Annotated in this window: 331 protein-coding genes, 5 tRNA genes, 3 pseudogenes and 1 riboswitch; of the genes and pseudogenes, 220 read left to right on the forward strand and 119 right to left on the reverse strand. The window is 41.8% G+C overall.

Going from position 1 to position 376,455, the window contains the following annotated elements; translation table 11 throughout:
- Nucleotides 1-44: 44 nt before the first annotated feature.
- The gene (locus EKM82_RS11935; RefSeq protein WP_125766667.1) at nt 45-434 is read left to right on the forward strand and encodes a transposase; all 390 of its coding nucleotides are present in this window, start codon (nt 45-47) and stop codon (nt 432-434) included.
- A gap of 4 nt (nt 435-438) precedes the next feature.
- On the opposite strand, the gene EKM82_RS02010 is transcribed toward EKM82_RS11935, so the two are convergent.
- Complete coding sequence (locus EKM82_RS02010) at nt 439-1,455, reverse strand: IS30 family transposase (RefSeq protein ID WP_125766955.1); 1,017 nt, start codon at nt 1,453-1,455, stop codon at nt 439-441.
- A 102-nt stretch (nt 1,456-1,557) separates the two neighbouring features.
- On the opposite strand from EKM82_RS02010, the pseudogene tnpC (EKM82_RS02015) reads away from it, so the two are divergent.
- A pseudogene (tnpC, locus tag EKM82_RS02015) lies at nt 1,558-2,217 on the forward strand (IS66 family transposase); the annotation flags it as partial.
- Nucleotides 2,218-2,350: 133 nt separating this feature from the next.
- On the opposite strand, the pseudogene EKM82_RS02020 reads toward tnpC (EKM82_RS02015), so the two are convergent.
- The 9 genes and pseudogenes from EKM82_RS02020 to EKM82_RS02060 all read right to left on the reverse strand — a co-directional run.
- Nucleotides 2,351-2,631: pseudogene (locus tag EKM82_RS02020) on the reverse strand (transposase domain-containing protein); the annotation flags it as partial.
- 62 nt (nt 2,632-2,693) lie between these two features.
- A complete protein-coding gene (istB, locus tag EKM82_RS02025; protein WP_125766668.1) occupies nt 2,694-3,431 on the reverse strand; it encodes an IS21-like element helper ATPase IstB in 738 nt (245 codons plus the stop codon).
- Nucleotides 3,432-3,438: 7 nt separating this feature from the next.
- Entirely contained in the window at nt 3,439-4,659 is a 1,221-nt protein-coding gene (gene istA / locus EKM82_RS02030; protein WP_125766669.1) for an IS21 family transposase, read from the reverse strand.
- 88 nt (nt 4,660-4,747) lie between these two features.
- Nucleotides 4,748-5,752: an IS66 family transposase gene (tnpC, locus tag EKM82_RS02035; protein ID WP_225419635.1), complete on the reverse strand. Its 1,005-nt coding sequence runs from the start codon at nt 5,750-5,752 to the stop codon at nt 4,748-4,750.
- A 53-nt stretch (nt 5,753-5,805) separates the two neighbouring features.
- Nucleotides 5,806-6,822, reverse strand: a complete 1,017-nt coding sequence (locus EKM82_RS02040) for an IS30 family transposase (RefSeq protein ID WP_125766670.1) — start codon at nt 6,820-6,822, stop codon at nt 5,806-5,808.
- A 47-nt stretch (nt 6,823-6,869) separates the two neighbouring features.
- Nucleotides 6,870-7,205: an IS66 family transposase gene (locus EKM82_RS02045; protein ID WP_125766671.1), complete on the reverse strand. Its 336-nt coding sequence runs from the start codon at nt 7,203-7,205 to the stop codon at nt 6,870-6,872.
- Between the two features lie 16 nt (nt 7,206-7,221).
- Entirely contained in the window at nt 7,222-7,617 is a 396-nt protein-coding gene (tnpB, locus tag EKM82_RS11940; RefSeq protein ID WP_164508056.1) for an IS66 family insertion sequence element accessory protein TnpB, read from the reverse strand.
- A complete protein-coding gene (locus tag EKM82_RS02055; protein WP_125582104.1) occupies nt 7,604-7,786 on the reverse strand; it encodes a hypothetical protein in 183 nt (60 codons plus the stop codon). The genes tnpB and EKM82_RS02055 overlap by 14 nt, the downstream gene beginning before the upstream one ends.
- Nucleotides 7,787-8,101: 315 nt before the next feature.
- Entirely contained in the window at nt 8,102-9,610 is a 1,509-nt protein-coding gene (locus EKM82_RS02060; RefSeq protein ID WP_125766672.1) for a mucin-binding protein, read from the reverse strand.
- Nucleotides 9,611-10,049: 439 nt separating this feature from the next.
- On the opposite strand from EKM82_RS02060, the gene EKM82_RS02065 reads away from it, so the two are divergent.
- Nucleotides 10,050-10,466 (forward strand): hypothetical protein, encoded by a 417-nt coding sequence (locus EKM82_RS02065; RefSeq protein WP_125766673.1) that lies wholly within the window; start codon nt 10,050-10,052, stop codon nt 10,464-10,466.
- Between the two features lie 61 nt (nt 10,467-10,527).
- On the opposite strand, the gene EKM82_RS02070 is transcribed toward EKM82_RS02065, so the two are convergent.
- From EKM82_RS02070 to EKM82_RS02125, 12 genes are all read right to left on the reverse strand, one after another.
- Complete coding sequence (locus tag EKM82_RS02070) at nt 10,528-11,451, reverse strand: conjugal transfer protein (protein WP_125766674.1); 924 nt, start codon at nt 11,449-11,451, stop codon at nt 10,528-10,530.
- Nucleotides 11,448-11,981 (reverse strand): hypothetical protein, encoded by a 534-nt coding sequence (locus tag EKM82_RS02075; RefSeq protein ID WP_125751764.1) that lies wholly within the window; start codon nt 11,979-11,981, stop codon nt 11,448-11,450. The genes EKM82_RS02070 and EKM82_RS02075 overlap by 4 nt, the downstream gene beginning before the upstream one ends.
- Before the next feature lie 9 nt (nt 11,982-11,990).
- Nucleotides 11,991-12,986, reverse strand: coding sequence for a bifunctional lytic transglycosylase/C40 family peptidase (locus tag EKM82_RS02080; RefSeq protein ID WP_125766675.1), 996 nt, complete (start codon nt 12,984-12,986; stop codon nt 11,991-11,993).
- The gene (locus tag EKM82_RS02085; protein WP_125766676.1) at nt 12,983-15,085 is read right to left on the reverse strand and encodes a CD3337/EF1877 family mobilome membrane protein; all 2,103 of its coding nucleotides are present in this window, start codon (nt 15,083-15,085) and stop codon (nt 12,983-12,985) included. Before EKM82_RS02085 ends, EKM82_RS02080 begins: the two co-directional genes overlap by 4 nt.
- Complete coding sequence (gene tcpF, locus EKM82_RS02090) at nt 15,072-17,537, reverse strand: conjugal transfer ATPase TcpF (protein ID WP_125766677.1); 2,466 nt, start codon at nt 17,535-17,537, stop codon at nt 15,072-15,074. The genes EKM82_RS02085 and tcpF overlap by 14 nt, the downstream gene beginning before the upstream one ends.
- Nucleotides 17,521-17,913 carry a conjugal transfer protein gene (locus tag EKM82_RS02095; RefSeq protein WP_054665765.1) on the reverse strand — a complete coding sequence of 131 codons (393 nt, stop codon included), beginning with the start codon at nt 17,911-17,913 and terminating at the stop codon, nt 17,521-17,523. The genes tcpF and EKM82_RS02095 overlap by 17 nt, the downstream gene beginning before the upstream one ends.
- 61 nt (nt 17,914-17,974) lie before the next feature.
- Complete coding sequence (locus EKM82_RS02100) at nt 17,975-18,472, reverse strand: antirestriction protein ArdA (RefSeq protein ID WP_125766678.1); 498 nt, start codon at nt 18,470-18,472, stop codon at nt 17,975-17,977.
- A 3-nt stretch (nt 18,473-18,475) separates the two neighbouring features.
- Complete coding sequence (locus EKM82_RS02105) at nt 18,476-18,697, reverse strand: hypothetical protein (RefSeq protein ID WP_003606383.1); 222 nt, start codon at nt 18,695-18,697, stop codon at nt 18,476-18,478.
- 98 nt (nt 18,698-18,795) lie between these two features.
- Nucleotides 18,796-19,530, reverse strand: a complete 735-nt coding sequence (locus EKM82_RS02110) for a DNA-methyltransferase (RefSeq protein ID WP_125766679.1) — start codon at nt 19,528-19,530, stop codon at nt 18,796-18,798.
- Between the two features lie 130 nt (nt 19,531-19,660).
- Complete coding sequence (locus tag EKM82_RS02115; RefSeq protein ID WP_125766680.1) at nt 19,661-19,987, reverse strand: hypothetical protein; 327 nt, start codon at nt 19,985-19,987, stop codon at nt 19,661-19,663.
- On the reverse strand, nt 19,977-21,167 hold the full coding sequence (locus EKM82_RS02120; protein WP_125766681.1) for an XRE family transcriptional regulator: 1,191 nt from the start codon (nt 21,165-21,167) through the stop codon (nt 19,977-19,979). Before EKM82_RS02120 ends, EKM82_RS02115 begins: the two co-directional genes overlap by 11 nt.
- 315 nt (nt 21,168-21,482) lie before the next feature.
- Nucleotides 21,483-21,743 (reverse strand): hypothetical protein, encoded by a 261-nt coding sequence (locus EKM82_RS02125; protein ID WP_125766682.1) that lies wholly within the window; start codon nt 21,741-21,743, stop codon nt 21,483-21,485.
- A gap of 82 nt (nt 21,744-21,825) precedes the next feature.
- Here EKM82_RS02125 and EKM82_RS02130 point away from each other — a divergent pair, with 82 nt between their 5' ends.
- The 3 genes from EKM82_RS02130 (at nt 21,826) to EKM82_RS02140 (ending at nt 25,758) form a co-directional block, all read left to right on the forward strand.
- The gene (locus EKM82_RS02130) at nt 21,826-22,413 is read left to right on the forward strand and encodes a type IV toxin-antitoxin system AbiEi family antitoxin domain-containing protein (RefSeq protein ID WP_125766683.1); all 588 of its coding nucleotides are present in this window, start codon (nt 21,826-21,828) and stop codon (nt 22,411-22,413) included.
- Nucleotides 22,410-23,267 (forward strand): nucleotidyl transferase AbiEii/AbiGii toxin family protein, encoded by an 858-nt coding sequence (locus EKM82_RS02135; protein WP_125766684.1) that lies wholly within the window; start codon nt 22,410-22,412, stop codon nt 23,265-23,267. Before EKM82_RS02130 ends, EKM82_RS02135 begins: the two co-directional genes overlap by 4 nt.
- A gap of 283 nt (nt 23,268-23,550) precedes the next feature.
- Nucleotides 23,551-25,758 carry an AAA family ATPase gene (locus EKM82_RS02140; protein ID WP_164508057.1) on the forward strand — a complete coding sequence of 736 codons (2,208 nt, stop codon included), beginning with the start codon at nt 23,551-23,553 and terminating at the stop codon, nt 25,756-25,758.
- 44 nt (nt 25,759-25,802) lie between these two features.
- Here the strand turns inward: EKM82_RS02140 and EKM82_RS02145 are convergent, their stop codons facing one another.
- The 10 genes from EKM82_RS02145 to EKM82_RS02190 all read right to left on the reverse strand — a co-directional run bounded on the left by EKM82_RS02145 (nt 25,803) and on the right by EKM82_RS02190 (nt 33,432).
- A complete protein-coding gene (locus tag EKM82_RS02145; protein WP_125766686.1) occupies nt 25,803-26,072 on the reverse strand; it encodes a hypothetical protein in 270 nt (89 codons plus the stop codon).
- Nucleotides 26,062-27,450: an FtsK/SpoIIIE domain-containing protein gene (locus tag EKM82_RS02150; protein WP_125766687.1), complete on the reverse strand. Its 1,389-nt coding sequence runs from the start codon at nt 27,448-27,450 to the stop codon at nt 26,062-26,064. The genes EKM82_RS02145 and EKM82_RS02150 overlap by 11 nt, the downstream gene beginning before the upstream one ends.
- Nucleotides 27,447-27,734 carry a hypothetical protein gene (locus EKM82_RS02155; protein ID WP_125766688.1) on the reverse strand — a complete coding sequence of 96 codons (288 nt, stop codon included), beginning with the start codon at nt 27,732-27,734 and terminating at the stop codon, nt 27,447-27,449. Before EKM82_RS02155 ends, EKM82_RS02150 begins: the two co-directional genes overlap by 4 nt.
- Nucleotides 27,735-27,752: 18 nt before the next feature.
- Complete coding sequence (locus tag EKM82_RS02160; protein ID WP_060611943.1) at nt 27,753-28,001, reverse strand: hypothetical protein; 249 nt, start codon at nt 27,999-28,001, stop codon at nt 27,753-27,755.
- Between the two features lie 34 nt (nt 28,002-28,035).
- Complete coding sequence (locus EKM82_RS02165; protein WP_125766689.1) at nt 28,036-28,293, reverse strand: hypothetical protein; 258 nt, start codon at nt 28,291-28,293, stop codon at nt 28,036-28,038.
- Entirely contained in the window at nt 28,286-28,549 is a 264-nt protein-coding gene (locus EKM82_RS02170) for a hypothetical protein (protein ID WP_003606402.1), read from the reverse strand. The genes EKM82_RS02165 and EKM82_RS02170 overlap by 8 nt, the downstream gene beginning before the upstream one ends.
- 74 nt (nt 28,550-28,623) lie before the next feature.
- A complete protein-coding gene (locus EKM82_RS02175) occupies nt 28,624-28,995 on the reverse strand; it encodes a YdcP family protein (RefSeq protein WP_125766690.1) in 372 nt (123 codons plus the stop codon).
- Between the two features lie 17 nt (nt 28,996-29,012).
- Nucleotides 29,013-29,336: a DUF961 family protein gene (locus tag EKM82_RS02180; protein ID WP_003606404.1), complete on the reverse strand. Its 324-nt coding sequence runs from the start codon at nt 29,334-29,336 to the stop codon at nt 29,013-29,015.
- Nucleotides 29,337-29,378: 42 nt separating this feature from the next.
- The gene (locus EKM82_RS02185; protein WP_125766691.1) at nt 29,379-29,621 is read right to left on the reverse strand and encodes a hypothetical protein; all 243 of its coding nucleotides are present in this window, start codon (nt 29,619-29,621) and stop codon (nt 29,379-29,381) included.
- Between the two features lies 1 nt (nt 29,622).
- A complete protein-coding gene (locus EKM82_RS02190) occupies nt 29,623-33,432 on the reverse strand; it encodes a SpaA isopeptide-forming pilin-related protein (RefSeq protein WP_191988097.1) in 3,810 nt (1,269 codons plus the stop codon).
- 921 nt (nt 33,433-34,353) lie between these two features.
- On the opposite strand from EKM82_RS02190, the gene EKM82_RS02195 reads away from it, so the two are divergent.
- Nucleotides 34,354-36,720, forward strand: a complete 2,367-nt coding sequence (locus EKM82_RS02195) for an ATP-dependent helicase (protein WP_125766693.1) — start codon at nt 34,354-34,356, stop codon at nt 36,718-36,720.
- Nucleotides 36,721-37,009: 289 nt separating this feature from the next.
- Here EKM82_RS02195 and tnpA read toward each other — a convergent pair.
- Nucleotides 37,010-37,395 (reverse strand): annotated as a pseudogene (gene tnpA / locus EKM82_RS02200) (IS200/IS605 family transposase).
- Between the two features lie 408 nt (nt 37,396-37,803).
- Here tnpA and EKM82_RS02205 point away from each other — a divergent pair.
- From EKM82_RS02205 to EKM82_RS02230, 6 genes are all read left to right on the forward strand, one after another.
- Complete coding sequence (locus tag EKM82_RS02205; protein WP_125766694.1) at nt 37,804-39,762, forward strand: DNA methyltransferase; 1,959 nt, start codon at nt 37,804-37,806, stop codon at nt 39,760-39,762.
- Nucleotides 39,763-39,764: 2 nt separating this feature from the next.
- Nucleotides 39,765-42,473 (forward strand): DEAD/DEAH box helicase family protein, encoded by a 2,709-nt coding sequence (locus EKM82_RS02210; RefSeq protein WP_125766695.1) that lies wholly within the window; start codon nt 39,765-39,767, stop codon nt 42,471-42,473.
- A 497-nt stretch (nt 42,474-42,970) separates the two neighbouring features.
- The gene (locus EKM82_RS02215) at nt 42,971-44,071 is read left to right on the forward strand and encodes a nucleotidyltransferase domain-containing protein (RefSeq protein WP_125766696.1); all 1,101 of its coding nucleotides are present in this window, start codon (nt 42,971-42,973) and stop codon (nt 44,069-44,071) included.
- Nucleotide 44,072: 1 nt separating this feature from the next.
- On the forward strand, nt 44,073-44,492 hold the full coding sequence (locus tag EKM82_RS02220) for a hypothetical protein (RefSeq protein ID WP_125766697.1): 420 nt from the start codon (nt 44,073-44,075) through the stop codon (nt 44,490-44,492).
- The gene (locus EKM82_RS02225) at nt 44,467-45,354 is read left to right on the forward strand and encodes a hypothetical protein (protein WP_125766698.1); all 888 of its coding nucleotides are present in this window, start codon (nt 44,467-44,469) and stop codon (nt 45,352-45,354) included. Before EKM82_RS02220 ends, EKM82_RS02225 begins: the two co-directional genes overlap by 26 nt.
- 696 nt (nt 45,355-46,050) lie before the next feature.
- Nucleotides 46,051-47,604, forward strand: a complete 1,554-nt coding sequence (locus EKM82_RS02230; protein WP_125766699.1) for a reverse transcriptase/maturase family protein — start codon at nt 46,051-46,053, stop codon at nt 47,602-47,604.
- Between the two features lie 166 nt (nt 47,605-47,770).
- On the opposite strand, the gene EKM82_RS02235 is transcribed toward EKM82_RS02230, so the two are convergent.
- Nucleotides 47,771-48,250, reverse strand: coding sequence for a hypothetical protein (locus tag EKM82_RS02235; protein ID WP_125766700.1), 480 nt, complete (start codon nt 48,248-48,250; stop codon nt 47,771-47,773).
- Nucleotides 48,251-48,796: 546 nt separating this feature from the next.
- Between EKM82_RS02235 and EKM82_RS02240 the strand changes: the two genes are divergently transcribed.
- Nucleotides 48,797-51,592 (forward strand): cation-translocating P-type ATPase, encoded by a 2,796-nt coding sequence (locus tag EKM82_RS02240; RefSeq protein ID WP_125766701.1) that lies wholly within the window; start codon nt 48,797-48,799, stop codon nt 51,590-51,592.
- A gap of 127 nt (nt 51,593-51,719) precedes the next feature.
- Here the strand turns inward: EKM82_RS02240 and EKM82_RS02245 are convergent, their stop codons facing one another.
- On the reverse strand, nt 51,720-52,082 hold the full coding sequence (locus EKM82_RS02245; protein ID WP_125766702.1) for a hypothetical protein: 363 nt from the start codon (nt 52,080-52,082) through the stop codon (nt 51,720-51,722).
- A 321-nt stretch (nt 52,083-52,403) separates the two neighbouring features.
- Here EKM82_RS02245 and EKM82_RS02250 point away from each other — a divergent pair, with 321 nt between their 5' ends.
- Nucleotides 52,404-53,270: an aldo/keto reductase gene (locus EKM82_RS02250; protein ID WP_125766703.1), complete on the forward strand. Its 867-nt coding sequence runs from the start codon at nt 52,404-52,406 to the stop codon at nt 53,268-53,270.
- Nucleotides 53,271-53,324: 54 nt separating this feature from the next.
- Here the strand turns inward: EKM82_RS02250 and EKM82_RS02255 are convergent, their stop codons facing one another.
- From EKM82_RS02255 to EKM82_RS02265, 3 genes are read right to left on the reverse strand one after another with little or no spacing between them, the layout of a single operon-like run.
- The gene (locus EKM82_RS02255) at nt 53,325-53,639 is read right to left on the reverse strand and encodes a hypothetical protein (RefSeq protein WP_125766704.1); all 315 of its coding nucleotides are present in this window, start codon (nt 53,637-53,639) and stop codon (nt 53,325-53,327) included.
- Nucleotides 53,640-53,658: 19 nt separating this feature from the next.
- Nucleotides 53,659-54,450, reverse strand: coding sequence for an iron-containing alcohol dehydrogenase (locus tag EKM82_RS02260; RefSeq protein ID WP_125766705.1), 792 nt, complete (start codon nt 54,448-54,450; stop codon nt 53,659-53,661).
- Between the two features lie 18 nt (nt 54,451-54,468).
- Nucleotides 54,469-54,852: a MerR family transcriptional regulator gene (locus EKM82_RS02265; protein ID WP_125766706.1), complete on the reverse strand. Its 384-nt coding sequence runs from the start codon at nt 54,850-54,852 to the stop codon at nt 54,469-54,471.
- 166 nt (nt 54,853-55,018) lie between these two features.
- On the opposite strand from EKM82_RS02265, the gene EKM82_RS02270 reads away from it, so the two are divergent.
- Entirely contained in the window at nt 55,019-55,855 is an 837-nt protein-coding gene (locus EKM82_RS02270) for an aldo/keto reductase (protein ID WP_125766707.1), read from the forward strand.
- Nucleotides 55,856-55,943: 88 nt separating this feature from the next.
- Here the strand turns inward: EKM82_RS02270 and EKM82_RS02275 are convergent, their stop codons facing one another.
- From EKM82_RS02275 to EKM82_RS02290, 5 genes are all read right to left on the reverse strand, one after another.
- Complete coding sequence (locus EKM82_RS02275; protein ID WP_125766708.1) at nt 55,944-56,753, reverse strand: hypothetical protein; 810 nt, start codon at nt 56,751-56,753, stop codon at nt 55,944-55,946.
- A gap of 254 nt (nt 56,754-57,007) precedes the next feature.
- The gene (locus EKM82_RS11880) at nt 57,008-57,133 is read right to left on the reverse strand and encodes a hypothetical protein (RefSeq protein WP_263853114.1); all 126 of its coding nucleotides are present in this window, start codon (nt 57,131-57,133) and stop codon (nt 57,008-57,010) included.
- 618 nt (nt 57,134-57,751) lie between these two features.
- Nucleotides 57,752-59,224 (reverse strand): flotillin family protein, encoded by a 1,473-nt coding sequence (locus EKM82_RS02280; protein WP_125766709.1) that lies wholly within the window; start codon nt 59,222-59,224, stop codon nt 57,752-57,754.
- A gap of 48 nt (nt 59,225-59,272) precedes the next feature.
- Nucleotides 59,273-59,644 carry a hypothetical protein gene (locus EKM82_RS02285; protein WP_125766710.1) on the reverse strand — a complete coding sequence of 124 codons (372 nt, stop codon included), beginning with the start codon at nt 59,642-59,644 and terminating at the stop codon, nt 59,273-59,275.
- A gap of 597 nt (nt 59,645-60,241) precedes the next feature.
- Nucleotides 60,242-60,727 carry a GNAT family N-acetyltransferase gene (locus EKM82_RS02290; RefSeq protein WP_164508058.1) on the reverse strand — a complete coding sequence of 162 codons (486 nt, stop codon included), beginning with the start codon at nt 60,725-60,727 and terminating at the stop codon, nt 60,242-60,244.
- Nucleotides 60,728-60,950: 223 nt separating this feature from the next.
- On the opposite strand from EKM82_RS02290, the gene EKM82_RS02295 reads away from it, so the two are divergent.
- Nucleotides 60,951-61,913, forward strand: coding sequence for an alcohol dehydrogenase catalytic domain-containing protein (locus tag EKM82_RS02295; RefSeq protein ID WP_125766712.1), 963 nt, complete (start codon nt 60,951-60,953; stop codon nt 61,911-61,913).
- Nucleotides 61,914-62,004: 91 nt separating this feature from the next.
- On the opposite strand, the gene EKM82_RS02300 is transcribed toward EKM82_RS02295, so the two are convergent.
- Nucleotides 62,005-62,820 carry a DUF2971 domain-containing protein gene (locus EKM82_RS02300; RefSeq protein ID WP_125766713.1) on the reverse strand — a complete coding sequence of 272 codons (816 nt, stop codon included), beginning with the start codon at nt 62,818-62,820 and terminating at the stop codon, nt 62,005-62,007.
- Nucleotides 62,821-63,094: 274 nt separating this feature from the next.
- Here EKM82_RS02300 and EKM82_RS02305 point away from each other — a divergent pair, with 274 nt between their 5' ends.
- From EKM82_RS02305 to EKM82_RS02340, 8 genes are all read left to right on the forward strand, one after another.
- Nucleotides 63,095-64,495, forward strand: coding sequence for an MDR family MFS transporter (locus tag EKM82_RS02305; RefSeq protein ID WP_125766714.1), 1,401 nt, complete (start codon nt 63,095-63,097; stop codon nt 64,493-64,495).
- 660 nt (nt 64,496-65,155) lie between these two features.
- Nucleotides 65,156-66,139 carry an aldo/keto reductase gene (locus tag EKM82_RS02310; protein WP_125766715.1) on the forward strand — a complete coding sequence of 328 codons (984 nt, stop codon included), beginning with the start codon at nt 65,156-65,158 and terminating at the stop codon, nt 66,137-66,139.
- 784 nt (nt 66,140-66,923) lie between these two features.
- Nucleotides 66,924-67,781, forward strand: coding sequence for a GRP family sugar transporter (locus tag EKM82_RS02315; protein WP_125766716.1), 858 nt, complete (start codon nt 66,924-66,926; stop codon nt 67,779-67,781).
- Nucleotides 67,782-67,796: 15 nt separating this feature from the next.
- Nucleotides 67,797-68,582, forward strand: a complete 786-nt coding sequence (locus EKM82_RS02320) for a glucose-1-dehydrogenase (RefSeq protein WP_125766717.1) — start codon at nt 67,797-67,799, stop codon at nt 68,580-68,582.
- A 295-nt stretch (nt 68,583-68,877) separates the two neighbouring features.
- On the forward strand, nt 68,878-69,729 hold the full coding sequence (locus tag EKM82_RS02325) for an SDR family oxidoreductase (RefSeq protein ID WP_125766718.1): 852 nt from the start codon (nt 68,878-68,880) through the stop codon (nt 69,727-69,729).
- A gap of 69 nt (nt 69,730-69,798) precedes the next feature.
- A complete protein-coding gene (locus EKM82_RS02330) occupies nt 69,799-70,821 on the forward strand; it encodes a zinc-dependent alcohol dehydrogenase family protein (protein WP_125766719.1) in 1,023 nt (340 codons plus the stop codon).
- Nucleotides 70,822-71,554: 733 nt separating this feature from the next.
- Nucleotides 71,555-72,115, forward strand: coding sequence for a DUF1697 domain-containing protein (locus EKM82_RS02335; protein ID WP_125766720.1), 561 nt, complete (start codon nt 71,555-71,557; stop codon nt 72,113-72,115).
- 58 nt (nt 72,116-72,173) lie between these two features.
- The gene (locus EKM82_RS02340) at nt 72,174-73,058 is read left to right on the forward strand and encodes a LysR family transcriptional regulator (RefSeq protein ID WP_125766721.1); all 885 of its coding nucleotides are present in this window, start codon (nt 72,174-72,176) and stop codon (nt 73,056-73,058) included.
- Nucleotides 73,059-73,163: 105 nt separating this feature from the next.
- On the opposite strand, the gene EKM82_RS02345 is transcribed toward EKM82_RS02340, so the two are convergent.
- Nucleotides 73,164-73,916, reverse strand: a complete 753-nt coding sequence (locus tag EKM82_RS02345; protein ID WP_125766722.1) for an NADPH-dependent oxidoreductase — start codon at nt 73,914-73,916, stop codon at nt 73,164-73,166.
- A gap of 736 nt (nt 73,917-74,652) precedes the next feature.
- Here EKM82_RS02345 and EKM82_RS02350 point away from each other — a divergent pair.
- The 10 genes from EKM82_RS02350 to EKM82_RS02395 all read left to right on the forward strand — a co-directional run bounded on the left by EKM82_RS02350 (nt 74,653) and on the right by EKM82_RS02395 (nt 85,214).
- A complete protein-coding gene (locus tag EKM82_RS02350; RefSeq protein ID WP_125766723.1) occupies nt 74,653-77,208 on the forward strand; it encodes a M1 family metallopeptidase in 2,556 nt (851 codons plus the stop codon).
- A gap of 381 nt (nt 77,209-77,589) precedes the next feature.
- Nucleotides 77,590-78,171 (forward strand): type 1 glutamine amidotransferase family protein, encoded by a 582-nt coding sequence (locus EKM82_RS02355; RefSeq protein WP_125766724.1) that lies wholly within the window; start codon nt 77,590-77,592, stop codon nt 78,169-78,171.
- 34 nt (nt 78,172-78,205) lie between these two features.
- Nucleotides 78,206-78,919 carry a hypothetical protein gene (locus tag EKM82_RS02360; RefSeq protein ID WP_125766725.1) on the forward strand — a complete coding sequence of 238 codons (714 nt, stop codon included), beginning with the start codon at nt 78,206-78,208 and terminating at the stop codon, nt 78,917-78,919.
- Nucleotides 78,916-79,482, forward strand: a complete 567-nt coding sequence (locus tag EKM82_RS02365) for an SAP domain-containing protein (protein ID WP_125766726.1) — start codon at nt 78,916-78,918, stop codon at nt 79,480-79,482. Before EKM82_RS02360 ends, EKM82_RS02365 begins: the two co-directional genes overlap by 4 nt.
- A gap of 141 nt (nt 79,483-79,623) precedes the next feature.
- Nucleotides 79,624-79,947, forward strand: coding sequence for a hypothetical protein (locus EKM82_RS02370; protein WP_125766727.1), 324 nt, complete (start codon nt 79,624-79,626; stop codon nt 79,945-79,947).
- Nucleotides 79,948-80,254: 307 nt separating this feature from the next.
- The gene (locus EKM82_RS02375; RefSeq protein ID WP_225419637.1) at nt 80,255-80,824 is read left to right on the forward strand and encodes a CPBP family glutamic-type intramembrane protease; all 570 of its coding nucleotides are present in this window, start codon (nt 80,255-80,257) and stop codon (nt 80,822-80,824) included.
- A 272-nt stretch (nt 80,825-81,096) separates the two neighbouring features.
- Complete coding sequence (locus EKM82_RS02380) at nt 81,097-81,837, forward strand: metal ABC transporter ATP-binding protein (RefSeq protein ID WP_125766729.1); 741 nt, start codon at nt 81,097-81,099, stop codon at nt 81,835-81,837.
- The gene (locus tag EKM82_RS02385; protein WP_125766730.1) at nt 81,837-82,700 is read left to right on the forward strand and encodes a metal ABC transporter permease; all 864 of its coding nucleotides are present in this window, start codon (nt 81,837-81,839) and stop codon (nt 82,698-82,700) included. Before EKM82_RS02380 ends, EKM82_RS02385 begins: the two co-directional genes overlap by 1 nt.
- Nucleotides 82,700-83,644, forward strand: coding sequence for a metal ABC transporter solute-binding protein, Zn/Mn family (locus EKM82_RS02390; protein WP_125766731.1), 945 nt, complete (start codon nt 82,700-82,702; stop codon nt 83,642-83,644). Before EKM82_RS02385 ends, EKM82_RS02390 begins: the two co-directional genes overlap by 1 nt.
- A gap of 1,042 nt (nt 83,645-84,686) precedes the next feature.
- The gene (locus EKM82_RS02395; RefSeq protein WP_225419638.1) at nt 84,687-85,214 is read left to right on the forward strand and encodes a GNAT family N-acetyltransferase; all 528 of its coding nucleotides are present in this window, start codon (nt 84,687-84,689) and stop codon (nt 85,212-85,214) included.
- A gap of 176 nt (nt 85,215-85,390) precedes the next feature.
- On the opposite strand, the gene EKM82_RS02400 is transcribed toward EKM82_RS02395, so the two are convergent.
- Nucleotides 85,391-86,344: an aldo/keto reductase gene (locus EKM82_RS02400; RefSeq protein WP_125766733.1), complete on the reverse strand. Its 954-nt coding sequence runs from the start codon at nt 86,342-86,344 to the stop codon at nt 85,391-85,393.
- 238 nt (nt 86,345-86,582) lie between these two features.
- Between EKM82_RS02400 and EKM82_RS02405 the strand changes: the two genes are divergently transcribed.
- The 3 genes from EKM82_RS02405 to EKM82_RS02415 all read left to right on the forward strand — a co-directional run bounded on the left by EKM82_RS02405 (nt 86,583) and on the right by EKM82_RS02415 (nt 89,313).
- Entirely contained in the window at nt 86,583-86,966 is a 384-nt protein-coding gene (locus EKM82_RS02405; RefSeq protein ID WP_125766734.1) for a MerR family transcriptional regulator, read from the forward strand.
- 329 nt (nt 86,967-87,295) lie between these two features.
- Nucleotides 87,296-88,645 (forward strand): PTS transporter subunit EIIC, encoded by a 1,350-nt coding sequence (locus EKM82_RS02410; protein WP_125766735.1) that lies wholly within the window; start codon nt 87,296-87,298, stop codon nt 88,643-88,645.
- A 149-nt stretch (nt 88,646-88,794) separates the two neighbouring features.
- Nucleotides 88,795-89,313, forward strand: coding sequence for a GtrA family protein (locus tag EKM82_RS02415; RefSeq protein WP_125766736.1), 519 nt, complete (start codon nt 88,795-88,797; stop codon nt 89,311-89,313).
- 82 nt (nt 89,314-89,395) lie between these two features.
- Here the strand turns inward: EKM82_RS02415 and EKM82_RS02420 are convergent, their stop codons facing one another.
- A complete protein-coding gene (locus EKM82_RS02420) occupies nt 89,396-89,965 on the reverse strand; it encodes a nucleotidyltransferase family protein (RefSeq protein ID WP_125766737.1) in 570 nt (189 codons plus the stop codon).
- Between the two features lie 197 nt (nt 89,966-90,162).
- On the opposite strand from EKM82_RS02420, the gene EKM82_RS02425 reads away from it, so the two are divergent.
- Together EKM82_RS02425 and EKM82_RS02430 are read left to right on the forward strand one after the other, a co-directional pair.
- Nucleotides 90,163-91,473 carry a hypothetical protein gene (locus tag EKM82_RS02425; RefSeq protein ID WP_125766738.1) on the forward strand — a complete coding sequence of 437 codons (1,311 nt, stop codon included), beginning with the start codon at nt 90,163-90,165 and terminating at the stop codon, nt 91,471-91,473.
- A 52-nt stretch (nt 91,474-91,525) separates the two neighbouring features.
- Entirely contained in the window at nt 91,526-92,029 is a 504-nt protein-coding gene (locus EKM82_RS02430; RefSeq protein WP_125766739.1) for a hypothetical protein, read from the forward strand.
- Nucleotides 92,030-92,549: 520 nt separating this feature from the next.
- On the opposite strand, the gene EKM82_RS02435 is transcribed toward EKM82_RS02430, so the two are convergent.
- The 4 genes from EKM82_RS02435 to EKM82_RS02445 form a co-directional block, all read right to left on the reverse strand.
- Nucleotides 92,550-93,020 (reverse strand): DUF2975 domain-containing protein, encoded by a 471-nt coding sequence (locus EKM82_RS02435; RefSeq protein WP_125766740.1) that lies wholly within the window; start codon nt 93,018-93,020, stop codon nt 92,550-92,552.
- A 97-nt stretch (nt 93,021-93,117) separates the two neighbouring features.
- Complete coding sequence (asnA, locus tag EKM82_RS02440; RefSeq protein WP_125766741.1) at nt 93,118-94,125, reverse strand: aspartate--ammonia ligase; 1,008 nt, start codon at nt 94,123-94,125, stop codon at nt 93,118-93,120.
- Nucleotides 94,126-94,523: 398 nt separating this feature from the next.
- The gene (locus EKM82_RS11230; protein ID WP_164508059.1) at nt 94,524-94,712 is read right to left on the reverse strand and encodes a hypothetical protein; all 189 of its coding nucleotides are present in this window, start codon (nt 94,710-94,712) and stop codon (nt 94,524-94,526) included.
- A 379-nt stretch (nt 94,713-95,091) separates the two neighbouring features.
- Nucleotides 95,092-95,790 (reverse strand): SGNH/GDSL hydrolase family protein, encoded by a 699-nt coding sequence (locus tag EKM82_RS02445; RefSeq protein WP_125766742.1) that lies wholly within the window; start codon nt 95,788-95,790, stop codon nt 95,092-95,094.
- 224 nt (nt 95,791-96,014) lie between these two features.
- Between EKM82_RS02445 and EKM82_RS02450 the strand changes: the two genes are divergently transcribed.
- The 3 genes from EKM82_RS02450 (at nt 96,015) to EKM82_RS02460 (ending at nt 101,168) form a co-directional block, all read left to right on the forward strand.
- On the forward strand, nt 96,015-96,488 hold the full coding sequence (locus tag EKM82_RS02450; RefSeq protein WP_125766743.1) for a GNAT family N-acetyltransferase: 474 nt from the start codon (nt 96,015-96,017) through the stop codon (nt 96,486-96,488).
- Between the two features lie 213 nt (nt 96,489-96,701).
- Nucleotides 96,702-99,080 carry a Cna B-type domain-containing protein gene (locus EKM82_RS02455; RefSeq protein WP_125766744.1) on the forward strand — a complete coding sequence of 793 codons (2,379 nt, stop codon included), beginning with the start codon at nt 96,702-96,704 and terminating at the stop codon, nt 99,078-99,080.
- Between the two features lie 369 nt (nt 99,081-99,449).
- Nucleotides 99,450-101,168, forward strand: coding sequence for a Cna B-type domain-containing protein (locus EKM82_RS02460; protein ID WP_225419648.1), 1,719 nt, complete (start codon nt 99,450-99,452; stop codon nt 101,166-101,168).
- 758 nt (nt 101,169-101,926) lie between these two features.
- On the opposite strand, the gene EKM82_RS02465 is transcribed toward EKM82_RS02460, so the two are convergent.
- From EKM82_RS02465 to EKM82_RS02475, 3 genes are all read right to left on the reverse strand, one after another.
- A complete protein-coding gene (locus EKM82_RS02465) occupies nt 101,927-103,168 on the reverse strand; it encodes a chloride channel protein (RefSeq protein ID WP_125766746.1) in 1,242 nt (413 codons plus the stop codon).
- A gap of 80 nt (nt 103,169-103,248) precedes the next feature.
- Nucleotides 103,249-103,800 (reverse strand): chromate transporter, encoded by a 552-nt coding sequence (locus EKM82_RS02470; RefSeq protein WP_125766747.1) that lies wholly within the window; start codon nt 103,798-103,800, stop codon nt 103,249-103,251.
- A gap of 2 nt (nt 103,801-103,802) precedes the next feature.
- Nucleotides 103,803-104,348, reverse strand: a complete 546-nt coding sequence (locus tag EKM82_RS02475; protein ID WP_164508061.1) for a chromate transporter — start codon at nt 104,346-104,348, stop codon at nt 103,803-103,805.
- Nucleotides 104,349-104,445: 97 nt separating this feature from the next.
- On the opposite strand from EKM82_RS02475, the gene EKM82_RS02480 reads away from it, so the two are divergent.
- The 4 genes from EKM82_RS02480 to EKM82_RS02495 all read left to right on the forward strand — a co-directional run bounded on the left by EKM82_RS02480 (nt 104,446) and on the right by EKM82_RS02495 (nt 108,371).
- Entirely contained in the window at nt 104,446-105,324 is an 879-nt protein-coding gene (locus EKM82_RS02480; protein WP_125766749.1) for a LysR family transcriptional regulator, read from the forward strand.
- Nucleotides 105,325-105,481: 157 nt separating this feature from the next.
- Nucleotides 105,482-106,417 carry an FAD:protein FMN transferase gene (locus tag EKM82_RS02485; RefSeq protein WP_125766750.1) on the forward strand — a complete coding sequence of 312 codons (936 nt, stop codon included), beginning with the start codon at nt 105,482-105,484 and terminating at the stop codon, nt 106,415-106,417.
- A gap of 74 nt (nt 106,418-106,491) precedes the next feature.
- Nucleotides 106,492-107,100, forward strand: coding sequence for an NADPH-dependent FMN reductase (locus tag EKM82_RS02490; RefSeq protein ID WP_125766751.1), 609 nt, complete (start codon nt 106,492-106,494; stop codon nt 107,098-107,100).
- Nucleotides 107,101-107,114: 14 nt separating this feature from the next.
- The gene (locus EKM82_RS02495; protein ID WP_125766752.1) at nt 107,115-108,371 is read left to right on the forward strand and encodes an NAD(P)H-dependent oxidoreductase; all 1,257 of its coding nucleotides are present in this window, start codon (nt 107,115-107,117) and stop codon (nt 108,369-108,371) included.
- A gap of 122 nt (nt 108,372-108,493) precedes the next feature.
- On the opposite strand, the gene EKM82_RS02500 is transcribed toward EKM82_RS02495, so the two are convergent.
- From EKM82_RS02500 to EKM82_RS02515, 4 genes are all read right to left on the reverse strand, one after another.
- Complete coding sequence (locus EKM82_RS02500) at nt 108,494-109,165, reverse strand: CPBP family intramembrane glutamic endopeptidase (RefSeq protein ID WP_125766753.1); 672 nt, start codon at nt 109,163-109,165, stop codon at nt 108,494-108,496.
- Nucleotides 109,166-109,256: 91 nt separating this feature from the next.
- On the reverse strand, nt 109,257-109,751 hold the full coding sequence (locus tag EKM82_RS02505; RefSeq protein ID WP_125766754.1) for a hypothetical protein: 495 nt from the start codon (nt 109,749-109,751) through the stop codon (nt 109,257-109,259).
- A 71-nt stretch (nt 109,752-109,822) separates the two neighbouring features.
- Complete coding sequence (locus EKM82_RS02510; protein WP_125766755.1) at nt 109,823-110,218, reverse strand: hypothetical protein; 396 nt, start codon at nt 110,216-110,218, stop codon at nt 109,823-109,825.
- Complete coding sequence (locus EKM82_RS02515) at nt 110,211-111,509, reverse strand: Y-family DNA polymerase (protein ID WP_125766756.1); 1,299 nt, start codon at nt 111,507-111,509, stop codon at nt 110,211-110,213. Before EKM82_RS02515 ends, EKM82_RS02510 begins: the two co-directional genes overlap by 8 nt.
- A 578-nt stretch (nt 111,510-112,087) precedes the next feature.
- Between EKM82_RS02515 and rsgA the strand changes: the two genes are divergently transcribed.
- From rsgA to EKM82_RS02530, 3 genes are all read left to right on the forward strand, one after another.
- On the forward strand, nt 112,088-113,431 hold the full coding sequence (gene rsgA / locus EKM82_RS02520; protein WP_225419639.1) for a ribosome small subunit-dependent GTPase A: 1,344 nt from the start codon (nt 112,088-112,090) through the stop codon (nt 113,429-113,431).
- A gap of 108 nt (nt 113,432-113,539) precedes the next feature.
- Nucleotides 113,540-114,079 carry a cysteine hydrolase family protein gene (locus EKM82_RS02525; RefSeq protein ID WP_125766757.1) on the forward strand — a complete coding sequence of 180 codons (540 nt, stop codon included), beginning with the start codon at nt 113,540-113,542 and terminating at the stop codon, nt 114,077-114,079.
- A gap of 99 nt (nt 114,080-114,178) precedes the next feature.
- Entirely contained in the window at nt 114,179-114,991 is an 813-nt protein-coding gene (locus tag EKM82_RS02530) for a DUF368 domain-containing protein (protein ID WP_125766758.1), read from the forward strand.
- A 72-nt stretch (nt 114,992-115,063) separates the two neighbouring features.
- Here EKM82_RS02530 and EKM82_RS02535 read toward each other — a convergent pair whose 3' ends face one another.
- Entirely contained in the window at nt 115,064-115,504 is a 441-nt protein-coding gene (locus tag EKM82_RS02535) for a cytidine deaminase family protein (protein ID WP_125766759.1), read from the reverse strand.
- Nucleotides 115,505-115,932: 428 nt separating this feature from the next.
- The gene (gene helD / locus EKM82_RS02540; RefSeq protein WP_125766760.1) at nt 115,933-118,221 is read right to left on the reverse strand and encodes an RNA polymerase recycling motor HelD; all 2,289 of its coding nucleotides are present in this window, start codon (nt 118,219-118,221) and stop codon (nt 115,933-115,935) included.
- 571 nt (nt 118,222-118,792) lie between these two features.
- Here helD and EKM82_RS11235 point away from each other — a divergent pair.
- Nucleotides 118,793-119,014: a hypothetical protein gene (locus EKM82_RS11235; RefSeq protein WP_164508062.1), complete on the forward strand. Its 222-nt coding sequence runs from the start codon at nt 118,793-118,795 to the stop codon at nt 119,012-119,014.
- A 54-nt stretch (nt 119,015-119,068) separates the two neighbouring features.
- Here EKM82_RS11235 and eno (EKM82_RS02545) read toward each other — a convergent pair whose 3' ends face one another.
- Nucleotides 119,069-120,355 (reverse strand): phosphopyruvate hydratase, encoded by a 1,287-nt coding sequence (gene eno, locus EKM82_RS02545; protein WP_164508063.1) that lies wholly within the window; start codon nt 120,353-120,355, stop codon nt 119,069-119,071.
- A 71-nt stretch (nt 120,356-120,426) separates the two neighbouring features.
- A riboswitch (Fluoride riboswitch) is annotated at nt 120,427-120,492 on the reverse strand.
- An 80-nt stretch (nt 120,493-120,572) separates the two neighbouring features.
- Nucleotides 120,573-122,312 carry a SpaA isopeptide-forming pilin-related protein gene (locus tag EKM82_RS02550; protein ID WP_125766761.1) on the reverse strand — a complete coding sequence of 580 codons (1,740 nt, stop codon included), beginning with the start codon at nt 122,310-122,312 and terminating at the stop codon, nt 120,573-120,575.
- A 187-nt stretch (nt 122,313-122,499) separates the two neighbouring features.
- On the opposite strand from EKM82_RS02550, the gene EKM82_RS02555 reads away from it, so the two are divergent.
- Nucleotides 122,500-123,330: an aldo/keto reductase gene (locus EKM82_RS02555; protein ID WP_125766762.1), complete on the forward strand. Its 831-nt coding sequence runs from the start codon at nt 122,500-122,502 to the stop codon at nt 123,328-123,330.
- A 27-nt stretch (nt 123,331-123,357) separates the two neighbouring features.
- Entirely contained in the window at nt 123,358-123,978 is a 621-nt protein-coding gene (locus EKM82_RS02560) for a TMEM175 family protein (RefSeq protein WP_125766763.1), read from the forward strand.
- A gap of 143 nt (nt 123,979-124,121) precedes the next feature.
- Here EKM82_RS02560 and EKM82_RS02565 read toward each other — a convergent pair whose 3' ends face one another.
- Nucleotides 124,122-126,122 (reverse strand): glycoside hydrolase family 31 protein, encoded by a 2,001-nt coding sequence (locus tag EKM82_RS02565; protein WP_125766764.1) that lies wholly within the window; start codon nt 126,120-126,122, stop codon nt 124,122-124,124.
- 272 nt (nt 126,123-126,394) lie between these two features.
- Between EKM82_RS02565 and EKM82_RS02570 the strand changes: the two genes are divergently transcribed.
- The 3 genes from EKM82_RS02570 to sdaAA all read left to right on the forward strand — a co-directional run bounded on the left by EKM82_RS02570 (nt 126,395) and on the right by sdaAA (nt 129,061).
- On the forward strand, nt 126,395-127,264 hold the full coding sequence (locus EKM82_RS02570) for an AraC family transcriptional regulator (RefSeq protein WP_125766765.1): 870 nt from the start codon (nt 126,395-126,397) through the stop codon (nt 127,262-127,264).
- Between the two features lie 192 nt (nt 127,265-127,456).
- A complete protein-coding gene (locus EKM82_RS02575) occupies nt 127,457-128,107 on the forward strand; it encodes a serine dehydratase beta chain (RefSeq protein WP_125766766.1) in 651 nt (216 codons plus the stop codon).
- Nucleotides 128,108-128,137: 30 nt separating this feature from the next.
- Entirely contained in the window at nt 128,138-129,061 is a 924-nt protein-coding gene (sdaAA, locus tag EKM82_RS02580) for an L-serine ammonia-lyase, iron-sulfur-dependent, subunit alpha (protein ID WP_125766767.1), read from the forward strand.
- A 66-nt stretch (nt 129,062-129,127) separates the two neighbouring features.
- Here sdaAA and EKM82_RS02585 read toward each other — a convergent pair whose 3' ends face one another.
- Nucleotides 129,128-129,994 (reverse strand): hypothetical protein, encoded by an 867-nt coding sequence (locus EKM82_RS02585; protein ID WP_125766768.1) that lies wholly within the window; start codon nt 129,992-129,994, stop codon nt 129,128-129,130.
- A 199-nt stretch (nt 129,995-130,193) separates the two neighbouring features.
- On the opposite strand from EKM82_RS02585, the gene EKM82_RS02590 reads away from it, so the two are divergent.
- The 17 genes from EKM82_RS02590 (at nt 130,194) to EKM82_RS02665 (ending at nt 148,443) form a co-directional block, all read left to right on the forward strand.
- On the forward strand, nt 130,194-132,305 hold the full coding sequence (locus EKM82_RS02590) for a peptidoglycan recognition protein family protein (protein WP_125766769.1): 2,112 nt from the start codon (nt 130,194-130,196) through the stop codon (nt 132,303-132,305).
- Nucleotides 132,306-132,523: 218 nt separating this feature from the next.
- A complete protein-coding gene (locus EKM82_RS02595) occupies nt 132,524-133,783 on the forward strand; it encodes an O-antigen ligase family protein (RefSeq protein ID WP_125766770.1) in 1,260 nt (419 codons plus the stop codon).
- Nucleotides 133,780-134,880 (forward strand): YveK family protein, encoded by a 1,101-nt coding sequence (locus EKM82_RS02600; protein ID WP_125766771.1) that lies wholly within the window; start codon nt 133,780-133,782, stop codon nt 134,878-134,880. Before EKM82_RS02595 ends, EKM82_RS02600 begins: the two co-directional genes overlap by 4 nt.
- 3 nt (nt 134,881-134,883) lie before the next feature.
- The gene (locus EKM82_RS02605; RefSeq protein ID WP_125766772.1) at nt 134,884-135,702 is read left to right on the forward strand and encodes a glycosyltransferase; all 819 of its coding nucleotides are present in this window, start codon (nt 134,884-134,886) and stop codon (nt 135,700-135,702) included.
- 134 nt (nt 135,703-135,836) lie between these two features.
- The gene (gene rfbA / locus EKM82_RS02610; protein ID WP_125766773.1) at nt 135,837-136,706 is read left to right on the forward strand and encodes a glucose-1-phosphate thymidylyltransferase RfbA; all 870 of its coding nucleotides are present in this window, start codon (nt 135,837-135,839) and stop codon (nt 136,704-136,706) included.
- Between the two features lie 16 nt (nt 136,707-136,722).
- A complete protein-coding gene (rfbC, locus tag EKM82_RS02615; RefSeq protein WP_125766774.1) occupies nt 136,723-137,304 on the forward strand; it encodes a dTDP-4-dehydrorhamnose 3,5-epimerase in 582 nt (193 codons plus the stop codon).
- 98 nt (nt 137,305-137,402) lie between these two features.
- Nucleotides 137,403-138,845 carry an oligosaccharide flippase family protein gene (locus EKM82_RS02620; protein WP_318531080.1) on the forward strand — a complete coding sequence of 481 codons (1,443 nt, stop codon included), beginning with the start codon at nt 137,403-137,405 and terminating at the stop codon, nt 138,843-138,845.
- Nucleotides 138,838-139,731 carry a glycosyltransferase family 2 protein gene (locus EKM82_RS02625; protein WP_164508064.1) on the forward strand — a complete coding sequence of 298 codons (894 nt, stop codon included), beginning with the start codon at nt 138,838-138,840 and terminating at the stop codon, nt 139,729-139,731. The genes EKM82_RS02620 and EKM82_RS02625 overlap by 8 nt, the downstream gene beginning before the upstream one ends.
- A 19-nt stretch (nt 139,732-139,750) precedes the next feature.
- A complete protein-coding gene (locus EKM82_RS02630; protein ID WP_164508065.1) occupies nt 139,751-140,641 on the forward strand; it encodes a glycosyltransferase family 2 protein in 891 nt (296 codons plus the stop codon).
- Between the two features lie 75 nt (nt 140,642-140,716).
- Nucleotides 140,717-141,775 carry an acyltransferase family protein gene (locus tag EKM82_RS02635; RefSeq protein WP_125766778.1) on the forward strand — a complete coding sequence of 353 codons (1,059 nt, stop codon included), beginning with the start codon at nt 140,717-140,719 and terminating at the stop codon, nt 141,773-141,775.
- A gap of 22 nt (nt 141,776-141,797) precedes the next feature.
- Nucleotides 141,798-142,826, forward strand: a complete 1,029-nt coding sequence (locus tag EKM82_RS02640; protein ID WP_225419640.1) for a lipopolysaccharide biosynthesis protein — start codon at nt 141,798-141,800, stop codon at nt 142,824-142,826.
- Nucleotides 142,823-143,539, forward strand: coding sequence for a glycosyltransferase (locus EKM82_RS02645; protein ID WP_125766779.1), 717 nt, complete (start codon nt 142,823-142,825; stop codon nt 143,537-143,539). Before EKM82_RS02640 ends, EKM82_RS02645 begins: the two co-directional genes overlap by 4 nt.
- A 79-nt stretch (nt 143,540-143,618) precedes the next feature.
- Nucleotides 143,619-144,461, forward strand: coding sequence for an NAD-dependent epimerase/dehydratase family protein (locus EKM82_RS02650; protein WP_125766780.1), 843 nt, complete (start codon nt 143,619-143,621; stop codon nt 144,459-144,461).
- Between the two features lie 403 nt (nt 144,462-144,864).
- Nucleotides 144,865-145,122: a C40 family peptidase gene (locus EKM82_RS11885; RefSeq protein WP_318531082.1), complete on the forward strand. Its 258-nt coding sequence runs from the start codon at nt 144,865-144,867 to the stop codon at nt 145,120-145,122.
- On the forward strand, nt 145,028-145,546 hold the full coding sequence (locus EKM82_RS02655) for a C40 family peptidase (protein WP_318531081.1): 519 nt from the start codon (nt 145,028-145,030) through the stop codon (nt 145,544-145,546). The genes EKM82_RS11885 and EKM82_RS02655 overlap by 95 nt, the downstream gene beginning before the upstream one ends.
- Complete coding sequence (locus EKM82_RS02660) at nt 145,543-146,031, forward strand: hypothetical protein (protein ID WP_125766781.1); 489 nt, start codon at nt 145,543-145,545, stop codon at nt 146,029-146,031. Before EKM82_RS02655 ends, EKM82_RS02660 begins: the two co-directional genes overlap by 4 nt.
- 576 nt (nt 146,032-146,607) lie before the next feature.
- The gene (locus tag EKM82_RS02665; RefSeq protein WP_125766782.1) at nt 146,608-148,443 is read left to right on the forward strand and encodes an LTA synthase family protein; all 1,836 of its coding nucleotides are present in this window, start codon (nt 146,608-146,610) and stop codon (nt 148,441-148,443) included.
- Between the two features lie 375 nt (nt 148,444-148,818).
- Here EKM82_RS02665 and EKM82_RS02670 read toward each other — a convergent pair.
- From EKM82_RS02670 to EKM82_RS02680, 3 genes are all read right to left on the reverse strand, one after another.
- Nucleotides 148,819-148,890, reverse strand: a tRNA-Gln gene (locus tag EKM82_RS02670).
- A gap of 7 nt (nt 148,891-148,897) precedes the next feature.
- Nucleotides 148,898-148,978 (reverse strand) — tRNA-Tyr (locus tag EKM82_RS02675).
- 73 nt (nt 148,979-149,051) lie between these two features.
- Nucleotides 149,052-149,882 carry a metallophosphoesterase gene (locus EKM82_RS02680; RefSeq protein ID WP_125766783.1) on the reverse strand — a complete coding sequence of 277 codons (831 nt, stop codon included), beginning with the start codon at nt 149,880-149,882 and terminating at the stop codon, nt 149,052-149,054.
- Between the two features lie 332 nt (nt 149,883-150,214).
- Here EKM82_RS02680 and EKM82_RS02685 point away from each other — a divergent pair, with 332 nt between their 5' ends.
- The 5 genes from EKM82_RS02685 to EKM82_RS02705 all read left to right on the forward strand — a co-directional run bounded on the left by EKM82_RS02685 (nt 150,215) and on the right by EKM82_RS02705 (nt 156,668).
- Complete coding sequence (locus EKM82_RS02685) at nt 150,215-151,816, forward strand: LTA synthase family protein (protein ID WP_164508066.1); 1,602 nt, start codon at nt 150,215-150,217, stop codon at nt 151,814-151,816.
- Nucleotides 151,817-151,924: 108 nt separating this feature from the next.
- On the forward strand, nt 151,925-152,719 hold the full coding sequence (proC, locus tag EKM82_RS02690; protein WP_125766785.1) for a pyrroline-5-carboxylate reductase: 795 nt from the start codon (nt 151,925-151,927) through the stop codon (nt 152,717-152,719).
- A 102-nt stretch (nt 152,720-152,821) separates the two neighbouring features.
- Nucleotides 152,822-153,964: an N-acetylglucosamine-6-phosphate deacetylase gene (gene nagA, locus EKM82_RS02695; RefSeq protein WP_125766786.1), complete on the forward strand. Its 1,143-nt coding sequence runs from the start codon at nt 152,822-152,824 to the stop codon at nt 153,962-153,964.
- Between the two features lie 14 nt (nt 153,965-153,978).
- Nucleotides 153,979-154,680: a GntR family transcriptional regulator gene (locus EKM82_RS02700; RefSeq protein ID WP_125651196.1), complete on the forward strand. Its 702-nt coding sequence runs from the start codon at nt 153,979-153,981 to the stop codon at nt 154,678-154,680.
- A gap of 254 nt (nt 154,681-154,934) precedes the next feature.
- The gene (locus EKM82_RS02705; RefSeq protein ID WP_125766787.1) at nt 154,935-156,668 is read left to right on the forward strand and encodes a glycosyltransferase family protein; all 1,734 of its coding nucleotides are present in this window, start codon (nt 154,935-154,937) and stop codon (nt 156,666-156,668) included.
- Nucleotides 156,669-156,868: 200 nt separating this feature from the next.
- On the opposite strand, the gene EKM82_RS02710 is transcribed toward EKM82_RS02705, so the two are convergent.
- Nucleotides 156,869-157,900, reverse strand: a complete 1,032-nt coding sequence (locus EKM82_RS02710) for an acyltransferase (RefSeq protein WP_164508067.1) — start codon at nt 157,898-157,900, stop codon at nt 156,869-156,871.
- Nucleotides 157,901-158,095: 195 nt separating this feature from the next.
- Between EKM82_RS02710 and EKM82_RS02715 the strand changes: the two genes are divergently transcribed.
- From EKM82_RS02715 to EKM82_RS02745, 7 genes are all read left to right on the forward strand, one after another.
- Nucleotides 158,096-159,604 carry a glucosyltransferase domain-containing protein gene (locus tag EKM82_RS02715; protein WP_125766789.1) on the forward strand — a complete coding sequence of 503 codons (1,509 nt, stop codon included), beginning with the start codon at nt 158,096-158,098 and terminating at the stop codon, nt 159,602-159,604.
- A 370-nt stretch (nt 159,605-159,974) separates the two neighbouring features.
- Complete coding sequence (locus EKM82_RS02720; protein WP_125766790.1) at nt 159,975-162,143, forward strand: glycoside hydrolase family 73 protein; 2,169 nt, start codon at nt 159,975-159,977, stop codon at nt 162,141-162,143.
- Nucleotides 162,144-162,200: 57 nt separating this feature from the next.
- The gene (rfbB, locus tag EKM82_RS02725; RefSeq protein ID WP_125766791.1) at nt 162,201-163,229 is read left to right on the forward strand and encodes a dTDP-glucose 4,6-dehydratase; all 1,029 of its coding nucleotides are present in this window, start codon (nt 162,201-162,203) and stop codon (nt 163,227-163,229) included.
- Between the two features lie 124 nt (nt 163,230-163,353).
- Nucleotides 163,354-164,196 carry a dTDP-4-dehydrorhamnose reductase gene (gene rfbD / locus EKM82_RS02730; protein WP_125766792.1) on the forward strand — a complete coding sequence of 281 codons (843 nt, stop codon included), beginning with the start codon at nt 163,354-163,356 and terminating at the stop codon, nt 164,194-164,196.
- A gap of 168 nt (nt 164,197-164,364) precedes the next feature.
- Nucleotides 164,365-165,858, forward strand: a complete 1,494-nt coding sequence (locus tag EKM82_RS02735) for a nicotinate phosphoribosyltransferase (RefSeq protein WP_125766793.1) — start codon at nt 164,365-164,367, stop codon at nt 165,856-165,858.
- A 73-nt stretch (nt 165,859-165,931) separates the two neighbouring features.
- Entirely contained in the window at nt 165,932-166,771 is an 840-nt protein-coding gene (nadE, locus tag EKM82_RS02740) for an ammonia-dependent NAD(+) synthetase (protein WP_125766794.1), read from the forward strand.
- Between the two features lie 223 nt (nt 166,772-166,994).
- Nucleotides 166,995-169,688, forward strand: coding sequence for a cation-translocating P-type ATPase (locus tag EKM82_RS02745; RefSeq protein ID WP_125766960.1), 2,694 nt, complete (start codon nt 166,995-166,997; stop codon nt 169,686-169,688).
- On the opposite strand, the gene EKM82_RS11240 is transcribed toward EKM82_RS02745, so the two are convergent.
- Nucleotides 169,654-169,887 carry a hypothetical protein gene (locus tag EKM82_RS11240; protein WP_164508068.1) on the reverse strand — a complete coding sequence of 78 codons (234 nt, stop codon included), beginning with the start codon at nt 169,885-169,887 and terminating at the stop codon, nt 169,654-169,656. The genes EKM82_RS02745 and EKM82_RS11240 overlap by 35 nt on opposite strands.
- Before the next feature lie 332 nt (nt 169,888-170,219).
- Here EKM82_RS11240 and EKM82_RS02750 point away from each other — a divergent pair, with 332 nt between their 5' ends.
- From EKM82_RS02750 to EKM82_RS02765, 4 genes are all read left to right on the forward strand, one after another.
- Nucleotides 170,220-170,657: a hypothetical protein gene (locus tag EKM82_RS02750; protein ID WP_125766795.1), complete on the forward strand. Its 438-nt coding sequence runs from the start codon at nt 170,220-170,222 to the stop codon at nt 170,655-170,657.
- A 31-nt stretch (nt 170,658-170,688) separates the two neighbouring features.
- On the forward strand, nt 170,689-172,878 hold the full coding sequence (locus tag EKM82_RS02755) for a Tex family protein (RefSeq protein ID WP_125766796.1): 2,190 nt from the start codon (nt 170,689-170,691) through the stop codon (nt 172,876-172,878).
- The gene (locus EKM82_RS02760) at nt 172,871-173,356 is read left to right on the forward strand and encodes a SprT family protein (RefSeq protein ID WP_125766797.1); all 486 of its coding nucleotides are present in this window, start codon (nt 172,871-172,873) and stop codon (nt 173,354-173,356) included. The genes EKM82_RS02755 and EKM82_RS02760 overlap by 8 nt, the downstream gene beginning before the upstream one ends.
- Before the next feature lie 16 nt (nt 173,357-173,372).
- Nucleotides 173,373-173,458: transfer RNA gene (locus EKM82_RS02765), tRNA-Leu, on the forward strand.
- Between the two features lie 933 nt (nt 173,459-174,391).
- Here the strand turns inward: EKM82_RS02765 and nagB are convergent.
- Nucleotides 174,392-175,099: a glucosamine-6-phosphate deaminase gene (gene nagB / locus EKM82_RS02770; protein WP_125766798.1), complete on the reverse strand. Its 708-nt coding sequence runs from the start codon at nt 175,097-175,099 to the stop codon at nt 174,392-174,394.
- A 214-nt stretch (nt 175,100-175,313) separates the two neighbouring features.
- On the opposite strand from nagB, the gene EKM82_RS02775 reads away from it, so the two are divergent.
- The 7 genes from EKM82_RS02775 to purB all read left to right on the forward strand — a co-directional run bounded on the left by EKM82_RS02775 (nt 175,314) and on the right by purB (nt 181,105).
- Nucleotides 175,314-175,931, forward strand: a complete 618-nt coding sequence (locus EKM82_RS02775; RefSeq protein WP_125766799.1) for an ECF transporter S component — start codon at nt 175,314-175,316, stop codon at nt 175,929-175,931.
- A gap of 272 nt (nt 175,932-176,203) precedes the next feature.
- On the forward strand, nt 176,204-176,404 hold the full coding sequence (locus EKM82_RS02780) for a cold-shock protein (protein ID WP_125650674.1): 201 nt from the start codon (nt 176,204-176,206) through the stop codon (nt 176,402-176,404).
- 115 nt (nt 176,405-176,519) lie between these two features.
- Nucleotides 176,520-177,020: a GNAT family N-acetyltransferase gene (locus EKM82_RS02785; RefSeq protein ID WP_125766800.1), complete on the forward strand. Its 501-nt coding sequence runs from the start codon at nt 176,520-176,522 to the stop codon at nt 177,018-177,020.
- Between the two features lie 82 nt (nt 177,021-177,102).
- Nucleotides 177,103-177,789: a glycoside hydrolase family 73 protein gene (locus EKM82_RS02790; protein ID WP_164508069.1), complete on the forward strand. Its 687-nt coding sequence runs from the start codon at nt 177,103-177,105 to the stop codon at nt 177,787-177,789.
- A 93-nt stretch (nt 177,790-177,882) separates the two neighbouring features.
- Nucleotides 177,883-178,467 carry a xanthine phosphoribosyltransferase gene (locus EKM82_RS02795; RefSeq protein WP_125766801.1) on the forward strand — a complete coding sequence of 195 codons (585 nt, stop codon included), beginning with the start codon at nt 177,883-177,885 and terminating at the stop codon, nt 178,465-178,467.
- A gap of 177 nt (nt 178,468-178,644) precedes the next feature.
- Nucleotides 178,645-179,769 (forward strand): ATP-grasp domain-containing protein, encoded by a 1,125-nt coding sequence (locus EKM82_RS02800; RefSeq protein ID WP_125766802.1) that lies wholly within the window; start codon nt 178,645-178,647, stop codon nt 179,767-179,769.
- Nucleotides 179,770-179,809: 40 nt separating this feature from the next.
- Nucleotides 179,810-181,105 (forward strand): adenylosuccinate lyase, encoded by a 1,296-nt coding sequence (gene purB / locus EKM82_RS02805; protein WP_125766803.1) that lies wholly within the window; start codon nt 179,810-179,812, stop codon nt 181,103-181,105.
- Nucleotides 181,106-181,203: 98 nt separating this feature from the next.
- Here the strand turns inward: purB and EKM82_RS11245 are convergent, their stop codons facing one another.
- Entirely contained in the window at nt 181,204-181,362 is a 159-nt protein-coding gene (locus tag EKM82_RS11245) for a hypothetical protein (protein WP_164508070.1), read from the reverse strand.
- Between the two features lie 620 nt (nt 181,363-181,982).
- Between EKM82_RS11245 and pcrA the strand changes: the two genes are divergently transcribed.
- The 9 genes from pcrA to EKM82_RS11770 all read left to right on the forward strand — a co-directional run bounded on the left by pcrA (nt 181,983) and on the right by EKM82_RS11770 (nt 194,355).
- A complete protein-coding gene (gene pcrA / locus EKM82_RS02810; protein ID WP_125766804.1) occupies nt 181,983-184,238 on the forward strand; it encodes a DNA helicase PcrA in 2,256 nt (751 codons plus the stop codon).
- A 37-nt stretch (nt 184,239-184,275) separates the two neighbouring features.
- Nucleotides 184,276-186,306, forward strand: coding sequence for an NAD-dependent DNA ligase LigA (gene ligA / locus EKM82_RS02815; protein WP_125766805.1), 2,031 nt, complete (start codon nt 184,276-184,278; stop codon nt 186,304-186,306).
- Nucleotides 186,306-187,466, forward strand: a complete 1,161-nt coding sequence (locus EKM82_RS02820) for a CamS family sex pheromone protein (RefSeq protein WP_125766806.1) — start codon at nt 186,306-186,308, stop codon at nt 187,464-187,466. Before ligA ends, EKM82_RS02820 begins: the two co-directional genes overlap by 1 nt.
- 86 nt (nt 187,467-187,552) lie before the next feature.
- Nucleotides 187,553-187,858 carry an Asp-tRNA(Asn)/Glu-tRNA(Gln) amidotransferase subunit GatC gene (gene gatC, locus EKM82_RS02825; RefSeq protein WP_125766807.1) on the forward strand — a complete coding sequence of 102 codons (306 nt, stop codon included), beginning with the start codon at nt 187,553-187,555 and terminating at the stop codon, nt 187,856-187,858.
- Entirely contained in the window at nt 187,855-189,324 is a 1,470-nt protein-coding gene (gene gatA / locus EKM82_RS02830; protein ID WP_125766808.1) for an Asp-tRNA(Asn)/Glu-tRNA(Gln) amidotransferase subunit GatA, read from the forward strand. The genes gatC and gatA overlap by 4 nt, the downstream gene beginning before the upstream one ends.
- Entirely contained in the window at nt 189,324-190,754 is a 1,431-nt protein-coding gene (gene gatB / locus EKM82_RS02835) for an Asp-tRNA(Asn)/Glu-tRNA(Gln) amidotransferase subunit GatB (RefSeq protein WP_125766809.1), read from the forward strand. Before gatA ends, gatB begins: the two co-directional genes overlap by 1 nt.
- A 19-nt stretch (nt 190,755-190,773) precedes the next feature.
- On the forward strand, nt 190,774-191,739 hold the full coding sequence (locus EKM82_RS02840) for a diacylglycerol kinase (RefSeq protein WP_125766810.1): 966 nt from the start codon (nt 190,774-190,776) through the stop codon (nt 191,737-191,739).
- 79 nt (nt 191,740-191,818) lie between these two features.
- A complete protein-coding gene (gene rlmD / locus EKM82_RS02845; RefSeq protein ID WP_125766811.1) occupies nt 191,819-193,186 on the forward strand; it encodes a 23S rRNA (uracil(1939)-C(5))-methyltransferase RlmD in 1,368 nt (455 codons plus the stop codon).
- A gap of 431 nt (nt 193,187-193,617) precedes the next feature.
- On the forward strand, nt 193,618-194,355 hold the full coding sequence (locus EKM82_RS11770) for a hypothetical protein (protein WP_225419641.1): 738 nt from the start codon (nt 193,618-193,620) through the stop codon (nt 194,353-194,355).
- 247 nt (nt 194,356-194,602) lie between these two features.
- On the opposite strand, the gene EKM82_RS02855 is transcribed toward EKM82_RS11770, so the two are convergent.
- The 4 genes from EKM82_RS02855 to EKM82_RS02870 are packed head-to-tail and all read right to left on the reverse strand — an operon-like array spanning nt 194,603 to nt 198,039.
- On the reverse strand, nt 194,603-195,265 hold the full coding sequence (locus EKM82_RS02855; protein ID WP_125766812.1) for an ABC transporter permease: 663 nt from the start codon (nt 195,263-195,265) through the stop codon (nt 194,603-194,605).
- A gap of 3 nt (nt 195,266-195,268) precedes the next feature.
- Nucleotides 195,269-196,198, reverse strand: a complete 930-nt coding sequence (locus tag EKM82_RS02860) for an osmoprotectant ABC transporter substrate-binding protein (protein WP_125766813.1) — start codon at nt 196,196-196,198, stop codon at nt 195,269-195,271.
- A gap of 9 nt (nt 196,199-196,207) precedes the next feature.
- Entirely contained in the window at nt 196,208-196,837 is a 630-nt protein-coding gene (locus tag EKM82_RS02865; RefSeq protein ID WP_125766814.1) for an ABC transporter permease, read from the reverse strand.
- Entirely contained in the window at nt 196,837-198,039 is a 1,203-nt protein-coding gene (locus EKM82_RS02870) for a betaine/proline/choline family ABC transporter ATP-binding protein (protein WP_125766815.1), read from the reverse strand. Before EKM82_RS02870 ends, EKM82_RS02865 begins: the two co-directional genes overlap by 1 nt.
- Nucleotides 198,040-198,586: 547 nt before the next feature.
- Here EKM82_RS02870 and EKM82_RS02875 point away from each other — a divergent pair.
- The 4 genes from EKM82_RS02875 to galU all read left to right on the forward strand — a co-directional run bounded on the left by EKM82_RS02875 (nt 198,587) and on the right by galU (nt 203,903).
- Nucleotides 198,587-199,441 carry an aldose epimerase family protein gene (locus tag EKM82_RS02875; protein WP_125766816.1) on the forward strand — a complete coding sequence of 285 codons (855 nt, stop codon included), beginning with the start codon at nt 198,587-198,589 and terminating at the stop codon, nt 199,439-199,441.
- 457 nt (nt 199,442-199,898) lie between these two features.
- A complete protein-coding gene (gene map / locus EKM82_RS02880) occupies nt 199,899-200,735 on the forward strand; it encodes a type I methionyl aminopeptidase (RefSeq protein ID WP_125766817.1) in 837 nt (278 codons plus the stop codon).
- Nucleotides 200,736-201,840: 1,105 nt separating this feature from the next.
- Nucleotides 201,841-202,785 (forward strand): YihY/virulence factor BrkB family protein, encoded by a 945-nt coding sequence (locus EKM82_RS02885; protein ID WP_125766818.1) that lies wholly within the window; start codon nt 201,841-201,843, stop codon nt 202,783-202,785.
- 203 nt (nt 202,786-202,988) lie between these two features.
- Entirely contained in the window at nt 202,989-203,903 is a 915-nt protein-coding gene (gene galU, locus EKM82_RS02890) for a UTP--glucose-1-phosphate uridylyltransferase GalU (RefSeq protein WP_125766819.1), read from the forward strand.
- Nucleotides 203,904-204,102: 199 nt separating this feature from the next.
- On the opposite strand, the gene EKM82_RS02895 is transcribed toward galU, so the two are convergent.
- Nucleotides 204,103-204,396 (reverse strand): hypothetical protein, encoded by a 294-nt coding sequence (locus tag EKM82_RS02895; RefSeq protein WP_125766820.1) that lies wholly within the window; start codon nt 204,394-204,396, stop codon nt 204,103-204,105.
- Nucleotides 204,397-204,641: 245 nt separating this feature from the next.
- On the opposite strand from EKM82_RS02895, the gene EKM82_RS02900 reads away from it, so the two are divergent.
- Genes EKM82_RS02900 through EKM82_RS02915 form a run of 4 tightly spaced genes read left to right on the forward strand, consistent with a single transcriptional unit; the run spans nt 204,642 to nt 209,276 of the window.
- A complete protein-coding gene (locus EKM82_RS02900; protein WP_125766821.1) occupies nt 204,642-205,820 on the forward strand; it encodes a thiolase family protein in 1,179 nt (392 codons plus the stop codon).
- Nucleotides 205,820-207,091, forward strand: coding sequence for a 3-hydroxy-3-methylglutaryl-CoA reductase (locus EKM82_RS02905; RefSeq protein ID WP_125766822.1), 1,272 nt, complete (start codon nt 205,820-205,822; stop codon nt 207,089-207,091). Before EKM82_RS02900 ends, EKM82_RS02905 begins: the two co-directional genes overlap by 1 nt.
- Before the next feature lie 8 nt (nt 207,092-207,099).
- Nucleotides 207,100-208,287 carry a hydroxymethylglutaryl-CoA synthase gene (locus EKM82_RS02910; RefSeq protein WP_125766823.1) on the forward strand — a complete coding sequence of 396 codons (1,188 nt, stop codon included), beginning with the start codon at nt 207,100-207,102 and terminating at the stop codon, nt 208,285-208,287.
- Complete coding sequence (locus EKM82_RS02915; RefSeq protein WP_125766824.1) at nt 208,284-209,276, forward strand: NAD(P)-dependent oxidoreductase; 993 nt, start codon at nt 208,284-208,286, stop codon at nt 209,274-209,276. Before EKM82_RS02910 ends, EKM82_RS02915 begins: the two co-directional genes overlap by 4 nt.
- A 760-nt stretch (nt 209,277-210,036) precedes the next feature.
- On the opposite strand, the gene EKM82_RS02920 is transcribed toward EKM82_RS02915, so the two are convergent.
- Together EKM82_RS02920 and EKM82_RS02925 are read right to left on the reverse strand one after the other, a co-directional pair.
- Complete coding sequence (locus EKM82_RS02920) at nt 210,037-211,431, reverse strand: FAD-binding oxidoreductase (RefSeq protein WP_125766825.1); 1,395 nt, start codon at nt 211,429-211,431, stop codon at nt 210,037-210,039.
- Between the two features lie 236 nt (nt 211,432-211,667).
- Nucleotides 211,668-212,855 carry an NADH-dependent flavin oxidoreductase gene (locus EKM82_RS02925; RefSeq protein WP_125766826.1) on the reverse strand — a complete coding sequence of 396 codons (1,188 nt, stop codon included), beginning with the start codon at nt 212,853-212,855 and terminating at the stop codon, nt 211,668-211,670.
- 279 nt (nt 212,856-213,134) lie between these two features.
- Here EKM82_RS02925 and EKM82_RS02930 point away from each other — a divergent pair, with 279 nt between their 5' ends.
- Nucleotides 213,135-213,518 (forward strand): winged helix-turn-helix transcriptional regulator, encoded by a 384-nt coding sequence (locus EKM82_RS02930; protein ID WP_125766827.1) that lies wholly within the window; start codon nt 213,135-213,137, stop codon nt 213,516-213,518.
- Between the two features lie 140 nt (nt 213,519-213,658).
- Here the strand turns inward: EKM82_RS02930 and EKM82_RS02935 are convergent, their stop codons facing one another.
- From EKM82_RS02935 to EKM82_RS02955, 5 genes are all read right to left on the reverse strand, one after another.
- Entirely contained in the window at nt 213,659-214,588 is a 930-nt protein-coding gene (locus EKM82_RS02935) for a LacI family DNA-binding transcriptional regulator (RefSeq protein ID WP_125766828.1), read from the reverse strand.
- A 29-nt stretch (nt 214,589-214,617) separates the two neighbouring features.
- Complete coding sequence (locus EKM82_RS02940) at nt 214,618-215,394, reverse strand: Cof-type HAD-IIB family hydrolase (protein WP_125766829.1); 777 nt, start codon at nt 215,392-215,394, stop codon at nt 214,618-214,620.
- Nucleotides 215,395-215,427: 33 nt separating this feature from the next.
- Nucleotides 215,428-215,724, reverse strand: a complete 297-nt coding sequence (locus EKM82_RS02945; RefSeq protein WP_125766830.1) for a hypothetical protein — start codon at nt 215,722-215,724, stop codon at nt 215,428-215,430.
- A 323-nt stretch (nt 215,725-216,047) separates the two neighbouring features.
- Complete coding sequence (locus EKM82_RS02950; protein WP_125766831.1) at nt 216,048-216,896, reverse strand: metallophosphoesterase; 849 nt, start codon at nt 216,894-216,896, stop codon at nt 216,048-216,050.
- 536 nt (nt 216,897-217,432) lie between these two features.
- Nucleotides 217,433-217,506: transfer RNA gene (locus EKM82_RS02955), tRNA-Arg, on the reverse strand.
- A 186-nt stretch (nt 217,507-217,692) separates the two neighbouring features.
- On the opposite strand from EKM82_RS02955, the gene EKM82_RS02960 reads away from it, so the two are divergent.
- The 3 genes from EKM82_RS02960 to EKM82_RS02970 are packed head-to-tail and all read left to right on the forward strand — an operon-like array spanning nt 217,693 to nt 220,727.
- On the forward strand, nt 217,693-218,430 hold the full coding sequence (locus tag EKM82_RS02960) for a GntR family transcriptional regulator (RefSeq protein WP_125766832.1): 738 nt from the start codon (nt 217,693-217,695) through the stop codon (nt 218,428-218,430).
- Nucleotides 218,427-219,323 carry a DUF7916 family protein gene (locus EKM82_RS02965; protein ID WP_125766833.1) on the forward strand — a complete coding sequence of 299 codons (897 nt, stop codon included), beginning with the start codon at nt 218,427-218,429 and terminating at the stop codon, nt 219,321-219,323. The genes EKM82_RS02960 and EKM82_RS02965 overlap by 4 nt, the downstream gene beginning before the upstream one ends.
- Nucleotides 219,324-219,368: 45 nt before the next feature.
- Nucleotides 219,369-220,727, forward strand: coding sequence for a PTS sugar transporter subunit IIC (locus EKM82_RS02970; RefSeq protein WP_125766834.1), 1,359 nt, complete (start codon nt 219,369-219,371; stop codon nt 220,725-220,727).
- Nucleotides 220,728-220,865: 138 nt separating this feature from the next.
- Here the strand turns inward: EKM82_RS02970 and EKM82_RS02975 are convergent, their stop codons facing one another.
- Together EKM82_RS02975 and EKM82_RS02980 are read right to left on the reverse strand one after the other, a co-directional pair.
- Nucleotides 220,866-221,327 (reverse strand): hypothetical protein, encoded by a 462-nt coding sequence (locus tag EKM82_RS02975; RefSeq protein WP_125766835.1) that lies wholly within the window; start codon nt 221,325-221,327, stop codon nt 220,866-220,868.
- A gap of 20 nt (nt 221,328-221,347) precedes the next feature.
- A complete protein-coding gene (locus EKM82_RS02980) occupies nt 221,348-221,794 on the reverse strand; it encodes a GNAT family N-acetyltransferase (RefSeq protein ID WP_225419642.1) in 447 nt (148 codons plus the stop codon).
- 97 nt (nt 221,795-221,891) lie between these two features.
- Between EKM82_RS02980 and EKM82_RS02985 the strand changes: the two genes are divergently transcribed.
- The 3 genes from EKM82_RS02985 to EKM82_RS02995 all read left to right on the forward strand — a co-directional run bounded on the left by EKM82_RS02985 (nt 221,892) and on the right by EKM82_RS02995 (nt 226,553).
- Nucleotides 221,892-223,031, forward strand: coding sequence for an AI-2E family transporter (locus EKM82_RS02985; protein ID WP_125766836.1), 1,140 nt, complete (start codon nt 221,892-221,894; stop codon nt 223,029-223,031).
- Between the two features lie 370 nt (nt 223,032-223,401).
- A complete protein-coding gene (locus EKM82_RS02990; protein ID WP_125766837.1) occupies nt 223,402-224,748 on the forward strand; it encodes a hemolysin family protein in 1,347 nt (448 codons plus the stop codon).
- Between the two features lie 224 nt (nt 224,749-224,972).
- On the forward strand, nt 224,973-226,553 hold the full coding sequence (locus EKM82_RS02995; protein ID WP_125766838.1) for a peptide chain release factor 3: 1,581 nt from the start codon (nt 224,973-224,975) through the stop codon (nt 226,551-226,553).
- A 97-nt stretch (nt 226,554-226,650) separates the two neighbouring features.
- Here EKM82_RS02995 and EKM82_RS03000 read toward each other — a convergent pair whose 3' ends face one another.
- The gene (locus EKM82_RS03000; protein WP_125766839.1) at nt 226,651-227,547 is read right to left on the reverse strand and encodes a helix-turn-helix domain-containing protein; all 897 of its coding nucleotides are present in this window, start codon (nt 227,545-227,547) and stop codon (nt 226,651-226,653) included.
- A gap of 160 nt (nt 227,548-227,707) precedes the next feature.
- On the opposite strand from EKM82_RS03000, the gene EKM82_RS03005 reads away from it, so the two are divergent.
- The gene (locus tag EKM82_RS03005; protein WP_225419643.1) at nt 227,708-228,340 is read left to right on the forward strand and encodes a CPBP family intramembrane glutamic endopeptidase; all 633 of its coding nucleotides are present in this window, start codon (nt 227,708-227,710) and stop codon (nt 228,338-228,340) included.
- Nucleotides 228,341-228,392: 52 nt separating this feature from the next.
- On the opposite strand, the gene EKM82_RS03010 is transcribed toward EKM82_RS03005, so the two are convergent.
- From EKM82_RS03010 to EKM82_RS03020, 3 genes are all read right to left on the reverse strand, one after another.
- A complete protein-coding gene (locus EKM82_RS03010) occupies nt 228,393-229,403 on the reverse strand; it encodes a MucBP domain-containing protein (protein WP_125766841.1) in 1,011 nt (336 codons plus the stop codon).
- 33 nt (nt 229,404-229,436) lie between these two features.
- Entirely contained in the window at nt 229,437-229,715 is a 279-nt protein-coding gene (locus EKM82_RS03015; RefSeq protein WP_125766842.1) for a DUF1827 family protein, read from the reverse strand.
- Between the two features lie 963 nt (nt 229,716-230,678).
- Entirely contained in the window at nt 230,679-232,916 is a 2,238-nt protein-coding gene (locus EKM82_RS03020) for an ATP-dependent Clp protease ATP-binding subunit (RefSeq protein ID WP_125766843.1), read from the reverse strand.
- 226 nt (nt 232,917-233,142) lie between these two features.
- Between EKM82_RS03020 and EKM82_RS03025 the strand changes: the two genes are divergently transcribed.
- The 3 genes from EKM82_RS03025 to ptsP all read left to right on the forward strand — a co-directional run bounded on the left by EKM82_RS03025 (nt 233,143) and on the right by ptsP (nt 235,485).
- Entirely contained in the window at nt 233,143-233,337 is a 195-nt protein-coding gene (locus tag EKM82_RS03025) for a hypothetical protein (protein ID WP_125766844.1), read from the forward strand.
- Between the two features lie 163 nt (nt 233,338-233,500).
- Nucleotides 233,501-233,767, forward strand: coding sequence for a phosphocarrier protein HPr (locus tag EKM82_RS03030; protein ID WP_125766845.1), 267 nt, complete (start codon nt 233,501-233,503; stop codon nt 233,765-233,767).
- Nucleotides 233,767-235,485, forward strand: coding sequence for a phosphoenolpyruvate--protein phosphotransferase (ptsP, locus tag EKM82_RS03035; protein ID WP_125766846.1), 1,719 nt, complete (start codon nt 233,767-233,769; stop codon nt 235,483-235,485). Before EKM82_RS03030 ends, ptsP begins: the two co-directional genes overlap by 1 nt.
- Here the strand turns inward: ptsP and EKM82_RS11890 are convergent.
- On the reverse strand, nt 235,478-235,609 hold the full coding sequence (locus tag EKM82_RS11890) for a hypothetical protein (RefSeq protein ID WP_263853116.1): 132 nt from the start codon (nt 235,607-235,609) through the stop codon (nt 235,478-235,480). The genes ptsP and EKM82_RS11890 overlap by 8 nt on opposite strands.
- A 692-nt stretch (nt 235,610-236,301) precedes the next feature.
- On the opposite strand from EKM82_RS11890, the gene EKM82_RS03040 reads away from it, so the two are divergent.
- Together EKM82_RS03040 and EKM82_RS03045 are read left to right on the forward strand one after the other, a co-directional pair.
- A complete protein-coding gene (locus tag EKM82_RS03040) occupies nt 236,302-236,775 on the forward strand; it encodes a CopY/TcrY family copper transport repressor (RefSeq protein ID WP_125766847.1) in 474 nt (157 codons plus the stop codon).
- Nucleotides 236,744-238,885 carry a heavy metal translocating P-type ATPase gene (locus tag EKM82_RS03045; protein WP_125766848.1) on the forward strand — a complete coding sequence of 714 codons (2,142 nt, stop codon included), beginning with the start codon at nt 236,744-236,746 and terminating at the stop codon, nt 238,883-238,885. Before EKM82_RS03040 ends, EKM82_RS03045 begins: the two co-directional genes overlap by 32 nt.
- Nucleotides 238,886-239,050: 165 nt before the next feature.
- Here EKM82_RS03045 and EKM82_RS03050 read toward each other — a convergent pair whose 3' ends face one another.
- A complete protein-coding gene (locus EKM82_RS03050; RefSeq protein WP_125766849.1) occupies nt 239,051-239,644 on the reverse strand; it encodes a TetR/AcrR family transcriptional regulator in 594 nt (197 codons plus the stop codon).
- Nucleotides 239,645-239,783: 139 nt separating this feature from the next.
- On the opposite strand from EKM82_RS03050, the gene EKM82_RS03055 reads away from it, so the two are divergent.
- The 3 genes from EKM82_RS03055 to nrdG all read left to right on the forward strand — a co-directional run bounded on the left by EKM82_RS03055 (nt 239,784) and on the right by nrdG (nt 244,436).
- Nucleotides 239,784-240,671: a DegV family protein gene (locus EKM82_RS03055; protein WP_125766850.1), complete on the forward strand. Its 888-nt coding sequence runs from the start codon at nt 239,784-239,786 to the stop codon at nt 240,669-240,671.
- 944 nt (nt 240,672-241,615) lie between these two features.
- On the forward strand, nt 241,616-243,862 hold the full coding sequence (gene nrdD, locus EKM82_RS03060) for an anaerobic ribonucleoside-triphosphate reductase (protein ID WP_125766851.1): 2,247 nt from the start codon (nt 241,616-241,618) through the stop codon (nt 243,860-243,862).
- Nucleotides 243,852-244,436 (forward strand): anaerobic ribonucleoside-triphosphate reductase activating protein, encoded by a 585-nt coding sequence (nrdG, locus tag EKM82_RS03065; protein WP_125766852.1) that lies wholly within the window; start codon nt 243,852-243,854, stop codon nt 244,434-244,436. Before nrdD ends, nrdG begins: the two co-directional genes overlap by 11 nt.
- Before the next feature lie 211 nt (nt 244,437-244,647).
- On the opposite strand, the gene EKM82_RS03070 is transcribed toward nrdG, so the two are convergent.
- The 3 genes from EKM82_RS03070 to rlmD (EKM82_RS03080) all read right to left on the reverse strand — a co-directional run bounded on the left by EKM82_RS03070 (nt 244,648) and on the right by rlmD (EKM82_RS03080) (nt 247,371).
- Nucleotides 244,648-245,124 (reverse strand): nucleoside 2-deoxyribosyltransferase, encoded by a 477-nt coding sequence (locus EKM82_RS03070; RefSeq protein WP_125766853.1) that lies wholly within the window; start codon nt 245,122-245,124, stop codon nt 244,648-244,650.
- A gap of 18 nt (nt 245,125-245,142) precedes the next feature.
- The gene (locus EKM82_RS03075; protein ID WP_125766854.1) at nt 245,143-245,904 is read right to left on the reverse strand and encodes a DUF975 family protein; all 762 of its coding nucleotides are present in this window, start codon (nt 245,902-245,904) and stop codon (nt 245,143-245,145) included.
- 78 nt (nt 245,905-245,982) lie between these two features.
- Nucleotides 245,983-247,371 carry a 23S rRNA (uracil(1939)-C(5))-methyltransferase RlmD gene (rlmD, locus tag EKM82_RS03080; RefSeq protein ID WP_125766855.1) on the reverse strand — a complete coding sequence of 463 codons (1,389 nt, stop codon included), beginning with the start codon at nt 247,369-247,371 and terminating at the stop codon, nt 245,983-245,985.
- 444 nt (nt 247,372-247,815) lie between these two features.
- Here rlmD (EKM82_RS03080) and recX point away from each other — a divergent pair, with 444 nt between their 5' ends.
- From recX to EKM82_RS03105, 5 genes are all read left to right on the forward strand, one after another.
- Nucleotides 247,816-248,616, forward strand: coding sequence for a recombination regulator RecX (recX, locus tag EKM82_RS03085; RefSeq protein ID WP_125766856.1), 801 nt, complete (start codon nt 247,816-247,818; stop codon nt 248,614-248,616).
- 574 nt (nt 248,617-249,190) lie between these two features.
- Complete coding sequence (locus EKM82_RS03090) at nt 249,191-249,442, forward strand: hypothetical protein (RefSeq protein ID WP_125766857.1); 252 nt, start codon at nt 249,191-249,193, stop codon at nt 249,440-249,442.
- A 129-nt stretch (nt 249,443-249,571) separates the two neighbouring features.
- A complete protein-coding gene (gene ntdP / locus EKM82_RS03095; protein ID WP_125766858.1) occupies nt 249,572-250,111 on the forward strand; it encodes a nucleoside tri-diphosphate phosphatase in 540 nt (179 codons plus the stop codon).
- Between the two features lie 102 nt (nt 250,112-250,213).
- The gene (locus EKM82_RS03100; protein WP_125766859.1) at nt 250,214-251,065 is read left to right on the forward strand and encodes a DNA/RNA non-specific endonuclease; all 852 of its coding nucleotides are present in this window, start codon (nt 250,214-250,216) and stop codon (nt 251,063-251,065) included.
- Between the two features lie 24 nt (nt 251,066-251,089).
- Nucleotides 251,090-251,608: a hypothetical protein gene (locus EKM82_RS03105; RefSeq protein ID WP_125766860.1), complete on the forward strand. Its 519-nt coding sequence runs from the start codon at nt 251,090-251,092 to the stop codon at nt 251,606-251,608.
- A 70-nt stretch (nt 251,609-251,678) separates the two neighbouring features.
- On the opposite strand, the gene EKM82_RS11250 is transcribed toward EKM82_RS03105, so the two are convergent.
- The gene (locus tag EKM82_RS11250) at nt 251,679-251,852 is read right to left on the reverse strand and encodes a hypothetical protein (RefSeq protein WP_164508071.1); all 174 of its coding nucleotides are present in this window, start codon (nt 251,850-251,852) and stop codon (nt 251,679-251,681) included.
- Complete coding sequence (locus EKM82_RS03110) at nt 251,849-253,087, reverse strand: aminopeptidase (protein WP_125766861.1); 1,239 nt, start codon at nt 253,085-253,087, stop codon at nt 251,849-251,851. The genes EKM82_RS11250 and EKM82_RS03110 overlap by 4 nt, the downstream gene beginning before the upstream one ends.
- 257 nt (nt 253,088-253,344) lie before the next feature.
- Between EKM82_RS03110 and EKM82_RS03115 the strand changes: the two genes are divergently transcribed.
- Entirely contained in the window at nt 253,345-254,934 is a 1,590-nt protein-coding gene (locus EKM82_RS03115; protein ID WP_164508072.1) for an ATP-binding cassette domain-containing protein, read from the forward strand.
- Nucleotides 254,935-255,184: 250 nt separating this feature from the next.
- Here EKM82_RS03115 and EKM82_RS03120 read toward each other — a convergent pair whose 3' ends face one another.
- A complete protein-coding gene (locus EKM82_RS03120; RefSeq protein WP_125766863.1) occupies nt 255,185-255,949 on the reverse strand; it encodes a nucleoside phosphorylase in 765 nt (254 codons plus the stop codon).
- A 384-nt stretch (nt 255,950-256,333) separates the two neighbouring features.
- Here EKM82_RS03120 and EKM82_RS03125 point away from each other — a divergent pair, with 384 nt between their 5' ends.
- The 10 genes from EKM82_RS03125 (at nt 256,334) to EKM82_RS03170 (ending at nt 266,268) form a co-directional block, all read left to right on the forward strand.
- The gene (locus EKM82_RS03125; protein ID WP_125766864.1) at nt 256,334-257,008 is read left to right on the forward strand and encodes a response regulator transcription factor; all 675 of its coding nucleotides are present in this window, start codon (nt 256,334-256,336) and stop codon (nt 257,006-257,008) included.
- Between the two features lie 15 nt (nt 257,009-257,023).
- Complete coding sequence (locus EKM82_RS03130; protein WP_125766865.1) at nt 257,024-258,073, forward strand: sensor histidine kinase; 1,050 nt, start codon at nt 257,024-257,026, stop codon at nt 258,071-258,073.
- A 60-nt stretch (nt 258,074-258,133) separates the two neighbouring features.
- The gene (gene thiD, locus EKM82_RS03135) at nt 258,134-258,946 is read left to right on the forward strand and encodes a bifunctional hydroxymethylpyrimidine kinase/phosphomethylpyrimidine kinase (protein WP_125766964.1); all 813 of its coding nucleotides are present in this window, start codon (nt 258,134-258,136) and stop codon (nt 258,944-258,946) included.
- A gap of 35 nt (nt 258,947-258,981) precedes the next feature.
- Nucleotides 258,982-259,470 (forward strand): nucleoside 2-deoxyribosyltransferase, encoded by a 489-nt coding sequence (locus EKM82_RS03140; RefSeq protein WP_125766866.1) that lies wholly within the window; start codon nt 258,982-258,984, stop codon nt 259,468-259,470.
- Between the two features lie 15 nt (nt 259,471-259,485).
- A complete protein-coding gene (locus EKM82_RS03145) occupies nt 259,486-260,259 on the forward strand; it encodes an ABC transporter ATP-binding protein (RefSeq protein ID WP_225419644.1) in 774 nt (257 codons plus the stop codon).
- On the forward strand, nt 260,237-262,300 hold the full coding sequence (locus tag EKM82_RS03150; RefSeq protein ID WP_125766867.1) for an FtsX-like permease family protein: 2,064 nt from the start codon (nt 260,237-260,239) through the stop codon (nt 262,298-262,300). Before EKM82_RS03145 ends, EKM82_RS03150 begins: the two co-directional genes overlap by 23 nt.
- A 319-nt stretch (nt 262,301-262,619) precedes the next feature.
- The gene (locus EKM82_RS03155) at nt 262,620-263,354 is read left to right on the forward strand and encodes an MBL fold metallo-hydrolase (protein WP_125766868.1); all 735 of its coding nucleotides are present in this window, start codon (nt 262,620-262,622) and stop codon (nt 263,352-263,354) included.
- A 335-nt stretch (nt 263,355-263,689) separates the two neighbouring features.
- Nucleotides 263,690-264,088, forward strand: coding sequence for a transcriptional regulator SpxA (spxA, locus tag EKM82_RS03160; RefSeq protein ID WP_125766869.1), 399 nt, complete (start codon nt 263,690-263,692; stop codon nt 264,086-264,088).
- Nucleotides 264,089-264,475: 387 nt separating this feature from the next.
- A complete protein-coding gene (locus EKM82_RS03165) occupies nt 264,476-265,183 on the forward strand; it encodes an adaptor protein MecA (RefSeq protein ID WP_125766870.1) in 708 nt (235 codons plus the stop codon).
- Between the two features lie 107 nt (nt 265,184-265,290).
- Complete coding sequence (locus EKM82_RS03170; protein ID WP_164508073.1) at nt 265,291-266,268, forward strand: competence protein CoiA; 978 nt, start codon at nt 265,291-265,293, stop codon at nt 266,266-266,268.
- A gap of 445 nt (nt 266,269-266,713) precedes the next feature.
- Here EKM82_RS03170 and EKM82_RS03175 read toward each other — a convergent pair whose 3' ends face one another.
- Both EKM82_RS03175 and EKM82_RS03180 read right to left on the reverse strand, forming a co-directional pair.
- A complete protein-coding gene (locus tag EKM82_RS03175; protein WP_125766872.1) occupies nt 266,714-267,361 on the reverse strand; it encodes a DsbA family protein in 648 nt (215 codons plus the stop codon).
- A gap of 110 nt (nt 267,362-267,471) precedes the next feature.
- Nucleotides 267,472-268,077 carry a CYTH domain-containing protein gene (locus EKM82_RS03180; RefSeq protein WP_125766873.1) on the reverse strand — a complete coding sequence of 202 codons (606 nt, stop codon included), beginning with the start codon at nt 268,075-268,077 and terminating at the stop codon, nt 267,472-267,474.
- Between the two features lie 342 nt (nt 268,078-268,419).
- Between EKM82_RS03180 and EKM82_RS03185 the strand changes: the two genes are divergently transcribed.
- The 4 genes from EKM82_RS03185 to mgtE are packed head-to-tail and all read left to right on the forward strand — an operon-like array spanning nt 268,420 to nt 272,253.
- Nucleotides 268,420-269,136, forward strand: a complete 717-nt coding sequence (locus EKM82_RS03185; RefSeq protein ID WP_125766874.1) for a GTP pyrophosphokinase — start codon at nt 268,420-268,422, stop codon at nt 269,134-269,136.
- Complete coding sequence (locus EKM82_RS03190; RefSeq protein WP_125766875.1) at nt 269,133-269,960, forward strand: NAD kinase; 828 nt, start codon at nt 269,133-269,135, stop codon at nt 269,958-269,960. Before EKM82_RS03185 ends, EKM82_RS03190 begins: the two co-directional genes overlap by 4 nt.
- Nucleotides 269,950-270,858, forward strand: coding sequence for an RluA family pseudouridine synthase (locus EKM82_RS03195; RefSeq protein WP_125766876.1), 909 nt, complete (start codon nt 269,950-269,952; stop codon nt 270,856-270,858). Before EKM82_RS03190 ends, EKM82_RS03195 begins: the two co-directional genes overlap by 11 nt.
- Nucleotides 270,859-270,888: 30 nt before the next feature.
- Complete coding sequence (mgtE, locus tag EKM82_RS03200) at nt 270,889-272,253, forward strand: magnesium transporter (RefSeq protein WP_125766877.1); 1,365 nt, start codon at nt 270,889-270,891, stop codon at nt 272,251-272,253.
- Between the two features lie 243 nt (nt 272,254-272,496).
- Here the strand turns inward: mgtE and EKM82_RS03205 are convergent, their stop codons facing one another.
- Both EKM82_RS03205 and EKM82_RS03210 read right to left on the reverse strand, forming a co-directional pair.
- Nucleotides 272,497-273,789: a sensor histidine kinase gene (locus tag EKM82_RS03205; protein ID WP_125766878.1), complete on the reverse strand. Its 1,293-nt coding sequence runs from the start codon at nt 273,787-273,789 to the stop codon at nt 272,497-272,499.
- A 3-nt stretch (nt 273,790-273,792) separates the two neighbouring features.
- Nucleotides 273,793-274,473 (reverse strand): response regulator transcription factor, encoded by a 681-nt coding sequence (locus EKM82_RS03210; RefSeq protein WP_125766879.1) that lies wholly within the window; start codon nt 274,471-274,473, stop codon nt 273,793-273,795.
- A gap of 230 nt (nt 274,474-274,703) precedes the next feature.
- Here EKM82_RS03210 and EKM82_RS03215 point away from each other — a divergent pair, with 230 nt between their 5' ends.
- On the forward strand, nt 274,704-276,986 hold the full coding sequence (locus EKM82_RS03215) for a glycosyltransferase family 39 protein (protein WP_404802887.1): 2,283 nt from the start codon (nt 274,704-274,706) through the stop codon (nt 276,984-276,986).
- A 32-nt stretch (nt 276,987-277,018) separates the two neighbouring features.
- Complete coding sequence (locus EKM82_RS03220) at nt 277,019-277,996, forward strand: glycosyltransferase family 2 protein (RefSeq protein ID WP_125766881.1); 978 nt, start codon at nt 277,019-277,021, stop codon at nt 277,994-277,996.
- A 304-nt stretch (nt 277,997-278,300) separates the two neighbouring features.
- Here EKM82_RS03220 and EKM82_RS03225 read toward each other — a convergent pair whose 3' ends face one another.
- The 3 genes from EKM82_RS03225 to EKM82_RS03235 all read right to left on the reverse strand — a co-directional run bounded on the left by EKM82_RS03225 (nt 278,301) and on the right by EKM82_RS03235 (nt 280,927).
- A complete protein-coding gene (locus EKM82_RS03225; protein WP_125766882.1) occupies nt 278,301-278,942 on the reverse strand; it encodes a copper homeostasis protein CutC in 642 nt (213 codons plus the stop codon).
- Nucleotides 278,943-279,028: 86 nt separating this feature from the next.
- Nucleotides 279,029-279,859, reverse strand: a complete 831-nt coding sequence (locus tag EKM82_RS03230; RefSeq protein ID WP_125766883.1) for an undecaprenyl-diphosphate phosphatase — start codon at nt 279,857-279,859, stop codon at nt 279,029-279,031.
- Between the two features lie 39 nt (nt 279,860-279,898).
- Nucleotides 279,899-280,927, reverse strand: coding sequence for a lactonase family protein (locus EKM82_RS03235; RefSeq protein WP_125766884.1), 1,029 nt, complete (start codon nt 280,925-280,927; stop codon nt 279,899-279,901).
- 234 nt (nt 280,928-281,161) lie between these two features.
- Here EKM82_RS03235 and EKM82_RS03240 point away from each other — a divergent pair, with 234 nt between their 5' ends.
- The 14 genes from EKM82_RS03240 (at nt 281,162) to EKM82_RS03305 (ending at nt 298,477) form a co-directional block, all read left to right on the forward strand.
- A complete protein-coding gene (locus EKM82_RS03240) occupies nt 281,162-281,530 on the forward strand; it encodes a PTS glucitol/sorbitol transporter subunit IIA (RefSeq protein ID WP_125766885.1) in 369 nt (122 codons plus the stop codon).
- A gap of 73 nt (nt 281,531-281,603) precedes the next feature.
- A complete protein-coding gene (locus EKM82_RS03245) occupies nt 281,604-282,815 on the forward strand; it encodes an AI-2E family transporter (protein ID WP_125766886.1) in 1,212 nt (403 codons plus the stop codon).
- Nucleotides 282,816-284,015: 1,200 nt separating this feature from the next.
- Nucleotides 284,016-284,525 (forward strand): tRNA (uridine(34)/cytosine(34)/5-carboxymethylaminomethyluridine(34)-2'-O)-methyltransferase TrmL, encoded by a 510-nt coding sequence (gene trmL / locus EKM82_RS03250; RefSeq protein WP_125766887.1) that lies wholly within the window; start codon nt 284,016-284,018, stop codon nt 284,523-284,525.
- Nucleotides 284,526-284,750: 225 nt separating this feature from the next.
- On the forward strand, nt 284,751-287,363 hold the full coding sequence (locus tag EKM82_RS03255) for a DNA translocase FtsK (RefSeq protein WP_225419645.1): 2,613 nt from the start codon (nt 284,751-284,753) through the stop codon (nt 287,361-287,363).
- 36 nt (nt 287,364-287,399) lie between these two features.
- A complete protein-coding gene (locus tag EKM82_RS03260; protein WP_125766888.1) occupies nt 287,400-288,689 on the forward strand; it encodes a M16 family metallopeptidase in 1,290 nt (429 codons plus the stop codon).
- Entirely contained in the window at nt 288,686-289,930 is a 1,245-nt protein-coding gene (yfmH, locus tag EKM82_RS03265; RefSeq protein WP_125766889.1) for an EF-P 5-aminopentanol modification-associated protein YfmH, read from the forward strand. Before EKM82_RS03260 ends, yfmH begins: the two co-directional genes overlap by 4 nt.
- Nucleotides 289,927-290,673, forward strand: coding sequence for an elongation factor P 5-aminopentanone reductase (ymfI, locus tag EKM82_RS03270; protein ID WP_125766890.1), 747 nt, complete (start codon nt 289,927-289,929; stop codon nt 290,671-290,673). Before yfmH ends, ymfI begins: the two co-directional genes overlap by 4 nt.
- An 80-nt stretch (nt 290,674-290,753) precedes the next feature.
- Nucleotides 290,754-291,665: a helix-turn-helix domain-containing protein gene (locus EKM82_RS03275; protein WP_125766891.1), complete on the forward strand. Its 912-nt coding sequence runs from the start codon at nt 290,754-290,756 to the stop codon at nt 291,663-291,665.
- A 21-nt stretch (nt 291,666-291,686) separates the two neighbouring features.
- Nucleotides 291,687-292,271 (forward strand): CDP-diacylglycerol--glycerol-3-phosphate 3-phosphatidyltransferase, encoded by a 585-nt coding sequence (gene pgsA / locus EKM82_RS03280; RefSeq protein ID WP_125766892.1) that lies wholly within the window; start codon nt 291,687-291,689, stop codon nt 292,269-292,271.
- 113 nt (nt 292,272-292,384) lie between these two features.
- Nucleotides 292,385-293,629: a competence/damage-inducible protein A gene (locus EKM82_RS03285; RefSeq protein WP_125766893.1), complete on the forward strand. Its 1,245-nt coding sequence runs from the start codon at nt 292,385-292,387 to the stop codon at nt 293,627-293,629.
- A gap of 88 nt (nt 293,630-293,717) precedes the next feature.
- Complete coding sequence (gene recA / locus EKM82_RS03290) at nt 293,718-294,794, forward strand: recombinase RecA (RefSeq protein ID WP_125766894.1); 1,077 nt, start codon at nt 293,718-293,720, stop codon at nt 294,792-294,794.
- A gap of 321 nt (nt 294,795-295,115) precedes the next feature.
- Nucleotides 295,116-296,684: a ribonuclease Y gene (gene rny, locus EKM82_RS03295; protein ID WP_125766895.1), complete on the forward strand. Its 1,569-nt coding sequence runs from the start codon at nt 295,116-295,118 to the stop codon at nt 296,682-296,684.
- A 101-nt stretch (nt 296,685-296,785) separates the two neighbouring features.
- Complete coding sequence (locus tag EKM82_RS03300) at nt 296,786-297,886, forward strand: glycosyltransferase family 4 protein (protein WP_125766967.1); 1,101 nt, start codon at nt 296,786-296,788, stop codon at nt 297,884-297,886.
- A 99-nt stretch (nt 297,887-297,985) separates the two neighbouring features.
- A complete protein-coding gene (locus tag EKM82_RS03305) occupies nt 297,986-298,477 on the forward strand; it encodes an AAA family ATPase (protein ID WP_125766896.1) in 492 nt (163 codons plus the stop codon).
- Nucleotides 298,478-298,565: 88 nt separating this feature from the next.
- Here the strand turns inward: EKM82_RS03305 and EKM82_RS03310 are convergent, their stop codons facing one another.
- Nucleotides 298,566-299,204, reverse strand: coding sequence for a YigZ family protein (locus tag EKM82_RS03310; RefSeq protein WP_318531083.1), 639 nt, complete (start codon nt 299,202-299,204; stop codon nt 298,566-298,568).
- A 51-nt stretch (nt 299,205-299,255) separates the two neighbouring features.
- Here EKM82_RS03310 and EKM82_RS03315 point away from each other — a divergent pair, with 51 nt between their 5' ends.
- From EKM82_RS03315 to phoU, 16 genes are all read left to right on the forward strand, one after another.
- Nucleotides 299,256-300,632, forward strand: coding sequence for a DEAD/DEAH box helicase family protein (locus EKM82_RS03315; RefSeq protein WP_125766898.1), 1,377 nt, complete (start codon nt 299,256-299,258; stop codon nt 300,630-300,632).
- A 161-nt stretch (nt 300,633-300,793) separates the two neighbouring features.
- Nucleotides 300,794-301,324 (forward strand): ComF family protein, encoded by a 531-nt coding sequence (locus tag EKM82_RS03320; protein WP_125766899.1) that lies wholly within the window; start codon nt 300,794-300,796, stop codon nt 301,322-301,324.
- Nucleotides 301,325-301,429: 105 nt separating this feature from the next.
- A complete protein-coding gene (gene hpf, locus EKM82_RS03325) occupies nt 301,430-301,996 on the forward strand; it encodes a ribosome hibernation-promoting factor, HPF/YfiA family (RefSeq protein ID WP_125766900.1) in 567 nt (188 codons plus the stop codon).
- 268 nt (nt 301,997-302,264) lie between these two features.
- Nucleotides 302,265-304,628, forward strand: a complete 2,364-nt coding sequence (secA, locus tag EKM82_RS03330) for a preprotein translocase subunit SecA (RefSeq protein ID WP_125766901.1) — start codon at nt 302,265-302,267, stop codon at nt 304,626-304,628.
- A gap of 106 nt (nt 304,629-304,734) precedes the next feature.
- Nucleotides 304,735-305,851 (forward strand): peptide chain release factor 2 gene (gene prfB, locus EKM82_RS03335; protein ID WP_164508074.1). Its coding sequence is split into 2 segments (ribosomal slippage): nt 304,735-304,806 and nt 304,808-305,851, totalling 1,116 coding nucleotides; the frame shifts between segments, so codons are not numbered across the junction.
- Between the two features lie 19 nt (nt 305,852-305,870).
- Nucleotides 305,871-306,584, forward strand: coding sequence for a cell division ATP-binding protein FtsE (gene ftsE / locus EKM82_RS03340; RefSeq protein WP_125766903.1), 714 nt, complete (start codon nt 305,871-305,873; stop codon nt 306,582-306,584).
- A complete protein-coding gene (ftsX, locus tag EKM82_RS03345; protein WP_125766904.1) occupies nt 306,547-307,434 on the forward strand; it encodes a permease-like cell division protein FtsX in 888 nt (295 codons plus the stop codon). Before ftsE ends, ftsX begins: the two co-directional genes overlap by 38 nt.
- Nucleotides 307,435-307,840: 406 nt before the next feature.
- Nucleotides 307,841-308,041 carry a hypothetical protein gene (locus EKM82_RS03350; RefSeq protein ID WP_164508075.1) on the forward strand — a complete coding sequence of 67 codons (201 nt, stop codon included), beginning with the start codon at nt 307,841-307,843 and terminating at the stop codon, nt 308,039-308,041.
- Between the two features lie 673 nt (nt 308,042-308,714).
- Nucleotides 308,715-309,416, forward strand: a complete 702-nt coding sequence (locus EKM82_RS03355; protein WP_164508076.1) for a response regulator transcription factor — start codon at nt 308,715-308,717, stop codon at nt 309,414-309,416.
- A complete protein-coding gene (locus tag EKM82_RS03360) occupies nt 309,406-311,127 on the forward strand; it encodes a sensor histidine kinase (RefSeq protein ID WP_125766907.1) in 1,722 nt (573 codons plus the stop codon). The genes EKM82_RS03355 and EKM82_RS03360 overlap by 11 nt, the downstream gene beginning before the upstream one ends.
- A gap of 123 nt (nt 311,128-311,250) precedes the next feature.
- Nucleotides 311,251-312,084 carry a phosphate ABC transporter substrate-binding protein PstS family protein gene (locus tag EKM82_RS03365; protein WP_125766968.1) on the forward strand — a complete coding sequence of 278 codons (834 nt, stop codon included), beginning with the start codon at nt 311,251-311,253 and terminating at the stop codon, nt 312,082-312,084.
- Nucleotides 312,074-313,000, forward strand: coding sequence for a phosphate ABC transporter permease subunit PstC (gene pstC / locus EKM82_RS03370; RefSeq protein WP_125766908.1), 927 nt, complete (start codon nt 312,074-312,076; stop codon nt 312,998-313,000). The genes EKM82_RS03365 and pstC overlap by 11 nt, the downstream gene beginning before the upstream one ends.
- On the forward strand, nt 313,000-313,896 hold the full coding sequence (gene pstA / locus EKM82_RS03375) for a phosphate ABC transporter permease PstA (RefSeq protein WP_125766909.1): 897 nt from the start codon (nt 313,000-313,002) through the stop codon (nt 313,894-313,896). The genes pstC and pstA overlap by 1 nt, the downstream gene beginning before the upstream one ends.
- A 2-nt stretch (nt 313,897-313,898) precedes the next feature.
- Nucleotides 313,899-314,708 carry a phosphate ABC transporter ATP-binding protein PstB gene (gene pstB, locus EKM82_RS03380; RefSeq protein WP_125766910.1) on the forward strand — a complete coding sequence of 270 codons (810 nt, stop codon included), beginning with the start codon at nt 313,899-313,901 and terminating at the stop codon, nt 314,706-314,708.
- A 13-nt stretch (nt 314,709-314,721) separates the two neighbouring features.
- Entirely contained in the window at nt 314,722-315,486 is a 765-nt protein-coding gene (gene pstB, locus EKM82_RS03385) for a phosphate ABC transporter ATP-binding protein PstB (RefSeq protein ID WP_125766911.1), read from the forward strand.
- Between the two features lie 36 nt (nt 315,487-315,522).
- The gene (gene phoU / locus EKM82_RS03390; RefSeq protein WP_125766912.1) at nt 315,523-316,206 is read left to right on the forward strand and encodes a phosphate signaling complex protein PhoU; all 684 of its coding nucleotides are present in this window, start codon (nt 315,523-315,525) and stop codon (nt 316,204-316,206) included.
- Between the two features lie 12 nt (nt 316,207-316,218).
- Here the strand turns inward: phoU and EKM82_RS11255 are convergent, their stop codons facing one another.
- Nucleotides 316,219-316,398 (reverse strand): hypothetical protein, encoded by a 180-nt coding sequence (locus EKM82_RS11255; protein ID WP_164508077.1) that lies wholly within the window; start codon nt 316,396-316,398, stop codon nt 316,219-316,221.
- Nucleotides 316,399-317,121: 723 nt separating this feature from the next.
- Entirely contained in the window at nt 317,122-317,802 is a 681-nt protein-coding gene (locus tag EKM82_RS03395) for a YoaK family protein (RefSeq protein WP_164508078.1), read from the reverse strand.
- 239 nt (nt 317,803-318,041) lie between these two features.
- Here EKM82_RS03395 and liaX point away from each other — a divergent pair, with 239 nt between their 5' ends.
- The 3 genes from liaX to EKM82_RS03410 are packed head-to-tail and all read left to right on the forward strand — an operon-like array spanning nt 318,042 to nt 320,322.
- The gene (liaX, locus tag EKM82_RS03400; protein ID WP_164508079.1) at nt 318,042-319,694 is read left to right on the forward strand and encodes a daptomycin-sensing surface protein LiaX; all 1,653 of its coding nucleotides are present in this window, start codon (nt 318,042-318,044) and stop codon (nt 319,692-319,694) included.
- Between the two features lie 28 nt (nt 319,695-319,722).
- Nucleotides 319,723-319,998 carry a PspC domain-containing protein gene (locus EKM82_RS03405; protein ID WP_125766915.1) on the forward strand — a complete coding sequence of 92 codons (276 nt, stop codon included), beginning with the start codon at nt 319,723-319,725 and terminating at the stop codon, nt 319,996-319,998.
- Nucleotides 319,999-320,028: 30 nt separating this feature from the next.
- Nucleotides 320,029-320,322, forward strand: a complete 294-nt coding sequence (locus EKM82_RS03410; protein WP_125766916.1) for a hypothetical protein — start codon at nt 320,029-320,031, stop codon at nt 320,320-320,322.
- An 87-nt stretch (nt 320,323-320,409) separates the two neighbouring features.
- Here EKM82_RS03410 and EKM82_RS11260 read toward each other — a convergent pair whose 3' ends face one another.
- Complete coding sequence (locus EKM82_RS11260; protein ID WP_164508080.1) at nt 320,410-320,703, reverse strand: hypothetical protein; 294 nt, start codon at nt 320,701-320,703, stop codon at nt 320,410-320,412.
- A gap of 559 nt (nt 320,704-321,262) precedes the next feature.
- Here EKM82_RS11260 and hprK point away from each other — a divergent pair.
- The 18 genes from hprK to EKM82_RS03485 all read left to right on the forward strand — a co-directional run bounded on the left by hprK (nt 321,263) and on the right by EKM82_RS03485 (nt 341,164).
- The gene (hprK, locus tag EKM82_RS03415) at nt 321,263-322,276 is read left to right on the forward strand and encodes an HPr(Ser) kinase/phosphatase (RefSeq protein ID WP_125766917.1); all 1,014 of its coding nucleotides are present in this window, start codon (nt 321,263-321,265) and stop codon (nt 322,274-322,276) included.
- Nucleotides 322,272-323,114 carry a prolipoprotein diacylglyceryl transferase gene (lgt, locus tag EKM82_RS03420; RefSeq protein ID WP_191988100.1) on the forward strand — a complete coding sequence of 281 codons (843 nt, stop codon included), beginning with the start codon at nt 322,272-322,274 and terminating at the stop codon, nt 323,112-323,114. The genes hprK and lgt overlap by 5 nt, the downstream gene beginning before the upstream one ends.
- Before the next feature lie 322 nt (nt 323,115-323,436).
- Nucleotides 323,437-324,462, forward strand: coding sequence for an NAD(P)H-dependent glycerol-3-phosphate dehydrogenase (locus EKM82_RS03425; RefSeq protein ID WP_125766919.1), 1,026 nt, complete (start codon nt 323,437-323,439; stop codon nt 324,460-324,462).
- A 106-nt stretch (nt 324,463-324,568) separates the two neighbouring features.
- Nucleotides 324,569-325,516: a thioredoxin-disulfide reductase gene (gene trxB / locus EKM82_RS03430; protein ID WP_125766920.1), complete on the forward strand. Its 948-nt coding sequence runs from the start codon at nt 324,569-324,571 to the stop codon at nt 325,514-325,516.
- 182 nt (nt 325,517-325,698) lie between these two features.
- Nucleotides 325,699-327,015: an NCS2 family permease gene (locus tag EKM82_RS03435; protein ID WP_125766921.1), complete on the forward strand. Its 1,317-nt coding sequence runs from the start codon at nt 325,699-325,701 to the stop codon at nt 327,013-327,015.
- An 834-nt stretch (nt 327,016-327,849) separates the two neighbouring features.
- On the forward strand, nt 327,850-329,568 hold the full coding sequence (locus EKM82_RS03440; protein ID WP_125766922.1) for a phospho-sugar mutase: 1,719 nt from the start codon (nt 327,850-327,852) through the stop codon (nt 329,566-329,568).
- Between the two features lie 209 nt (nt 329,569-329,777).
- Complete coding sequence (locus tag EKM82_RS03445) at nt 329,778-330,416, forward strand: YfbR-like 5'-deoxynucleotidase (protein ID WP_125766923.1); 639 nt, start codon at nt 329,778-329,780, stop codon at nt 330,414-330,416.
- Nucleotides 330,417-330,991: 575 nt separating this feature from the next.
- A complete protein-coding gene (locus tag EKM82_RS11265; protein ID WP_164508081.1) occupies nt 330,992-331,204 on the forward strand; it encodes a hypothetical protein in 213 nt (70 codons plus the stop codon).
- A gap of 208 nt (nt 331,205-331,412) precedes the next feature.
- Complete coding sequence (gene uvrB, locus EKM82_RS03450) at nt 331,413-333,425, forward strand: excinuclease ABC subunit UvrB (RefSeq protein ID WP_125766924.1); 2,013 nt, start codon at nt 331,413-331,415, stop codon at nt 333,423-333,425.
- Nucleotides 333,426-333,427: 2 nt separating this feature from the next.
- A complete protein-coding gene (gene uvrA / locus EKM82_RS03455; protein WP_125766925.1) occupies nt 333,428-336,298 on the forward strand; it encodes an excinuclease ABC subunit UvrA in 2,871 nt (956 codons plus the stop codon).
- Nucleotides 336,299-336,328: 30 nt separating this feature from the next.
- Entirely contained in the window at nt 336,329-336,481 is a 153-nt protein-coding gene (locus tag EKM82_RS11270; RefSeq protein ID WP_164508082.1) for a hypothetical protein, read from the forward strand.
- A 215-nt stretch (nt 336,482-336,696) separates the two neighbouring features.
- Nucleotides 336,697-336,837 (forward strand): hypothetical protein, encoded by a 141-nt coding sequence (locus EKM82_RS11275; protein ID WP_164508083.1) that lies wholly within the window; start codon nt 336,697-336,699, stop codon nt 336,835-336,837.
- 250 nt (nt 336,838-337,087) lie between these two features.
- Nucleotides 337,088-337,627, forward strand: coding sequence for an HdeD family acid-resistance protein (locus EKM82_RS03460; protein ID WP_164508084.1), 540 nt, complete (start codon nt 337,088-337,090; stop codon nt 337,625-337,627).
- 60 nt (nt 337,628-337,687) lie between these two features.
- On the forward strand, nt 337,688-338,581 hold the full coding sequence (gene rapZ, locus EKM82_RS03465) for an RNase adapter RapZ (protein ID WP_125766927.1): 894 nt from the start codon (nt 337,688-337,690) through the stop codon (nt 338,579-338,581).
- On the forward strand, nt 338,578-339,594 hold the full coding sequence (locus tag EKM82_RS03470; protein WP_125766928.1) for a gluconeogenesis factor YvcK family protein: 1,017 nt from the start codon (nt 338,578-338,580) through the stop codon (nt 339,592-339,594). The genes rapZ and EKM82_RS03470 overlap by 4 nt, the downstream gene beginning before the upstream one ends.
- Before the next feature lie 20 nt (nt 339,595-339,614).
- On the forward strand, nt 339,615-340,565 hold the full coding sequence (gene whiA, locus EKM82_RS03475) for a DNA-binding protein WhiA (RefSeq protein ID WP_125766929.1): 951 nt from the start codon (nt 339,615-339,617) through the stop codon (nt 340,563-340,565).
- A gap of 12 nt (nt 340,566-340,577) precedes the next feature.
- Complete coding sequence (locus EKM82_RS03480; RefSeq protein ID WP_125766930.1) at nt 340,578-341,024, forward strand: MarR family winged helix-turn-helix transcriptional regulator; 447 nt, start codon at nt 340,578-340,580, stop codon at nt 341,022-341,024.
- Nucleotides 341,025-341,092: 68 nt separating this feature from the next.
- Nucleotides 341,093-341,164: transfer RNA gene (locus EKM82_RS03485), tRNA-Arg, on the forward strand.
- Nucleotides 341,165-341,354: 190 nt separating this feature from the next.
- Here the strand turns inward: EKM82_RS03485 and EKM82_RS03490 are convergent.
- Nucleotides 341,355-342,137: a sulfite exporter TauE/SafE family protein gene (locus EKM82_RS03490; RefSeq protein ID WP_125766969.1), complete on the reverse strand. Its 783-nt coding sequence runs from the start codon at nt 342,135-342,137 to the stop codon at nt 341,355-341,357.
- Between the two features lie 159 nt (nt 342,138-342,296).
- Between EKM82_RS03490 and EKM82_RS03495 the strand changes: the two genes are divergently transcribed.
- The 13 genes from EKM82_RS03495 (at nt 342,297) to EKM82_RS03555 (ending at nt 357,422) form a co-directional block, all read left to right on the forward strand.
- Nucleotides 342,297-343,142, forward strand: a complete 846-nt coding sequence (locus EKM82_RS03495; RefSeq protein WP_125766931.1) for a glycosyltransferase family 8 protein — start codon at nt 342,297-342,299, stop codon at nt 343,140-343,142.
- Nucleotides 343,143-343,270: 128 nt separating this feature from the next.
- The gene (clpP, locus tag EKM82_RS03500; RefSeq protein WP_125647557.1) at nt 343,271-343,867 is read left to right on the forward strand and encodes an ATP-dependent Clp endopeptidase proteolytic subunit ClpP; all 597 of its coding nucleotides are present in this window, start codon (nt 343,271-343,273) and stop codon (nt 343,865-343,867) included.
- 1,075 nt (nt 343,868-344,942) lie between these two features.
- Nucleotides 344,943-345,980, forward strand: coding sequence for a sugar-binding transcriptional regulator (locus tag EKM82_RS03505; RefSeq protein ID WP_125766970.1), 1,038 nt, complete (start codon nt 344,943-344,945; stop codon nt 345,978-345,980).
- 33 nt (nt 345,981-346,013) lie between these two features.
- On the forward strand, nt 346,014-347,039 hold the full coding sequence (gene gap, locus EKM82_RS03510) for a type I glyceraldehyde-3-phosphate dehydrogenase (RefSeq protein ID WP_125647554.1): 1,026 nt from the start codon (nt 346,014-346,016) through the stop codon (nt 347,037-347,039).
- Nucleotides 347,040-347,150: 111 nt separating this feature from the next.
- The gene (locus tag EKM82_RS03515) at nt 347,151-348,362 is read left to right on the forward strand and encodes a phosphoglycerate kinase (protein WP_125766932.1); all 1,212 of its coding nucleotides are present in this window, start codon (nt 347,151-347,153) and stop codon (nt 348,360-348,362) included.
- Nucleotides 348,363-348,380: 18 nt separating this feature from the next.
- Nucleotides 348,381-349,136 carry a triose-phosphate isomerase gene (gene tpiA / locus EKM82_RS03520; protein WP_125766933.1) on the forward strand — a complete coding sequence of 252 codons (756 nt, stop codon included), beginning with the start codon at nt 348,381-348,383 and terminating at the stop codon, nt 349,134-349,136.
- Nucleotides 349,137-349,225: 89 nt separating this feature from the next.
- A complete protein-coding gene (gene eno / locus EKM82_RS03525; RefSeq protein ID WP_125766934.1) occupies nt 349,226-350,554 on the forward strand; it encodes a phosphopyruvate hydratase in 1,329 nt (442 codons plus the stop codon).
- A 932-nt stretch (nt 350,555-351,486) separates the two neighbouring features.
- Nucleotides 351,487-351,723, forward strand: a complete 237-nt coding sequence (gene secG, locus EKM82_RS03530; RefSeq protein ID WP_125766935.1) for a preprotein translocase subunit SecG — start codon at nt 351,487-351,489, stop codon at nt 351,721-351,723.
- Nucleotides 351,724-351,784: 61 nt separating this feature from the next.
- Nucleotides 351,785-352,534 (forward strand): alpha/beta hydrolase, encoded by a 750-nt coding sequence (locus tag EKM82_RS03535; RefSeq protein WP_125766936.1) that lies wholly within the window; start codon nt 351,785-351,787, stop codon nt 352,532-352,534.
- 8 nt (nt 352,535-352,542) lie between these two features.
- Nucleotides 352,543-354,867, forward strand: coding sequence for a ribonuclease R (gene rnr, locus EKM82_RS03540; protein WP_125766937.1), 2,325 nt, complete (start codon nt 352,543-352,545; stop codon nt 354,865-354,867).
- A 24-nt stretch (nt 354,868-354,891) separates the two neighbouring features.
- A complete protein-coding gene (gene smpB, locus EKM82_RS03545) occupies nt 354,892-355,362 on the forward strand; it encodes an SsrA-binding protein SmpB (RefSeq protein WP_125766938.1) in 471 nt (156 codons plus the stop codon).
- A 232-nt stretch (nt 355,363-355,594) separates the two neighbouring features.
- Complete coding sequence (locus tag EKM82_RS03550; protein WP_125766939.1) at nt 355,595-356,713, forward strand: LCP family protein; 1,119 nt, start codon at nt 355,595-355,597, stop codon at nt 356,711-356,713.
- A 322-nt stretch (nt 356,714-357,035) separates the two neighbouring features.
- On the forward strand, nt 357,036-357,422 hold the full coding sequence (locus EKM82_RS03555) for a hypothetical protein (protein WP_125766940.1): 387 nt from the start codon (nt 357,036-357,038) through the stop codon (nt 357,420-357,422).
- Here the strand turns inward: EKM82_RS03555 and EKM82_RS03560 are convergent.
- A complete protein-coding gene (locus EKM82_RS03560) occupies nt 357,357-359,093 on the reverse strand; it encodes a hypothetical protein (RefSeq protein WP_125766941.1) in 1,737 nt (578 codons plus the stop codon). The genes EKM82_RS03555 and EKM82_RS03560 overlap by 66 nt on opposite strands.
- Before the next feature lie 206 nt (nt 359,094-359,299).
- On the opposite strand from EKM82_RS03560, the gene EKM82_RS03565 reads away from it, so the two are divergent.
- On the forward strand, nt 359,300-360,082 hold the full coding sequence (locus EKM82_RS03565) for a hypothetical protein (RefSeq protein WP_125766942.1): 783 nt from the start codon (nt 359,300-359,302) through the stop codon (nt 360,080-360,082).
- An 86-nt stretch (nt 360,083-360,168) separates the two neighbouring features.
- Entirely contained in the window at nt 360,169-360,771 is a 603-nt protein-coding gene (locus EKM82_RS03570; RefSeq protein ID WP_164508085.1) for a TetR/AcrR family transcriptional regulator, read from the forward strand.
- A 316-nt stretch (nt 360,772-361,087) separates the two neighbouring features.
- Here the strand turns inward: EKM82_RS03570 and EKM82_RS03575 are convergent, their stop codons facing one another.
- The 4 genes from EKM82_RS03575 to EKM82_RS11280 form a co-directional block, all read right to left on the reverse strand.
- A complete protein-coding gene (locus EKM82_RS03575) occupies nt 361,088-361,864 on the reverse strand; it encodes an ABC transporter permease (RefSeq protein ID WP_125766944.1) in 777 nt (258 codons plus the stop codon).
- Nucleotides 361,845-362,498: an ABC transporter ATP-binding protein gene (locus EKM82_RS03580; RefSeq protein ID WP_125766945.1), complete on the reverse strand. Its 654-nt coding sequence runs from the start codon at nt 362,496-362,498 to the stop codon at nt 361,845-361,847. Before EKM82_RS03580 ends, EKM82_RS03575 begins: the two co-directional genes overlap by 20 nt.
- A 125-nt stretch (nt 362,499-362,623) precedes the next feature.
- Entirely contained in the window at nt 362,624-364,411 is a 1,788-nt protein-coding gene (locus EKM82_RS03585; protein WP_125766946.1) for a glycerophosphoryl diester phosphodiesterase membrane domain-containing protein, read from the reverse strand.
- A 224-nt stretch (nt 364,412-364,635) separates the two neighbouring features.
- On the reverse strand, nt 364,636-364,791 hold the full coding sequence (locus tag EKM82_RS11280; protein ID WP_164508086.1) for a hypothetical protein: 156 nt from the start codon (nt 364,789-364,791) through the stop codon (nt 364,636-364,638).
- Between the two features lie 1,015 nt (nt 364,792-365,806).
- Between EKM82_RS11280 and EKM82_RS03590 the strand changes: the two genes are divergently transcribed.
- From EKM82_RS03590 to EKM82_RS03600, 3 genes are all read left to right on the forward strand, one after another.
- Nucleotides 365,807-367,570 carry an ABC transporter ATP-binding protein gene (locus tag EKM82_RS03590; protein ID WP_125766947.1) on the forward strand — a complete coding sequence of 588 codons (1,764 nt, stop codon included), beginning with the start codon at nt 365,807-365,809 and terminating at the stop codon, nt 367,568-367,570.
- Nucleotides 367,557-369,284: an ABC transporter ATP-binding protein gene (locus tag EKM82_RS03595; RefSeq protein ID WP_125766948.1), complete on the forward strand. Its 1,728-nt coding sequence runs from the start codon at nt 367,557-367,559 to the stop codon at nt 369,282-369,284. The genes EKM82_RS03590 and EKM82_RS03595 overlap by 14 nt, the downstream gene beginning before the upstream one ends.
- A gap of 127 nt (nt 369,285-369,411) precedes the next feature.
- Complete coding sequence (locus tag EKM82_RS03600; protein ID WP_125766949.1) at nt 369,412-369,627, forward strand: hypothetical protein; 216 nt, start codon at nt 369,412-369,414, stop codon at nt 369,625-369,627.
- Between the two features lie 827 nt (nt 369,628-370,454).
- Here EKM82_RS03600 and EKM82_RS03605 read toward each other — a convergent pair.
- From EKM82_RS03605 to EKM82_RS03625, 5 genes are all read right to left on the reverse strand, one after another.
- The gene (locus EKM82_RS03605) at nt 370,455-371,990 is read right to left on the reverse strand and encodes a multicopper oxidase family protein (RefSeq protein WP_125766950.1); all 1,536 of its coding nucleotides are present in this window, start codon (nt 371,988-371,990) and stop codon (nt 370,455-370,457) included.
- Nucleotides 371,991-372,257: 267 nt separating this feature from the next.
- Complete coding sequence (locus tag EKM82_RS03610; RefSeq protein WP_125766951.1) at nt 372,258-372,734, reverse strand: hypothetical protein; 477 nt, start codon at nt 372,732-372,734, stop codon at nt 372,258-372,260.
- Nucleotides 372,735-372,951: 217 nt separating this feature from the next.
- Nucleotides 372,952-374,688, reverse strand: coding sequence for a pyruvate oxidase (spxB, locus tag EKM82_RS03615; protein WP_125766952.1), 1,737 nt, complete (start codon nt 374,686-374,688; stop codon nt 372,952-372,954).
- 148 nt (nt 374,689-374,836) lie between these two features.
- The gene (locus EKM82_RS03620) at nt 374,837-375,370 is read right to left on the reverse strand and encodes a 3'-5' exonuclease (RefSeq protein WP_125766953.1); all 534 of its coding nucleotides are present in this window, start codon (nt 375,368-375,370) and stop codon (nt 374,837-374,839) included.
- Nucleotide 375,371: 1 nt separating this feature from the next.
- Nucleotides 375,372-376,145, reverse strand: a complete 774-nt coding sequence (locus tag EKM82_RS03625; RefSeq protein ID WP_125766954.1) for an exodeoxyribonuclease III — start codon at nt 376,143-376,145, stop codon at nt 375,372-375,374.
- Between the last annotated feature and the right edge of the window lie 310 nt (nt 376,146-376,455).

The following is a 376,455-nucleotide window of genomic DNA, read 5'->3' on the forward strand; positions in this document are numbered from 1 at the left end:
ACTCAACTCATCAAAGATAACAGTTCATCTCACGGTGTCGTGCCATGGGGTGGCTAACTTGTTCTTGCAATTTGCGAAATGATAAATTAGCTACTGTCTTAATTTTACTTCCAGGAATCTCAAACACAACCGCTGTCTTACTCTTAGGCACCTTAGGTGACATTCGACGCTTTCGGAACCCGAATGCCTCAAATGCTTTTGTTGGAGTGGATTTGCGTCATTATGAATCCGGACAATTTATTACGGCTGACCATATTAGTAAACGCGGTAATACAATGGCTCGTAAAATCTTATACCGAACCATTGGCCAAATGGCTTCAGCTAGTCACTACCATCAGTGCCACATCGCAGACTACTACTTGCAAAAGAAAAAATCTTCCCTCAATTTTCAAGTCAAGTGCAACGATGATAACGAATCCTTGATAGTGGTCTAGGTTGTTAAGCCATGCGTCGGTAGTAATCGCATGGTCGAAGATAGTTCAGAATACGTCTGGGACGATGGTTCAGTGCGGATTGGACTGCTTGGATCTCAACCAGCGTAACGTCCCTGAGAGACTTTCCCTTCGGGAAGTACTCCCTGAGTAGTCCGTTGGTGTTCTCGTTAGTGCCGCGCTCCCAAGGCGAGTATGGATGAGCAAAATAGATCTGGGTTCCAACGATCTCCGACAGCTTGGCGAACTCGGAACCATTGTCAAAAGTGATACTCTTAAACTCCTTGGCACCGTAATCGTTGATCGTGTCCTGCAAGGCTTTAAGGCAGGTGTCCGCATGATAGTCAGGTATCTTAACGATGATTTCAGTTCGGCTGTACCGTTCTGTGAGCGTCATCAGCGCTGGCTCATCAGCCGAACGAATACCTTTGACCAAGTCGCCTTCCCAATGTTCCACGCCTGTACGGTCATTCACGGCCGCAGGACGCAGCTCGATTGAGTCGCCGTATATCTTCTTGTTCTTGCGTTTGTGGGCGTTCTTATAGCCTTTGACGCGGCGTCGGAGCTTCTTGGGGAGTGTCATGTTGTCTAGTTCAAGCAGCCCGGCATCGATGTAGCGGTACACGGTAGTCGTTGAAGGGCAAGCCTTACCCTGGTCGCGATAGAAGTGTACGAAACTATCAACGCTGTGCACGCGAGGCTTGCGGGTAAGCTCCTTGGTGAGAGCTTTGAAGAACGCACGGCCGGTTTTGAGAAAGGCGTGGTGTCCGGTTCTGTCGCGTTTGCGGTCGTGTATGGCTTGGGCAGTTTCCGCAAGATAGACTTGATGCGAGTGACGCTTCGAGTCGAGCTGAGTTACAGATCCACGCGTGATTTCCCGTGAGATTGTCACTTTACTGCGATGAAGCTTCTGTGCAATCACGGTCGCGGTGTCACCAGTAGCCCGAAGGGCCTGAATTGTAGCACGGTCGCTAAGACTGAGTTGTTGGTAGTGCTTGTGAGTGTTAATCTGAGAGTGGGTCATAAAGATTCCTGCTTTCTTGTCTGGTTGCACTAACAAGAATAGGTCTTCATGGCCTTTTTGGTCTAGTCGCTAAGGTGTTGCACTTGAATTGTAAACTGGGGAATTTACTCAGGTTATACGGGTGTCCTGCAGTGTGATGGCTACGCCGGTTATAATCTCCTCGGCGACAGCGTCATCCGGGTTGGTTGTTGGGCCCACGTAAGACGCAAGTTCTACGATGACGCCGTGAAGGTCAAAGGTAAGTTCACTCGCACGAAGCCTTTAGAGCTGCTCAACCAGATGTTCCATTTGGAAGAACAGTGGCGCCTTCTCTCGCCAGAGGAGCGTCTGAAGTGTCGACAGACCGACCTGAAACCGCTGATCGATCAGTTCTGGGCATGGTGTGAACAAGCCGCTCCAGCGCCAAAGTCGCGATTGGGCGTCGCTTTGACCTACGCCTTGAATCAGCGCCAAATGCTCAACCGTGTCTTGGAGTTTGGCGAGATCGATCTGAGTAATAACGCTTCAGAGCGAAACATGAAGTCTTTCGTGATCGGTCGCAAGAACTGGTTGTTTGCGACGAGCCCGAAGGGTGCCGAGGCCAACGCCATCTGGATGACGATTGTTGAGACCGCAAAGGCCAACGGACTGGATCCAAGAACTTACATCGAACGTCTTCTGCACGAGCTGTCGCAGCTTCCCACTTCTCCTACGAGAGAACAAGCTGAGTCTTATTCACCTTGGAATCAGTATCTGAAGCCATCAAAACAAGAGATTGCTTGAACAACGAAGGGGCGTAATCTGAGAATGCGGATTACGCCCCTTCTTAGTGTAAGCACTCAATAACCGACCGTCTTGAATTAGACGCAAAATGCGGTTTGTTCTCCAGTTCGTGGAGGACGGGCCGCATTGTCGGTTACGCACTTATAGTTCTTGACGAGCCTGTTTCAATATTCCATGGCAAATAGCCTCAAGCTGTTCCGGCTTTACGAAGGCGGGGAGCTGCGGTATCCATTCAAGCAGATCTTCGATGTATCTTCTAGGATCCAGGCCATTGGCCTTGGCCGTCTCCACAATCGTCATCCAAATTGCGTTTGCTTCGGCGCCCTTAGGGCTAGTCGCAAATAGCCAATTCTTGCGGCCAATCACGAACGCCTTCATGTTCCTTTCGGAGGCATTGTTGCTGAGATCGATCTCGGCTGTCAATAGCGGTTTGAAAATGCAGGATTATGGCGGTTAAAAATGTAGGTTTTTGGCGCTTACCCACGACTTCGTAGTCGATAGGATTTGCCAGTGATCTTAATCACGTGGGCATGGTGCACTAATCGATCGAGAATGGCGGCCGTTACGGTGGGATTTTGAAAGATGTCTACCCAGGTAGAGAGTTCACTGTTGCTCGTAATGATAGTCGAATGCTGCTCATATCTGGCATTGATCACTTGGAACAGGAGATTGGCCTCGTCGTGATCGATTGGCAGATAGCCGATTTCATCAATGATCAGTAAGTCATACCTGGCAAACTGGTGAATGGCCCTGTCCAGAGTCCCTTTTTGATATGACGTCGTGAGCCGTAGAAGTAGGTCATGACAGTTGACGAACAATGTCCGCTTATTTTGCTTACAGGCCTCAATACCGATGCTGATGGCAAGATGAGTCTTACCAACCCCCGGACTACCTATAAAAATCAGGTTTTCGTGTTTCTCTAGAAACGCGAGGTCTTTGAAACCTTTGATTTCTTGAGGATTGATACTCGGCTGAAAGGCAAAGTCGAATTCCTTTAACGTTTTCTCTTGGGGAAATCTGGCGCGTTCAATCACGCGACCAATCTGCCGGCTTTCCCGCCAGGTCAATTCTCTCTCCGTTAGATCAAGCAATGCCTCAGTAAAAGAGAGTTGCTGCGAATTGATTTGGTCAATGTATTCTGGCAAATAGGCATTCATCTTACTCAAGCCAAGCTCATCGAGGGTATTCAGTACTGCTTGAAAATTACTTGTCATGGCGGCCTCACACTTCGTCATACTGACTTAGATGTTCAGTAATGTACGCTTCGATGTCCTTGTCGCTCCGACCCTTCAGTAAATCAGAACGAAGGATCTCCATCCGATCATGCTCATTATAATTAAACTGATGAGTGGTGATGTCGTGCGCCCGAATCATTTCTCCGTTATACTTAATTTGGATACGGCGCTCATCATTGGTCAGCTCAACGTCAACTGTGCGACCGATGTAGCGTGGATCTACCGAGTACTTACATTTGCGAAAGACCACCATTGATTCCTTCGACACGACACGGCGAATGCCTTCTTCGAAGAAGGGCTCAAGTAGACCGTCCGGTAGCTGATGCAGGTACTCTTTTTCTTCGTCTTGCCACTTGTACAGCGGAACTTCGTTGGTGGCCTGTGAGACCTCATGGTTCAACTCCTCACAGAAATCGGCAACGAGGTTGATTAGCTCGACACCGTCCGTGAATTCGTAATTATAGACGCGCAAGCGTTCAGTGGTGCGCGCCAGTGCCTCGACAACTCCCTTTGTTTGGGGGCGGAATGGCCGACAGGCGATTGGCTTATAACCAGCATCCTGACTAAACTGACGAAACCGTTCATTGAAAACTGGATGTCCAAACGAAGATTTTGTGTGATCGACGACTTGTTTCATGTTGTCAAACCAAATCTCCGTCGGGACACCGCCCGTGTGCACAAACGCGTCTTCTAGACACTCGAACAACGTGTCTTGGCTACGTTCAAATATCAACGTCATGTATTTCAGCTTGGAGTACGGTAACACATAAAGAAAGATGTTGAATCGATAGGGTGTGCCATCGCTGCTGTACAAGGTCATCTCTTCTTTCCAGTCTACCTGGCCGCAAAGGCCTGGCGTGTGCTCAACTCGAATAGTTGCCTTTTGGATCCGTTGCTTGCGAACTTTGCTGCAGTAGTCTCGCACAATAGTGTAGTGGCCCTGAAAGCCTTTCTTCTTGATGAAGAGAAAAATCGACATGGCTGAGCAGTGTAGTTCTAACTTAGCGTTGATCACGTCACGGTAGTCATCAAGCAAACTAGGACGCTGCTGAACGTGAACGCCGAGAATTGAATCATCACGAGCTTCTTCAAAGGCACGCTTAGCGGTCCGATAATCTACGTTGTACTGGCGAGCTAAGGCGGCATAATTTGGCTTTATATCGTCGTTCATATATTGTTTCACTCCTTGGCGAATATCATGTCTCATCGTGTTGAACCTCCTTGGTTACGATGAGAAACATGGTATGAAAAAATGTAGGAAAAACGACAATTCTGCATTGCCATTTTCCTACATTTTATGACCGCCATTTACACTCGCCGTAATCCAACACGCGATTGAGCAACTGGCGTTGATTGATTGCGTAGGTCAAGGCCACGCCTAACCGCGATTTCGGTGCCGGATTGGCTGAATCACACCAAGTCCAAAATTGATCGATCAACGGCTTGAGCTCCGCCTGCCGATGTCGCAGGCGTTCTTCTGCAGTTAAGTTCTTCCATTGCTCCTCGAGCTTGAACATATTGTTCAGGAGCTCCAAGGGTATCGTTGAACGAAACTGTTCCTTGACCTTTGCGGCATCATCGTAAAACTTTCGCCGCACATGTGCCCAGCACCCCACTCGCGTGACGCTATCACCCAAACTGTTATAGCCTGAATAACCATCGCACTGCAGTACACCGGTGAAGCCGGTATAAATGTGCTGGGCAAATTTGCCAGACCGCGTATCACCATAGGCATAGTACACGACCTGCTGTTCAGTTCGGCTAATGCTACGCTCGACCCAAATGTACGATTTACTCTGTGCCCGTTTGCCAGGCTCTTTCAGGACCTGGAAGGGGGTCTCGTCACCTTGCAGGAACCGCTGAGAAATCAGGTGACTATGCAATAAGTCATAGACTGGTCTGACCAGTTCCGCGGTCTTAATCACCCAATTGGTTAGCGTGGACTCGCTCACCAGAATACCGGCACGATTCCACTCTTTGATTTGGCGATACAAGGGTGTCCCCAGCGTGTACTTCTGATGAAGGACTTCCGCCACCAGGGACGAGGTCGCGATACTGTGCGGGATCAGCGCCTGCGGCGCACGGCCTTGATACAAATGCGACTGGCCATCTTGCTGCTCGCATGCTGAGCACTTGTAGGTTTGCTCGTAGATTTTCTCTACATACAAACGACCCGGGATGTGCTGAACTTGTTCGCGCACCAGGTGCTTGCCCAGCTTAGTTAACTGATGTCCATCCTCACAGAGATCACTCTGCCGGTAAATGATGGTCTCTTCGACCGGTAAATTCGGATCCCTCAATTTTCAAGTCAAGTGCAACGATGATAACGAATTCTTGATAGTGGTCTAGGCTGTTACGCCATGCATCGGTAGTAATCGCATGGGCGAAGATAGTTCAGAATACGTCTGGGACGATGGTTCAGTGCGGATTGGACTGCTTGAATTTCAACCAGGGTAACTGCTCTGAGAGACTTCCCTTTCGGGAAGAATTCCCTAAGCAGTCCATTGGCGTTCTCGTTTGTGCCACGCTCCCAAGGCGAGTACGGATGTGCGAAGTAAATCTGGGTTCCAACAATCTCTGATAACTTGGCAAACTCGGAACCATTGTCAAAAGTGATACTCTCAAATTCCTTGGCCCCGTAGTCGTCGATTGTGTCCTGCAAGGCTTTAAGGCAGGTGCCCGCATGATAGTCAGGAATCTTGACGATGATCTCAGTCCGGCTGTACCGTTCTGTGAGCGTCATTAATGCTGGCTCATCAGCTAAGCGAATACCTTTGACCAAGTCGCCTTCCCAATGTCCCACGCCTGTGCGGTCATTCACGGCCGCAGGACGCAACTCGATTGAGTCGCCGTATATCTTCTTATTCTTGCGCTTGTGGGCGTTCTTATAGCCTTTGATGCGGCGTCGGAGCTTCTTGGGAAGTGTCATGTTGTCTAACTCAAGCAGCCCGGCGTCGATGTAGCGATACACAGTTGTCGTTGAAGGGCAAGCCTTGCCCTGGTCGCGATAGAAGTGTACGAAGCTATCAACGCTGTGTACGCGCGGCTTACGAGTAAGCTCCCTGGCGAGAGCCTTGAAGAACGCACGGCCGGTCTTAAGAAAGGCGTAGTGACCGGTTCTATCGCGTTTACGGTCGTGCATGGCTTGGGCAGTTTCCGCAAGATAGACTTGATGCGAGTGACGCTTCGAGTCGAGCTGAGTTACAGATCCACGCGTGATTTCTCGTGAGATTGTCGCTTTACTGCGATGAAGCTTCTGTGCAATCACGGTCGCGGTGTCACTAGCAGCCCGAAGGGCCTGAATTGTAGCACGGTCGCTAAAACTGAGTTGTTGGTAATGCTTGTGGGTGTTAGTCTGAGAGTGGGTCATGAAGATTCCTGCTTTCTTGTTTAGCTAGTACTAACAAGAATAGGTCTTCATGGCCTTTTTGGTCTAGTCGTCAGGGTGTTGCACTTGAATTGTAAACTGGGGGGTAAATTCGGATCGATTGTTTCAACACGCTTGCGCTTAGGCTTACGAGTTGATGTTACGACCGTTTTTTCGCTTTGGTGCCCAGTGAGCTCTGGGTCGGTAAAAACACTGCCTTCCTCCAAGAGAGACAACTGATTCGGATCAGTCATCTTCTCTGAATGGGAGCCGTAGATTTTACGAGTCAAATACGCGACTTGCTCCGTCAAATCCTGGATCTGCTTCGTGAGTTCGCGATTTTGATCAAGTGCCTGCTTGAGCAGGTCTTCGGTCGTTGTCGTCATGGGCGTCGCCCTCTATTCATTCGTGATGAGTTGAGTTTAGCACTGGTGTACCAGGCTTCCTAGCATTTTTTCGTGGACAAAACGGCTTCACTGTTGGCTCCAGTCCCCAGCCTGAAAGCAGACGCTCTAACTGCTTTGCGTGAAGCTTTTTCACTTCGTTCTGGTTTGCTGGCCACTGGATCCGACCATCTTCAATGCGTTTGTAAAGCAGTACGAAACCATCGCCAGCCCAATAGAGTGCCTTGAAGTGATCCTTTCGGGTCCCGCAGAACAGAAAGAGCGCCCGACTGTACGGGTCTAGCGCGTATTCTTCCTGGAGCATGCTGCTTAAGCCATCGATTCCGCGACGCAAGTCGGTTCGACCGCATATCAAGTAAATGCCGCTTAGCTTACGAATATCAATGAGCATCATCAAACACGGCTTTCATCAACGCATCCAGGATATAGCCTTGGATGTGGTTGTAAACGACAACGGTCTTATTGTTGCCAATTTTGAGCTGAAGGGCCTTGGTCGATGGATTCAGATCAGGGCGGCGATGCTCCTCGTCAAGTTTGATTCTGACAATATCTGGTTTGTCCATAAAAACACCTCACCATTCTTCATGATGAGGTAAGGGTACTGCTAGGGCGCTGCTTTATACATGCGGTCAGTTATTGAGTGCTTACTTCTTAGTTTGCCAGGCGGTCGGTTATTGGGTGCTTACCATCGCTGAAATAACAAAAGGCCCCCTCCGAAGAGAGAACCTTCCAAAAGATAAATAGTATTCTTCAACACCATTTGACAAAGAGCCAAAAAGTCAGGCCAAAACAGTAATTAAGCACTGATATAACTTGACTTTGAGTAGAAAAGATGTACTCAGCCATTTTAGTTGAGTGTCGCTTTCTAGTTATTCAGCTTATTGATGCTTACGCTTTAACCCGGCTAAGCCTAACATACCCAGCATCGTTGCTAAACCTAATGCCACAGCACCAGTTTCACTTTGGTTACCTGTCCGAGGCAATCGATTAGCCTGCTGTTTATTACTAGTTAGGCTATTCTTAGTCAAATTAGCGGTCTCTTGGCTAGTAGTATTAGTTTTTGTATGCTGGTTTCCCTTAGTTCCCTGACTATCATCAGGAGTAGCAACTTGATCCTTGATGTAAGTAACGGCCTGTTCGATGTCCGTACTATTACCATCAACGGTTTCAGCATCAATCTGGGCATAGTCTGGAGTGTAGCCAGCAATCGTTGGGCTAGTAACAGCATCAAAACTACCCGTCGACCAAGCACCCCAGGTAATTTCGCCTGTAACTGCATCCTTAGAACCCATCCGGGTTAAGGTAATCGTTTGTACCTTATCTGGTTGGGCTTGACTACCATCACTGTACTTATAATGGATGGTTCTCGTAATGGTCTTTTGACCATTCTCAGTTGATTGTGGATGGCTGAGGACAATCGTAAAGAACTGTAACTGATTATCTTGCCACTGATTAGGATCGGAGCTGCTATAGTAATCGTTGTTAGTACTATCGTAATGGAAGCCATTTTGAAAATCAGACGAAGTAACTTCAAATCCTAAAGATTTCAATTTAGCTAATAAATCATCAACCTTAAATTGACTTTGAATCCCACTGTATCCCCACAAAACAACTTTTCCTAAGGAGCTATTAGTGGTTTGATCCAAAAAGTTAATCTCTACTCGTTGCTGATCAGGATGAAGCGTTATATAAGTATTTACAGCCGCTCCTGGTGCCATACTACTATAATGACTTTCACCCGGATAGGCACCAATTAAATGGCCATCTTTATCTAAGGCAATCCCTTCGCCACCTAAAATGTCGGCTTCAAAATCCGGAACTTGATAACCCTTGGAACGATCATTGGCATCCACTGGTGTCAAAGCATGGTAACCAGCCGTATGTTGTTTGTTTTGGTGATAGTAATAAACACCGGAAGACCAACCATTAGCCCCCTTAATGAAGTCATAAACCCGATCGCCTGGCTTATGAACATTATCAAATATATGATCCTTCACATAGACTGATGGGTTCCCCTGAGCATCATTCGCAGGATAGATACTTACGGCATCATAGTTAACATACGTTATCGGCTTATAGTCTGGCAATGGATTAGCAGGCTTCTCATTTTCTACCACAGTAGTCTGATTATTAATCAGTTGTTTAGCCTGATCAATATTGCTTTTGCTTGTACTTTTATTTTGAGTATCAGCAGTCGTCGTAGCGATAACTGGGTTCTCTTGATTAGCATCAGTAACCGTGTCCGCCTGGACATTAGCTTCACCCATCAAGAAAATAGTTCCCAACAGGACAGAAGCTACCCCAATACTCAGCTTCCGTAAAGCAAATTTAGGGTTTTGGTGTGTACATTGACGATCAGTTAGCAAATGATTATTTTTTGAAAACATCGTTTCCTTCCCCTTCAAAAAATTAATTTCCTTTTCATTATAGCACTAATGTAAATATGGGGCTTTGATTCGTCTTATATGAAGGTTTCTTTCCAGAACCTCTCAGAAAGTAACCAGAAGAAAATTCAGAAACATTTCAAAGACGCCAAGCAAGAAAATCCAAAGTTGTTTGAAACCGATTTTGATCCAGATTTTTCTAAAAATCAATTAATAATCGCTACCATATATGACCTGACTCAGATTGACACGTGGGACCAGATAGTGAAAATGAGCGATGGTGTTCTTAATATCGGTTCATAATCCTAATCAATCCCTAGAATTTGCAGCCTTATTCTGCTCGGAATTCATCAGTGAACCGAGCTGCTTCACTAATTAGTTGCAATCCTGCGTCAGCATCTGGTATCCTCAAGCTCCAATATGAAATGGGGGGGAGGAGTCATTGATGATTGGATCGTTGATTTCAACGGTGAATTCTGGGCTTGATGCTTGCATTGACTTTGTTGCGAATGCCGTCGGCGGATTGCTTGTGGTACTGATTACGGGCTGCAGTAATGCGGTTAGCGTACTGTGGTGGCATGTGCTATCTCCGTTCTTCATGCAAGGCTGGGTGATGATTACAGTGACACTGCTAGTCTGTGTACTGGCATACTTCGCCCTGCCGCTGTTTCTGTGGTTCTTCTATTCAGTCATGCGCGTGGTCGTCATCCTAGCGGTTACAGCATTAGCAATATTCATCATAGTTCAGATTGGTAGAGTGCTCACCAAGATCGTGATCTTAACCTTTGTTTTCGGCTACCTCCCTTACTTTATCGTTCGTAAAGTCCACAGTCGAAACGTCGCGACACAACCAGAATAACGACAATACCCGGCACGACCTACTACGCTAGTTTCAGCGTGAGGTCGTGCCGGGTATTCTTCTAGATACCGTCGGTGATTATCCAGTTGTTACTTTGCTTGGAAAGGGTCAGGGTGTATTGCGATACTTGGCTCATATCGTTGTCAGTATCAATGTACTTCACAGACAAGTTGACGGTGAGACGGTTCTTCGTCTGCTTGAAGACCGGATCAAGCAGCTCCACGAATTTGAGGTTCCGGTCAATCGGCCGCGTGCCGTCCTTGACGTAATACTTGAGTTCGTTGCGATCGCTTTGCGGGTACAAGGTGAAGAACGTCTTGAGAAACTTGGTTACGTCGTCTGCGGTGGCACTGTCTACCGAGTTATCAGATTGCGTATCTGGCAGCTTGATCCGTGCCGTCGCCGGTTCCGCAGCGAGGGTGGGATTCTTGGTGATGACCATATCACCGTTGTTATTTTGCATGATGTTGATGGTGTAAGAGCTGGCCACAGACTTCTTATCTTTACCCATAGTGAGGTCTTGCTTCACCGTGAACAGCACGCGGAAGGTGTCTTTGGTCGTCTTGCTCACGTCCCAAACCTTGACCTCACTGACCGCGGCAGTTGTGGGAATGTCGCTCCGCACGGTGTCGGCGTTCAGCGATTGCAGTTGCTCCACAAGATACGGCTGCAAGGCTTTCTGCCGCTGATCTAGTGATTCGTGGCTGGGTTGCCACGAATAGTAGAGCTTGGCAAAGTCGGTGGTGAAGGTCGCCAAGGCGTGCGTGTCAATCACCTTAGTCTTGATCACTTGAACTTCATGCACCGTGTGGGTGTCGATGGCGGTCATGTTCTTGTAGACACCGAAACTGGTGCTGCTGATTAACACTGCCCAGCAAAGCAGTGTGACCGGGCGGCGCAGACCATGGTGCTTAATTTTAGGCGGTTTTGGGGCGGCTGGCTTCTTCTTGAACCAGCCTTTCTTTTGGGCTTTATCTTTACTCAAGGTTCATTCACCTTGTCCTTTCTAATTTCGTAGCAGCGGTAAAAGTCATCGTAAATATCGAGAAAGCGCACGAATAGGCGTTGAAGCGAGATCCGCTTGTAGCCCTCATAGTCAGTTTCGATATACTGACCGAGTTCACGGTCGTTGTTGAAGTATTCTTCGGCCAAGTAGCGTTCGCGGTCGAGGATATACTTACGGTCTTCTGGTGCAAACACCTTGCCTTTGAGCCATCGATCAACGGCCACTTCATGCGCGACGGCAAGGCGATACTCACGCCGGTGCCCGTATTCCATTTCCGGCATTCGGTCAACGAAGCGGTCAAGGACGTGGCACAGGTCGTCGGTATTGGGCAAGCGTTGTTTAAAGAATTTGATGCGTTCCCACTCGCCTGACGCAAAGTCGAGTTCCTTGTTGCGTAGTGCGCGATTATCACCAAATTTTAGATCGACATGTGCCTTTTGCAGCGCGTCGTCGTAGGTGTTGGTGATGAGATCCATCCAGTCAAAGTAGCTGATACCGTTTTGATTCATTATCGTCACCTACTTCTTCACGCGCCCAGCGCCGATCAGGTGGGCTTGCCAATAGCTTGAGTTCAAGTCGGCATAGCCGAGCGGATCGCCGGCGTTGTACATCTTCATGCCGCCAACGTAGATCCCAACGTGGGTAACGTAGTCGGCAGTGTCATAGGTTGAGTGGAAGAACACTAAGTCGCCGGGCTTGGCGTCTTTGATGTTCAGGTGTGCCGTGGCGTCGTATTGTGCTTGTGCGGTGCGAGGAAGTTTGATCCCAGCTTTGCCGTAACACCAGCTAGTCAGCCCTGAGCAGTCGAAGCCCGTTGTTGGCGTTGAGCCGCCGAACACATAACGAGTGCCTTGATATTTGAGCGCTTCGTCCATGATTGCTTGTACCGTTTTGTCGTCGAACTTCGCGCCACCTGTGACGAGGTATTGCGAGATAACCGATAGGTAGTACATGTTTCCATAGGCATAGCGCCAACCGTCTTTGGCTACTGCGTTGGTGTAGGTGACTTTCTTACCACCAGACTTTTCTTTGGCAAAAGCCGTTGCCAGCTCAAGCGTGTACTTTTTGCCGTGCTTAGCAACGTAGTCGATAAAGCCGCCACCATAGTTGTAGCTTTGAATCGCAGTGTTAAGATCCATGCCCGCAGCTTTCATGCTTTTCAGCAGCGACGCGAAATACTTCACTCCTTTCTTGATTGATGCTTCGGTATCTAGCGTATTGACCGGTAGTCCCAGCGATTCACTAGCTTGCATCACGTCGCCGCCTTTGCCACCAGATTCAACCTGCATGATGGCGAGTATCACCATTACCTGGTCTGAAATGCCGAACTCTTTACAATACTTTTCGACCGTCAGCTTATGCTTGTAAACTTCAGCGGATAAGTTCATCGCGTCGGCTGTGATCGCAGAGGCAGGCTGATCTTCGTCATCATCAGAGGCAATGACCGCAAAGAACAGACCGCCAATCAACAGTATCGGGAGTGCGGCAAGAGCTAAACAGCGCCATAGTTTCATCGCTTCTTATGCCCCTTAGCCTTTTTGATCCGCTGTGGCTTTGGGGTGCGTGGCTTGGCCGGCTTTTCGGAAACGAGGGTCAGTGGCTTCTTGAGTCTATTCGTTGGTGGGGCTGGTTCTTGGTGCGGTTTTATGGTGGGGTCTGCTTGTGCTTTCGTGACTGGCCGCGGAGGCCGAGTTGAAGTTGGCTTCGTGGCAGAGCGCTTAGGTTGCCCACTGGTATCAGTTTGTTCGGGCTTTGGTTTGGTAGGTGTGGCAGTTGTCGGCTTACGAGTTGGCTCAACCGGTAGCTTGGTAGCCGTTGGTTTTGGTTTTGCAGGATCAGCTTTCGGCTTGATTGCGAGCTTGCGTTCTTGCATTTGCTTACGCCGTTGGTCAAGCTGCTTGTCACGTTCCTGCTGATTGGCTTCACGCCGACCCTTGAAGCTATCCTTCGCAGTTTCGGCGGCCTCCTTAGTCAGTTGCTTACCACGATGCAGACCATATAAAACGTTGGTTGGTGCGTCCTTCACCTGATCAAGGCCACGTTTAGTCTTGTCCTTGAGCTTGTTAACGACATCGGAAACATCGGCGAGTTTCTCACCCAGACGTTGGCTGCGTGGCTTCTTAGGTTGTTGCGGCTTGGCAGCGTCCGCGGTTTGCTCGCGTTGCGTGCCAGCGGGAAGTTGTGGTGTTTGCGGCATTCCGCGACCTTTCCCATAGCCCCGCGACAGGAAGCGTCCTGCCATTGCACCACCCATTGCACTACCGACGAACTGCCGAAGCATGCGGTTGCCACGACGCGAGAAGCGTTGTGCGCCTTGCTGGGCGTCAGAGCTGTGGAGCTGCATCATGCCCATCAAGTCGCCGAGTTTCATCCAAATACCCGCGAAGATGGTGACTTGCAGGAAGGCCACGAGGAAGAACGGTGAGGTGGCCGATAATCCGTAGACCATTGCCGATAGCGAGAATGCCATCGTGATCACCAGCGTCACGCCAACTCGCGTCATGATTGTGTTGAACAGCTTCATGATGTTTTGTTTCATTAGCCCGTTAAAGGACGGCAGCATAGCGAGTAAGAAAGATATTGGCAGGAACGTCGCGTAGATGATAAAGAGTATCTGGCTGAACAGCATCATTGCCGTCAGGAAGAAGACAAACAAAGTGATTGCGATATTGAACAAGACAACAAAGGTCGTAGTGCCCAGCCGATTGATGGTCATGGTCGGCGAGAGGTTCTCGTTGTCATTGTCTTCAATTTCAGCTTTAACCACATCGGTGCGAGTTTTACCTTTATCGCCAAACGGGTCGGTCTTCATCAACGTGTTCACACGGTCTTTGCCAACATTATCAGCGTCGCTGTCGCCGAACTGCAAAAGCGTCCATGGCTGCTTTACTTGAATCTCAAAGAGCGTGTCGCGGATTGCATCGACGCCTGATTTATCGGTGGCTGTGTCAGTGCCCATAATCATTTTGGAACCAGTGTTGAGTGCGCTGGTGCTGATGTCGCTACTGAACTTATTGATTTTGCTGACGTAATCTGGTGCGTAGGCGATAAAGCTAGCTGACGTGATGAAAATCACTACGAAGTTGACGATTGCCGAAATGGCTTTAGAGGTTTCACGCTTGATGATGCCCGTGTAGGCCACGTAGATACCGACCACCAGCGTAATCATCAGAAGTAAGCCCGGGTAAAAGCCGTCAGTGGTGAAGCCATCTTTTGACACCCCAGCTAAGAGCTGCATATTCTTCCCAATCGCGTCAGACGTATCTTTGATAAAGTCCAGCGAGTAGGCTTGCTGAATTAGGTAGCCCGCAGCGTTTGAGAGGTAGACAGAAAGTGTCCATAAGAAGTTGGTGATGGCATACAACCCGTAGCTCACGGACTTACCGATGCCATCCCCCCAATTCCAAGGCAACCAGTCCCAACTCGTATCTACAAAGTAGTCGAGCTGGTAGTGCGACAACGGGTACTTGGAATACTCATTAGAGCCACCAGACTGATTGTCTACCAGTCCCGCTGCATGTACTGGTTGCCAACCAGCAAGCACCAGCACTAACATGAATGCTGCGACAACACCGAGGAACAGCATTAGCCGTCGACGGTTAGCTTTCGTCATCAGCGATCACCTCCACGGGTTTCGGTGGCCGAGTGTCAAAGGCGTGGTGTAAATGCTCAAAGATATAGTCAAAGTGCAGCACGCCGACGTGCCCCCAGATGTCTTGGAACAAACACTCCCCATTATCTAGCGAGCGGAGCCGGTTCTGATTGCCTTCGTCTTCGGCGTCGAGGCCAAAGAAGTTCAAGGTGTTCTTGATTTCCGTGATGTCGGTACTGCGGAAGGCGAACTTCTGGGCGATGTTGTTCTTCATCTTTTCATCGAGTAAGTCGTCCGCATTTTGAGTGACGAGGTAGACCCCGGCATTCATGGAGCGACCTTCACGAATCAGCTTCATCGATAGGGCTTTGCCTTGCGCAACATTCAAGAACGCCCAGGCTTCGTCCAAGTCCACAATCTTGAACTGGGCGCGGTCTTGGTGAATGAAGTCGATCGCGAAAGTGCTGATTATCATCAGCATGGCGACGGACAGCATTTCCGCAGTGATGTACTCCTCTTGCGTTTTGTCAGCGTCTGGCAGCACCAAGTCTGCGATCTGCACGATGTTGATCTTGCGGTTAAGGGCGATCGTCCGCCGCGCCGTCCCGTCAGAAAACAGCAACGCTGCAAAGTCGTAGTCTGTGAAGGATTCAATGTGATCAGCGATATTGCGTGCAATCGGCGTGTCTTCGCGGCGGAGCTCGTCAATGACTTTCAACAGCCCCGGTTCGGGTGCCTGCGTCACTGCCCGAATCGCCTTGCGCAGCGTCGGGAAGCGGTCGGCGTCACGGCTTGAGATCCCTGTGAGGAAAGTCAGCGTATCAACGGCTAATGATTCCGAATCTTTCAAGTTGGACAAGATGATATAAGGATCAAGCAGCCCACGGTTTTGTTCCTCACTGGTCAAGTTGACGATATTGATCTCGTCGCCCATAAAGTCGAGGTTCTCCGCCCAGCCGGTACGTTCTGACTTCGGGTCAAGAATCAGCGCTTGTGCCCCGTAGAGCACAGCATAGTAGACAAGCAAGTTGTTGGAGAAGGACTTCCCACCACCCAAACTACCAAGGAAGGCAGCAGATAAGGCATTGGTAACAGTGCCCTTGATACCTTGCGCGGCAATATCTGGTTGCAAGTAGACGTTGCGTCCGGTATCGACGTTATAGCCGATGTAGATGCCTTCCTTTTCACCTAAAGATTGCGTTGCGCCGAAACCAAGGCTGGCGACGAAGTCACTGGTCACATATTGGATATAGTCGTTGATATAGCGCTTCGAGGCAGGGATAAACTCACCGTGCAGCCCCAACATGTCGCCGAATGGTCGTACGAGCTTGATATTGAGGCTGTCGTAAAAGTCGAGTAGCTGATCGGCACGGCGTTTCATTTCGTCTTCGGATCGCCCAGCCACGCGAATGACGTAGCTGATCTTGTACATCGCGTCTTTGGTCTGATCAAGATTGCTTTCAAGCTCATCGACTGAATCCAACGCGTCGCTGACCCCACGCGTCGTCTCATTGCCGGACTGATAAGCGTGTTCGTCCAAGTCCTTGAGTTCTTTCTTCTTGTTTCGGACTTTAGACAATGCTTTCTTGTTCGTCACGATCTCAACGTTCAAGCTGGTGTCGATTGGAAAATCGAACTGGCTTTGTTGGAAATAAAAGATTTCACTGCCGGGAAACTCCAATTCACCAACAATGTCGGAAAGCGTCAGGTACGTCACGTAACTGCTATCCAGCCCGTGGGTGATCTTAATCGAGCGTTGGTGCTGCTCAATCAGTGAGCGGGTTGGCTTGACCAGGTCATAGCGCTTGATAATCGTGTCGCGCTTGGACTGCTTGCGTGGTAAGTGGTATTCATAGTCGTCGAAATCTTGCCCAGTCATACCGTAGAGGTGTTCGAGTAGGTAGCCAAAGTCGTTCTTGTCGAGCGGACGGACTTTGAACCGGCGGCCAATTTTTTCGGCAAGGAACTTAGCGGACTTGGCGTAGCGTTCCACCTCTGCGTTGTTCATGGTGAAGAAGTCACCAGCAAACGTTGTGTTGAACTCGGCGAAGAAGTCCCGAATGCCCAAGGACATATCCTTGAAGATAGACTTGGCGGTAACCTCTGCGTCGTTCAGCAACAGCTTAAAGCCGATGAAGAAGCGATAGTCCACTTGGTTGTCACCGACGTTTTCGGTTAATGCTTCGGCTTGGCCGTCAATGTGTTGGAAGGCGATGTCTTTCAGCGACCCCTTGACCAAATTCTTCGAGCGGTCGAGAGTGTCCCGAACACTGGCTTCGGTGGCGAGCTGCAATAAATGGAGCTTGCCGTCGCGATTCTGCGAGATTAACTGCCGGAAGTTCTCGTGGACTTGTTGTTTCTGTTCAGGGCTTAGAAACGAGTAGTTGTACGGGATCAATTCAAAATAGGCAAAGCACTCGCTGTCAGTGTTCCAGACGAGATTGTCTTCGATATACTTAATTGGAAATTTCATTGTGGTACCTCCAAACGTAGGTCACAGCAGCGGTTTGTTTCTCCTTCTGCGACTTCACAGGTTTACCAGCATAGGTGAGCTTCGGGGTAATGGCGTAGTTGATCACCGACCGCAAGAATCCCATTGGCTTCTTGTTGTCGAAGGTTTTCTGGCTCATGAACCACGTTAGCCCAGCCGGAATGCCGACGTACTTGAGAAACGCGCCGTCAATGAATGACAGTGGCGGCAAGTCACCCAGCAGCATGACTGCAAACAAGCTGACGATGAACCAGGTCATTTGCGTAAACGTAATTGGAAACGGCAGTTGCAGGTCATTGATGGCGTACAGTACCTTTTCCACTGACCAGATGCTGGTGTAGGATCTGACTTTTTTCATGTGATCTCCTTTCGTAGTGAGATAAAAAGGCTGACGCCTTTTGCAGCGCCAGCCCAGAGAGTTAGTCTAATAATTGGTAGATGCCATGAGGTGTTTCAACGAAACCTCCTTCAATTTCGAGGTCACGTCCGACCTTGGCATAGTCGATATAGTTTTCGACTTGTGGCGGAATGTCGCCGAACCAGCCTTCGTCAGCCAGTTCTTCGGCCAACTCCGCCATATTCGCAACGTGATAGCAGGCGATGGCATCCTTGTGTGCAGCGAGTTCGATTACGTTGTCGTACCACTCGCCGATAAGCTCTTTGACGGCCGGATAAATGTCGGTACCTTTCAACGCTTCAACGGCTGCGGCAGCTTCGTTGATCTCACCAATCGTTGAATACTCACTAAAGACAACGGGGCCTTCGTAGTCCTGAACCATGTATTCTTCGTACTGGTCGTTCAGCCCTAGCTTTTCGGTGAGTTCTTCATTGTTGATCGGTGGCGTGAACCATGCGCCGACAATCTCACCCTCGTTATACTTGCCAAGGTTGGCAATAAAGACTTTAATGTCGTCCATCGGCTAGGCTCCCATGACGCGGTTGAACAGATTCAGCAACACGTCTTTGACCCCAGCGGTGTTGAACACCAGCCCGACGGCAATGATCGCGATGACGAGAAAGCCGATCAGCTTGGAGAACTCGCGCTTGAAGCCGAGGTAGACCCCGATAATGGCAATCGCCATCAGCACCAAGCTCTGGGCGTTGGAGGTGAACCAGTTAAACAAGTTTTGTCCGAAATTCATAATAATCATCCTTTGATTTTTAGTTTTGTGACCAGGGCTCCCTTCAAGATTGCTGCTGTTTTGGCGCGGTCAGCAGCGACCGGATCAGGGGTAACGAATCAGAAAAGCTCGGTTTGAGTGGCGTGGTGGTGCTTGATGCGATCAAGGGCACGCCGCCAGTATTCTTCGCTAATTTCATAGCCGATGAAATGACGGTCAGTGTCCATTGCGGCAATCGCGGTGGTGCCAGACCCCATGCAGTTATCCAGCACGATCTCACCGGGCTGGGTGTAAGTCTTGATGAGGTAGGCAAAAAGATCGACGGGCTTTTGTGTCGGGTGCCAGCCGGTGCGATCAGACTTGTAGTTGAGCACGTCAGACGGGTAGTTTGTCCACTCTTGCGTGTAACTGTCAGGGGCGTTCCACGGGTGCAACTGATTTGAGTTTTCATACTTGCGAGAGTTGACGGTTTTGTTATAGGGGAGCAGTCCTTGGGGGAAATAGTGCATGCCTTTGGTATCGGGGGAGTTACCAAAGTTGGCCGTGCCCGACTTGGAGAAGACGAGAATCTCCTCGAACCGGGATAGCGGGCGGTTCTTGACATTGACGAAGTTGGTGACAGTATTCTTGATCCAGACCCACTTGTAGCGATACAAAGCTGGGTTTGATTGCACTAAGTCCGCAGAGAATCGTTCAGTTGCGGTTAGCACGATTGCGCCTTGTGGTTTGATGATTCGTTCGTATTGGCCCCAGAGGTATTCAAACGGGATTACCTTGTCCCAAGCGTTGGCTGTGGTGCCATACGGCAAGTCGCATAGGATCATGTCGATGGAGGCTGTCGGTAAGTCCGCCATACCTTCCAGACAATCGCGATTGTAGATGACGTCTAGTTCGATTGTGTTGATACTCCTTTAGTTGAATTTGTGACCATCACTCCTTTTTGAATTGCGATTGTTTTGGCACGGTCAATCGCGACCAATGTAGTTAATCGAAAAATAGGTCTTTGACCGGTGCAGCGAAGACCGGCCAGCCTGAATCTTCGGCTGTTTGATAAAGCAGTCGGCGCAGTTCGCCGTAGTTCAAGGCGCGCCCATCGCGGCCTATCAGAGCTGCCGGGTGTTCTTGTTGCTGGTGCCGCCAAGCGATGTAGTCTTGTGCTGTGAAGCCAAAACTGTTCATGTCGCAGATACGGCGGTACTTCTTGTGCTCGACGACACCGACTAGCGCGGCCTTGTAGACGTAGACGTTCAGCACGCAGTCTTTGAATGCCTTGCCGCGCAGCGGGTGAGAAGCAAGCACGTCATTGACCAAACATGTCACCTCCTAGCTCCTCGCTACCAACAGTCTGTTGTTCAATCAGCTTGAGATGTTTGTCGGTCAGCTCGGCGTCCTTGATCATGAGCTGCAATTCAGTGGTGCCGAAGTAGTTGTCGATTTCCTTGATAACTTTGAGCGTGGGCATGACTTGCTTTTGGAGCCAAGCCTTGGTCTTATTCAGGTCAAAGGGTTGTGGGTCAGTAGTCAGGCGGATCGGTTGGCGACCTTTGCCAAGGAAGTATGCCCAACGTTCGTTGAGCGGCCACTTCAAGCGGCTTTTGTCCGGGACTTCATCCACGAAGCGCATGTAGCGGGTGATGATACCAAACGCGACCTTTTCGGCGTCACGGGTAATCAGCATGTTCTCAATCGCCTTGATTGCCCGCTCATTTTTCAAACGAATTTCAAATCGGTTGATGATTGGCGTGTCGGCTATAGAGATGCCACGCTTGGCAGCTTGTTCGGCGGCCTTTTCGTAGATGCAGAAATACACGTCGCTTTTCATCGTGCCGACGTATAGGGTATTGCCCCGGCCAGCCTCGTCGAGATCCACGAGCTTACCTGATTGCAGCCCTTGAAATGACCGCATGACGGAAATGCACTCGTTGTTCAGACACTTATCGACCAGTTCTGGAATGTTCAGCAGGCCAACCATGTCGTTAATCGCAATATCGACCCGCTTGAAGATGCCGCCAGCTTCATCAACCCGAAGAAAGTAGTCGTACCAGTTTTCACCGTGGCTAAGCAGAATACCTTCAAACTCCCTGCAGCCTTGGCCTTTCATTTCGACCAGTGTGCCGAGGTTGGAGCCAACTGGTGCCACCATGACCTGAATGTTGGAGAAGATATACATGGCCGAATAGCCGTAGAAGCCGTGTTCCTCAAATATCAAGTGTTCTGGGGTCAGACCGAGAATCTTGGTGATCACGGCTTTGGCGTCATGGGTGGGGAACCGCACGCGCATGTAGTCAAACATCAGCGTCAATTCGGGTTCGTCGTTCCAGTTCTTGAGCAGCCGGTCGATTTCCATTTGCAGCGACGCACTGGGGTTAGTCCGGCCACTTTCAATTTGGCTAAAATGATGTGAGGTCACGCCTAACCGACGCGCAACCTGTACTTGGGTCAGTCCCAGTCTTTTTCGACGTGACCTGACCGCATCTGTCCATTTTTCCATGTCCGAATGGCTCACTCCCTTCTTGATAAATAAAAATTGTGGATTGGAGGTGCCATCCACAATTTACTAATTTTCGTATGAACGCCGTCATGTCAACCTTTCTACCCCGTGTTCAGGCACAGACGTTGTATTTAATACCCCCCTGTTAGAGTACTGGGGGTAAGCGGTCGGCTGGCGCCGACCGCTGCCACTCACGCTTGCGGCTTTCGCGCTGCACGCCGCGCGTGGCGGCAGGGTGCAGCTTTGCTGAACAGAATGGGTAGTCATAGTCTTTCTCCTTTCAAACGGGTTTGTCTTGATGACGGCGTGGAATTGTCAGTAATGGTGCGCCCAGCTATGATAAGTGAGCTGCATGCCTGTTTGTGTCATGGTGGCTGTGAACCAGAAGTAGACGGGCCTGCCCGAGATAGTGCGATCACCGACGAGTTCGAGCCAGTGATCTCCGTCTTCGTAAGGCTCAATGTAATCGCACATTTCCAGCAAGGCGTCTTCGGCGTCCTCTGGTGTTCCAGCTATAATCGTGTCAGCATAGTCTTCCTGAAAGCGGCTTTGATTATTGATTACCGAAATTCTCATATATTCTCCTTTCGTATTTGCAATTTCACGTTTCAAGCATCGTTATGTGGTATAATGATGCTTGAAACGTGAGGCGAACGTAATGTCAGATTTAATTGAATCCTTCTTGAAGCAAAATAATGGGCAGGTAACGACCGCAGATGCTAGAAAACTTGGCATTGATCCACATCTGCTTATTGATCTTGCAAACCTTGGTAAGCTAGAACGAGTAGGGCGTGGAGTGTATATTGACCCGGCGATATTTGAGGATGACATGTATATCCTTCAATATCGTTTTAACAAAGGTATCTACTATAAGGACACTGCGCTCTTTTTGCATCATATGATCGACAGGACACCGGATCGTTACCAAATGAATTTTCCTCGCGGCTACAATGCAAGTTCACTCGGCGAGTTTCCTGTGCGGGTCTATCGTCAAAATGTAAAGTGGCATGAGTTGGGCGTTGAGGAAGTGCTGTCTCCGGGTCAGCACAAGGTGAGGGTCTACAATATCGAGCGAACCCTCTGTGATATTTTACGAGCGCGTGATTCATCCGATTCGGAAACTATCCGTCAAGCAATGATCAGCTATTCGCAGCGAAAGCAAAAAGATATTGGGCGGTTGGTACGCTATGCAGATTTGTTCAAAGTTAGAGAAAAAATCAACAACTACATGGAGGTACTACTGTGAAACTCGGTTTTTCAAATGGGCAACAGTTCAAGGCCAAGGTGCGTAACCTTGCCAAAGAAAAGCAGATTGATCCCCAAATATTGATGCAAGAGGTGGCGTTAGACGAGATTGTAGATCGTATTTCTCGTTCGCCTTACCGGGATAACTTGATTCTCAAAGGTGGGTTTCTAATTGCGTCAATGCTAGGTGTTGATACACGGGCAACTCGTGACGTTGATACCTCCGTCAAAGGCCTGCCGGTAACAAAAGAGGAAATCCTCAAAGCGTTTACGGACATCGCTGATATGAACGAGCCAGACAGCGACGTAACAATCAGAATTGCTAAGATTGGCGATATTCGTGTCGCCGCGGAATATGCCGGATTTCGTATTCATATCGAAGCAAAAATCTACAACAGCGTCGTAGATACCAAGATTGATGTTTCAACGGGGGATACAATCACGCTCCGTGAAATTTCATGGCATCATCGTACGATTTTTAATGATCAAGATATTCTGATTATGGCCTACAATATGGAGACCATTCTTGCCGAGAAACTCGAATCCATGGTTGTGCGGCAAGAACTTAATTCGCGTATGAAAGACTTCTACGACTTGTATCTGTTCGATAAGGTGCAACGGCAGAATATTGACTTCAAGGTGTTGAAGGACGCGTTGCTAGCAACGGCGAAGTTGCGCGGAACAGAGGAGATGTTGCCGAGGTATGTGGAAATTATTACCCGGTTGCGTGCATCCGCTTTGCTAAAGCAGCGCTGGGAGAAATACCGGGTTGCCTACGTTTACAGTGAAGGGGTTACGTATGAAGCAACGTGTGATGCGGCGCTAGACTTGGTGAACGCAATCGGACTACCATAACGTTGGTCTCCTGTGCCGTTGGAATAGCGGAAATTGAATTGGCGACATGCCTGATTCCGGTCAGAAATTTTACCCGCGAGGTACGGAGCGGTGTGGGGAATTCGCTGGTGACGGTGCCGTCGGTGCTAACATATCCGGGTTTTTGATTGACTTCGGGAAGAAGTGTTTGTTGGTTTCTCCGAACATAGTGGAATAGTCAACTTACTCATCCAACTGAGGTGCGCAAAACAGAAATACACTGTGAGTTAAAATAGGAGTGAACAAGTAAAAGGAGTTGGAAAAGTTGATTGAACTGAACAACGTGAATACAAAGTCGTTTCATAATTATTCTTTTAATGGCAGGTTTGACAAAGTTAATCTATTTTTTGGTCAGAATGGTTCGGGAAAGACAGCTTTGTCAGGATGGATTTCCGCACTAGATTCCGACCATTCAAGGGTTTTCGACACGGCCTACGTTGAACGGGAGGTCCGCAATACTGAGACAATTCGCGGATCAAAAATTATTGTGGGTAAGGAACAGATTGACTCGGTTGATAAAATTGCTTATTGTCAGAAAATAATCTCTTCCCTCGAAAGTGACACCTCGGCAAGCACAGAGCTTAAAAGTGCTAAGTCAGCCTTGGCAAAAATTATGAGTGATGAAATCGCCACCGCTAAAAGAAATTTTCAGTCAAACGCAATCCATCAAAAAGCAAATGCGCAATCTAATCCAATTCGGGCATTGGAACAGTGGAAAGATGAAATTCATCACTACAAGGATGTCAAATCAAAATTTTCAAGCTTTGAAGACATTGATCAAGCAATTCGCCAGATGACTGTAGAACGGGACTATCTCGTTCCAATTTTGCAGGAGTATGATCAAACTAAACGGAAGAAATTTATTGATGCCATGAATACACCCGTTCTAGAACCCGAATCATCCGTGGCATCAAACGTCGCTGAATGGTTAAGCCGCGGCCTAATCTTGCATAATTTTCAAGATGATGAGGAGCCAGAATTAACCACTTGTCTTTTTTGCGGGAACGAAATAGATCCGGAGGAAGTGAAATCTTATATTTCAGATAGAATTGACAATGAGTATGCAAAATTAATTGCTGCTATCGGACAGTTCCAGAAAAATTTGGCTGACAGTTTGATTGAACTTAGTCAACTTCAAGTGACCGGGAAAGTTGACGAAAAGATTATTGATTCGGCTAGGGAACAGATTACAAATCTTCAAACCGTACTAACAGATAAGCGTCATCACACGGATCAGGACTTGGGACTGGGAGAGGATGTATTTTCAGGGATACTTGCGGTCAATGACACAATTAGACAAGTACGAGATGAAGCTGACGCCGGATTAGCTCAACTTCGACACGAACAAGATAATATCGAAAAGCTTGCGAAAAGAAGCATAGGATTAGCCTTGCAGGGACGACAGGATGTAGATGCCGCTGTTCAGCAGATTGGTAGCGTGGAGAAAAGACTTGACGAGGAGAATCGTTCGTTAGAGCTTACGAAGGATTTTTTGAAGAAGCTCAACGAGAAGTCCAGTGACTTAGAAGGCTTTTTAAGCCTCATGAATGGCACGTTGAAAACAGTTGGAATGGATTTTCATTTGCAATTTTCCGCTACCGACACAACTAGTTTTGAAGTTGTCGAAAATGAAAGCAATGAAAGTTTCCAATTTCATTCACTCAGTGAAGGAGAAGTCCGCTTAGTAGCGTTTGTAAAGTTCTATTTCGGTTTATTTTCGGAATACAAAGTCGATAAGGAAACTCAGTCAATTCTTCGAAAAATCGATCCGACAATCCGTGCGATTATTCTTGATGACCCGATTACGAGTGTAGATTCAAATAACAGGTATTTTATGACCTCACTGATTAACTCATTCTTGGATGAATTTTCCAAGGAAAGTGTTGAAACCTTCGTCTTCACGCACTCACTATATGATTTTCACAATATTGCCTATCTTGTAAATGGAGGTGTAGCTCACTTCCGGGTCACTAAAGATGTCCATGGAGAGAGTGAGATTACAGCTATCGAAAGTGATTCGATGAAAAACTTCAGTGATGATTACCATTCCACCTTTATTGAAGTTGCAAGTTTTGCGATGCTAGGTAAGCAACGTCTGGCTGAAAAAGTGAACTACCTCTACTTTGGAAATCAGTGCCGCTTTTTGTTAGAAACGCATGCTCGATCTAATTACAATATCGAAAACGCGACTAACAATGCGCTGTCACAAATACTCGACGTATATAACGTTCCTAAGCCGGCGGAACCTCAGGTTAGAAGAATGCTAGATACCATAAATAGTTTGTCACATGGTATGTCCTTCAACTGGGATTACACTTCGGGTATTCCGGCCAAAGAGATTCAGCAAGCCGCGAGAACTCTCTTATGGATGCTAAGCAATAAGGATAGGCAGCATGTTGAAGCGATGGCCCGTGGTTTATCTGGGTTAATGAAGAGCTGTGAGTCTTGGCGCCCAGTTGGCGTCGGAGTATAGATGATGATTATGAGAGTGGAGCATTATCCAATTTGCGTCTGCTCTTATACATCCTCATCTGTAACGTTTGTGTAAGTTATGATTAAGCCACCGTCGTCGCCAGTGGTGATGTTGAACCAAAAGCGCTTCGGAAAACGGTCGGTGGTCAGGCCGCCGGGAGCGCCCATCCAGATCCGTGAATCCGGGTACTCGCGGGCGTGCATTGCCATCCATTCAAGTTGGTCTTCCGCGTCTTCGTCAGACTGGAAAGGCACGTTCTCGTGAAAGTCATTGAGGAATTGCGATCGGTTTTCGATTTCGACATCAGTGCTCATTTGGCACCTCCTGTTCTGTTGGGGTTGCGGGCACGGTATTGGCAGCGGCACCGATTTCGGTGAGAAAGTCATAGCCGCGCGGTACTAGTGGTGTGTAAAATTCAGAGATCACGCTACCGCCAGTATCGACGTAGCCGCGTCCCTTAATTGGTTTTTGAAAGAAGTCTTTGTTGGTTTCGCCGAACATCATGGAGTATCCCAGCTCACTCATGCGCCCAAGCGCAACGCGGAACATAAACTGGTCTCTGATCCCGTCGCCCAGATACTTTGCGTCTGGGCGTTGGCAGGCCAACACTAGGAAGAAGCCGGCTTGACGACCAAGCATGACAATCTGTTTGAGTTTGGACATGACTTGCATGGCATCGCGGCCAAGCATATCCATAAAAGCCACATATTCATCAAAAATCAGAAAGTGGGCGGGTAGTCCGAGATAGGCGTAATTCTCACCGGTCTTGTACCCGTCCATTTGTTTCATTTTGTCGTTGCGCGCCATCATGTCCTGATAGAAGGTTTCAAGCGCACCAAGCATGGCCTCCTTCTTCGAGTAGACCCCTGGCATCACGTCTGCCAGATCGGCGAGGTCAGCATTTTTCGGGTCAAGAATGGTGAGCTGGGCACCGTCTTTCAGCAGTGCTTCAATCAACGTCAAAATAAAGTAGGTCTTCCCGCCACCAGTACCACCAGCGATCAGCATGTGGGGCAGCGCGTCATAGTGCCAAGCCACCGTTTCCATGAGCTGCATGGAGCCGTGTTCACACGTCACGTCAGCGATGGTGATGCGCTTGCCGATCGTGTCGTAAAGCAAGGTGTATTCGACGTAAGAATCGTGCAGGATCTTGTCGACCAGCTCACAGTAAAGACCAGCCTCTAGCTTCTTTTCCAAGTGCAGCAGTTGGTCTTGATAGGAAGACATGACGATTTCAACGGAAACGTGAATCAGCCCATCCTTGAGCCGGTAATAGATTTTGGGAAAATGCGAGATTTTCTCTTTGGTGCGCGTTGAGCCTAAGTCCTTGAAGAAACTCTCACTGTTGGACTGGTCAGTTTGGTACCACTTGTTCTCCATGATCATGCGGGCGAGTTTTTGGCGGTGTTCCATCTGCTTGTAGGAATCCGCAAACCAAGTTTGATATGCCCACAAGCCAGCACCAAAGAGTAGTGCTGTGCATAAACTGTTAAGAATTAGCGGCAACCATGACCAAGGCAGTGCCACCACATCCGGCCAACTAAAGAATTTCCAGTTGATTTGTCTTAACAGCGGCCAATAGGCAATGGCAGCACCAGTTATCCATAAGCAAACCACAACGGTTATGGCCGTGTTGTAGAGCAGGTTGCGTTGACGCGGATAGACCCGTGTACCGCGATAAACCAGTTTCATTCGTCATCGACCATTCTTTCAAAGCCAATCACTAAACCGAGGGCACTACTTTCAATGCCGAACTGAAAGCGTAGACCAGCCTTGCAAAGTTCCGGGTCGTCGCATTGTTCACTTGGCAGAATTAAATCACAGGCGTTCATGCCTTGATCCGCTGCTTGCTTTGCCGAGTTGATCAGCCCGTGAATCACATCAGCAGGCGTTGGCGCACCGGCCTCAAAGTTGGCAGTGTGGTCGTAAAAGTCGAGAAAGTCGGTCAAGCCGATCAGGGTTACTTGGTCATTCATAGTGTTCTCCTTCGGGCGTTACTTGACGCCAATGTATTTGATAGATGGTTGTCGGTCTTCGGTGTCGATGTTGAAGCTGAACTCTTTGGATTCATGATCGCGGGTACATTCGCCGTCTACCCAAATGGAAAACGGTTCGCCAGCAGTTGCCTGTTCGGCAGCCATCAACACCATGTCAATCAAAGCGTCCGGGCTAGGATCATGGAAATCAGGATCAACTAGCGCGGGGTAATCTTCCAAAAATCCGTCGATATTCATTGCGGACATTTTCAAGCTCCTTTCATTTGTAGCAATACGAAATTCAATCAACACCCATATAAATCACGGTGTCTTCAAGCAAGTTGAAAATGAATTCCTTTGGTTCGTCATCAATCGTGTTGTCATCAACCCAGATAATGAATTGACCGTCCATTGCCTGTGCTGCGGCATCAGCGACCAATTCCTGTAAAAAATCAGCGCTTGGAGGAACGCCATCCGTTCTGACAAGTCTGGTGTAGTCTTCGATGAATTCGGTGATCTCAAAATTTTGTGGTTGAATCGATCTCACATCCTTATTCATCGCTGACGCCCAAATACGAGAGCCGCAAGCCATCTTCACCCTCATATGAAGTGAACGAGAACAGCTTATTCATGCCGTCGTTGGTCTGCTCGCTGTCGATATGCAGGTGTTGGTAGGATTCAGGGCTTTCTTCCATGAGTTCCACCATGTCTTGCAGGATCTCGTCTGGGTCAAGGCGGTAGTCGTTGTCGATTTCTTCGTTATAGTCGTCGATGAACACTTCACGACCAACTACGGTCAATGTGGAAGTCATCATCTGTAATCAGCTCCTTTCATTAGTGGTAAGCAACCGCCGCAGCGGGCGGCGCGCGTGAGGAGTGGGGCAATGAGCTATTTCTTGTCATTGTTGTTTGGCTTCTCCTGTGGCTTGACCGGTGCGGTGGCAATCACGAGATCCTTGGCTTTCATGTACCACGAGGTCTCAACACGGTTGAAGTTTGCGTTCGCCACAGTGTCGATCACTGGGTCAACCAAGGTAACGAGCTGGTTGTACTTGAAATCCTTAACCCCGGCCTCTGCTGGAATTGAAACTTGGATCATCATTCCTTGTTTCATTGACTTCAAGTCATAGGTGCGTTCCTTCACGTCGTCGGTACGATTGCCGTCTTCGTCTTGCACGAAGCGTTCGCGGCGTTGACCGGAGAATTTCAAGACGCCAAAGGTTTCTTCTAAGTCGATAACGATGCCTTCTGCTAATCGCATGTGGGTTCCTCTTTTCTTTATTTGACTGGGACAATATCGTCGGCATTGCAGATGTAGCGCACAAAGGCTTGCTCACCGATTCGGTAGCCAACGGTCGCAATGCGCGGTTTGATGATGGTGACCGGCGCATCTACTTCAATGCTTTCGGCCTTGTCACCTTTCTTCGCCGGAATGGTGATCTCGATGTTGTCGGTACGCTGCAGGTCAGAGAACAACTCGTAAGTGCGGGAGACAACCTTGCGATTGTCGCGATCACCTTCTGACAGTTCGCGCTTGAGCGAACCGAAGTACAGGTGGCCGAACGTCTTTTCAATGTTTGGTGCAACAAATTTGAGTTCCATGTTGTAGCCTTCCTTTCGTATTCAAAAAGCCGGGTAGGTGGGCTACTCGGCTGTGGCTTGGTGATAGTATTCGGTTAATTGTTGAAGTAGATAATCGTAAAACGACTTGGAGATTGGGTGAACGGTGCGGCCATCAGCGTATCGTGGAAACTGGATATACCAGCGATACTGACCTTCGATGAGCTTCACGTTTTTCAAGATAAGCACATGATCCAGTACGATGTCGCCTTGGAGCAGTGCGTCGCCACCGGGATCAGGGTACATATTGATAGAAGAAATGCGCATATTACTTGCCGTCTTTCTTCTTGGCACCACCGATCACAACCATTGCAGCAAGGACGCCGAGCAGCAGTACTACACCGATGACGATGAGCCAGCCGGACGTCGCGTTACCGGTTTGTGGGAGACCTGGCTTAGGCGTCTGCTTGTCGGTCATGACGGCCTTCACGATTTCACCATCCTTAGTGATTTCGAATGGCACGAGGGCTTCGCTAATTTCGTAGCCCTTTGGTGCATCGTATTCTTGGAAGCTGTACTTGCCAGCAGGCAGGTTGCCAAAGGAGAAGACACCGTTCTTGTCGGTGCGACCAGATACAACCGTCTTGCCATTTTCGTCCAGAATACGGATACCGGTGTTTGGCAGGCGCTTCCCAGTAGAAACATCGGTCTTGGTCAGTTCGCCCGTGCCCTTGATCAAGTGGTTGGTCAGTTCAAAGGCGATGGTTGGTTTCTTGGCGTCAGCCTTGGTCTCACCAATCTGCTTGTCCTTGCTATCGAAAACCGTCACGCCGTCCTTAGTAGACACGAGCTTGAGGGTTTCCTTCGATAAGACAAGGTTGGTGGCAGAAGGCTTGGTTTCGCGCAAGTAGAACGTGCCCACGGGCAGATGCTTGATGGAGCCAGTGGAATCTTTGCCGACGGTGATAGTCTGAATCACCTTTTTGTCAGCGTCGAGCAGTTCAAAAACCGCGCCAGCAGCGTTACCGCTCATCGTGTAGGAGTAGCCTTTACCCGAAACCAGCGTGGCAACTTCATTGATCTTCTTGAATGACAGTTCGTTTTCGTGGAGCTTGTTGTCGATCACCTTGCCGTCATTAAGGTCAATATGCTTGATCTTCTCGTTGTCGGTGGTGTGGAAATGGAAGCCGTACATCGTGGTATTTAAGTCGTGCTTCTCACCGGCATCAAGTTCTTTGACGTAGTAGTAGCCTTCTGGCAACTGGATTGTGCCAAATTCAGCCTTACCATCTTTGACCGTCGTGGTGGCAACGAGTGATTCAGAAGGAATCACAGTGTCGCCAATCGTGGTTTCGCCTTGCGTGAACAAGCCGAAGACCTGACCGTTGGCAGCGACGTTCTTGATAACTGGAAGGTTGTCCTTCCAGCCGGTGATGCTTTCTTCTTGCTTGTTGAGTGTAATGTCGAGTTGCTGGAAGTCGTTCTTAGCTTCAAGTGAGGTGGAGGTCACCGTCACTTCTTGCCCGGCATACTTGAGTTCAAAAGCAATCGGATCGGTGTTCATGATGAACCCGTTTGGTGCAGATACTTCGGTTGCGGTGTACTTACCGAGGTAGAGTTCTGGAGTTTGAATCTGGCCTTGAGCGTCGGTGGTACCAGTGGCCACCACGTCACCCTTGTGGGCACGAACGGTGCCGTCAGCAGTCGTGATGTCTTCGGCTGCCTTGAACTCAAATTTCGCACCAGTCAGAGCGGTGTAGTCGTACTTGAACTTGTACTGATCGCCGTATTCAGTTTCAACCTTTTCGACGGCGACTGGGGTAGCCCCGGTCTTGGTCAAGGTGGCGACACCCTTTTGGGAGAGGTCAGCGAACTTAATGACCACGATGCCGTCTTTATGGCTGCCGTCGATGGTGAACTTAGCTGATTCCTTAGCCAGTACATAGCCTACTGGAGCTTGAACTTCTTCGAGTTGATACTTACCGTACCCGAGGGCTTCGGCGGTGATCAACTCACCGGAGTTGTCGGTAGCGAACTTATCAGTCGTACCGGACTTGTCGGCAGTTGGCTGAACTTCGTACTTGTTGGTTTGCAGGTTCTTGATGCGGAAGATTGCGCCAGCGCGCAGCACGGTCTTCCCGGTTTCGGTATCAACCTTGACTACCCGCAGCTTTTCTTCGATAACCTTGTTTTCGATGCTGTAATGTTGGGACTTCTGGGTGCCGTCAACAACGACTGTGAACGGCTTGATGCCGTTGTAGCCCGTTGGGGTCTTGGTTTCAGCTACGGTGTAGGTGTCGTAAGGCAGATCCGCAAACTTCACGTACCCTTGGGCATCGGTGAGGCCAGTGCGAACAACCTTGCCAGTGGTCTTGCTGGTGACAGTGAACTGGGTGTCCTTGAGCATGACCGGCTTAGTGCCTTTGCCTTGGGTTGTCCAGTCGTAGTTCCCGTACTTGAGTAAGTCGAGGTCGCCAGTGATGACTTGTTCCTTAACCGTCGTGGTAGCAGTTGCGGTGGTGACGTTCTGACCAGCGTAAGCCAGCTTAAAGGTGTACTTTTGTGGATCAAGCACGTAGCCGGTCGGCGCCTTTACTTCTTGCCAATAGTAATCGTCCAGTTCCAAGCCGGAAACAGACGCGGTATTGTTGGTAATCGTCACCGACTTTACGAGCTTGTCGTCGGCTGCACGGTGGAGTTCGTAGACAGCGCCGTTAAGGCTGGCAGCACCTTGTGGCTGCTTGCCGGTAACAGCATCTTCCTTGATGATGGTGGCAGTGCCGCGTTGTTCTTGATCAGTTGCATCGACGTGAGCAGTCGTGACCGCGACAGTTTGACCAGCATACTTCAATTCAAACGGCAGCTTGGTCGTGTTTAGAACGTAACCAGCAGGGGCTTTTTCTTCCAGCGCGTAGTAGCTACCGAGCTTGAGATTCTGCAAGGTACCTTTACCGTTGCCGTCAGTGGTGATTGCGCCAACCCGTGTTCCGGTGCTGGTGTAGATTCCGTAGACAGCGCCGTTAAGCGAGTAGTAGGCATTGAACATGTCGCTACCAAACTCTTTACCAATCTTGGCGAGAGTTACGTTACCGAGCTGTTCCTTGTTGCCGAGAACGACTTCAACGGTCTTGCCGGGTTCAATGGTGACTTCCTTGAGTTCGCCCTTATTGACGTAGCCGTTCGGGGCAGTGACTTCGCTGATCTTGATCTTGGTACCGGCTTTGATCCCGTTCAGGACAGCGTAGCCGTCAGTGCCAGTCGTGATTTCTTTGGTGGTACCGTTGTACTCGAACTTGAGCTTGGCACCCGGCAGCGCCTTGTTGGTATCGGCGTCAACTTTTTTGGCTTTCACGTTACCGTTGAGATTAACTTTAATAGGTAGAGAGAACTCGCCGTTGTTGGACAGCTTGAAGTTGACGAGCTTTTGTTGTGAGCCTTTCGTGTAGACGAAAGAGGTACCAACGTCAGCAGCCTTGGCAATCGCATAAGCCACCTTACCGGATTCCTTCGACTGGGCAGTGGCCGTCAGCGTCAGCTTATTGCCAGACTTCGTAATCTTGAGGTTCGCGGTGTTCGCCGTTTGCTGGGCGAAAGCTGCGAGCCGTCCGTTGGTATCAGTTAAGGTGATTGAATCACCAACTGCAAGCGTGATCTGCTTACCGTTGAAAGATGGCTTGCGATCATGCGCGGCGACCTTATCAAGGATTGCTTTCTTTTCAGACTGATAGCTCTTGTTCGGTGTGGTGAGCAACGAATCGCCGAGCGTTTCCCAAATAATCATCTGGGTCACGGCGTAGTTGCGGTTGGTGGGGTTCTGGTAGTAACCATAGTAAGCAATCTTGGCTAGTTGATCCTTCTTACTGTCGGAGTAAGTGCTGGGGTTGTAGCCGGAGCCGCTCATATCGAGATCGACCCCGTGCTCCACACAGAAGGCAACTTTGCCGTCCACCTTTTTCATCCACATACCTGCGTCCGTCCAATGTAAGCCATTGAACAAATGCAAGTGCCATGTGTTGCGCCAGTCGGCGACCTTGGTGTTGGTCATGCTGGCAGCAATCGCCATTGAGGCGGGGATAAAGAGTTGGACGAAAATTGCGATTAAAGCGGCGAATACGGAGGTCCGCCGAACTGCTTTCATCAATGTAATTCCTCCATTCTTATTTTTCAGTAGCAGCGTGTGAACTAAGTGCAACAAAATTGAAGTTGAATCACGGTTCAGCAACGTAAGCCTGTTATTTTATTGGGAAAGTTAACGGGCGGCTATTCATCGGTGGATAAGTCATCGGCAAATAAATAACGGGAAATAAAAATAGACCGCTCGGACATTGAGGGTCTACGCTTGCTGTTGATATGAAGTTTTCTCCAATTTGCACCGTGCAACTTTTATGCTGCTTCCAAAGCTGTTTTTTGTGATATAATTGAGCTTATCGAAATTCAAAAGCCTTTAACGGCGCTCATTTGCGCTCATTCGGCTTTTCGGGGCAACAGAATGGGAGTAATTGATATATACAAATTGATGTTACAACGTCGGTTTAACAGCATTTCGCTTATTGTATAATTGCGTAAAAGACGGTTAGTGATTATGATTGTCACCAAAAAGCTCATCTATCATTGGATAGATGGGCTTTTTTGGATAGACAAGTAGCATTATTTAAAAGTAAAAATTATTGTCAGCGAGTCGCGCATTAAACAATTAAGAGAGAAACCTATTTCAATAAACTATTTAGATAAACATTGGATCAAAGCAAATCAGATGTATAAAATTGGTCGAAAACCAATTCTAAATAAGTTAATGGTCGTCAATAAAGTTGATTCATGAAAAATATTAAAATTAAAAGTTACTATGATACTTTTTTATCTTTTTCCATTGTATCTTTTGAAGTGAATGATGTGATCAACGTTATTTTAGGTGAAGAAAGAGAATGTCTTTTCCCCAGATCTATTATAGTATTATCTTATAAATATTAGCTGTATGATATATTAGTAAAGTGTATTATCCAACGTACTTTTTTGTGATGTATAGGTCTATTTAAATGTTTGAAGGAAAGTAGATGAAGTGTTGACATTAAAAAAATATGAGTTAGAAAAAGAAGAAATTATTGCGGCAGTAAATAATTTAGAAAAAAAAGAAATTAAGGTAGCTCCATTTGCTAAAAATTACCATTACTTAGATTCACTAGATGAAATGCAGAAAGTTGCGGCAACTAGACTTGAAGGGAATTATCTTGTAATAGCGGGTCCGGGTGCTGGAAAGACACATACCTTGGTATATCGTGTTTTTCACATGATCAAGATGGGGATTCCCGCTAAAGAAATCTGTTTAATTACGTTCACAAGGAAAGCGGCAAATCAACTAAAAAGGCGTCTGGAAGAACTATTACCCAAGGTTGAGATTGGGTATATTGGCACCATTCATGGTCTTGCTTTTTTGCTGATTAGGAGATCTTTAAGTCCGGGAGTGAGGTTGCTTGATCCTGAGGATGACAGAATGATCATGCGATTAGCTATGGAGGAACATTCCCTTAAGTTACCGGAACGTACAAGATTAACGACTGTCCAAAAAATTATTGATTACTCCAGTGTCACGTTGAAGTCAATAGATGAAGCACTTATAGATTTGAATAAAGAAGATATTAATTCTGATGATATAAAGAGAATCATGAAGGTGTATGAAAAGTATAAGAAGCAGTATGGGTATATTAATTTTAACGATGCTATTCTGTTGGCATCAGGCGCAGATCGTGGTTCATTAAATTATTTAATGGTTGATGAGTATCAAGATACCGATCCTTTACAAATTCAAATGATTAAAGGTTTGGCTTTTCCGAACGTAATGGCAGTTGGAGACGATTTCCAATCAATATACTCATTCAGAGGCGCAGATAATAAAATTATTCTTAATTTTGATAATGATTTTGAAAATGCAAAGGTAATTAAATTAAATATTAATTATCGCTCAACACGTGAAATTGTGGATCTCGAAAATCAGATCACTGGAGCAACGGAATATGGATATAGAAAAGCACTAAAAGCTAATCGCAAAACTGGTTCTTGTCCTGTGACTTTTCCAGAAAGCTCAGACACGGGAGTTTCAGAAGTCATGACGCGTGTTAGAAAACTAATTGAAGAAGAAAGTGATGATAAGCTAGCGGTAATTTATCGGTACAATCGGCGAAAAGTAGATTTTGAATCTAATCTTATTAAAAATAAGATTGATTATGTTGTTTATGGAGGAATAAAATTATTAGAACGAAAACACATTAAAGATATATGCGCAATATTGCTGACAAATCAGAATAAGAATGATTTTATAGCATATATGAGGGCTTTAATGCTTTTAGAGGGAATTGGAGAAGTTTCAGCAAAACAGCTAATTCAGGGGCTTAAGAAATCTTCGCGAACCGACTTTCTGGAACTAAAACAAATCATCAATACGCAATATCCAAGTACTTTAGATTTGTTGAAAGATACTGAAAAATTCTATTTAGATTTGGAATCCGTGCTAAGTAAGTCAAACTATACAGTTGAAGAAATACAGGCAGATTTTGAAATACTTAATGAATTATCAAAAGACTATCAAAGCATCAATAATTTTATAAGCGACATCATACTCGATTCATCACAGGATAAATGGTCATCAAAAAAAAGTAACGTTAATGTTGTATTAACGACCATACATTCAGCAAAGGGTCTTGAGTTTGATGATGTGTTTTTTATTTATGATCCAGAAATTGTTTATTCTGTTGATAAGGCTGAAGAGAATAGAAGGCTTTTTTACACTGCAATTTCGCGTGCTAAGACCAGATTAACAATAATTGATGGTGGACATCGCAAAGATATTTCTCAGATACTCTCTGATTTTGAGGTTCAAGATATGTATCTTGATCCAGAACTACTGGAAGATGAGGCGGAAATTACTGATACTAATTACTTAAATGTAGACGATGTAGAAAACAGTTTTGCTAAAAATGATGTTCGGCAGACAGAAATGATCCAAAAGAATTGGACTGAAATAATAAATAGTGTAGCAAATTCAGAGCATCGTATGTTGTTGACAAAGTTGCAGGTAGCTGCTTCTTCTGAAGATACATTATTGTTGGTATACGATTTAGATGACGAAAAAATAATTACATCTAATTCGAAACAACTTACTGATGAATTACAATCGGCTATGACGGCCTTGACTGATCATCTTATGTCAATAATTTTAATTGAACAGAATTCTTTTCAAAATATTGAGAGATCACGTAATGAAAGCACAAAAAAATATGAAGTTCCTAAGAGTGATAACATTGATATCAAAGTTTTAGATCGTACAGAGGAAGATAACCATCAAAGTGAATCCAATTCTCCCCTTGAATCGCATACCTCCTTTATTAAAGTTGCTTTAGGTCACTTGTTTGGAAAACATAAGAAGGAAAATTAGATACTGATAATACACCTTTTCCATGAGTGCGTTTAATTATTTAGGTTTATTTTCAAATAATTCCGGGAATAGTTCTTGTTTATATTAACAACCTTTAAAAATTAGTTTCTAAGAATTATTTAAGTCACATTAAAAAAGTAGGACAATCATGCTTACGTGTAAAACGTGTAATTTACTCTAGAACTATAAGCCTCACGTACTAGCCAGTGTTTCAGTCACTGGTTTTGTGTGTCAAAGCCAAACCACTTAAGCGATGTTTGTACTATTCATCCTGACCCTTGAAAGGGTCCTAATACCCGCACATACTCAATTTATCCATCACTTGATTATGTTTTTTCCCTAATCTAGAATATATATTCTTATATTTCTTTATAGTTGCTTCATTTTTTTCGATTGTGCTCATATAATATCCCTCTGACCAGAAATGTCGATTTTTAAATTTGTATGTTGATTGAACATCATTAACACTGATTTCCCGTTTAAATACTTTATAAAGCTTGATATACTTATTTTTGGTTGTAACTCACCAACCAATGTACATGGCTCGGTATCATATGACCTTTAATAATTTTCATGTCTTTATACTGGCTGACACAACAATCTAACATCATCCTGTAGATCTCGTCGATATTGTTTATAGATTACTTTTTTCTCATACTTTGGAGTGAATACGATATGGAGCCATTTGGTATGTGCAGGACTATTGAGGTTATTTGCCGTTTATGACGTCCTCTTTCGATTTTGATGACCTACATTTTAAATCTTATAGGTGCATCTTTGGTATAGTCCTGCATAGTGAGTGGCTTTTTGTTTCACACTCATTCGTACATTCAACTTGGCCTAAGGCCATAACAAAACGTTTTGCTACGGAAAAATGATTTTAGTAACATTGATGAATTTAAAGAGGAATACTGAGAATAAATTTTTGGTGAGATGTGGAAGATAATATCTATGACTTTTCAATTAATGAAGATGTAAAGATTGAAGAAGTAAGTAGTCTTTATGTTATTAATACTTTTATCATTACAATATATTGGTGGAATGAAAAATTCAATGTTTTTAAAAAGATGAAGGAGCAAAATTATGTCTAAAATCGAGCCTAAATTATTCGACGAATTAAAAAAAGCACTTATCTCATTTGGGGACAAGTACTTCATTGGCGATGAATTAAATCGTTCAAAAGTTTCTGATGATTTACGTGCTTATGATGAAGCTTTACTAGCAAAATTATTTGAAATTGATTTTATCAAAAAGAATTACATTAAAGAGGTTGCGGGACAAAAACTATTTCAAATTGATCAACTTGAAGAAGCGATTCTTTACGATGATTATTGGGACACAAGTTATACGAAATATGAAAACCGTGTTGGCTTAACTAGTAATGGCAAGTTTATTGAAGATAACCAGGATGTTGTTTTAGATTTTCCCTTTAAAGATGGTGTCCTAACGGCAAGCATGACCAAAGAAGATAATGAAAACGGCTATGACGATGCATTCTTAAATGAAGTTATCGAGAAAGATGAAATTGACCGCTTATTTGATAAGAAGATATTAAATAATGTGAAAAGATATGATGTTGACGGGGAAAAAGATACTGATTATTTTGATACAGAAAAAGACAATTTAATTATTAAAGGAAATAATCTGTTAGCGTTACATTCACTCAATGAAATGTATTCGGGTAAGGTTAGATTTATTTATCTTGACCCACCTTATTATTTTGACAAGAGTAAGCCTAGCGATGCTTTTTCATATAATTCAAATTTTAAATTATCGTCTTGGCTAGTATTTATGAAGAATCGTTTAGAAGTTGCACGTGATTTACTTGATAGTGATGGTGTTATTTTTGTTTCTATTAGTGAAGATGGGCAAGCCTATTTAAAAATATTGATGGATGATGTATTCGGGAAAAATAATTTTGTCGAAACGTTTATTTGGCGAAATACTGATAATGCTGATTCTCTGGGGAATAAGAGCCGTTCCGGTTTGGAGTATATCCATGCATATGAAAAAGTTAAGAATTCAAATAGAAAATGGATTGGAAAAGATACAGAGAATGGTGATGCACCCTTATTAAACTCTAGTAATGGTGTTAGTCAACTGGAATTTGAACCGGGAATTATACGGTTTAATATACCAGATGGAATTTATAAGGCAGGTAGTTATCCTAAAATTGAGCTTCTTGATGATTTGATTGTTGAAGATGGTAAAAATAAAAATATTATCAAACTCAAAGGAAAGTTCAAATGGAGTCAATCCTACCTAGATGAAGAAGTACGAAAAGGTGGAGATTTTATAATTAAATCGAAGCAGTTCTCTATTCGTTATCAGAAATCTGAAAGCAATTCTATGGCACCTGAGAAAATGGTTGATACCACCTATCTTTCTAAAATGTTTGGTGTTGGTAGCTATGAAGATTCAAATTCACATTTAGAAAATTTACAAGTAAATTTCACGTACTCCAAACCAGAATCTTTAATTGCTTTTCTTATGAGAGCAACTACTGAAGAAGATGATCTCGTCCTAGATTTCTTCATGGGATCTGCCACAACACAAGCTGTTGCAATGAAGATGCACCGTCGATTTATTGGTATTGAACAAATGGATTATATTAATACTGTTTCAGTTCCTCGTTTACAAAAAGTCATTGCTGGCGAACAAGGGGGTATATCTAAAGATGTTAATTGGCAAGGTGGTGGCTCATTCGTCTATGCTGAATTGATGCAAAAGAATATGGGGTATTTACAAGATATTATCGCCTCTACAACAATTGATGAATTACATGAAATCTATAACCGTATGTTATCCGGTGTAGATGGCTCACAAGAATCAGCGGATATTTCTTTTAAAGCAGATTTAGATAAAATTGAATGGGATGCAACTAAGGTTAAATTTGATGATCAAAAACGTCTGTTGATTAAGTTACTTGATAAAAATGGGTTGTACTATAATTACTCTGAAATTGATGATCAGAATGTTCGAGAATTTTTGTCAGATAGTGATTATCAGTTCAATAAAGATTTCTATGGGACTGGTGAGTAATTATGGCGAAGTCTAAGAATAAAGATGTTCAATCATTGAAATTTCCTTTAGTGGAACAGGCTGAACATGCAGAGAAAGATTTATTTCAAGAGAATTGGGCCATTCCTGATTATATTACAAATAACTTAGCTCATACTTTTCGACCATATCAAGATAAAGCGCTAAGTAATTATCGTTATACACAAACACAAATCAAGCCTAACCCACAACATGTCTTGTTCAATATGGCAACAGGATCTGGGAAAACGGATTTAATGGCAGCTTTAATTTTATATTTGTATCACGATCAAGGTTACACAAATTTCTTATTTACCGTGAATACGAACTCGGTTCTGATGAAGACAAAAGATAATCTGATTAATACTGACAGCGATAAGTATCTCTTTCAAGATAAAATTGAGATTGCTGGACAATATATTACGATTCAAGAGGTCAATCGCTATCCAAGAATCAAACAGGCCAATACAGTTTATCTTAAACTTGCAACTGTTCAAACAGTTTCGAATGATTTATTTACGGTCAAAGAAAATACGATGGGTTTAACTGATTATGAACAAGATCCAGTCGCAATCTTGGCTGATGAAGCCCATCACTATTCAGCAAGTACGAAGTCGGAAAAAGAAGCAGAACATACCTGGGAATCAGCGATTAACAAGATTTTGAATGCTAGAAATACTGAAGACCAAAAAAATTTGTTGCTCGAGTTTACAGCAACAGTCGATTTTGAGAAGACTGCTATCAATGATAAATACCGTGATAAGGTTGTTTATCGTTATCCTTTAAGTCGTTTTATGTATGATGGGTACTCGAAACAAGTTAAGCGGATTGAAACGTCAGCTAGTGATGATGAAAAAATGTTAAATGTCGTACTGCTCTCTCAGTTTAGAAAATATCGTGCTCAAATTGAAAATGTCACCAGTACCTTCAAACCAATTATCATGTTTAAGTCTGCTAAAGTTGCTGTTTCTAAAAAGGCGAATGCTAAATTTAACGAGATTATTGCCAAGCTAACCGCTAAAGATTTATTAGCCTTTATTGAACGTCAGCAACTGATGGATAGCAATGATAATGCAGCACTTGAGATTGCTTATAATTATTATTTAAAGAATAAAGATAACTTAGGTAAAATTGTCCGCGAAATCAAACATGATTTTGACCCTAAAAATGTTTTAAATGCGAATGACGCTAGTGGCAATATGCTTGAAAAAGGTCAGTATGAGGCATTAAATTCTTTAGAAAGTTCTAATAATTTTTATCGTGTTGTTTTTGCGGTTGCCAAACTCACTGAAGGCTGGGATGTCTTGAACTTATATGATATTGTTCGTATCAATGAAGAGGCTGCAACTAATAAAAATGCCACGATGGTAGAGGCTCAATTGATCGGTCGCGGCGCACGCTACTATCCATTTGAGATTAATGGTAAGAAGAGTTATCAACGCCGGTTTGATCAAGATCCATCTAATAAGCAACTCCTACTAGAGACACTTCATTATCACACAATGAATGAACCACAATACTTAAAACAGCTAGTTGGATCATTAAAGCAAATGGATTTGCCAACTAGCAAAGATAGTAAAAATCCTCCCATTGAAATTAAAGTTAAATCTGAGTTCAAAAGAACTGAGGCTTACCGACACGGAAAGATTTACTATAATGAATCAGTTGACGTTCCTAGTAGTTACTTTGACAGCATTCAAAAGTATGGTATTGAGCATAAACCTGATCTTCAGCGTAATTTAAATTATGGTTCACGGGAAGTTAATTATTCGGCGTATGCAGCAAACGTCGAGACTAAGACAATCAGTGTTTCAAAATTTGATGATCGTTACATCAAAAAAGCTATTCAAAAGTTAGATTTTTATCAGTTTTCAAATTTGAAAAAATATATTCCTAATATTCAGTCCATGAATGATTTTATTTATGGAAGTAACTGGTTGAATGCTAATAATCTAAAATTATTTTTAACGGTACCTGTTGAATATCGTGAAGCTAATTTGACCGCAGAAGAAATCTTAAAAGTTATCATTGATCTTCTAAAAGAATACCAAGTTAAAATCCAATCAGGTTATGTTAAGCAGCGCGGAACTAATAACTTTATCGGCTATCCAATTAAGGAATATCTCAGTGATTATAATAAACGTGTCCCTGAGTATGATACACAAACACAATTTGATAAAACGCAAGATATTAAAGTTTATCAAATGAAAGATGATCCATTTTATGTTTATGATAATGCTATTGTTAATCGACTTGAGTATCAATTAATTGAACGAATTAAGGCATATGTTGAGGATTTAAAAGTTAAGTATGGTAAAGCAGTATACCTTTTTCGCATGGATGAAACGATGCATCGAGAATCAGCTAAGAGCGAAAAACTGAAGTTACATCAATATCAGGAAAAACCTAAATATGGCATTCATCTGACAGGATTTCAACCAGACTTCATTTTATTTCTTGAAGATACAAATGATTATTATTTCCAAATTTTTATTGAGCCTAAGGGCATGAGTGGCGAACGCTTTGAGAAAGAATTATGGAAAGAAGAGCTTCTGTTATATATGACGGATCATCATGCTGATATGGAATTTATGGACAATGAAAGCGATATTCAGATTAGTGGTTTAAAATTTTATACTAATGGTGATGGACGTGGCACAATGGAACAATTAAAAGAAATCACAAACATTGCGAATTATACAGACAAACCATGACTACCCGTAAAATGAGTAGTTTGCTCTAGAACTATAGGACCTATGTACAAGTCAGCGTCTATAATCACCTCCAAGCTCTTGGTAGAATTATCCTATCATCAGTTTGGAGGTTTTACATATGAGAGAAATTATTAAATTGAACCTTGATAATCTTAGAAAATCAACTCGTTTAGATAACACAGTCTGCTTCCTGCGAACAGAACATTGAACGATTAAAATTTTTAATGGGATTAAGCCACACCTATTTGAATCACTACTGAAGGTGGTTTCGGGTCATGGCGAGTAAATTGCTCGATGTTGAAGCGGTTTATTTGATTTGTGGTCGACAACTAGGCAAGTAATGTTTTATTCCTAGTAGCTAGTTATGATGAACGCGGTAGCTTTTATAATATGAGGCGTGATGCTTGAATTAATTCAAAGAGCGAACGTAGGTTCTCTTTTGGTCTATATATGGTATAATGGCTTTATTAAAATACTATATATAGGCAGGCGTGTGTATGAAAGATACATCTTATGTTTTACAGAAAATCTGTAGCCAAATTTCACTATCTGATACGGCGAAAGCTAATGTTGTTCGGGAATATACCTCACTTGGAAAGTTAATTTCCAACAGTGATTTAATCGGCTGTAGAACTGAAATAAAACCTCAAGGATCATATAATCTTGGAACAGCTATAATGCCCTTAAATGGTTCCGATGATGATTTTGATATTGACTTGGTAGCTATTTTGGATGAGATGCCAACTGCTCAGAAAACTAAAATTGTTATCGGTGATGTATTAAAAGCAAGTGATTTGTATTCATCCAAACTATTGCCTGAGAAAAAACGTGCTTGGACAATTGACTATGCCAAGTCACACGTGGATGTTGTTCCGGCAGTTAAAAATGATGTGGCAGATATCTCGGTGACAAATAAAAATAGCAAAGATAATTATGATTATCATCCAAGTAGTCCATTTAAATTCAAGGAATGGTTTATTGAAAAGGGACAAGATATTTATCAAGGGTCTACTACTGTCAAAAACCATATTCGTAATGAAGTGGAACAGCCTGAGGAATATGATCAATCTACAATTTTACAACAGGTTGTGCAGTTGTTGAAATTTCATCGAAATAAGATGTTTGAGAATCGACCTGATAAGGAAAAGCCAATCTCAATGGTAATTACCATTTTAGCAGCTCAGTCCTATAACGGTCAGAACGATCTTTCAACTGCTTTGGTAGAAGTAACTAATAGATTACGCGATCAAATTGAATATGATGTACAAGGAGTTCCACACATCCTCAATCCGACAAATCCGAAAGAAGATTTTACTGATAAATGGAAAGAGCATCCCGAACGGAAGACAGCTTTTTTTGAATGGCTTCAAGTTGTTGAACGAGAATTGGGAACCACAAACAAGACAAATATTATTTCATGGCAAGAGACACTTTCAAAAGTCTATGGTGAGAAACGCACACGAAACGCGTTTAATGATTTAGGCAAATGGCGATCAGATATTCAAAGACGCGGAGAAATACCTGTTAATGATGCTGGAATATTTGAAGATGAACATAGTGACAATTATGTGACACCAAATACCTTTTGGGGGGATTAAATTGTCTAATGTTTGTAGACTTAAGTATTATTATCAATTAAATTTGTTATTTCCTAATCCCCATAATTCAATAACTGCAAATGGCTATTTTCATGTTTATGGAAATATACAGGCTAATTCACTCGGAAAAAAGTACAAGATTGAATTTCGATCTTGTAAAAAAAATATTCAGGTTATCATTCACAACTTTTTTATTCCGGGGTCGTTATATGATATACCGCATATCTTTGTAAATCAATCTAGTAAAGAAAAAAAAGAAATTTTCTTGTGTTTATATAGAAACAAGCATAATCGAAAAGAATTTATCTTCGGTGATAATTTAAAAGAGACATTAATTCCTTGGACAAAAGAATGGTTGTATTTTTATGAATTATTTTTAGTTACTGGAAAATGGTATGGGAACGGTGAACATCCTGAGTAAAAAAATAAGAGTGGTTCATGAAAAAAGGTTTATATGTAAAAATATTCTTCTACCTATAATTTTACCTCTTGTCCTATGTGAGGTTATTACAAATTATTTTCCAAGAAAAAAGGTTTTATCTGTCATGCAAGCGATATTTAACATTAGTGAAAGCAGAAGATTGCTGCTCGAGAGTTTCATGTTTGTGTACCCTATTTTTATTTTTTGCATTTTTTTCTTCTTATATCGCAAATTTATTTCAAAAATTTTCTGGAAGCGAAATCTTTTACCTGAGAATCAATATTTTTTGGTGTCAGTGTGGTCATTAAAGATTGCGACTTTTATTAGTGGGTTAGATCAGGGAAGTGCCACTAGTCTTCCAATATGGCAATATATTGATTACCTGTATAATAAAGAATCATTTGGTTGGAGATACTTAACACTAAAGACTCCTGATGTAACACAATCTCCCAAAGGGACAGAAATTAAACAAGTTTTCTACCAAAAAAATGATGATAAAAATATGAGTCCAGTTCGATCAATAATAGTGGCAGACACATACCCAATTGACATGGACTTGCTACCTGAATTTGTTACTAATCATGACTACGTTCTTTTTCAACGCCTGGTTAATAATCAAACGGATAGAGTGCGTGGTTACAATCAAGATTTGGTGTTGGATATTATTAGACAAATTAGAAAAGCTGAAACAGATGGCGTTCAGGATATTTATTTACTTTTAAATACTAGTCCTACTCACGTGACGGAAATTATGCGAGAATCTTTTCAGGATGCTGGACGGAACTCCATAAAGCATCTGTATGTGTATGAGTCGCAATCAGAATCTCCATTTAGATTTGTCAAACCACATCGTATTTATTAAGATGATTTTCAATTATAAAATATATGTAATTAAGATATCGTGATCGTTGTAATAGTGTTGGTTACCGTTATTTTGTAACTTAACAAAATAACGTTCGCATTTCAGTGATAACGCAGTAGTACGCTACTATAACTGGAAATTAATCAAAGTTATTGAACTTCAAGTAATTATAATGTTATCGAAAATGTATTCTGACTTGTGATCTTATACGCTTTTTCGGAATAAATATGTTATAATAAACTTACTTAGTATGAGAGTTGAACAGCACAACTCGTTTATGATATCAAAGTTACCATAAGAAATACTAAACGAGGCTATAACACATCCTTTCTAAGATGTCTACCTCTAATTGCTTAATCACCTTGACCACAATAGTAATTATGATCTCAGTGATATTAGCGCTGAAGGAAAAGTCACTCGATTGCACCACTAGGATTATCACAATCACTAGTATGTAACGAATACGCTTATCCATTCTATTATAACTTTACGTAAAGTATGCGATTATACTTTACCGGTCAGCAGAGTATTTTATCGGGCTATGGTAATTTACAAGAATTTCCGGAGCGCCAGCTGTAATTTGGTAGCATTTAGACGTCACTTTGTATGATTCTGACCGTCAGTTTGAATAAGTGAACGATTTCCGGAGGGTCTGCGGGTTACCGCAGGCCCTTTTAGTATCTTTAGGAGGATTTTATGAACGGCGAAGTTGATCGATTACTTGAAAAATCTAATAAAGTACTTGGTAAAACATACAAACATTTTGATGTTAATCCAAGTAAGTCTTCTGCTAAGAAGTTTATTGCCAATACAGTACTTAAACCTAACGTTATTGCACGTTATCGATTCTACCCGTTTATTATCTATTCACAGGTGACAATAAAATATCATCGGACTAAGGGACATCTCAGAGCACATGTACGTGATAAAGTACGCCCTTTATCTTTAGTTGCCCATCATGACGCATTGATTTATGTAAAATATGCGGATGAATTAAATTCGTCATATGAAGAATATCTGGTTGAGCATAATTTTTCCAATGTACCAACGGCGTATAGAAAATCCAGGCATACTTCTAATATTAATGCAGCGAAAGAAGTATTTGATTTTATTGTTGCCCAGAATGATTGCTGGATCATAAAGGGTGATTTTAAAGGCTTCTTTGATAATCTAAGACACCGAATTTTAAAAGAAAATCTACGCCGAGTTATGTCTGTAGCCCACTTAACGCCAGATTGGTTGGCTGTTTTTAAGTCAGTGACAAGGTATAACTGGGTTATGAGCGCAGAACTAAATAAGTCATTGAAAAAAGCAAATCTGGTTGATAGAAAATGGCCTGCCTATCTAAAAGAGCGCAAAGACTTCGCCAAATTGATAGCGGATGGTAATTTAAATGTTAACGGATTTAATCAAATAGGCATTCCACAAGGAACACCTATTAGCGCTGCACTTGCAAATGTTTATATGATTGAATTTGATGAGAAACTTAATAAAATTGCTCTTGAAAAGGGAGGATTGTACCGTCGATATTCAGATGATTTTGTTATTGTTATTCCGAAGAAAAATTTAGATGAGGAAGACCTGAATATATTTTTGAAGGGAGTTATAGATCTTAGCCAGCTTTTTACTTCTTTAGAGATTGAGCGGCATAAAACTAAAATATTTAGTTTTGGTAACTCTGATGGTACTAATGTAATTTTACAAGAAGATAAAAGCAAGAACTTTATTCCTGCTTGGTTAGATTATTTAGGCTTTATCTTTAATGGTTCTGAAGTTAAAATGCGAGAACGCGGCGTATATAAGTTCCATTATAAAAGCAAAAAGGCAATTAATAAGTTTTTAAGAATTAGGAATGATAGAAATCAAATTCTATCAAGGAAGGTTCCAACGCCAGATAGAAAACAACGTCTGGTATGGCAAAACGGAAAGCAAAAACGAATCGAACTAAACCAATATGATAAACGGCTTGCTTATAAAAAAAGGATTGAAAGGGAAGAGAAAAGAATTAAAGCTAATGCGCCTAATTCAAAGATGGTTGCAAAGATGTACACTGTTGGCAAAAGATATGGCGAACGATACTCGATGATTGGATATGCCAAAAGAGCGCAGACAATATTTTCCAACAATAAAGGACGATACAAAGTTAGTGTTCTGAATCAAATTAATGATCAGATTAAGAATAATCAGTTTCAAATTAATAGAATTAGAGACAAAGGTGCATATGCCGCACATAAAAGAGTTAATGAATAGCTTCATATAATTAACTTTCACATATATCTGAATTAAAGCACTTTACTTTATGACAAAGGCCATACAATCTTTAAAGATTGTATGGCCTTTGTTTGAGCATTTTTTGATACGAGAATTAATTTATCTGACTTATATTTAGTCTTTAATTAATCTGAACGTATTCAATCTACTTCCCCCGTTTGATTTCTAAATACTTACTCCGTGCAGTCTGAAAATCTTGTTTCATTGTTGGATAAGCTTTTTTAATATCGTGGGCGCTGATGAAGAAGAAAATAATGGCGATAATTTCCAGTGGCAAGAAGAATAATCCGACGTAGCTAAAGTAGGTGTCGCCACTGCCACCTGCAGACAAATCTTTAAACAGAATTGGTATCAGGATGATTGAAATAATATTGGCAATGTAAATTAAAATTGGTGCGACATACTTTCTTTTCGAAATTTTGGTTAACTTGCTGGCACCGACGTGGGCCACGACTGTGAAAATGAAAAGCAAGAGGCCGAGACTGCTATTCGTATTTAGTCCCAGCATTGCGAGGCCCATCAGCACGATTGTCGCGATCGGTACTCCTAAGTAATAACTGTATGTTTGATATGGTCGACCATTATCCTTAAATTCTTGTTTAGCTGTTTTTAAATCTTCGTTCATGATACTTCCCCCTAAATATTGGTTTGTCCCCCAAGTTTTGCTATCATGTGTCATCAGTGTAATTGCTTTTGATCTCCCTAAGATAAAAAGCTACTAAAAACACATTTTTCAACACTATTAGAACTTATATTAATATAACACTATCTGCTCCTTAAAATTGCTTGTTTTCTTAAATATGGCAGCATTTTGCGAAAAATTCATAAGCAGGATGCCAAATTAGTCGGGCTTTTATGATCAATCACCAGCCAGATATTAACTTGATTATTTAAGCACATTGTTTCAATCGGATTGTCTGTTCCATGTTTAATGTTGAAAATTTTCAGCACTCACAGTCCAACCTGAATCCTGTCTAGACACCCGCCACCAAAGGCTTTCGCGATGGCAGATTGTTTGAACTTTCAAATTTCTTATGTTAGTGTTTAGCCATTAATGGGATTAATTTAGGGTTTGGAAGTTGCCGGCAGAATGATTGAGTGATCAATGATTTGCTGGGCTTTCAAAGATAAGTCGGTGGTTTTTAAGCGCCGACTTTCGGGAGTGAAAATAATGACAGATTCAAAGATGACGACGGATCAGTTTGCCAAGTTGCCTCTTGATCAGTTTTATCAGACGCTGACGACCAGCGAGACTGGTTTGACTGATGACGTGGCGGCGCAGCGGCTGAAAGTGGTCGGTGCCAATACGATTCAGCAGGCTCACAAGCAGTCGCAATTCAAAGTGTTCATTAAGAACTTCATTAGTTTGATGGCGATTTTGTTGTGGGTCAGTGGCGTGATTGCGATGATCGCCGGGATGCCGGAATTGGGGATCGCGATTTGGGCGGTCAACGTGATCAACGGTTGCTTCAGTTATTGGCAAGAACATGCTGCTCAGAAAGCCACCGACTCACTGAAAAAAATGCTGCCAAACTATACCCAAGTTTTGCGTAATGGTACGGCCAAGCAAATTGATTCGACTGAACTTGTTCCAGGCGATGTGTTCCTAATTCAGGCCGGCAATAGTATTTCGGCTGATGCGCGGATTGTCACCGGCAATGCGTTACAGGTCGACGAGTCAGCACTAACCGGTGAGTCAGTCGTGGTTGATAAGTTACCTAATTATGATAAAGGAGACGGCCAATTTTCTGAACAAAATGTGGTTTACGCCGGCACGATGGCAGTCAATGGTACCGCGACCGCCGTGGCGATTAACACCGGAATGCAGTCGGAGTTTGGCCAGATTGCCGCTTTGACTGAACATCAGAAAACGAACGTGACGCCGTTGACCGCCGAATTAAATCGGTTGACCCGACAAATTTCTCTGATTGCAATCATCATCGGTTTACTGTTCTTCTTTGCGGCCATTTTCTTCGTTCATTACCCAGTGGCCAAGTCTTTTGTTTTCGGCCTGGGCTTAATTGTCGCCTTCATTCCTGAAGGCTTGCTACCGACGGTGACCTTGTCGTTGGCTCAAGGCGTGACACGGATGTCCAAGAAGCATGCGCTGGTCAAGGAGTTGAGCAGTGTCGAGACGTTGGGCGAAACCACTGTAATTTGCTCCGATAAAACTGGGACGTTAACTCAAAATCAAATGACCATCAATCACGTTTGGCTGCCAGGACAGGAGTATACCGTCAGTGGCGAAGGTTACGTCAACAATGGTCAGATCCAGAAAAATAATCAGCCGGTGGTTTTAGCGAACGTGCCGGATTTGTCGTTGCTAATTCGTGTTGCCGCGCTGAATAATGATACTGATATTCAGAGTGAAGATTCACCAAGACCGAAAATTGTCGGCACGCCAACTGAGGCGGCCCATTTAGTTTTGGCGCAGAAATCAGGCTTGGATTTAAAGCAGTTGCAGCAAGACTATCCGCGAATCCAAGAATTGCCTTTTGATTCTAGTCGGAAACGGATGACCACGATTCACACGCAGCCTAATCAGGCCGAGCCAGTAATTTATGTGAAGGGCGCCTTAGTTGGTATTTTGGCTCAGAGCGACCGTCTGCTGGAGAATGGTCAAGTCCGGCCCATTACTGACGCCGATAAAAAGACGATTTTGGCGGCTAACGAAGGTTATGCTACCCAAGGTTTGCGCTCAATGGCGATTGCTTATCGTGACTTGGATGGGCAAAATGGCCTGCCAAGTAAAGCTGCTGATTGCACGATTGATAATACTGAGCAACATTTGATTTTTGTTGGCTTGACGATTATGGCAGATCCACCGCGGCCAGAGATTTATGATGCCATCGATAAATGTCATCGCGCCAATATTCGCGTGATTATGGTGACTGGTGATAGTCCACTGACTGCTAAAAGTGTCGCCGTGAAAATCGGGATTGATAGTGAAAATGTTCGGGTGATCACCGGCGATGAATTGAGTCAAATGAGTGACCACGAGTTACAAAAAGCCGTGCGTGGTGAAGTGATTTTTGCGCGGGTGGCGCCAGATCAGAAGTATCGCATTGTGAAGGCCAATCAGCACAACGGCGAAATTGTTGCTTCAACGGGTGATGGTGTTAATGACGCGCCAGCCTTGAAGCAAGCCGATATTGGTATTGCCATGGGCTTGACCGGGACGGACGTAGCCAAAGATGCGGCCGACATTATTTTGACCGACGATAATTTTGCCTCGATTGTGGCGGCAATTGAAGAAGGACGAACGGTTTACAGTAACATTCAGAAATTCCTGCTCTATATTTTGAATAGTAATGTACCTGAGGCGATTCCGTCGATTCTGTTTCTTTTCTCCCGGGGGCTGATTCCTTTGCCGTTAACTGTGATGCAGATTTTGACGATTGATTTAGGCACCGATATGTTGCCAGCCCTAGGGTTAGGCGCTGAGAAAAGTGAGCCGGGCATCATGGACCAGCCACCTCGTGATCGGGATGCGCATTTACTGAATAAGTCGGTGGTCTGGAAGGCGTTTGCTTGGTATGGCCTGCTGGAGTCGATTGTTTCTGTGGCGGCCTATTTCTTCATCAATAGTCGTTATGGTTGGCCGCAGACGGCGCTGGCTGCCAGTGGCAATGTTTATATGTTGGCGACGACGATGACGCTGGCCTCGATTGTCTTTTGCCAGATTGCCATGGCCAATAATTGTCGGACGCAAGTGACTTCAGTCTTTAAAATTGGCCTGTTCAGCAATCATCGAATTTGGTTCGGGATCGCTGCAGAAATCCTAATTGTGGCCTTGCTGATGTATGTGCCGTTCTTACAAAGCGTGTTCAACACCACTGGTCTAGCGCTCTCTGACTGGGCTTTACTCTTCTGTATTCCAATTCCATTGTTCCTGCTTGAAGAAGGGCGCAAAGCGATTGTGCGCTGGCGGATGAAGCGTCAGCAACAACCAGTCAGTTTAAAATAATGGCAAAACTGTTATGACAGATAAATTGATAGAGCTGATTGCCAGCTAAATTCTCGTAAATACAAATAGCGTGTTGACAACTTTTTAAAAAGTGTCAACACGCTATTTTTGAGTGGTAATGCTTTAATTAGTTAGGCAGTTCTGCTAATCGCCAGCAATTTGTCATAAAATCACCAGTTAATTTGCGTTGTTGCTGCTGTTGCTGAGAGCCGAAGCCTGATCGCGGCAGCGTTAATTGTGGGCGGTTCGTTGTTGCGTTTTGGTTAGTTGCAGGTGTTGTTTGTGTCCGAGTCTGATAACGCAGTCGCTTTCGTTGGCCGGTGCCTTGACATTGCTGCTGGTCCTGACCATTTCTACCGGCACCGCGGCCATCACATTGGCCACTTTGGTAGTTCGGACAATTATCTGGTGCGGCACTGACAGTCGTCGCGCGCAGGCCACCAAAGACGAGCAAGCCAACCAAAGTCAAACCATAAAAGAATTTTCTCATCAGAAATCCCCCCTTAAAAGTTGTCGTGTCTTTCCCTAACTTAAGTATATCTGGTTAGCAAATTTAAAGCATTTTATTTGTTTAGCGCTTACAATTGAGCGACTTATTAAGCGAGTAGTTCAAATTAGGATTCGTGCTTTTTTTAAGCATAACCATTTCCTATACCACATCATCATAAATAAGCATTTAACATTCCTAATCAAACTCCTTATAATGAAATTATTCAAGCAATTGGTAAGTTAGAACAATCGTGTTAGGTGTGGCATTTGGCGCTGTAAATTAGTTGCTACGCCTACACGTCAAGAATAAAGGAGTGTTTTTATGTCAGTTTTTAATGAAACTTTTACGATGAATAATGGGTTACAAATTCCTAAGTTGGCTTTGGGAGTTTGGGAAATTCCTGATGATCGGGTGGCGACGGCGGTTCAAGACGCGGTCAGAATTGGTTATCGTCATATTGATACCGCTCAAGCTTATGGCAACGAGCGTGGCGTGGGTGAGGGTGTCCGTAATGCAGGCATTCCACGGGACCAACTTTTTGTTAATTCTAAAGTTGCTGCTGAAATTAAGAACTATGATGAAGCTAAAAAGTCGATCGACGACACGTTAAGTAAAATGGGCCTGGATTATTTGGACATGATGATTATTCATAATCCGCAACCATGGAACGAAGTCAATCAAGGCAATGATCGCCACTTTGCAGGCAATCTGGAAACTTGGCGGGCGATGGAAGACGCTGTTAAGGCCGGTAAGTTAAAGACGATTGGTGTTTCTAGTTTTGAAAAAGCCGATTTGGATAACTTGATTCAAAATAGTGACACCAAGCCAGCAGTCAACCAAATTCAAATTCATATTGGCGAGACGCCTCTAGATTTAATCAAGTATTCTCAGGATAACGGAATTGTTGTCGAAGCCTTCTCACCAATCGCCCATGGTGCAGCCATGAATGATCCAATCATTAAAAAGATGGCGGCGAAATACAACGTCAGCGTGCCACAACTGTGCATTCGTTTTGACTGGCAATTAAATGTCGTTGTTTTACCAAAGACGGCTAATCCTGACCATATGAAAGCTAATGCCGAAATTGACTTTGAGATTTCCGACGAAGATATGGCAATTTTAGCGAAAATTGACCAAATGAATTACGGTGCGGCCAGTGTCTTCCCAGTCTTTGGTGGTAAATTATAAAATAAAAAATCAGCTTTCCCAATTTTTTAAGGGAAGCTGATTTTTTGGTGTTAGCTAATGGGTCAAACAAGCACGTAACATCTGCTCATAAGCGGCTCGTTTGTCGTCAGGGACTAATTTAAGTACCTCTGGTAAACGGGCTGTTTGGGCGTCAGTTAATGGTTCCGAATAATGGGTGGTGAGATTAAAACTTTCAAATAATTTGGTTACCGCGCTAATACCGACTTCGATCAAATCGCCAGTTGATTGCTGATCGGTGAGGATAATGTCGTTGAGATATTTTGCAACGGCGGCGCGATAGTCTTGGGCAATCAGGCGCAACCAATTAGGGAAGACCATAATCATCGCTTCACGGTAAGGGATGCCCAACCATTTCTGCAGTAAATCTTCAAGAAGTCCAGTCGTTGTCTATCCCGGCGTTCATGATTGCTTGGGGCGTCAAGGTTGCCGCCCACATCAGGTTGCTGCGAGTTTCGGTAGTGGCGTTGCCATTTTGAACGGCGCGGGCATTTTTCAATAGACTAGTCAGAATTACTTTGGCAAAGCCATTGGCAATTTCACTACCGTTGCCTAAGTAGTTCAAACTTTCTTGGATGAAAGTGACCATGGCGCCACGAACGGCTTGCTCGATGGTCAATGAAGCACTAAATGATGGGTCCAAAATCGCATACTTAGGAAAAGTACCCAGTAGCGTGCGATGTTCACCAGTCTCCAAATCATAAATTTCGGCGGCTAAATCAGCCTCGGAACCACCAGAAGGATAAGTGGGAATCTCGACGATTGGTAAATAAGTGGCGTTGACCATTGATTTCTCACCACGTAAGTAATCCCAAATGTCAGCATGAACGGCGCCAAAAGCAATTGCCTTGGCATTATCCATACAAATACTGCCACCTAAACCAAGTACCGCTTGGACAGCATGATCATTGGCCAACTGAATGCCGCGTTTGATTTCGGTCCAAGAAGCTTGCCGGTTATCGCCGGCTTGCACAGTAGCAATGCCATTTTTCTCCAGCAAGTCAGTGACTTTTGCTAAATGACCGAATTTAATGGCCGAATGCCCGCCAAAAACAATCAGGACTTTTGTGATCCGGTTTTGCTTTAGGCGCGTGACTAACTCAGTTAAAGCATTTTGCCCGTAAATAACTTCAGTGGGACTTTGAACTGTAAAATTATACATGCTAGATACCTCCAAAAATTAAACTTTACTCGTGGTGACTGGTGCGCAAACTTCGACAGCGTCATCATAATTGTCGTAACGTTCTTTAATGACGTTGTAAGTAGTTTGCAAGTCAGCCAATTTTTGTTGAATAATGGTGAGCTGTTCTGCTAATAATTGTTTACGGTCGGCGATAGTTCGGTCGCTTTGCTGGTATAATTTGACGAATTCGATTAGATAATCGACACTGAGTCCAGCATGGCGCATATATTTAGCAAAACAGATCCAATCTAGGTCGTTCTGATCGTAGTCACGATAACCAGCCTGGTCGCGGTGAACGGGCGGGATTGCCCCGACTCGTTCCCAGTAACGTAGTGTGTTAGCTGGTAAATCATATTTAAGACTAGCAGTTTTAATTTTCATTTAATTAACCTCACTCAATAGTTATTACTCAACTTCATCATACTAAACCTTAGCCCTAACGCAAAGGCAAGGGTGAAATTAAAAATCTTTTTAAGTAAAAAAGATTTGCTTTAACCTTAAGGCAAAGGTTTATACTAGACAACTAATTAAAAAAGGAGACTTTTAAATGACAACAATTACTGATCAATATACGCTAACTAATGATGTCAAAATTCCCAAAGTTGGTTTCGGGACCTATCAAATTCCTGCTGCGGCAACCAAACAAATTGTTTTAGACGCCTTACAGGCTGGCTATCGGCACTTAGACACCGCCAAGAATTATGGCAACGAAGCCGAAGTTGGGGCAGCCGTGCGTGAGTCTGGCTTGGCTCGAACTGATATTTTCGTTACCACGAAATTACCAGCAGAAACAAAAACTTATCAAGGCGCGCTGGCTGATTTTAACGAGTCGCTAACAGCATTGGGCTTGGATTATGTTGATCTTTATTTAATTCATGCACCAGAACCATGGGATGAAGCTGGTGCCGACTATGATCAAGCTAACCGTGAAGTCTGGCGAGCAATGGAAGAGATTTATCAAAGTGGTCGGGCCAAAGCGATTGGGGTTTCTAATTTTGACGTGCATGATTTAAAGAATATTTTGACCACTGCCAAAATTGTGCCAATGGTTGATCAGATCCAATATTATATTGGTTATCGTCAAGCAGAAATCACGGATTTTGCTCAAGCTAATCATATTTTAGTCGAGGCCTTCACGCCACTGGCTCGTGGGGCGCTAGCAACTGAACCGCAAATTCAGAAGTTGGCGGCTAAATACCAAATTGAATTTGCTCAGTTAGCAATTCAATATTGTCTGCAAAATGGCACCTTACCTTTACCAAAGTCAACGACACTGGCACATATTCAACAAAATACTAAACTGAATTTCGAAATTTCACCTGCAGATATGACTATTTTGGATCAGATTCAGGATCATTCAGATATTTGGCATTTTACTGACTAGAATCAATGAAAGATCAATCACTTAATCATGATAAAAATAAAGACCACGCTGACTATTTTATAAGTCAACGTGGTTTTTATATTGCTGATTATTGAACCGTTGTTGTGTCAGCATTGGCGGAGGTGTCACTGCTTGTCGAATCAGTGGTTGTTGTGTTCGTCTCCGTCGTGGTTCCTTGACTGGTGTCGGCACCAGTTTCAGTATTGGTTTGCGTATTTCCAGTTGTATCTTGATAGCCGCTATTATCAGTCGCTGGCCACCACCAAGTTTGATTGCTGGTCTGGTCAGAATTAGTTGCTGTACCCTGATCAGTTGCACTATTATCATAGCTGGCAGTGGTGTCATTGTTGGCAATCGCAGTTTGATCAGCTGTTGCTTGGTCACTAGACATACTGTTATCCTGAGTAGTGTTGGCCGCTGCACTAGAACCGAGATTGTCCAATCGTTTCTGATTAGCCACCCGATCTTTTTTGAAAAAAGGATCTAATTGTAAATCAACTAATTTTTGCGCTGCTTTGATGTCTGCCTCTGTGCGGCTCTGTTCAGCCTGAGTAACGGCAGTATCAGCTGCTTTAGCTTGAGCCAATAAATTATCAAGCGTCGTCAGTTGTGTAGTTAAATTAATGCGGTCGGTCTTGGTTAATCGTTTAATCGCCGTTTGCGCAGTGGCAATATCAGCCGCATTTCGGCTCTGGTAGGCTGCTTGAACTAATTTTTCGGCCTGCTTTTTAAGTTGTTGTTCACTTTGTTGAGCGACTTTCTTAGCCTGTTGTTGCCGAACCAGCAAAACTTGTTGCGCCTTAACTTGGTGATTGTGGCTGACGACACCAGCTGTTACCCCTGTAGCGACTAGCAAGGTCAAAATAGCAAGTAAAGTAATTTTGCCCCCAGTTTTCATAACGTCTCCTCCAAATTAAATCGTAGTATCACGATAAATTTCAACAGTATAAATAATTTATTGCTTATTTTAAGATTATAAAATATTTAATATCTCTAATATATCACAAAGTAGCGAGAAGGCGGAATATTTGCCCTGATTTAAGATTACAGTTCAAAACCGTTAATTCCTGGGATTGCAGGGAAACAGACTGGCGTTCGACTCCATTGCGGGCTTGTTGGTTGTGGAACGCGGCCGGCATCGATTTGAACCAATTAAAGACCAAATTGTCTCAGATACAGGTCTTGTACTAGGCGGTAAACCGCCAAGAACAATTTGGCTGCTTCTCGCAAGCTCCTACGCAAATAAAACCCGATTGGCTGACGACAAGATCCCTCCATTCCGTCTGGAGTTGAGGTGGTTCATCAGATTTGTTAATGCTTGAGGCAATTCGACCGGGATTGATCAACTCGATTTAAATTGTTGTTACATCTGGATAGTATTAAAAAAGTCTGTTTGACAGTTTCTGGTTTTATCCAGAATGTTTGTCAAACAGGCCTATTAGTTTACATCAATTTGTTTTTCTAAATAGTGGTGATCAGTTCTGTTAATTTATACAGGTGGTTGCTGGGCGATTGGCGTCAGCTGTGAAATTATTCTTAGCGATTTATCGCTTAGAATAAGCCTCGAATTTGAGATTGTTGCGTTAGCAATAAGCTCAAGTCGATGGCCACAGCGTTCCACGCCACTACAATCGCCCAGCAACCACCTTTCACAATTGGGGAAGACTTAGCACTATCCTTATTCCATTAAATGGCCCTGATATCAGTCAAATCAGAATTGAACTGACCTCGCTTAATTACATAATTGCTCGCAAAAAAATCCCCAGACTATTGAAGACAGTCTGGGGATTCGATGCTGAATGTTTGATGAAATTACAAGTGCAGCTTAGCATTGATACTCACATAAGACGGTGATAGATTATATTGCTTTATAAATCACAATCACAGATCAACAAATTATTTGTCTGCTTTAGCTGTAGTTTCTTCAGCAGTTGCCGCTTTTTTAGATGGCTTAGTTGGTTGTACAGGGCTTTCTTGATCAATGGCGCTGACGAGATCTTGATTACCAGCACGTTGAGTCATGGCACCGTTCAATAGCGCTGGGACATCAATCGACGTCGTTTCTTTCAACATGTTGAAAGTCTTCGCTAAGTTATTAACGGTGGCGCTGGTTGGGTCGCCGTCAGTTAACATCGTAATGTGATCGACCTTGTTGTAGGCACTAGCTTGGGCGGCGATGATTTCTGGCAATTTCTCAACAATCATTTGCAATTTACCAGTTTCGTTCATTTTAGCTAAGGCTTCAGCTTGCTTTTCAGTGGCCTTGGCATGAGCTAAACCTTCTGCCTCGATTTGTTTGGCATTGGCATCACCGGTGATTTCAGTGGCGCGGGCTTGAGCTTCACTACGAACTTTGACTTGTTCAGCTTCGGCTTCAGCAGCGCGAACTTTCGTGGCTTTGTCGGCTTCGGCTTGTTGGCGTGCGGCGTATAATTTGGCATCGGCTTCTTTATAAGTCGTCGCCTTTAATTTACGGTCGGCTAATTCGGCGTCTTGTTCGGCCAAAGCAATGTCTTTTTCCATTTGTAATTGCTTGTTGGCCATTTGGGCGTTGATGATTTCTTGTTGGGCTTGAGCTTCGGCTGTTTTCTGATCTTGGTCATATTTAGCCATGGCAATAGCTTGGGCCCGTTCAGCATCTTTGATTTGCGTTTGACGTTCGATTTCTTGTTGCTGGGCTTGTTGCTCAGATTCGGCCGTCTTGATCCGCATGTCACTGTTAGCTTTAGCCGCCGCAATTTGGGCATCGCGCTTAACTTCAGCAATTTGCGCTTGGCCTAATGCTTTCAAATAATCATTTTCGTCACTAATATCTTTAATGGTGAAACTAATGACTTGGAGGCCCATTTTGGCTAAATCGGGAACGGCAACATTCTGAACTGACTCAGCGAAAGAATCACGGTTCTGATATAAATCTTCAACAGTTTGGGTGCCTAAGATTGCTCGCGCATGGCCTTCAACAACTTCGGTAGCTTCGGCATTAATTTCTTTGTCGTCTTTGCCAAGAAATTGTTCAGCAGCTGTGGCAATTTCTTCTTGGGTAGAACCAATCTTTAAAATAACGGTCCCGGTGATTTTAATCGGCACCCCTTTTTGCGTATAAACTTCGGGAGTCACTAAATCAATTGTCCGCGAATTGAGATTCAATAACGCCGCCCGCTGCAAAATCGGAATCACAAAGGAACCGCCGTTAGTGATCAGCTTGACTTTATTGCCGTTGCTATCAGTGTAAGCGTGCTTGCCACCTATAAAAGCGCCAGAAATAATTAGCACCTCATTGGGCAACGCTGTTTTACGATGAGTTGCGAGAAAAACAAAAATGAAAATAATAATAAACGCTAAAATGCCAATACCGACTAAATTATCCATAGAACTGGGACCACCTTTGTTGATTTTTAATATCCACTGAAGTTGGCGTTACGCGTGATGCAATTCAGTGGTTGGTTCTTGAAAAGGAATAACGTAAGCGATGCCCTTGATCACGCTGACGACCACGACCCGTGCGCCTTTAGGGAGGGCGGATAATTCTGCATCTTGATCGGGTTGGTAGAGGCGCGCCGCATACGTTTGCCGTGCCCGGCCACCGCCGCTGATCATCACTTCACCGGTGACTAAATCGGAGACACCTAATGTGAGGGTGCCCATTAATAAATCATTTTGGGGCATCACTGTCGAATTATCGGCGTGGGCCAGCAAATGGTTTAAGAGATTAAAGATGGGGATGAAGACTAGCGATAATAACAGCCATAACACTAAAATTGCCGCAACAAATAGCAGACCAATAAACACCCATTTTTGCCACGTGTTGGGCGAATTAAATAGGTTACTGATTGAAGTGGTTATTTGAATACTGCTTAGAAGGGTTAGTAAGTTTCCAGTCATAAATTCACCTGACTTAATTGTAAAATCCCAAAATAGCTTGATAATCAATTCTGCTTTTTGAAAGCGATTGCGCAGAATTGGATAGGCACATTATAGCATAATTAGTTCATACAAATACATAGTGTTCGGGCCAATCATTCGCATTGTTTGGCCAATTACCGTAAAATTTAGTTAATTATGAACGTAATCGCGTGGAAAATTTAACTGAATAATAGCGAGCAAGAGCTTATTTTGGCAATAATTATTGATATAGCTCTGAGAAAGGTTAAGCTGATGAAAGATGACAGTTTATTTTCAATGATATTTTCGATGATCATCTCGTTGTTGGTGATTGGCGTGATACTGTGGTTTTTTATTGAAATGTGGCCGCTTATTTTACTGGCCCTTACTTTGCTGAAAGCATTACTCTTTTCTTAAATGGTCAACGCCGCCGCGTTCCGCGCCAAGCAGCCCGCAATGCAGTCAGACACAATTCTGTTTTAGACTCACGTTAATGTTTCCCAGTTAACTGCCTTTTGTCACGCCCTGGATGACTTTTTCCATCGTGATGAAGGGATAAACTTGACCTTGCTCGTCAAATTGATCATAAGTTCGGGTAGCGATGAAGCCGGCACGCTGATAAACAGTTTGGGCGCGCTGGTTGAACTTCGCCACGTCCATGATTAATTTGCTGGGTTGATATTGCGCCACGATAAAAGCCACTAAAGCATTAACGAAACTTAGGCCTTGTCCTTGACCAGTGAAAGCTGGTGCCATACCTAAGCCAACTTCGAGGACACCTGGAGTTGAGGTCGTTTCAATGGCAAAGTAGCCTAGCAAATCATCGGCTGAATTCAATACCTGATAAAACCGATTACCACGTTGTTGCGCAGATTTCACTTCCTGGTAATCTTCTTGATCAGCATCAGTATTGTAGAAAGCATATTGGTCCGGATAATGCCAAGCCGCAACTTTTTCGGCATTAATTTGGGTGAGCGAAGAAATTCTCATCGTCATGCTCCTTTCACAGAGACTAGGCAAAGTACCAAAAGGTCAGCGCTCCGCCAGACTCGCTAGTGATTAGTTTTAATTGATTATACTAGTTATCAGATTAATTGGTATAGACTAGTTAAATATTTTGGATAAAACGTTGCGACACTAGTCTTTATAAGTGAATTGAATTTGCGCTATACTAAAAATAAAATGTTTACAGTGATTAAATGAGGTGGCAAAAATGAAAGCAGTTATTGTACGGCAACCAGGCGGCCCAGAAGTTCTTGAATATACAGAGGTGCCCACGCCCAAGGTGGAACCTGGTTGGACTTTGGTGAAAGTTCATGGTTTTGGCATCAATCATTCAGAAATTTTTACGCGAGAGGGTGAGTCGCCGTCAGTGAAATTTCCACGAATTTTAGGGATTGAAGCTGTGGGAACGGTTGCGGAAACTTCAGCGCCAGAACAATTTCAAGTCGGCCAAAAAGTAGTCTCACTCATGGGTGAAATGGGCCGGGCTTTCGATGGCGGTTACGCTGAATATGTGCTGCTGCCTAACCAACAGGTTTACCCAGTGACCACTAATTTGAATTGGGATGATTTGGCGGCGGTGCCTGAAACTTATTACACCGCGTTCGGAATCGTCCGTAGTTTGCAAATTAGAAATAATGACCGTATTTTAATTCGTGCGGCCACGAGTGGTGTTGGCTTGGCCGCTTTGAAATTGATCAAGGCCATGAATCGTCACAATCAATTGGTCGGAACAACTCGTTCGGCTAAAAAAGTGGCTTTGTTGCAGTCGCTAGGTTTTGATCAGGTGATTGTGACGCCAGATCCGATTAATTTACCGGCGGATACTGGTACTTTTGATAAAATCATTGATTTGATTGGCGGTCTGGCCATTCGTGATTCATTGTTGCGACTCAATGAATTTGGTATTTCTAGTTCCACTGGTGAGTTAGGCGGGCAATGGACTATTGATCAGTTCGATCCCATTATGGATATTCCTAATGATCGTTATTTGACCGGGTTTAGTTCGGCTGAGGTTAGTGGTCAGGCGATTCAACAGCTGTTTGATTTTATTGAAAAATATCAGGTGGATGTGGCGCCAACTAAAATTTTCGATTTGGCTCATACCCGTGAAGCGCATGAATATCTAGAAAGTGGCCATAGTTTGGGCAAGGTGATTGTGCGGGTTGAGTAAATTTTCTTTCTAAAATTGGAAAATTTTTAGGATTATATGATCTTGAAGTAGGAGAATCCAGTAAATAAGTAATGTAGTCAATCGTTCAAATTTATTTTCGCCACCTTTGTTCAGATGGAATTAGTTGATAGTTTGGAATATTACGCAATATCTCTTTCAATTTTTGAGACGCTTCGATGCTAATGACCGGACTTGTAGTAATTTCGATATTATCTAATGACTTAATATCGAACGGAATATCAAAAAAATTAGATTCTATTTCGCCGGATTTCAAAGTTTGTAAGATTTTGGCTTGATCCTGCATGATTTGTGGGTTTTGTATAATGCTAAATAAGCTAAATGGAAAAGTGAAAAGTTTGTAGCGCCACTCAGATTGATATTTCCAATCAAGACGCTTGAACTTACCTATTAAGTTGGTTTCTAATTGTGAGTTGTTATCGTCTTCGTGGAAAACCGTATAATGTAAGAGCTCAGGATCTTTGGTGTAAGTTACAGGAAATAGATTTACTATTCTTGGCATAAAGATAACTTTATTTTCTCTTTCAATTTCTGCTAATCCATTTGTGTAGGGCCAACCATGAAAATTATTGAGATCCATTTGGGAAGCACCTAGTTGGAGAAACTGTTCATTTGATATACCGCAATCTAATAATGTTTTGAAAATGTTTTTGGGAAGTTTTAGTCGGATACCCTCAGTTGGAGTTGTATACTCTTTCCATAATGGAATTGATTCTTCGTGTTTATCTGTCCAGCAACTTACGTAACAAAAACGACCTAAATTACCAAAATTATTTGTTTCCATTTCTTCCTCATCGTCAACGTTTGCCAGTGAGTTAAAACGAAATTTTGAGCTTTCTACAATTAATTTGAAAGTTTCAACATTAGTGTAATGATATAAATATTCCAAAAAATTTACCCCGTTTTTTTGTTAATTACTGCGTTTAGTATCATAGCATATTATAAGAATATATGTTCGTTGATATTATTTGTGGTCGGCTGTGCTATACTAAAAACAACGTATCACCTAAGTACCTTTCATAGAAAGTTGATCAGGTTTCACTGCTCAACACATTCATCGGAGGGTTCTGTAACTTAATTAATTACAAGCTGGATAAGATGCCGGGACAATGCCGGAAATCTTGTCCGGCTTTTTTATTTGGTTTAATTTTGGAGGCATTCAGATGGCAACAACACGACGACGGCAGCAAATTATTATGATGGCCGTTTTATTAATGGGTAGTTTCATTACCACTTTGGCAGAAACATTGATGAATACCGCCTTGCCCACGATCATGCGAGAGCTAAACGTCACCCAAATGACCGCACAATGGCTCAGCACCGGTTATATGTTAGTGGCAGGCATCATGATGCCGACAGCGGCCTATTTCACTAATCGAGTCAAACTGCGACCGCTATTCATCACAATCATGACCACTTTTTTAGCGGGGCTAATTATTTCCGCCAGTGCTAATACGTTTACGGTATTATTGATTGGTCGCTTGATTCAGGCTTTGGCAGTGGGTATCAGTATGCCGCTGGTGCAGAATGTGATCACGATTATTTCACCGATTAGTAAACGCGGTCTGATGCTTGGTGTGACTGGCGTGGTGATCAACTTAGGACCAGCTGTGGGACCAACTTTATCAGGCTATTTAGTCGATCATTATTCTTGGCGAATGTTATTTATCTTCCTGATTCCATTAGCAGCGGTGGCGTTGCTGTTGGGAATTTTTCTCATTAAAAATATTACGCCGACGCGCCATGATCGGCTTGATGTGCCATCACTAATTTTATCCACTGTTGGTTTTGGCGCCTTGCTGTATGGTTTTTCAAATATTGGCGTGACCGGACGATTGGATGGTCAGTCATTACTTTGTATTATCATTGGCACCATCATTATTGCCGTGTTTATTTATCGGCAACTGCATTTAACCCAACCATTATTGGAACTACGGGTTTTTCGCTCGCCTTCTTTTCGAAAGGTAGCCGTTTTGGCGTTGCTGTCCGCGATTGCCTTAATGGGACCAGAGTTGATCATTCCTTTATTTAATCAAAATGTTCGTGGCCTGACCGCTTTTATTTCGGGATTGACCTTGTTGCCAGGCGCCTTGTTAATGGCAATTTTATCTTTAGTTTCCGGGCGAATTTACGATCAAATCGGCATTAAAAAATTAGCCTATCTTGGTTTTGGCTTAGCCGTTTTGACGACGTTGCCATTTATTTACTTCGGGGCGGGGACTTCGCCTTGGGCAATTTGCTTAACTTATGCCCTACGAATTTCTGGCTTGACCTTAGTTTACATGCCAATTATTGTGTACGGCTTAAACGCGTTGCCCGCAGCCTATGTGGTTCACGGCAGCACTTTAATTGTGACGATTCGCCAATTGGCCAGTTCATTAGGCACCGCTTTGATGGTGGCGACGATTACTTTAGGGCGGAATGCTGGTTTACAGCAAGGTTTGTCGAGTAAACTAGCTAGCGCCCAAGGTTATCGCTGGACCTTTGTTTTAACCTTAGTGATTACTGGTCTCTGTTTATTATGGTCACTGTTGCTTAAAAATAAAACGACTGTTGAACTCTGAGTTTAGATTAAATACGCAGTTTTGGTTTAAGCCGCTCCCTAGTTTGGTAGCGGCAGGGGCCGTGCGATTTAGAGGGCGTGGAACGCTGTGGCCATCGATTTGAGCTTATTGCTAGCGCAACAATCTCAAATACGTGGCTTATTCTAAGCAGTAAATTGCTAAGAATAATTTCACAGCTGACGTCAATCGCTCGGCCCCTGCCCGAATAGACTAACAGAATTCAGCGCCACTGCGTAGAAAAGCAGATTGTGGAAACTAACTAAGCCTGTTTGACAGTTTTTCTGGATGAAACCAGAGACTGTCAAGCGGGTTTATTCACTATACGATTCAGTTGATTTGTCTCGCAATAATTGTCTTAACCACTAACAATGATGAAGTGCTCTATCTTAACTCCAGACGGAATGGAGGGATCTTGGCGTCAGCCGCCAAATTGTTCTTAGTGGCTGGGCCACTTAGAACAAGGCTTGTATTTGAGATTGTTGCAAAGCAATAAGCTCAAATCAACGTCGGCCGCGTTCCACGACAAGCAGCCTGCAATGTAGTCAGAACCAGTTCTGTTTACTAGGCCATTTTTTTTGAACTTTACTACTTCCCCCGCATTGCTAGCTTAATCAACTTCTGCGTGCTACTATCAAATTGTAAAAGAAAGTGGGGATTACGATGAAATATCGACGTTTTGGTAAGACTAATTTTAACGTCAGTGAAGTTTCGCTAGGTACTTGGCAGCTTGGTTCAAAATGGGGCGACCCTTTCAATGAACAAGATGCGCAAAACACTTTGGCAGCTGCTTATGATGCTGGGGTTAACTTTTTCGACACCGCTGATGTTTATCAGGATGGTGCCAGCCAGCGTGCTTTGGCGAAGTTTATCAAAGATAAAGGCGACAAAGTTTTCGTTTCAACGAAAGTTGGTCGTCGTTTAGATCCACATGTGGCCAGCGGTTATAATGCCAAAAACATTACTAAATTTGTCGAGGATTGTTTAACAAACTTGCAAGTGGATGCGTTGGATAATGTGTTGCTTCATTGCCCACCAACGGCCGTTTATTACGAACCAGAGGCTTTCTTCACTCTTGACCAACTGAAAAAAGACGGTAAGATCAAGAATTACGGCGTCAGCGTGGAAAAAGTTGAAGAAGCGATGAAAGCTTTGGATTACGACATCTCTTCGGTCGAAATTATTTATAATATGTTCCGGCTTCGTCCCGCCGACAGTTTCTTCAAAATGGCCCAAGCCAAAGATGTGGGGATTATTGCTCGGGTGCCATTAGCCAGTGGTTTGTTAAGCGGCAAGTACACACAACAAACAACTTTTGGTAAAAATGATCAACGAACGACTAATCGTCACGGCGAACAATTTGACCAAGGCGAAACTTTCTCTGGTGTTGATTTTGCAATCGGTGTCAAGGCTGCTGATGAATTAAAGGCGCGTTTAGGCGCTGGTGATCAATTGGCCCAAATGGCACTACGGTATATTCTCATGGCCGATGCCGTTAGCACCGTAATTCCTGGGGCGTCGAAGCCAGAACAAATCACGCGCAACGTGGCAGCTGCTGATTTACCAGCTTTTACTGCTGAACAAATGGCAATTGTGCGCGATGTTTACGATAAGTATATTAAGAATCCTGTGCAATATAAGTGGTAGGATTGCCCAACGTTGCGGCCGTCTATTAAGATCTGAACTAGTTTTGGGCAAAATAGTGGACAACTCCGTTGCGGCCGGCGGGTTGTGGAACGTTGCCGACATCGATTTAAGCTTTTGCAATGCAAAATCTTAAATACGAGTCTTCTTCTAACCGCTAAAAGCGGCAAGAAGAATTTGGCGACTGACAACCCGGCGGCCTCCACTACGTTTAAAACTAATTTAGTTCACTCTAGATTTTGACGATAGCAAGTCAAAACTAGTAAGGCTAGACGCCAATCGCTCAGCAACCACCTGATGAAACTAACTGAATTGATTACTACTATTTAGAAAAACAGATTGCAATAAACTAATATGCCTGTTTGACAACCTTTCTGGATGAAACCAGAGAAATGTCAAACGGGCTTTTTGAATACTGTTATTTAGTTGTGACAGCAATTTAAATCGAGTTGATCAATCCCAGTCGAATTGTCTCAACACTATCATCAGGTTTTGACGGTTTTGAATTTTTAGTCTTTGAGTGGTTCAAATCAACGCCGGCAGCGTTCCACAACCAGCAAGCCCGGAATGTAGTCAGACTCAATTCTGTTTGTACACTTTTACCGGTTTAGTCCTTGAACTTTTGCTCATAATTAACATCAACCCAACCCCAACTAGACAACTTCTTGCTGCGAAACCCTCATTTTCAAGACCACGAAATTGCTTTTAAGTCGCTCAGTCAATCATACTGAAAGTGATTTATAAACAATTGATCAGACTTCAAGATTGTGACGTAAGGGGAGTTGTCATGAATGTTATTTATTTACTATTACCAGCACTTGCTTGGGGCGTGCTGCCATTAGTGATTTCATTGGCGGGCGGTCGACCAGTGAACCAGATTTTTGGAACCGCGGTGGGGACGGTGATTGCTAGTGTTGTGGTGGTGATTGCGTTAAGGCCAACAATCAACTGGACCACAGCACTTCTGGCGGCCTTAGCGGGAGCCTTTTGGATTATTGGCCAGCTGGGACAGTACACTGGTTACCAAAGAATCGGCGTGTCGAAAACGATGCCGATTTCGACTGGCTTACAATTAATCGGCACGTCTTTAATTGGGGTGGTGATGTTTGGCGAATGGCCAACGACTTTAAATCGGGTCATTGGTGTTCTAGGTGTGCTGTTGCTGATTTTAGGGGTGATTTTAACCTCAATCAAAACGCCAACTGGTCAAACAGTGACTCACAAACATTACGGCACCCTGATCATGCTGATTTTCACCACGTTTGGATATTTAATTTATAACACGATTCCGCGAGCCTTGGGTTCATCAGGGCTGGCAATCTTTTTACCAGAATCAATTGGGATGTTGGTTGCCGTCTTGATTTATTTGTTAAGCACCAAACAGTTGACCGTATTTAAGGAACGAAGCAGTTGGCTGAACGTTTTTGGAGGCTTGATTTTTTCGGTGGCGGCGGTCAGCTATATTGTTTCGGTGCATAATTATGGTGTCAATACGGCCTTTATTGTGTCGCAATTATCAGTGATGATTTCGACTATTGGCGGAATTATTTTCCTCCATGAACGAAAACATGGTCGCGAGTTGCTTTTGACAATTGCTGGATTAGGACTGATCATTGCTGGGGCTTTGGTCACGACGTTAGCGTAAGGAGTGAATACGAAAATGTATGCAGATTTAACAGGTAAAGTTGCCGTAGTGACGGGCAGTTCGAAGGGGATTGGCCAAGCTGTCGCTGCTCGTTTCGGTCAAGAAAAAATGAAAGTTGTCATTAATTACCACAGCGATCCCGCCGGTGCCGAAAAAACCGCGGCGGCCGTGGTGGCAAATGGTGGCCAGGCCGTGACCGTGCAAGCAGATATTGCCACTGAAGCTGGCGCCGAACTTTTATTAGCAACGGCGTTGACCAACTTTAACGATTTGGACGTTTGGGTCAACAATGCCGGCATGGAAATCAAGTCACCAACCCACGAGCTGTCGCAAGCCGACTGGCATAAAATGATCACGATCGATTTAGACGGCGTTTTCTACGGTTCCCAAGTTGCCTTGGCTTATTTTGAAAAACAGCATAAACCTGGGAACATTATTAACATGTCGTCAGTTCACGAGGAAATTCCTTGGCCAACTTTTGCGGGCTATGCAGCAGCTAAAGGTGGCGTTAAAATGTTCACCAAAACCATTGCCATGGAATATGCGAAAGACAATATTCGTGTTAATGGCATTGGACCTGGGGCGATTAATACGCCGATCAATGCGAAGAAATTTGCTGACAAAGCGCAGTATGACCGAACGGTGAGCATGGTGCCAATGAATCGGATCGGCACACCTGAGGAAGTTGCCGCCGGTGCCGCTTGGTTAGCCTCCCAAGAATCTAGTTATGTCACTGGCATCACGCTATTTATTGATGGCGGGATGACCTTGTATCCAGCGTTTAAGGATGGCCAGGGTTAGTCATAACGATTGCAAATTGCCAAGGTCAAGCGAGTTTTGAAATAAACTTAATAGAGAAGACATTGCTGGGAACTAGCAATGTCTTTTTAAATACTCAAAAATGATATTTTTGATTGTTCATAATGAAGCCAATTGTTCAGATAATCAACTCATAAGTTTTACTTATCAATTAGATTTGAAATCGAAATTGGTTTAATCATTGCTAGCCATTATGATAATCAAGTAAGTTATTTGAACTACTATGAAAATTATTGTGATTATTTGATTGCTTGATTGAATAATGGAGGTAAATAAAATGCAAAATGAAGTTGTCGTATTATTCGGTGCTGGTGCCATTGGTGAAGCCATTATTCGCCGAGTCGGTGCTGGTCGTCAGGTATTATTGGCTGACTATAGTGATGCTAGTCTAGAAAAAAGTGCCGCGCGATTAACTGAGGCCGGTTTTACCGTCACCACGATTAAAACCGATATTTCGCAACGGTCATCAATTCAGGCTGTTGTTGTCCAAGCCAAGAAGTTAGGCAAAATTATGGGTTTAGTTGTGGCGGCGGGTGTTTCGCCATCACAGGAATCTCGAGAACGAGTCTTGCAAGTTGACTTATATGGTACCTCAGTTATTCTAGAAGAATTTGGTCAAGTAATGGCCGCTGGTGGTGCTGGTATTGTTATTTCCTCGCAATCTGGTCATCGTTTGCCAGCTTTGACCACTGCTGAAAATCAGGCTTTGGCAATGACACCAACTGAAGATTTGTTGGCTTTGCCAGTGTTGCAGGCTGATCGAGTTCAAGATTCGTTGGCTGCCTATCAATATGCCAAGCGAGAAAATGTCCTGAGAGTTGCTGGTGAGTCGGTTAAGTGGCAAGCGCGTGGTGCCCGCATTAATGCCATCAGTCCTGGCATTGTCATGTCACCTTTAGCGCTTGACGAACTGAATGGCCCCCGCGGTGCCGGTTATCATAAAATGTTCGAATCAATGGTCACGAAACGGCCAGCAACACCAGACGAAATTGCTGGTTTGGCTGAGTTCTTAATGGATCGCCGCAGTGCTTTCATTACTGGTAGTGATTTTCTAATGGATGGCGGGATCACTGCTCAATATTGGTATGGTGATGTGGCCGAGGTTCGTGACAGTGGTGCGGCTAAATAAGTGATAAGATATAAGCAAATAGTGGTATGAATTTTTAATTAACAATCAATTAATAAAGGAGTTTTTAAAATGAAAGCAGCAATGTTTATTGAACCAGGAAAAGTTGTCACAGCTGAGGTTGATAAACCAGTGATTGAAAAACCAACTGATGCAATTATTCGAATCGTGCGTGCCAGTGTGTGTGGCTCAGATCTCTGGTGGTATCGTGGTATTTCTAAACGAGCCGCTAATTCGTTAGTTGGTCATGAAGCTATCGGGATTGTTGATGCTGTTGGCGAAGCCGTGACTGATGTTAAGGTTGGCGATTTCGTGATTGCCCCATTTACTCACGGTTGTGGTCATTGTGCCGCTTGTTTGGCTGGCTTCGATGGCGATTGCATGAACCAAGAGACTGGTGGCAATGGCGGTTATCAGGGTGAATATTTACGTTTTACTAACGCTAATTGGGCCTTGGTTAAGATTCCCGGTCAACCAGCTGATTATTCAGAAGACATGTTAAAATCATTAGTCACCTTAGCTGATGTGATGGCAACTGGTTACCATGCTGCAACGAGTGCTGAAGTTAAACCGGGCGATACCGTCGTTGTTTTTGGTGATGGTGCCGTTGGTTTGTGCGGGGTGATTTCAGCTAAGTTGTTAGGTGCTAAGCGAATTATTGCCATGAGTCGTCATGAAGACCGCCAGAAGTTGGCTCGTGAATTTGGCGCCACTGATATTATTCCGGAACGTGGGGATGAGGCTGTTGCCAAAGTCATGGCATTGACGAATGGTAATGGTGCGGATGCGGTTCTGGAATGTGTTGGGACTGAACAGTCAGTTGACACTGCCGTTAAAGTTGGTCGTCCTGGCGTACCGCAAAAACCAGAAATGAATACCAATAATTTATTCTGGAAGAATATTGGTTTACGCGGTGGGATTGCTTCCGTCACTTCTGATGATAAAAAAGTATTGTTGGATGCCGTGCTCAGTGGCAAGATCAATCCAGGTAAAGTCTTCACGAAGAGCTTTACTTTGGACCAAATCGAAGATGCCTATCAAGCAATGGATCAACGGACAGCAATTAAATCATTGCTTAAAGTTAGTGAAGGCTAGGCTTAAAGAAAGTTTTAAAGCAGAATTGAGTCTGACTGCATTGCGGGCTGCTTGGCGTGGAACGCGGCTGACGCTGATTGAAGCCTTTTTTCAAAAGTCTTCAATACAGGTCTTATCGTAAGTACTAAAGCACTAACGATAATTTGGCGGTTGACGCCAAGATCCCTCCATTCCGTCTGGAGTTGAGTTGGTTCACTTCATCTTTATTAGTGCTTAAGGCTGTGATAGCAGGATTCAGTGACTCAATTTAATCAGTAATAGTAGTTGAACAGCAAAAAATCGGTGTGACGATTCCTATTTTTCAATAGAGATTGTCACACCGATTTTGTACTACCACAATCTGGTTCAGCCAAATAGTGGTGCTTAATTCTGCAAGTTTAACCTAGGCAGGGACCCAGTGATTGGCGTCAATGGTGAAATTATTCTTGCCGCTTCAGCGGTTAGAATAAGGCTTGTATTTGAGATTGTTGCGCCAGCAATAAGCTCAAATCAACGCCCACCATGTTCCACGCCCTCCTAATCGCTGGGCTCCTGCCGTTCTTAACTAAGGAACGGCTTAATCAATCTACGCGCATTATCGGCAAGAATTGAATTGATTGTGGCAGTACCTGATAAAAGCGGCAAAGAACGTTCACCCCCAATTAGAATCAATTTTGTCCGAACGAAAAGTTGATTTTGACACGACAAGAATAGTATTATTTTTGGTAAGTCAATCTTACAGGTGAAGAATAATATGAAAACATATCTGGCCTTATTGCGTGGTGTTAATGTTGGCGGCAAAAATCGGGTGGTGATGGCGACTTTGAAGGCTGCTTTTGAACAGCATGGCTTCACGAACGTCAGGACTTATTTGAACAGTGGCAATGTTGTTTTTACGACTGAGGAAACACCGTTAACCGAATTAACGAATGCTTGCACCGAAATTATTGCGGCAGTATTTGATTTAATGATTACGGTGACTGTGATTTCGGGTGCTGATTTATTGGCGGCCCTGATGAAAAGGCCGGCGTGGTGGCAGGTAGATTCGGCGGCAAAACACAATGCGATTTTCGTGATTGCGCCGACAACAACTGCCGAAGTGATTGAATCTGTTGGTGCCGCTAAACCGGAATACGAGCAAGTTGCCGCCGTTGATCAACTGATTTTCTGGTCAGCACCGCTTAAAACTTTCTCACGAACACGTTGGTCGAAAGTTGTCGGGTCGAAATATTATGATCGGATTACGATTCGTAATGCGAACACAGTACTGAAATTGGCTGCCTTGATTGCGCAAACCAATGATTTACTTTGCTGAAATCGCTATGATTTGACGTTGATTTTTTTAGTAGTTGTTAATTAAATGAGGTGACTAAATGTTTCAACAGATGCAATATTTTATCGCCGTGGTGCAGCAGCACAGTTTTACTAAGGCTGCCGAGGTTTGCAATATTTCGCAGTCGGCGATTTCTCAGCAAATTAAAGAGTTAGAAAATTATTTAGACGTGACGTTATTAGAACGCAGTGGTCGAAGTTTTACCGTGACGCCAGCTGGTCAGTATTTCTATCGTCATAGTCAAGAAATTCTTGCTAACGTTGAGCAACTGGTGGCGAACACAAAACAAATGAAGCAAACAGCGAAGCCAATGTTGCACTTAGCTTATTTGCGGAGTTTTGGGACCGCAGAATTTCTCGAAGCTGTTGCAGCATTCTCAAAAACTTATCCTCAAGTTGAAATTAAAATTAGTAGTGGCAATCATGAACAACTATTTAATTTATTACGCGACGAAAAAGTCGATTTGATTTTTTCTGATCAACGACGGGCATTATCCAATGCGTATGTCAATGAAGCCTTAACAAGCAGTCCCTTTATGGTGGCAGTCAGTCGCGCGGCTTTTAATGGCATGACTCAGCAAATCCAGGCGGCCGATTTGGTCGACTTGCCTTGTCTGCTATTAGCCGATAATGGTCAACAAGCGACTGAAGAAGATTATTATCGTGACGTTTTAGGTGTGCGTAGTAAGTTTCAGCTGGTGAATAGTTATGACGAAGCCCAAATGTTGATTGCTGCCAATCAGGGCTTTTTAATCATTAATCAGCGCACCCAATCGTTGCTGAATTCAGCAGTGGTGCGCTTGTATCAATTAGTTAATAGCCAACAACAATTAAGCCAAAATTATTATGCGTTCTGGAAGCAGGACAATTCGGGTTTTTATATCGAAACTTTTGCCGAATTATTACAACAGAAGTTTCAGGAATAATATTTATTTATGTACATGTCAGCTTAAAAATAGCCTGTTTGAGAATTTCTGGTACGTCAGAAAAATATCAAACAGGCTATTTATTTGTATTACCTTTGAAATTAGTTAATCCAAAAAGAAACCCTGTTGGCGTAAAGCTTGATTTAGATCACGACGCTGAGCAGGCAATTCATGGGCGGAGCGAGTCAACAAACTGGTAAAGGTTTCTTCACGAGTATTGCGGCTGCGGTGGGCATAATAGTTTTTAATCGTCGCATCATATTCGGCCACTAAATCTTTAGTGTTGTCTGGCAACTGGTAGGTGTTTTCAAAATGAACCAGCGCTTGAGGCAATCTTGGTTTCGGTTGGGTTGCTTGATCAGGTCGACCCACGATTAAGCCTAACATTGGAAAAGTTAATGGTGGTAATTTCAATAAATCAATTAAACGTAGCGGATCATTGAGAATACTCCCCAGAATGACTGTGCCAAGGCCTAAATTTTCAGCAGCGTTGACGACATTTTGTACGGCCAAGGCGGTATCAGAAGTGGCTTGGAAGAATTTATCAGTCGATCCCAGAAAACTATTTTGTTGATTAAGCCCGGTAATTGTGGCAGCTCGGTTTAAATCAATCACGAAAATAAACAAGTGGCCATTGCCATCAACATATTTTTGGCGACTAATGGCAGCAATTTGGCGGCGAATTTCGGGTTCAGTAATACTCAGCACACTGAACGATTGCAGAAAATGGGAGGTGGCAGTATGTTGGGCCACGGTAATCAATTCTTGAATAGTAGCTGCTGGAATTGGTTCCGCCGTGAATTGGCGGACCGTACGATGTTGCAGTTGCGTTTTTAAAACCTCGTCATTTTTTAGCATCGAATAGCTCCCTTGAATTCATAAGATAAATTAATTGTAGCACTAATGGAATCGGTTATAAATTGCGTTTCAAAGATAATAGTTATTGGCTTTTTGCAGTCCGTACATCAGTAAGCTCATAAATATTCGTGAAGGTGTTTAAACAGAACAGCGCCTGACTCCATTCCGTCTGGAGTTAAGTTAGTTCGTTTCACTATTGCTAGTGCTTGAAACTAGTGTAGTGAGGTAGCTCAACTCGACTTAGATTGAAAATAATGATACTTGAAAAGCAAAATTCAAATTGCTGATTAAAAGTTTTTAACCTGATCACAATTCCTTAAATCCAAAAAGTTTGTCGATCAGACTAGTAATTTATACTAGTCTGATTTTCTGTGAGTGGTGTTGAATCAAAATATTTAATTAGGCAGGGGCCCAGCGATTGGCGTCAATGGTGAGATTATTCTTGCCGCTTCAGCGGTTAGAATAAGACTCGTATCTGAGATTGTTGCTGAAAGCAATAAGCTCAGATCGATGTCCACCATGTTCCACGCCCTCTAAATCGCTGGGCCCCTGCCTTTTCTCAACTAGGGAGAGCCTCGAATTAAAATAGTACGCATTTTTTGCAAGCACCCAACTATTTTGATTTAATAACTCTAAGAAGAAACTGTGAAAATAGCAAGCAAAGTTCTAATAAACTCACAATTTTTAATTTGAAAGTCGTATAATAAACTTATTCTAATTACTTGAGGAGGAGCTCATGGCTGAATTTACACATTTTTACGAAACTTTTCAACCAGAACATTACAATGTTTACATCGATGTTAATCGGGAAACTAAATTAATTTCTGGTCAGACCACAATTAAAGGTGACGCGAAAAAGGCAACAATTTCGATTCACCAAAAAGATTTGGATGTCGCTTCTGTTTTAGCAGATGACAAAGATGTGCCATTTACCCTTGAAAAAGCCACCGATGAAATTCGGATCGATCTTGGCAAGACTGGTGACACGACTTTAACCATCACTTATACCGCACCATTAACTGACTCAATGATGGGGATTTATCCTTCTTATTACGAAGTTGACGGCGTAAAGAAGCAGATTATTGGCACACAATTTGAAACCAATTTTGCTCGGCAAGCTTTCCCATGTGTGGATGAGCCTGAAGCCAAAGCTACTTTTGATTTGGCCATTAAATACGATGAAAAAGCTGGCGAAACAACTTTAAGCAACATGCCAGAAATCAAAGTTGAAAATGGTGTCCATTATTTTGATACTACTGTGCGGATGTCTACTTATTTGATTGCCTTCGCTTTTGGCGATTTGCAAAGTAAAATGACTGAAACGAAGAGTGGCGTTAAAATTGGCGTTTTTGCTACGAAAGCTCATCAAGCTAAAGAACTTGATTTTGCCTTAGATATTGCGAAACGGTCAATTGAATTCTATGAAGATTTCTACCAAACACCATACCCATTGCCACACTCATGGCAATTAGCTTTACCAGACTTCTCAGCTGGCGCCATGGAAAACTGGGGCTTAGTAACTTATCGGGAAGCTTATTTAGTCCTTGATCCTGACAACACTTCACTAGAAATGAAACAATTAGTAGCCACGGTCATTGCCCACGAATTGGCTCATCAATGGTTCGGCGATTTAGTCACCATGAAGTGGTGGGATGATCTTTGGTTGAATGAAAGTTTCGCCAACATGATGGAATATGTGGCCATTGATGCCTTACAACCTGATTGGCATATTTGGGAAATGTTCCAAACTTCCGAAGCTGCTGCTGCCTTACAACGTGACGCCACTGATGGTGTCCAATCAGTTCACGTTAACGTGGAAAACCCAGCCGAAATTGACGCCTTGTTTGACGGTGCCATCGTTTATGCTAAGGGTGCCCGTCTGTTAGTTATGGTTCGGGCCTTGTTAGGTGACGATGCTTTACGGGAAGGCTTAAAGAATTACTTTGCTGCTCATCATTACGGCAATGCCACTGGTGCTGATTTGTGGTCAGCTTTAGGCGCCGCTTCACACTTAGATGTGGGTGCCATTATGAATTCTTGGTTGGAACAACCAGGTTATCCAGTAGTTTCTGCTAGCGTGGTTAATGGTCAATTGACCTTGAAACAACAGCAGTTCTTTGTTGGTGAAGGTGAAGAAGTCGGTCGTCAATGGCAAATTCCATTGAATGGTAATTACGACGCCGTACCAGCCTTGATGACTGACAAAGAAATTCAATTAGGCGATTATGCTGAATTGCGCGCTGCTAGTGGCAAACCATTCCGCTTAAATGTTGGCAACAACTCGCACTTCATCGTTAAATATGATCAAACTTTATTAGATGATATTTTGGCACACGTAGCTGACTTAGATCCAATCGACCAATTACAATTGTTGCAAGACCTCCGTCTATTAGCTGAAGGTCGCCAAATTTCCTTCTCCGCAATCGTGCCATTACTTGAAAAATTTGCAGACAGTGAATCAAATGTTGTGACCACATTGTTGTATCGGGTCACTAATGACTTGAAGAAATTTGTGACTCCAGATTCTGCTGCTGAAATGAATTTACAAGCATTCACTGATCGGTTAAGTGTTAGCCAAATCGCCCGCTTAGGTTTGAAACCAACTGCTGGCGAATCAAATGATGATCAATTAACTCGACCAGTTGTTTTAGGGGCCTCATTGTACGCTAAGAACCCTGAAACAATTGCGGCTGTTCACGAATTATTCGTAGCTAACCATGACAATTTAGTTAATTTATCAGCCGACATTCGCGTTTATGTCTTGCTGAATGAAGTCAAAAATTATGGCACACCAGAATTAATTGACGAATTATTAAACGAATATCGACAATCATCTGATGCTAGTTACAAGCAAAGTATTTGTGCCGCAGTGACTGCTACGCCAGATCCAAAATTGATTGCGAAGATCATTGGCGAATTTGAAAATGCTGAAACTGTTAAGCCTCAAGATTTGCGAGCTTGGTTCCGTGGCGTTTTGAACAATAATCATGGTCAACAAGCCGCTTGGGATTGGATTCGTAATGACTGGCAATGGCTTGAAGATACTGTCGGCGGTGACATGGAATTCACCACCTTCATTACCGTGATTGCTGGCATCTTCCGGACCCCAGAACGTTTAGCTGAATTCAAGGCCTTCTTCGAACCAAAACTTAACACCCCAGGTTTAACTCGGGAAATTAAGATGGATACTAAAGTCATCGAAACTCGGGTCAACTTGATTGAAGCTGAAAAGACGGCTGTTAATGGCGCCATTGCTTTGGCAGTTGAAAAGGGAATTATTGATTTTAAATAATCTTCTGATGCCCACTTGGATTGCATATAGTCTTCTTGATAGGCGTCAAATGAGTTAATAGAATCGCAAAAGATTATTTAGAAAAATAGGGAATCAAGAAACGCAAGTTCACAGATCAACCAAGATTGCAGTGATGAGTATTGCTGCAATAAGTTGTCGTTAACCTGTGTTTTTTTGTGTCGTTAAATAATAAAATTTATTAATACTGAATTGAGCAATAATAGTCGTAAAATGATACTTAATCATTTGCTATAATCAATAATTACTATTTTTTAAATGAATGGATTAAAAGCTTCGGAACAGACTATAGGTACCGATACTAAACAGGTATACTAGAAATAGCTTATTTGATTAGCGATATTTTATGGGGAGGCCATTAGCGTGAAGTTAGCAATTTTCGTTATTTTAAAGCAATTCTCTGATTGGGAGGGGGCCTATTTAGCCAGTCAACTTAATCAAAGCTCGCAGTGGCAAGTAAAGTATGCTTCTAACCAAACTTCAGTTACTTCAATTGGGGGATTAACAGTCTTGCCTGACTATCAGCTTGATCAATTACCACAAGAAATCGATTTGTTAGTCTTGATTGGTGGTAATGCCTGGCAATTGACTGATCAGCAGTTTGTGACCAAATTACAACAACGTTTGCAGAATAAGCTGCCAGTGGCGGCAATTTGTGGCGCCGTTGATTTCTTAGCAAAGAATGGGTTGTTGAATCAATATCAGCATACTGGGAATAGTCAATCATTGTGGGCTGACTATCCAGATTATCAGAATCAGACCGGTTATCAATTACACCAAGCAGTGCGTGATCGTAATTTGGTAACGGCTAATGGAACGGCGGCACTAGACTTTACTGAACAAGTACTAATGATGATTGATTTCTCTGCGCAGATTCGCCAACAAGTAGATTTCTATCGTTTAGGCTTTTATCAATATTGTAAAAAGTATGGCAATCCGTTTTGATAATATCGGCAAATATTCCTAACGAGGTGAGTGAATGACGACTAAAGCTGATCGGGGCTACTTAGCGCCCGAGGCCCAGCTGCCTACAGTAATTACTAAGGCCGATTTGCTGACAATGATTCAAAGTCCAAACGCCGTTGAACGGACGACGGCAGCTCGGCTAGTTTTACAAAAGCAATTATTGGATGTCACTGTTGCTAAGGCGTTGCTGGGCCAACTAAAAGTTGAGACTAAGCTGTATGCCAAAATCGAAATTTGCCAGACGCTGCAACATGGTGATAGCGCCGTTATTAAGTTAATGTTGCCATTATTGGGTCAAATTGGCTCGAATCAGCTGCATAGCTGGTCGCAGTGTGTTCCTTCAAAGAAAAAGTCTTATCCCTTGCCGCGAGATATTATTGCTCGCACCTTAGCTCGAACCGAGCCAGTAATGTTGTCGGTAATGGTCGATTTTCTTGATCAGCAAGCGACTGTTTTACAAGCAAGGGAATTAATTGATGCCATTGGCTTTAAATGCTTTTACACACCGGCGTTGGCAAATGACGCTCAGCTAACGGCGATTTATCAATCCTTAATGCTTCAGTTAGGCAACAATATTTTAACTTGGAAGTTTACGACGCTGTTATCAGCTTTTAAAACTGACTTGGCATTGGCAAAATTAGCCAAGCTGAAGCAAATTGATAATGCGACTATTCAAGCAGAAATTAACCGCTCCGAGATATTAATTAGGCAAGGAAGGTCAAAATGACTTTTAAACGGACGATGACAGTCAGCCAGTTTCAAAATCAATATTATTATCGCACTGAATTACAACAAATTTGTCGTGAGTTAAGTTTGCCAGTAGCTGGCACTAAGGCCGAATTGAATCAGCGCATTATTAATTTCCTGTCCGGTAAAGTGCAGCCAAAGTCAGCTCGGGTTGTTTCTAATCAGCTACAAGCGCCATTAACACTAACGACTAAAGTTTTGTCAGGTGTTAAATTAAATCAATCGTTGCGCCAATTCATGGCCGCTTACTATGGCCGGTCGCAAATTAAATTTAATAAGGCAATGGCGGTGGCAATTCGCCAAGTTAAAGCCGAACAGGATGAAAGTTTCACTGTGGCAGACTTGTTAGCAATTTATGAAGGGCGGCGTCAGGTTGATACCAGTCAGGATGATCCTAGCTATCAGTGGAACCAATTCCTGAAGGATTATTGCGCTGATCCACATAATCAACAAGTCGCTAACAAACTTGCTGCAGCTGCTAAGCTCTGGCAACAAATTAAGACGCAACCTGGCCCTAAAATTTATCAAACGCCTTCGCTATAATCGCTGCATTTTGTGCCAGCAATTTATGAGGCCCATTTTTTAAAATCAAAATGACAAAACTGTTCGTCATCGCCATGGCTAGATGCTGTTGCGGTCAGTTAAACTAAGCATCATGAGTTTAACTGGAATGGAGTGGATTTAATGCCGTTGTTAGCAATTTTGCTGGATATTTTGACCTTAGGTGCTTATTGGTTGCAGGTCGATGTATTTGATAGTGGGCTGACACTGATCGGCTTTGTTTTTCAGATTGCTATGGTGCTGATTTTATTTTTAGTGACGATTGATTACCAAGGCCCGCGGGTCACGCGCTATCGACCGGCCGGTTATGGCTATTTGACCATTCGTTATGGTCTGATTATCATGTCCTTCGTTATCAATGCCATCGTGCTATTCCTTTATGGCTTGGCTTATTTCAAAATCAATGACGTTTTATTTCATCAGGTAGCGCTGTTAATTCTAAAATAACGACTTTAAATCAGTCGTGGTATTTTGCAAAAAAAATTGTCTCATTGCTTTAATGGATGAGACAATTTTTTTGTTATTTTAGCGTAACCGAGATTTTCGTTAAGGGCCAATTGTGCGCTGGCTAGACAAGTATTTTTGCTAGGGAAGGCACTGTTTTCAATTGATTTAAAGTTAGCCTAAACAGATTACATGCGAAATTGTGATAATCCGCTTATATTAACAGTACTTACAATACTGTTTTTAAAATATAGGAGGTAGCACGACCATGACACTAACAAGGTTTAGAACTTCAGGCGGCCGGTTATTTATGGCTGCAGTTCTGATGATAATTGGTTATTGTAGTTTAATGCTATTTGAGTGGGCCTGGTGGGGTATTTTAGTCAGTGGTATTTTCGCGTGGCTAATTGCTTTTAATCCCAGTGGTAAAGCAGCGTTTAGTCGACCGGAGCACGTTTGGCTAATTCCTTTAGGAGTGATCTTATATTTTGGGGTGAGTATGATCGTTGGTGCTTGGGCCAATGCTGTCGGTTTGAAATGGGCGGGTAGTCCGGCTGCGGCACAGCCATTATTTCCTATGCTGGCTCAATTGCCGTTCATGTTAATGGGGGAAGAATTATTGGGCATTGGGGTCCTTGAGGGTGCGCGGGCCAGGGGCTGGTCTTGGTTGCCTAGTACTTTATTAAGCGGCCTGATCTTCGGAATGTTACATTTTCTGGATTATTGGGATGGCTCAGTGGCTTCTACGATGCTGCACGTTTTAATGCTGCAAGGGGTGGCGCGTCTGATTCTAAATCGGATTTATTTGCATAGTGGTCAGAGCATTTGGAGTTCGTGGCTGGCCCATGTGTTAATCGATTTGCTGGCCTTTGCCATTTAATTGTTCATTTTATTTAATGATATTTTTTGAAAAAAAGTGATTCAAATTTTAGTGCTGAGAATGATTTTTATTTTTGGAAAAAGTTGAATTACTTTCGTTTGTCAGCTTAAAGATTAGGTAGGGCTAATTATTGGGAATACGAGTTGCTTTAGTTGCTGGTGATTCGGTTTGAACAAAAAGTTAACCCAGCCTAATCTTTTTGTTGTGCTAAAGGAAAAGCTATGATAGTCTTTGGATAGAGCAAGTGCTTTATGAAGATTGGAGGGCTCTTTATGTTAACTATTAAGAACCTCACTGTGGCATATGATGACACACCAGTATTTACCGATGTTGCCGTTAATTTCAACGCAGGTAAAATTACTGGGATCATCGGGCCGAACGGTGCAGGTAAATCGACCATGATCAAAGCAATTCTCGGTCTGATCAAATCACAAACAGGGGTGGTCAAGTATAACGACCAATCAATTAAGTCGGTTCAGAAACAAATTGCTTATGTGGAGCAACGCAAGGACTTAGACTTAAGTTTTCCAATTAACGTTTTCGACTTGGTATTGACTGGAACCTACGGCAAATTAGGTTTGTTCAAAAGTCCTGGTAAAGCAGAACGGGCTGCTAGTCAAGCCGCGTTGGCTAAAGTGTCGCTAACAGAATTCAGTAAGCGGCAAATTGGTAATTTATCTGGTGGACAATTACAGCGTGTCTTCGTTGCGCGGGCAATTGTGCAAGAGGCAGAAATTATCATCTTGGATGAACCGTTCGTGGGCATCGATTTGCAAAGCGAAACGGCGATTATGAAGATTCTTAAGCAGTGGCGGGATGCTGGCAAAACAATCATTGTCGTTCACCACGATTTAAATAAAGTCTCACGTTACTTTGATGACTTAGTGGTAATGAATCATGGCATTATCGACTTTGGCCCAGTTGCCGACGTTTATAATGCTCACAATATTGAACAAGCCTTTAGTGCAGACCTATCTTCTGTCTTGTTTACAGCAAAGGAAGGTGCGCAGTGATGGCCTCATTATCAGAATTCTTTAGTGCGTTAGGACGTTATGATTTCTTACAAAGTGCCTTGATCACCGCAATTATGGTGGGGATGATGTCAGGCATTATCGGGAGTTTTATTATTTTACGCGGCATGTCGTTAATGGGCGACGCCATCTCTCATGCGGTTTTACCAGGGGTGGCGGTCGCTTACATGTTCGGCTTCAATATCTTAATTGGCGCTTCGCTGTTCGGTATTTTAGCGGCGCTACTGATCGGTTTCGTGGCCGCACATAGTAAAATCAAAACGGATACATCAATTGGGGTGGTTTTCAGTGCTTTCTATGCCCTAGGTTTTATTTTGATCTCAATGGCGGAAAGTTCGACTAACTTGCATCACATTTTGTTTGGGAATATTTTAGCCGTGAATGATTCCGATATTATGACCACCGCCGTTGTGTTAGGCATTGTCATTTTATTCGTGACCTTCTTCTACAAAGAGTTATTGGTGACCTCGTTTGACGAAACCTATGCCAAAACTTACGGCCTTAAAGTTCAGCTCTTACATTATGCCTTGATGCTGGTCTTAACTTTGGTAACCGTATCGGCGTTACAAACGGTGGGTATTATCTTGGTGGTGGCAATGTTGATTACGCCAGCAGCGACAGCCTTTCTCTGGACTGACAAACTATCGACGATGCTGATTTTAGCTGCTACCTTTGGCGTGGTTTCTTCAATTACGGGCCTCTACTTTAGTTATACCTTCAACTGGGCTTCCGGTCCGGCAATCGTGATTGTCGCGGCGTTATTGTTTGCCATCTCCTTTATTTTCTCACCAAAACAAGCTGTCTTTCATTTCCACAATAAGCCAACCAAACAGGAGGTTGACTAATGAAGAAGAATATTATTGCAGTTGTGGCCGTCGTTTTAATGGTCACTGGGGTTTATTGGTTCCTAAATCATCGTAATCCTCAAGAAACTAGTCAAATTAGCGCCACTCAGAAATTACGAGTCGTTACGACTAACTCGATTCTCGAAGATATGGTTCATAATGTTGGGCAAGATCGCATTGAATTGTACAGTATTGTTAAGCGCGGGACTGACCCTCATGAATACGAGCCGAAACCGGCCGATGTTTCAGCAACTGCTGACGCCGATATTATTTTCCATAACGGTTTGAATTTGGAAACCGGCGGCAATGGTTGGTTCACGAAACTGGTTCAAACTTCGCATAAGCAATTTGATGTTGATGCGTTCGCTGTCAGTACCGATGTGGTGCCGCAGCATTTAACGACTAATGTGAACGAAGAGGATCCGCATGCGTGGTTGGATTTAGCCAACGGCATCAAATACGTGAAACGAATGACGGCGATCATGAAAGAGAAGGATCGTAAGAATGCCGACTTTTATCAAAAAAATTCAGATGCCTACGTGGCAAAATTATTGAATTTACACAAGACGGCTCAATCCAAGTTTATTAATATTCCTGAAAGCCAACGACTTTTGGTGACATCAGAGGGGGCATTTAAGTATTTCGCCCAAGCTTATCATGTGAAGGCCGCTTATATTTGGGAAATCAACACTGAGGCTCAAGGTACGCCAGAACAAATGCAACAAGTTTTGGCAAAAATTCGCCAATCAGAGGTGAAGAGCTTGTTCGTTGAGTCATCGGTTTCTCCAAAGTCGATGGAGAAAGTGGCTAAAGAAAGTGGACTATTGATTTACGCCAAAATTTTCACTGACTCACTGGCTAGCAAGGGTAAGCCAGGGGATACGTATTATTCAATGATGAAGTGGAATCTCGATAAAATTCATGACGGATTGGCGAAAGAGTAACTGAATTGTGCCAAGCTGCTTCCTAATTGAAGTGGTTGCTGAGCGATTTTACGAGCGTGGAACGCCGTGGTTGTCGATTTGAAACTGACCTAGTTTTGGGCGAAAGAGAGCACAACTCCGTTGCGGCCGGCGGAGTGTGGAACGTTGCCGACGCTGATTTGAGCTTATTGCTGCGCAACAATCTCAAATACAGGTCTTCTTCTAACCGCTAAAGCGGCAAGAAAAATTTGGCGACTGACACTCCGGCGGCCTCCACTGCGTTTTGAGCTAGTGTGGTCCACTTTAGATTTGATTGATATCAAGGCAATACATGTGAGGCTAGATAATTTCCCAGCCACCACCTGATGAAACTAGCAGAATTGATCTCCACTATTTAGAAAAACAGATTGATATAAACTAATAAGTCTGTTTGACAAGTTTTCTGGAATTTAACCAGAGAACTGTTAAACAGACTTTTTGAGTACTACTGTTCAGTTGAGACAACAGTCTAAATCAAGTTGATTAATCCCACTGCAATTGTCTTAAGCACTAACAAAAATGTAGTGAACTAACTCAACTCCAGACGGAATGGAGGGATCTTGTCGTCAGCCGCCAAATTATTGTTGGTGCTTTAGCACTTACAATAAGACTTGTATCTGAGACTTTGTGTAACAAAGGCTCAGATCAATGTCGGCCGCGTTCCACGACAAGCAGCCCGGAATGCAGTCAGAACTTATTCTGTTTCAACACTTTCATTAGATTTTAATGGTTTTGAATTTTGATTAAAGTATCGTAATTTGAAGGCAACTTGACGGAACTCCTGAGTTTCGCTATCATTTTGTAATGAGATGACTAACGCGGAGGTGGATTCATGTCATTAATTCTCGGTGTAGTCACATTATTTACGCTTATTATTTTATTTATCGCAATTCGGCAACGACGGAAATTTTTAGTTTTTAGTTCCAGCATCATGCTGCTGTTTGAAGCAGCGTTACTCTGTTTTTTGTTCGTGATGTTTTCAGCCCCGATTTAAATGGTCGGGATTTCAGAGGAGCGTATCCAGTTGGCAGTCACAATTAAACCCTTAACAGCCAGTGATATTCTGCCATTATGGCAATTGGCTTACGGTAAAGGAAATTCAGAATGGCAAAATTGGAATGGCCCTTATTTTCATGACCCAGTTTTAACGTTAGCTGAGTTTCAGCAAAAATTTAAGTCTCATAATTGGATGCGCCAAGGTATTTGGGTCGATCAAACCTTAGTGGGCGAAGTTTCGGCCTATTACGAAGATGGCCCATTGCAACGTTGGCTCGATGTCGGCATTGTGATTTATCAGCAGCAGTCTTGGCAACATGGCATTGGCACGCAAGCGCTAAAGCTGTGGCTTGATCTGGTTTTCGCTCAAACAGATTTGCCCCATGTTGGGTTAACAACTTGGTCTGGCAATGTCCGCATGATGCGAGTCGCTGAAAAATTGGGCTTGAATTTAGAGGCCCGCGTGCCACAAGTACGTTTTTGGCAGGGGAAATATTGGGATTCGGTGAAGTATGGTGTGCTCAGAACTGACTGGCAACACCTTAACAATTGCTAAAATAGATCCGAGGTCCATGACTGTCGCAGTTATTCTTAGGTAAGTGGTGGAAGCGTCGAAATCAAAGCGCCATAAAAAAATCACGTTGACAACAGACACAGGTTGCTTTTCCTGTGGCGAAGTCAGCGTGATTTTTTTGATTGTTGCAGTTAAAAAAATTTTACTTGAGTGACTGTTTATGGCAAATCGTTGCCAGCTGCAAAGTAGACATCGTACCATTCTTGCTTCGTTAAGGTGATATCGGCGCCTGCAGCGCTATCTTTAATGTGTGCCGGATTCATGGTGCCCAGCATAACTTGGACGCTGGCAGGATGCCGTAACAGCCAAGCAACAGCAATGGCGTTTTTGCTAGCATGATACTTGTCGGCTAATTCAGCTAGCTTATCATTTAGTTCCTTAAATTCTGGATCATTAATGAAAGTACCAGCAAATAGGCCGTGTTGGAATGGCGACCAAGCTTGAATAGTGGTGTTGGTCCGCCGAGAATATTCCATTAAGCCGCCATCATGGTTGATTGAGCGTGGGTCAGTCATATTAGTGTGCAGGCCGTAATCAATCATGCCAGTGTGAGCGATGCTGAATTGCAATTGATTAATGAGCAACCGTTGTGAAACGGCGCCCTGAACCATAGCAACTTGCTCCGGATTAAAGTTAGAAACGCCGAAATGGCGAACTTTACCGCTAGCTTGTAGTTCATCGAAGGCTGCGGCAACTTGGTCCAATTCCATTAATGGATCAGGCCGATGTAGTAAAAATGAATCTAAATAATCAATTTGCATTCTTTGTAAAATACCGTCAACAGCAGCAATTAAATGCTGTTTCGAGAAGTCATAACGCTTGCCAAAAACTAAACTGCCATGTGAACGAGCGGGATCAAAAACAATGCCGCCTTTTGATTGAATAAATAATTGGTCACGATTTAATGAAGATTGCTTAAGCGCGGCCCCGAAAACTTCTTCGGATTTACCCATGCCATAAATATCTGCTGAGTCGATAAAGTTGATACCAGTATCTACGGCGGTTTCCAAAGTTTTGGCAGCATCAGCTGTTGATAAAACGTTCATCCGCATAATGCCTAGAGCTACTGCCGAAGCTTCCCAGTTAGTCTGACCGATTTTGATGTTTTTCATAGTTGTCCTCCTTTAGACAATATCTGTGGCTATCACCACGTTTAAAAGATGTGTGAAAAATGATATACTCTTGTGTTAGTTCAGTTAAGTCGCGTTTGAAAGAGGGGTCATAGCAGTAATGATTACCACGTCGTCTCATTCAATCACGATTACCATAACGAATATTCACAACAATTGCTACTTTAAAACCTCGACCATAGTTTAGGTCAAGGACTTTTTTTAAAAAAGGAGAAAAAAGATGGGATTAACAATTTCAGACGCTGCCAATGATACCGGCATTCCGATTACGACGATTCGTTACTACGATAAAATGGGTCTTTTGCCATTCTTGGCGCGCGATGATAATAGCCATCGTCATTTCTCGCGCGACGATATTGGGATGCTTGAATTGATCAACTGTTTAAAATGTACCGGCATGCCCTTGGCTAAAATTCGCCAATTTATTGAAATGTATGAAGCTGGTGATAGCACTTTGCCGGCACGTCTCGCTTTGGTCAAGCAGCAGAAAAAAGATATTGAAGCACGAATTGCCCAAGATCAAGCTTATTTAGCCAAAGTTGATTGCAAGATTGAAATTTATCAAAAAGCTGTTGATGAAGCAGAATTAACCAGCAAGAAGTGACTGATAAATAAAAGGGTCCGAATTGTGCCAAGACTTCCCCGATTTTGGCGGTGGTCGCTGGGCAATTTGAATTTTAACTAGTTTTGAACAGAATGGCGAACAACTCCGTTGCGGCCGGCCGCGTTCCACGCCAAGCAGCCCGGAATGGAGTCAGACTCAATTCTGTTTGATCGTATTCACCTGGTTTAATGCTTTTGAACTTTGGATTTCGATTGACTGAATCAACATCGGCCACGTTCCGCAACCAGCAAGTCTTTTTGTTATTCAATGGTCAGGCGGCTCCGATATAATGAGACTAATGGGGCAAACTAATTATTGGAGGAACAGCAATGAAATCATTCTTTAACTTTTTAGAGCAACGGTTATTACCACCGCTAAATAAAGTTGCCAATACGAAAGTCATTCGGGGGATTATGAATGCTAGTTTGGCGGCGGTACCGTTTACCATCGTGGCGTCAATATTTTTAATTCTAAATAATTTACCGCAAATTTTGCCAGCTGGCGCAAAATTCTTTCAACAGACGATTTTGCGCTTCAGTGGTTTTTATTCTTTAGGAAATACGATGGCACTAGGTTCAATTGCGATTTATTATTCGTTGGCTGTGGGCTATTACTATATTGAAGAGTACCGCAATGCCGGCGAAACACAGTTGAATGCTTTTACTGGGGCGATTCTGTCGTTGTTCGCATTCCTAATGTCGATTCCGACGATTACTTGGCGAGATGGCACGGCAACAGGAATGACGACCGCAATTAAGGCTAACACGGGCTCGGTGAGTGGTGTGTCGTTGACCAATGGTTGGTTGACTCGCTTTGGTGGGATCGGGATTTTTATTGCGATTATTTTAGGCATTTTGGCGGTGCAACTTTATCGGCTTTGTGTGATTTATCATTGGACGATTAAAATGCCGGCCGGTGTTCCAGAAGGGGTCAGTCGTTCTTTTGCTTCACTGATTCCGGCCATTTTAATTGCCTTCGTGATGATCGCCATTATTACAATTCTCGGGTTATTAGGCACTGATTTGCACGCACTGCTGCTAATTCCTTTTGGTTTTGTCCAAAATCTGACTGGCTCTTGGCTCGGCATGGTTGTGATCCTCTTGTTGATTCATTTATTATGGATTGTTGGTGTTCACGGTACCGCGATTATTAAAAACAGTTTTGTGAACCCGATTTTGTTGGTTTTACTGACCGAAAATATTAACGGGGCGCACCATGTTTTTGCTGGCGACTTTATTAATATGTGGGTTTTCATTGGCGGTGCTGGTGGCACTTTGGGGCTAGTCTTGTTGATGTTATTTAATGCCAAGTCAAAGCAGTTACAAGTTTTAGGACGGGCCGCCATTGTGCCGGGAATTTTCAATATTAATGAACCGGTGATCTTTGGGGCGCCAATTGTTTACAATCCTTATTTGATTATTCCGTTCCTCGTGAATCCAATTGTGTTAGCGTCGACGGCCTATTTCGCCATAAAAGTTGGTTGGGTGTCGGTGGTTAATTCGGCGATGGCTTGGATATTACCAGTGGGGATCGGCGCCTGGATCGGGACCAGTGGCAATTTAGGTGCCGTTGTTTTAGCATTCGTTAATTTAATTTTGTCGATCATCATTTACTATCCATTTTTCAAACTCTATGATCGCAAGTTATTTACTGAAGAAATAAATGGTGCTCAGGATTAACTTGCCGATTGTTTTGAAGCGCCAAGTGGCCGTTAATAATGATGATTAATTTTTAAATGATTTCGGTAATTAAAGGCACAATAATTGTTTTAATAGTCGTAAAAAGGTTTAATATAAAGGAGTGAGTATAATTTCGGGAGAATAATCTTATGACTAAGCAAACAAATACTAATGACAATCAATTCGTGAAAATTTTAGACGGGGTTTCTGAAGGTATCAATGACGCTGAACCAGTATTTTCAGCACAAGCTGATCCAGTAGCGACTGAAAGCAATGCGAAGCAAGCGTTTCGTTATTTGCTTTGGGGCGTTGTTTCAGTAATCGTCAATTTTGGCACGTTTTTCATTCTTTACAATGCCTTACATTTAAATTATCAATTTGCGAATATTGTGGCTTGGTTTTTAGGTGTTCAAACCGGATTTTGGGTTGATCGCGTGATTGTTTTTCGCCACCAATCGAAAACAGTTGGTCGCGAAATGTTGGCGTTCTACGGCACGCGGCTGTTAACGTTCCTAATTGAATCCGCGACTTTATGGGTCGGCATTACGCTGTTAAGTGGTAATGGCACGGCTTCGAAAGTTGTCGGTCAAGTCTTGGCCATTATTGGCAACTACATTTTATCCAAGTTCTTTATTTTTAAAAATCATCCTGAGCAGGAAGCAAAATAATCCATTTACGGGTATCAATCATTAAAAAAGGCCTTAACAATTTTGAAAAATAATTGTTAAGGTCTTTTTTTATTTGCTAGTGTTATTGTGGCAGGACAATTTGTAGTTGTGGCCATTGCTGCTGCCAAGTTTTTTTAGCAACTCGTTGTTTGAAAACAGCGATTTTCTCGGGATCATTGGCGAAATAGGGCGTTGGCGCAATTACAAACCGAGTTATATCAGCCAAACCATAGGGCAGAAATAATTCTAATTGTTGCGTGCGCGGATTCAAACGAGCGCCAATGGCAGTACAACGCTCTGGGAAATGACGAATTGCATCACGACTTGAATGATAGGGTGCGGTGTGAGGATTATGGTGATGCATAAAGGCCTGATTCTTTAATTCCCAGTTATATTTCGGTTGTGCTTGGCGCAATTGCCGGTTTAACTGGACTGTTTTCTCGTAGGAAATTGTTCGATCAAAGAAAATAATGTCCACATCACTTTGTTGATCAAATGGTGGTCGACCAGCCAATTTATTCCAAATAAAATTGCGTAAGCTACCAGCGCACAGCCAACTGTCGGCTAAATTCAATGTGGCCGTTATTTGCAGAATTTCAAATAATTCTGGTTGCTGAATAATCAAACGCTTTAATGCTGCTTCGTTAAGCATGCTAGGTGTCCCCTCTGAAAGATTAACTATCGGCTCCATCATACCACGTCCATAGTTGTTGCGACGTTCCACATCTTAGTCCAGTTTTAATGGTGACCGGCCTAGACAAGAAAGTGATTGTAGTGGAGCTTAATTAATTGAGCCAGCTTCTATGGGCGCGGTAGACTGTCTTTAAAAAGGGAAGGATGTTGAACGAAATGGTGCAAGTTGCGAACTTTAGGGAGTTGGTTCAGGCCATTACAGCTGAAGCCACAGAAATCACCATCACGCGCAATATTATTGCTTTACATTCGCTTAAATTACCGGCTGGTGTGGTGCTGAATGGTGCAGTCCAGGAAAACTTGGCCGTGCCAATGTTGCTATTTACTGCCAGTGATGGAATTGGCGTGACTAGCAACAACCAAATTCGTAATCTTAATATTCAAACCGCCGTTGATCAGCGGGCGATTTATAATGCCGGTCAAACGGAAGATTTAGGCTCGTTTGTCTTTGAAGATTTAACGATCGTCGGTCAATTTTCTTTTATTATGCGCGCGGGGAGCTTGTGGGCGGCGCTTTCACTTGATAATGTTAATATTGTTGCTGCTGATGCGCGCAAGTATTTGGAGCAACCACAGAAATATGGTGTTAATGTTTTGCAAGGTGCGCTAACAGTTTATAATTTTAATCCCAACGCGGACAGTCGCATTAAATTAAAAGCCCAACATCTGACAATCGGCCAGAAAAATGCGCCGGTCATTGGCTCCGGTGTCTTTATTAGCGGCGCTGGTGATCAAGGCGGCCGCGTTGAAGTCAGTATGCTAATGACCAATCATGTTTATAGTACTGGTTTAATTCCTGAAGGTGTGGCCAATATTATTACCGGCGCTATTTTTATCGTTTATGGCGCCTACGCTAAAGAAATTGTCCAACATGGCGAAACAGTGACTTATGGCGTTAATGATATGGTGCTGGACGCTTGGGGCAGTGTTGATCACTGGCGGGTTAATGGCCCGGTTACTTCTTATGGCCCGTCAGGAATTGGCTTTGTTAATTTCGGCATTGTTAATCGCATCGAGTTTACGGCGGCAATCCAAACTTTCGGGCTTGGTGCACGGGGTTATAACCAATATGACGGGACTTTGCGCGAAGGTATTTTCCAATCGATTGAAACTTTTGGTGATGGTTCGATTGGGATTCAAATTTCCAAAGAGGTTGGTCAGCTCCATGTTCGCGGCCATTTAACCACACATGGTAGTGTTGGCCGTTCCTTAGTTAAGGGTGTGCTGCAGCAACTACCAGCCTATGCCATTAGTGTTAAAAGTGGCGGCCATGTTGAAAACTTGGCGATTGCTGGCGATGTTTGCACAACTGGGGCTAAGGTAACCAGCATCAGTGTTGAAAATCAGGCGGAAATTGATGCTTTCAGTATCAGTGGCGAAGTTGCTACTAGAGGCCAGAACTCGCAAGCACTAATGGTGGCTGATGATGCTGTGGTGCCGCCATTAGATTTTGATTTTACTAAATAGTTAATGATTCCTTGCTTTGATAAAAATAAAAAAATGAATGGAGAAATTTACGATGCGTGAACAAGATTTGATGACTGAATTTTTACGAATTGGCAAGACTTTCAACCGTGATTTGCGGACGATGCCAACTTTATATGGTTCACTAGGATTATGGAAAATCAGCGACGTGACTTTCGATGCCGATGACATTGATATTTTGGTGCCGAAACCTTTCTTAAAGTCTGGCTGGAAAGAATTGATCGAAGCGATGAAATCTTTGAATTATGAATTGAAAGATGAGCATGAACATAAATTCAGCAATGGCCAATATGAAGTCGGCATTTCCTTTGTCGAAGATTTGGATGATTACGCTGGCTTGGACTATCGCCAAATGGCATGTGTTAATGAGGACGGCTGCATTTACTTCCAATTGAATTTGGACGACTACCAGAAGGTTTATAGCCATTCATTAACCGACAGTTACCGTCAGGAAAATAAAGGCGCTGGTGACACTGCTAAGCTGGCGGTGATCAGCGATTTAATGCTGGCCAGTCCCAATCGACCAATGCACTATTAAGAATGAATTGGATTACTGATTAAAACGCCAAACCACTGAATGCTGAAGGGGATGTTAAAACAGAACTGGTTTTGACTTCATTGCGGGCTTGCTGGTTGTGGAACGCTGCCGGCATCAATTTGAACCAATTAAAGACCAAATTGTTTCAAATACGAGCCTTATACTAAGCGATAAATCGCTAAGTATAATTTGGCGGCTGACAACCACGCCCTCCATTCTGTCTGGAGTTGAGGTGGATCACTTCAACTTTGTTGGTGGTTAAGGCAGTGGTAGTGGGGCTCATTACTAACTTTAATTTGTAATAATAGTTGAACAGCAAAAGAATGGTGTGACAATCTCTACTGAGAATAGAGTTGTCACACCATTTTTGTGCTGCACGCTGGTTTATGCAAATAGTGGGGCTCAATTTTATTAGTTTGATCAGGTGGTTGCTGGGTGATAGCTAACTTCGCTAGCATTGCAATTTAATCTAACCAAGCTAAGTAGCCTAATTTAACATTGCTTGACAATAGGTCTTTCATCAAAGTAATAGGTCAGAATCAGACTGTAACTGAATTGCTTGGACCAATAATTTCTCCGCGACAGCAATAACAGCTGCAATGATAATTGGAATTAATAAAATAGTGAAGCCGAGGAGAAAGGCAAAGGGCATGCCAGAAATGCCGAAATGAAAGAAAGGCACAGCCAGGCCGATGGCAACAATGGTTTCACTAATTGCCAAATAGCGAAGCTGTCGAAGAAAGTGCAAGTTGGCCGTGGTGAAGGCTTTTTGTTGATCAATCAAGCGTAAGATTCGATATGCAAAATAAATTGCTGCCCAACTAATGAACGCGGTCAGATACAAAGCAATTTCGAAGAAAACTTGGTCGGTAAAAAGGGCCCGTTCATCTGGAGAATTAATCATGATTATTGTTAATAGTGTTGTATAGCCGGCAATAAAAAGAGCACTGAGTCCTAAAATGATTTTGAGGTAAAGTGTTTTAATTTTCATTAGAAATCACTCGGTTCCAATTTGATAGGACAATTGTAATTAAAATCACATTTAAAAGCAACCAATCAATTGCTTTTAAATAAAAGTTATCACTTAATTAAAGAATTTGAATCCGATGTTTTGCACATTCGTCAATCATGGCTTGGGGCCAAACACTAGCCTGGACTTCACCGACGTGAGCTTTGCCGAGCAATAACATGCATAGGCGTGATTGGCCAATGCCGCCGCCAATGGTGTAGGGCAATTCGCCGTTCAAAATCATTTGGTGGTAAGGCAAACTCAGCCGTTGTTCTTGGTGCGCAATTTTAAGTTGACGTTGCATCGCCTCAGCATCAACGCGAATGCCCATACTAGAAATTTCTAGTGCTTTTTGTAAGGGCTCGTACCAGAATAAAATATCGCCGTTTAATTGCCAATCATCGTAATCAGGGGCGCGGTCATCGTGACGTTGGCCATTCGTCAACGTATCGCCAATTTGCATCAGAAAAACGCAACCTAATTCCTGACAAATTGCATTTTCGCGTTCTTTTGGTGCCAGGTCTGGATAACGGTCCAGCAATTCTTGGCTGGTGATGAAATGAATCTCATCAGGTAAATGATGAACAGCTTGGGGGAACTTATACCAAACTTCGTGTTCCATATGTTTAATGACTTTAAAAATTTGCTGCACTGTTTGTTTTAGCGTCGTTAAATTACGTTCATCACGGCTAATAATTTTTTCCCAATCCCACTGATCAACGTAAATCGAATGAATATTGTCCAGGTCTTCATCCTTGCGAATCGCGTTCATATTAGTATAAAGTCCCTGGTGCAGTTGGAAGCCATAGCGTTTCAAGGCAACACGCTTCCATTTAGCCAAGGAATGAACGATTTCAATCGTTTGGTCCGGTAAATCTTTCATGGTGAAGGAGACAGGTTGTTCAATCCCATTAAGGTTGTCGTTTAGGCCCGTACTTTGTTCAACGAACATTGGTGCTGATAAACGTGAAAGTTGTAATTCTTGACCAAATTCATCCTGGAAAGTTTCGCGAATATAACGAATCGCCGCTTGGGTATCGCGAACGGATAATTTGGGATCATAGTTTTGAGGAATAGTTAAATGCATGGCAAGTTGCTCCTTTAATGTTTATTAGGGAAAATAAAAAAAGTCTTTCAGCCCCATGATCTAGGGACGAAAGACTTTTTTCGCGGTACCACCCAAGTTGTTTAGCTCAACTAAACCAGCTCAAATCAGCAGACAAACATCTGCTGCCACTGGTAACGTTGCAGGAACGTCTAAGCCTACTATGTCATGATCTCTCGAAACAATTCGGTTAGAAACAAAGCAAGGGTTATTCAGAATAGTAGGTAGCTGCCTAGGTTTTCACTATTCCTAAGTCACTGTTCAGACCAACTAACTTACTGAGCTCACTTATGGTCGTTGTTATCTTGTTGCCAGTATCTTAGCATGAAGCGACTGGCTTTGTAAATATCTCAGCAATAACTTTTCTTAATTAATCTTGGCTAAAAAGGTTCTTTATTAAAGTGTGGCTGGTAGGCAGAACTGGTTTTGACTCCATTGTGGGCTTCTTGTCGTGGAACGCGGCCGACGCTGCTTGAAGCCTTTTTTTGCAAAAAATCTTCAATACAGGTCTTATCGTAAGTGCTAAAGCACCAACGATAATTTGGCAGTTGACGACAAGATCCCTCCATTTCGTCCGGAGTTGAGTTAGTGCATTTTATCATTGCTAGATTTTAAGGCAATATAGTGGGACTAATCAACTTAATTTGAATTGTCATAACAACCATATAGTGCCCAAAACTAAGCCTGCTTGACAGTTTCTAGTATTTTATCCAGAAAAATTGTTAAACAGGCCTAGTTAGTTTCTGCAATCTGTTCTTCTAAATTAGTGGTGCTGGATTCTGTTAGTTTAACTAGGCAGGGGCTGAGCGATTGGCGTCAGCTGTGAAATTATTCTTAGCGATTTATCGCTTAGAATAAGCCTCGAATTTGAAACAATTTGGTTTGGAATTGGTTCAAATCGACGGCCACAGCGTTCCACGCCCCCTGCCGTTACTAGTTAAGGAGCGACTAGTAATTAAATGTTGGTGTAATTGTCGCTTCAAGAATTGGTGTGTAGTAACGTTGATAACCTTCGGCGTTCAAATGAGTCCCATCACCACCATCATGAGGATGATCACCACTATTATAAGAATAAAGTTGCGCCATTTCCGGAATAAAAGTATTGATTTGGCCGCCATGATATAAATCAATCACTGGGATACCCCACTTGCCACAAATGGCAGCAGCAGTTGCTTGAACCTGATCTTGGCGCGCTAGTGGGATTGAAGGCATATGATGCACCCCAACGAAATAAACCGGCGTTAGTGGGTAACGTTCGCGCAAACGGGTCAAAGCTAATTCAAAACAGCCACAGTAAGTGTTGGCGTCAAAACTAGCTTTTTTAAAATCACCGGCAATTTCGCCTAGGGGATGCAATTGATCAACATAAGAAATCGCATCATTCGTTGTCCCGTCAAAAATAATTAAGTCTGGAGCTGTCGCCGGTGCCTGATTGATCTGGGTGACTAAATCTGGCACATGATTGTCGCTAGACCAAGTATGGTCAGATGGCTGGGTGGGAATAACCGTGGCCCCATTAGCTGCAAAATTGTGGAAATCTAGTTGATGGCGTTGAGCAAAATCATCTAACATGCCAATATGTAATTCATGACCAAAAATTAAAGAATCGCCAAAACCGTAAAGTACTTTGTGTTGTAATCGCTCCATTAAACAATAAACCTTCTTCTAATCAGTATTCTCCTAGTATAAGGCGCTTTCAAAAAGATGGCAAACCGAAAAAGAGTGTGGGAGCAGCTGCTGCTCCTCACACGTTTAAGAAAATGTAGTATGAAAAGCAGTGGCTTCAATTACATATCAAAAATTTAATTATTGTCGAAAGTGTCGCGACGGTGTACGATTTTGAATAAACAAATCAAAGAAGGCATTAGCTGATGGTTAATAGTCGAATTTTTACAGTGAAAGATGCTGATGCAGTGGCCGCGTTGGTTGCTCATACCTTGCGTGTCACCAATCGTCACGATTATCCTGCCGAATATATTGAAAATGATGTACAGCGATTGACGGCGGCTTATTTTATTAAGAAAGCCCAAGCCACTCATTTTTATGTTTTCTATCAGGAACAACAATTAGTTGGCGTTGGAGCAATTGGCCCTTATTGGGATAAAACCGATGAAATGAGCCTATTCAATATTTTTGTTGCCCCAGAAGCACAAGGTCTGGGAATTGGTCGGCAAATTATGCAAACACTGGAAAATGACACCTATTTCAAGCAAGCTAAAAGAATTGAAATACCGGCTTCAATTACGGCGCTGAAATTTTATCAGAAATTCGGTTATCAGTTTAAATCGGGTCATGAACAACCAGACGAAGAACAGCTGTATCGTTTAGAAAAATGGCGTAAATAAAATGAATACGCTTTTTTATCATTAGAGTATGGTTAAACTAATATAAAATTCTGTAATAACATATTACTTTTATGCTACAATAAAGTTAAGTTAAGTATGCCAAAAAGCTGATGCTAATTTAGCGAATGATTAGTGTTTAATAATTATTGTGGGGACTAAATTTAACCAAAGCCGGACTGATTAACTGAGTTTAATTATTGGGGCGATTGTAATATGAGTAATGGTTATAAAATTAGACAACGCTGGATTTATATGGCAGTTGTGTTGATCACCGTGATCAGCCAATTCCTATATTTGCCAGCTTCTTTTGTTGCTGCGGCGACAAGTTCAGGCAATCCGGCACCGGTTTCTGGTTTGACCAGTGCTGATGCTAAAGATGTGAATGGTCAACCACTAGATACGAGCAATTGGACCACTGAAAATAAAGATTCGGTTGTTTATGATTGGTCAATTGCTGATGGGGTACCAGTTAATGATGGCGATTATGCCACCTTGACTTTGCCCAATAATGTTACCTTCCAGGAGGATTACTCATTTGCCATTACTGATAATGGCACAGTTGTGGGTAACTTTACTGCCAAAAAGGGTGATCAAACTGGTACGTTAGTTTTTAATGATATCTTTTCAAAGCTCAATGAAGGTCGCAATGGTCAGCTAAAGTTCTCGATTGCTGGCACCAAAACACCTGATGGTACGTCTGGTGGTAGTGCTGACACGCTGTTAAGCAAAGCTGGCTGGGGTGACCCCACAAGTGAAACAAAGGGCGTTTATAAAAAGGTCCAATGGCAACTGGCAGTTAATTCTAAGCAACAAACACTTTCTAACGTTAAAATTGTTGATACAATTGATACCACTATTCAAACTTTAGACGAAGATTCAATTTCTGTGACTAACCAGACAACTAAGGAACCCTTAGTTGAAGGCACTGATTATTCGATCAGTATTAGTGGTAACGTGCTTACTTTTCAATGGTTGCACGATACACTGGCCGATAATTTGAATATCCTGTATACGACCACGATCACCAGTGATGCCTATCTTAATTTAGGTTCGCCAATTACATTAACGAACAGCGCGGTGCTAACAGGTAACAAAGCGACGCCTGATGGTGGTCAGGCAGTGATTGTTGATTCTGATAATCGTAATGCTACCGGAGTGGTAAACCTCGGAGCCAGTGGTTCAGCCGGCGGTAACCAAGGTCAAACGACAATTGATGGTCAGAAAACTTGGGCCGATAACAATAATAATGATGGTAAGCGCCCAACCGAAATTACGGTTCAATTATGGGGCGACAAAGATGGTAACGGCACTGATGATTTAGTTGATCAGCAAACAGTTACGGCATCTGCTTCAGGAGATGCCAACACTTGGTCATATGAGTTTAAAGATGAACCTAAGTATGATTCAACCAAAGGAAAATTAATTCAGTATCATGTCGCTGAAGCTAATTTGCCGGCGGGATACACGAGTGTAGCTGATGGAATGAATCTGACCAATACCTATCAAGATGCCGTCACCACGATCAGCGGTCAAAAGACTTGGAATGATGCCAATAATCAAGATGGCAAACGTCCTGAAAAAATTTCTGTTCACTTATTAGCTGATGGCACCCAAGTTGGCACCAAAACGGTGACCGCCGCTGACGACTGGAAATATACTTTTGCTGATCAACCAGTCTATCATGCTGGTAAAGAGATTAAGTATACAGTGTCTGAAGATAAGGTGGATGACTACACTAGTACTATCAACGGCTACGATATTACCAATAGTTACACGCCTGAAACAACTACAGTCAGTGGGCAAAAGATTTGGAACGATGCTGATAATCAAGATGGCCAGCGCCCCGACCAGATTACCGTTCACTTATTAGCTGATGGTCAGCAAGTCGGAACTAAAGTAGTGACTGCTCAAGATAATTGGCAGTATAGTTTTACTAATTTGCCGCTGAACAAAGCGGGGAAGGCAATCGCTTATACGGTAGCTGAAGATGCTGTTGACGGGTATACGACGTCGATAGCTAAGGGCAGTAACGATATTACTAACACCCACACACCGGCAACCACAGCCATCACTGGCACTAAAACTTGGCAAGATAATAATGACCAGGCTCATCAACGGCCAGAGTCAATTATTGTTAATTTAGTGGCTGATGGCGTGACCATTGCCAGTGAGAAAGTTACCGCTAAAGATAACTGGCAATACAGTTTTGATCCGCTGCCAGTTTATCAAAATGGACAGAAGATTGTTTATACGGTTACAGAAGATGCGGTGACTAATTATCAGACTGAAATTACCGGCTTTGACATTAGTAACACTTACTTGCCGAAGACACCTAATGTGCCAGTCACACCAACTGAACCGAAACAACCACAGACGATCACACCACAAACACCAGTTTTACCAACTGTTCCCAAAAATGCTAAAACAGTTGCCACAAACCGCGTTCAAGCAAAAACAAAGCCATTGGCAACCAAGCAACGAGCTTTACCACAAGCTGGTGAAGTAACGAATCAATTAGCAGTTGTCTTAGGTGTTTTCTTAATTATTCTCGGTGGCTGTACTTTATTACGGCGCGTGGAATGGTCAAATTAAATGCTTTTTTCAGTCAGAAGCGCCTGTGAATGAGGTTGATAAACAGAACTGGTTTTGACGCCACTCCTGGCTTGCTGGCTGTGAAACTAACCAACTAAAATAAGATGAATTAAATTTAATACCAGCTTGACCGCTGTTTTAGGTCGAGCTGGTATTTTTATTTGGTTCGCAAATTCTTGGTTGAATTTGGTACAAACTAAGTAGCAATTAGTCACTTTCCCGCGAAAGGCGATTTTCTGCTGGTGAATCGACGGTAGTGAGCTTGTGATTCATGCTAGAATATAACTAAATTTTGAAGCCATGAATAATTAAAAAATTATTTAACGGCCGATGAAAATCAAAGTTATTGGGGAGATTCATTTGAAAAATATGCAGGAAATTAGCAAGCGTCATTGGTTTTATGTATTGGTAGTCATGGTGACACTGATCAGCCAATTTCTGTATTTACCGACTTATTTTTTGTCGGCGGCAACGCGAGCTGGTCAAGAAATTACGGTTGACGGCTTAGGTAGTTTAGACGCAAAAGACAGTCAAGGCCGGCCGATTGATGCCAGTGATTGGACGATTTGGAATAGCGAGAATATCAATTATCATTGGCAAATTGCTGATGGTTTAGCAATTAATGATGGCGACTATGCCACTTTGAATTTGCCAGCTGGTACCGCTTTTCAACAGAATTATCAAGTTGAGATTACTGATCCAGACGGTAATGTGGTCGGTACCTTTATTGGTCGTCAAGGTGAAAGTAGCGGTCAAATTGTTTTTAATGATTATTACAGCACACATACTGAAGAGCGTCATGGTGATTTGAATTTTACAATCAAAGGCACTAAAGCTGGTGAAGAACCGCCAATCGACGGAGATGACCTCTATATTTTGAAGGCGGGTTGGGCGCTGGATGAGTTGAATGAAGCTGGTTATCACACTAAGGCGCAATGGCAAATTCTGATTAATAGTCAAGGGGACACTTTAAATAATGTGACTGTGATCGACACTTTGGACACGTCCAACCAAACTTTGGACCTTGATTCAATTCGTGTTGAGTATCAGGGTTCTAATCAGCCAGTGCCTCCAGAAAACTATACAATCGAAACTGATGGCGAGACGCTGAAGCTGGTTTGGCATGGGCCAATGACTGAAGCGGTCAATATTTTTTATACGACGACGATTACTGATGAAGATTATTTAACCGCGGGTAAGGATATTTCGCTGAAAAATACGGCCAGTATTACGGCGACACGACCGGGAACTGGTGATGGTGAAGAAACGAATATTGACCAGAATACTGAAAACAGTACTTCATCTGCACAAGTTGATTTAGGTGCGAAAGGCAATGCCAACGGTCAAGTTGGTGTGACTACAATTTCCGGTCAGAAAAGTTGGGCCGATGCTGATGATCAAGATGGATTACGACCTGACAAAATTGTGGTCGAGTTGTATGCCAATCAAGTTAAAGTTGATGCCCAAGTAGTGACGGCCACGAATAATTGGCAATATCGTTTTAGCAACAAGCCCAAATATAGTCAAGGCCAGTTGATCAATTACACAGTCAAGGAAGCCCAAGTACCGGCTGGTTATCAAAGCGTTATTTCTGGAACGAACATCACCAACGTTCATGTACCTGAATTAATCACCATTGCGGGTACGAAAACCTGGCAAGATCAAGCTGATGCAGCCGGCAAACGGCCAACCAAAATTGAAGTGCAGTTATTGGCTAACGGCGAATTGATCAAGAGTCAAATGGTTAATGCGACTGAGAATTGGCAATATCAATTTACAGGTTTACCAAAGTATCAAGCAGGCCAACAAATTAAATATGAGATTGCTGAAACAGCCGTCCCTGATTATCAAACCACGGTCAACGGCTATGATTTAGTGAACACGTTGGTTGATAGTGGTGGCAAAGGTAATCTAATTAAACAGCCACCAGTTAATCAAAAACCAGAAAAACCAGCGACCAAGCAGCAGCCACTTTTGCCACAAACCGGCGAAACTATTCAACGATTCATGAGTACCTATGCAATTTTACTGCTCGCCTTAGGAGCAACAACGTTACTGAGCCGGTATTTAAAACGACGCTCGAGATGAGTTGAACTGTGACATGAGTCTGAAACAGAATTGTGTCTGACTCCATTCCGGGCTGCTTGGCGTGGAACGCGGCCGGCATTGATTTGAGCTTATTGCTAGCGCAACAATCTCAAATACAAGCCTTGTTCTAAGCGGCATAGCCACTAAGAACAATTTGGCGGCTGACAACCATGCCCTCCATTCCGTCTGGAGTTGATTTAGTTCACCCTATCTTTGCTAGTATTTAAGGGCAGTCTAGTAAGATCGTGCCAGATTTCAACTTATGTTACAGCCTGTAATTAGCTATTCATGACAATCATTAGTCCACCACTTAAACTAACAAAGTTAATCGCCACTGTTTAGAAGGGTGAAACTTGCCACCAATAAAGCCTGATTGACAGTTCTAGTGCAACTAGAAACTGTCAATCAGGCTATTTTTAACCACTATTCAACTATGACCACAATTGAAATTTAGCTCATTAATCCCGCCATAATTGTCTTAACCACTCGCAGTAATTGAGTGTGCAAATTCAACTCCAGACGGAATGGAGGGATCTTGGCGTCAGCCGCCAAATTATTGTTAGTGCTTTAGCACTTACAATAAGACCTGTATTGGAGACTTTTGGAAAAAAGCTTCAATCAGTGTCGGCCGCGTTCCACGCCAAGCAGCCCGGAATGCAGTCAGACTCAATTCTGTTTTAAATCCCGCACAAGTTTTTAATTATTCATCAGCGGTGGCTATGTTCAAGACAAGAACCGGTCAAAATAGCATTCCGCGGTTATTCGGCCTTACCAGCTTGTCGCTGTGACCATTTTGTGGTTAATTTTTGCAGCAGAACGAAGATTAAAATAATCAGCAGAAAAACTGGCGCTAGATTGGCCGGGAAAAACAAGGCAATGAAGATGCTAGGAAAGATTGGCGATTTCAAAACGCAAGTTGCCACACTGGCTGCCACAACGGCGACAATCAATAAACTATCGAAGCCCGGCAGTAAATGGGCCCAGCCAAAGCCGAGCAAGATAGCTGCAAAGGTGATTGGGAAAATATCGCCGCCAACCCAACCGGTTTTTAAACAAAGTTGCAGGAAGACTAATTTGAGAATTGCTGCTAAGAATAAGGTGCTGGCAGCTTGGTGGGCGCTAAATTGTGGCACCAAACTGAGAAATGGTTGCCCTGAGAAAAGTAACCGCGGCACCACACTAGCAAAAATGAAAATAATTCCCGCACCAATTAAAGCTTTGCTACGTACCTTGCTGGCAAAATGTTGACTAAGTCGTTGCAAACCAGTGCTAAATCGTTGATAGAGCCAGCCAAACAATAATCCAAAAATAATCGCGGGAATGATCAACCATAGTTCTGACCATTGCCAGCGCGATTGGCCCATTTTCGTAATGAAGGTGGGCTGTTTAGTTAGCCGCATGAGAATCATAAAGGTCGTTAAGCCATTGATCAACAATAACGTGTATAGCAATTCTTTGGCTGTTTTGCGATTCGCTTGTTTGGCTAAATCGGCCTGATAAGTTTGGCGATATTTGACAGGGTGCAGGCGCATTAACCAACTCTTGGCAAATCCCGCAGCTTTAAATTCAGCCTGATGAAAATATTGATACCGTAATTTATCAGCTTGCCAAACAGATAAGGCAATTACGGCACTGAGTAACGCTGCTTCTGGGCCAACACCAGCACCGAAAATTAAAATCACCGTTGCGGTGGCTAAATGTTTAAAAATATTTTGATAACGAACGGTTTGCGTTTGTTTAAACTCGGCCATGGTGGTCTGGGTGGTATTTGGTAAATCACCCCAGACCTGATGAATTTGGCCGACCAATAAACCGCCAATTAAGCAAATTAGCAATTCGACTAGTAAGTATAAATTTGGACCCAATAATTGGGGTAAGTCGCCCCAAATAAGCTGGGTTAGCTGTTCTTCAATAATTAAGAATAAGAACGAAATTAATGCAATCACACTGCTAAAAAGTAAACCAGAGATAACTAATTGACTGGCACGATGGAATTTCATTTGATCACCACTTATGAATTAATAAATTCAATCTTAACAATTAACGCCGCGGTGTCAAGTTAGCAATCATTAGCGCCAAGCTACAAATAATAACTGATCCCACCTAACAGTCCGGCCAGTAAAATTAACAGTAGTGGATTTAAATGCCAACGCAGGTCAGCGGTAGCAACGAAGATAATAATGATCAAGCTCAACCAGTCAGCTTGATAATTTGACCAGTCGGTAATAGTCGTGACGTTGCCGACCATGGTGAGCATTAACAAGGCCGCAATTGCGAGAATTAAGCCAACCGCCGCCGACTTAATGCCCTTGAGCAACGCCGGAACTTGCCAATGATCATTCAGTCTTGCTTCGAAATGAGTGTATAGCGGCACAATAATTAATGATGGCACACAAACAGCTAGAGTGGCTGCTAAGGCCGTACCAAAGCCACCATACAGTTGGCCCACGTAAGTTGCGGAATTAATCGCGATCGGGCCGGGAATCAAACCGTCTAAAGCATTCAGGTCAGCAAATTGTTGCACAGTTAAACCGAAATGGGCGGCTTCAGAAAAGATCAGCGACAACATGGCATAACCGCCACCGAAACCTAAGAAGCCAATTTTAAGAAAAGCCAAGGTGATTGCTAGCATGATCAATCACGCTCCTTTTGTTGGCGGCTACCAAGCAGTAGTCCTACGCTTGCTGCCAAAATAATGAGGCTCGGCGCACTAAGTAAGTTAAATAGCGTGCAGCCAAAGCAAATCAGAGCTAATAGAATTGACCCAACATCGCGTAAATTGTAACGGGCTAAAGTAAAGGCAGCACTAAATAATAGGCCAGCCGAGGCTGCACGAATCCCGGTTAAGATATTTAAAATTAGACCAGTTTGTGGCAGCTGCTGGTAGAGTGCTGTTGCAGCCGACATTAAGACAAAGGCCGGTAAAATTGCACCGAGGCCAGCCACAAACATGCCACTAGTCCCATTAATTTTTTTGCCGACGAAACACGCATTCGTCAGCGCGATAACCCCGGGAAAAGTTTGGGCCAAAGTAGTGTATTCATAAAGATCTTGTTGACTGATCAAATGTGATTTCTGACAAAGCTCACGTTCAATGACGGGTAACATGGCCATGCCACCTGAAAAAGTAAAGGTGCCCGCCAATAAATAAACTTTAAAAAGACGCCAATTAGTTTGCATGATTTCACCCCTTAACCTTAGTATAGTGGTCGCTAGCATTGACTAAAAATACATCTTTAGTATACTGGCCATAACTAAACAGTTATGAGGTGACAGCATGAATATTCGCCAACTGGAAATCTTTACCACGGTGGCGGCAACCGGTTCAATGACAAAGGCGGCGCAACAATTATTTCTGAGTCAACCAGCAATTTCTAAAACAATTCGCGAATTGGAACAAAGTATTGGTGTGAGCTTATTTGATCGGATTGATAATCGCTTATCCTTAAATAATGCTGGCCGGCAATTTCGAATCCGAGCGACGAGACTGTTGACAGAATTTAATGAATTGGCCCAATATGGCCATTCTGACCAAGCACAGCGGATTCCACTACGATTGGGGACCAGTTTAACGATTGGCCAAGAATTATTGCCAACAGCCTTAAAGCACTTTCGCCAGCAACATCCCCAAACGCCTCTAACGTGTTACGCTGAAAATGTCCAACAAATTAAAAATCGTCTGCTAAGTGGCGAAATTGATCTGGCATTAATTGAAGGTTACGAAGCGAGTCAGTCTTTTCAAGCCGAACCGCTATCACAGTACGAATTATTAATCGTGGCTGCTCCAGATTTCTTGCCAACAACGCGGCTAACTAAGCAGCAATTATTGACGGTACCTTTTTTATTACGAGAACCTGGCAGTACTTTGCGTGATATTTTTGGGATGGCAACTCGTCAGTTAGGCGTCGAAGTGGTTCCCATGCTGGAAAGTGTTAACACACAAGTCTTGATCCAAGCCGCTCTCGCCGGTTTAGGCGTCACCATTTTGCCGACGCCCTTGGCCCAACCTTATTTGCAAGCAGGTCAATTAGTGCGCTTAATTTTACCTGGTCAACATTTAACCACGACCAATTACGTGGTAACTTTGAAAAACAGTCCTTTACGTGAATTACAGCAGGAATTGGTCGACTGTTTTAAAGCGATGGCAGGAAAATAAAAGGCAACCCGGGAAAATTGTGGTCGCTCCTAGGCCTTGTTGCTGTTAGTTGTTTCCGTGACGTTACAAGTTAGATTTTTAAAATGATTTTAAGTAAGATGGTTCGTCATTTTTGTAGTGGTTAAGCTTTTAATTACGATTGAAAAAGGGTGGGTAAATGTCAGCAACGCAAAAAATCTATTTAATGGGCACCGTCATCACCGTGACCATCGACCATCCTCAGGCCGAACAACTTTTAGCGGAAGTTGAACGACGTCTACGGATTTACGAACATCGTTTCAGCGCTAACGATCCCACTTCAGAATTGATGAGGTTGGCCACTAATGCTGGTCGATGCTGGACGGTGGTTAACTCAGAACTCTATGATTTAATTGCACTAGGTAAAACATACAGTTTATTGCCCAACAGTAATTTAAATATTGCCTTGGGTCCGTTAGTGCAGCAATGGCGAATTGGGTTCGACGACGCTCATGTCCCGACAGATGCGGCTATTAAACAGGCGCTGACTTTAACTGATCCCCATCAAATCGAATTGGATCAGCAACGGCAGGCAATTTATCTTACGACGCCGGGGATGACCCTTGATTTAGGCTCTTTAGCAAAAGGCTATATTGCTGACTTACTAGCTACTTATTTGCGTCAACAGCATGTTCAGCGGGCGTTACTCAATCTAGGCGGCAATGTCGTGGCATTGACGGATTCTGCTGATGGTGACCAGTCAACACCTTGGCAGATTGGGCTGCGTGATCCGCAAGGTGATCAAAGCCAACTTTTAGGGACAGTGGCCTTGAGCAACCAATCTTTAGTGACATCGGGTATTTATGAACGCCAATTGCAGGTCAATGGACATCGTTATCATCATATTTTTGACAAGCGGACTGGTTATCCAATCGTGACTGATCTGGCGAGTGTTAGTATTAAGTCGCCTCAATCAGTTGACGGCGAGTTGTGGACGACGATGTTGTTTGGTAAAAGTGCCAGCGATATTTTAGGAATTGTTGCTGCAATGCCGGGCATAGAGTGCTGTTTAGTCAGCCAGACTGGCCAAATTTATCAGTCAGCACATTTTGGGCTGGTACAAAATTCTGATTGAAACTTATTACGGCAACGCTTACAATATAATAGTAAACTAATAAGTGAGCACACTCATATCAAAGGAGTTAAATCATGGAAAACTTTGTTGCTATTGTCGGTACGAATTCAGTTGCCTCAACTAATCGCCAGTTATTACAGTTCATGCAACGTCATTTCGCCGACCAAGCCAAAATTGAATTGATTGAAATTGCAGATTTGCCAATGTTTGACAAGCCCGCCGATAAGAAATTGCCGCCATTAGTCCAAACGATTGATGCCAAGATCATGGCTAGTGATGGCGTGATTATTAGTACGCCTGAATACGATCATTCAGTGCCAGCAAGTTTATCCAATGCTTTAGCTTGGTTTTCTTATGGTGAGCATCCTTTCGTGGACAAACCAGTGATGATCACGGGAGCTTCATACGGCTCGCTAGGGTCTTCTAGAGCCCAGTCACATTTACGCCAGATTCTTGATGCACCAGAATTACGCGCGCGGATCATGCCTAGCTCAGAATTCTTATTAGGGCATTCTTTAACGGCCTTTGATGAGCAAGGTAATCTAAAAGACCAACAGCAGGTTGCTAAATTGGCCGGTCTATTCGCTGACTTCTTGGACTTTGTTAAGTTAACCAATCAATTAGTGCACACTAAAAAAATCAATCAACAAGAAGTTCAAAACTTTTCTTGGGATAAAATTTAATTGAGGTGATCATAATGAAACTTGTTGGCATTGTGGGTTCGAATTCAGATCAATCTTATAACCGACTATTGATGAAATATATTGCCGTTCATAACGGCGATTTGTTTGACTTAGAAATTTTAGATACCAAGGATATTCCTTTATTTAATCAAAGTAATGACCAAACTGACAGTGGTCCGATTCAGTTTATGAAACGTAAAATTGAACAGGCTGACGGGGTGATTATTGCCACGCCGGAACATAATCATACTGTTCCCGCAAATTTAAAAAGTCTGATCGAATGGTTATCTTTTAAAATCCATCCTTTGGATAATAAGCCAGTGCTGATTATTGGTGCTTCTTATTACGACCAAGGTTCTTCTCGGGCCCAATTACATTTGCGGCAAATTATGGAAGCCCCTGGCGTCAATGCCATTGTGATGCCAGGCAACGAATTTTTATTGGCTGAAGTGAAGCAAGCCTTTGATGAGTTTGGCGAGATTAAAGATGCGAAAACAAGCGAATTCTTGCAAGTTACTTTGCGCAAGTTCGTTAAATTTGTTCACGTTGCTAAAGCATTGGAAGAGCCCAAGCCATTGCCTAAAGAAGATCTTAATGCCACTGGTCAGATCGCCACGACGATTCCCGATGTGGATATGCGGGCGGCGGATTGGGTCGAGCAGGCAGCTAAGAAAGTTCAAGCCGTCAGTGGTGATACTTATGTTCAGTTGGATCGTGGTATTCTGACCGTTGATCAAATTAATTATTTGTTGTCATCAATGCCAATGGAACTCACGTATGCTGACAGCAACAATGAATTTTTATATTATAATGCTGGTAAGGAACAGGCCGGAACTTTGGCTGGCCGTCGACCAGATCAAGTCGGCAATCCCTTAATTGTTTGCCATCCGGCGAAGGCTTTAAAAAATGTCGAGTGGGTCTTACAACAATTACGTGCGGGCAAGCAAGATGTGATTCGCATTCACGTGCCCAAACATGGCCCTGATAAATATGTGGTGCATAGTTATCAGGCGATGCACGATGACCAACAGCGTTATGTGGGGCTGAATGAATATGTCATGGATATTAAACCGGTAATTGATTGGTACTTACAACAAACCAAGCAGCAATTAGTCGGAACGACATCAACTACGGCGGCAGTCGCCAGTGCTTCTGTTAAGAGCGAGCCTGTCAGCAATGATGCTGTTGCCAGTGCCTCAGTTAAAAATGAGGCCGCAACTACCACACCAGCAAAGGCCGATGGGGTGGCCAGCGCGTCAGTTAAACCTTAATCAGGGCAATAAAAAAGTTTTGACAATGATTATTGTCAAAACTTTTTTTGTTGTTTTTTTATTGTTATGAAGTGGAACTAATAAGGAAATTAGCCCTAATCAAATGGCCACCAAACACTTAATTAAGCCAGGACAATGACCAGAATGGTACTAAAGATGTTTAGAAAAATAGGGACGGCTAAATTATGAGTGCGAAGATAACTGAGGGCGAATAGCCAGCCCAAGGACATTTGAATGAAAGCAGGCATAAAGAAAGGCTGAAATTGTAACACCGCATAAAGTGCGCCACTAATCAGAACCGCTAAAACAATATTTAAAGGCGTTTCGGCTCGGAAGAAATAGTTGTTGAAGAAACCAGCGACTAAGTATTGCTGAATGATTGGTGTAATGATGCCGGCGATTAATAAGTAAAGCCAAAAGCCACCATCTTTAAATTCAAATCTAGTAATTAAATGACTGAATTCTGGCATTTGATTTTGTGCCTGGAGCCAAGCAATTAATAAATTTAAGCCGCCCACAGCTAAGACCATCACTAGGAAAAAGCCGAAGCAATTTTCAAAAACATCGCTGAGATGGTTTAAGGGATGAGCGAAATAACGCTTTTCAAGATTAAACTGCCGCACGAAAAAGGTTAAAGTTAACGCGGCAATACAGAAAAAGAGCAAAGTAAAAACACCAGAAATACTGGTTTTCGTGATTGCCATATTTTTAAACCAGCTGGTCAATAAAACCAGCACCAGAAAAATGGCATATCGAATTAAGTTACCAGTGCGTGACGCGGGACTTTTCATCATTGTAATACTCCCCAACTATTATAAACTCAATAAAATCATACAATAATTAGGGAAATAATGCGACTTAAAACTTTACTAAGATTGAGTCAAATTAATGATGGTGCCGCTTAGTGGCAATTTTATTAATCATTCGTTGTTCGCGATGGTGGTTCACGCGATAGTAAACATAAAGCATACCTAAGGCGATAATGAGAATATTTAATGCCACCATGCTCAGAGGATTAACTGACCATGAGAATGCGCGTAGCAGCTCACGAGTGGCAACAAAACCGTTTAACATTCCCGCCAAAGCAATGTAGCACCAAGCCACGGCTTTATTCAGAAATTGGAAAATTTGATGGTATTCTTCCTGACTGCCAATACTGTCGTGAAGAATTCTAATGCCGCGATGTTTTTCTTTGATCACTTTTAACGGCGGAATTAACCAATACCAAGGTGAAACTGGTGGATACTTGGCATTAGCTTCGGTGAAGCGGCTAATGATTTGTTGTTGTTCTAAGACTTCAAGAACGCCTTGATAAAGTGGAAAGACAAACAATAACCAGACACCAACAAAGGTAAAACAGGCGAATAATTGATCACTCATGTTGCTTGCTCCTTAAATATGACTTCAAAGTAAGCATACAACAAATCGGCATAATCGGTGTACTGCGAAGATTACTTGTTGTTGGCCTCTTGGTCAGATGTGTCGGTTAAGGGCTGTAAACGAACATGATGCACTTCCAGCAAGTTAAATTGTTGATTTCCTAGATAGAAACCTTGGGCCATTAAAGCCGTAACGTACCCTTGATACTCTTGAATTTGCTCACTATCGTTACCGATGGCGTTTAATTGCAGAATAATTGGCAGGTGATGATTGAAAGCCTTTAGAATAAGCTGCGTTAATTCTTCCCGGGATAATTGGGGCTGTTTCGTTGGCTGATAGCGTAGATTCCGGGTGACTTTTTCTAATTGTTGGGTATGATCACTTAAATAAAAGCCCGCCCATTTCATCATGCCACGATCATGATAATCTTTAAAAAATTGCTGCACCGTTTCATCGAAATCACTCATAACTGTTACCACCATTATGACCACCAACTAATCCAGTCCGCTGAATCGCTGTACCGCCACTGAGCAGACTGCTAGCCTTGACGACTGTTTTAAAGCCATAACGCTGTCTTAGATGGTCGACAACGAAATCCTGCTGACGGCGTTGAATTTGACTATGAGGGGTTTCAAAAAAATTCAGTTGTTGACTTTGATCCGGAATTAAATTGCCATAACTAATACCAACGTTGCGAATTGCCTGGCCTTGCCAATGGGCGTGAAAGAGGCCAAGAACTGTTGCGGTTAAATCGTGATTTAAATTGGTGGGGGTAATTTTTGCTTGATGGGAGGAAAAGTGGCGGCCAGTTGTTTCTCGCTGGGCTAGGCCAAGGGATAAGCTGACTAAGCCGGTTTGCAGGTGTCGTTTGCGGATTCGGGCGGCAACTTGTTCAGCAATTTCACGCAGGACGATTTCGATTTCAGCCGGTTTGCTGTAGTTTCGGGGCAGGACCTGCGAATTGCCATAGCTACGACTAACCGGCTGATATTTTTGGGCGATGATACTGCGATCAATCCCCCAAGCAGTGGCGAATAATTGGGCACCAATAACGCCAAGCTGATTTTGAAGCAAATAAGGATCAGTGTGGGCCAGTTGATACATGTTGTGAATGCCCAATTTTTCTAGACGATCAGCCAGATGTTGACCAATGCCCCAAATATCAGTTAGATTTTTGACTTGCCAAATGGTATCGGGCACATTCTGATAATGCCAAGTTGCCAGCATGGCATGGTTGTGTTTGGCTTCAATATCCATGGCCAGTTTAGCTAACAAGGGATTATCACCAAGACCAACCGTCGTGTAGACGCCGACTTCTTGGCGTACGGCTAACTGAATTTTACGAGCAACTTCTTCTGGTGAGCGGCCAAAAAGCCGCCATGATTTGGTCAGATCAAGCATGGACTCGTCAATAGAATAAGCATGTAAATCTTCGCTGGCCACGAAGCGGCGATAAATCGCGTTGATTTCCAGATTTTTTTCAATATATAAATTCATCCGTGGTTGAACTTTGATCAGTCGGGGGTCGTCAGGTAAATCTTTGAAACGGGAAACGTTACTAATGCCGAATAATTTCTTAGCCATTGGTGAAGCGGCCAGCACTAAACCACCGCCACCAGTATTTTCTTCTTGAGAAACTACGACTAAGGCTGCGCGTAAGGGGTTCAATTTCTTTTCGACACATTCAACGCTGGCATAAAACGATTTACTATCGATCATCATGACGGTATGAATTGGCTCACTTTGATAATCAAACATCGTTTTTTCCTCCAATCGCAAACATACGTTCGCATTAATTATAAATTACAACAAACGCCAGCAAATTGCAACCGCCAACCGTAGTAAAATCGTGGTGAAATTTCAGATCCTGGAACTGATGAAAACTTGACAGGTAAATCATTTGCCGTTAAACTAAGCTTATAAATTTTTCCCGAATTAGAAATTGAGGTATTTTAATGAGTGTAGCAGGTATCTAATCAGTAAGTGAATAAGCCAATGAACTAATTGACCTAACAAAGATAGTTTGGTAGGTGGTTTATTTGGCATACTTATGGTGTGATACCTGTCGTAATGCTTATTTAGCTTAATCATTAAAGACATTGGTCGCGGACCAGTGTCTTTTTTTGTGTCTGCTGAAATCTAGCAACGTCGTCAAAAATATTGGGAAAAATTTATTCAGGAATCACACTGCGTTATTTTAGAAAGGAACAGGTTGTTTCATGCCGATTGCTGTTAAATAACTTTTTGCAGTGCTTAAAAATAAAGATTAAATTTGCTGTAAAAAGTCGAAAAAGGAGAATTATTACCAATGATAAAAAGAACGGAGCTATTTAAAATTGACAAAAAATACAATTATTACCAACGAGACGGTACATCATGACGTTAAAGCACGTATTATTGGCGTTCATCAGGATCTATTTAACATTACTTGTAAATTTGGGACTGGTTTGGCACGGATCAAACAGGGAAATTATCGCCAGGAAATCGCAGAATATCCAACGATTGGTGACGAGGTAAGACTGAATTGGCAAGGTGCTGATTTAAGTATTATCTTAGAAACGTTACCGCGGAAATCCTACTTTAAGCGACTTGATGGTGCGAGTAGTGGTCATCGAGCGCAAGCTGTTGCGGCTAATTTCGATGAAGTCTTTATTATTCAGGCCTTGGGTGCTGACTTTAATTTACGACGATTAGAACGCTATTTAACCCTTGCCTGGGAGTCAGGTGGCACGCCGGTTATTGTTTTGACCAAAGCCGACTTAATTGATGCAACTGAAATTGCGGCAAAATTAGTGGCCGTACAGGAAATTGCCGTTGGCGTGGAAGTTTTGGTGATTTCGAACCAGAGTCACCAAGGTTATCAGGCGTTACAAAAACATTTACGAGCAAATTGGACGATTGTCCTTTTAGGCTCATCAGGCGTGGGCAAGTCAACCTTAGTGAACCAATTGTTGGCAACACCACAACAAAAGACCGCTGCAATTCGCGCGCAAGATCAACGTGGTCGTCATACAACTAGTCAACGCCAGTTATTGATGTTACCAACAAAAACGGCGATTATTGATACGCCGGGGATGCGTGAGCTAGGTATTTGGGACGCAACTAGTGGTCTCAGTCATAGCTTTGCTGACGTTGAACAATACTTTGGTCATTGTCGCTTCCGTGATTGTCGTCATCAACAGGAGCCTGGTTGTGCCATTAAGCAGGCGTTACGTAACGGCGAACTATCTCGGGATCGTTGGGCCAGTTACCAACAGTTACAAGCAGAATCAGATTTTAGTACTGATAAACAAACTTATTTGCGAACGAAGCAACAGCGAATGAAGGCCATTAGTCAATTCCAACGACGGCAGCAGCCTAACTTTGAACAGCGGGCCTGTCTGGATAGTTTTATTTGTCAGAATTGTGGCCGCATGGTTTTACCAGAAAATGCCGGCACCAAACAGCGTAATCATTGTCCTTATTGTTTGGCGAGCCTGCATGTTGATCATCGACCTGGTGACCGTTCGGCGTTATGTCACGGTGTAATGGATGCGATTAGTGTTTGGCAACGTGATAATGGTGAGCTGGCTTTGATTCATCGTTGTCGCGAATGCGGTCAGTTAGTTTCTAACCGAATTGCCGCCGATGATGACCAGCAGTTGATTCGAAAACTAGCGGTGCAACCAATTAGCCGGTAATAGTGCCGATTTTTGATGAAATGATCAAAATTGTGCCGAAGCAATTTATTTCTTTTGAACCGTTATTTTGGTTTAATTAAGATAATTTGAAAATTGGAGTGAGTTGAGATGCGCGGTTTAGTAGTGATTGATTATACCAATGATTTTGTTGCCAGTGATGGTGCTTTAACCACCGGCGAGCCTGGTCAGAAAATTGCCCCGGCGTTATTGCAGGTGACGAAAGATTTCGTTGCTCGCCAAGATTTTGTGGTGATGGCAGTGGATGGCCACGATCCAGCCGATCAATATCATCCGGAGAATAAATTATTTCCACCGCATAATGTGATTGGAACTACTGGTCGACACTTGTATGGTGAATTAGCAACTTATTATCAGCAAAATCAGGACCAATTTTATTGGTTGGATAAGCGCCACTATTCAGCTTTTTGCGGGACTGATTTAGATTTACGATTGCGCGAACGACGCATTACCGAATTACATTTAGTCGGGGTTTGCACTGATATTTGTGTGTTACACACTGCAGTGGATGCTTACAACTTAGGTTATGATATTGTCATTCATCAAGATGCGGTCGCCAGTTTCGATCCAGTGGGCCACGAATGGGCCTTGCGCCATTTCCAAAATACCTTGGGTGCCACACTTGTCTAATTATTAAGAATTTCTAAGCGCTATCAAAGTAATTTGGTTTCAATCAAGCTCATGCTATAATTAATCTCGAGCGCAAAATTATGAAAACGAGGTTGATTTATGTCAGATTGGTTACTACGCTTTGTTAAAGGAATTTTTATTGGTTCTGGTTTCATTCTACCCGGAGTCAGTGGCGGTGCTTTAGCAGCAGTCTTTGGAGTCTATGAACGAATTATTTCTTTCTTAGCACATTTGACGCGTGACTTTAAAAAGAACATTTTATTTTTCATTCCCTTAGGTTTAGGTGGGATTGCTGGCATTTTTATTTTCTCATTCATTGTCAGTTATGCTTTTAAATTTGAAAATCAAGTTTTATGGTTCTTTGTTGGGGCGATTGTCGGGACAATTCCGGCTTTATGGCATCAAGCTGGTAAAGAAGGTCGTGGCAAAAAGCATTTTGTTATTTTAGCTGTGACATTTGTAGTCAGCTTAATTTTCCTGATTTTTGGCAAAGAATTATTTGGTAACGGTGTTGCTCAGAACTTCGGCACTTGGGTGATTGCTGGTGCTTTAATCGGTTTAGGCGTGATTGTGCCTGGCCTGAGTCCATCGAATTTCATTGTTTATATGAAAATGTATGATGCCATGGCTGATGGGATTAAAACGTTGGATTTCAGCGTGATCATTCCTTTGGCAATTGGTGGTCTGGCTTGTGTCTTGTTACTTTCCAAAGTGGCGGATTATATTTTCAAGCGGGCTTATGCTGAACTATTCCACTTTATTTTAGGCGTCGTTTTTGCGTCCACAATTATGATCATTCCCTTTGGTGCCAAATACACACCACAAGGCATTTTGATTTCGATTGTTTTGTTCATCGCTGGTGCAGCATTGGCCTTTTGGATGAGTCGCCTGGAAGATAAATATCAAGCTTAAGTATTAAAAAAGGATTGTCGTGTCGCTCAAATTAATGAGTGATTTCGACAATCCTTTTTTGTTGCTGTTTTATTAGTCTTGACCTTGTTTAGCAGCGGCGTAACGATCCCAGCCCCACCAATTTGGCAGTAAGTCATTAAGTGTGGTGATTTTGCGTGATTCGTAATCAACCATGAACTGTAAATCCTTATTCCGCTCGTCTAACTGCATCAGAAATTCACGACAAGCGCCACAAGGCATCCCGCTACCATGATCAGCTGGCGCTTGGTCCCGAAAAGCAATCAAACGTTTAATCACGGTTTGGCCACTTTGTTGGTACATATTCAGTGCGGCTACGCGTTCGGCACAAAGGTCCAAAACGCCGGAGCAACTTTCGACACAAAAACCAGTATAAATGTCACCATTGGCACTTTCTAAGGCACAAACCACATTGTGCGCGTAAATAAACGGTGAGACGTCTTCAGGATGGTATTCAGCCTTCGCTTTTAAATATAATTTTTCCCAAATATCCATGGGTATCAACTCCAATTAATAAGTTGAGTATTATTATAGCATTATGATAAATTAAAAAGAATATTTATTAGAAGAAGCTGATTAATGATGCCAGTCACAAAGCAACCATCAAAAAAGGTGTGTTCCCACAAATTAGCTAATTTGCACGAACACACCTACGAGAAACAATCAACGTCATATCAAAATTGGTCAGCAATCACTGACAAGTAGTATTAATCTGGATAGTGAGCTAGCTTTGTAATGGCACGCGTAACGAAAGCAGCTGATAGGAAAAATACTGAAACGATTGGAACTAAAAACAGCAATAATTTGCGCATGGGCTCATCTCCCTGTAAGGCTTGTAATTAAGTCTAATATAGCACCATGCCAGTCAAAAACCTAGTTAAAACTATCATAAGAAATGAAGACCAGTCTAAAGCCGTAGCTGCTTAATGGCCCGAATCAGTCAAACGATATAGTTGCTGATCAAGTTGCGTAATTAAAGCTGACGGCTGCCCCAGTGAAATCAGCACCAACTCATGCATTGCCCGTGAAGCAATTGTATAAAGAATGTGAGCGTCAGTGGTGTTCTGAAAGAGTGATGCTGAAACGTTATAGCCAATGACGGCATCAAACTCTAAACCCTTAGCCAAATAAATCGGCATGATCATGACCCCAGGTTCCAAATGATGTTGCTTTTCAGTCATTAAAGTTACTGGCGCGTCACTTTGCAAAGTGGCGTAAATTTGTTCGGCCTCAACTTCAGTTTTTGTCAGAACGGCTACCATGGTTTGCTTAGCTAACAGCCGCTCGCATTGTTGACTGACTTGCTGGTTTAATTCAGCCAGGCGTTGACAGACAACTAGTTGTGGTTTCGGACCAGGTCGATTGAAAGCCAGAATTTCTTGGTGGTCAGGTAATAAAGCACTGGCAAAATGGGTAATTTGTTGGGTTGAACGATAGCTATTGTTCAACCGGTAAATTTTAACTTTTTTATGAGGGAAAAGGGCAGCAATGGCAGCATCGAATTGCGTTAAGCCAGCACTACTAGCAAATAAATCCTGGGCTTGATCACCGAGTAAAGTCAATTTGGCTAAAGGAAAAGCGTGATGCAAGTAGGCTAATTGGGCTGGTGAATAGTCTTGCATTTCATCAATAAACAAATATTGGATCTGATGATTTTGCCCACCACCAGTTAATTGATCGCGCAAATAAAGATAAGGCGCGCAGTCACTTAAGGCCAATTGGTGCCGCTCAAATTGAGACTTCACTTGCTCAAGCCGCGTTTGCCAGAAATTAGCGGCCACATTATTCGGCGCATTTTGTTCGAGAAAATCAAGATACTGTTGATCAATGTCCAAGAAATAATCATTGTACAAAGCATCGTAAATCGGTTCAAAGTGGAGCTGCGCAATTTTTTTGCCTAAAAATTGCCGCTCAGCTTCGTCGTTGTCAAAATGTTCCTGGTCCAGTAAAGTTTGATATTCATAATCACTTAAAGTGTCCACTCGGTCCTGAACCCAATCAGTCTTAGCTTCACGCCGTACTAGCCGTTGTAAATGGCGAATCAAGCGATTTTTAGTTTGCTGGAATTTGTCGGCCCAACTCATTTGTGCCGGTAATTCTTGGTAAATGCGTTGGCAATCGGCTTGGCTAATGACCATTTCGCCGTTTAATAACAGGTCATTGAATTTTAAGGTGAAGTCCGACTGAGCTAAATAATGGTCGACTTGTTTTAAAATCGCCCCGGCTTCCAGATATTGGCGCATTGTTTGGGCAACGGCCGGTAATTGGCGTTGGTCCCGTTCGTAACGACTGAACTTGTCTTCAACCTGCAAATTATGGCATCGTTGGCTGAAAAATTCGCTTAAGGTGACTTGGCGCATATTTTTCTCACCTAAGCTAGGGAGGACTTGCGAAATATAGTTACTAAAGAGGTGATTAGGCGAGAACATAATCACTTGCTCGGCGTCCAATTTTTGGCGACTATGATAAAGCAAATAAGCTAATCGCTGCAAGATTGTCGAAGTTTTGCCTGAGCCGGCCACCCCTTGAACAATCAAAACGTCGGCACTAGTATTGCGAATGATTTCGTTTTGTTCCCGTTGAATCGTCGCCACAATATTTTGCATGTATAATGTTGCCGCTTCGCCGAGCACGCCTTGGAGAATTTCGTCACCAACAGTTTCATCAGTATCAAACATATTGTTGATTTGATCATTTTCGATGGTGAATTGGCGCTTGCGCTGAAGGTTGACCTGCTGCCGACCTGCTGGGGCAAGATAACTAACCGGACCTAAAGTGCCATTGTAGTAAACGCCAGCAATTGGTGAACGCCAATCATAAATTAGAAAATCCTCGTCTTGCGCGTCCATTAACGTGGCGGTGCCAATATAAAGGGTTTCTTTTTCGAAACCATCATCAATGTCGATCCGACCAAAATAAGGGGATTTTGCCAGTCGGGTTAGACGATGCTGACGTTTTTCAAGAATTGTTTGATTCTCAACTGCTAAGGAAACTAATTGTTTTTGCTGTTGAATAGCCGCATTGGTTTCCATACGATCATCCACTTCAATCGTGTTGACCTTAGCTGTATCACCGTAATTTAATTCGATTTGGTGCGTTTCATGCTGAGCACTTTTCAATTTAGCTTCATTACTTGCTTGTTCCGCCGCGATTGTTTGGGCAATTTCTTTGACTCGTGCTTCTTCAGCAGAACGATTTAAGTCAGCATACAAATGGGGATGCTCCCTTCTAAATAATCGGTTGGTTATGAGGATAGAATACCACGTGCGTCAAGTGGGATAATCATCTTAAACTGTTTTAACAGTCGCTGCAAGTAGTTGTGGCAAAAATTTGATTATTTGATTGAAAATAGGTGAATGCGACCAAGATTTCTTTAATTAGAAAGATTGCTTAAGTCGTTTCCTAGTTGAGAACGGCAGGGGCCCAGCGATTTAGAGGGCGTGGAACATGGTGGACATCGATCTGAGCTTATTGCCGACGCAACAATCTCAGATACGAGTCTTATTCTAACCGCTAAAGCGGCAAGAATAATTTCACCATTGACGCCAATCGCTGGGCCCCTGCCTGGATGAAGCTTACGTAATTGATCACCACTATTTAGCCAAACCAGATTGTGGTAGTACAAAAAAATCGGTGTGACAATCTCTACTGAGAATAGAGGTGTCACACCGTTTTTTTGGTACTGTTTAACTATTATTACTAATTGAATTGAGTTAACGAATCCCACTAATACTGCCTTAAATACTAACAATTATGAAATGCACTAACTCAACTCCAGACGGAATGGAGGGCGTGGTTGTCAGCCGCCAAATTATTGTTGGTGCTTTAGCATTTACAATAAGACCTGTATTGAAGACTTTTGAAAAAAGGCTTCAATCAGCGTCGGCCGCGTTCCACAACCAGCAAGCCCGCAATGGAGTCAGGACCTGTTCTGTTTCAAAACTATCATCAGATTTTAACGGTTTTGAACTTTTGTTTTGTAATTATCACCAATCGTTACTGTAAACAAAAAAGAGCTTGGTTTGCTAAGCTCTTTTTGTAGATATTAGTTGCAATAAATTAATCGAATTTCACGTTATCTGGGAAGTGCGCCAAGCGTGTGCCGCTTTGGCCGAGTTCTTCTTCGATCCGCAATAACTGATTGTATTTCTCCACCCGTTCCGAACGAGCCGGGGCACCGGATTTCAATTGGGCCGCATTAGTTGCAACGGTGAAGTCGGCGACAAAAGTATCGCCAGTTTCCCCAGAACGGTGTGACATCATAGTGGTGTAGCCGTTCTTACGGGCCATGCGGATGGCCTCTAAAGTTTCAGTGACTGTACCAATCTGATTTAATTTAATTAAAATCGAATTGGCCATGCCTTTTTGAATCGCATCGCGAATTAAAGCGGGGTTAGTGCAGACCGGATCATCAGCGACAATTTGTAATTTAGCGCCGCAACGTTCCGTGAATTTAACAAAGTTGCCCCAATCATCTTCGCTGAAGGGATCTTCAATCGAAATGATTTCGGGGAATTTTTCGACTAAGCCAACATAATAATCGCTTAATTCTGCTGGGGTGTAAGTTTTGCCTTCGAAATCATAGTTCTTCGTTTCGCGGTTAAAGAAATAAGAAGAGGCAGCATCAAAGGCAATCGCAATTTCTTTACCCGGGACATAGCCAGCCTTGATAATCGCGTTGTGCAACATTTGCAGGGCTTCTTCAGAAGACTTCAAGTCAGGAGCAAAGCCACCTTCGTCGCCGAGGCCAGTACTATAGCCAGCATCTTCGAGAACTTTCTTTAAGGTGTGATAAGTGTTAACAATTTTTTCAAAACCATCACGGAAACTAGTGCGAGCTACCGGCGTGATCATGAATTCTTGAATATCAATATCATTGTCCGCGTGTTCGCCGCCGTTAATCACATTGTGGAAAGTTTGTGGTAGTTCCAAATCAGTTCCACCTAAATAACGGTATAGTGGCTGATGAGTCGCTTGTGCAGCCGCTCGAGCAGTCGCCATGGATACGCCTAAAATAGCGTTGGCACCTAAGCGAGCTTTGTTAGGCGTGCCATCTAAGTCGATCATGATTTGGTCAACATTGGCTTGATTGAAGGGGCTAACGCCTTTTAAAGCTTGATTGATTTCGGTATTGACGTTGTTAACGGCTTTTAAAACTCCTTTACCTTGGAGGCGGTCGCCACCGTCACGTAGTTCGACCGCTTCTTTTTCACCAGTGGAGGCGCCAGAGGGTACTTCTGCACGACCAAGGGTGCCGTCAGAAAGAATCACATCTGCCTCAACTGTTGGGTTACCTCGTGAATCAAAAATCTCCCGTGCTTTTACTTGTTCAATAACTAATGCCATTATAGTTACTCCCTTCAAATTTCTGCCGCAAAAGAAAAGACGCCTACTGAAGAGCACTATTATGAATAGGCTCCGCAGTAGACGTCATCAAATTGCTAGGCAATTATTTAGTGGCGAACGTCATCGCCAATTTATTCTTACAGTGACAAGTATAGTTCTTAGCAACTGTTAGTGCCATTATTTACACTTATCTTGACTGACGATAACCTAAATCAGCTTATTTAGTTTCGCGTTTCTTGATCCATAAACCACCAAGACCGAATAAAACTAAAAGTCCCATTGCTGTCCAAACACCGTGGGCATCTTTTTCATTCGTTTGTGGTAACGTCGTGGCGCTAGTCGTTGGCTTCTTAGCGGTTGTGTTGCTAGTGCTAGGCTTGGTAACTGGTTTAGGAGTCATTGGCTTAGAAGTAACTGGCTTTGTTGGTGCTGGTTCCTTAGGCTTAGTCACAGGTTTGGTTGGTTTAGTTGGCGGCGTCGGTTTTTCCTTTTCTTGATAGCGATTGACTAACGTGACTAAACCGTCCTTATCTGGGGTCTGGGGGCCAGTAGTGACATTGGTATAACCAGCTGGCACTTCTGCTTCAGCAACTGTATAAGTGATTTTATTACCTAAACTGTCAGTTGCAGGCAGATTCTCAAAGCTTGCCTGATAATTGTTCTCTGCATTAAGCGTTAAAGTTTGGTTAGTTGCGACACCGTTCTGATAAAGTACAGCCGTAATTGCTGGCGTCTTTAAGTCGGCGGGCAGATTTTCCCAAAGCTTCTTGACCATAATGCTAATTAGAGAAATTGGCTGGTTAGTGGCTGAAACCATGACGGGATCAGTGACACCAGCGACAATTGTAAAAGGTATTGGCGTGGCATCAAGCAAATAGCCTGCTGGTGCCTGCGTTTCAACAAAGTAATATTGGCCCGGCATTAAGTCGTTAACCGTGATCTGACCTTTTTCGTTGGTCGTCAGGTTTTCTTGCACCGTTTTACCATTGGCATCAACAACTTTATAGTAAGCGCCGGCGATCGGTGCTTTGCTGGTCGTCGAAGTTTTCTCGAGAATTGCGGTGCCATTCGTCCCGGTCCCAGTACCGCCACCACCGAAATCAACATTGGCATTGACGGTATGGGTTTGGCCATTAACTGTGATCGTGGCGTTGTTGCTATAAGTGTTCTGATTGTTAGTCGTTGCCGTATTGTAGTAAATATCCAAATAATCATTGACGTCGCCGACTTTAATGGTCATCACATTTCCTTCAACAGTGACGTCGGGTGTGATTGAACCAATATAGACGCCATTTTGCAGGCGGTTAACGATCATTGAACCAGGAATATAGGTTTGTCCAGGTCCTAAGGTATCGGTAATCGTAACGTCTTTGAGATTTTTACCGGCAATATTTAAAGCAACGTTCCAGCGGATGACCCGCGCATTTTCAGCTCGGGAAACCACGGTACCTACTTTATTGATGACCCAGTTTTCATTACCAGTATTATTATTGTGAGTCCCATTAGCATAGAAGAAAAGTGTCCCGTGACGGTCAGCCGTGGCTTCAGTAAAGTAGTTATTAAACACAATGGTCCCGGTTTGACTACCAGCAGTAACCGTGGCTTCGCCTAGTTTGATCCCATACTCATCGAGAATGTCAAAAGTTGTCGTGGTTTTAACTTCAACATTATCAGGAATGGTAAAAGTAGTCGTATCGCCGTTGACAATTTGCACGCCATCGGGAATCGACCAATTGTAAGACACTTTATAACCAGTATATAAATCTAGCTGCTGATTATTCGTGACTTCATTGCCGTCCTGATCATAAATCTTGGCATCACTGGCTGTTAGGCCGTTGACTTGGACTTCGGCCGCTTTCGCCGTTTGCCCGCCAAAAGACCAAATTGCTAGGATGGTAATTGCCAGTGACATGAGCACCACAAAAATTGAATTTGACCCTTTTTTGTATATTTTCATTTTTGTACCCTCCTAATATTTTATAAGAGGATTATAGCACCACCAACTGATTAAAGGCGATTATTTTATATTAAATTTTCATAATGTCTAGACACTTTTTATATTTTAATGCATAAAACTTTATCAAATGATAATTTTTGAATTACACTAGACAAGTACGGTAAAATAAATTCAGAAGGTGAAAAAAATGGAAAATTATCGATTACGTGATGGTTTACAGCTGCCTAAAATCGGCTTTGGCACTTACCAGCTCAACGGAAATGTTGGTGTCAATGCCATGACGGCTGCTTTAAATAATGGTTATCGTTTATTAGATACAGCCTATAATTATGAAAACGAAGGTGCGGTTGGCGCGGCGTTGCGTCGCAGTGGTCTGAATCGTCAAGAAATTTTAGTAACTTCAAAATTACCTGGTCGTTATTATCAGACCGATGATGCGATTAAGACAATTCAAGAATCTTTGTATCGAACAGGCTTAGATTATTTTGACCTTTATTTATTGCATTGGCCTAATCCCAAGCAGGATCAATATGTTGAAGCTTGGCAAGCCTTGATTACTGCTAAGAAGTTTGGCTTGATTCGCTCAATTGGGGTTTGCAATTTCTTGCCAGAACATTTGGCGCGGCTGGCCCAAGAAACCAGCGAAAGTCCGGTGATCAACCAAATTGAGTTACATCCATATTTTAATCAGCAATCTCAACGAGATTATGACCAGGCCCATGATATTTTGACTGAAGATTGGAGTCCATTAGGTCGGGCCAGCGTGATGTTAAAGGATCCTGTGCTGCAGCAATTAGCGGCGAAGTATCAGCGGAATGTTGGTCAACTTATTTTGCGCTGGGAGTTGCAACTAGGGACCTTACCAATTCCCAAATCAGCCACACCTAGTCGGCAACGTGGTAATTTAGACGTTTTTGACTTTGAAATTGATGCGGCTGACATGGCGACGATTACCACTTTAAATCGTGCCGATGGTCGGACCACTCAACAAGATCCGGCCACGTATGAAGAATTTTAAGATTGATTTTAGGAGTTTGATTGCCTCATGAAAACAGAACGATTACAGGCCTTTAGTGATGGTATCTTTGCAATTTTGATTACGATTTTAGTCTTGGAATTTAAACTGCCATCCTATCCCCGCGGCCAATTGCGCCAAGCCGTTTGGCAACAGGGACCGTTGTTCTTCTCGTACTGTCTAACCTATGTTTATATTGGCGTTTTATGGTTATTTCATCATGATTTATTTAGTCAAATTAAACAGACGTCAGCCAGGCTAAATGTGATGAATTTAGTTGGCCTCTTTCTAGTTACGCTGATGAATTATAGTATGACGTTAATGGCTGCCAGCATTCAGTCAGGCGGTCCTGCTGACATGCGTTTTGCTTTTGGTACTTACGATTTGTTGGCGTTTTTAATTTCAGGTTCGTATTTGTGGTTTTATCGTTATCTTTGGCATCATCATGAATTGCTGCAATCTAATTGCACGCTGATTAAACATAATTTGCGAACGATTTCGAAATATCCCACGATCAGTATGGGTTTGTATGCTTTAGCCTTACTATTCAATTACTTCAATGTTTATTTAGGCTTAATTTTATTAGTGATCGGCATTATCTTTCATGGTATTTCCTATTATCGAACTGCTCGCGTGCAGGAACAGAGTTAACCACAACCAATTGGTTGTAAAAAGCAGCCGTCGTTGACAAGTAAGTTTGTCAACAACGGCTGCTTTTTATTTTGCTAATTAGTTTGGCGCTTCAATTAGCAGTCACTACTAATGATTAGTAGGCGATTTTTCCGTCAGGATAATTAGTTAACTTTTTTGAAAACTGGGATAACTTCAAGTGGTGCGGCAGCGACAACTGTTTGTTGGCCGTCATATTGCTTGCCGTCGTTAACGTTTTCCCAACGACCAGCAGGTAAGTAAACATCACGTTCAGTTTCGCCGGCATGGAGCACTGGTGCAACAAGATATTCAGAACCGAACATATATTGATCTTGTAATTCCCAAGCATGAGGATCATCAGGAAATTCGTAGAACATTGTCCGTAATAGTGGTGCCCCAGTAGCGCTAGCTTCTTTGAATAATGTTTCGATATATGGCTTAAGATCTTCACGAATCTTCAATTGATCTTTCATGATCTTGAAGGCATCATCGCCGTAACTCCATAATTCATTAGCATGGCCAGTGTAAAGACTGCCACCACCATGATCGGAATCAGATAATGATGGAATATCATGAGGACCACGATCGCCGTGCATTCGTAAGAATGGGGTGTAAACCGCAAATTCGAACCAACGCAATAATAATTCTTTGAAACCAGGGTCGTTAATATCGTCAGTCATAAAGCCGCCAATATCAGTTGTCCACCAAGGAATACCAGCCAAGCCCATGTTCAAACCAGCTGATAATTGATCTTCAAGGGCTTCGAAAGTACTTGGCACATCACCAGACCAAATTAGGGTACTGTATTTTTGACTGCCAGCCCAACCAGAACGAACTAAGTGCAACCGTTTCTTGTCAGGATCAGCAGCATTCATGCCGTCTTCGAAAGCCTTAACATAAAGTTGTGGGTAAATGTTAGAAACTTCTAAGGCTGGTCCGAGGTAGTAACGATAGTTGTCGTAATCGTAGACAGCGAAGTCAGGTTCAGCATTATCCAACCAGAACATATCAATCCCATAGTCATAATAGTTCTTCTTGCACTTGTCCCAAATAAATTGACGCGCAGCTGGGTTAGTACAGTCGATTTCCAAGCAATCGCCTTGGAAGTCATAAGTTTGAATTGAGCCCCGTTCAGTCCGAATCAAATAGCCTTTTTCAAACATTTCGTTGAAGTTTTCGCTCTTGCGGTCAACTGATGGCCAAACAGAAACAACAACTTTTGTACCCATGGCATGTAATTCATCACACATTGCCTTTGGATCTGGCCAGTAATCTTTGTCGAAATGCCAGTCACCTTGACGAGTCCAGTGGAAGAAGTCAATGACCATGATGTCTAACGGAATACCCAATTCTTTGTAATGACGGGCAACGCTGAGTACTTCGTCTTGTGTCCGGTAACGTAATTTCGATTGCCATAAACCAAGGAGGTTATCAGGTAATTCAGGTGCACGACCAGTAACGGCAGTGTAATTCTCAACGATTTGCGCTGGCTTGTCAGCAACCGTGATCCAGTAATCCATTTGCTTCGTTGCATCGGCATGCCATTCAGTCATGTTCTTACCGAAGTTCACTTTACCAATGCCAGGGTGATTCCATAAGAAGCCATAGCCTAAGCTAGAAACAGCGAAAGGAATTGAAACTTGTGAGTTACGTTGTGCCATTTCCAAAGTACAACCTTTAAGGTCAAGATACTTTTGTTGGTATTGGCCCATCCCGAAAATCTTTTCACCGTCATTTGGATCAAAGCGAACCGTTAAACCATAGTCGCCACCAACGATTGGTTGCCAGTCACGGCCAATGATCTTCAAGCAGCGGCTTTCGTTACTTTCAGTCCCAAAGTATGAGCGGAAATATTCCCGTAAGATTAATTTGCCATCACGGAAGAATGATAAAACACAAGCAGCATTGATTGTTGCTTTTAAGCGACCATTGCTGATTTCGGCAGTGCCGTTAGCTTCATTGACGTTGATGTCAGCTTCGCGTTGAGCAGCAGGAACAGCTTCGCTTAAAGCCCAATCATCTTTAGTGAAGTCAGGATATTCAGTGGCCCGAATTCTTAAAGAATCTTGGCCCCAAGCTTCAATCCGTAAAGTTTCGTTTTGATGGCCAATTAATAAAGCGCCATCTTTAATTGTATATTGCATTAGGTAACCTCCTAAAAAATAGAGTGTGAGGAGAGATGGGCAGACTGTGTAGCGTAATTTCAATTATTTGCTTGAATACTGTCAGCAAATAATTAAATTAGGCCTAGCAGTCTATCTCTCTGAACACGTTTCAATATCAGGATAACACAATGATGCTCCTGATTGCGTTTATGGCGAAAACGCTTATACTGCTAATATAGTGATATAATCAGAAAATGGCTTTAATAAAATTGCTGATTACTAACACAATATTGTCTAAATGGTGAATTAAAATGAATCAAGCTCAATTAAAAGAATTAGAACCTCATGGCAGCGCGTTATTCCCATTACGGGTTCACGAATTTATTTCCGATCCAACTTTATCAGAGCGGGTGGCCATGCATTGGCACCCTGAATGTGAGTTGTTGGTAGTCACTGTCGGTCAGGCGTCGCTACATCTTAACGGGGCGACTTATGCGCTGCAACAAGGAGATATTGCGATTATTCAACCTGACCAGCTACATGGGATGACGGCAGATGTTGGTCAACCATTTGGTTTTTTCGCGGTGGTTTTCGATCCGATCTTCCTGCAGTCAGCCGTACCAGATCGCATTCAACAAGAATATTTAAATGAACCACTCCAAGTTGCCACGGTTTTGCCCACTAACAATAAATTGACAACGCAACTTTATCATGAGCTGCTCAATATTCGGGCCCTATACTATCAGCAGGCGGCTGCGTATACTTTGGAAATTAAAGGTCATTTATTTTTGGCTTGGGCCGATTTAGTGCAACTTGCCACGGCTAATCAAGTTAAGCAAATTACTGGTGGCGTGGCGGTAACTGAAACGAAGGCGGTGATTGCTTATATTCAGAAACACTATAGTCAGCCATTGACGCTAACTATTCTGGCAATCCACTTTAATTTAAGTAAGAGCCATTTGTGCCGTCTTTTTAAAAAAACCACGAAAATGTCGTTAACGGATTATATTAACGCGACTCGCATCAACCAAAGTACGGCGCTATTACAAGATTCTGAGGTGGCAATTGGCACGATTGCTGGCTTGGTCGGCTTTAATAATATTTCTTATTTCAACAAATTATTTCAGCGACGGATGCATTTAACACCATCGGAATATCGCCAAACATTTATTCAAAAATAAAATCATTTTAGTGTTAAAATCATGGTAAAATTGGGACAATTAAGTTGATGCTAAAGACCGGTATTGGACTGGTTATGGTGGTCATCCAATGAATGCTGCTTATTAATTTGTGGTGAGCAACAACTGCTTTTTTATGCTTTGATTGAGGATTAAATTGATTATTTTATTGCACGCGTTTAATTGAGGAAGATTATGACAAATCGTTATCGTAGTGTTTTTGATATTATTGGTCCGATTATGATTGGACCGTCGAGCTCACATACTGCCGGGGCGGTGGCAATTGGTCATGTGGCCAATCGTTTATTCCACGCACCGATTAAAGAAGTTGTGGTGCGCTATTTTGAATCTTTTGCCCAAACTCATCGTGGCCATGGGACTGATTACGCCATTATTAGTGGGGTGCTAGGTTTTGATCCTGCTGATCGGCGAGTACCCTTAGCGGTTGATTTGGCTCGACGTCAAGGCCTTAAAATCACATTCATCGAGGATCAAGGCTTGAGTCCAATTGGTCATCCCAACACGGCGGCAGTGACGCTGATCAATGCGGAGAAAGAAATTACGGTTTGGGGTTGTTCAGTTGGTGGCGGCACGATTGAAATCCGCAAGGTCGACTTAAATGGTTTGATTTTTACGCCGCAAGGACCACTGCCAATTTTATTTGTTGAAGCCAACCAGCCAATTGGCGCCGCCCTCGACCAATTATTCGGAGAAAATTATCGCCGTCCACGGGTGACCCATCAGCTTGCTGATCACTATATTTATCAACTTGATTTGTTGGATCGACCTTTTCCCGAGCAGATTGACCAGGCGCGGGGAATGAGCCAGGATTTAACTTTGCTATGAATTCGAAACAAATATCGTGAGGATAAAACTATGTATGAAACGATTGCCGATTTAGTCACCACCGCAACGGCACAGCATCAACCAATTTCAGAATTAATTATTGCTCAGGAAATCAAACTAAGTCATAGTAGCCGTGAGATTATTTGGGCGACCATGGGGAAAAATCTCGACGTGATGATTGCGGCTGCTAAAAAGGGCAGCTCAGGTCAAGGCGTTCAATCAGCAACTGGCCTTACCGGACGTGAAGCAGTGCTAATGGCTAAATATCGGGCTGCCGGTAAAACGTTATCTGGCGACACCATGCTTCGGGCCGTTGAAACGGCAATTGCGACTAACGAAGTCAATGCGTCGATGGGAATTATTTGTGCCACACCAACGGCTGGTTCTGCAGGGACATTACCTGGCGTGCTCAGTGTATTGACAGAGCGGCTTGATTTAACGCGTAATCAACAAATTCAGTTTTTGTTTTGTGCGTCGGCTTTTGGGATGATCGTTGCCAATCACGCCATGATTGCTGGCGCCACTGGTGGTTGTCAAGCTGAAGTCGGTAGTGCTTCAGCAATGGGCGCCGCGGCGGCAGTTGAGGTTGCTGGCGGTACGCCGCAACAATGTGCGGAAGCTTTCGCCATGGCAATGTCGAATTTGCTCGGTTTAGTTTGCGATCCAGTTGCGGGCTTGGTGGAAATACCTTGCATTAAACGCAACGTGGTCGGCTCAGTTAACGCCTTAACTTGCGCTGATATGGCACTGGCTGGCTTGACCAACAAAATTCCTGCTGACGAAGTGATCAGCGCCATGAAACGAATCGGTCAGGATTTGCCGACCTCTTTACGAGAAACTGGTCTTGGCGGCCTAGCAGCAACACCCACTGGTATTGAAATGAAAATGAAAATTTTCGGCGAAGATGTTAGCATTCACGCGGAAGAGGGTCCAGATGAAGGCCGGGAGAATTAAAAAAAGACCGTATTCCAATTGATTCTGGAAATACGGTCTTTTTACATTCAATTTGGTCGTAAAATTTTAGTTAGCGTCAGACTCTTTAATGGTTGAGCGACCATCAGCACGGGCTTTCAAAATTGCTTTAGCAATATCAGAATTACTCCAGGCACTATCGCTGACACCTTGATCACGGAGTTGTTGCCGAGCCGTTTTGATTTGGGCAGCGGTCACACTACCGTCAGTGATGGCACTGTTATCATCGTGAGAGTTGCTAGTTACTGAGGCACTAGAACTAGTATTAGCTGTTGAAGTAGATGATGCTTGATTGGTTGTGCCAGCAGTTTCACTACTGCTATTAGTATTAGCGCTATTGTTTTCAGTAGTTGTGCTTCTTGTTTCTTGAGCGGTCGTTAATTCGGCGGTTAAAATATCGTTCTTAAGATTCAAAGCTTTAATTTTCAAATCTGAAAAATCGTTCAAATTTTGATTTTCCTTGAAAAGATCGGCAAGTAAAGAACTAGCCACTGAGTATTTTTTGTTTTTAAAGTCGGATTTAGCTGAAGCAATAATTTTATTGATTGCCTTATATTTAGATTCTTGCTGGTCAATTTGATTAGTCAGTTGTTTCTTAGCATTCTTAATTGCGGCAGTTGAATTTTTGGTACTGATCTGTTTTAAGGCTGTTTTGGCGCTAGTAAAATTATTTTGGGTTAATTTTTCTTGAGCAGTAGCTAATAACTGGGCATCTTTCTTGGCAGTGGCGTATTTACTATCCTTGGCTGTTTGATTAGCAGCGTCAAAGTATGCAGAAGCTTGACTGAATTCTTGCTTAGCTACGGCGTTGTCAGCACTGCTAACTAACGCTGATGCATTTCCTTGCTTGTTGGAGCAAGCTGCTAACAAGATAATTGGTAACACGAGGACAAGTGCACGAACTAATTTTTTCATTAATAATCCCTCCATTTTTTCAGTATATCATCTTTCATTTAAAAAAGTTTTTTCCATTTTTAAATTATCATAACTTTAATTAATCAGTAATAAAAATTCACAATTCGATTTAATATAATCGAAATAGCATCACATGAAAAAATGAAGTAAACTAATAAGTAATGTTGTTATTGGTTTCTGGTTTTTGGAGGTATCTTTCGTGAAACAATCTAAAAAAATTACGTTTTTCTGTACCGCAATGTTGGCATCAATGACGCTTTTTGCAGCTAATGATTTGATGTCCAATCAAGCAACCCAAGCTGTAAAAGCAGCGACATCCTTAACAGTTTCGTCGTCGATTAATAGCTATATTTTAAGTTCTAAGTTTGCCGTGTCTAATGTTACTAAAGAACTGCATACTTTTTCGATGTTTAATTATTCAACCAGTGATAAAAAGCCGAATGGCATTGTTTTCCACTATACTGATAATCCGAATAATTACAGTGCTCGTAATGAGGCTGATTATGAAATTAATGGCGGCTGGCAGGATGCTTTCGTACACACGTTTATTGATGCTGGTACAATTTTAAATATTCACGATACTGATTTCGGTTCTTGGGGTGGCGGTCCAAAAGCTAACGCGCGTTTTGTACAATTTGAATTGGTGACTGCCCGTAATCGCGAAGAGTTTGCCAAGTCAATCAACAATGCTGCTTGGTACACAGCGTCAATGGCCGTTAAGTATAACTGGACTTTGACGCCAGCAACTGTCAATGGTGGTGGTACATTATGGACACATTATGACGTGACTAACTATTTAGGCGGCACTGATCATACTGATCCAATTGCCTACTTAGCTAAATGGGGATATGACACCACTCAGTTTATGGATTTGGCGAAGTATTATTATAGTGAGATGGCGAACCAAGGAAATTTCGATAAAGTTGCTTTAACAACCAATGGTTTGGAAATAAGAGGTTGGCACGCAGCAGCGACAACCGAGGGAAAAAATCATAGTTTTCTGATTGTTTTGGATGCTGATACTAATCGTGAAATAGCTCGCTACCAGATAAGCCGAACTGTTCGTAACGATGTGGCTAAGTTTTATCCCAAGCTTTATGGATCAATGAACAGTGGTTTTGAATATAATATTCCGTTATCAACCAATATTACGAATCATCGAATAAAGATTATTTCACGGTATAGTAGTGCAGCAAATGGTAATTCTGATTATGTAGACTTTACTTCACCAAGTTATAATTTTAGTAAAAATTATTCATCTTTTGATTCAGTTAAACGAGATGGTTATGCATTAAACGTTCGCGGTTGGCATGCGGCTGATGGAAGTGTCAATCGTCCCTATCACTATATAATTTTGTATAACGATACTGATAATCGTGAAATTACCAGAACAAAAGTTGACAATTATGTTCGTAACGACGTTGCTGCCCTATATTCGGATGTTTACAATTCTGATAAGTCAGGGTTCTCTACCTCATTTAAGCTTGATCCAAGTCTCTCGGGAAAGAAAATACGGGTTCTTTCAAGATACTCTGATTCAGCAACAGGTAACGGTAATAATGTTGATCAGTGGTCTAAAGAATATCAGTACGAATTTAATCAAAATGTTGGTTCCGTTGATTCTTTCCAAACAAGTGGTTCAAGCATACACGTCTCTGGTTGGAATGCGGCTGATGCTTCTTATAATAAAAATTATAGTTTTCTATTTTTAATGGATCAGTCCGGTCGAGAAATAAAGCGTTACTCGATTAATCGTACAAGTCGTCCAGATGTTCTTAAATTTTATCCAAATATTTATAATTCAATCAATAGTGGGTTTTCTCTGAACATTCCAATGAGTACTCAGTTAAGCGGGCAAAAGGTTACGGTTAAATTGCGATACTCTGCAAGTAGTTCTGGTAATTCCAATTACGTTGATACTGACTTTTCAAAACAATATCAATTGCCGACACTTCAAAAAGAAAATAAAGGCAACTTAGATTCGGCCAGAGTTATCGACTCTAATATTAGTCTAAGGGGTTGGCACGCTGCGGATAATTCTTATCTTCAACCATATCGTTATTTGTTTTTAATGGATAGTAAAACAAAAAATGAGGTTGCACGTTTCCCAATAACTTCTGTAAGCCGTCCAGATGTCGCACTCTTTTATCCAATGATCTTTAATGCTAATATGAGTGGCTTTGCACTCAATATTCCGTTGAAAGCAGAAATTTCTAATCGGGATTTAAATGTGATGGTACGTTATTCCGACGATATTCGTGGAAATGGCAACACGACTGATTATTGGCTTAATGGTAACTTTAAATTTTAGGACCGTGGTCTTTAACACTAAGAGTCAGATTTAATCTGACTCTTTTTTTCTGAATTTGAATAATTTATACAACGGTTTTTGTTTTTGGTTGTTTAAAGTTGACCTGCGAGGCTAAAGTATTTATTAATCCGTGATTAATACGGATGGAACGGCTTTTAATTTGTTATTTTTTTTAGTATCATTAATTGGGTTTAACATCAGTCTTAGGAGGGAAGCTTTTGGAGAAGTTTAATCGTATAGTAATTGTTTTGCTATTATTACTACAGGTATCTTTTTTCTCTTTGATGAAAACAAATGCAACCTGGTTTTTAATTAACTCTTATGTGTACAAAACATTAACTATCTTTTTGATTGTCTGTTTGATCTGTTTTAATCTAATATTTAATTATTACAAGGTTAATCAAGTTAGAGAATATCCTTTTTTTACAATGATGCTGACTTGGATCGGAATTTATCTGTTAATCTTAGGTGCATCACAAGTTGTTTACAATCAAAGCTTTATTACGACCTTAAAAGGTAGTTATGTTTATTTAATGATTGGACTTTATTTTTTACTGGTATTTTTCTTTAATGATGAGGTCAATTTTCGATTTATTTTAAGAAGCATTAGTTTTATCGGTTCTACGTATGCGGTTGTTTTATTAATACAGGCTTTCCTTGAAAAAAGTAGTCATATTTTTTTAGATTTTGGTAATTATGGTCTTAATCCTATTTATGATAGTTTTGGACCAATATTTCATTTCATCAGGGTTGCTGGGCCAGCCGATTTTATTTCTTTTGCAATTTTGTTGACTTTAATTAAAATGCTTCACGATAAGTTTTCAATTTTTGATTTGTCGTTGGTATTAATTGATTATTTATACATTGTTTTAGTATCTGGTACCCGAATGTATATGATCATTGATTTTATTTTGATTATGACTTTTATCTTAATTTGTCTGTATCAAAAACATGCGGGTATTGTTTATACAATAATTGCTGGTGGCTTTTTATTAGCGCTTGGAATTCTCCCCAAATTAATACAAGGGTTTACTGGTGGGGAGCGTGGGATGAGCTTTGAAATTCGTACAAATGAAATAAAATATTATTTTGACAAGATATTTTATAATCAATGGTTCGGTATCGGTTTTCCTGATGCTAAAAGATATAGTCAACTCATTCACGGCCCAGCTGAAACACATCTGTTTTCGACTAATGCAAACTATTATTTAGAAGATATTGGTGCATTAGGAATAATCTCAATATTTGGTGCATTAGGAATTATTGCATTAATTTGGTTTATTTTAAAATTAGTTACGCTCTTCTTAGTTAGTCAAAGAAAGGGAGAATTTGGACTAATCTTAATTTATTTAACGTTAATGCTTGCAACGCTATCATTGCTTGATCCACAGCGCATTTTTTATTTATTCGTAATCATTTATGTTTTAGAGTATATTTCAAAGAAAACTAGCGGTAATAATTTGGAGGGAATTTTATGAAAGTAACAACACAAACACAAACGCTGAAGAATTTATTAAAGGGCCTTAAAAAAACATGGCTGCTTTTTATCTGCTTACTGGTGGGGTTAACTATTGTTTTCTCTTTAGCTGCGCATTGGTATAGTGGAAGACAAACAGGAGATGTTGAATATAAAGCAACGACAAAAGTCTTAATTACACCAAATAAGAACCAAGAGATGGATGGCAGTACATTACAAGTGTATCTGAACACGGAAAAATCGATTATTAGTTCTGGAAAGTTTGAAAAGTATTTACAAAAGAGTAAATTGAAACCAAATCTGCTCAATAAAGAAGATCTAACAAATTATCAGATAGAAAATGATAATGGCACATCAATAATATCCATCCATGAAATTAATCCAGATAAGAAAAAGGCCCTCGCGATTGTTAATTATGTTGCTAAAACTATTTCCCGTAATCCGATGAATATGTTACAGGAGGGAACAGCACAAGTAATTGGAACTAGTGATGTTGTACAAACAACATCGAATAGAAATATGAAGAAAGTTTATTTATTTGCCTTTGTATTTGCATTATTTATTAGTATGATCATTGCACTTGTTATGGCAAATTATAGTAAAGTCATATATGATGCGGCGATTATTCATTCGGCATTATCTAATGCAAATATATATGAAGTTTCGAAATTTGCGAACGTAAAGGATGTTTTGGATAAGTTTTTCAGAAAAACAGCATTCTTTGACAGTAATAATGTTGAAGCGACTGTGATTTATTTTAATAATGCTGATTTGATAAAATCGACATTACTTTCACTTTTGCCAGCTGATGTTCAAACAAAAACTAAATTGGTCGAATATACAAATGAAAAAAACGATAAGTCAAATGATCAATTTCAACAACTAAGTACGGATTCTCTTTATCATGAAACGCTGTCCGCAGATAAAAGCCTAAGCTTGATTGATTGCTCGAAAACCATTAATGTTGGGTCTGGTAAGAATCAGATTTTAATTGTAAAAGACGGTAGTTTATTGAAATCAGAATTAAACGATTTGGTAGTGGAATTCAATCAAATAACTAATCTTGACTTATATGTGATCTATTATAATGAGGATTAATCAATGAAACTGATGGTTGTCATCGTCACTTATCGTAAGAACTTTCTTGATACGCCAAGTGCAGAAACTTTGTTAAAATTTTCCAAAGAAAAACTGATTCAATTGGTTGTTTACGATAATGAGTGTGTTGGAAATGAAATAACAGAAACAAATGTTATCAATATTAGAAGTGAAAAAAATTTAGGTTTAGCAGTTGCATACAATTTTGCGTTATCACAGGCGAGGAAGGATAATACAAAATGGCTGCTTTTATTAGATGATGATACAACGATTACTGCGGAATATTTACGAAGTATCCTAGAATTTCACACTTCGGCGCCAGTAAAAGCCTTTTTACCAACGGTTATCAGTGAGAATACGATTATTTCTCCTTTAAAGGCTGATCGATATATTTCTTTACGGGAGAAAGCAATCCCAATATCTGGTTTGTCAGATGACAAAATAATGGCTATTAATTCTGGGACAGTACTTTCAGTTGAAAAATTAGTTGAGATTGGTGGATTTAATGAGAGCTTTAGCTTAGATTTCTTGGACCATTGGATTTTCTGGCGGTTAAACCAAGAGAAGGACATGAAATATTTTATTAGCACTCATCAAATTAATCATAAACTATCTGTTCAATCGTTGAATACTTTAGATTTCGATCGCTATCTGGGTATCTTACAATCAGAATTTCTTTTTTATACTCAGTATGATCGTGAAAAATTATCGGAATATAAAAAAAATTTATTTTTCCGGACTATCAAGCACTTTCTGCTAATTAGAAATAGAAAGTTTTGGCGAGCCACATTAAAAGCATATTTTTCCTTGAAGAATTATTGATGTGACTGTTTCCAATCTTAATTAAAGGTTATGAATCTGGTACTTGCTTGTCTATCACTATCTAGTACTTTATACTATAAAGGTAGTTTGTCATTTAAAAGATCAATATAATTTTTATAAGGGGTTGTTTTGAGATGAAAGGTATCATTCTTGCTGGTGGTTCAGGAACCCGTTTGTATCCAATCACTCGGGCTTTGTCGAAACAATTAATTCCGATTTATGATAAGCCAATGATTTACTACCCAATGTCAGTGTTGATGTTGGCAGGCATTCGCGATATTTTAATTATTTCAACACCAACCGACACACCGCGTTTTGAAGAATTATTTGGTGATGGTCATGATTTGGGCTTAAATATTGAGTACGCCGTTCAGGATAAACCGAATGGACTTGCTGAAGCGTTCGTGATTGGCGCTGATTTTATTGGCAATGATTCCGTTTGCTTAATTCTTGGTGACAATATTTATTATGGTGGCGGTTTGTCTAAGATGCTGCAAAAAGCGGCTGCTAAAGAATCTGGTGCCACTGTCTTTGGTTATCACGTTAATGATCCAGAACGGTTTGGTGTGGTTGATTTCGATGAAAATATGCATGCTAAGTCGATTGTTGAAAAGCCAGAACACCCAGCCAGCAATTATGCGGTGACTGGTTTGTATTTCTATGACAATCAAGTGGTTGACATTGCGAAGAACATTAAGCCATCACCTCGGGGTGAATTAGAGATCACTGACGTTAACAAAGCTTATCTTGAAAAGGGTGAACTTGATGTTGAATTAATGGGTCGCGGTTTTGCTTGGCTTGATACCGGTACTCATGATTCACTTCAAGAGGCAAGTAGTTTTATTGCCACGGTTCAAAAGCGGCAAAACTTAAAGGTTGCTTGTCTTGAAGAAATCGCTTATCGCATGGGTTATATTGATAAAGAAAAAGTCATTGAACTGGCGCAACCACTTAAGAAAAATGATTATGGTCAGTATTTGTTAAGATTAGTATCAGAAGATTAAAAAAGAGGCTATTAAATTGGGAAAGTTAAAAGTTACCACAACAAAGTTACAAGACGTTAAAATTATTGAACCAGCAGTTTTTGGTGATAATCGCGGATTCTTTACGGAATCATATTCAGATCGTGATTTCAAAGAAGCTGGGATTAATATTGATTTTATCCAAGATAATCAATCGTTATCAGCACAAGCTGGCGTGCTTCGTGGTTTACACTTCCAACGTGGTAAGGCTGCTCAAACTAAATTAATTCGAGTTGTCACTGGTGCTGTTTTAGATGTCATTGTTGATGTACGTAAAGGCTCACCAACATATAAGCAGTGGGAAGGCTACATTCTTTCAGCTAGTAATCATCGTCAATTGTTAGTACCAAAGGGTTATGCACATGGCTTTGTAACGTTGACTGATAATGTCAATTTCTTATACAAGTGTGATAACTATTACGATGCAGAAGCAGATGGTGGTTTCAAGTTCAATACACCTGAATTAGGCATTAATTGGCCAATTGATTTCGATCAGGCTATTACTTCAGAGAAGGATGCTAATCAACCAAGTTTTACTGAATTTGAAAAAGACAATCCATTTGTTTATGGTGAAATTTAGTGAATCAATTTAAGGTGTCAATAAAATAGCAGTATAATAAGGCGATGCTTGTTTAGCATTGCCTTTTAACTTATTTCAGATGAAGTGAGGAAATCCAGTTGATATTTAATTACTTATATAATATGGTCTATCAGGTTTTTGTATTGATAGTCCCGTTGGTGACAATGCCGTATATCTCTCGTGTCATTGGTCCAACTGGTGTTGGTGTTAATACTTATACTTATGCGATGACTCAATATTTTGTGCTATTTGCGACCTTGGGTATTAATTTGTATGGTAGTCGTGAGATCGCCTATCAACGTGGCAATAAAGAAAAACTTAGTAAAACATTTTGGGAAATTGAAACGTTATTAATGACGACGGCCATCATTGCCAGCTTGGCATTTTTGGTATTTCTTAGTTTCCCCAATAAATATCGATTGTATTATATTGCTCAAGGGGTGGCAATTATTGCCGTGGCATTTGATATTTCATGGTTTTTCATGGGAATTGAGAACTTCAAAGTAACTGTGACCAGAAATATCTTAGTTAAAGCAATTTCGCTAGCGTGTATCTTTATCTTTGTTAAAAATAAAGATGATCTCTTTGTATATATTCTCATTACTTCTTTATCAGTATTGCTAGGAAATATTACACTTTGGCCCTATTTGAAAAATCATGTTGAGAAAATTAAGTTTTCATATCTCAAACCGCTTAAGCATTTAAGACCGTCATTAGTCCTATTTGTGCCACAAATTGCAATTAATATTTATGCTATCCTAAACAAACCGATGTTGAAGGTTTTTAGTTCCGTTGAATCAGCCGGCTTCTTTGACAGTTCAGACAAGATTGTCAAATTATTAGTTGCTCTTTTAACATCTCTGGCAACAGTGGTTATGCCTCGAGTTGCCAATAGTTTTATTCGCGGTGATAATAAACAAATCGAGCGATTACTGACTAAGAGTTTTGATTATATTTCTTTTTTGTCAATTCCATTAATGTTTGGCATCGCAGCAGTTGCTAGAGAATTTTCTGTGTTGTTTTTTGGAAAGGCTTTTTATTCAGTTGGCGATATTTTATTGATTGAGGCAATGGTAATTCCAGTTATTGCTTGGGCAAGTATTACTGGTAATCAATACCTGCTACCGACTAATCACAATAAGGAATATACGATATCTGTTATTGCTGGAGCCATAGCAAATCTTATTTTAAATATTCCACTAATTTTGTATTTAGGTGCGATTGGGGCGGCAATTTCCACAATCATTTCTGAGCTAGTCGTGACAATGATTCAATTATATTATGTAAATAAAACGTATCGGATTAGATCCCTTTATAAAGGAATCTATCGGTACCTTATTGCTGGCTTAATTATGTTCATCACCGTATTCTTGTTAAGTAGTCGATGGAGCTGGTCAATTAGCCATTTGATTATCGAGGTTATTCTGGGTGGTGTACTTTATTTTGGAATCTTATTTATTTTTAAAACGCCCATACTTTTTGAAATTATTAATCGTTCACTAAGCAAGTTTCGGCAATTGAGGGGAGGAAATCGTGATTAAACCCAAAGTGGCAATAATTGTTCTAAACTATAATAATTACTCGGATACAATTGAATGTATCAAGAACATCAGAAAAGTCAATTATTCAAACTATGAAATTGTTGTTGTAGATAATCACTCAACCGATAATTCAAGGAAACATCTTGAGGTGGCCTTGTTTGCAAATGAGGTTTTTTTGCAAGCCTCTACTAACCGAGGTTATGCTGCTGGAAACAATATTGGTATTAAATATGCTTTGATGAATGACGCTGACTATCTATGTATTTTGAATAATGATGTTGAAGTAGATCCTGATTTTTTGACCGTCTTAGTGGATGCGCTTGAAAAAAATTCTCAAATCGGCGTCGCTGGACCTAAAATCTGTGACTTTAAAAATCGTCGTGAAGTTCAGTCTGCTGGTGCCATGGTAAATATGAATTATGGTCGAGCTACAGATTTATATAAAGGAGAAGATATCGACAAGATTAGCCAATCGGTTATTTCGTGTGACTACGTTGGCGGAGCGTGCATGATGATAAGGGCATCATTGGTCCAGTCGGTGGGTTACATTCCTGAAAATTATTTTCTGTTCTATGAAGAAAATGAATGGTGTGCAAAATTCAAAAAACACGGTTATCAAATTGCTTGTATCACTAAGGCAACTATTTGGCATAAGGGATCACATACAATTAATCAAATTAGTGGATTATCAGAGTATTTTATGTACCGTAATTTAGTTATCTTTGTCAGAAGAAATGGTAATTTAAAAAATAGATTAATTTTTAAATTGTATTTTACTGCGTTCTGTCTTAAAGCATTGTTGACTAAACGAAACGGTAAACGCTTTTTCAGTTATTTTTATGATGGCCTAACTGGCAACAATCGATATCAATACTTACAAAAGTAGGAAAGTGAGACTTAATTCAGTGAAATTGGTAAGCATAATTATACCCGTTTATAATGGTGAGTATACAATTAAACGTGCCATTGAATCTTGTCAGGGTCAAACATATACTAATCTTGAAATTTTAGTTATCAATAATGCATCTACAGATCATACTGCGATAATAGTAAACGATATTGTTAAGATGGATAAGCGAGTAAAATTAATTGAATTCCCTGAAAAAGGTCGTAGCAAAGCACGTAATGTTGGACTGGACAATGCCCATGGTGAGTACATCCAGTTCCTAGATGCAGATGATACTCTTACTAAGAATAAAGTTATTGATGCCGTAAACTATTTGAATAATCATCCAAATAAAATGGCATGTGGTACAAATATTAGATACATTAAAGATAGTAAATCATGGGATATGATTCCCAATTTGAGATATAATACTGAATTATTGGCTCATAATATTTTCCCAATTAATACATTTGTATTTGAAAAAAATACCGTAAGATTCGTTGATAGTCTCGAATATGATGAGGATTGGATGTTCTGGGTAGATTTATTTCAAAATAGAAAGAAATTATTTACTATTCTAGATGATATTGGCGGTTACGTTTATGTTACTGGCGTTAATACAATGAGTAATACAAGTAAAATGCTTTATTATGAAATATTTGTACGTGGTGTTATAAAACAAAAATATCGTGTGTACGATGGACATTTATTGATTTCAGATTTAAAAAAAATGATTATGTTAAATGTTTTATATCAGCAAAATAAAATCTCTGATAAACAATTAAGCAATGCTAAAAAGAATTTTAAAGTACTTAATAAAGTATCGTTATTAATATTAAAATTGCCAACGCTTAAGAAGAGAATGACTCAGCAAGTAAATCGAATCCTTGATAATACAAATTTTCAGTAGATTTCTATTTTGCCACGGCTTAGGGACAGAAATTTTGGACATTATTATTTGGGTGTGCGTAGGAGTGAATGGAATATGAAGTCGCAAATCGATCAATCTTTAGAGACTAGGAAAAATAATTTTGATTTAATCCGTTTTTTTGCCGCAATTTTAGTGGTTTGGTTCCACTCCTTTCCGTTAACTGGTGTTGGTAATGAACATGAAATTATTAGTAGAATGACAAGAATGCAGACTACGGCTGGTGCAGTTGGTGTTATGGTGTTTTTTATCATTAGTGGTTTTTTAATTACTATGAGTTTTGACCGGACGAAAGATTTAGGGCGCTTTTTAAAAGCGCGTGTTCTACGTATTATGCCAGCATATATTGTTGTCATTTTATTATCAATTTTTGTTTTGGGTCCGTTATTAACTACCCTACCGATTAATAAGTACTTTGCACATCCAGAGACACGACAATACTTTATAAATCTATCTTTAAAAAATATGCGATATACATTACCAGGAGTGTTTAATAAGAATATTTATCCTAATGCTATTAATGGTTCAATTTGGACGTTATGGTATGAGTTTGTGACCTATCTTGTAGTCGCACTTTTAGGTATCACTAAGCTTTTACGCAAAGAAACTAGTGTAGTATTGTATCTAGTTTGTTTAGGTCTGATTGTTTTTCATTATCCTAATTATTATTACTACTTTTATTTTGGGCTTTTTTTCTCAGCTGGCATGATTTTTTATCAATGGCGCGAAAAAATTATCCTGAACGGAAAACTTGCAATTGTTGCTGTTCTAATTTTAATTGCAGGTGTTTATTTTAAACAGGTAATTCCTGCGGCATCCATCGGTGGCTCATATTTGATTTTTTATTTGGCTTTAGGTCCCGTACCTAAGTTTCCGAATTTTACAAAATATGGAGATTTGTCCTACGGTATTTATATTTATTCTTTTGTAATCCAACAGGCTCTCATGTCAATCTTCAGTAATAATTTGTCACAAATGGAAAACTTCCTTTTGGCAGTTCCTCTTTCAATGGCCTTTGCGTTTGCTTCATGGCATCTAATTGAGAAACGTTGTATCAAACTTAAAAATCAATCAATATTTGGTTTTCTTAAACGTAACACTCAGAGTGGAAATTGATTTTAGAAATGGAGATTAAAAATTGATTGAAAAAGAAAGCTTAATCGATAAAAGAGTTTTATTTTTAAGCCCTAAATTCTTTTCGTATGAAATTATGTTGAAAAATAAGCTTGAATCAATGGGAGCTGAAGTTCTTTTTTTTGATGAACGTCCATCAAATACTACTTTAGGCAAGTCATTACTTAGAATAAATAGAAAATTAATGGAACCACTTGTTAAGAAATATTACGAGAAAATTATAAAGGAGATAAGTGGGCAACAGTTTGATTACATTTTGATTTGCCAGGCTGAGGCAACGCCGCTCTTTTTTCTCGACTTTCTTGATAAGCATTATCAAGATTCACATAAGGTGCTCTATCTGTGGGACTCTGTCAAGAATAAGATTAACACTGTTGAAAAGGCACCTTTTTTTGATCAAGTATACTCATTTGATATTCAGGATTGTGAAAAATATGATTGGAAGTTTCGCCCACTCTTTTTTGATTCCAGCTATGAAGAAATCAAAAGAAATAAAGGTACTAAATTGGATTTATTTTTCGTGGGTACTGTTCACTCAGATAGATATCTAATATTAGAAAAAATTAAAAAAATATTTAGTCAGCGGAATAAGGTGGTATATTTTTATTACTATATTCCATCAAAATTAATGTTTTTTTACTATAAGTATATTAAACGTATTATTCCTGGTGCCAAACTTAGTGATTTTAATTATCATTCATTAGACCGAACAACACTGCAAGCAAAATTAGAAAATGCCCAAGTTGTTATCGATATCCAACATCCCTTGCAAACTGGTCTGACAATGAGAACTATTGAAATGTTGGGTGCCAGCAAAAAAATAATTACTACAAACCAAGATATTATTCATTATGATTTTTACAATCCGTTGAATGTTTGTGTAATTGACCGTAATGACGTAGTGATTCCTGATAGCTTCTTGTCAAGTCCTTATCAACAGGTTGATGAAAGTATTTATTGTCGATATAGTATTAAGTACTTTCTAGAGGAGTTACTAGGTATAGAGCAAAAAGAAGGGAGTTATTATCGATGAGTGATCGACGGCCAACGGTTTCTGTAGCAATGGCTACGTATAACGGAGAAAAGTATGTTTATGATCAAGTGAGAAGTATTCTTGATCAATTAGGTGATGTTGATGAATTAATCATCTCTGATAATGGCTCTACTGATCAAACAATGTTAATCTTAAAAGAAAAGTTTGGCGCAGATAGTCGTGTAAAAATTATTGTTTGTCACGAGCGGGGTGTCATTGCTAATTTTAATAATGCATTATCCCATTGCAGGAATGAAATAATATTTTTGTCTGATCAGGACGATGTTTGGTATCCTGATAAGGTTTCGGTGGTATTAAGCAAGTTTATCGCATATCCTAATATCGATTTGATCATGTCGGATATTGTGGTCGTTGATAATCAATTAAATGTAGTTATTCCATCATTTTTTAACTATCGTGGCACTAAACTTGGCGTTGCAAAAAATATTATCAAAAATACGTATATTGGCTGTGCAATGGCTTTCCGTAAAAGCTTTGTTAGTCCCTTATTGCCGATTCCATCTAACGTACCCATGCATGATATGTGGTTAGGAATTATGGCAGATAGAAAACACCGGGCGATGCTGATTTCTGATAAACTGGTGAAGTATCGGCGTCATAATGATACAGTGACCACAGTAGAAAATCATTCAACTTTGGCAGAAAAAATAAAGTGGCGTTATAATATCGTAAAGACTGTTTTTTTTAGATAGTTATTCTGTTCTGTATGGATAATCACGCTGCTAATTATAGAAAAATTGGAATGTAATTGTTACGGAAATGAGGATATAAATGAAAATTTTAGTTACTGGTGCAAACGGGTATTTAGGCCAAGGCATCGTTAAGGCTATTCTGGATAACGGACATTCAGTAGTAGCAACAGACTTTAATACGAACTATGTAGACGAACGTGCAAAAAAAATTTCTGGGAATCTTTTTGATATTGAAGATCCTTATGTAACTTTTGGACGACCTGACGCAGTTTTGCATTTAGCTTGGCGAGACGGTTTTAAACATTACTCTGATGCTCACGTTGACGATTTACCAAAGCATTATTTGTTTCTAAAAAAGATGATTGATTCAGGAATTAATAAAGTGGCCGTTATGGGAAGTATGCACGAAATAGGTTTTTTTGAAGGGAGTATTAATGAATCAACTCCTTGCAACCCTGTTACCCCGTATGGTATTAGCAAGAACGCTTTACGAGAACTGACCAAAATGATGGCCGATAAGAATAATACGATTTTCCAATGGCTTCGTGGTTATTATATCGTTGGGCATTCCGAATTTGGTAGTTCAATTTTTTCAAAAATTACTGCTGCGGCAAATGCAGGAGAAACAACTTTTCCGTTTACACTAGGCCAAGATCAATTTGATTTCATTGATTATGATGATTTTTGTAATCAAATTGCAGCTTCAATTGGTCAAAATGATATTAATGGTATTATTGAAATATGTTCTGGTAGACCTGAGAAGCTGGCCGATCGTGTTGAGCGATTTATAAAGGAAAACAACTATTCGATTAAATTAAAATATGGTGCGTTTCCAGATAGACCATATGATTCCAAGGCTATTTGGGGAAGCAATCAAAAAATTCAAGAAATTTTGAAAAATAAAAATTACGTTAATAAATGATTTTGGCGGTATGCGATTAAATAATCTTTTCAGTTAAATTTCGATTGAGCTCAGAGAGGAATCTGGCTTAATCGTTTTTTATTATATTGCAGTAAATAACAGACCGTCTATTTTCGCCTTCAAATACTTGTGCAGGTATTAACCTGCCAACTATTTGGAGGCTTTTTTATGAATAAAATTGTCAAAGTTAATCTTAATAATGTTAAAGAAAACACTCATCCCGACGTATCTGCTTATGTAATGAACTTTAATTTTGTAGTTATTTGAATGTGGGCTTTAGAAACATACACACTATTTAGAAATCGATTGCAAAAAAATATTTTAAGTTTTATATTATGGTCAGATAAGGAGGATATTTGCTATGAAGCTTAGTAAGAGGTTTTTGTTTTTAGTTGCATCTACAATGCTTGTAACAGGAGCCGTTCTACAGACAACCATTGCAAATTCTCAGCCAAATGAGGTTCGGGCCGCAACGGTTATGAATAGTAAGCAACAAGCAGTTGTTAATTTGGCCAAGGCTCAACTCGGCAAACCATATGAATGGGCTGCAAAGGGGCCAAATAGTTTTGATTGTTCTGGTTTGGTTCAATATGTTTACAAAAAATGCTGTCGGTATGTCGGTCCCAGCACCAACAACAACTCAGGAACATATGGGGACTGAAGTCAGTTTGAATTCGCTATTACCGGGTGATTTACTCTTTTGGGGTAACAGAGGTTCCACTTATCATGTTGCGATATATGTTGGAGATGGCAATTTTATTCAAGCACCGGAACCCGGTCAAAATGTAAAAATGACTAATATGAAATATTACTATCCTGCGTTTGCGAGAAGGATTTTGCCTGCAACGTCGGATGTAATAAGTCGTGGTTCGCTGGATGAATTCTCTTTTACAAATAGTAAATTACATGCTAAAGGTTGGACTGCAGCATCCAATACAACAGGAATGAAATACAGCTATATGTTTGCAATGGATGCAACACTAACAAGGAATTGGCACGGTGGAAATTTGACCGAATTGATCGTTCCGATGTTCAAAGAGCATATCCAAATATTACTGGATCCTTGCACAGTGGCTTTAATATGACAGTTGATGTTCCTGATGCTGTAAAAGGACACACAGTCAAAATTATGGTACGCTATTCTTCCGTTTTACATGGAAATTATAATACCTCTGATTATACATTTGATAGAACGGTTTCATTTCCAGCAAAGGACTCACGAAATTCAATGGATTATTTCCAACAAGAGGGAGATCATTTACGTGCGGTAGGTTGGCAGATAGGTATGTATACCGAAAATAAGCCTTATCGGTATGCTATTGTTATGAATGCGGCGACTAATACTGAACTAAATCGTGCAAAAATAACTACGGTTGATCGCCCGGATGTGACAAAGTATTATTCCAATTTTCCAAATTCAACAAAAAGTGGCTTCAACGTAACGATACCAGTTACTGACAATATGAAGGGTAAAAATGTATTTCTTATTCTTAGATATAGCTCAGACCCAAAGGGGGATTATGGTACTGTCGATAGTTGGGCAAATAAATATGTAATTACAGTTAAGTAAATCAATAATAAGGCCTATCTCGAATTATTGAGATAGGCCTTATTATTGTGATATGTGTTAGGAGTATAGTGGGCAATATTGAAAAATGGCCGAATATTCATAGATTCTTATGTGGTTGCAAAGTAAGTATTAGTGATAAAAAGTTTTTTCCAAATCGTATTGGTGTACAGATAATAGAAAATACACATAATGACGTGAACCCTTTAAATTACGATTGAGCTCAGGTAACGTTCTAGCTTATTCGGTTTTTTTATTAGGCAATTTAGATCTGATAATAAAACGTGTCAATAAGTGGTAGGGGTGATAATTACATTCGGCTACTGAGATATTATCATGTCCGTTATTTCAAGCTAAAACGTAACTGGTGTATTTAACGGCGACTAATTTGTCAAATCAGAAAACCTAGTGTATAGAGTCAAACACGGATTTATATGTGTGCATTAAACATCAGAAGTTGTACCCACAAGCTTTGAACAAAATAATAATCTCTGATTGAAAGATTATTATTTATTTAATTTTCATAAAAATAAGTGATAGTGTGCTAAACTAGACAGATATCAAGGAGGAATATTGGCGATGATATATATTAGTTTTTTCGTTACCTTTATCGGTTTAGTGATTCCACTTATAAACAGCTTTTCCCATGAAAATTTAGCAAGAACTAATTATTTGCTAAAGTGTCTGTTAAATCTTTTAATTACTATGGGCGGTATTATTCTTATTTTTAAATATGTCTATAAATTGCCACTTTATAGCAGCACAGCTAGTCCATTTGATTTTAAGTTTACAATGAAATTTCTCATTGCTGGGGTAATTATTGAAGTTATTCTTGGATTGTTAGAGCACTTTTTTCATATTTTTCGAATATTTGAAATTAAAGCTATAAGAGCAATTCGTCCACGTACTTTTGTTAAGGCAAGTCTGTTTTCATTACTTGTTTTTATTGGTGTTTTCCTCTACTTATCAAGTTATTGGGCAACAGATATTTTTGGGGAGCTTTATCCAAGAGGAATTTTGTATCCAGAACAAATTATTTATAATTTGACACAGCCCATGGAGGGTGCTGATCAGCAGTTCTTTCTTTCGTTCTTAAGCGGTCCGCTTTTGAAGAGCATCATGTCATTATTTGTATCATTTCCGATTTTATTAATCATGCTTAACAGTACGTTTTCAGGACCATTTTCGAAAAAAGTAGTAAGTCGAGCGTCTATAGGTATAACAAGTATTCTAAGCATTATACTCATCGTTTTGGCAGGAATAAATATTGATGCCGTTGGTTTTTATCGATACTTTACATCATCATCCGATTTTATTGAAAAAAATTACGTTTCACCAAATCAAACAAAAATTTCCTTTCCGAAGAAGAAAAGAAATTTAATCTATATTTACGTTGAATCGTTAGAATCTAGCAATATAGATAAATTGGAGGGGGGACAGTTATCAGAAAATTTATTGCCGGGACTTACTAATTTAGCAAAAGAAGGAATTAATTTTTCTGATACCAATAAGCAAGTTGGTGGTGCACATCAGTTCAGCGGAACTGGATGGACGATTGCAGGGATGGTTGCACAAACCGCTGGCTTACCTCTAAAAGTCCCGACTGCTGAGAATAATTATGGTCAAAGCTCAAAAAATAAGTTTTTGCCAGGTGCTACAACGCTAAATGATATTCTGGAAAAAGAAGGATACCAGCAGACTATTCTGATGGGGTCAGATGCAACTTTTGGTGGTAGACGTGCGTATTTCTCACAACATGGTGATGTTAAAATTGATGATTATTTGACTGCAAAAAAGGATAAACGAATTCCAAAGGATTACCATGTTTGGTGGGGTTATGAAGATTCAAAATTGTTTGATTTTGCCCAAGATGATTTAACGACTTTATCCGCCAGTGACAAACCATTTAATCTCACAATGCTAACTGCTAATATGCATTTTCCAGATGGTTATCCAGAGAAAAAAATGCCACAGAAGTATGGAGAGCAATATGCTAATGTGATTAATTATAATGATACTCAAATTGTTGATTTTGTTAATTGGGTAAAGAAGCAGCCTTTTTACGATAATACTACTATCATTATTCATGGTGATCATCTTTCAATGGATCAGGATTTTTATACTTCACAAAATGTACCGGTGGATAAACGGCGCACATTTAATCTCATTTTAAATGCACCGATTAAGAATAAGAATATCAATGATAAACAACGGATGTTTGGCACGTTTGATATGTTTCCGACAACTTTGGCAGCTATTGGTGCTAAAATCGATGGTGATCGTCTGGGGCTAGGAACTAATTTGTTCTCCAATAAAGCAACGATTCCTGAAAAATATGGATTTGATAAAGTGAATGATGAATTGGCGCTAACTTCGAAATTTTACAATGACAAGTTTATCCTTAATAAAAAATAGTTATGTTTCATCGAGATAATATTCTTAGATCAAGGATTATTCATATTTGAAAGCATTTCCTTACGCTAAACATATTAGAGTATGTTTTGACTTCTTTGGAAACGCAGATTAGCTAGGACTAAAGAAGCATCTTTCAATACAATGTTATTAGCGGAAACCCGTTAACATTATGTTGAAAGATGTTTTTTATAATTGGTAAAATTAAAAAACTATAAGTATAGTGCGTAAACGTTAAATTGTTATATATATTGTAATAAGCAGGAAGGAGAGAAAGACAGAATAACTAAAAGTTATTATTCCGTGATGACTTATTGGATTATCAGTTGATACAAAAAAACATCATGTTCTCACATGACGTTAAAAAGAAATATTTTATTGGGCTAGCTGGATTCGAACCAACGCATAACAGGATCAAAACCTGTTGCCTTACCGCTTGGCCATAGCCCAATGAAAGTGGAGGAGAGTGGATTCGAACCACCGAACCCGAAGGAGCGGATTTACAGTCCGCCGCGTTTAGCCTCTTCGCTACTCCTCCGTTAGCACTAACCGACTTAAATATAATACCGAAAATTTGACTTCATTTCAAGGCTATTTGTAAAAAAATCGTGTTAAACTACTAAAATTTTTAAAGTTCGTTGCCATTCAGTTAGAAAATCGGTTTGTTGCCATTCAAAAGCTCGACGAACGCCATAGCCGAGAGGTTGATGAATATAGGTTGTGTTGGCAATTGTTTGCGGTAGATGACGAATATGCAAATGCCCAAAAGCGGCGTATTGAACCGGATATTTCTCGATTAAATCTCCGAGATGTTTGCTACCAAGAAAGGCGTTGATGGTTTGCCAGCGTGGATGATCCAATTGATCAAAGATGAAATTTTGATGCGGGACAAAATGAGTTAGAAACAAAACTTTCTCGTGCTGCCGTGTAACTTGTTTAAAATCGGTCTCGACTTGTTGCAAAACGTTTTGCATTCGTTCCTGGTCACTTATTGGTGAATCAATTTTTTGATCGACCCAGAAGGATTGCTTCCAGCGAAGAATTTCGGCAGTAGACTTTTGGTTGTCGCCAATTTGATCAGAGAATGAATAGTCATACCAACCATTATTACCGACAACACTTAAGTTTTTATGAGGAATCTGAAGAATTCGATGATGTAAATATTGCGGATGCAGGTTGGGCCTTTCGAGTTCAGCATAGGTTACGCCATTCAGCATATCGTGATTACCAGCAATAAAATATATTTTGGGAACACTGCCTACTTCTCGCTGTAGCTGTTCAACGTAATTTATGGTTTGTTCAAAGTTATTAAATAAATCGCCTGTGATGAAATAGTAATCTATGGCTAGTTGTTTTAAATAGCTGGCTTGGAGAAAAACAATTTTACTGGTTGCTGCCTTATTAATATCAAAATGATTATCACTCGAAATTGCAATATTCATTTTAGTCGCTCCTTTCCAAATTTTCTGAATAAATATGTCATTGTAATTAAAACATGTTATGCTAGTCCATATCTTATCTAATGGTAAATAAAAACAATGAGGAAGTTACTACAGTGATTTATATTAGTTATTTTACAGTATTTATTGGATTATTGTTGCCGCTAGTCCTTATGGTAAAGAGGCAGGATATAAGTGCTACTTCTTTACTCGCAAAACTCTTATTCAATCTAGTTATTAATATTGTCGGAATTTTATTAGCGTTTAAATTTATTTGGAAAAAATGGATTTTTGGTCCTAAGAGTCCATTTGATTTAATTTTTACAGTTGAATTTTTGATAACAATTATTGCTATCGAAGCGCTCATTCTAGCAATTGATCATTGGCTCCATTTATCAAAATGGCTAACTGTTATCAGTATCGAACAACTGTCAGCTAAGTCGTATTTAAAAGCGTTATTGGCAGCGATTGTGGCCGCTCTGACTGTTTTTCTAACCACTGCAAGTTACTGGACTACAACTACTTTCGGTTTATTGAATCCAGAACAAATAATTTATAATTTAAAGCAGCCAATGGAGGGCGCTGACCAGAGTTTCATGTTGTCATTTTTAAATGGTCCGCTGCTAAAAACATTGATGACGTTTATTACCTTATTTCTAATAGCTCTTGTTCTTTTTAACGTCGAGTTTCAAGGTTTGCCCAAGCCAAAGGTTATTCGGTGGTCCGTCGCCGCACTGATTACGATTGGCAGTATTATTTCATTAACATTTGCTGCGATTAATATTAATATTGGTGGATTTTACAAATATTTCACCGCTTCTTCAACGTTTATTGAGGAAAATTATGTTGATCCAGAGAAAACAAAATTAACTTTTCCAAAGAAAAAACGCAACTTAATTTATATTTATGTGGAATCGCTTGAATCTAGTAGCATTGATAAACTTGATGGTGGTCAAATGTCCACAAATCTCTTGCCAGGTTTGACTCAGCTATCGAATGAAGGCATTCATTTTTCCGACACGTCCAAAAAATTTGGTGGTGCCCATCAGTTTAATGGTACTGGTTGGACGATTGCTGGTATGGTTGCCCAAACATCGGGCTTGCCACTCAAAGTTCCTGTGCAGGGAAATGATTATGCGAATAGCGCTAAGCAGCAGTTCTTGCCGGGAGCAACCACGTTAAACGATATTTTAGCAAAAGAGGGTTACCAGCAAACGATTCTAATGGGCTCGGATGCAACTTTCGGTGGGCGACGGTCATATTTCACTCAGCATGGTCACGTGACTATTGATGACTATTTACAAGCCAAGAAAGACAAACGTATTCCTGAAGATTATCGAGTTTGGTGGGGCTATGAAGACTCTAAACTATTTACCTACGCGCAGCAAGATTTGAGTAAACTGGCTGCGAGTGACAAACCATTTAATTTTACAATGTTAACAGCGAATACTCACCATATTGGTGGCTACCCTGAGGCAAATATGCCACAAAAGTATAGTGATCAGTATTCAAATGTGATTGCATTTACTGATACGCAGTTAGTCGAATTTGTGACATGGTTGAAGCAACAATCCTTCTATGATAATACAACGGTGATTATCCACGGTGACCATTTATCGATGGATGCTGATTATTATAAAAAACATGGCGTTAAAGATAGTAAACGGCGTACCTTCAATTTGATTTTAAATGCGCCAGTTGATCAGAAAAAGGTTAAAACCAGAAATCGAATGTATGGTACCTATGATATGTTTCCAACAACCTTGGCCGCAATGGGTGTCAAAATTGATGGCAATCGCTTAGGAATAGGTACTAATCTATTATCGAACAAAAAAACAGTTGCTGAAAAAGATGGTTTTAATGATGTTAATGATGAACTGGCGCAATCGTCCAAATTCTATAATGACCAGTTTATGTATGCCAAACGGACTAAATAGTTAATTATTGAGCATCTGTTCGCGATTATTTGCAAAAGTAATCCTGAACGGGTGCCCTTATTTTATGTTAAAATTGGTCTATAACGATTTAACAGGAGGTTGTCCGCAATGAAATTAGGATTTATTGGTGTTGGTCATATGGCCCAAGCAATTATTTTGGGCTTGATTAAAGCGGAGGCGGTTGCACCGACTGATATTTTGGTTCATGGTGGCCATTTAGCAAATTATCAAGCTTTTGCTGAAGCTAATGGTCTACAAATTATGGCCGATAATCAGGCGGTAGTCACTGGCGCTGACGTAGTGATTTTGGCAGTGAAACCTCAACAGAAGGCAGCAGTTTTAACAGATTTAACTGATTTATTTCAAGAAAAGAATCAGCCATTGTTCTCGTTACTGTCAGGCGTTAGTTTGGCCGATTTAGCAGCTATTGTTGGCGAACAAGTTCCAATCGTGCGCGTCATGCCTAACTTGAACGTTCAAATCAAACAAGGAATTACTGCACTGGCAGCCAATCAAAGTGCGCAAGAACGAGCGTTACCAATTGCCCGACAACTATTTGGCAAAATTGGTTCAACTTTACCATTAGCTGAGCCGGATTTCAGCACATTTGTCGCTTTAGCTGGTAGTGCTCCCGCATTTGTTTATTTGTTTATTGATGCTTTGGCTCATGCCGGTGTTAAGTACGGCTTGACGAAGAAACAAGCTGTGGCAATTGTTTCGCAAATGGTTGCTGGTAGTGCCCAGTTAGTTCAACAGAGTAGCCAATCACCTTGGGATCTAGCCGATGCGGTGGCTTCGCCAGGTGGAACGACAATTGCTGGATTATTGGCACTTCAGGAGGCTGGATTTGAGCCAGCTATCACCAAGGCAGTTGATGCGACGATTGCCAAGGATTCTGAATAATTATTTTTAATTAATTTAGTGGATTTTGTTAATGATTGAAGTTTGCTTTTTTGGTCTATACCACCTATACTATTATTGGAATACTAATAAGGAGATGTCTTCATGAGTGCAAAAGTTTTAAAGCATGCAAAAATCTACACCGGTGATCAAGTAATTGAGGATGGCTACATTCGTTTTGATAAACAAGTTTTAGCGGTTGGCCCTGTTTTTGAATACAAGGCTGAAGCTGATGACGAAATTCAAAATGTTCAAGGAACAACCATTATTCCTGGTTTCATTGACGTTCATTCCCATGGTGGTTATGGCTACGATGCCATGGATGGCGATCCTGACCAAATCGATACGATGGCAACTAAAATGATGCGTAATGAGGGTGTCACAACTTTGTTTGCGACAACAATGACACAATCAAATGAGAACATCGCTCATGCCATGAAGGGTGTTAAAGCAGCCGCTGCTAAAAACCCAATTATTAAGGGCGTCCATTTGGAAGGTCCTTTCATCTCACCTGTTTACAAAGGTGCTCAACCAGAACAATATATCAAGGATCCTAACGTTAAATTATTAGGTGAATGGAACGAATTATCTGGCGGTTTAGTTAAGTTGATTACTTATGCTCCAGAAGATCCTGGTTCAGCTGCATTTGAAGATTATTGTATCGCCAATGGTATTGTGCCTTCAGTTGGTCACAGTAATGCCACTCGTGAACAATTATTGAATAGTAAAGCAACTCATGTCACTCATTTATACAACGCCCAACGTGAATTCAAACATCGTCAACCAGGTGTGACTGGTCATGCCATGTTGGAAGATAATATGCACGCCGAATTGATTTGTGATGGTTTCCATATCGTTCCTGATATGATTCGTTTAGCCTTTGATCAAAAGGGTGCCGATCGGATTGAATTAGTGACTGACTCAATGCGTTCAAAGGGCATGCCTGAAGGTGAAAGTGAATTAGGTGGTCAAAAAGTTTTCGTCAAAGACAAACAAGCACGTTTGGCTGATGGCACTTTGGCTGGTTCTGTTTTACAATTCATCGATGCATTCAAGAACATTCAAAGCTTCACTGGCTGTTCAATGTATGAAGCTGTTTTAATGAGCAGTGTTAACCAAGCTGAAGAATTCCACTTGGATCATAAAGGGATTCTTGAAGTTGGTCGCGATGCTGATATGAACTTGATTGACCAAAACATGAACTTAAAAGCAACTTATAGCTACGGTAATGAGAATCATCCAGAATAGAGAGGCCGTTGTCAGTGGATTCACCTGTATATATTCAAATTCATAATCAAATCAAGCGGGATATTGAAGCTGGCGTCTGGAAAGTCGGCGATCGAATTCCTTCTGAGCGGGCATTGTCCGCCCAGTTCAAAGTGAGCCGCATGACGTTACGTCAGGCATTACAAACATTAGTTGAAGAAGGTATTCTTGAACGTCGTGTCGGCGCTGGTACCTACGTAGCCCGTCAAAAGGTTCAAGAAGTGATGTCGGGAACAACTAGTTTCACAGAAATCATGCGCTCTCAAGGCAAATTTCCTTCAAGTCAAACGATTTCATACCGGATGGCCAGTCCATCATTAAGTGAGCAGGAACGCCTACACCTGCAAGAGAATGATCGGGTGGTTCGCATGGAACGAATTCGCTTGGCGGACAGTGTGCCCATCAGTTTTGAAGTCACCACAATTCCAGCGAGTATGGTGAAAGATTTTAGTCGCGCTGAAGTGACCGATTCCTTTTATGCCACGATGGAACAAAAGGGCGGCTATCAAATCGGTGCTGCTAAGCAGACGGTCACAGCGACATTAGCATCAGAAAATATTGCTGATTATTTAGACCTAAAACGCGGCGACCCAATCCTGCGTTTACGTCAGATCACTTATTTATCTGATGGCCGACCGTTTGAATATGTGCGCACGCAATATGCCGGCGAACGATTTGAATTTTATTTAGAAAAATAAATCTAACTTTTATTTAAAGAATACGAAGAAATGTTTGCTCAGCAACGTGGCTCAAAGGATTCCCATACAATTTTTAAAATTGTATGGGAATTTTTATTAAATAAAGGAAATTGTTTGTTAAGCTAGTTTGTATTTCGTGAGAATATTATTTTGTTAGAATAAAATCTTCTATGTTTATAACATAGTATGATTTAATTTGGTACAATTATGGTAGTGCATTTGTGAAACATATAAAGTCAACAGAAGAGGAAATAATGGTACATAGAATAAAAAGATATTTAAGTACAAGTGATGTTTTTAACGTGATAATGATAGTTTTGTTTGTCGGATTATTATTTGGTATTTCAATTTGTCAATCGACGATGACTTGGCGATCAGATACTTATTTTCATTTGAGCAGAATACATGATATGACGGCATATTTGAAGAGTTTACATATGCCCCTGATGGTTAATATTCATAGTTTTGCCAATACTGGGCAGGCTATCAATGGTATGTATCCCAATTTTAGTTTACTGCCTTTAATTTTTATAACATCGGGTTTGAAACCAATTGCACAGTATGAAACAATTATTTTTCTTTTCATTTTATTGGGAAGTGTTTTAAATTATTTTATTTTCCAGAGGTTTCATGCTTCTAAGCTACAAGCGTTAGCTGCCGTTTTTGCGACATTTACGTTCATTAATATCTTTTATTCTTCTTCCTTGAACTTATTTGGGGTTTGGAGTATTTATTTCTCATTACCTATGGCATTACTCTCTTTAAAAAAGTTATTTGAAACTAATGCTTGGTCTTATATCATATCTTTGGCAATCTCGGTTTCGTTCGTTTTAAATACTCACTTACTGAATGCTGTTATAATGGTTGGTGTATTACTAGTTTATTTTATCTATTTGTGGATGAGCAGTAATAAAAAGCTATTGACCCTATTTAAAACAGTGGTTGCTGCAGTAGTTAGTATTTTATTATCGTTGCCAACACTCGTTAGTGTCCTTTCCTTCTCTAAGGTACACTTATCAAGTGTACACGAATTTTCATTAGCAGATGGTACCTTGAATATTGAGTCGATGATTCATTCATTAACTAATCCAACAATATTTGGAGCAGCAACACCGCCAATTTTTGGTGTACTACTAGTGGTTGATATATTGTTGGTTATGAATCTCAAACAATTTAGCCAACATGCCAAGGTCGTAATTCTAATTATTTTTGCTGGTCAATTTATGATTTCACCTTTTTTTCCTTGGGAATTATTACAGAAGACACCAATCTCGATTATTCAGTTTCCAACCAGATTAGTACCTTTTATTCTAATCATTGCCGTGGTAATAATATTTACAGATAAGGGTATGAATAAAACCAACTTTTTACTGATTGTTATGCTAGGCAGCGTTGGACTCACCGCGAGTTACCAAACAAGTAATTATATTACTAAGAGAAACTTTCACAATTTTAGCGAAGTTCAAGCAACAATTAATATGAATAACTTCAATTCTATTGCTAACTATAGTGAAAATACGAAAATTTCTAACGATACATTATTAGATCATTCATTCTATCGGATATATTCCTATCCTGAATATATACCGCAAACAAAGAAAAACGATTCTAAATCAGATAAACAAATAAATTCTGTTAATGATCATGAACTGTTTGTGAATAAGACCAAGGTAAACAATTTTCAAACCAGTTATAAAAATAATAAGCTTGTGTTTACTTTTAATGAGAAGCAAACAGGTTGGGTTAACCTACCAATTTGGTATTATCCTAATATGAATTATTCTATAATTGCAGATAGTGGTGTTTTAACTACAAGAGTTAGTGATCGTCATACTTTAGAAGTGAAAACACCTAGTACCAAACAGTTAACTATAAAGATTCGTAATCCTCAAATAATGAACTTAGTTTATATTAGTTCAATTATTATCTGGTGTTTGAGTATTGGCGTTTTGGTGACAAGAATAAAATTTAACACTAATAGGCAATAATCTGTTTTTTACTAGTGTTTAAAAAAGCACGTCTATGACATTCACAATTGAATGTCATAGACGTGCTTGTCATTTTATGATGATATTAAGGCATGAATATATTGCCAGTATTCATGTTTTTCCGTGCAAAAAATGACAATTAGGACCCTAATTAATCAAACAGCTTTTATTTGAATTAGAGAATAGATTAATTAAGAAAATCAATTCAAATATTTTTTTAAAAGAAATCTTTGAATTGGTATCAAGATTATTTTTTCAATGGCAAGGTTAATAACCACAGCGGTAAAATACGTAGCTAAGGCAATACCTAAAATATTGATTATTGTATTACCGCTATGAATTACCTTGATGAACAACATCATAATACTACCATGAATTAAGTAAATTCCAAAAGAATACTGAGATAAAAATGCTATAATTCTGGTTTTACCAAGTTTGGCGACAAAATGGCTTTTTAGAAGTGCTAAGTACACAACAATTGAGAATAAGATATATAGACTAGAAAGATCATATAAATTCCAATTTGTTGCTTCAGGGAATGTCATAGTAAGCAGTAAGTTACTTCCAGAAACCAATAAAACAACTATTAGAGTTTTTAATTTACCAATGGCTTTTGTATTTTCCAATAGACGGCCTAATAAAAAATAAATTATCCATCCTGAAAAAGGATAACTATTTACAGCAAAGTTAATATTAAATAATTTCAGTAACCAACCAACAAGCTGAACTAAAAGTAGAACAATTATGAATTGTTGCTCATCAACAGGGCTGAAGGCATCTAGCATTTTTGATAGAAAGGGAGCAGCAAGTAGAAAAGCAATCAAGGTATACATAAACCAAAAATAACTACTTAAATAGTTTTGAGTAATGCTTATAAATAAGCCGTGGATAAATGAAGGAGAATTTTCTGGAGTAGGGATAAGATAAAAAGATATCGTATAATAAATGATTTCATATAAAATAAGCGGTAATACGATACCAACTAGTTTTTTAAAATAATAATTTTTATAATCTGTGATAGATTGTCCCTTAAAATGGAGATTGAAATGGCCACTCATCATAAAGAATATCGGATTGCAAATAAAAATAAATGTTACGATAATTTCTCTAAATGGATGATTGCCTAGACCACCCTCGATAGGAACTGTGCCGATTGCGTGCGTAAATATTACCAACCCCATAGCAATAACGCGTAAGAAGTCATAACGTACATCTCGCTGTTTAGTTGTCATAGATGCCCCTCCGATTATCGATAAATGTGACGTAATTAAGTATACTATAAAGTAAGGTATTAAAATTATTGATACTCGAACAATTTTGATTGAACATAAATAAATGAGGAGAACTTTGATATTAACAAAATAGACGGCCTTTGCTATCATAAAATAGTGATTTATACTGTTTCACCTAATCTAGGAGGTTAACTGATGAGTCAGGAAAAAAGTATTTTTGGATCTATTGAAGCTGAGTTTAAAGCTTTTTATTTTGCACTTAGGCAAAATATTGTTAAGGTACTAGTCAATTTATTTATTTATTTACTTTCGTTAATAACGATTGGGTTGGTTAACTTTCCCTATATAGATGATGCACGTCGTCAAATTGATGGTGACACAAACTTTGGATTTTTTGATGGTAGATGGGGAAGTGAAATTTTTTCATGGTTTTTTCAAGGAAGTCGGCATCTAACTGATATGGGCCTGGTTACACCAATACTAAGTGCTATTTTCCTATGTTTAGCAAGTTTGACTATTATTTACGTTTTTGATGATAAATTTTCTTGGCTGGCCATCATTTCTTCAACTTTATTTGGTCTTAATGCTTGGTTTTTAGGCTGTATTTCATTTAGATATGATAGCCCCTATATGGCGCTCAGTTTACTATTTTCTGTGATTCCTTTTTTATGGTGGAAATCAAATAAAATCACCTTTGGTATCATGTCATTTATTGGCGTGTTTTTAATGTGTAATACTTATCAGTTGTCTTCGGGAATATATATTGTTGTGCTATTAAGTCTGTACTTTCAGTCTATTATTGATGGCGAGAAGTTACTGCTACACTTCAAAAGAATTCTTATCGCAGCAATTTCCTATATTCTCGCTATGATCTGTTTTGTAATTGAAACTAGTTTCAATCCAGAAATAGCGAATCGTGGTGATGCTGTTGCTATTTCTGAAATGACACAGTTACCAAGGACATTTCTTAGAAATATACGTGCATACTTTATCACGATTTATCAGGATAGTTCGAGATTATGGGTTCTTTTAACTGGATTAATTTTGGTAGCTTTTGTGATAACCTTTATGAAACGTTCAAAGATTGGACGGATTAAGGCCTTTATCTGGTCGGGAATATATTTACTTACTGCTGCCATTTTTAGTTATGGTGTTTTGTTGATTTTTAAGTTTCCACTTGCAGAACGAAGTGTACGTTACGGATACGGTTTAGGTGCCTTCATTTCAATTGTGATGGTTATGCTAACTTCGAATGCAAAAGCAGATTCAAAAATTGTAAAAAGAATCTCAGGAATTCTTGTTTTACTATTAACTTACTACTCACTATCATTTACATTTGTTTTTGCCGCAAATTTGAGTTCTCAAAAGGATTCCTTCGAACGTCAAAGTATGCTTTTAGCATCGGATTTAAAAGAATATGTAACGACGGATCGACGAGTGGTTAATATGAACTCGCTATTTCATGATTCACGAGTTGTAAGCAATAGTGAGCGGAATTATCCGATTTTGGGCAAGCTTATTCAAAGCAATAATGCGATTTTTTGGCCGAATACAACATTATTTAATACTTATACCAACTTAGATGTGACAATTAATCAATTTGATTTTAAGAAATTTGATAAGGATGACAAAAAATTGCAGGTCAAGAGTTCTTTATACGATATATATACTTCAAAAGATCAAATATATGTCAAAATGAAATAGTAGTAATCTAAAAGACGGTTAATTTTGTCATATTAGCGAATACAAAATTAACAGAGTTAATCTGTGTGTACAGCGTTTCAATATTCTCCTTGACGGAGTGCGTACTTACTTATTTAAAAAGTCGAACAATCTATGATGGTTGTTCGACTTTTTATATCGAATAATTACTGATTATCCGGTTTTGTAGTATTTTGTTGAACCGATTTTATTTTTAAATTGCTAATCAATATGATGAGTATAAAGCAAAAATTGTTTCTTTATCATCGAATATTAGGTGTTCTTCTTCATAGTAGAGGAATATTATTATTTATGTTATATTAAATTGTCGTTTTAGTTTTTACTGCTTTTATTTTATGGGAGAAGTTTATTCATGAAAAATAATTTCCAAAAGAATATAATGATTGGTTTGCTAGGTATTTCAGCTATGGGGATCGCATCAGCGTTTACTAAACCAACAGACCTTGTTTCAGCCGATGTAAATTCGGATGACGAAAATCAGATGTCCCAAGCTGCCCCTTTGACGGCTAATGGATTAATAGGGCCAGGGTTTTATGACTCATCAGATTCCAGTGCGATTGGCAAAGCAATAAAACCTAACTTACCATCTTCATTCTCAAGCAGAGCCATCAGCCCTACACAGCTTTTTATTGATCAGGTTGCCTCGGGAGCAATCAGTGGCTGGAATAAATATGGTGTTCTACCTTCTGTTTCAATTGCACAAAGCATATTAGAAAGTGGTTGGGGAAAATCAGATTTATCAACAGTTGCCAATAATCTATTTGGCATTAAAGGCAGTTATTTAGGACAATCGATAATCATGCCTACTCAAGAATATGTTAATGGTAGTTGGATTACCGTTAATGCACAATTTAGAAAATATCCTGATTGGAATGCTAGCATTGAAGATCACGGTAACTTCCTATATTCCAATTCACGCTATAGTAGTTTACTAGGTGTTACGGAATATCAAAAAGTTACACAAATACTTCAAAACGCAGGTTATGCTACAGCGCCAAATTATGCGCAGGTATTAAATCAAATTATTGAGCAATATAATTTGGTTCAATATGATCAGAGTACAATACCTGCACATTTCGGTTCATTAAATAATCTTTCGTTTGATAAATCTAATGATACAGTTAATACTCGCGGTTGGCATATTGACAACGCCTCTGCTGCATATCCGTATAGCTTCATAGTATTGACAGATGTTGATTCAGGTAAACAATATTCTCAAATCCCAATTTCAAGAATTGCCCGTGAAGATGTAGTTCAGTTTTATCCAGATGTTACTAATGCTTTAAATAGTGGCTTTCAGGTAAATATTCCAGCAACTAAAGAAATGGAAGGCCATACTTATCGAGTTACTTCAAGATACGCTCAACAATCAAATGGCGCGGGAAATGTACTGGACTATGATTTCGATGCGACAGTTAAAGTACCAAAATTAGGTAATGAAAATCAAGCCAATTTGGATAGTTTTACTATTAAAAATTCTAAATTATATGCTAAGGGATGGCATGCTGCTGATCAAGCAGAAGGTAAGAACTATCATTATTTAATCGCGATGAATGCTAATACTAATCAGGAAATTAAGCGAATCAAAGTTAACAATGTTGCTCGTCCTGACGTAAATAATGTGGTACCCAATATTTATAATTCGCTAAACAGTGGTTTTGATGCGTCTATGGGCATCGACCCAACAATGTGGGATAAGAATATTTATCTAATAAGTCGTTATACTAGCGATCCCGCCGGAAATGGTAACTATGTTGATTATGCATTTACTAAGAGTCAAGTTATCGTTCCTCAATCAACTGAAAATGTTGCTGGACTCAATAATTTTGCAATCAATAGAAATAGCGTTGACATTAGAGGTTGGCATGCAAGCGATTTATCTTACGGACGAGATTATCATTATTTAATTGCAATGGATGCCAAAACAGGAAAAGAACTAAAAAGAATTAGATCAACTAATGTGAGTCGCCCTGATGTTAACAAGTTTTATCCTGATATTTATAATTCTTTGAACAGTGGTTTTGAAACATCAATGGTCATTGATCCTTCTATGTGGAATAAAGATATTTATCTCATTAGTCGTTATTCAAAAACTCTTGCAGGTAATTCGGATTATGTTGATTTTAGTTTTGGTACGAAATCTAAAATTACGGTCCCACAACCTACCGAAAATAAAGCAGATATAAATTCTATTGTTCAGGAAAATAGTACTGTTACTATTAGAGGCTGGCACGCAAGTGATTTGTCATATGAGCGGGAGTACCGTTACTTATTTGTCATGGATAAAAAGACTAACAAGGAATTGAAACGTGTTAAAATTAATAGTGTTGCGCGCCCGGATGTTGTAAATTTCTATCCTAACTTATATGGTGCTTCAAACAGTGGCTTCTCAGTTAATATATCGACAAATGGCTTATCAGGAAGAGAAGTTTATATTATTAGTAGATATTCAGGAAATATTTCCGGTAACTCCAACTATGTAGATTATGCTTTTTACGATAAGGTTTTTACAATTAGGTAGTTTAGTGGTTAACTTAATAGTATGTAGTTGATTTTTATTCTCAAGGAGTGAAATTAAATGGAAAATATCATCGTTACTGGTGGTGCAGGGTTTATTGGCTCGAACTTTGTTCATTATGTGGTCAATAATCATCCTGAAGTTCATGTCACAGTTTTAGATAAATTAACTTATGCGGGGAATCGGGCAAACCTTGCCGGGTTACCAGCTGATCGGGTTGAATTGGTGGTTGGCGATATTTGTGACGCTGATTTAGTTGATAAATTGGTTAGCAAAGCTGATGCCGTCGTGCATTACGCCGCTGAAAGTCACAATGACAATTCATTAATTGATCCATCACCATTTATCCAAACTAATATTGTGGGGACTTATACGTTATTGCAAGCTTGCCGCAAGTACGATGTTCGTTTCCACCATATTTCAACGGATGAAGTTTATGGTGATTTGCCATTACGTGAAGATTTACCAGGTCATGGTGAGGGTGTTGGTGAGAAGTTTACGCCAGAATCACGTTATAATCCAAGTAGCCCTTATTCTTCATCTAAGGCAAGTTCTGACATGTTAGTGCATGCTTGGACTCGTTCGTTCGGCTTACGAGCAACAGTTTCGAATTGTTCGAATAACTACGGTCCTTATCAACACATTGAGAAGTTCATTCCTCGTCAAATCACTAATATTTTAAGCGGGATTCGTCCTAAGCTTTATGGCAGTGGTAAGAACGTTCGTGATTGGATCCATACTAATGATCATTCTCGCGCCGTTTGGACTATTTTGACTAAGGGTAAGATTGGCGAGACTTATTTAATCGGTGCTGATGGTGAAAAGGACAATAAGACGGTTCTTGAACTGATTCTTGAATTAATGGGTCAACCTAAAGACGCTTATGATCACGTTAATGATCGTCCTGGTCATGATTTACGTTATGCCATTGATTCGACTAAATTGCGCGAAGAACTAGGCTGGCAACCAGAATATACTGATTTCCGCACCGGCTTGCAGCATACGATTGACTGGTATACTGAGCATGAAGATTGGTGGAAGTCTGAGAAGGCTGCCGTTGAAGCTAAATACGCTAAAAATGGTCAATAAACATTAATTGTTTCTAAAAAAACAGACATCAAATCGGTGTCTGTTTTTTGTTATTCCTGAAAATGTAGTATTATTAGTAGTGGTTAGTTTATTTTACGAAAATGACTAGGAGTTTGATGAAAATATGAAAATTTTGATTACTGGGGCCAATGGTCAACTCGGGACTGAATTACGGCATTTACTTGATGAGCGTGAACTCGCTTATACTGGCACGGATGCTCAAGATTTGGACATCACTGACGAAGCAGCTGTTAACGAATATTTTACCAAGCATCAACCGAAGATTGTTTTCCATTGTGCAGCTTATACGGCTGTCGATGCTGCTGAAGAAGAGCCGGGCAAATCAATTAATTATAAAGTTAATGTGATTGGGACACAAAATATTGCCCGTGCTGCAGAAAGTGTTGGCGCTACACTATTTTATATTAGTACTGACTATGTGTTCGATGGTACTAATGATCAAATGTATACTGAAGAAACAGTTCCTGGTCCTAAAAATGAATATGGTCGTACCAAATTGGCTGGTGAACAAGCGGTTGCTAGTATCATGAGTAAATATTACATTATTCGAACTTCTTGGGTTTTCGGTAAATATGGTAAAAACTTTGTTTATACTATGCTTAAATTAGCTGAGACTCATGATAAATTAAGTGTGGTTAATGATCAACAGGGACGACCAACTTGGACTAGAACATTGGCAGAGTTCATGTTGTATGCTTTGGACAATCAATTACCTTATGGGCTTTATCAATTATCGAACGACAATGATTGTAACTGGTACGAATTTGCAAAAGAAATTTTGAAGAACAAACCAGTCGAAGTTGTACCTGTTAATTCAGAGCAATTCCCACAAAAAGCTTATCGGCCACGTCACTCGATTATGGATCTAAGTAAGACAAAAGCAACTGGTTTCCAGATTCCAACATGGCAAGAAGCATTGGCAGCATTTATGAATGAAATGGATTAACAGTGTGGTGAATAAACTCTAAGTATTCTTATTAACACAATGAAGTATGGCAGTTCTTCTAGCCAACCATCCTTATACTGAACCAATTAATTGTTAACTTGTATTTTTTAAGTTAAACTTTAGCTAACATAATTATTTGAATTAAAAAACATTGCCCGAGGTGCGGTTATGCAAAAGATTTATCCCGATGATAGCTTGATGCTTCATACGGACCTTTATGAATTGAATATGATGTATTCTTATTGGAAAGAAGGCATCAACAAACGTCATGCGGTTTTTGAAGGGTATTTTCGAAAGATACCTTTCGATAATGGCTATGCTATTTTTGCGGGTTTGGAACGGATTGTTCGCTATTTGGAAGGTTTCCATTTTAGTGAATCTGATTTGGAATATCTACGGGAACAAACGGGTTTTCCTGAGGACTTCTTAACTTATTTGGCCGAGATGAAATTTGAATGTACGATTCGTTCAGCTCAAGAAGGCGATTTGGTCTTTAGCGAGGAGCCAGTGATTCAGGTTGAAGGTCCCTTAGATCAATGCCAATTAGTTGAAACTGCTTTGCTGAATATTATCAATTTCCAGATTTTGGTTGCAACCAAAGCTGCCCGGGTGAAATCGGCGGCTAATGGCGATCCCGTCTTGGAATTTGGTTCACGACGGGCCCAAGAAATGGACGCGGCTATTTGGGGCACGCGGGCAGCTTACATTGGTGGTTTTGATGCCACCAGTAATGTTCGCGCCGCCAAAATTTTTGGTATTCCTGCAAGTGGCACACATGCCCACGCGTTGGTGCAAGTCTACCAAAATGATTATTTGGCTTTCAAAGCTTATGCAGAAACCCATCGCGATTGCGTCTTTTTAGTGGATACTTACGATACGATTCGTTCAGGCGTGCCTAGTGCTATTCGCGTCGCCAAGGAAATGGGCGATAAAATCAATTTCCAAGGTGTGCGGATTGATTCTGGCGATATGGCCTATATTTCGAAACGAATTCGCCAGCAATTAGACGATGCCGGTTTTCCTGATGCAAAGATTTATGCCTCGAATGATTTAGATGAAAAAACCATTCAAAACTTGAAAATGCAAGGTGCTAAAATTGACGTTTGGGGTGTTGGGACTAAAGTGATTACCGCTTTTGACCAACCAGCTCTAGGTGCGGTTTATAAGTTGGTTTCGATTGAAAATAACCAAGGTCAAATGGTCGATACGATTAAGTTGTCTAGCAATGCTGAAAAAGTTAGCACTCCTGGTAAAAAACAAGTTTGGCGGATTACGAATCAACGTAAGAATGATAAGTCTGAAGGTGATTATGTCACGCTTTGGGACGAAAGCCCACTGGCGCATGAAGAGTTATTCATGTTCCATCCGAAATTTACTTATATTAACAAAACGATTCATGATTTTGATGCAGTGCCAGTTCTAAAAGATATTTATATTGATGGTCACTTGGTTTACGATTTGCCTAACTTAGCGACAATCAAGGAACGGACGACTAAGAATCTTGATTCGTTGTGGGATGAATATAAGCGTGATTTGAATCCTCAAGAATACCCAGTTGATTTGTCGCAGAAGCTTTATGATCACAAGATGAATCATATTGCTCGCATGCGCCAAATGGTGGCTAATATGAATAATAGTGACGAAGGTCATCACAATCATTAATTTATTCATCATAGTCTGACAATCAACCAGAATTGAAAAGCTTTAATAAAATATCGATAAGGAAGTTATGCTGATGCGAGCATTACAAGCCCAAATTATTGCAGTTGAGAAAACAAAACCAGAAATCGATCCAGCGACGGAAGTGCGTCGTTCAGTTGATTTCTTGAAGAAATATCTTCGGGCGCAACCTTTTTTGAAGAGTTATATCTTAGGTATCTCTGGTGGACAGGATTCAACGTTGGCTGGTAAATTGGCCGAAATGGCAATTTCCGAATTGCGCTCAGAAACTGGCGACGCGACTTATCAATTTTATGCAATGCGCTTACCATATGGCGTGCAAGCTGATGAAAGTGACGCTATGGCCGCAATCGACTGGATGCAAGCTGATCAGGTTATTCGCGTTGACATTCAACCAGCCACAGAAGCCATGCTGACTGAATTGACGCAACAAGGTCAAACAATCACTGATTTTAACAAGGGCAATATTAAAGCCCGTCAACGAATGATTGCCCAATATGCCGTGGCTGGTGCTCATGCAGGCGTTGTGGTTGGCACCGATCATGCCGCTGAGAATATTACCGGTTTCTACACCAAATATGGTGATGGTGGTGCAGATGTCACACCGTTGTACCGCTTGAATAAGCGTCAGGGTCGAGCCCTGCTCCATTATTTAGGTGCACCAACTCATTTATATGAAAAGGTGCCAACAGCTGATTTGGAAGATGATCGGCCGGAGTTGCCTGATGAAGTGGCCCTAGGCGTCACTTATGATCAAATTGACGACTATTTGGAAGGTAAGGATGTCCCTGTGGCAGCCGCTGAAAAAATTGAGCAGTGGTTCTTAAAGACCCAACATAAGCGGCACTTGCCAATTACCGTTTTTGATACTTTCTGGGAGCCAAAAGAATCATAAGTTCGGGTGTTGAAAAAAGTTAGGCGCCCTGAACTTTCTGATTGCTTTATCAGAATTTATTTAGTATACTGAATTCATAACAAGGGAGTAACTGGCGGCATTGTCCGCGACAAAACCATCAACAAGACAGTAGTTCTGGTTTTGACTTAATTAGTGAGACTTGTACGTGGTTTTTGCGTACGAGTCTTTTTTTATTCCCACGTCCAAAGAGGAGGAATTTTTGTTGGTTGGTAAAGACGAGTCTAAGGTAACCCGGTTTTATGCCTTGTCCAAGTCGGCACTTTTTAAACAATTTCAGACCAGTGATCAAGGTCTGAGTAGCGAGCAGGCTAAGCAGCGTTTAGCTGAGAATGGTCCTAATGCTTTAGCGCAGGCGAAACGGAAGAATATTTTCCAACGTTTCTTTGATCAATTTAAAGATTTTATGATTTTAGTTTTACTGGTAGCTGCAATTGTTTCTGGGGTGGTTGCCCATGAATGGCCTGATGCCTTCTTAATTTTAGCAGTGGTGATCATTAATGCCGTCTTTGGTGTGTTCCAGGAATCCAAGGCTGAAGAAGCGATTGATGCGCTGCGCGAAATGGCAACGCCAGAAGCCCACGTTCGTCGTGATGGCAATGTGGCAACCATTAGTAGTGAAAATTTAGTTGTTGGTGACTTGGTACTACTGGAAGCTGGCGATATCATTCCTGCCGATTTACGCTTGATTGATTCGGCGTCAATGAAGGTAGAAGAATCAGCCTTAACTGGTGAATCGGTTCCCGTTGAAAAAAGTGCGGCCCCGTTAGCTGATGAAGAGGTTACCATTGGCGATCGCACTAATATGGCCTTTATGAACAGCAACGTGACTTACGGCCGTGGTGTTGGGGTGGTTGTGGCTACTGGGATGGATACCCAAGTCGGCCGAATTGCTGGCATGATTAATCAGGCCGGTGAAACCAGTACGCCATTACAAGATAACTTGAATTCTCTTGGCAAAACTTTAACTTGGCTGATTTTGGCAATTGCCGCGATTATTTTCGTCGTTGGGATTGTCAATAATCATGATGGTTTACCAATGGACCAATTGGTTATCGAAATGCTGTTAACAGCGATTTCATTAGCTGTCGCCGCAATTCCTGAAGGCTTACCAGCAATTGTCACGATTATTCTTGCGCTTGGTACAACGCGGATGGCCAAGCGGCAGGCGTTGGTCCGCAAGTTGCCAGCAGTGGAAACTTTGGGCAGCACCGACATTGTTGCTTCCGATAAAACAGGGACTTTAACGCAAAATAAAATGACTGTCGAAAAAGTTTTTGAACATGGTCAATTAAATGATGCGTCAGCACCAATTCCCGCAACTGATTCAGTTTTACGGGTAATGACTTTCAGTAACGATACTAAAATTCAATCCGATGGTCAGCTAGTCGGCGATCCCACTGAAACTGCCTTGATTCAATTCGGGTTGGATCACGATTATTCAACTGAGGCCGCCTTGGCTAAAGAGCCACGAGTGGGTGAAGTGCCGTTTGATTCGGAACGAAAGCTGATGTCAACTATCCAACAGTTAGCTGATGGTAAGTTCTTTGTTGCAGTTAAAGGCGCCCCTGACGAGCTGCTGAAGCGCGTCACGCAAATCGAAGTTGCTGCTGGTCAAGTTCAACCCATTACTGGCAAAGACCGTAATCAGATTTTGGCGCAGAATAAAGGCATGGCCACTCAAGCATTACGCGTTCTGGGAATGGCTTATCGGATTATTGATGAAGTGCCCGCAGAGCTTAATTCAGAGACGGTTGAGCATGATCTGACTTTTGCTGGCTTAATTGGGATGATCGATCCTGAACGTCCAGAAGCTGCGAAAGCAGTCGCTGATGCTAAAAAAGCCGGCATTCGGCCAATTATGATTACCGGTGACCATCAAGACACGGCTGAGGCCATTGCGGTACGTTTAGGGATTATTCCTGCTGGTGATGATGCTGCCGTGATCACTGGTGCGCAACTGGACCAAATGAGTGATCAAGAATTTGACAAAAAAGTTAAGAATTATTCGGTTTATGCTCGTGTTTCGCCAGAGCATAAAGTTCGAATTGTTAAAGCTTGGCAAGATCAAGGTAAAGTTGTGGCAATGACTGGTGATGGTGTTAATGATGCGCCTGCACTGAAGTCCGCTGATATTGGGATTGGTATGGGTATCACCGGGACTGAAGTATCAAAAGGTGCTAGTGATATGGTGTTAGCTGATGATAACTTCGCCACAATTATTGTGGCCGTTGAAGAAGGTCGAAAGGTTTTTGCCAATATTCAAAAGTCAATTCAATATCTACTATCAGCCAACTTAGGCGAAGTTTTAACTTTATTCATGATGACCTTAATGGGCTGGGATATTTTGAAACCAGTGCAGTTATTATGGATCAACTTAGCAACGGATACCTTCCCAGCAATTGCTTTGGGAGTTGAACCAACTGAACCTGGTATTATGGATCATAAACCTCGCGGCCGGAAATCTAATTTCTTAAGCGGTGGCGTTGGTTCATCGATTATTTACCAAGGGATTCTTGAAGGAATGCTGACGTTAGGCGTTTATGGTTTAGCAATCATGTTCCCCGTGCACAGTTCCAATGATGCGATGCACGCTGACGCTTTGACCATGGCTTACGCGACTTTGGCTTTGATTCAATTGTTCCATGCGTTTAACGTGAAGTCGATTCATCAATCGATCTTCAAGATTCATCCTTTCGCCAATAAGATGTTCAATATTGGCGTGGCGACGTCCTTTATTATGGTGGCGTTGACTATCGTGGTACCAGGATTCAATAGCCTCTTCCATGTGACCGAATTAAATGGCATTCAGTGGCTCATGGTCTTAGGTGCGGGTGTTCTAATGATTGCCATCGTTGAATTAGTTAAACTATTCCAACGTCGTAGCAATCGTGACTAATTGGCACATCAAAGTCTAATCGTATTAAAAGCGGTGAAGAGTTTGAAACAGAACTGGTTCTGACGCCATTGCGGGCTTGCTGGTTGTGGAACGCGGCCGACGCTGATCGAAGCCTTTTTTCAAAAGTCTTCGATACAGGTCTTATCGTAAGCGCTAAAGCGCCAACGATAATTTGGCAGCTGACAATCACGCCCTCCATTCCGTCTGGAGTTGATGTAGATCATTTCATAATTTTCGACGGTTAAGGCAATGATAGTGGCGTATGATTGATTGCATTCAAATAGTTGCTACAATTGAATATTTACAAGGAAGTGTCTACTTGGCAGTCGCTGATTTCATTCAGAAAGATTGCTGGGTAGGCTCTTTTTCGTTCCTTTAATCTGTTTTTTAAATGTCAGTCCTTCATTCTATCAATGATCAAGTTAATTTAGATTTGAAAATTAATTCTTAACTAATTAAGTGCACCGTGAATCAGCAGGGTAGGGACTAGTTTGGTATAATAAGCATATTAAACTAAAGAGGTTAATAGTTATGGCAAATAAAATGCAGCAAAAAGCACGTCAATATAGTTTAACGATTAATCGGGTCGTTTCGGAAACCGAAAAAATTCAAGAGGAACTTGACCCATTATTCCAAAAAATTCAAAAGGCCATCAAGGCCGACACAGTTGCTGATTTAACAGCTGATGAATATCACGAAATCAAAACGGTTTTTGCGTCACGGACAGCTGATTATCAGGATTTGGCCGATGAGTTAGCCGCAGCAGTGCCACCAGCACGTTTAATGGGCAATCAGAAATTCTTAGCCGCGGCTTTTCAAGAATTTGTTGATGGTTGCCAAGCCATGACTGATAGCTTGCAAGCAGATCAAACCGTTGACCAAGCCGCTTTCTCAGCGGCAGAAGCTGCTCAGGATGTGGCAACGGATAAAATCAGTAAATATTTGCAACGGATTAGTAGCTTAATCTAGAATTTTAAAGTAATGGGGACGAAGATTTTTCATGAGTACGGAAACTTTAGATCAAACAATTGTTAAAGAGACTGAAGCTAATTTAGAATATGCACCACATGGCATTAAAGCCGTCTTAGACTTATTAAATGATGGCAATACAGTACCGTTCATTGCGCGTTATCGTAAAGAAATGACCGGCGCCTTGGATGAAGTTCAGATTCGGGCGATTGAAAGTGAATACAAGCGTTTAACCGCACTGGCTAATCGTAAGACTGAAGTGATTCGCTCAATTACAGAGCAGGGTAAATTAACGCCTGATTTGCAAAAAGCGATTGAGCATGCAGTCAAGTTGCAAACCGTTGAAGATCTTTATTTGCCGTACAAGCAAAAGCGGAAAAGTAAAGCCACGATTGCGCGGGCCAATGGTCTGTCACCTCTGGCTGAATTGATTAAGGAACAGCCGAACTATTCTGATGATCAGTGGGATGCGGCTGCTTTGCAGTATTGTGACGCTGAAAAGCAATTGCCGACAACTGTTGAAGTTTGGCAGGGCGTTCATGAAATTCTGGCCGATGAAATTAGCGACCAAGCTAAATTCCGTGAATTAACTCGGCGTTACACCGAACGTAACGGCTCATTAACAAGTACTTTGAAAGATGCCGATGCTGACGAAAAGCAAGTCTATCAGCTGTATTATGAGTTTTCAGCACCCTTAAATAAGGTTGTTCCTCATCAAACCTTGGCAATTAATCGTGCGGAAAAAGAAGGCGTTCTTAAAGCTGGTATTGAGTTTGATCCGACCCAATTATTGCAATTGATCACTAAAAAAGTGAATCGGGATCGCAATCAGTTTGCCAGTGAAAAGATGGTTGCTGCCGTTGCTGATGCCTATAAGCGTTTCATTGGCCCGGCGATTGAACGGGAAATTCGGGCTGATTTGAAAACTAAAGCTGATCAACAAGCAATTGCTATTTTTGGTGAGAATTTGCGGCATCTATTATTGCAACCACCACTGAAGGGTAAAACTGTTTTAGGATTTGATCCCGCTTATCGAACGGGCTGTAAACTAGCAATCGTTGACGGCACCGGAAAATTCCTTGATAAGTTAGTGATTTATCCCCATAAACCAGCGCCAGCTAACCAACGAGCTCAAGCTGAAGGGCAGTTTCTTGATTTCTTAGAGAAATATCAAGTCACGATGATCGCCATTGGCAATGGGACGGCTAGTCGCGAATCGGAACAATTTGTGGCCGCCGCTTTGAAAAAGACCAAACGTGATGTTTATTACGTGATTGTTAATGAAGCTGGCGCCTCGGTATACTCAGCCAGTGATAATGCGCGCGCTGAATTTCCACAATTACATGTTGAAGAACGTTCGGCCGTTAGTATTGCTCGGCGTTTGCAAGATCCTTTGTCAGAATTATTGAAAATCGATCCGAAAGCAGTCGGAGTTGGTCAATACCAACATGACGTTAGCCAGAAGGAATTAACAGCCCAATTGGATATTGTGGTTGAAGATGTGGTCAACAATGTTGGGGTTAATTTGAACACGGCCAGTCTGGATCTGTTGCAACATATTTCGGGCTTGTCGGCAACAATCTCCAATAATATTGTTCAGTATCGAAACGAGCACGGTAAATTTGCTAATCGTCAGGAATTACAGAAGGTGCCGCGCTTAGGTCCGAAAACTTATCAACAAGCAATTGGTTTCTTACGAATTATTACGGGTTCAGAACCACTGGATAATACCGATATTCATCCTGAAAGTTACTCAATTGCGGAAAAAGTTTTAGCTAAATTAAACATGACCAAAGCTGATTTGGGGAGCGAGATGTTACAAACAGTGTCTAAGTTATTAAATGTCAGCGAATTAAGCGAGTCCTGGTCAGTCGGTGAGCAGACTTTGCGCGATATTATTGCCGGTTTATGTAAACCTGGCCGTGATTTACGTGATACTGTAGCAGCGCCTTTGTTACGCCAAGATGTGTTAACAATTGAGGATTTACATCCCGGCATGGTTTTGCAAGGTACGGTGCGTAATGTCGTCGATTTCGGCGCTTTTGTTGATATTGGTGTTAAACATGATGGCCTAGTTCATATCTCGCAATTAGCTGATCATTTTATTAAAGATCCAGGAAAAGTGGTTGCGGTAGGCGACATCGTGAAAGTGAAAATTCTCGATGTTGATCTGAAGCGTGAGCGGGTGCAATTAAGTATGCGTGATCTCAGTGATGACTAATTTAGAATTACAAAAATTAGTCGAACAAATTTCGCAGCAAGATTTTCACCGACCGTTTGCCCATCAAGCCCGGTTTAATTCACGACTGCGAACAACTGGTGGTCGCTATTTTCCAGGTGATCATCATTTAGACTTTAATCCCCGTTTTGTGACTTATCAAAATGGTGACTTGTTACCAGGAATCATTCGCCATGAGCTTTGCCACTATCATTTAGATTTATTAGGATTGCCTCATGATCATCGCGCTGTGGAATTCCGGCAGTTGCTGAAAGAAGTTGGTGGCTTACGATTCGTGCCACGAATTGAGCCTGTTGTTACGCGCTCAAGGCAGGTACGTTATCATTATCGCTGCTCTAATTGCGGTGTCGATTATTGGCGTCAGCGGCGAATTAATACCCAACGATATGTTTGTGGTCGTTGTCATGGTAAATTACAACAAATCGCTATTGACCCAACTGCGAAAATCAACTATAATTAATTTCGCAGTTGTTTTTGCGGGCATGGCGGAATTGGTAGACGCGCAAGACTAAGGATCTTGTGACCCCTATAGGTCGTGGAAGTTCGAGTCTTCTTGCCCGCACTAACTAAAAGGTGTTTTGAGATTATTCTCAAAACACCTTTTTTGTATGTCTAAAATTTCCATGAGGAGTTCTTTTTTCAGCAATATGCGTGAGTCGGTCCCTAGTTGGTGGTCGGCAGGGGCCCAGCGATTTTCTGGTCGTGGAACATGGTGGACATCGATCTGAGCTTATTGCTTTCAGCAACAATCTCAGATACGAGTCTTATTCTAACCGCTAAAGCGGCAAAACGTGTTCAAAGCAGCAAACGGCTATGATTAACTAAAATAATTGCTCGATCTGGTTGGCACCAGCTCAATCAATTATTTGCAGTTACTCTACGCCGAAAAACCGCTGCTCCTCACACTCTAAGAATAATTTCACCATTGACGCCAATCGCTGGGCCCCTGCCTAATGAAATAGTTTGATTGAGCACCACTGTATGAAAAAATGATTGCTGTGAACTAATAGTTTATTTGACAAGTTTTCTGAACTAGCGCTATGAACAGTTTAATAGAGTTAAGTTATCCCACTAAATTTGTCTTGATCACTAAAAATAATGAAGTGCTCCGTATCAACTCCAGATGGAATGGAGGGATCTTGGCGTCAGCCGCCAAATTGTTCTTAGTGGCTCTGCCACTTAGAACAAGGCTTGTATTTGAGATTGTTGCGTAGCAATAAGCTCAAATCAATGCCGGCCGCGTTCCACGCCAAGCAGCCCGAAATGTAGTCAGATACAATTCTGTTTTTACACTTTCACCTGGTTTTACTGGTTGTGAACTTGGTTTGTAATTAGAATTAATCAGCGTCGGCCGCGTTCCACAACCAGCAAGCCCACAATGGAGTCAGACTCAATTCTGTTTTTACACGTTCACTTAGGCTTTGGCCGTTAAACCAACTACTAATTTGAAGTCAAAAAAAGAGCCCTAGTAAACTAGGACTCCAGAAAAGATTAATTATTTAGATAATTTGCTTGCTGCTGCTTCGTCTAAGATCAAAGTAACATTGGCATGGTTTTGCAAGACACTTGCAGGTACGTGGTTAGTAACAGGACCTTCAACTGTTGCTTGAATAGCATCAGCTTTGTCTTCGCCATAAGCCATCAAGATGATTTCCTTGCTCTTCATGATTGAGCCAATGCCCATTGAAATAGCGTAACGAGGAACATCGGATTCATTTTCGAAGAAACGAGCGTTAGCGTCAATTGTTGATTGTGTTAAGGCAACTTTATGAGTAGGGCCATCTAATGGTGAACCTGGTTCGTTAAAACCAATATGACCGTTGCGGCCAATACCTAAGATTTGGATATCGATTGGGTTATCAGCAATCACTTTTTCGTAGCGTTCAACTTCAGCTTCAACATTTTCAGCTTCGCCATTTGGTACGTAAGTAGCCTTAAATGGTTTCTTGCTGAAGAGATGTTCGTTCATGAAGTAGTGGTAGCTTTGGTCGTTGCTAGCAGGTAAGCCGACATATTCGTCCAAGTTAACTGATACCATGTTTGAGAAGTCAAGATCACTAGCAGTCATCTTATCGTACAAAGTAATTGGGGTACTACCAGTAGCTAAGCCCAATACCTTAGCGTTGTTAGCCATTCCGGCTTTAATCATATCAAAGGCAGCTTCGCCACCAGCAAGTTTATCTTTAACAATTTTAATTTGCATGATTTATATCCTCCTTGTTTGGTCTAGTCCAATTTAACGCGAAACGAGATTTTTGTCAAGCAAATATCCTGATCTTGACGACAATCTTCAGCCCGATTTTATTAGATTAACTGTAAAAATAATCGTTGCTGGCGAACTTGGCTGCTGCTGAGTATTGACCTAGTCCAACAGTCAGGTAAAATATAGATACAAGTTAAAAAGCGAGGTGCAAATTATGGGGAAATCGCGAGTACAAGCGCAACAAATTGCGATGATCGGCATTTTTACAGCAATTCTAATTTTACAAGCAGTGGTGCCATTTTTAGGATACATTCCATTACTACCTGGACTGCCAGTAATTACATTAATGGGGATGACGGTAATGGTTGGCGCCATTATTATGGGACCGACTTCTGGCGCAATTCTGGGTCTAATTTGGGGCATTATTTCATTAATTAGGGCGTTTACCTCGCCAGGGACGGTGACATTCCTCTTATTTGCCAATCCCATTATTGCAATTGTGCCGCGCTTATTTGTTGGCTGGTTTGCGGGTTGGTTACCAACCGTCTTAACGAAACTTAAAATGCCACAGGTCGTTAGTTTTGGCGTGACCGGATTTTTAGGGGCTGCCTTAAATACCCTTGGCGTGATCCTGCTTACGAATATTTTCTATTTGAATCATAGTGCCACCTTATTAAATAAGTTAGGCATGCAGGGCAGCTCCCAGAATTTGTTTAAAGTTTTACTAGTTGCGTTAGGCGTTAATGGTTTGGCTGAAGCAATTAGTGCGATTATTATTGTGCCTTTATTGGCAATCCCGTTAAAACACGTTTGGCAGCGCCGCCAACACTAGACTATGTTTATTTTTTGGCAAGAATTCGTAACGATAATCATAAGTGGAGTTAACTATACTTGCGGCTACCTTGGCAGCGCTTTAGTTATTGATATATTGAGAAATATCACACTTTTTTTGGGTGAAACGCTTGTTTTTATATATCCTACATGATAGTATAAGAGTTGTACTTTTTGAATGGTATTGGTTCGATTGTTCGCATAGACTTTCTTCCAAAAGTACCACACAGAAATACAAACAAATATAAGTATCCCCAAGGAGGAAACGTTCTAATGGAACACGGAACAGTAAAATGGTTTAACGCAGAAAAAGGTTATGGCTTTATCACTCGCGAAGATGGCAGCGATGTATTCGTACATTTCTCAGCTATCCAAGGCGACGGCTACAAGACTCTTGAAGAAGGCCAAGGCGTTACTTTCGACATCGAAGAAAGCGAACGTGGACCTCAAGCTGTTAACGTTAACAAAGACTAATTTTAATTTAAATTAAAAAGTTTTTTGGATCGGCATATTGCCGGTCCTTTTTTGTTATGATAAAACATAATGAAAGTCGTTAATTGTTTAAGCTGTTAATTGGAGGCCAAAGACTATGTTCGAACAAAAATTGGCGTTGCCCGCTGGCAATCAAGTGGTTGAACTAACACCGGTACAAGCCACTACCGAATTAGCCAGCTTGTTGTTGCTGGCTGATGAAGACCCACAAATGTTAGCGCGCTATCAACAAGACTGTCGTTATTGGGCCATCCAAAATGAACAGCAACAATATCTAGCAGAAGTGGCCATTCGACCGCAGTCGGCCACCAGTTGGGAAATCATGAATTTAGCGGTGGCGCCAACTGCTCAACGGCATGGTTATGGCAGTCGTTTGATTCAGTTAGCTTTATTATTGGCTCAATCCGCCCAACAAGATTATTTGTTAGTTGGGACTGGTGATGTCGATTTGGGTAATTTAAGTTTTTACTTACATAATGGCTTTCGTTTTTATCAAATTCGGCCTGATTTCTTCAAACAATATCAAGCGCCGATTATGATCGACGGTTTGCCCTTGCAAGATATGATTGTATTTCGACAAAAGGTACCAGCGATTTAAGGCAGCTATGGTTACTTTAGTAGTTATTAGTAGTTATTAGTAACTTGTTAATTGGTTTAAACGAGATTTAAGGAGCGATAATTTGGCCCATTCACGCTATTCAAAACAACATCGGCGCCGTTCAAGTCAGCGGCGCTCTCATCAGCAACGTCAATTTATTGATCTAAATGGTTTCTTCTGGACGATTGCCATTGTTTTTGCGGTGGGCTTAATTTTTGTCTTAAGTTATGACCGCTGGCAACAACACGAAACACAAGAGGAGGCGGCCGCTGTGTCAGCATCAACAGCCAGTGTTCAGAAGCAAAAGGAACACTTTATTAGTCGGGTGGCGCCAGAAGCCGTCCAGTTACAAAGTTCGACTCATGTTTTACCAAGTGTGACCATTGCCCAAGCCATTCTAGAAAGTAATTGGGGCAAAAGCACACTCGGTCAGAAATATAATAATTTATTTGGTGTCAAAGGTTCTGATCCTAGCAACACACAAGAAATGACGACTCAGGAATACGTTGATGGCAAGTGGCAAACAATTACCGCTCGTTTTCGGGTATATGATTCTTATGCGGCCTCCATTCAAGATCATGCCCAGTTATTTACTCGCGGCACGACTTGGAATCCACAGCAATACCAACATTTTTTAGCTGCTAAGGATTATCGTGAGGCGGCTCAAGCCTTGGAAACGGACGGCTATGCCACTGATCCAGATTATGCCAGTAAAATTATTGAAATTGTTGAAACTTATCAGCTAACCAAATACGATCAGCAATCATAATTTAAATGACTGATTCCTGCAATTGCAATTGTCAGTTGCGCTTGGTTGTGCTATGTTAAGCCTAATTAGAATAAAATGCCGTGGAGGGTTCACATGCGTGAGTTAGAAGATAAAATTCGTCGTGATGGTCAAGTTTTAGATGGTAACGTCTTAAAAGTTGACAATTTTTTGAATCATCAAATTGATCCGCAATTAATGTATGCCATTGGTGGTGAATTTCAGCGTTTATTTGCTGACCAACCGATTACGAAGATTTTGACAGTTGAGTCGTCAGGAATTGCGCCAGCAGTCATGGCCGGATTGATGTTGAAAGTACCGGTTGTTTTTGCCCGGAAGCACAAATCACTGACTTTAAAAAATGACTTGTACACTGCGACTGTTTATTCATACACCAAAAAAGTTAGCAATGAAATTTCAATTTCACAGAAATTCCTAAGTGCTGATGATCGGGTATTGATTATCGACGATTTCTTAGCTAATGGTCAGGCGGTTGAGGGGTTAATTGATATTATTGATGCTGCCCACGCTCACCTTGAAGGTGTTGGTATTGTCATTGAGAAGACCTTCCAAAAAGGTCGTCAGCTGTTAGATGCTCGCGGTATTCGCACTGAATCTTTAGCACGGATCAAAGCGTTTGAAAATGGCCAAGTTGTTTTTGTAGCAGCTGCAGATGATTAAAAGCCAACAATGGCTTGGTTCTTATTTGGTTTCAGTACTAGGATTTGATAGAATAATAAATGGTAAAGCTTATTAGCAACCCGCAACTTGTGATCGTCGTATTGGTTAAGTTGATGCTGGTTGCATTTTTTCTAATTTTAAAATAGTAAATAATTCTAACAATCGAGGTATTGTCAAATGAGTTTTGTTTATCCACGTTCTTATATTGGTATTATTGGCGGTGGCCAAGGTAGTTGGCAATTGGCCCAAGCCGCTCATAAGCTGGGCTTCTTAGTTAATTTATTAGTGCCAGATGCCAATGATTTAGCTGCTAAAGAAGCTGATCAAATTATTATTGGTACTTCCAGCAATACGAAGTTATTACGGCAATTGGCAGCTGCGAGTGAGGTTGTCATTTTTCAAAATGAAAAAATTAATGTTAATAGTTTAAATGATGCCCAGATTGCTGATAAATTGCCGCAAGGTACCGAATTGTTAGCCATGACTCAGGACCGTTATTTAGAAAAGACTTTCTTGGAAGATCATAATATTAATATTGCGCCTTATGCCATGGCTGTGACGTTAGACGATATTCGTTCAGCAGTGGATTCATTAGGCTTTCCTTGTGTCTTGAAGCCAATCCAAAAGGGCTTAGGCCGTATTAATTCCCATTATATTTTGCGGAGTCATGATGATGTTGAACAATTACCTGGGCAATTAGCTGATGGGAGTTATATTTTGGAATCTTGGGTTCCTTACACCAAGGAATTTGCGATCATGGTCAGCAAGGATGCCCAGAAGCGGATTCAAACTTTCCCAGTTTTGGAAACCGTTTATCATGAAGGCGACTTCCATAGTGCCTTGGCTCACCAAAAAAATCAGCCAGAAATTGTTCAAGAAATTCAACGTGTTGCCACCCAAATCGCCACCGCTATTGATTATCAAGGCTTGCTTGGAGTGACTTTCTTCGAAACTGAGGCCGGTGTGCTATTCGTCAATCGAATTTATCCAGGTCCTTATCAAGCTGCCGATTTATATGGCAGTGTGACTAACTTCTCTCAATACGAATTGCATTTGCGTAATTTATGCGAGTGGCCCGTGCCTGATTTAGTATTGCGGCAAGAAGGTGCCTTGTTGTCGTTACCAGCTAATTTAGAGCCACAAGTCTTCGGTCAAATTCCGAAGCGGGTCAATTGGCAATTTATGTTCTGGCCAGTTTTACAACAACCGCTAAGTTCTGATGCGACCATTGGTGAAGCCACCATTGTTGCCAATGATTATGCTAGTCTGTTGGAGCTTATTGAAAACACGGAATTATGGTAGTTTTGTGGCGACGATTTTGGAATTTTAAGGAGCGTAAATAATGATTGAACGATATACCCGTCCTGAAATGGCTCAGGTTTGGAGTTTACAGAATCAATATCAGTCTTGGTTAGAAGTCGAAGTCTATGCTTGTGAGGCTTGGGCTGAATTGGGCGAGATTCCCGCAGTTGACTTGCAACGGATTCAGGAAAACGCCAGCTTTGATACGGCTCGCGTTCAAGAATTGGAACAAGTAACGAAGCATGATGTGGTTGCTTTTACGCGCGCAGTCTCCGAAACCTTAGGACCAGAGCGGAAATGGATCCACTTTGGCCTGACGTCGACTGATGTGGTTGATACTGCTCAAGGCTATCGTTTGAAACAGGCCAACGACTTAATTCGCGCCGATTTGCAGACGTTGCTAGCCACAATTAAGCGTCGGGCTTTGGAATTCGAACAAACCGTGATGATTGGCCGGACCCATGGTGTTCATGCAGAGCCCACTACTTTTGGCTTGGTTTTAGCAACTTGGTATGCTGAATTGAAACGCGATATCGAGCGCTTTGAGCACGCAGCTAAGGGCGTTGAAGCTGGCAAAATGAGTGGTGCCGTGGGGACTTTTGCTAATATCCCACCGGAAATTGAAGCTTATGTGACCAAAAAATTAGGCTTACGGGCCCAAGATATTTCGACACAAGTTTTACCGCGAGATTTACATGCTGAGTATTTAACAGCGTTAGCCCTAACCGCGACCTCAATTGAACGGTTCGCCTTGGAAATCCGCCATTTACAACGAACAGAAGTCCATGAAGTCGAAGAACGTTTTGCTTCTGGACAAAAGGGGTCGTCGGCGATGCCACATAAACGCAATCCAATCACTTCAGAGAACTTGACTGGTTTGGCGCGAGTGATTCGTGGCTATCAAATTCCAGCCTTAGAAGACGTGGGCTTGTGGCATGAACGGGATATTTCCCATAGTTCTGTTGAGCGAATTATTTTGCCAGATGCTACTTCACTAATGGATTACCAACTCACTCGTTTTAATCGGCTGTTGACTAATTTAGTTGTTTTCCCAGAACGGATGCAACAGAATATGCAGGTGACTCATGGCTTGATCTATAGTCAACGAGTATTGCTGAAATTAGTTGAAAGTGGTTTGAGTCGGGAACAAGCCTATGATTTGGTTCAAGCTAAAACTGCTCTGGCTTGGGACCAAGGCAAAGACTTTAAACAGCTATTGGCAGCTGATCCCCAAGTAATGAAGCAAATATCAGCAGCTGATCTTGACGATGCCTTCGATTACCACTGGCATTTGCGTCGAGTAGATTTAATCTTCAAACGACTAGGTTTAAAATAAAAAATTGGTGCCAAGCCTTCCATGATTAGGGAGGCTTGGTATTTTTAATGACGGAGAAGATTGCGGGTGAGTTTAAAACAGACTGGCGGACAACTCCGTTACGGCCGGCGGGTTGTGGAACGTTGCCGACACTGATTTAAGCCTTTGCTGGGCAAAGTCTTAAATACAGGTCTTCTTCTAACCGCTGAAGCGGCAAGAAGAATTTGGCGACTGACAACCCGGCGGCCTTCACTACGTTTTGAGCCAATGTGGTCCATTTTATCTTGGACTGATTGCAAGACAGTGCTAGTAAAGAGTTACAATCATCCAGCAACTGTCTGGTGAAACTGACAAAATTGGGCACCAATACGCAAAAAAACAATTGTAAAAACTAACGAAGCCTAATTGGCAAGCTATTTAAATTAACTTGGCAACTAGGCTATTTTTGACCATTGTTCAGTGTACAAGAATTAAAATTTAGACGAGTAATCTTGCTTTGCTTGCCTTAACCACTAACCACAATGAAGGGTGCTAACTCAACTCAGGACGTAATGGAGGGATCGGGTTGTCAGCCGCGAAATTATTGTTGGTGCTTTAGCACTTACAATAAGCCTCGAATTGAAGACTTTTGAAAAAAGGCTTCAATCGACGGCCGCCGCGTTCCACAACCCGCAGCCCGGAATGCAGTCAGACGCCATTCTGTTTACACACCTTTACTTAATTCTGGTCAGTTTCTCACTGGAATCATTTATTCAAATGAAAATTTGAAACATCTGTTCCCTTTGCGGTAAAATAAGCGTAACATTCTAACTTCAAATGTCTGTTATAATTGTTTATTAGAATACTTTATTTTGCTTAACGGCAATAGAAAATTTTTATTTTCGGGAAGGAAGACAACATGGGCACGACCAGTATATTAGCAGGATTAAATGATCAACAAAAAGAGGCAGTTTTAACAACTGATGGTCCCTTGTTGATTATGGCTGGGGCCGGTTCTGGGAAAACACGAGTCTTAACTCACCGAATTGCTTATTTGATTCAAGAACGCGGTGTTTTGCCGTGGCAAATTTTAGCGATTACCTTTACCAATAAGGCAGCTAAAGAAATGCGGGAACGGGTTCAGAAATTATTAGGTGACGACGCCAATGATGTTTGGGTATCCACGTTTCATGCTCTTTGTGTGCGGGTTTTACGGCGGGAAAGCGAAAAAATCGGTTATTCCCGTTCCTTCACGATTGCGGACAGTTCTGAGCAGCTGACCTTGATCAAGCGGATTCTGCGTCAATTAAATTTAGATCCCAAACAATATGATCCGAAGGCAATTTTGGGGTCAATTAGTCAGGCCAAGAACGATTTAAAAACGCCTAAAGAATTTGAACAGTCAGCGGCTAAAGGCTTTGATCAAGTAGTTGCGCAAGTTTATAAAATTTATCAACAAGAATTACATCGCGATCAAGCTTTCGATTTCGATGATTTAATTATGCAAACAATTGTCTTATTTCATAAAGATCCTGAGACACTGGCTTTTTACCAACGGAAGTTTCGTTACATTCATGTCGACGAATACCAAGATACAAATGAGGCGCAATATCAATTAGTCCAATTATTAGGTGCGGCTTACCGCAATGTTTGTGTGGTTGGTGATGCTGACCAGAGTATTTATGGCTGGCGTGGCGCAAATATGGCCAATATTATGAATTTTGAGCGAGATTATCCACACGCTAAAAGTATTTTGTTAGCACAAAACTACCGTTCAACCAAAAATATTTTGCAGGCGGCTAACTCGGTGATTGCGCATAATAGTTATCGTAAGCCGAAGAAATTGTGGACTGATAATGCTGAAGGTAGCAAACTTAACTATTATCGGGCCCAAAGTGAAAGTGATGAAGCTTTATTTGTGACCAGCAAGATCAAAGAAGAAGTTAAGTCGCAGAAGTTTAATTATGGTGATTTTGCAATTCTTTATCGGACAAACGCACAATCACGGATTTTTGAAGATCGGCTGATGAAGGCCAGCATTCCGTACAAAATTGTTGGCGGTCATAAATTCTATGACCGTAAAGAAATTCGCGATATTTTAGCCTATTTGCGCTTAGTGGCTAATCCTGATGATTCAATGAGTTTCAATCGGGTGGTCAATGAACCGAAGCGTGGTTTAGGTGCCGGGACGATTGGCAAGTTACAAGAATTTGCCGATGAGCACGATTGGTCATTATTGGCGGCGGCGAAGAATGTTGAATTATCCGCCTTGGCGGCACGGCCTAGAACCAAACTGCTTGATTTCGCTCAGCTAATTTATGCTTTAAACGCGGAAGCAGCTAATTTATCAATGACCGAATTAACCAAACGATTATTAGAAAAAAGTGGTTATCAAGCCAGCTTAGAAATTCAAAAGACTGTTGAAGCCGAAACGCGTCTGGAAAACTTGGCGGAATTCTTGACCGTGACCCAACAATTTGATGACACTTATCAACCAGAAGATAGTGATAGCCAACCATTGATCGACTTTATCGCCGATTTGGCCTTAACTTCTGATCAGGATGAATTAGGGGAAGACTTGAAACAAGTTACTTTGATGACGTTACACGCCGCCAAAGGACTGGAATTTCCAGTGGTCTTTTTAGTCGGACTTGAAGAAGGCATTTTCCCATTGTCGCGTTCCTTAATGGAAGATGATGCGCTTGAAGAAGAACGGCGACTGGCTTACGTTGGGATTACCCGGGCGCAAAAAGAACTCTACTTATCCAATGCGTATGGTCGGATGTTGTACGGTCGTCCGCAGAACAATCCACCTTCAAGATTTATTGCCGAAATTGATCCAGAAGTCATTGAACCTGTGGCTCAAGAAGCTCAACAGTATCCTTTTGATCAAGTGGGTGGTCAAGCTGGTCGGCGACAAAAACAAACAGCACGAGCTACGGCAACGACGTATCATGCGCCCCAAGCGAAAAAGGCCACTGGTGCAGTAGGTGCTGAACAAGTGAGCTGGCAAGTTGGCGATCTCGTTGAACATCGAGCTTGGGGTCAAGGCACCGTCGTTCAAGTTGATCAAAATGGCGACGATGTGGAATTAGCAATCGCTTTTCCAGAAATTGGTGTTAAACATTTGATGGCGGTATTCGCCCCAATCAAAAAAGTTAGTAAGTCGTCATAAAGCTGATTAAGTTTGTAAAAGAAAGAAGGAGTCCATTATGCCGTTACCAAAACCAAGCAAGGATTATTCACTTTCAGAAGCAACCGCAGCAATTGCTGAATTACGTCAACAGTTACGGCGTTATGCCCAAGCATATTACACCAAGGATGCGCCATTAGTTGAGGATTCTGTTTATGACGATCAGTATCGTCAATTGCAGGACTTAGAACAGGCTTTTCCTCAGTTAGTGACAGCTGATTCGCCGACACAACAAGTTGGTGGCACTGTTTTGGCAGGATTCACTAAGGTCAGTCACCAAATTCCAATGTTATCAATGGGCGATGTCTTCTCGTTGGCGGAACTCGCGACTTTCGACGCGCGGATGCAAAAAGCCATCCAACAACCAACGACTTATAACGTTGAATTGAAAATCGATGGTTTAGCAATTTCATTGCGTTATGAAGCTGGTAAATTAGTCCTAGGTTCGACTCGGGGTGATGGCTCGATTGGTGAAGATGTGACGGCCAATTTGCGGACGGTCAGCTCAATTCCTCAAACACTGGCTGAACCAATTGATTTGGAAGTTCGGGGCGAATGTTATATGCCCAAAGATTCCTTTGAGAAGTTGAATCGCGAACGCGATAATAACGGTGAAGCTATTTTTGCAAATCCGCGAAACGCAGCAGCAGGTAGTTTACGCCAATTAAACTCACGTGTGACTAAAGCGCGTAAGTTAGATACATTTATGTACACAATTGTTAATGCCGACCGTTATGGCGTTACGACTCAAGCTGAAGCGTTGCAACAATTACAGAAGTGGGGCTTCCATGTTAATCCAGAATCGCTAGTGGCAACGGACTTAGAGCAAATTGATGACTATATTCAGCGTTACCAGACGCGACGTGATGATTTACCCTATGGCATTGATGGCGTCGTTCTGAAAATTAATCAACTTGATTTACAAGCCGAATTAGGCAATACCGTTAAAGTTCCACGTTGGGAAATTGCTTATAAATTCCCACCAGAAGAAGCGCACACTGTGATTCGCGAGATTGAATGGACCGTGGGCCGAACTGGCGTGGTCACACCAACCGCAGTCATGGATCCAGTTAGTTTGGCCGGTACGACAGTAGCTCGGGCGACGTTACATAACGTCGATTTGTTACGCGAGAAAGATGTTCGTCTTGGTGATACTGTCTTGATTCATAAGGCCGGCGATATTATTCCAGAAGTTTCCCAAGTTGTTTTGGCAAAACGGCCTAAGGATAGTCAGCCCTATGAAGTGCCCACAACTTGTCCTTCATGCGGGTCAAAATTGATTCACTTGGCCGATGAAGTTGCGCTGCGCTGTGTGAATCCAATGTGCCCAGCTCAGGTCAAAGAAGGTTTAACTCATTTTGCTTCGCGGGATGCCATGGATATTACTGGTCTCGGGCCTAAAGTAGTCACACAATTATATGAACGTCATCTAGTTAAGGATGTGGCCGATCTATATAAGCTAACGGCAGCTGACTTGGCTGATTTAGATAAATTTCAGGAGAAATCCATTAATAATTTATTAAATGCGATCGCCAACTCGAAACAAAACTCAGCTGAACGCTTATTATTTGGTTTGGGTGTGCGCAATGTTGGTGCCAAGGCGGCCAGATTATTATTGGCAGCTTTCGGCAACTTAGAGAAATTAATGGCAGCTTCGGCTGAAGAGATTACGGCAATTAAAACCATTGGCCCCACCATTGGTGAAAGCTTAACCACGTACTTCGCCAATGCTCAGGTACAGGAATTAATGCAGGAATTAAAGACAGTCGGCGTTAATTTTGACTATCTTGGGACCACAACGGTGGTTAAAGATAATTTCTTTAAGGATAAAACTATTGTGTTAACTGGTAAATTGGCTCATTATACTCGTAGCGAGCTAAGTCAGCAGTTAACAGATTTAGGCGCACATATTGTCGGGTCGGTTTCTAAAAAGACGGACTATTTAATTGTTGGAACTGATGCAGGTAGTAAGCTGACCAAAGCTCAACAGTTAAATGTGCCGGTTTTGCCAGAGACTGAACTTGACCAATATCTTGATGAGGTGAAATAATGCGATTCACGAGTAAAAAAGGTCTACTTTTACTCATGGGCTTGGTAGGGATTTTCTTGACTGCCTGTGGTAACTTACAAAATGCTGATCTTAGTGGCAGTACTAGTAGTAATACTGCTGCTAGTAAGTCATCAGCTTATCAAATTACTGGCACAACTGACGGTAGTCAATACAGCGCACTGTTAAGTGATGGCAAGTATAAAACGAGTAGTTCCCGAGGATTGACCGTTGATCAGAATAGCAATAACTTCAATGTCTCCAGTTTTGAAGATGGCTTAACGACTATTAGTAAACAGCAATTTTCGCCTGATAAATATGCTTTCCAAGAAGGCCAATATATTGCCCGGACCACAGCGAATAGCTGGTTGAAGCGAAAGTCTAGTAGTAATGCTGATGGCTTAAATCCTGAAGACAATAAGCAAACGGAGCCAGATAAACGTAATCCAATTTATTTACAACAAATTTTGGAGCAAGATTATTTAGTTCACAGTGGTAATTCTTATAAGCTAGATGGTATGGCGATTGGCTTAGGGATGAACTCCACCGATTATTACCAAAAGGTGCAATATGGGGCCACTTTCAAAACCACGATTTCTCGAGCTGATCAGGAGAAACAAGGGAAAGAAATGGCACAAAAGATTTTGGCCCGGTTACGCCAGAAAAAAGAATTGGCGAATGTGACGATTGTGTTCGGTCTTTACGAGCAGGCTGCTAATGATAGTTTGGTTGGTGGTACTTATTTCGCCCAAGCCGTTAGTAAATCAGGCACGACTATCTCTGACTGGACTAGTTTGAAACAAGAGAATGGGGTTTTGCCAGTCGTCAATAACGAAAAAGCCATTAATGGTGGCGATAGCGACTCCTTCAATAACTTTAAGTCAAAGATTCAATCATTCTTCCCTAATTTGAGTGGCGTCACCGCCCAAGTTCATTACGAGAATGATTCATTAAAGGGCATGAAGATTAAAATCACTACCCAATTCTTCGGTGAAAATGAGATTCGTAGCTTTACGCAATACGTTGGCACTGCGGCTTCACGGTATTTGCCAGCCAATGTGCCGATTGAAATTACGATTTCTTCAGTCGGCGGGATGCAAGCCTTTTTGAATCGTGATAGTGGTGAAAAAGATTTTTATAGCCATGTTTTTAGTAGTTACTAGCTTTTCTGGTTTTTTCACTAAGCTTTAAATGATAAAATAAGTTTTGAATGAATCTTGTTTTAAAACGAATGGAGGACATTTGGCGAATGATATCTAAAGATCAAGTTGCACATGTGGCTGAATTAGCTCGGTTATCTTTTACAGATGCAGAATTAGAGCATTTCACGACCCAATTGGATCAGATTATTGCGATGGAACACGCCTTAGCAGAAGTACCAACAGACGGGGTTGCACCAACAACACAATTAACGGATACAGAAAATGTATTCCGCGCTGACGTTCCTGTGACTGACGGGCCATCACGGGACGAACTTTTACAAAACGTACCAGAAAGCAAGGACGGCTTAATTAAAGTGCCTTCAATTATTGATAAAGGGGAGGCTGACGCATGAACTTTTTAGAGACTGATTTGCATAGCCTGCATCAACAATTAGTGAATCATGAGTTAACTGCGGTTGATTTAGTTAAAGACACCATGAGCGCAATTGACGAGCATGAACCACAATTAAATGCCTTTATCACGACTAATCAGAAGAAAGCCTTAGCCGCAGCTGAGAAGATCGATGCTGAGGGGATTGCTGAAGATAACTTATTAGCTGGGATCCCAGTGGCTTATAAAGATAATATTGTCACCAAGGGTGTGCGCACGACTGCTGCTAGTCATATGCTGGATAACTTTAACCCGGTTTATGACGCAACGATTGTTGAGAAACTTGAACAAGCAGGCACTATCGATATTGGTAAAACAAATATGGATGAATTTGCCATGGGTTCTTCAACGGAATCATCTTTCTTCAAACCAACTCATAATCCTTGGGATTTAAGTCGGGTGCCTGGTGGTTCATCTGGTGGTTCTGCTGCAGCGGTTGCTGCTGGTGAAGTTTTTGCTGCCTTTGGGAGTGATACTGGTGGTTCAATTCGCCAGCCATCTGCTTATAATGGTATTTTTGGGATCAAACCGACTTACGGCCGGGTTTCTCGCTGGGGCTTAATTGCTTTTGGCTCAAGCTTCGATCAACTTGGGGTGATGACTCGTCGGGTTAAGGACGCGGCACCATTTTTGACGGTGATGAGTGGTCATGATGCTAAAGATAGTACCAGCTCACAACGTCCAGTTCCTGATTTTAGTCAATTTATTGGTCAAGATATTAAAGGCTTGAAGATTGCCGTTCCTGACGAATTCTTTGGTAAAGGCATTGCTGATGACGTCAAGGCTCAGGTTGAAAAGGGAATTCAACAGTTAGTTGAACAAGGGGCAATTGTTGACCATGTTCAATTACCACATACCAAGTATGCCGTGCCAGCTTATTATGTTTTAGCTTCTAGTGAAGCTTCTTCAAACTTACAACGCTTTGACGGGATTCGCTACGGCTTCCGTGCTGAAGATGTTAAGAATTTGAAGGATGTTTATGTGCGGACTCGTTCTGAGGGATTTGGTCCAGAAGTGAAACGGCGGATTATGTTAGGGACTTTCGCCTTGTCATCAGGCTATTATGATGCTTACTTCAATAAGGCCGCTAAAGTGCGGACTTTAATTAAACAAGACTTCGAAGAAATTCTTAAAACCCACGATTTAATTGTTGGACCAACAGCGCCAGATACAGCCTTCAAAATTGGTGCCAATGTTTCTGATCCAATTACGTTATACATGAAAGATATTTTGACAATTTCCGCCAATATGGCTGGTGTTCCTGCAGCTTCAGTACCGGCTGGTTTTAATGCTGCTGGCTTACCAATCGGGATGCAGATGATTGCCAAGCGCTTTGATGAAGGGACAATTTTCCGCGCGGCTAGCGCCTTTGAAGAAATGAACCAGTACTATCTTGAAAAACCTAGCTTCAAAGGAGGTAATGCGTAATGAATTTTGAAACCACAATTGGCTTGGAAGTCCACGTCGAATTAAAAACGAAAACAAAAATGTTTAGCCCATCACCTGTTGCCTATGGTGCCGAAGCCAACGTCAATACCAATGTGATTGACTGGGGTTTCCCAGGCGTTTTGCCATCAGTCAACCATGAAGCCTATCGCCTTGGCATTATGGTTGCCTTGGCCTTGCATGCTGAAGTGACTAAAGAAACTCATTTTGATCGGAAAAACTATTTCTATCCTGATAATCCCAAGGCTTACCAGATTACTCAATTTGAACAACCTTTAGCACGTAATGGCTGGTTGGAAATTGAAGTTAATGGTGTTAAGAAGAAAATCGGGATCGAAGAAATGCACGTTGAAGAAGATGCCGGTAAAAATACCCACGGTGACGATGGCTACTCTTATGTGGATTTAAACCGTCAGGGCACACCTTTGATCGAAATTGTTTCTAAAGCTGATATGAATTCTCCTGAAGAGGCCTACGCTTATCTAGAACAATTGCGGAAGACAATTCAGTTTACTGGCGCTTCTGACGTTAAAATGGAAGAAGGTTCAATGCGGGTTGATACCAACATTTCCATTCGCCCCATTGGTGCTGATAAATTAGGAACTAAGGCTGAATTAAAGAACTTGAACTCATTTAACCATGTGCGTTTAGGCTTGGCTTATGAAGAAAAACGCCAGGCAGAAGTTTTAATGTCTGGTGGCCAAATTCGTCCGGAAACTCGGCGCTTTGATGAAGCCTCCGGTGAAACAATTTTAATGCGGGTCAAGGAAGGCTCAGACGATTATCGTTACTTCCCAGAACCTGATTTACCACCATTTTCAATTAGTGATGATTGGATCAACGAAATTGCTGGTCAAATTCCGGAAATGCCTGAGAAACGGCGGGCACGTTATGTGAACGAGTTAGGTATTCCTGAATATGATGCTGGTATTTTAACTGACACCAAGGAAATGTCTGACTTCTTCGAAGAAGCGATTACTGATGGTGCCGATCCTAAGTTGGCCTCGAACTGGTTAATGGGTGAAGTTAATGCTTACTTAAATGCAAATAAGCTTGATTTGGCTCAAACTCAGTTAACACCTGCGAACTTAGCGACAATGATCCAGTTGATTAAAGATGGGACGATTTCTTCAAAAATCGCCAAGAAAGTTTTCCAAGAAACAATTAAAAAAGGAACTGAGCCGAAAGCTTGGGTTGAATCCAAGGGCTTAGTTCAAGAATCTGATCCAACTGTTTTGACCCCAATTATCACGGCAATTCTTGATGACAATCAACAATCGATTGAAGACTTTAAGAATGGTAAAGATCGTGCAGTTGGCTTCTTAGTTGGCCAAATTATGAAGCAAACTCATGGCAAGGCTAACCCGAAAGTTGTCAATCAGATTCTGATGGGTGAATTAAATAAACGTTAGTAGAAAGTAGGTTGGCTTAATGAAAATGCGTGCGCGTCTGATCTATAATCCGACATCAGGGCATGAAACAATGTTACGGAGTGTTGGTGAGATCTTAAATGTTTTAGAGCAGGCCGGTTATGAAGCCAGTGCTTTTCAAACAACTCCAGCCGCTTTTTCCGCAGAAAAAGAAGCAGAACGTGCTGCTCGCGATGGTTTTGATTTGATTCTAGCAGCTGGTGGTGACGGGACAATCAATGAAGTGGTTAACGGTATTGCCCCATTGAAGCATCGGCCTAAAATGGGAATTATTCCCGCAGGAACGACAAATGATTATGCGCGAGCGTTGAAAATTCCTCGGGAAGATCCAGTGGCGGCTGCGAAGGTGATCTTGAAACATCAGACTGTTAAAATGGATATCGGCAAGGCCAATGAGAAGTATTTCATGAACATTGCTGGTGGCGGCTTTATGACTGAACTAACATACGACGTCCCCTCTGAGTTCAAATCGGTTTTGGGCTACCTAGCTTACGTTCTGAAGGGCGCCGAGATGTTACCGCGGATTCGACCGGTCGATATGAAAATCCAGTATGACGGTGGCACTTATGAAGGCCCAGCTTCAATGTTTTTGTTAGGGTTGACCAATTCTGTTGGTGGCATGGAACAAATTGCGCCAGATGCCTCGTTAGATGATGGTAACTTTGCTTTAATCGTGGTTAAAACCGGGAACCCGGCGGAAATTTTGCGTTTGATGACCATGGTCCTGAATGGTGGTCGTCATGTCAATGACCCTAATATTATTTACACCAAGACTCGCAAAGTGGTGGCGCGAACCGTTAATGGCGAAGAAATGAAAATCAACCTTGACGGTGAATTTGGTGGCGTTGCACCGATGACATTTGTTAATTTGCGGCAACACATTGAAATGTTTGCTAATGTGGATGAAATTCCCGAACAAGCACTTTCCAATGACGATCCAGCAATTGACACGACTGCGGAGCATTAATCTGATTATTTTTCGGTAAACTTGTTGGTTGGCATTGGCTAGTCAGCAAGTTTTTTTACAGACAGAATGGAGATATAAAGTGGCAAAATTTACAGCACCAGTAACCAAGGGACAGCGGTTAAGTGGTACCGTCGCTGACCTCACTTATGAAGCAATGGGCGTCGTTAAAGTCGGCCAGGATTATCCAATTTTTATTGCGAATACTTTACCAACTGAAGAAGTTGAATTTCAAGTTACCAAAGTCAACGCGCATTACGGCTTTGGCCGACTTTTGAAAATCGTTAAGGAAAGTCCTGACCGCGTGCCAGCTGACACGCGTAATTATTTACAAACTGGGATTGCGCCATTGGCCCACTTGGCTTATGCGGCCCAATTGAAGTTTAAACAAGAACAAGTGATTAATTCTTTAGCTAAGTTCCATTTGGACTGTCAAGTGCAACCAACATTAGCTGCCCCGAAAGAAACGGGCTATCGAAATAAAGCTCAAGTACCCACGAAAATGATCGATGGTGTTTTGCAAACTGGTTTTTATCGGCAGCGGTCCCATGATTTGATTCCGATGACTGATTTCTTGATTCAAGATCCTAAAATCGATCAAACAATTCAGAGTATTCGTGACATTCTCCGGGAGTGTCAAGTGCCAGCTTATGATGAAACCAATGGCAAAGGCACGTTGCGGCATATTATGGTGCGCCGGGCCCAAGCTACTGGGCAACAAATGGTTGTCTTGGTCAGCAAGCAACGGCATTTGCCAAACGAACCGGAAGTTGTTGAACGGATTAGTGAGCTGCCCGAAATTAGCAGTATCATTGTCAACTTTAACCCTAAAAAGACCAACGTTATTTTAGGCGTTAAGGAACGCTTGGTGTATGGTCACTTGTACTTAGAAGATGAGTTATTGGGCCATCGCTTCCATATTTCTGCCCAATCTTTCTATCAGGTTAACCACGACCAGACGGAACATCTTTATCAAACCGCAATTGATGCCGCCCAGTTGCAACCAACTGATGTAGTCGTTGATGCTTATTCTGGTATTGGCACCATCGGCATCTCTGTGGCCAATCAAGTCAAGCAAGTCCGGGAAGTTGAAATTGTCCCTGAAGCCGTCGCTGATGCTAAAAACAATGCCCAATTAAACGATGTGACCAATATGGACTTCACGGTGGGCAAAGCTGAAGAAATCATGCCACAATGGGCAGCCGATCAAGTGAAAATGGACGTTTTATTCGTCGATCCACCACGCAAAGGCCTTTCACCAGAGTTTGTTGACGCTGTTCTGGAAGTTAAACCAAGTAAGATTGTTTATATTTCTTGTAACCCAGCCACTTTGGCCCGAGATCTAGCGTTATTAACCGCTGGTGGTTATCAAGGCAATCAAGTCCAACCAGTTGATATGTTCCCCCAAACAACACATGTTGAATCAGTCGCCGTGTTGAATTTAAAGTAATCGGTTGTTGTTGTAGCAATTTGTAAAAATAGCTTGAATTGATTAACTCGTTAATTAGGTCATTCAAAAAATTTAAGCGCAGTTTTGCTAAGCATTTAGATCATAATGGTCTAAATGCTTTTTTCGGTGCCTAGGTTACCTGCAAGTGGGGATTTTATTCATGCGCTGCTGCCAACTAGTGCCATTTTCGCTGGTCTTAACGGGGAATTCTGCGATCGATTTGTGGCATCAAGAACCAGACCAGACCGCAAAAGTGGTAAAATTTAGATGATTATTAGACAATCTTACTGAAATGGCTGGTAGGCTAATTGTCAGGAGCTAGGGGCAGGATGACTGGCAATAAAAAATTTCAGCATCAGGTGTTGGCGGTATGGATCAATGGATTTATTCGTCTGTTAGGTAATCGGTAATGCAAGTAGGGGGCTGGCTTGATGTTAATTTTTAAAGAAAAAGCGACGGAAACAAAATTACTCAAGGTAATTGAAGCAAATGAAACATCTCTGGTTAATTTAAATAACGTCACAATTGCGGACTATTTTGAACTTCAGCGCTTGGCATTAGCCCATAATTTTAGCGTCGGAATGATTGATAATCAGGATCCAGACCAAGTTGTTATTATTAATAATCAAGATGGTGTGCTGTATAACGATGGTGGTGAAATTTTGGCGGCCACTGGTGCTTATCGGAAATATGGTAATGGTTTAGAAGAGCCAGTCTATTTTGAAGAAAAACTCGCACAAGATATTAATGCTATTTTTGATCGGCAGCCGGATGTTTATGTTACTAATTACGATTCAATGTCGGGCTTAATCGCTGATATTGTCAAGTTGCGACAATTCAAAGGCCAAAAAACCCCGTTGTATGTGGCAAAAGATTATCAGTGGGTAGTTGATACTGAGCATGGCGTCGAAGCTGGTGACTTGTTGTGGGTGGCCTCAGAGTTTGCTGAAATTGGCCTTGGTTATCGCTTTGAGACGCTGATTGCCGGCAAGATAGAGCGCGACCATGAACGCTCTTTTGAAGACGTGCTGCGGTCGCTGCTTCATGATTTTAAGCATTTCAGTATTAAGGGTTACGAAACCGATTATAGCCAGCAAGAACTGGCCTTTCTGAAGGCAATCCAAACCAAGGCCGTTGCGGTCAGCAAAGAAATCGATGAACAAGAATAGATTAACCGAATAATCTGACCATGGTGGCGGTGAAGCTGCTCTGATCTGTCGTTGGTTGGGCCGAGGTTGCAATCAATTGCAGCTACAATCATTTGCGGGTTAGTCTGAACGTGAGTTGGCTTAGGAAATCCTGAAAAGTAAACTAATTATCAAAAAATACCCTGATCAACAATCTCTATTTTTACCAAGAGAAATTGTCGATCAGGGTATTTAGGTTTACGCTTCAAATATCGGTCCAAAATTGAAATTATCTGGCTGAGGAAGTTTTGGGTGTTAGGCGTTTTTCAACGAAGGAAAGTACCAAGTCGGTAATAATCGCCATTAATGCTGTGGGCAGTGCGCCCGCCAAGATAATGGCCCCACCATTCGTAGCGTTGGTACCGCGAATAATAATGTCACCGAGTCCGCCAGCACCGATAAAGGAACCAATGACAGTAATACCAATGCCGACAACTAGGGCGTTACGAATGCCGGCAATCATCACAGCTAGGGAAAGGGGAATTCGAATCGTGGTTAGCACTTGCCAACGGGTCATGCCCATGCCTTTCCCCGCATCTAAAACGTGAGGATTGACGCTAAGCATGCCGGTATAAGTGTTCTTGATGATTGGTAATAAGGAATACAGAAATACTGTCACGATAACCGTATTTTCACCAAGACCTAAGCCGAGCATGAGGATTGACAGCATTGCAAGTGAAGGCACGGTTTGGATCACGTTGGCAATGCCAATCACTGCTGGTGAGAGTTTCCGATGTTGTGAAATCCAAATACCAATCGGAATCCCAACAATCGCACCTAAAAGCACGCCGTAAATCGCCATTAGAAAAGTTCGATTAAATTGTTGTAATACATAAAGACCATTGTGGGTAAAGTAGTAGGTCAACTGATTGATTAAATTTAAATCTTTCATTGTTTAATGACCTCCTGAAAAGTAGTGATTTTTTTTGAGAAAATTATTGGCAACTGCTTGGGGTTCTTCTAACTGGTCGTCCACTTGATAATTTAGCTGCTGCATGGTTTTTAGCGAGATTTGGCCAGTTAGGCGGTTCAGCACCTTTGTCAGCTCAGGGTGGGCCTTTAAGACCGCATTGGTGGTCACAGCGCTGGCGTCATAAGGTGGGAAGAAGTTTCGGTCGTCTTTAAGCAATTTCAAGTGATAACTGGCAACGCGACCGTCTGTTGAATAACCGAGAATCGCGTCCATTTTGTTCGCGGCCAGGGCATCATAGAGCAAACCGGTTTGCATGGGATGAACGGTGCCAAATTGATAACCATAAGTTTTCTGAAAGGCTGGGTAGCCATCACCTTGACGATTTTGCCAAATTTGATCGATACCGACTGTCATTTGCGGTGCCAATTTTTGTAGATCACTGACGGTTTCTAAATGGTGTTTCTTAGCAAATTCAGGTCTCACCATCCAAGCATAAGTATCAGCAAAGCCATAAGTTTTAAAGTAAGTCATTTGATAGCGTTCTTGGAAATCGGTGGTTACGGTTTGAACCACTTTCTCAGGATCACGTTGGAATTTTTCATTGAGGATCGTCGTTAAATCGGTACCGTAAAAACGAATTGCTGAAATATCAGCATCGCCGTTTTTGAGGGCGTTGAAACTGACATTACCGGAACCAAGATTGTTAATAATTGTGGTGTCTAACTTGGTATAATGCTGGATCATGCCTTGAATCAAATAGGCCATGATTTGTTGTTCAGTCGTATTTTGGGCCGCGATTCGAACGGTATTCTGACCAGAACCACTTAGTCCTGGTAAGCTGCAACTGCTTAAAGGAATGATTGCCAGAGCAACCAACATACCAGTTAGCCATTTGCGAAGATGTTTTTTCATAGTGGCCTCCTAGCGTAAAATTTGTCGTGGGGTGACGGTGGCTTCAACCTTGCCTAATAAGTAATCAACTAACAACGCTAGTAGGATTACTGGGATTGAACCGCCTAGAATCAAATCGGAACGATAGAGGTTCAGGCCGTTAAAAATAAAGTCGCCTAAACCACCAGCACCAATATAAGAAGCTAACGTGGCCCACGCAATGACATAAGTTGCCGAGAGACGAATCCCGGCCATGATCACTGGTGCCGCTAAAGGCAGATCAGCTTGAATAATGGCTTGCCACCAAGTCATGCCCATGCCTTTAGCTGCATCTTGCACTGCTGGTGAGACGCTGCGCATCCCTAAATAAGTATTGCGTAGGATTGGTAACAGCGAGTAAATAAACAAGGCGACGATTGCCGGCGTTGAGCCGATACCAAAAATCGGAATCATGATTGCCAATAACGCCATCGCTGGAATTGTTTGCAGCACACCAGCTAAGGTGATCACGAAATTAGCGCCGTGTTTCATTCGCGTCAATAAAATGCCTAAGGGGACGGCCACAATAATTCCTAATAAAAGGGCAATGGCTGAAATGTATAAGTGCTGGCCAATTTTAGCAATTAGTTGACTACCGTAAGTCGTGAAGAAATGAATCATTAGGCATCAGCACTCCCTTCATGATTGGCCGCCGCATGAATATCCACATTAATTGGTGAAGCTGGCTGTTCATCAGTAGCTGGGGCACCACGGAGCGCATCGTAGACAATATCAACCAGCGAGGTCCGCGTAACAATGCCGACTAATTGTTTCTCTTGATTAACGACGGGAATATTCTTAACCCCTAATTTCAAGAGGCGTTGGACACTATCGCCAATTAGCGCCTTGGCTTGAACGTAGGAAACTTCATGATTCATTAATTGCTTGACTGGTGTTTGGACGTCAGTTTTGCGACTCACATCATCAATATCTAAGTAGCCGACCAGCTTTTGATCCTGGTCAGTTACGAGTAAAGTATCAACGCGCCGTTCGTGCATCGTATCAATGGCGTCAGCTAAAGTTTGTTCTGGTTGAATTGTGGCAGGATGACGTTTCATAATTTGGCTAACCGTTAAAATATTTGGTTGGGCCCGAATCAAGCGTTCCTCACCAATTAAGTTGGTGACAAATTCATTGGCCGGATGCCGAAGAATATTTTCTGGCGTGTCGACTTGGACTTGTTTGCCTTGACTCATAATGACAACTCGAGTGGCTAAACTTAAAGCTTCATCCATATCGTGGGTCACGAAAATAAAAGTTTTACCCAAATCTTCCTGGAGATGCTTGACCAAATCTTGAAGTGATTCACGGGTAATCGGATCTAAAGCGCCGAAAGGTTCATCCATTAAGATGATTTCTTGGTCGGCTGCTAGAGCACGGACTACGCCAATCCGTTGCTGCTGACCACCAGATAATTCACCAGGGTAGCGTTCCAACATCTCATCAGGTAACTGGGCCAGGGCAATCATTTTGTGAGCTTGTTGGGCCCGCTTTTCTTTGGACCAGCCTAATAACTTGGGCACTAATTCGATATTTTCTTGAATGGTCATATGGGGCATTAAGCCGATATTCTGAATTACATAGCCAATTGAACGGCGTAATTTAACGGGATCCATTTTGGCAATGTCATGACCGTTAATCTTGATAGTGCCGGAAGTTTGGTGGAGCATCCGATTGATCATCCGCATGGTGGTTGTTTTACCAGAACCTGAAGTACCGATGAAACAAATAAATTCGCCACGACCAACTTCCAAATTGAAATCGTCAACCGCCATTTTGCCATTGGGATACTCTTTACGTAAGTGGGACATTTCTAATAACATCTTAAAGCAAGACCTCCTTGATTTTGACTGTTCAGGAAGATGACTAACTCACGTCATCGGAATTTAAGTTGTCACTGACCAGCCCTTAGCAATAAAAAACGACCAGGTTCATTGGACGATTGCTCGTTCGCCGTAACCGATCGTATTTTGTTTTACTGATATGTCTATCTATCTAGTTTACACGAATTAGCAAACTTCACAAATGAAAACAACTTGCTCTGAAATATACTTGCAAAATAAAAGCACTTACAACGTACACGCTAATTGGGATGAGCAAAAAATAAAAAAATTAAATAAAAAATTCAATGTTACCAATATTTTGCTTAAAATAATGACTATTTTTTTGAATATTCATTTACAGAATGATTTCGAAATCATTCAATGAATCATTAGAAATATTCTTGCTCAATTTATTTCTTTTGTGAAAACCAGCAATTGAAAGTGTGGCCAAAAGTGGTGGTTTTAGTTATTTTTAATAGTTTTGCAAAGCTATGTTAAGAAGTCTGTGTCATAATGAAGTTACTATTAGGAAATAAAGGTGAGATTCATGATTACATTAAAAAATACGACCATCGCCGCAACCATCACCGAGCAAGGCGCGCAATTAAAAAAATTAACTTCCTTAAAAAATCAATTAGATTACATTACGACTCAGTCTGATTCAATTTTGTTCCCAGCAATTGGGAAATCCTATCAGGATACATATGAATATCAATCGCAGCAGTACCAAATGCCGATTCATGGTTTTGCGAAAGATGCCAGCTGGCGGATTTTCAGCCAAAAAGCTGATCAGGTGACCTTGGAATTAACGGATAATGCAGCTAGTCGCGAGAATTATCCGTTCTATTTTCAATTTTTAGTGACTTATCGGCTGTTAGTTGATGGTATTTCAGTGCAGTATCATTTAACCAATATGGGCAATGTCGCGATGGCTTTTTCGCTGGGGACACTGATTGAATCAGCGTTGCCTTGGGAAAAAGAGGCGAGCTTAACCGATTATCATTTGAATTTGGCGCCGACAAAAGCCTTGACCTTGATTCGTGAAGTGAATGCTGACGATTTTCGGACAGGGGCAATTTTGCCTAGTCGCTATTTTCATCGTGGTGATTTGGCCTTAAATACGCCCAACATTGCTGATAAATTATTTATTTTGACGAATCGTGATATGCAGGCTTTACGTTTGACGGACCAAAGCACTGGTAAAATGTTGTGCTTGCAGACGACAGACTTTCCATTTTTTAGTGCGCAATATGTGGGCTCACAGCAATTGATCCGCTTAGGTCTATGGAATGGCTTGCCAGATAAACAAGGAATCAGTTCCGAATTATTACGCAAAGAAGGCAATTTAACCTTACCAGCGCGCGATCAATTGGTGCTAGGCTATCAGGTTTTGATTAAGTAAGTAGTGCAAGTCGCGTAGGAAAGGGCCGAAAGCCCACCGACTCTCACAACTTAAATCGTGTTCGGGGTAGCAGTTGACTATGACTAACTTAATTATTTGCTCGAACGATTGCATCGCTCAAGTAAATAATTGGAGTTACTCTACGTCAACTACCCGCTACCCCGCACAACTTAATTGTGTTCGGCAACCCAACTCTTTCCGCTTAACGCGAATTAAGTCAAAATTGTTTGCACAATTATTGCCTCAATTCGGGTTAATACTCAAGAGTTACCCGGGTTGCCTCACAACTTGTTGAATTGTGTTTGAGTCGGTAAATGGCTAGGTGCAATTTAAATATTCACACGATCTGGTTGCACCAGCTCATGCAAATATTTGAAATTACACTACGCCAAAAGCCCACCGACTCTCACAACTTGTTATTTTTGCGTTATAATATTATTTGAACGGAGGCAGTTGGATGATTACATTAAAATCAGCTCGAGAAATTGAAGGGATGCGTCGGTCTGGCGAGGTTTTGGCCGGGGTGCATTTAGGCTTACGCGATATTATTAAACCAGGTATTTCTGCTTATGATATTGAAGTTTTTGCCGATCATTATATTACTAGTCATGGCGCACGGCCTTCAGAAAAGGGTTTTGAAGGTTATAAATACGCAACTTGTGTCGATGTTAATGATGAAGTTGCTCATGGTACGCCACGGCGCGATTTATATTTAAAAGATGGTGACATCGTTAAAGTTGATATGACTGTCAATAAAGATGGTTACGAAAGCGATTCTTGCTGGAGTTATGCCGTTGGTAATGTTAGTCAAAAGACAAAAGATTTGATGGAAGTTACTAAAAAAGCTTTGTACTTAGGTATTGCTGAAAGTGTTGTTGGTAACCGGTTAGGTGATGTCGGTTATGCAATTCAACATTATACTGAAGATGAGCATGGCTACGGCGATGTCCGCGATTTAATCGGTCACGGCATCCAACCAACGATGCACGAACAACCTAATGTGCCTCACTATGGCGAACCTGGCAAGGGCCTACGTTTGAAAAATGGGATGACGATTACCGTCGAACCAATGATCAACGAAGGTACTTGGCAAATTGCTGAAAAAGAAGTCAAAGATCCTAACGATCCTTGGGTCTATTATGTGACTGCTGATGGCAGCTGGTCTGCTCAATATGAACATACTTTTGCAATTACGGATAATGGTCCGGAGATTTTAACTTCTCAGGATGCTGCTGAAGATGCTAAGTATTTAGCTTGGGCCCGTGATTATCTAGCTAAGCGTGATCAAAAATAATAATTGAAAGTGTTGTTTCTCTGCTGAGAGACAAGGCTTTTTTTATTGTCAGCGGTTGGTATTTTTAATCAAAGTAAATTTTAGCGCTGTTAAGGCAGAATTAATGAAATGAGAATACTACAATGTCTACAATTCAGGTCTTCGAAGCTATAACATCAGTGCAAAACAGAATAGCGTTTGACTCTGTTCCGGGCTGCTTGGCGTGGAACGCTGCCGGCATTGATTTGAGCTTATTGCTAACGCAACAATCTCAAATACAAGCCTTGTTCTAAGTGGCCCAGCCACTAAGAACAATTTGGCGGCTGACGCCAAGATCCCTCCACGCCGTCTGGAGTTAATTTGGTGCACTTTATTTTTGCTGACAATCAATGCAGTCATTGTGAGATTGCAGCAAATATCTGACTTATGTCACAGTCTTGAATTTGGCGGCTGACGACCCGGCGGCCTTCACTGCATTTTGATCTAAGTTATTCCACGATAGATTTGATTGATATCAAGGCAATACCAGCAAAGTTAGACATCAATTGCCCAGCAACCATCTGGGTAAGCTAAAAGAATTAAGCATTACTATTTAGAAAAGCAGACAGCAATAACTTCCAAAGCCTGCATGACAATCTTTTTTGAAGTTCAGACACTGTCATGCAGATTTTTGGCACAACTGTTCTGTTATTACTTCAATTAAGATTAAGCTGCTCAGTCCTGCTACAACTGCCTTAACCACTAACAGCAGTTAACTGCTCTAATTCAACTCCAGACGGAATGGAGGGCGTGGTTGTCAGCCGCCAAATTATTGTTAGTGCTTTAGCGCTTACAATAAGACTTGTATTTGAGATTGTTGCGCAGCAATAAGCTCAAATCAATGTCGGCCGCGTTCCACAACCAGCAAGCCCGTAATGGAGTCAAAACCTGTTCTGTTTCAACATTCTCACTAGTGTTAAAGGTTTTGAACTTGCATTGCAATAAGTAGCAGATCAGAGTCAGCTGCTATTTTGTTTCAACACCTTCACTAGGTTTAACCGTTTGAAACTTTGATTTGAACCAGCTTGCTCACGTTCGTTCGCTTTTGTATACTTAGGTTATTGATTTTGATATCGGAGGCTTATTAATGACCCAAACAGATGTGACGGCCTTGCCTTTATTTCGACAGCCAATTCCTTGGTACCGCAAATTGTTTGCTTTTGTTCAGCAAGTTGTCGAACGGGTAATTTCTAGTAATATTAGCAATGCAGCCAAAGTAATTACTTATTATGTTTTATTAGCGTTTTTTCCAATGGTTATTTTCGTCGGTAATATGCTGCCATACTTGGGCTTAGATGCCAAAACAGTCATGACTTATTTGGACATGGCCTTTCCTGAACAACTATTGCCAGTCGTGCGACCGATTGTCATCTCCTTACTTGGCAAAAGTAATGGCGGTTTGTTGTCCATTGGGGTGATTGCCACGCTTTGGGCAGGTAGTCGTGCTTTAAACGCGATTCGTTACAGTATGAATGATGCTTATCAGGTTAATAATTCGACAATTTATAGTGATGTTCCTTTTCAAAATGCCATTGTTCGCCGTTTTTTCGCCTTTATTCTGACGTTTATTTTTATTGTTAGTTTGCTGCTCATTATTGTGGCGTTTACTTTTGGCCAGCAGTTTCTGGAGTGGGTCGTGCCAACCTTTCATTGGTCAGAGAAAATTCTGGTAACTTTTACCCGTTGGAAATGGCCAGTAATTGTTACTGTCGTTGTGGCGGTTTTGCTATTTTTGCAATATATTTTGCCAAACATTCATTTTAAATTTTGGACGGTTTTACCGGGCACGATTTTTACCGCAATTGGTTGGTTAGTTCTGACGCAAGGTTTCACTTTATATGTCAAATACTTCGCCAAGTCTTTCAATAGTTATGGTACTATTGGTACGGTAATTGTGGGGCTGTTGTGGTTGAATTTTGCCGCGACTTTATTAATGATTGGCGTCGTGATCAATGCCGTTTTTAATGAATCTTGGCATGGCACTGATGGCCAAGTGCCTAGTCGAATTGCCCGCTTTTTAAGGAGCCGTTAGGAATTGTGTGTAATTATTTTCACTTGAGGGTAAATATGGTATGCTTGACAGTGAGTCATTTAGATTCATTTTAAATTTGTTTGGTGTGGTGCTTGGCGCGAATAATTAACGATTTGAAAGAGTGGGTCATACCGCTGGTTTAAATCATTTTTAAAAGTCGCTGAAAGTGCTGCGCCAGACAGGTTATCTTAGGAGGTTTTTTGATGAAAGTTCGTAAAGCAGTCATTCCCGCAGCTGGCTTTGGGACCCGCTTCTTACCCGCAACGAAAGCAATGGCCAAGGAAATGTTACCAATTGTTGATAAACCAACGATCCAATTCATCGTTGAAGAAGCAAAGGCATCAGGTATTGAGGACATTTTAATTATTACGGGTAAAGGCAAGCGGCCAATCGAAGACCACTTTGATTCTGTACCTGAACTCGAACATGATTTAGCTGAAAAAGGGAAAACTAAATTATTAGAGTTGGTTCAAGAAACAACTAAAATGGGCGTTAATCTTTACTTCACCCGGCAATCTCATCCTAATGGATTAGGTGATGCGGTGCGCTTAGCGAAGTCATTTGTGGCTGACGAACCTTTCGTGGTCATGTTGGGCGATGACTTAATGCAGGATAAGGTACCTTTAACGAAACAATTAATTGAGGATTATCAAAAGACTCATGCTTCAACTTTAGCCGTGATGCAAGTGCCTAAGGATGAAGTTTCAGCTTATGGTGTGATTGATCCTGAAGGCGAAACCATGCCTGGCCTTTATAACGTGCGTCGTTTCGTGGAAAAGCCAAAAGTTGAAGAAGCACCAAGTAACTTAGCCATTATTGGCCGTTATTTATTAACACCAGAAATTTTTGATATTCTTGAAACCCAAAAACCAGGCGCTGGCAACGAAATTCAATTAACTGATGCCATCGATACCATGAACAAGACCCAACGTGTCTTTGCTCATGAGTTCAAGGGTCGTCGTTTTGATGTGGGAAATAAATTCGGTTATGTTAAAACCAGTATTGAATTTGGCCTGAATCATCCTGAAATCAAAGATGATTTGCGGAAGTTGATTATTGATCTTGGCGCTAAATTAGCCGCAGAGGATCAACAAAAAGCAGCCAAAAATAAAAAATAACCAGTGCTGAATTGCATTGATATTTAATGACTTAGTTCTGATTTAAGTGGCAGAAAAGCCAATATTCATTAGAGAATATTGGCTTTTTTGCTTGATTTGAAGAGTAATTTACCGATTTGATTTCGGCAACAATAAAAGCGATAAATAAAATAATAACTTATACTTTAGATAGGCAATAATTAATTGATATCAGGTATAATTAATGTAGCCAAGCTTGTTGATTGACCATCCGAAAACCAAAGACGGGCTGTTCTTGACCTTGATGACTAACAAAAATTGGTAATTGATAATAAGCTGGTTGATTTAATAAAAAGAGCAGTTCCCATTGTTGGAGCGTTTTGGTACCAGTGGTGGTAGTCAGTACGAGCTGTTGTTCTGGTTGCGTTTCTGGCTGGATAAATAACAGCGGCCAGTTTTGATCATCAGTGCGATAATAGAAGGTGGTCTTTTTACGTAAATCAGCAATTAATTGTAAGAAATCAATGACCAGCATGGGCTTGGCTCCTTTTTGAAATTTTATTAAGTTTGGCCATTATGCGCAGCGACCGCTGCCTTGATGTCGTATAATTTCTAGTAATTATTTTAGTTGCGGGATGATCAAAGTGGGGCACTTTTGGAATTGGTTCCTTATTAGCAGACACTTTGAACACGGTTGGCCAGCTTAAATAGACAAACATTTAGTGGTAAGTTATTCTATAGTTTAACAGTTTTTAGGTTTTGTGGTAAAGGAGTAGTTGTGTGGAACGAATTGTAATTGTTGCAGCAAAGCGAACGGCGATTGGTAAGTTTGGTGGTCAGTTCAGTCAGGTTGATGCCGTCGCTTTAGGTAAAGCTTGTTTACAGGGATTATTGGCAACTATTCCCCAAGCTAGCCAATTAGTGGAACAAGTTTGGTTGGGCAATGTTTTAGGTGCTGGTTTAGGACAAAATCCGGCGCGCCAGGTATTATTGCGCGCTGGTCTGCCAGTGACCGCCACCGCCACGACAATCAATGATGTTTGTGGTTCCAGCTTGAAAGCTTTGCGATTGGCTCAGATGAGTTTGCTATTAGGTGATGCCCAAGTAGTCGTAGCCGGTGGGATTGAAAATATGTCTCAGGCGCCGATTTTAGAAACCCGGCCGCCGCGCAAGGGACAACCGGTCACTACAACGAACAAAGTGGACAGTTTATTCCACGATGGCTTAACTGATAGTTTAACGGACCAAGCAATGGGCTTAGAAGTTGAAGCATTGGCTGCACAGAATCAAATCAGCCGTTTAGCTCAAGATAAGTTTGCCTTATGGTCACAAGAAAAAGCTGCCGCTGCCGAAACAGCTGGTTTATTCGTTGATGAAATTATTCCGGTGACCGTAGCGGGCCAAGTAATTGCTCATGATGAAACTATTCGCCGCAATACCTCATTAGCCAAATTAAGCCAGCTTCAGCCCGCTTTTCAGGCAGAGGGAACAATTACAGCGGGTAATGCTTCGCCAATCAATGACGGGGCAAGTATGCTCCTTTTGACGACGGCTACCTTTGCTCGTGAACACGATTGGCCAATTGAGGCTTATTTGGAAGAGTTCGCCGAATCTGGCGTTGCCTCACCAGAATTTGGGTTAGCTCCGATTACAGCCGTTAAGACCGTTCTTGAGAAGGCACACTTAACGATGGCCCAAATTGATGTGGTTGAGTTAAATGAAGCCTTTGCGGCACAAGCATTGGCTGTTCAAACAGCTTTGGCCATCCCTGATAGCAAATTAAATCCTTTGGGTGGTGCCATTGCTTTAGGGCATCCACTAGGCGCGACTGGCACCCGGATGATTGCAACTTTGCTGACTGCATTAAAAACGAACCAAGCAACCCATGGCTTGGCCACTTTATGTATTGGTGGCGGTCAAGGGATTGCTTGGCATTTAAGTCGTGAGGGCTTAGTCTAATGACAAAATTTTACGAATTAAGTCGACACCAGCGACTGCGACAATTAGTACAAACGGGTGCTTTAGCGCCGGAAAGCGCCGACTTTTTAGCGACTAAACCGGCTTTGGCCGATGAAATCTTAACGGCAATGACTGAAAATGATTTAGGCCAATTTGTTTTACCTTACGGCGTCGGCGCAAATTTCTTAATTGATGGTCAAGACTACTATGTGCCAATGGTTACTGAAGAACCATCAGTAGTTGCTGCAGCCAGTAATGGTGCCCAACGTGTTAAACAAGGGGGCGGCTTTAAAACTATTGCCGTCGAGCATTTGATTCTGGCCCAAATAATTTTAACAGCGGTGACTGATTTTGCTGATTTACAGCAGCGCCTGCAAAAAGTCGACCAGCAAATTTTCACAGTTGCGGCTCAGGCCCATCCCAGTATGGTCAAACGTGGCGGTGGCTTGCGGTCTTGGCAAGTGACCCCAGTTGGTGCTGACCAAGCTAAAATCAGTCTGTGGTTAGATCCGCAGGCTGCTTTTGGCGCTAATTTTGCTAATACCGTGGCTGAGAGCGTTGCGGAATACCTTCAGCAACAGATGTTAGTGGCTGACGAACAGGTTTTGGCAGCGATTTTAAGTAATTCTGGCGCTAAAATGTATGTTACCGTTCAAGCTGAAATTCCTTGGTCCGCTTTGGCGACCAGCACGTTATCTGGTGCGATTGTGGCCGCACGGATTGCCCAACTTAATCAATTCTCACAACAAGACGCTGAACGGGCTTGTACAGAAAATAAGGGCATTTTAAATGGTGTTTTTGCGGCTGCACTGGCGACTGGCAACGACTTGCGGGCAATTAGTGCGGCAACGACGGCCTGGTTAATTGAACGTCAGCAATTAGTGCTCAGTCAGTGGCAAAATTTGCCAGCTGATCGTCTGTTACGTGGTAAATTGACGATTCCTTTGCCAATTGGTCAAGTTGGCGGGGCCATCAACTCTTTACCAACAGCGATGATTAGTCAAGAGTTGTTACAGCAGCCAACAGTTGAACAACTGATGAGCATTATTGCCAGCGTCGGCTTAGCGAATAATTTGGCGGCGTTACGCTCGTTAGTCACTACAGGAATTCAAGCGGGTCACATGCGCTTGCAAGCAGCCAACTTGGCAATTTTAGCGGGGGCGCAACCGGCGGAAATCGAACTGTTAACCGCCTTACTCAATCAAGAACACAGACTTGATTTGGCTAAGGCCCAATTGATCTTACAACAATTACGACAACAAAAGAGGTAGAAATAGCTGTGGAAACAACCATAGGCATTGATAAAATCGGCTTTTATAGTCCAGAATATTATTTAGATCTCGCCGATTTGGCGGCGGCACGGCAGGTTGATCCCGCTAAGTATAAAATTGGCATTGGCCAGGATCAAATGGCCGTTTTACCACCAGACCAGGATATTGTGACCATGGCAGCCAATGCAGCTAGTCAAATTCTTGATCAAGCTGATCGGGAACAAATCGATTTACTGATTTTTGCCACGGAAAGTGGGATCGATCAGTCGAAAGCCGCGGCGCTTTATTTACAGGAATTACTAGCTGTTAATCACAAGGCTCGAGCTTTTGAGGTTAAGGAAGCTTGTTATGGGGCGACCGCTGGCTTGCAGATTGCTTATGATCACTTAGCCGCCCATCCTCAAAGTCAAAAAGTATTAGTGGTGGGAGCTGACGTGGCTCGGTATGGCTTGGCAACCGCTGGTGAAGTGACTCAAGGTGCTGGCGCTATTGCCCTTTTGATTACGCGACAGCCACGATTATTAGCTTTGCAACAACCAACTGCTTATTACAGTGAAGAAATCATGGACTTCTGGCGGCCGAATTATCGTGATACGGCCTTAGCTGATGGTAAATTTTCTACTGAGCAGTATTTACGCTTTTTAGCATTAACTTGGCAAGATTACCAAGCCAAGACAAACATGACTTTAGCCGATTTGACCGCCGTTTTATTCCACATTCCCTTTACTAAATTGGGTTTAAAAGGATTACGGCAAATGACTGCTGATTTAGCAGCCTCAGATAAAGACAATTACTTTGATTATTTCCAACAGGCAACGGTTTATAATCGTCAAGTTGGTAATTTATATACTGGTTCTTTATACTTAAGTTTACTTTCATTGCTTGATCAGCAACAGCTACCAGCTGGTGCGCGCCTGGGATTATACAGTTATGGTTCCGGCGCCGTGGCCGAATTTTTTACCGCATTAGTTCAGCCCGATTATCAACAACATCTCCAAGTGGCTGTTCATCAGCAGCAATTGGCGCAACGACAACGGCTAACGGTGGCGGAATATGAACAATTATTCCAGCAAACTGGCCTGACTGATGACCAAGATTATCAAATTGAACCGCAATCACCACAGGCTAAGTTTTATTTTGCTGGGCAGCATGATCAACGGCGAATTTATCAACGAAAGGAGCCCCTTCATTCATGAAAATAACAGCATATGGCGTCCGACCAGAGGAAAAACTTTGGTTACAACAGTTGGCAGAATCAGCAGGGTTTGAATTAGTACAAACGTCTGCTTGGTTAACGGCTGACAATGTGGCCTTGGCTCAGGGAAGCTGTGGCATTAGTGCTTTTCAAACCTTGCCTTATGACCAAGCCATCTTTGCACAAATGGCGGCTTTGCAGATTCCCGTCTTGGCTATTCGAAATGTTGGCACCGATAATATTGATCTAGCAAGTGCTGCTCACTATGGGATTCAGATTAGTAATGTGCCCAGCTATTCACCGGCAGCGATTGCTGAATTTGTGGTATTATCGGCGCTGGAATTATTGCGTCGAGTACCAGCCATGACCAAATTAGTCGCTCAGGACAAATTGGCCGCCGTTCAAATTTTAGTGGGTCGCGAATTAAACCAACAGACCGTGGGTGTTGTTGGTACGGGGCATATTGGCTTACTTGCCGCCAAAACTTTCCATAATTTTGGCGCTAAAGTCATTGCCTTTGATGCTTTTCCACGCGCTGACAAACCTGATTGGCTAAGTTATACTGCTGATTTGCCGACGCTATTAAAACAAAGTCAAATCGTGACCCTACATGTGCCTGGTATTAAGGCAAATGATCATTTATTAAATGCCGACACTTTGAAATTACTGCCGCAGGGTGCGGTGGTGATTAATACGGCTCGTGGTAATTTGATTGATACGGCGGCGTTATATGCTGCCTTGCAGTCGGATCAAATTGGTGGCGCAGCAATTGATACCTATGAATTTGAGGCGCAAATTGAGCGAGCCAGTGAACAGCAACAACCGATTACGGCACCTTATTATCATGAATTGGCTGCCTTAGACAATGTGCTTTTAACGCCCCATATTGCTTATCATACCGATGTCGCTGTTCAAAATATGGTGCAAGGCTCCGTGGCGAATATCTTAAATTATCAAAGTCACCAGCAGCTACTAAACCCAGTGAAATAGCGGCTAGTTGGGCGTCAATTAAGTCTTAAAGTGGTAAACCAAAATAATTAGCCGAAAAGCTTGCAACCGTTTTCAAACCGTGCTACTATAAGAATGTAAAGAGAAACAGATGCTAGCTAGTCACCAACAGAATTGTTGAACTAGCACCTGTGGAACTAATGATCATTAGTCAAGCGATACTCAACTAAGGCCAATGTTGAGTTTTGTACCAACAGTGAAGCAACAATCGATATATTGTTACTTTTGAACTTTTAGTATTAGGCGTCAGGTTTCAGAGAAGTAGAATGATTGTACGTTAACAGAACATGGATATGGTGTTTCGTTAAGAATTATTACTACAGTAATACCTTCAGAAAAGCTGAGTGAAAAGCAGAATTCTGAAAAACGTATCATGTGGAGGTGGATGTCTGAAAAACTTTCGGACAGCACGTTTCAACAAGGATCGATTTGATCGCGAGAAAAGATAGCCACAATTGTGGATAGCAGACAGTTTAACAGTAAGATGCGTTACGAACTGGTTCTTGTGACAATTGAATAGCATGAGGTGTTAAATATTAAGGATGTTACAATGTTGCATCTAGTTTCTCTTTACGCTTCAGAATGACCTAGCTGATACCGATTTATCAGTTAGGTCATTTTTGTGTCTCTAAATAATTAGCCATCAAAAAAGATTGCCGCGAATTTTAACAATACGCGGCAATCTTTTGATGTTTCTATGGTATTAAGAATGGTATTAAAAGAACTTATCGCTGATTAATTATTAATTAATTTTGCGTTTTGGATTCAAAATATTCAAGGGATCTAATAAGGCTTTGATTTGATGTTGTAAGTAATCAACATTGTCACCTAGTTCTTCGTTGTTCCATTGATTCTTCAACATGCCCACAGCGTGCTCGCCAGAAATAGTGCCGCCTAGCTCAAGGGTCTTATGAAACATTAAGCGCAATGCTTGATTGACGTTGGCTGGGACTTCTTTGATTTCCTCCGGCCAAACAATCGTGGGATGGACATTACCATCGCCGGCATGACCAGCAGTGAAGATTTTCAGGCCTAATTTTTGAGCGACTTCTTGAATGTAATCCATCATTGGTGCCAATTGTGACAGTGGTAAGGCCATATCCTCCATAATATGGTTCTGGCCAGCAAAGACAGCGGGCAACATATCACGACGTAATTGTAACAATTGTGCTTGCTTGGTTGGATCATCTGTTAACTGAACATCACGAGCTTGATAGTCTGTTAATAACTTTTTCAAGACTTGAATGGCTTCAGGCGAACTACTATCAATTTTGAAAATTAACATGGCGCCACTTTGCTGAGCGTAATTGGTCTTTTCATAATGATCAAGGGCGATGACGGTCTTATTATCCAGCGCTTCGAGCATGCTAGGATAGACGCCGGAAATCCGAATGGCGGCCACCGCTTTAGCCAAAGCAGTCATGTTTTCAAAGAAAGCAATCCCAGCCAATGGTTTGCCTAAAGGAATCGGCAATAATTTCACGGTAATTTCGGTAATAATGCCTAAGGTGCCTTCCGAACCAACAAATAGTTGAGTCAGATCGTAGCCGAATGCTTGCTTTAGTGTGCGACCACCTAGCTTTAATTCTCGGCCATCAGCTAAAATAACCTTCAAACCTAAAACATTGTCTTTAGTGGCGCCGTACTTGACCGTACTCATGCCGCCAGCATTGGTGGCCACGTTACCACCAATCCCAGAAATTTTCTTGGAGCCAGGATCCGGTGCATAAAACATTCCTTGTTGACGGGCAGCCGCATCCAAATCGGCATTGATCACGCCCGGCTGGACAACTGCTAAGGAATCAGCTTTACTAATTTCCAAAATTTGATTCATTTTCTTGGTTGATAAAATAATCGCACCATTTAAACCGTCAGCGCCAATCACCGTACTAGTAAATTGGTTTTGGGTGATGACTGGTAAATGGAATTTTCGAGCAGTGGCTAAAACGCCTTGAATATCCGCAGTGCTTTTCGCGGCGACGAAAGCCAAAGCCACGCCACTGTCAGCGTCAGTTAAATTGGGGCTGAATGAAGTGGCCTGTAGTGTTTTAGCATCAGTCGCCACCTTGCCATCAGGAACTTGGGTCTTTAAGTAATCGATTATTTGATCTTGATCATATGCAGTGAAAACTGTCATTATTATTGCGCTTCCTTATCATGAACGACTTTCTTTTTACTAGTTAAAAGTCCTTGCGATTATTTTAGCACGATCAATCAGATAATGCTGTCGATAAGGTACACAAATTAAAAATCCAGTGTGTGCCGGACATTGGCTCATTAGTTCCTAGTGGGAAATGGTGAATGGGCGATGAAAATCACTGACCAACTTTCTGCAGCAGCAATTGATGAGAGAATTGGCTTAGTTAGTCATTTTTAAAGCTTCTTTTCAAAGCCTTCCATTGGTGCGACTTGATTTTGATAATTGAGGGCTTTTTCTGAGTCATTGGTAAAGTGCATCACAGTTTTGAAAGCAGTTTTTAAATAGGTTTGCATCACTGCGGGAATGGCTAATTCAGTTAAGTCGCTTGGACTAACTGTGGTACGAATGCTGGCTTCGTCGTTGGTCAAGACTTTTTGGACCCATTGTGGTTCTCGCAGTAGCTCACGACCTAATGCAACTAAATCAGCACCGCCAGCAAGCACTTCGTCAGCCATTGCTGGTTTTTCAACTGAACCAATACCAATGAGTGGAATTTTATGATCAATAACTTGGGCAAATTGTTTTAAAATTGGCGTTTGATCTTTTTTGTCATTTAAAGAAGTGCGCTGATAACTGCCCATCGAAAGATGTAGATAGTCGACCTTATCTTTAATTTCCTGGGCAAAGGCTAAGGAGTCATTTAAACGAATTCCTGGTGTTTCAATCTCTTCAGGTGACAGTCGATAACCTAAAATAAATGGTCGTTGGGCATATTTAGCGATGATCCGTTGTACTTCGGCAATGACGGCAAGGGGAAAATGCAGCCGCTTAGCGAAAGAACCACCCCAATCATCGGTCCGCTGATTAGAATTTGGAGAAAAGAACTGCTGTAGTAAATAAGTATTGGCGCCATGCAATTCAACGCCATCAAAACCAGCCAGAATGGCCCGTTTAGTTGCAAGCCCAAAATCGGTGATCAGTTGGTCAATTTCAGAACTGGTCAAGGCCACGGGCTGTTCAGAATCGGCAGGGTAGCTTGCCTTAATTGCACTAGCACTGACAGGTTGTTGACCACGAAGGATTTTCGTGTTGGCTTTTCGGCCAGCATGGAAAATTTGGAGAATGGCTTTAGCACCGTCTTTTTTGATGGTACTAGCTAATTGGGTTAAACCAGGAATCATTTCGTCGCTGGCGACTGACAGTTCACCTTCGAATCCTTTACCACCAGCTTGAACGTAGGCGACTGCGGTGATAATCATCCCAGGACCACCGGCGCGAGCCGCGTAGTATTTTAATTCATCGCCAGACACCATGCCATTGTAAAAACTGGACATGGTTGTCATTGGTGCCATGACAATTCGGTTCTTTAATTGCAACCCGTTTTGAAACTGTAACGAATTCAGAAATTGATAGTTCTTCATATTGAACACTCCTTTAATTAGTTGGCTTCAGGTCGATTTCTAACGACGATTCATTTTTTAATTGATGTTGCTCCGTGGACGTAGTTAAGCAATTCAATCAATGAAATTGTGCTAGCTAGCGGCCTGAACCTGATTATCCGCGGCGCTGATTAAATTAGGCGGGTATCAGTTGAACCGTTGATGAAAACTAGTATATAATGGTTACTATCAAAAAGTAAGTACGCACTTAAAAGTGGCCTAGCTACTTTTAGGATACTAATGTGATAGGTGGTCGTTTTTATGAGTAAAATTTATCAACTTGGTGTTGAAGCAACGTTAGATGTGATTGGTGGCAAATGGAAGCCGATTATTCTTTGCCATTTAGGTAGTGGTCCCCAACGAACCGGAGAATTGCGCCGGCTAATTCCCAAGGTGACGCCGAAAATGTTGACCCAGCAATTACGTGAACTTGAGCAGGACCAAATTATTCATCGTGAGGTTTATCAGCAGGTACCGCCGAAAGTTGTATACTCGCTAACTGATGAAGGAAAAAGCCTGCGCGACGTTTTGGTAATCATGTCCATTTGGGGTGAACAGCGGGTTCGGCAAGCACAAAAATCCGGCGTTGATGTGCAATTAATTAAAAAAGAGTTCAATGGTTTTACAAAAATGAAAGTAGAATAAGGTCGAAATTTATTTTTTTACCTGAAAACAACAAAAAGCACGTTGACCAATTTTTCAGGTTAACGTGCTTTAACAAAATCGATAACGAGCTGGGTTAAGTTCATCTAAATCTAGCCAGCGAATTTCCCAGTTGGACTGGCTTAACTGCGCGCAATAAATTTATGGGGGATCATCACTTTATTCTGGCGGCCTTGTTTAAATAAATCAAAGGCTTGTTGACCGCATTGTTCTGGGTGCTGGTCAATTGAGGAGAAGTGCAAGAATTTACCAATCAACAAATTATCTTGACTGACGATCAAGGGCGGCTTTTTTGCCGAATAGCCTTCAATAATGCCGGCCGCAATTTCGTCACCATTTGCTAAGATGCCATTGATTTCTGGTTGCTGTTGAAAATACTTAGCGGCTTGTTGACCGTCTTGCTCGGTGGTGCAATCACGCACCACATGAGTTAGTTTGAAGTGAGGTAGTTCTTGTTGGGCGATTTTTAAGGTTAGCTGGGTGCTGGGACTAATTTGTTCACTGCGACCTACTGTAATGCCAATTTGGTGGCAATGATGGTCTTTAAAATAACTGAATGCTTGCAGTAGCGCAGCCGAGCGATCTAAATAAGCACAAGGCACATTGGCCTCAGCCACATATTCGCAGAAAATTAAGGGACCATATTTCTCATAAGCTAAAATTGTTTTCAGTGGATTGGCTTTAGAAGTAATAATTAGCCCGTCATAAGCCTTGGCCGAGAACTCCTCCAAGTAGGCTAACTCCACTTGTTTATTGTAATTAGTCGGTAAAAGTGTGACTTTATAACCAAATTCAAAAGCCCGCGCCATAATGCCGTTCGTCATTTTTTCGAAAAAAGGATTATCAACATAGGGAATAATGACGCCAATATTGCGACTGGCACCGCGACTCAGGTTTTGAGCTAATTGATTGGGCCGATAATCTAATTCCGCCATGACTTGGAGGATTTTCGCCCGCTTTTCAGCGCTGACGTAGGGATGATGATTTAAAACTCGTGAAATCGTCGAAGTTGAATAGCCGGTTTTTTGCGCAATTTCTCGGATCGTTACCATGATTTTGCCTCGCTTCAGTGATGAACCGTCTAAATTAATTGCAGTTGTTGTAACGCTTGATAAATGCCGTCGTGTTCATTATCGGCGGTCACTAAATTTGCCACTTGTTTGATTTGTGGTGAGGCATTGCCCATGGCGACGCCCACACCAACGTCCTGAATCATTTCTAAATCATTTAGCGCATCACCAAAAGCAATGGTGTCTGCTGGGGCGATTCCGGCATGTTTGGCCACTGCCATGATCGTTTCAGCCTTAGAACCGTCGCGAGGAATCACGTCAACGCAGTAAGGATGCCAACGTACGAATTTGAAAGCTGGAAATTCCGCGGTAAAAGTTGCGTCCATGCTGGCATCAAAAAAGGCTAAGGCTTGATAAATGTCGTGCTGTTCGGCGAAATGAGCCTCAAAATCAGGCAGGGATTTGCCAAAGGAAGTCATGGCAGTAGCCATTTTTTTAGGAGCAAAATTCGTGAGTCGCTTGATTTCATGAAGGGTTAGCACAGCCAGATCAATTTTCAAAGCGCGGGCGCGATTGATTAAATGATCAAGCACCTGGGGATTCAAATTTTCTTTGACAATTTGTTGATCATCAACAAAAGCAGCAGCGCCATTGCAAACAATGTAGTTTTTGAGTTGCGTTTCCGCGAGAATATCTTCAATGTATAACAAAGTGCGTCCCGTGGCGATGGTTACTAGATGACCTTGTTGTTCCAGAAGGCGCAAGGCTGTCAATGTGTTTGGTAAGGGATGCTTTTGATCGTCTAATAAAGTACCGTCTAAATCAAATGCAATTAATTTTCGTGTCATATTTATTTGTCTTCCTAATCAAATCAGTATTGTTTAATTGTGGGCTAATTGTGTGGTGTGCTGGCGCAAATATCGTTTTAAATAAGGAATCACGCCAGTACCATAATCCACAAAGGTATATAAAATTTTATCATAGCTTAAGCTGTATTTGGTAGTCCAAAATTGCGGCTGAACCGGTTCCTCAGTCAGCTCGGTTAAGGGCAGCCGACAGTTGAGTAAGCGCTGATTTCGCTCGGAGTTCAGTAACACCAATGAATCACTAGTGAAACTAACGTTAGCATAGTAGTAATCCAAGCCGAATTGATCAGTTATTTCAATCACTGTATTCATTTGAAAACCTCCATCATTTAGCCTGTGGTTACAGACCACATTGTTAGAACTTGACCACAGTATAAAGTATGAAACGCCTCCCAGAGCAAGTATTAATTTGGGATTAATTTTAATGCCGATTATCATTTTCGATTTTAGTTAAGTAATTGCTGTCTGATGCCATTTATTAGAGAGATTCGCGACAATTTTAGAAGATCCGCTCCAATCAATCAGTCGCAATTGTGCAGAAGAGTTTTGCAGGCCATGAAAAAAGTTCTGAACAAATTCGGCTGAATTGTTCAGAACTTTTTTGTCGTTAGGATCAATTTTTTTGAAGAACGAGCTCAGTTTGCTGGCGCAATAAAACAGTAAAATCGGCTCTGACTGCCATAATCCCACCAAAGACTGCCGTGGTCTAAACGCTCATGGATGCGCTCTGGTTCAAAGTTGCGTTGTTGCCACCAATGACGAACATGCTGTTGTGCTTGCGTGAGAGAAGGGTAGTAGCCTAAATGTTCAACTTGATGTTGACCTTGATCGCACCAAATAACTTCCCATTGATTTGCAACGTTTACCGGCAGACTTTTGAAAGTGTGTTGGAAACCGTGTTGATAAATTTCTGCTAAATCCATTTGCAGATTTGCCGCGCTAAAAGCAGTTTGTTCACGCTGCTCCACGAGTGCCAGCACTTGATCTATACTAATTGGCCGATAGTTGATCAAATCAGCACCAACATTAACCGCCCTTGGCCCTAACGTCGTTTCGAAATAAGCTTGCCTAGTATCGTGAACATGACCATAGAGATGAATGGCATTCTGAAAATACTTATCCCATTCGAGAATCGGGTAATGAAACAGAATAAATTTGATTTTGTGATATTTTAAAGTCGCATAATCCTTGATCCATGAATATTGTGAGGTATCAAATGCAGGATCTTTCAAATAGCTTTCATGATTACCTCGAACTAAATATTTTTTGCCATGTAATTGTTCCAGAATTTGATTGGCCTGTTGCGCTGTACCGCGGTATAGGAAATCACCAAGAATATAAACTTCATCTTTAGGATTCTTCACCACTTGATTCCAATTGGCAATTAAAGCCTGATTCATTTGAGTCACATTAGCAAAAGGCCGATGATTAAAAGCAATCACGCCTTCATGGCAAAAATTCGTGTCAGCGATAAAATATTGCATGTTATGTCACTTCTTTCTGAAATAAAATTAATTTTAAGCATAATCGCCGAATAATCAGCTTTAGTAGTTAAGAAAAGTGTCTGATAATTATCAAAAAATATTATTCAGTGGGGTATCGAATTGGTTTAGACGTTGGGATTGCATCAACTGGTTACGCAGTTTTACAAACAGATAAATTTGGCAATCCATATAAAATTTTAACATTAAATTCAGTAATTTATCCACAGGCAGAAAATCCTAAAAATGGTGCTTCTTTAGCCGAACCTAGAAGATTTAGATGGATTAGAAGTGAGGCCTCACTTCCAACCCCCTCTTTTAGCTGAAAACTGAGGGATTCAATAGTAATTTGGACCCTAGTTTACTAGGGGGCCAGTAAAGCTCTAATCGGAGATGGATTTATTCCATCTCCGATTATCTTTTTCTCGAAAATATAAAAATAGCCTGTTTAACAAGCACATTTTTTGCATTGCTTGTCGATCAGGCTATTTATCTCGTTGTTATAATCAGTTAGTTAGTGACGCTGACGATTTTTTAAATGCGACAGAAGAGATTCGAACTCTTTACCTACGGCTTAGGAGGCCGTCGCTCTATCCACGTGAGCTACTATCGCGTTAATAAATTAATTATACGGATTTTAGCTTGATTCTGCAATGACCGTTTGTCCTCACTTAATAAAACAAGAATTATGACCGACAATATTTCATAATATGATAATGCTTATTTGAAATATGACTTTACATATATCGAGTGAACTATTATACTTGATTTGTAAACGTTTGCAGTTAGGAGGCAGTTAATGCCTAAATATGAAGAGATCTCTCAAGAATTGATTGCTCGAATTAAATCTGGTCGCTATCCAGTAACTCAGCCTTTACCAAGACAAAGTGATTTAGCCACTGAATTTGAAACCAGTCGAATGACGATTCAACAGGCGCTTAAAATTTTGGTGGATGCTGGATATTTGTATAGTATCCGTGGTTCTGGTACGTATATTCGTCAAAGTGCTTTACAAATTTCTAAATTGGATACATTGGCTAACGAATATCATGGAGCAACTTATCGATTGCGTAATCAGGGGCAAGTAACCAGTAAAATTTTACGATTTGATACGCGGTTTCCTGATAAAAATGAGCAGGATAATTTATTGATCAAGGAAACTGACCCAGTTTATGATATTTGTCGGGTTCGCTATTTGAATAAAGTGCCTTATGCGATTGAATATACTGTGATGCCCTTTAAAGCGGTCCCTGGAATTACTCGGGATGTTTTATTAAAGTCAATTTACAGTTATATTGAACAGCATTTTGGCAGGCAGATTGGTTCGTCTTATCGAATTGTTCGTGCAGATAAGGCAACCGCAGTTGATCAAAAGGAACTTGATCTGGGCCAGTGTGATCCGATTTTGGAAGTTAGCCAGGTTGTTTATTTTGAAGATGGTACGCCTTTTGAGTTATCACGGTCACGTCATCCCTATACGCAAGGTAATGTTATTATTGTGAATCAAAAAAAGACAAAAGGAAAAATCAGAAAATGAAACGATTATTAGGCAGTGATGCCTCAACAGTTCTTAAATTGACAGCACCAGAGTTGAAACAAGCAATTCAAGCTTCTGAAGGGCGGATTATTTGTACAGAAACAGTCGCCACCCATTCACCATTAATTGATGATCTTTCTAATGCTGAAGTTGCGGTTGCGTACGGGTCTAATTTGATTTTATTAAATGGGTTTGATGTCTTTCATCCTGAAATTAAAGGTGTTGGTACTGGCGCGAATGTGGTGACTCAGTTACGCGAATTAGTTGGTCGGCCAGTTGGCATCAACTTAGAACCAATCGATACTCAGGTCAATATGTTAGAAGACCGTGATCAAATTGCTGTCGGAAGAACTTGTACCATGGCAACGATTAAGGCGGCTGGTGAATTGGGTGTCGATTTTATTTGTCTGACTGGCAATCCCGGGACTGGTGTGTCAACTGAACAGATTTATCAAAGTATTGCTTTAGTAAAGGCTAATTTCCAAGGATTAATCATTGCCGGAAAAATGCACGGTGGTGGTGCTAATGAAGCGGTTATTCCTGAAGACGAGATTTTACAAGGCTTTGTAGCTCAAGGTGCCGATATCGTCTTAATGCCAGCTGTGGGTACAGTACCTGGTTTAACGGAAGCAATGGCTTATCGTAAAGTTCAATTAGTTCACCAAGCGGGTGCATTAGCGTTGTCCGCCATTGGTACTAGTCAAGAAGGTGCTGATCGAGCGACAATTCGGGAAATTGCTTTGACTAATAAACGTTGCGGCTTTGATATTCAGCATTTAGGTGATGCTGGTTTTAGTGGCGTGGCTTTGGTTGAGAACATTTATCAAATGTCGTTAACCATTCGTGGCCTGCGTCATACGATTTCAACAATTGCACGTTCAATCAAGCGTTAAAGGGTTTAATGAAGTTTTATTTAGGGGATAAATGGAGGTTTTATTATGCAAGCAATTATGAATTGGCTTGAAAAATATGTTGTGCCAATTGCAACTAAAATTGGTTCAATCAAATGGCTAATGGCGTTGCGTGATGGTTTTATCGCCACAATGCCAATTACCATGGCTGGCTCATTGTCAACATTATTAAATGCTTTATTACAGACTTACCCAGAACAATGGGGTTGGACCGGATTTGTTAACGCGGTTCAACCAATCATCACAATCGATGGTACTGTTTGGAACGGTTCACTTGCTATTTTCTCAATTTATTTTGCCTCAATGTGGGGTTATCATTTAGCTCATAATTATGGTGTTGATGGTTTATCTGGTTCATTATTATCAGTTGCCGCCTTCTTTATGAGTATCAACAATACCAGTATGGTCAGTCTGACTAAGGGCATTTCGAAGTCGGCTGTTAAAGTTTTAAATGATTCTGGCGCCGTTGCCACTAATAATTCAGTGACTGTTAATGGTGTCTTCGCCATGGGTCAACTGAACTCAGCTAATTTATTTACAGCGATGATTTTCGGTGCCATTGCTGTTTCAATTTATATTTGGTTAATGAAGAAAGATTTAACGATTAAAATGCCTGACAGTGTGCCACCTGCTGTTTCTAAAGCATTTGCAGCATTGATTCCTGGGATGATCTCGATGTATGCTGTTTCAATTATTAACTTCCTCTTCACTAAGATGACTGGTGCGTTCTTTGGCGATTGGTTGGCCAAGACGATCCAAGCACCATTAATGAAAGCTGGACAAGGGTTTGGCATGGTCATCTTAGTTACGTTCTTAGTTCAAATTTTCTGGTTCTTCGGGATTCATGGTTCTAACGTTTTAGGCCCAGTTCTTGAATCAATTTGGACACCAGCACAAAACTTAAATATTGAAGCAATGAAGAATCATGCGAAGATTCCTTATCAATGGGTTCGTGGTTCATTTGATATTTACGCATGGTTTGGTGGTGCCGGTGGTACGGTGTTATTAATTGTTGCGATTTTAGCTTTCTCTAAACGTAGTGATGAAAAAGCTGTTGCTAAATTAGCATTAGCACCAGGACTATTTAACATCAACGAACCAATTATGTTTGGTTTGCCAGTTGTTTTAAATGCCATTTACTTTATTCCGTTTATTGTGGCACCAGTTGTCGATGTCACGATTGCCTACTTCATTACTCAGGCTGGTTGGGTCAGTCCAGTTCAGGTCGCTGTACCTTGGATTACGCCACCAGTACTATATGCCTTCTTAGCAACAAACTTTGATTGGCGCGCAACTTTACTTTCAATTTTTACCATGGTCATTGCCTTCATGATTTGGTTACCATTTGTTAAGGCTTCCAGTAAAATTAAAGTTGATGACGAGTAATCAGCAGTATTCTTAATGGGTCCAATTGTTGGCCAAACTAAAAATATGGTCGGGTCTTAGCAGGCAGATAACTGTTGAGACGTTAAAAAGCGTTCGGTAAATTTTACCGGACGCTTTTTTTAATGATTTAACTGTTGGTTAGCGTTGTTCAGGATCAATGCTTAAGATGTCATAAGCCAAGTAAGAGCCAATGGCCGTCGAGATAAACATCACCACAATTGGCCAACCAAGCGAACTTTGAATAATGATGTTGCGTGGCAGTAGCCAATGAATAAAGAAAATCCCGGCAATGCTCAAAATGAAATCAAGAATCAAATTGAAGGCCACTAAAACTTTTCCGTTATCAATCAGGAAAAACTTGCCAAAATGAGCAACCCAAGATTTTGGATCTTGGAGCACTAGCAAACCTAAAGGGCGTTGAATGATAATCTTTAGCGCCATCATGATCCCAGCGCCAACAAGGCCGCCGACACCTAAGCGCCACCAATTATCCCAATGTTGGACTAACGCATCGTAAGCGGAACTAATCATAAAGATGGCCGTGAAATAAGGAACCACGAAAAAGAAAAAATAAGTAACGTTTAATTTAAAACGAGACATGAAATAACCTCACTTCTGGATTAATTGTTTAAGTCTAGACGCATTTCTTGGTGACGAATGTTGGCATCAAGAAAAGTTGGTCGCGCAGTTGCATGAAATTTTAATTTTTCATAAAAACCAACGGCAGTTAACTGTGCGTCGAGAATCAAATAGGGAACCTGTTTATCTTGAGCGGCGACAATCACGTGACTCAATAATGTTTTTGCATAGTTATGGTGACGATATTCGTGCAAAGTTGCCACCCGTTGGACATGCCAACCGCCGTCAGCTTCAACAATAATTCGGCAAGTGACAACGGCCTGCTGGTCCAAATAACCCACGTAATTAAGGGCAGTTTCATCATATTGATCAATTTCTAAAGCCAGCGGTACTTGTTGCTCGTCAACAAAAACTGTTTTGCGTATTTGTAATGAATCTTGATATAATTGAGAAGTAGCTCCTGAGGCTTGCTTAATAACTAAATCCACGGTGAAAATCGGTCTCCTCGGCTAAGTTTATTTATTTGACTACTTGTATTATACCTTATTCTGAATTGATTTTAACGAGAAAAATTTGAGGAAAAATATGTTTAATAAATTAAAGAGTTCGCGCTTCTTATTAGTTGGCTTAGAATTGTTAGTGGTTGCCACACTAATCTTGGTACTCAGTAAAATTACTTTTATTTTTGGGCCGATCCAGACCTTTATTGCTACGTTGTTTGGTCCGTTTTTGTTTGCTGGATTTTTGTATTATTTATTGAATCCCCTAATTAATTTGTTAGAGAAGCTGAAAATCAAGCGCGGTTGGGGTATTTTAATTGCCTTTGTCTTACTTTTTGGCCTGTTACTGTTGAGTATTGGCGCTGTGATTCCACAATTGGTCAATCAGATTTCTCACATTATTAGTAATTTGCCGACTTTTGCCAAAGATATTCAGCATACTTACGAAAGTATGTTGACTAGCGATTGGGCGAAGAAGTATCACTTGAGCCAGATGATTGGGCAAACTAATTTGCAACCAGCTGATTTGTACCCGAAAATTGGCAAGTTTGTGACTCAGAATTTTGGCAATTTTGGCAGTGTGATTACTTCTGTCAGTGGTTTTGCGGTTAGCGCCTTGACCGTGCCAGTTATTTTGTATTATTTATTGAAAGATGGGCATAAATTAGTGCCGAATATTCAGCGTTTATTTCCCGAACGTTTCCGGGGTGAGGTTGCTGAGTTATTAACTCGCATGAATAAAACGATTTCAACTTATTTTGCTGGTCAATTTTTGGATATGCTATTTGTGGGGACGCTGACGTTCATCGGTTACTTAATTATTCGCATGCCGTATGCACTGTTGCTGGCGTTTATTGCTGGTTTAATGAACATTGTGCCATATTTAGGACCATGGTTGGGCGTTTTTCCGGCAATTTTAGTGGCGTTAACGGTCTCATTTCCTCAAGCAATCCTAGTGGCAGTGGTCGTGATTATTGTCCAGCAATTAGATGGTAATCTGATCTACCCTCATGTTATTGGCAAAACACTGCAGATTCATCCTTTAACAATTATTGTGTTGATTTTAGTGGCTGGCAATATGTTCGGCTTTCTGGGCATCGTCCTGTGCATCCCCGTGTATGCAGTTGGCAAAACCATGATCAAGTACTTGATCGAATTCTACCAGCTACGAAAAAAAGCCAAAACCGAGGCCGCCTTTGTCACACCCAAGGAGGAAGTTAAATAAATATTTAGCGGCTAATTCAACTCGAAACGCAGTGAAAGCCGCCGGGGTGCCAGTCGCGAAATTATCCTTAGCGATTTATCGCTTAGGATAAGACTTGTATTGAAGATTGTTGCGGAGCAATAAGCTTCAATCAACGCCCGCCACGTTCCGTACTCCGGCGGCTGTAACGGAGTTGTCCGCTGTTCTGCCATAAACTAACCTTGGTTTTGGTATTAGAAATTTTGCTCACTAATTCAAATCGTTATTTTTTAATTATCTTTTAATTAAAAGAACTGGTTTTACTACTAACAGTATTGAAAGCCAGTTAAGCAGTTGGTATAATTATCTCATTCAATATAAATTTTAAAATCGAAAGTGAGTGGATTCATTAATGAGTGGTGACCCGGCCAGTTCGTCGTTGGGTGGACAGATACTTTTGATCGTGATCTTGACGATCGTGAATGCGTTTTTCGCGGCGTCCGAGATGGCGATCGTTTCCGTCAATCGTAACAAAATTGAAGCAGAGGCTAGTGGTGGTGACAAGCGAGCCCAATCGTTATTGCAAGTCATGAACGATTCCAGCAGCTTCTTAGCAACAATTCAAGTTGCTATTACTTTTGCTGGTTTCTTATCATCAGCAAGTGCAGCAACGTCAATGGCTAAACTTTTAGCACCAGTTTTTGGCACTGCCAGCTGGGCTGAACAGGCTTCAGTAATTATTATTACGATTATTCTGTCATATATTTCCCTGGTCTTTGGGGAATTATTTCCTAAACAAATTGCTTTGGCTAAGGCTGAACAGGTTGCAAAACTTAGTGTCGGCCCAGTCAAATTTGTTCGTGGTTTTCTGCGGCCTTTCGTTTGGCTGCTATCAGCATCCACGAATTTACTGGTTAAGATTACGCCAATCGATTTATCGACGGCAGATAATCAAGTAACCCGTGATGATATGTTATCAGTGATTGAAAAGTCACGGAAAACCGGGGTGATCAATCCCGATGAGTATAATATGTTGGAAGGAATTATTAATTTCAACGATATTATGGCTCGTGAGGTGATGGTACCACGAACGGACGCTTTTATGGTCGATATTAATGATCCAGATAGTGACAATATTGATCGAATTTTGGCCCAACCTTATTCACGTGTTCCCGTTTATCAGGAAGATAAAGACGTGATCGTCGGGATTCTGCATATCAAGAACATTTTGCAGAAGGCCCATACGACTGGCTTCGACCATTTAAAATTGGCTGATATTATGACGGAGCCGATGTTTGTTCCCGAAACTGTCAATATTAATGAATTACTGTTAGAGATGCAGAAGACTCATCAACAAATGGCAATCCTCTTAGATGAATATGGTGGGGTTGTCGGTTTGGCCACGATCGAAGATTTAATTGAAGAAATCGTTGGCGAAATCGATGATGAATCTGATGCCACTGAGACACTCTTTACTAAAGTTAACGATCATCGTTATGTGATTGCTGGTAAAATGCCTTTGTCTGATTTCAATGATCAGTTTGGTACCAATTTGGAAAATGATGACGTTGATACCATTGCTGGTTTCGTCATCACCGAGTTGGGGACGATTCCGACTAATGGTAATCATTTACAAGTTACTTTAGCTAATGGCATGGTGTTAACCACCGGTTTAGTTCGGGGTTCGCGCTTGGAAAATGTCACTTTGGAAATACCAGCAGCACCGATTGCTACTGAGGAACCGACTGAAGATAATTAACGTGAAGGAGTTTGGGACCGAAACCCCGAACTCTTTTTTACTGGATTTTTAACACTTCTATTTGAACAAGCAGTTTTAAGCGAAAGGTGAGATTGGGCCAATGTGAGTGTTAATTGACTTGGAACCATGAATGCTAATGCGGCCAGGTTGTTTTAAGTGGTCGTGTTATAATCAGAACAGAATATTTCTAAGCAAAACTAGTCGTAATAATAAGTGAGGTAAATATGAAAACAAGTGAATTAGCAGCAGCTGTGGCCAAACGTCGCACTTTTGCCATTATTTCTCACCCAGATGCTGGGAAAACAACGATCACTGAACAAATGCTATTGTTTGGTGGGGTAATTCGTCAAGCTGGGACCGTCAAAGCCAAGAAGTCGGGCAACTTTGCCACTTCTGACTGGATGGATATTGAAAAGAAACGTGGTATTTCCGTTACCAGTTCGGTGATGCAGTTTGATTTTGAAGGCAAACGCGTTAATATTTTGGATACACCGGGACATGAGGACTTCTCTGAAGATACTTATCGGACGTTAATGGCCGTTGACGCCGCCGTCATGGTGATTGACTCAGCTAAGGGTATTGAACCCCAAACTAAGAAATTATTTAAAGTTGTCAAGCAACGGGGAATTCCTATTTTTACCTTTATGAATAAGTTGGACCGTGATGGCCGCGAACCTTTAGATTTAATTGCCGAATTAGAGGAACTATTGAATATCGAAGGCGTAGCTATGAATTGGCCAATTGGGATGGGCAAAGGCTTGAAGGGGATTTATGACCGTCAACAACAACAGCTCGAACTTTATCGGCCAGCTACTGAAAGTGACCGCTTCTTGCCTCTTGATCCAAAAACTGGCGAGATTATCGGTGATAGTCCCTTGAAACAAGATGCGATTTATCAGCAAGCAGTTGCGGATGTGGAATTGTTGGAAGAAGCCGGCAATCAATTTGATTTACAAAAAGTTCTTGCTGGCGAACAAACGCCGGTTTATTTCGGGTCAGCTTTAACGAACTTTGGCGTTGAAACTTTCCTGAAGAGTTTCTTAAGTATGGCGCCAGCACCAAGTGACCACCAGTTACAGGATGGTTCAGATTTGCCGGCGACCGCGCCAGAATTTGCCGGCTTTGTCTTTAAAATCCAAGCCAATATGAATCCAGCTCATCGTGATCGGATTGCTTTTGTACGGATTTGCTCTGGGGAATTTACCAAGGGTATGACAGTCACATTAGCGCGGACAGGCAAACCGTTGCGGTTAAACAATGCGACTGAATTTATGTCAGCGGAACGGGAACAAGTTTCTTCAGCCGTGGCAGGTGACATTGTCGGCCTTTATGACACTGGTAATTTCCAAATTGGCGACAGTATTTATGGTGGCAAAGACCAAGTTGAGTTTGAGCCACTGCCACAATTTACGCCGGAATTATTCATGGAAGTTACTGCTAAAAACGTGATGAAGCAGAAGTCTTTCCACAAGGGGATGCAACAGCTGGTTCAAGAAGGTGCAGTGCAGCTCTATAAGACTTACACAACTGATGATTATATTCTGGGCGCCGTTGGCCAGTTGCAGTTTGAAGTGTTCCAGTATCGCATGATGCACGAATATAATTCGGAAGTTGTCATGAAACCAATCGGTGCTCGCACAGCTCGCTGGATTGATCCTGAACAATTAGATCCGAAGATGTCGTCTAATCGTAACTTACTAGTTAAGGATTTAGAGGGGAACCCATTATTCTTATTCGAAAATCGTTTTGCCGAGAATTGGTTTAAGGATAAGTACCCTGATGTTAAATTAACTGAAAAACTATAAAATAGGCCAGCAAAAAAGGATAATTCTAGCGGAATTATCCTTTTTTAGTCGATTGCTCTGCCAAGGCACGAATTAGTTGTTAAAATACAGTTCTTTGTTAGGCTAAATTAATTTGAATTTTCTCCAAAAATTCTTGATAGGCACTTTGATACAGAGCAGCCTGATGCGGGTAATGCAACTGTTGTAGAGTAGCGATGGCTTGATTGACCAGTTTGGTGCCAGCTTTAATTTGCTGCTGATAGATGAGTTTAAGGCCAGTATAGAATTGCTGGGCATTTTTATAATACATGGCGCTAATTGGTTCACTGAAACTAGCCAGCTTAGCTAATAAGACGTTGACGCCATAAAATTCCAGGGACATGACAGATTGATGAATCGCATTAATTAGTAATGTGCAAATCACCTCTCGTCCAGGCTCAAAATCCTTATACTTATCCAGAGCAGGTAATAATAGCTGGAAATAAGTGACCTTTTCTTGATAATCGATGTAATCCAAGGTGTTCGCCAGGAAACGCAGGTTATTAATGGTCCAGGTTTGAATGGTGGCCAAATAGTTCTTGATGATCGTTAATGAAGTGGCATTAATGCAAGTATTGGTTAGCACACCATGTTGGTTAAAATAATTGAGCTGATCGATTCGGGCGTCAATTTCGGCCAGCCGAATTGCCAGGAAGGGTGAGTCAGGATCCTTTTGCTGATACGACTGGCGTAGCTGTTTCAGACCGGCAATATCGTCATTATTAGCGTAGTGGCCGTATTCTTGGTAGAACCAATCAGTTAGTGAATGAGGTTCACCTTGATAAAGAAAGAGAAATTCGTCAATTGCCATGGGAAGTCTTTTCAAAATCTGGCTAAGTAAGTAAAATGATATCTCGTGCTCGCCTTTTTCAAAGCTGATGGCATAGGACTTTGACATAATATTCGCATAAAGATCTTTTAGCCTAATTTCCTTGTCAATTCGAAGTGTCCGGACTAATTCACCATAGCTATTCATAAGACCACTCCAATCATGATGATTAGTTATAATTTTATCACGGGCGCTGCCTAAGAAGAATTTTTAGGTCCTAAATATCGGACTTATTGCTAAGCCAACTCTTAGCTCATGCTATACTTCATTCAAGTTATGAATGCTTATGAAGAAAGAAGGAATGAAGATGAGTGTCAAAATGAAACCGGTAATTGGCATTTGTTTGACCTTATTGGTTGGCATAATCTACGCGATTCCCGGTTCGCTACGTTTTTTACATTTATCAGTTAGTGGAACTGGTCATGAAATTATTGGTGCTGGTTGGAATTTATTATTTTGTGGTTTAATTGGTTACTTTTTATTACAACCTCAGTTTCAACAACAATTTAGTCATTTCAAACTGAAAGTCTTGCTTTGGGGTGTCCCTTTAGCAATTGTTGTTGGCCTGGCTTCAGATATTCTATTTCAAGTTCTCTTTGGTAAAAGCACTGAAAACACAGTGGCAAATGTTATTACAGTTCAAATGATTGTTTTTCGCGTGCCCTTTATGCTGCTTGGTGAGGAATTAATTTGTACGAATATCATGATTGCGCTAGAAAAAATGGGTCTTAAATTCCGCTATGCGTCAGTGATCAGCGGGCTGCTATTTGCGGCATGGCATATTCCTGCTTATGGTTTTGTGCCGTTGCAATTAATTATTACTATTTTGCCAATTCGACTGGCACTTAATTACATTTGGAAGAAATCAAATAGTGTTTGGGTCAGTTGGATATGTCACTTTGCTTTCGATGCGATTGGCTTTATTCAATATTTTAGTTAATAAAAAAGATCAACTCAGATTCCCTTAATCAGGATGAGTTGATCTTTTTCGTTTAGTCCAAAAAGTCTAAATATTTAATTTCCACATAATAGCCTTGATCAAGCTGAGCCCATTCACTGCCATTGTCCAGCGTCAGGATTTGTTTGCAAGATACGAGGGTGCCATTCTTCAGTCGTTGCTCAACGATTTGACCATAAGGCTGCGTCCATTGCGAGATGGGAAAATAGGGACTAGCCTTAATTTTCGCTTGACGAGGTTGTTGATCGACACGACTGGTTTTGAAAGCAGTGGTTAACGATAGCGGTCGTGGATGGGTACTTGGTACCGTTGCTGGTGTCACGGTCAGATTAACGAGTTGGGTGTTTAAACTATCGACCCACAGATTGCCACCTAAGTTAAACCAAACGGCATGATTGTCAGCTTGCTTAACCGTTTTGAAAATCTGCCAGGTTGAGTTAGCTGGTAATTGCCAATCTAATTTGGCCGTCAGATCAGGGGCTTGATAAGCAGTTTTGGCCACTCGCATTTTAAGGGCATTATCACTACCAAAGGCGAAGGGCTGCTGCTCATGGTTAAGTTGATAGTGAAAGTGCAGCTGTTGGACAGTTTGACTAAAAGTACCTTGAGTACCTTGATCAGCACCGATAAACTGGGTCAAGTATTGTTCGAGAGGCTGAATTTGGTAATGGCGATTTAAGTCGCCCCGAATGAACACCGGCGGTACTAATAATTGCCCAGTTTCATCTTCATGATAAACCATGACGGGCGCTGCCAGTTGTTTGGTATATATTAAGGTAATACTCGTTGAATTAAGCAAAAAAGTTCGCTGAAAGTTGCGAATATTATAGAGCAAATAGCCAGGAATGGTCCGCCAAGGAATCATTAAGGGCGCACCAAAAGCACCCCAAATAGTCACTTCAGGGTGCAACTTTTGATTTAAACTATCTAAGTAATGAATTGTGACCGGAATATCTTTGTGTTGTTGCCGTGTTACAGCACCAGTAATGGCTTGGGGCAGATTAGTTGCCGAAGGAAATTGTGGGGTGGTGTTTTGCTCAGCCATCACACCAGTCCTCCTTCATCAACTAATTGTTTCTTACGCATTCGTAATGGAAATTTCTGCTAAGTGATTGCCCTTGATAATTTCTGGCTTCTTTGGTTTAGGTTTGACCAAGGCATCAATCACGAATTCTATTTCATCGTTGGAAATATCGCGATGTTCGTTTTTCATCAAGATTTCCTGATGGGTTGGTGCTTTTGTATAAACGACGGTCACGTTGCCAAGTGAATATACTTTAACTAGTTTCGCATCGGTACTTTCTAATTGACTGTGAACTAAAGTCCGGTAGCTGTTGGTAATATCAAAAAGTCGCATCTAATCCCTCCAATTACATGTTCAAAGAGCAAATATACTGACTTAATTATAGAATAAAAATGTTCGTATTAACAATAAATACGTATGATTATTTAAAAATTTCTGCGAAATGGATCGTGGAGCGTGAAACGTGCTGGTATTGATTAAAGTCCATGACAAAACAAAACTCTAAAACTTGGTTTTGAAACAGAAGTAGTTTTGACTCCATTGCGGGCTTGCAGGTTGCGGAACATTGTCGGCATCGATTTGAGTCGATTACAGTGCAAAGTTCAAAAACATCAGAACCTTAGTGAAGATGTGAAAACAGAACTGAGATGGACTGCATTGCGGGCTGCTTGTCGTGGAACGCGGCCGACGCTGATTGGAGACTTTGTTACACAAAGTCTCCAATACAGGTCTTATTGTAAGTGCTAAAGCACCAACAATAATTTGGCGGCTGACGACAAAATCCCTCCATTCCGTCTGGAGTTTAGTTAGTACATTTCATCATAGTTAGCACTTAAGACAGTGATAGCAGGATTCATTGGCTCATTTCACCCAGTAGTAATAGTTGAACGGTACAAAAAAAGGCGTGATAACTCTCTTCCCAAATAAAGATTGTCACACCGATTTTTTGTATTACCACAATCTGGTTTGGCTAAATAGTGGTGCTGAATTCTGTTAGTTTAATCCAGACAGGGGTCGAGTGATTGGCGTCAGCTGTGAAATTATTCTTGGCGATTTATCGCTTAGAATAAGCCTCGCATTTGAAACAATTGGGTCTTTAATTGGTTCAAATCGATGGCCACAGCGTTCCACGCCCGTTTAATCGCTCGGCCCCTGCCGGTTTACTAGCTAAAGAGCGACTTAAGCAAGCTTCCAATGCAGAGTGAACTTTTTTGGCAAGAACCAAAAAGCCCATTTGACAATGTGTCAAACAGGCTTTTCCATTTATTATATTAGTTTTTCAAAACATCTGTGCGATTAATTGTCAGTATTCTCAGGCTTCGCAGCGGTTTCCTTGGCATCGTCGTCATGACGGGCTTCGGTAATCTTGATCTGATCGCTATCCATCCGCGCTTCCAATTCCTTGGTCTTCGGATGATCCAAATAGTAATCAGCCACGCGATCCTCAATTTGCTCTTGGATCACACGCCGTAATGGCCGGGCACCCATGGCTGGGTTGTAACCAAGATCAACTAAGTTTTCTTTGACAGGTTCAGTCACGTGAATTGACAAGCCTTTATCAGCAATCATCTTGTTGGTATCGACGATCATCAAGTCAACAATCTTCATTAAGTTTTCCTTAGAAAGGGAATTGAACTCAACGATGTCATCAAACCGGTTCAAGAATTCTGGCTTGAAGAATTCAGTTAATTTATCAACAACTGAGTGCGTTTCGCCAGAAGCAGCAGCACCGAAGCCAACGTTAGCTTCGACGTCGCCTTGGCCAGCATTAGAGGTCATGATAATAATCGTATCCTTAAAGGAAACAGTCCGACCTTGAGAGTCAGTCAAACGACCATCATCAAGAATCTGTAAGAACATATGCATGACGTCGGGATGAGCCTTTTCAATTTCGTCTAGTAAAACTAAACTGTAAGGATTCCGCCGAACTTTCTCAGTTAATTGACCAGCTTCTTCATAGCCAACATAGCCAGGAGGTGAACCGATCAATTTCGACACACTGTGTTTCTCCATGTATTCACTCATATCAAAGCGGATCATGGCATCTTCAGAGCCGAAGAGTTCTAGTGCTAATTGCTTAGCTAATTCAGTTTTACCGACACCAGTTGGCCCGACAAAGAGGAAGGAACCAATTGGCCGACCGGACTTGTTGAAACCAATCCGATTCCGGCGAATGGCCCGCGCAACTTTATCAACGGCTTGATCTTGACCAATAACTTTAGATTCCAAATCATTCGACAGATTCTTTAACTGTGCTTGTTCTTGAGCTCTTAATTCACCGACTGGAATATGCGTCTTCTCTTCGACAATCTTTTCCATATCTTTTTCGGTGATTTCTGGACGATCGCCAGTACCCTTACTTTGGTTGGACTTCATCTTTTGTAACTTTTCGATTTGGTCACGGAAGTAAGCTGCCCGCTCATAATCTTCTTGTTGCAAAGCTTCTTGTTTCTGAGTCTCTGCAGATTGTACTTTTTCATCCAAAACTTTAGGGTCAATATCATTTAAAGTTAAATTCTTCTTAGAACCAGATTCGTCTAAGAGGTCAATGGCCTTATCAGGTAGGAACCGATCTTGAATGTAACGTGCAGATAAAGTAACGGCTGCTTTAATCGCCGCATCAGAATAATGGACGTGATGGTAATCTTCATAACGGGATTGCAAGCCGTGAAGAATCTTAACGGTTTCTTCGACAGAAGGTTCATTAACTGTGACTGGTTGTAACCGCCGCGCTAAAGCTGAATCTTTTTCAATTGTCCGATATTCATTGAGAGTCGTAGCACCAACTAATTGTAGTTCGCCACGAGCTAAGGCTGGCTTCAAAACATTACCAGCATCCATGCCACCTTCAGCGTTACCAGCGCCGACGATTTCATGAATTTCATCAATAAAGAGGATAATATTAGGATTCTTTTGTAATTCCTGAATCATTTGTTGCATCCGTTGTTCGAATTGACCACGAACGCCAGTACCTTGAACTAAGGAAACCACATCTAAACGAATAATTTCCTTATTTTGTAATTTAGCCGGCACATCGCCATTGACGATTTTCTGGGCTAGACCTTCAACCACGGCAGTTTTACCAACACCAGCCTCACCAATTAAGACGGGGTTGTTCTTGGTCCGCCGGTTTAAAATTTCGATGACTCGGGCAATTTCATTGTCACGGCCAATCACGGGATCAATTTTACCTTGGCGAGCTTGGTCAGTAAGGTTAACACCGAATTGAGCTAAGACGCCGTTGCCACGACGGCCGCCGCGACCACCTTGACCAGGCTGTGCTTGTTGCGCCCGTTGTTGCTGTTGAAAGGCAGCATCATTATTATTAGGTTGTTGTCCCATGGCATTGAAAATGTCGTCGAGACTTGAGAAACCAAAGGGATCTTGGGCCATAGTTGACTCACTTCCTTGTCCAACTTGATTTTTAAGCTGTTGATAACAATTTTGACAAAGATCAATCTCCCGGCGTTGACCATTAACGGTGGCGTAGAGATGAATCGTTGCTTCATTCTTATGACAGTTTTGACAGAGCATTAATTAATCACACCTTTCTGGATGTGTTTCATCGACAAAATCAACTGATCAAAAAGTTTGACCTTTTTTGACCTTGTGCCATCATTATAGCTTTAGCACTCTATCGAGGCAAGTGCTAAGACTTGTAATTTTGAACAAATTTTTTTAAACTTTAATCAGCAGGTTGAACAAGGACCTGCTCAATTAATTCTTATTTTAACTTTTTTTATAGTAAAGGGGCAAAGAAATGGCTTTGAATTATCACCAGCTGATTGACGATTTAATCAATGGTAAAATTAACGAGCTTTCCGTGCCACCAGCCGATTTCATGGCCTTTCGTGACATCTGGCAGGATCTGCCACAGCGGACGGAAATTGTTGGGAATGCACAACGAAATGGGACCATCATCTACCACTTCAATGTAAGCGGTAACCATCAGTGATAAAGCAGAATTTCGCGGTTTGATTATACGAAAATTCTTGTAGTCTGTGGCAAAAAATGGTAGCATTTAACTTGAAGCAAACAGTACCGTTTAATATACTGTTTAGCAGTTGGATCTGATATGACCCAACCAAAATTTTTTAATTAAAAGGAGCTCATTTATCATGGAAAAACGCGATTTTCACATTATTGCTGAAACTGGTATTCACGCACGTCCAGCAACTCTCTTAGTTCAAACAGCAAGCAAGTTCAACTCTGACATCAACCTTGAATACAAAGGCAAATCAGTTAACTTGAAATCAATCATGGGCGTTATGTCACTTGGTGTTGGCCAAGGTGCTGACGTGACAATTTCTGCTGAAGGTTCTGACGAAGCTGATGCAATCAACGCTATCGAAGAAACAATGAAGAAAGAAGGACTTTGCGACTAATGACTAAGACCTTGAAAGGGATTGCGGCTAGTGATGGTGTTGCAATTGCCAAAGCCTATCTCCTTGTTCAACCTGATCTGTCATTCTCAAAGTCTGCTGTTGATGATGTAAACAAAGAAACTGATCGTTTGCAGAACGCCATCGACAAATCTAATTCTGAGTTACAACAAATTCGTGATATTGCTGCCAAAAGCTTGGGTGAAGAAGAAGCCCAAGTTTTTGATGCGCATATGATGATTTTGGCAGACCCCGAATTCACTGGTGCCGTCAAGCAAAAGATCGAAGAAGAAAAGGTCAATGCTGAATCAGCATTGGACGAAGTGTCGACAACCTTCATTAAAATGTTCGAGGCAATGACAGATAATCCTTACATGCAAGAACGAGCTGCTGATGTTCGCGATGTTACTAAGCGGATCATGGCTCACTTGCTCGGGGTTACTTTGCCTAATCCTGCTTTGATCAATGAAGAAGTTATTATTGTGGCACATGATTTGACGCCGAGCGACACTGCTCAGTTGAATAAGAAGTACGTTAAGGCATTTGTTACTGATATTGGTGGACGGACAGCGCACTCAGCTATTATGGCTCGGTCGTTGGAAATTCCTGCAATTGTCGGAACAGATACTGTTACTAAAGATATTAAAGAAGGCCAAAAAGTCATCGTTGATGGCAATACTGGTGATATCGTGGTGGATCCAACTGACGCTGATGTTGAGAAATATCAGAATTTAGCTAAAGAATATGCCGCTCAAAAAGCAGAATGGGCTAAGCTTCGTAATGAAGCAACTATGACTGCTGATGGCAAGCATTTTGAATTAGCTGCTAATATTGGGACGCCTAAAGATTTAACTGGTGTGTTAGATAACGGTGCTGAGGCGGTTGGTTTATATCGGACTGAATTCTTATACATGGATTCTGCTGAATTACCAACTGAAGATGACCAATTTGAAGCATACAAGAACGTTATTGAAGGTATGAACGGCAAGCCAGTTGTAGTTCGGACCATGGATATTGGTGGCGACAAGCATTTACCATACTTGCCATTACCAGAAGAAATGAATCCGTTCCTAGGCTACCGGGCAATTCGGATTAGCTTGGATCGACAAGATATTTTCCGGACTCAATTACGGGCTTTATTACGAGCTTCAGCCTTCGGTCATTTGCGGATTATGTTCCCAATGATTGCAACTTTACAAGAATTCCGTCAGGCGAAATCAATCCTTCTTGAAGAAGAAAAGAAATTAGTTGCTGATGGCGTTAAAGTTGGTAAGTTCGAAGTTGGGATTATGATTGAAATTCCTGCTGCTGCTGTTTTGGCTGACCAATTTGCTAAAGAAGTTGACTTCTTCAGTATTGGGACCAACGATTTGATCCAATATTCCATGGCCGCTGACCGTGGTAACGAGCATGTTTCTTACTTGTATCAACCATACAACCCATCTATTTTGCGCTTAGTCAAGCATGTGATTGAATCTGCGCATAAAGAAGGCAAGTGGGCTGGTATGTGTGGTGAAGCTGCCGGTGATCCAATCATGGTGCCACTATTAGTCGGCTTAGGTCTTGATGAGTTCTCAATGAGTGCAACTTCAATCTTGAAGGTACGTTCATTAATGAAGCGTCTCGATACTAAAGAAATGGCTAAGCTAGCTGAAAAAGCTGTTACTGAATCATTAACTAACGACGATAATATCAAGTTAGTTAAAGACAATGTTAAATAGTTGAATAAAGTATAAAAGTGCTAAGAGATTTTTCTCTTAGCGCTTTTTTTGTTTTTAAAATGTTATTTCGGTAAGCCCAAAAACCTTGGTGTAATTGGCAAAACAGAATTCTGTCTGACGCCATTTCGTCTGGAGTTGAGGTGATGTACTTCAATTATGTTAATGATTGTGGTAATTGTAGTGGGCTTAATCAACTTGATTTCAATCGTTGGCATAACAGAATAGTAATCGCGCCCGTCTGACAGTTTCCGGTTTAATTCCACAGAAAGTTTGTCAAATAGTTTTTTTATTAGTTTACTTCAATGTGCTTTTCTAAATATCGGTGCTGTTTAATTCAATTCGGTGGTTGCTTGGCGATTAGTAGCCAGCTTCACCAGTAATGCCTTGATATCGACCAAATCTAAAGTGGCATGAACTAACTCAAAACGCAGTGGAGGCCGCCGGGTTGTCAGCCGCCAAATTCTTCTTGCTGCTTTAGCAGTTAGAAGAAGGCTTGTATTTGAGATTGTTGCGCAGCAATAAGCTCAAATCAACGCCGGCAGCGTTCCACAATCCGCCGGCTGCAACGGAGTTATCTGCTACTCTGCCTAAAACTTGTTCGACTTCAAATCGATGGTCATAGTGTTCCACGCCCTCAGAATCGCTGGGCCCCTGCCGTTACCACCTAAGGAGCACCCTGGTTTTAATAAGGACTTTTTGGAAAAAAAAACTATTTGTGGTTAAAGTTTACAAATGTCGATAAAACGAAACAAAAGCATTGACAAAGATAATTTACAATTGTAAACTTTAGTCATGAAAACAAAGGAGTCGATCAAGATGGCACAAACAAAAAATAACAATCGTGAGATTACAGCATCAGAATGGGAAGTCATGCGAATTGTTTGGACATTATCAGGAGCGACTAGCCATCAATTAATTGAATCTTTAAGTGAAAAGATGGCCTGGCAAGAATCCACCATTAAAACTTTAATTCGCCGGCTCGAAGAAAAAGGTTTTTTAAACCGTGAAGGGGCTAGCCGACCGTTCCGTTATCAAGCAACTTTATCAGAGCAAGAAGGTATTAATTTACAAGTTGACCGTTTATTTGATAATCTATGTGCAATGCACATTGGCCCAACGTTGATTCGTCTAGTCCAGCAACATGAATTAAGTCAAGCTGACTTGGCGACGCTGGCGTCAACAATTACTGAAAAAGCGCCAACAGCACCAGAAACAGTACCTTGTAATTGCTTAACTAATTGTCAAATGACTGAAAATAATGGGGGATGTCAACATGACGAAGCAAAATAAGCAACAAGATATGGCTGGGATGGATCAAATGCAGATGCATGATCATCAGGCCATGACCGATGAACAAATGTCAGGAATGGATCACAGCCAAATGAACCATGATTCATCAGAAATGTCGGGGGACATGATGATGCATGGTGGCCATATGATGCATATGGGTAATTTGAAAAAGAAATTCTGGATTTCCGTTATTTTTGCGATTCCAGTTTTATTGTTCTCAACTCTGATGGGCTTGAATCGCACATTGTTACCAACATTTCCCGGTTCTGATTGGTTAGTTTTAATTGCTGCGTCGGTCTTATTCTTTTATGGGGGCTGGCCGTTCTTAAATGGCGCCTATTATGAATTGAAAGAACGTAAGCCAGCAATGATGACCTTGATTGCTTTAGGGACCTCAGTGGCTTATTTTTATAGCTTATATGCCTTTGTGCAACGGACGATCTTCCATAATCAACATGTGATGGATTTCTTCATGGAATTGGCGACCTTGATCTTAATTATGCTATTAGGCCACTGGATGGAAATGAATGCGATCACCAGTGCCGGCAGTGCCTTACAAAAAATGGCCCAGTTATTACCTGGTCAAGCCCATGTTCAGCAGGCTGATGGCAAAGTAGTTGATCGGCCTTTATCAGCAGTCAAAGTTGGCGATCTGTTAGTCGTTCGTGGTGGTGAAGCAATGCCCGCCGATGGTCAAATCGTTACTGGGACCAGTCAAGTCAATGAATCCTTAGTCACTGGTGAATCACGGGCCATTGCTAAAAAAGTCGACGATCAAGTCATCGGTGGTTCCACTAACGGCGATGGCGTACTGACAGTCAAAGTCACCGGGACTGGCGAAAGTGGTTATTTAGCGCAAGTTATGAAATTAATCAGCCACGCCCAAAATGATAAATCTCGTTCGGAAACAATTGCTGATAAAGTGGCTGGTTGGTTATTTTATTTAGCTTTAATTTTTGGGATCGGTGCCTTGATCTTTTGGTGGATCAATGCTGACTTTGCCATTGCTTTGGAACGAATGGTTACCGTCTTAGTTATTGCCTGCCCGCACGCACTAGGTTTGGCCGTACCATTAGTTGTTGCGCGGAGTACTTCAATTGCCGCGGCCAATGGTTTATTAATTCAAGAACGGCAGGCAATTGAAAATGCGAAAACAATTACGCACGTGTTCATGGATAAAACTGGGACTTTGACAGAAGGTAAGTTTACCTTGAACGAAATTCATAGTTACCAAGCTAACCTAAGTGATCAAGAAGCTTTGACCATAGTTGCCGCTTTGGAACAGCACAGTAGTCATCCAATTGCGACAGGTGTCATGTCAGCTGCCAAGAAGCAACAATTGACTTTACCCGAAGCTGCAGATGTCCAGACGATTAAGGGCGTTGGTTTGACCGGGACAATCGCTGGCAAAAAATATGCGATTGTGACGGCTAACTATTTACAAACGCAAAAGATTCAATATGACCAAGCCGAATTTACTACTTTAGCGGGCCAAGGTAATAGTGTTAGTTACTTGTTACAAGACCAAACTGTTTTAGCAATTTTTGGCGCCGGTGACCAAATTAAACCTTCAGCGAAAACATTTATTGCTTCGTTGCAGAAAATGAATATTACGCCGGTCATGTTGACTGGTGATAATGAAGCAACAGCGGCTAAAGTTGCGGCTAGCTTAGGTGTTACTGAATATCGGGCGCATTTATTGCCAGAAGACAAGGAAAAAGTTGTTCACGAGTATCAAAGTCAAGGCCATCACGTGATGATGGTCGGTGATGGGGTTAACGATGCACCAGCATTAGTTCGAGCTGATATTGGTGTGGCGATTGGCGCTGGGACTGACGTGGCCATTGATGCTGCCGATGTTATTCTAGTCCATAGTGATCCAGCCGATATTTTAAACTTCCTGAATTTGGCCCGGGCGACTAATCGGAAAATGGTTGAAAACCTGTGGTGGGGTGCCGGTTATAATATTGTCACTATTCCACTGGCAGCCGGGGTATTAGCCTCAGCCGGGATTATTTTACAACCAGCCTTAGGGGCAGTAATCATGTCACTCTCCACGGTTGTGGTCGCTTTAAACGCGATGACCCTACACTTGAAACGAGCTAATTAAGACCGTTAACAGAAATTACCGCTTCGGTTTAATAGCGCATTAATCAAATCATCAAATTAAAATAGCCTGTTTAACAGTTCAGTATATCTAAGAACTTGTTAAACAGGCTATTCATTTGCGGTTAATTAGTTGGCGCTACCAGTGGCGGTTGCTGGAACAGTTGCCTTAATGGGTTTTCTCAATCACGATATTGGCCTCAAGAATTCCAGTCAAGACGGTTTTAGCATCGCGACGAACAGTTGCACTATCAATATTAGCAGCTTGAGCCTCACTCATGAAAGCCCAGAGACTGTTACAAATAAAGCCACTCACTTGTTTGATCGAATATTTCGGCGTGATGATCTGGTGCCGATGGATGATCACTTGCTCCACATTACGAACGATGTAACTATAAAACATATAATATAAATAAGGATTTTTATCGATCGTTGTGTCAGATAAAAGCGACATATTTTCGTTGTACAAATTCAGAATACAATCTAGTAAGTTACAAAACGTCTGAATGGTTTCATTTTCAGGGTTGTTGGCTTGTTGTTGCTGGCGATAATCGCGAGTCGCGCTGATCAACATTTCCGCAAACATTTCATCGACTAATGCGAATTTATCTTTATAATGAGCGTAAAAAGTAATCCGACTAATATCGGACTTTTGACATAATTCAGTTACGGTTATTTGTTCGAAGGGTTTGTCCACTAAGAGCTCAATCAGGGATTGCTTCAGATAATGCTTGGTTTTTCGAATACGTTTGTCTTCTGCCATTGGTTATACACTTCGCTATTCTTGTATAGGTAACTAACTAATCTAAGAAAATGTAAATTGTATCGTTTTCACATAAATGTTATGATTTTAACGCGTGTTATATTATCTGTCAAATTGTCAGTTATTTCTGGAGGTCGCTATGCAAAACTATATTTTAAGTTGTTGTTCAACTGCTGATTTAAGCGCTGAACATTTCGAAAAAATGGATATTCACTATGTTTGTTTCCATTTTTCTTTAGATGGTAAACAATATTTAGATGATTTGGGGCATTCGATTTCTTTTAAAGATTTTTATGGTGCGATGGCTAACGGTGCTGCTACTGCAACTTCTCAAGTCAATGTTGAAGAATTTGTCGATTACTTTACGCCGTTCTTGGAAGCTGGGCAGGATATCTTACATGTGTCGCTTTCATCTGGCTTATCTGGCGTGATCAACTCGGCTAATATTGCCAAGGGGATTTTAGCAGACCGTTTCCCAGATCGGAAGATTTATATTGTCGATTCCTTGGGCGCTTCAGCGGGTTACGGCTTAATTATGAATACGCTAGCTGAGAAAAAGGCTGCCGGAATGGATATTGATAGCCTACATGAGTGGGTTGAAGCTCATAAATTAAATATGAATCATTGGTTCTTCTCCACAACTTTAGAGTACTACATCAAGGGCGGTCGAATTTCGAAAACAGCTGGTTTCGTTGGCTCATTATTAGGTATTTGCCCTTTGCTAAATATGGATGCTAACGGTAAATTAATTCCACGGGAGAAAATTCGCGGTAAGAAACGAGTTATCAAAAAGATTGTCGACCGGATGGCGGAACATGCTGAAGATGGTCTTGATTACAGCGGCAGATGTTATATTTCTAATGCCGATTGTTATGAAGATGCACGGGCGGTCGCCGATTTAGTGGAAGCTCGTTTCAAAAAATTAGCTGGGCCAGTGGAAATCAACCACGTCGGCACAACCATTGGTAGTCATACTGGTCCTGGTACAGTTGCCTTGTTCTTCTGGGGCGATAGTCGCCAAGATTAATTAGAAAATCAAAGATCTGTCAACCAATTTTGGTCGGCAGATTTTTTGTATCTTGCTGCGGTTATTTTACAAAGACTTTCGCGAGAATGAGATTAATTAATGTCGCAGCCTATATTAGGTAACGGCAGGGGAGACAGCGATTTTGTGGGTATGAAACTAATATGGTGCCAAGACTTCCCCAATTAGAGGTAGGTGGTGGCTGAGCGATTTAGAGGGCGTGGAACGACGTGGCCGTCGATTTGAGCTTTTCTACGAAAATCTCAAATTCGAGGCTTATCGTAAGTACTAAAGCACTAACAATAATTTCACATCTGACGCCAATCGCCCAGCCACCACCAGATGAAACTAACAGAATTGAGCACCACTACTTAGAAAAAAAGACTGCAATAAACTAATGAGCTCGTTTGACAAACTTTCTGGATGAAACCAGAGAAATGTCAAACGGGCTTTTTGAATACTGTTATTTAGTTGTGACAGCAATTTAAATCGAGTTGATCAATCCCAGTCGAATTGTCTCAACCACTATCAAAGATGAAATGTTCCACCTCAACTCCAGACGAAATGGAGGGATCTTGGCGTCAGCCGCCAAATTATCGTTGGTGCTTTAGCACTTACGATAAGGCTTGCATTTGAGATTGTTGCGTAGCAATAAGCTCAAATCAATGCCGGCCGCGTTCCACGCCAAGCAGTCCGCAATGCAGTCAGACTCAAATCGGTGTTGCTAGCAACTTATTTTGCGATTAAGCTGAAAAATTTTGTAAATATTCTTCTTGACAGCTTTTTGCTTGTGTATAAGTGGTCGGAACTAGTATGATATCAAATATTGATTGATACCATATCTAGTAGCTTTATACGAAATATATTCTCTTGTGTACTAGGTATTGTTGCTAAACTTTATGAATTAGGTAGAATAAGTCACATAGGTATTGAATGGAGTGACGAGCATGGACCAAGTAAAAACACCAACCGAATTAAAATTAGCGACGATTCACGTTTTGAAGCGTGATGGTCGTGTGATGATTTTTGAACCGGACAAAATTGCCCAAGCGATTACCAAAGCAGCCAATCAGGTTGCGGCCAACTCAGTTAATGATGAAAATGATGGCTTTGATATTGGCGTTGCAGTTCAAGGCGTTGTTGATGATGTGGTGGCCGAAATCAGTCAACGTTTCTCCCAAGATGTTAAAATTTATGAGATTCAGAGTATTGTTGAGCAGACGCTCTTAGATCACCATCTTTATCAAATTGCCGAAGAATATATTAATTACCGGACACAACGTGATTTTGATCGTAGCCAAGCGACTGATATTAACTTTACGATTAAAAAGTTGTTGAATCGTGATGCGACGGTCGTTAACGAAAATGCTAATAAGGACAGTCAAGTTTTTAATACCCAACGTGACTTAACTTCGGGGACCGTGGCCAAGGCTATTGGGTTGAAAATGTTACCACCGCAAGTGGCGAATGCCCATCTAAAAGGCGAAATTCATTGGCATGATTTGGATTACCAACCATACAGTCCCATGACTAACTGCTGTTTAATCGATTTTAAAGAGATGCTGACTCACGGCTTCAAAATTGGTAATGCTGAGGTTGAACCACCACATTCCATTCAGACGGCGACGGCACAAATGGCACAAATCATTGCCAATGTTGCTTCCAGTCAATATGGTGGTTGTTCTGCTGATCGTGTCGACCAATTATTGGCACCCTTTGCTGAGAAAAATTATCAGAAACATCAAGCCGAAGCTGCCGAATGGATCGATGAACCGGAACGTCGCAAAGAATATGCTTATAAACGGACCAAAAAAGACATTTATGATGCCATGCAGGCCTTAGAATATGAAATCAATACTTTATACTCTTCTCAAGGTCAAACGCCATTTACCACGTTAGGTTTCGGTTTAGGCGAGAATTGGATTGAGCGAGAAATTCAAAAATCAATTTTGAAGATTCGAATTTTAGGTTTGGGTAAAGAACATCGAACAGCGATTTTTCCTAAATTAGTATTTACGATTAAGCGCGGCTTGAATTTAAATCCTGAAGATCCTAATTATGATATTAAACAATTAGCGATTGAATGTGCCACCAAGCGGATGTATCCGGACGTTTTAAATTACGATAAGTTAGTTGAGCTAACTGGTTCATTTAAAGCACCAATGGGTTGTCGTAGCTTCTTACAAGGTTGGCGTGATGAAAATGGCCAAGAAGTTAATTCTGGCCGGATGAATTTAGGCGTGGTGACTTTGAATTTACCACGGATTGCGCTAGAGACGAAAGATGACCAAGCTAAATTCTGGGACATTTTGGCCCAACGGCTAGATATTTGTCATGAGGCACTCTTGTTCAAAGTTAACCGGGCGAAACAAGCGCATCCTTATAATGCGCCGATTCTTTACCAATATGGTGCTTTTGGCAAGCGACTAAATAAAAATGATGATGTTGACGAGTTATTCAAGAATAGTCGGGCCACAGTTTCACTTGGCTATATTGGCCTTTACGAGGTTGGTACCGTGTTCTATGGTCCTAATTGGGAACATAATCCAGCGGCCAAAGCCTTCACCTTAAAAGTGCTTAAAAGTCTGCACGATCATTGCGTGACTTGGGAGCAAGAATCCGGTTATCACTTTAGTGTTTATTCCACCCCATCAGAAAGTTTGACAGATCGTTTCTGCCGCTTAGATACTAAGAAGTTTGGCAAGATTAAAGATATTACTGATAAAGAATATTACACGAATAGTTTCCATTATGATGTTCGTAAGAATCCGACACCCTTTGAAAAACTTGATTTCGAAAAAGATTATCCGAAATATACAGCTGGTGGTTTCATTCATTATTGCGAATACCCTAATTTGAAACAAAATCCTAAAGCTTTGGAAGCTGTTTGGGATTTTGCCTATGATCGCATTGGTTATTTAGGCACCAACACGCCAATTGATCAGTGTTTCAAGTGTGGCTTCAAAGGTGAATTCGTCCCCACTGCGAAAGGCTTTAAATGCCCGCAGTGTGGCAATGCCGATCCAGCCAGTTGTGATGTGGTTAAGCGGACTTGTGGTTACTTGGGTAATCCTAATCAGCGGCCAATGGTTCACGGCCGTCATGAAGAAATTATTTCGCGAGTCAAACATATGAGTTTCAGTAACAACCAAATTGCTAATCAACCACGAGAGGGTGCGCAGGATGAGGATTAAAGTTCAACCATTACCGAAAAATCCCGCCCCCCAAGAATGGCAAGCAAAAGATTTAAGTCTTCAATATGTGGCCGACTACAAACCGTTTAATTTCGTTGACGGTGAGGGCGTGCGTTGCAGTTTATATGTCTCCGGTTGTAAGTTTGCTTGTCCAGGCTGTTATAACGTGGCCGCGCAAAACTTTCACTATGGTCAACCTTATACTGATGAATTACAGGAACAGATTTTAACGGATTTGAGTCAGAGCTATGTCCAAGGTTTGACCTTATTAGGTGGCGAACCATTTGTGAATACGCAGGTCTGTTTAAAATTGGTTGATGCGATTCGCGAGCGCTTTGGCGATACGAAAGATATCTGGTCGTGGACCGGCTATACTTGGGATGAACTGCAACAGGAAACAGCTGATAAAAAGGAACTGTTAAGCAAAATCGACATTTTAGTTGACGGCCGTTTTATCTTAGCTCAGAAAGATTTGACGTTACAATTTCGCGGTAGTAGTAACCAACGAATTATTGATGTCCAAAAATCTTTAGCGCAAGACCAAGTGGTTATTTGGGATAAGTTATTACGTTAATTAAAAGCGGTACTAGTTTCGGATTAAAGCCTTTATCAGTTCGTTACGTGCTGGTTTGAGCGGCAATCGTCGCACACACAATTTACGCTTTAAACTAATGACTTCAACTAACGAACACGTACCACTGATTAGCCAACCAAATTGGCATAAAAAAAGCCCGATTAACGATCTCCATTTATTGGAGAAATTGTTAATCGGGCTTTTTCAGCGTTTAGCCTTGATACTGTTGAATGGCAGCCAACAGATCGGCTTCATTATTATAAATGGCGCCATTTAATTTAATTAAACCAGTGGTGTAAAGATTTAAATAGTGAAATTGATTCTCGGCGATTGTTTGCAAGGCAGCGACTTTTTGGTTGTTAGTGGCACCTTGCTGGCGGGAGTCCGTGTAATAACCGAGGATCGGAATTTGGTTAGCGTAAGCCACACCAATTTCGCTAGCCACGCCGGGATCAATGATTGGGCCATCCAAAACGGCAATCATTAATTGACTGCGTAGCACTTCTTTCGTATCAGCTTGGGCAATCATTTTCGAATCGGCGTAGGCTTGTTTGTCATTAATACTAGCATTTTCTTGGGGTAAGTAGACGCTGATTTCAGGATTGGCCGCACGAATTTTAGCTACTAATTGGGCATTGAAATCAAAGTCGGCCTGTGAGAAAAGGGCATTGGCAAAATAAATATGCATCGAAAAAACCTCCTAGTTTTATGCGGCGACTTGGGCGTCGTTGGCACGATTCTCGGCAACAATATTGTCGTAGAAAGCAGCCAGGGCAAGATTACGGTAAGGGATGAAGTAAATTCCTAATAAGCCGAGGGTCAGGAACATCCCGACGTACCAGAAGATAAAGCTTAATTGAAAGACAAATAAGTCGAATTTGTGGCCGCGCATGAACTGCCAACTGCGACCGATAATATTAAAGTAACCATAATTATCGCCTTCATCACTGTAAAGCAGATAAATTGGTTGAAAAGCCAAGGCCAGAATAATGCCAGGAATGATTAACAGGAAATAGCCGAAATAAGTGATGACCGAAGTAATAATGAAAATAATCAGAATCGCGACAAAATAGTCACTGGTAAAACCTTGGAATTGTTTGACGAAAGGTTTATTTAAAGTTTCGTCTTTTGGTAGCCGCAGCCAACTTAAACTGGCGATACTAATGCCGGCGCTCAGCATCGTGTTGATCAAGGCGCCAATAAAAGTGCCAAACCACTGACCGTTACTTTGCTTCATCGTGTCACTAACGTATTGTTGCGCTGAAGCAGCACTATTAATACTGTTAGTTGCGTTTTTGTCGACTGACATAAAGACGGCTAATGCCACGACAAGCAAGGTCCATAAAATAACCGCCAAAATAGTGAAAATAATGGGGATACTATTTAATTTAAAAGCAGTGCCAAAATCGCCACGCATTTTAGCTTTAGCGCGTTTTTTTAAATCGGCACGAGTTACTTTTTCATTCATTTTGTTAGACTCCTTTTTTTGATTGCTATTATTATACCATTTGCATCATTACCGATGCGTGACTCACGCCGAAATTAGCTAATGAGTGCTGGCACGACGTTCTAATTTAACGACTGTTTCTACACGAGCTGTTTGCGGGAATAAATCAACCATTTGCATTTTGGTAACTTGGTAGGCCTTCGTTAGGCTAACTAAATCCCGAGCCAAGGTTGATTCGTTACAAGAAATATAAACAAATTTCTTCGGTGCTGCTTGCAAAATGGCCTCAACCAAACTTGGGGCTAAACCAGTTCGTGGTGGATCGACGACTAGGGCGGTGAAGTGGGTGCCAGCAGCAACTAGTTCAGGCCAAATCGTTTCCACTTGGCCGAGACGATAGCTCACGTTAGTTAAATGGTTATGCTGTACATTTTGTTCGGCATCGGCAACTGCTTCGGGAATTTCTTCGATCCCAACCACTTGTTTGACTTGATCAGCTAGACTGATCCCAATTGTTCCGACACCAGCATAAGCGTCCATGAGCACATCGTTAGGGGTCAACTGTAAATAATCGCGAACAATTTGATACATTTTTTCAGTTTGGCTTAAATTCAATTGTAAAAAGGCTCGTGGTGACAACAGGAAGCGTCGTTTCCCTAATTGTTCTTCTAAGTAGGGTTCGCCGGCGAGCAACCAAGTTTCATCGCCCCAGAATAAGCCATCCTTAGCTGGATTAAAGTTTTGGCTGACACTTACTACTTCTGGTAATTGTTGCAAAATGGCTGCTAAAAGAGCTCGCTTTTGTGGCATTTTTTTAGAATTAGTAATGAAAGTTAATTGGACTTGTTGGTGCAGCCGTGATTCCCGCACAGCAATCGCCTTAATAATGCCCGAGTTCTGTTCAGGGTCGTAAATCGGGATGGCCAGTTCTTTCAGAATTGGTAAAATCCCGCGACAGACTTTCAAAGTTAGTTCACTTTGAGTCGGCATAGTTGGCAAATCAACTAATTCTTGAGTGCCAGGCCGATACAAACCACAAATCAACTTGCCATCCGCTAACTGGCGAATGGGAAATTGGGCCTTATTGCGGTAGTGCCAAGGTGCGGTCATGCCTAGCGGCGGCATTATTTCATAATGTTGGTAACCACGCGGCTTAAATTTCTCAAGGGCCTGTTTGATGAGATCATTTTTGAAAATTAATTGTTGTGGATAAGCAATGTGAGCCAGCTCCAAACCACCAACTTTTCCAGCCAGAGGTGGCAAATCTTTGACCCGATTTGGTGATGTTTTGCGAAGGTGATGAATTTTGGCCTCGATATAACGATCCGTTACTTTGGTGGCTTCACAAACAGCCACTTCGCCAGGAATTAAACCGGGAACGAAAGTGACTTTGTGTTGAAAATAACCGATTCCTTCACCATTGATCCCAATTCGCCGGGCAGTGATGGGAAAACGTTGACCAATCGTCACATTAACTGATTCTGTCATTTTAAAAACTCCTTTATTGATTAGTTGTGTCAGGTGGTGCGTCAGTCTAAACAGAATAGCGTCTGACTCTGTTCCGGGCTGCTTGGCGTGGAACGCGGCCGGCGTTGATTTGAGCTTATTGCCTTGCAACAATCTCAAATACAAGCCTTGTTCTAAGTGGCCCAGCCACTAAGAACAATTTGGCGGCTGACGCCAAGATCCCTCCACGCCGTCTGGAGTTGAGGTGGAACGCCAGTATGTCACACCGTAATCCGGTTTGACAGCAATGTCTGACTGATGGCACAACCTGATTTTTAACATCACGACGCTGATTTAATTGAGCCATCGCGATTTAGTTAGTTGAATGATGCATGTTATAATAGCGATTAGATTAGTTGTGATCGCAATGATTACAGCTCTTAGTATAAACGATGTCACTGCAGATTGCGATTTGGAGTTGAATTCATGAAGACAATTACCCAAATTACGGCTCAGAAAAAATCCGGCCGTTACAATATTTTTCTTGATAAACATTATGCCTTTCCCGTCAGTGAAGATGTTTTGATCCGTTACAATTTACATAAAGGTTTGGAACTAACTGATGATCAACAGGCAGAAATTGCCGCCGCTGATGTGATTGAGAAAGCCTATCAGTTAGCCTTAAATTATTTGAGCTATCAAATTCGCACGATTAAAGAAATGCGTCAATATTTGAAACAACATGAAGTTGAGTCAGTGGCTATTGAACAAGTTATTGATCGTTTGAAACAGCAGCAATACTTAGATGATGGTGCTTATGCAATCGCCTATGTCCAAACGAACAAGCGCTTATCCCTGAAGGGCCCTCAAGTCATTCGCCAAGAATTACGACAAAAGGGCGTTATGGATGAAAACTTAATTGTTGATGCGTTAACACATTATGATCAGGAAAGTTTGCTGGCTAACGGTCAAAAATTAGCCCAACAAATTTGGCAACGACAGCACCATGTTTCCCAACGAATTCGTGAGCAGAAAGTTCGTCAAGGACTACAACAAAAGGGGTATAGTGGCGTTGATTTTGATTTAATTTGGTCGCAACTTGATCTGACCATGGATGATGCGGAAGAACACGATGCGCTGCAATTGGCTGCGGCTAAAGCGCAACGTCATTATCAACCTTTAACTGATCGTAAACAGCGGCAAAAATTTACCCAAGCATTGTATCGCAAAGGTTTTGCTTTCGATGCCATCAATAATTGGCTGGCAGATCATGAACAAGATGAGTAGCAAAAATTTTATGTCAGTTAGGCAGAGCTGTGAAAACAAAGCTGGTGCCAAGACTTCCCTGTTTTGATTGGTAGTTGCTGGACGATTTAAATCTAAACTGGTTTTTGGCTGAACGGTGGACAACTCCGTTGCGGTCGGCGGGTTGTGGAACGCTGCCGGGATTGATTTGAGCTTATTGCTCTGCAACAATCTCAAATACAACCCTTCTTCTAGCCGCTAAAGCGGCAAGAAGAATTTGGCGGCTGACAACCCGGCGACCTCCACTACGTTTTGAGTTAAGTTAGGTCACTTTAGATTTGATTGATGCCAGTGATGTACTGGTAAAGTCAGATGCCAATAGTCCAGTCACCACCTGTAGAAACTAACTGAATTGCTCACACTACTTATAAAAGCAGATTATAATAAATTAATATGTCCGTCTGACAAGTTTTCTGGAATTAAACCGGAAACTATCAGACGGACTTTTTGTGCTACTGTTCAATTGTGACAACAATTCTAATTAAGCTGATTAGTCCTACTACAATTGCCTTGCGCACTAGTAAAGATGAGATGAACCAGATTAACTCCAGGCGGAATGAAGGGCGTGGTTGTCAGCCGCCAAATTATTGTTGGTGCTTTAGCGCCTACAATAAGACCTGTATCGAAGACTTTTGAAAAAAGGCTTCGATCAGCGTCGACCGCGTTCCACAACCAGCAAGCCCGCAATGAAGCCAGACGCAATTCAGTTTCAACATCTTCATCAGGTTTTAACGGTTTTGAACCTTGGTCTTTTAATCGGCATCAATTGCTATTAACTACATTCTATGCACAGCAGTTTAGAACTTAGCCGAACAAAATTTCGATGCAGATTTTTCCAAGCACACGATTTTACAGTCATATCCCTGACTAATGAATTTACAAATGAAGTTTGCTATAATAAGTAAGAATTCAGTTTGCACCGGAAAGTAGGGTAAATATGCAAGTTCCCAAAGAAGGGGACTATATTGCTATCCAAAGTTACAAGCATGATGGTAGTTTGCATCGGACTTGGAAAGAAACCATGGTGCTCAAAACAAGTGATAATTCTTTGATTGGTTGTAATGATCATACTTTAGTGACTGAAGATGATGGCCGCCACTGGGTTACGCGGGAGCCGGCGATTATTTTCTTTCACAAAAAGTATTGGTTTAATGTCATTGCCATGATCAGAGACAATGGCGTCGCTTATTATTGCAATTTGGCCACGCCGTACGCTTTGGATCGCCAAGCGTTGAAATACATTGATTATGATTTAGACGTTAAAGTTTTTCCCGATGGTGAGAAACGTTTACTCGACGTTGATGAGTACAAGGCACACAGCGCGTATTGGCACTATCCACCAGAAATCGATCATGTCTTAAAAGAGAATGTTAAAGTGCTTGTTGATTGGATCAATCAAGGCAAGGGACCATTTTCCCAGGCGTATGTCGATCTTTGGTACCAGCGTTATCAAGAATTATTACATCGTCGTGCTTAATCTGGTACGTGATATAGTTCAACCAAGGCTGAAATGAGTTGCTTGTTTCAGCCTTTTATTTTTCATTAGAAGTAGGGATTCAGGGTTTCATAGGGAGGTAACATGGCAAAAAAACGGACACGGCGGCGTTCACGTCCGCGTCGCAAACAATTAAGTCTGACATCAGCAATTGCGATTTTAATTATTGGCGCCTTAGTTTGGTTGGCGCGTGATCCTAATTCCAACCAACAGTCAACTGCTGGTTCCAGTAGTGTCACCACGACTCAGCAACAAGCGACTGATCGTAGCGCCCTAACTAGCAGTGCTGTTTCAGCGCAGGCACCAACGACGAATGGTCAGACCAAAGCTCAGCAGACCACGGTTCAGGCTGATCAATTGACGCAACAAACTTATCAAGATCGGCAAATTATTGCCGTCAATCAAAATAAGCCGACTTTTAGTAGTGCTGATTTAAGTTTAAGTCGGGGCACTTGGCAAGATTACCACGCCTTGGATCAGTATAACCGCGTGGTTCAAGCCAATGCGCTCATGCAGCGCAGTAGCATGCCCACGGCTAAACGAGAGCGCCTTTACGTGCAGCCAACTGGTTGGCACAATCGTAAAATTACGATCAATGGTAAACAAGATTACTTATATAATCGCTGCCATTTAATTGGTTATCAGTTGACCGGCCAAAATAATAATCCTAAGAACTTAATGACTGGGACGCGATCATTAAATGATCCCGCCATGACTTATTATGAAAATGCCATGGCCAGTTATTTAAAAACCACTAATCATCATGTCCGTTATCAAGTGACGCCGATTTTTGTAGGCAGTGAACTGGTCGCTCGCGGCATTCACATGATGGGCCAATCTGTTGAGGATAATCAGATCTCGTTTAATATTTATATTTTCAATGTTCAAGCGAATTATCAAATTAATTATCAAGACGGCACTAGTAAAGCCGCTTAATTATTAAAAAAGGAAGTCGATCTCATGGCAGTACAAAATTTAGCAACATTTAAGATCATTGGTAAAGTGGCCTTAGCGAATGATATGGACCCGAATGGAAGCTTTTATTCGTTCAGCCAAGAGCTGGAAGCCAGCGAGCAAATGGCTCAGGTCGATGAAGAATTGATGGCTACGGCTGGCGAAAGTAACCGCGTGGGCTTGGCGATTTTCGGCCCGGAAACATCGCAATATTGGTATGGTGTGCAAGTGCCAGCTTCATTTAAGGTGCCAACAGGTTGGACTTCTTACCAAGTACCAGCCGGGCCAGCATTTGTGTTGGCGCAAGAACGGCCTCAATATTTAGCCCAAGTTGGTGTGAATTATAAAATGGACCAAGTCTACGATGCCGCTGCCAAAGCAGAAGTGAAATTACCAGCTAGCTTAGGTCATGCCCAATTACCATTCTTTGTGGAAAAAATGACTTTCAAAACTAATTTAGACGAATTGCTGAGTCAGACTGACGCCATTTATCAAAGTGATGAAATGGAAGCCTTGGAAGATTAAGCGACACTGACAAATAAAAAAGCGTTCCTTCAGTAAATTTTGCTGAAGGGCGCTTTTTTTGACTTGCTAATTAGTGATGAAGTAGTAGCCAACTACTAACTATCGCAATGATGGCTAAGATAATTGTTGCCGCCAAGAACCAGTAACGGTATTGGGCGGTTCGCCAATTACTATAAGTTAACATGCCGGCGAAACAGCTTAGCAGAATGGTGATGCCAGCAATTAAAAGTAAACCGAAGCTCATTTCACCCAGTTTCCTTTCCGAAAGAGTGGGATGGTTTCACCGTCTTTAGTCAAGCCGTCAATCGCCATGGCCGCAGAGCCAACCATGAAATCAACGTGCACTTGGCTGACGTTTAGGCCGGCTTTTTGTAGCTGTAACTTATTCATGGTGGTGCCGTTTTTGACGGAGAAGGGATAGGCCGCGCCTAACGCTAAGTGGTCCGAAGCGTTTTCGTCAAATAAAGTATTGTAGAAAATTAAGCCGGATTGCGAAATCGGCGATTGATCAGGGACTAAGGCGACTTCGCCTAAATGACGGGCACCTTCGTCAGTAGCTAATAAATGATCTAAAGTGGCTTGGCCTTGCTCAGCAGTAGCGGCAATGACTTCGCCATTTTTGAATGTTAATTGCAGACCTGATAGAACGTTGCCGCCATAACTTAAAGGCTTCGTTGAACGGACGGTGCCGTCAACGCGCAGCCAGTCAGGAGCCGTGAAAACTTCCTCGGTGGGCATATTAGGAATGAAATAGTCACCTTGAGTATTTGTTGCACCAGCGGCTTCCCAAACATGATTCTGGGGTAAGCCAATGGTTAAGTCGGTTCCTGGCGCTTGATAATGCAGGGCATCGAATTGATAACGATTGAGAAAATCTGCCCGCGCACTTAATTCATCACGATGTTGTTGCCAAGCCGCAATCGGGTCATCTTGGTCGATCCGATTGGCTTTAAAAATAGCTTGCCATAATTGGTCAGTGGCTGCAGTCGCCTCAAGTTTAGGAAAGACTTTTTGCGCCCAAGCGGGACTAGCAGCGGCAATGATCAACCAGCTTAATTGGTTGTTTTGAGTGGCATCGCGAACGGCGGTGAGTCCCTTACTTTCGCGCTGTTGATAGGCAGCAATTTTTTCAGCCGGAATATCTTTTAAGGCGGCGGGGTCCGTTGAAACGACGACTAAACGCTTAACGTGTTCAGTGGCAATGAATTGGAGAAGTTCTTCTTGATATGCCAATGAAGTTTGTAAATCAGCATCACTTTGATAGGTGAGGTCCAGCCGTTGTAAAACATCATCTTGCCATTGAACGATGACTTTACGCGCCCCAGCTTGATAAGCAGCGTCGACCAGTAGGTGAGCTAATGCTGCTTGATGTATATTAATGGTTAGGCTGAGCCAGTCGCCAGGTTGAATATTTAAGCCTAATTTGATTGCTAAATTCGCATACGCTTTTAAATCTTTTTGAAATTGAATGGCGTTCATTTTAAACCAACTTTCTGTTAAATCTATTTTAAATTCACTGTTAATCAACCACTTTAATTATAGCAGATGGTTAGCGAAATACCCGGTGCTTGATTGTTATAAAAGCAAGATTAGTAAATAACTCATTTAATTTAAAAATAACTCATTTAAGTCTAATGGCTGATGGACTTCGGTATTGTTCTATTTCATAATAAGCTTATTAAATTTATTTAGTCAGTGGTCGTTAAAGACGTGGCTGGTTAGGGATGAGTGAGCAAATGATTATTTGGAAATATGGGCGAAAGCGAACGCTATTGACGTTAATACCATTAATGATAATTGGTAATTCGATTAGTGTGGTCACGGGGCTAATGACGAGTCGCTTTATTACCGCTGCCACCAATAAAAGCATGACGATTTTTTGGCAAACGATTCTTTGGGGAACAGCGGCTTTACTGTTAGTAACCGCCATTAATCTGTTAATGGTGCGAGTCAAAAGTCAGTTAATTATGGAAGTCAATTTAAAAATCAAGCAGACGGTTTTACAAAGTACTGCGCGCAAGCAGCTTGATGATTCTGGGGATGCCTTATCTTTTATGACCAATGATTTGAAATTGTTGGAAACTAAGGGCATCGAAAACGAGATTAATATTTTGGGCTTTGTGTTGGAATTTTTAATCGCTTTTATTGTGGCGTTGACCATGGATTGGTTGATTACAATTGCTTTTATTGCGGCGGGTTTGATTCCGGCGGCACTTTCAGCAAAGTTTGGGAGCCGGATTGAATCAGCATCTGAGGCTTGGAGTAAAAGCAACTCTGCTTATACCGGCCAGTTGAAGAATTTGTTTGAAGGCCTAGCCATTATTCAGCTTTATCAAGCTTTTGCCTTCTTCACTGCCAAGGGCATTAAAGAATCAAAACGATTGGAACAAGCCTTAAAAAAGATGAATATCCAAGTGGGGCAAGTGCAGCAATTATTAACTGGAATCGCCTATATCACGATGATGCTGTTGCCGTTTAGTATTGGTGTTTACCGCATTATTATGGGTGTAACTAATTTGGCGATTTTCATGGGTGTCATGCAAATCAGTAATTCAATTATTAATCCGATGCTAAATATTATGACCATGTTAAATGAAGTGAAAACTACTAAGCCGATTCAACGGCGAATCGCGGCGATTACGGCTGAACAAACGACCTTCATGACACCAGCCAAGGTTGCTTTTACAGGCTTAAAGCTTGATGATGTGGGGTTACAGCGGGATGGTCAACAATTATTTGAACATTTAAAGCTAACAGTAAAGCCTGGCGATAAAGTATTGATCATGGCGCCGTCGGGTTTTGGTAAGTCCAGTTTATTGAAGGCTTTACTGGGTGAACTAAATTTCAATCAAGGTCACTATCAATTGAATCAGCAAGCTGTTGATCAAAGTGATTTTATCAAGTTAGCGCCGCATTTTGCTTACATTACCCAGCAGCCATTTCTCTTTGTGGATAGTTTAGTTAATAATCTGACTTTAGGCGATCATTTTAGTCAGGTACAAGTTCAAAAGGCAGTGGCTGCCAGTGATTTGCAGGCCTTAGTGACCACGAAGGGGCTTGACTATCGAGTTGGTTCGGACGCACGGCAACTTTCAGGTGGTCAAATTCAACGTTTAGAAATTGCCCGAGCGATTTTACGTCAGCGTGAAGTCGTGCTGGCCGATGAACCAACGTCGGCTTTAGATGAGACAACTTCGGCAGCCGTTCAGCAAACATTATTACAAGCCGCACCCACGTTGATTCAAGTTTCCCATAAAGTCCCAGTGGCCGTCCAAGCCCAGTTTACTGAAGTCATTCATTTAGAAGATTATGCCGTTCAAAATTAATCTCAGCCTGATTAAATGTTTTTGAATCGCATTAATCCAGTTACCTTTAGCCACAGCGACCAGCGGCGTTAACTAACATAAAAGCAACGAACAATTTAGGAAAATTGTTCGTTGCTTTTTGTTTTGGAATGAAATTGACTGGCTGTTATGAACGTATTTAGTTAGGTAATGCTCGTTTGTGCTGGCTGCTAAACAGCGTTTGGATTAACCGCATTGCTGCTAAATTAGCGCGTGCCTGCTTTAGCTGTGATTAAAGCAAGATTACGGCTGCTAAGGCAAGCTTGAGGGCAATCGCAATACTGTCACCGCCGAAATTGCGTTGTTGATAGTTACTAGTGTCAGCTAAAGTATCAGCGGTATAAAGGAGTTCACCCCAAATGGCCCCGCGGAATTGAGCGCAGGCCGCTAAGCCGGCACATTCCATTTCGACAACATGGCAACCTTCACTGACCCGATAATTGATCATATCCGGCGTTTCCCGGAAGAAACCGTCAGTGGTCCAAGTTTTTGTTTCGGCGAATTTTAATTGTTGGGTCGTTAAGGTCGCAGCAATGGCTTGATTAGCGGCTTGATTGGTTTTGATCTCACGAGCCGGTGGTAAATAGTGATAAGAAATACCTTCATCGCGCAGCGCAACTGCGGGGATCAGCCACTCGTTTTCGGGAATGTCGACTAAGGTGCCACAAGAGCCAGTCGAAATAATTTTGCGGACCCCATTTTGAATGAGATAATCCAACAGTTGAACAGCAGGTGCGGCGCCAACTGGTGCTTGGCATAAACAGACTTTCTCGCCATGATAATCACATTCATAAATCGGATAAAGTTTCGTAGCACTGTCAAATTCAGTAATGATTCTGGCCTGATGTGCTTCGGCAAAAGCAGTTACTTCGTCACGTAGAAAGGCGAAGACGGCGCGCTCGGGAAGTGCAAGTGTTTCAGTTTCAGCATCTTCAATAATCGATGATTTGGCAGCATCATATTCTAAAATTGGAAATTCATTTTTGATAACTGGCATTTAACTCAGCTCTTTTCAGATGGTTTATGTAATACGTTACCATAAAAAGCACGGCCTGAACGGCACCTGGCGGAATTTTATTTTGATTGCTGGTAATCTCTGTGCTTTAGTCAGTGGCAATTTATTTTGCAGCTTAATCCAATCGTGACTTTTTGTTGTCGGTAACTAAGCAGTGACTTTGGCAACAAACGACCCAGAAGATCCAGTCTGACATCATTCTGTTTAGTAACTTCACTTTTACTTTTAAACTGCCCAACTTAATTCATCATTCGGCGTAGTTACAATTTTTCATCTTGATTTAACGCGTTGCGACGTTTGGCTGATTGTTTTTTCACGATAAAACCTTTAACATGAAAGAAGAAAATGAACACTGGAGGATTTTCCATGTTTAAAATTATGATTGTAGAAGACGATCAGACGATTGCAAAATTAATTGCCGAAAATATTGAAAAATGGGACCTCAAAGCTTACATCATCCAAGACTTTGAGCAGGTCATGACGGAATTTGCTCATGAAAAGCCTGATTTAGTACTGATGGATATTAACTTGCCTGTTTTTGATGGCTTTTATTGGAATAAAAAAATTCGCGAAACGTCTCAGACGCCAATTATTTTTATTTCGTCACGGAATACGAATATGGATATGGTCATGGCTATGAATATGGGCGCTGACGATTTCGTTAATAAGCCGTTTTCAATGGAAGTTTTACTGGCCAAAATCAACGCACTATTGCGTCGGACCTATAATTACCAAGATTCCAATGCTAATTTTTTAGAACATAATGGCTTGAAACTTAATCTGCAAAATGGCGATGCGCAAATTAATGGTCAGGAAATTGCTTTGTCCAAAAACGAATATAAATTATTGCAGTTTATGATGCGCCAACACGGAAAAATTATTTCTCGTGATCGATTGTTACGAGAACTTTGGGAAGATGAACGGTTTGTTGACGATAATACGTTAACGGTTAACGTGAATCGCTTGCGCCGTAAAATCGAAAAAGCTGGGCTGAAAAATTATATTGTGACAAAAGTTGGCCAAGGCTACTTATTACCATAAGTGGGTGACTGACAGATGACATTTCTGAAATTTTTAAAAGATCATTTATTACAAATTCTTTTTTGGCTAATGGGGTTAGTGTTACTAAATCTCGTGATCTGGTTGGATCCGTCTAATTCAGTGGCTTTGACCAACCTATTATATTTAGATTTATTATTAGTTATTTTCTTAGCGATTTTCTTGTTTATTCTTTACTGGAGTCGGCGTAATTGGTACCGCCAGCTAACCAGTAAGATTAAAGATGCTGATAATATTTTGAATTATCCGTTAGAGAATCCCCAATCGAATGATGAACAATTAGTAGCAGTTTATTCGCAAACGTTATTGGATACCCATCAACAAATTCTCAACTCACTGATTAATGAACAGAACGATCAGCGTGAGTTTGTTGATAGTTGGGTTCATGATATTAAAGTCCCTTTGGCAGCTTTGAAATTAATTACCGATAGTGTTGAAGATCAAATTAGTGAAGAGAAATATGTTCAATTAACTGATGAAGTTAATCGAATGAATCATTACGTGGAGAAAGTCCTGTATTACTCACGACTTAGCAGTTTTGCCAACGACTATTTGATTCAGGAATATTCGCTAAAAGACATTATTAATCCAGTGGTGCGGGACAACATGAATTATTTTATCAATAAAAAAATTCAATTGGTTCAGCATAATTTGGATTACACGGTTCTGACTGATCGTAAGTGGCTTGGCTTTATTCTGGAACAAATTATTTCCAATAGTTTGAAGTACACGCCGAGCCAAGGCACAATTACCATTGAAGTAGTTTCTAAGCGTGATGGGCTCAATCTTTTAATTAAGGATTCCGGCGTGGGCATTCCTGAGGCCGATTTAGGTCGGATTTTTGATAAGGGCTTTACTGGTGAAAATGGCCGTCATGCGGATACCCATGCCACTGGTTTAGGGTTATATTTAGCCAAGCAATTGGCAGATAAGTTAGGCCATCAAATTTCAGCGACAGCTAAGGTTGGCCAAGGAACGACTGTGATTATTCATTTTCCATTGTTAAGTTATTACAATAGTCCTGGTAGTGCCACCCAGATACGTTAGTTACCAGGACCGATCAAGCAATATTTTTAGGGGGATTTAAAAATGACTGATGAAACAAAGATGATAAATGAAACGATTCAAGTTGTGACAATTGCCGGCAATGATTCTGATGGCAGCGCCGGGATGCCCGCCGATTTGCATAGCTTTTTCCAACGCGGCGTTTATGGCATGGGCTTATTAACGGCCGCTGTGGCGGGAAATTCTTACGGGATTGATGCAGCGCAAGTCATGCCAGTAGATTTTATTGCCCAACAGTTTGCAACTTTAGCCAAGGACTTTAAGATTCGCGCCGCAAAAACGGGAATGTTGGCCGACAGTGCAGTAATCAATACTGTGGCCGATTGTTATCAGAAGTATGATTTTGGGCCTTTGATTGTCGACCCAGTCATTATTACGAAACACGGTAATATGTTGCTGGAAGCGGCGGCATATGAAACATTTAAAGCGCGATTAATTCCTTTAGCAACGGTCATTACTCCGAATTTCTTTGAAGCTCAGAAATTAACGGGCTTATCCTTAGCCAATGATGCTGAAATTGCGGCAGCGGCTCAGAAATTACAAGCTATGGGTGCCAAGAATATTCTAATCAAAGGCCGGCATGATCAAGCTGAGCAAAAGTCGGTTCGTGATTATGTGCTAACAGCTAGTGGTGAGCATTTCTGGTTGGCGGAGCCTTATGTTCAAACCGATCGGGTGAATGGCACTGGTGATTCGTTGTCGGCCGTAATTACTGCCGAAATTGGTAAAGGCCAGGATGTGGCAACCGCAATTCGGATTGCGAAAAAGTTTGTCCATCAAGCGATTGCGCAACCAATTGCGGTTGGTCACAAATACGGACCGATTAATCATTGGGCCACAACTGATCTTAAATAATTAAGCAGAATGAACCAAACGAAAGGTGATTAAGTATGGCAAAAATTTATTTAGCAGGACCATTTTTTGATGAGGCAGGCACCGAATTACAACGTTTAGAAGCTGTTAAAGCCGCTTTAGCAAAGAACCCCACTGTTGATTCCGTTTTTAGTCCGAAAGATGAGGATTTAAAAAGCCCGATTGTCAGTCAATTACCTTTTATGAGTGCCGCCTGGCAAAAAGCGGTTTTTGAAAATGATTTACGCGGGCTCAAAGAAACTAATGTCTTATTAGTGATTACGGACTCGGCCAGCAATACCAATGGCTCTGATGATGGGACTGCGTTTGAAGTCGGGTATTGGTTTGCCATGAATCAATTAACAGCCACTACTAAACAGCCGATTGTTTTGTACGCTGAGCAAGCGGCTAAGTTGAATTTGATGATTGCTCAGAGTGCTGATTATTACACCACTGCGATTAATGATTTGCGAACCTTAGATTTTAATCAGATTCCTCAACAACCTTATCAAGGCGTTGTTAATTAAGCGGAGGTTGTTGGAATGCGAATGGTGGAAGTTAAACAAGTCAGTAAAAGTTTTGGCGCCCGCAATAATTTGGTGCGGGCGTTAAACAATATTAGTTTCACCATTGATCGTGGTGAGTTTGTCGGCGTCATGGGTCCATCAGGCGCTGGCAAAACGACGCTGTTAAATATTATGTCGACGATCGATCGGCCGTCAGTTGGCCGTGTTTATGTTGCAGGTCAAGAAATTACGGCTTTGCCCGAACGAGATTTAGCCACTTTTCGGCGGGAGAACATCGGATTTATTTTTCAAGACTTTAATTTGTTGCCAGCACTATCCGTTAGTGAAAATTTGGTGATGGTGCTATCAATGTTAAAGATTCCCCGCGATGAAGTTCAGAAGCGTTTGGCCTATTACAGTGAACACTTAAATCTGAATAAGTTATTGACACGCTATCCCAATGAATTGTCAATTGGTCAAAAACAGCGGGTTGCAGCGGCGCGAGCTTTAATGACCCAACCGAAAATTTTATTTGCTGATGAACCGACCGGGAGTCTTGATTCGAAGTCGGCAACAGAATTATTACAATACTTGGCGACGATCAATTTGGAAAACGAAACGACGATTATGATGGTGACTCATGATGCTTTTACGGCTAGCTATTGTAATCGAATTGTTTTTATTAAAGATGGCGCCTTTTACTCGGAAGTGGTGCGTGCCGGTAGTCGACAACAATTTTTTAATCAGATTATTGATATGCAGGCGGCAATTGGTGGAGGCAAAATAAGTGATTTTAGAAACCGCGATTAAGAACTTTCGCCGTCACTTGGCCGGTCGCGTGCTTTATTTAGTCGCGTTAGCCTTGTTGGTCATGGTTTCTTATGATTGCTTGACGACTTTTCAAGATTCGTTTATTAGTCGAATCAGCCAAGGGAATCCAGCCTTAGTGGCGTTGTTATTACTTTTCTTCTCATTATTAGGGTTCAGTGTCTTAATTATTTTTTATGCCAATCGCTTTTTTATTCATCAACATCGTTCAGAAATTGGGTTGATGATTATTTCAGGATTATCCCGTGGGCAAATTGCATTAATTTTTTTCCTGGAAACTTTATTTGGCGAGTTACTGGCGTTAGGCTTTGGCTTGTTGCTAGGGCTATTAACGAATAAGTTATTTGCAATGCTGTTACTGCGGTTAATGGGACTGCGCGCCGCCACGAACCATTGGTTTTCATTTTCGGCACTTTGGAAAACAAGTTTAGGATTTTTGATTGTTTTTGCCTTGGTCGGTATTTTTGATAGCTCGCGAATTTTTAGTTTACGCACCGTTCGCTTACTTTATCCCAATGAGCTCGGTGATATTCGCCAGCGCAATTCTTGGCTTAATCGGCTACTTGCTTGGTTAGGGCCGCTATTAGTGATTGGCGGTTATGTGGCCGTCTTTAAATTAAGTTGGATCCATTTTATGGAAACCCTTCGTTTTAGTGATCGCACGGCAACTAATACGGTTTTGATCATGGGCGCTTTGATTTTAGGTATTTGGTTTTGTTTCCGTAATACTTTGCCAGCACTATTCTCTTGGCTCCAAGGTACGAAATGGGCCTATGATCAGCAAAGAATTCTTGATTTGGCCACAACTGGGCAAGAGGTGCAGTTTCATCACCAATCGTTGACTTTAACCACTTTATTTGTGACTGCGTCGGTGGTGTTGCTGGGATTTGCCTCAGTACTATATTCTGATGGTTTCCGGAACTTAGAAGAGGAAGCACCAATTGATTTAGTGGCCGATCGGCAATTTCACGACCATGTTTTGCAACAAATTAAAGCTAAGGGTGGTCATTTACAACGTTTGGCCCACTTACCAGTTAAAATCATGCCGGTGACACTACACGGGCCTAAAAGCGACGTCATCATGTCACAAGCCACGATGCCGATTGAAATTGTCGGCATGCATAACTATTTACAAATTCAACGCCATCAAAAGAATTTATTACCAGTGATTCTCGATCGTAATCAGGCCCTATTTATTTCGCAAGATTTTCAATATCAACACGTTCATTTGCATGAACTGATGAGAAACCAGGTTCAGTTTGCTGATGGAAAATTACCACGTTTACAAATCGTGGCCTTCTCCCGCGTCTATCCTTTGGGCAGTAACTTGTTCTTTGGCAATGTTTTAGTGGTGCCTGATGATATTTTTGAGCAAATTCCTAGTGCCAATAGTCGGGTTCTGGTGGGGTATCGCTTAAAGAAGATTGCGCCTGACAGTCCTTTCTTAAAGAAAATTGATGATGATTCTTATCAATCAAAAGCTTCGCGGCAAATGCGTTATCGGCATCCGCAACAATTACAAAAGGCCCAAATTACCATTTATCAGGACGTTAAACGTGATTTGAGCAACGCCTACATTAGTTCGAACTATTCCGTTCGCGGCCCATCACAAGTATTGTTACAGCGAGTTTTGGGCGCCATTGTTTTTGTGATTGGGCTACTAGCGATTTTGATGACTTTTGCCTGGGCCAGTGTTTGTTCGTTACGTGAATTGTCCGAGGTCGAGCGAACGCGGTTTGATTACCTGACCTTAACTAAGATTGGGATTGATCAGCATCATTTGTTACGCTACAGCAATTGGAAGAATCGCATGCTTTTCTTAAGTCCAGTTATTTTTGGGATCGGTAATGGCTTACTGGTGATGCGCTTTGTTGGTTTATATCTTAATCACCTGCCAATGAAGCTCCTTTATTTGCTGACAGCGGCAGTTTTCATTGTTTATTGGTGCTTCTATTTATTCACCTCCTATAATTACCGGCGGATCATTAAAATGACCACACCACCAGATCAGCAAGGGCGTTAATTTGGTAAATGTAATCGGTATGTATTTAAATTCGGAAATTAACTCAAAGTAAATTTGACGCAAAAATCAATCAGCTCTTAGTTGGCGAAAGGAATTATCAATGGTTTCTTTTTAACCAAAAAAATGTCGAACAATTCAGGCGGATTGTTCGACATTTTACGTTAATCAGCATGGGTTCAGCGCCAAGTTTGCGCAAAAACTTGTCTATCAGGGTTGGCGACCAAGCGAGCAATTTCGCTATCAAATGGGACATCTGCTAAAATGAACGGTGAAGTTAGCTTTTTCTTACTAGTCATTAAAAATAAAGGAGTTGTTTATCATGAAATTAACCGTTTTAGGTTACTATGGTGGCTATCCCACCGACCACGCCGGGACCACGGGCTTTCTAATTGAAGAAGGCGATTATCATTTACTATTGGACTGTGGTAGTGGGGTTTTGTCGGAACTGGAGCGACATTTAGATCCTTTGCAATTAAATGCCGTATTGCTGACGCATTATCATCAAGATCATATTGCTGATGTTGGGGTTTTACAATATTATTGGCAATTACGTCCCGGAAAACGCCAGGAACCGATTTTGCCAATTTATGGAAATACTGAAGATTTATTAAATTTTCCTAGTTTGACTTGGGCTAAGGCAACCGTGGCCCAAGGTTATGATCCCGCAGCAACTTTGCAGTTAGGACCATTAACCATCACTTTTAAGCGCACAATTCATCCAGTGCCGACTTTTGCGGTCAGAATAGTTAATCAAGCTGGAAAAGTGTTGGTTTTTACAGCTGATAGTGCTTATTTCTCAGAATTAGCCGATTTTGCAACGAATGCTGATTTATTAATTACTGATACCAATTTCGACAATCAGAAAACAGGTAAGATGTGGCACATGACTTCTGGACAAACAGCTGACTTAGCAGTTGCTTCAGGAGCTCATCAGTTAATCCTCAGTCACTTGCCACAAACAATCGATCATCAACAGCTTTTGGCTGAAGTTAAAGAGATTACTTCAGCTATACCAATTTCTTTAGCCCACACTGGATTAACTGTTGAATTATAAAATATTTATGCATAATTTATTGCTAACATAAAGTAAGCTCAATGATAGGGGCATTTTTAGCAACCAAACAATAGTAAATTTATACAAAACTTTAAAATTATCTTAATGATAAGATAATTATTTGTTTAATCAAATCTTTATATAAAAGGAATGTCAATTGCAGCCTTGATATATCAAGAAAGTATATTTGGTCATACCATGTATATTTCAGTTTCTTTACAATTTTTTCTAAAAATAACTAGATTTTTCTCAATGGAATGGTTATAATTAACTTGTGAATTGATAAGGGAAACATCTAGTTATGTTCAAGATTATGTTATAAGGGAGCGAACGTCATGGTAAATTTATATACATCACCAAGTTGCACATCCTGCCGTAAAGCCCGTGCTTGGCTTAAAGAACATAATATACCTTTCAAGGAAAGAAATATTTTCTCTGAGCCGTTAAGCAAGGACGAGATTAAGGCAATTTTACGAATGACTGAAGATGGGACTGAGGAAATTATCTCAACTCGTTCGAAAGTATTCCAAGAATTGAATATTAATTTAGACAGTCTCAAGATGGATGAATTACTTAATTTAGTTGAGCAAAATCCTGGATTGTTACGTCGTCCGATCATTATGGATGATAAACGTCTCCAAGTCGGTTATAACGAAGATGAAATTCGGCGCTTCTTACCCCGAGAAGTCCGGGCATTGGAATTACAACAGGCTCAGTTATTGGCTGGTTATTAATCTAAAATTTAAATGGTGTGGTAGTTATTATTGCTAACTATTCATGCGCGTTGTTCCGTATGACCGTTTTGGGTTGTACGGAATTTTTGTTTGGGTCAATATCTTTCCAGAGTGATGAACGTGAAATCTGTGGAATAGTCGATAATTCAGTACCATCTTTAAAGTGATCTGCTGCTGACTCATTGCTTGTTTGACCAATAGTTGGCGTTGACACTTCACAACATATTTGAAAAGTGATACTATACTTTAGTAAGTAATCTTAATTATTAAAAAAGTAGATTAAGCAGTTTTTTTACTAAGCGTGGTGTAGTATACTGCTTAGATAGGGATGGCTTTGTCCGTTGTTGGTCAAAGTAATTCCTTGGTCACAGAAATGAGGTGGACCTAATGGAAATGGAACGAATTGATGAGAATACGATCCGAGTCATTCTGGGAAATGATGATCTAGCCGAACGTGGGGTCACAGTCTTAGATTTACTGGGCGACCACCAACAAGTTGAAAAGTTCTTCTATAGTATTTTAGAAGAAGTTGATACGGATCATATGTTTGCTGGTGATGAAGCTGTTTCGTTTCAAGTGATGCCCAATAAGAAGGGCCTAGAAATCTTGATTAGTAAGATGTCAGATGAAGATTTGGCAGAGAAGGAACAATTACAATCTGCTTTTAAGCCGAAAGCAAAAGTTAAAAAGAATAATAGTCAATTAGCTGCCCTGCAACGTAAGCTACAGGGGACTGATCAGGATGAAGATGATGATTTTAATCATTACTTGGAAGATCAAGATGTTAATTATCGTCAATTAGTTTTGCAGTTACCTGATTTTGAAGCTTTAGTGCAATTAGCCAGTGTGCTCCGTGTTGATTCTGCTATCTCGAATCTTTATCGTTATCAAGGTGCCTTTTATCTTGAATTAGTGCTTTTCGAGGATGAGATGCATGATATTAGTGCCGACGATGCATTAACGATTGCCAAGGAGTATGGTCAAAAAACAACGGTTACTGCTGAAGTTTTGGCTGAGTATGGTGAGAAAGTGATGGATCAAGTTGCCTTACAATTAACCCGTCATTACTTCTTGAACGACCATCAAGACGATTAAAATTCACTAAATATTGTTAATAGGTAAGAAATGTTCTTATCGTAAAAACGACCAATTCTATTGAAGGATTGGTCGCTTTTTTGCGTATTTAAATATTGGTGATGAAAATGTATGCAGCCTTGCAAGAAAATAATGTTTTGATCAATGCCCAAACTGACTTATCTCGACAAGCCAGGTACCGCTGCCCCAATTGTCGGCAGCCGGTCCAATTAGTGATTTCCGGTCGTGGTCGGGCATTTTTTCGGCACTGTGCCGCTTTTTCAGGTGATAATGCGGAAAGTCACTTACATGAGCAGGGCAAGAAGCAACTTTATCAAGAAATGAATCGTCTTGGCGTAGCCGCCAAATTGGAAGTCCCCTTAGGTCATCATCAAGAGCGTCGCGCCGATGTTTTCTGGCAGCATCATCAACAGAGCTGGGCCTTGGAATTTCAGTGTGCGCCACTATCATTGATTGAACTTAGTGAGCGACATCAGTCATATCGTGATTTGCAAGTGCGAGAAATTTGGTTATTAGGAGCGACTTATTGGTCCGCACAGCGCGTTCCGATCAAAGCGGCGCGCCAGTTTATTTGTTATGGGGCAAGCTGGGGCTATTATTTGGCATACTGGCAACCACAAACTGACCGAGTCTGCTTATTTAAACATTTATGTTATTTACCACCAGCTAATCAACTTTTTTATCAGCTCAATTGGTTATCATTGCCGCAGTTTGTTCAGGCGGTTGCGCAGCAGCAGACGCAGCCGCCATTAAGTTATATTCCCGAACAGCCACTTTTATATGATCCGCGGCTTTGGCTGGGCGAGCAATTGCTCTGGCCTTCCTCAAGCTGGCGTTCTTGGCAGGATCGTTGTTATCAGCAAGGCTTGAATTTAAACGATTTACCGCAGATTCTGTGGTTGCCGAAGGTTTTACCGCCGACAGTGAAGCGCTGGTCGGTTTTATTAGAACGACAAATTGCTTGGTATTTGCGATTTCATGAATTGACTTGGCGGCAACGGAGTCAACTTTATTTACAAAGTAATTGGCCACTATTACCGACTGATGAACCCAATCAGTTAAATCAGCGCGCTTTTAGATATTAGGTGTCGTTATACAAAAGGAGATCAGCAAATATGGGATCAGGCCGTGCCACAAGTGCAAAACAAAATGGTGTTTGACTCTGTTCTGGGCGAACGCGGCCGACACTGATTGATGCCAATTATAAATCAAATTGTCATCAATCCAGGTCTTGTTCTAAGTGGCCCAGCCACTAAGAACAATTTGGCGGCTGACGCCAAGATCCCTCCACGCCGTCTGAAGCTGAAGTGGTTCACTTTATCTTTGCTGGTAATTAAGGCAGTCATTGCGAGATATCAGCAAATATCTGACTTATGTCACAGTCTCGACCCCTTAATTACCAAATATGTTTTCAAAAGCCAATCAGTTTCGCACGACAAAAAAGCAACGAGCAATTCTGACGAATTGTTCGTTGCTGATGATCACGCTTACTAGCTAAACGCTTTTGCCATTTTTTAAAAAGGGCAAGTACTAAATTAAATGTGACAGGGTTCGACTACTGATAATCTTCAATACGGGTTGTTGAGCATCAATCGTTGTTGGTTGTGGTGTTTTATCTTCTAACAATTGATCAATCAACACTTGTGAAACAGAACCATTGATCAGGATGCCATCACCATCAGGATTGTGACGATAATCAATAAAAAAAGTCGATGGTGTTTTCAGTACGCCTAGGTCGTTGGCAAGTTGCCGATCAGCCTGGCATAAATCCTGAACCAGTTGGCCCTTGCGATCGTCACAGAACGTTTCGGTGTCAAGTTGAACTTCGGCGGCAATTTCATGAATTAAATCATCGGAATATTGACTCAATCCATCTTGACAGAGGTGTTCTTGTAAACTCATCATGAAGGCGCGGGCTTTTTTGTTGCCTTGGAACGAGGCAGCCTTAAAGTCGAGCATTGATTGATAAGTGATCGTCATGACCTGATTGCGAAGTGCTAAATCGTGAACATCTAAGTCGTTACGTTGAAGATAATCAGTCACGATTCGCATGTTCGTCATTGGCACTAAATTAATTTGTGCTTTTTGTTGATGCTGTTTCAAACCACGCATGATATTAACTTCAGTGGTCAAACAGAGTCCGCCAATGGGATTGGCAAACATAAATATTTCTAACAAGGTTGTTCCCCCATATTAATCGTAAGTCCACATCGATAAAATAGCGTCACTGTTAAGTTAAGCCCGATGACTTAATCGTCGTTGAATCCAATAATTAATCCAACTGCTAACTAGTTCCGCTTAAAATCATGTTCAAATTCTTGGACTGCCCGGGCCACTTTATTGACACGTGGTCGTTGTGGAATTTGATGCTGCTGTAGTAGTGTTTGATAAAAAGTTCCGGCTTGAGTAGGATCAGTTGTCTCTAGTTCCAATTCGAAATCTTGTGCATCATTAGGGTAATAAGTCCGATCCAACGTTAAATCACCAACTGGTAACTTGGCAATTTGACGCTTCGTCGTGCCTTGACCAATTAATTTAAGTTGATTCGGACTAATTTGATAGTTTGTTAATGCTTTCGCTGATTGGCCAGTCATTAGGATCTGATGCTGATCAAGTAATTTTGCTGCCTGCTTAAGCGTTAAACGATCGGTAAGCTCATAAAGTTGATGCTTAGCTGGCGTCGAAATCGGTGCTGGCACCTTTAAGGTTTGCTCAGCATAGTCGACAAAAAGACGAATCCGCATACCACAATGAGCTTGTTGTAATAACCGATTCGGCGTATCGAAATAGTAATTCTGTTGCAGGAAGGGTTGACCAAATGAATAAGCTTGACGCAACTCGTCGTACTCTGTGACTGTGAGTAAATTCTTAAATTCAACCTCTAAAGTCGCCATTGTTCGATCTCCTAGAAATTATTCTAACATGTCCATATATGAACTGCATTAAAATTGCTTGAATTAAGTATTACAGCTTGATGACGATGCACAAGCTTAACGGCTGACTAGACAAGCCCCACGGCTGAATTTAGGCATCTTGTTAAGGCTACGAATATTAATTCACAGTTTATCAACTCGCAGTGACCTTGATTCAATGTTCAGTTTAACACCGAATTGTTCTAGACCAAAATAATTGGTACGGTGTATTTCAAACACTGGTCCGTAGTATGGTTTCGGCGCTATACGCCATCGAAATGTGTTAAAATAAATGAGGATTACCAAAGAGTGGGGAATTTTAATATGATTGAAAATTGGTCACATTTTTTAATGCCTTATAACCAAGCTGTTGATGAATTAAAGCTAAAATTTCGGGCAATTCGTCAACAATATCAAACGGCTGGTGAACATTCACCAATTGAGTTTGTAACTGGTCGCGTGAAGCCAGTTGGCAGCATTCAAGAAAAAATGAAACGACGCTTTATTCGTGAGGATGTCCTGGAAACCGATATGCAGGATATTGCTGGTTTGCGAATCATGTGTCAATTTGTGGAAGATATTTATCAAGTTGCGGATTTGTTGCGGCAACGCGATGACATGACTGTTATTGAAGAGCGCGATTATGTTTCGAATAGCAAGCCCAGCGGTTATCGCTCATACCACATCGTTATTGAATATCCGATTCAAATGTTGGATCACACCAAGAAAATTCTCGTCGAGGTTCAAGTTCGGACTTTATCGATGAATTTCTGGGCGACGATTGAGCATTCTTTGAATTACAAATATAATGGCGCTTTTCCTGAGGATATCAGTGCTCGTCTTAAACGAGCTGCGGAAGCTTCGTTTATGTTAGATCAAGAGATGTCCGAAATTCGCGAGGAAATTCAGGAAGCACAGCGCTACGCTTATGGTCGTAAGTTGATTGATGGTGCTACACCGCAACCAACAGCACCCAGCGGCACTGACGATGATAAAAATACACCGTCAACTGATCAAGAAAAAAATGAGGATGAGTCATGAAAATTGCGGTATTAGGAAATCGGGGTAATCAGTCACAACGCGTCACTGCTGAATTGAAGCAGCGTCTGATTAATTCTGGCCATACATTGGATGAGCACCAGCCAGAATTAGTGATCAGTGTGGGCGGTGATGGGACCTTACTTAATAGTTTTCATCGTTATAATCATCAATTAGACCAAGTTCGTTTTATCGGCGTTCATACTGGTCATTTAGGCTTTTATACGGACTGGCGGGACTATGAATTACCAGAGTTAGTTCAATCAATTAATGAGGATCAGGGGCAAAGCGTTAGCTACCCCTTATTAAGTGTTGAGGTTGAGTATCAGGATCAGGCCGAACCAAGTCACTTTTTGTCATTAAATGAATCGACCATTCGCCGCAACGCGCTAACAATTAAGACGGATATTTATATTCGCGACGAACTATTTGAAAGTTTCCGTGGCGATGGTATTTGTGTGGCGACGCCAACTGGTTCAACTGCTTATAGCAAGTCACTGGGCGGGGCCGTGCTACATCCACGACTAGAAGCGTTACAAATGACGGAAATCGCTTCTATCAATAACCGAGTTTTCCGAACCTTATCGTCACCAATCGTGATTGCGCCTGATGAATGGATCACCATCAAGGCCAGTTCCGCTGCTGATTACACCCTGACAGTTGATCAAATGAGTAGCCACAATCGGTCAATTAAACAAATTAAATATTCAATTGCGAATGAACGAATTCGTTTTGCCAAGTATCGGCATATGCATTTCTGGTCTCGCGTTGAGGATGCTTTCTTAGGTAACGTGCAACAGGAGCGACGGCTAACTCATGGAATTTAAATGGACTTATCAGGCGGCAACCGCTTGGCCCCAACCCATGATTTTACAAACCTTTTTAAAACAAAAGGGCTTCTCTAAGGCCCAACTTGCCCGTCTGAAATTTTCAGGCGGACAAATTTTTGTCAACCACCGTGAGCGCTACACCAACTACCAGCTCCATGATCAAGATGTGATCCGAGTTTTCTTAGCACCAGAATTAGCAGCGGCGACAATTCAACCAAGTATGTTGCCGATTGAAGTTATTTATGAAGATGACTTGTTCTTAGTGTTAAATAAACCAGCCGGCGTGCCGTCCATTCCTTCGCGTACGCACGCAACTGATACGATTGCCAATCGGGTCAAGGGCTACTTACAGGCGAAGCAAGCGGAAAGTCTTAGTATTCATATTGTCACGCGGCTGGATATGGATACTTCAGGGTTAATTATTTTTGCTAAGAATGCTTATGGTCATAGTGTGTTGGCTCAACAAGCCAAAACTCATATGCTTCAAAAATCTTATTTGGCGATTGCTCAAGGTCAGTTTGCGAAACAGTCGGGGCTGATTGATTTGCCAATTGGTCGTGAAAAGCAGCATTCAATGAAACGTGTTATTAGCGCCACGGGCAAGGCGTCGCAAACGGCTTATGAGATTCAAGCCACGACTTCAACGGCTAGTCTAGTTAAGTTGGCATTACTGACTGGTCGAACGCATCAAATTAGAGTACACTTAGCGGCATTAGGGCATCCGCTATATGGCGACCAATTGTATGGTGGCCCAATGTCGATCATGGCACAACGACAAGCGTTACATTGTACGGAAGTAAAATTTTATCAACCAATTAAGCAACAAGAAATTGTTCTAACGGCGCCATTACCAACAGATATGGCTCAATTATGGGCGCAGTTAAATCGCGAATGACGCTAGAATTCTAAACGTAGGGGTGACATCATGGAGCAAAATAATGATCAGGGTAATGTAATTCAAGCAAGGTTATTGCAGGCATTAACGAAGGGCGAGCACAAAGTCTTTCGGAAAATGTTTTTGGATATGCATTTTTACGATCAGGCCCAGTTTTATCTCTCGTTAGTTCCAGAACAGCGCCAGCAACTTTACCAAATTCTCGATCCGCATGAAGTGGGTGACTTCTTTGATACGATTGAAGATGACCTGCCAGAAATGCGGGAATTATTACTGGAAATGGATACGCGCTATGCGGCCAGTTTGCTGAACAGCATGTTTGATGATAATGCTGCCGATATTTTGGAACATTTACCAAAAGATGAAGTCGATAGCTATTTGAATTTAATGAACAAAGCTGACGCGATTCAGTTACGTAAATTGTTACATTACGATACGGAAACTGCCGGTGGGATTATGACCACTGACTTTATTACTTTACAGGCGGAATTAACAGTTGGCGAAGCTTTAACAATTTTAAAACATGAGGCTGATGAAGCTGAAACGATTTATTATGTTTATTTAGTTAATAGCGACCAGCGTTTAGTCGGCGTGATTACGTTACGTGATTTAATTGTTACTGATGACGATACGAAGTTGGCTGCAATTATGACGCCGAATGTGATCAGCGCCAGTGTTCATGACGAACAGGCCGATGTGGCTCAGAAAATTCGTGATTATAATTTTATCGCATTACCAGTCGTTGATGATCAGCAAAAGTTAGTCGGGATCGTTACTGTCGATGACGTGATCGAAGTGATTGATGATGAAGCCCAAGCTGATTACTCTGGTTTGGCCGGTGTCGATGTAGAAGATGTGTCAGATAATCCATTGAAGGCGGCGTCTAAACGATTACCTTGGTTGATTACGTTACTGTTTCTGGGGATGTCGACTGCGACTTTAATTAATCATTATGAAGGTTTGTTAAGTGAAGCTAGCATTTTAGCAGTCTTTATTTCTCTCATCACCGGGACGGCCGGTAATGCGGGGACGCAAAGTTTAGCCGTCGCCGTGCGTCGGTTGGCCTTTAAAGGCAACGATAAGCCTAAGTTAGTGCGATTAGTTGTCAGTGAAATTTTGACTGGTTTGGTCACGGGGCTGATTACGGGCTTAACGGTGATGTTGATCGTTGGTTTCTGGAAACAGAATTTCACGCTGGGTTTAACGATTGGTTTAGCCATGACAGCCGCAATTACTGTGGCCAACTTGGCCGGAAGTTTGATTCCGATGCTAATGGATAAGCTGGGCTTTGATCCAGCGGTGGCCAGTGGACCGTTCATTACTACTTTAAGCGATTTGACCAGCGTCTTGATTTACTTCAGTATTGCCCAAATCTTTATTCATGCGTTTATGTAGCGGGTTGAAGTTATGGCGTTGAAAATGACAACGGCGTTGTGCTGCACTACTTAAAATAAAAAAATTACAAAAATAACCTGATTGCTCAGTTTTCTGGCTAAAACCAGTGACTGTTAATCAGGTTATCTTTTTGTTTGGTGCTTCAATTATCGCGGCAATTTCGATTTGACGTTGATAGAGGTCACCGCTCAAAATTGCTGAGTCTGATCGTCTAAATTAGACGACTACCTAAGCACAAAAGGTTCAGCGTTTTGATTCTTGAAGTTGCGTTTTTAGTGGCATTAGGACGACCATTTTAGTGCCAGTTGGTTGGTTGTCCTGCACAGTCAATTGGCCTTGATGCTGGCGAACAATCAGTTGCGCGATGGCTAAGCCTAAACCACTGCCACCTGTTTCTTGGGATCGTGAACGATCAGCCCGATAAAAACGGTCAAAAATATGCGTCTTGGCAGCTGGACTAATGCCAATGCCAGTGTCGCTGACAATCAAGTCGAGCTTGCCAGAATTAGCTTTAATGGTGACTGCAATGGTGTCACTAGCTTGCGTATACTTCAAAGCATTATCTAGAAAAATAACTAATAGTTGCTGAATTTGGGCGGGATCGGCGACAAATGTTTGATGATAGAAGTTTTGTAGTAGCAGTGATTTCTGTTGACTACTAGCGATTTCTTGATAAGGGGCAACGATTTTTTTCCAGAATTGGTCGCTGTTAATGACGGTTGGTTGGCTAGTTAAAGCTTTCGCGTCACCACGGGCCAACATGAGCAGATCATTGGTGATCTTTTTCAGGCGGTTAGTTTCGTTTAGCGCGGTATTAATTGGCTCAATTTGCTCGACAATAGTGGCTTGCGGTTGGGTCAGCAAATATTCGAGATTGTTTTGAATGATGGTGAGTGGTGTTCGCAGCTCATGGGCGGCATCAGCACTGAAATCCCGCTGCTTCTGCCATGACTGAACGATTGGCTTCATGCTGCGGCGCGTTAATAGATAAGCAATGCCGACTGCTAACAGGCCACAAATAATCAAGGTTAATAATAAAACCAAGCGAAAATTACTAAAGGCCCGAATTTGCGGATCAATATTTTGAATCAACAATACATAGTGGCCCGCGTAGGCGGGATTGGCATTTTTGGAACTAGCCTTTACTAGGAGCGCGCGGAAATTAGCCTGATTTTGATTGTGGGTCAAAGTTAAAGTTTGTAACTGATTGACGGTTAGTGAAGTCAGTTTGATGGTTTTAAACAAATTATAATTTTGTTGGCCAATAAACGCTTGGTTGCTGATTTGGCCATTTTTATTGAAAACGACGGCATTGGCTTGAAAAGGTAAATTGGGAACATCTTGGGGTTGCCCTTTAGTTGAAGTCAATTGTGTTCGTTGCTGCGTTAAATTCTGGTCAACGTCGCGATAGAGAGTCTGGCGATATAAATTTAGAATAATTAGGGCCAGAATCACGAAAATCAACGTGAAACTAATCAATTCGGCCCAGAATAATTGCCAACGTTGCTTGCGGATCACTGTGGTAGTTTGATGCATCTTCTAGGCCTCCAATAAATAGCCCACGTTGCGAATTGTTTTAATGGTTAACTGGGCCTGAGCTTGCTTGAGCTTCTTTCGGAGATTGCTGAGATAAACTTCAACCACTGTTTGGCCGGTAGTTGAATCTAAGCCCCAAATCCGTTGGAAGATCTGCATTTTGGTTAAGATAATTCCCGGATTTTCCAATAAGTAAACTAGTAATTCATATTCCTTACCAACTAAGGTGAGCGGTTGGCCGTTGACGGTTACCGCCCGAGCCGCCAAATCAACTTGTAGATTTGCCTGGGTTAATTGTTGGACTGTGGGTTGCTGGCCACTACGGCGTAATAAGGCTTGAATACGCATTAACAGTTCCTCGCGATGAAACGGTTTGACCAAGTAATCATCGGCACCTAAGGCGAATCCGGCTGCTTTGTCCGGCAAAGTATCTTTAGCCGTTAAAATCAAAACCGGAAAATTAAGATGATCTTGCTGGCGCCAAGCTTTCAGAATTTCGTAGCCATTTTTACCAGGCAGCATCAGGTCAAGAATGACTAAATCAAAAGCCCCAGTTTCACCAGCTGCCTGGCCATTTAGGCCATCATTGGCAATGGTTACTGTGGCTGATTTTTTTAAAAATTGTTGAATGCTTTGGGCCAGTTCTATGTTGTCTTCGATTAATAAAATATTGGCACTGATCATAAGTTACTCCTTGAAAGATCACATTTTTTTCATATTATTTTAAGCTTGGTTTATGGTGGCACCCTTAAACTTAATTGTATCGTCTAGTTGATCGGTTGGATTTTCAAGTAAGTGCTCAACTAATCAACTGGTAATCATGCTTATTTTAGCATAATTAGCAATGAACTTATTTAATTAATGAGGTGATGTCTTTGGCGCAAGCAAAAGAAAGTTTAACAGCTAAGGAACAAGTGACAACAGCAAAATCAGTCTCGCCGCGGCCGCATAAACGGCAGCTTGATTGGTTTTTAGTTAGTATTTTAGTTTTAGCATTATTCTTGTACGGTTGGAAAATCTGGGAAGCAGGCAATGCCAATGATTTTTACACCGCGGCAATTGTTAGTATGACCAAGAGTTGGAAAAATTTCTGGTATGCGAGTTTTGATCCGGCAGGATTTATTACAGTCGATAAGCCACCGGTCGCCTTATGGTTTATGGCAATTAGTGCCAAAATTTTCGGCGTTCATGGCTGGAGCATCGTCTTACCCTCCGTTCTTTTCGGTGTTGGTTCAGTATATTTACTCTATCGTTTAGTCACGCCGAAGTTTGGCCGTTTAGCCGGCAATTTAACCGCCTTAACCATGACTCTAACGCCAATTGTGGTGGCTGATTCACGAACCAATAATATGGATGCCACCTTGATTTATTTCTTATTATTGGCTTTATATTTCTTGCAAAAAGCCACTAAGGCCCGACGACCTTGGCTAGTGATGCTTAGCTTCGGCCTAATTGGGGTTAGTTTCAATATTAAAATGTTACAAGCCTTTATGATTTTGCCGATTATGTATGTTTATTATTGGTTGGCCACTCGGCAAAGTTGGCGTCGTAAGTTGGGACATTTAGCGCTGGCGACGGTTTCCTTGGCCTTCTTCACATTATTATGGCCAGTGGCAGTTGATTTAACCAGTGCTGACCAACGGCCGTATGAAGGCGGCTCTGAAACAAATTCAGTGTTGGCTTTGGCCTTTGGTTACAATGGCACGCAACGATTATTAGGTCAGTCAACTGGTGTTGGTGCCCGCTTCAGTGGTATGGGCAATAGTACTAAGCAAACGACTACTGCTGGTAAAAAGACGACTGGTAAAACAACGACCGGCACTAATGCGCCAACGCCACCAAGTGGTACTAAAACTGGCGGGATGACCCCGCCTAGTGGCAGCACTGGTGGCAAAACTGGGACCAAACCAAGTGGGAATCCGCCTAGTGGTACCCCAGGAAAAACTGCTGGCAGCAAGCCGACGAAACCAACGACTGGTCAAGCAGGCAGTGGCACTAAAGCAACGAAGCCAACGACTGGTCAAGCTGGTGGTCAACAGGGTGGCCCTGGCGGCAATGGCGGTGCTGGTGGCGCCTTTAACATTGGCACTGCGGGACCATTCCGAATTTTCCAAAAAGCTTTGGGCCAACAAGTTAGCTGGTTCTTGGGCATTGCTGTTCTAGGCTTGATCAGCGCCTTGGCTTTTTATCGGCGAAAGAAGAATCGTTGGTTCCAAACAACTGAACAACAGAATGAAGTCTTATTATGGACTGGTTGGTTGGTCTTAACGTATGGTTTCTTCTCCATTGCCAGTTTCTTCCATCCTTACTACATGATTATGTTGGCACCAGCAATTGCGGCGTTAGTCGGGATTGGCTTACCAACCATGTGGCAACAGTTTTTCCATAAACATTTGCGTTGGTCGGCACTTTTATTACCAGTGGCTATTTTAGGCACTAGTGCGTTGCAGGCCTGGTATGTTTATGAAGATTATCCTTGGTTATCCTGGCTGATTTTAATCGCCGGTGCTAGTGCAGTGGCATTGTTATTTGTTGCTAAAGCTAGTCCCCGTCGTCGCCACTGGTTCCCAGCAATTTTGATTACTGGAATTCTGGGGACAGTGATTGCGCCAGCTTGGTGGGCATTAACGCCGACCTTAGCTGCTGAATCAGCGGCCATCCCAACTGCCGGACCATCATTACTGAGCGCTGGTGGCAATCAAGGTGGCTTAGGTAATGGTACTGTCAATCAGAAGTTGTTAACTTATTTAGAGAAAAATCAAGGCGAAGCAACTTATCTTTTCGCAACGACTGACTCAGGCACGGCGGCGCCTTATATTATTGCCACTGGCAAAGCTGTGATGGCGATTGGTGGCTTTAATGGCACCGATCAGGCAATTAGTTTAGCGAAGTTCAAGCAGCTCGTGAAAAAAGGTCAGGTGCGTTACTTCTATGTTTCAGGTCGCAGCAGTAATAGCGCGATTGTGACTTGGGTCAAGAAGTACGGAACGAAAGTGGCCACTAAGAAATATAGTAGCAGTGCTAGCAGTTCTCAAACTAGTACCACCAAAGCACCAGCATCCGCTACGAATGCTAAAAATTCAACCCCACCAACCAAACCTAGTGGCAATCAAACAGCCAGTCAAACAACTGGTGGTGGCATGGGTGGCGGGATGGATCAAACCGGAACGTTGTATGATTTATCTCAGATTAATTAGCTTAATTATCATGATCAGAAAGGAGTCATTCGATGACAACTAAACTTATTTCAATTGTCTTACCAGTTTATAATGAGCATGAAATTTTGCCGACCACGATTCAAACCCTAGAAGATTTTGTGGCTGGGCAACCGCAGGATTACGAATTGATTTTCGTTGACGATGGTTCCCGGGATTACAGCGCCACAATTGTCGAACATGCCCGATTAAAATATCATAACTTAAAGTTGGTTCAGTTCTCACGTAACTTCGGCCATCAAATTGCGATTACTGCTGGCATTCGTTACGCCACTGGTGATGCGATTGTGGTGATGGATGCCGATTTGCAAGATCCACCGGATGTTATTCCGGCAATGATCAAGAAATGGCAGGATGGCTATCAAGTTGTCTATGGTAAACGACGGCAACGGGATGGTGAAACTTGGTTCAAAAAGACCAGTGCCCATTGGTTTTATCGCCTACTGGATAAAATGACCACGATTCAGATTCCCACGGATACTGGTGATTTTCGGCTAATTGATCGTCAAGTGGCCGAAGTCCTGAAAACAGTTAACGAAGATGACCCTTATGTGCGTGGCTTGGTCAGTTGGGTGGGCTTCCGTCAAACCGCTGTGGTTTATGAGCGGCAAGAACGGCTGGCTGGTCAGAGCAAGTACCCGTTACGGAAAATGGTTAAATTAGCCTTAGATGGGATTACGTCATTTTCAACCATGCCTTTAAAAATGGCAACTTGGTTCGGTGGTGTCTTAGTCGGATTTGGCAGCCTGTTCGCCTTGATTAGCTTGCTTGCTGGACATGCAACGAACGTGACTTTGCTGGTTTTCATGATGTGTCTATGCAGTGGCGCAATTCTACTTACAATCGGTATCTTAGGTGATTATCTCAGCCGAATATTTACGGCCAGCCGCCAACGACCGTTGTACGTAGTCGCTAATACGGTTGGCTTTAAACAAACCGGGGCGATCACTTGGCAAACAACAGCTCATCATGACCTTCGTAAACGTGGATAAAATAACTAAATCAGTTAAGTCGCTACTTAATGACTAGATATCTACTTGGTTGTAACTTTTGAGTAGTGCACTAAAATTTAGAAAATCAAATTATTGTAAACGAATAGCCTGTTTGACCAGTCCGAGAAAATAAGGACTGGCAAACAGGCTATTCGTCTGATTAAATGATACGATCAATTTGAAGATTATTTACTGGTACTACTAATGCCGGCTGTGTTTCACAACCAGCAAGCCCACAATGAAGTCAGACGCAATTCTGTTTCAGCACTTTGGCTATTTTTAATGTTTTTGAACTAAGTGGAAGCTATTCAAGTGCACCGAGAATTTTCGTGCCGTGAAGTTGATTGACGCCAAGGAAAGAACTGACTTGGTCAGCATTATCAGCAGTAATGCCGCCACCAGGCAAGATTTCGATTCGACCATCAGCTAAGGCAATCGTTTGCGCTAGTTGGGCTAAATGTTGATCGATTGGTACTGATAGGGGGCCACCATGAGTCAGAATCCGTTGCACATGATGATCGACTAACCAGTCGATTGTGGCCGCTTGGCGATTTACAGGAATTTCGTCGAAAGCCATGTGCATGACAATATCAAGACCACCCGCAGCGCCAATGAGCATTTCCATTGCTTCCGTATCCAGTTCATTATTGGCAGTCAAGGCGCCAAAAGTAACGGCATCAACGCCTAATTGTTGGGCTACAAATAAATCAGATTCCATCATTTTTAATTCAGTATCAGTATAAACGAAGTTCCCGCCACGAGGTCGAATCATGGCGACTAGAGGAATTTGTTTTTCGTTCAAATAACGAGCTGCCTCAGCCATCACGCCATGACTGGCAGTGGTGCCACCGACGGCTAAGTTGTCGTTTAATTCGATTCGTTGCGCGCCAACTGCAACTGCTCGCGGAATTAAGGTGTAATTCTCAACTGCAACTTCTTTTAACATTAAATCGCTCCTATCTAATTTAAAAAAGTACCCTAGTCGATGGGCCAAACTAGCGTACAATTTGTTTTGATTAATGGGTGCTAATTCTAAAGAATGGTTCGTAAACCAAAGTAGGCAATGACAACGACACCAAGAATAATTCGGTACCAACCAAAAGCTTGGAAGTCGTTTTTCTTAATATAATTTAACAGGAAGCGAATGGCGAAGTAAGCGACGATAAAGGAAACAAACGTGCCGACTAACAAGACCACCGTTTGTTCACCGGTAAAGACGTTGCCATGACTGAAGTATTTCCAAATCTTGAGCAGTGAGGCCCCAAACATTGTTGGAATTGCTAAGAAGAATGAGAATTCAGTCCCGACGTAGCGTGACGTCCCCACTAAGATTGCGCCAAGAATTGTGGCGCCAGAACGTGAGGTCCCCGGAACTAATGAGAGGACTTGGAACAACCCAATTTCTAAGGCGGTCAGATATGGCAGAGTGTTTAAATCATTTAAACGGCTGGGCCGGTGAGCGTTACGCCGTTCAATGATGATAAACAAAATACCATAAACAATTAAAGTGGTGGCAATGACTTGCCAAGAAGTCAAATGCTCATCCATCCAATCATTTAGCGGAAAGCCAATAATGACTGATGGCAAAATGGCCACAATTACTTTAAACCAAAGTTGCCAAGTTTGACCACGTTCAACCCGATTTTTCTTAGGGGAGAAGGGATTTAATTTATGGAAGTAAAGAATCACCACGGCCAGAATAGCACCTAGTTGAATCACGACCATAAACATGTTGATGAAAGCTGTTGATTCTTTTAACTTAATAAATTCGTCAGCCAAGTATAAATGGCCCGTCGAACTAATTGGTAAGAACTCAGTGATCCCTTCAATGATACCCAGGATAATGGCTTTAATAATGTTCACGCGGCGAACATCCTTTCATGTTTGTTTTTAAGAGCGCAATTAATGGAAAACGACACAGACACTTTCTGGTGTCACAATATCTTGTTGAATTTTAGTCAAAAAGCCCGTTTCGGGATTACGCCGATATAAAGTTGAATTATCAGTGTTTTGATTAGAACAAATGACGAATTTCTCAGTTGGGTCCAAATTGAAATCTCGAGGGAAGTCGCCTTCAGAGCTGATCCGTTGCAATAATTGCAAGGATAAACCATCAGCACTGACCGCAAAAACAGCGATTGAATTGTGACCACGATTAGACGCATACAGGAAACGACCATCACGACTAATACGAATTGCCGCACTACCATTATGCTCAGTGTAATCAGCCGGAATTAAATCGTAGGTTGTTTCTAATTCGAAAGCACCAGTGGCTTTATCATAGCGTAAGACTTGAACCTTACTGGATAATTCACCGAGTAAGTAGGCAATTTGACCATTAGGATTGAAGACCAGGTGACGGGGACCATAACCAGCTTCAGTGCGATAAGTAGCGGCCTTAGTTAAACTGCCATTTGCGCTAACATCGTAAGTGACTAATTCGTCAGTGCCTAAGTCACAAACTGCTAATCGTTGATCAGGAGTTAAATCAGTGAAATGAACATGGGCACTATCTTGTTCAGGGCGGGGGCCACTACCAACATGTGTTGTACTACTTGCTAATTCCAAACCACCATTCGCTAAAATTCGATAAACCAAAACTTGGCCTTTATGATAATTCGCACCATAAACGAGTTGACGCGCTTCATCAATGGCCACATAAGCAGGTGGTGCACCAACAGCCATCACATCATTAATGAAAGTTGGTTGGTCGCCATTTAAATCATAGGCGCTTAAACCACCTTCGCCAGCAGCATTTTTGCTAACAGTGTAAAGGATATTACGCTGGCTAATTGCTAAATAAGTTGCTTGAGGAACTTTAATGTATGCTTGGGGTTCACTAACTTCTTCTTTTTCAGTATCCAGCCAAGCCGTGTAAATGCCTTGACCTTCTCGACGGGTGTAGCCGCCAAAAAAAACTTTTTCTTGCATTCTGCACAAACCTCCATTTTTATTCATTGTAAGTATAGCATAACCGTTCTGGCTCATGACAAAATGTGGCAGAAATTTAATGTTTTGCCGAACAGGGAAACCCATTCAACTTGTTACATTAAAAGGACGGCCTGTGCTAAAATTGTGCTATGATGAAATTAAGTTTGATGCAACAAGTTGGTTGACAAATAATTTGGGGCAGCAAACTATTTTTAATAGAGGTAGGTAGCGAAGATGGATGTTAAAGCACAAGTGACCGCAATTGGCCCACAAGCACTGACTGATGGTGATGAAATGGTTATTTTATTTAATCAAACTGCCAGTGAGGCTTTGCGTGAAGTTGCCGTGATTCAAGAATTTGCGCAACCACAGGATCAAGCTAAAATTAAGTTGGCTGTGAATGATCGTTTGACGATTGATGGTCATGATTATGTGATTAATCGGGTCGGCAAATTAGTCAATGATAATTTACAATCAATTGGCCATGTCACTTTAGTTTTTGGCGAGGCTGGTCCTTCTGGACTGCAGAACGCGCTTCATTTCGACAATCAAGGCGTTAAGCCCACTTTTAAAGTTGGCACCGAAATCGTTTATCATTTCTAGATTGATTGCCGCAACAGTCTGAGCGTCAGTTAATGTTCAGAACTGTCAATTTTTGTCTTAAGGAGTCAGGTCAATGAGTGAACCACATTCAAATAAGCCCAAACGAAATTCCTGGTTTTATCAATGGTTCTTGAATAATAAAGCCACGGTTATTTTGATCAACGTGATGTTACTGTTGATCGTTATTTGGTTGTTTGCCAACATGAGCTGGATCTTTCAACCAGTTGGTACATTTCTAGGCATGGCCTTGCCACCGATTTTGTTAGCTGGGGTCCTTTATTATTTAATTGAGCCAGTTGTTGAATTAGCTGAACGTCATTTTCGCTTTCCCCGAATTTTAACAATCACGATTATTTTCATTGCTGTGATTGGCTTAATCGTTTGGGGAATCCTGACGTTGATTCCAATTATTCAGAATCAAACGCAACAAATGATCAAGAATTGGCCGATGTATTGGCAAAATATCGAGGACACGTTTAATAAAGTGCTTAGCAGTCCTCATTTAGCTAGTGTTCGCAAACAAATTAGCGAACAGATCAGTGATTCAAGCAAAATTTTAACGAAACAAATTAATAGTAGCGTCAACGACTGGTTTAATAACATTACCTCGGCCGTTAGCGTGATCACCAATATTTTGGTTATTTTAGCCACGGCACCATTTTTACTATTTTTCATGTTAAAAGATGGGCCGAAATTCCGCCCTTATATTTTAAAATTTGTGCCAGTGAAGTTTCGCCAATCAACTAGTCAGTTATTGACCGAAGTCAATGTTTCTTTAAGCAACTACATTCGCGGCCAATTAACCGTTGCTTTTTGGGTCGGCGTAATGTTCTCAGTGGGTTATTCAATTATTGGCCAAAAATACGCTTTAACACTCGGCGTTTTGGCTGGCTTTCTGAATTTGATTCCTTACTTGGGATCATTTTTAGCAATGATTCCCGCTTTGATTATTGCCGCTTTCACCAATTCATTTATGGTAGTCAAAGTCCTGATTGTTTTTGCAATCGAGCAAACTATTGAACAACGAGTGGTGGCGCCATTAGTTGTCGGCAGCAAGATGGAAATGCATCCAGCGACAACCTTAGTCCTATTATTGGCTGCTGGTAAAATGTTCGGTCTGTTAGGCGTCTTATTAGGAATTCCTGTTTATGCGGTATTGAAGATTTTAATTAGTCATCTCTTCCAATGGTTCCAACAAGTTTCTGGCCTGTACGAAGAAGATGTCCAGCCGGCGACACCAACACCAACGCCGAAAGACACTGAGCAACCCGCTGATAAATCTTAGTTTTCTTTTTTAATTTGAAAAGGGAGGCTGCTGGGTGAAATTAGTGGCATGAAATGTTGATTCTAAATTAGATTTTGGTAGAATAGCAAACAACTCCGTTACAGTCGAACGTTCTGGCATTGTTCTGAGTCGCTCCTTAGGTGAATACGGCAGGGGCCCAGCGATTAAGAGGGCGTGGAACATGGTGGGCGTTGATTTGAGCTTATTGCTGCGCAACAATCTCAAATACAAGCCTTATTCTAACCGCTAAAGCGGCAAGAATAATTTCACCATTGACGCCAATCGCTGGGCCCCTGCCTGGATTAAACTAACAGAATTAAGCACCACTACTTGGCCGAACCAAATTGTGGTGATATAAAACCGGTGTGACAATCTTTACTGAGAAGAGAGTTGTCACGCCGTTTTTATGTCACTGTTCAACTATTACTATTGATTGAAATGAGCTACTGAATCTCACAACACTGTCTTAAGCACTAACAATTATTAAATGTACCACCTTAACTCCAGACGGAATGGAGGGATCTTGTCGTCAGCCGCCAAATTATTGTTAGTGCTTTAGCACTTACAATAAGACCTGTATTGAAGACTTTTGAAAAAAGGCTTCAATCAGTGTCGGCCGCGTTCCACGACAAGCAGCCCGCAATGCTGTCAGACGCAATTTAGTCTTAACGTTTTCATCGGGTTTTAATGATTTTGCTCCTTAATTTATAGTGGGTTCAAATCGATGCCGGCAGCGTTCCACAACCAGCAAGCCCGGAATGCAGTCAGAACCAGTTCCGTTTCAACGCCTTTTTAAGTTTTAGTGATTTTCCCGCTTGTTCATACAATCAGCAACTCCTAATCCTAACTAGTACAATTTTGTTTTCAACTATGGGCAAGTTGCATGACAAAGATTGGTTAATTTTCTGAAAACAAAGCTTGCCAAATAAAATTTAGACGTGTTATATTATTGCTAAGGTCTAAGTCAGACTTTTATCAAGGGTAGCCTTTGCTAAAAGTGTTGATCATAATCTTACTAATGTAGTTTCTCGCTGTCGGCTGACCGAGGAACTACATTTTTTTGTGGCGTGTTTTCTTCAGATTAAGTATGTTAAAATGGTTAGCGAGTATCACGATTGCTTCGCCAATTTTATTGACGATTTGGCAATGCTCGTGATTGATTATTAAATATAATTTGTAAATTAAAAAGAGGTTTATCAATTGACTAATCATATTGCGCTATTTGAACCACTGATGCCAGCTAATACTGGGAATATTGCCCGGACTTGTGCCGCAACGGGAACAACTTTACATTTAATTCGGCCCCTTGGCTTTCAAACTGATGATAAGCATTTGAAACGGGCTGGTTTGGATTACTGGGATAATGTTAACATTGAGTATCACGATAATTTAGACGCATTTTTGGCCACAGTGCCCGATCAACGTTATCTGTATTTAATTACTAAGTTTTCGAATTTGGTTTATAGCGATCAGGATTTCACGGACACTAAACAGGACCATTATTTCTTGTTTGGTAAGGAAACAACTGGTTTACCAGAGGATTTCATGCGTGAAAATCCTGAAAAATGCTTGCGAATTCCGATGACGGATAAAGTGCGGGCACTTAATTTGTCAAACACTGCCGCTTTAGTGATTTATGAGGCGTTACGCCAACAACAATTTGCTGGCTTGGAATTAAGTCATCGCTATGATCACGATAAATTAAAGTAGCCTTGATTGGGTGACCGTGGTCATTTTAATGACTTAGTGACCGCCAATCTAACAATTTAAAAAAGCAGTTGCTGTTTTTGACAGTGAAAAACCCGTTCAATCCAGTTTCTGAATTGGTCGGGTTTTTAGATTCATTATCGGATTATTTTTTGAAAACATAGCTCAGCCAGGTTGATGGATTGCTGGGTGAGTTAATCGAATTTTGAAGAAAGGCACGGAGGAATAATGGCTAAAACAAAACGTAAACGTCGTAAAACCAGTAAAAAGAAACGTCGCCAGCAAATCAAAGTTGGTTTCAATGTCACTGGCCTTATTTTTACTTTAATTGCTGTTCTAGCCATTTTTCGCTGGGGCTTTTTGGGTAACTTATTTGCGAATACCTTCCGTCTATTTGTTGGTGATACTTACTTAATCGCCGCAGTGGTCTTTGGCATGACGGGCTTGTATCTATTAGTGAGTGGTCATTTTCCTGATCGCATTCCTGCAAAACGTTTTACTGGGATGGTGCTGGTTTATTTTGGCAGTTTAGTGCTGGATTCGGAAATTCTTTTCAGTCACCAACAAGTTCATACCCAATTTTTTGATATTACATGGTCTTTATTGAAAGCTGATTTTCAGCGTGGCCGCGTGACGCAACCTGTTGGTGGTGGCTTACTGGGCGCGTTGGGTTACAGTGCGACTTACTTCTTAGTGAGCAACTGGGGAACAATTTTAATTGCTATTCTATTGATTTTGTCGGGATTATTGATGTTTGCCGGTGTACCTTTTCAAGATGTGGTGCGCTTTTTACAGAAAATCGGTCGCGGGCTGCAATTTGTTGGGAGTAAAATTAGACTGGCTTTTTCTGGTTTACGGGAACGATTATTTGCTGAACCCGACGAGGAAGCAGCTCGCCCTGATCAGACAACCACTAGCCCTGAGGTTGATGCGGACTTTGATATTCAAACAAGCCAATCCCAAGCGGAACGCAGTCACGATTCAGTAGCAGCAATGTTACGGCAGCAGGAAACACAATTAGGTGCCGATGCGCCAGTCGCGGCTGAGAAGTCAGCGCCAACATCAGCGACCAAGGCACCTAAAAAACCAGCCGCGGCTACTAATTTGAACTCAACTGATAAAGATTTACCAACGGCCCATGATGGCTTTGATGTCAACTTTACGCCAACGGGTGGTGTGGTGACACCAGAACAAATGGCGGCTTCCGTAGCGCCAGATGTTGAACCAACGTCAGCCAATCCTGCCAATGTGCCAGCGGCTGACCCAGCAACCACTAGTTTAGTGAGCACACCCACTGCAAATCAACCAACGGCACCAGCCACGGCAGTTTCAGCTGCAGCCAGTGCTGATCAACCTGATTATAGTAATTATCAGTTACCAACGACGGACTTATTAAGCGTGATTCCGCCAACAGACCAAAGTGGCGAATTGGAATTGATTCAGAAAAATCGTCATATTTTGGCCCAAACTTTCCAAAGCTTCGGTGTTGACGTCAAAATTATCCATGCTGATTTAGGACCGACGGTGACTAAATATGAGGTTAAGCCAGGTTTAGGCGTGAAGGTCAATAAAATTGTGAATTTAGCTGATGATTTAGCCCTCGCCTTAGCTGCCAAAGATATTCGGATTGAAGCCCCGATTCCTGGGAAACCTTACGTGGGGATTGAAGTCCCTAACCGGACGATTGCCACTGTTTCTTTCCGTGAAGTAATTGAAAAGCAGCCGCGACATCCCGGCAAGGTGCTTGAAGTGCCACTGGGTAAGTCGGTGACTGGCCAGATTATGACGGCTGATTTGACGAAAATGCCCCATTTATTGATCGCCGGTTCAACTGGTAGTGGTAAGTCAGTCATGATCAACGTGATTATTACCAGCATTTTAATGCATGCGCGGCCAGATGAAGTGAAATTAATGTTGATCGATCCGAAAATGGTTGAATTATCCGTCTATAATGATATTCCTCATTTGCTATTACCAGTAGTGACTGATCCGAAAAAGGCGGCCAATGCCTTAAATAAGGCCGTAACCGAAATGGAAGATCGTTATCAACGTTTTGAAGCGGCCGCAGTTCGTGATATTAAAGAATACAATAGTAAGGTTCGGGAAAATAATGCTGACAAGTCGAATCCGGTCATGCAAGAAATGCCTTTCTTAGTCATTGTGATCGATGAATTGGCTGATTTAATGATGGTTGCTGGTAATGAAGTTGAAACTTCAATCGTTCGTTTGGCACAAAAAGCCCGGGCAGCCGGAGTTCATTTGATTATTGCCACTCAGCGACCATCCGTTGATGTCATTACTGGCTTGATCAAAGCAAATATTCCTTCCCGAATTGCTTTTGCGGTTTCTAGCGGAATTGATTCGCGGACAATTCTTGATATGAACGGGGCTGAGAAGTTGCTTGGTCGTGGGGATATGATGTTTGCGCCACTAGGATTGTCTAAACCAGTTCGGGTTCAGGGCGCTTATATTTCCAGTCAAGATGTGGAACAAATTATTGATTTTGTCAAAGCACAACGGCCGGCTGAATATGATGAGGAATTAATGGCGCACGTTAATGATGTTAGCGAAGCCGACCCAGAAAATGAACATGATGAACATTTTAATGAAGCAGTTGCCTATGTCATTCAAGAGGATAAGGCCAGTACTTCAATGATCCAGCGGCGTTTTCGGATTGGCTATAATCGCGCCGCTTTGATCGTGGAAGATATGGAACGCTTAGGCGTGGTTGGCCCGTCTGAAGGCAGTAAAGGCCGGAAAGTAATTTGGACGGAGGCTAATTATCAGCAATTTACTGGTCAAACAGCTGAGCAACCTAATCCAGATCAATATTTATCTTAAATTCTTAATGTGTTAGCAAGGTCAGAGGAGTCAGTGGTGGATAAATCAACAACGAATGGGGTTGGCATTTTAATCCAGCCAACAACGAAATTTCAAACAAATTTAATTGAGTGTCATTTTTTAGCAAAAATTGATCAGGCTAACTTTACTGAGCTGGAACTGCTAAGCCGAATTTTAGCGTCAGGCTGTCAACAATTTCCTCAAAGTGAACAGCTAGCAGCTAAATTGGCCGATTTATATGGTGCCAATTTGCAAATTACTCATCGCGCCCTGGGTGGCTATCATGATTTAATGGTTCGCTTGGCGTTTGTTGAGCCGCAAGTGCCAGCTGATTATCAGCACAGTAATTTGCAGGCAGTTTTAGCGTTGCTGCAGCAGTTGGTTTTTGCGTCATTAATGCCAGTGGCTGCTGGTGAGCGGTCCTTTCAGATTGAGCGCCAGGCTTTAGCCAGTGAATTACGTGACTTACAAGAAGATTTTGATTATCAGGCTTTTGTCCAAACGAAGCAAACTTATTTCGCCCAAGCCCAATTAGGTCAAAATTATCGCACACCGGCAACTGGGAGTTTAGCTGAATTAACGGCCATTAGCTATGAACGTTTGCAAGCACTGTATCAAGAAATCCTGCAACACTGGCAGGTAGCCATTACGGTGTTAACAAACGATCAGCAAAACTGGCCTTGGCCAACTTTGCTGCAGCAAGCGTTACCGTTTACCGCGCGGCCGGTTCAAGTTCAAAATGATTTGGCTTTGATGACTAAAGTGGCTGATCAAACCACGCAACGCCAAACTATTCCCGGCCAACAAAGCCGCTTGACTTTGGCTTATCAGGTGACAGATGTGCGTCAACCAGCTGAGATTCAACGTTTTAGTTTATTAGCGCGCGTTTTAGGTGGCAGTGAACAGTCGTTATTATTCCAAATGGTTCGCGAACAATTAGGCTTGGTTTATGATATTAGTGCTAGTTATGATGCCTTAAACAATTGGTTGTTGATTGAAGCCGGCTTGGATCAACAAAACATTGATTTGGCCTTAACGACTATTGATCAGGCCTGGCAACAAATTAAACATGGCCAAACCCCAGCAGACTTGATTCAATTAACCCAGCAAGACATGATTAGCCAGCGCCGCTTGGTTGTTGATTCGCCACAACGCTTATTGAATCGGACTTTAATTCAAGCATTGCAACCAGCGACCCAACGTTCAGCGACCAACTATGCCCAGGCATTTGCTGAAGTTGATCCCGCATTCCTTGGTCAAATTGCGCAACAAGCACAACTTAGAGTCACGACAATTTTACAAGGGCAGGGGGCGACGGCAGAATGAGTCAATTCAAGCTTGATAATGGTTTAACGGTTAATTTAATTGATAAGCCTGGCTTTTTGAGTCAATTTGCAGTGGTGATGGTCGATTTCGGTGGTCTTGATCGCAACTTACCGACTAAAAGCGGCTCGTTAGTTTTGCCAGCGGGTACGGCTCATTTTTTGGAACATCAATTATTTAACAAAGCTGATGGCGATATTAGTCAGCAATTCGCCGAACAGCAGGCGCAGACGAATGCTTTTACCACCGCTTCGAAAACGGCCTACTATTTCTCTGGTTCTGAACATCTTTTGACGAATTTGGACCTGTTAGCACGTCTGGTTGGCGAACCTTACTTTCAATTAACTAGTGTTCAGAATGAGCGCCAAATTATTAGTCAAGAAATTAAGATGTATCAGGACCAACCAGATTGGCAGTTAGACATGCAATTGTTAGGCAAGCTATATCCTGATCAACCAATTGCTGAAGATATTGCTGGCGATTTGCCTAGTTTGCAGGTCATCACACCAGCAGTTTTATTCGCGGCCCATCAATATTTCTATCAACCTCAGCGAATGCAATTGACAATTGTGGCCGATCTTAAGCAAACGGCAGTGAAGTCATATTTGCAAGCTTCAGCGTTATGGCAACAATTGGGGCGCACTGATCAAGTGGCGCCGACTGATTGGCCGTTAACGACAACAAAGCAGATTATTCCTGCAATACCGGCGTTACCAACGGCTAATACGAAGACCGGTTTAGGCTTGCGTGGTCAAAATGAACCGGACTTAAATGCAGCTATCTGTTTACAATTGGATTTGGAACTAGCCTTGACCACTTTGTTTGGTGAAATGTCCCTGCCCGTTCGCCAGTGGCGAGATGCTGGCCTGATCGATGATAACTTCCAGTTTAATACCACTGTCGAGCGACAATATAACTACGTGTTATTTACCGCCAATTCACCGCGGCCACAAGAGCTGTTAGCTAATTTGCAACAGATCTTACAGGCTGATGTCGTGCTCGATCAAACCTTATTTGAAAGAGTAAAACGCGAAATGGTGGGTAATATTCTGTTTAGTGACGATGCTTTAGGTGGCCTTGGTTTAGAGTCAGCTGAACTAGGCTTCTACGGTTGGCAAACTGCTGAGATTAAGCAGTATTTAACCACGCGGCAAGTAGCAGATGTCCAGCAGCGTTTTCGTAAGTTTTTACAAAATAGTTCCTTAGCAACTGTGCAATTAGTGGGCGGTGATTTAGAAAAATGATACAATCAAATGGCAGTCAACGTGCGTTTGTGTTTGGGGCTTCTGGTGATATTGGTCAGGCAATTTGTCAACAATTGGCCGCAACCGGCTGGTCCTTAGTATTACATGGATTTCATCATGCAGAAATCCTGGAAACTGCTTGTCAGCAATTAAGTCAGGCTTATCCCCAACAAGATTTTCAGTATTTTACGGCTGATTTAATGGCTGCTGATTTTCTGAAACCGGGATTATTGAATCAATTTGGTGATTACCAAGCCCTGATTTTTGCCCAGGGGACCACTGATTATCAATTGTTCTCAACCACAACGACAGTACAGCAGCAACAATTGTTTCAACTGCATCTATTCTCACCCATGGCCTTGATTCGTGCCGCTGAGTCGCATTTATTAGCGCAAGATCATGGTCGAATCGTTTTCATCGGTTCGATTTATGGGGCGGTTGGTAGTGCCATGGAAGTGCTATATAGCGCGGTGAAGGGTGCACAATCTAGTTTTGCCAATGCATATGCCCGCGAGGTTGCTGGTAGTGGTTTGACGGTTAATGTGGTGGCACCAGGCGCAGTGGCGACGCAAATGAATGCTGATTTTTCAGAAAACGAGTTGGCTGATTTGAAAGCTGAAATTCCCTTGGGGCGGCTAGCCCAACCTCAGGAAATTGCGACTTGGGTCAAACACCTTTTAGCAACGGATGCTGACTATTTAACCGGTCAAACTCTTTACATAGACGGTGGTTGGTTAAAGTAAAATATAAGGTAATCTTAATAGGTCCTCTTCGGAGAGTATGATATAATAATTACGATAATAGCTGGTGGTGAACATAACTGATGGATGAAGTAGGAAAAAAGTTACGTAGTGCGCGAATCGAAAAAGGTTATACCCTTGATGATTTGCAGCAAATTACAAAGATTCAAAAACGTTATTTAGTCGCAATCGAGGAAGGTAATTTTGACCAACTCCCCGGTGACTTTTATGTGCGTGCGTTTATTAAACAATACGCAGAAACAGTTGGTTTAGACAGTCACGAACTGTTAGACGAATACAGTGATAAGATTCCTGAGCCACAACCAAAAGAATATGCTGAAAACTCGATTGAAAACAAGACGCGAGCTTTACATGATGAATCAACTTCTTTTGGTAGTTGGTTACGCAACAATACTGGTAAAATCATTATTGGTATTGTAGTGATCATTGTGATTGCTAGTCTGTATTTCTTCGCGGTTCGGGCAGCAAATTCACGAAAGACTCAAATCCCTGATCAAAGTTCAGAAATTGTTTCTTCAAGCAAGAAATCAAAGACATCCAGCAAGAAATCTTCTGAATCAAGTAAAAAGAGTGAGTCTAGTCAATCATCCTCGAAGTCTTCAAGTTCATCTAAGAAGGAAGAACTTAAAGTTGAACAGGATAGCAGCTCAACCAACGCCTTTACTGTCACGAACTTACCAAGTGGTGAGAATACGTTAGTCGTTGGCGCTAATTCAGGTTCAGCTTGGATTCAGGTTCAGGTTAATAATGGTAGTGGTACGAGTTGGCAAGGTGTTTTACAAGCTGGCGGCACCCACAGCATTACGTTACCAGCTGATACGACTGTTTTCACCGTTCAAAGTGGGAACACACCTAATACAACGGTTAAATTGAATGATAAATCTGTTGCTCTTTCAACGGCAACTGGCGCTTCAGTTGTTCAGACGTTTACCTTTAATGTACAGAGCGCAAGTTCAACCAGTGATTCTGAATAAATTAAAGGCGGGTCTAATTAAATGAATTTACCAAATAAACTAACGGTTTTTCGGATTATTTTAATTCCAATTTTCATGTTGCTATTGGCAATTACTTGGCCTTGGGGACAATTAACTGTCGGTGGCGCCGTGATTCCAATTCAACAATTGATTGCAGCAATCGTCTTCATCGTGGCCTCATTAACCGATATGCTCGATGGTAAAATTGCTCGCAAAAATCATTTAGTGACTAATTTCGGGAAATTTGCTGATCCTTTGGCCGACAAAATGCTGGTCATGACCGCATTTATTTTCTTAGTTGCTTTAGGTAAGGCACCTGCCTGGGTCGTGGCCATTATTGTGTGTCGTGAGTTAGCAGTGACTGGCTTAAGATTATTGATTGTGGAACAAAATGGTCAAGTGATGGCAGCAGCAATGCCTGGTAAAATCAAAACAACAACCCAAATGTTGTCGATTATTTTCTTATTGTTGAATGACATCTTCTTTGCGGCGATTCACTTCCCAATTGGCTTGGTCTTGTTATACATCTGCTTATTCTTTACAATTTACTCAGGTGCAGATTACTTTATTCAGAATCGCCAAGTCTTTAAAGATACCAATGATTAATTTAATAGTTTATCGAAGAATGAGGCCGAAGCACTTTCAATGCAACGGCTCGTTCTTTTTTTGTTAAGTTTTTAAAATTATTTATCAAAAATAACGTATTTGGAGGTAGTGGCATGAAAGCAGAAATAATTGCGGTTGGTACGGAAATATTGTTAGGTGAAATTGTCAACACCAATGCTCAGTTAGCAGCCCAAGCACTGGCTCAAGTTGGAATTGTCAGTCAGTATCAAACCGTGGTCGGTGATAATCCGACGCGATTAACTGATGCAATTGCAATTGCGGAAGGTCGCAGTGATCTGTTAATTTTAATTGGTGGGTTAGGACCAACGCCAGATGATTTAACTAAGCAAACTTTAGCTGAACATTTAGCGGTGAAATTAGTCGAGGATCAGGACGCCTTGGCGAAACTTCAGCAGTGGCAACAACAAATGGATCGTAAAATGCCAGCTAATAATTTGGCCCAGGCCCTTTATTTGGCTGGTGGTCAACCTCTAAAAAATCGGGTGGGCTTAGCAGTTGGTTGTTACTATAAAACCGCTGATCATAGTTACTTTATTTTACCAGGGCCACCACGAGAATTTGGTCCCATGCTGGCCGAAGCAGTTACCCCGTTATTGCCAGAAATCGCGGGTTCACCACAAAAAATCGTCTCAAAAATGGCGCGCTTTTATGGCCTCGGTGAATCCTTCTTGGCCACGCAATTGGCTGATATCATTACTCAACAACAGAATCCAACGATTGCCACTTATTTGAAAGGCTTCGAGATTGGGGTGCGGGTCACCGCTCAGGCAGCTTCGACTGAGCTTGCCGAAGCCGCGATTGAACCAGTGATGCAACAAATTGTTGCCCGGTTGGCTCCTTATTTTGTCGGTTACGGCGAAGACCGGCGTTTACCAGACGAGGTCGTGACTTTGCTTAAGCAGGCTAAGTTGACGGTTACGGCGGCTGAAAGTTTGACTGCTGGCTTGTTTCAAGCAGACTTAGCAAGTGTTGCTGGCGCTTCCACAGTTTTTGCTGGTGGCTTTGTGACCTATGCAAATGACATTAAGGCAAAAGTATTGGGTATTCCTGCTAATGTGATCAGCGAACACGGTGTGGTTAGTCGAGAAGTTGCGCAAGAAATGGCTGAACGTTCGCGTCAGTTAATTGGCAGTGATTTTGGACTCGGCTTTACTGGGGTAGCTGGTCCTGATCAATTAGAAGGGCAAGCAGTTGGGACAACTTATATTGCCTTGGCGCGTCCCCAACAATTTACGATTGTCCAGGAGTATCATTTTGCCGGAGCTCGCAATGAAATTCGCCAACGTGCTGCTTTAGCCGGCTTTAAATTACTGTATGATGAACTAAATAAAAATTAGAACATTTGTTCGCTTTTGACTTGCATTTTAGTAAGTCAGTCGGTAAAATTAAAGTTGTGCTAAGCGTCAAAGCTTAGAAGGAGGACTTATGGTTAAAGATGAACGTCAAACCGCATTGGAAAATGCGTTAAAGAAAATTGAAAAGAATTATGGTAAGGGTGCCGTTATGCGGATGGGTGACAAAGTTGATACCCAGATCTCTACCATCTCAACAGGTTCCCTGGCCTTAGACCATGCGCTAGGTGTTGGCGGTTATCCCCGTGGCCGAATTATTGAAGTCTACGGGCCAGAAAGTTCTGGTAAAACCACCGTTGCCTTACATGCAGTTGCCGAAGTACAGCGACTGGGTGGCACGGCAGCCTACATTGATGCTGAAAATGCGATGGACCCTGCTTATGCGACAGCATTAGGTGTCAATATCGATGATTTACTATTGTCACAACCAGATACTGGTGAACAAGGCTTAGCAATTGCTGATGCCTTAGTAACCAGTGGTGCGATCGACTTGTTAGTTGTCGACTCAGTAGCTGCCTTGGTACCACGTGCAGAAATTGAAGGCGAAATGGGTGATTCCCATGTTGGCCTGCAAGCACGTTTAATGTCTCAAGCTTTGCGGAAACTTTCTGGGACAATTAATAAAACGAAAACTGTGGCTATTTTTATTAATCAGATTCGTGAAAAAGTTGGGATCATGTTTGGTAATCCCGAGACAACTCCTGGTGGTCGGGCCCTGAAGTTCTATGCCACAATCCGTTTGGAAGTGCGTCGTTCTGAACAGATCAAGAATGGGACGGACATTATTGGTAACCGAACGAAAATTAAAGTTGTCAAAAATAAGGTGGCACCGCCATTTAAAGTTGCTGAAGTTGATATTATGTACGGCAAGGGGATTTCTCGTAATGGGGAATTACTTGATATGGCAGCAGATAAAGATATTATCAATAAAGCTGGTTCTTGGTATTCTTATCATGATGAACGAATTGGTCAAGGTCGGGAAAATGCTAAGGAATATTTGGCTAGTCATCCCGAAATGGAAGCCGATGTTCGTAAACAAGTTCGTCATGCCTTTGATATGGATGGCGATAGTGTTGAATCTGAGGATGAACCAACAACTAAAACTAAAGGTAAGAAGTCTGAAGAAACAACGTTACCAATTGATAAATAATTGAACGCTATAACGCCGTTACAATTTATCTTTTAAAATCAAATCGTTGAATTTCGGCGATAAAAGCTGGTTGGTCCGTTATGGACTGACCAGCTTTTTTGTTAAATCTTGCGAAACAGTCGGAACTAATGACATGACTTTTTAATTATTTATCAACTTAAAAAAGTTTTTTTAGCGTCGTTGCAAGGCTGTGACCCGCGAAGTTTCATTGACACACACCGCGGGAAACGCTAGAATAAAAGACGTGTAATCAATCTAAAAAAATTTAACATCTTTGAAATTTACTAAATGTATTTTTTTGATGATGCGGAGGTGGAAAGTATGGTACCAAACTTACCAATGATCCTCGCAATCGCATTCATCATGTTAGGCCTTGGAGTTGTCGTCGGATATTTTATTCGCAAAGGCACTTATGAAGAACAACTTGCTGAAGCAAAAGATACTGCTGAGGATATTATTGCAAGAGCCAAAAAAGAAGCAGCAACAGCTAAGAAAGAAGCTTTATTGGAAGCCCGTGATGAAAGTCATCGTTATCGTGGCGAAATTGAAGCAGAATTAAAAGAACGGCGTAATGAAGTGCAGCGTTCCGAGAATCGCTTAGTTCAGCGTGAGGAAACTTTGGATCGTAAAGATACAGCTTTGGACAAAAAAGAAGCTAATCTGGAAGAACACGAAAACCGTTTGGCAGCTAAACAGACTAATGTGGAGGCTCAACAAGCCAAAGCAGCGCAATTAGTTGACCAACAAGCAGCTGAATTAGAACGAGTTGCTGGTTTATCTAAAGAGGCCGCTCGTAAAGAAATTACGGACCAATTGAAAGACGACTTAACCCACGAACGTGCAGTGATGATCCGTGAAAGCGAGTCTGATGCTAAGCGTGAGGCCGATAAGAAGGCTAAGAATTTAGTTGTCGACGCCATTCAACGTAGTGCCGCTGACCTCGTAACAGAAAACACCGTTACAGTGGTTAACTTGCCTAACGATGAAATGAAGGGTCGAATTATTGGTCGTGAAGGTCGTAATATCCGGACTTTAGAGACTTTAACTGGTATTGATTTAATTATTGATGATACACCGGAAACAGTCGTTTTAAGTGGCTTTGATCCAATTCGGCGTGAGATTGCGCGAATTGCTTTGGAGAAACTGATTCAAGACGGGCGGATTCATCCAGCTCGCATTGAAGAGATGGTTGAAAAGGCTCGTAAGGAAATGGATGAACGCATTCGTGATCTTGGCGAACAAGCTATTTTTGAGTTGGGCTTGCATTCAATGCATCCTGATTTAATTAAGATTGTTGGTCGATTACATTTCCGGACAAGTTATGGTCAGAATGTTCTGAATCATTCGATTGAAGTAGCAAAATTAGCTGGCGTATTAGCTTCTGAACTTGATGAAGACGTGAATTTAGCGAAACGCGCAGGATTATTACACGATATAGGTAAAGCAATTGATCATGAAGTTGAAGGTTCCCATGTGGAAATTGGTGTTGAATTAACAACGAAGTATCATGAGTCACCAGTTGTGATTAACACGATTGCCTCACATCACGGCGATGTTGAGCCAACCTCACCAATTGCCGTGATTGTGGCTGCAGCTGATGCCATTTCAGCAGCTCGCCCTGGGGCACGTTCAGAATCATTAGAGAATTATATTCATCGGTTAGAGAAGTTGGAATCAATTACGGATGCTTTTGATGGCGTTGATCATAGTTTTGCGATCCAAGCAGGTCGTGAAGTTAGAGTTATCGTTAAGCCAGCAGAAATTTCTGATGATCAAGCAGTTATTTTAGCTCGTAATATCAAAAACAAAATTGAAACTGAACTGGAGTATCCTGGACATATTAAAGTGACTGTTATCCGGGAAACACGAACGGTTGAATACGCAAAATAGCCGCTACACGGCTATTTTTGTTATACATAGTCTTAATAAAAAACATTTGTCCGCAATTAGGCGGTAAAATGACAGTTTTGACTGAGAAAGCGAGTTTATTTATGTTTAGCATTATTGTCAAATTGTTCTTAACGATGATTATCGCCGCATTAATTACCCCATTTGTTCGAAAGCTAGCCTTCGTTTTAGGCGCTGTTGATAATCCTAATGCGCGGCGTGTTAATAAGAAACCGATGCCGACAATGGGTGGTTTAGCAATTTTTATTGCTTTTAATTTCTCAGTCTTTATTTTATTGCGAAATCAGTTTCCCAGTCATGAACTTTTTGGGATCACTTTAGGCGAATGTATCATTATTCTAACTGGGATGATCGATGACATTCGTGAGTTATCACCAAAAATGAAAATGCTCGGCATTATTATTGCCGGCTTGGTGATTTATTTCTTAGCCGGAATTCGTATGAATATTGTTTCAATTCCCGGGTTAGGCACGTTCCAACTTGGTTGGTTAAGCTTGCCGATTACCCTTTTCTGGATTATGGCGATTACCAACGCAGTTAACTTAATTGATGGTCTTGATGGGTTAGCTACCGGGGTTTCGATTATCGCACTGTTCACGATGGGCGTGATGGCCTACTTCTTCTTGGCAGTCGCCAATACTTATGTCGCAATTTTAATTTTTACCTTAGTGGCGGCGTTGATCGGTTTCTTGCCACATAATTTCCATCCCGCTAAAATATTCCTTGGCGATACAGGGGCATTGTTTATTGGCTTTATGATTTCGGTATTATCACTTAAAGGTTTAAAAAATGTGACCTTTATTTCATTGATCATTCCCGTTATCATTCTGGGTGTGCCGATTACCGATACTGTTTATGCAATGTTACGGCGAATTTTAAACAAGCGGCCAATATCTGAAGCTGATAAACATCATTTGCATCATCGCTTGATGCAGTTAGGCTTGTCGCATCGCCAAACTGTGCTAGTGATTTATGGCTTGGCTTTGATCTTCGCGTTTATTGCCTTAATCTATCCATTATCCACTTTAATTGGCGGCATTCTACTAACTGTTGGTGTTTTGTTCGGCTTAGAATTGTTTGTCGAGTCAATCGGCCTAGTTGGCGAGGACCGTCAGCCATTATTACATTTGATTCAACGAATTGTGCATAAGATGGAGCGCCATCCAGGCGACCATGAAGAATAATTTTGTTCATTGAGCAATTTAAAAGAGTTAGTCAGTCGTTAATTGACGACGATGACTAGCTCTTTTTTTAATAAAATTCATCATTGAGGTGGCAATTACATGTCAAAATTGATTTTAATCCGTGGCAATTCTGCTAGTGGCAAAACAACGCTGGCCAATCAATTACAAGAACATTTTGGCACGGCACAATGTCTGTTATTACATCAAGATGTCCTTCGCCGTGAATTACTCCATGCAAATGATCATGTGGGTTCACCGGCGATTGAGTTAATTGCTGATTTGTTGGCATTTGGTGCTCGTCACTATCCAATCGTTATTTTAGAGGGTATTTTACGTCGTGATGTTTATGGCGCCATGTTGACTCAAGCCAGTCAATATTTTGATGCAACGAGTTTGACTTATTATTTGGACATTCCGTTTGAACTAACTTGGCAACGTAATTTGTTGAAAACAAGCCCTTTTACTATGGACCAGTTAAAATCGTGGTGGTTGCTAAATGACCAATTAACCGAGAATGATCGTCTTTTGACGGCATTAACCACGGCTAATAATCTAACAACGATTTTAAGTGATTGGCAACAAAATAATTAAAAATGACGTTTTCAATAATACGTGCAAAGATCTAGCACATTGAATCAGTTTTGCGAGGATTGTTGCTCAAAATTGAAAAAGTAAGCCACTAATCAGTTAGCGGTACTTCATGGAATGCTTGCCCAATTTCTTTAATTTGGACCCGGCCACTAAGGAGGTTTTTGAGATTGGCTAATTGTTCCGTAGCTGTGTCCGAATCTAACCAAATACTAATGGTGATTTGCACGGCGTATTCTGGCTGCTCACTGCTGATCTTTTGTGCCTGCAAATAATGAGTTAAGATGTCAAATTGATCATAGTCAATAATGAGTTGGTAATTAACTTGGGGAATAGCGACGACTCGACCAGCCGCATTGACAGCCGCCGTGGTCGCTTGTCCGTAAGCCCTAATCAAACCACCAGCACCTAACTTGATGCCGCCAAAATAACGGGTCACAATACACAGCACGTTGCTCAGATTTTCTTGCTGCAGAACGTTTAGAATTGGTGCGCCCGCTGTACCTGAAGGCTCACCATCGTCGCTACTACGCTGAGTTTCATTGTGCAAACCAAGTTGATAAGCAAAGCAATTATGGTTGGCCTTGTGATTGGCCTGGCGGGTCGCTGCTAAGAAGTTCTGAACTTCTTCTTCTGTGGTTACCCGAAAAATCTGGCCAATGAATTGGGATTTTTTAATGATTAACTCGGCTTGATTATTAGTGGCAATTGTTCGATAACTTTCGATGATTCACACGTCCTTTGCGTATTTAATAATAACTGACCATTGAAGGATAAGGCGGTGGTGACAATTTTACCCACGATAGCGCAATGTCAAGATTGGTGGCAACTATTATTGGGTCGGCAATTATTGCAGCAAGAGTTGCCAGAAGATTTACAAGAATTTCTTCAAGAACCAACTTGGCACAGCTGGTGGCCAGAATTAGTAGTGACCAACGGTATTGAACAAAATAATTCGGGTGAATGGTTTTGTCAGCGATGTTTGATGCCGGTTGCGCCTAGTCAGCAGTTGGCGACCGGTGCATTATACTGTACTGCTTGTTTGGCTTTAGGTCGTGTCAGCCAGCATGATCAATTAGTTAGCTTGCCAGTTGATCAAGCAATGGCCAGTGCGAATCCACTAACTTGGTCCGGTAAATTAACAGCGCAACAAGCGCAAGTCGCTAATGCCATTTTAACACAGTACTGCGATAACACTGTTTCAGCTCAGTTGCTGTGGGCCGTAACCGGTGCTGGTAAAACCGAAATGATTTTTCCGATTATTGCCGCTGCCTTGCAAGGTGGTCAGCGTGTTGGTTTGGCAGCACCGCGGTTAGATGTTTGTAATGAATTATATCCGCGTTTGCAACAGGCCTTTGGCAAAACAAGTTTGATTTTATTACATGGGCAGCAACATCAGCCATACTATCAAGCCCAATTAGTTGTTGCCACTACGCATCAATTGATTCGATTTAAGCAGGCGTTTGATTTGTTAATTATTGATGAGGTCGATTCATTTCCTTTTGCTGGCAATCCAATGCTGGCAAATGCGGTGAATAAAGCGCTGAAGGTTGGTGGTCGGCGCCTTTATTTAAGCGCCACACCGCCAGCAAGCTTGCAACGTCAAAGTCAACAGGGAAAGTTGCCGTTGCATTATTTGCCACGTCGTTTTCATGGCCGTAATTTGCCAGTACCGCAGATTTTGATTACCGCCAGTTTTAAGAAAAAGGGTTTTTCAAATCGAGTCCAGCAATTATTCCGATATTTGTTAGCTGAGAAGCGGCGTTGGTTAGTTTTTGTGCCCCAAGCAGCGCAATTACCGCGTTATCAAAGTGCCTGGCAGTTAGCTTTTCCTCAAATAGCTGTGGCGACAGTTCATGCTAAAGATCCTCAACGATTGGCCAAAGTTGCGGCTTTTCGTGCCAATCATGGTACGGTGTTATTTACGACGACGATTCTGGAACGTGGGGTTACTTTTAACAATATTGATGTGGTCATTCTCACGGCGGACCATCAGCAATTTACTGCTAGTAATCTGGTACAAATTGCTGGCCGAGCCGATCGGGCAAGTGGTGGCCCAATCGGACAAGTTTATTTTTGCTGCAATTTTTATACGCGGGCGATTCAACAAGCTTGTCAGCAAATCAAACATTTAAATCATGTGTCCGGTGGCTTATGATGACAATTTGTTTATTATGTCAACAGCCAATTGTGGCGCAATATTCGTTATGTGCCTTATTTTTTAAACGTCAATTTTATCAAGATCGATTATGTTCTAGTTGTCAAAAAAACTTTCAGACCATTGACCAATTAAGCTGTTGTTCGATCTGTGGCCGGTCCTTGAAACAAAGTGAAGTTTGTCGTGACTGTATCCGCCGGCAGCAACAATCGGGAGAACTGCTTAGAAATCAAGCCTTATTTCGTTACAATGTCGGGATGCACGACTACTTTCAGCAGTATAAAGGCCGCGGTGATTATCAATTGCGACAGGTCTTCGCTGGTAGTTTGCGTCAAGCCACGCAACCAGTTAAGCAGTCGGTTTTATTTGTGCCGATTCCAACTAGTTCGAGCCATTTTGCCCAGCGCCAATTTGATCCGGTATTAGGGTTGTATGGTGAGGTGCTGCCAATAACACCCTTATTGGCGTGTCATGATCATGACACGCATCAAGCCCAGTTAACACGCCAACAGCGGTTGCGGACGCCGCAATATTTTTACTGTCAGCAGGCGGCGACCGAAAAAAATGAACTTAAACAAATCTTATTACTTGATGATATTTATACGACGGGAACCACGTTATATCACGGCTTATCAGCACTTCGCCAAGCTGGCTATCGTGGCAAAATCACCAGTTTGACCTTAGCTCGTTAAATTTTTCGTGGGTTTATATTTGTTAATTAGTAAGCGCTTAGATATAATGAAGGTGAGCCATAAGTAAATTGGCTACTGATAGCAACTTGAAAGGAGCGAACGACTATGTTATCGTTCAATGTTCGTGGAGAAAATATCGAAGTTACCGAGGCAATCCGCAGTTATGTCGAAAAGCGGTTGAGTAAACTTGATAAGTATTTTGAAGAGACTTCAAACTCAATTGCCCATGTTAACTTGAAAGTTTATTCCGACAAGAGTGCTAAAGTTGAAGTAACGATTCCTTTACCTTACTTAGTTTTACGTGCCGAAGAGACTTCACCTGACATGTATGCCAGTGTTGACTTAGTAACTGATAAGCTTGAGCGTCAGATTCGTAAATATAAGACTAAGATCAATCGTAAGAGTCGTGAGAAGGGCATTAAAGACTTCGAATTGACTGGACCTGCTAATGGTGCCATTGATGCACCTGAAAAGGCACCTAAGAAAGACGAAATGAAAGTTGTTCGGACAAAACGTTTGGCTTTGAAGCCAATGGATTCTGAAGAAGCTGTCTTACAAATGGATATGCTGGGCCATAACTTCTTTATTTTCGAAGATGCTGAGACCAATGGCACAAGTATTGTTTATCGCCGTCGCGATGGCCGTTATGGCTTAATTGAAACTGACGAATAATTTAATTATTTCCGTACAACGTCACCTCGGTGCAGAGCGCACTCGTAATTGGTGACGTTTTTTTTATGGGAATTTGGTATAATAGGAACAAGTGCTAATTGCAGTTCAGTGCTTCGTGAAACTAATAAATAAGCTTTTTGTTTATTTGCTGACAAATTAGGCTTAATTTTAAGCTATCCATTCACAGTCTGTATATTTAATGATAAAATAGATTGAATACTGTCAAATGACAAATTGAATTTAATTGACAGGAGAGGAATTTTGATTTATGGCAAACATTTTAAAAACCTGGATTGAAAGCGACAAACGCGAAGTTAACCGGATGGGTAAAATCGCCGATCAAGTTGAAAGCTATGCTGACAAATTCGCTGAACTTTCAGACGAGGAATTACAAGCTAAAACAGCAAAATTTAAAGATGAATTGGCTAATGGCAAAACATTAGACCAAATCTTACCAGAAGCTTTTGCCACCGTGCGTGAAGGCGCACGTCGGGTATTAGGCCTCTATCCTTTTAGAGTGCAAATCATTGGGGCCATTACCTTGCATGAGGGTAACATTGCCGAAATGAAAACTGGTGAAGGTAAAACTTTAACAGCAACTATGCCAGTGTATTTGAATGCTTTAACTGGCGAAGGTGTTCACGTGGTCACGGTCAACGAATATTTATCTGGTCGTGACGCCGAAGAAATGGGCGAACTATACAAGTGGCTTGGCTTAACTGTCGGCTTGAACTTGAACAGTATGGATACTGACCAAAAACGGGCAGCTTATAATTGCGACATTACTTATTCAACTAATAGTGAATTAGGTTTCGACTATTTGCGGGATAACATGGTTGTTTATAAGGAACAGATGGTCCAACGGCCATTGAACTACGCTATCGTCGATGAAGTTGACTCAATTTTAATTGATGAGGCCCGGACACCATTAATTATTTCTGGACAAGCTAAGCGTTCAACAGCAATGTATGTGCGGACTGATCGCTTTGCGAAGACTTTAAAAGAAGACGAAGATTACAAGATTGATTGGCAGACAAAATCAATTTCATTAACAGAACAAGGTATCAAAAAAGGCGAAGCTTATTTTGGTACGAAGAACTTGTACGATATTGATAATACTGTTTTAAATCACCATTTGGATCAAGCTTTACGGGCGAACTTTGTGATGCTGCGTGATGTTGATTACGTGGTTCAAGACAGCAAAGTCATGATCGTTGACCAATTTACTGGTCGGGTAATGGATGGTCGTCGTTATTCTGACGGTTTACACCAAGCAATTGAAGCTAAGGAAAACGTCAAAATCGAAGACGAGTCACAAACCATGGCGAACATTACTTACCAGAACTACTTCCGGATGTATAACAAATTGGCCGGGATGACTGGTACTGCTAAGACCGAAGAGGAAGAATTCCGCGAAATCTACAACATGGATGTTATTGCAATTCCAACCAACCGGCCAGTAATTCGGGTAGATCATGCCGATTTACTCTACCCAAGTTTGGATAGTAAATTCCGGGCGGTTGTGGCCGATATTAAGGAACGTCACGCCAAGGGTCAACCAATGTTAATTGGGACCGTTGCCGTTGAGTCTTCTGAATTATTGTCACATTTACTTGATCAAGAAGGTATTGCTCATGCCGTCTTGAATGCCAAGAATCACCAAAAAGAAGCTGAAATCATTATGAATGCCGGCCAACGTGGCGCCGTTACCATTGCGACTAACATGGCCGGTCGTGGGACTGATATTAAATTAGGACCTGGCGTGGTTGAAGTTGGTGGTCTCTGTGTGATTGGGACTGAACGTCATGAGTCACGACGGATCGATAATCAGTTACGGGGCCGTTCTGGTCGTCAAGGTGATCCTGGTGAAACTCAATTCTACCTGTCATTGCAAGATGATTTGATGAAGCGGTTTGGTTCCGAACGAATCAAGGCGTTCTTGGATCGCTTAAATGTCGCTGAGGATGATCAAGTGATTCAATCACGGATGATCACTCGTCAAGTTGAATCAGCTCAAAAACGGGTTGAAGGTAATAACTACGATACGCGTAAGAATACGTTGCAATATGATGATGTTATGCGTCAACAACGTGAAGTAATCTATGCCCAACGTATGGAAGTTATCTCAGCAACTGATAGCTTAGAATATGTACTCATGCCAATGATGAAGCGGACTGTTGCTCATCAAGTTGACGTGCATACTCAGGGTGCGCAAAGCGAATGGAATTTACAAGCTTTGTATGATTATGCGATTGCTTCATTGATCAGCGAAGATAAGTTAAAACTTGAGGATTTGCAGAATAAGACTGCCGATGAATTGAAAGCTTACTTTGATGATTTGATTGAAAAGAATTATCAAGATAAGAAGACTAAATTGGTTGATCCAAGTCAAATGCTTGAATTCGAAAAAGTTGTTATTTTACGGGTTGTTGATGATCATTGGACTCAACAAATCGATGAAATGGATCAGTTACGGCAGTCAATTGGCTTACGTGGCTATGGTCAAATGAATCCATTGGTTGAATATCAAGAAGAAGGTTATCGGATGTTTGAAGAAATGATTTCCGATATTGATTACGATGCCACCCGGCTCTTCATGAAGGCTGAGATTCGTCAAAATATCCGTCGTTAAAATTTGGATAGGTAATATTAGGGGGTGCTCAACCAAATGAATTCGTTTGGCAGCACCTTTTTTACCGAATTGATTAGTGCACAAGTTAATTGAAAGGATGATTTACATGGAAATGGCGGAAATGCGTCATTCATTAAGTACGGCCCAAGCTAAAATAAAGCAATTTAGGGGGTCACTTTGACTTAGATCGTTTAAATGAGGCAATTGCCCTCAATGAACACGAAATGAGTCAGCCTGATTTCTGGCAAAATAACGAACACGCCCAAAAAGTCATCGATGAAAATAATTCCTTAAAGGAAAAGTATGATAATTTTAATCATTTAGTTACATTGGCGAACAATATTTCTGTTAGTCTAGAACTATTGCAGGAAGAACCTGATTCTGATTTGCAAACCGAAGTAACTAGTGACTTGACTAATTTGCAAGCCGAGCTACATCAGTACGAATTGAATTTATTGCTGGCTGAACCTTATGACAGCAACAATGCCATTCTGGAAATTCATCCAGGTGCAGGTGGTACAGAATCCCAGGATTGGGGTGCCATGCTGTTGCGGATGTACCAACGCTGGGCTGCTAATCATCAATTTAAAGTTGAAGTAGCAGACTATCAACCTGGCGATGAAGCTGGTATTAAAAGTGTGACGCTTTTGATTGAAGGTCATAATGCGTATGGTTTATTACGTTCAGAAAATGGGGTTCATCGGTTAGTGCGAATTTCCCCATTTGATGCAGCTGGGCGGCGGCATACCTCGTTTGCCTCGGTAGAAATCATGCCGGAATTAAACCATGAAATTGATATTGACATCAATCCTGATGATTTGCGAGTAGATGTTTTTCGTTCTAGTGGGGCTGGTGGTCAGCACATTAATAAGACGTCATCAGCAGTACGAATTACTCACTTGCCAACCGGGATCGTTGTCAGTTCTCAGGCCCAACGGTCGCAATTACAAAACCGCGAGACGGCCATGGCGATGTTAGAGGCCAAACTTTATCAACGTCAACAAGAAGAGCAGCGGGAACGCGACGCTGCCATCAAAGGCGAACAACTGGAAATTGGTTGGGGTTCACAGATCAGATCATATGTTTTTCATCCTTACACAATGGTCAAAGATCACCGCACGAATTATGAGACTGGTAACGGTCAAGCAGTCCTTGACGGTGACCTTGATGAATTTATGTATCGATATTTGCAATGGCAATTACAACAGAAAAATCCGGATTAAAGTCTATTGAGGTGACAAAATGTTAAAGCTTTTAAATGTTGAGAAACAATATCCAAACGGTGTCTCGGCTTTAAAAAATATTACATTAACAGTTGAACAGGGCGAGTTTGTCTATTTAGTTGGGCAAAGTGGTGCTGGTAAATCAACGTTAATTAAGTTATTGTATCGGGAATTAATTCCGACCAAGGGTTTCATCCAAATCAATGATTTTGATTTGCGGCAAATGAAAGAGCGTCAAGTTCCCCAGTTACGGCGGACTTTAGGCGTTGTCTTCCAGGACTTCAAATTATTACCAAAGATGACTGTCGCTGAAAATATCGGTTATGCGTTACAAGTTATTGGCAAAAGTGACACCGAAATTGAAACGGCTGTTGAACAAGTTCTTGAAGAAGTCGGGTTGGCTGAACAAGCGACTCATTTCCCTGATGAATTATCAGGTGGTCAGCAACAACGAGTAGCGATTGCGCGGGCAATTGTTAACCGGCCTAAAGTTTTAATTGCCGATGAACCGACTGGTAATTTGGACCCCCAGACAACACAAGGCATTATGGAAATATTACAACGAATTAACGATAGTGGAACGACCATTATTATGGCAACTCATAATCAACAAATAGTTGATGAATTACCACATCGGGTCATCGAAATTGCTGATGGCCAGATCGTTCGGGACGAACAAGGAGGACAATACACACATGAAGTGGATAACGATAAAAAGACATCTGCGCGATAGTCTCCGCAGCTTAAAACGGAATGGCTGGATGGCTTTTGCGGCAATTAGTGGTGTAGCTGTCACAATTTTACTAGTCGGTATTTCATTAGCCTTAGTCTTTAATGTAACCAAGCTATCTCGCGACGTTGAAAATGATGTTCGAGTACAAGTTTTAGTTGAACCCAAGACAACTTCGAAACAAAAGGATACTTTAAAAAGTGAGTTGAAGGAGATTGCTGGCGTTAAAACGGTCAGTTATTCTTCTAAGGCGAACGAACTGAAAAAAGTTGTTAGTCAATATGGGAATTCCTTCAAAATGTTTGGTGGCGATGATAATCCGTTGAACGATGTCTTCACCCTTAAAGCTAAAGATCCTCAAGCAACTGTTAAAATTGCTAAAAAAGCAGCGAAAATCAAGCATGTTGCCAAAGCTAGCTATGGTGGCGATCAAGCCCGTAAGCTTTTCCGGACGATGGACAGTGTGCGGAATTGGGGCGTGGCTTTCTCAGTCTTACTGTTGATTGTGGCGATTTTCTTAATTGCTAACACAATTCGGATTACCATCTTATCACGGCGTAATGAAATCGAAATTATGCGCTTAGTTGGGGCCACTCGTTGGTATATCCGTTGGCCATTTATTTTGGAAGGCGCTTGGACTGGTTTGCTAGGTGCAATCGTACCGTTGATCATCATTGATTTCGGTTATGCCAGCGTTTATCATGCAGTCGGTCGCCAATTAGCTACTTCTGGCTATAGTTTAATGACTACTAGCCAATTGGTTTGGCCATTAAACTTAACCTTGATTTTAATTGCGATGTTGATTGGGGCTTTCGGTGCCGCAATTTCAATGCGTCGTTTCTTGAAGGTTTAATGAACTAAGTAATAACGCTTAAAATTAATTACGAGTTAAAATAAAGAGTCTGTTGCAACTATTTAAAGTTGTGGCGGGCTTTTTGTTTTGCGAACGTACTTGCAGCCGGAATAACTCGAGATTTTCTAGAGATGGGTAAGTCGCTCCTCAATTAGAGGACGGCAGGGGCCTAGCTATTTATCGGTCTAAAAAAATAGATTGCTGGGAACTAATAATTTGGTTGACAAGTTTTCGAGAATTGACTGAATCAACATGTTACAGAACTGGAAATCGCTTATCAATTAGACTATTTTGTTTTTAATATTCAGACTTAGTATTAACATCAGTTTAGCAGAGTTGAGTAACTCCACAATAACTGCCTTAACCGCTAGCAACAGTGAAATGCACCACCTCAACTTCAGACGAAATGGAGGGCGTGGTTGTCAGCCGCCAAATTCTTCTTAGCGATTTATCGCTTAGAAGAAGGCTCGTATTTGAAACAATTGCGGTTTTCAATTGGTTCAAATCGACGCCGGCAGCGTTCCACAACCAGCAAGGCCGGAATGGAGTCAGACGCTATTCCGTTTATAAACTTCACTGTCATTTTTTTGCCTTCGAATATTATTGAAGCAAGCCGAATGATTTAATTGCTGGCAGCTAAACAGCAGTAAATGCCCGGTCTTCTTCACACTCAATTCCTTTTAAATGCTATACTTAAATTGTTTGTAACTTATTTTGAATTATTTTTTTAGATGGAAAGATAACGATTTGCTTGACGTTAGTTGATTTATTCAAACGTGTTCGGGGTGCCAAATGGCTATGGCTAATTTAAATAATTGCTCGATCGGCTGGTGCCGCTCAATCAATTATTTGAAATTACCCTACGCCAAAAAATCGGCACTCCCTCACACTCTATTCAAACGTGTTCGGAGCGACAAATGGCTATGCCTAATTTGATAATTTGCTCGGTCACTTGCAGTGCCCAATCAAATTATCGAAATTACGCTACGCCAAAAGTGCGTCGCTCCTCACACTCTATTCAAAACGTGTTCGAGCTGGTAAATGGCTAGGTACAATTTAAATATTCACACGATCGGTTGCACCGCTCATGCAAATATTTGAAATTGCACTACGCCAAAAAATCACCAGTCCTCACACTCTAATCAAACGTGTTCGGGGTTGCAGCCGGCTATGCCTAACTTAATTATTTGCTCGATCGGTTGCACCGCTCAATCAAATAATTGAAGTTATGCTACGCCGACTAGCCGCAACCCCTCACACTCTATTTAGGGAGTTTAATCATGGAAAAAATTCTGGTCGTTGATGATGAAGCAGCGATTCGCGATTTAATTCAATATAATTTGACGGCCGCTGGCTTTGCGGTTACGACGGCTAATGATGGTCTGGCTGCTTGTCAGTTAGCTGAGGCGGAAGCTTTTGATTGTATTGTTTTGGACTTAATGCTGCCTAAGCGCAGTGGCGTCGAGGTCACCAAGTATTTGCGTCAGCAGGAGATTATGACGCCGATTATTATGTTGACGGCCCGGCATGAAGAAGCCGATAAAATTATTGGTTTAGAATTAGGCGCTGATGATTATATGACCAAACCATTTAGTCCCCGGGAGTTAGTGGCTCGGATCAAGGCCATCAGACGGCGGGTTCAAGAGCCAACGACCACGCCTAAAAATGCGCGGGTAACTTTTGGTGAGATCAGTTGGCAAATGAATGAAACGTTCCTCCGTCAAGCCGGCCGGGAATTACCATTGACCCGTAAAGAATTCGAATTACTAACTTTTCTAGTTCATAATCGGCAAAAAGTGATTTCTCGGCAGCAAATTATTTTAGAAGTTTGGCAATCTCATGAGCCAATCATGAGCCGCATGGTGGATATGCAAGTTAGTCATTTACGCGACAAAATAGAACCCGATCCTAAACATCCCCAGTTTTTATTGACGGCGCGGGGTTTTGGGTATCGTCTGGAGGTTAGCAGTTATGAGAAATAAGCCAAGAACCAAAACGATTATTTTCGTACTGGGAGCAATTATTTTTTATGCTTTGATTTGGGGTATGAGCAATCATTTTGTTCGCAGTGAACAACGCCAACAATTAGTGGGATTGGGCAGTGAGTATCGCTCAGCGCTAACTACCAAAACAGTGCAAACCCAAACAGCCAGTTGGCCGGCGGATTTTTCCGTTCAGGTAGTGTCGTTGCCGACCAATCAAAATAGTGAATTAGCCAAAATTGCCCGTAATGTTGCGGATCATAATTTGGTGAATAGTGGCACGCCTTTTACGAAAGTACAATATCAAAATAAAGATTATTTGCTTTATTTAGTCAGTGCGCCAACTTCCAAAAAGAGTCAAGCGGTTTTGTTACAGCCGTTGCGACGAGTTAGTCAAAGTTATGCGGCAATGTGGTGGAGTTTTAGTGCTCTTTATTGGTTGTTAGTGGCCCTATTTATTTGGCTAGCCAGCTTACGTCTGCGTGATCAAAAGCGGAAGTTAGCCTTAATGGCGGCCAATGTCCAGGCTACTGGTGAACAAGAAGAAGCTGAGCCAATTTTATTAACACCAGATGATCCTTTTTTTGATTTAGAAAATCGTTTAAAAGAACTTCATCATTTTGTGACCACGGAATTAGCTGATGCCCAGTTGCATGAACAGGGGTTACGTTCTTTGATCAATAATTTACCGCTGGGCGTCATGTTACTTAATCAGGCCGGGAAAGTTGAAATTATGAACAGTTCATTAGGCACGATTCTCGATGTGCCCGTTCCTGAGCAACAAGCAGCTGACGAGACTTATGTTGATTACGTCAAGACTTACGCGTTGAGTCGAATGATCGAACATGCCTTGCGTGAGCCACAAATCAAAAGGCACCAGCGTCGTGATATTCAATTAGTTGGTGATGAAGGTCGCTTTGTTGAAGCTGACGTGATCACCTTAGTTGGTAGCCCTGATCATAATGAAGCCGACGTTAAAGTCTTAGTGATGTTGTTTGATTTAACCGATATTAAGCAGAACGAACAAATGCAGCTTGATTTTGTCGCCAACGCTAGTCATGAATTGCGGACGCCAGTAACGGCCATTAGTGGTTATGCGGAAACTTTGTTGGCTGGCGCGAAAGATGATCCTCAGCATAGTCAAGAATTTTTGACGACGATTTTAGAGCAGGCGCAACATTTAGAAGCCTTGATTCAGGATATCTTACAATTGTCACGGGCCGATCAGGAAATGCCAATTCGTTGGCAATCAGTTAACTTAGATCAGCTATTGCAACATGAATTACAACTTGCTGACAAAGAAATTAAGCAGCAGCATTTAACGGTCACTGTGGACAGTAAACATTATCATGGGCCAACTTTGTCCGACCAATTAAAGCTGGAAGAAATCTTGAAGAACCTGATTACGAATGCAGTAAGGTATAATGTAAGCGGTGGCAAAATCAGCACGTCCTTGGCGACTGATGCGACGCAGACGACCATTATTGTCAGTGATACTGGGATTGGTTTAACGACTGAAGATCAAACCCGAATTTTTGAACGCTTTTATCGCGTTGATCAAGCTCATAGTCGTCAGCAAGCGGGGACTGGTTTGGGCTTAGCAATCGTCGCCAACTTAGTCGATCAATTAGGCGGCACCATTACCGTTCAAAGCCAGTTAGGCGTGGGTTCGACCTTTACCGTTAAGCTACCCTTGAATCACGTCGCGTAATCTTTACAAACAATTTACAAGAATCGCGTGTAACTGTGATATTACCAATTTATACTAGTTAAGTTAGTTATTTTGGAGGATTAAAACTTGAAGAAAAAATGGTTTTCTTTATTCATCTTGCCAATGGCAACGATTATTTTGGCGGGATGTTCGTTCAAGCAAACTGGTCAATCAATTACCGCAGTCGGTTCGTCGGCACTCCAACCACTGGTTGAAGCAGCCGGTGATGAATTCACCAAGGAAAACGCTGGTGAATTCATTAATGTGCAGGGCGGTGGTTCCGGGACTGGCCTATCACAAATTCAAACTGGTTCGGTGGAAATTGGTAATTCAGATTTGTATGCCAGTCAGAAATCAGGGATTGATGCTAGCAAACTGGTTGACCATAAAGTCGCCGTTGTTGGCGTTACGCCAGTCATCAATCGAAAAATTCCCATTAAGAACTTGAGTACGACGCAGCTAGCAAAGATTTTTTCCGGTGACATTACGAATTGGCAACAACTAGGTGGTCCGAACCAGGAAATTGTGGTGATCAATCGGGCTCAAGGTAGTGGCACGCGGGATACTTTTGAACGCTGGGTGATGAAGGGTCGCAGTGCGGTTCAGGCGCAAGAACAAGATTCTACAGGGATGGTGCGCCAAATTGTGGCCACCACGCCAGGCGCAATCAGTTATATGGCCTTTCCTTACGTCGATAAAACGGTTAAGACAGTTAACGTTGATGGCGTGACACCAACTGCTAAGCATGTCACGACTAATCAATGGCAAATCTGGTCTTACGAACATATGTATACTAATGGCAAGCCGACTGGATTAACAGCTCGTTTCATGGATTACATTTTATCAGATGCTATCCAGAATAAAGTTGTGGCCACAATGGGCTATATTCCAGTTAAGGATATGAAAGTGTCACGTAGTTTGCAGGGAAAGGTGGTCCAACTCAGTCATGAAAAATGATGATATTCGTGCTAGTTTAATGAAACGCTCGCGTGCAGCCAAAAACGAACGCTTTGGTAAGACTTTAACGGGATTATGTATTTTAATTATTATTACCGTCGTGGTATCGATCTTCTTTTTCGTTGCTTCAAAAGGATTGGCAACTTTCTTTACTAATAAAGTCAATCTCTGGAAATTCCTGACTGGCACGATTTGGAATCCTGGTGCAACTGATGCCCAAGGCAATCCGCAAGTTGGGGCCTTACCAATGATTGTCGGTTCTTTTGCGGTGACCTTCTTGGCAGCAATTGTTGCCACGCCTTTTGCGATTGGGGCCGCAGTCTTTATGACTGAAATCTCACCTAAAATTGGCCGTAAAGTTTTGCAGCCAGTAATTGAATTATTGGTGGGGATTCCTTCAGTTGTATACGGCTTTATCGGCTTATCAGTTGTTGTGCCTTTCGTTCGGCGGACTTTTGGTGGTAGTGGTTTTGGGATTTTGTCCGGGACCTTTGTCTTGTTTGTCATGATTTTGCCAACAGTAACTTCAATGACAATTGATGCTTTAAATAGTGTCCCACGTAATTATCGTGAAGCTTCCTTAGCTTTAGGGGCGACTCGCTGGCAGACCATTTATAAAGTGGTTTTGCGGGCGTCAACGTCCGGCATTATTACAGCAATCGTCTTTGGGATGTCACGGGCCTTTGGTGAAGCCTTAGCGGTGCAAATGGTTATTGGTAATGCAATGTTATTACCAGGAAACTTGATTTCACCAGCCTCAACCTTGACCTCAGTCTTAACCATGGGCATGGGGAACTCAGTCATGGGTTCATTGAGCAATAATGCTTTGTGGTCGTTGGCGCTGTTGTTGTTGATCATGCCATTAATCTTCAATATTATTATTCGTAAAATTGCTAAGAAAGGAGCCATCCGTTAATGAGTCCACGTAAATGGGATAAAGTTGCTACCACGGTACTTTACATGATTTCAGTGTTCATTATTGCGGTATTGGCTTTCTTACTCTTATATATTCTGATTTCTGGGTTGCCGCACGTCACTTGGCATTTCATTACTGGTCGGTCAAGTTCGTTTGCTGCTGGCGGTGGGATTGGGATTCAGCTTTTTAATTCCCTCTACTTATTAATTCTCTCCATGTTAATTTCAATTCCTTTATCTTTAGGTGCTGGTATTTATTTGTCAGAATATGCGCCGAAAAATTGGTTAACTGATTTAATTCGTAACATGATTGAAATTCTAAGTTCTTTACCATCGGTGGTGGTTGGACTGTTTGGCTTCTTGGTTTTCTCAATCAATATGAAGTTAGGCTTCTCGATTCTGTCTGGGGCTTTGGCCTTAACGGTTTTCAATTTACCATTATTGACACGAAAAGTTGAAGATTCTTTGCAGGCGGTTCATTACACACAACGTGAAGCTGGTTATGCGCTAGGCTTGTCACGCTGGGAAACCGTGATCCATGTGGTGGTTCCTTCAGCACTCCCCGGTATTTTAACGGGGATGATCCTTGGTGCTGGTCGGGTCTTCGGTGAGGCCGCAGCCTTAATTTATACGGCAGGGCAAAGTTCACCGCCACTAGATTTCACCAACTGGAATCCAACTTATATTGCCAGTCCCTTGAACCCATTACGTTCTGCAGAAACCTTGGCCGTGCATATTTGGAAGATTAATTCTGAAGGGATTATTCCCGATGCTAGTGCCGTGTCAGCTGGTGCCTCTGCAATTTTAATTTTATTTGTCCTATTATTTAACTTTGCCGCTCGTTATTTTGGTAATAAATTATATCGCCATTTAACTGGGGCAAGAGAGCGAGGCTAAGCATGGAAAAATATGATCGCTCAGATCGCTATTTAAAACAACTTGATGATGGTCAACACGAGATTGCTTTAGCAACGAAAGATTTACACGTCTCTTATGGTGAAAAAGAAGCCATTCACGGCGTATCTCTAGATTTCGAACGGTTTAAGATCACGGCTTTGATTGGCGCTTCTGGTTCTGGCAAATCCACTTATTTGCGTTCTTTAAATCGAATGAATGATAATATTTCGGGAACAAAAGTAACTGGCCAAATCATGTATCGTGGTTTGGACGTTAATAGTAATCAAATTGATGTTTACGAAATGCGGAAGCACATTGGCATGGTTTTCCAACAGCCGAATCCTTTTGCTAAGTCGATTTATGACAATATTACTTTTGCGCCTAAACGTCATGGCGAACATCACAAAAAAGTGCTTGATGAAATGGTCGAAACAACCTTGAAGCAAGCGGGGTTATGGGATCAGGTCAAAGATGACTTGAAGCAAAGTGCCTTAGCTTTGTCAGGTGGTCAGCAACAACGTCTTTGTATTGCCCGAGCGATTGCAATGAAGCCGGATATTCTTTTGTTGGATGAACCAGCTAGTGTGCTGGATCCCATTTCAACAGCGACTCTGGAAGATACATTACTCCAACTAAAAGAGAACTACACTATTATTATTGTGACTCATAATATGCAGCAAGCAGCGCGGGTCAGTGATTATACCGCCTTTTTCCATTTAGGCGACGCATTGGAATATGATGAGACACGAAAGATCTTTACGCGGCCTAAGATTAAGGCAACTGAAGATTACGTTTCGGGTCACTTTGGTTAGTAAGGAGTTAGTCATGGCAGAACCAAAAGAAATGATTACTGTGCAAGATTTACATTTGTATTATGGCCAGCAAGAGGCTTTGCGTGGCGTAACAATCGATTTTCACCGCAACGAAATTACGGCGGTGATTGGGCCGTCTGGTTGTGGCAAGTCCAGCTTGTTGAAGACCATTAATCGTCTGAACGATTTGGTACCTGACGTAACAGTGACAGGTACGGTCAAACTTAATGGCCAAGATATTTATGCGCCTAATATGGATGCCGTTGCCTTGCGGAAAGAAGTCGGCATGCTGTTTCAACAACCGAACCCATTTCCGTTTTCGATTTATGATAACGTGATTTATGGCCTCCGGATTTCCGGCGAAAAACGTAAAAATGTTCTTGATGAAGCAGTTGAGCGCAGTTTGAAGGCGGCGGCAATTTGGGATGAAGTTAAGGACCGTTTGCATGACAATGCCATGAGTTTATCTGGTGGTCAGCAGCAACGAATTTGTATTGCTCGCGTTTTGGCAACTCAGCCTAAGGTTATTTTGATGGATGAGCCGACTAGCGCGTTGGACCCGATTTCCAGTAGTGAAATTGAACGAACCATGCTAAAATTAAAAGACGATTATAGCATTGTGATTGTCACGCGGAATATGCAACAAGCCTCGCGGATTTCTGACCGAACGGCCTTTTTCTTGGCTGGTGAATTGATTGAAGATGGGCCAACACGCGATATTTTCATGCAACCACAGAAGAAAGAAACCGAAGATTACATCTCCGGTCGTTTCGGCTAAAAGTAACAATAAATAAAAAAGAGGTGGGCTTACTAAATGTTTAGAAGAAATTTTGAAGACGAATTAAATGATCTTCATGTCCGCTTTTCAGAAATGGGCATGATGGTCAATGAAGCCATTTATAAATCAGTTAATGCCTTTATTAATCATGACAAGACTCTAGCTAAAGAAGTCATTGAGGCTGATGAGCGCATCAATCAGCGTGAAGTTGATTTGGAAAAGCGCTCCTTTGAAATGATTGCTTTACAACAACCAGTTACTGGTGATTTGCGGATGATCGTAACGGTCATGAAAGCTAGTTCCGATTTGGAACGAATGGGCGATCATGCGGTCAGCATTGCCAAGTCAACAATTCGAGTCAAGGGCAATGTTCGGGTGCCTGAAATTGAACAAGTCTTGGCAGAAATGTCGACTAAAGTGAAACAAATGGTTGAAGAAATTCTTGATGCCTATGTGAAGGCTGATATGAAACGAGCTAAGGAAATTGCCGCTGAGGATAAAAATGTCGATGCTTATTCCGATCGCATTTATAAAATGTGCCTCAGCCAAATGCAAGAAAATCCTGATACGATTGTCGGTAGTATGGACTACATGCTAGTTGATAGTTACTTGGAGCGAATTGGTGATTATGTCACGAATATTTGCGAATGGATTATTTACCTGGAAACTGGTAAATTAGTCGAATTGAATTCTAATGTTGAAGAAGACAACATTTTTTAATTTGGCTGTTAATTAATCAAAAGGTGTCTGCTTGAAACAGAATAGGTTCTGACTCCATTGCGGGCTTACTGGTTGTGGAACGCTGCCGGCATCGATTTGAACCAATAAAGACCAAATTGTTTCAAATACGAGCCTTTGTCTAATTGCTAAAGCAATAAGACAAATTTGGCGGCTGACAACCACGCCCTCCATTCCGTCTGGAGTTGATTTAGTGCACTTAATCTTTGTGAGTGCTTAAGGCAGTAGTAGTGGGATTCATTAACTCATTTTAATCAAGAGTAATAGTTGAACAGTAAAAAACCGGTGTGACAACTCTATTTTTCAGTAGAGATTGTCACACCGGTTTTGTTTTACCACAATCTGGTTTGGCTAAATAGTGGTGCTTCATTCCGCAAGTTAATCTAGGCATTGGCGTCAATGGTGAAATTAAGGTCATGACATCGTTCAAATATTTGTTGCAATCTTACAATGGCTGCATTGATTGCTAACAAAGATAAAGTGACACACTTTAACTCCAGACGGCGTGAAGGGATCTTGGCGTCAGCCAATCGGGTTTTATTTGCGTAGGAGCTTGCGAGAAGCAGCCAAATTATTGTTGGTGCTTTAGCACTTACAATAAGACTTGTATCTGAGACAATTTGATTTGTAATTGGCTCAGATCAACGTCGGCCGCGTTCCACGCCAAGCAGCCCGGAACAGAGTCAGACGCCATTCTGTTTTTGAACTTATGTCACCCACTTGTATTAGAGATTGTTGCGGAGCAATAAGCTCAAATCAACGCCCACCATGTTCCACGCCCATAAAATCGCTGGGCCCCTGCCGTTCTATACTAAGGAGCGACTAAATCAAGACCACAGCTTCAAAGTTCAAATCAACTAGCAACTATTTTGATAATTACAAAGGTCTGGTACCAGCCTATTGTTGAAGTCCACGGTGGGTTGCCCATTGGAGAATTCCCAGAATAATAATGAGATCAAGCACGATAAAGAGCACCGTTAGTTGGTGCCACAGTGGCGTCAGCAATCCGCTGATCAAAGCACCGAGCATGAAAGCCAGCACGATCAATAAACTTTCTCCAGCCTGATGTAATTTTTCTGGTTCGCGTTTTAAGAGGGCCAGCCAGAGAAAAACGGCGATATTGCGAATATTACCAGTGGCCATGATGGTCGTGAAAGGGCGCCCCTTAATGCGGCGGAAAGTCTGATATTGTAGTGCTGCCACTAATGAAATTAAGCAGGTGATCCATAAATCGTTCCAGTGGTTGCTGAGCAATGCCACGGCAATCAAGCCGATAATTTCCAAAAGTAGAACAATGTGTTGCCACTGGAAACGGCGATTTTTTTGAAAATAATGTTCGATTGAAACGGTGGCAAAAATCCCAATTGCGAAGGCGATGATTGGCATTAGGTAGTGGCCGACGAGGGGCCAATTACCGTTAGCTAAATGTAAGGTCAGCAGAATAACGTTTCCGGTTTGCAAGCCCGCGAAAACTTGGCCGTGATTTAAATAAGTATAAGCATCTAGGGCCCCGCCTGCTAAAGTTAACAGGAAACCAATCAGCAGACGTTCATGCACTGGATCGTGACGTTTGGGCAAGGCAGTTCCTCCATTCAAGGTCAATGTGGTTTATTATACTAGATTTAGCTGGTGATTAAAAATCGCGTTACTACTAGTAATAGCGCCGAATTTTTTCTAAATGAGGGCTGAAATGAATTAACGTCGTCAGTCTGAGACGAAAATCCACCCTAAGGCCTATGACTATTTATTCGGAAGGATGCATAATAGTATTTGTAATCGAGATGGAATTTAACCATTAACCAATGGAGGTTATCACAATGAACGAACGCGAAAGAATTCTAGATTTAGTTAAAAAAGGTGTTATTTCTTCCGAAGAAGGTTTGGTCTTATTAGAAAACCTATCCAAGAAAAATGCCAATACAACTCCTAACTCACAACCAACAAATTATTCTGACCAAAATGATGACGAAGCCGCTGACCGTGAAGAGGCTGAACAAGAAGCCGCCGAAGCTCGTGAAGAAGCTGAAGAGGAACGCAAGGAAGCCGAAGAAGAACGACGCGAGGCAGCACAAGAAGCTGAAGAGGCTCGCCAAGAAGCTTTAGATGATTTGGAAGATCAATTAAGTGATTTGAAAGATGATTTAGCTGATCATAATGAAGATTTGGCTGAAACCGAGCAAAAAATTGCCGCTGTTAGTAAGCAAATTCAATTAGATCAAGAACACATCACCGTGATTGATGCAATGGAAGACTTGGACAGCTTGACTGATGAGAAGCGTCAGGAACGAGTTGCTGCCAAATCACGAGTAGTCGAATTACAACAAACTGTTGATAATCTACAATTGACTCGTGATGAGTTACAAGGTCAAATTGATCAACTCAACCAACAAATTAGTCAAGTTAATCGTAAACGAATCAAAATCAACTTGAATTTTGATCATTTACGCGATAACACCAATGCTACTTTAAATGACTTTGGTGAAAAGTTGGGCGACTTTGGCACTCAATTTGGTAACAAGTATGGCAAAGAAATGTCGGATTTTGGCGAAAAAGTCGGTGATCTTGGCAGCCAATTTGGCGGTTATATGCGTGACGCCTTCAAGAACGTGATGGATAACATTGATTGGAACGATGTGACCTTCAAAGTGCCAGGTTTAGCTACCACAAGTTTCAAACATGACTTTGTTTTTGAAAATTGCGGCGCTACGATTTTAGACGTGAAGAATGCCAATGGTGATGTCACTTTAAATCGCTGGGAACAACCAGATATTAAAGTTGCTGCTAACATCAAGCTTTATGGCAAAATGGATGAAGCTGATAAATTAACAGCCTTCACTGATCGCAGCCGAATTGATGTTAATGACGATCATTTTATTTTCCAAGTGCCTAACAAGCGTATTCAAGCAAACTTAGATATCTACTTACCAGCACGGGTTTATGACCATATTAATCTGAATCTGTTGAATGGCTCAATCAATATTGGCGCTTTACAAGCTAAGGATGTCTATTTGAAGACAACCAACGGCAAGATTTCAATCACTGATTTACAAGCAACTATGGTTGAGGCTGAAGACGTTAATGGTGCCATTGATGTTCTAAACGCTGAATTGCGGGAATTGCTGTTGAGCACTGTCAATGGTAACGCGACGGTGGTCGGTCAATTACAAGCTGGTAAATTATCAACAGTTCATGGCAACGTCAAGGCAACTTTAAGCAATGATGATTTGCATCGCTTAGAAGCATCCTCGGTCAATGGTAATGTTAAAATTGCCGTTCCTGCTAGCTTAACTTTCTCAGGCACTGCCAAAACTAGTTTTGGTCAAGTGAATACGCGGAGCTTCGGCTTACAAATCGATGATCAACGTTCCACGACTGGCGCTAATATGTCCTTTACACGTGGTGATCACCCTGAAACTAAATTACAACTATCAAGCACGTCTGGTTCGATCTATTTAAAAGATAATCAATAATTTGTCGTTTGTCCTTGGAGGGTTCGTTATGGAAAAGAAATTATATCGGTCAGCAACTAATCGTAAGTTTGCTGGTGTCTGTGGTGGTTTAGGTGAATACTTTAATGTTGATCCGACCTTGATTCGAATTATATTTGTGGCAGCTTTCTTCTTTGCTGGAGTCGGTCTCTTCCCATACATCATTTTGATGTTGATCATGCCTAATCCGCCCCAAAATATCGATCGAAACCGATATACTGATTCTAAGCACGAAACCGACCAACAATCTGAGAATCATGATGATAACCAGTGGAGCGATTTCTAAACTGTTTTAAACAACAATGAGGTGTTAAATTTGTTAACTTTATTATTACTTTGTCTACTCGTACCGCTGCTGATTTTAATTGTGATTTCATTGATTGCCGGGACAATTGGCCTGTTCATTGGACTCTTGAAGTTCATCTTACCGGTGATTATCATTGCAGCAGTGGTCAGCTGGTTGCTTAATCGCAATCACCACCAAAGTCATCATCATTATGGTGGTCAGCAGTCTTATCAACATTATCAACAATCAGGTCTTCGGGCCCGCAAAGAGTTGCATGATGTGAAAGAACGCGACGAGCATCATGATGAATGGGGCGACTTCTAATAAATAACAAAAGTCGATTAGTGAAAAACTAGTCGGCTTTTTTGTTGTTGCAACGGGTTTGTTTAAAATGCGAATTTGAAGGTTAGCTTAGATAGATGTCAGTCGCTCCTTAGTTGAAAACGGCAGGGGCCCAGCGATTTTTCGGGCGTGGAATATGGTGGGCATTGATCTGAGCTTATTGCTGCGCAACAATCTCAGATATAAGTGGTGACATAAGTTCAAAAACAGAATAGCGTCTGACTGCATTGCGGGCTTGCTGGTTGTGGAACGCTGCCGGCATCGATTTGAACCAATTGAAGACCAAATTGTTTCAAATACGAGCCTTTGTCTAACCGCTAAAGCGGCAAGACAAATTTGGCGGCTGACAACCACGCCCTCCATTCCGTCTGGAGTTGAGTTGGTTCACTTTACCTTTGCTAGTGTTTGAGGCAGTAGTAGCGGGATTCGTTAACTTGCTTTAATCAAGAGTAATAGTTGAACAGTAAAAAAACTATTTTTGCTTCATTCCGCAAGTTTAATCCAGATAGGGCCTAACGATTGACATCAAGGGAAAATTAAGGTCATGACATCATTCAAATATTTGCTACAATCTTACAATGACTGCATTGATTGCTAGCAAAGATAAAGTGACACACTTCAACTCCAGACGGCGTGGAGGGATCTTGGCGTCAGCCGCCAAATTGTTCTTAGCGGTTTACCGCTTAGTACAAGACTTGTATCTGAGACAATTTGATTTGTAATTGGCTCAGATCAATGTCGGCAGCGTTCCACGCCAAGCAGCCCGAAACAGAGTCAGACGCCATTCTGTTTTTACACCTTCACCTAATTTTACTGCGTTCAAACTTTAATCAGAAATTAGCAGAATCAATTCTGGCAACTTTCGCAACTTACTATAAAAAATGTTAAAATTAGAAATAAACGTTTGATAATGGAGGCAATTATGGCTGAGGGTATCTTAGTTAAGCAATTAGTAGATGCATTAAAATTGCACGTTATTTCAGGTAAGGAATTTTTAAATCAACGCCAAATTACAATTAGCGATATTTCTCGTCCCGGTCTGGAATTGACTGGTTATTTCACTTACTATCCACATAATCGATTACAGGTTTTTGGTCGAACTGAGTCAGCTTTTGCTAGTAGTTTGACCAGTGAAGAACGCAAGGTTGTTGTTCGACGCATGTGTGAGAAAGATACGCCTGCTTTTATTATTAGTCGGGGGTTGCCAGCCACTCAAGAAATGATTGACGAAGCAACACGTGGTGGTGTGCCAATTCTGGGATCAGAATTACCAACGACGCGGTTATCCAGTGTCTTGACTGAATATTTGCATACGCAATTAGCCGAACGTCGCAGCATGCATGGTGTTTTAGTGGATGTTTATGGCTTAGGTGTTCTGATTGTTGGTAATTCTGGGGTTGGGAAAAGTGAAACCGCCTTGGAGCTGGTTAAACGTGGCCATCGATTAATTGCTGATGATCGGGTTGACGTTTACCAACGGGATGAAAACACGGTTGTTGGTGAAGCACCGCGGATTTTAAAGAATTTAATGGAAATTCGTGGGATTGGTATTATTGATGTGATGAACTTGTTTGGCGCTGGTGCTGTCCGGACCGAGACGCCAATTTCCCTAATCGTCAACTTGGAGAACTGGCAGAAAGATCGGAATTATGATCGTTTAGGCAGTGACGAAAAGGTCCAAATGATTTTTGATGTGGCTGTTCCTAAAATCACGATTCCTGTTAAAGTTGGTCGTAATTTGGCCATTATCATCGAAGTGGCGGCGATGAACTTCCGGGCTCGTTCCATGGGCTATGACGCTACCAAGGTCTTCGAATCTAATTTAAGTTCATTGATTAAAGAGAACTCAATTGAAGACGAAGGGGCGGAGGCGGCTCAACAAGTGCCAACGAAACCTCAACCAGAAACTGAGAAAAAGGATGATCCTCATGATTAATTTTCTACTTGCTTTAAATCCAGTCGCCTTTTCCTTAGGTAGTTTACACGTTCGCTGGTATGGTATCATTATTACTTTCGGCGTTGTTTTGGCGGTTTACCTCAGTATGCGTGAGGCTCGGCGTCGCCAAATTGATCCAGATGATATTGTCGATTTGCTCTTTTGGATGTTGCCAATTTCCTTAGTTGGGGCGCGTTTGTATTATGTGATTTTTGAGTGGGGTTATTATTCCCAACATCCCGGTGATATTATTAAGATTTGGAACGGTGGGATTGCCATTTATGGTGGCTTGATTGCCGCTGTGATCGTGTTACTGATTTTTTGTGCCCAGCGGGAAATTCCAGCCTGGCTATTATTGGACGTGCTGGCGCCAACGGTTATTTTAGCGCAAGCAATTGGCCGCTGGGGCAACTTTATGAACCAAGAAGCCTTCGGTGCGAAAACCACGCTATCATTCTTACAATCGCTGCATTTGCCACACTTTATCGTGCAACAAATGTTAATTGACGGTGCTTATCGTCAGCCAACCTTCTTGTATGAATCAATGTGGAGTTTATTAGGTTTTATCTTGCTAATGAGCTTGCGGCATCGACCTCATTTATTCAAGCAAGGTGAAGTGTTCCTAAGTTACGTCATTTGGTATGCATTTGGTCGCATGTTTATTGAAGGCATGCGCACCGATAGTTTATATCTCTTTGGTCAAATCCGCGTTTCCCAATTATTATCAGCTGTGTTAGTTGTTGGCGGAATACTTTGGATCTGGCTACGCCGTCGAAACGAGCCACAAATCAAGTGGTATCTCGATGGTAATTATCAAGCCGCCAAGAAGCGTAATTAATGAAAATATTGTGGGCGTGCGTAGTGTTAAAGAACGCTGCTCCTCACAACTAATCTAATCGTGTTCGAAGCAGCAAATGGCTATGATTAACTTAAATAATTGCTCGATCGGCTATGCCGCTCAACCAATTATTTGAAGTTACTCTACGCCAAAAGTGCGCTGCTTCTCACAACTAATCTAATCGTGTTCAAGTCGGTAAATGGCTAGGTGCAATTTAAATATTCACACGATCTGGTTACACCAGCTCATGCAAATATTTGAAATTACACTACGCCAAAAACCCACCGACTTTCACAACTAATCTACTAAGGAGTGAATTTTTTTGTCAGTAAAAATTGCAGTTTTAGGTGCTGGGTCTTGGGGCACTGTTTTAGCCGATTTACTTGCCAATAATGGCCATGATGTCAAACTTTGGGGTAATAGCGCTGAAACAGCTGCTGAAATTAATGACTATCACACCAATAAGCATTATTTACCTGAATTTAAAGTCAGTCCAAAAGTGGAAGCAACTTTGGATTTAAAAGCAACGTTGGCAGATGTTCAAGCTATTTTGTTTGTTATTCCAACAGCAGCAATGCGCATTGTTGCCAAGCAAGTGGCACCAATTTTAGCAGAAACAGGTGCTAAGCCAATTATTATTAGTGCCACGAAAGGCTTGGAGCAAAATAGCCATAAGCGGATTTCGCAGATTATTAATGATGAATTTCCGGCTGAATTAGCAGAAGGTTTAGTTATTTTCTCAGGTCCTAGTCATGCTGAAGATGTGGCAACTCATGATATTACGTCGTTAACCGTTGCCTCGCAAAATATTGGTGATGCTGAATGGGTGCAATCCATTTTCATGAATGATTATTTCCGGCTGTATACTAATGATGATATGGTCGGCGTTGAATTAGGCGGCGCCCTTAAAAATGTGATTGCCATTGGCGCCGGGATTCTTCATGGCCTCGGCTATGGTGACAATACTAAGGCAGCTTTGATCACCCGCGGCTTGGCTGAAATCAGCCGTTTGGGGATTGAAATGGGGGCTAATCCGCTAACTTTCATGGGCTTGTCTGGCATTGGCGATTTGATTGTCACTTGTACCAGTGTGCATTCCCGTAATTGGCGTTGTGGTAATGCCTTGGGTCAAGGCCAGAAGTTGGATGAAGTTTTAGCCAACATGGGTCAAGTTGTTGAAGGCGTGGGGACAGCCAAGGCCGCTCATGAATTGGCGGAACAACATCACGTCGAAATGCCAATTTCCGAAAGTATTTACCGTGTTTTGTATGAAGATGCCAATGTTGAAGATGAAATCACCAAGTTGATGCAACGTCGTGGTCGCCGAGAAATGGACTTCCAACGTTAATTTTTACAAACTAGACAAGAAAAGTTTTAGCAGAGAAACATTTTAGTGGACATTTCTGCTCAGAGCCGTTATAGTATTACTTATAAAAAGTAAGGGAGATTTGGCCATGGTTAAAAAATATGATGTCATTGTCATTGGCGCTGGTCCTGGCGGGATGACGGCTGCTTTGTATGCCTCACGGTCTAACTTGTCCGTTTTGATGCTAGATCGGGGTATTTACGGTGGTCAAATGAACAACACGGCTGCCATTGAAAACTATCCTGGATTTAAATCAATTTTAGGGCCAGAATTAGGCGAAAAAATGTATGCTTCAGCAACTCAATTTGGGGCTGAATATACTTATGGCACCGTGAAGTCAGTTGTTGACCATCATGATTACAAGACAATTGTGACTGATGATGGCGAGTACGAAGCAAAAGCTGTCATTATTGCCACTGGTGCTGAACATCGCCATTTAGGTGTGCCTGGTGAAGAGAAATATTCTGGCCGCGGTGTGTCTTACTGCGCGGTCTGCGATGGGGCTTTCTTCAAGGGTAAAGAAGTTGCGGTCATTGGTGGCGGCGACTCAGCCGTTGAAGAGGGGATTTACTTAGCCCAATTAGCTAGCAAAGTAACGATTGTTCATCGCCGTGACAGTTTACGGGCGCAGAAGATTTTACAACGTCGTGCTTTTGCGAATGAGAAAATTGAGTTCGTTTGGAATGCTGACGTTCAAGAAATTGTTGGTGATGATCAGAAGATTACGGCCGTCCGTTATCGCGATAAAGTGACTAACGAAGAGCATGATTTGCCAGCTACTGGTGTCTTTATTTATGTGGGGATCGAACCAATGACGGAACCATTTAAAGATTTAGGCATTTTGGATGAAGCTGGTTGGATCAAGACTGACGAAACTAGTCATACAGCTGTTCCTGGTATCTTTGCGGTTGGCGATGTTCGTCAGAAACACTTACGCCAAATTGCGAACGCGGTTGGCGAAGGTGGCTTAGCTGGACAAGCTGCTTTTGATTATTTACAAGATTTACAAGATGAAACACAGGCTGTTAAAGCATAATTCAAAATATTTAAGGAGCGTCTTGTCATTCAAGTTGAGTGGCAAGACGCTTTTTTTGCTTTTTTGAGTAAAACACGAACATTATATTTTATAAATTTATTTACATTCGTCCAATATTATATTATGATAGTAAATGGCTTTTAAAAATAGCAAAACACGAACATTAATAAAGGGTGGACGATATGCGAACACAGTTGGAGAATTATTTTCAGTTTGAAGAATTAGGTACTTCATGGCGGCGCGAGTTGATTGCCGGGTTAACGACTTTTGTTAGCATGTCATATATTTTATTTGTTAATCCCAGCGTTTTAGGGGCAGCTGGAATGAATAAAGGGGCTGTTTTTACGGCCACTGCTTTGGCTAGTGCTTTTGGCTGTTTGGTGATGGGAATTTTAGCGCGCTATCCGATTGCTTCAGCACCAGCGCTAGGAATTAACGCCTTTTTTGCTTATACTGTTGTGATCGGCATGAAGATTCCTTGGCAAACAGCTTTAACTGGCGTGTTTGTTGCGTCACTGATTTTTATTCTGATTACCGTTTTAAAATTACGCGAAAAAATTATTAATGCGATCCCCGCGGATTTGAAATTCGCGATTTCTTCAGGGATTGGCTTGTTTATTGCTTTTATTGGTTTACAAGGCGGCGGGCTGATCATAGCCAATAAATCGACGGTGGTTGGTTTAGGTTCGCTGCAGACACCAAGTACTTGGTTGACGATTTTTGGCTTATTGATCACTGTCATTTTAATGATTCGCAAAGTTCCGGGAGCGATTTTCGTCGGGATGTTTGCCACCTCAGTTTTAGGGATCGTCACTAAAATGATTCCTTTACCAAAAGGCATCATTTCTGGCGCGCCTAGCTTAGCACCAACTTTTGGCGTTGCCTTTAAAAATGTTGGCCAAATTAATACCTTGCAAATGTGGGTCGTGGTGTTAACCTTCCTGCTAGTGACTTTCTTCGATACGGCCGGTACTTTAGTAGGCTTGGCCCAACAAGCTGGATTTATGAAAGACAATAAAATGCCTCGTGTCGGTAAAGCTTTGGCGGCTGATTCTTCCGCCATGCTGGTTGGCTCAATTCTAGGGACTTCACCAGTTGGCGCCTATGTTGAATCATCAGCTGGGATTGCTGTTGGTGGTCGCTCCGGAATGACCGCAGTATTTACTGGGTTGTTCTTTATCTTGGGCATGTTCTTCTCGCCATTATTATCAGTTGTTACTAGCCAAGTAACGGCGCCAGCACTGATTATTGTTGGGGTATTGATGGCCTCATCATTGACTAAAATTGATTGGGCTCATTTAGAAATCGCCGTGCCATCGTTCTTGATTGTCATTGGGATGCCGTTGACTTATTCAATTTCTGACGGGATGGCCTTAGGTTTGATCACTTATCCTATTTTCATGATTGCTGCTAAACGTGGCAAAGAAGTTTCAGCAGTGATGTATGGTTTAGCGATTATCTTTGTCGGCTTCCTGTGGATCCTAAATGTTGGTCATTAATGATTGGTTTGTGTTATTGATTTAGGTCGCTGCCTAGTCGAGAGCGGCAGGGACCCAGCAATTTTATGGGCGTCCAGCCTTCCCCAATTTGGAGAGGTGGTGGCGGCGCAATTTTGTGGGCGTGGAACGCCATGGGCATTGATTTAAGCTTTTGTTACACAAAATCTTAAATACAAGCCTTATACTAAGTGCTAAAGCACTAAGTATAATTTCATGGCTGACGCCAATTGCGCCGCCACCACCTGTTGAAACTAACAGAATTCAGCACCACTATTTGGCCGGACCAGATTGTGGTAAAACAAAAGTGGTGTGACAATCTCTACGGATAGAGTTGTCACACCACTTTTTTTGTGCCATTTAACTATTTTAATGAATGAATTAAGTTAATGAATCCCACTAACACTGCCTTAAAAACTAACAAATGTGCATGCGCTACATCAACTCCAGACGGAATGGAGGGATCTTGGCGTCAGCCGCCAAATTATCGTTGGTGCTTCAGCACTTACGATAAGACCTGTATTGAAGACTTTTGAAAAAAGGCTTCAATCAGCGTCGGCCGCGTTCCACGCCAAGCAGCCCGGAATGCAGTCAGAACTGGCCCTGTTTTATCACCTTCATCAGTCTTTAGCGATTTTGAACTTATTTTAGGAGTAGCCTCAATCAACGATAATTGCTTTCTGCAATGAGTAAATTCGCGACGATCTTTGCAATCAATTCGTGTTTAATGTTGAATAGCTTTTTGTCAGTCACAAGCGAAGCAGTAAGATAGGTTAAAGGCTTTTCATTGGGGCAAAATCCGCTATAATAGAATTATTGATGAAAGGTGGTATTTGGATGAGTTGGCAAGAAAATTATCAACGCTGGCAACAAGCAAGTTTAACAGCGGATTTAAGTAAAGAATTAAAGGCAATGGCTAGTGATGAGGCTATTTTGCAAGAGGCTTTCACGAACCCGATGAGTTTTGGGACTGCTGGTATGCGTGGCGTGATGGGCCCTGGGATCAATGCCATGAACATTTATACAGTTCAACAAGCAACTGAGGGCTTGGCCCAATTCATGGATCAACTTGACCCAGCACAAAAAAATGCTGGGGTTGCGATCAGCTATGATTCTCGTTACCATTCACAAGAATTTGCTTTTGCAGCAGCTGGTGTGTTGGGCGCACATCAGATCAAGAGTTTTGTTTTCGACAGTTTGCGGCCAACACCAGAATTGTCATTTGCAGTTCGTCATTTACACACATATGCTGGGATCATGATTACAGCTAGTCATAACCCTAAGCAATATAATGGTTATAAAATTTACGGTCCTGATGGCGGCCAAATGCCACCAGAAGAAGTTGGTCAAATTGTTAATTATATTCAACAAGTGACTGATATTTTCGATATTAATGTGATGAGTGTGCCAGAATTACGGGCGGCTAAATTGTTACAATTGATTGGTGAAGATATTGATGAAGCTTATTTAGCCAAATTGGCGACTGTGACGATCAATCCAGAATTGATCAAGAAAGTTGCTGCTGATTTGTCCGTGGTTTATTCGCCACTGCACGGCACTGGTAAAGTGCTTTATGATCGAGTTTTCCGGACGGCTGGCTTAACTAAAATCAGCGTTGTTCCTGAACAAGCTATTCTTGATCCTGAATTTGCGACCACACCATTCCCTAATCCTGAATTTGCCCAAACGTTTACTTTGGCAAAGAAAATTGGTGCTGAAAAATCAGCCGATTTGTTGATTGCCACTGATCCAGATGCCGATCGCCTTGGTGCTGCAGTTCGTCAACCAGATGGTGATTACCAATTATTAACTGGTAATCAAATTGCAGCTTTAATGGTAAATTATATTTTAGATGCCCATCGCTTGGCTGGTAATTTGCCAGCAGATGGTTGTGTTGTCAAGTCAATTGTTTCCAGTGAATTCCCAGCTAAAATCGCGGCCCACTATGGCATTGAAACGCGGAATGTTTTAACTGGTTTCAAATATATTGGCGAACAAATCGAACAAATGGAAGTGACTGGCCAAGGCCACTTCATGTTTGGTTTTGAAGAAAGTTACGGTTACTTGGTTAAACCATTTGTCCGTGATAAAGATGCCATGCAAGCTTCAGTGATGCTGGCTGAAGTTGCCGCCTATTATCGTGAAAAGGGCATGACTATGTATGATGGTTTACAGAGCTTGTATGCTGAATATGGTCATTTCCAAGAACGAACAGTTTCCTTTGATTTTGAAGGTTTAGCTGGTCAAGAAAAGATGAAACAAGTCATGGCTGCTTTCCGTAAGCAACCACTTGAAGCAGTTGCTGGTGTGAAGGTTGCTGCTCATGAAGATTATTTAGCCCAAACACATACTGAAAATGGTCAAGTAAGTGCTTTGGCGTTACCAAAGGCTGACGTGTTGAAGTATTATTTGGCTGATGATACTTGGATCGCCGTTCGCCCTTCAGGTACCGAACCAAAAATCAAGCTTTACTTCGGGGTTGTTGCCGAAGATGAAGCTGCTGGTAAGGCCAAACTTGATGCTTACCAAAAAGAATTAAGTACGCGCTTGAAATAGTCAACTCATTATAATTAAGAACTGCTAGCTAAGTTTGCTGGCAGTTCTTTTATTTTTGCTGAGAAGCGCGTTTGGAAGAATTGGGTCGCCATCTTTTAATCAATTTTTTCTAATTTAAAACGTTGTCAACGAGAAATGATGGTTTACGGACGGAATTAGTTATGCTAAGATAGTAAAAATTTATCTAAAATCAATTAGGGGGCTATCTTATGAGCATGCATGCGTATATCCAAGGTTTAGCAAATTTAGAGAGTATTAATCGAGCACCAGGATTCTTTAAGTATCAGGAACATTCAGTTGCTGCTCATTCGTTTCGAGTTGCTGAGATTGCCCAGTTACTTGGCGATATTGAAGAAGTAAATGGCGCAGAAGTTAATTGGCAATTATTGTACGAGAAGGCCTTAAATCATGACTACACGGAACGTTTTATTGGTGATATTAAAACGCCGGTCAAATATGCGACCCACGAGTTACGTCATCAATTAGCCGAAGTTGAAGAAAAGTTGACCAGCAACTTTATTCATAATGAAGTGCCAGAATTCTTGCAGGAACGTTATACGCGGCGCTTGAGTGAGGGAAAGGATGATACCTTAGAAGGCCAAATTTTGTCGATTTCTGATAAGGTCGATCTTTTGTATGAATCATTTGGCGAAATTGAAAAGGGCAATCCCCAATCAGTCTTTCTCGATATTTTCCGCGAGAGTTTGTCGACGATTTTATTATTCCAAAGCCGGCCCTCAGTTCAGTACTTCTTGAAAGAAATCTTGCCTGATTTATTAAGCGAAGATTTTGCCGACCGCGAGAAATTAATTGATGTGACCAAAGAATTAATGCCAGAACGAGCGTAAGATTGTTTTTGAATTTTATTCCCAAGACTTCCCCAATTTGGAAGGTGGTCGTTGGGCGATTTTGAGGGCGTGGCACGCTATGGCCATCAATTTGAATCCAAACTGGTTTTAAGCAGAGTAGTGGACAACTCCGTTCCAGCCGGCGGGTTGTGGAACGCTGCCGGGATTGATTTGAGCTTATTGCTACGCAACAATCTCAATACAACCCTTATCCTAAGCGCTAAAGCGCCAAGGATAATTTGGCGGCTGACAACCCGGCGGCCTCCACTGCGTTTTGAGTTGAGCTAGTATAATTTAGATTGGCTCGATTAACTGGCAATACTAGCAAAGTTAGCGTCACCAGCAACTACCCTGAATAAAGTAACAAGATTCAACATCACTATTTAGATAAACAGATTGTGGAATCTAACAAAGCCTACATGGCAATATTTCTGGATAAAACCAGAAACTGTCAAGTAGGCTTATTTTTGTGCTTTGTTTAGTTGTCGTCACAATTCAAATCAAGTTGATTAGTCCCACTACAATTGCTTTAAACACTAACAAATATGAAGTGAACTAATTCAACTCCAGACGAAATGGAGGGCGTGGTTGTCAGCCGCCAAATTATTGTTGGTGCTTTAGCACTTACAATAAGACCTGTATTGGAGACTTTTGTAAAAAGGCTTCAATCAGTGTCGGCCGCGTTCCACAACCAGCAAGCCCGCAATGGAGTCAGACGCCAATCTGTTTCACCATCTTCAATAGATTTTAATGTTTTAGCACTTCATGCGTTAATTTTTAGTCATTGAAATTAAACTGGTACCACTTAAAAAAACATTTCGAAAAAGTAGCGAAAATATGTTCGCTATGGTAAACTATATCTTGTTGAAATTAGATTACTTTTAGTAGGCTTAACTACTAAACAAGTTGGATATATTGTTGATTGCTCAAGCCCTTCATGGTCGAATCAGACTTCAAGGGCTTTTGTGTTCGATTGAGAAGTTTGGGGGCAATAACTTGTTAAAACGTGAAACAAATCATCATTTTGAATTAGTCTCAAAATATCAACCTGCTGGTGATCAGCAGCAAGCCATTGATAAAATCACGGCCGGTTTTGAAGCTGGGGAGAAAGAAGAAATTCTCGAAGGCGCCACTGGTACAGGGAAGACTTTTACGATGGCCAATGTTATTGCCAAGTTGAATAAACCAACTTTGATTATTTCCCATAATAAAACTTTGGCTGGCCAGTTGTATGGTGAGTTTAAAGAGTTTTTCCCGAATAATCGGGTTGAGTATTTTGTTTCCTATTATGATTACTACCAACCAGAAGCTTATGTGCCATCTAGTGACACTTATATTGAAAAAGATTCGGCGATCAATGATGAAATCGATAAATTACGCCATAGTGCCACTAGTGCATTACTGGAACGAAATGATGTGATTGTGGTCGCATCAGTTTCTTGTATTTTCGGTTTAGGTGATCCCCGAGAATATCGGGACAGTACCTTGTCCTTGCGTGAAGGCATGACGATTGATCGGAATGAATTACTGCGTGAACTGGTCAGTCTGCAATTTGATCGCAATGATATTGATTTCCAACGGGGTCGTTTCCGTGTTCGTGGTGATGTGGTTGAAATTTTCCCAGCTTCTCGTGATGATCACGCTTTGCGAGTGGAATTCTTTGGCGATGAAATTGATCGAATCGTTGAAGTTGATGCCTTGACTGGTGAAGTGATTGGCGAACGGGAACAAGTTTCAATTTTCCCAGCGACGCATTTTATGACCAACGATGTGCAAATGACCGAAGCCGTTAAACGCATCAAAGCTGAGTTAGACGGTCGCTTGAAAGAGTTGAAGGCCGAAAATAAGTTGCTGGAAGCTCAACGTTTGGAACAACGGACGACTTATGATATTGAAATGATGCAAGAAATGGGTTACACTTCCGGGATTGAAAACTATTCGCGGCATATGGAAGGCCGCAAAGCAGGCGAGCCACCATTTACGTTGTTGGATTTCTTCCCGCAAGATTTCAATATTATGATTGACGAGTCTCATGTGACCATGCCCCAGATTCGTGGGATGTACAACGGTGACCGGGCGCGGAAACAAATGTTAGTTGACTACGGCTTCCGTTTACCCAGTGCCCTGGATAATCGACCATTAACACTAGCTGAATTCGAAACTCATGTTCATGATATTTTGTACGTTTCAGCAACGCCTGGTGACTACGAATTGGCGCGGACCAATAATGTGGTTGAACAGATTATTAGGCCAACCGGGTTACTTGATCCCAAGGTTGAAGTGCGGCCGATCATGGGACAAATTGACGATTTGGTTGGTGAGATCAATCAACGTGTTGAACAACATGAACGGGTCTTTATTACAACTTTGACCAAGAAGATGGCTGAGGATTTAACTGACTATCTGAAAGATCTAGGCATTAAAGTGAAGTACCTGCATAGTGACATTAAAACTTTGGAACGAACGGAAATCATTCGTGATTTACGTTTAGGTAAGTTTGACGTGTTAGTCGGGATCAACTTGTTGCGTGAGGGGATCGATGTGCCTGAAGTTTCCCTAGTCGCGATTTTGGATGCTGACAAGGAAGGCTTCTTACGTTCAGTGCGGCCATTAATTCAAACAATCGGTCGGGCAGCGCGAAATTCTCATGGTGAAGTAATCATGTACGCTGATAAAATCACTGATTCAATGCGCTTAGCAATTGATGAAACCAATCGGCGGCGCCAGATTCAGGAACAATTTGATGAAGAACATCATATTACGCCAACGACAATTATTAAGCCAATTCGTGATGCCATCAAGGCTACAAAGACGAATGATGAAGAAACGCCTAAAGAAGAGTCAGCACAAGTGGCTGACCTTGATTTAGAGAATATGTCTAAAACAGAGAAACAAGATTTACTCAAGAGTTTGACCCAACAAATGGAACAAGCTGCCAAGGAGTTAGACTTCGAGAATGCGGCTAATTTACGTGATATGATTCTTGAGTTGAAATCAGAGGTGAAATAAATTTGGTTAATGACAAAATTGTGATTCATGGCGCCCGCGCTCATAATTTGAAAAATATTGATGTGACGATTCCCCGCGATAAGTTAGTGGTCGTCACTGGTTTGTCAGGCTCTGGTAAAAGTTCCCTGGCTTTTGATACGTTATACGCTGAAGGTCAGCGTCGTTACGTGGAAAGTTTGTCAGCGTATGCGCGCCAGTTCTTAGGTCAAATGGAAAAGCCGGATGTGGATTCAATTGATGGTCTCAGTCCAGCAATTTCAATTGATCAGAAGACGACTTCCAAGAATCCACGGTCAACTGTTGGTACGGTGACGGAAATCAATGATTATTTGCGGTTGTTGTGGGCCCGAGTCGGCACGCCGATTTGTCCTAATGATGGGACGGTAATTTCCAGTCAATCAGTTGATCAAATGGCGGATCGGGTCTTACAACTTCCCGAGCGAACCAAGATTCAGATTTTTTCGCCAATTGTTCGCCAGAAAAAAGGCCAACATAAGAAAGAATTCGATAAGATCAAACGCGAAGGTTACGTCCGCATTCGGGTGGATGGTGAAGTTCACGATATTAATGATGAAATCGAATTAGATAAGAATAAAAAGCATGATATTGATATTGTGATTGACCGGATCGTCGTGAAATCTGGTATTCGTTCACGTTTATTTGATTCGCTGGAAGCAGCGCTGCGCCTTTCAGAAGGTTATGCCAATGTCGATGTGATCGGCGGCGAAATGTTAGTTTTCTCAGAACATTACGCTTGTCCACTTTGCGGTTTTACTGTTGGCGAAATGGAACCACGGCTGTTTTCGTTTAACGCGCCATTTGGTGCTTGCCCTGACTGTGATGGCTTAGGGGTCAAACTGGCAGTCGATTATGATTTAGTGATTCCTGATCCATCGTTGACGTTGAATCAAGGTGCTTTGGCGCCATGGAATCCAATTAGTTCCCAATATTATCCTGAATTATTGAAGCAAGCAGCGAAGGCTTTCCGAATCAACATGGATAAGCCATTTAATAAGTTAACGGAACGGCAACGGAAAATTGTGTTGTACGGTTCTGAAGGCAAGAAGTTCCATTTCCACTATCAAAACGATTTTGGTGGCGTTCGTGATGTTGATGTGGAATTCGAAGGTGTCATTCCTAACGTCAAGCGGCGTTACAATGAAACCAATAGTGATTTCACGCGGCAAACGATGCGGCAATATATGACTGAGTTAACTTGTGAGACTTGTCATGGCGCCCGCCTGAATCGCCAAGCATTGGCCGTTAAAATCGGTGGCGAAGATATCGCTCAAGTTTCGGAATTGCCAGTTAACAAAGCCTTACCATTTTTTGCTCAATTAACTTTGTCAGACCAACAATTGACAATTGCGAAGCCAATTTTGAAAGAAGTTCGTGATCGTTTGACTTTCTTGGAGAACGTTGGCTTGGATTATTTAACGCTGTCTCGTTCAGCGGGCACCTTATCTGGTGGTGAAGCCCAGCGAATTCGTTTAGCGACCCAAATTGGTTCCAACTTATCTGGGGTGATGTATATTCTCGATGAGCCGTCGATTGGGTTGCATCAGCGTGACAATGATCGTTTGATCAGTTCGTTGAAGAAAATGCGTGATTTAGGCAATACTTTAATCGTGGTTGAGCACGACGAGGATACCATGCGCGCCGCTGATTATTTAATTGATATCGGCCCTGGCGCTGGCGAACAAGGCGGTCGGGTAATGGCGGCTGGGACGCCAGCTGAGGTCGAAAAGGTGCCAACTTCTTTGACGGGACAATATTTATCTGGTCAGAAGTTTATTCCGTTGCCCTTAACGCGCCGTCCTGGCAATGGTAAGCAGATTACCGTGATCGGTGCCGCCGAAAATAACTTAAAGCAAATTGATGTTGATTTTCCTTTAGGTCAATTTGTGGTGGTCACTGGTGTTTCTGGCTCCGGTAAGTCAACGCTGGTCAATATGATTTTGAAACGAGCTTTGGCTCAAAAGCTTAATCGTAATTCGACCAAGCCAGGTGCTTACAAGTCGATTAAAGGTTATACCAATATTGATCGGTTAATTGATATCGACCAGAGCCCAATTGGTCGGACACCACGGAGTAATCCGGCAACTTATACTGGTGTCTTTGACGATATTCGTGACTTGTTTGCCCAGACGAACGAGGCCAAGCTACGTGGTTATAAGAAGGGCCGCTTCAGTTTTAATATTAAAGGTGGTCGTTGTGAAGCTTGTAAAGGCGACGGCATTATTAAAATTGAGATGAACTTCTTGCCCGATGTTTTTGTGCCTTGCGAAGTTTGTCATGGCAATCGTTATAATTCAGAAACCTTGGAAGTTACTTATAAAGGCAAAAATATTGCCGAAGTCTTACGGATGACCGTAGCCGAAGCCTTAGACTTCTTTGCGGCAATTCCGAAGATTCGTAAGAAATTACAAACGATTGTTGATGTTGGCTTAGGTTACGTGCAACTTGGTCAGCCAGCCACGACTTTATCTGGTGGTGAGGCCCAACGGATGAAACTGGCCTCAGAGTTACACAAACAGTCCCCAGGTCACAACTTCTATATCTTAGATGAACCAACGACTGGCTTGCATTCAGATGATATTAAACGTTTGTTGGAAGTATTGAATCGTTTAGTTGATGAAGGCAATACTGTTCTGATTATTGAGCATAATCTGGATATCATTAAATCAGCCGACTATTTGATTGATTTAGGGCCAGAAGGTGGCGAAGGCGGTGGCTCAATTGTGGCCACTGGTACGCCAGAAGAAGTTGCTAAGGTGAAGGCTAGCTATACTGGTCAATACTTGGCACCAATTCTTAAACGTGATCGTGCTCGCACCGTTGCTGCAGAAAAGAATTTAAAAGTATCAAAATAGCGGCAAGACTGCCCCAATTGAGGAAGGTGGTTGCTGGGCGATTTAGATGGTGTGGAACGCAGTGGCCGTCGATTTGAGCTTATTGCTAGCGCAACAATCTCAAATACGAGGCTTTTTCTAAGCGATAAATCGCCAAGAATAATTTCACAGCTGACGCCAATCGCCCAGCAACCACCTGTATAAACTAACAGAACTGATTACCAATAATTGGAAAAACAGATCGGTATAAACTAATAGGCCTGTTTGACAAGCTTTCTGGATAAAACCAGAGAAATGTCAAACGGGCTTTTTGCTTGGCTATTCAGTTATCATTGCAATTCAAATCAAGTTGATTGGTTCCACTACAATTGCCTTAAGCACTAACCAAATTGAAGTACTCCACCTCAACCCCAGACGGAATGGAGGGCGTGGTTGTCAGCCGCCAAATTTGTCTTATTGCTTTAGCGATTAGACAAAGGCTCGTATTTGAAACAATTTGGTCTTTAATTGGTTCAAATCGATGCCGGCCGCGTTCCACAACCAGCAAGCCCGGAATGTAGTCAGAACCGATTCTGTTTTATAGCCTTACATGGGTTAAATTTTTTTGGTGTTGAAACGTGTTCGGATCGGTAAATGGCTATGCCTAATTTAATTATTTGCTCGGTCACTTGCAGTGCCCAATCAAATAATTGAAATTACGCTACGCCAAAAACCCGCTGCCCCTCACACTCTGTTCCAATAGTTGACATGTTCGTTCAAACTGATATTCTAAATCTAGTTATTATTTATTTTTTTGAGGAGGAATTGTTCATGTTTTGGCGACAAAAATCTTGGGGTTTTGATTGGCCCTTATTCTTATCTGGTATTATTTTCTTAATTGCAGGTTTCTTTTTGGTGGCGCAACCATCTGCTTCTCTTGTTAGCATTGTCTTGATTTTCGGGATCATGGCCATTGTTCAGGGGATTTCTTGGTTAGGTAACTTCTTCCATTATCGTGATTATATTAATGGCATGAGCTTCTTCGTTATTTTGGCCGGGGTCCTCGATATTTTAATTGGGATTATCTTCATTACCAAGATTTATGTCGGTGCCATTGTGATTGCCTATGTCTTTGCCACTTGGTTCTTGATTGATTCTGTGATCGGTATTATCGTTGCTGGCCATTTACGGAACTTTGGTAAAGCTTATTTCTGGATTTCTTTGATTTTAGATATTTTAGGTGTGGTTGTGGCAGTTATGATGCTCTTCAATCCATTGTCTTCCTTATTAACAATGACCATGTTACTTTCGATTTATTTTATTATTTTCGGGGTAAATAATGTGATTATGGCCTTTGCTCACCGCGGTTAAGCGAAAAGTTCAAACAAGAAACGCCCGGTGTGTTATAATTCATCAGAGGACGTGTTGAAAATGGTCAAACCTGATACTTTAAATCTAGTTATTATTACCGGGATGAGTGGTGCCGGTAAAACAGTCGCAGTCCAGTCCTTTGAAGATCTGGGCTATTTCTGTATCGATAATATGCCACCAAGCTTACTGCCTAAGTTCTGGGAATTAGTCAAAGAATCTGGCAAAATCACAAAAATTGCCTTAGTGATCGACTTACGGTCGCGGGCTTTTTACGATGAGATTATTTCAATGTTATCTGGTTTAGATAACACTAATTTTGTGACCACTAAAATCCTGTTCCTAGACGCTTCTGATGAAGAGTTGGTCAGTCGTTATAAGGAGACTCGTCGTTCCCATCCATTAGCCATGGAAGGCCGTTTATTGGACGGTATTAAGAAGGAGCGGCAATTATTAGGTGAGATGCGTAATCGCGCCCAGCTGATTATTGACACCACTAATTTGTCACCGCGCCAATTACGGGAAGAGATTTTTGATAACTTCAAGAGTTCTGACAATCCTGTTTTTCATATTGAAGTGATGTCCTTTGGCTTTAAATATGGCTTGCCAATTGACGCCGATATTGTCATGGACGTGCGTTTCTTACCGAATCCTTATTATGTTCCGGCTTTTAAGAATAAAACTGGACTCGATCAACCGGTGGCAGACTATGTGAATCAACAGCCAGCCACAGAAAAGTTTTACCAGCAATTTATGGCCATGTTGAACACTGCTTTACCAGGTTATCAGAATGAAGGTAAGACAAGTTTAACGATTGCGATTGGTTGTACTGGTGGTCAACATCGTTCAGTTGCCTTAACTGAGCGCGTTGGTCATGCTTTGCAAAAGGCGGGCTATCCCGTTGACATTACCCATCGTGATTTAACAAAACGCAAAGAAACGGTGAATCGCTCATGAGTCGTACAAATCGAATTGTTCGCGTAATCAAAGGTCGGCGGCCAAAGATTGTCGTTATCGGTGGCGGGACAGGTTTACCGGTTATTTTAAAGAGTCTTCATCAACAAAATGCCGATATTACCGCGATTGTGACCGTGGCAGATGACGGCGGTTCGTCAGGGATCATCCGTGACTATATTAACGTCGTGCCACCTGGTGATATTCGTAATGTGTTGGTGTCTTTATCAGATATGTCGCCATCTTACTTAGACATTTTTCAGTACCGGTTTGAAAGTAAGGACTCTTTCTTTGCCGGTCATGCCATTGGTAATTTGATTATTGCGGCACTCACTGAAATGGATCACAACATTTTCGATGCGGTGCAAACTTTGTCGCAAATGATGGCCGTTGATGGGCACGTTTATCCGGTTGCTAACGAGCCCTTAACTTTAAATGCCGAATTTAAAGATGGTACTACAGCGGCTGGTGAAACTGAAATTTCTGGTGCACGCAAACAGATTAAGCGAGTTTGGGTAACTGATACCGATGACCCTCAGGAACAACCAGTAGCTGTGACACCAGTCATTCAAGCGATTATGGATGCCGATGTGATCGTCCTGGGGCCCGGCAGTCTGTTCACAAGTATTCTGCCTAATTTAATGGTTAAAAACCTTCAGGAAGCTTTATTGAAGAGCCCAGCTGAAGTGATTTATATTTGCAATATTATGACGCAGAAGGGCGAAACCGAGCATTTCAGCGATGCTGATCATGTGCGAATCATTAATGAACACCTCGGTGCAAAACGAGTCGATACGATTTTGGTGAACGCTGAAAAAGTACCTGACGATTATTTGGATTATCAGAAATACAACGAATATTTAGTGCCTGTTAGCCATGATTTCGAAGCGTTGCAGCAACAATGTACGCGGATTATTTCCAATGATTTCTTATCATTACATGATCATGGTGTCTTCCATGATGGTAATAAAGTTGCCCGTGAAATCCTTAACCGGGCCTTTCAGCCCAACCATTAATTAGAGTAGGAGGTGGGCCAATGGCATCTTATGCAAGTGAAGTTAAAAAAGAGTTGACCCAACTCGAAGTTCATCCTGAACATGCCCGCGCTGAATTAGCGGCATTGTTACGGATGAACGGTTCCTTGGCGATTGCTCACCGGCAATTTGTCTTAAACGTTCAGACTGAAAATCCAGCCACCGCGCGCCGAATTTATTCATTGCTGAAGCAAACTTATGCCATTGAAGCTGAATTACTAGTTCGGCGCAAAATGAAGTTAAAGAAGAACAATCAGTATATCGTGCGGGTGGCTAATAATGCCGAGCAAATCCTGAGCGATTTAAATATCGTTAGCAAAACCGATCAATTAAACATCCTGACTCGAGTGCCCGACTGGATTTTACATGATGACCAGTTAAGCCGTTCCTATTTACGTGGCGCCTTCCTAGCTGGTGGTAGTGTGAATAATCCGGAAACTAGCCGGTATCATTTGGAAATTTATTCACTGTATGACGATCATAATCAGGATATTTTAGCGCTGATGAATCAATTCCAATTACATGCGAAAACAACTGAGCGGCGCAGTGGTTACATTAGCTATCTTAAGGAAGCAGAACGAATTGCCGACTTTTTACGGGTGATCGGCGCCACGAATGCGATGCTGAAGTTCGAGGATATTCGGATTGTGCGCGACATGCGTAATTCGGTTAATCGGTTGGTCAATTGCGAGACAGCCAATCTGAACAAAACCATTGATGCTGCCACGCGGCAAATTGAGAATATTAAGTATTTACAGCGAACGGTTGGCTTGGATTCGCTACCAGATAAATTGCAAGAAATCGCCGAGTTACGCTTAACTTATCCTGAAACAACTTTAGGTGAGTTAGGGCAATTGGTGCCAAGTGGCGCTATTTCAAAGTCAGGCATTAATCATCGCCTTCGTAAATTGAACGAAATGGCGGAGAAAATGCAGAACCGTTTGGTCGGGTAAGGAGAAAGTACGATGTCAGAACCTATTTTGTTAGATGAGCAGCTTTGTTTTGAAGTTTATCAAGCGCACAAGGCTTTTAATCATTTTTATGCGCAGGCCTTAGCGCCATTCCATCTAACCTATGCGCAATATATTGTTTTATTGGTGCTTTACCAAGAAGAAAAAATTTCTGTCAAAGAGTTAGGCCAACATGTTGGCTTAGATTCTGGGACCTTAACGCCCTTACTGAAACGCTTAGAAAAGGACGGCTGGATCAAACGGCAACGTAGCCAAGCCGATGAACGCCGGCTTGAGATTGGCCTGACCACCATGGCACAACGCAAGAAGGAAAGCATCTTTGAACATGTTCGTGGCTGTGTCAATGTCTTAGAATTACCAGAAGAGAAATATCGCCGCATGATGACCGATGTTGATTTTCTGACCAATCAAATTAATCACGCAACAGAAAAGTTATCTTAATCTAAGAATATCTGCGGAAAACTATTGCTATTCCTGAAGTTTTTAGGTAAAATAGTTTTTGTTGCATTGGGTCCTTAGTGTAATGGATCGCACGTAAGATTCCGGTTCTTGAAATCTGGGTTCGACTCCCAGGGGACCCACTAATCAGTATTTGCCAGTAATCATCAGGTGTTGTAGACGCCGTGGTTGCTGGCTTTTTTGTATCTGAAGTCATGACAACTTATCAATTAATTTCATCAATCAGTAGCCTTTATGGTAAGCCGCAAAATAAAAAAGACATCATCAATTGATGATGCCTTTTTATTTTGGCAATGAGTTGCGATAGATTAATTATTGTAAATAAGCTTGAACGAATAAGCTGCCAGCAAGAATGAAAGCACCAATTCCGATGATAATTTTAATTGTGCGTTCAGGAATTAGGCGGACGATTTTCGGACCAACGAAACCGCCAATTAAGAAACCAATAGCTAGCGGGATAATGTAGGACCACTGAATGGTGGTTTTAGTTGCGTAGACGATTGCCGAAATCAAATTAGCTAGGCCTAAAGTGATATTCTTCTCAGCGTTATATTGGGCAAAGGGCAACGGACTGATCACCGCCAGTAACGATAACATCAAGACACCACTGGCCGCACCGAAATAACCGCTGTAAACGCCGACTAGGAAAATCCCAGCCCAAGTTAAGACTTTAATGAATTTAGCCCGGCCTGTTTCAGTTTGACCACTGATTGTGGCTAACGGTGTTGTGCGCCGAGGCAATAGCACCACGATGGCAGCTAACAAGATGAAGAAAGGCACGATTTTCTGGAAAGTACTAGCAGGAATAGCAAAGAGGATTAGCGCCCCAGTAACACAGCCAATTAAGGTTAGGGGCAAGATGACTAGCAAATCTTTGCCGTGACCGTGCAATTCCTTTTGTGAGGAAACAGTGGCACCAACACCAGTGAAGAATAGCGCGTAAGTGTTGGTAACGTTAGCGGCCACTGGCGGTAAACCAATTGCTAATAAAATTGGATATGAGACCAATGATGCTAACCCGGTTGCTGTACTTACGATCCCAGCAGCAATTCCCGTGGGAATCAAAATTAACCATAATTGCCAAATTGCACCCATCATAATCATCCTCTGACATTTGTTGTTAACTTGATCATAACTCTTTTTATTGAGAGTAGCAGTAAAATTTTAGCTAAAGATGTTTTACAGATTAGAAGCTTGTTATAATAAATTGAATCACAAAAATCCGCTGAACAGCGAAGATAGTGAGGGAAATTGATGGCGCAGAAAGTAGAACCAATTGACATTCTAGTGACTTTAAATCAGCATTACCTGAAACCTGTTTCGGTGATGCTGGTCTCATTGTTTGAACACAATCCGCAGCAGCATTTTCGAATTTGGTTGATTCATGAGGAGATTCCAATGGCAGATTTGCAACAGCTGCAAGCCTTGGTTAATCATTATCAGCAAGAGTTTACCGCGGTGAAAGTTGATGGTGAACAGTGGCGCCAAGCACCAACAGAGGATCGTTATCCAATTGAAATGTATTTCCGCTTGCTGTGTGGTGAATTATTACCGCAGCAGCTCAAACGAGTTCTTTATTTAGATCCAGATATTTTAGTATTGAATTCGGTGGTACCATTGTGGCAATTGGATTTAGGTGAGAGCACTTTTGCAGCGGCAACGCACACGGGGATGACGAATTTAGTCACTGACTTGAATAAGTTGCGGCTGGGAACGGATCATGCGTATTTCAATTCCGGGGTCATGTTGATCGATTTGCAACGAGCACGGCAATTGGTTCATTTCGCGGATATTCAAGACGTTATTGCCACTAAGAGCGAGTATTTATTGTTACCAGATCAGGATTTATTGAATTATTTATATGGTCGCGAGATTAAAGAAATTCCTGAAGAAATTTGGAATTATGATGCCCGCAAATATGCGGTTTATTTTACTCGCAGTTTAGGCGAGAATGATTTACACTGGATTATGAGTCAGACAGTTTTCCTACATTTTTGTGGTCAGCCCAAGCCGTGGGAGGCGCGTCATGATAATCGGTTCACCGCGTTGTATGCGAATTATCAGCAATTAACGGCGCGATTATTGGCTCGTCTTTCTTGAGGCGGATTGAATAGAAATATTTTTAAGTTATTAAGCAAAAATGTTTGACCTATTTTGACTAATATGCTAAATTAGCAGAGTGATCATTTAAGTGCTAATTTCTTAGCACGATTTAAGGAGGCTACAATATGTTAGTGCCAACAGTTATTGAGCAGACTTCACGTGGCGAACGTGCCTACGATATTTACTCACGTTTATTGAAAGACCGCATTATCATGTTGTCTGGTGAAATTAACGATCAAACGGCCAATTCAATTATTGCCCAGTTACTTTTCCTAGACGCACAAGATTCAACTAAAGATATTTCGATTTATATCAACTCACCTGGTGGTGTCATTACTTCTGGTTTGGCCATCATGGATACGATGAACTTCATTAAATCTGATGTTCAAACGATTGCCATTGGGATGGCAGCTTCAATGGCCAGTGTACTTTTGGCAACTGGGACTAAGGGCAAGCGCTTTGCTTTACCTAACTCCACTGTCTTAATTCACCAACCATTAGGCGGCGCTCAAGGCCAAGCAACTGAAATTGAAATTGCTGCTGAAGAAATCGTTAAGACTCGTAAAAAGATGAATAAGATTTTATCTGATGCAACTGGTCAAGACATGGCAACAATCCAAAAGGATACTGAACGTGATAACTATATGACTGCCGAAGAAGCTAAGAATTATGGCTTGATCGACAAGATCATGGTTAACATGAACGAAAAGCCAAGTAAGTAATTGACTGAATTATGCGTGGTTAATTGACGTCAATCGTCAAAACCGCATTGGTAATCGCGCAAGAATATAATTTAATACCGCAATGATAACTTTTTAAGTAAAAGTGTCACTGCGGTATTTTTTTGTTGTTTGGTGTGGGGTTAAGTCCCTCCTAAGTTGAGAGCGGCAGGGGCCCAGCGATTAAGAGGGCGTGGAACATGGTGGGCATTGATTTGAGCTTATTGCTGGCGCAACAATCTCAGATACAAGCCTTATTCTAACCGCTAAAGCGGCAAGAATAATTTCACCATTGGCGCCAATCGCTGGTCCCCTGCCTGGCTGAAACTTGCAGAATTAGGCACCACTATTTGGCCGAACCAGATTGTGGTGATACAAGAACGGCGTGACAATTTCTATTTGATGAATAGAGAAGTCGTACCGCTTTTTGCTATTTAACTATTAGTACTAATTGAAATGGACTAGTAAATCCCACGGTCACTGGCTTAAGTGGTAACAAAGATGAAGTGAACTAACTCAACTCCAGACGGAATGGAGGGATCTTGGCGCCAGCCGCCAAATTATTGTTGGTGCTTTAGCACTTACAATAAGACTTGTATTTGAGATTGTTGCGCAGCAATAAGCTCAAATCAATGTCGGCCGCGTTCCACGACAAGCAGCCCGCAATGGAGTCAGAACCAATTTAGTTTCGACACTTCCACTAAAATATCAATGTTTTGAACTGCTATAGTGGGCTCAATTAGCCTTAATCGCCAAGACAAATCATATCCTATTCCAGAAGTGAGTAAGTCTGTTATAATAGTAGAGGCACTTCGATTGCAACCAAATTGACTGCCTGCACAAACTATTTTCAAAATTGTCCGGTTATAAAGACCGTTCTAATGGGATTCTATTAGAAATATTTGTGATTTTGTGATTGAAGCGCTTGCAAATCTTGCATTCTGAATTAAGCGTTGTTATAATAAACTTGTGCTTGAGATAGGTGTTATGTATTGATAAGCGCCTTATTTTTTGGCATAGATGGGTCGCTAAATGACACCAATGGACGATTACCGTCCCACTGAAAGGTCTGGCTATGATGCAAAATGACTTATCGTGGATAGATACAATCGCCCCAGGCTTCTCAAATACCATTCGGCAACGCTATTTGATCCTCCAACGGATTCAATGGATGGAGCCGGTTGGTCGGCGCACGTTGGCCCAAGAACTTGGTTTAAGTGAGCGTGTTTTACGAACGGAAACCGACATTTTGAAAGCCTCTGGATTGATATTATCCTCTAAATTAGGTATGGTATTAACAGAGAGCGGACATGATGTTCTCGTCAAACTTGACGATTTAATGTCAGATTTGTTAGGCTTTCCTCGTAAGGAACGGCGCTTGGCTGCTTTGCTGGGAATTGATCACGTGTTGATTGTTTCGGGCGACAGTGATCAGCAACCAAGAGTTTTGGAAAATGTGGGTCAGCTCTTAAATAAGACCTTATCCGTCTTATTACCTAACGGACAAAACGTGATTGCGGCAATGGGTGGTTCAACGATGGCAGTTGTTGCCAAAGAGTTGACACCTGAATTAGCCCAACAACGTGAGTTATTATTTGTCCCGGCTCGTGGTGGGGTTGGTGAGCGAGTTGATATCCAAGCCAATGCGATTTGTTCGCAAATGGCGCAACGAACGGGCGGCAGTCATCGTAGCCTGTACGTCCCTGAGGATATCAGTGAACAAACCTATGAACCGTTGCTTAAAGAGCCATCGATCAAATCAGTTTTAGATTTGATTTCTCACGCCAATGTTGTCTTGCACAGTATTGGCGAGGCCATGACCATGGCTGAACGTCGGAATATGTCTACTAGCGTGATTAACCAATTAAAGGCACGTCATGCTGTGGCTGAAGCGTTTGGTTATTTCTTCGATGAGGAAGGTCAGGTCGTTTATAAGATACCGCGAATTGGTTTACAGATTCGGGATCTTACTGATATACCGTATGTATTTGCCGTTGCTGGTGGCGCTAAGAAGGCCGCTGCAATCCGCGCTTACATGCACAATGCACCTCAACAGACGTGGTTTCTCACGGATGAGGGTGCCGCTAACTCGCTTTTAAAAGGGGCAACCTTTTAAAGAAATTTTTATTTCCTGAAGGAGGAAATTTGTATGACTGTAAAGATTGGTATTAACGGTTTCGGCCGTATTGGTCGTTTAGCATTCCGTCGTATTATGGAACTTGGTGCAAAATCAAGTGATATCGAAGTTGTTGCTATCAACGATTTGACTTCACCTGCTATGTTAGCTCACTTATTAAAGTATGATTCAACTCATGGTACTTTAGATGCTGAAGTTAGCGCAACTGAAGACTCAATCATTGTTAATGGTAAGTCATACCATGTATACGCTGAACCACAAGCACAAAATATTCCTTGGGTTAAAAATGACGGTGTTGACTTTGTACTTGAATGTACTGGTTTCTACACTTCTAAAGCTAAAGCACAAGCTCATTTGGATGCCGGTGCTAAGCGTGTCTTGATCTCTGCTCCTGCCGGCAGCGACCTTAAGACAATTGTTTACAGTGTAAACGAAGACACATTAACTGCTGACGACAAGATCGTTTCTGCAGGTTCATGTACTACAAACTCATTAGCTCCATTCGCACAAGCTTTGAACAATGAATTTGGTATCGAAGTTGGTACTATGACAACTATCCATGCTTATACTTCAACTCAAATGCTTCTTGACGGCCCAGAACGTAAAGGTAATGTTCGTGCTGCACGTGCTGCTGCTATCAACACTATCCCTCATTCAACTGGTGCTGCTAAGGCTATTGGCTTAGTATTACCTGAATTAAAGGGCAAGTTACAAGGCCATGCACAACGTGTTGGTGTGCCTGATGGTTCTGTTACTGAATTAGTATCAATCTTAAGCAAGCCAGTTAAAGACGCTGACGAAGTAAATGCTGCTGTTAAGAAATACACTATCGATAACCCTTCATTCGGCTACAACGAAGACAGCGTTGTTTCTAGCGATATCATTGGCACAACATTTGGTTCAATCTTTGACCCAACTCAAACTGAAGTTACAACTGCTGGCGACAAGCAATTAGTTAAGGCTGTTGCTTGGTACGACAACGAATACGGCTTCACTTGCCAAATGGTTCGTACTTTATTGAAGTTTGCAACTCTTTAATTAGAAATTTCAAACTAAATATTTAAACTTTGAACTGTTGATTTTTAAGGCGGAGGGAGGTCGACTCCTTTCGCCTTTTATTATGAAAAAAATTCTTGGAGGTTGTCCACAATGGCAAAATTAATTGTTTCTGACGTTGATGTTCAAGATAAGAAAGTCTTAATTCGTGTTGACTTCAATGTGCCTATTAAAAATGGCGTGATCGGTAACGATAATCGGATTGTTGCTGCTTTACCAACAATCAAATATGTTACTGAACATAATGGCAAGGCGATTTTACTTTCACATCTTGGCCGAATCAAGAGTGACGATGACAAGAAGGAATTGAGCTTACGCCCAGTTGCTGCTCGTTTATCTGAATTACTCGGCAAAGAAGTTAAGTTCGTACCAACTAACGAAGGTGCTGACTTAGAATCAGCTATTAACGCTATGAAAGACGGCGACGTTATCTTAATGGAAAACACTCGTTTCCAAGATATCGACAATGACTTTGGCAAGCGCGAAAGCAAGAACGATCCTAAATTAGGCGAATACTGGGCATCATTAGGTGACGTTTATGTCAACGATGCTTTCGGTACTGCTCACCGTGCACATGCTTCTAACGTTGGTATTGCAACAGCTATGAAAGCTGCTGGCAAACCTGCTGCTGCTGGTTTCTTAATGGAAAAGGAAATCAAATTCTTAGGGACTGCCGTTGACAAGCCAGTTCATCCATTTGTTACCATCCTTGGTGGTGCAAAGGTTTCTGACAAGATTGGTGTCATCGAAAACTTGATTCCTAAGTCTGACCATATCTTAATCGGTGGTGGCATGGCTTACACATTCTTAGCTGCTCAAGGCCACAAGATTGGTAAATCATTATTCGAAGCTGACAAGCTTGATTTAGCTAAAGAATTATTAGCTAAGGCTGGCGACAAATTAGTCTTACCAGTTGACAACGTTGCTGCTGCTGAATTCTCAAACGACGCTAAGCATGAAGTTGTTGGCCAAGACATTCCTGACGGCGAAATGGGCTTAGATATCGGTCCTAAGACAATTGCTTTATTCAAAGACATCTTAAAAGATGCTAAGACAGTTGTTTGGAACGGCCCAATGGGTGCTTTCGAAATGAGCAACTATGCTGAAGGTACTTTGGAAGTTGGTCGTGCTTTAGGTGACTTAACTGACGCAACAACAATCATCGGTGGTGGCGATTCAGCTGCTGCTGCAATCCAATTAGGTATTGCTGACAAGATTACCCACATCTCAACTGGTGGTGGCGCTTCGCTTGAATATCTTGAAGGTAAGACTTTACCTGGTATCGCTGCAATTTCTGAAAAATAATTTCTGAGGTGAAAAATATTGCGTAAACCAATTATCGCTGGTAACTGGAAAATGAATAAGAACCCTCAAGAAACCCAAGCATTTCTTGAAGCTATCAAAGGCAAATTGCCTGCTGCTGATCAAGTTGAATCAGTTATTGCAGCACCTGCCATTGACTTAAACGCTTTGGTTTGGTTCTCGAAGGATTCTGATCTTAAAGTTGCTGCTGAAAACTGCTACTTTGAAGACGAAGGTGCTTTTACTGGTGAAACTTCACCTAAAGCTTTGTCTGAAATGGGCGTTGACTATGTTGTTATCGGTCATTCAGAACGTCGTGGCTATTTCCACGAAACTGATGAAGATATCAACAAAAAAGCTAAGGCTATTTTCCGTAACAACATGTTACCAATTATCTGCTGTGGTGAAAGCTTGGAAACACGTGAAGCTGGCAAGCAAACTGACTGGGTTGTTGCTCAGATCAAGGGTGCTCTTGCTGGTTTAACTGCTGAAGAAGTTTCTAAATCAGTGATTGCCTACGAACCAATCTGGGCAATCGGTACTGGTAAGACTGCTTCTGCTGACCAAGCTCAAGAAATGTGCCATGCTATTCGTGAAGCTGTTAAAGGCTTATACAACGAACAAACTGCTGAGAATGTTCGCATTCAATACGGTGGTTCCGTTAAACCTGCTAATGTTAAAGAATTAATGGCTAAACCTGATATTGATGGTGGCTTAGTCGGTGGTGCCAGCATGGTACCTGATTCATTCTTAGCTTTAGTTAACTATCAAAATTAATCACGATTCTTAGTTATTTTTCAATGAAAATTTGTTAAAATGATGATATCAACCGAATTTATTCGGGAAAATTTAAAGGAGCGAACTAAATGTCTGTAATTACTGATGTTTTAAGCCGCGAAGTCTTAGACTCACGTGGTAATCCTACTGTTGAAGTTGAAGTTTATACTGAATTAGGTGGCTTTGGCCGCGCTATTGTTCCTTCAGGTGCTTCTACTGGTGAACACGAAGCTGTTGAATTACGTGATGGCGACAAATCACGTTTTGGCGGCAAAGGTGTTTTAAAAGCTGTTGCTAACGTTAACGACATCATCGCTAAAGCAGTTATCGGCATGGACGCTACTGACCAACGTGCATTAGACCAAGCTATGATTGATCTTGATGGCACACCAAACAAAGGCAAATTAGGCGCTAACGCTATCTTAGGCGTATCTTTAGCTGCTGCACGTGCTGCTGCTGATGAATTAGGCATGCCTTTATACGAATACCTTGGCGGCCCTAACAGCTACGTATTGCCAACACCAATGATGAACGTTATCAATGGTGGTGCTCACTCTGACAACAAAGTGGACTTCCAAGAATTCATGATCATGCCTATCGGTGCTAAATCAATCCGTGAAGCAGTTCGGATGGGTTCAGAAACTTTCCATACTTTGAAGGGCTTATTGGAAGCTGACGGCAAAGCTACTTCAGTTGGTGACGAAGGTGGTTTCGCACCTGACTTTGCTAACAACGAAGAACCTTTGCAATACTTAGTTGACGCTATTACTAAGGCTGGTTACAAGCCTGGTAAAGACGTTGCTATTGCAATTGACGTTGCTGCTTCTGAATTATGGAATGACGAAGACAAGAAGTACAAGTTACGCTGGTCAACTGGTGAAGAATTCGACACACCATCATTCAGCAAGTATCTTGAAGGTTTAGCTGACAAGTACCCAATCGTTTCTATCGAAGATCCAATCGACGAAAACAACTGGGACGACTGGGCAGAAATCACTAAAGAACTTGGCAAGAAAGTTCAACTTGTTGGTGATGACTTCTTCGTTACTAACACTGCTTACCTTGAAAAAGGTATCAAGATGGGTGCTGCAAACTCAATCTTAATCAAAGTTAACCAAATCGGTACTTTGACTGAAACTTTTGAAGCTATTGAAATGGCTAAAGAAGCTGGCTACTCAGCAATCGTTTCTCATCGTTCAGGTGAAACTGAAGATACAACAATTGCTGACTTGGTTGTTGCAACTAACGCTGGCCAAATCAAGACTGGTTCAATGAGCCGGACTGATCGGATTGCTAAATACAATCAATTAATGCGGATCGAAGACCAACTTGGTGATGCTGCTAAATACAACGGTATCAAGAGTTTCTACAATGTTGATTTCAACAAAAATGGTTTCGCTGCAAAGTGGGACAAATAATTAACTAAGTTAGACGAGAGTGTCGCTGTGGAATTCCACAGCGGCATTTTTTTGTGTTTTGAACCAAAATTAGAAAGTGCCAAGTCTTGCCAATTGGGACGGTGGTTGCTGGGCGATTTAGAGGGCGTGGAACGCTGTGGCCATCGATTTGAGCTTATTGCTGACGCAACAATCTCAAATACGAGGCTTTGACTAGCTGCTAAAGCAGCAAGTCAAATTTCACAGCTGACGCCAATCGCCCAGCAACCACCTGTACAAACTTACGGAATTGAGCACCACTGTTTGGAAAAACAAATTGATATAAACTAATAAGTCCGTTTGACAAGTTTTCTGGATGAAAGAGTGCTATAGTCCCTTTAAAACGTCAGACAGACTTTTTGATATGCCGTTCAGTTGTGATAACAATTTAAATGAAGTTGATTAATCCCACTATAATTGCCTTAACCACTAAAAACAGTGCAGTGTACTATTTCAACTTCAGACGGAATGGAGGGCGTGGTTGTCAGCCGCTAAATTTGAGACTGTGCCATAGGTCAGATATTTGCTGCAATCTTACAATGGCTGCATTGATTGCTAGCAAAAATAAAGTGAACCACTTCAACTCCAGACGGCGTGGAGGGATCTTGGCGTCAGCCGCCAAATTGTACTTAGTGGCTATGCCACTTAGTACAAGACTTGTATCTGAGACAATTTGGTTTGTAATTGGCTCAGATCAACGTCGGCCGCGTTCCACGCCAAGCAGCCCGGAACAGAGTCAGGCTCAGTTCTGTTTCAGCACCATCACCGTTTTTTAGTGCTTTGTCTCGACACTTTTAATTCAGTGAGTAAACAGAATACTGCACAAGTTATTCGCTGTTGACTAGCAATCACACTAAGATTATGGTAAAATTTCATAAGTAAGAAACTCAGGTTATAGTTCGGAGGCAAGCTTCATGTACAATGTCATTCAGACGTTATTAATTATTGATTCAATTGCCATCGTGATCGCGGTCATGATGCAACCATCAAAACAACAAGATGCTTTAAACGCCCTTTCTGGTGGTGGCGGTGAGTTGTTTGGACAAACAAAGAAACGTGGCTTTGAAGCCGTGATGGAACGGGTCACAGCTGTTTTAGGCGGTCTCTTTTTTGTTCTTGCATTGGTATTAGTTTATCTGTCTTCGCATTAGAATGATTAGCTAAAACTCCTGCGATTGCGGGAGTTTTTTTGTTAAGAATAAGGAGCATGATATGGATCGTCAATGGCCACAGCCACTATTTCTTGCTGGTTCGCGGAACGTGGCAGTTCTTTTACTGCATGCCTACACTGGTAGTTCAACTGATATGCGTTTATTAGCTCAGGCTTTAAATCGCCAGGGCTATTCAGTTTTGGTACCGCAATTTCGAGGTCATGCAACGGCAGATCCGCTCAATATTCTAATGATGGGGAGTCCAGCAGCTTGGTGGCAGGATACTTTAAAAGCAATTGCTGATTTGCAGCATCGCGGTTATCAGCGGATTGCTTGTTTTGGCTTGTCGCTTGGTGGCATCTTTGCTGCAAAGGCCGTGCTAACGCAAGCAAGTGTTATTGCTGGGGGAACGATCAGTGCGCCGATTTTTACTGACGATTTTTCCCGCATACCGAAGCAATTTATTCATTATGCGCAAAAAATCGACCAGTTAGTCGGCCGCGACACTTATCAACAGCAACGTGAATTACAATTGATTCAGCAATTATTACCTCAGCAACTAGCAGATGTGCAAAGTTTGACACGGCAGCTGCAACCGAAAATGGCCTTGATTCAAAAGCCTTTTTTGGTGGCTCAAGGTGGCTGCGACGAATTAATTGATCCCCAAGCCGGGCGTCGTTTAGCTAAACAGATTCCGGCACAATGGTTGACGTTTTGTTGGTATCCTGAGGCCGGGCATGTTTTGACGGTCAATCAGGCTCATCAACAATTGGGCCAAGATATAACCAGTTTTCTCGATAAATTGAAATGAGGGTTTAGATGAAAAATGATGATTATTTAACAGCGGAAGTGCTCGAAATTTTCCGGGCCAATCCTAATCGGAAATACGCTGTTCAAGATATTAATGATATTTTAAAATTAAATGGTGCTAATTCTTTCAAGCGCGTGGTGCGAATTTTAGCAACTTTAGAAGGCGAAAACGCCATTAGTGTTAACGAAGGTGGTCGTTTCAAATTAACACCAACTTCTGAAGAAGTCACTGGTCGGTTTGCGGCTAATGATAAGGGGTTTGGCTTTGTTCGTTTAGAGGCTGATCCTGACAGCAAGGAAGAAATTCCAGATGTTTTCGTACCAAAGCAGAAAACAGCTCATGCCTTACAAGGCGATACGGTAAAGGTGAAGCTTGTTAAGGCCGCTAATCCTTGGAATGGCCGCGGACCTGAAGGCGAAGTTGAGGAAATCATTGAACATGGTTTAACGCAATTAGTTGGGGAATTCATTCCTTACAGTGATCAACAAGTTAAGAAAACTGGCTTGTTAGGTAGCGTTCGCAGCCATGACAAAAAGTTTGCTTCTTACCCGGTTTATATTCGTGACACGGGGATCCATCCTCAAGCTGGGGACATGGTTCAAGTTGAAATTACCGAATATCCTAGCGATGCTTTTCCAACCCGAATGTTGGGGATTGCGATGGCCACTTTAGGTAATAAGAACGATCCCGGTGTTGATATCATGACGATTGTTTATCAACATGGCGTGCGGACCGAGTTTCCTGAAGATGCGCTGGCTCAATCAGAAGAAATTCCTGATGAATTATTACCACAGGATTGGGCTAATCGTCGCGATATTACGGACCAACAAGTGGTGACGATTGATGGCGATGATTCGAAAGACTTTGATGATGCCGTCACTGTTTGGCAATTACCAAATGGCAATTATCATTTAGGTGTTCATATTGCCGACGTTAGTCATTATGTGACTGAGGATTCTCCTTTAGATAAAGAAGCTTTTGCTCGTGGGACCAGTACTTACTTGACCGACCGCGTTTTGCCGATGTTACCATTCCGTTTATCAAACGGGATCTGCTCATTGAATCCTAACGAAAATCGCTTGGCCTTGACTTGTGACATGGAAATTGATGATCGCGGTCAAGTTGTCAAGCACGAGATTTATCCTAGTGTGATTCGTTCAAAGGCACGCCTAACTTATAACAACGTAAATAAAATTTTGACCGATCATGATCCTGAATTGACGGCTGAATATGAGCATTTGGTGCCAATGTTGACACAAATGTCAGCTTTACATGAAATCTTATTTGCTAAGCGCCATCGTCGTGGGGCAATTGATTTCGAAGAAACTGAAGCTCAAATCAAGGTCGATGAAAAAGGCTGGCCAATTGATATTGTTCTGCGGGATCGTGGTTTATCAGAACGGATGATCGAATCCTTCATGTTGGCTGCAAATGAGACAGTTGCTGAACATTTCAGCCGCGAACAAGTGCCATTCTTGTACCGGGTCCACGAAACACCTGATGCTGAAAAAGTGAAGTCATTCTTCGAATTTGTTTCTGCCTTTGGTATTGTTGGCCATGGTAAAGCTGACCACATTAAGCCAATTGAATTGCAACAAGCTTTAGCTAAGGTTGCGGGCACGCCGGAAGAAATGGTTGTTACGACGATGCTTTTACGGAGTATGAAGCAAGCTCATTATTCAACTGAACAACTGGGACATTTTGGGATCGGTGCTGATTACTATACCCACTTTACCTCACCAATTCGCCGTTATCCTGACTTGATCGTCCATCGTTTGATTCATAGTTATGCCGCTGTTGGTAAAACAGAAGCTAACAAGGAAAAATGGACGGAGAAGTTACCAGATATTGCCACTTTCACTTCAGAACAAGAGCGTCGTTCAATTGATACTGAACGTGATGTTGATGACCTGAAGAAGGCCCAATATATGATGTCAAAAGTCGGCCAAGAATTTACTGGTGTGATTGCGTCAGTCTTGAAGTTTGGGATGTTTGTTTCCTTAGATAATACAGTTGAAGGTTTAATTCATATTTCGAATTTACGTGATGATTACTACGATTATGATGAGAGACAAATGACTTTAACTGGTGCTAAAACACATACCATCTTTAAGATTGGGCAAGAAATCAAAGTCAAAGTTTTACGTGCTGATCCTGATCAAGGTCAAATCGATTTCATTATTGCTGGTCAGGATACACCAGCAGATTTCACTGATTCGAAATCAAAGCCAGCAGCTAAAACAACTGGTGCGCCATCACGACACCATAATAAGTATGAACGCAAAAATGATGGCAAAAGTAATGGACGGCGGCCTCAAAAGAACCGTCGTTAGTCAATTGAAGAGGTGGTGTTTACTTTGGCAAAGAGAAAAGAAAAACCTCGTAATCAAGTGGCAACTAACCGCAAAGCGCAACATGACTACACCATCACTGACACGTATGAAGCGGGGATTGCGCTGACTGGTACTGAAATTAAATCAGTTCGTGCAGGCAAAATTAACTTAAAAGACGGGTTTGCCCAGTTTCATCGTGGCGAGTTATGGTTAGAAAATGTTCATATTAGTCCTTATGATGCCGGCAATCGCTTTAATCACGATCCGCTGCGCAATCGTAAACTGTTACTGCATAAACGTGAGCTCGCTAAAATCAGTGGCGTGATTAAAACCGCTGGGATGACCATTGTGCCTTTGAAAGTTTATTTAAAGCATGGTTATGCTAAAGTGTTGTTAGGCGTTGCGCAGGGTAAGCATGAATACGATAAGCGTGAGACCATTAAACGTCGTGAACAAGATCGCGAATTGCGCCGCGTCCTAAAGAATAATTTCTAAGAAACGTTATTTAATCGTTTCTTAATAAAAAAGTCCACAAATAGTCATTGCTTATCTAGTAACACTCATTTATGATAAGCATTGGACTATTTTTATTTTATACAAGTATTCAAAATCTAGTGTCAGTCAAAGAAAGTTACAATGATCATGATTATCATTTTGTTTTGAGTTTTTCCAAAAGTTATTTTTTAGGGCAACTTACTTTGAAAAGCACTGAAAATTAGGTGGCATAATGGCAAAGCATGCACGTTCCGAACGGATCCAAAATGAAGCAGCAACGAATAATGAACAACCACTTCCCAAAAAATCACATCGTGTTTTAAAAATTGTTTTACTTAGTTTAGCGGTCGTCTTACTGGCAGCTGGCGCTTATGGTTTGCATTTGTACACTCAAGCTAAATCAGCGCTTGATAAAACTTACTCTTCCGTCGATAAGGCGGCTGAAGCTAAGACCGCCAAAGTTGTTGCGGCAACTGAACCATTCTCAGTCTTGCTTTTAGGGACCGATACTGGGGATGAAGGTCGAACTGAAGTTAACGGTAATTCTGACACCATTATTGTGGCCACCGTTAATCCTAAGAAAAAGCAAACGACGTTAGTTAGTATTCCTCGGGATACCATGGCCGAAATTATTGGCACCTCGTCATTTGATTTTGAGAAAATCAATGCGGCTAATAATATTGGTGGCGCGAAAATGGCCTTAAATTCTGTTTCTAAGCTTTTAAATGTGCCCCTGACTAATTATGTCTCAATCAACATGGGCGGCCTTAAAAAGATTGTTGAGGCCGTTGGTGGGGTTGAAGTCGACGTACCTTTCTCCTTTAGTTCAAATGGCTCGACTTTTACTAAGGGTAAGATGAAATTGGATGGTAAACAGGCTTTGGATTATGCGCGGATGCGTTACGAAGATCCCCAAGGCGACTATGGCCGTCAGAAACGGCAACGCCAGATTATTACCGCAATTCTGAAATCAGCTGCTAGTACTGGTACGTTGGCTAATTTCACTAAGTTAATGGATGCCATTTCTGATAATTTGACAACTAACTTTACCACCGACCAAATGATTACGATTTTCAAAAATTATCGGTCATCAGCCACCAATGTGACCAGTGATCATTTACAAGGGATCAGTGCTTATGCTGGTGATGCCGCGGTACAAGTTCCAACAACTGCCGAATTACAACGGGTCTCAGATATTATTCGAACTGAATTAGAGTTAGAGAAAGAAACAATCAGTAATAGTACCACTAAGGAAAATGAATATAATAAACAACAGAACGGCTTTATTTTCGACAATCCAACTGAAGTTCAAGATTATTATGTGTATCCTTTACAAAGTACAACCAATTAAGCTGATTTAATTAACATCAGTTTTAAATGCTAAAGAGCTGCCCGACCGAACTTGAACAAGTTCGGTCGGGCAGCTCTTTTCGATTGGTTTAAAGGTTCCGACTAGGTGAGCCATGATGCAGTTCGCCCCGCTATTGTTAGTTGGCATTTAACCCGGTTAGTAGTTTGACGTAGCCCTGATTTCAAGTGGTGCTGAACTTGAGGCTTAGTGGAAAACAGCAGCTCGACTTGTCAGCCGTCCCTTAAATTAGGTAAACTAATAAGCAGCAATAACGCATTTATTCGCTTTAAAAATCAATTATTATCAGGAGTGAGCAGTGGTCATGAAACAATTTGACTGGGAGTCATATTTACGGCATTTACGGCAATTAATCCCGGCGGTTTTATTTGTTTGGTTATTTACCCATTTGCAGCAAACCAGTGGCTTGGACTTAGCCTGGCGTTGGACTGATGCTTATTTGCTGGTTAGCTTTTTGGGCAGTAGTCCGCTTTGGTGGCACGTTTGGCAGCTGTGGCAAGCGCGCCGACAATCGCAACGAGAGCTGCAGGCTGAACAACAGGTCAAGCAAATGAGTGCTCAACATCGACGCGGACGTTATTTGGATCGCTTTTTTACTTTTTGTGGGCGATTAGCGCTTAATTTACTAGTTTTGGCGATTAGTCCCTTGTTTGCCATATATTGGTTGTTGCAGTTGGCGTTTCATCATTAGCCGATAACGTAGCAGCTGACTTAGAGCTACCAACCAAATCAAGCCGACAAATGCGAGTAACCACGGCATTGGTAGGGTGCTGTGATAGTGGAGTAGCAGTTGATTATGGCCGGGACGGCTGACCACAGTTGGTTGGCCAATGCTGCTGAGGGCTAATGGTTTGACGAGCTTTTGCTTACTAGCAGGTAAAGATAATTGACTGTCATGATACAGAACCACTGGCAGTTGCACCGGCCGATCATCGCGGGCAAACCAACTGATCAATAAACCATTAGGCGTGACTTTTTTCGTGACCTTCTGGTGGCTAAAAACAATTTCGCGAGCGTAAGTATTGTACTTACTCGCTTTGGTTGGCTGATCCACTGGCAAGTAATCTGGCGTCGACTTTTGCAAATTAGTTAGCAGGTCGAGCAGTTGCGGACTGGCCATGCTTTGGCGAATGGCCTGATTACTATTAAGCACATAAGAATGAGTCACATGCTGTGCCTGCCAGTCTTTGTGATAGAAGCTCTGTAAAGATTGACTAGTACTGGCGCTAGTTTGTAAGAGGCCGAGTAGGGTTAAGAAGGTCAGGAAATAAGGACCGATCCGTTCAAAGTTCGGCACTTCTTTCAGCAATTGCCCGTAACCGATAATTAACAAGACGGTAAATGGGGCAAAGAAACGAAATGGGAATTGAATTAATTCGGCAAAGAACATTTTTTGTTGGATAAAGTGGTCCCAGGGTAATAGATTGGTTGATAAAAGTAGAAAGACCAAAGCGGTCAGCCAAATCAGATGATTATAGAGGCTTAACTGGCGCCAATGACGAATCAACGGCCAAATCGCCGTCAGGCCGAGAATAATCAGCACCACGGGCATAACTAACCAATACCAAGCCGCAGTATTAATTGAATCCTGGGACATATTGCCATTAATAAATGGCGGCAAGATGTCATTATGCCGGTATAAAGTGAACATTGCGTACCAAATGTTGGCCGTCAAACCAAGGTAAATTAGCAAAGCCTGACCAATTTGTTTGAATAAACGGCCAACTTTACCATGATAAAGGGCAGTAGCAACAAAGGGGATGTAAAGCAGAACTAACATGATGGTCGAAAGCACATGAATTTGCGTCATTAGGGCTAATACGAGTGCTGTTGACCAAACTGGCAGTTGTTTATCGCGGACGATTTTGGATAAAGGAATTAGTGCTAGGGGCATTAAACTGGTGCCCCAGCTAGTGAAGCCTTGACTTAAAGTCCAATATTGAATGGCATAAGTGGTGATAAATAATCCGGCTAGTGGCAAGGCCAACGTTTTCTTCAGCCGATTAGTTCGTAGTAAGAGGTACATCGAACCGCCGGCGAATAAGTAAAGAACCAAATCAGAGAGAATCTGATAATGGCGCCAAGAACCACTGATCAAGACTAAGAAGCCTTGAAAATAGGCAAATAAAGGCCCATAAACGGCATTAACAACTCGTCCTGATTGTTGAAAGCCGAAAAAAGTAGTGAAATAATTAAAGTGCCCGGTTTTGATTTGCATCGCCGTATCGTAGAAACGATTGTAGTGAAAAATGGCATCACCGCCCATGATAATGCCTTTAGAACAAATATATGGCAGCAACATTAAACAGCTAAAGGCCAGAATAATGGCCGCTGGCAATAATCGCTTTAGTTTTTCTTTCATGATTCTCCCCTAATTGTCTTCTTGGCCGACTGGCTTTCATTAGAATTAGTATAAAAAAAATCATCAAAAAAGTCCGCGATAGCGGTTACTGTGCTAGTCAAGTTTTTTCATTACTGAAATGAGATTGTGCTGGTGACCGAATTGGCTTATAGTTGAATCATTATTGTTGGATCGGCAAACTTTTGATGGTAAAAGGAGTAGTGCAGATGAATGATTTCAAGGGAACACTCGATGCAGAGCAATTACAAATTGATTTTGGTATTGATCGCGGTCAGTTGGCCTTAGTCCCGACCGGCCAGTTAGCGGCCAGTTCCGCTGGTGATCCGGCCACCGTCAATTTACTGTGGCAAGCTGGCGTCATTAAAGCTGTCACTCAAAAAGCAGTGACCCTGAACGATGCTGAATTTGGAGCCGTCTTAACCTTACCTTGGGCCGTTGACAGCCAATATTTATTACCATTTCTGAAAAACACTTTATTGAAGCAACCGCTGACTAAGCTACCGGCCAATCTTGAAAAACAATTAGTGAGTTACTGGCAACCTTTTGCCCAATTCTTGGCTTTCATGAATCAAACGCCAACTAGTCAGCCTGAGTCAGCAACAGGTACCAAGGCGAAGCCGGCTGGTAAGGCCGTTCATCGTTGGCGCGCGGCTGTGGCTAAGATTGATTTTCAAATCGATTATCAAGGCTGCCAGGCGACAGCACGGTGGGTAAAACGCAATGAAATGGTATTGGCACCAGGGGCGACCCTGTTGGCCGACCCGCCTTTAAATAAAGATGGTCGGTTAGGGTTTAGTGCTCGCTTTGGCCAACAATTACGTACCGAGCATCAAACTGAATATAAAAATTTTGTCACCACGGCACCGATTACTTTGAAAAGTGTCAATGAAGTCGGACTGTTCTTGTATTTTGGTGGCACCAATAGTTGGTTAGTATTGCATGATGACCAAGGAAAAACGATTCATGATTGGACCGTGGTCGAAAAATAAAGTCAAAAAGGTAGTGACACTTTGTCACTTGTCTGCTATAATATTTTTGTGTGAGTAACAAAGTGTCACTAGAGAGGAGCTAGATTGTGCCAAAAGCAACTTTTCTAAATTTGTCTGCTGCTCGCCGTCGTGAAATTGATCAATTATTAGTCGAAACTTTTTATGATACTCCTGCTAGCCAAGTTAAGGTGGCAACAATTGTTGCTAAGATGGGAATGTCGCGAGGAGCTTTTTATAAATACTTTGCGAATATTAATGATGCGTTTACTTATACTTTGCGGCAAAACGCTAAAGTGATTCGTCATGATATTCTTTACAGTATTGATGATAGCGACGATAATTTTTTTGATGGGATTGAGAATTATTTACGTTGGTGTACGCGCTTATCACGAAATAGTTATTACTGGCAACGTTTATCGCTATTAACGCGTTCAACGACCGAGTTAGCTTATCGTGAAGTTCGGGTGATCGATAGTAGTTCTGACTTTATTAAGCAAGTGATTGCTGTTATTCGTCAAAATCAACTTAACATTGATTCTGACGATGAGATGATCAGTTTCTTATATTTCATGTTGGAATGTATTATCTCATCGATCAACGATTATATTGTTAATCAGTGGACCACTGAGCAGCTATTAACAGATTTTCGCTACAAACGTAAATGGTTGGTTACCAATCTTGCTGATTGATGATCGGCCCAGCAGTCAATTAACGACAACGAACGTGAACAAGTTTAACTGAATCGATCTATTCGGGGGAAGGGTTGATTTAGTCATCAGCAAAGTTGCGGACCAACAAGCCAATTTAGTGCAGCTACTTATTGTTGATCACCAGTAGTTGACAGCTTCATGTTTCATCGTTTCAATTCACAAAAAAAGACTCAACTGCTTAATTTACCCAGTAAACGGTTAATTAAGTTAGTTGAGCCTTTTTTAATGCCCCTTAAGCAGGCGCTACTTTTTGACGCGAGTTGTGGGCGAACTTGGGCGGTGAAGGTGGCGCCAACTAATTAGTTTCATTTAATTGTTGTTGATCATTGAAATAATGCCGATAAGCTTGATAGCCAGCAATAATGGCACCTAAACTGGTTGTTGAGAGCAGCATGAAGGTAATGAGGATTTGATAACGAATGGCCCGCACTGGATCAACACCAGCGAAAATCAAACCGGACATCATCCCTGGCAGGTTAACCAAGCCAACTGTTTTCGCTTGGTCGATTGTTGGCTGCATCGCGGTTTTAATACTCTCTCGAAGAATCGGCAGTGACGCTGTTTTAATTGGTGCACCAAGGGCTAATTTCTCCAGGATTTGTTGCCGTTGATCGCGGAACTGGCTATTTAAAGCGCGATAACAAAGGCCGACAGCAACCATGGAATTGCCCGCAATCATCCCAGTAATGGGAATAATTTGCGAAGGGACTAATTTAAGAGAGCCACTAAGAATAATTAAGCCTAAAGTGACAAACGTACTGATAAATAAGGCCAGAAAAGTTTCCAAATAGTCGCGGAAATGGTGGCGAGCATTGGGATTTCTTTTGTAAGCATTCCAAGAGGCATTGACGACGATCAAGAGACACATCAGAATGGTGAGCCAAGCATTGTTTAGCTGGAAGATGTATTTCAGCACATAACCAATAATCGTTAATTGGATGATGGCCCGAATAATACTGTAAATAATATCTTTAGCCAAATGCAGTTTCTCTTTAGTGCTGATGATCATTGCCACCAGTACTAACATAAAGGCTAGGGCTAATGAGGCGTTGTTAACGACTAATTGTTTCATCAATGATTCCTCCCTGCTTCATATGAATAATATTGGCGGCGGTTTTCAGCTCATCAGAATCATGAGTGACCTGAATCAGGGTAATTTTATCCTGAGTCAATTGGCGGATTAAATCTTGGACAATTTCCTTGCTGCGACTATCCAAGCCGGCAGTGACCTCATCTAATAGCAGAATTTTCGGTGGAAAAATCAAATTACGAATAAGCGCGACTCGCTGCCGTTCACCACCAGACAGGTCAGTAATTTTCTTGTCGATGAAGTTAGCTGGCAGTGCGACTAATTCTAGATAATTAGTGACGCGGGCTTGATCAAAGTCTTGCTGACGAATTTCAAAAGGCAGCTGCAAGTTATCGCGGACTGTTTGATCAAATAAAGTTGGTTGTTGGAAGCAATAAGAAACTTGTTGCCGATAAAGCGGCCGCTCATAATCAAGTTGGTTTTTACCCGCAAAAATAATTTCACCACTGGTTGGTGTCGCCAGCGAAGCAATCAACTTCAGTAACGTACTCTTGCCACAACCAGAAGGGCCAGTGATCGTTAAAAAGTCATTGGCCGCCACAGTTAAATTAAGATCCGGAATAATTTGTTGCTGGTCAACAGTGTAACTAACATTCTTTAAAGTCAGAATAGCCAAAGATATTTCCTCCCCATCAGCACATTAAAATAACACTAAAAAAGCGCTCACAATCAATATAGCATGATTTATCTTTAGATAACATCAGATTGATTGAAAGCGCTTTTTATTTTTTAAAATAGTGTTTAGTCAGCCCAAACTGAGCCGGCGATATCAGTGAAACTGTTGATCAATGAGGCGTAATGTGGCTGATCTTTTTGCTTGGCCAGAATTTGTTTCATTTCGCTGTAACGATCAGTGATGATGCCGTCAACGCCATAAAGCTGCATCTTATTTAGAGTGGCCTGATCATTAACATCCCAGCTATAAACCAGTTGCTGATGATCATGGGCTTTATCCACGAAATAGCTATTTAAAGTGGTCACTTCCATGGCATAACCATCAAGCTTCGTTTCTGGAAAGGCGAAATTATATGGCATGATGTAATCGACGAATAAGTCAGGGGCTAGTTTCTTCGCTTGGGCCACCGTTTGATAATCAAGAGATTGAATCTGGCTCTGATTTTCCTTCAAGCGTTGATGGTACCGCTGAATAAAATTCTTGGTGAAATTTGGGCTATCCTGTGAGGTGACTTTCAGTTCGACTAGCAGCGGTTGATGATGCTTCGTGGCGCTGGCTAAATAATCGTCGAAGCTAGGAATCTTTGCTTGGTAGCCATGTTCACGGACCGTGATTTTCTGTAATTGCGCCAGAGTTAATTGTTGTGGCTTTTCCGAACGACCGGCTAATTGCCGCAAAGTTGGATCGTGGAAAACCACGAATTGGCCGTCTTTAGTTTCTTGAACGTCCATTTCCACAAAGGCCGGTTTTTTCTGGGCGGTTTTCTCCAAAGCGGGAATGGTGTTTTGCACGCCGTTGCCAGCATCAACACCACGATGAGAAATTAAAATTGGATTGCTGGTCAATAGTCCTTTTAAGTAGCCGAAATTAAACGCTAATAATAAGGCGACGGTGCCACTTAAGAAGGTCCAAGTTAAGATTCGCCAGAAGCGACGATGTTTGGCTGTGTCGGCGATTTGTGGTTGTGCCAAGGCAACAGGTGGCTGCATCAGTAGCAATAACATGATCGTGGAGTAGCTGGCAACCATTAATGAAGCAATTTCCAGACCGAGCATGGTCACAATCGCTCCAGCGAAGGCAAATTGTGTTTGATCAAGGCCGACTTGTAAGAAGTAAAGCAGCCCATTAATAATGGCAAAAATCAATCCACCTAATAAGGTTGCCAATAAGCCGCGCTTAAAATTAGCCCAATTGCGATGCCGTGTTAATTGCCAACTTTGCCGGCGAGCTTGCTGGACCGATAATCGATTCAAGGTCAATAGTGGTAGGACATATAAATAACGCAGTCCTAACCAAAGGCCACCGAGATAAAATAGCACTAATAGCACGGCATAAAGCGTGTGTTCTTCAATGAAAGTTAGGATAAAGTTGGGAATAACGACTTTGCTTAGCAGCGGCGTCGAGAAGAATAAGCTGACTGCTGGTAAAGCTAGGATGAAGAATAAAATCAAAAATAAAAATGTTTTGCCGTTTAATTGGCGGAAACGTTGCGCTGATTGTCGCATTAATTGGCGAAAATGGGGATGCTGATTATGTTGCAACTCGTTAACGAACAGCATAAAAATGGTGAACTGCCAATAAACGAGCAGTAAAACCAGTAATAACATTAGCAGCAGTAGCACCACCATCAAGGGGTGATCGATGATGATCTCACCAATATTGGTATACGATAAATAGGCGACGTTGAATTCAACCATTAGCTTGGCGGTCAGCCAGCGTAAGCCAATCACCACGCCATCAATTAAAATATTCATTAGTGCCGAGAAAACTAAAATTTGTGGCCAAAAGCGCCAAAATAAGTGGTTTGCGCCTAACCAAAATCGTAAGCTTGGTAATCGTTTCTTTTTCGCCAAAATAAAACCCCTCTATCCCAAATGTTTGCTATCAACAGTCTGAAACAGAACGGGTTGTTAGTCAAGCTTTAATCAAAGTTCCCAACCATAAAAAACAGGGAGAGTGGTGAGGCAGAGCTGGTTTTGACGCCATTGCAGGCCTGCTGGTTGTGAAACGCGGCCGGAATCGATTTGAACCGATTACATGAAAAAGTTCGAAACCATTAAAACCTTGGTGAAGCTGATCAAACAGAATAGGTTTTGACTGCATTGCGGGCTGCTTGTCGCGGAACGCTGCCGACACTGATTGAAGCCTTTCTGCGAAAGTCTCCAATACAGGTCTTATTGTAAGTGCTAAAGCACCAACAATAATTTGGCGGCTGACGACAAGATCCCTCCATTCCGTCTGGAATTGAGGTTGTGCGTTTCATCTTTGTTAGTTGTTGAGGCATTTGCAGTAAGTTTCATCAACTAGATTTAGACTGATGTAACATCTGAATAGTGCACCAAAAAAACAACCTAATTGACTGTCTCTTTGCACTTGGTTGCAGAGAAATTGTCAATCAGGTTTTGTTAGTTATTGCTGTTTGTTTTTCTAAACAGTGGTGTTCAATTAAATTTAGTTAACTCAGGCAGGGGCCCAGCGATTGGCGTCAATGGTGAAATTATTCTTGCCGCTTTAGCGGTTAGAATAAGGCTCGCATCTGAGATTGTTGCGTTAGCAATAAGCTCAGATCGATGCCCACACCGTTCCACAACCCAACCGCCGCAACGGAGTTGTCCGCCATTCTGCCTAAAACAAATTAAACTTAGTTACCGTAAGATTCTTGATGCAAACCCGTCAAAAGAAAGTTGCCGCACTGGCTAGTAAACCAATTGAAGCGCTGATGACTAATTGAATCGTGGTGCTGCCGTCGAAACCCAGCAACGCAATAATAATAGTCGCGATAAAACTTAATAGAGGACAAATCAGACTGATTGTTCGCCAAGTTGGGTGGTGCCGTGTCCAGGGATAGCTCAGCAGCGAAATGAAGCTAATCAGTAAAACCAGGGCCAATAATTGCCAGGCTGGTAAATGAAGTTCAACAATTTCGCCACTTTGATTGGTTAAGTAGCCTCGAATTAATGCGGTAGTAATACTGAGTAAGGCGAGTCCGACCACGGATAATGAGAAATAATTCTTTTTGAAAATGATCAGCGCCTCCTCGCGAAAAATTTAAGATATTCTTATTATGACAAAAAAGTTTACTAAACGATATCCGTCGTAAGTACGAGTTCTGTTGGTGACCATGATTAGTTTTTAATAACGCTTTCAGAAATAATTTTCTTAAAAAAGCACTACGACTCGTTAACAGCGCTGTTTTTTCGACAAATAACGGGGTAAGATAAGACTAATACGTAAGGGGGAAAGTTGCCATGTGGAAATTACGCACTTATTTAGGGCCATATCGCTGGCAGGCAATCTTCGGGGCTTTTTTCAAGTTCATTGAAGTGATTTGTGAATTGAGCTTGCCGAGTTTTATGGCAATCATTGTTGACCGTGGGGTTAAGAATCACGATCAAGTCTTTGTTTGGCATTACGGCTTGATTATGATGGGCATGGCCTTGTTAGGCTTTGGTTCGGCTTCAATTTGTCAATATTTGGCGGCTCGTTCTGCCCAAGGCTTTGGGACTGATTTACGGCGGGCTTTATTTAAAAAAATTACTAAAATGTCTTATCAACAACAAGATCAATTTGGGACTGCAACTTTAACGACGCGGCTGACTAATGATGTGAATCAATTGCAGATTTGGGTGGCAATGTTGATTCGTCAAGTTTCGCGGGCACCATTTATGATTATTGGTTCCTTAATTATGGCCTTTACGTTAGATTGGCATTTGGCACTGATTTTGTTAGTAGCCACACCAATTTTAGGCTTCGTTGTTTACTGGCTGACCAAAGAAATGGCGCCATTGTATCGTCATTATCAACGGCAACTTGATAAGTTATCTAGTGTTGTTAAAGAGAATTTAGGTGGGGTACGGGTAATTCGGGCCTTCGCCAAAACGAAAACGGAAAACAAAAAATTCACTGGGGAAAATGATGAAATTACTCGGACTGGGTTACGAATCGGTCGTTTATCGGCACTGTACAATCCTTTAACGGCAACGATTGTGAACTTAATGATTGTGGTGATCCTCTGGAATAGTGGCGCTCGTGTGAATAATGGTACCTTGGCGCAAGGGACCGTTTTAGCTTTCATCAATTACGTGAATATGATTTTAGCTGCCATCTTAATGTTATCCAACTTGGTGATCCTATTAACCAAAGCCATGGCTTCAGGTGAGCGGGTTCAACAAGTTTTAGCGGCAGAAATCGGTGAAGACGCCACTGTTGCTAAATCAGGAACGGTTGATTTAGATAGTCCTCAGACGGTGGCTATGCAGCAGGTCAATTTTTATTTTCCTGATGAATCTGGTCAACGTGGCGAACCAGTCCTTAAGCAAATGAATTTTGCGATTAATAATGGTGAATCAATTGGGATTATTGGCGGGACTGGTTCCGGTAAGTCAACCTTACTGAACTTGTTACCACGTTTCTACACGGCTGCTGATGGCGAAATTACTATTTTTGGTAAAAATCAGCAGCAATACTCCTTGTGGCAATTGCGTCACTTATTTGCAGAAGTGCCACAAGATACAACTTTATTTACGGGAACCGTGGCAAGTAATTTGCGCTGGGGCAACCCTGACGCCACTGATGAGCAATTGTGGCAGGCCTTAACAACGGCCCAAGCAGCCGACTTTATCCAACAGCAGCCGGAGAAACTACAAGCGCCGGTTGAACGTGGCGGCCGTAACTTCTCTGGTGGGCAACGGCAACGGTTAACCATCGCCCGGGCCTTGGTGAAACAAGCACCGTTACTGCTGTTGGATGATGCCACTAGTGCGCTGGATTATTTGACAGAAGCTCATTTCCTAAAAGCGGTCAAGCAAGCTCCTTGGCAAAAAAATATTTTCTTGGTGACCCAACGAATTGGGACAGTTGCTCATTGTGATCGGGTTTTAGTTTTGAAAAACGGCGCAATTGTCGGTTTCGATACGCATGATCAGTTGCTGCAGACCAATCAATTTTATCAAGAATTAGTTGCTAGTCAGTTAGATCAAGATAAGGTAGGTGGGTCAAATGGCAATCTTTAAACGGTTAGCACAATACTTTGCTGAGAAAAAGTATCTAGTGATCATGGCGACGATTTTGACCTTTGTCTCAGTTTTAGGCACTTTGATTGCGCCAGTTCTGGTCGGGACCACGATTGACCAGTTAGTTGGTCGCAACCAAGTGAACTTCGGTCAGTTAAATCGGGATATTTTAATCCTACTAGCGCTTTATTTAGGTAGTAATATTTGTTTATGGTTTGCGACTTGGTTCTCGAATAACGTGGCTTATGATGGCGTTAATCAGTTGCGGCAACAATTATTTGCCAAGTTGGATCGGTTGCCCTTAAGCTTCTTCGATTCGAATCCCCATGGTGATATTACCAGTCGCTTCGTCAATGATGTGGAAACCATTTCCGATGGTGCGCTGCAAGGTCTGTTGACGACTGTGCAAGCAATCTTTACGATTATTGGTTCGATCGTTATTATGATGCGGCTTGACGTGGTGATGGCCTTATTGGTATTAGTTACGGCACCATTATCCTTCTTAACCACCCGTTTAATTACGAAAAAATCCCAGCATTACTTCAAATTACAGGCCGATGATTTAGGCTCGTTAAATGGTTATGCCGAAGAAGCAATTGCCGGCTTGAAAGTTGAACAAGCTTTTCAACATGAAACTGCTGGTCAAAATGATTTTGAAAATTTGAATCAACAATTATACCAAACTGGATTTAAGTCACAATTTATTGCTTCCTTCGCTAATCCTTCAGCACGGGCGATCAATAATATTATGTATGCCTTTATTGGCATGGTTGGTTGCCTACGCGTAATCACCGGGCAGATTTCAGTTGGTGAAATTTCGACGTTCTTAATTTTTGCGACGATTTTTGGCAAGCCATTTAGTGACTTCACCAGCTTGATGACCCAATTTCAATCAGCTTATGCTTCTGCCCGGCGGATTTTTCGGATCATTGATTTAAAAGAAGAAATTCCCGATCCTAATCCCGCTGCAGAAATTGACCAAGTACGTGGCGAAATTACCTTTGATCACGTTGATTTCAGTTATGAACCGCAACAACATTTGATTCATGATTTAAATTTGCAGGTCAAACCTGGTCAGCAAGTGGCCATTGTTGGTCAAACTGGTGCTGGTAAAACGACATTGGTCAATTTATTAATGCGCTTCTATGATGTGACCGCTGGTAAAATTACGTTAGATGGCATTGATATTCGCCAGCTGACTCGCCAGAATCTGCGGCAACAATTTGGCTTGGTTTTACAGGACACTTGGTTATTTGCTGGTTCATTACGCGATAACATTGCCTTTGGTAAGGACGATGCCACCATGGCCGAAATTCGCCAAGTTGCGAAAGAAAGTGGTGTTGATGAGTTTATTGAGAAATTACCTCAGGGTTATGACACAGAACTCCAGGCTGCCACTGACAACTTATCAGTCGGACAACGGCAGTTACTAACGATTGCCCGGGTCATGTTGGCCAATCCACCAATGTTGATTCTCGATGAGGCTACCAGTAATATCGATACCTACACCGAAGTTAAAATTCAAGCCGCCTTTAATAAATTAACCCATGGTCGAACTAGTTTCGTAATTGCCCATCGTTTGTCCACGATTCGGGAAGCCGACTTAATCCTGGTCATGGACCATGGTCAAGTAATCGAACAGGGAACTCATCAGGAATTGTTGGCAGCTAAGGGTTATTATGCCCAACTTTACGAGAGTCAATTTGCTAAATAGATGATTTGCTGTCAAATGACTTGCAAAAAGTTAGGAAAATATCGAATAACAATTGAGTTTCTTAGCAAAACATGTTATAACTTTAAACGACTTAACTTGTGATTTCTTAGAGGAAGTTGGTGTTAATTTGGCAGAAGTTTCAGATTTGGCAGTTGGCCAAAAGATTAGTGTACGTAAAAGTCAGGATATTCCTTTGAGTTTTCACGGCACCATCACGAAAATTTACGAAAATTCCGCATTAGTTTCAATCGATAGTTTCGAAGATCAATATGCGGAAGTTGTCGCAGATTTACAAAATAAGACCGTCGTTGGTTTTAAACATATTCGGGTCACAACAAAATAATTATCGTCATAAAAAGCCATCATCCGCGGATGATGACTTTTTTGCGTGATCAATAAAAGGAAAGTGCCAGAGTTTCCACAAATGGCAAATTGTTTTAAGTCGCTACTTAGTTGAGAACGGCAGTGGCCCAGCGATTTTTTTGGCGTGGAACATGGTGGACATCGATCTGAGCTTATTGCTGACGCAACAATCTCAGATACGAGTCTTATTCTAACCGCTAAAGCGGCAAGAATAATTTCACCATTGACGCCAATCGCTGGGCCACTGCCTGGATTAAACTAACGAAATTGATCACCACTATTTGGCCGAAACAGATTGTGGGGGTACAAAAAAAGCGGTGTGACAATCTCTACTGAAAATAGAGTTGTTACACCGTTTTTTGGTACTGTTTAACTATTATGACTAATTGAATTGAGTTAACGAATCCCACTAACACAGCCTTAATAACTAACAACTATGAAGTGAACTACATCAACTCCAGACGGAATGGAGGCCGTGGTTGTCAGCCGCCAAATTATCGTTAGTGCTTTAACACTTACGATAAGACCTGTATTGAAGACTTTGTGAAACAAAGGCTTCAATCAGTGTCGGCAGCGTTCCACAACCAGCAAGGCCGCAATGGAGTCAGAACCAGTCCTGTTCTCACATCTTCATCGAGCTTTAATGGTTTAGAGCTTTGATTTTAAATAAGCTCAAATCAACGCCGGCCGCGTTCCACGCCAAGCAGCCCGCAATGGAGTCAGAACCAGTTCTGTTTCATCATCCATATCGACTTTTAATATTTTTGAATTACAAGACATAGCTTAAGGCTAAATAATCAAGAGCAATTACATGTGCATGCCCATCTTTTTGTATGACTCCATTCCACCAAGCCAGAGTTGGTCCATTGGCACATTGCGTTCCTTGGCGAAAGTCATCATTTGGGTTTCGTGGTCGATCAACTGATACTTAGCATCAGGATTTTTCGGATCGATCACTTGCATTTGGGCCATCATGCCACCATCTTCATGTTCCAGAATATGGCAGTGATACATGAAGACACCAGCAACGTGGAACCAAACTTTAATGCGGACGTGTTCGCCAGGGTTAACGCTCACGGTGTCTTTCAAACCAAGTTCATTTGGATATGGCGCTTGACCGTTGCGTGAAATCACTTTGAAACCAGTGCCATGCATATGGAAGGGATGAATCATGCCACCCATTTCTGAGTTAGTATTGCTGATATCCCAAATTTGACATTTATTCATTGGCATCTTGTAATCAATGCGATTCATGACAAATTTCTTGCCATCAATCATCACGGCTTCGTCCATGCCTGACATTACCACGTTTTTAACAGGTAAATCAGGATCAGGTTCTGGGTCAGGAATTTCATCAATTAGATTTTCAGGGATCACTTGATTGTCGGGTTGAAAATCATGAATGCGGAAAGTCATTAAGGCCACATCATCTGAATACAATGTGACGGTATCGCCAGCGTGATAACGACCAAAGTCCACGATAATTTCTTGACGTTCAGCGCAGGTCAACATGATGTGATCAAATTCAACTGGGTGCGGCAACAAGCTTTTATCACCAGCAATTTGCGTAAATGGTAAGTCATCGCTAAAGTGCAAGCGCCATTCACGACGATTAGCACCGTCTAACAAGCGAATTCGTAGTTTTTGCGTAGTCACATCAAAGTAAGGATTGATTGTCCCATTAATCATGGCAGTTGGGCCTTGAATGCCATCAGGATCATAATCAGCTCGATAATCCCACTGGTTATTCTCATGGAAGTGGCGATCTTGCAAAACTAGGGGAATATCGTCGACACCATAATGATGAGGAATTGGTAAGGCCGCTTCATGATCATCAGTCACGTAAGCGAAGGCAGCTAAACCGTGCCAAACTTGAGCAGCCGTTTCTGGACACGGATGAGCATGGAGCCAGTTCGTTGAGGCTAGCTGATTGATCTTAAAGGAAACATCACGACTGCCTTCAGGATAAACGGGGGCATGACAGCCACCATCTTCAATTGGGCCGGGGATATCTAAACCATGCCAATGGAAAGTCGTGACTTCCGGCAAATGATTCACTAAATGTAGATGAATCGTTTGACCGTTTTTGAAAATAGCTGTTTCACCAAGAAGCCCAGTATTGTAACCCCAAGTTTTCGTTTTGGCACCAGGCAGCAACTGAGTTTCACCAGTTTGGGCGGTAATCGTATAATAAACATCTTGACCGTCAACCCGGTCAGGTTGTAAAACAGGCGGTACCCGCAATTTCATTTCTGGTACGTCAGGCCGCACTAGTGGCACATAACCAGCATCATGGGTATTGTAAGCAGACTCATCGAAAAAATAATCGTGATAAATTGACATTTCTGATACTCCCTTCAGTAATTATTGCACCTTCATCTTACGCCTGAATAATTGGAAATGCTACTGACAGGCGTTTGCAGCAATTGTTAAGTCACTGAATAGTCGCTGGCAGCAAGGCTTTTAATATGAAAAATAGTTCATATCTAGCCGAAAATAATTCGTGAGTGGTTTGAGCAACGGGTTAAAATTAATATTAGGTATTTTATCTAGATTCGTGATTTTTACTTTTCTGGAAAGTTTAAATTATCGTGTACTTTCAAATTAAGGTTACCCTTTAAAAAATGCTAATATTGTAAAAATATTAGCTAAGAAACCTGTTGTGGCCAAAACAATAGATACTATTAAAGAAAGAATTTTTTTCTGTGGTTCTTCTGTTGATGGCCTTTTTTTATCGGCAGTTTCTGTATCATGAGAAAATAATTTTATTATTCCTGATACCAAGCCAAAGACTCCAAGCATCAACGTTATGATTAATAAAGATTTTGTGAATATATTTGGTAATAAGACAGCAACTAATATTCCAAGTAAAAGGAAAGCACAACCTAAAAAAATATTCGTGTATATTTTCCTTGTATAAATATTGTCCAATTCTATCCCCAATCCAGTGATGCCGAATGATACTAAAAACGTTCCTGCTATCATCATAGGTATATTTTTAAACAATAGTGGGCTAGCCACGCCTGCAACAATAAGGGCGGCTACTACACCAATTCCGGTTGAAGAATCATTTCGTTTGTTATTCATGCTTTTTCTTCCTTCCTTCCTTCATTCTTAGTAATATGATTCATAACATATTATATACTTTTATTTTTTAATAAATCATTGCGTTCAGAGACATAAAAACACTGCATTTTAGTAGTATGTAGGAAATGATTTTATGCTGAGATATTAATCTTAGACAGGGTTTAGCGACAAAAAAACTCGGTGCCTTAAGAAACAGCACCGAGCTTTGATTGATTCGTTATTTTTCGAATTCTTTTAAATATTGGCTAAATGGGACTAAGTCTTGGGATTGGTAAGTGTCATTAAATTTGTCGATGGCTGCTTGGTCGAATTTTTCAGGGTCGAGTTGTAATTGCTCAACTGGTAATGGCCGTTCGTCAGCAATTTTGACATCGATCACGACTGGTTCAGTGGCTGTTTTGGCAAAATTAAAGGCAAACATTAATTCTTGATAATTTCTAACAGTAAAGCCTTTAACACCGTAACCTTCAGCAACTTTACCAAAGTCAGCGTCGGCAATATCAACGCCGTAATGACTTTGCTTAGTATCATCTTGTTCAGCTTTAATGAAGCCGAAAGAGTTGTTGCTTAAAACCACGTTAATAATTGGTAAATGATATTTGGCTTGGGTGATCAAATCTTGAGCCACCATCGCAAAGCCACCGTCACCACTAATTGAGAAGACTTGGCGATCAGGATAGCTTAATTGGGCGGCAATGCTTGCAGGTAAACCGTAACCCATGGTTGCAAACCAGCCAGAAGTAGTGAAGCGTTGTTTAGGATTCATCTTTAAGAAACGTAAACTGTCAATCGTCACGTTACCAACATCAATGTTGAAAATTGCGTCTTTTTTAGCAATTCGATTGATTTGTGCGAAGACTGGCTCAGGGCGTAAAGGTGACTTGGTATCTTTGCTCATGGTTTCAACCCAGTCATGCCAATTTTGATTGTTGGCCAGGTTAGCTTTATACCAACCAGTTTCAGGCTGTTCGGTACCAGCAGCAATCAATGCTTGTAAAGTGGCTTTAACGTCGGCAAGAATTGGTAAGTCAGTGCGATGGCGCTTGCCAAATTTAGTATTATCAATATCAACTTGAATGAAGGTTGCTTTAGGATCAAAGAAGTAATTCGCAAATGGATAATCGCTACCCATAAATAAAATCAAGTCAGCATTTTGTAAGGCTTCAACAGAAGGCTTGGTTGCAACCCGACCAGCCGAAGCAAGGTAAGCCGGATTATCGTCAGGAACAATGCCTTTAGCTAGCGCTGAACTAGCAATTGGCAATTTATACATTTTAGCAAAAGTTTCGACTTCTTCAGTGGCACCTTTAGCGCCTAAGCCAATATAAAGAATTGGATGTTTAGCGGCTTCAATTAAGCGTAAAGCTTCAGCAACATCTTTAGCAGCTGGTTGCGAATAATTGACGCGGTAACTAGCAGCGGTTGATTCAAAGGTGTCAGGAATGTCTTCCCAGCCCAGACTAACAGGAATCGTCACCACGGCCACGCCTTGTTCCTTGTATGCATGCTTAATGGCTTGATCAACCACGTGTGGTAAAGATTCTGGCGTCATGACGGTCCGATTATAAACGGCTACGTCAGTGAACATGGGATTTTCGTTCATTTCTTGGAAGTAATCAGTGTTCATCGTATCAGCGCCAACTTGGCCAATTAAAGCCAACATAGGCACGTGATCCATTTTGGCATCATAAAGACCGTTAAAGAGGTGAGTAGCACCAGGGCCAGCTGAACCAAAAGCAACCCCAATTTTGCCAGTGATTTTAGCATCAGCCGCGGCAGCAATGGCCCCGACTTCTTCGTGACGAACTTGAATATATTTAATCCGGTCACGTTCGTTGAAAAATGCGTCCATACTTGAGTTAAACGAACCACCAGGAATGCCGTAAATATGATCGACACCCCAGTCTTCAAGAACCTTGACCATTGCGATACCAGATTTAATTGTCTTTGACATAAAAAAGCCTCCCAATAAACTTATTTAAAGTAAGTATAACTCTTTTTTTAGGAAAAGCGAGTAATCATACTCGCAAAAGTTAACTTACTTTAAATGTAGCATAATTGTTGGGAGACGTGGGTGAAAAGCGCTTGCTCAATTGCAATGATTAAGCAATCAAAACCATTTTTTTCAAGGCGCTAGTGCCAAACTGTTCGATTTCTTTAATGAGGATTTCAGCACAGGCATAACTATCAGCTAAGGCATGATGATGCTGAGTTAATTTAATTTGTAAATAATCAGACACAGTGTTCAACCGATAATTAGGTAAGTCGGGATAAAATTTGCGGCTAGTTTTAACGGTGTCCAGTGTTAAAAAATGTGGCGGTTCAATGTCATATTTGCGTAAACTTTCTTGCAACACCTTGGTATCAAAGCGGGCATTGTGAGCCACCATTAATTGTTCCATTGAAAAAAGTGGGGCAATGTGCGGCCAAACTGCAGCAAAATTAGGCGCACCAGCCACGGACGCACTGGTCAGGCCATTAACTTTAGTATTCCAATAATCAAATTTGGCTTCCGGGTCGATCAAAGTGTAAAAATGATTGACGATTTGATTGTCGCGAACGACAACCAAGGCCAATGAACAAGCACTATTAGGTTGGCGATTGGCAGTTTCAAAATCTAGGGCAATAAAATTCATTTTAGTCTACTTTCTTCATCAAATCAGTGGTATCGAGTTCAATTGGGCAATGATCCGAGCCAACCACATCAGTTAGAATTTTGGCATCAGTTAACTGGTCATTTAAATCAGGCGTGGTCATGAAATAATCGATCCGCCAACCAGCATTACGATCACGGGCATGGAAACGATAGCTCCACCATGAATAAATATCAGTTTGATCAGGATAGAAGTGGCGGAAGGTATCAACGAAACCGGCAGCCATTAAGCGACTGAATGATTGGCGTTCTTCATCAGAAAAGCCAGCATTGTGATGATTGTTTTGGGGATTCTTCAAGTCAATTTCTTCGTGAGCCACATTTAAGTCACCACAGAAAATCACACTTTTTTGCTGAGCCAATTTGCTAACATAATCGCGAAAAGCTTGGTCCCATTCTAGGCGGTAGGGCAGCCGCTTCAGTTCGCCTTGAGAATTTGGCGTGTAACAAGTTAACAAATAGAAGTTTGGATACTCCAGCGTAATCACGCGACCTTCTTGATCATGCTCGGGGATGCCAAGACCATAAGTCACGTTTAAAGGCGCCTCGCGGGCAAAAATTGCTGTGCCGGAGTAACCCTTTCGTTCAGCGTAATTAAAGTATTGCTGATAGCCAGGCAAATCTAGCTCAACTTGGCCTGCTTGCATCTTCGTTTCTTGCAAACAAACAAAGTCAGCATCAAAGTTTTGAAAAATAGGTAAGAAGTCTTTTTTTAAAACGGCTCGTAAGCCATTTACGTTCCAAGAAATAAATTTCATTAGGCACTCCTTTGTCGAACAGTTTAATTAACCTCAGTTTAACAAAAAAATGGTTGAGATTGTAGTTAGAACCGAAAATACTGTCGTCTGGCTAATTATGGAAAAATATTAAAACAGAACGGTGTTTTACTTAGTTTCGTGGTTAAGTCGCTCCTTAGTTGAAAAGGTGGTTGCTGGGCGATTTAGAGGGCGTGGAACGCCGTGGCCATCGATTTGAACCAATTGAAAACCAAATTGTTTCAAATTCGAGGCTTATTCTAAGCGATAAATCGCTAAGAATAATTTCACGGCTGACGCCAATCGCCCAGCA

The organism is Lapidilactobacillus wuchangensis (assembly GCF_003946645.1).
Taxonomy (GTDB): Bacteria; Bacillota; Bacilli; order Lactobacillales; family Lactobacillaceae; genus Lapidilactobacillus; species Lapidilactobacillus wuchangensis.

Excerpts from the sequence above, each read along its gene's own strand:
- EKM82_RS11935 (WP_125766667.1), top strand. The coding sequence starts at position 45 with ATGGGGTGGCTAACTTGTTCTTGCAATTTGCGAAATGATAAATTAGCT.
- EKM82_RS02010 (WP_125766955.1), bottom strand. The coding sequence starts at position 1,455 with ATGACCCACTCTCAGATTAACACTCACAAGCACTACCAACAACTCAGT.
- istB (WP_125766668.1), bottom strand. The coding sequence starts at position 3,431 with ATGACAAGTAATTTTCAAGCAGTACTGAATACCCTCGATGAGCTTGGC.
- istA (WP_125766669.1), bottom strand. The coding sequence starts at position 4,659 with ATGAGACATGATATTCGCCAAGGAGTGAAACAATATATGAACGACGAT.
- EKM82_RS02040 (WP_125766670.1), bottom strand. The coding sequence starts at position 6,822 with ATGACCCACTCTCAGACTAACACCCACAAGCATTACCAACAACTCAGT.
- EKM82_RS02045 (WP_125766671.1), bottom strand. The coding sequence starts at position 7,205 with ATGACGACAACGACCGAAGACCTGCTCAAGCAGGCACTTGATCAAAAT.
- tnpB (WP_164508056.1), bottom strand. The coding sequence starts at position 7,617 with ATGATGCTCATTGATATTCGTAAGCTAAGCGGCATTTACTTGATATGC.
- EKM82_RS02055 (WP_125582104.1), bottom strand. The coding sequence starts at position 7,786 with ATGGACAAACCAGATATTGTCAGAATCAAACTTGACGAGGAGCATCGC.
- EKM82_RS02060 (WP_125766672.1), bottom strand. The coding sequence starts at position 9,610 with ATGTTTTCAAAAAATAATCATTTGCTAACTGATCGTCAATGTACACAC.
- EKM82_RS02075 (WP_125751764.1), bottom strand. The coding sequence starts at position 11,981 with ATGAATCAAAACGGTATCAGCTACTTTGACTGGATGGATCTCATCACC.
- EKM82_RS02080 (WP_125766675.1), bottom strand. The coding sequence starts at position 12,986 with ATGAAACTATGGCGCTGTTTAGCTCTTGCCGCACTCCCGATACTGTTG.
- EKM82_RS02085 (WP_125766676.1), bottom strand. The coding sequence starts at position 15,085 with ATGACGAAAGCTAACCGTCGACGGCTAATGCTGTTCCTCGGTGTTGTC.
- tcpF (WP_125766677.1), bottom strand. The coding sequence starts at position 17,537 with ATGAAATTTCCAATTAAGTATATCGAAGACAATCTCGTCTGGAACACT.
- EKM82_RS02095 (WP_054665765.1), bottom strand. The coding sequence starts at position 17,913 with ATGAAAAAAGTCAGATCCTACACCAGCATCTGGTCAGTGGAAAAGGTA.
- EKM82_RS02100 (WP_125766678.1), bottom strand. The coding sequence starts at position 18,472 with ATGGACGACATTAAAGTCTTTATTGCCAACCTTGGCAAGTATAACGAG.
- EKM82_RS02105 (WP_003606383.1), bottom strand. The coding sequence starts at position 18,697 with ATGAATTTCGGACAAAACTTGTTTAACTGGTTCACCTCCAACGCCCAG.
- EKM82_RS02110 (WP_125766679.1), bottom strand. The coding sequence starts at position 19,530 with ATGGCGGACTTACCGACAGCCTCCATCGACATGATCCTATGCGACTTG.
- EKM82_RS02120 (WP_125766681.1), bottom strand. The coding sequence starts at position 21,167 with ATGGAAAAATGGACAGATGCGGTCAGGTCACGTCGAAAAAGACTGGGA.
- EKM82_RS02125 (WP_125766682.1), bottom strand. The coding sequence starts at position 21,743 with ATGAGAATTTCGGTAATCAATAATCAAAGCCGCTTTCAGGAAGACTAT.
- EKM82_RS02130 (WP_125766683.1), top strand. The coding sequence starts at position 21,826 with ATGTCAGATTTAATTGAATCCTTCTTGAAGCAAAATAATGGGCAGGTA.
- EKM82_RS02145 (WP_125766686.1), bottom strand. The coding sequence starts at position 26,072 with ATGAGCACTGATGTCGAAATCGAAAACCGATCGCAATTCCTCAATGAC.
- EKM82_RS02150 (WP_125766687.1), bottom strand. The coding sequence starts at position 27,450 with ATGAAACTGGTTTATCGCGGTACACGGGTCTATCCGCGTCAACGCAAC.
- EKM82_RS02155 (WP_125766688.1), bottom strand. The coding sequence starts at position 27,734 with ATGAATGACCAAGTAACCCTGATCGGCTTGACCGACTTTCTCGACTTT.
- EKM82_RS02160 (WP_060611943.1), bottom strand. The coding sequence starts at position 28,001 with ATGTCCGCAATGAATATCGACGGATTTTTGGAAGATTACCCCGCGCTA.
- EKM82_RS02165 (WP_125766689.1), bottom strand. The coding sequence starts at position 28,293 with ATGAATAAGGATGTGAGATCGATTCAACCACAAAATTTTGAGATCACC.
- EKM82_RS02170 (WP_003606402.1), bottom strand. The coding sequence starts at position 28,549 with ATGATGACTTCCACATTGACCGTAGTTGGTCGTGAAGTGTTCATCGAC.
- EKM82_RS02175 (WP_125766690.1), bottom strand. The coding sequence starts at position 28,995 with ATGCGATTAGCAGAAGGCATCGTTATCGACTTAGAAGAAACCTTTGGC.
- EKM82_RS02180 (WP_003606404.1), bottom strand. The coding sequence starts at position 29,336 with ATGGAACTCAAATTTGTTGCACCAAACATTGAAAAGACGTTCGGCCAC.
- EKM82_RS02185 (WP_125766691.1), bottom strand. The coding sequence starts at position 29,621 with ATGCGCATTTCTTCTATCAATATGTACCCTGATCCCGGTGGCGACGCA.
- EKM82_RS02190 (WP_191988097.1), bottom strand. The coding sequence starts at position 33,432 with ATGAAAGCAGTTCGGCGGACCTCCGTATTCGCCGCTTTAATCGCAATT.
- EKM82_RS02205 (WP_125766694.1), top strand. The coding sequence starts at position 37,804 with ATGTCTAAAATCGAGCCTAAATTATTCGACGAATTAAAAAAAGCACTT.
- EKM82_RS02210 (WP_125766695.1), top strand. The coding sequence starts at position 39,765 with ATGGCGAAGTCTAAGAATAAAGATGTTCAATCATTGAAATTTCCTTTA.
- EKM82_RS02215 (WP_125766696.1), top strand. The coding sequence starts at position 42,971 with ATGAAAGATACATCTTATGTTTTACAGAAAATCTGTAGCCAAATTTCA.
- EKM82_RS02225 (WP_125766698.1), top strand. The coding sequence starts at position 44,467 with ATGGGAACGGTGAACATCCTGAGTAAAAAAATAAGAGTGGTTCATGAA.
- EKM82_RS02230 (WP_125766699.1), top strand. The coding sequence starts at position 46,051 with ATGAACGGCGAAGTTGATCGATTACTTGAAAAATCTAATAAAGTACTT.
- EKM82_RS02235 (WP_125766700.1), bottom strand. The coding sequence starts at position 48,250 with ATGAACGAAGATTTAAAAACAGCTAAACAAGAATTTAAGGATAATGGT.
- EKM82_RS02240 (WP_125766701.1), top strand. The coding sequence starts at position 48,797 with ATGACAGATTCAAAGATGACGACGGATCAGTTTGCCAAGTTGCCTCTT.
- EKM82_RS02245 (WP_125766702.1), bottom strand. The coding sequence starts at position 52,082 with ATGAGAAAATTCTTTTATGGTTTGACTTTGGTTGGCTTGCTCGTCTTT.
- EKM82_RS02250 (WP_125766703.1), top strand. The coding sequence starts at position 52,404 with ATGTCAGTTTTTAATGAAACTTTTACGATGAATAATGGGTTACAAATT.
- EKM82_RS02260 (WP_125766705.1), bottom strand. The coding sequence starts at position 54,450 with ATGTATAATTTTACAGTTCAAAGTCCCACTGAAGTTATTTACGGGCAA.
- EKM82_RS02265 (WP_125766706.1), bottom strand. The coding sequence starts at position 54,852 with ATGAAAATTAAAACTGCTAGTCTTAAATATGATTTACCAGCTAACACA.
- EKM82_RS02270 (WP_125766707.1), top strand. The coding sequence starts at position 55,019 with ATGACAACAATTACTGATCAATATACGCTAACTAATGATGTCAAAATT.
- EKM82_RS02275 (WP_125766708.1), bottom strand. The coding sequence starts at position 56,753 with ATGAAAACTGGGGGCAAAATTACTTTACTTGCTATTTTGACCTTGCTA.
- EKM82_RS11880 (WP_263853114.1), bottom strand. The coding sequence starts at position 57,133 with ATGGAGGGATCTTGTCGTCAGCCAATCGGGTTTTATTTGCGTAGGAGC.
- EKM82_RS02280 (WP_125766709.1), bottom strand. The coding sequence starts at position 59,224 with ATGGATAATTTAGTCGGTATTGGCATTTTAGCGTTTATTATTATTTTC.
- EKM82_RS02290 (WP_164508058.1), bottom strand. The coding sequence starts at position 60,727 with ATGAGAATTTCTTCGCTCACCCAAATTAATGCCGAAAAAGTTGCGGCT.
- EKM82_RS02295 (WP_125766712.1), top strand. The coding sequence starts at position 60,951 with ATGAAAGCAGTTATTGTACGGCAACCAGGCGGCCCAGAAGTTCTTGAA.
- EKM82_RS02305 (WP_125766714.1), top strand. The coding sequence starts at position 63,095 with ATGGCAACAACACGACGACGGCAGCAAATTATTATGATGGCCGTTTTA.
- EKM82_RS02310 (WP_125766715.1), top strand. The coding sequence starts at position 65,156 with ATGAAATATCGACGTTTTGGTAAGACTAATTTTAACGTCAGTGAAGTT.
- EKM82_RS02315 (WP_125766716.1), top strand. The coding sequence starts at position 66,924 with ATGAATGTTATTTATTTACTATTACCAGCACTTGCTTGGGGCGTGCTG.
- EKM82_RS02320 (WP_125766717.1), top strand. The coding sequence starts at position 67,797 with ATGTATGCAGATTTAACAGGTAAAGTTGCCGTAGTGACGGGCAGTTCG.
- EKM82_RS02325 (WP_125766718.1), top strand. The coding sequence starts at position 68,878 with ATGCAAAATGAAGTTGTCGTATTATTCGGTGCTGGTGCCATTGGTGAA.
- EKM82_RS02330 (WP_125766719.1), top strand. The coding sequence starts at position 69,799 with ATGAAAGCAGCAATGTTTATTGAACCAGGAAAAGTTGTCACAGCTGAG.
- EKM82_RS02335 (WP_125766720.1), top strand. The coding sequence starts at position 71,555 with ATGAAAACATATCTGGCCTTATTGCGTGGTGTTAATGTTGGCGGCAAA.
- EKM82_RS02340 (WP_125766721.1), top strand. The coding sequence starts at position 72,174 with ATGTTTCAACAGATGCAATATTTTATCGCCGTGGTGCAGCAGCACAGT.
- EKM82_RS02345 (WP_125766722.1), bottom strand. The coding sequence starts at position 73,916 with ATGCTAAAAAATGACGAGGTTTTAAAAACGCAACTGCAACATCGTACG.
- EKM82_RS02350 (WP_125766723.1), top strand. The coding sequence starts at position 74,653 with ATGGCTGAATTTACACATTTTTACGAAACTTTTCAACCAGAACATTAC.
- EKM82_RS02360 (WP_125766725.1), top strand. The coding sequence starts at position 78,206 with ATGACGACTAAAGCTGATCGGGGCTACTTAGCGCCCGAGGCCCAGCTG.
- EKM82_RS02365 (WP_125766726.1), top strand. The coding sequence starts at position 78,916 with ATGACTTTTAAACGGACGATGACAGTCAGCCAGTTTCAAAATCAATAT.
- EKM82_RS02370 (WP_125766727.1), top strand. The coding sequence starts at position 79,624 with ATGCCGTTGTTAGCAATTTTGCTGGATATTTTGACCTTAGGTGCTTAT.
- EKM82_RS02375 (WP_225419637.1), top strand. The coding sequence starts at position 80,255 with ATGGCTGCAGTTCTGATGATAATTGGTTATTGTAGTTTAATGCTATTT.
- EKM82_RS02380 (WP_125766729.1), top strand. The coding sequence starts at position 81,097 with ATGTTAACTATTAAGAACCTCACTGTGGCATATGATGACACACCAGTA.
- EKM82_RS02385 (WP_125766730.1), top strand. The coding sequence starts at position 81,837 with ATGGCCTCATTATCAGAATTCTTTAGTGCGTTAGGACGTTATGATTTC.
- EKM82_RS02390 (WP_125766731.1), top strand. The coding sequence starts at position 82,700 with ATGAAGAAGAATATTATTGCAGTTGTGGCCGTCGTTTTAATGGTCACT.
- EKM82_RS02400 (WP_125766733.1), bottom strand. The coding sequence starts at position 86,344 with ATGAAAAACATCAAAATCGGTCAGACTAACTGGGAAGCTTCGGCAGTA.
- EKM82_RS02405 (WP_125766734.1), top strand. The coding sequence starts at position 86,583 with ATGGGATTAACAATTTCAGACGCTGCCAATGATACCGGCATTCCGATT.
- EKM82_RS02410 (WP_125766735.1), top strand. The coding sequence starts at position 87,296 with ATGAAATCATTCTTTAACTTTTTAGAGCAACGGTTATTACCACCGCTA.
- EKM82_RS02415 (WP_125766736.1), top strand. The coding sequence starts at position 88,795 with ATGACTAAGCAAACAAATACTAATGACAATCAATTCGTGAAAATTTTA.
- EKM82_RS02420 (WP_125766737.1), bottom strand. The coding sequence starts at position 89,965 with ATGCTTAACGAAGCAGCATTAAAGCGTTTGATTATTCAGCAACCAGAA.
- EKM82_RS02425 (WP_125766738.1), top strand. The coding sequence starts at position 90,163 with ATGGTGCAAGTTGCGAACTTTAGGGAGTTGGTTCAGGCCATTACAGCT.
- EKM82_RS02430 (WP_125766739.1), top strand. The coding sequence starts at position 91,526 with ATGCGTGAACAAGATTTGATGACTGAATTTTTACGAATTGGCAAGACT.
- EKM82_RS02435 (WP_125766740.1), bottom strand. The coding sequence starts at position 93,020 with ATGAAAATTAAAACACTTTACCTCAAAATCATTTTAGGACTCAGTGCT.
- asnA (WP_125766741.1), bottom strand. The coding sequence starts at position 94,125 with ATGCATTTAACTATTCCTCAAAACTATGATCCCAAATTATCCGTTCGC.
- EKM82_RS11230 (WP_164508059.1), bottom strand. The coding sequence starts at position 94,712 with ATGGAGGGATCTTGTCGTCAACTGCCAAATTATCGTTGGTGCTTTAGC.
- EKM82_RS02445 (WP_125766742.1), bottom strand. The coding sequence starts at position 95,790 with ATGGAGCGATTACAACACAAAGTACTTTACGGTTTTGGCGATTCTTTA.
- EKM82_RS02450 (WP_125766743.1), top strand. The coding sequence starts at position 96,015 with ATGGTTAATAGTCGAATTTTTACAGTGAAAGATGCTGATGCAGTGGCC.
- EKM82_RS02455 (WP_125766744.1), top strand. The coding sequence starts at position 96,702 with ATGAGTAATGGTTATAAAATTAGACAACGCTGGATTTATATGGCAGTT.
- EKM82_RS02460 (WP_225419648.1), top strand. The coding sequence starts at position 99,450 with ATGCAGGAAATTAGCAAGCGTCATTGGTTTTATGTATTGGTAGTCATG.
- EKM82_RS02465 (WP_125766746.1), bottom strand. The coding sequence starts at position 103,168 with ATGAAATTCCATCGTGCCAGTCAATTAGTTATCTCTGGTTTACTTTTT.
- EKM82_RS02470 (WP_125766747.1), bottom strand. The coding sequence starts at position 103,800 with ATGCTAGCAATCACCTTGGCTTTTCTTAAAATTGGCTTCTTAGGTTTC.
- EKM82_RS02475 (WP_164508061.1), bottom strand. The coding sequence starts at position 104,348 with ATGCAAACTAATTGGCGTCTTTTTAAAGTTTATTTATTGGCGGGCACC.
- EKM82_RS02480 (WP_125766749.1), top strand. The coding sequence starts at position 104,446 with ATGAATATTCGCCAACTGGAAATCTTTACCACGGTGGCGGCAACCGGT.
- EKM82_RS02485 (WP_125766750.1), top strand. The coding sequence starts at position 105,482 with ATGTCAGCAACGCAAAAAATCTATTTAATGGGCACCGTCATCACCGTG.
- EKM82_RS02490 (WP_125766751.1), top strand. The coding sequence starts at position 106,492 with ATGGAAAACTTTGTTGCTATTGTCGGTACGAATTCAGTTGCCTCAACT.
- EKM82_RS02495 (WP_125766752.1), top strand. The coding sequence starts at position 107,115 with ATGAAACTTGTTGGCATTGTGGGTTCGAATTCAGATCAATCTTATAAC.
- EKM82_RS02500 (WP_125766753.1), bottom strand. The coding sequence starts at position 109,165 with ATGATGAAAAGTCCCGCGTCACGCACTGGTAACTTAATTCGATATGCC.
- EKM82_RS02505 (WP_125766754.1), bottom strand. The coding sequence starts at position 109,751 with ATGAGTGATCAATTATTCGCCTGTTTTACCTTTGTTGGTGTCTGGTTA.
- EKM82_RS02510 (WP_125766755.1), bottom strand. The coding sequence starts at position 110,218 with ATGAGTGATTTCGATGAAACGGTGCAGCAATTTTTTAAAGATTATCAT.
- EKM82_RS02515 (WP_125766756.1), bottom strand. The coding sequence starts at position 111,509 with ATGTTTGATTATCAAAGTGAGCCAATTCATACCGTCATGATGATCGAT.
- EKM82_RS02525 (WP_125766757.1), top strand. The coding sequence starts at position 113,540 with ATGCGCGGTTTAGTAGTGATTGATTATACCAATGATTTTGTTGCCAGT.
- EKM82_RS02530 (WP_125766758.1), top strand. The coding sequence starts at position 114,179 with ATGTCAGATTGGTTACTACGCTTTGTTAAAGGAATTTTTATTGGTTCT.
- EKM82_RS02535 (WP_125766759.1), bottom strand. The coding sequence starts at position 115,504 with ATGGATATTTGGGAAAAATTATATTTAAAAGCGAAGGCTGAATACCAT.
- EKM82_RS11235 (WP_164508062.1), top strand. The coding sequence starts at position 118,793 with ATGGAGGGCGTGGTTGTCAGCCGCCAAATTATTGTTGGTGCTTTAGCA.
- eno (WP_164508063.1), bottom strand. The coding sequence starts at position 120,355 with ATGGCATTAGTTATTGAACAAGTAAAAGCACGGGAGATTTTTGATTCA.
- EKM82_RS02550 (WP_125766761.1), bottom strand. The coding sequence starts at position 122,312 with ATGAAAATATACAAAAAAGGGTCAAATTCAATTTTTGTGGTGCTCATG.
- EKM82_RS02555 (WP_125766762.1), top strand. The coding sequence starts at position 122,500 with ATGGAAAATTATCGATTACGTGATGGTTTACAGCTGCCTAAAATCGGC.
- EKM82_RS02560 (WP_125766763.1), top strand. The coding sequence starts at position 123,358 with ATGAAAACAGAACGATTACAGGCCTTTAGTGATGGTATCTTTGCAATT.
- EKM82_RS02565 (WP_125766764.1), bottom strand. The coding sequence starts at position 126,122 with ATGCAATATACAATTAAAGATGGCGCTTTATTAATTGGCCATCAAAAC.
- EKM82_RS02570 (WP_125766765.1), top strand. The coding sequence starts at position 126,395 with ATGAATCAAGCTCAATTAAAAGAATTAGAACCTCATGGCAGCGCGTTA.
- EKM82_RS02575 (WP_125766766.1), top strand. The coding sequence starts at position 127,457 with ATGACAAATCGTTATCGTAGTGTTTTTGATATTATTGGTCCGATTATG.
- sdaAA (WP_125766767.1), top strand. The coding sequence starts at position 128,138 with ATGTATGAAACGATTGCCGATTTAGTCACCACCGCAACGGCACAGCAT.
- EKM82_RS02585 (WP_125766768.1), bottom strand. The coding sequence starts at position 129,994 with ATGAAAAAATTAGTTCGTGCACTTGTCCTCGTGTTACCAATTATCTTG.
- EKM82_RS02600 (WP_125766771.1), top strand. The coding sequence starts at position 133,780 with ATGAAAGTAACAACACAAACACAAACGCTGAAGAATTTATTAAAGGGC.
- EKM82_RS02605 (WP_125766772.1), top strand. The coding sequence starts at position 134,884 with ATGAAACTGATGGTTGTCATCGTCACTTATCGTAAGAACTTTCTTGAT.
- rfbA (WP_125766773.1), top strand. The coding sequence starts at position 135,837 with ATGAAAGGTATCATTCTTGCTGGTGGTTCAGGAACCCGTTTGTATCCA.
- EKM82_RS02635 (WP_125766778.1), top strand. The coding sequence starts at position 140,717 with ATGAAGTCGCAAATCGATCAATCTTTAGAGACTAGGAAAAATAATTTT.
- EKM82_RS02645 (WP_125766779.1), top strand. The coding sequence starts at position 142,823 with ATGAGTGATCGACGGCCAACGGTTTCTGTAGCAATGGCTACGTATAAC.
- EKM82_RS02650 (WP_125766780.1), top strand. The coding sequence starts at position 143,619 with ATGAAAATTTTAGTTACTGGTGCAAACGGGTATTTAGGCCAAGGCATC.
- EKM82_RS11885 (WP_318531082.1), top strand. The coding sequence starts at position 144,865 with ATGCTTGTAACAGGAGCCGTTCTACAGACAACCATTGCAAATTCTCAG.
- EKM82_RS02660 (WP_125766781.1), top strand. The coding sequence starts at position 145,543 with ATGACAGTTGATGTTCCTGATGCTGTAAAAGGACACACAGTCAAAATT.
- EKM82_RS02665 (WP_125766782.1), top strand. The coding sequence starts at position 146,608 with ATGATATATATTAGTTTTTTCGTTACCTTTATCGGTTTAGTGATTCCA.
- EKM82_RS02680 (WP_125766783.1), bottom strand. The coding sequence starts at position 149,882 with ATGAATATTGCAATTTCGAGTGATAATCATTTTGATATTAATAAGGCA.
- proC (WP_125766785.1), top strand. The coding sequence starts at position 151,925 with ATGAAATTAGGATTTATTGGTGTTGGTCATATGGCCCAAGCAATTATT.
- nagA (WP_125766786.1), top strand. The coding sequence starts at position 152,822 with ATGAGTGCAAAAGTTTTAAAGCATGCAAAAATCTACACCGGTGATCAA.
- EKM82_RS02705 (WP_125766787.1), top strand. The coding sequence starts at position 154,935 with ATGGTACATAGAATAAAAAGATATTTAAGTACAAGTGATGTTTTTAAC.
- EKM82_RS02710 (WP_164508067.1), bottom strand. The coding sequence starts at position 157,900 with ATGACAACTAAACAGCGAGATGTACGTTATGACTTCTTACGCGTTATT.
- EKM82_RS02715 (WP_125766789.1), top strand. The coding sequence starts at position 158,096 with ATGAGTCAGGAAAAAAGTATTTTTGGATCTATTGAAGCTGAGTTTAAA.
- EKM82_RS02720 (WP_125766790.1), top strand. The coding sequence starts at position 159,975 with ATGAAAAATAATTTCCAAAAGAATATAATGATTGGTTTGCTAGGTATT.
- rfbB (WP_125766791.1), top strand. The coding sequence starts at position 162,201 with ATGGAAAATATCATCGTTACTGGTGGTGCAGGGTTTATTGGCTCGAAC.
- rfbD (WP_125766792.1), top strand. The coding sequence starts at position 163,354 with ATGAAAATTTTGATTACTGGGGCCAATGGTCAACTCGGGACTGAATTA.
- EKM82_RS02735 (WP_125766793.1), top strand. The coding sequence starts at position 164,365 with ATGCAAAAGATTTATCCCGATGATAGCTTGATGCTTCATACGGACCTT.
- nadE (WP_125766794.1), top strand. The coding sequence starts at position 165,932 with ATGCGAGCATTACAAGCCCAAATTATTGCAGTTGAGAAAACAAAACCA.
- EKM82_RS11240 (WP_164508068.1), bottom strand. The coding sequence starts at position 169,887 with ATGGAGGGCGTGATTGTCAGCTGCCAAATTATCGTTGGCGCTTTAGCG.
- EKM82_RS02750 (WP_125766795.1), top strand. The coding sequence starts at position 170,220 with ATGGCAAATAAAATGCAGCAAAAAGCACGTCAATATAGTTTAACGATT.
- EKM82_RS02755 (WP_125766796.1), top strand. The coding sequence starts at position 170,689 with ATGAGTACGGAAACTTTAGATCAAACAATTGTTAAAGAGACTGAAGCT.
- EKM82_RS02760 (WP_125766797.1), top strand. The coding sequence starts at position 172,871 with ATGACTAATTTAGAATTACAAAAATTAGTCGAACAAATTTCGCAGCAA.
- nagB (WP_125766798.1), bottom strand. The coding sequence starts at position 175,099 with ATGCAAATTAAAATTGTTAAAGATAAACTTGCTGGTGGCGAAGCTGCC.
- EKM82_RS02775 (WP_125766799.1), top strand. The coding sequence starts at position 175,314 with ATGGGGAAATCGCGAGTACAAGCGCAACAAATTGCGATGATCGGCATT.
- EKM82_RS02780 (WP_125650674.1), top strand. The coding sequence starts at position 176,204 with ATGGAACACGGAACAGTAAAATGGTTTAACGCAGAAAAAGGTTATGGC.
- EKM82_RS02785 (WP_125766800.1), top strand. The coding sequence starts at position 176,520 with ATGTTCGAACAAAAATTGGCGTTGCCCGCTGGCAATCAAGTGGTTGAA.
- EKM82_RS02795 (WP_125766801.1), top strand. The coding sequence starts at position 177,883 with ATGCGTGAGTTAGAAGATAAAATTCGTCGTGATGGTCAAGTTTTAGAT.
- EKM82_RS02800 (WP_125766802.1), top strand. The coding sequence starts at position 178,645 with ATGAGTTTTGTTTATCCACGTTCTTATATTGGTATTATTGGCGGTGGC.
- purB (WP_125766803.1), top strand. The coding sequence starts at position 179,810 with ATGATTGAACGATATACCCGTCCTGAAATGGCTCAGGTTTGGAGTTTA.
- EKM82_RS11245 (WP_164508070.1), bottom strand. The coding sequence starts at position 181,362 with ATGGACCACATTGGCTCAAAACGTAGTGAAGGCCGCCGGGTTGTCAGT.
- pcrA (WP_125766804.1), top strand. The coding sequence starts at position 181,983 with ATGGGCACGACCAGTATATTAGCAGGATTAAATGATCAACAAAAAGAG.
- ligA (WP_125766805.1), top strand. The coding sequence starts at position 184,276 with ATGCCGTTACCAAAACCAAGCAAGGATTATTCACTTTCAGAAGCAACC.
- EKM82_RS02820 (WP_125766806.1), top strand. The coding sequence starts at position 186,306 with ATGCGATTCACGAGTAAAAAAGGTCTACTTTTACTCATGGGCTTGGTA.
- gatC (WP_125766807.1), top strand. The coding sequence starts at position 187,553 with ATGATATCTAAAGATCAAGTTGCACATGTGGCTGAATTAGCTCGGTTA.
- gatA (WP_125766808.1), top strand. The coding sequence starts at position 187,855 with ATGAACTTTTTAGAGACTGATTTGCATAGCCTGCATCAACAATTAGTG.
- gatB (WP_125766809.1), top strand. The coding sequence starts at position 189,324 with ATGAATTTTGAAACCACAATTGGCTTGGAAGTCCACGTCGAATTAAAA.
- EKM82_RS02840 (WP_125766810.1), top strand. The coding sequence starts at position 190,774 with ATGAAAATGCGTGCGCGTCTGATCTATAATCCGACATCAGGGCATGAA.
- EKM82_RS11770 (WP_225419641.1), top strand. The coding sequence starts at position 193,618 with ATGTTAATTTTTAAAGAAAAAGCGACGGAAACAAAATTACTCAAGGTA.
- EKM82_RS02855 (WP_125766812.1), bottom strand. The coding sequence starts at position 195,265 with ATGAAAGATTTAAATTTAATCAATCAGTTGACCTACTACTTTACCCAC.
- EKM82_RS02860 (WP_125766813.1), bottom strand. The coding sequence starts at position 196,198 with ATGAAAAAACATCTTCGCAAATGGCTAACTGGTATGTTGGTTGCTCTG.
- EKM82_RS02865 (WP_125766814.1), bottom strand. The coding sequence starts at position 196,837 with ATGATTCATTTCTTCACGACTTACGGTAGTCAACTAATTGCTAAAATT.
- EKM82_RS02870 (WP_125766815.1), bottom strand. The coding sequence starts at position 198,039 with ATGTTATTAGAAATGTCCCACTTACGTAAAGAGTATCCCAATGGCAAA.
- EKM82_RS02875 (WP_125766816.1), top strand. The coding sequence starts at position 198,587 with ATGATTACATTAAAAAATACGACCATCGCCGCAACCATCACCGAGCAA.
- map (WP_125766817.1), top strand. The coding sequence starts at position 199,899 with ATGATTACATTAAAATCAGCTCGAGAAATTGAAGGGATGCGTCGGTCT.
- EKM82_RS02885 (WP_125766818.1), top strand. The coding sequence starts at position 201,841 with ATGACCCAAACAGATGTGACGGCCTTGCCTTTATTTCGACAGCCAATT.
- galU (WP_125766819.1), top strand. The coding sequence starts at position 202,989 with ATGAAAGTTCGTAAAGCAGTCATTCCCGCAGCTGGCTTTGGGACCCGC.
- EKM82_RS02895 (WP_125766820.1), bottom strand. The coding sequence starts at position 204,396 with ATGCTGGTCATTGATTTCTTACAATTAATTGCTGATTTACGTAAAAAG.
- EKM82_RS02905 (WP_125766822.1), top strand. The coding sequence starts at position 205,820 with ATGACAAAATTTTACGAATTAAGTCGACACCAGCGACTGCGACAATTA.
- EKM82_RS02915 (WP_125766824.1), top strand. The coding sequence starts at position 208,284 with ATGAAAATAACAGCATATGGCGTCCGACCAGAGGAAAAACTTTGGTTA.
- EKM82_RS02920 (WP_125766825.1), bottom strand. The coding sequence starts at position 211,431 with ATGACAGTTTTCACTGCATATGATCAAGATCAAATAATCGATTACTTA.
- EKM82_RS02925 (WP_125766826.1), bottom strand. The coding sequence starts at position 212,855 with ATGAAGAACTATCAATTTCTGAATTCGTTACAGTTTCAAAACGGGTTG.
- EKM82_RS02930 (WP_125766827.1), top strand. The coding sequence starts at position 213,135 with ATGAGTAAAATTTATCAACTTGGTGTTGAAGCAACGTTAGATGTGATT.
- EKM82_RS02935 (WP_125766828.1), bottom strand. The coding sequence starts at position 214,588 with ATGGTAACGATCCGAGAAATTGCGCAAAAAACCGGCTATTCAACTTCG.
- EKM82_RS02940 (WP_125766829.1), bottom strand. The coding sequence starts at position 215,394 with ATGACACGAAAATTAATTGCATTTGATTTAGACGGTACTTTATTAGAC.
- EKM82_RS02945 (WP_125766830.1), bottom strand. The coding sequence starts at position 215,724 with ATGAATACAGTGATTGAAATAACTGATCAATTCGGCTTGGATTACTAC.
- EKM82_RS02950 (WP_125766831.1), bottom strand. The coding sequence starts at position 216,896 with ATGCAATATTTTATCGCTGACACGAATTTTTGCCATGAAGGCGTGATT.
- EKM82_RS02960 (WP_125766832.1), top strand. The coding sequence starts at position 217,693 with ATGCCTAAATATGAAGAGATCTCTCAAGAATTGATTGCTCGAATTAAA.
- EKM82_RS02965 (WP_125766833.1), top strand. The coding sequence starts at position 218,427 with ATGAAACGATTATTAGGCAGTGATGCCTCAACAGTTCTTAAATTGACA.
- EKM82_RS02970 (WP_125766834.1), top strand. The coding sequence starts at position 219,369 with ATGCAAGCAATTATGAATTGGCTTGAAAAATATGTTGTGCCAATTGCA.
- EKM82_RS02975 (WP_125766835.1), bottom strand. The coding sequence starts at position 221,327 with ATGTCTCGTTTTAAATTAAACGTTACTTATTTTTTCTTTTTCGTGGTT.
- EKM82_RS02985 (WP_125766836.1), top strand. The coding sequence starts at position 221,892 with ATGTTTAATAAATTAAAGAGTTCGCGCTTCTTATTAGTTGGCTTAGAA.
- EKM82_RS02990 (WP_125766837.1), top strand. The coding sequence starts at position 223,402 with ATGAGTGGTGACCCGGCCAGTTCGTCGTTGGGTGGACAGATACTTTTG.
- EKM82_RS02995 (WP_125766838.1), top strand. The coding sequence starts at position 224,973 with ATGAAAACAAGTGAATTAGCAGCAGCTGTGGCCAAACGTCGCACTTTT.
- EKM82_RS03000 (WP_125766839.1), bottom strand. The coding sequence starts at position 227,547 with ATGAATAGCTATGGTGAATTAGTCCGGACACTTCGAATTGACAAGGAA.
- EKM82_RS03005 (WP_225419643.1), top strand. The coding sequence starts at position 227,708 with ATGAGTGTCAAAATGAAACCGGTAATTGGCATTTGTTTGACCTTATTG.
- EKM82_RS03010 (WP_125766841.1), bottom strand. The coding sequence starts at position 229,403 with ATGGCTGAGCAAAACACCACCCCACAATTTCCTTCGGCAACTAATCTG.
- EKM82_RS03015 (WP_125766842.1), bottom strand. The coding sequence starts at position 229,715 with ATGCGACTTTTTGATATTACCAACAGCTACCGGACTTTAGTTCACAGT.
- EKM82_RS03020 (WP_125766843.1), bottom strand. The coding sequence starts at position 232,916 with ATGCTCTGTCAAAACTGTCATAAGAATGAAGCAACGATTCATCTCTAC.
- EKM82_RS03025 (WP_125766844.1), top strand. The coding sequence starts at position 233,143 with ATGGCTTTGAATTATCACCAGCTGATTGACGATTTAATCAATGGTAAA.
- EKM82_RS03030 (WP_125766845.1), top strand. The coding sequence starts at position 233,501 with ATGGAAAAACGCGATTTTCACATTATTGCTGAAACTGGTATTCACGCA.
- ptsP (WP_125766846.1), top strand. The coding sequence starts at position 233,767 with ATGACTAAGACCTTGAAAGGGATTGCGGCTAGTGATGGTGTTGCAATT.
- EKM82_RS11890 (WP_263853116.1), bottom strand. The coding sequence starts at position 235,609 with ATGGCGTCAGACAGAATTCTGTTTTGCCAATTACACCAAGGTTTTTGG.
- EKM82_RS03040 (WP_125766847.1), top strand. The coding sequence starts at position 236,302 with ATGGCACAAACAAAAAATAACAATCGTGAGATTACAGCATCAGAATGG.
- EKM82_RS03045 (WP_125766848.1), top strand. The coding sequence starts at position 236,744 with ATGGGGGATGTCAACATGACGAAGCAAAATAAGCAACAAGATATGGCT.
- EKM82_RS03050 (WP_125766849.1), bottom strand. The coding sequence starts at position 239,644 with ATGGCAGAAGACAAACGTATTCGAAAAACCAAGCATTATCTGAAGCAA.
- EKM82_RS03055 (WP_125766850.1), top strand. The coding sequence starts at position 239,784 with ATGCAAAACTATATTTTAAGTTGTTGTTCAACTGCTGATTTAAGCGCT.
- nrdD (WP_125766851.1), top strand. The coding sequence starts at position 241,616 with ATGGACCAAGTAAAAACACCAACCGAATTAAAATTAGCGACGATTCAC.
- nrdG (WP_125766852.1), top strand. The coding sequence starts at position 243,852 with ATGAGGATTAAAGTTCAACCATTACCGAAAAATCCCGCCCCCCAAGAA.
- EKM82_RS03070 (WP_125766853.1), bottom strand. The coding sequence starts at position 245,124 with ATGCATATTTATTTTGCCAATGCCCTTTTCTCACAGGCCGACTTTGAT.
- EKM82_RS03075 (WP_125766854.1), bottom strand. The coding sequence starts at position 245,904 with ATGAATGAAAAAGTAACTCGTGCCGATTTAAAAAAACGCGCTAAAGCT.
- rlmD (WP_125766855.1), bottom strand. The coding sequence starts at position 247,371 with ATGACAGAATCAGTTAATGTGACGATTGGTCAACGTTTTCCCATCACT.
- recX (WP_125766856.1), top strand. The coding sequence starts at position 247,816 with ATGAAGACAATTACCCAAATTACGGCTCAGAAAAAATCCGGCCGTTAC.
- EKM82_RS03090 (WP_125766857.1), top strand. The coding sequence starts at position 249,191 with ATGAAGGGCGTGGTTGTCAGCCGCCAAATTATTGTTGGTGCTTTAGCG.
- ntdP (WP_125766858.1), top strand. The coding sequence starts at position 249,572 with ATGCAAGTTCCCAAAGAAGGGGACTATATTGCTATCCAAAGTTACAAG.
- EKM82_RS03100 (WP_125766859.1), top strand. The coding sequence starts at position 250,214 with ATGGCAAAAAAACGGACACGGCGGCGTTCACGTCCGCGTCGCAAACAA.
- EKM82_RS03105 (WP_125766860.1), top strand. The coding sequence starts at position 251,090 with ATGGCAGTACAAAATTTAGCAACATTTAAGATCATTGGTAAAGTGGCC.
- EKM82_RS11250 (WP_164508071.1), bottom strand. The coding sequence starts at position 251,852 with ATGAGCTTCGGTTTACTTTTAATTGCTGGCATCACCATTCTGCTAAGC.
- EKM82_RS03110 (WP_125766861.1), bottom strand. The coding sequence starts at position 253,087 with ATGAACGCCATTCAATTTCAAAAAGATTTAAAAGCGTATGCGAATTTA.
- EKM82_RS03115 (WP_164508072.1), top strand. The coding sequence starts at position 253,345 with ATGATTATTTGGAAATATGGGCGAAAGCGAACGCTATTGACGTTAATA.
- EKM82_RS03120 (WP_125766863.1), bottom strand. The coding sequence starts at position 255,949 with ATGCCAGTTATCAAAAATGAATTTCCAATTTTAGAATATGATGCTGCC.
- EKM82_RS03125 (WP_125766864.1), top strand. The coding sequence starts at position 256,334 with ATGTTTAAAATTATGATTGTAGAAGACGATCAGACGATTGCAAAATTA.
- EKM82_RS03130 (WP_125766865.1), top strand. The coding sequence starts at position 257,024 with ATGACATTTCTGAAATTTTTAAAAGATCATTTATTACAAATTCTTTTT.
- thiD (WP_125766964.1), top strand. The coding sequence starts at position 258,134 with ATGATAAATGAAACGATTCAAGTTGTGACAATTGCCGGCAATGATTCT.
- EKM82_RS03140 (WP_125766866.1), top strand. The coding sequence starts at position 258,982 with ATGGCAAAAATTTATTTAGCAGGACCATTTTTTGATGAGGCAGGCACC.
- EKM82_RS03145 (WP_225419644.1), top strand. The coding sequence starts at position 259,486 with ATGCGAATGGTGGAAGTTAAACAAGTCAGTAAAAGTTTTGGCGCCCGC.
- EKM82_RS03155 (WP_125766868.1), top strand. The coding sequence starts at position 262,620 with ATGAAATTAACCGTTTTAGGTTACTATGGTGGCTATCCCACCGACCAC.
- spxA (WP_125766869.1), top strand. The coding sequence starts at position 263,690 with ATGGTAAATTTATATACATCACCAAGTTGCACATCCTGCCGTAAAGCC.
- EKM82_RS03165 (WP_125766870.1), top strand. The coding sequence starts at position 264,476 with ATGGAAATGGAACGAATTGATGAGAATACGATCCGAGTCATTCTGGGA.
- EKM82_RS03170 (WP_164508073.1), top strand. The coding sequence starts at position 265,291 with ATGTATGCAGCCTTGCAAGAAAATAATGTTTTGATCAATGCCCAAACT.
- EKM82_RS03180 (WP_125766873.1), bottom strand. The coding sequence starts at position 268,077 with ATGGCGACTTTAGAGGTTGAATTTAAGAATTTACTCACAGTCACAGAG.
- EKM82_RS03185 (WP_125766874.1), top strand. The coding sequence starts at position 268,420 with ATGATTGAAAATTGGTCACATTTTTTAATGCCTTATAACCAAGCTGTT.
- EKM82_RS03190 (WP_125766875.1), top strand. The coding sequence starts at position 269,133 with ATGAAAATTGCGGTATTAGGAAATCGGGGTAATCAGTCACAACGCGTC.
- EKM82_RS03195 (WP_125766876.1), top strand. The coding sequence starts at position 269,950 with ATGGAATTTAAATGGACTTATCAGGCGGCAACCGCTTGGCCCCAACCC.
- mgtE (WP_125766877.1), top strand. The coding sequence starts at position 270,889 with ATGGAGCAAAATAATGATCAGGGTAATGTAATTCAAGCAAGGTTATTG.
- EKM82_RS03205 (WP_125766878.1), bottom strand. The coding sequence starts at position 273,789 with ATGCATCAAACTACCACAGTGATCCGCAAGCAACGTTGGCAATTATTC.
- EKM82_RS03210 (WP_125766879.1), bottom strand. The coding sequence starts at position 274,473 with ATGATCAGTGCCAATATTTTATTAATCGAAGACAACATAGAACTGGCC.
- EKM82_RS03220 (WP_125766881.1), top strand. The coding sequence starts at position 277,019 with ATGACAACTAAACTTATTTCAATTGTCTTACCAGTTTATAATGAGCAT.
- EKM82_RS03225 (WP_125766882.1), bottom strand. The coding sequence starts at position 278,942 with ATGTTAAAAGAAGTTGCAGTTGAGAATTACACCTTAATTCCGCGAGCA.
- EKM82_RS03235 (WP_125766884.1), bottom strand. The coding sequence starts at position 280,927 with ATGCAAGAAAAAGTTTTTTTTGGCGGCTACACCCGTCGAGAAGGTCAA.
- EKM82_RS03240 (WP_125766885.1), top strand. The coding sequence starts at position 281,162 with ATGGATGTTAAAGCACAAGTGACCGCAATTGGCCCACAAGCACTGACT.
- EKM82_RS03245 (WP_125766886.1), top strand. The coding sequence starts at position 281,604 with ATGAGTGAACCACATTCAAATAAGCCCAAACGAAATTCCTGGTTTTAT.
- EKM82_RS03255 (WP_225419645.1), top strand. The coding sequence starts at position 284,751 with ATGGCTAAAACAAAACGTAAACGTCGTAAAACCAGTAAAAAGAAACGT.
- yfmH (WP_125766889.1), top strand. The coding sequence starts at position 288,686 with ATGAGTCAATTCAAGCTTGATAATGGTTTAACGGTTAATTTAATTGAT.
- ymfI (WP_125766890.1), top strand. The coding sequence starts at position 289,927 with ATGATACAATCAAATGGCAGTCAACGTGCGTTTGTGTTTGGGGCTTCT.
- EKM82_RS03275 (WP_125766891.1), top strand. The coding sequence starts at position 290,754 with ATGGATGAAGTAGGAAAAAAGTTACGTAGTGCGCGAATCGAAAAAGGT.
- pgsA (WP_125766892.1), top strand. The coding sequence starts at position 291,687 with ATGAATTTACCAAATAAACTAACGGTTTTTCGGATTATTTTAATTCCA.
- EKM82_RS03285 (WP_125766893.1), top strand. The coding sequence starts at position 292,385 with ATGAAAGCAGAAATAATTGCGGTTGGTACGGAAATATTGTTAGGTGAA.
- recA (WP_125766894.1), top strand. The coding sequence starts at position 293,718 with ATGGTTAAAGATGAACGTCAAACCGCATTGGAAAATGCGTTAAAGAAA.
- rny (WP_125766895.1), top strand. The coding sequence starts at position 295,116 with ATGGTACCAAACTTACCAATGATCCTCGCAATCGCATTCATCATGTTA.
- EKM82_RS03300 (WP_125766967.1), top strand. The coding sequence starts at position 296,786 with ATGTTTAGCATTATTGTCAAATTGTTCTTAACGATGATTATCGCCGCA.
- EKM82_RS03305 (WP_125766896.1), top strand. The coding sequence starts at position 297,986 with ATGTCAAAATTGATTTTAATCCGTGGCAATTCTGCTAGTGGCAAAACA.
- hpf (WP_125766900.1), top strand. The coding sequence starts at position 301,430 with ATGTTATCGTTCAATGTTCGTGGAGAAAATATCGAAGTTACCGAGGCA.
- secA (WP_125766901.1), top strand. The coding sequence starts at position 302,265 with ATGGCAAACATTTTAAAAACCTGGATTGAAAGCGACAAACGCGAAGTT.
- ftsE (WP_125766903.1), top strand. The coding sequence starts at position 305,871 with ATGTTAAAGCTTTTAAATGTTGAGAAACAATATCCAAACGGTGTCTCG.
- ftsX (WP_125766904.1), top strand. The coding sequence starts at position 306,547 with ATGAAGTGGATAACGATAAAAAGACATCTGCGCGATAGTCTCCGCAGC.
- EKM82_RS03350 (WP_164508075.1), top strand. The coding sequence starts at position 307,841 with ATGGAGGGCGTGGTTGTCAGCCGCCAAATTCTTCTTAGCGATTTATCG.
- EKM82_RS03355 (WP_164508076.1), top strand. The coding sequence starts at position 308,715 with ATGGAAAAAATTCTGGTCGTTGATGATGAAGCAGCGATTCGCGATTTA.
- EKM82_RS03360 (WP_125766907.1), top strand. The coding sequence starts at position 309,406 with ATGAGAAATAAGCCAAGAACCAAAACGATTATTTTCGTACTGGGAGCA.
- EKM82_RS03365 (WP_125766968.1), top strand. The coding sequence starts at position 311,251 with ATGGCAACGATTATTTTGGCGGGATGTTCGTTCAAGCAAACTGGTCAA.
- pstC (WP_125766908.1), top strand. The coding sequence starts at position 312,074 with ATGAAAAATGATGATATTCGTGCTAGTTTAATGAAACGCTCGCGTGCA.
- pstA (WP_125766909.1), top strand. The coding sequence starts at position 313,000 with ATGAGTCCACGTAAATGGGATAAAGTTGCTACCACGGTACTTTACATG.
- pstB (WP_125766910.1), top strand. The coding sequence starts at position 313,899 with ATGGAAAAATATGATCGCTCAGATCGCTATTTAAAACAACTTGATGAT.
- pstB (WP_125766911.1), top strand. The coding sequence starts at position 314,722 with ATGGCAGAACCAAAAGAAATGATTACTGTGCAAGATTTACATTTGTAT.
- phoU (WP_125766912.1), top strand. The coding sequence starts at position 315,523 with ATGTTTAGAAGAAATTTTGAAGACGAATTAAATGATCTTCATGTCCGC.
- EKM82_RS11255 (WP_164508077.1), bottom strand. The coding sequence starts at position 316,398 with ATGGAGGGCGTGGTTGTCAGCCGCCAAATTTGTCTTATTGCTTTAGCA.
- liaX (WP_164508079.1), top strand. The coding sequence starts at position 318,042 with ATGAACGAACGCGAAAGAATTCTAGATTTAGTTAAAAAAGGTGTTATT.
- EKM82_RS03405 (WP_125766915.1), top strand. The coding sequence starts at position 319,723 with ATGGAAAAGAAATTATATCGGTCAGCAACTAATCGTAAGTTTGCTGGT.
- EKM82_RS11260 (WP_164508080.1), bottom strand. The coding sequence starts at position 320,703 with ATGGAGGGCGTGGTTGTCAGCCGCCAAATTTGTCTTGCCGCTTTAGCG.
- hprK (WP_125766917.1), top strand. The coding sequence starts at position 321,263 with ATGGCTGAGGGTATCTTAGTTAAGCAATTAGTAGATGCATTAAAATTG.
- trxB (WP_125766920.1), top strand. The coding sequence starts at position 324,569 with ATGGTTAAAAAATATGATGTCATTGTCATTGGCGCTGGTCCTGGCGGG.
- EKM82_RS03435 (WP_125766921.1), top strand. The coding sequence starts at position 325,699 with ATGCGAACACAGTTGGAGAATTATTTTCAGTTTGAAGAATTAGGTACT.
- EKM82_RS03440 (WP_125766922.1), top strand. The coding sequence starts at position 327,850 with ATGAGTTGGCAAGAAAATTATCAACGCTGGCAACAAGCAAGTTTAACA.
- EKM82_RS03445 (WP_125766923.1), top strand. The coding sequence starts at position 329,778 with ATGAGCATGCATGCGTATATCCAAGGTTTAGCAAATTTAGAGAGTATT.
- EKM82_RS11265 (WP_164508081.1), top strand. The coding sequence starts at position 330,992 with ATGGAGGGCGTGGTTGTCAGCCGCCAAATTATTGTTGGTGCTTTAGCA.
- EKM82_RS11275 (WP_164508083.1), top strand. The coding sequence starts at position 336,697 with ATGGAGGGCGTGGTTGTCAGCCGCCAAATTTGTCTTATTGCTTTAGCG.
- EKM82_RS03460 (WP_164508084.1), top strand. The coding sequence starts at position 337,088 with ATGTTTTGGCGACAAAAATCTTGGGGTTTTGATTGGCCCTTATTCTTA.
- rapZ (WP_125766927.1), top strand. The coding sequence starts at position 337,688 with ATGGTCAAACCTGATACTTTAAATCTAGTTATTATTACCGGGATGAGT.
- EKM82_RS03470 (WP_125766928.1), top strand. The coding sequence starts at position 338,578 with ATGAGTCGTACAAATCGAATTGTTCGCGTAATCAAAGGTCGGCGGCCA.
- whiA (WP_125766929.1), top strand. The coding sequence starts at position 339,615 with ATGGCATCTTATGCAAGTGAAGTTAAAAAAGAGTTGACCCAACTCGAA.
- EKM82_RS03480 (WP_125766930.1), top strand. The coding sequence starts at position 340,578 with ATGTCAGAACCTATTTTGTTAGATGAGCAGCTTTGTTTTGAAGTTTAT.
- EKM82_RS03490 (WP_125766969.1), bottom strand. The coding sequence starts at position 342,137 with ATGGGTGCAATTTGGCAATTATGGTTAATTTTGATTCCCACGGGAATT.
- EKM82_RS03495 (WP_125766931.1), top strand. The coding sequence starts at position 342,297 with ATGGCGCAGAAAGTAGAACCAATTGACATTCTAGTGACTTTAAATCAG.
- clpP (WP_125647557.1), top strand. The coding sequence starts at position 343,271 with ATGTTAGTGCCAACAGTTATTGAGCAGACTTCACGTGGCGAACGTGCC.
- EKM82_RS03505 (WP_125766970.1), top strand. The coding sequence starts at position 344,943 with ATGCAAAATGACTTATCGTGGATAGATACAATCGCCCCAGGCTTCTCA.
- gap (WP_125647554.1), top strand. The coding sequence starts at position 346,014 with ATGACTGTAAAGATTGGTATTAACGGTTTCGGCCGTATTGGTCGTTTA.
- EKM82_RS03515 (WP_125766932.1), top strand. The coding sequence starts at position 347,151 with ATGGCAAAATTAATTGTTTCTGACGTTGATGTTCAAGATAAGAAAGTC.
- eno (WP_125766934.1), top strand. The coding sequence starts at position 349,226 with ATGTCTGTAATTACTGATGTTTTAAGCCGCGAAGTCTTAGACTCACGT.
- secG (WP_125766935.1), top strand. The coding sequence starts at position 351,487 with ATGTACAATGTCATTCAGACGTTATTAATTATTGATTCAATTGCCATC.
- EKM82_RS03535 (WP_125766936.1), top strand. The coding sequence starts at position 351,785 with ATGGATCGTCAATGGCCACAGCCACTATTTCTTGCTGGTTCGCGGAAC.
- rnr (WP_125766937.1), top strand. The coding sequence starts at position 352,543 with ATGAAAAATGATGATTATTTAACAGCGGAAGTGCTCGAAATTTTCCGG.
- EKM82_RS03550 (WP_125766939.1), top strand. The coding sequence starts at position 355,595 with ATGGCAAAGCATGCACGTTCCGAACGGATCCAAAATGAAGCAGCAACG.
- EKM82_RS03555 (WP_125766940.1), top strand. The coding sequence starts at position 357,036 with ATGAAACAATTTGACTGGGAGTCATATTTACGGCATTTACGGCAATTA.
- EKM82_RS03560 (WP_125766941.1), bottom strand. The coding sequence starts at position 359,093 with ATGAAAGAAAAACTAAAGCGATTATTGCCAGCGGCCATTATTCTGGCC.
- EKM82_RS03565 (WP_125766942.1), top strand. The coding sequence starts at position 359,300 with ATGAATGATTTCAAGGGAACACTCGATGCAGAGCAATTACAAATTGAT.
- EKM82_RS03575 (WP_125766944.1), bottom strand. The coding sequence starts at position 361,864 with ATGAAACAATTAGTCGTTAACAACGCCTCATTAGCCCTAGCCTTTATG.
- EKM82_RS11280 (WP_164508086.1), bottom strand. The coding sequence starts at position 364,791 with ATGGAGGGATCTTGTCGTCAGCCGCCAAATTATTGTTGGTGCTTTAGC.
- EKM82_RS03590 (WP_125766947.1), top strand. The coding sequence starts at position 365,807 with ATGTGGAAATTACGCACTTATTTAGGGCCATATCGCTGGCAGGCAATC.
- EKM82_RS03595 (WP_125766948.1), top strand. The coding sequence starts at position 367,557 with ATGGCAATCTTTAAACGGTTAGCACAATACTTTGCTGAGAAAAAGTAT.
- EKM82_RS03605 (WP_125766950.1), bottom strand. The coding sequence starts at position 371,990 with ATGTCAATTTATCACGATTATTTTTTCGATGAGTCTGCTTACAATACC.
- EKM82_RS03610 (WP_125766951.1), bottom strand. The coding sequence starts at position 372,734 with ATGAATAACAAACGAAATGATTCTTCAACCGGAATTGGTGTAGTAGCC.
- spxB (WP_125766952.1), bottom strand. The coding sequence starts at position 374,688 with ATGTCAAAGACAATTAAATCTGGTATCGCAATGGTCAAGGTTCTTGAA.
- EKM82_RS03620 (WP_125766953.1), bottom strand. The coding sequence starts at position 375,370 with ATGAATTTTATTGCCCTAGATTTTGAAACTGCCAATCGCCAACCTAAT.
- EKM82_RS03625 (WP_125766954.1), bottom strand. The coding sequence starts at position 376,145 with ATGAAATTTATTTCTTGGAACGTAAATGGCTTACGAGCCGTTTTAAAA.